Origin of the sequence: Nocardia sp. NPDC087230, assembly GCF_044744725.1 — a bacterium.
Classification (GTDB): Bacteria; Actinomycetota; Actinomycetes; order Mycobacteriales; family Mycobacteriaceae; genus Nocardia; species Nocardia canadensis.
Genome location: NZ_JBIUYV010000001.1, coordinates 732,698 through 1,184,180 on the forward strand (window position 1 = coordinate 732,698; position 451,483 = coordinate 1,184,180).

434 protein-coding genes, 2 tRNA genes and 1 pseudogene (2 of these 437 cut by a window edge) are annotated in these 451,483 nt (G+C 69.4%); 221 read left to right on the forward strand and 216 right to left on the reverse strand.

Features of this window, described 5'->3' with window-relative positions; all coding sequences use genetic code 11:
- On the reverse strand, positions 1 to 584 hold the 5' end (the start) of the coding sequence (locus tag ACIO52_RS03465) for an NAD(P)/FAD-dependent oxidoreductase (RefSeq protein WP_084503717.1). 922 nt of this gene lie to the left of the window's left edge; the window shows 584 of its 1,506 coding nt (coding positions 1–584); it begins with the start codon at positions 582 to 584; its stop codon lies beyond the left edge, outside the window.
- Positions 581 to 1,510 (reverse strand): hypothetical protein, encoded by a 930-nt coding sequence (locus ACIO52_RS03470; protein ID WP_062984851.1) that lies wholly within the window; start codon positions 1,508 to 1,510, stop codon positions 581 to 583. The genes ACIO52_RS03465 and ACIO52_RS03470 overlap by 4 nt, the downstream gene beginning before the upstream one ends.
- 1,002 nt (positions 1,511 to 2,512) lie before the next feature.
- On the opposite strand from ACIO52_RS03470, the gene ACIO52_RS03475 reads away from it, so the two are divergent.
- From ACIO52_RS03475 to ACIO52_RS03550, 16 genes are all read left to right on the forward strand, one after another.
- The gene (locus ACIO52_RS03475) at positions 2,513 to 3,157 is read left to right on the forward strand and encodes a TetR/AcrR family transcriptional regulator (RefSeq protein WP_022565909.1); all 645 of its coding nucleotides are present in this window, start codon (positions 2,513 to 2,515) and stop codon (positions 3,155 to 3,157) included.
- Positions 3,158 to 3,253: 96 nt separating this feature from the next.
- Positions 3,254 to 3,937 (forward strand): TetR/AcrR family transcriptional regulator, encoded by a 684-nt coding sequence (locus ACIO52_RS03480; protein WP_084503727.1) that lies wholly within the window; start codon positions 3,254 to 3,256, stop codon positions 3,935 to 3,937.
- Positions 3,938 to 3,980: 43 nt separating this feature from the next.
- Positions 3,981 to 4,421: a PaaI family thioesterase gene (locus tag ACIO52_RS03485; RefSeq protein ID WP_062984982.1), complete on the forward strand. Its 441-nt coding sequence runs from the start codon at positions 3,981 to 3,983 to the stop codon at positions 4,419 to 4,421.
- A gap of 8 nt (positions 4,422 to 4,429) precedes the next feature.
- The gene (locus tag ACIO52_RS03490) at positions 4,430 to 5,308 is read left to right on the forward strand and encodes an alpha/beta fold hydrolase (RefSeq protein WP_062984981.1); all 879 of its coding nucleotides are present in this window, start codon (positions 4,430 to 4,432) and stop codon (positions 5,306 to 5,308) included.
- 467 nt (positions 5,309 to 5,775) lie between these two features.
- Positions 5,776 to 5,883 (forward strand): transposase, encoded by a 108-nt coding sequence (locus tag ACIO52_RS03495; protein ID WP_374104923.1) that lies wholly within the window; start codon positions 5,776 to 5,778, stop codon positions 5,881 to 5,883.
- A gap of 182 nt (positions 5,884 to 6,065) precedes the next feature.
- Complete coding sequence (locus tag ACIO52_RS03500; RefSeq protein WP_063816137.1) at positions 6,066 to 6,365, forward strand: IS3 family transposase; 300 nt, start codon at positions 6,066 to 6,068, stop codon at positions 6,363 to 6,365.
- Between the two features lie 1,345 nt (positions 6,366 to 7,710).
- Positions 7,711 to 8,445: an ABC transporter permease gene (locus tag ACIO52_RS03505; RefSeq protein WP_084503715.1), complete on the forward strand. Its 735-nt coding sequence runs from the start codon at positions 7,711 to 7,713 to the stop codon at positions 8,443 to 8,445.
- Complete coding sequence (locus ACIO52_RS03510) at positions 8,446 to 9,312, forward strand: ABC transporter permease (RefSeq protein WP_062984843.1); 867 nt, start codon at positions 8,446 to 8,448, stop codon at positions 9,310 to 9,312.
- Positions 9,313 to 9,378: 66 nt separating this feature from the next.
- The gene (locus ACIO52_RS03515; protein ID WP_062984841.1) at positions 9,379 to 10,371 is read left to right on the forward strand and encodes an MlaD family protein; all 993 of its coding nucleotides are present in this window, start codon (positions 9,379 to 9,381) and stop codon (positions 10,369 to 10,371) included.
- Complete coding sequence (locus ACIO52_RS03520; RefSeq protein ID WP_062984839.1) at positions 10,368 to 11,384, forward strand: MCE family protein; 1,017 nt, start codon at positions 10,368 to 10,370, stop codon at positions 11,382 to 11,384. Before ACIO52_RS03515 ends, ACIO52_RS03520 begins: the two co-directional genes overlap by 4 nt.
- A gap of 107 nt (positions 11,385 to 11,491) precedes the next feature.
- Complete coding sequence (locus ACIO52_RS03525) at positions 11,492 to 12,412, forward strand: MlaD family protein (protein WP_169812774.1); 921 nt, start codon at positions 11,492 to 11,494, stop codon at positions 12,410 to 12,412.
- 110 nt (positions 12,413 to 12,522) lie between these two features.
- Entirely contained in the window at positions 12,523 to 13,518 is a 996-nt protein-coding gene (locus ACIO52_RS03530) for an MlaD family protein (RefSeq protein ID WP_255284530.1), read from the forward strand.
- 20 nt (positions 13,519 to 13,538) lie between these two features.
- A complete protein-coding gene (locus tag ACIO52_RS03535) occupies positions 13,539 to 14,606 on the forward strand; it encodes an MlaD family protein (RefSeq protein WP_245914573.1) in 1,068 nt (355 codons plus the stop codon).
- Positions 14,603 to 15,559: an MlaD family protein gene (locus tag ACIO52_RS03540; RefSeq protein ID WP_063816134.1), complete on the forward strand. Its 957-nt coding sequence runs from the start codon at positions 14,603 to 14,605 to the stop codon at positions 15,557 to 15,559. Before ACIO52_RS03535 ends, ACIO52_RS03540 begins: the two co-directional genes overlap by 4 nt.
- A 30-nt stretch (positions 15,560 to 15,589) precedes the next feature.
- Positions 15,590 to 16,222 carry a hypothetical protein gene (locus ACIO52_RS03545; RefSeq protein ID WP_084503714.1) on the forward strand — a complete coding sequence of 211 codons (633 nt, stop codon included), beginning with the start codon at positions 15,590 to 15,592 and terminating at the stop codon, positions 16,220 to 16,222.
- A 139-nt stretch (positions 16,223 to 16,361) separates the two neighbouring features.
- Entirely contained in the window at positions 16,362 to 17,159 is a 798-nt protein-coding gene (locus ACIO52_RS03550; RefSeq protein WP_402641366.1) for an alpha/beta fold hydrolase, read from the forward strand.
- A gap of 53 nt (positions 17,160 to 17,212) precedes the next feature.
- Here ACIO52_RS03550 and ACIO52_RS03555 read toward each other — a convergent pair whose 3' ends face one another.
- From ACIO52_RS03555 to ACIO52_RS03565, 3 genes are all read right to left on the reverse strand, one after another.
- The gene (locus ACIO52_RS03555; protein WP_062984825.1) at positions 17,213 to 17,782 is read right to left on the reverse strand and encodes a hypothetical protein; all 570 of its coding nucleotides are present in this window, start codon (positions 17,780 to 17,782) and stop codon (positions 17,213 to 17,215) included.
- 27 nt (positions 17,783 to 17,809) lie between these two features.
- Positions 17,810 to 18,166: a hypothetical protein gene (locus ACIO52_RS03560; protein WP_211300397.1), complete on the reverse strand. Its 357-nt coding sequence runs from the start codon at positions 18,164 to 18,166 to the stop codon at positions 17,810 to 17,812.
- A gap of 267 nt (positions 18,167 to 18,433) precedes the next feature.
- On the reverse strand, positions 18,434 to 18,556 hold the full coding sequence (locus tag ACIO52_RS03565) for a hypothetical protein (RefSeq protein ID WP_143876027.1): 123 nt from the start codon (positions 18,554 to 18,556) through the stop codon (positions 18,434 to 18,436).
- Between the two features lie 254 nt (positions 18,557 to 18,810).
- Between ACIO52_RS03565 and ACIO52_RS03570 the strand changes: the two genes are divergently transcribed.
- Both ACIO52_RS03570 and ACIO52_RS03575 read left to right on the forward strand, forming a co-directional pair.
- Entirely contained in the window at positions 18,811 to 19,350 is a 540-nt protein-coding gene (locus ACIO52_RS03570; protein ID WP_062984823.1) for a hypothetical protein, read from the forward strand.
- A gap of 1,361 nt (positions 19,351 to 20,711) precedes the next feature.
- Positions 20,712 to 22,301, forward strand: a complete 1,590-nt coding sequence (locus ACIO52_RS03575) for an ArnT family glycosyltransferase (RefSeq protein WP_402641372.1) — start codon at positions 20,712 to 20,714, stop codon at positions 22,299 to 22,301.
- 12 nt (positions 22,302 to 22,313) lie between these two features.
- Here the strand turns inward: ACIO52_RS03575 and ACIO52_RS03580 are convergent, their stop codons facing one another.
- Positions 22,314 to 22,763, reverse strand: a complete 450-nt coding sequence (locus ACIO52_RS03580; RefSeq protein ID WP_402642147.1) for a GtrA family protein — start codon at positions 22,761 to 22,763, stop codon at positions 22,314 to 22,316.
- A gap of 171 nt (positions 22,764 to 22,934) precedes the next feature.
- Between ACIO52_RS03580 and ACIO52_RS03585 the strand changes: the two genes are divergently transcribed.
- Together ACIO52_RS03585 and ACIO52_RS03590 are read left to right on the forward strand one after the other, a co-directional pair.
- Positions 22,935 to 23,879: an ATP-binding cassette domain-containing protein gene (locus tag ACIO52_RS03585; protein ID WP_342801529.1), complete on the forward strand. Its 945-nt coding sequence runs from the start codon at positions 22,935 to 22,937 to the stop codon at positions 23,877 to 23,879.
- Positions 23,876 to 24,655 carry an ABC transporter permease gene (locus ACIO52_RS03590; protein WP_402641376.1) on the forward strand — a complete coding sequence of 260 codons (780 nt, stop codon included), beginning with the start codon at positions 23,876 to 23,878 and terminating at the stop codon, positions 24,653 to 24,655. Before ACIO52_RS03585 ends, ACIO52_RS03590 begins: the two co-directional genes overlap by 4 nt.
- Here the strand turns inward: ACIO52_RS03590 and ACIO52_RS03595 are convergent.
- Positions 24,639 to 27,779, reverse strand: a complete 3,141-nt coding sequence (locus tag ACIO52_RS03595; RefSeq protein WP_402641379.1) for a BTAD domain-containing putative transcriptional regulator — start codon at positions 27,777 to 27,779, stop codon at positions 24,639 to 24,641. The two genes, ACIO52_RS03590 and ACIO52_RS03595, sit on opposite strands and share 17 nt — an antisense overlap.
- 153 nt (positions 27,780 to 27,932) lie before the next feature.
- Here ACIO52_RS03595 and ACIO52_RS03600 point away from each other — a divergent pair, with 153 nt between their 5' ends.
- Positions 27,933 to 28,568: a DUF4097 family beta strand repeat-containing protein gene (locus ACIO52_RS03600; RefSeq protein WP_402641381.1), complete on the forward strand. Its 636-nt coding sequence runs from the start codon at positions 27,933 to 27,935 to the stop codon at positions 28,566 to 28,568.
- 41 nt (positions 28,569 to 28,609) lie between these two features.
- Positions 28,610 to 29,830 carry a cytochrome P450 gene (locus ACIO52_RS03605; RefSeq protein WP_316576088.1) on the forward strand — a complete coding sequence of 407 codons (1,221 nt, stop codon included), beginning with the start codon at positions 28,610 to 28,612 and terminating at the stop codon, positions 29,828 to 29,830.
- A gap of 149 nt (positions 29,831 to 29,979) precedes the next feature.
- On the opposite strand, the gene ACIO52_RS03610 is transcribed toward ACIO52_RS03605, so the two are convergent.
- The gene (locus tag ACIO52_RS03610) at positions 29,980 to 31,476 is read right to left on the reverse strand and encodes an MDR family MFS transporter (RefSeq protein WP_218721787.1); all 1,497 of its coding nucleotides are present in this window, start codon (positions 31,474 to 31,476) and stop codon (positions 29,980 to 29,982) included.
- 320 nt (positions 31,477 to 31,796) lie between these two features.
- Between ACIO52_RS03610 and ACIO52_RS03615 the strand changes: the two genes are divergently transcribed.
- Positions 31,797 to 32,726, forward strand: a complete 930-nt coding sequence (locus ACIO52_RS03615) for an alpha/beta hydrolase family protein (RefSeq protein ID WP_308248687.1) — start codon at positions 31,797 to 31,799, stop codon at positions 32,724 to 32,726.
- Between the two features lie 7 nt (positions 32,727 to 32,733).
- Here ACIO52_RS03615 and ACIO52_RS03620 read toward each other — a convergent pair whose 3' ends face one another.
- Complete coding sequence (locus ACIO52_RS03620) at positions 32,734 to 35,010, reverse strand: hypothetical protein (protein WP_342801535.1); 2,277 nt, start codon at positions 35,008 to 35,010, stop codon at positions 32,734 to 32,736.
- A 164-nt stretch (positions 35,011 to 35,174) separates the two neighbouring features.
- Between ACIO52_RS03620 and ACIO52_RS03625 the strand changes: the two genes are divergently transcribed.
- From ACIO52_RS03625 to ACIO52_RS03645, 5 genes are all read left to right on the forward strand, one after another.
- Positions 35,175 to 35,618 carry a GyrI-like domain-containing protein gene (locus tag ACIO52_RS03625; RefSeq protein ID WP_019049207.1) on the forward strand — a complete coding sequence of 148 codons (444 nt, stop codon included), beginning with the start codon at positions 35,175 to 35,177 and terminating at the stop codon, positions 35,616 to 35,618.
- The gene (locus ACIO52_RS03630; protein WP_218721789.1) at positions 35,615 to 36,055 is read left to right on the forward strand and encodes an AraC family transcriptional regulator; all 441 of its coding nucleotides are present in this window, start codon (positions 35,615 to 35,617) and stop codon (positions 36,053 to 36,055) included. The genes ACIO52_RS03625 and ACIO52_RS03630 overlap by 4 nt, the downstream gene beginning before the upstream one ends.
- A gap of 309 nt (positions 36,056 to 36,364) precedes the next feature.
- Positions 36,365 to 38,515 carry an Rv1355c family protein gene (locus tag ACIO52_RS03635; RefSeq protein ID WP_402641386.1) on the forward strand — a complete coding sequence of 717 codons (2,151 nt, stop codon included), beginning with the start codon at positions 36,365 to 36,367 and terminating at the stop codon, positions 38,513 to 38,515.
- Between the two features lie 68 nt (positions 38,516 to 38,583).
- Positions 38,584 to 40,401 carry a bifunctional diguanylate cyclase/phosphodiesterase gene (locus ACIO52_RS03640; protein ID WP_218717232.1) on the forward strand — a complete coding sequence of 606 codons (1,818 nt, stop codon included), beginning with the start codon at positions 38,584 to 38,586 and terminating at the stop codon, positions 40,399 to 40,401.
- Positions 40,402 to 40,403: 2 nt separating this feature from the next.
- Positions 40,404 to 41,402 carry a GAF domain-containing protein gene (locus ACIO52_RS03645; protein ID WP_402641389.1) on the forward strand — a complete coding sequence of 333 codons (999 nt, stop codon included), beginning with the start codon at positions 40,404 to 40,406 and terminating at the stop codon, positions 41,400 to 41,402.
- A 25-nt stretch (positions 41,403 to 41,427) separates the two neighbouring features.
- On the opposite strand, the gene ACIO52_RS03650 is transcribed toward ACIO52_RS03645, so the two are convergent.
- Both ACIO52_RS03650 and ACIO52_RS03655 read right to left on the reverse strand, forming a co-directional pair.
- The gene (locus ACIO52_RS03650) at positions 41,428 to 42,108 is read right to left on the reverse strand and encodes a hypothetical protein (RefSeq protein ID WP_402641392.1); all 681 of its coding nucleotides are present in this window, start codon (positions 42,106 to 42,108) and stop codon (positions 41,428 to 41,430) included.
- A gap of 182 nt (positions 42,109 to 42,290) precedes the next feature.
- Positions 42,291 to 42,593: a hypothetical protein gene (locus ACIO52_RS03655; RefSeq protein ID WP_218717202.1), complete on the reverse strand. Its 303-nt coding sequence runs from the start codon at positions 42,591 to 42,593 to the stop codon at positions 42,291 to 42,293.
- 160 nt (positions 42,594 to 42,753) lie between these two features.
- Here ACIO52_RS03655 and ACIO52_RS03660 point away from each other — a divergent pair, with 160 nt between their 5' ends.
- A complete protein-coding gene (locus tag ACIO52_RS03660; protein WP_402641395.1) occupies positions 42,754 to 43,881 on the forward strand; it encodes a glycosyltransferase in 1,128 nt (375 codons plus the stop codon).
- A 232-nt stretch (positions 43,882 to 44,113) separates the two neighbouring features.
- Here ACIO52_RS03660 and rsmI read toward each other — a convergent pair whose 3' ends face one another.
- A complete protein-coding gene (gene rsmI, locus ACIO52_RS03665; RefSeq protein WP_218717233.1) occupies positions 44,114 to 44,953 on the reverse strand; it encodes a 16S rRNA (cytidine(1402)-2'-O)-methyltransferase in 840 nt (279 codons plus the stop codon).
- 117 nt (positions 44,954 to 45,070) lie between these two features.
- On the opposite strand from rsmI, the gene ACIO52_RS03670 reads away from it, so the two are divergent.
- Positions 45,071 to 46,675, forward strand: coding sequence for a dolichyl-phosphate-mannose--protein mannosyltransferase (locus tag ACIO52_RS03670; RefSeq protein WP_218717204.1), 1,605 nt, complete (start codon positions 45,071 to 45,073; stop codon positions 46,673 to 46,675).
- A 9-nt stretch (positions 46,676 to 46,684) separates the two neighbouring features.
- Here the strand turns inward: ACIO52_RS03670 and ACIO52_RS03675 are convergent, their stop codons facing one another.
- Positions 46,685 to 47,044: a GntR family transcriptional regulator gene (locus ACIO52_RS03675; protein WP_218717205.1), complete on the reverse strand. Its 360-nt coding sequence runs from the start codon at positions 47,042 to 47,044 to the stop codon at positions 46,685 to 46,687.
- Between the two features lie 6 nt (positions 47,045 to 47,050).
- Positions 47,051 to 48,292, reverse strand: coding sequence for an arginine deiminase (arcA, locus tag ACIO52_RS03680; protein WP_218717206.1), 1,242 nt, complete (start codon positions 48,290 to 48,292; stop codon positions 47,051 to 47,053).
- A gap of 133 nt (positions 48,293 to 48,425) precedes the next feature.
- On the opposite strand from arcA, the gene soxR reads away from it, so the two are divergent.
- Positions 48,426 to 48,911 carry a redox-sensitive transcriptional activator SoxR gene (gene soxR / locus ACIO52_RS03685; RefSeq protein ID WP_218717207.1) on the forward strand — a complete coding sequence of 162 codons (486 nt, stop codon included), beginning with the start codon at positions 48,426 to 48,428 and terminating at the stop codon, positions 48,909 to 48,911.
- Positions 48,912 to 48,956: 45 nt separating this feature from the next.
- Complete coding sequence (locus ACIO52_RS03690) at positions 48,957 to 49,709, forward strand: isocitrate lyase/phosphoenolpyruvate mutase family protein (protein WP_218717208.1); 753 nt, start codon at positions 48,957 to 48,959, stop codon at positions 49,707 to 49,709.
- A 44-nt stretch (positions 49,710 to 49,753) separates the two neighbouring features.
- Here the strand turns inward: ACIO52_RS03690 and metG are convergent, their stop codons facing one another.
- Entirely contained in the window at positions 49,754 to 51,322 is a 1,569-nt protein-coding gene (gene metG, locus ACIO52_RS03695; RefSeq protein WP_402641402.1) for a methionine--tRNA ligase, read from the reverse strand.
- 78 nt (positions 51,323 to 51,400) lie between these two features.
- Here metG and ACIO52_RS03700 point away from each other — a divergent pair, with 78 nt between their 5' ends.
- From ACIO52_RS03700 to rsmA, 6 genes are all read left to right on the forward strand, one after another.
- Complete coding sequence (locus ACIO52_RS03700) at positions 51,401 to 52,255, forward strand: TatD family hydrolase (protein WP_402641405.1); 855 nt, start codon at positions 51,401 to 51,403, stop codon at positions 52,253 to 52,255.
- Between the two features lie 173 nt (positions 52,256 to 52,428).
- Complete coding sequence (locus ACIO52_RS03705) at positions 52,429 to 53,556, forward strand: transglycosylase family protein (protein ID WP_402641409.1); 1,128 nt, start codon at positions 52,429 to 52,431, stop codon at positions 53,554 to 53,556.
- A 304-nt stretch (positions 53,557 to 53,860) separates the two neighbouring features.
- Entirely contained in the window at positions 53,861 to 55,006 is a 1,146-nt protein-coding gene (locus ACIO52_RS03710; RefSeq protein WP_402641412.1) for an alpha/beta fold hydrolase, read from the forward strand.
- Positions 55,007 to 55,118: 112 nt separating this feature from the next.
- The gene (locus ACIO52_RS03715) at positions 55,119 to 56,276 is read left to right on the forward strand and encodes a lipase family protein (RefSeq protein WP_218717213.1); all 1,158 of its coding nucleotides are present in this window, start codon (positions 55,119 to 55,121) and stop codon (positions 56,274 to 56,276) included.
- A 119-nt stretch (positions 56,277 to 56,395) separates the two neighbouring features.
- Positions 56,396 to 57,550 carry an alpha/beta fold hydrolase gene (locus ACIO52_RS03720; RefSeq protein ID WP_342800294.1) on the forward strand — a complete coding sequence of 385 codons (1,155 nt, stop codon included), beginning with the start codon at positions 56,396 to 56,398 and terminating at the stop codon, positions 57,548 to 57,550.
- Between the two features lie 34 nt (positions 57,551 to 57,584).
- On the forward strand, positions 57,585 to 58,466 hold the full coding sequence (gene rsmA, locus ACIO52_RS03725) for a 16S rRNA (adenine(1518)-N(6)/adenine(1519)-N(6))-dimethyltransferase RsmA (protein ID WP_218717215.1): 882 nt from the start codon (positions 57,585 to 57,587) through the stop codon (positions 58,464 to 58,466).
- 371 nt (positions 58,467 to 58,837) lie between these two features.
- On the opposite strand, the gene ACIO52_RS03730 is transcribed toward rsmA, so the two are convergent.
- A complete protein-coding gene (locus tag ACIO52_RS03730; RefSeq protein WP_218717216.1) occupies positions 58,838 to 59,044 on the reverse strand; it encodes a heavy-metal-associated domain-containing protein in 207 nt (68 codons plus the stop codon).
- Positions 59,045 to 59,230: 186 nt separating this feature from the next.
- Between ACIO52_RS03730 and ACIO52_RS03735 the strand changes: the two genes are divergently transcribed.
- Positions 59,231 to 60,166 carry a 4-(cytidine 5'-diphospho)-2-C-methyl-D-erythritol kinase gene (locus tag ACIO52_RS03735; RefSeq protein ID WP_218717217.1) on the forward strand — a complete coding sequence of 312 codons (936 nt, stop codon included), beginning with the start codon at positions 59,231 to 59,233 and terminating at the stop codon, positions 60,164 to 60,166.
- 3 nt (positions 60,167 to 60,169) lie between these two features.
- Here ACIO52_RS03735 and ACIO52_RS03740 read toward each other — a convergent pair whose 3' ends face one another.
- Complete coding sequence (locus ACIO52_RS03740) at positions 60,170 to 61,021, reverse strand: LLM class flavin-dependent oxidoreductase (protein ID WP_218717218.1); 852 nt, start codon at positions 61,019 to 61,021, stop codon at positions 60,170 to 60,172.
- 168 nt (positions 61,022 to 61,189) lie between these two features.
- On the opposite strand from ACIO52_RS03740, the gene ACIO52_RS03745 reads away from it, so the two are divergent.
- Complete coding sequence (locus tag ACIO52_RS03745; protein ID WP_218717219.1) at positions 61,190 to 62,974, forward strand: ABC-F family ATP-binding cassette domain-containing protein; 1,785 nt, start codon at positions 61,190 to 61,192, stop codon at positions 62,972 to 62,974.
- Positions 62,975 to 63,032: 58 nt separating this feature from the next.
- Here ACIO52_RS03745 and ACIO52_RS03750 read toward each other — a convergent pair whose 3' ends face one another.
- Positions 63,033 to 63,929, reverse strand: a complete 897-nt coding sequence (locus tag ACIO52_RS03750) for an Abi-alpha family protein (RefSeq protein WP_402641420.1) — start codon at positions 63,927 to 63,929, stop codon at positions 63,033 to 63,035.
- Complete coding sequence (locus ACIO52_RS03755) at positions 63,920 to 65,134, reverse strand: DUF445 domain-containing protein (RefSeq protein WP_255587347.1); 1,215 nt, start codon at positions 65,132 to 65,134, stop codon at positions 63,920 to 63,922. The genes ACIO52_RS03750 and ACIO52_RS03755 overlap by 10 nt, the downstream gene beginning before the upstream one ends.
- A gap of 434 nt (positions 65,135 to 65,568) precedes the next feature.
- On the opposite strand from ACIO52_RS03755, the gene ACIO52_RS03760 reads away from it, so the two are divergent.
- Both ACIO52_RS03760 and ACIO52_RS03765 read left to right on the forward strand, forming a co-directional pair.
- Positions 65,569 to 66,441 (forward strand): Abi-alpha family protein, encoded by an 873-nt coding sequence (locus ACIO52_RS03760; protein WP_308248403.1) that lies wholly within the window; start codon positions 65,569 to 65,571, stop codon positions 66,439 to 66,441.
- 267 nt (positions 66,442 to 66,708) lie between these two features.
- Positions 66,709 to 67,257 (forward strand): nuclear transport factor 2 family protein, encoded by a 549-nt coding sequence (locus tag ACIO52_RS03765; RefSeq protein WP_218717235.1) that lies wholly within the window; start codon positions 66,709 to 66,711, stop codon positions 67,255 to 67,257.
- Positions 67,258 to 67,280: 23 nt separating this feature from the next.
- Here the strand turns inward: ACIO52_RS03765 and ACIO52_RS03770 are convergent, their stop codons facing one another.
- The gene (locus ACIO52_RS03770; protein WP_218717221.1) at positions 67,281 to 68,921 is read right to left on the reverse strand and encodes a peptide chain release factor 3; all 1,641 of its coding nucleotides are present in this window, start codon (positions 68,919 to 68,921) and stop codon (positions 67,281 to 67,283) included.
- Between the two features lie 391 nt (positions 68,922 to 69,312).
- On the opposite strand from ACIO52_RS03770, the gene ACIO52_RS03775 reads away from it, so the two are divergent.
- Both ACIO52_RS03775 and pth read left to right on the forward strand, forming a co-directional pair.
- Positions 69,313 to 69,936, forward strand: coding sequence for a 50S ribosomal protein L25/general stress protein Ctc (locus ACIO52_RS03775; RefSeq protein ID WP_342800298.1), 624 nt, complete (start codon positions 69,313 to 69,315; stop codon positions 69,934 to 69,936).
- A 24-nt stretch (positions 69,937 to 69,960) separates the two neighbouring features.
- Positions 69,961 to 70,539 carry an aminoacyl-tRNA hydrolase gene (gene pth, locus ACIO52_RS03780; RefSeq protein ID WP_218717223.1) on the forward strand — a complete coding sequence of 193 codons (579 nt, stop codon included), beginning with the start codon at positions 69,961 to 69,963 and terminating at the stop codon, positions 70,537 to 70,539.
- A gap of 173 nt (positions 70,540 to 70,712) precedes the next feature.
- On the opposite strand, the gene ACIO52_RS03785 is transcribed toward pth, so the two are convergent.
- Together ACIO52_RS03785 and ACIO52_RS03790 are read right to left on the reverse strand one after the other, a co-directional pair.
- Entirely contained in the window at positions 70,713 to 72,356 is a 1,644-nt protein-coding gene (locus tag ACIO52_RS03785) for a fatty acyl-AMP ligase (RefSeq protein ID WP_316576073.1), read from the reverse strand.
- 109 nt (positions 72,357 to 72,465) lie between these two features.
- Positions 72,466 to 73,128, reverse strand: a complete 663-nt coding sequence (locus ACIO52_RS03790) for a lysophospholipid acyltransferase family protein (RefSeq protein ID WP_402641425.1) — start codon at positions 73,126 to 73,128, stop codon at positions 72,466 to 72,468.
- Between the two features lie 97 nt (positions 73,129 to 73,225).
- On the opposite strand from ACIO52_RS03790, the gene ACIO52_RS03795 reads away from it, so the two are divergent.
- Positions 73,226 to 73,783: a TetR/AcrR family transcriptional regulator gene (locus ACIO52_RS03795; RefSeq protein ID WP_402641428.1), complete on the forward strand. Its 558-nt coding sequence runs from the start codon at positions 73,226 to 73,228 to the stop codon at positions 73,781 to 73,783.
- Here the strand turns inward: ACIO52_RS03795 and ACIO52_RS03800 are convergent.
- Positions 73,780 to 74,958, reverse strand: coding sequence for an aminotransferase class V-fold PLP-dependent enzyme (locus tag ACIO52_RS03800; RefSeq protein WP_316576070.1), 1,179 nt, complete (start codon positions 74,956 to 74,958; stop codon positions 73,780 to 73,782). The genes ACIO52_RS03795 and ACIO52_RS03800 overlap by 4 nt on opposite strands.
- Positions 74,959 to 75,091: 133 nt before the next feature.
- Here ACIO52_RS03800 and egtA point away from each other — a divergent pair, with 133 nt between their 5' ends.
- The 4 genes from egtA (at position 75,092) to egtD (ending at position 79,729) form a co-directional block, all read left to right on the forward strand.
- Positions 75,092 to 76,375, forward strand: a complete 1,284-nt coding sequence (gene egtA, locus ACIO52_RS03805; RefSeq protein ID WP_402641431.1) for an ergothioneine biosynthesis glutamate--cysteine ligase EgtA — start codon at positions 75,092 to 75,094, stop codon at positions 76,373 to 76,375.
- Between the two features lie 102 nt (positions 76,376 to 76,477).
- Positions 76,478 to 77,770: an ergothioneine biosynthesis protein EgtB gene (gene egtB / locus ACIO52_RS03810; RefSeq protein WP_218717236.1), complete on the forward strand. Its 1,293-nt coding sequence runs from the start codon at positions 76,478 to 76,480 to the stop codon at positions 77,768 to 77,770.
- 148 nt (positions 77,771 to 77,918) lie between these two features.
- Entirely contained in the window at positions 77,919 to 78,761 is an 843-nt protein-coding gene (egtC, locus tag ACIO52_RS03815) for an ergothioneine biosynthesis protein EgtC (protein ID WP_402641434.1), read from the forward strand.
- A complete protein-coding gene (egtD, locus tag ACIO52_RS03820; protein WP_218717229.1) occupies positions 78,758 to 79,729 on the forward strand; it encodes an L-histidine N(alpha)-methyltransferase in 972 nt (323 codons plus the stop codon). The genes egtC and egtD overlap by 4 nt, the downstream gene beginning before the upstream one ends.
- 1 nt (position 79,730) lies before the next feature.
- Here egtD and ACIO52_RS03825 read toward each other — a convergent pair whose 3' ends face one another.
- From ACIO52_RS03825 to ACIO52_RS03850, 6 genes are all read right to left on the reverse strand, one after another.
- Positions 79,731 to 80,105: a hypothetical protein gene (locus ACIO52_RS03825; RefSeq protein ID WP_316576069.1), complete on the reverse strand. Its 375-nt coding sequence runs from the start codon at positions 80,103 to 80,105 to the stop codon at positions 79,731 to 79,733.
- A gap of 54 nt (positions 80,106 to 80,159) precedes the next feature.
- Positions 80,160 to 80,804 (reverse strand): DUF2461 domain-containing protein, encoded by a 645-nt coding sequence (locus ACIO52_RS03830; protein WP_402641439.1) that lies wholly within the window; start codon positions 80,802 to 80,804, stop codon positions 80,160 to 80,162.
- 284 nt (positions 80,805 to 81,088) lie between these two features.
- Positions 81,089 to 81,706, reverse strand: coding sequence for a hypothetical protein (locus ACIO52_RS03835; RefSeq protein ID WP_402641442.1), 618 nt, complete (start codon positions 81,704 to 81,706; stop codon positions 81,089 to 81,091).
- Positions 81,707 to 81,916: 210 nt separating this feature from the next.
- A complete protein-coding gene (locus tag ACIO52_RS03840) occupies positions 81,917 to 82,897 on the reverse strand; it encodes a ribose-phosphate diphosphokinase (RefSeq protein ID WP_218716034.1) in 981 nt (326 codons plus the stop codon).
- Positions 82,894 to 84,384, reverse strand: a complete 1,491-nt coding sequence (gene glmU / locus ACIO52_RS03845) for a bifunctional UDP-N-acetylglucosamine diphosphorylase/glucosamine-1-phosphate N-acetyltransferase GlmU (protein WP_402641445.1) — start codon at positions 84,382 to 84,384, stop codon at positions 82,894 to 82,896. Before glmU ends, ACIO52_RS03840 begins: the two co-directional genes overlap by 4 nt.
- A gap of 90 nt (positions 84,385 to 84,474) precedes the next feature.
- A tRNA-Gln gene (locus tag ACIO52_RS03850) sits at positions 84,475 to 84,545 on the reverse strand.
- A gap of 310 nt (positions 84,546 to 84,855) precedes the next feature.
- Between ACIO52_RS03850 and ACIO52_RS03855 the strand changes: the two genes are divergently transcribed.
- Together ACIO52_RS03855 and ACIO52_RS03860 are read left to right on the forward strand one after the other, a co-directional pair.
- Entirely contained in the window at positions 84,856 to 85,482 is a 627-nt protein-coding gene (locus ACIO52_RS03855; RefSeq protein WP_218716036.1) for a TetR/AcrR family transcriptional regulator, read from the forward strand.
- A 170-nt stretch (positions 85,483 to 85,652) separates the two neighbouring features.
- A complete protein-coding gene (locus ACIO52_RS03860; protein WP_218716037.1) occupies positions 85,653 to 86,300 on the forward strand; it encodes a TetR/AcrR family transcriptional regulator in 648 nt (215 codons plus the stop codon).
- 8 nt (positions 86,301 to 86,308) lie between these two features.
- On the opposite strand, the gene ACIO52_RS03865 is transcribed toward ACIO52_RS03860, so the two are convergent.
- Entirely contained in the window at positions 86,309 to 86,932 is a 624-nt protein-coding gene (locus ACIO52_RS03865; protein ID WP_218716038.1) for a TIGR03085 family metal-binding protein, read from the reverse strand.
- 151 nt (positions 86,933 to 87,083) lie between these two features.
- Between ACIO52_RS03865 and mfd the strand changes: the two genes are divergently transcribed.
- The 4 genes from mfd to ACIO52_RS03885 all read left to right on the forward strand — a co-directional run bounded on the left by mfd (position 87,084) and on the right by ACIO52_RS03885 (position 92,654).
- Positions 87,084 to 90,695 carry a transcription-repair coupling factor gene (gene mfd, locus ACIO52_RS03870; protein ID WP_218716039.1) on the forward strand — a complete coding sequence of 1,204 codons (3,612 nt, stop codon included), beginning with the start codon at positions 87,084 to 87,086 and terminating at the stop codon, positions 90,693 to 90,695.
- Positions 90,695 to 91,420, forward strand: coding sequence for a MazG family protein (locus ACIO52_RS03875; RefSeq protein ID WP_402641450.1), 726 nt, complete (start codon positions 90,695 to 90,697; stop codon positions 91,418 to 91,420). The genes mfd and ACIO52_RS03875 overlap by 1 nt, the downstream gene beginning before the upstream one ends.
- Positions 91,421 to 91,577: 157 nt before the next feature.
- Positions 91,578 to 92,051, forward strand: coding sequence for a hypothetical protein (locus ACIO52_RS03880; RefSeq protein WP_255586644.1), 474 nt, complete (start codon positions 91,578 to 91,580; stop codon positions 92,049 to 92,051).
- A gap of 27 nt (positions 92,052 to 92,078) precedes the next feature.
- Complete coding sequence (locus ACIO52_RS03885) at positions 92,079 to 92,654, forward strand: TerD family protein (protein ID WP_316576064.1); 576 nt, start codon at positions 92,079 to 92,081, stop codon at positions 92,652 to 92,654.
- 76 nt (positions 92,655 to 92,730) lie between these two features.
- On the opposite strand, the gene ACIO52_RS03890 is transcribed toward ACIO52_RS03885, so the two are convergent.
- The 5 genes from ACIO52_RS03890 to ACIO52_RS03910 are packed head-to-tail and all read right to left on the reverse strand — an operon-like array spanning position 92,731 to position 98,719.
- Entirely contained in the window at positions 92,731 to 94,122 is a 1,392-nt protein-coding gene (locus ACIO52_RS03890; RefSeq protein ID WP_402641453.1) for an MATE family efflux transporter, read from the reverse strand.
- 37 nt (positions 94,123 to 94,159) lie between these two features.
- A complete protein-coding gene (locus tag ACIO52_RS03895; protein ID WP_218716043.1) occupies positions 94,160 to 95,194 on the reverse strand; it encodes a PLP-dependent cysteine synthase family protein in 1,035 nt (344 codons plus the stop codon).
- A 36-nt stretch (positions 95,195 to 95,230) separates the two neighbouring features.
- Positions 95,231 to 96,655: a Y4yA family PLP-dependent enzyme gene (locus ACIO52_RS03900; RefSeq protein ID WP_402641457.1), complete on the reverse strand. Its 1,425-nt coding sequence runs from the start codon at positions 96,653 to 96,655 to the stop codon at positions 95,231 to 95,233.
- A complete protein-coding gene (locus tag ACIO52_RS03905; protein WP_218716045.1) occupies positions 96,646 to 97,656 on the reverse strand; it encodes an ornithine cyclodeaminase family protein in 1,011 nt (336 codons plus the stop codon). Before ACIO52_RS03905 ends, ACIO52_RS03900 begins: the two co-directional genes overlap by 10 nt.
- A complete protein-coding gene (locus ACIO52_RS03910) occupies positions 97,628 to 98,719 on the reverse strand; it encodes a TauD/TfdA family dioxygenase (RefSeq protein WP_402641460.1) in 1,092 nt (363 codons plus the stop codon). The genes ACIO52_RS03905 and ACIO52_RS03910 overlap by 29 nt, the downstream gene beginning before the upstream one ends.
- Before the next feature lie 327 nt (positions 98,720 to 99,046).
- Here ACIO52_RS03910 and ACIO52_RS03915 point away from each other — a divergent pair, with 327 nt between their 5' ends.
- From ACIO52_RS03915 to ACIO52_RS03950, 8 genes are all read left to right on the forward strand, one after another.
- Entirely contained in the window at positions 99,047 to 100,558 is a 1,512-nt protein-coding gene (locus ACIO52_RS03915) for an ABC transporter substrate-binding protein (protein WP_402641463.1), read from the forward strand.
- Positions 100,555 to 101,493, forward strand: a complete 939-nt coding sequence (locus ACIO52_RS03920; RefSeq protein ID WP_402641466.1) for an ABC transporter permease — start codon at positions 100,555 to 100,557, stop codon at positions 101,491 to 101,493. Before ACIO52_RS03915 ends, ACIO52_RS03920 begins: the two co-directional genes overlap by 4 nt.
- Before the next feature lie 169 nt (positions 101,494 to 101,662).
- Complete coding sequence (locus tag ACIO52_RS03925) at positions 101,663 to 104,323, forward strand: ATP-binding cassette domain-containing protein (protein ID WP_402641469.1); 2,661 nt, start codon at positions 101,663 to 101,665, stop codon at positions 104,321 to 104,323.
- 106 nt (positions 104,324 to 104,429) lie between these two features.
- Positions 104,430 to 105,155, forward strand: a complete 726-nt coding sequence (locus ACIO52_RS03930) for a lytic murein transglycosylase (RefSeq protein WP_316576366.1) — start codon at positions 104,430 to 104,432, stop codon at positions 105,153 to 105,155.
- Between the two features lie 115 nt (positions 105,156 to 105,270).
- A complete protein-coding gene (gene eno / locus ACIO52_RS03935) occupies positions 105,271 to 106,557 on the forward strand; it encodes a phosphopyruvate hydratase (RefSeq protein WP_218719456.1) in 1,287 nt (428 codons plus the stop codon).
- Positions 106,558 to 106,606: 49 nt separating this feature from the next.
- Complete coding sequence (locus ACIO52_RS03940) at positions 106,607 to 107,200, forward strand: septum formation initiator family protein (RefSeq protein ID WP_316576055.1); 594 nt, start codon at positions 106,607 to 106,609, stop codon at positions 107,198 to 107,200.
- On the forward strand, positions 107,197 to 107,718 hold the full coding sequence (locus ACIO52_RS03945) for a DUF501 domain-containing protein (RefSeq protein ID WP_218719458.1): 522 nt from the start codon (positions 107,197 to 107,199) through the stop codon (positions 107,716 to 107,718). The genes ACIO52_RS03940 and ACIO52_RS03945 overlap by 4 nt, the downstream gene beginning before the upstream one ends.
- Before the next feature lie 67 nt (positions 107,719 to 107,785).
- A complete protein-coding gene (locus tag ACIO52_RS03950) occupies positions 107,786 to 108,736 on the forward strand; it encodes a Ppx/GppA phosphatase family protein (protein WP_218719459.1) in 951 nt (316 codons plus the stop codon).
- Positions 108,737 to 108,863: 127 nt separating this feature from the next.
- On the opposite strand, the gene ACIO52_RS03955 is transcribed toward ACIO52_RS03950, so the two are convergent.
- From ACIO52_RS03955 to ACIO52_RS03965, 3 genes are all read right to left on the reverse strand, one after another.
- Positions 108,864 to 109,514, reverse strand: a complete 651-nt coding sequence (locus ACIO52_RS03955) for a hypothetical protein (RefSeq protein WP_218719460.1) — start codon at positions 109,512 to 109,514, stop codon at positions 108,864 to 108,866.
- 156 nt (positions 109,515 to 109,670) lie between these two features.
- Entirely contained in the window at positions 109,671 to 110,339 is a 669-nt protein-coding gene (locus ACIO52_RS03960) for a TfoX/Sxy family DNA transformation protein (protein WP_402641475.1), read from the reverse strand.
- Between the two features lie 22 nt (positions 110,340 to 110,361).
- The gene (locus ACIO52_RS03965; protein ID WP_402641477.1) at positions 110,362 to 110,874 is read right to left on the reverse strand and encodes a hypothetical protein; all 513 of its coding nucleotides are present in this window, start codon (positions 110,872 to 110,874) and stop codon (positions 110,362 to 110,364) included.
- A 28-nt stretch (positions 110,875 to 110,902) separates the two neighbouring features.
- Between ACIO52_RS03965 and ACIO52_RS03970 the strand changes: the two genes are divergently transcribed.
- Positions 110,903 to 112,138, forward strand: coding sequence for a cytochrome P450 (locus tag ACIO52_RS03970; protein WP_402641480.1), 1,236 nt, complete (start codon positions 110,903 to 110,905; stop codon positions 112,136 to 112,138).
- Positions 112,135 to 112,719 (forward strand): TetR/AcrR family transcriptional regulator, encoded by a 585-nt coding sequence (locus ACIO52_RS03975; protein WP_402641483.1) that lies wholly within the window; start codon positions 112,135 to 112,137, stop codon positions 112,717 to 112,719. The genes ACIO52_RS03970 and ACIO52_RS03975 overlap by 4 nt, the downstream gene beginning before the upstream one ends.
- Before the next feature lie 18 nt (positions 112,720 to 112,737).
- On the opposite strand, the gene ACIO52_RS03980 is transcribed toward ACIO52_RS03975, so the two are convergent.
- Positions 112,738 to 113,304 carry a carboxymuconolactone decarboxylase family protein gene (locus ACIO52_RS03980; RefSeq protein ID WP_402641485.1) on the reverse strand — a complete coding sequence of 189 codons (567 nt, stop codon included), beginning with the start codon at positions 113,302 to 113,304 and terminating at the stop codon, positions 112,738 to 112,740.
- A 115-nt stretch (positions 113,305 to 113,419) separates the two neighbouring features.
- On the opposite strand from ACIO52_RS03980, the gene ACIO52_RS03985 reads away from it, so the two are divergent.
- Both ACIO52_RS03985 and ACIO52_RS03990 read left to right on the forward strand, forming a co-directional pair.
- The gene (locus ACIO52_RS03985; protein ID WP_402641488.1) at positions 113,420 to 114,646 is read left to right on the forward strand and encodes an acyl-CoA dehydrogenase family protein; all 1,227 of its coding nucleotides are present in this window, start codon (positions 113,420 to 113,422) and stop codon (positions 114,644 to 114,646) included.
- A gap of 43 nt (positions 114,647 to 114,689) precedes the next feature.
- Positions 114,690 to 115,136 (forward strand): cupin domain-containing protein, encoded by a 447-nt coding sequence (locus ACIO52_RS03990; RefSeq protein WP_402641491.1) that lies wholly within the window; start codon positions 114,690 to 114,692, stop codon positions 115,134 to 115,136.
- Between the two features lie 115 nt (positions 115,137 to 115,251).
- Here ACIO52_RS03990 and ACIO52_RS03995 read toward each other — a convergent pair whose 3' ends face one another.
- Positions 115,252 to 116,490, reverse strand: a complete 1,239-nt coding sequence (locus ACIO52_RS03995) for a hypothetical protein (protein ID WP_402641494.1) — start codon at positions 116,488 to 116,490, stop codon at positions 115,252 to 115,254.
- Between the two features lie 227 nt (positions 116,491 to 116,717).
- Here ACIO52_RS03995 and ACIO52_RS04000 point away from each other — a divergent pair, with 227 nt between their 5' ends.
- Positions 116,718 to 117,158, forward strand: a complete 441-nt coding sequence (locus ACIO52_RS04000; protein WP_218719468.1) for a hypothetical protein — start codon at positions 116,718 to 116,720, stop codon at positions 117,156 to 117,158.
- A gap of 45 nt (positions 117,159 to 117,203) precedes the next feature.
- On the opposite strand, the gene ACIO52_RS04005 is transcribed toward ACIO52_RS04000, so the two are convergent.
- The 3 genes from ACIO52_RS04005 to ACIO52_RS04015 form a co-directional block, all read right to left on the reverse strand.
- Positions 117,204 to 117,277 (reverse strand) — tRNA-Leu (locus ACIO52_RS04005).
- A 115-nt stretch (positions 117,278 to 117,392) separates the two neighbouring features.
- Positions 117,393 to 118,901: an amino acid permease gene (locus tag ACIO52_RS04010; RefSeq protein WP_218719481.1), complete on the reverse strand. Its 1,509-nt coding sequence runs from the start codon at positions 118,899 to 118,901 to the stop codon at positions 117,393 to 117,395.
- A 48-nt stretch (positions 118,902 to 118,949) separates the two neighbouring features.
- Positions 118,950 to 120,437, reverse strand: coding sequence for a peptide MFS transporter (locus ACIO52_RS04015; RefSeq protein WP_218719482.1), 1,488 nt, complete (start codon positions 120,435 to 120,437; stop codon positions 118,950 to 118,952).
- Positions 120,438 to 120,600: 163 nt separating this feature from the next.
- Between ACIO52_RS04015 and ACIO52_RS04020 the strand changes: the two genes are divergently transcribed.
- The 3 genes from ACIO52_RS04020 to ACIO52_RS04030 all read left to right on the forward strand — a co-directional run bounded on the left by ACIO52_RS04020 (position 120,601) and on the right by ACIO52_RS04030 (position 122,106).
- Positions 120,601 to 121,047, forward strand: coding sequence for an SRPBCC family protein (locus ACIO52_RS04020; protein ID WP_218719483.1), 447 nt, complete (start codon positions 120,601 to 120,603; stop codon positions 121,045 to 121,047).
- Between the two features lie 27 nt (positions 121,048 to 121,074).
- Positions 121,075 to 121,152, forward strand: coding sequence for an SWIM zinc finger family protein (locus ACIO52_RS04025; RefSeq protein ID WP_218719576.1), 78 nt, complete (start codon positions 121,075 to 121,077; stop codon positions 121,150 to 121,152).
- 156 nt (positions 121,153 to 121,308) lie between these two features.
- On the forward strand, positions 121,309 to 122,106 hold the full coding sequence (locus tag ACIO52_RS04030; RefSeq protein WP_402641499.1) for an MHYT domain-containing protein: 798 nt from the start codon (positions 121,309 to 121,311) through the stop codon (positions 122,104 to 122,106).
- 6 nt (positions 122,107 to 122,112) lie between these two features.
- Here the strand turns inward: ACIO52_RS04030 and ACIO52_RS04035 are convergent, their stop codons facing one another.
- The 3 genes from ACIO52_RS04035 to ACIO52_RS04045 form a co-directional block, all read right to left on the reverse strand.
- Positions 122,113 to 122,328 carry a hypothetical protein gene (locus ACIO52_RS04035; RefSeq protein WP_218719485.1) on the reverse strand — a complete coding sequence of 72 codons (216 nt, stop codon included), beginning with the start codon at positions 122,326 to 122,328 and terminating at the stop codon, positions 122,113 to 122,115.
- A 32-nt stretch (positions 122,329 to 122,360) separates the two neighbouring features.
- Positions 122,361 to 122,516, reverse strand: coding sequence for a DUF6131 family protein (locus tag ACIO52_RS04040; RefSeq protein WP_218719486.1), 156 nt, complete (start codon positions 122,514 to 122,516; stop codon positions 122,361 to 122,363).
- A gap of 123 nt (positions 122,517 to 122,639) precedes the next feature.
- Entirely contained in the window at positions 122,640 to 123,239 is a 600-nt protein-coding gene (locus ACIO52_RS04045) for a TetR family transcriptional regulator (protein ID WP_402641503.1), read from the reverse strand.
- A gap of 172 nt (positions 123,240 to 123,411) precedes the next feature.
- Between ACIO52_RS04045 and ACIO52_RS04050 the strand changes: the two genes are divergently transcribed.
- The 3 genes from ACIO52_RS04050 to ACIO52_RS04060 are packed head-to-tail and all read left to right on the forward strand — an operon-like array spanning position 123,412 to position 127,192.
- Positions 123,412 to 124,938, forward strand: a complete 1,527-nt coding sequence (locus tag ACIO52_RS04050; protein ID WP_402641506.1) for an LVIVD repeat-containing protein — start codon at positions 123,412 to 123,414, stop codon at positions 124,936 to 124,938.
- Entirely contained in the window at positions 124,935 to 125,558 is a 624-nt protein-coding gene (locus ACIO52_RS04055) for a DUF305 domain-containing protein (RefSeq protein WP_316576046.1), read from the forward strand. Before ACIO52_RS04050 ends, ACIO52_RS04055 begins: the two co-directional genes overlap by 4 nt.
- Before the next feature lie 41 nt (positions 125,559 to 125,599).
- Positions 125,600 to 127,192 (forward strand): GMC oxidoreductase, encoded by a 1,593-nt coding sequence (locus ACIO52_RS04060; RefSeq protein WP_218719490.1) that lies wholly within the window; start codon positions 125,600 to 125,602, stop codon positions 127,190 to 127,192.
- A 42-nt stretch (positions 127,193 to 127,234) separates the two neighbouring features.
- Here ACIO52_RS04060 and ACIO52_RS04065 read toward each other — a convergent pair whose 3' ends face one another.
- The 8 genes from ACIO52_RS04065 to ACIO52_RS04100 form a co-directional block, all read right to left on the reverse strand.
- Entirely contained in the window at positions 127,235 to 127,513 is a 279-nt protein-coding gene (locus tag ACIO52_RS04065) for a hypothetical protein (protein ID WP_218719491.1), read from the reverse strand.
- Positions 127,514 to 127,576: 63 nt separating this feature from the next.
- Positions 127,577 to 128,308 (reverse strand): GntR family transcriptional regulator, encoded by a 732-nt coding sequence (locus tag ACIO52_RS04070; protein ID WP_316576043.1) that lies wholly within the window; start codon positions 128,306 to 128,308, stop codon positions 127,577 to 127,579.
- 162 nt (positions 128,309 to 128,470) lie between these two features.
- On the reverse strand, positions 128,471 to 128,845 hold the full coding sequence (locus ACIO52_RS04075; protein ID WP_218719493.1) for an SHOCT domain-containing protein: 375 nt from the start codon (positions 128,843 to 128,845) through the stop codon (positions 128,471 to 128,473).
- Positions 128,846 to 129,028: 183 nt separating this feature from the next.
- A complete protein-coding gene (locus ACIO52_RS04080; RefSeq protein ID WP_218719494.1) occupies positions 129,029 to 130,336 on the reverse strand; it encodes a serine hydrolase in 1,308 nt (435 codons plus the stop codon).
- Positions 130,337 to 130,423: 87 nt separating this feature from the next.
- Positions 130,424 to 130,939 (reverse strand): hypothetical protein, encoded by a 516-nt coding sequence (locus ACIO52_RS04085; RefSeq protein ID WP_255588074.1) that lies wholly within the window; start codon positions 130,937 to 130,939, stop codon positions 130,424 to 130,426.
- 171 nt (positions 130,940 to 131,110) lie between these two features.
- The gene (locus ACIO52_RS04090) at positions 131,111 to 131,734 is read right to left on the reverse strand and encodes a DUF305 domain-containing protein (protein WP_402641513.1); all 624 of its coding nucleotides are present in this window, start codon (positions 131,732 to 131,734) and stop codon (positions 131,111 to 131,113) included.
- Positions 131,735 to 131,806: 72 nt separating this feature from the next.
- Positions 131,807 to 132,487: a hypothetical protein gene (locus tag ACIO52_RS04095; RefSeq protein WP_316576042.1), complete on the reverse strand. Its 681-nt coding sequence runs from the start codon at positions 132,485 to 132,487 to the stop codon at positions 131,807 to 131,809.
- 63 nt (positions 132,488 to 132,550) lie between these two features.
- Complete coding sequence (locus tag ACIO52_RS04100; protein WP_218719497.1) at positions 132,551 to 133,129, reverse strand: hypothetical protein; 579 nt, start codon at positions 133,127 to 133,129, stop codon at positions 132,551 to 132,553.
- Between the two features lie 400 nt (positions 133,130 to 133,529).
- On the opposite strand from ACIO52_RS04100, the gene ACIO52_RS04105 reads away from it, so the two are divergent.
- Both ACIO52_RS04105 and ACIO52_RS04110 read left to right on the forward strand, forming a co-directional pair.
- A complete protein-coding gene (locus ACIO52_RS04105; protein ID WP_218719498.1) occupies positions 133,530 to 134,678 on the forward strand; it encodes a methyltransferase in 1,149 nt (382 codons plus the stop codon).
- A 154-nt stretch (positions 134,679 to 134,832) separates the two neighbouring features.
- A complete protein-coding gene (locus ACIO52_RS04110; RefSeq protein WP_402641517.1) occupies positions 134,833 to 135,693 on the forward strand; it encodes a Bax inhibitor-1/YccA family protein in 861 nt (286 codons plus the stop codon).
- Positions 135,694 to 135,752: 59 nt separating this feature from the next.
- Here ACIO52_RS04110 and ACIO52_RS04115 read toward each other — a convergent pair whose 3' ends face one another.
- Positions 135,753 to 136,973: an acetyl-CoA C-acetyltransferase gene (locus tag ACIO52_RS04115; protein WP_218719500.1), complete on the reverse strand. Its 1,221-nt coding sequence runs from the start codon at positions 136,971 to 136,973 to the stop codon at positions 135,753 to 135,755.
- Positions 136,974 to 137,033: 60 nt separating this feature from the next.
- Complete coding sequence (locus ACIO52_RS04120) at positions 137,034 to 137,903, reverse strand: SGNH/GDSL hydrolase family protein (protein ID WP_218719501.1); 870 nt, start codon at positions 137,901 to 137,903, stop codon at positions 137,034 to 137,036.
- Positions 137,904 to 138,039: 136 nt separating this feature from the next.
- Between ACIO52_RS04120 and ACIO52_RS04125 the strand changes: the two genes are divergently transcribed.
- Positions 138,040 to 139,428, forward strand: coding sequence for a cystathionine beta-synthase (locus ACIO52_RS04125; protein ID WP_218719502.1), 1,389 nt, complete (start codon positions 138,040 to 138,042; stop codon positions 139,426 to 139,428).
- 42 nt (positions 139,429 to 139,470) lie between these two features.
- On the opposite strand, the gene erm is transcribed toward ACIO52_RS04125, so the two are convergent.
- The 3 genes from erm to ACIO52_RS04140 all read right to left on the reverse strand — a co-directional run bounded on the left by erm (position 139,471) and on the right by ACIO52_RS04140 (position 142,380).
- Positions 139,471 to 140,211: an ErmE/ErmH/ErmO/ErmR family 23S rRNA (adenine(2058)-N(6))-methyltransferase gene (gene erm / locus ACIO52_RS04130; RefSeq protein ID WP_394358760.1), complete on the reverse strand. Its 741-nt coding sequence runs from the start codon at positions 140,209 to 140,211 to the stop codon at positions 139,471 to 139,473.
- A gap of 337 nt (positions 140,212 to 140,548) precedes the next feature.
- Positions 140,549 to 141,733, reverse strand: coding sequence for an NAD(P)-binding protein (locus tag ACIO52_RS04135; RefSeq protein ID WP_402641522.1), 1,185 nt, complete (start codon positions 141,731 to 141,733; stop codon positions 140,549 to 140,551).
- Positions 141,733 to 142,380 (reverse strand): helix-turn-helix domain-containing protein, encoded by a 648-nt coding sequence (locus ACIO52_RS04140; RefSeq protein WP_316576038.1) that lies wholly within the window; start codon positions 142,378 to 142,380, stop codon positions 141,733 to 141,735. The genes ACIO52_RS04135 and ACIO52_RS04140 overlap by 1 nt, the downstream gene beginning before the upstream one ends.
- Before the next feature lie 193 nt (positions 142,381 to 142,573).
- Here ACIO52_RS04140 and ACIO52_RS04145 point away from each other — a divergent pair, with 193 nt between their 5' ends.
- Positions 142,574 to 143,413, forward strand: coding sequence for a hypothetical protein (locus ACIO52_RS04145; protein WP_402641526.1), 840 nt, complete (start codon positions 142,574 to 142,576; stop codon positions 143,411 to 143,413).
- A gap of 56 nt (positions 143,414 to 143,469) precedes the next feature.
- Here the strand turns inward: ACIO52_RS04145 and ACIO52_RS04150 are convergent, their stop codons facing one another.
- The gene (locus tag ACIO52_RS04150) at positions 143,470 to 143,742 is read right to left on the reverse strand and encodes a DUF6401 family natural product biosynthesis protein (RefSeq protein ID WP_255588076.1); all 273 of its coding nucleotides are present in this window, start codon (positions 143,740 to 143,742) and stop codon (positions 143,470 to 143,472) included.
- Between the two features lie 190 nt (positions 143,743 to 143,932).
- Between ACIO52_RS04150 and ACIO52_RS04155 the strand changes: the two genes are divergently transcribed.
- Positions 143,933 to 145,219 carry an NtaA/DmoA family FMN-dependent monooxygenase gene (locus ACIO52_RS04155; RefSeq protein WP_402641530.1) on the forward strand — a complete coding sequence of 429 codons (1,287 nt, stop codon included), beginning with the start codon at positions 143,933 to 143,935 and terminating at the stop codon, positions 145,217 to 145,219.
- Between the two features lie 4 nt (positions 145,220 to 145,223).
- Here the strand turns inward: ACIO52_RS04155 and ACIO52_RS04160 are convergent, their stop codons facing one another.
- Positions 145,224 to 145,994, reverse strand: coding sequence for a maleylpyruvate isomerase family mycothiol-dependent enzyme (locus ACIO52_RS04160; protein ID WP_255588077.1), 771 nt, complete (start codon positions 145,992 to 145,994; stop codon positions 145,224 to 145,226).
- Positions 145,991 to 146,605, reverse strand: coding sequence for a TetR/AcrR family transcriptional regulator (locus ACIO52_RS04165; protein ID WP_218719509.1), 615 nt, complete (start codon positions 146,603 to 146,605; stop codon positions 145,991 to 145,993). Before ACIO52_RS04165 ends, ACIO52_RS04160 begins: the two co-directional genes overlap by 4 nt.
- Positions 146,606 to 146,766: 161 nt before the next feature.
- Between ACIO52_RS04165 and ACIO52_RS04170 the strand changes: the two genes are divergently transcribed.
- Positions 146,767 to 147,096, forward strand: coding sequence for a hypothetical protein (locus ACIO52_RS04170; RefSeq protein ID WP_402641533.1), 330 nt, complete (start codon positions 146,767 to 146,769; stop codon positions 147,094 to 147,096).
- Positions 147,097 to 147,117: 21 nt separating this feature from the next.
- On the opposite strand, the gene ACIO52_RS04175 is transcribed toward ACIO52_RS04170, so the two are convergent.
- Positions 147,118 to 148,299, reverse strand: coding sequence for an acyl-CoA dehydrogenase family protein (locus tag ACIO52_RS04175; protein WP_218719511.1), 1,182 nt, complete (start codon positions 148,297 to 148,299; stop codon positions 147,118 to 147,120).
- 99 nt (positions 148,300 to 148,398) lie between these two features.
- On the opposite strand from ACIO52_RS04175, the gene ACIO52_RS04180 reads away from it, so the two are divergent.
- Entirely contained in the window at positions 148,399 to 149,541 is a 1,143-nt protein-coding gene (locus ACIO52_RS04180) for a cystathionine gamma-synthase (RefSeq protein WP_218719512.1), read from the forward strand.
- 95 nt (positions 149,542 to 149,636) lie between these two features.
- Here ACIO52_RS04180 and greA read toward each other — a convergent pair whose 3' ends face one another.
- Together greA and ACIO52_RS04190 are read right to left on the reverse strand one after the other, a co-directional pair.
- Positions 149,637 to 150,128 carry a transcription elongation factor GreA gene (greA, locus tag ACIO52_RS04185; RefSeq protein WP_218719513.1) on the reverse strand — a complete coding sequence of 164 codons (492 nt, stop codon included), beginning with the start codon at positions 150,126 to 150,128 and terminating at the stop codon, positions 149,637 to 149,639.
- A gap of 238 nt (positions 150,129 to 150,366) precedes the next feature.
- Positions 150,367 to 150,825, reverse strand: a complete 459-nt coding sequence (locus tag ACIO52_RS04190) for a DUF4307 domain-containing protein (protein ID WP_218719514.1) — start codon at positions 150,823 to 150,825, stop codon at positions 150,367 to 150,369.
- A gap of 121 nt (positions 150,826 to 150,946) precedes the next feature.
- Here ACIO52_RS04190 and mca point away from each other — a divergent pair, with 121 nt between their 5' ends.
- Both mca and ACIO52_RS04200 read left to right on the forward strand, forming a co-directional pair.
- Positions 150,947 to 151,807: a mycothiol conjugate amidase Mca gene (gene mca, locus ACIO52_RS04195; protein ID WP_402642154.1), complete on the forward strand. Its 861-nt coding sequence runs from the start codon at positions 150,947 to 150,949 to the stop codon at positions 151,805 to 151,807.
- Complete coding sequence (locus ACIO52_RS04200; protein WP_218719580.1) at positions 151,807 to 152,067, forward strand: hypothetical protein; 261 nt, start codon at positions 151,807 to 151,809, stop codon at positions 152,065 to 152,067. Before mca ends, ACIO52_RS04200 begins: the two co-directional genes overlap by 1 nt.
- Position 152,068: 1 nt before the next feature.
- Here the strand turns inward: ACIO52_RS04200 and ACIO52_RS04205 are convergent, their stop codons facing one another.
- The 9 genes from ACIO52_RS04205 to ACIO52_RS04245 form a co-directional block, all read right to left on the reverse strand.
- Positions 152,069 to 152,275 (reverse strand): hypothetical protein, encoded by a 207-nt coding sequence (locus ACIO52_RS04205; RefSeq protein ID WP_218719515.1) that lies wholly within the window; start codon positions 152,273 to 152,275, stop codon positions 152,069 to 152,071.
- A gap of 52 nt (positions 152,276 to 152,327) precedes the next feature.
- On the reverse strand, positions 152,328 to 152,726 hold the full coding sequence (locus ACIO52_RS04210; protein WP_218719516.1) for an NUDIX domain-containing protein: 399 nt from the start codon (positions 152,724 to 152,726) through the stop codon (positions 152,328 to 152,330).
- A 50-nt stretch (positions 152,727 to 152,776) separates the two neighbouring features.
- On the reverse strand, positions 152,777 to 154,039 hold the full coding sequence (locus ACIO52_RS04215) for an HAD family hydrolase (RefSeq protein WP_402641540.1): 1,263 nt from the start codon (positions 154,037 to 154,039) through the stop codon (positions 152,777 to 152,779).
- A gap of 1 nt (position 154,040) precedes the next feature.
- Positions 154,041 to 154,817: an ethanolamine ammonia-lyase subunit EutC gene (gene eutC / locus ACIO52_RS04220; protein WP_308248556.1), complete on the reverse strand. Its 777-nt coding sequence runs from the start codon at positions 154,815 to 154,817 to the stop codon at positions 154,041 to 154,043.
- A 104-nt stretch (positions 154,818 to 154,921) separates the two neighbouring features.
- The gene (locus tag ACIO52_RS04225; RefSeq protein ID WP_218719519.1) at positions 154,922 to 156,334 is read right to left on the reverse strand and encodes an ethanolamine ammonia-lyase subunit EutB; all 1,413 of its coding nucleotides are present in this window, start codon (positions 156,332 to 156,334) and stop codon (positions 154,922 to 154,924) included.
- A gap of 72 nt (positions 156,335 to 156,406) precedes the next feature.
- Positions 156,407 to 157,834, reverse strand: a complete 1,428-nt coding sequence (gene eat / locus ACIO52_RS04230) for an ethanolamine permease (protein WP_218719520.1) — start codon at positions 157,832 to 157,834, stop codon at positions 156,407 to 156,409.
- Positions 157,835 to 157,997: 163 nt separating this feature from the next.
- Positions 157,998 to 158,393 carry a DUF779 domain-containing protein gene (locus ACIO52_RS04235; RefSeq protein ID WP_218719521.1) on the reverse strand — a complete coding sequence of 132 codons (396 nt, stop codon included), beginning with the start codon at positions 158,391 to 158,393 and terminating at the stop codon, positions 157,998 to 158,000.
- 13 nt (positions 158,394 to 158,406) lie between these two features.
- Entirely contained in the window at positions 158,407 to 159,924 is a 1,518-nt protein-coding gene (gene adh, locus ACIO52_RS04240) for an aldehyde dehydrogenase (RefSeq protein ID WP_402641545.1), read from the reverse strand.
- A gap of 87 nt (positions 159,925 to 160,011) precedes the next feature.
- Positions 160,012 to 161,223, reverse strand: a complete 1,212-nt coding sequence (locus tag ACIO52_RS04245) for a helix-turn-helix domain-containing protein (protein WP_218719523.1) — start codon at positions 161,221 to 161,223, stop codon at positions 160,012 to 160,014.
- A gap of 640 nt (positions 161,224 to 161,863) precedes the next feature.
- On the opposite strand from ACIO52_RS04245, the gene ACIO52_RS04250 reads away from it, so the two are divergent.
- A complete protein-coding gene (locus ACIO52_RS04250) occupies positions 161,864 to 162,853 on the forward strand; it encodes an alpha/beta hydrolase (protein WP_402641550.1) in 990 nt (329 codons plus the stop codon).
- Here the strand turns inward: ACIO52_RS04250 and ACIO52_RS04255 are convergent.
- Positions 162,807 to 163,562, reverse strand: a complete 756-nt coding sequence (locus tag ACIO52_RS04255; RefSeq protein ID WP_316576030.1) for a helix-turn-helix domain-containing protein — start codon at positions 163,560 to 163,562, stop codon at positions 162,807 to 162,809. The two genes, ACIO52_RS04250 and ACIO52_RS04255, sit on opposite strands and share 47 nt — an antisense overlap.
- A 118-nt stretch (positions 163,563 to 163,680) precedes the next feature.
- Between ACIO52_RS04255 and ACIO52_RS04260 the strand changes: the two genes are divergently transcribed.
- The gene (locus tag ACIO52_RS04260; protein WP_402641552.1) at positions 163,681 to 164,871 is read left to right on the forward strand and encodes a DUF418 domain-containing protein; all 1,191 of its coding nucleotides are present in this window, start codon (positions 163,681 to 163,683) and stop codon (positions 164,869 to 164,871) included.
- Positions 164,872 to 165,134: 263 nt separating this feature from the next.
- Here ACIO52_RS04260 and ACIO52_RS04265 read toward each other — a convergent pair whose 3' ends face one another.
- On the reverse strand, positions 165,135 to 166,073 hold the full coding sequence (locus ACIO52_RS04265; protein WP_402641555.1) for a sigma-70 family RNA polymerase sigma factor: 939 nt from the start codon (positions 166,071 to 166,073) through the stop codon (positions 165,135 to 165,137).
- A gap of 10 nt (positions 166,074 to 166,083) precedes the next feature.
- Positions 166,084 to 167,274, reverse strand: coding sequence for an NAD(P)/FAD-dependent oxidoreductase (locus tag ACIO52_RS04270; protein WP_402641558.1), 1,191 nt, complete (start codon positions 167,272 to 167,274; stop codon positions 166,084 to 166,086).
- Between the two features lie 142 nt (positions 167,275 to 167,416).
- Between ACIO52_RS04270 and ACIO52_RS04275 the strand changes: the two genes are divergently transcribed.
- A complete protein-coding gene (locus ACIO52_RS04275) occupies positions 167,417 to 169,468 on the forward strand; it encodes a thioredoxin domain-containing protein (protein ID WP_342801024.1) in 2,052 nt (683 codons plus the stop codon).
- Between the two features lie 9 nt (positions 169,469 to 169,477).
- On the opposite strand, the gene ACIO52_RS04280 is transcribed toward ACIO52_RS04275, so the two are convergent.
- Positions 169,478 to 170,959, reverse strand: a complete 1,482-nt coding sequence (locus tag ACIO52_RS04280) for an adenylate/guanylate cyclase domain-containing protein (protein ID WP_342801025.1) — start codon at positions 170,957 to 170,959, stop codon at positions 169,478 to 169,480.
- Between the two features lie 115 nt (positions 170,960 to 171,074).
- Entirely contained in the window at positions 171,075 to 171,743 is a 669-nt protein-coding gene (locus ACIO52_RS04285) for a hemolysin III family protein (protein ID WP_218719583.1), read from the reverse strand.
- Between the two features lie 169 nt (positions 171,744 to 171,912).
- On the opposite strand from ACIO52_RS04285, the gene ACIO52_RS04290 reads away from it, so the two are divergent.
- From ACIO52_RS04290 to ACIO52_RS04300, 3 genes are all read left to right on the forward strand, one after another.
- Entirely contained in the window at positions 171,913 to 172,692 is a 780-nt protein-coding gene (locus ACIO52_RS04290) for an isoprenyl transferase (RefSeq protein WP_218719531.1), read from the forward strand.
- Positions 172,693 to 172,827: 135 nt separating this feature from the next.
- Positions 172,828 to 173,955 carry a hypothetical protein gene (locus tag ACIO52_RS04295; protein WP_218719532.1) on the forward strand — a complete coding sequence of 376 codons (1,128 nt, stop codon included), beginning with the start codon at positions 172,828 to 172,830 and terminating at the stop codon, positions 173,953 to 173,955.
- A 278-nt stretch (positions 173,956 to 174,233) separates the two neighbouring features.
- On the forward strand, positions 174,234 to 175,301 hold the full coding sequence (locus ACIO52_RS04300) for a hypothetical protein (RefSeq protein WP_402641564.1): 1,068 nt from the start codon (positions 174,234 to 174,236) through the stop codon (positions 175,299 to 175,301).
- On the opposite strand, the gene coaA is transcribed toward ACIO52_RS04300, so the two are convergent.
- The gene (coaA, locus tag ACIO52_RS04305) at positions 175,302 to 176,234 is read right to left on the reverse strand and encodes a type I pantothenate kinase (protein ID WP_218719534.1); all 933 of its coding nucleotides are present in this window, start codon (positions 176,232 to 176,234) and stop codon (positions 175,302 to 175,304) included. It lies immediately after the preceding gene.
- Between the two features lie 200 nt (positions 176,235 to 176,434).
- On the opposite strand from coaA, the gene ACIO52_RS04310 reads away from it, so the two are divergent.
- Entirely contained in the window at positions 176,435 to 177,637 is a 1,203-nt protein-coding gene (locus tag ACIO52_RS04310; RefSeq protein ID WP_218719535.1) for a DUF885 domain-containing protein, read from the forward strand.
- A 1-nt stretch (position 177,638) separates the two neighbouring features.
- On the opposite strand, the gene ACIO52_RS04315 is transcribed toward ACIO52_RS04310, so the two are convergent.
- The gene (locus ACIO52_RS04315; RefSeq protein WP_255588081.1) at positions 177,639 to 177,761 is read right to left on the reverse strand and encodes a hypothetical protein; all 123 of its coding nucleotides are present in this window, start codon (positions 177,759 to 177,761) and stop codon (positions 177,639 to 177,641) included.
- Between the two features lie 171 nt (positions 177,762 to 177,932).
- Here ACIO52_RS04315 and glyA point away from each other — a divergent pair, with 171 nt between their 5' ends.
- On the forward strand, positions 177,933 to 179,228 hold the full coding sequence (glyA, locus tag ACIO52_RS04320; protein ID WP_402641568.1) for a serine hydroxymethyltransferase: 1,296 nt from the start codon (positions 177,933 to 177,935) through the stop codon (positions 179,226 to 179,228).
- Positions 179,229 to 179,292: 64 nt separating this feature from the next.
- On the opposite strand, the gene ACIO52_RS04325 is transcribed toward glyA, so the two are convergent.
- From ACIO52_RS04325 to ACIO52_RS04350, 6 genes are all read right to left on the reverse strand, one after another.
- Positions 179,293 to 180,375, reverse strand: coding sequence for an RDD family protein (locus tag ACIO52_RS04325; protein ID WP_402641570.1), 1,083 nt, complete (start codon positions 180,373 to 180,375; stop codon positions 179,293 to 179,295).
- A complete protein-coding gene (locus ACIO52_RS04330; RefSeq protein ID WP_218719538.1) occupies positions 180,372 to 181,019 on the reverse strand; it encodes a hypothetical protein in 648 nt (215 codons plus the stop codon). The genes ACIO52_RS04325 and ACIO52_RS04330 overlap by 4 nt, the downstream gene beginning before the upstream one ends.
- On the reverse strand, positions 181,016 to 182,257 hold the full coding sequence (locus ACIO52_RS04335; protein ID WP_218719539.1) for a hypothetical protein: 1,242 nt from the start codon (positions 182,255 to 182,257) through the stop codon (positions 181,016 to 181,018). The genes ACIO52_RS04330 and ACIO52_RS04335 overlap by 4 nt, the downstream gene beginning before the upstream one ends.
- Complete coding sequence (locus tag ACIO52_RS04340; RefSeq protein WP_218719540.1) at positions 182,254 to 182,589, reverse strand: hypothetical protein; 336 nt, start codon at positions 182,587 to 182,589, stop codon at positions 182,254 to 182,256. Before ACIO52_RS04340 ends, ACIO52_RS04335 begins: the two co-directional genes overlap by 4 nt.
- A gap of 176 nt (positions 182,590 to 182,765) precedes the next feature.
- Positions 182,766 to 183,749, reverse strand: a complete 984-nt coding sequence (locus ACIO52_RS04345) for an LLM class F420-dependent oxidoreductase (RefSeq protein WP_402641574.1) — start codon at positions 183,747 to 183,749, stop codon at positions 182,766 to 182,768.
- Between the two features lie 46 nt (positions 183,750 to 183,795).
- Positions 183,796 to 184,989, reverse strand: a complete 1,194-nt coding sequence (locus ACIO52_RS04350; RefSeq protein ID WP_402641577.1) for an FAD-dependent monooxygenase — start codon at positions 184,987 to 184,989, stop codon at positions 183,796 to 183,798.
- A gap of 114 nt (positions 184,990 to 185,103) precedes the next feature.
- Here ACIO52_RS04350 and ACIO52_RS04355 point away from each other — a divergent pair, with 114 nt between their 5' ends.
- Complete coding sequence (locus ACIO52_RS04355) at positions 185,104 to 185,826, forward strand: TetR/AcrR family transcriptional regulator (RefSeq protein WP_218719558.1); 723 nt, start codon at positions 185,104 to 185,106, stop codon at positions 185,824 to 185,826.
- Positions 185,827 to 185,871: 45 nt separating this feature from the next.
- Positions 185,872 to 186,291 (forward strand): limonene-1,2-epoxide hydrolase family protein, encoded by a 420-nt coding sequence (locus tag ACIO52_RS04360; protein WP_402641579.1) that lies wholly within the window; start codon positions 185,872 to 185,874, stop codon positions 186,289 to 186,291.
- Between the two features lie 13 nt (positions 186,292 to 186,304).
- On the opposite strand, the gene ACIO52_RS04365 is transcribed toward ACIO52_RS04360, so the two are convergent.
- Positions 186,305 to 186,577, reverse strand: coding sequence for a hypothetical protein (locus ACIO52_RS04365; RefSeq protein ID WP_218719560.1), 273 nt, complete (start codon positions 186,575 to 186,577; stop codon positions 186,305 to 186,307).
- A gap of 306 nt (positions 186,578 to 186,883) precedes the next feature.
- Here ACIO52_RS04365 and ACIO52_RS04370 point away from each other — a divergent pair, with 306 nt between their 5' ends.
- From ACIO52_RS04370 to ACIO52_RS04380, 3 genes are all read left to right on the forward strand, one after another.
- On the forward strand, positions 186,884 to 188,257 hold the full coding sequence (locus tag ACIO52_RS04370; protein ID WP_218719561.1) for a PhoH family protein: 1,374 nt from the start codon (positions 186,884 to 186,886) through the stop codon (positions 188,255 to 188,257).
- Between the two features lie 185 nt (positions 188,258 to 188,442).
- Positions 188,443 to 189,066: an esterase gene (locus tag ACIO52_RS04375; protein WP_316576004.1), complete on the forward strand. Its 624-nt coding sequence runs from the start codon at positions 188,443 to 188,445 to the stop codon at positions 189,064 to 189,066.
- 79 nt (positions 189,067 to 189,145) lie between these two features.
- Positions 189,146 to 190,000, forward strand: coding sequence for an acyl-ACP desaturase (locus ACIO52_RS04380; RefSeq protein ID WP_308248555.1), 855 nt, complete (start codon positions 189,146 to 189,148; stop codon positions 189,998 to 190,000).
- Between the two features lie 51 nt (positions 190,001 to 190,051).
- Here ACIO52_RS04380 and ACIO52_RS04385 read toward each other — a convergent pair whose 3' ends face one another.
- Complete coding sequence (locus ACIO52_RS04385) at positions 190,052 to 191,458, reverse strand: class II fumarate hydratase (protein WP_342801217.1); 1,407 nt, start codon at positions 191,456 to 191,458, stop codon at positions 190,052 to 190,054.
- A 177-nt stretch (positions 191,459 to 191,635) separates the two neighbouring features.
- Between ACIO52_RS04385 and ACIO52_RS04390 the strand changes: the two genes are divergently transcribed.
- Complete coding sequence (locus tag ACIO52_RS04390; RefSeq protein WP_255588083.1) at positions 191,636 to 192,772, forward strand: Fic family protein; 1,137 nt, start codon at positions 191,636 to 191,638, stop codon at positions 192,770 to 192,772.
- A 117-nt stretch (positions 192,773 to 192,889) separates the two neighbouring features.
- On the opposite strand, the gene ACIO52_RS04395 is transcribed toward ACIO52_RS04390, so the two are convergent.
- The 5 genes from ACIO52_RS04395 to glpX all read right to left on the reverse strand — a co-directional run bounded on the left by ACIO52_RS04395 (position 192,890) and on the right by glpX (position 201,030).
- On the reverse strand, positions 192,890 to 193,411 hold the full coding sequence (locus ACIO52_RS04395) for a hypothetical protein (protein WP_402641585.1): 522 nt from the start codon (positions 193,409 to 193,411) through the stop codon (positions 192,890 to 192,892).
- Positions 193,412 to 193,477: 66 nt separating this feature from the next.
- Positions 193,478 to 198,880 carry a putative T7SS-secreted protein gene (locus ACIO52_RS04400; RefSeq protein WP_402641588.1) on the reverse strand — a complete coding sequence of 1,801 codons (5,403 nt, stop codon included), beginning with the start codon at positions 198,878 to 198,880 and terminating at the stop codon, positions 193,478 to 193,480.
- A 3-nt stretch (positions 198,881 to 198,883) separates the two neighbouring features.
- Complete coding sequence (locus tag ACIO52_RS04405) at positions 198,884 to 199,483, reverse strand: hypothetical protein (RefSeq protein WP_402641591.1); 600 nt, start codon at positions 199,481 to 199,483, stop codon at positions 198,884 to 198,886.
- Positions 199,483 to 199,884 (reverse strand): hypothetical protein, encoded by a 402-nt coding sequence (locus ACIO52_RS04410; RefSeq protein WP_342801209.1) that lies wholly within the window; start codon positions 199,882 to 199,884, stop codon positions 199,483 to 199,485. The genes ACIO52_RS04405 and ACIO52_RS04410 overlap by 1 nt, the downstream gene beginning before the upstream one ends.
- 102 nt (positions 199,885 to 199,986) lie before the next feature.
- A complete protein-coding gene (gene glpX / locus ACIO52_RS04415) occupies positions 199,987 to 201,030 on the reverse strand; it encodes a class II fructose-bisphosphatase (RefSeq protein WP_218719566.1) in 1,044 nt (347 codons plus the stop codon).
- Between the two features lie 124 nt (positions 201,031 to 201,154).
- Here glpX and ACIO52_RS04420 point away from each other — a divergent pair, with 124 nt between their 5' ends.
- On the forward strand, positions 201,155 to 201,721 hold the full coding sequence (locus tag ACIO52_RS04420) for a DUF4245 domain-containing protein (RefSeq protein ID WP_218719567.1): 567 nt from the start codon (positions 201,155 to 201,157) through the stop codon (positions 201,719 to 201,721).
- A gap of 1 nt (position 201,722) precedes the next feature.
- On the opposite strand, the gene ACIO52_RS04425 is transcribed toward ACIO52_RS04420, so the two are convergent.
- From ACIO52_RS04425 to ACIO52_RS04440, 4 genes are all read right to left on the reverse strand, one after another.
- The gene (locus tag ACIO52_RS04425) at positions 201,723 to 203,159 is read right to left on the reverse strand and encodes an FAD-binding oxidoreductase (protein WP_218719568.1); all 1,437 of its coding nucleotides are present in this window, start codon (positions 203,157 to 203,159) and stop codon (positions 201,723 to 201,725) included.
- Positions 203,160 to 203,242: 83 nt separating this feature from the next.
- Positions 203,243 to 203,494, reverse strand: coding sequence for an exodeoxyribonuclease VII small subunit (locus tag ACIO52_RS04430; RefSeq protein WP_218719569.1), 252 nt, complete (start codon positions 203,492 to 203,494; stop codon positions 203,243 to 203,245).
- Positions 203,491 to 204,795 carry an exodeoxyribonuclease VII large subunit gene (gene xseA, locus ACIO52_RS04435; RefSeq protein WP_316575998.1) on the reverse strand — a complete coding sequence of 435 codons (1,305 nt, stop codon included), beginning with the start codon at positions 204,793 to 204,795 and terminating at the stop codon, positions 203,491 to 203,493. Before xseA ends, ACIO52_RS04430 begins: the two co-directional genes overlap by 4 nt.
- A gap of 92 nt (positions 204,796 to 204,887) precedes the next feature.
- Positions 204,888 to 205,490, reverse strand: a complete 603-nt coding sequence (locus ACIO52_RS04440; RefSeq protein ID WP_218719571.1) for a lipid droplet-associated protein — start codon at positions 205,488 to 205,490, stop codon at positions 204,888 to 204,890.
- A 114-nt stretch (positions 205,491 to 205,604) separates the two neighbouring features.
- On the opposite strand from ACIO52_RS04440, the gene ACIO52_RS04445 reads away from it, so the two are divergent.
- Complete coding sequence (locus ACIO52_RS04445) at positions 205,605 to 206,624, forward strand: 4-hydroxy-3-methylbut-2-enyl diphosphate reductase (protein ID WP_402641598.1); 1,020 nt, start codon at positions 205,605 to 205,607, stop codon at positions 206,622 to 206,624.
- Positions 206,625 to 206,688: 64 nt separating this feature from the next.
- Here ACIO52_RS04445 and ACIO52_RS04450 read toward each other — a convergent pair whose 3' ends face one another.
- Together ACIO52_RS04450 and ACIO52_RS04455 are read right to left on the reverse strand one after the other, a co-directional pair.
- On the reverse strand, positions 206,689 to 207,516 hold the full coding sequence (locus tag ACIO52_RS04450; RefSeq protein ID WP_402641601.1) for a DUF6542 domain-containing protein: 828 nt from the start codon (positions 207,514 to 207,516) through the stop codon (positions 206,689 to 206,691).
- A 51-nt stretch (positions 207,517 to 207,567) separates the two neighbouring features.
- On the reverse strand, positions 207,568 to 208,716 hold the full coding sequence (locus ACIO52_RS04455) for a DNA recombination protein RmuC (RefSeq protein ID WP_342802209.1): 1,149 nt from the start codon (positions 208,714 to 208,716) through the stop codon (positions 207,568 to 207,570).
- Between the two features lie 134 nt (positions 208,717 to 208,850).
- Between ACIO52_RS04455 and ACIO52_RS04460 the strand changes: the two genes are divergently transcribed.
- Both ACIO52_RS04460 and ACIO52_RS04465 read left to right on the forward strand, forming a co-directional pair.
- Positions 208,851 to 210,047 carry an exonuclease SbcCD subunit D gene (locus ACIO52_RS04460; protein WP_342802210.1) on the forward strand — a complete coding sequence of 399 codons (1,197 nt, stop codon included), beginning with the start codon at positions 208,851 to 208,853 and terminating at the stop codon, positions 210,045 to 210,047.
- Positions 210,048 to 210,081: 34 nt separating this feature from the next.
- A complete protein-coding gene (locus ACIO52_RS04465) occupies positions 210,082 to 213,897 on the forward strand; it encodes an AAA family ATPase (RefSeq protein ID WP_402641605.1) in 3,816 nt (1,271 codons plus the stop codon).
- 68 nt (positions 213,898 to 213,965) lie between these two features.
- Here ACIO52_RS04465 and ACIO52_RS04470 read toward each other — a convergent pair whose 3' ends face one another.
- The 7 genes from ACIO52_RS04470 to ACIO52_RS04500 all read right to left on the reverse strand — a co-directional run bounded on the left by ACIO52_RS04470 (position 213,966) and on the right by ACIO52_RS04500 (position 220,927).
- Positions 213,966 to 214,607, reverse strand: coding sequence for a YitT family protein (locus tag ACIO52_RS04470; protein WP_402641608.1), 642 nt, complete (start codon positions 214,605 to 214,607; stop codon positions 213,966 to 213,968).
- A 151-nt stretch (positions 214,608 to 214,758) separates the two neighbouring features.
- On the reverse strand, positions 214,759 to 215,271 hold the full coding sequence (locus ACIO52_RS04475; protein ID WP_402641610.1) for a methylated-DNA--[protein]-cysteine S-methyltransferase: 513 nt from the start codon (positions 215,269 to 215,271) through the stop codon (positions 214,759 to 214,761).
- The gene (locus ACIO52_RS04480; protein ID WP_402641612.1) at positions 215,268 to 216,815 is read right to left on the reverse strand and encodes an Ada metal-binding domain-containing protein; all 1,548 of its coding nucleotides are present in this window, start codon (positions 216,813 to 216,815) and stop codon (positions 215,268 to 215,270) included. Before ACIO52_RS04480 ends, ACIO52_RS04475 begins: the two co-directional genes overlap by 4 nt.
- A gap of 89 nt (positions 216,816 to 216,904) precedes the next feature.
- A complete protein-coding gene (locus tag ACIO52_RS04485; RefSeq protein WP_402642158.1) occupies positions 216,905 to 217,087 on the reverse strand; it encodes a YbdD/YjiX family protein in 183 nt (60 codons plus the stop codon).
- Between the two features lie 98 nt (positions 217,088 to 217,185).
- On the reverse strand, positions 217,186 to 219,438 hold the full coding sequence (locus ACIO52_RS04490) for a carbon starvation CstA family protein (RefSeq protein WP_402641614.1): 2,253 nt from the start codon (positions 219,436 to 219,438) through the stop codon (positions 217,186 to 217,188).
- Between the two features lie 231 nt (positions 219,439 to 219,669).
- Positions 219,670 to 220,080: a VOC family protein gene (locus ACIO52_RS04495; RefSeq protein ID WP_316575989.1), complete on the reverse strand. Its 411-nt coding sequence runs from the start codon at positions 220,078 to 220,080 to the stop codon at positions 219,670 to 219,672.
- A 4-nt stretch (positions 220,081 to 220,084) separates the two neighbouring features.
- Positions 220,085 to 220,927 carry a helix-turn-helix domain-containing protein gene (locus ACIO52_RS04500; RefSeq protein WP_316575988.1) on the reverse strand — a complete coding sequence of 281 codons (843 nt, stop codon included), beginning with the start codon at positions 220,925 to 220,927 and terminating at the stop codon, positions 220,085 to 220,087.
- A gap of 396 nt (positions 220,928 to 221,323) precedes the next feature.
- Here ACIO52_RS04500 and ACIO52_RS04505 point away from each other — a divergent pair, with 396 nt between their 5' ends.
- The 18 genes from ACIO52_RS04505 (at position 221,324) to ACIO52_RS04590 (ending at position 237,183) form a co-directional block, all read left to right on the forward strand.
- Entirely contained in the window at positions 221,324 to 222,235 is a 912-nt protein-coding gene (locus tag ACIO52_RS04505) for a zinc-binding alcohol dehydrogenase family protein (RefSeq protein ID WP_218719837.1), read from the forward strand.
- A gap of 80 nt (positions 222,236 to 222,315) precedes the next feature.
- On the forward strand, positions 222,316 to 223,410 hold the full coding sequence (gene ychF, locus ACIO52_RS04510) for a redox-regulated ATPase YchF (RefSeq protein WP_402641619.1): 1,095 nt from the start codon (positions 222,316 to 222,318) through the stop codon (positions 223,408 to 223,410).
- A 189-nt stretch (positions 223,411 to 223,599) separates the two neighbouring features.
- Positions 223,600 to 225,486: a hypothetical protein gene (locus tag ACIO52_RS04515; RefSeq protein WP_402641621.1), complete on the forward strand. Its 1,887-nt coding sequence runs from the start codon at positions 223,600 to 223,602 to the stop codon at positions 225,484 to 225,486.
- Between the two features lie 71 nt (positions 225,487 to 225,557).
- Positions 225,558 to 226,379 carry a hypothetical protein gene (locus ACIO52_RS04520; RefSeq protein WP_402641623.1) on the forward strand — a complete coding sequence of 274 codons (822 nt, stop codon included), beginning with the start codon at positions 225,558 to 225,560 and terminating at the stop codon, positions 226,377 to 226,379.
- Positions 226,380 to 226,493: 114 nt separating this feature from the next.
- On the forward strand, positions 226,494 to 227,168 hold the full coding sequence (locus ACIO52_RS04525; RefSeq protein WP_402641626.1) for a GntR family transcriptional regulator: 675 nt from the start codon (positions 226,494 to 226,496) through the stop codon (positions 227,166 to 227,168).
- Positions 227,169 to 227,341: 173 nt separating this feature from the next.
- Positions 227,342 to 227,554, forward strand: a complete 213-nt coding sequence (locus ACIO52_RS04530; protein WP_402641628.1) for a hypothetical protein — start codon at positions 227,342 to 227,344, stop codon at positions 227,552 to 227,554.
- A gap of 390 nt (positions 227,555 to 227,944) precedes the next feature.
- Entirely contained in the window at positions 227,945 to 228,352 is a 408-nt protein-coding gene (locus tag ACIO52_RS04535; RefSeq protein WP_402641631.1) for a hypothetical protein, read from the forward strand.
- Positions 228,349 to 228,672: a hypothetical protein gene (locus tag ACIO52_RS04540; RefSeq protein ID WP_402641633.1), complete on the forward strand. Its 324-nt coding sequence runs from the start codon at positions 228,349 to 228,351 to the stop codon at positions 228,670 to 228,672. Before ACIO52_RS04535 ends, ACIO52_RS04540 begins: the two co-directional genes overlap by 4 nt.
- Positions 228,669 to 229,073: an RRQRL motif-containing zinc-binding protein gene (locus ACIO52_RS04545; protein ID WP_402641636.1), complete on the forward strand. Its 405-nt coding sequence runs from the start codon at positions 228,669 to 228,671 to the stop codon at positions 229,071 to 229,073. The genes ACIO52_RS04540 and ACIO52_RS04545 overlap by 4 nt, the downstream gene beginning before the upstream one ends.
- Positions 229,070 to 229,849 (forward strand): hypothetical protein, encoded by a 780-nt coding sequence (locus ACIO52_RS04550; protein ID WP_402641639.1) that lies wholly within the window; start codon positions 229,070 to 229,072, stop codon positions 229,847 to 229,849. Before ACIO52_RS04545 ends, ACIO52_RS04550 begins: the two co-directional genes overlap by 4 nt.
- Positions 229,846 to 231,936 (forward strand): hypothetical protein, encoded by a 2,091-nt coding sequence (locus ACIO52_RS04555; RefSeq protein WP_402641642.1) that lies wholly within the window; start codon positions 229,846 to 229,848, stop codon positions 231,934 to 231,936. The genes ACIO52_RS04550 and ACIO52_RS04555 overlap by 4 nt, the downstream gene beginning before the upstream one ends.
- Positions 231,937 to 231,964: 28 nt before the next feature.
- Entirely contained in the window at positions 231,965 to 232,474 is a 510-nt protein-coding gene (locus ACIO52_RS04560) for a hypothetical protein (protein ID WP_402641646.1), read from the forward strand.
- 2 nt (positions 232,475 to 232,476) lie between these two features.
- Complete coding sequence (locus ACIO52_RS04565; RefSeq protein ID WP_402641649.1) at positions 232,477 to 232,749, forward strand: hypothetical protein; 273 nt, start codon at positions 232,477 to 232,479, stop codon at positions 232,747 to 232,749.
- A 37-nt stretch (positions 232,750 to 232,786) separates the two neighbouring features.
- Positions 232,787 to 234,526, forward strand: coding sequence for a hypothetical protein (locus ACIO52_RS04570; RefSeq protein WP_402641652.1), 1,740 nt, complete (start codon positions 232,787 to 232,789; stop codon positions 234,524 to 234,526).
- The gene (locus ACIO52_RS04575; RefSeq protein WP_402641655.1) at positions 234,523 to 235,536 is read left to right on the forward strand and encodes a hypothetical protein; all 1,014 of its coding nucleotides are present in this window, start codon (positions 234,523 to 234,525) and stop codon (positions 235,534 to 235,536) included. Before ACIO52_RS04570 ends, ACIO52_RS04575 begins: the two co-directional genes overlap by 4 nt.
- Before the next feature lie 5 nt (positions 235,537 to 235,541).
- Positions 235,542 to 235,850, forward strand: a complete 309-nt coding sequence (locus ACIO52_RS04580; RefSeq protein WP_402641658.1) for a hypothetical protein — start codon at positions 235,542 to 235,544, stop codon at positions 235,848 to 235,850.
- Between the two features lie 83 nt (positions 235,851 to 235,933).
- The gene (locus ACIO52_RS04585) at positions 235,934 to 236,638 is read left to right on the forward strand and encodes a DUF2637 domain-containing protein (RefSeq protein ID WP_402641661.1); all 705 of its coding nucleotides are present in this window, start codon (positions 235,934 to 235,936) and stop codon (positions 236,636 to 236,638) included.
- Positions 236,639 to 236,727: 89 nt separating this feature from the next.
- Positions 236,728 to 237,183: a hypothetical protein gene (locus ACIO52_RS04590; RefSeq protein WP_402641664.1), complete on the forward strand. Its 456-nt coding sequence runs from the start codon at positions 236,728 to 236,730 to the stop codon at positions 237,181 to 237,183.
- Positions 237,184 to 238,553: 1,370 nt separating this feature from the next.
- Here ACIO52_RS04590 and ACIO52_RS04595 read toward each other — a convergent pair.
- On the reverse strand, positions 238,554 to 238,877 hold the full coding sequence (locus tag ACIO52_RS04595) for a hypothetical protein (RefSeq protein ID WP_402641667.1): 324 nt from the start codon (positions 238,875 to 238,877) through the stop codon (positions 238,554 to 238,556).
- 148 nt (positions 238,878 to 239,025) lie between these two features.
- Complete coding sequence (locus ACIO52_RS04600; protein WP_402641670.1) at positions 239,026 to 239,298, reverse strand: hypothetical protein; 273 nt, start codon at positions 239,296 to 239,298, stop codon at positions 239,026 to 239,028.
- A gap of 488 nt (positions 239,299 to 239,786) precedes the next feature.
- Between ACIO52_RS04600 and ACIO52_RS04605 the strand changes: the two genes are divergently transcribed.
- Both ACIO52_RS04605 and ACIO52_RS04610 read left to right on the forward strand, forming a co-directional pair.
- Positions 239,787 to 239,990 (forward strand): hypothetical protein, encoded by a 204-nt coding sequence (locus ACIO52_RS04605; RefSeq protein WP_402641673.1) that lies wholly within the window; start codon positions 239,787 to 239,789, stop codon positions 239,988 to 239,990.
- Positions 239,987 to 240,322, forward strand: coding sequence for a hypothetical protein (locus tag ACIO52_RS04610; RefSeq protein ID WP_402641676.1), 336 nt, complete (start codon positions 239,987 to 239,989; stop codon positions 240,320 to 240,322). The genes ACIO52_RS04605 and ACIO52_RS04610 overlap by 4 nt, the downstream gene beginning before the upstream one ends.
- Positions 240,323 to 240,460: 138 nt before the next feature.
- On the opposite strand, the gene ACIO52_RS04615 is transcribed toward ACIO52_RS04610, so the two are convergent.
- A complete protein-coding gene (locus tag ACIO52_RS04615; RefSeq protein WP_402641678.1) occupies positions 240,461 to 240,721 on the reverse strand; it encodes a hypothetical protein in 261 nt (86 codons plus the stop codon).
- Between the two features lie 22 nt (positions 240,722 to 240,743).
- Between ACIO52_RS04615 and ACIO52_RS04620 the strand changes: the two genes are divergently transcribed.
- From ACIO52_RS04620 to ACIO52_RS04630, 3 genes are all read left to right on the forward strand, one after another.
- Positions 240,744 to 240,923, forward strand: coding sequence for a hypothetical protein (locus ACIO52_RS04620; protein WP_402641681.1), 180 nt, complete (start codon positions 240,744 to 240,746; stop codon positions 240,921 to 240,923).
- 25 nt (positions 240,924 to 240,948) lie between these two features.
- The gene (locus ACIO52_RS04625) at positions 240,949 to 241,197 is read left to right on the forward strand and encodes a hypothetical protein (protein WP_402641684.1); all 249 of its coding nucleotides are present in this window, start codon (positions 240,949 to 240,951) and stop codon (positions 241,195 to 241,197) included.
- A 108-nt stretch (positions 241,198 to 241,305) separates the two neighbouring features.
- The gene (locus ACIO52_RS04630; protein ID WP_402641687.1) at positions 241,306 to 241,584 is read left to right on the forward strand and encodes a hypothetical protein; all 279 of its coding nucleotides are present in this window, start codon (positions 241,306 to 241,308) and stop codon (positions 241,582 to 241,584) included.
- 84 nt (positions 241,585 to 241,668) lie between these two features.
- Here the strand turns inward: ACIO52_RS04630 and ACIO52_RS04635 are convergent, their stop codons facing one another.
- Positions 241,669 to 242,196 (reverse strand): hypothetical protein, encoded by a 528-nt coding sequence (locus ACIO52_RS04635; protein WP_402641690.1) that lies wholly within the window; start codon positions 242,194 to 242,196, stop codon positions 241,669 to 241,671.
- A 466-nt stretch (positions 242,197 to 242,662) separates the two neighbouring features.
- On the opposite strand from ACIO52_RS04635, the gene ACIO52_RS04640 reads away from it, so the two are divergent.
- Positions 242,663 to 243,130, forward strand: a complete 468-nt coding sequence (locus tag ACIO52_RS04640) for a hypothetical protein (protein WP_402641693.1) — start codon at positions 242,663 to 242,665, stop codon at positions 243,128 to 243,130.
- Positions 243,131 to 243,552: 422 nt separating this feature from the next.
- Here the strand turns inward: ACIO52_RS04640 and ACIO52_RS04645 are convergent, their stop codons facing one another.
- From ACIO52_RS04645 to ACIO52_RS04665, 5 genes and pseudogenes are all read right to left on the reverse strand, one after another.
- Positions 243,553 to 244,995: a recombinase family protein gene (locus ACIO52_RS04645; protein ID WP_402641694.1), complete on the reverse strand. Its 1,443-nt coding sequence runs from the start codon at positions 244,993 to 244,995 to the stop codon at positions 243,553 to 243,555.
- Between the two features lie 151 nt (positions 244,996 to 245,146).
- Positions 245,147 to 245,968: a hypothetical protein gene (locus tag ACIO52_RS04650; RefSeq protein WP_402641697.1), complete on the reverse strand. Its 822-nt coding sequence runs from the start codon at positions 245,966 to 245,968 to the stop codon at positions 245,147 to 245,149.
- Positions 245,961 to 246,944, reverse strand: a complete 984-nt coding sequence (locus tag ACIO52_RS04655; protein ID WP_402642161.1) for a type IV toxin-antitoxin system AbiEi family antitoxin — start codon at positions 246,942 to 246,944, stop codon at positions 245,961 to 245,963. Before ACIO52_RS04655 ends, ACIO52_RS04650 begins: the two co-directional genes overlap by 8 nt.
- 80 nt (positions 246,945 to 247,024) lie before the next feature.
- Complete coding sequence (locus ACIO52_RS04660) at positions 247,025 to 247,354, reverse strand: hypothetical protein (RefSeq protein WP_402642193.1); 330 nt, start codon at positions 247,352 to 247,354, stop codon at positions 247,025 to 247,027.
- 19 nt (positions 247,355 to 247,373) lie between these two features.
- Positions 247,374 to 247,584, reverse strand: a pseudogene (locus tag ACIO52_RS04665) (TetR/AcrR family transcriptional regulator); the annotation flags it as partial.
- Between the two features lie 178 nt (positions 247,585 to 247,762).
- Here ACIO52_RS04665 and ACIO52_RS04670 point away from each other — a divergent pair.
- Positions 247,763 to 248,710: an alpha/beta fold hydrolase gene (locus ACIO52_RS04670; protein ID WP_402641700.1), complete on the forward strand. Its 948-nt coding sequence runs from the start codon at positions 247,763 to 247,765 to the stop codon at positions 248,708 to 248,710.
- Between the two features lie 13 nt (positions 248,711 to 248,723).
- On the opposite strand, the gene ACIO52_RS04675 is transcribed toward ACIO52_RS04670, so the two are convergent.
- Both ACIO52_RS04675 and ACIO52_RS04680 read right to left on the reverse strand, forming a co-directional pair.
- Positions 248,724 to 249,857, reverse strand: a complete 1,134-nt coding sequence (locus tag ACIO52_RS04675; RefSeq protein ID WP_402641704.1) for a zinc-binding dehydrogenase — start codon at positions 249,855 to 249,857, stop codon at positions 248,724 to 248,726.
- The gene (locus ACIO52_RS04680; RefSeq protein ID WP_342802156.1) at positions 249,857 to 250,282 is read right to left on the reverse strand and encodes a tautomerase family protein; all 426 of its coding nucleotides are present in this window, start codon (positions 250,280 to 250,282) and stop codon (positions 249,857 to 249,859) included. The genes ACIO52_RS04675 and ACIO52_RS04680 overlap by 1 nt, the downstream gene beginning before the upstream one ends.
- Before the next feature lie 79 nt (positions 250,283 to 250,361).
- On the opposite strand from ACIO52_RS04680, the gene ACIO52_RS04685 reads away from it, so the two are divergent.
- Complete coding sequence (locus ACIO52_RS04685; RefSeq protein ID WP_402641707.1) at positions 250,362 to 250,946, forward strand: TetR/AcrR family transcriptional regulator; 585 nt, start codon at positions 250,362 to 250,364, stop codon at positions 250,944 to 250,946.
- Between the two features lie 22 nt (positions 250,947 to 250,968).
- Here ACIO52_RS04685 and ACIO52_RS04690 read toward each other — a convergent pair whose 3' ends face one another.
- On the reverse strand, positions 250,969 to 251,514 hold the full coding sequence (locus ACIO52_RS04690) for a MarR family winged helix-turn-helix transcriptional regulator (RefSeq protein ID WP_402641710.1): 546 nt from the start codon (positions 251,512 to 251,514) through the stop codon (positions 250,969 to 250,971).
- A gap of 247 nt (positions 251,515 to 251,761) precedes the next feature.
- On the opposite strand from ACIO52_RS04690, the gene ACIO52_RS04695 reads away from it, so the two are divergent.
- Positions 251,762 to 252,688 carry an AraC family transcriptional regulator gene (locus tag ACIO52_RS04695; protein ID WP_402641713.1) on the forward strand — a complete coding sequence of 309 codons (927 nt, stop codon included), beginning with the start codon at positions 251,762 to 251,764 and terminating at the stop codon, positions 252,686 to 252,688.
- On the opposite strand, the gene ACIO52_RS04700 is transcribed toward ACIO52_RS04695, so the two are convergent.
- Positions 252,671 to 253,282: a class I SAM-dependent methyltransferase gene (locus tag ACIO52_RS04700; protein ID WP_402641716.1), complete on the reverse strand. Its 612-nt coding sequence runs from the start codon at positions 253,280 to 253,282 to the stop codon at positions 252,671 to 252,673. The two genes, ACIO52_RS04695 and ACIO52_RS04700, sit on opposite strands and share 18 nt — an antisense overlap.
- Positions 253,283 to 253,403: 121 nt before the next feature.
- On the opposite strand from ACIO52_RS04700, the gene ACIO52_RS04705 reads away from it, so the two are divergent.
- A complete protein-coding gene (locus ACIO52_RS04705; protein WP_218719855.1) occupies positions 253,404 to 254,333 on the forward strand; it encodes a DoxX family protein in 930 nt (309 codons plus the stop codon).
- Between the two features lie 213 nt (positions 254,334 to 254,546).
- Entirely contained in the window at positions 254,547 to 254,834 is a 288-nt protein-coding gene (locus ACIO52_RS04710; RefSeq protein ID WP_316575969.1) for a hypothetical protein, read from the forward strand.
- Between the two features lie 5 nt (positions 254,835 to 254,839).
- Here the strand turns inward: ACIO52_RS04710 and ACIO52_RS04715 are convergent, their stop codons facing one another.
- Together ACIO52_RS04715 and ACIO52_RS04720 are read right to left on the reverse strand one after the other, a co-directional pair.
- Positions 254,840 to 255,163 (reverse strand): hypothetical protein, encoded by a 324-nt coding sequence (locus ACIO52_RS04715; protein ID WP_218719857.1) that lies wholly within the window; start codon positions 255,161 to 255,163, stop codon positions 254,840 to 254,842.
- 19 nt (positions 255,164 to 255,182) lie between these two features.
- The gene (locus ACIO52_RS04720; RefSeq protein ID WP_218719858.1) at positions 255,183 to 255,668 is read right to left on the reverse strand and encodes a MarR family winged helix-turn-helix transcriptional regulator; all 486 of its coding nucleotides are present in this window, start codon (positions 255,666 to 255,668) and stop codon (positions 255,183 to 255,185) included.
- Between the two features lie 52 nt (positions 255,669 to 255,720).
- Between ACIO52_RS04720 and ACIO52_RS04725 the strand changes: the two genes are divergently transcribed.
- Complete coding sequence (locus ACIO52_RS04725) at positions 255,721 to 257,166, forward strand: MFS transporter (protein WP_374104889.1); 1,446 nt, start codon at positions 255,721 to 255,723, stop codon at positions 257,164 to 257,166.
- Positions 257,167 to 257,170: 4 nt separating this feature from the next.
- On the opposite strand, the gene ACIO52_RS04730 is transcribed toward ACIO52_RS04725, so the two are convergent.
- Together ACIO52_RS04730 and ACIO52_RS04735 are read right to left on the reverse strand one after the other, a co-directional pair.
- Positions 257,171 to 257,902 (reverse strand): helix-turn-helix domain-containing protein, encoded by a 732-nt coding sequence (locus ACIO52_RS04730; protein WP_218719859.1) that lies wholly within the window; start codon positions 257,900 to 257,902, stop codon positions 257,171 to 257,173.
- A 17-nt stretch (positions 257,903 to 257,919) separates the two neighbouring features.
- A complete protein-coding gene (locus ACIO52_RS04735) occupies positions 257,920 to 258,693 on the reverse strand; it encodes a helix-turn-helix domain-containing protein (RefSeq protein WP_402641723.1) in 774 nt (257 codons plus the stop codon).
- 388 nt (positions 258,694 to 259,081) lie between these two features.
- On the opposite strand from ACIO52_RS04735, the gene ACIO52_RS04740 reads away from it, so the two are divergent.
- From ACIO52_RS04740 to ACIO52_RS04750, 3 genes are all read left to right on the forward strand, one after another.
- Positions 259,082 to 259,666, forward strand: coding sequence for a CHAP domain-containing protein (locus tag ACIO52_RS04740; protein ID WP_402641726.1), 585 nt, complete (start codon positions 259,082 to 259,084; stop codon positions 259,664 to 259,666).
- Between the two features lie 188 nt (positions 259,667 to 259,854).
- A complete protein-coding gene (locus tag ACIO52_RS04745) occupies positions 259,855 to 261,003 on the forward strand; it encodes a hypothetical protein (protein ID WP_255588180.1) in 1,149 nt (382 codons plus the stop codon).
- Positions 261,004 to 261,164: 161 nt separating this feature from the next.
- Positions 261,165 to 261,884: a DUF1906 domain-containing protein gene (locus ACIO52_RS04750; protein WP_218719861.1), complete on the forward strand. Its 720-nt coding sequence runs from the start codon at positions 261,165 to 261,167 to the stop codon at positions 261,882 to 261,884.
- A gap of 1 nt (position 261,885) precedes the next feature.
- On the opposite strand, the gene ACIO52_RS04755 is transcribed toward ACIO52_RS04750, so the two are convergent.
- Positions 261,886 to 262,245: a hypothetical protein gene (locus tag ACIO52_RS04755; RefSeq protein ID WP_218719862.1), complete on the reverse strand. Its 360-nt coding sequence runs from the start codon at positions 262,243 to 262,245 to the stop codon at positions 261,886 to 261,888.
- Between the two features lie 102 nt (positions 262,246 to 262,347).
- Positions 262,348 to 263,067 carry a hypothetical protein gene (locus ACIO52_RS04760; protein ID WP_255588181.1) on the reverse strand — a complete coding sequence of 240 codons (720 nt, stop codon included), beginning with the start codon at positions 263,065 to 263,067 and terminating at the stop codon, positions 262,348 to 262,350.
- Between the two features lie 359 nt (positions 263,068 to 263,426).
- Between ACIO52_RS04760 and ACIO52_RS04765 the strand changes: the two genes are divergently transcribed.
- On the forward strand, positions 263,427 to 264,650 hold the full coding sequence (locus ACIO52_RS04765) for a mannosyltransferase (RefSeq protein ID WP_402641731.1): 1,224 nt from the start codon (positions 263,427 to 263,429) through the stop codon (positions 264,648 to 264,650).
- Between the two features lie 4 nt (positions 264,651 to 264,654).
- On the opposite strand, the gene ACIO52_RS04770 is transcribed toward ACIO52_RS04765, so the two are convergent.
- Both ACIO52_RS04770 and ACIO52_RS04775 read right to left on the reverse strand, forming a co-directional pair.
- Positions 264,655 to 264,954 (reverse strand): 4a-hydroxytetrahydrobiopterin dehydratase, encoded by a 300-nt coding sequence (locus tag ACIO52_RS04770; RefSeq protein ID WP_316575964.1) that lies wholly within the window; start codon positions 264,952 to 264,954, stop codon positions 264,655 to 264,657.
- 54 nt (positions 264,955 to 265,008) lie between these two features.
- Positions 265,009 to 265,185, reverse strand: coding sequence for a hypothetical protein (locus ACIO52_RS04775; RefSeq protein WP_167456179.1), 177 nt, complete (start codon positions 265,183 to 265,185; stop codon positions 265,009 to 265,011).
- Between the two features lie 124 nt (positions 265,186 to 265,309).
- On the opposite strand from ACIO52_RS04775, the gene typA reads away from it, so the two are divergent.
- The 5 genes from typA (at position 265,310) to ACIO52_RS04800 (ending at position 271,945) form a co-directional block, all read left to right on the forward strand.
- On the forward strand, positions 265,310 to 267,214 hold the full coding sequence (gene typA, locus ACIO52_RS04780) for a translational GTPase TypA (RefSeq protein WP_218719865.1): 1,905 nt from the start codon (positions 265,310 to 265,312) through the stop codon (positions 267,212 to 267,214).
- Positions 267,215 to 267,363: 149 nt separating this feature from the next.
- Complete coding sequence (locus ACIO52_RS04785) at positions 267,364 to 269,085, forward strand: ABC transporter family substrate-binding protein (protein ID WP_374104891.1); 1,722 nt, start codon at positions 267,364 to 267,366, stop codon at positions 269,083 to 269,085.
- The gene (gene mshB, locus ACIO52_RS04790) at positions 269,067 to 269,975 is read left to right on the forward strand and encodes an N-acetyl-1-D-myo-inositol-2-amino-2-deoxy-alpha-D-glucopyranoside deacetylase (protein ID WP_218719866.1); all 909 of its coding nucleotides are present in this window, start codon (positions 269,067 to 269,069) and stop codon (positions 269,973 to 269,975) included. Before ACIO52_RS04785 ends, mshB begins: the two co-directional genes overlap by 19 nt.
- A gap of 97 nt (positions 269,976 to 270,072) precedes the next feature.
- Positions 270,073 to 271,494 (forward strand): amino acid permease, encoded by a 1,422-nt coding sequence (locus ACIO52_RS04795; protein WP_402641737.1) that lies wholly within the window; start codon positions 270,073 to 270,075, stop codon positions 271,492 to 271,494.
- A 10-nt stretch (positions 271,495 to 271,504) separates the two neighbouring features.
- A complete protein-coding gene (locus tag ACIO52_RS04800) occupies positions 271,505 to 271,945 on the forward strand; it encodes a hypothetical protein (RefSeq protein WP_218719868.1) in 441 nt (146 codons plus the stop codon).
- A 4-nt stretch (positions 271,946 to 271,949) separates the two neighbouring features.
- Here ACIO52_RS04800 and ACIO52_RS04805 read toward each other — a convergent pair whose 3' ends face one another.
- Entirely contained in the window at positions 271,950 to 272,693 is a 744-nt protein-coding gene (locus tag ACIO52_RS04805) for a TetR/AcrR family transcriptional regulator (protein ID WP_342800650.1), read from the reverse strand.
- Between the two features lie 175 nt (positions 272,694 to 272,868).
- On the opposite strand from ACIO52_RS04805, the gene ACIO52_RS04810 reads away from it, so the two are divergent.
- A complete protein-coding gene (locus ACIO52_RS04810) occupies positions 272,869 to 274,392 on the forward strand; it encodes an MFS transporter (RefSeq protein ID WP_402641742.1) in 1,524 nt (507 codons plus the stop codon).
- On the opposite strand, the gene ACIO52_RS04815 is transcribed toward ACIO52_RS04810, so the two are convergent.
- The 3 genes from ACIO52_RS04815 to ACIO52_RS04825 form a co-directional block, all read right to left on the reverse strand.
- Entirely contained in the window at positions 274,389 to 274,766 is a 378-nt protein-coding gene (locus ACIO52_RS04815; protein ID WP_316575961.1) for a DUF1622 domain-containing protein, read from the reverse strand. The genes ACIO52_RS04810 and ACIO52_RS04815 overlap by 4 nt on opposite strands.
- A 113-nt stretch (positions 274,767 to 274,879) precedes the next feature.
- Complete coding sequence (locus tag ACIO52_RS04820; protein ID WP_402642164.1) at positions 274,880 to 276,460, reverse strand: PH domain-containing protein; 1,581 nt, start codon at positions 276,458 to 276,460, stop codon at positions 274,880 to 274,882.
- Between the two features lie 47 nt (positions 276,461 to 276,507).
- The gene (locus tag ACIO52_RS04825; protein ID WP_342800648.1) at positions 276,508 to 277,008 is read right to left on the reverse strand and encodes a PH domain-containing protein; all 501 of its coding nucleotides are present in this window, start codon (positions 277,006 to 277,008) and stop codon (positions 276,508 to 276,510) included.
- Between the two features lie 148 nt (positions 277,009 to 277,156).
- On the opposite strand from ACIO52_RS04825, the gene ACIO52_RS04830 reads away from it, so the two are divergent.
- The 6 genes from ACIO52_RS04830 (at position 277,157) to pruA (ending at position 286,570) form a co-directional block, all read left to right on the forward strand.
- Positions 277,157 to 279,757: a bifunctional FO biosynthesis protein CofGH gene (locus ACIO52_RS04830; RefSeq protein WP_402641747.1), complete on the forward strand. Its 2,601-nt coding sequence runs from the start codon at positions 277,157 to 277,159 to the stop codon at positions 279,755 to 279,757.
- Positions 279,758 to 279,913: 156 nt separating this feature from the next.
- Positions 279,914 to 280,237, forward strand: a complete 324-nt coding sequence (gene fdxA, locus ACIO52_RS04835) for a ferredoxin (RefSeq protein ID WP_189026332.1) — start codon at positions 279,914 to 279,916, stop codon at positions 280,235 to 280,237.
- Positions 280,234 to 281,325 carry a succinyldiaminopimelate transaminase gene (gene dapC / locus ACIO52_RS04840; protein WP_316575959.1) on the forward strand — a complete coding sequence of 364 codons (1,092 nt, stop codon included), beginning with the start codon at positions 280,234 to 280,236 and terminating at the stop codon, positions 281,323 to 281,325. The genes fdxA and dapC overlap by 4 nt, the downstream gene beginning before the upstream one ends.
- Positions 281,326 to 281,434: 109 nt before the next feature.
- Positions 281,435 to 283,090 carry a GMC oxidoreductase gene (locus tag ACIO52_RS04845; RefSeq protein WP_255588183.1) on the forward strand — a complete coding sequence of 552 codons (1,656 nt, stop codon included), beginning with the start codon at positions 281,435 to 281,437 and terminating at the stop codon, positions 283,088 to 283,090.
- A gap of 73 nt (positions 283,091 to 283,163) precedes the next feature.
- Positions 283,164 to 284,870 carry a protein kinase gene (locus tag ACIO52_RS04850; RefSeq protein ID WP_402641753.1) on the forward strand — a complete coding sequence of 569 codons (1,707 nt, stop codon included), beginning with the start codon at positions 283,164 to 283,166 and terminating at the stop codon, positions 284,868 to 284,870.
- 68 nt (positions 284,871 to 284,938) lie between these two features.
- Entirely contained in the window at positions 284,939 to 286,570 is a 1,632-nt protein-coding gene (gene pruA / locus ACIO52_RS04855; RefSeq protein WP_402641756.1) for an L-glutamate gamma-semialdehyde dehydrogenase, read from the forward strand.
- Here the strand turns inward: pruA and ACIO52_RS04860 are convergent.
- Together ACIO52_RS04860 and ACIO52_RS04865 are read right to left on the reverse strand one after the other, a co-directional pair.
- The gene (locus tag ACIO52_RS04860) at positions 286,567 to 287,277 is read right to left on the reverse strand and encodes a hypothetical protein (protein ID WP_316575956.1); all 711 of its coding nucleotides are present in this window, start codon (positions 287,275 to 287,277) and stop codon (positions 286,567 to 286,569) included. The two genes, pruA and ACIO52_RS04860, sit on opposite strands and share 4 nt — an antisense overlap.
- Positions 287,278 to 287,366: 89 nt before the next feature.
- Positions 287,367 to 288,218, reverse strand: a complete 852-nt coding sequence (locus ACIO52_RS04865; protein ID WP_402641759.1) for an oxygenase MpaB family protein — start codon at positions 288,216 to 288,218, stop codon at positions 287,367 to 287,369.
- Positions 288,219 to 288,331: 113 nt separating this feature from the next.
- Here ACIO52_RS04865 and ACIO52_RS04870 point away from each other — a divergent pair, with 113 nt between their 5' ends.
- Positions 288,332 to 289,759 (forward strand): acyl-CoA synthetase, encoded by a 1,428-nt coding sequence (locus ACIO52_RS04870; RefSeq protein WP_316575954.1) that lies wholly within the window; start codon positions 288,332 to 288,334, stop codon positions 289,757 to 289,759.
- A gap of 1 nt (position 289,760) precedes the next feature.
- On the opposite strand, the gene ACIO52_RS04875 is transcribed toward ACIO52_RS04870, so the two are convergent.
- Positions 289,761 to 290,432 carry a molybdopterin-dependent oxidoreductase gene (locus ACIO52_RS04875; protein ID WP_316575953.1) on the reverse strand — a complete coding sequence of 224 codons (672 nt, stop codon included), beginning with the start codon at positions 290,430 to 290,432 and terminating at the stop codon, positions 289,761 to 289,763.
- A 112-nt stretch (positions 290,433 to 290,544) separates the two neighbouring features.
- On the opposite strand from ACIO52_RS04875, the gene ACIO52_RS04880 reads away from it, so the two are divergent.
- Entirely contained in the window at positions 290,545 to 290,934 is a 390-nt protein-coding gene (locus ACIO52_RS04880; protein WP_218719881.1) for a PPOX class F420-dependent oxidoreductase, read from the forward strand.
- Here the strand turns inward: ACIO52_RS04880 and ACIO52_RS04885 are convergent.
- The 3 genes from ACIO52_RS04885 to dapD all read right to left on the reverse strand — a co-directional run bounded on the left by ACIO52_RS04885 (position 290,909) and on the right by dapD (position 293,978).
- Positions 290,909 to 291,787 (reverse strand): RNA polymerase sigma-70 factor, encoded by an 879-nt coding sequence (locus tag ACIO52_RS04885; RefSeq protein WP_402641764.1) that lies wholly within the window; start codon positions 291,785 to 291,787, stop codon positions 290,909 to 290,911. The two genes, ACIO52_RS04880 and ACIO52_RS04885, sit on opposite strands and share 26 nt — an antisense overlap.
- On the reverse strand, positions 291,784 to 292,863 hold the full coding sequence (locus ACIO52_RS04890) for an NAD(P)/FAD-dependent oxidoreductase (RefSeq protein WP_402641766.1): 1,080 nt from the start codon (positions 292,861 to 292,863) through the stop codon (positions 291,784 to 291,786). The genes ACIO52_RS04885 and ACIO52_RS04890 overlap by 4 nt, the downstream gene beginning before the upstream one ends.
- Before the next feature lie 164 nt (positions 292,864 to 293,027).
- Positions 293,028 to 293,978, reverse strand: coding sequence for a 2,3,4,5-tetrahydropyridine-2,6-dicarboxylate N-succinyltransferase (gene dapD, locus ACIO52_RS04895; protein ID WP_342800641.1), 951 nt, complete (start codon positions 293,976 to 293,978; stop codon positions 293,028 to 293,030).
- 231 nt (positions 293,979 to 294,209) lie between these two features.
- On the opposite strand from dapD, the gene dapE reads away from it, so the two are divergent.
- From dapE to ACIO52_RS04925, 6 genes are read left to right on the forward strand one after another with little or no spacing between them, the layout of a single operon-like run.
- Positions 294,210 to 295,304: a succinyl-diaminopimelate desuccinylase gene (gene dapE, locus ACIO52_RS04900; RefSeq protein WP_402641769.1), complete on the forward strand. Its 1,095-nt coding sequence runs from the start codon at positions 294,210 to 294,212 to the stop codon at positions 295,302 to 295,304.
- A gap of 36 nt (positions 295,305 to 295,340) precedes the next feature.
- On the forward strand, positions 295,341 to 296,144 hold the full coding sequence (locus tag ACIO52_RS04905) for a TIGR00730 family Rossman fold protein (protein ID WP_218719886.1): 804 nt from the start codon (positions 295,341 to 295,343) through the stop codon (positions 296,142 to 296,144).
- The gene (locus ACIO52_RS04910; protein WP_374104892.1) at positions 296,138 to 296,692 is read left to right on the forward strand and encodes a TIGR00730 family Rossman fold protein; all 555 of its coding nucleotides are present in this window, start codon (positions 296,138 to 296,140) and stop codon (positions 296,690 to 296,692) included. Before ACIO52_RS04905 ends, ACIO52_RS04910 begins: the two co-directional genes overlap by 7 nt.
- Positions 296,693 to 296,703: 11 nt before the next feature.
- Positions 296,704 to 298,470 (forward strand): long-chain-acyl-CoA synthetase, encoded by a 1,767-nt coding sequence (locus tag ACIO52_RS04915; RefSeq protein ID WP_218719888.1) that lies wholly within the window; start codon positions 296,704 to 296,706, stop codon positions 298,468 to 298,470.
- 27 nt (positions 298,471 to 298,497) lie between these two features.
- Entirely contained in the window at positions 298,498 to 299,469 is a 972-nt protein-coding gene (gene folP / locus ACIO52_RS04920; protein WP_402642167.1) for a dihydropteroate synthase, read from the forward strand.
- Positions 299,466 to 300,404 carry a glucosyl-3-phosphoglycerate synthase gene (locus ACIO52_RS04925; protein WP_316575950.1) on the forward strand — a complete coding sequence of 313 codons (939 nt, stop codon included), beginning with the start codon at positions 299,466 to 299,468 and terminating at the stop codon, positions 300,402 to 300,404. The genes folP and ACIO52_RS04925 overlap by 4 nt, the downstream gene beginning before the upstream one ends.
- Before the next feature lie 115 nt (positions 300,405 to 300,519).
- Here ACIO52_RS04925 and ACIO52_RS04930 read toward each other — a convergent pair whose 3' ends face one another.
- The 9 genes from ACIO52_RS04930 to sigE form a co-directional block, all read right to left on the reverse strand.
- Positions 300,520 to 300,987, reverse strand: a complete 468-nt coding sequence (locus ACIO52_RS04930; protein WP_402641774.1) for a DUF6640 family protein — start codon at positions 300,985 to 300,987, stop codon at positions 300,520 to 300,522.
- Between the two features lies 1 nt (position 300,988).
- The gene (locus ACIO52_RS04935; protein ID WP_316575948.1) at positions 300,989 to 301,582 is read right to left on the reverse strand and encodes a TetR/AcrR family transcriptional regulator; all 594 of its coding nucleotides are present in this window, start codon (positions 301,580 to 301,582) and stop codon (positions 300,989 to 300,991) included.
- A 93-nt stretch (positions 301,583 to 301,675) separates the two neighbouring features.
- Positions 301,676 to 302,749 carry an XdhC family protein gene (locus ACIO52_RS04940; RefSeq protein ID WP_402641778.1) on the reverse strand — a complete coding sequence of 358 codons (1,074 nt, stop codon included), beginning with the start codon at positions 302,747 to 302,749 and terminating at the stop codon, positions 301,676 to 301,678.
- A gap of 90 nt (positions 302,750 to 302,839) precedes the next feature.
- Positions 302,840 to 303,412, reverse strand: a complete 573-nt coding sequence (locus ACIO52_RS04945; RefSeq protein ID WP_402641780.1) for a hypothetical protein — start codon at positions 303,410 to 303,412, stop codon at positions 302,840 to 302,842.
- 116 nt (positions 303,413 to 303,528) lie between these two features.
- Complete coding sequence (locus tag ACIO52_RS04950; protein ID WP_218719894.1) at positions 303,529 to 304,386, reverse strand: hypothetical protein; 858 nt, start codon at positions 304,384 to 304,386, stop codon at positions 303,529 to 303,531.
- A gap of 182 nt (positions 304,387 to 304,568) precedes the next feature.
- Positions 304,569 to 304,994 carry a Sec-independent protein translocase protein TatB gene (gene tatB / locus ACIO52_RS04955; protein ID WP_218719895.1) on the reverse strand — a complete coding sequence of 142 codons (426 nt, stop codon included), beginning with the start codon at positions 304,992 to 304,994 and terminating at the stop codon, positions 304,569 to 304,571.
- A 34-nt stretch (positions 304,995 to 305,028) separates the two neighbouring features.
- Positions 305,029 to 306,564, reverse strand: a complete 1,536-nt coding sequence (locus ACIO52_RS04960; protein WP_218719896.1) for a S1C family serine protease — start codon at positions 306,562 to 306,564, stop codon at positions 305,029 to 305,031.
- Positions 306,565 to 306,574: 10 nt separating this feature from the next.
- On the reverse strand, positions 306,575 to 306,943 hold the full coding sequence (locus tag ACIO52_RS04965; protein ID WP_218719897.1) for a zf-HC2 domain-containing protein: 369 nt from the start codon (positions 306,941 to 306,943) through the stop codon (positions 306,575 to 306,577).
- A 59-nt stretch (positions 306,944 to 307,002) separates the two neighbouring features.
- Complete coding sequence (gene sigE / locus ACIO52_RS04970) at positions 307,003 to 307,668, reverse strand: RNA polymerase sigma factor SigE (protein ID WP_218719898.1); 666 nt, start codon at positions 307,666 to 307,668, stop codon at positions 307,003 to 307,005.
- A 374-nt stretch (positions 307,669 to 308,042) separates the two neighbouring features.
- On the opposite strand from sigE, the gene ACIO52_RS04975 reads away from it, so the two are divergent.
- Positions 308,043 to 308,675 (forward strand): O-methyltransferase, encoded by a 633-nt coding sequence (locus ACIO52_RS04975; RefSeq protein ID WP_374104893.1) that lies wholly within the window; start codon positions 308,043 to 308,045, stop codon positions 308,673 to 308,675.
- Here the strand turns inward: ACIO52_RS04975 and glgC are convergent.
- Positions 308,672 to 309,889: a glucose-1-phosphate adenylyltransferase gene (gene glgC / locus ACIO52_RS04980; protein WP_218719899.1), complete on the reverse strand. Its 1,218-nt coding sequence runs from the start codon at positions 309,887 to 309,889 to the stop codon at positions 308,672 to 308,674. The two genes, ACIO52_RS04975 and glgC, sit on opposite strands and share 4 nt — an antisense overlap.
- 110 nt (positions 309,890 to 309,999) lie before the next feature.
- On the opposite strand from glgC, the gene glgA reads away from it, so the two are divergent.
- Positions 310,000 to 311,166, forward strand: a complete 1,167-nt coding sequence (gene glgA / locus ACIO52_RS04985; protein WP_402642170.1) for a glycogen synthase — start codon at positions 310,000 to 310,002, stop codon at positions 311,164 to 311,166.
- Between the two features lie 60 nt (positions 311,167 to 311,226).
- On the opposite strand, the gene ACIO52_RS04990 is transcribed toward glgA, so the two are convergent.
- From ACIO52_RS04990 to ACIO52_RS05030, 9 genes are all read right to left on the reverse strand, one after another.
- Positions 311,227 to 312,063, reverse strand: a complete 837-nt coding sequence (locus ACIO52_RS04990; protein WP_218719900.1) for a putative RNA methyltransferase — start codon at positions 312,061 to 312,063, stop codon at positions 311,227 to 311,229.
- 14 nt (positions 312,064 to 312,077) lie between these two features.
- Complete coding sequence (locus ACIO52_RS04995) at positions 312,078 to 312,245, reverse strand: DUF3117 domain-containing protein (RefSeq protein ID WP_011211259.1); 168 nt, start codon at positions 312,243 to 312,245, stop codon at positions 312,078 to 312,080.
- A 105-nt stretch (positions 312,246 to 312,350) separates the two neighbouring features.
- Complete coding sequence (locus tag ACIO52_RS05000) at positions 312,351 to 312,983, reverse strand: DNA-3-methyladenine glycosylase I (RefSeq protein ID WP_218719901.1); 633 nt, start codon at positions 312,981 to 312,983, stop codon at positions 312,351 to 312,353.
- Positions 312,980 to 313,300, reverse strand: coding sequence for a DivIVA domain-containing protein (locus ACIO52_RS05005; RefSeq protein WP_218719902.1), 321 nt, complete (start codon positions 313,298 to 313,300; stop codon positions 312,980 to 312,982). Before ACIO52_RS05005 ends, ACIO52_RS05000 begins: the two co-directional genes overlap by 4 nt.
- 37 nt (positions 313,301 to 313,337) lie before the next feature.
- On the reverse strand, positions 313,338 to 314,474 hold the full coding sequence (locus tag ACIO52_RS05010; protein WP_402641788.1) for an Mrp/NBP35 family ATP-binding protein: 1,137 nt from the start codon (positions 314,472 to 314,474) through the stop codon (positions 313,338 to 313,340).
- 60 nt (positions 314,475 to 314,534) lie between these two features.
- Positions 314,535 to 315,392 carry a lytic murein transglycosylase gene (locus ACIO52_RS05015; protein WP_316575943.1) on the reverse strand — a complete coding sequence of 286 codons (858 nt, stop codon included), beginning with the start codon at positions 315,390 to 315,392 and terminating at the stop codon, positions 314,535 to 314,537.
- Between the two features lie 96 nt (positions 315,393 to 315,488).
- Positions 315,489 to 316,871: a lytic murein transglycosylase gene (locus tag ACIO52_RS05020; protein WP_218719905.1), complete on the reverse strand. Its 1,383-nt coding sequence runs from the start codon at positions 316,869 to 316,871 to the stop codon at positions 315,489 to 315,491.
- A 138-nt stretch (positions 316,872 to 317,009) separates the two neighbouring features.
- On the reverse strand, positions 317,010 to 317,600 hold the full coding sequence (locus ACIO52_RS05025) for a DUF1003 domain-containing protein (protein ID WP_308248571.1): 591 nt from the start codon (positions 317,598 to 317,600) through the stop codon (positions 317,010 to 317,012).
- Positions 317,593 to 318,888, reverse strand: a complete 1,296-nt coding sequence (locus ACIO52_RS05030) for a magnesium transporter MgtE N-terminal domain-containing protein (protein ID WP_218719907.1) — start codon at positions 318,886 to 318,888, stop codon at positions 317,593 to 317,595. The genes ACIO52_RS05025 and ACIO52_RS05030 overlap by 8 nt, the downstream gene beginning before the upstream one ends.
- Positions 318,889 to 318,965: 77 nt before the next feature.
- Here ACIO52_RS05030 and ACIO52_RS05035 point away from each other — a divergent pair, with 77 nt between their 5' ends.
- From ACIO52_RS05035 to ACIO52_RS05045, 3 genes are read left to right on the forward strand one after another with little or no spacing between them, the layout of a single operon-like run.
- Positions 318,966 to 319,922, forward strand: coding sequence for a CoA ester lyase (locus ACIO52_RS05035; protein WP_218719908.1), 957 nt, complete (start codon positions 318,966 to 318,968; stop codon positions 319,920 to 319,922).
- 12 nt (positions 319,923 to 319,934) lie between these two features.
- Positions 319,935 to 320,429: a general stress protein gene (locus tag ACIO52_RS05040; protein WP_019048869.1), complete on the forward strand. Its 495-nt coding sequence runs from the start codon at positions 319,935 to 319,937 to the stop codon at positions 320,427 to 320,429.
- 4 nt (positions 320,430 to 320,433) lie between these two features.
- The gene (locus ACIO52_RS05045; protein ID WP_218719909.1) at positions 320,434 to 321,015 is read left to right on the forward strand and encodes a suppressor of fused domain protein; all 582 of its coding nucleotides are present in this window, start codon (positions 320,434 to 320,436) and stop codon (positions 321,013 to 321,015) included.
- Here ACIO52_RS05045 and ACIO52_RS05050 read toward each other — a convergent pair.
- Positions 321,012 to 322,070: a magnesium and cobalt transport protein CorA gene (locus ACIO52_RS05050; protein ID WP_402642172.1), complete on the reverse strand. Its 1,059-nt coding sequence runs from the start codon at positions 322,068 to 322,070 to the stop codon at positions 321,012 to 321,014. The two genes, ACIO52_RS05045 and ACIO52_RS05050, sit on opposite strands and share 4 nt — an antisense overlap.
- Before the next feature lie 94 nt (positions 322,071 to 322,164).
- Between ACIO52_RS05050 and ACIO52_RS05055 the strand changes: the two genes are divergently transcribed.
- The 5 genes from ACIO52_RS05055 (at position 322,165) to ACIO52_RS05075 (ending at position 326,812) form a co-directional block, all read left to right on the forward strand.
- Entirely contained in the window at positions 322,165 to 323,019 is an 855-nt protein-coding gene (locus ACIO52_RS05055) for a PHP domain-containing protein (RefSeq protein WP_218719910.1), read from the forward strand.
- Positions 323,016 to 323,282: a hypothetical protein gene (locus ACIO52_RS05060; protein WP_218719911.1), complete on the forward strand. Its 267-nt coding sequence runs from the start codon at positions 323,016 to 323,018 to the stop codon at positions 323,280 to 323,282. Before ACIO52_RS05055 ends, ACIO52_RS05060 begins: the two co-directional genes overlap by 4 nt.
- A gap of 51 nt (positions 323,283 to 323,333) precedes the next feature.
- Entirely contained in the window at positions 323,334 to 324,893 is a 1,560-nt protein-coding gene (locus tag ACIO52_RS05065; protein ID WP_218719912.1) for an FAD-binding protein, read from the forward strand.
- A gap of 411 nt (positions 324,894 to 325,304) precedes the next feature.
- On the forward strand, positions 325,305 to 326,525 hold the full coding sequence (locus tag ACIO52_RS05070) for an NADP-dependent malic enzyme (protein WP_374104894.1): 1,221 nt from the start codon (positions 325,305 to 325,307) through the stop codon (positions 326,523 to 326,525).
- A gap of 77 nt (positions 326,526 to 326,602) precedes the next feature.
- On the forward strand, positions 326,603 to 326,812 hold the full coding sequence (locus ACIO52_RS05075) for a toxin-antitoxin system HicB family antitoxin (protein WP_218719913.1): 210 nt from the start codon (positions 326,603 to 326,605) through the stop codon (positions 326,810 to 326,812).
- Positions 326,813 to 326,877: 65 nt separating this feature from the next.
- On the opposite strand, the gene ACIO52_RS05080 is transcribed toward ACIO52_RS05075, so the two are convergent.
- Genes ACIO52_RS05080 through ACIO52_RS05095 form a run of 4 tightly spaced genes read right to left on the reverse strand, consistent with a single transcriptional unit; the run spans position 326,878 to position 330,301 of the window.
- A complete protein-coding gene (locus ACIO52_RS05080) occupies positions 326,878 to 327,585 on the reverse strand; it encodes an ABC transporter permease (protein ID WP_218719914.1) in 708 nt (235 codons plus the stop codon).
- Positions 327,582 to 328,247, reverse strand: coding sequence for an ABC transporter permease (locus ACIO52_RS05085; protein WP_402641799.1), 666 nt, complete (start codon positions 328,245 to 328,247; stop codon positions 327,582 to 327,584). Before ACIO52_RS05085 ends, ACIO52_RS05080 begins: the two co-directional genes overlap by 4 nt.
- Positions 328,244 to 329,392, reverse strand: a complete 1,149-nt coding sequence (locus ACIO52_RS05090) for an ATP-binding cassette domain-containing protein (protein ID WP_316575941.1) — start codon at positions 329,390 to 329,392, stop codon at positions 328,244 to 328,246. The genes ACIO52_RS05085 and ACIO52_RS05090 overlap by 4 nt, the downstream gene beginning before the upstream one ends.
- Before the next feature lie 24 nt (positions 329,393 to 329,416).
- Complete coding sequence (locus tag ACIO52_RS05095; protein ID WP_255588235.1) at positions 329,417 to 330,301, reverse strand: ABC transporter substrate-binding protein; 885 nt, start codon at positions 330,299 to 330,301, stop codon at positions 329,417 to 329,419.
- A gap of 246 nt (positions 330,302 to 330,547) precedes the next feature.
- On the opposite strand from ACIO52_RS05095, the gene ACIO52_RS05100 reads away from it, so the two are divergent.
- Entirely contained in the window at positions 330,548 to 331,420 is an 873-nt protein-coding gene (locus ACIO52_RS05100; protein ID WP_402641802.1) for a glycine betaine ABC transporter substrate-binding protein, read from the forward strand.
- Positions 331,421 to 331,489: 69 nt separating this feature from the next.
- Here the strand turns inward: ACIO52_RS05100 and ACIO52_RS05105 are convergent, their stop codons facing one another.
- Positions 331,490 to 332,254 (reverse strand): hypothetical protein, encoded by a 765-nt coding sequence (locus ACIO52_RS05105; protein WP_402641805.1) that lies wholly within the window; start codon positions 332,252 to 332,254, stop codon positions 331,490 to 331,492.
- A gap of 146 nt (positions 332,255 to 332,400) precedes the next feature.
- Positions 332,401 to 333,129: a hypothetical protein gene (locus ACIO52_RS05110; protein ID WP_255588196.1), complete on the reverse strand. Its 729-nt coding sequence runs from the start codon at positions 333,127 to 333,129 to the stop codon at positions 332,401 to 332,403.
- Between the two features lie 382 nt (positions 333,130 to 333,511).
- Here ACIO52_RS05110 and ACIO52_RS05115 point away from each other — a divergent pair, with 382 nt between their 5' ends.
- The 3 genes from ACIO52_RS05115 (at position 333,512) to ACIO52_RS05125 (ending at position 336,616) form a co-directional block, all read left to right on the forward strand.
- Complete coding sequence (locus ACIO52_RS05115; protein WP_308248573.1) at positions 333,512 to 334,207, forward strand: helix-turn-helix transcriptional regulator; 696 nt, start codon at positions 333,512 to 333,514, stop codon at positions 334,205 to 334,207.
- Between the two features lie 35 nt (positions 334,208 to 334,242).
- A complete protein-coding gene (locus ACIO52_RS05120) occupies positions 334,243 to 335,718 on the forward strand; it encodes a DHA2 family efflux MFS transporter permease subunit (protein ID WP_218719919.1) in 1,476 nt (491 codons plus the stop codon).
- Positions 335,719 to 335,905: 187 nt separating this feature from the next.
- Positions 335,906 to 336,616 carry a cutinase family protein gene (locus ACIO52_RS05125; protein ID WP_394358746.1) on the forward strand — a complete coding sequence of 237 codons (711 nt, stop codon included), beginning with the start codon at positions 335,906 to 335,908 and terminating at the stop codon, positions 336,614 to 336,616.
- 48 nt (positions 336,617 to 336,664) lie between these two features.
- Here ACIO52_RS05125 and ACIO52_RS05130 read toward each other — a convergent pair whose 3' ends face one another.
- Positions 336,665 to 338,305: a molybdopterin-dependent oxidoreductase gene (locus ACIO52_RS05130; protein ID WP_402641810.1), complete on the reverse strand. Its 1,641-nt coding sequence runs from the start codon at positions 338,303 to 338,305 to the stop codon at positions 336,665 to 336,667.
- A gap of 120 nt (positions 338,306 to 338,425) precedes the next feature.
- Between ACIO52_RS05130 and ACIO52_RS05135 the strand changes: the two genes are divergently transcribed.
- A complete protein-coding gene (locus ACIO52_RS05135) occupies positions 338,426 to 338,851 on the forward strand; it encodes a hypothetical protein (RefSeq protein WP_316575936.1) in 426 nt (141 codons plus the stop codon).
- Positions 338,852 to 338,904: 53 nt separating this feature from the next.
- On the opposite strand, the gene ACIO52_RS05140 is transcribed toward ACIO52_RS05135, so the two are convergent.
- From ACIO52_RS05140 to ACIO52_RS05155, 4 genes are all read right to left on the reverse strand, one after another.
- Complete coding sequence (locus ACIO52_RS05140) at positions 338,905 to 340,698, reverse strand: long-chain fatty acid--CoA ligase (protein ID WP_316575935.1); 1,794 nt, start codon at positions 340,696 to 340,698, stop codon at positions 338,905 to 338,907.
- 92 nt (positions 340,699 to 340,790) lie between these two features.
- Entirely contained in the window at positions 340,791 to 341,744 is a 954-nt protein-coding gene (locus ACIO52_RS05145; protein WP_218719924.1) for an alpha/beta hydrolase, read from the reverse strand.
- Positions 341,745 to 341,768: 24 nt separating this feature from the next.
- A complete protein-coding gene (locus ACIO52_RS05150; protein WP_218719925.1) occupies positions 341,769 to 342,602 on the reverse strand; it encodes an SDR family oxidoreductase in 834 nt (277 codons plus the stop codon).
- Entirely contained in the window at positions 342,599 to 344,140 is a 1,542-nt protein-coding gene (locus tag ACIO52_RS05155) for an NAD(P)/FAD-dependent oxidoreductase (RefSeq protein WP_218719926.1), read from the reverse strand. Before ACIO52_RS05155 ends, ACIO52_RS05150 begins: the two co-directional genes overlap by 4 nt.
- Positions 344,141 to 344,208: 68 nt before the next feature.
- On the opposite strand from ACIO52_RS05155, the gene ACIO52_RS05160 reads away from it, so the two are divergent.
- On the forward strand, positions 344,209 to 344,844 hold the full coding sequence (locus ACIO52_RS05160; RefSeq protein ID WP_316575934.1) for a TetR/AcrR family transcriptional regulator: 636 nt from the start codon (positions 344,209 to 344,211) through the stop codon (positions 344,842 to 344,844).
- A gap of 30 nt (positions 344,845 to 344,874) precedes the next feature.
- Here ACIO52_RS05160 and ACIO52_RS05165 read toward each other — a convergent pair whose 3' ends face one another.
- Positions 344,875 to 345,459: a helix-turn-helix domain-containing protein gene (locus tag ACIO52_RS05165; protein WP_218719931.1), complete on the reverse strand. Its 585-nt coding sequence runs from the start codon at positions 345,457 to 345,459 to the stop codon at positions 344,875 to 344,877.
- 81 nt (positions 345,460 to 345,540) lie between these two features.
- Between ACIO52_RS05165 and ACIO52_RS05170 the strand changes: the two genes are divergently transcribed.
- The 3 genes from ACIO52_RS05170 to ACIO52_RS05180 all read left to right on the forward strand — a co-directional run bounded on the left by ACIO52_RS05170 (position 345,541) and on the right by ACIO52_RS05180 (position 347,138).
- Entirely contained in the window at positions 345,541 to 346,518 is a 978-nt protein-coding gene (locus ACIO52_RS05170) for an NAD(P)/FAD-dependent oxidoreductase (protein WP_402641816.1), read from the forward strand.
- A 126-nt stretch (positions 346,519 to 346,644) separates the two neighbouring features.
- Positions 346,645 to 346,812, forward strand: coding sequence for a hypothetical protein (locus ACIO52_RS05175; protein WP_402641819.1), 168 nt, complete (start codon positions 346,645 to 346,647; stop codon positions 346,810 to 346,812).
- Positions 346,813 to 346,817: 5 nt separating this feature from the next.
- On the forward strand, positions 346,818 to 347,138 hold the full coding sequence (locus ACIO52_RS05180; protein WP_316575931.1) for a Uma2 family endonuclease: 321 nt from the start codon (positions 346,818 to 346,820) through the stop codon (positions 347,136 to 347,138).
- 188 nt (positions 347,139 to 347,326) lie between these two features.
- Here the strand turns inward: ACIO52_RS05180 and ACIO52_RS05185 are convergent, their stop codons facing one another.
- Both ACIO52_RS05185 and ACIO52_RS05190 read right to left on the reverse strand, forming a co-directional pair.
- Positions 347,327 to 347,692 carry an ADP-ribosylation/crystallin J1 gene (locus tag ACIO52_RS05185; RefSeq protein ID WP_218719934.1) on the reverse strand — a complete coding sequence of 122 codons (366 nt, stop codon included), beginning with the start codon at positions 347,690 to 347,692 and terminating at the stop codon, positions 347,327 to 347,329.
- A 56-nt stretch (positions 347,693 to 347,748) separates the two neighbouring features.
- On the reverse strand, positions 347,749 to 348,603 hold the full coding sequence (locus ACIO52_RS05190; protein ID WP_402641823.1) for a helix-turn-helix transcriptional regulator: 855 nt from the start codon (positions 348,601 to 348,603) through the stop codon (positions 347,749 to 347,751).
- A 101-nt stretch (positions 348,604 to 348,704) separates the two neighbouring features.
- Here ACIO52_RS05190 and ACIO52_RS05195 point away from each other — a divergent pair, with 101 nt between their 5' ends.
- Together ACIO52_RS05195 and ACIO52_RS05200 are read left to right on the forward strand one after the other, a co-directional pair.
- Complete coding sequence (locus ACIO52_RS05195) at positions 348,705 to 349,421, forward strand: SDR family NAD(P)-dependent oxidoreductase (RefSeq protein ID WP_218719936.1); 717 nt, start codon at positions 348,705 to 348,707, stop codon at positions 349,419 to 349,421.
- Between the two features lie 74 nt (positions 349,422 to 349,495).
- Positions 349,496 to 349,894, forward strand: coding sequence for a hypothetical protein (locus ACIO52_RS05200; RefSeq protein ID WP_316575929.1), 399 nt, complete (start codon positions 349,496 to 349,498; stop codon positions 349,892 to 349,894).
- Positions 349,895 to 349,900: 6 nt separating this feature from the next.
- Here ACIO52_RS05200 and ACIO52_RS05205 read toward each other — a convergent pair whose 3' ends face one another.
- The gene (locus ACIO52_RS05205) at positions 349,901 to 351,061 is read right to left on the reverse strand and encodes a hypothetical protein (protein WP_316575928.1); all 1,161 of its coding nucleotides are present in this window, start codon (positions 351,059 to 351,061) and stop codon (positions 349,901 to 349,903) included.
- Between the two features lie 188 nt (positions 351,062 to 351,249).
- Between ACIO52_RS05205 and ACIO52_RS05210 the strand changes: the two genes are divergently transcribed.
- Together ACIO52_RS05210 and ACIO52_RS05215 are read left to right on the forward strand one after the other, a co-directional pair.
- Positions 351,250 to 351,690, forward strand: a complete 441-nt coding sequence (locus ACIO52_RS05210) for a DUF4189 domain-containing protein (RefSeq protein ID WP_218719939.1) — start codon at positions 351,250 to 351,252, stop codon at positions 351,688 to 351,690.
- Between the two features lie 166 nt (positions 351,691 to 351,856).
- Positions 351,857 to 352,309 carry a hypothetical protein gene (locus tag ACIO52_RS05215; RefSeq protein WP_218719940.1) on the forward strand — a complete coding sequence of 151 codons (453 nt, stop codon included), beginning with the start codon at positions 351,857 to 351,859 and terminating at the stop codon, positions 352,307 to 352,309.
- A gap of 236 nt (positions 352,310 to 352,545) precedes the next feature.
- On the opposite strand, the gene ACIO52_RS05220 is transcribed toward ACIO52_RS05215, so the two are convergent.
- From ACIO52_RS05220 to ACIO52_RS05250, 7 genes are all read right to left on the reverse strand, one after another.
- Positions 352,546 to 352,971, reverse strand: coding sequence for a PIN domain-containing protein (locus ACIO52_RS05220; protein WP_308248575.1), 426 nt, complete (start codon positions 352,969 to 352,971; stop codon positions 352,546 to 352,548).
- Positions 352,968 to 353,180, reverse strand: a complete 213-nt coding sequence (locus ACIO52_RS05225; protein ID WP_218719942.1) for a type II toxin-antitoxin system VapB family antitoxin — start codon at positions 353,178 to 353,180, stop codon at positions 352,968 to 352,970. Before ACIO52_RS05225 ends, ACIO52_RS05220 begins: the two co-directional genes overlap by 4 nt.
- A gap of 146 nt (positions 353,181 to 353,326) precedes the next feature.
- Positions 353,327 to 357,076, reverse strand: coding sequence for a multifunctional oxoglutarate decarboxylase/oxoglutarate dehydrogenase thiamine pyrophosphate-binding subunit/dihydrolipoyllysine-residue succinyltransferase subunit (locus ACIO52_RS05230; RefSeq protein WP_218719943.1), 3,750 nt, complete (start codon positions 357,074 to 357,076; stop codon positions 353,327 to 353,329).
- A gap of 129 nt (positions 357,077 to 357,205) precedes the next feature.
- Positions 357,206 to 360,805: an ABC transporter ATP-binding protein gene (locus ACIO52_RS05235; RefSeq protein ID WP_402641832.1), complete on the reverse strand. Its 3,600-nt coding sequence runs from the start codon at positions 360,803 to 360,805 to the stop codon at positions 357,206 to 357,208.
- A gap of 5 nt (positions 360,806 to 360,810) precedes the next feature.
- Positions 360,811 to 361,593 carry an ABC transporter permease gene (locus ACIO52_RS05240; protein WP_402641835.1) on the reverse strand — a complete coding sequence of 261 codons (783 nt, stop codon included), beginning with the start codon at positions 361,591 to 361,593 and terminating at the stop codon, positions 360,811 to 360,813.
- Positions 361,590 to 362,561 carry an ATP-binding cassette domain-containing protein gene (locus ACIO52_RS05245; protein ID WP_402641838.1) on the reverse strand — a complete coding sequence of 324 codons (972 nt, stop codon included), beginning with the start codon at positions 362,559 to 362,561 and terminating at the stop codon, positions 361,590 to 361,592. The genes ACIO52_RS05240 and ACIO52_RS05245 overlap by 4 nt, the downstream gene beginning before the upstream one ends.
- Positions 362,558 to 363,277 (reverse strand): hypothetical protein, encoded by a 720-nt coding sequence (locus tag ACIO52_RS05250; RefSeq protein WP_342802000.1) that lies wholly within the window; start codon positions 363,275 to 363,277, stop codon positions 362,558 to 362,560. Before ACIO52_RS05250 ends, ACIO52_RS05245 begins: the two co-directional genes overlap by 4 nt.
- Positions 363,278 to 363,436: 159 nt before the next feature.
- Between ACIO52_RS05250 and ACIO52_RS05255 the strand changes: the two genes are divergently transcribed.
- Both ACIO52_RS05255 and ACIO52_RS05260 read left to right on the forward strand, forming a co-directional pair.
- Positions 363,437 to 364,231, forward strand: coding sequence for an enoyl-CoA hydratase/isomerase family protein (locus tag ACIO52_RS05255; RefSeq protein ID WP_316575925.1), 795 nt, complete (start codon positions 363,437 to 363,439; stop codon positions 364,229 to 364,231).
- Positions 364,232 to 364,313: 82 nt separating this feature from the next.
- A complete protein-coding gene (locus ACIO52_RS05260) occupies positions 364,314 to 365,573 on the forward strand; it encodes a class I adenylate-forming enzyme family protein (RefSeq protein WP_402641842.1) in 1,260 nt (419 codons plus the stop codon).
- Here ACIO52_RS05260 and ACIO52_RS05265 read toward each other — a convergent pair whose 3' ends face one another.
- Positions 365,574 to 366,317: a tyrosine-protein phosphatase gene (locus ACIO52_RS05265; RefSeq protein WP_218719949.1), complete on the reverse strand. Its 744-nt coding sequence runs from the start codon at positions 366,315 to 366,317 to the stop codon at positions 365,574 to 365,576.
- Between the two features lie 399 nt (positions 366,318 to 366,716).
- Here ACIO52_RS05265 and ACIO52_RS05270 point away from each other — a divergent pair, with 399 nt between their 5' ends.
- Together ACIO52_RS05270 and ACIO52_RS05275 are read left to right on the forward strand one after the other, a co-directional pair.
- Positions 366,717 to 367,196, forward strand: coding sequence for a TetR family transcriptional regulator (locus ACIO52_RS05270; protein WP_316575922.1), 480 nt, complete (start codon positions 366,717 to 366,719; stop codon positions 367,194 to 367,196).
- Between the two features lie 47 nt (positions 367,197 to 367,243).
- Positions 367,244 to 368,422, forward strand: coding sequence for an alanine racemase (locus ACIO52_RS05275; RefSeq protein WP_316575921.1), 1,179 nt, complete (start codon positions 367,244 to 367,246; stop codon positions 368,420 to 368,422).
- Here the strand turns inward: ACIO52_RS05275 and ACIO52_RS05280 are convergent.
- Positions 368,407 to 369,042 (reverse strand): phosphoribosyltransferase, encoded by a 636-nt coding sequence (locus ACIO52_RS05280; RefSeq protein WP_218719951.1) that lies wholly within the window; start codon positions 369,040 to 369,042, stop codon positions 368,407 to 368,409. The two genes, ACIO52_RS05275 and ACIO52_RS05280, sit on opposite strands and share 16 nt — an antisense overlap.
- A 10-nt stretch (positions 369,043 to 369,052) precedes the next feature.
- The gene (locus tag ACIO52_RS05285; RefSeq protein ID WP_218719952.1) at positions 369,053 to 369,922 is read right to left on the reverse strand and encodes a carbon-nitrogen hydrolase family protein; all 870 of its coding nucleotides are present in this window, start codon (positions 369,920 to 369,922) and stop codon (positions 369,053 to 369,055) included.
- Positions 369,923 to 369,984: 62 nt separating this feature from the next.
- On the opposite strand from ACIO52_RS05285, the gene ACIO52_RS05290 reads away from it, so the two are divergent.
- A complete protein-coding gene (locus ACIO52_RS05290) occupies positions 369,985 to 371,793 on the forward strand; it encodes a DEAD/DEAH box helicase (protein WP_218719953.1) in 1,809 nt (602 codons plus the stop codon).
- Between the two features lie 144 nt (positions 371,794 to 371,937).
- Positions 371,938 to 375,663: an AAA domain-containing protein gene (locus tag ACIO52_RS05295; RefSeq protein ID WP_402641849.1), complete on the forward strand. Its 3,726-nt coding sequence runs from the start codon at positions 371,938 to 371,940 to the stop codon at positions 375,661 to 375,663.
- A gap of 49 nt (positions 375,664 to 375,712) precedes the next feature.
- On the opposite strand, the gene ACIO52_RS05300 is transcribed toward ACIO52_RS05295, so the two are convergent.
- From ACIO52_RS05300 to ACIO52_RS05315, 4 genes are read right to left on the reverse strand one after another with little or no spacing between them, the layout of a single operon-like run.
- The gene (locus tag ACIO52_RS05300; RefSeq protein WP_218719954.1) at positions 375,713 to 376,417 is read right to left on the reverse strand and encodes an ESX secretion-associated protein EspG; all 705 of its coding nucleotides are present in this window, start codon (positions 376,415 to 376,417) and stop codon (positions 375,713 to 375,715) included.
- Entirely contained in the window at positions 376,414 to 377,751 is a 1,338-nt protein-coding gene (locus tag ACIO52_RS05305; RefSeq protein ID WP_402641852.1) for a hypothetical protein, read from the reverse strand. The genes ACIO52_RS05300 and ACIO52_RS05305 overlap by 4 nt, the downstream gene beginning before the upstream one ends.
- A complete protein-coding gene (locus ACIO52_RS05310) occupies positions 377,744 to 378,133 on the reverse strand; it encodes a hypothetical protein (RefSeq protein WP_342802378.1) in 390 nt (129 codons plus the stop codon). The genes ACIO52_RS05305 and ACIO52_RS05310 overlap by 8 nt, the downstream gene beginning before the upstream one ends.
- A 17-nt stretch (positions 378,134 to 378,150) precedes the next feature.
- Positions 378,151 to 378,756, reverse strand: coding sequence for an alpha/beta hydrolase (locus tag ACIO52_RS05315; RefSeq protein ID WP_402641855.1), 606 nt, complete (start codon positions 378,754 to 378,756; stop codon positions 378,151 to 378,153).
- Positions 378,757 to 378,935: 179 nt separating this feature from the next.
- Here ACIO52_RS05315 and ACIO52_RS05320 point away from each other — a divergent pair, with 179 nt between their 5' ends.
- Positions 378,936 to 379,847 (forward strand): hypothetical protein, encoded by a 912-nt coding sequence (locus ACIO52_RS05320; protein ID WP_402641858.1) that lies wholly within the window; start codon positions 378,936 to 378,938, stop codon positions 379,845 to 379,847.
- 98 nt (positions 379,848 to 379,945) lie between these two features.
- Here the strand turns inward: ACIO52_RS05320 and ACIO52_RS05325 are convergent, their stop codons facing one another.
- Positions 379,946 to 380,782 (reverse strand): hypothetical protein, encoded by an 837-nt coding sequence (locus ACIO52_RS05325; RefSeq protein ID WP_402641861.1) that lies wholly within the window; start codon positions 380,780 to 380,782, stop codon positions 379,946 to 379,948.
- Between the two features lie 197 nt (positions 380,783 to 380,979).
- On the opposite strand from ACIO52_RS05325, the gene ACIO52_RS05330 reads away from it, so the two are divergent.
- Both ACIO52_RS05330 and ACIO52_RS05335 read left to right on the forward strand, forming a co-directional pair.
- Positions 380,980 to 382,152, forward strand: a complete 1,173-nt coding sequence (locus tag ACIO52_RS05330) for an acyl-CoA dehydrogenase family protein (protein WP_218716239.1) — start codon at positions 380,980 to 380,982, stop codon at positions 382,150 to 382,152.
- A 9-nt stretch (positions 382,153 to 382,161) separates the two neighbouring features.
- Positions 382,162 to 383,289: an acyl-CoA dehydrogenase family protein gene (locus ACIO52_RS05335; protein WP_402641864.1), complete on the forward strand. Its 1,128-nt coding sequence runs from the start codon at positions 382,162 to 382,164 to the stop codon at positions 383,287 to 383,289.
- Between the two features lie 51 nt (positions 383,290 to 383,340).
- Here the strand turns inward: ACIO52_RS05335 and ACIO52_RS05340 are convergent, their stop codons facing one another.
- A complete protein-coding gene (locus ACIO52_RS05340) occupies positions 383,341 to 383,955 on the reverse strand; it encodes a hypothetical protein (RefSeq protein WP_402641867.1) in 615 nt (204 codons plus the stop codon).
- Positions 383,956 to 384,207: 252 nt separating this feature from the next.
- On the opposite strand from ACIO52_RS05340, the gene ACIO52_RS05345 reads away from it, so the two are divergent.
- Both ACIO52_RS05345 and ACIO52_RS05350 read left to right on the forward strand, forming a co-directional pair.
- Positions 384,208 to 384,495 (forward strand): hypothetical protein, encoded by a 288-nt coding sequence (locus tag ACIO52_RS05345; protein WP_342801630.1) that lies wholly within the window; start codon positions 384,208 to 384,210, stop codon positions 384,493 to 384,495.
- Between the two features lie 53 nt (positions 384,496 to 384,548).
- The gene (locus ACIO52_RS05350) at positions 384,549 to 385,385 is read left to right on the forward strand and encodes a GNAT family N-acetyltransferase (RefSeq protein ID WP_402641870.1); all 837 of its coding nucleotides are present in this window, start codon (positions 384,549 to 384,551) and stop codon (positions 385,383 to 385,385) included.
- A gap of 10 nt (positions 385,386 to 385,395) precedes the next feature.
- Here ACIO52_RS05350 and ACIO52_RS05355 read toward each other — a convergent pair whose 3' ends face one another.
- From ACIO52_RS05355 to ACIO52_RS05365, 3 genes are all read right to left on the reverse strand, one after another.
- Positions 385,396 to 387,441: a protein kinase gene (locus ACIO52_RS05355; RefSeq protein ID WP_402641873.1), complete on the reverse strand. Its 2,046-nt coding sequence runs from the start codon at positions 387,439 to 387,441 to the stop codon at positions 385,396 to 385,398.
- On the reverse strand, positions 387,417 to 389,231 hold the full coding sequence (locus ACIO52_RS05360) for a serine/threonine-protein kinase (RefSeq protein WP_218716243.1): 1,815 nt from the start codon (positions 389,229 to 389,231) through the stop codon (positions 387,417 to 387,419). The genes ACIO52_RS05355 and ACIO52_RS05360 overlap by 25 nt, the downstream gene beginning before the upstream one ends.
- A 160-nt stretch (positions 389,232 to 389,391) precedes the next feature.
- Positions 389,392 to 390,588: a serine/threonine-protein kinase gene (locus ACIO52_RS05365; RefSeq protein WP_308248343.1), complete on the reverse strand. Its 1,197-nt coding sequence runs from the start codon at positions 390,586 to 390,588 to the stop codon at positions 389,392 to 389,394.
- 87 nt (positions 390,589 to 390,675) lie between these two features.
- Here ACIO52_RS05365 and ACIO52_RS05370 point away from each other — a divergent pair, with 87 nt between their 5' ends.
- The 7 genes from ACIO52_RS05370 to ACIO52_RS05400 all read left to right on the forward strand — a co-directional run bounded on the left by ACIO52_RS05370 (position 390,676) and on the right by ACIO52_RS05400 (position 398,190).
- The gene (locus tag ACIO52_RS05370) at positions 390,676 to 391,446 is read left to right on the forward strand and encodes a deoxyribonuclease IV (RefSeq protein WP_316575915.1); all 771 of its coding nucleotides are present in this window, start codon (positions 390,676 to 390,678) and stop codon (positions 391,444 to 391,446) included.
- Between the two features lie 97 nt (positions 391,447 to 391,543).
- A complete protein-coding gene (locus tag ACIO52_RS05375) occupies positions 391,544 to 392,476 on the forward strand; it encodes a TauD/TfdA family dioxygenase (protein WP_218716245.1) in 933 nt (310 codons plus the stop codon).
- A 52-nt stretch (positions 392,477 to 392,528) separates the two neighbouring features.
- Entirely contained in the window at positions 392,529 to 393,749 is a 1,221-nt protein-coding gene (locus ACIO52_RS05380) for a CaiB/BaiF CoA-transferase family protein (protein ID WP_218716246.1), read from the forward strand.
- Positions 393,746 to 393,916, forward strand: coding sequence for a hypothetical protein (locus ACIO52_RS05385; protein WP_218716247.1), 171 nt, complete (start codon positions 393,746 to 393,748; stop codon positions 393,914 to 393,916). The genes ACIO52_RS05380 and ACIO52_RS05385 overlap by 4 nt, the downstream gene beginning before the upstream one ends.
- Positions 393,913 to 394,827, forward strand: a complete 915-nt coding sequence (locus ACIO52_RS05390) for a hydroxymethylglutaryl-CoA lyase (protein ID WP_402641879.1) — start codon at positions 393,913 to 393,915, stop codon at positions 394,825 to 394,827. The genes ACIO52_RS05385 and ACIO52_RS05390 overlap by 4 nt, the downstream gene beginning before the upstream one ends.
- Positions 394,828 to 394,882: 55 nt before the next feature.
- Entirely contained in the window at positions 394,883 to 395,659 is a 777-nt protein-coding gene (locus ACIO52_RS05395) for an ABC transporter ATP-binding protein (RefSeq protein ID WP_218716249.1), read from the forward strand.
- 11 nt (positions 395,660 to 395,670) lie between these two features.
- On the forward strand, positions 395,671 to 398,190 hold the full coding sequence (locus tag ACIO52_RS05400; protein ID WP_342801633.1) for an FtsX-like permease family protein: 2,520 nt from the start codon (positions 395,671 to 395,673) through the stop codon (positions 398,188 to 398,190).
- A gap of 123 nt (positions 398,191 to 398,313) precedes the next feature.
- Here ACIO52_RS05400 and ACIO52_RS05405 read toward each other — a convergent pair whose 3' ends face one another.
- The 5 genes from ACIO52_RS05405 to ACIO52_RS05425 form a co-directional block, all read right to left on the reverse strand.
- Positions 398,314 to 400,686 carry an ADP-ribosylglycohydrolase family protein gene (locus tag ACIO52_RS05405; protein ID WP_402641882.1) on the reverse strand — a complete coding sequence of 791 codons (2,373 nt, stop codon included), beginning with the start codon at positions 400,684 to 400,686 and terminating at the stop codon, positions 398,314 to 398,316.
- 56 nt (positions 400,687 to 400,742) lie between these two features.
- A complete protein-coding gene (locus tag ACIO52_RS05410) occupies positions 400,743 to 401,906 on the reverse strand; it encodes a VWA domain-containing protein (protein WP_316575913.1) in 1,164 nt (387 codons plus the stop codon).
- A 70-nt stretch (positions 401,907 to 401,976) separates the two neighbouring features.
- Entirely contained in the window at positions 401,977 to 404,433 is a 2,457-nt protein-coding gene (locus ACIO52_RS05415; protein ID WP_316575912.1) for a DUF5682 family protein, read from the reverse strand.
- Positions 404,434 to 404,483: 50 nt separating this feature from the next.
- The gene (locus tag ACIO52_RS05420) at positions 404,484 to 405,584 is read right to left on the reverse strand and encodes an AAA family ATPase (protein ID WP_218718597.1); all 1,101 of its coding nucleotides are present in this window, start codon (positions 405,582 to 405,584) and stop codon (positions 404,484 to 404,486) included.
- The gene (locus ACIO52_RS05425) at positions 405,581 to 408,478 is read right to left on the reverse strand and encodes a DUF5691 domain-containing protein (protein WP_402641887.1); all 2,898 of its coding nucleotides are present in this window, start codon (positions 408,476 to 408,478) and stop codon (positions 405,581 to 405,583) included. The genes ACIO52_RS05420 and ACIO52_RS05425 overlap by 4 nt, the downstream gene beginning before the upstream one ends.
- A gap of 427 nt (positions 408,479 to 408,905) precedes the next feature.
- Here ACIO52_RS05425 and ACIO52_RS05430 point away from each other — a divergent pair, with 427 nt between their 5' ends.
- Genes ACIO52_RS05430 through ACIO52_RS05445 form a run of 4 tightly spaced genes read left to right on the forward strand, consistent with a single transcriptional unit; the run spans position 408,906 to position 412,728 of the window.
- Positions 408,906 to 411,518: an AAA family ATPase gene (locus ACIO52_RS05430; protein WP_402641889.1), complete on the forward strand. Its 2,613-nt coding sequence runs from the start codon at positions 408,906 to 408,908 to the stop codon at positions 411,516 to 411,518.
- Between the two features lie 49 nt (positions 411,519 to 411,567).
- Complete coding sequence (locus ACIO52_RS05435) at positions 411,568 to 411,993, forward strand: hypothetical protein (protein ID WP_218718600.1); 426 nt, start codon at positions 411,568 to 411,570, stop codon at positions 411,991 to 411,993.
- A gap of 35 nt (positions 411,994 to 412,028) precedes the next feature.
- Positions 412,029 to 412,427 (forward strand): YchJ family protein, encoded by a 399-nt coding sequence (locus ACIO52_RS05440; protein ID WP_218718601.1) that lies wholly within the window; start codon positions 412,029 to 412,031, stop codon positions 412,425 to 412,427.
- A 25-nt stretch (positions 412,428 to 412,452) separates the two neighbouring features.
- Positions 412,453 to 412,728 carry a SelT/SelW/SelH family protein gene (locus tag ACIO52_RS05445; protein WP_218718602.1) on the forward strand — a complete coding sequence of 92 codons (276 nt, stop codon included), beginning with the start codon at positions 412,453 to 412,455 and terminating at the stop codon, positions 412,726 to 412,728.
- Positions 412,729 to 412,763: 35 nt separating this feature from the next.
- On the opposite strand, the gene ACIO52_RS05450 is transcribed toward ACIO52_RS05445, so the two are convergent.
- Positions 412,764 to 412,985 carry a zinc ribbon domain-containing protein gene (locus ACIO52_RS05450; protein ID WP_218718603.1) on the reverse strand — a complete coding sequence of 74 codons (222 nt, stop codon included), beginning with the start codon at positions 412,983 to 412,985 and terminating at the stop codon, positions 412,764 to 412,766.
- A 392-nt stretch (positions 412,986 to 413,377) separates the two neighbouring features.
- Between ACIO52_RS05450 and ACIO52_RS05455 the strand changes: the two genes are divergently transcribed.
- Positions 413,378 to 414,955, forward strand: a complete 1,578-nt coding sequence (locus ACIO52_RS05455) for a carboxylesterase/lipase family protein (RefSeq protein ID WP_218718604.1) — start codon at positions 413,378 to 413,380, stop codon at positions 414,953 to 414,955.
- Positions 414,956 to 414,993: 38 nt separating this feature from the next.
- Here the strand turns inward: ACIO52_RS05455 and ACIO52_RS05460 are convergent, their stop codons facing one another.
- The 3 genes from ACIO52_RS05460 to rfbD form a co-directional block, all read right to left on the reverse strand.
- Positions 414,994 to 416,073: a sugar phosphate nucleotidyltransferase gene (locus ACIO52_RS05460; protein WP_218718605.1), complete on the reverse strand. Its 1,080-nt coding sequence runs from the start codon at positions 416,071 to 416,073 to the stop codon at positions 414,994 to 414,996.
- Positions 416,074 to 416,186: 113 nt separating this feature from the next.
- On the reverse strand, positions 416,187 to 417,080 hold the full coding sequence (locus ACIO52_RS05465) for a glycosyltransferase family 2 protein (protein WP_218718606.1): 894 nt from the start codon (positions 417,078 to 417,080) through the stop codon (positions 416,187 to 416,189).
- 11 nt (positions 417,081 to 417,091) lie between these two features.
- On the reverse strand, positions 417,092 to 417,949 hold the full coding sequence (rfbD, locus tag ACIO52_RS05470; protein WP_218718607.1) for a dTDP-4-dehydrorhamnose reductase: 858 nt from the start codon (positions 417,947 to 417,949) through the stop codon (positions 417,092 to 417,094).
- A 231-nt stretch (positions 417,950 to 418,180) separates the two neighbouring features.
- Here rfbD and ACIO52_RS05475 point away from each other — a divergent pair, with 231 nt between their 5' ends.
- From ACIO52_RS05475 to ACIO52_RS05485, 3 genes are all read left to right on the forward strand, one after another.
- A complete protein-coding gene (locus tag ACIO52_RS05475) occupies positions 418,181 to 419,596 on the forward strand; it encodes an LCP family protein (RefSeq protein WP_218718680.1) in 1,416 nt (471 codons plus the stop codon).
- A 3-nt stretch (positions 419,597 to 419,599) separates the two neighbouring features.
- Complete coding sequence (locus ACIO52_RS05480; RefSeq protein WP_218718608.1) at positions 419,600 to 420,313, forward strand: TIGR03089 family protein; 714 nt, start codon at positions 419,600 to 419,602, stop codon at positions 420,311 to 420,313.
- A gap of 115 nt (positions 420,314 to 420,428) precedes the next feature.
- Entirely contained in the window at positions 420,429 to 421,757 is a 1,329-nt protein-coding gene (locus ACIO52_RS05485) for a cytochrome P450 (RefSeq protein ID WP_402641897.1), read from the forward strand.
- Positions 421,758 to 421,776: 19 nt separating this feature from the next.
- Here ACIO52_RS05485 and ACIO52_RS05490 read toward each other — a convergent pair whose 3' ends face one another.
- Together ACIO52_RS05490 and ACIO52_RS05495 are read right to left on the reverse strand one after the other, a co-directional pair.
- Positions 421,777 to 422,475, reverse strand: a complete 699-nt coding sequence (locus tag ACIO52_RS05490; RefSeq protein WP_316575908.1) for a response regulator — start codon at positions 422,473 to 422,475, stop codon at positions 421,777 to 421,779.
- Complete coding sequence (locus ACIO52_RS05495) at positions 422,472 to 424,025, reverse strand: sensor histidine kinase (RefSeq protein ID WP_218718611.1); 1,554 nt, start codon at positions 424,023 to 424,025, stop codon at positions 422,472 to 422,474. Before ACIO52_RS05495 ends, ACIO52_RS05490 begins: the two co-directional genes overlap by 4 nt.
- A gap of 77 nt (positions 424,026 to 424,102) precedes the next feature.
- On the opposite strand from ACIO52_RS05495, the gene ACIO52_RS05500 reads away from it, so the two are divergent.
- Complete coding sequence (locus ACIO52_RS05500) at positions 424,103 to 425,458, forward strand: cation:dicarboxylate symporter family transporter (RefSeq protein WP_218718612.1); 1,356 nt, start codon at positions 424,103 to 424,105, stop codon at positions 425,456 to 425,458.
- A gap of 50 nt (positions 425,459 to 425,508) precedes the next feature.
- Here the strand turns inward: ACIO52_RS05500 and ACIO52_RS05505 are convergent, their stop codons facing one another.
- On the reverse strand, positions 425,509 to 425,727 hold the full coding sequence (locus ACIO52_RS05505; protein ID WP_402641902.1) for a DUF4287 domain-containing protein: 219 nt from the start codon (positions 425,725 to 425,727) through the stop codon (positions 425,509 to 425,511).
- 79 nt (positions 425,728 to 425,806) lie between these two features.
- Positions 425,807 to 426,232 (reverse strand): DUF4267 domain-containing protein, encoded by a 426-nt coding sequence (locus tag ACIO52_RS05510; RefSeq protein WP_218718614.1) that lies wholly within the window; start codon positions 426,230 to 426,232, stop codon positions 425,807 to 425,809.
- 111 nt (positions 426,233 to 426,343) lie between these two features.
- On the opposite strand from ACIO52_RS05510, the gene ACIO52_RS05515 reads away from it, so the two are divergent.
- Together ACIO52_RS05515 and ACIO52_RS05520 are read left to right on the forward strand one after the other, a co-directional pair.
- Positions 426,344 to 426,919, forward strand: a complete 576-nt coding sequence (locus ACIO52_RS05515; RefSeq protein WP_316575906.1) for a TetR/AcrR family transcriptional regulator — start codon at positions 426,344 to 426,346, stop codon at positions 426,917 to 426,919.
- 113 nt (positions 426,920 to 427,032) lie between these two features.
- The gene (locus ACIO52_RS05520) at positions 427,033 to 428,502 is read left to right on the forward strand and encodes a phytoene desaturase family protein (protein ID WP_402641905.1); all 1,470 of its coding nucleotides are present in this window, start codon (positions 427,033 to 427,035) and stop codon (positions 428,500 to 428,502) included.
- 1 nt (position 428,503) lies between these two features.
- On the opposite strand, the gene ACIO52_RS05525 is transcribed toward ACIO52_RS05520, so the two are convergent.
- The 8 genes from ACIO52_RS05525 to ACIO52_RS05560 all read right to left on the reverse strand — a co-directional run bounded on the left by ACIO52_RS05525 (position 428,504) and on the right by ACIO52_RS05560 (position 436,079).
- The gene (locus tag ACIO52_RS05525) at positions 428,504 to 429,442 is read right to left on the reverse strand and encodes a cation diffusion facilitator family transporter (RefSeq protein ID WP_218718617.1); all 939 of its coding nucleotides are present in this window, start codon (positions 429,440 to 429,442) and stop codon (positions 428,504 to 428,506) included.
- 117 nt (positions 429,443 to 429,559) lie between these two features.
- On the reverse strand, positions 429,560 to 430,480 hold the full coding sequence (locus tag ACIO52_RS05530; protein WP_316575904.1) for a cation diffusion facilitator family transporter: 921 nt from the start codon (positions 430,478 to 430,480) through the stop codon (positions 429,560 to 429,562).
- A gap of 82 nt (positions 430,481 to 430,562) precedes the next feature.
- Positions 430,563 to 431,783 carry a mannose-6-phosphate isomerase, class I gene (manA, locus tag ACIO52_RS05535; protein ID WP_218718619.1) on the reverse strand — a complete coding sequence of 407 codons (1,221 nt, stop codon included), beginning with the start codon at positions 431,781 to 431,783 and terminating at the stop codon, positions 430,563 to 430,565.
- Positions 431,783 to 433,006, reverse strand: coding sequence for a tobH protein (locus ACIO52_RS05540; protein WP_218718620.1), 1,224 nt, complete (start codon positions 433,004 to 433,006; stop codon positions 431,783 to 431,785). Before ACIO52_RS05540 ends, manA begins: the two co-directional genes overlap by 1 nt.
- Positions 433,007 to 433,229: 223 nt before the next feature.
- A complete protein-coding gene (locus ACIO52_RS05545) occupies positions 433,230 to 434,609 on the reverse strand; it encodes a phosphomannomutase/phosphoglucomutase (RefSeq protein ID WP_402641910.1) in 1,380 nt (459 codons plus the stop codon).
- A gap of 148 nt (positions 434,610 to 434,757) precedes the next feature.
- On the reverse strand, positions 434,758 to 435,132 hold the full coding sequence (locus ACIO52_RS05550) for a DUF3499 domain-containing protein (protein ID WP_255587790.1): 375 nt from the start codon (positions 435,130 to 435,132) through the stop codon (positions 434,758 to 434,760).
- A gap of 84 nt (positions 435,133 to 435,216) precedes the next feature.
- Positions 435,217 to 435,699 (reverse strand): metallopeptidase family protein, encoded by a 483-nt coding sequence (locus tag ACIO52_RS05555; protein ID WP_218718623.1) that lies wholly within the window; start codon positions 435,697 to 435,699, stop codon positions 435,217 to 435,219.
- A 146-nt stretch (positions 435,700 to 435,845) separates the two neighbouring features.
- The gene (locus ACIO52_RS05560) at positions 435,846 to 436,079 is read right to left on the reverse strand and encodes a WhiB family transcriptional regulator (RefSeq protein ID WP_133733920.1); all 234 of its coding nucleotides are present in this window, start codon (positions 436,077 to 436,079) and stop codon (positions 435,846 to 435,848) included.
- 500 nt (positions 436,080 to 436,579) lie between these two features.
- Between ACIO52_RS05560 and cofD the strand changes: the two genes are divergently transcribed.
- From cofD to ahcY, 9 genes are all read left to right on the forward strand, one after another.
- The gene (gene cofD, locus ACIO52_RS05565) at positions 436,580 to 437,566 is read left to right on the forward strand and encodes a 2-phospho-L-lactate transferase (protein ID WP_342802091.1); all 987 of its coding nucleotides are present in this window, start codon (positions 436,580 to 436,582) and stop codon (positions 437,564 to 437,566) included.
- A 71-nt stretch (positions 437,567 to 437,637) separates the two neighbouring features.
- A complete protein-coding gene (locus tag ACIO52_RS05570; RefSeq protein ID WP_402641914.1) occupies positions 437,638 to 438,984 on the forward strand; it encodes a coenzyme F420-0:L-glutamate ligase in 1,347 nt (448 codons plus the stop codon).
- Positions 438,981 to 439,505, forward strand: coding sequence for an NUDIX hydrolase (locus ACIO52_RS05575; RefSeq protein ID WP_402641917.1), 525 nt, complete (start codon positions 438,981 to 438,983; stop codon positions 439,503 to 439,505). The genes ACIO52_RS05570 and ACIO52_RS05575 overlap by 4 nt, the downstream gene beginning before the upstream one ends.
- A 196-nt stretch (positions 439,506 to 439,701) precedes the next feature.
- Positions 439,702 to 440,937 (forward strand): alkane 1-monooxygenase, encoded by a 1,236-nt coding sequence (locus ACIO52_RS05580; protein WP_218718626.1) that lies wholly within the window; start codon positions 439,702 to 439,704, stop codon positions 440,935 to 440,937.
- Entirely contained in the window at positions 440,934 to 441,107 is a 174-nt protein-coding gene (locus ACIO52_RS05585) for a rubredoxin (RefSeq protein ID WP_218718627.1), read from the forward strand. Before ACIO52_RS05580 ends, ACIO52_RS05585 begins: the two co-directional genes overlap by 4 nt.
- The gene (locus tag ACIO52_RS05590) at positions 441,104 to 441,286 is read left to right on the forward strand and encodes a rubredoxin (RefSeq protein ID WP_189026616.1); all 183 of its coding nucleotides are present in this window, start codon (positions 441,104 to 441,106) and stop codon (positions 441,284 to 441,286) included. Before ACIO52_RS05585 ends, ACIO52_RS05590 begins: the two co-directional genes overlap by 4 nt.
- Positions 441,283 to 441,951: a TetR family transcriptional regulator gene (locus tag ACIO52_RS05595; protein ID WP_308248482.1), complete on the forward strand. Its 669-nt coding sequence runs from the start codon at positions 441,283 to 441,285 to the stop codon at positions 441,949 to 441,951. Before ACIO52_RS05590 ends, ACIO52_RS05595 begins: the two co-directional genes overlap by 4 nt.
- Positions 441,952 to 442,137: 186 nt before the next feature.
- Positions 442,138 to 443,232, forward strand: a complete 1,095-nt coding sequence (locus tag ACIO52_RS05600) for an alkane 1-monooxygenase (RefSeq protein WP_316575898.1) — start codon at positions 442,138 to 442,140, stop codon at positions 443,230 to 443,232.
- An 80-nt stretch (positions 443,233 to 443,312) separates the two neighbouring features.
- On the forward strand, positions 443,313 to 444,794 hold the full coding sequence (gene ahcY / locus ACIO52_RS05605) for an adenosylhomocysteinase (RefSeq protein WP_402641922.1): 1,482 nt from the start codon (positions 443,313 to 443,315) through the stop codon (positions 444,792 to 444,794).
- 61 nt (positions 444,795 to 444,855) lie between these two features.
- On the opposite strand, the gene ACIO52_RS05610 is transcribed toward ahcY, so the two are convergent.
- The 3 genes from ACIO52_RS05610 to ACIO52_RS05620 all read right to left on the reverse strand — a co-directional run bounded on the left by ACIO52_RS05610 (position 444,856) and on the right by ACIO52_RS05620 (position 445,592).
- Positions 444,856 to 445,023 carry a hypothetical protein gene (locus ACIO52_RS05610; protein WP_402641924.1) on the reverse strand — a complete coding sequence of 56 codons (168 nt, stop codon included), beginning with the start codon at positions 445,021 to 445,023 and terminating at the stop codon, positions 444,856 to 444,858.
- Between the two features lie 44 nt (positions 445,024 to 445,067).
- Positions 445,068 to 445,262, reverse strand: a complete 195-nt coding sequence (locus tag ACIO52_RS05615) for a hypothetical protein (protein WP_218718631.1) — start codon at positions 445,260 to 445,262, stop codon at positions 445,068 to 445,070.
- Between the two features lie 72 nt (positions 445,263 to 445,334).
- Entirely contained in the window at positions 445,335 to 445,592 is a 258-nt protein-coding gene (locus ACIO52_RS05620; RefSeq protein WP_316575897.1) for a hypothetical protein, read from the reverse strand.
- Positions 445,593 to 445,862: 270 nt separating this feature from the next.
- On the opposite strand from ACIO52_RS05620, the gene ACIO52_RS05625 reads away from it, so the two are divergent.
- The 5 genes from ACIO52_RS05625 to ACIO52_RS05645 form a co-directional block, all read left to right on the forward strand.
- Positions 445,863 to 446,510, forward strand: a complete 648-nt coding sequence (locus ACIO52_RS05625) for a dTMP kinase (RefSeq protein ID WP_402642178.1) — start codon at positions 445,863 to 445,865, stop codon at positions 446,508 to 446,510.
- Positions 446,511 to 446,587: 77 nt separating this feature from the next.
- Positions 446,588 to 447,265, forward strand: coding sequence for an MtrAB system response regulator MtrA (gene mtrA / locus ACIO52_RS05630; protein ID WP_019048752.1), 678 nt, complete (start codon positions 446,588 to 446,590; stop codon positions 447,263 to 447,265).
- Between the two features lie 124 nt (positions 447,266 to 447,389).
- Positions 447,390 to 449,216, forward strand: a complete 1,827-nt coding sequence (mtrB, locus tag ACIO52_RS05635; protein ID WP_316575896.1) for an MtrAB system histidine kinase MtrB — start codon at positions 447,390 to 447,392, stop codon at positions 449,214 to 449,216.
- Positions 449,213 to 451,024: an MtrAB system accessory lipoprotein LpqB gene (gene lpqB / locus ACIO52_RS05640; RefSeq protein ID WP_342802286.1), complete on the forward strand. Its 1,812-nt coding sequence runs from the start codon at positions 449,213 to 449,215 to the stop codon at positions 451,022 to 451,024. The genes mtrB and lpqB overlap by 4 nt, the downstream gene beginning before the upstream one ends.
- 32 nt (positions 451,025 to 451,056) lie before the next feature.
- Positions 451,057 to 451,483 carry the 5' portion of a ComF family protein gene (locus ACIO52_RS05645; protein ID WP_402641930.1) on the forward strand. Its footprint extends 218 nt past the window's final position, so the window shows 427 of its 645 coding nt (coding positions 1–427); it begins with the start codon at positions 451,057 to 451,059; its stop codon lies beyond the right edge, outside the window.

Genomic DNA, 451,483 nt, shown 5'->3' on the forward strand with positions numbered 1-451,483 from the left:
ACGACTGCCACCGTCAGTCCGGTGACATCGATACCGGCGTCCCATCGGGTACCGTCTATCTTGTGGCCACGAAAGTCGTCGGCGCCCACGATCTCGCGCCTGCTTGCGTTCGAGAACGGCACAGTCGCCACCACGACCGAGCGGGCAGTGATGCTCTCCTCCTCGCCACTGCTGGTCGAGACACGCACATGCCAGGTCCCTCGAGCCTCGTCGAAGTCGAGTCCGTTTACGTTGTACCCGTAGCGAATCCGTCCATCGAGACCATGCCGGGTGATCACGCCGCGCATGTAGGCGCGGACGTCTACGCCCGGCGTATACCTATGGCTCCAGGCGGGATCCCGCGTGAACCAGAACGACCGCAGTACTGACGGACGACCGCAGGATGCGTCCGGATGAACGCTGTCGCGCCACTCACCGCCGGGCTCAGGTGCGCGCTCGAGAACCACGACGTCCTCGATCCCCGCGCACCGTAATCGGATCGCGGTGCCGATTCCCGAGAACCCGGCACCTATGATCACGACTCGTGTGGGACCGGGAATTGTTTGCCCGGGGTCATCGTCTGTCGGCCGCCCCTCGTCGATCATGCTGCGGCCACCGGTTGGTAAGTGAGCTCGTTGATCCAGGAAGGAGTCGAACCGAGCCATTGTTTAGGGTAGTGCTCAGTGATCGTCAACAGGGCATTGCCGAGTAGTCGATGATAAGGGTGCGACTGGTCCATGACCATTTCACCGTAGTACTTGACGAGTTGGTAGATCGGATTGCGGCGGGTGGCGACGCTCCGGTCACCGATAATGCCGAACTTCCGAATCGCGTCGAAGAGCTTCTGTTCGTCGAGTCCCATCGCGATGATGCTGTCGTGCATACGGGTCAGCAGGGGCAACCCGGTGAGGATGCCGATGAGTAGGGATGGGCGCAGCGCGGCGCCGGCGGCTTCGATCAGCAGTCGGTGTATCGGCCCCGCTCCAATCATGTCCAGCACATGGAAATCCACAGCTAGGTGACGGGACTCATCGGCATTGATCCGCTGAAAGACCTTGTGGCACAGGGGATCCTGGATCTCCTCAAGTAGGAACTTCAACAGTGCTCCGTCGAGTGCCACCTCGAGCATCGGAATCGCTGAGCCTAGTACGGACAGCGGCAGATCATCTGCGTAGCTGTCCAGCCATTCTATGGCTAGTCGGATATTGATATTCGGTTCTGGGATCTCGTCGTCATCGAGCATTCCCCAACGGCGCATGAGGGCCAGCTCGGCGTTTGCGTGCTTTTGTTCCTCGGCCTGGAAGTAGCGGTAGATCTCAGCTAGCGTACTGTCCTTGGTTTGACGGCCGAGCGCGACGAAGGCGCGCGAGCCGACCTGCTCGATCCAGACCAGATCGGACATGAATTGCTTGACCTGCGGGAGCTGCTCGGCCGTTATCGTGTCCGCGCCGGGCTCCGCCCAGTCGAAGTCGCCGAGTGCCCATTGGCGTTGTTTTATGATTTCCAAGGTGTGCGGCAAATCGATTGACATCGCTCTACTCCTTCGCGAATATGGACACAAAATCTTGGCCTGGTGTCCGGAGGCCGTGCATTTCGCAGCGGTAGCCGCTCACGTGTGGCATTGTCGGACAAAACTCTTGGAACTCGTTCCAGTAGACGAAAACGCTCGTCGCTGGCGCATGCTGGCCGTGAGTAATCCGGCGCCGGGCGAAGGCCGCGGCGCAGCGGGGTCTCCTGAAATCGCGGGCCCGTGCGCGCCATTTGCGTCCGTTAGCGAGGTCGAGGCCGGCGAGGGGGGAGGTGTCAGGCGATCGCAGCTGCGATTAGGCGTACGTCCTGGCCATGAATCGACGGGCAGAGGCCCCGCCTCGGGTACTCCGCGATGGCGATTTGAAAGCCGTCTAATCGCGTGGCCGACCACCGACAGGCACGCCATCCATGGTCGTGCGCACCAGGAGAGCGACACCGTCGGGGCGTTCGGCGCACGACCGAGGGCACCGGGAAACGCAGATCGTGCGGAGAGCTCAGACGTCAGTCTGCTGTGGGCGGGCAGTGAACAAGCCGCGAGCGTAGCGGCGTGAACGCAGGGGAGTGTAGGTCCGCAATGCTTGACACCGGGAGCGTGAACTGAGCCACCAAGTGAGCAAGCAGCCCCGAAACACGTGCGCACAAGCGAGACCGCCGACGCCCACACCGCACTTCGGACACCGCTTCCAATGATGACTGTTGCAAGGCCAGAGCACTCCCTCTCCGATAGGGCCAGTCCCGAGGCGACGACATCCGACGATGAGGACCCGCGCGTGTTGGTCCTCATCCATTCGTTCGTCGTCAGCCCGGACTTGCACCGGGGCGCCCCGTTGCGTACCACAGGAACGATGGTACTCACCTAGTATGATCGTTTCAATGCCCACGTCAGGGGTTTGAAAGTATGGCGTACGGAGGTTCATTGGGTGCATACTCAACGGTCGACCAACGACCCCTGCCCACATGACACCCGGCGACGTTGCCCGGCTCGAAGGATCCGATCACGACGATGAACTACACCAGGTTGCTTCTGAAGGCCATCGCGGTGATCCGGACGCCGTCGCCGTCTGGGACCTCGGAACGTATCCTCGACGCCGGGCTAAGGCAATTCGAGGTTGTCGGGATCAGCCGCACACGTATCGAAGACATCGCTCGTCGCGCACGGCTGGCACGTGTGACGCTGTACCGACACTTCCCGAGCAAGGGGCGCATTGTCGAGGCGGTGATTCTGCGAGAACTCGCCAGGTTCCTCGTTGAGTTGGAAGCAGAGGTGTCAAATCATCAGGATCTCGAGGAGAAGATCGTCGAAGGATTCGTTTTCACGCTGAAGGCAGTACGGGGGCACGCCCTGCTCAACAGGCTGTTGGAGACCGAGCCGGAGTCACTACTGCCGTTTCTCACGATCGAGGCAGGGGGTCTTGTCGCGACCGCGTCGAACTTTCTGGCCGACCAACTCGCGCAAGAAGTTGATGCTGCCCGCACGGATGTCGAACTTCACGTGGTTTCCGAGCTGACTGTCCGCGTGATCCTGTCGTTCGTGCTGACCCCATCGACCCGCATATCCCTCGATACCCCTGAGGGTGCGCGCCGATTCGCGCGCCGCCACCTCCTGCCTCAGCTGCGTGACGACTCAGTTGGCGGTAGCGCGACATAATGTCAGATCTGTATCGCTGCCCGGCCGCAGAGATGCGCACCGGTAGAGGACAGAGGGGGATGCGCTCCTCGACGAAGTAGCGGCATACTCGTTGTGGTGACGACGAAATCTGCACGTCGCGGCGCGCGATTCTCGGCCCTGGGTAGCACCCGGGATGCCCTACTTGATGCCGCAGAGTTCTGCTTCGAAGAGGTCGGATTCTCGGCGACGACGATGGAGGACATCGCTCGGCAGGCCGGCGTCTCTCGGGCCACCGTGTACCGGCACTTCGCGAACCGTGAATCGGTGGTCTCGGGCGTCGTCCTGCGGACGGCCGGCCGCTACCTCGACGGGATTGGCGGGCCACTCGCCGGACAGCCTGATCTCGCATCTGCCGTGCTGGTCTTCGTAGAGACCACTGTTCACGCCGCCAGCCGAGAGAAGTCGATTTCCGCTCTGTTCGTCAGCGATGATCGCCTCGCTGGAATCGGTCTGACAGAGTCCACATCGGTCGCCCTCTTCGAACTCGTCACCGAGTTCCTGCGACCGGTATTCACCCGTCACCGCGATGACCTGCAGCCGGGGATCTCAGTGGACGACGCCGCGGAGTGGATCCTGCGGACGATCCTCAGCCTGCTCACCGTGCGCGGCCCGAGACGGCGCAGCCCTGAGGGCCTACGCGCGTACCTTTGCCGCTGCCTCCTTCCTGCCATCGTCGTACCAGGGTCTACCGAATTGGATCGGCACCGCGGTCATGACGAGCGTGCAGATCGCAATCCAGGTGACACAAATCTGCAGTAGTGTCACCTTGGGGCAGGTCAACGCAGAGACGGAGGAGGCTCCGATGGAATTCCCGCAGTTCGACCCCCAAGTTGCTGGGCAGGTGCTCGGCGCGGCAACGGATGTGGGCGGCATCTCGGCATATCTCGGATTTCGTCATGCTGAACTGAGCGCCGGTCGGTTGATCGCCGAGATGGAGGTGCGAGACGAGCTCCTTACCCCCTTCCGTACATTGCACGGTGGCTGCCTGTCAGCCATGGTCGACCATTGCCTGGGTGTTGTCTTTTATCCGGTGATCCCGACCGGCTGCTGGGTCGCGACAACCGAGTTCAAGATCAATCTTCTGCGGCCGGTCACGGCTGGGGTATGCATCGCCACGGCAGATATCATTGCCCTGACCAGGCGATCGGGCGTCGCACGCATCGACATCACCAACGACGGCAGGCCAGTGTGTGCCGCTCAGGGGACCGTTACGATCGTCAGCGACGGGGGCGGCAGCTCGTGACGGAGGGCATGATCGAGATGCAGGTGCTGGCTCGTGACGGAATCACGCTGGCAGCCGACTACTATCCCCATGGTTCCAACCATCAGGTTGTGATCCTGTTGCATGGAGGTGGGCAGAGTCGTCACGCCTGGACCACCTCAGCGCTCCGCCTGCGCGATCGCGGCTACACAGTAGTTGCATACGATGCACGTGGGCACGGCGACAGTGACTGGGCCCCCGACGGACGATACGACGTCGAGCACCTTGTCGATGACCTGCTCATGGTGCGAGAACGATTCTGCACCGAGGACGCGCCCGCGGTCGTCGGAGCATCGTTGGGCGGGATGACCGTTCTTGCCGCGCACCTGCTTGCGCCACCCGAGTTGTGGGGAGCGGTGGTGCTGGTCGACGTGACCCCACGGATGGAATTCGATGGCGCTCGACGCATCGTCTCGTTTATGTCTGCGCATCCTGACGGATTCGCGAACCTCGAAAACGCTGCCGACGTCATCGCGGCATACAACCCGCACCGCGAACGACCGGTGCGGCTTGAAGGCCTTCACAAGGTACTGCGGCAACGAGCCGACGGTCGATGGGTGTGGCGATGGGATCCCGCCTTCATCACCAGTCGTTTCCAGGCGTTGCAACAGGACGCGTCCGCCGGTGCCGAGCAATTCGAGACGCTTGTAGAATTGCTCGTCGCGGGTGCGGGTCGAGTCGTCGCGCCGACTCTGCTCGTGCGCGGTGCCCTGTCCGATCTGGTATCGCATGAGACCGTTGCAGAATTCCTGGAAATTGTGCCGCACGCGGAGACGACCGATGTCTCCGGAACTGGCCACATGGTGGCAGGAGATGACAATGACGCATTCACGCAGGTTGTCACCGACTTCCTCGGACGCACCCTATAGGCCCGATCGCCTCCGGGAGTTGGGTGCTGGTCATGGCGTCTTTGCGCGACACCATTGCCAAGGGATCGACTGCTGACGGGCTGTTCTCTGATTGCAAGAAGGCACACCGCGACTTGCAAGGCCAGGCGGCTGAAGGGTGAGAGGCCCATCGGCCGCATATGACACCGGCCAGAGATAACGGGAGAGGCGCGGACTCCAGGTCGCTAGCGATGGCCAACTGGCGATACCGCGCGGCCTGGGCAGCATTGAATGTGCTCTCCGTTCGTGCTACTTGTGCTGGCACTAGCCTTGCCCGTTTAAGCCCAGTTCGGGCAGTTTATAGACCAATCTCAACTGTGTCACAGAATGATGCAGGGCCGGCGGCGAACCGCCCCGGGTTGAGTACCGCTTTGGGCTGTCTCGGAATTCTGTCCGCTGAGTTGTGAGATTCCAACCGTTCGATGGAAGGATCTCCGCTCGTGCCGATGATGTACTCACCGCAGTTCCGTGAAAGCGCTGTCGCTCTGGTCGTCGATGAAGGAAGCAGGGTCGCCGACGTCGCCCATGATCTGGGAGTCACCGAGGCCACGCTGTAGCGGTGGAAACATCAGGCCCGCGGTGAGGCCCACGGGACGTCCACGGTCGAATCGGCGCAACTGAGGGATGCGCTGAACAGGATCAAGCAACTCGAGGAGGAGCTGCGAGCGACTCGGCTGGCCGCGAAGGTTTTCGACGACACCACGCTCGGCTCAAAAGGCGGTTCCCGGCTGTCACGACCTTGACCGGGCAAGGAATCAGCATCCGCACCGCCTGCCGTGTGCTCGGCGTGTCCGAGCGCGGCTACCGCCATCACGGCAACCGATTACCCAGCCAACGCCGACTGCGCCACGAGATGCTCGCCGAAACGATCCGGTCTATCCATGCGGCCTCGCGCGGCTGCTACGGCGTGCGCCGCATGCACCCCGAGCTCACCATCGGCATGGGTATCGAGGTTGGCTCTGGACGGGTGCGCTCGATCAAAGCAGCCAAACGTTGGGCTGGTGTGTCGCAGTCGAGAATTTTTGTGGACGGCCGGTGAGCTCCTCAGCGACCTCGCAGTGCGCATTTGGATTGTAGATGCGTAAGTCTATTCGTCGCGGCAGGTTCTGCCGCAGAGTACCATTGGTGTCTTCGTTGCTGTCGCGCTGTCGCGCTGTCGCGCTGCCGTGCTGCGCCGGGATCGGCGAAGTAGACGCGAATGTCGGTGGCCATGGGAAAGGATCGGTGCTCGGCTATCTCGGCATCCTGGTCCCGAGTCGCGGTGCGGTGGAGGGTCGCGGGTAGTTCGGTGCCGGCGGCGATGAGGCTGTCGCGGACGACTTCGGCGGTCCGTTCGGCGCCGAGGTGTCCGAGGACGAGATAGCGCTTCAAAGTTTCTGGATCGAGGAGCCACGAACCGGGCCCTGCCGCGGCCGCGGGAGTTTCGCCTGATGTCGGCTATCGGTGGGTTCACCGGGCTGGAGGCTCGACGCCGCGCCCGACGCCACGGGTGTGTATGCGGAGCAAGACGCGATGTTCGATACCTCGAGCTCTTCCGCAACCCTGTCAGCGGCGTCACAGCGGCATCGGAATGCTGACCTCGATGGAGTACGAGAACGCAACCATCGTGGCGTGAGGTCCACGACTCCGTGAAACCAGGGTAAGACCAGACCTAGAAGACCGGCCGAGCCAGATTCCAACATGGCTGGCGGAAGCACTCGCGTCAGCCATGCAGTTAACTGTGGTGTTGCTGCCACTATCTCGGTCACCTTGTGCGAGTGGTGATGGGCCAGGTCTTCCCCGGACCGCTCTCCCGGCAGATTCTGTTGTGTATGCATGGAGACGGCCCGAAAATGGAGTTACGGGAAGGCTTCGAGACGGTCGGGCGGCGACGAAGGGGCATATCGCGGTCGGTCAGACCGCGCTGATGGGTCTGGCGTGTCGGCGAGCTTGCATCCGGTGGAGGTCGCGAGCGACTCGAAATCCATCGCCAAGCGGCGATCGTCGGATCGAATCGCGAGTTTGCGGATCAATTGCTGTCACGCATCCGTTGGAGTCTGATGGTCTATTGACAGGGTGTGACCCAGGACGCATACTCGTACCTCAAGTATCTAGTACTTGCCGTAGCACACATGGAGGTGTCGTGGTCGTGATGGCGCACTTGGTCACAACTCAGCAAGGCACAGCTTTCCGGCCAGCACCAGCCGAGCACGTCGAGTGCAAGATCAGCCGAACCGATGCGTTCTTTGCGCCCGCCGCGACGTCGGGCAACGATGCGAGAGACGAGATGGGAATCTGCCGTGGTGCCTGCGCGTAGTGAGTTGTCGGCGTCGGCCCGAGTAATTCGCGAGAATTTATCCGGAACAGTGGTCTCTGGCCTCCGAACGTTTGGTCGGACTACGCGGATGGCGTATTCAGCCGTGCTGGGTGCCGCGAGTGACATTGCCGGATCTAAGTTTCAATGGCGTGAGGCGCTGTATCAATCCTGGTACTTGATTACTGTTACCGCAATTCCGGCAATCCTAATGGCCGTGCCATTCGGGGTTATCGTCTCGGTTCAGGTCGGGAATCTGATCCATCAAATCGGCGCAGATTCACTGCTCGGTGCAGCTGGCGGTTTGGGGGTAATTAAACAGGGTGCCCCCATGGCGACAGGATTGTTGCTGGGCGCGGCTGGCGCGGCCGCGATCGCGGCCGACTTGGGCGCCCGCAACATCCGTGAAGAGATCGACGCCATGCGAACAATGGGCATAAGTCCTATGCATCGCCTCGTAATTCCTCGGATGGTGGCGATGATTCTCGTTGCACCGATGCTCAATGTCTTGATCATCTTCGTAGGGGTCGTGGCGGGATATGCAGTCGCGGTCGGTCCTCAGGGGGTGACGCCCGGAAGCTATTGGGGAACCTTCGGATCCTTCACCGTAATGGCGGATATCGGCGTGTCGATTGTCAAGTCTGTCCTGTTCGGCTTCATCGTCGTGATGATCGCGTGCCAGCGGGGTCTTGAGGCCAAAGGTGGTCCACGTGGAGTAGCGGATGGCGTGAACGCGGCGGTTGTTCTCTCCGTCGTCTCTGTCGCTGTCGTGAATCTATTGGTCACTCAGTTGGTCTCAATGTTCCTTCCAACAAGGCTGGCATAGATGTCGGAGATGAAGTACACCCCCCCGCGGCTAGTGAAGGCCCGGCGAACTGCGACGTCACTCGGGCACCGTGTCGTTCCGGTGGAGCTCCTAGGTTTCGTCCTCAATTTCATCTGGCAGGCATTGTCGGCGATACCGTTCACGCTCAAACGATATCGAGCGGAGACAATGCGCGCGATCACGGATATGACGTGGGGGCAAGGCTCGATCATCGTGGGCGGTGGAACGGTCCCGATGCTGGTGGTGCTGGGACTGGTCATCGGCGGCTCGGTCGGCGTCGAGTCATTCGCGACTCTAGATCTCATCAGTATGGGGCCAGTGTCAGGCATTGTCTCAGCCTTCGCCAACACCCGAGAGCTGGCGCCGATCGCGGCAGGAGTCGGATTCGCCGCACAAGCTGGGTGTCGTATAACAGCGCAAATTGGATCGATGCGGATCTCAGAGGAGATCGACGCCATCGAATCGCTTGGATTGCGATCGATACCTTTCGTGGTAACGACCAGGATTATTGCCGGCGCGGTCGCCATCGTTCCGACTTTTCTTATTGCTCTAATCCTCAGCTATGCGGCGTGCCGGACTGTGATCGTCCAGCTGCACGGCCAGGCCGCAGGTGTCTACGATCACTACTTCTATCAATTCATCAGCGGGTGGGATATCACTGCTGCGGTGATCAAGGTTCTTGTATTCGGAACGGCTGTAATTTTGATTCACAGCTATCAAGGGTTCTTCGCGACAGGCGGTCCGGAAGGCGTCGGAATTGCGTCCGGCCGCGCCGTCCGGGCAAGTTTTGTGGCGATCATCAGTCTGGACATGGTATTGACCATGCTCTTGTGGGGTGTCAACTCCGCGATCGAATTCACAGGGTGAGCGCCGATGTCTCGATATGAAATGCCGGGAGTATCGGCAACAAAGCGATCGTCGATTATTGTCGGTATGGTCGCCGTGCTGACGGCACTGTCAGTAGCGGCCGCTTGGACAGTTGGCAACGCGGCCCGCGGCGACAACCGAATGCTTGTGGTGTTGCGCACCGAGAAAATCGGAGACGGCGTCGGGGTGGGTACGCCGGTGCAGTTCGACGGTGTCGGCATCGGTGCCGTCACTGCCATCGGTTCAGGTGATGGGGCGAAACAGGTGACTTTGATGCTTGATCGAGCAAACTCGAGCGGGCTCACCGACAGCCTTCTCGTAGACTACTCGCCGTCTAATCTTTTCGGTATCAGCGAGGTTGCGCTGAAACCGGGCGTTGGGGGCGCGCCCCTGCGAGACGGCGTTGTTATCGACCTGACGGGTCCTCGATCTGACAGGCAGCGAGATGCGACCATGGGTGTACTGATTCGGACAGTCGCCGAGACCACGGGAAGCCTTCTTACCCCGGAACTCACCGACGTGCTGGTGCGGGTTGCTACAGCGGCCCGCCAATTCACGCCACTCATGGAGGCGATTGTGGTATCCGGCCGGAACGTTGCTGAGACACGCTCTGTGCCGGTATCGGAGTTGCTGGAACAGTATGGCTCGATGCTTGTCGGCAGCGCATCGATGATCGACGGCACGGTAGGCCTGATATATCGGCTCACCACCATCGAGATTCTGAATAGCCAACGCGAGCTATTCGACGCCACAGTCAGTGTTGTAGGCCAACGCTTCTTCCCCGCCCTCGCAGGAACGCTATTCACGGCGCAGGCTCATCTGTCAGAGTACGCGGTAATGCTCACGCCGGTTCTTGCAAGTGGCAGCCGAATGGTTTCGACGCCTGGTGTTTCGAGCATGCAACTCTCCGAGATACTGTCGCGTCTGGATCGGTCGTTCACGTCGACACCTAGTGGCCCGGCACTGAGTATCAAACTGATTCTCGATCTAGTGCCCGCGATTGCGGCGTCCTCGCCGGGAACGTTCGTTCCGTCACCGTATTCCGGAGGTGGTCGATGAACAGGCATGGCAGCCTATTGGTGGTAGTCGCGAAGCTCGCGGTTTCTGTAGTCGTGATCGCAGTGCTGCTCGCAGCAATCGCGCAGACTGTGCAACGCCCCGTCTCAGGAGGGACTAAGCAGTTCTCATCGGAATTCGTCGATGCGAACGGTCTCAAGTCCGGAGACGATGTTCGGATGAACGGTGTCCGCATAGGCAAAGTGCTTTCGATCTCACTTGAGGATGGTCGCGCAATCGTTACGTTCATGGTCGAACGCGATCGGAATTTATACGAGAACACCGTCCTGGCGATACGATATCAGAGTCTGGTGGGCCAGCGTTACGTCGATGTTCAACAATCATCGCCAGTCACGGCGGAGTTGGCGGCAGGCAGTAGGATCGGGGCTTCCAGAACCATCCCGTCATTCGACATCACAGCCCTATTCAACGGGCTGAAACCGGTTCTGAGCGAGTTGTCGCCAGCAGCAGTAAATAAGTTCGCTACTAACATGATCGCCGCTATAGAAGGAGACGGCTCGGGTATCGGTTCGGTTCTCGACTCTATCCAGACGTTGTCCAGCTATACGATGGACCGACAGGCAGTGATTACCGCATTGGTGGCTAATCTGAAAAAGATATCTGACCATCTCGGCGGTCGATCCTCACATCTGGTGCAGCTTGTTTCGGAGCTGTCGGTGGTTGTCTCAACGCTACGTAGCAAGGTGGATGGAATCGTCGAATTCGCTCTTATGGCTCCAGACGTGATCGCGCCGCTGAACAGCCTCCTCGACGCGATTGGGTTGACTCCTGGTAGCAATCCGGACGCCGATACGCTGCTGCGGGCGATATTTCCAGATCCTCAACAGGCAGTCGAAGTACTCCGAAAACTGCCAGCGATGCTCCAGACCCTGAATAGTTGGATTCCGTCCGATAGTCCTGTCGTGAACCGAAACTGTTCGAACGGGAACGTAGACAGTCCGGATCCTTTCCAGGTGATGATCACGGGACAAAGGATATCGATATGCAAAGGATGATAGCCAAACTAGTAAGGATAGCCGGGAGATTCGCTGGCTGGGCGCCAACGGCCGCCTCATCACGTGATTTGCGGGAATTGCGATGGGGCTTCGTCGGAGCGTTCCTGATGGGTGTCGCGTTGCTAGCGAGCGTTTTGGTGTACGTGGTGCCATTCGGCCAGTCGACGTACTGGGCCGAGATGTCGGAACTCGGGTCCATAAAGGTCGGCGATGACGTCCGTATCGCCGGTGTTCCGGTCGGTGCCGTGAAATCGATTGAGCTGCGTCGGAAGGACGTCCGCGTGAGCTTTACGATTGACGATGATATTTTCATAGGCGATCAGACAAGTCTCGACGTCCGAATGTTGACTCTGATCGGTGGGCACTATCTCGCCGTGACATCAGCAGGGACTTCATCGCTTCGCGCCCCGATACCTTCTGACAGAGTGCATCTCCCATACAGCCTCGGTCGGACCTTTCAAGATGCAGCACAGCCGATCGCGGATATCGAGGGCGACACCTTACGGCAGAACTTGACTAACATGAATCGCGCGATTGCCTCCGGGCCGGCAGGGATCCAGCGAGCAGTCGATGCGTTCACATCGCTCGTCGAAATTCTCGACCGTCAGAGTCGGGACGTGTCGGAAACGCTTGCGATGGCCGACGAGTACATCAGTGCGATCAATAACTCGAAGGCGATCCTCGGGGAACTAATCGCAAGTGTCAACCTTATGGAGACGGTGGGGCTCGGCAAAAGGGCTGAGATTTTCGAGGCAGTCCGGTTGATGGAACAGCTTCTGTCTCGGATCGCGGCACTCGAGCCGGTGTACCGGTCAAGGCTGGATTCCATCGCCCGAAGTCTGGCCGAGGTCATACCCGAACTGAACCGTCTGGGCGAAGGTATGGGGCAGATCATCACAAGCACTCGGGACTTGATGTCGAGACTGCAGCCGATCGCTTCCTCAGAAGATGGCGTCGTTGTTGACCAGTCTGCATCAGTTGTCGTTGCGCAATCGGTTTGTATTCCCGTCCCTGGAAAGGACTGCTAAGGATGAATAGGATTCTGGCCTCCCGCGGTCTCATATCCGTCCTGGGCGTCGGGGCTATGTGCACGATATTGGTTGCTGGGTACTTCGCGGTACTCAATCCGCCCAAGATGATGCGGCACTACTGTGCAACGATGCCGGACGCAATTGGGCTGTACACCGGAAACCACGTCACCATTCGTGGCGTCAGAGTTGGCACGGTGACGCACATCGAACCCCGTGGTGATGCGGTGCAGGTTGGTTTCGAGGTGGACGCCAACTATTCGCCGCGTGGTGAGGTATCGGCCACTACCCTGTCAGACACCATCGTTGCTGATCGCTCCCTTGCTATTCTCGACAACAGCGAATCCGATGCTGAATGGGATCCCCGGAAGTGCATTTCCCGTACATTGACTCCGAAGAGCATGACACAGACACTCGATGCGTTGGGTGCCCTCGCAGCAGAAATCGACAATGGGAGTGATCCGGCACAGCGAGGGCAGCTATCCGAGGAAATCGCCGCACTCGACAGCTCGTTGTCCGGCACCGGTCCGAGAATGAACGAAATAATCCGCACACTCGATCGAGCGCTCGGCTCTTCCAGCGCTGCCGCCGGACACCTCGGGGCACTCATAGATTCGCTGCACATCTTGATGAATAGTGTCGCGCGTGGATGGGGAGATATCGAATCCATGATCACCCGTTTGGCGCCGGGGCTGGCGGTGATCGACCACGGAATCTTCGCGCGAACAGTCTCGATCATCGACTCATTGCGAATTATCGTGCCATGGCTGAACGAAATCACCACCATGTTCGGTGACCAAATCCTCCAAGGTCTCGATGCGACAGTTCCCCTCGCTCGCCTCGCTAGCGCGAATATCGGTACAATGAGGGACATTGTCGACATGGCGCCGCCGCTGCTGCAAGCCTTCGTGGACGTAACCGACGCGCACAGCGGTCGACCCGTTCTGACGTATGCAGCACCTAGGGTGGCCATGCCCCAAGCTGATGCTGACCGAATATGTGCTGCGATCGGCCTTGTCGCACAGGGCCGTTGCGATACTGCCGAGGACGGGTTGACGAATGTGTCTCTGATTCCCTTGGTGCTCGGAGTGGCAGGTGCGCGATGATTAATCTGAGAGTACATGCGGTGGCCATTCCTTCCCGGACCTGCCTGACGCAATTCGTGACCGCGGCCGCTGTGGCACTTGTATGCCTTGTCCCCGGCTGCGGATTCGATCCAGCTGCGATTCCTGTCCCTGGGACTGGGATATCGGGGGACCGCTATGGTATCCGAATCGAGTTCGCCAATACGCTAAACCTGCCGTCACAAGCACGAGTGACGGTCGACGGTCTACGTGCCGGAATTGTCCGCGATGTTGCGGTGATCGATGCCGGGAAAGATAACGACGGATACGTCGTGGTCGACGTGGAAATCATCGAATCGGTGCGGTTGCCTGTTGGAACTACGGCTGAGCTCCGCCAGCCGACCATATTGGGTGACGTCTCCATAGCGTTGATCACGCCGGAGGCCGACGGAGGTGGCCTCATCGCGCCGGGCTCCACAATCGATCGAGGACAAACTAAGCCGTTGCTTCAGGTTGAGGACACCATGAACGTCTTGGCGACCTTTGTCCAAGGGGGTGGAATACAGCAGGCTCAGGAGATCATCAACCGCGTGAACTCGGTGCTTCCGGCGGATACACGGGAGACTGCCTCGATCTCGGAGGTGCTGGGTGCCGATATCGAAGACTTGGCACAGCACCTGGATGCTGTCGACGCCTTGCTGGGTGGACTGCGGGCCAGTACCGATGCTGTGCTGAGCCGAACACCCGAGTTGGAGTATCTGCTTACAGATTCTGGAGTGGATCAGGCGGCTGCGTCGATGACGTCCATGATCGGTTTGATCTCACTGTACGATGGATTCACGCTACTGGCAGATTCCCTCCGATGGATCGGTCCACTGGCGCAGTCAGGCGACGCGGCTGCCCGTGCCTTTATACCACTCCTTTTCACGTCCCGGCCGTTGGACCTCTCAGCCCCGTCGAACTTGAACAAGATCATTGCGTTGTTGCGCGAAAAGGTCATTCCATTCGTGGAGCACGGACCGAAGGTTAATGTTATCGGCCTTGAGACTGCCGAAGGCTCTCCCGGATCCGAAGCCGACCGGATCGCTGGGATTTTATCGGCATTGCGTATGATCGGAGCAGTGCGATGAAACTGAGTTCGGCACTATCCCTCGTTGCGATCATGTCGGTTTTGACTCTGGGCGTCGGTTATCTCGCATTCGGTGTATTGCGAATAGATGTCTTCAGCGACTCGATCAACGTGACGTTGCGTGTTCCCCAGGCGGGAAGTCTGCTGGTGGGTTCACCGATACTTCTACGTGGTGTGAAGGTGGGAGAGATCGCGTCGATAGAGAAAGTCGAACGTGGTGTCGAAATGCAACTAGCCCTCGAGTCGAGATACCGAATTCCGGCAACGGGGACCGCGACAGTCGAAGACCTATCAGGTCTCGGTGAGCCGTATATCGAGTTCGTGCCCAAGAACGGCGCCGGTCCCTACCTAACCGATGGCCAGCGCCTCGACGCGGTACAAGTAGTACTGCCCCGTTCGATTCCAGACGTGGCGCAGACTGTTACGGGGCTGCTTGAACAACTGAATCCACAGGCGATCAGCAACATCGTCAAGACGTTGGATCAAGCGCTGACGGGAACAGACACCGTTATGCCGAGGCTGGCAGCCTCGACGACACTGTTGTCGGAGACGATTCTGAGTAGGTCGCCCGCCATCCGCAGCATCCTCGTCGATCTACAGACGATGGGCGCGGACATGGCTTGGGCCGGGCCCGGGATGGAAGCCGCTGGTCCCTTGTGGGACGAGGCAGGAATGTGGGGTGCTCTCATCGCCGATTCCATCGCCCGGCTGGCCCGTATCGGCACCATGCCGGACGACTACTTGCAAGGCAACGGCGTCGTACCTTTCCTCGGCGAGGTCACGGAATATCTCAGCCGCATTGGACCCGACTTGCAAGAATTGGCACCAGCCGTTCAGCCGCTGGCGGACAGCGCGGCGATGTCCATACCACAGATAGACATAAGCGATTTGATATCACGTGCTCTCAGCGCGACTGGAGACAGTGCATTAAATGTGCGTATCGGCATCAAATAGGACTGAAACACGCTATCCGAGGAGATATTCATGCCCATAGAAACCGCTGACAACATCGACGGCCGAACGGAGAGCGTATCCAGTAAGTTGGATATGCCGCCAGAGTCGGTCGTAGAGATCAGGAACCGGTTTGGTCCGGGAAGAACGCTGTCGGTGGACTTGCGCTCGATCATTGTCGGGGTGATAGTGGTAACACTTGTCGTTGGGATGTCTGTTAGCTTTTTGTTGTGGCTCTCGACGAGGAATGAGCTGCGAGAAACTGACTCCATTGCGTCCGCGGAAGAAAGGGCTGAAGAAGTAGCCTCCGAGTACGCTGTTGGCGCGTCCAATATTGATTATCAGAACTTCGATGGATGGGTACGTAATCTGAAATCGAATACTTCCCCCGCCCTAACGAACAAGTTCGACCTCACTGCCCCTCAACTCAAAGACATAGTACTTCCGCTTAAGTGGAGTTCGAACGCGACCCCCATCGCCGCGAAAGTGAAATCGGAAGACGCTGGTGTTTATGTTGTGAACGTCTTCTTGAGTGTGACATCGACCAGTGTGCAGACCCCGGAGGGTGCGCAAACAACCGTCACCTACACGGTGACGCTAGACAAGAACGCGGATTGGAAGATCACGGATGTCGGCGGTGTTGACATGGCCCTTCCGATCAAGTAGCCGGCGACACTGTCAGTAGCAGGGAACTGAAATAATGACCTCGAAATCTACGATCTTTGTTGCTCCCCGAAACTACACGCTGGAGCGGGACTCTGGGCCTGCTTTACATATCGCCGAGTGGGGATCGACGAGCCCGAGAGTGACAATCATCCTGGCACACGGGTTGGCTCTTTCTCATGGGAGTTGGGAAGACGTCGCACAACTGGTCGTCACGGCGGATCCCACCGTACGTGTACGCGCCTACGACCATCGAGGACACGGGCAGTCGCAATCTGCTCCAGCGAGCCTGGAGCTTCTCGCCGACGATCTCGCTGCAGTCATCTCCGCATATGCACCCGTCGGCCCGATCGTGCTCGGCGGTCATTCCATGGGCGGAATGACATTGATGGCGTTGGCCGAACGCGACAGCATGGTGCTCGAAGCGCGAGTCGTCGGCGTCGCGTTCGTGGCGACTGGAGCCGGAGATATCCTCGGACGACTGATGCGCCGCGGGTTCTGGTCATGGTTGGTATCGCTGGCGTTGACTGTGGCACCGCTTCTCGTGATCCCTTCCCGGCCGCTGCTCATCGTGCGACAGCTGACACGCGCCGTCTTGTTCGGGTACCGACCATTCCGCCACGACCTGAACCGAGCGGTAGGGCAGCTGGCGAGCAGCAATCCTCGCAGCGTCGCACAGCTGACTCGTTCGATCCTGTCCCATGATCGGTACTCGGCACTGGATCGATTCGACTGCCGTGTCGTCGTATTCGCAGGTTCGCGAGATCTGTTGACTCCCGTTTATCACGCTCGTGCGATACACCGTCGCGTACCAAGGAGCGGCCTGGTCATCTTCCCGAACTCCGGACACTTCCTACCCTATGAACGTTGCGGTGAGATTGCGGCCCACCTACTGGGATTGACAATGCCAATGGCGTACTCGGACAGCGACGTTGCATAGCGGCATGGAGGCTCGAGTTCGTCGTAGGCCCAGCCGGTGTCGCCGGACAGCTCTTAGGTCTTGCCCTGATGCTCCTCGGTGGTGACCACAACGGCGATGATTTCAGCCAGATTCCGGCGCGACGCCGAAGCGACCACACCGTCGCCGGTGCTCGACAGCGGCACCGGTCTCGCGAACGGTGGGGATGATGTCGCGGCCGTAGTTCTCGCTGTACCAGCCGCTGCGCAGGATCGTGAACGACACCCCGCTGGCACGCACGCGTCTTCTGTGGGCAGGTGCATGGCCGCGGTCGACAGCGCGGTGTCGTCGGCTTTGAGGCCGCTGGTGTAGATGATCCGCGCGGCACCGGCTTTGGCGACGGCAGCGATCTCCTCGGTGTGCTGGCGGTCGCGGTTGGCCAGGGCGGTGCCCGAGATCAGCACGAACATATACACCGGCGTAATGGTGGTGGGGTCGTCGTAGTCGATGACCGCGGTGTGCACCCCTCGGGCGGCGTGGTCAATGATCTTGGCCAGGTCGCGGGCACCGGCGATTACCTCGGCGGGGTCGGTGCTGCGGTCGAGGACGGCTTCGACGGCTGCTCGGCCGAGGTGACCGCAGGTAACGGTGATGACGATGGACACAGGTCTCCGTTCAGGTTTCGACGGTGGTCAGTTGCTGATGGCGGCTGCGCGATGCAGGTAGCGACTCTCGCCGATCTGATCGGCGGTGAAGGCGGCGATGCCGGCGCGGGTGATCGCGAAGCCGAGCTTGTCGGTGCCGAAGAACCTGACCGGATATGGCCCTTCGGTGCACAGTCCTTGGGGGGCGATGAACCGCACGATCGTCCTATCCAGCCCCGAGGGCATGATCTTGTTCGACATGCCGGTGATCTCCTCGTAGGCGCGGGGCATGAACGTGCGCGGCATGAACTCGATCAACCCGGTGATCAAGGTCGGGGACCCCCGCGGGTCCAGTACCGCAGGAGTGGCGTGGCCGATGAAGCGGCCCACACCGTGACGCTTCATCGCCGCCAGGATGTGGCTGGTGCCCTCGATCAGCGGGGTCCCGGTTGGCTTTGCGGTCCATGCTCGGGCCCAACGCGCTGATCACTGCATCGGAAACCTCGCCGACCACGACTTTCACCTGCTCACCCCAGCGAGAAGGGATCTTGGCGGGTTGTGGGCGTAGGCGGTCACGGTGTGCCCGGCCGCGAGCAGCCGTTCCACCATCAGCGAACCGGTGGCCCGAAAACAGTGACATTCATACGAGTCCTCCTTCGGGAATCGGGGTGGTCAGGAGGCGTAGGGGCCGAAACGTCCCCAAGCGACGAACACCGCGGCTTCCAGCAGGGCAAGGTTGAACACGATCGCGGCGGGCTCCTTCCAGCGCGCGTGGGCCACCATTGCCAGCGCCATGATCACCGCGAGGCCGACCGCGGCGCTGAGACGTCGATGCCTTCAGCTTCTACCGCCGCAATACTCCGTTCGTTTTCCTCGACACCACCGCCGAGCGGCTACGGTTCGATGCACCTCACGACCTCGGGCACCTGTGTATTCACGGCATTCATGCTGTGCCGCACGGGTGCGAGGCAGAAGCTGCGGCGATCAGTTCGCTAACGCGTTGCTCAAGTCGCCATGATGTTCTATCGGTGGGACTGCGAAACCCTAGCGTGGCGCAGGTCATCCGTGCCAAGGCTCGATGGAACGTGTCCGCGACAGCGCTGGCGAACCGGCTGCATGCGCTGGGTTTGATAGCTGACTGGACGTATCGCGCAGCGTTGGTGGAATTGAGCAAGCGCGGAGTCCGCTCCGCGCGCCCAGGCTCGGCGCTTGTCCACGAATCGTCACAGGTGCTGGGTAAAGTGCTCGCCGGCCTGCATGGGCAAGGGATGACGGTGCGCGACATTGCCAAGGAGTTCGGTCTCACTCCCCAAGGGGTGACCGAGTACCTGTTCGGACTGACGACGACCCAGCACGAAGGTAACGGGTCCGGACGGTCGCGGATGGATCGCTTCGCCCGTGCCTCCCTGTCGTGCGAGATTACGTATCTGCTGGGTGCAGCGCCGAGAACATTGCGTTGCAGGGTGTGCGCACGGCAGAATTTCTCGGACTTCTCGGCGTGCGCACCGGTCGAGTGCGGGTGCACACGGTCAGTTGCACTGTGCGCACGGCTGAACGAGCGTGCGCACAGTGTCGATCTTGGGGGTTAACGTGCGTATGCACCCTGATCGGGGGAGCACAGGATCAGCTGTGGTGGGGCGGGTGAATCCAATCGCGCGAGAAATGGCTGTTGTCCCAGCTCTCGATGTCGTCGGGCGGGCGTCGGCCACCTCACGTTGCGTGCTCTGAAGGCGCCTGCCGCGCAGGCGTGGCCTGGCGGGGATCGTGGGGGTCGGCGCCACGGCATTAGCGTCAATCGGTCTGCGATCGTGGCTCACGTGATCTTGGCCCCGCTCGCCGGAGTAAGAGCTTTCGTCCCTCGATCTGCTCCCCGTACAGAGGACGATCGTCGAGAGCCGTTGATGCCGTGTAGACGGCTCCTGCATGTGAGCCATTCGGGAACTCAGCTCGACTTCTCTGCTTGTCCGCACGGCGTCTTTCGAGAAGGTCGTGAGTGCGATGCTCGGGTGTGTGACGCGCGATCGCTGGGTGCTAGTGGCTGTCGGCGATGCGGCGTTGCGGCGAGATACACGGCTCGGCCAGAAGGTGGTGTGTTGATCATCACGTGTGGATCGGGTCGGGCGGGGCCGTGCCGATCGCTCGTATGGCTTGGCACACTCTCAGGCGGCCTCGATCTGGGGTGCGCGATCGTCGATCTCGACGCAGGGCGAGTGGCTCTCCAACGCGGTGGCAGCGGGCGGGGACCCCACTATGTCACCACTAATTTGGCTGGACACGCCGTTGTCGAGCGTTGTCCAGCGTTGTCGATAGTTGTCGTATCGGAGCGTATTTCCCCAGGTAGGCATGCTGATTTGGTAGACGATGGTTGCCCAGAGTGGGCCACGGTTGTCTATGCCGCGCGCTCCGAGAAGGTCAGGGGTTCGATTCCCCTTAGCTCCACAACGAAGGGCCCGGTCGGCAGACCGGGCCCTTCTGCTTTTCCGGCCGTCGGCCGTGCCCGGCAGCGGGTGGATCCTACGCGGCGGGCCCCGTGCGAACATGCCCATAAAAATATGGTTTGCGCCGTTTACCGCGCGGGTACTTCGTTTCTGTCGGACCGATGAATAGTTACCGACGCGTATGCGAATGACTCGTTCTGCGTTCCGCATTTCGAATGGCCCGATATGAGGGCTGGGTCGTATAGACTCACCTGGAATTTATTACCCAGGTCACAATTTCACGGCCACCTCGTCCTGCTCACTTACAGCGAACCGCTATCGGTGTGCGGTGTATTTGCGGACCCTGCCGGCAGGCATTAACGTTTTCGGAAACTGGATAATCCGAGCAGGACCGCGAGCGCTCGCGCTCATCAAGTTCGCTGCCGGGGAGGAATCGGTTCATCAGCGAACAGAGGTGACGGCACCAGCGGGAGAGGTGCCGAACGCGTCTGTCGGAGTATCAGGGGCAATTCATGACAGCGGTCGTCGCGGTTCGCGCCGTGCCGGAGGAAATTCCGAATACCAACCCGTCGTTCGCTTTTCGCGGGGTCGCGGTGCTCGCCACGATCGCCGCGATCGCGCTGACCGTGACGGCGGGACGCTACGAGTTCTTCGGCGACGAGCTCTACTTCCTCTCCGCGGGCAGGCGGCTCGACTACACCTACGCCGATCAGGGCGTGGTGGTGCCGCTGTTCGCCTGGATCGCCGACCTGCTCGCGCCGGGATCGACGACGGCGCTGCGGTTCCCCGCGGTCGTGATGGGCGTCGGCTCGGTCGTCGTGTCGGCGCTGATCGCCTACGAACTGCGGGGCAGCCACCGTGTGCAGCTGCTGGCCGCCGGCACCTACGCGACGTCGTATCTGGTGGCCACGCAGGTCGTGCTGAGCACCTTCTCCTTCGACGCCACCTTCACCGCCGTGATCACCTGGCTGTTCATCCGCTGGGTGCGGACCCGGCAGGACCGGCTGCTGATCATCGCCGGACTCGTTGCCGCCCTGGACATGCAGGTGAAGTGGATGATCCCGCTGGTCTGGGCGTGCCTCGGGCTGGCCGTCGTGCTGTGCGGCCCCCGCGAGATCCTGCGCAGGCCCGCGCTGTGGGTGGCGACCGGTATCCTCGCCGCCTCCCTGATCCCGATCCTGATCTGGCAGTCCCAGCACAACTGGCCGCAGCTGGCCATGGGCTCGATCATCGGCGCGGAGCAGGACGCGACCGGCTACGGTCCGCCGGGATTCTTTCCGCAGTGGCTCGGCTTGGCGGGCGTACTCGGCGCGTTGTTGCTCGCCTTCGGATTTTGGGCGGTGTACAAGCAGGAATCGCTGCGCCCGTATCGGTTCATCGCGGTGGCGCTGGTGATCATGACCGTATTCGTCGTCGTCACGCACGGTCGGCCTTATTACCCGACGGGCTTCTTTCCCGCCGTGTTCGCCCTCGGTGCCGTCGGCCTCTGGCAGTTCGACCGTAAACGGTGGATGAACTTGGCATTGATTCCGCTGGCTGGAATCTCGGTGGTGACATTCATTGCCATGATCACCGTGACGCCGCTGCCACCGAGTTGGCGCATTCAGGCCGAGGACGCCATCGATCTCGGCTTCCGCTCGGCATTCTGGGGAACCACCAATTGGTCGGAAATGGTGTCCGCCGTCGGCACCGGCTATCACACGCTGACGCCCGCGGAAAAGGCGAACTCCGCGGTGGTCGTGCAGGGGTACTGGCAGGCGGGTGCCGTCGAGCAGTTCGGGGCGCGGTACGGGCTGCCCGCCACGTACAGCCCGAGCCGGGGCTTCGGCTTCTTCGGCCCGCCGCCGGACTCGGCCACCTCGGTGATCTACCTCGGGCTCGACACCGCCGAGGCAGACCTGCGCGCCCGGTTCACCGAGGTGGAGCGCGTCGCACACCTCGACGATCCGATGGGGATCCCCGGCATCGACCGGATGGTCGCGGTCTGGCGCTGCAAGGGACCGAAGCAGCCGTGGTCGGTCATGTGGGACGACATGACGACCCTGTACTTCGACCTCGGGCTCTGGCGCGACCCCAGGGCCACCACCCGGCCCACCCGCTGAGCGGCGGGCGGCTCAGAACACCAGGCCGCGCAGGGCCAGGAAACGCAGGCCGCCGACCAGCGCCATCACGACGAGCACGGCACCCGCCTGCGTCGTCTGACCGAGGCCCGGCGCCAGTGATTCCAGCCCGGCCAGGGCGGCGGAGCTGGTCAGCAGGCCGATGAGGGCCAGACCGCCGCCCTGGCATTGCGCGGTGAGCCGGCCCACCCGGTCGGCCGCCCGGAAGGTGAGCTGACGGTGTAGCTCGTTGGCGATCACGGTGCTCACGAGCGAGCCCGCGATGTTGGCGACCAGCGGTCCCAGTCCAGCGCAGGCCACGAACAGCGCGACGTAGGCGATATTGCTGGCACCGCCGACGAGCGCGAAGCGGATCAGCTGCGCGAGGGGGTGATCGCCGCGCAGGAACGGCCACGCGCGGCCGGACCGGTCGCCGCGCGGCAGCACGACGAGGGTGGGACGCAGGGGCGAGGCGGCGAAGGCGGTGCTGTTCACGAGGACTACCGTCGCCGTCCGCGCTGACGCCGACCTGACGCCGGACTGACATGCCGCTGGCGCGGCGCGCGGCGGCGGCGTCAGCGGGGGTGTCAGGGCGGTGTCAGCCCGGTATCAGGTCCACCGGCGACGGTGATCACCATGAACAACACAGCAATCGCGGCCTCCGGGCTGCGCAAGGCGTACGGGGACAAGACGGTCCTCGACGGCATCGACCTCCACGTCGACGCGGGCACGATCTTCTCGCTGCTCGGCCCGAACGGCGCGGGCAAGACCACCACGGTGAACGTGCTGACCACCCTGCTGACCGCCGACGGCGGCACCGCGCGGGTGGCGGGCCACGACCTCGCGACCGACACCAAGGCCGTCCGCAAGGCGATCGGCGTCACCGGCCAGTTCGCCGCCGTCGACGACCTGCTCACCGGCGAGGAGAACCTGCGGCTGATGGCCGACCTGCACCGCCTGCGCGGGCAGGCGGGCAAGCGGGTGATCACCGGACTGCTGGAACGCTTCGACCTGGTCGAGTCCGCGCGTAAGCCGGCCGCGAGCTACTCCGGCGGGATGCGCCGGAAGCTGGATCTGGCGATGACCCTGGTGACCAGGCCCGAGATCGTCTTCCTCGACGAGCCGACCACCGGCCTCGACCCGCGCAGCAGGCGCACCATGTGGGACATCGTGCGCGAGCTGACCGCCGACGGCGTGACAATCTTCCTCACCACCCAGTACCTCGAAGAGGCAGATCAGCTGGCCGACCGGATCGCCGTGCTGGACCAGGGCCGCATCGTCGCCGAGGGCACCGCCGAGGAACTCAAGCGCCGCATCCCCGGCAGCCACATCCGGCTGCGCTTCGCTGACGCCACGGAATTGGCGACCGCGGCGCGGATCCTGCCGGGCGCCACTCCCGACGAGGACGCGCTGGCCCTGAACGTCCCCGGTGACGGTGACTCGACATCCCTGCGGGCCCTGCTGGATCAGCTGGCCGCGCACGCGCTGGAGGCCGAGCAGGTCTCCCTGCGCACCCCTGACCTCGACGACGTCTTTCTCGCCCTGACCGGGCACCCCACCACGGAGGCCGAAGCACGATGAGCACCCGCACCGCACCCAGCACCCTGTCCGTCGCGCTGTTCGACGCCTCGGTCATGTTGCGCCGCAACTTCACCCACATCACCCGCTCGCCGGTCACCATCTTCAACGCGGCGCTGATGCCGGTGATGATGATGCTGATCTTCGTCTATGTCTTCGGCGACGCCTTCGACGTCGGCGAGAACTACATCGACTACGCGGTGCCCGGCATGCTCATGCTGGCCATCAGCTACGGGCTGTCCGGCACCGCGGTGTCGGTGAGCTCCGATATGACCAAGGGCGTCATCAACCGGTTCAAGGTCATGGACGTGTCCCGGGGTGCCGTGCTGACCGGGCACGTGGCCGCGAGCATGCTGACCAATGTCGTCGCGATCACCGCCGTGCTCGGGGTCGGTTTCGCGCTGGGGTTCCGCTCGCCGGCGACCGCGGTGCAGTGGCTCGGCGCGCTCGGGGTGCTGCTGGCGACGGCCTTCGCCGCCGCCTGGCTGACCGTCGCGCTCGGCATGGCCGCGAAGACCCCGGAGGCGGCCGGGATGTCGGTGGTGCCGTTGATCATGCTGCCCTTCCTGAGCAGCGCGATCGTGCCTGCCGACAAGATGGGCCAGGGCATCCGGCAGTTCGCCCAGTATCAGCCCTTCACCCCGATCATCGAGTCGGTGCGCGGCTTCCTGACCGGGCAGCCCTCCGGCGGCCACACCGTCGCGGCACTGGCCTGGTGCGCCGGGTTCGCCGTCGTCGGTTACCTGTGGTCGCGGGCGAGCTTCACGAAGCGAGCGTGATCGCGACCAGCTCGGCCGGATCAGCACCCGCACCCACCCGCATCGCCTCGGTGAACTCCTTGTCACCGAGGCGATCTCGTGCGGTCGCCTCGATGCGGGCCGCGTCCGGGTGGGACAGATCGGGGACGCCGCGCGTGGCGGTGCTCGCCGCCAGTAGCCGCGCGGCCTGCTCGTATTGCTCGGACCGCAAGGCCAGGTCGGCGACGCCGATGAGGACGTGGGCCATCAGGGGAGCGTGGCCGGCCAGGGTCGCCGCCCGCACGGCCGAGGCGTGTCGGGCACGCGCCTCGTCGAGGTCGACGGCCAGGTAGCCGAGCAGGACATGCAGCAGCGCACTGACATTCGGCTGGTCGGCATCGCTGCCGAGCAGGCCGCGCGCGAGGTCGATCTGCTGATGCGCCGGTTCGGTCTCGCCGTTCCAACGGGCCAGTTCCGCCCGGGTCAGGGCGACTTCGGCCAGCGCGGTCGGCCAGCCCGCCCGGTCCGCGCAGCGCTGCGCGTCGGCCAGCGCCGCCGCGCTCGCCTCGGCGTCGCCGAGCCGCCAGTACAGCTGGGCCTGCCGGGTCCGCATGCCGACCACGTCCTCGATCGCGCCGACCTCGGTGACCACCGCGATCGCCTGCTCGTAGAGCTCACTCGCGGCGGCGAATTCGCCGCGCATGGCGGTCCGGCTCGCCAGTTCGGTCAGCGCGAACGACATCCCCCAGCGCTCACCCAGCGCGCGGAACTCGGTCAGCGCCTGCTCGAGGTACTCGTCGGCTTCCGGGCCGTCGTGGCCGAGCACGGTGCGCAGCTTGCCCAGTTGCAGCCGCGCCAGGGCGCGGGCCCAGGGGTCCTCGTCGGTGAGCACCGCTTCGAAGGCGGGGAGATAGGCGTCGGGGCCCTGGAGCATGTGTTTCAGCGCGGCGGTGAAGCGCAGCGCCGGATGGCCGCCCCGGCTGTCGCGGCCGTACTCGTAGGCCTTGTCGATCCATTCGGCCACCTGGTGCTCGTCATTGCGTCCCGAGGTCACGAAGTGCACGACCAGGCCGTAGACGGTGGCCCTGGTCTCGTCGTCGACCTCACCGGACAGTTCGGCGGCCGCGATGACCAGCTCGGTGCCCTCGGCCTTGTGCCCGCCCAGCCACCAGTACCAGCCCGCGGCTGCCGCGAGCCCCATCGCCCCGGCGGTGTCGGCGGCCGCGAGCGCGCCGCGCATCGCGGCCGCGATGTTGTCGTGTTCGGCGTCGAGCACGGCGAGCCACTCCAGCTGTTCGGCGCGGCGCAGGTGCGGTTCGGCGGTGGCGGCCAGGCCGGCGAAGTACGCCTGGTGGGCCCGGCGGGCCGACTCGGCGTCGCCGGCTTCGACCAGGCGGTCGGTGGCGTACTGCTTGATCGTCTCGAGCAGGCGATAGCGCGGGGCGGGGTCCTCGGTGACGACCAGCAGCGACTTCTCGGCCAGCGCGGTGAGCAGGTCGAGCACCTCCCACTGCTCGACCTGCGCACCGGCGCACACCTGTTCGGCCGCTTCCAGACTCGCGCCACCGGCGAACACCGACAGCCGCGACAGTACCCGGCGTTCGGCGTCGCTGAGCAGCTCCCAGCTCCAGTCGACCACCGCGCGCAGCGTCCGGTGCTGCGCGATCGCGGTGCGGCTGCCACCGGTCAGCAGCCGGAACCGGTCGTCGAGCCGGTGGGCGAGCTGATCGAGGGACATGGTGCGCAAGCGCGCCGCGGCCAGCTCGATCGCCAGCGGAATGCCGTCGAGCGCCCGGCAGACGCGCGCCATGGTCGCCCAGGTGTCCGGATCGGTGCCGAGGTCGGTGCGCACCGCGCTCGCCCGGTCGCGCAGCAGGGCGACGGCGGGGGAGGACTCGATCTCGCGCGGCTGCGCCACGGCGGCGGGCAGGCTCAGCGGCCGCACCTGCCACAGCGCCTCGCCGGTGATGCCGAGCGGTTCCCGGCTCGTGGCCAGGATGCGCAGCCGGGTGCACTCGCCGAGGATCCGATGGGCGAAGGTCGCCGCCGCCTCGATCACGTGCTCGCAGTTGTCCAGGATCAGCAGGGTCTCGCGGTCGCGGATCGCCGCGACGAGCCGGTCCATCGGGTCGGCGGTGGAGGCGCTGCCCAGCAACGCGTCCCGGAGACCGAGGGCGGCCAGCGCCGTCTGCGCCAGGTCGCCGTCGCTGTCGGCGGCGGCCAGTTCCACCAGCCAGGCGCCGTCGGGCAGGTCACCGAGCATGGTCCGGGCGGTCTCCACGGCGAGCCGGGTCTTGCCCGATCCGCCCGGACCGGTGAGCGTGGTGAGCCGGTGCGCCGCGATGAGTTCGCGGACCACGGCGATATCGGCCTCCTTGCCGACGAAACTCGTCAGCTCCGCCCGCAGGTTGGTCGTGCGCTCCTGGGGCCGCGCGCCGACCTCGCCGCGCAACAGCGCGACGTGCAGTGCCGAGAGCTCCGGGGAGGGATCGACCCCGAGTTCGTCGGCCAGCGCTTCCCTGGCGCGCTGGTACACGATCAGCGCCTCCGGTGCCCGGCCCGCCGCGCCGAGGGCGCGCATCAGCGCGGCGACCAGCCGCTCCCGCACCGGGTGCCTGGCCACGAGCTCGGTCAACTCGGCGACCAGGTCGGCGCCCTCGCCCAGCTGGATCTGCGCCTCGTAGCGGTCCTCCAGGGCGGCCAGGTACAGGCCGTCGAAGCGGGTGATCACCGCGTCCACGGCCGCGCTGTCGCCGAGGTCGCGCAGCGGGTCCCCGCGCCACAGGCCGGTGGCTTCGCGGAGCAGCCGGGCCCGGTGCGCGACCTCGCCGCCGCGCGCCCGATCGACGAGCTGCTCGAAGCGCACGGCGTCGACGGCGTCGGGTGCCACCGTGAGCCGGTAGCCGCCGGTCTGCACGTCGATGGCGCCGTCGGGCAGGACCCGGCGCAGTCGCGAGACCAGCGCTTGCAGGGCGTTCGCCGCGTCGGCGGGCGGCTGCTCGCCCCAGATCCAGTCGACCAGGCGCTCTTTCGAGACGGCGCGGCCCGGTTCGAGAGCCAGAGCGACGAGCAGCGCCCGCAGCCGGGCGCCCGGTACCGCTATCGATCCGCCGTCTTTCGTCCGGATCTCCAGCGGCCCCAATATCCCGATCTGCACCCGGCCCATTGTGCCTCGCGCGTCAATCGGTCGCCGGTCCGGATATCGCGTCAGCGCGGGCGTCAGCGCGGTGTCAGGTCGGTGTCAGGCGGGCTCGCGACAGTAGTGCCATCAACAACGCAGCCCCCGGAAACCGGGCGGCCCGATCTCCAGGAGACACCCATGAACACCTTCCCGACCCCGCAGCCGATCGCCGTCACCGTCGACGTCCTGTCGGCCGGCGTCACCGTCGTCGCCTCGGATCGCCACGACACCGTCGTCGCGGTCCGGCCCGCCGACGCGGCCAAGAAGGCCGACGTGCGCGCCGCCGAGCAGACCAGGGTCGAGTTCACCGACGGCGTGCTGACCGTGACGACGCCGAAGAACTGGCGCACCTACACCCCGTTCGGCGGCAACCCGTCGATCGAGGTGTCCATCGAGGTCCCGACCGGCTCCCGGCTGACCGGCACCGCGGGCGTCGGCAGGCTGCTGGGCGCGGGCGAACTCGGCGAGTGCGACCTGACGGTCTCCCTGGGCGACATCGTCGTCGAGCGTCCGCTGGGCTCGGTCACCGCGAAGACCGCCAAGGGCGACATCCGCATCGGCGAGGCCACCCGTGGCGAGCTCCGGCTGGAGACCTCGGTGGGCGAGCTGGAGGTGGGCATCCGTCCCGGCAGCGGGGTACGGCTGGAGACCGCCGCCACGGTGGGCACCGTGCGGAATCTGCTGGCGCCGGTCGCGCCGTCGGGCGACACCGTCGCGGTGTACGCGCGTAACTCCCTGGGCAACATCGTCATCCGGCACACCGCCGCCGTCTGAGCGCCGAATCGCGAATCCTCCTACCCGACAAGGAAATGACCATGAGTGACACCGATTCGATCCCACACGGCCTGCCGCTGGACCGCGACGCCGGCCCCTTCGACCCGCCCGGCGAGATCACCCGGCTGCGCGCGGTGCGGCCGGTCAGCCCACTGATCTTCCCCGACGGGCACGAGGGCTGGCTGGTGACCGGGTACGAGGCGGTGCGCAGGCTGATGGCCGACACCCGGTTCAGCTCCCGCCAGGACCTCGGCGTCGTGCACGTGCCCTACGAGACGCCCGGGATGCCCGTCCCGACCGAGCCGTCCCCGCAGATCCCGGGCCTGTTCGTCGCCATGGACCCGCCGGACCACACCCGCCTGCGCCGCAAGCTCACCGGCGCCTTCACGGTCAAGCGCATGCGGGAGCTCGAGGAGCGCATCGTCGAGATCACCGAGCGACAGCTCGACGAGATGGCGCGGCTGACCCCGCCGGTCGACCTGGTCCAGGCCTTCGCGCTGCCGGTGCCCTCGCTGGTGATCTGCGAATTGCTCGGCGTCCCGTACGAAGACCGGGCGACCTTCCAGCTCAACTCCGCCCAGTTCCTGGTCAAGGATCAGGAACTGGCGCAGAAGATGGCCGCGTTCGGCGCGATGAACAGCTATCTGGCCGAGTTGGTGCAGCGCAAGCGGGCCGAGCCCGGCGAGGACATCCTCTCCGACCTGGCCCGCCACGACGACCTGAGCATCGAGGAGCTGACCGGCGTGGCCTTCCTGCTGCTGCTCGCCGGTCACGAGACCACGGTGAACATGCTGGCGCTGGGCACTTTCGCGCTGCTGGAGCACCCCGAGCAGCTGGCCTTGCTGCACGCCGATCCGGAGCTGATCCCCGACGCCGTCGAGGAACTGCTGCGCTACCTCTCGGTCGCCGACATCTTCTACCGCTACGCCACCGAGGACATCGAGCTGTGCGGCGAGACGATTCCCGCCGGGTCGACCGTCGTCGTCTCACTGTTGGCCGCCAACCGCGATCCGCTGCGCTTCGACGATCCCGACACCCTGGACGTGCACCGGAAAGCGCGGGGCCACCTGACCTTCGGCCACGGCATCCACCTGTGCCTGGGCCAGCAGCTGGCCCGCATCGAGTTGCGCGCCGGCTTCGCGGGCCTGCTGCGCCGCTTCCCGGCCCTGGAACTCGCTGTGCCCGCCGAGGAGGTGAGACTGCGGACCGACATGAACATCTACGGCGTGCACGCGCTGCCGGTCCGCTGGACAGACCGCTAGCGTTGCCGGGGCGTCCGAGCCCGCAGCAGCGGTTGGGCCGAGCAGCGGAAGGCCCGCCGACAGCATCGGATCGGGGTACGCAACGCCGGGCCGACCCAAGCAAGCCCCCGGCCGCGCGAGGCGACCGGGGGCTTGCTACCAGTGACGACTCAGTTCTTGACCAGCTCCGGCGTCTCCGGCTCGTCGACCGGCTCCGGCGCGTGGGCACCGCCGTGCGGGTCGCCCGCGGCGCGGTTCGGCAGCAGGACCGCCATGGCGATCACGATCAGGGCCAGGCCCGCCGAGACCGCGAAGGCCAGGCGCATGCCGTCGAGGCTCGCGGTGACCGGGTCGGTGCCCTCGGCGATGAGCGAGGTGCTGCGGGCGGACATGATCGTCACCACGAGCGCGGTGCCGAAGGCCGCGGCCACCTGCTGCAGGGTGCCCAGCATCGAGCTGCCGTGCGAGTACAGGTGCATCGGCAGCGCGCCCAGACCCAGCGTGAACACCGGGGTGAAGGCGGCGGCCAGCGAGATCATCAGCAGGATGTGCAGGCCGAGCAGCTGCCAGTACGGCATCGTCAGCGAGATCTGGGTGAAGCCGGCCAGCGAGACGGCGATGCCGATCGAGCCGGGGACCACCAGCAGTCGCCCGCCGAACTTGTCGAACAGGCGGCCGACCGTCGGGCCGAGCAGGCCCATCGCCAGACCACCGGGCATCACCAGCAGTCCGGTCTCCAGCGGGCTCAGGTGCCGCAGGTTCTGCAGGTACAGCGGCAGCAGGATCATCGAGCCCATCATCGCCAGGAAGGCGATGGCCATCAGCACCAGCGCCTTGGCGTAGGTGCCCGACAGCAGGACCCGCAGGTCCAGCAGCGGGGTGCCGGTGCGCTGCAGCCGGATCTGACGCCAGGCGAACGTGGCGATCAGCAGAGCGCCACCGGCGACGATCAGCGCCGGGGTGGTGTAGTTGCCGCTGTGGAACTTGCTCAGGCCGAACACGAGTCCACCGAAGCCGAGGGCGGCCAGCGCCACGCTGGGCAGGTCGAGCACGCCCGGCTGCGGTTCGCCGACGTTCTCGAGCTGCCGCAGCCCCAGCCAGGTGACCACACCGGCGATCGGCAGCATCACCACGAACAGCAGCCGCCACGAGTCGATCGCGGGGACATCGATCTGCAGGATGAGGCCGGAGATGACCGGGCCCATGGCGGGTGCGACCGAGATGGCCAGGGTGACGTTGCCCATCACCCGGCCGCGGTCCTGCTCGGCCACGACGGTCATCAGGGTGGTCATCAGCAGCGGCATCATCACCGCGGTGCCGCCCGCCTGGATGATGCGGCCGATCAGCAGCACCGCGAACGTCGGCGCGAGCGCGGACAGCACGGTGCCGGTGATGAAGACGCCCATCGCGATCGCGTAGGCCTGACGGGTGGTGACCCGCTGCAGGAACCAGCCGGTGGTCGGGATGATCGCGGCCATCGTCAGCATGAACGCGGTGGAGACCCACTGCGCGGCCACCTCGGTGACGTGCAGATCGCTCATCAGCCGCGGGATGGCGTTGATCATGATGGTCTCGTTGAGGATCACCACGAACGTCGCGAGCACCAGCACCCGGATGACGGTCGGCGTCCCGCCTTTCGTCGTCGGCGGGGATAGTTCGGCGGGCATCGGGGTACCTCCAGGAGCGGGGATCGGCTGGGCGAGCGGTGGCCCGATGCCGGGTCTACTGTGTCCCGGCACCACGTGAGAGAAGACGGAGTCCGTCGGTCCAACTCATCGGGCGCGGGCCAGTATTCCGCTCACCTACGACACAAATCACCTCGTTTTCGCCGTTCACGGCTCTATGGTCGGGAACGAAACCGCAGCTGAGAGCCGAATCTGGACTGTCGATCAGATCATGGGTGACCCTCGTCACTCCCGGGAACTTGTGACGGGTGGGGCGCATGTGGTCCGGTGTGTGCGCCGATCCGGCGGGGTATACCGGAAGGGTGACTGCATCGAGACTGTGGCTTGCTGTGGTGTGCGCGATCGTCGCTTCGCTGGGGAGTGTGCAGGCGAAGGCCGATCCGGGGGCGTACGTGGCGGGGGAGACGCCGCTGGGCGGGCGGGCCGCCCAATTCGATGTGTACTCGCCGGCGATGGGCCGGGTGATCCAGAACAGGGTGCTCAGGGCGGCGGGCGCGGGCGCGCCGACGCTGTACCTGCTGACCGGCGCGGGCGGCGGGGCCGACGGCATCTCCTGGTGGGACAACACCGATGTGCGGGACTTCTTCGCCGACAAGTTCGTCAACGTGGTGATGCCGGTCGGTGGGGCGTTCACGCTCTATACCGACTGGATCGCCGACGATCCCGGCGTCGGCCGGGTCCGCTGGGAGACCTACCTGACCGAGGAACTGCCGGGCGTGATCGACGGCGCGCTCGGCACCAGCGGGCGCAACGCCATCGCGGGGGTGTCGATGAGCGCGTCGTCGGCGCTGGACCTGACCATCCGCGGCGGGCCCCGCTTCGCCGCGGTGGCCGCGCTGAGCGGCTGCCCCTGGGCGGCGGATCCGTGGGGCATCGCGATGGTCAGCGCGCAGGCCGTCCGCGGCGGCGGCAATCCCGGCAACATGTGGGGCGTGCCCGGCGGCGCGGTCTGGCGCGAGCACGACGTCTTCGCCAACGCGGGCGCGCTGGCGGGCAAGACCATCTTCCTGTCGGCCGCCACCGGTCTGCCGGGCGCGAGCGATCGCGGTCTGCCCATGCCGCCGCTGGAAACGATCGCGGGGACGTGCACAGCGGCCTTCGCGGGGCGGCTGGGTCAGCTCGGTATCCCGGCCACCTACGTCCACCGGCCGACCGGCGCGCACACCTGGGGCCAGTTCCAGGCCGACCTGCACGAGGCGTGGCCGCACCTGGCCGCCGCCATCGGCGCCTGAGCGGGGCTCAGGCCTCGACGGCGACCGGGCGCTGCACCTCGGGTGTGGTGTCGGCGGCCGTGGTGTCGGCGGGCACGACCGGGGCCGGCTCGGGCACGCGCCTGCCACGCCGGAACCACCACTGCAGCAACCCGATCCCGAGCACGGCCAGCACCGCGCTGGTCAGGCTGATCGGCAGGCCCGGCGGTCGCCAGGTGACGGTGAGCCGCGCGTTGTGCGTGCCGGGCGGGATGTCGACGGCGACGAAGGTGCCCGCGACGGCGCGCACGGGGATCTCGCGGTCGCCCAGGGTCGCGGTGTAGCCGGGCCAGGCCAGGCGCGAGAGCACGATCCGGCCGCCGGTGCCGGAGGAGACGGTGGCGCGGTTGGTCAGGCCCGCCTCCGGCATCACGGTGGCGTGCACGCCCGACTCGTGCGCGATCAGGTCGCCGGGGGAGGGCAGCGGATTGACCCGCTCGAGCACCCAGATCTGTTGTTCGTGCCCCGGGTAGTGGACGAACTTCCAGCCCAGCGGCGCCGGCTTCGTCCCCGCGTCGGGGTACTGGGCCCGTTGCAGGACAACACGATCCAGCCGCATCAGGTCGACGATCGGGGTGTCGGTCGACGGCTCGACCGCGAAGACCTTGCGATACGCCTCGGGGCAGGTGCCGCCGTCCCAGGCCATGCACAGCAGCCCGGCGAAGGCCGCGTGCCCGACAGGGGTGTAGCCGTTCACGTACTGCAGCCCGAGGTTCTTGGCGTAGCTGCCGAGCGCGATCGAGCCGTAGGTCGCCGCGAGCGTGCGGTCCTCGTCGCGCACCATGATCCGGTCGGCCAGTTGCAGGGTGCGGCCGCCGAAGTCGGGGAACGCGGCGGTCATCTCGGAGCGCCGCTCGGGGAAGCCGTACGACAGCGGTGTCGTGGGGGCGACGGCCACCTGGACGAACGCGATCGGGAACGTCGCGAGGATGGTCAGCGCGGCGGCGGCGCCGATCCCGCGGGTGCGCGCCAGCCAGAGGACGCCCGCGCCGAGCGCGACGACGAAGACCACCGCGATCAGGTGCCGTTCGAGCAGTTTCGGCGCGGCCGAGAACGACCGGATGAACAGCAGGCCGATCAGCACGCCCGCCGCCGCGTACCGCCGCCGCGACGAGGCGAACGCTCCGTGGCGGCTCAGCAGCACGCAGACCAGTACCAGCAGGGCGATGGCCAGCATCGGCAGCACCCGGGCCGGCCAGCGCAGCGGGCCGATCGCGCCCGGCCCGGCGGTCCACATCAGCGCGGCGACGGCGAACAGCGCGATCCCGCTCCATTCGGCGGCGGCGCGCGCGGCGGCCTTCCAGTCGATGAACGCCAGCGCCGGGATCACGAACCAGGCGATGTAGACCATCGGCAGCGGCTGCACATGGCCCCACCACGCGGTGAACGCGGGCACCGTGCTCGGCAGACTGGCATTGAGCGATTCCGACCACGGCACGGTCAGGAACGGGTCGTTGTGGATGGTGGAGACGTCGCCGCGCCAGGTGGCCTGCGAGGAGAGCAGGATCGGCAGGTTGGCCACCATCGAGGCCGCCACCGCGAGACCGGACGCGGTGAGCAACCGCAGCACCGGCGCCCAGCGGCGCTGGTAGAGGTACTCACCGGCGGCGACCGCGGCGATCATCAGGCCGGATTCGACCGCGGGGAAGGCGTATTGGATGGTCAGCGCCAGATACAGGAACACGAACAGCGGGATCGGTCCCGAACGTCCCCTGGCGTAGAGCACGGCCGAGGCCCACGCGTGTACGAGCCAGGCGGTGCCGGTGTGCGAGGTGAACCAGCTGGCCGAGTCGAAGAACAGGAACCAGCCGCTGAACGGGAACGCCACGCCGGCCACCGCCGCCCAGGGGGCGCGGGCGCCGTAGGCCAGGCAGATCCGGAACACGCCGAGCGCCGCGATCGTGGAGAACACCAGCTTGACCGCGGTCGCGTAGAGCGCGAGATCGTCGAAGGAGGGCGCGAGCAGGTAGACCAGCAACTGCGGCGGGTTGTAGAGCCCGGCTTCCTCGAGGCTGTAGTTGCCCGCCATCCATTCCCACGGCACCATCGCCGGGAATCGGCCCGCCCTGAGTTCGGTACCGAGCAGCTGCCACATCGGCACGTACTGCGCCTCGGTGTCGTCGGTGTAGAAGTGCCGTGAGTCGCCGAGCAAGACCGCGACATAGCCGGCCAGCACCGCGATCACGACGACGATCGCCCACTGCACCACTTGTTTTCGCGGTTCGAGCGCCGCGCGTACCCACACGAGCGCGGGAGCATAGGGCATCCAGGTGAATCCGACAATACGTCGGGGTGTCGCGGCGTGGTGGTGGACGTTTGTCCAGCTCAGGTGTGGTTAGGTTGGGGTAAGAACAACTCGGTGTGTCATGGCTGTCGAGCGCGAAGTTGGTAGCATGGCCGGACCGAGCCGACCCTTCGAGAGAGTCTTCAATGCAGTTCGAAATCGTCGAGCGGGACGAGACATGGGTGGCCGGTCTGCCGGTCCGCAGTCCCAAGCGTGCGCTCGGAGAGCTGCGCGACCGGGATCTCGAAGCCGCGTGGTCTGCCGTCCTGCATCAGGATCTGGGCGGCCCGCTGGCCAGTGCCTACACCGACTACACCGGTGAGCTGAGCACCTACAACACCCAGATCGTCGGGTACCAGTGCGCGTCGCTGGATCAGGTCACCCGCGGACATCTGGCGGCCCGGCTGCCGCGCGGCACCTACGCGCGCTTCTCCTCGGTCGGTAACTTTCCCCAGGTGATGACGGATCTGTGGACCCAGATCGCCTACGCCGAAGAACACAACCAGATCAAGCGCACCTTCACCGGCGATTTCGAGTGCTACCCGCACGCGTACAAGATCGACCTGTACCTGGCGGTCGATCCGCGATGAGCTACACGATCGTGGTGCGCGGTGGCGCACTGTACGGCGGTCTGGCCGTGCCGCGGGTCCATCCGAGCTTCAAGGTGAGCAACAGCGATCTGATCGAGTTCCTCAAGGACCGGCTGCGCGACCGGCCCGGCGGGCGCGAGCCGCTGCACACCGTCTACGTCCCGGATCCGGCGGGCAACTGGAACGCGCTGGTGGCCCGCGAGTACGCGACGCCCGACGAGGTGCCGGTCGGCGATCTGATGGTGCGGGTGCCCAAGGGCATCTACGCCCGCTTCGCCCCCAACGGTGATTACCACGATCCGGTCGAGGATGTTTGGGCTCAGGTCGACGACGCGACGGCGTCGGCGGAGATCTCGCGCGCCTATCGCGAGGAGATCGAGGTCTGGCACGGTCCGGACACCGTAGAATTGTTCGTTTCGATCACGGTAGATAGCTGATAGTTAGCCGAATTCGAACCGATCGGTCTGGAATCCGGGGCTTCCCGTGCGTTCATGCCGTTTGACCTGGGCATAGTTCACCCGCGGCCGGTGGTTATCGGAATATTAGCCACTCGCCTGGTGCAAACGTTCGGGATGACGGATACTGCACCAGTCGGCCTCGGTAGGACGCCGACCGCGCGCGGGCGCGTAGCACGGAGCTAGGAACACGATGGCTGTCGAAGCAGCGCGCAACGAGAACAGGTTGCGGCGCGTTCACCGTCGCGTCGGCCGGAACGCGATGGCGCGATTCGTGGGTCGGATCCGTTGATGAGCGAACCGGACCCGCCGGCGGCGGACTACCGCCCCCTCGTACTCGATCCGGCCGACCCCACCGACGCGGCAACTCTGCGGCAGCTCGCCGCGGCCCCCGGCGTCAGCACGCACGACCTGCGTGCGGGCCTGCGCGCCGAATTGGACCGGCTCACCGGACTCCCGCCGGGTCTCGACCCGGCCGCGGAACGCTGGGTGTACTACCCGTGGCGACACGCGCTGGTCGTGATCCTCGGCCCCGACGCGTTCCGGGTGATCCGCTCCGATCGCAACCGCAACAAGCTCACCAGGGCCGAACAGGAACGCCTCGGCGGGCTGACGGTCGGCGTGGTCGGGCAGAGCGTCGGCCATTCGGTCGCCTACACCCTGGCGTTGGAAGGCGCGTGCGGGCTGCTGCGGCTGGCCGACTTCGACACCATCGAGCTGTCGAACCTGAACCGGGTGCCGGGCGGGCTCTTCGACATCGGTGTCAACAAGGCCGTGGTCACCGCGCGCCGGATCGCCGAACTCGACCCCTTCCTGCCGGTGGAGATCTGGCCCGCCGGCGTGCTGGCCGACACCGCCGACGACTTCCTCGACGGGCTCTCGGTGATCGTCGAGGAATGCGATTCGCTCGACATCAAGTTCGCGGTCCGCGAGGCCGCGCGCAGGCACCGGATCCCGCTGCTGATGGACACCAGCGACCGCGGGCTCTTCGACGTCGAGCGCTACGACCTGGAACCGGGCCGCGAGCCCTTCCACGGGCTGCTCGGCGCGACCACCGGCGCCCAACTGGCCGACCTGGACACCAGGGCGAAGGCGCCGCACGTGCTGCGCATCCTCGATCCGGGCCAGCTGTCCTCGCGGATGGCGGCCAGCATGGCCGAGATCGGGGAAACGATCACCACCTGGCCGCAATTGGGCAGCGACGTGCAATTGGGCGCCGCCATCGTGACCGCGGCGGTGCGCCGGATCGGGCTCGGCGCCAAGCTGTCCTCCGGCCGGACCCGCGTCGACCTGGAGGCGGCGCTGGATTCCCTCGCCGAGCCCGGCTACCTCGACGAGGGCGTCGAGACCGCGCCCGAACCGACCGCCGACGAACCGCCGCCCGCCGACCCGGTCGCCGCGATCCTGGCCTGCGCCCAGCGCGCGCCCTCGGGCGGCAACGTGCAGCCCTGGCGGTTGCGCGGCAGCACGGAATTGATCGAGATCGCCCTGGACCCGGCCGGTTCGACCGCGATGGACATCGCCCTGCGCGGCAGTGCCGTCGCGGTGGGGGCCGCGCTGTACAACGCCCGCGCCGCCGCGGCCGCGCACGGCCTGCTCGGCGAGCCGGAGCTGCGCGTCGACGACCCGGCCGCGCCCCTGGTGGCCCGGCTGCGGCTGCGCGAGGGCACCGACGCCGACCTGGCCGCCGACTACCCGCTCGCGCTGGCCAGGCACACCAATCGCCGGCTCGGCGACGTCGCGCCGCTGCCCGGCACCGTGCTGCCCGCGCTGAGCACCGCCGCCGCGGCCGAGGGCGCGACCGTGCACGCGGTCACCGGGATCGAGGCGCTGGCCGAGGCCGCGGCGCTGCTCGGCGCCAGCGACCGGGTCCGCTACCTGACCCCGCAGCTGCACGCGCAACTCTACGGCGAATTGCGCTGGCCGGGAGAGGATGTCCGCACCGGTATCGACGTGCGCACCCTCGACCCGGCGCCCGACGAACTGGCCAAACTCCAGGTCGGCAGGCGCACCGATGTGATGGATCGGCTGCGCGAGTGGTCGGCGGGCAACGCGCTGGGCGAATTCACCGTCGATCGGGTGCGTTCTAGCTCGGCGTTGGTGGCGATCGGTTTCCGCGCGCGAGCAGCGGGTACACCTGATCTGGCCGACTACGCGAGGGCTGGTGCCGCAGTGGAAAGGGTGTGGCTACGGGCGCAACTACTGGGGCTGGCGGTGCAGCCGGTGTCCCCGGTGTTCCTCTATGCCGACCGGCGCGAGGATTTGCGCATCGTTTCTTCCGAGTTCACAGATACACTTGCCAACATTCAGAGGCTTTTCCAGGACCTGCTGGGGATCCCTGAGGATGAGAACGTGGCATTGGTTCTTCGTCTGAGCTACGCCGCGGCTGCGAGCGTTCGCAGTCGACGGTTGCCGGTGCCCGGCGGTAGGAACGACGGATAGCGCGGATCGGAGACAACGTGCCTCGGCAAACGCTCGACTCACTGGTGACCCAGGTCGCCTCCGAGTTGATGGGTGTCGACGCCACGACCATGGTGTCGGCGAGCGAGCGGGTGCTCGCCTCCCTCGTCGAGCATTTCGACGTCGACGTCAGCTATCTGCGCCACACCGATCGCGCCAAGCGCGCGACCGTGCTGGTCGCCGAATGGCCGCGCCGCCCCGACGTCCCCGATCCCGACCCGCTGCACACGGTCGAGTTCGAGCACGCGGATTCGGTGTTCCGTGCCCTCGAGTTCGCCACCGAACCGCTGATCGTGCGGCCCGGCGCCGACAGCGACGACTACCAGGAGACGATCCGCAAGTCCTCGGGCATTCCCGAGGTGGCCATGGCCTGCGTGCCGCTGGTCTCGCGCGGCGAGTCGACCGGCGTGCTCGGTTTCGTGAAGATGGGCGACCGGGCCTGGTCCAAGCGGGAACTCAACGTGCTCAAGGCCATCGCCGCGCTGTTCGCCCAGTTGCAGGCGCGCGTGGTCGCCGAGGAGAAGCTGCGCTACATCGCGCTGCACGACGATCTGACCGGGCTGGCCAACCGCCGCGCCCTGCTCGAATACATGGAGGAGCGGCTGCGCGCGGGCGAAGCGGGTCCGGTCGCCACCTTCTTCCTCGACCTGGACCGGCTCAAGGCGCTCAACGACTTCCTCGGCCACAGCGCGGGAGACAACTTCATCCGCACCCTCGCGCGCCGGCTCAAACAGAACCTGGAACCCGGCGACATGATCGCCCGGCTCGGCGGCGACGAGTTCGTCATCGTGCCCGCCGCGCCGATGGACGCGGTCGCCGCCGAACTGGAGGCCACCCGGATCCAGCAGCTCATCGGCCGGCGGGTCTCGGTCGGGCAGGAATCGGTCAGTCGCGGGGTGAGCGTCGGTGTGGCGCTGGGCATTCCGGGGGAGACCTCGGTGTCGGACGTGCTGCGCCGCGCCGATCACGCCCTGCTGTCGGCGAAGTCCGGCGGCGGCAACGGCGTCGCGGTGTTCACCGACGCCATGCGCGCGCAGTTCGAACTCCAGGACGACGTCGAGCTCAACCTGCGCAGCGCGGTGTCCGACGGCTCGCTGGTGCTGCACTACCAGCCCGAGGTCGACCTGCGCACCGGCCGGATCGTGGCCCTGGAAGCGCTGGTCCGCTGGCAGCACCCCACCCGCGGGTTGTTGCCGCCCGGCGCCTTCGTCTCGGTGGCCGAGGCCACCAACCTGGCCGGTGAGCTCGGCCGCTGGGTGATCCGGTCGGCCTGTTCGCAGTTCGCCGACTGGCGCCGCCGCGGGCTGGCCGCCAATGTGGTGATCCGGATCAATGTGTCGCCGGTGCAGCTGGTGAGCGCCGATTTCGTGGAGCGCATCGAGGACATCCTGCGACTGTTCGGGATCGACGGCAGTTCGGTCTGCCTGGAGATCACCGAGCATGTCGTCGTGCAGGATCTCGTGCGCACCAGGCTCACCCTGCGCGGACTCAAGCGGATGGGCGTGCAGATCGCCATCGACGACTTCGGCACCGGCTACAGCTCGCTCTCGCACCTCAAGGCACTGCCGGTCGACGCGGTGAAGATCGACCGCGGTTTCGTGCAGCGCCTCGGCGACAGCAACGACGACCTGGCGATCGTGAAGTCGATCATCGGCCTGGCCGGCTCCTTCGGGCTCGGCGTGGTCGGTGAGGGCGTCGAGACGCCGATGGCGGCCAGGACCCTGGTCGGGCTCGGCTGTTACCGCGCGCAGGGCTTCCTCATCGCCCGGCCGATGCCCGCCGAGGAAGTCGAAGCGCAACTGCGGGAAGGGCGCATTCCCCTCGACCTCGATCTGCCACGCGCGGGACGCGGCGTGGCACCGAACTGATCGTGACGATATCGGCAGGCGGATGGCTGCTGGTGGAGACCCTCGCCGGGGAGCTCGCGCCGACGCTGGTCGCGGTGGACGCGCACGCGCGCGACTGGCTCCCGCCGTCGCGGTGGTCGCGCGCGCTCGGCCCGACCCGCGCCCGGCTGCTGCGCGAGGCGGTGGACCGGTGCTGGGACCGCGGCGAATCCACCCGTGAGGTCGTCGGTGCGACGCTGGTGCTCGCCGAACCGGTGCGCTGCGCGTTCGGCGGCATCCACGGCGTGCAGGTCTGGACCGGCCCTGCCGACGCGCCGGTGCGGCCCCGCCGCCGGGTCGCGGCCTGGGATTGGGACGCCATCACCGAACTGGCCCATCACGGTCCCGGCCTGGAGGAACTCGTCTTCGCCAGGGCACCCGAGCACGTGCGGGTGATCCGCACCCCGCCCGACGCGTTCGGCCGGATGGTCCGCTTCGACGGCCGGGTCGAGTACTTCGCGATGGCCACCGAGCTGGCGCCGGGCGGCCGGTGGCAGGGCCAGGTCGACATGCTCGGCGACGACGAGTGTCCTCGCCGGTTCCAGATGATCACCAGGGCCAACCCCGGCGCGCGCCGGGTGAGCGCGCTCATGCACGCGATCCCCGAACTCGACGACGACGCCGCGGCGGTCGACCCCGACATCACGATGCTGCGCGCGGTCTCCCAGCGCAGCGGCGTCGGCGTCGGCCTGATCCTGCTGTCGTCGGCCCTCATCTACGAATGGGCGGGCGACCCACCACCCCCACTGGACCGCTGGGCGGTGGAACGCCCCACCGTCGACCCGATCGACCTCGCCGCCCTGCAAGCCGCCTGCTCCGACGCCGCCCTGCGCCCCGGCACCTCCCGTCGCCTCGCGCTGCGCGTCCGCTTCGCCGAGTCCGAATGGATCCGCGCCCACGCCGAACTGGTCACCATCACCACCGCCGCCACCGGCCACGGCCTGCTCCGCGTCTGGTCCGACGACTCGCCGGGATCGGTGTAGCCGGTTACCGTCGTCGGCGGGCTTCCTACCTGATCGGCTGGGGTGGCTGCTGAATGTAGGGGTCCGGCCGGAACGGTTCGCAGGAGCGGCGGGCATCCTCACCCATGATCGGATCGTTGTCGACGACGAGCAATCGCGGTGAATCCGAGGTCTTGCCGGCGCCGTCGGGTTCCGTCGTCAGAGCCACTGTCGATCTGAATGCGATGAATGTTTCGGCTGGTGTGCTCAGTTCCAATTGACCGTTGGCGCCGATGCTGTAAGCGCCAGGTGTATCGTACCTGCAGGAAACGACCTCCCATCGGGCGGGAGAAATTTCATTCACCCCCACTGCGCGGTAGAGTTTCCCCCCTGTTTCAGGGATAGGGGTGATGGACAGCCAATGATTTCGATTCTCATAGCTGACGGCGGCTAGAATGTCAGGTGGGGTGACCGGGTCCTGGCGGCGTATCCATTTTCGGATCAGTATTTCTGTTTCGATGGCTGCTTTCGCTGCTGCTTGTTTTTCTGCGCTCAGCGGTGCGCTGGTATCCCAGTCGAACTGAATTGGTGGGTAGGGAAAGTCTTTATCTGTAGAAACTGAAGCGGAAGTCGAAGTATTCGAGGGGGTGACGTTCATGTTGTCGCCGGTGCAGGAGGACGCCGCGACGGCGACGGTCACAAGGATTGCGATGATCAGACTTCTCGCCTTATGCGCAGAGTGGTTCATGTTCGCTTACTTTTGCTCCTGGGTTCCGGTTCGAGTCGCTTCTAGTTTGTAGTAGTCTGTGCCCAAGCCCAGTGCTGTTTGCGTACCATTCGTATTCATGTAGTTGGTTATCGACTGCTGGAGCCCGCGATCCTGCATGTATTGATCCACCAGCTTCGCGGTATCTTCTGATACGCCATTGCTCAAGTTGAATGGTTGGCAATCCGCGAGTCGGCGTTGCGCAGCGCCGTGGTGATATCGCGAATCTCGATGGCCAGCCTGCGACCTTGGTCGTTCTCCTCGTGGAAACGGTCGTAGGCGGCCAGGGTGGCGAAGAAGTCCATGACCTCGAGCCGGTTCTTGAATTCCTGGTCGGTGGTCTGGACGTTGTCGGCGCACTGATTGACGATGCCCGCCAGCTTTCGCATCCGCTCGGCGATCCGCAGCCACGCACCCTCGGAGTACTCGCCTGCCTTCGCGCACGCAGCCCCGATCTCGACAAGCAATCCCCCTCCGGCCAAACAAGCCTGAACTTTCAGTCGGTCGACCCTACAAGATTCGTCCAGTTCCTCTGGGCGCCCGAGTGCCGATCTCTTTCCCCGGTGTTCACGTACCGTTCCACGGCCCGGTTCCGGAGTGCACCCGTGTCGCTGAACGATCGGGAGGGTGCGCATCGTGCAGCTCGCCAACTTCTACGGCCCGCGATCGGGCGGGTTGCGTACCGCGCTGCATCACCTCGGGGAGGGGTATGTGGCGGCGGGGCACGAAGTGGTGTTGATCGTGCCGGGGGCGCGGCGCAGTGAGGAAATGCTGCCGACCGGGGCATTGCGCATCACCTTGCCCGCCGTGGCTATCCCGTGCACCGGCGGGTATCGGGCGGCCGATCCACGTCGGGTCGCCGATGTGCTCGGTGGGTTGCGGCCCGACGTGCTCGAGGTCTCCGACCGGCTCACGCTGCGCGGATTCGGGCGCTGGGCCGGGCGGCGCGGGGTGGCGAGCGTGATGATCTCGCACGAGCGGCTCGATCGGCTGCTCGGTCAGTTCCTGCCGGGGCCCGCCGCGCGCCGGTGCGCCGATGTCGCCAACCGCCGCACCGCCGACGACTACGACATGGTGGTGTGCACGACGGATTTCGCGCGCGAGGAGTTCCAGCGCATCGGCGCGCCCAATGTGGAACTGGTGCCGCTGGGTGTCGACCTGGACCTGTTCAGTCCGCGTCGTCGGGACCGTAGGCTGCGCGCCGACCTCGGGGTCGACGGGTATCCGCTGCTGGTGCATTGCGGGCGGTTGTCGGTGGAGAAGCGGGTCGACCGCAGTATCGAGGCGGTGGGCGCGCTGCATCGGGCCGGGCTGCCCGCGCGATTGGTCGTCGCCGGTGACGGTCCCCGCCGCGAATCGCTCGAACGCCGCGCCCGCACCCTGCCGACCCTGCCCGGCGGCGCGCCGTCGGTCCACTTCACCGGCTTCATCAGCGACCGGTCGATGGTCGCGAAACTGCTTGCCACAGCGGATGTCTCACTCGCTCCCGGCCCGCACGAGACCTTCGGCCTCGCCGCGCTGGAAGCCCTGGCCGCGGGCACCCCGGTCGTCGCCAGCCGCTCCTCGGCGCTGGCCGACATCGTCACCGCCGAATGCGGCGCCATCGCCGCCGACCGCCCCCGCGCCTTCGCGCAGGCCGTCACCGATGTCCTGGCCATGCCGACCTCGGGCCGCCGCAAGGCCGCCCGCACCCGCGCCGAACAGTTCACCTGGCCGCGCGCCGTCGCGGGCATGCTCGCCGTCCTCGACCGCTGACCCGGACCGGCGGGCCACCCGGTCGGCTGGGCCGGACCGGCGCGCAACCTGGTCGGCTGGGCTGTGCTGTGATCGCCGCCCGGCGGACTGGGCCGGTGCCGTGATGCCACCTGGCCGACTGGGCCGTGCCGTGATCGCCACCCGACGGACAGGGCCGTGCGGTGATCGCCACCCGCCGACCAGGGTGGAACCGCGCGTGCTGACACCCCCGAACGCCGTGCAGTGCGGCGGATCAGCTCTCGCTGCGGGCGGCCAGAACCGCTTCGTACAGGTCTTTCCTGGAGGCGCCGCGCCCGGCCGACACCTCGGCGCAGGCGTCCTTGAGCCGCAACCCGGACTCGACCAGGGCCTCCACCTCGGCGACCAGGTCGGCGGGGTCGGCCGAGACCGGCTGCGCTCCGGCGAGCACCACGGTGATCTCGCCGCGCGCGCCCTCGACGGCCCAGGCGGCCAGCTCGCCGAGCGTGCCGCGCACGACTTCCTCATAGGTCTTGGTGAGTTCGCGGCAGACGGCCGCGCGCCGGTCGGGGCCGAGCACGGTGACGGCGTCGGCCAGGCAGTCGGCCAGCCGGTGCGGCGCTTCGAAGAAGACGCAGGCGCGCTGTTCGGAGGCCAAGGTGCGCAGCCACTCGCGGCGCTGGCCGCCCTTGCGCGGGGCGAAACCGTCGAAGCAGAACCGTTCGACCGGCAGCCCGGACAGCGCGAGCGCGGTGGTGACCGCGGACGGGCCGGGCAGGCAGGTGACCGGCAGATCGCGCTCGACGGCGGCCGCGACCAGACGATAGCCGGGGTCGCTGACCGACGGCATGCCCGCGTCGGTCACCAGCAGCACGGTCAGCCCGCTCGCGAGGTCGTCGAGCAGGGCGGGGATGCGGGCGGTTTCGACATGGTCGTAGAAGCTGACCACCCGGCCGGTGATCTCCACGCCGAGCGCCTTGGCCAGGGCCTTGGTCCGGCGGGTGTCCTCGGCGGCGACCACATCGGCCGAGCCGAGCGCGTCGCGCAGTCGCTGGGACGCGTCGCCGATGTCGCCCATCGGTGTAGCCGCTAAGACCAACACAGTGTCGCCCAGCCTCTCCGGTAGTTTGGGTCATTCTGTCAGGCGAGCGGGTCGCGCCGGTTCGCGCGTCGGAGGAGGGGGACAAGTGTCGGGTCGGACATCGCTGGGCGCACCGCCTACGATCGGGGCGTGATCCCGGTGACCGAAACGCGTGCGCTGCCACCGTCACGGCCCGCCTCGGCGCTGGTCGGTCCGGCTCCGCTGCGACCCGCCCCCGATTTCGGCCCGCTCGACACCGCGCGCGGCTGGGCGGTCACCCTGGTCCTCACCGCGATCGCCGCGATCACCCGCTTCGCGAACCTGAACTATCCGACCGACGCGCGCACGCCCGTCTTCGACGAGAAGCACTACGCGCCGCAGGCCTGGCAGATGGTCACCGGCGGCGGCGTGGAGGACAACCCCGCCTATGGCCTGGTGGTGCACCCGCCGGTCGGCAAGCAGTTCATCGCGATCAGCGAGGCCCTGTTCGGCTACAACGCGTGGGGCTGGCGCGGCACCGCGGCGCTGGCGGGCACCGTGCTGGTGCTGCTGGTGATCCGGATCGTGCGGCGCATGTCGCGCTCGACGCTGATCGGCGCCTTCGCCGGCATCCTGCTCATCGCCGACGGGCTGACCTTCGTCTCCTCCCGCATCGGCATGCTCGACATCTTCATGGCGCTGCTGGTGACCGCCGCGTTCGGCTGTCTCATCGTCGATCGCGACGACGTGCGCGAACGCCTGGCCCGCGCGGATCTGGCGGGCCGGGTGGGGATCACCGACTGGGGACCGCGACTCGGCGTGCGCTGGTGGCGCTTCGGCGCGGGCGTACTGCTCGGACTGGCGTGCGGCACCAAGTGGTCGGGCATCTACTTCATCATGTTCTTCGGCCTGCTCAGCGTGGCCTTCGATGTGCGTGCCCGGCGCGCGTACGGGGTGCGCAGACCGTGGGTCGGCACGCTGGTCCGCGATGTCGGGCCCGCGCTGTACGCGCTGGTCGTCATCCCGCTGGTGGTGTACCTGTCCTCGTACTGGGCCTGGTTCGCCAGCGAGTCCGGGGTGTACCGGTACGCGGTCGGCAATCAGATCGGCACCGACGGCCCGTTCGCGTTCTTGCCCGACGCGCTGCGCTCGCTCTGGTACTACCAGGGCGAGACCCTCGACTTCCATTCCAGCCTGACCAATTCCGCGGGCAACCACCATCCGTGGGAATCCAAGCCGTGGACCTGGCCGATGGGCCTGCGCCCGATGCTCTACTACTACGCCGACGGCACGGTGACCGGCTGTGGCGAGGCGCAGTGCGTCAAGGCCGTGATGGCCGTCGGCACGCCGGCGCTGTGGTGGCTGGCGCTGCCCGCCCTCGGCTGGATGCTGTGGCGCTCGGTCGTGCGCAGGGACTGGCGCTACGCGGCGGTGCTGGTGGGCTACGGTGCGGGCCTGCTGCCGTGGTTCCTGACCCTGGACCGGCAGATGTACTTCTTCTACGCGGTGGTGCTCGCGCCGTTCCTGGCGATGGGCGTCGCGCTGATCCTCGGCGACATCCTCGGGTCGGCCCGGCCCGCCGGGATACCGCGTAGTCCCACCGGCACCTATCTCCCGGCCCCGGTCAACGAGCGCTACGCCCTGGGGCTGCTGATCGTCAGTATCTACCTGGGCCTGGTGATCGCGAACTTCGTCTGGTTGTGGCCGATTCTCACCGCCCAGCCGATCAGTCCCGCCAGCTGGCAGGACCACCTCTGGCTCCCGAGCTGGCGCTAGGGGCGTGGGTCAGCTGTCCAGCGCGCGTCGGACGAAGTCGACCGCGTCGGAGTCGGGCAGGCCGAGCCGCCGGATGGTCGCGACGTAGTCCACGGCCGCGCGACCGGCGATATCGCGGGTGGGGTCACCCGAGGAGGCGATGAAAGAGCCCTGGCGGCCCCGGGTTTCGAGGACGCCGTCGGCCTCGAGCTCCCGGTAGGCGCGGGCGACGGTGTTCGGCGCGATGCCGAGATCGGCGGCCAGCGCGCGCACGGTCGGGATCTTGGTGCCCGCGCTGAGCGTGCCCGCGCGGACCTGTTCGATCACCGCCATGCGTAACTGCTCGTAGGGCGGTTGAGCGGAATCGGTGGACAGCTCGACGTGGAACACGCTCGCTCACACCTCGTCTCGGGCCAGGGGGCAGGACATGCAGCGCGGACCGCCACGGCCGGAGCCCAGCTCCGAACCCTGGATGGTGAGCACCTCGACACCGGCGTCGGTCAGCCGCGAATTGGTCATCTCGTTGCGTTCGTAGGCCACCACCACGCCCGGCGCCAGCGCCAGGGTGTTGTTGCCGTCGTCCCACTGCTCGCGTTCGGCGGTCGGCCCGTCGCGGCCGGTGTCGATCACCCGCAGCTTCGCGATGCCCATCGCGGCGGCCGCGGCGGGCAGGAACGGTTCGGGTCCGGAGATGCTGATCCGGTCCAGGTCGCCGCGCCCGGAGAAGCCGTCCTCGCGGCGGATCGTGAACGCCTGCAAGGTTTCCCGCACACCCGGGTACATCACCACCGCGTCGGTGTCGACCATCGTGCACACGGTGTCCAGGTGCATGGTGGCGCGGTTCTGCGCGATCGGCACCACCAGCACGGTGTGCGCGAGATCGTCGTCGAAGAGGCTGCGCGCCAGCGCTTCCGCGCCCGCCGGCGTGGTCCGCTCGCCGACGCCGACCGCGACCACCCCCGGCGCCAGCAGCAGCACGTCACCGCCCTCGATCGGCGCGGTGTGCGATTCGTAGGCGCGGCGCACGCCGAGGAAGCGGGGGTGGAAGGCGTAGACGAGATCGGTGATCGAGGTCTCGCGGATGCGGGCGGGCAGCGCGAGGGAGGTGATCGCCACCTTCGGGCCGACCCAGAACGAGGAGTCGCGGGTGAACAGCAGGTTGGGCAGCGGATCGATGACGAAATCGCCGCCGTGGTGCATCCGGCGCACCAGCGAGGTGGTGTCGGGGCCGAACGGCAGCTCGTCGAAGGTCATGCCCGCCATCAGGATGTCGGCGAGCTCGCGGGCCTCGACCTTGCGCAGCTCGGCCGCGAGCTGATCGGCCAGGCCGTGGCCCAGCCGACGGGCGTCGACGGCGGCGGAGATACCCTGGATCCTGGCCGCCCCGCTCACCGCGAGCGTCTCGGCGAGCAGGTCCGACAGCAGCAGTACTTCCACGCCGCGTTCGCGGAGCAGGGCGGCGAAGGAATCGTGCTCGGCTTGGGCGCGTTCCACCCACGGGATGCCGTCGAAGAGCAGCTGATCGTTGTTGCTCGGGGTGAGCCTGCGCAGTTCGTCGCCGGGCCGGTGCAGCAGCACCGTCCGGAGCGTGCCGACCTCGGAGGTGACGGCCAAGCGCGAGTCGGGGGCGGTTCCCATGCGGAAACCGTAATCCGCCGAGCGCGCCTCGGCACGGAAGACCCGCAGACCCGGCGGGTGCGGAGTCCAGCCGTTTTCGTACACGACACGAAAACCTCAAGTATTGTTGAGGGCGAAAACGGGAGGAGCGCAGATGACGACGGCCGATTGGCAAACGAAGGAGCTGACCCCCGGGCAGCTTTCCGATCGTAGTGGAGTTGCAGTGTCCGCGTTGCACTTCTACGAACGTGAAGGTCTCATATCGAGTCGTCGAACCAGTGGCAATCAACGGCGCTACGCTCGCGAAACGCTGCGCCGAGTGGCCTTCATCCGCATCTCCCAGCGCGTCGGCATCCCACTCAGTGAGATTCGCTCGGCGCTGGACCGGCTCCCCGAAGGGCGCACCCCCACCCGCCGCGATTGGGAGACACTGTCCACCACCTGGCGCGAGGATCTCGACGATCGCATCACCCAGCTCACCCGCCTGCGCGACAACCTCACCGGCTGTATCGGCTGCGGCTGCCTGTCACTGGGCTCGTGCAAGCTCGTCAACGAGCACGACCGGCTCGGCGCGGAGGGGCCGGGCGCGCGTGTGCTCGACGTTCAGCTGAACTGCCCGCCGCGCTCCGGCTGCGTCTAGCCGGGTCCGCGGCGCGCGCGCCCGCGGTGCGGCATCATCGCGGGTATGACCTCTCTGGACGCGAAAGCCAAGACTCTGCTCGAACTGCACCAGCCCGGAAATCCGGTGGTGCTGCCGACCGTGTGGGACGCCTGGTCGGCGAATGTCGCTGTGGCCGCCGGTTTTTCGGGGCTGACGCTGGGTAGTCACCCGGTGGCCGATTCGGTCGGGCGCAGTGACGGCGAAGGAATGACCTACGACGAACTGCTCGCGCGGGTCACCCAGGTGACCGGGGCGGTGGACGTGCCGGTGTCGGTCGACATCGAGTCGGGCTACGGGCTCGAGCCCGCGCGGCTCATCGAGGGACTGCTCGCGGCCGGCGCGGTCGGGCTCAATATCGAGGACACCGTGCACAGCGAGGGCAAGCGGCTGCGCAGCCCCGAAGAGCACGCCGAGCTGGTGGGCGGGCTGCGCGCGGCCGCCGACGCGGCGGGCGTGCACGTGGTGGTGAACGCGCGCACCGATCTGTTCCTGCGTCAGGACGGGGACGAGGCCGACCGGGTCGATCGGGTGATCGCCCGGCTGCGACTGGCCGCCGACGCGGGCGCGGACTCGCTGTATCCGGTGGGCTGGCACGCCGACGACGTCCAGCGCAGGCTCACCGCCGAACTGCCGTTGCCGGTCAACGCGATCGCGCAGCCGGGGACCCCGGCCAAGGAGCACCTCGCCGGACTCGGCGTCGGCCGGATCAGCTTCGGTCCGCTGTTGCAGGCGGCGCTGGGCGTGGAAGCGGGCAAGCTGCTGGCCGCCTGGACCTGAGTCACGCCGGTGGCGCACGGCGAGCGGCCGTGCGCCACGGCGTCCTACTCCTTGGGCTCGACGTAACGCGGGAACACCGGTTCCGGCGCGGGCAGGTCGATCCCGGGCACCAGCGGCGTGGCGATATCGGCGAAGGCGCGGCCGTCCTGGGCCAGCAGGTCCAGGATCTTGGCGGCCGAACCCGGCATCACCGGCTGCACCAGGATCGCCACGATCCGGACCACCTCGAGGGTGACGTAGAGGACGGTGGCCATCCTGGCCAGGTCTTCCTCGGTACCCGACTTGCGCAGCGCCCACGGGGCATTGGCGGAGAAGTACCGGTTGGTCTCGCCGAGAGTCAGCCAGATGGCCTCCAGCGCGAGGTGCATCTGCTGGGCGTCGAAATCGGCGCGGCAGCGCTCCAGCAGGGCATTGGCGCGATCGAGCAGCGCCTGGTCGTCCGCGGTGAACGCGCCCGGAGCCGGCGCCTTGGCGTCGCAGTTCTTGTTGACCATGGTCAGGCTGCGCTGGACCAGGTTGCCGAACTCGTTGGCCAGGTCGGCGTTGATCCGGCCCGCGATGGCGTCGTTGCTGTAGCTGCCGTCCTGGCCGTAGGAGATCTCGCGCAGCAGGAAGAAGCGCACCTGGTCCAGGCCGTAGGTCGACACCAGGGCGAGCGGGTCGACGACATTGCCCGTCGACTTCGACATCTTCTCGCCCTTGTTGTACAGGAACCCGTGCACGAAGACGCGGTCCGGCAGTTCGATCCCGGCCGACATCAGGAACGCGGGCCAGTACACCGTGTGGAACCGGGTGATGTCCTTGCCGATGATGTGCACGTTGGCGGGCCAGAACTTCTGGAACGCCGCCGAATCGGTATGCGGGAAGCCGACGCCGGTGAGGTAGTTGGTGAGCGCGTCGACCCACACGTACATCACGTGATCGGGGTGGCCGGGCACGGGGACGCCCCAGTCGAAGGTGGTCCGCGAGATCGACAGATCCTTCAGGCCGGCCTTGACGTAGCTCACGATCTCGTTGCGCCGGGTCGCGGGCGCGATGAACTCGGGCCGCTCCTCGTAGAGCGCCAGCAACCTGTCCTGGTACTCGGAGAGCTTGAAGAAGTAGTTCGACTCCTCGGTCCAGGTGACCGGGGTCTGGGTCTCGGTCGAGACGCGGGTCCCGTCGTCGAGGAGGGTGGTCTCCTCCTCGGTGTAGAAGGCCTCGTCGCGCACCGAGTACCAGCCCGAGTAGTTGCCCAGGTAGATGTCGCCGTTGGCGAGCATCTTCTCCCAGAGCGCGACGCTGGCGGCCTTGTGGTCGGCGTCGGTGGTGCGGATGAAGCGGTCGAAGGAGATGTCGAGCGCCTTGTCCATCGCCTCGAAGACGTCGGAGTTGCGGGCCGCGAGCTCCTGCACCGGGATGCCCTCGGTGGCCGCGGTCTGCTGCATCTTCTGACCGTGCTCGTCGGTGCCGGTCATGAAGAACACGTCGTAGCCGTCGAGTCGCTTGAACCGGGCCAGCGCGTCGGTCGAGATGTACTCGTACGCGTGCCCGATATGCGGCGCACCGTTCGGGTACGCGATGGCCGTCGTGATGTAGAAGGCGGGCGCCTCGGCGCCGTCGGGTGCGCTCACGACTGAGCCTCGCTGGCGCTCAGCTCAGTCCTGACCGCAGATGCGGCTGTGCTCGTCCGCTCGCTTCGCTCGCTCATGATGCGAACTACTGTAATCCGCGTGGCAAACCAGAATCGTCCGGCTCCGCCCCTTCCGCCGCCGCTCGCGCCCCTGATCGACGCGCACACCCACCTCGACGCGTGTGGCGCGACCGATGCCGCCTCGACCACGGCGATCGTGGATCGCGCGGCCTCGGTCGGTGTCGGGCACGTGGTGACGGTGGCCGACGATCTCGCCGCCGCGCAGTGGGCCGTGCGGGCCGCGCAGTGGGACCCGCGCGTCTACGCCGCGGTCGCGCTGCATCCGACCAGGGCCAACGCCCTCGACCACAAGGCCAAGGCCGAGCTCGAGTACCTGGCCACCGACCCGCGGGTGGTCGCGATCGGTGAGACCGGCCTGGACTACTACTGGCCCGGCAAGCTCGACGGGTGCGCCGACATCGAGACCCAGATCGAGGGTTTCCGCTGGCACATCGATCTGGCCAAGCGCGTCCGCAAGCCGCTGATGATCCACAATCGCGAGGCCGACCACGACCTGCTCACGGTGCTGCTCGACGAGGGCGCTCCGGACACCGTGATCTTCCACTGCTTCTCCTCCGACGCCACCATGGCGCAGGCGTGCGTGGCCGAGGGGTATGTGCTCAGCTTCTCCGGCACGGTCAGTTTCAAGAACGCGCACGAGCTGCGCGAGGCGGCCCAGCTGGTGCCCGACGATCAGATCCTGGTCGAGACCGACGCGCCGTACCTGACGCCGCACCCGTATCGCGGTGCGCCGAACGAGTCGTACTGCCTGCCCTATACGGTGCGCGCACTGGCCGAGGTACGCGAGCAGGACCCGGACGAACTGGCGGAGATCACCACCGCGAACGCGCGCAGGCTCTACCGGATCCGCTGAGTCCGTTTCGTCCGGCCGGAAGGGGGCTGGACATCAAACGTGTTTCGGGTCACATTCGCCGGTCATAGTCGTTATCTACCAGCGACGTCTATATCGAATCGTGACCTGCGATCCCGCTGATCGGGGCGCTCGGTGTTGTCCGAGGCAAACCTACTCGTTATCGTTCTGTAACCATGTCGGCTTTTGCGCGGATCAACTCGTCTCGCTCGCCGCTGCTGTACGCGGCGGTGGCGGCCATGCTGCTGATTCTCATGGTCGGTGCCTCCTTGGCCATCGTGAACCACAAGACGGTCGCCCTGGTCGTCGACGGTGAGCGGACCGAGCTGACCACCATGTCCCGCGACGTGCGCGCCGTCCTGGCCGACGCGGGCTACGAGCTCTCCGAGCACGACGCCGTGACCCCGGCCGCCGGGAGCAAGGTCGCCGACGGCGCCACCATCACGCTCAATCGCGGCCGCGAGATCACCGTCTCCGTCGACGGCGCCGAGCGCAAGGTGTGGACCACGGGTTTGACCGCGGGCGACGCGCTGGCGCAGATGCAGATCCCGGCCGACACCCATGTCGTGCCGACCCGCACCGAGAAGCTGCCGCTGGCCGGCGCCGCGCTCAGCGTGTACACCCCGCGCACGGTCTCGCTCGCCGACGGCGGCGCCGCCCCCGTCGACGTGCGCCTGGCCGCCGCCACCATCGGCGAATTCCTCACCGCCGCGGGCATTCCGCTCGAGAATCAGGACTTCACCGAGCCGGCCGCCGATACACCGCTCACCGAGGGTATGAAGGTCACCGTCACCCGGCAGCGCGTCGAACAGCGCACCGAGACCCTGCCGCTCGATCCCACCGAGCTGGTGATCGAGGACCCGACCATGAACATGAGCCGCACGGTCGTGGAGAACCCGGGCGTGGCCGGGCTGCACGAGGCGACCTTCGCCGTCACCCTGACCAACGGCGTCGAGTCCAGCCGCGTGCAGACCAACTCCAATGTCATCACCCCCGCCCAGCCCAAGACCATCCGCAAGGGCGCCAAGCCGGGCACCGAGGTGCCGCCGGTGCGCGACGGCGCGATCTGGGACGCGCTCGCGCGCTGCGAGTCGACCGGCAACTGGGCCATCAACACCGGCAACGGCTACTACGGCGGCATCCAGTTCGACCAGAGCACCTGGGAGCGCCAGGGCGGCCTGAAGTACGCCCCCCGCGCCGACCTGGCCACCCGCGAAGAGCAGATCGCCATCGCCGAGGTCACCCGCGCCCGCCAGGGCTGGGGCGCCTGGCCCGCGTGCACAGGACGCCTCGGCCTGAGCTGATTTGTCGGAGCGCTGGCGCGCTCGAGTCGCGGCCCCTTGTGTCCCGTCGATCAGGCACCGTTGCTTGCTCCTTCGTCGCGGACGCAACGGCGCCTGATCGACGGGACGGCCGCGACGGCCGACTTCGTCGGCCTGCCCCTCCCCGGGGTCGGGGCAGGTGGGGCTGGGTGGGTGGGATGGGTATCTATCCGTAGTTGTTCGGCGGGTCGGGTTGACCCGGGGAGTTGGCACGGTAGGTTGCACTCGTTTCGCCGGGTCTGTGTCTCGTGCGTTGTCCCGGCTCGTCGAGTCGAGGGTGGTTGTGATGCGTGGGGTTTCGGCCTGGCGGCGGGCGGCTGTCGCGATCGTGTTGGCGGCCGGTGCCGGGGTGTGCGTGCCGATGACGCCAGCGCACGCGCAGACGCCGGGGACGGTGATCGCGGTGATTCCGCAGGCCGACGGATTCCACGGGATGTCCGGCGCACAGGTCGTCGACTACTGGACCCGGGGTGTCGGCGGGGTGACGCAGCCGGCGAGCGGGGCGCTGTATCTGCCCGAGGGTGACGCGCCCGCCGGCGGCTGGCCGGTAGTCGCCTTCGACCACGGGACGACCGGGCTCGGCGCGGGCTGCGGTGGGCAGTCCGATCCGGCGGGCGCGCCCTGGCCGGAGTCGCAGGCGCCGCAGGACGAGTTCCTGTGGCATCTGGTGGCGCAGGGGTATGCCGTCGTCGCGCCGGATTACCTGGGGCTCGGGCGGTTCGACACGGGGCCGCATCCGTATCTGGGCATCGACACCGAGGCCACCGCCACTCTGGACCTGCTGCGGGCGGCGCGTTCGGTGCGCTCGGATCTGTCGCCGGTGTGGGTGGCGGCGGGCATGTCGCAGGGCGGGCAGGCCGCGCTCGGCACCGGCCACCGGCAGGCGAGTTACGCGCCGGAGCTGGACTTCCGCGGAACCATCGCCATCGACCCGGAATCCGATGTCGAGAAGGTGGCCACCCTGCTCGGGCCGGGTAATCCGGATCGGGTCAGCGGCGGCATCCTCGGTTTCTCGGTGAGTATTCTGGCCGGTCTGCGCGCGGCCAGGCCGGATGCGCAGGTCGACAGCTACCTCAGCCCGCTGGGACGCCAGGTCCTCGACGAGATCGGCACGCTGTGCCAGGACGCGATCGACGAGCGGGTCGCCGATCTCACGCTCGGTCAGTTGCTCACCCGCTCGCTCGGCGAGGAGCCGTTGCGCTCGGTGATGACCGACTACATGGCCGTCCCGACCAGCGGCTACGACGCCCCGATCCTGCTGCTCGTCAACGCCACCGACCGCACGGTGCCCTCGCCGCTGCACGCCGCGCTGGCCGCCCAGTTCACCGCGAACGGTGTCGACTACACATCTGTCGTCGGTACCGGCAAACACTGTGAGCTGAACCCGGCGATGATCGCCGCGGTCGACGAATTCCTGGCCCGGGCGCGCTGACCTGCCCACGCTCGCTCCATCGCAGGTCCTGAGCGGTGTCCTGGCTACCGATCGGCGAACTGTGCGATCGTCCAGTTCGTTGCTCCCGATCGGCCGGAAAGGTCACCCCCTGATGCCGAAGACCCTGAGCCGCGCTGCCATCGCAGCCGCCGTCACCGCCGCCGCGCTGGTGAGCGCCACCCACGCGCCCGCTTCGGCGGAACCGGGCGGAGTGCTCGCTGTCGAACCGCGACCCGTCGGATGGCACGGGATGTCGCGTGGCTCGGTCGTCGAATACACGACCCTGGACTCGGCCGGCGTCGAGCGTCCCGCCAGCGGTGCGCTGTTCCTGCCCGAGGGCGACGCGCCCGCCACCGGCTGGCCGATCATCGCCTACGACCACGGCACCCTCGGCTCCGGGCCCGGTTGCGGCGGCCAGGCCGATCCCGATCTCGCGCCACTTCCGGTGAACCGCGCCGCCGAGGACGCGCTGATCCAGGGCCTGGTCGAGCAGGGCTTCGCCGTCGTCGCGCCGGACTACCTGGGGCTGGGCCGCTTCGACACCGGTCCGCACCCGTACCTCGAGGTGCGCAGCGAGGCCACGGCCACGATCGACCTGGTACGCGCCGCCCGGGCGGCCACGCCCGAACTCTCGCGCACCTGGAGCGTCGTCGGCGCCTCGCAGGGCGGCCACGCCGCGCTCGGCACGGCGCACCTGCAGGCGAGCTACGCACCCGAACTCGACTTCCGCGGCACCGTCGCCGTCGACCCGGCCTCCGATGTCGAGAAGGCGCTGCCGCTGCTCGGCCCGTGGTTCCCCGAGGCCGAGGGCGCCGCGGGTCTGTCGGCGTTCACCGTCAGCATCCTGGCCGGGCTGCGCGCCACCCATCCCGAGGCGGAGGTGGACTCCTACCTCACGCCCAAGGGCAAGGAGATCGTCGATGCCGCGGGCGGGCAGTGCATCGATGGGATCGTGGCCGATCTCGCCGGGCTCGGTCTGGGCGAGTTGTTCGCGCGGCCGCTGTCGGAGGGCCCGCTGCGGACCGCGCTCGCCGCGTACATGACCGTGCCGACCAGCGGATACGACGCCCCGATCCTGTTGCTGATCAACGCGACCGACGCGGTGGTGCCCTCGCCGCTGCACGCCGCGCTGGTCGCCCAATTCGCGGCCGGTGGTGTGGACTTCGAGGCGGTCACCGGTTTCGGTCAGCACACCGTGCTCAACCAGCAGATGAAGGACGCGCTCGCCGATTTCGTCGACCGCGTCCACCAGGCGCCGCCGCAGCGCTGAATCCCGGGACCGATCCGGGCCCGAACCGCCTCGGCGACATCGGGTTCGGATCGACGGGCGCACCGGGCGTGAATCTGTACACTCGTCCAGGTCCTGGTCGCCGGTGGAGAGATGGATCCGTGCTGAAGAACCCGATCCGCGCGACGGTGGTCGCCGCAGTCACGGCGTGCGCGCTCACCGCCGCCACCTTCGCCCCCGCCGCGGCGCAGTCGCCCGGCTCGCTCATCGCCGTCGAGCCGAAACCGGCGGGCTGGCACGGCCTCGCGCGCGGCTCGGTCGTCGAGTACTGGATGACCGACTCGGCCGGCGTCGCGCGCCCGGCCAGCGGCGCGGTCTATCTCCCGGACGGTGAGGCCCCGGCCACCGGCTGGCCGATCCTGGCCTACGACCACGGCACCTCGGGCTCGGGTCCCGGCTGCGGCGGCCAGGCCGACCCCGAACTGGCGGCGCTGCCGCAGCATCGCGCCGCCGAGGACGCGCTGATCAAGCGATTCGTCGATCAGGGCTACGCCGTGGTCGCCCCGGACTACCTGGGCCTCGGCCGTTTCGAGACCGGCCCGCACCCGTATCTCGAGGTGCGCAGCGAGGCGACCGCCACCATCGATCTGGTCCGGGCCGCCCGCGCCGCCGATCCCGGCCTGTCGCGCACCTGGAGCGTGCTCGGCGTCTCGCAGGGCGGGCACGCCGCCCTGAGCACCGGGCACGTGCAGCAGAGCTACGCCCCCGAGCTGGATTTCCGCGGCACCATCGCGGTCGACGCTGCCTCCGACGTGGAGAAGGTGCTGCCGTTCATCGGCCCCGAACTGCCGGAGATCCCGGTGCTGTCGGCGGCGACCTCGTTCGTCGTCAGCATCCTGGCCGGGCTGCGCGCCACCCACCCCGAGGCCGACGTCGACTCCTATCTGACGCCGCTGGGCAAGTCGCTCGTCGACGCCGCGGGTGAGCGCTGCCTGGACGAGATCATCGCCTCGGTCAAGGGCTTGTCGGCGCGCGAGCTGCTCGCCCGCCCGCTGACCGGCCTGCGCGATGTCCTCGCCGCCTACATGACTCTGCCGACCAGCGGCTACGACGCCCCTATCCTGCTGACCATGAACGTCACCGACACGATCGTGCCGTCCCCGCTGCACGCGGCGCTGGTCGCGCAGTTCGCCGCCAACGGCGTCGACCAGCAGGTGATCCCCGGCACGGGCACGCACGGCTCGGTCTCGGCGGAGCAGCGCGCGGCGATGGACGCCTTCCTCGCGCGTGTCCACGCCGCCCCGCCGCAGCGCTGAGCTGCTCGATCGGCCGGGTTGGTAGGTTCTAGCGGTGCCCGAACCAGAGATTCCCGCGCGCGGTAGCGCCGCATTGCTCGGTCCCGCCGAGGTGCGGACGCTGGCCGAACGTTTCGGCGTCCGGCCGACCAAACAGCTCGGGCAGAACTTCGTGCACGACGCGAACACGGTGCGCCGCATCGTCACCGCCGCGGGCGTCGGTCCGCGCGACACCGTGCTCGAGGTCGGTCCCGGTCTGGGCTCGCTGACCCTGGCGCTGCTCGACGTCGTCGACCAAGTGGTTGCCGTCGAGATCGACCCGGTGCTGGCCAACTACCTGCCCGAGACCGTCGCCGATCGCGCTCCCGGCCTGGTCGATCGCCTGCGGGTCGTCGAGGCCGACGCGCTGCGCGTGCGTCCCGACCAGCTGCCCGCCGAGCCGACCGCGCTGGTCGCGAATCTGCCCTACAACGTGGCGGTCCCGGTGCTGTTGCACCTGCTCGCGGTGCTGCCGAGCATCCAGGTGTCGCTGGTGATGGTGCAGGCCGAGGTGGCCGACCGGCTGGCCGCCGAACCGGGCAACCGGGTCTACGGCGTGCCGAGCGTCAAGGCCGGCTTCTTCGGCAAGGTGCGGCGCGCCGGCGCGGTCGGCACGCAGGTCTTCTGGCCGGTGCCGCGCGTCGAATCGGGCCTGGTCCGTATCGATCGCTACGCCGAGCCGCCGTGGCCGATGGACGAGGCGCATCGCCGTCGCGTGTTCGAGGTGATCGACGCCGCGTTCGCGCAGCGCCGAAAGACGTTGCGCTCGGCGCTGTCCGGCTGGGCGGGCTCGCCCACGGAGTCCGAGCGCAGGTTGGTGGCGGCCGGCATCGATCCGACCGCCCGCGGTGAGACGCTCGACACCGCGGCGTTCGTCCGCCTGGCCGCCCAGGGCTGATCCGCGAATCGCGGGCGCGCGCAGCCGAACCTCCAGTACACCGGCTGTTCATCGGGACTCGCGCGCGCACCCTGTGAAAGCAATTGTGGACAACCGGTTTTCGCCGCCGCCGGAGTTGATCATGATGCACGAACGACGTCACCGGTCCGGGACGAAAACCACCGACGGCACGCCGCCGGACGCAGATGTGGATGACGCTGTGGATGATTCATGGCGTCCAGCCCCCGAATGAACCATCGGTAAACGCGCCCTCCGCACCACCACGTTTTCGGCCGCCTCGCGTCCGAGGAGCGAGACGTAACGCCGAAGGCGCAGTATCGCCCCTCGGACGCGAGGTCACGAGGCCGAAAACCCGCGGCGCCAGCCGCCTTCTACTCAGCCAGCGCGTAGCCCGCCTCGTCGACGGCGGCGGCGACCTCGGACTCGGTCAGCTCGTTCGTGCTGTCGACCTTGACGAGACCGCTGGCCAGGTCGACATCGACGCTGGTGACACCATCGATCTTGCCGATCTCCTGCTTGACCGAGCTCACGCAGTGTCCGCAGGTCATCCCCGTGACGGTGTAGGTGGTGGTGGCCATGGCCGACTCCTTCGCTCTTCGATCATACGGTCCAGGGGTATGTCCCCGACACGAACGAACATACCCCCCATGGGTATTAGGCGCAAGCCCCCGCCCGGCCACCTGCTGTGGCGTGGCTCTCCCTGCCCGGTGGGGCGCGGATTCAGCGCGGGTACTCGTCGGGGTAACCCGTTACGCTTGGTGATCGTGCTGTCAGTTGTGCCCAGCCCGGTCGTCGTGCGCGCCCCTTCGAAGGTGAACCTGCATCTCGGAGTCGGTGATCTGCGTCCGGATGGCTACCACGACCTGACCACGGTCTTCCAGGCGTTGTCGCTGGCCGACGAGCTCGAACTCGCCCCGTCGGCGTCGCTGGCGGTGCGGGTCACCGGCGAGGGTGCGGCCGAGGTGCCGACCGATCGGGAGAACCTGGTCTGGAAGGCCGCGGTTCGCCTGGCGCATCTGGCCGGACGCGCGCCGCTGGTGGAGATCGCCATCGCCAAGGGTATTCCGGTCGCCGGCGGCATGGCGGGCGGCAGCGCCGACGCGGCCGCCGCGCTGGTCGGTTTGAACGAACTGTGGGATCTGGGGCTGGGCCGCGACGAGCTGTCCGCGGTGGCCGCCGAACTCGGCAGCGACGTCCCGTTCGCGCTGCATGGTGGCACCGCGCTCGGCACCGGCCGCGGCGAGCGGCTGCTTCCGGTGCTCTCGCGCAACACCTTTCACTGGGTCCTGGCGCTGGCCAAGGACGGCCTGTCCACCCCGTCGGTCTTCCGGGAACTCGATCGACTGCGTGCCGAGGGCGACCCGCCGCGGCTGGGCGATCCGCAGAAACTCATGCAGGCGCTGGCCGCGGGCGACGCGCGCACGCTGGCGCCGCTGCTCGGCAACGATCTGCAAGCCGCGGCGCTGTCGCTGAAGCCGGAGCTGCGGCGCACCCTGCGCGCCGGGGTCGGGGCGGGTGCGCTCGCCGGACTGGTCTCGGGGTCCGGCCCCACCTGCGCGTTCCTGTGCGAGACCGAGGAGGCGGCGATCGCGGTGGCGGCCGAACTGGCCGGTGCCGGCGTCTGCCGCAGTGTGCGCACGGCCAGCGGTCCGGTGCCGGGGGCGCGGGTGCTCGACACCGAGGCGCACGGGAAGCACTGAGCGTCAGCCGATGACGTCGGCGAGCCGGTCGACCTGGTCGGCGTCGCGGCCGTAGCAGTAGAGCATCACCTCGTCGGCGCCGAGCTCGTCGAATCGCGCGATGGTCGAGCGGATGGCGTCGGGTGTGGTGAGCAGCCCGTCGAGCATGAACTTCGAGCGATCACCGGCGAAGGCGTAGTAGGCGCCCATGGCCGCGCGGGCGTCGGCGATCAGGTCGTCGTCACCGACGGCCACATTGACCTGGGCGACGATCCGCGGCGCGCCGATGCGGCCGTGGTCTTTCCAGGAGCGGCGCACGGTGTCGAACAGGTTGCCCGCCCACGACGGCGGCGCGGCGGCGAGGAACCCGCCGCCCCAGCGGCCGACGCGGTCGAGCGCGGCGGGCTGGAAGCCGCCGAACAGCAGCTCGGGACCGGCGGGGGAGCGCGGGACGGGGCCGATCGGTCCGCACTCGGGGCCGAACGATTCGCCGGCCCAGAGGCGGTGGAGCAGGCCGATCTGCTCGTCGAGGCGGCGCCCGCGAGTCCGCAGCTCGGTGCCCGCGGCGAGGTGGTCGTCGGCGCGTCCGCCGACGCCGACGCCGAGGACGAACCGGCCGCCCGACAGTACGTCGAGGGTGGCGGCCTGCTTGGCCAGCAGCGCGGTCTCGCGCAGCGGGGCCAGCAGCACCTCGGTCTGCAATCGGATGCGGCGGGTGGCGCCGGCCAGAGCGGCCAGGGTGACGAGCGGTTCGGGGTTGTCGTAGACCAGCCGGTCGAGCAGGCCGAGGGTGGAGAAGGGGCCGTCGTCGGCGCGGCGGGCCCAGTCGAACAGGGCGGGCGGATCGGAAATGGGGAGGCCGAGGCCGATATGCATGGAATCCTCCGGGGAAAGAACGTCGTTCGTGTCGAACGTTGTTCGCTACGAACGACGTTAAACGAACATCGTTCGTAGCGCAAGGTGGCGCGGCTCGGACGGCCGACGACCGGGCAAGTAGGCTCGTCACGGCCCCACAGTCGCGCGGAAGGCGGGCGAGCAACACCTATGTCCAACCTGATCAACCTCGAACAGGTCTCCAAGAGCTTCGGCATCAAGCCGCTGCTGGACGACGTCTCGCTCGGTGTGCACGCGGGAGAGCGGATCGGGGTGGTCGGTCTCAACGGCGGCGGCAAGACGACGCTGCTCGAGGTGCTGACCGGTCTGGAGCAGCCCGACAGCGGCCGGGTGAGCCGGGTCGGCGGACTGCGGATGGCCGTGGTCACCCAGCGCGGCGTGCTGCCCGACGGCGCCACCATCGGTTCCATCGTGCTCGCCGGACTCTCCGACGATCTGTCCACCGTCGACATCGCCGAACACGAATGGGCCGCCGACGCGCGCATCCGCTCGGTGCTCGACGGCATCGGCATCGCCGATCTCGGCCTGGACACCCCGGTCACGAACCTCTCCGGTGGCGAGCGCCGCCGCGTCGCGCTGGCCGCCGCGCTGGTGCGCGACCTGGACCTGCTCGTCCTCGACGAGCCGACCAACCACCTCGACATCGAGGGCGTGCAGTGGCTGGCCGAGCACCTGGTCGCCCGGCGCACCGCGCTCGTCGTCGTCACCCACGATCGCTGGTTCCTCGACACCGTCGCCACCCGCACCTGGGAGGTCGTCGGCGGCAAGGTGGAGACCTACGAGGGCGGCTACGGCGACTGGATCTTCGCCCGCGCCGAACGCGCCCGTCAGGCCGACGCCACCGAGTCCCGCCGCCAGAACCTGGCCCGCAAGGAACTGGCCTGGCTACGTCGCGGCGCCAAGGCCCGTACCTCCAAGCCGCGCTACCGCGTGGAAGCCGCCGAGGCGCTGATCGCCGACGTGCCGCCGCCGCGCGACTCGGTCTCGCTGGCCGCGTTCGCGCGCAAGCGCCTGGGCCGCGTGGTGATCGAACTCGAGGACGCCACGCTCACCACCCCCGACGGCCGCGTGCTGGTCGACGATCTGACCTGGCGGCTCGCGCCGGGTGAGCGGGTCGGTCTGGTCGGGGTCAACGGCTCGGGCAAGACCACGCTGCTGCGCGCCCTGGCCGGCGACGCCGAACCCGCCGCGGGCAAGCGCATCCAGGGCCAGACTGTTCAGATCGGCTGGCTGCGCCAGGAACTCGACGACCTGCCCACCGACATGCGGGTGCTCGAGGCCGTGCAGCAGGTCGCCCAGCGAATCATGCTCGGCGACAAGGAGATCTCGGCCGGTCAGCTGGCCGAGCGACTCGGCTTCACTCCCGCCCGGCAGCGGACTCCGGTCGGCGACCTGTCCGGTGGCGAGCGCCGCCGCCTGCAGCTGACCCGCATCCTGATGGCGGAGCCGAACGTCCTGCTGCTCGACGAGCCGACCAACGACCTCGATATCGATACCCTGCAGCAGCTGGAGGACCTGCTCGACAACTGGGCGGGCACGCTGGTCGTCATCAGCCACGACCGCTACCTGGTCGAGCGCATCTGCGACACCACCTGGGCGCTGTTCGGCGACGGCAAGCTGACCAACTTGCCCGGTGGCATCGACCAGTACCTCACCAAGCGGGCCACGCTGGCCGCCCCGGCCAAGCCCGCCGCCGCGAAACCGTCCGCCGCGACCACGGATTCGGCCGACCGCCGCGCCGCCCGCAAGGAGCTGTCGCGGCTCGAGCGCAGCATCGCCAAACTCGACGAGCGCGAACAGAAACTGCACGTCGCCTTGGCCGATGCCGCCACCGACCCGGACAAGCTGGTCAAGCTCGGCGCCGAACTCAAAGAGGTCGTCGCGGAAAAGGAAGCCGCCGAAGAACGATGGCTGGAACTGGCCGAGGACCACTGATCACGGAGGGACAGGGGTAACTCGCCGGGCACGGGCTGACCGGTCCGGCGAGCGACGGTCAGCCGCCGACGCGTCGTGACCCAGCGCCTGAGTCCGGCCCGAAATCGCCGGGAGGCGGGACAGTCTCGCGCCCATCGGCGATGACGACAGGCAGGCAGGTCTGTACGAAGTCGGCGCCGAATTCGGTGAGGATGATGCTGCGGTAGCTCACCTTGGTGCCGAAGCCGCGCTTGAGCGCGTCGCGTACCTGCTCCTGCGCCTCGATGAGCTGGTAGCGGCTCGGATTGCCGACCGGTTCGCGGGTGGACTCGATGAGCCCGAGCCTGCGCAGGTTGGGCAGGTATTGCGGCACCCGGTTCGGGAAGCGCAGACCGGCATGTTCGCCGATCAGGGTGAGGCCGCTGATCAGGCGCTCACCGCCGAATGCCCGCTGGCGTCCGGTGCGCACATCGAGCGCGGGCTGCGGTCCGTCGACGTGCATGAACCGCAGGATCCGGGCCTCGTCGGGGGTGATCTCGGCGAGGATGCCGGGGTAGGCGGGGTGGGTATCGGGCTGGGCCGCGTGCGTGCTGGCCGACAGCCGCAGCAGCTCGGCGCCCTGTTCGCGCAGCGTCGGCATGCCGCCGTCGCCGGAGTGCTCGGTGCCGACGGGCAGGCCGAGCGCGTGCCGGAGCCGGTCGCGCACTTCGCCTTCGGCTTCGGCGAGGACATCCTTGGGCGGGGTGCCCGCCATGCTGCCGCGCAGGACGGTGACCGTCACGCCGAGGGCGGTGTCGAGGGTCCACAGGGTCATCCCCGAGGCCGCGGTGAGCGCGACCCGCGCGACCCCGGTCGCCGCCCGTACCGTGCGCACCGGCGAGACGGGCAGCACGCCGCGCCGGTCACCGATGGCTTCGATCGGCGGTACCGCGCGTCGCACCAGTTCGGTGGACGGGGTCCCGTCGTCTATATCCATGTAGTCGCCACTCCAGTTCCGAAGACCAGGATATGAGCGTATCCGGCGAGCAGCCCCAGCGCGCCGCCATGGACGAAAAGCAACCATTCGTCCTGTTTGATGGCCGAACGCAGCATGTCCACGAAGTCGTGTGGGGAAAGTGCGGACATTTGCCGGGCGATGTATTCGTTGACCTGCCTGCCCTGTTGGACGTTGAACGCCGGGTCGGCGAAGGCCATCGGCGCGATCGTCATCGCCTCGGCGGTGAGGGTGGACTGTAGCGAGTCGTACTCGCGGCTGCCGAGCATGAACTTCACCGCGGGCCGGGCCGGGCCGAGCGCGCGGTCGGCGGCCGGACGCAGGGTGTCCTCGAGCATCTGCAGGGTGCGGTCCGAGCGCGGGCCGTTGAGCAGCTCGTCGCCGATATTGGCGACGGTGACCACCTCGGTGGAGACGAGTTCGGCGTAGCCGGCGGTGATCTCGGGCTGGCGCTTGATCAGCAGACCCTGCCGCCACGGGCACCACCACTTGGGCGTCGCGGGCGCGAAGATCATGTTGATGCCGACCCAGTTGACCACCCAGCCGATGATGATCCCGCCGATGGGCAGCACGATCAGCGGCGAGAGGCCGGTGGTGTGCAGCGCGAGCACCAGCAGCAGACCGCAGGGCGCGCCGAAATAGAAGCCGAAGTTCTGCATGAACCGCAGTTCCTTGGCGCCGAGCACCTGGAACAACTGGTTGAGCAATTGCGGCCGCGCCTGGAAATATCGGATGACCATCTGCTTCACATCGAGCAGCTGATCGATATTGGTGCCGAGTTCGATGGTGAGTTCGCGCAGGATCTCCGGCAGTTGCGAGCGCACCCGCTGATGCACCATCTCGCGCACCTGGGTGGGCAGGTTGTACCAGAGCTGCGGGTGCTCGCGGCGCAGGATCACCTCGACGATATCGCTGATCTGGGCGTCGGCGACCTCGGCCAGATGTTCGGCCAGCTTCTCCGGATCGAGCTCGCGGTAGAAGTCGGACACGCTGCCGAGTTTGGACAGCCCCTTGTCGACCGCGATGCTGGCCATCTTGTCGGCGCGCGAGGGCACGATGCCCTGCCAGCCGATCCGCCCGTCATAGCTGAGCAGCGGCAACACCTGGATCCGCTTGGGCAGATACGGGAAGATCGCGCGCAAACCGGGCAGCTTCACGCCGTGGAACTTGATCGGCTGGAACAGCATCAGAATGCCGGTCCAGTTCGTGATGTAGCCGATTATTCCTGTGAAAAGAGGAATGGTCAGAATTTCTAGCAGGAGTGTCGGATGTAACCCGAACACACTCTCCAACACGACACCCTCCTGCCGTAACCCGGTGATCACCGCCTCACCGGCACCCAAAATTAGCACCCCCGTGCCGCGGTGACCCTACTGTGAGGTGCGGAACTGGGTCCATTCGTCGTGCGCCAGGCCACAGGGTAGTGTCTGAGACATCAGTCACAGAACCTGTCCCGAATGCCGTATTCGCCCAGGCGAGTCGGAACAATGAGCACCACCACATTTGGTGACAGGCCACAACCAGCGCGTACAGGGGGCGCGCTGCGTACGCACTGTGCTTGGAGCGTGGTCGGGCAATAATCTGTGGGCGATCGTTCCCATGCGAGACTTCGGAGTAGGACGTGACAGACGACAGGACCGGACAGGACCTGGCCCGTGCCGGTACCCGCGCCGTCGAGCGCAGCTCGGATGTCGAGCAGCGACAGATCAGTAATGAAGCCCGGTTGATCCGCGGGGTGTTCCGCGCCGCCGGATTGGCGGCGGGCACCGCGGTGCGCGGCAGCCAATGGGCGGTCGGCACCACCTACGAGGTGACCAAGGAACTGGCCCAGGCGGCCCTGGATGGCGAGTCCTCGGCCGACATCGCCGAGCGCACGGGCAACGCCCTGCGCTCGATCGCGCGCAGCGCGCTCGGTGTCACCGAGGGGTCGGTGCGCGAGATCGTCAGCTACGTGCCGACGCCCAACGGGTCCACCCAGCAGGCCATCACCGTCGGTCCCTACCTGCGCTCGGCCAGCACCGAGGACCTGCGTCGCCGCGGCGACGCGCTGCTGGCCCGCTCGGCCGACGTCTACTTCACCGAGGACGTGCACCCGGCCTATGACCGCATCCTCGACGAGATCGCGCCCGACGAGGCCCGCATCCTGCGGTTCATGGCGCTCAACGGTCCGCAGCCCTCGGTCGACGTGCGCACCAACCGCCCGCTCGGTATCGGCTCGGAGCTGGTGCAGGGCGATCTGACCTCGGTGCCCGAGCAGGCCGGCGTGCGCTACCCCGATCGGGCCCGCTCCTATCTGATCAACCTCAACCGCCTCGGCCTGACGTTCACCTCCGAGGATCCGGTGGTGCTGAGCCGCTACATGGTGCTCGAAGTGCAGCCGGTGGTCGAGGAGGCGCTCAAGAAGGCCGGCCGCGCGCCGAAGATCGTCCGCAAGAGTCTGCGCCTGTCGGAATTCGGCGAGGACTTCTGCCGCACCTGCTTCACCATCGGGTAGCTGAGACAGCGCGGGCAGGCGGCGCCGGAGGTCACGCTCCGGTGTCGGCAGTGATAGCGATCAGATACAGATCCGGCACTGCGCTCGTTTCAGTGGGATCGTGGAGGGATGGAGCAGGGTCCCGGATCTCCGAGCGTGCGCGTCGACGATCCCGTCGCGCCCACCTCGGCGCGGCCCGGTCCGCTGCTGCCCGGTGACGACGCTCCACTGGTCGCCGGGATGGAGACGGGGGAGGATCGGATGGCCGAGATGCCGCCCGCGGACGCGATGGACGAACAGCAGCCCGAACCGGTCCAGCGCCCGCCCGATCACCCTGACGACCTCATCGCGATCAGCCGGCTCAAATTCCGCTATCTGCGGGCCCTCGATACCAAGTCCTGGGACGAGTTCGCCGACACCCTGATCCCCGAGGCGACCGCCACTTACAGCGAATACCTGCAGTTCGAGTCGCGCGAGGCCTTCCTGGCCTTCCTGCGCAACACCCTCGGCCCGCACGTCATCACCGAGCATCGCTGCGACCATCCGGAGATCGATGTCGACGGCGACACCGCGACCGGCACCTGGTACCTGGCCGACACGGTGATCATCCCCGAGCACAACATGTGCCTGCGCGGCGCGGCTTTCTATACCGACCGCTACGTCCGCTGCGAGGACGGTCACTGGCGCATCGCGCACACCGGGTACGAGCGCACCTACGAGGTGGTGCTCTCGCTCAGTGATCTGCCCAGTCTGCGGCTGACCGCGAGCCGCTGGGGGATGATCGCCCAGGAGAATCACATCTCCTCGGTGGAGCGCAACCCCGGACCGGCCGCCTGACGCCGACTCAGACAGTCGACCAGTTAGTCCGCGGTCGCGACCAGTGGCTCGAGCGTGAGCTTCGGATGCTCTTTCTCGATGTACTGCAGCCGCCATTTGTCGCTGAACAGCGCGAGAATCGCGCCGTCGGTCCGAGTGAACACCTCGACGCCGCGCTGGCGATCCAATTCCGGCGCCGATTCCGCGTCGGTGCGCCTGGCCAAAGTGAAGGGCAGGAAATCCAGCTGGGTTTCCACATTGAACTCCGCCTGCATGCGAGCGGTGACGACCTCGAACTGCATCGGGCCGACCGCCGCCAGCACCGGCGAGGCGTCGCCGCGGGCGTCGTTGCGCAGCACCTGCACCACGCCCTCGGAGTCGAGCTGGTCGATGGCCTTGCGGAACTGCTTGTACTTGCCCGCGCTCTGCGCGCGCAGCGTCGCGAAATGTTCGGGGGCGAAGCTCGGGATCGGCGGGAACTCCACCTTCTTGTCCACGAACAGGGTGTGGCCCGGCGCGAGCGCGGTGGCGTTCACCAAGCCGACCACGTCGCCCGGGTAGGCGGTGTCGACGGTGGTGCGCTCGCGGCCGAACACGGTCAGCGCGTACTTGGTGGCGAACGGACGACCGGTCTGCGCGTGCGTGACGACCATGCCGCGCTCGAACTCACCGGAGACGATCCGCATGAACGCCAACCGGTCGCGGTGCGCGGTGTCCATGCCCGCCTGCACCTTGAAGACCACCGCGCTGAACGGATCGCCGGTCGCGCGGTCCTTGCCCGCCACATCGGCGCGCGGGCCGGGAGCGGGGGCCAGCGCCACCAGCGTCTCCAGCAGCTGGCGCACACCGAAGTTCAGCATCGCCGAGGCGTAGATGACCGGTGAGGTCTGCCCGGCCAGGAACAGTTCCTGGTCGTGGTCCTGCCCGGTGGCCGAGAGCAGTTCGCTCTCCTCGGCGGCGGTCGTCCAGGCCTCGCCCTCGCGCGCCTCGGCCTCGGCCGGGGTCAGCGATTCCTCGGGGGCGATGGTCGCGCCGCCCGCGGTTCGGGTGAAGTGGATGTACTCGCTCGCTTCGCCCTCGGGGCCGCGCCGCAGCAGGCCGCGGAAGTCGCCGGCGATGCCGACCGGCAGGAACAGCGGGGTGGGGGTGAGGCCGATGCGCTCGCTGATCTCGTCGAGCAGCTCCAGCGGCGCCTGACCGGGGCGGTCCCACTTGTTGATGACGGTGATGACCGGGATGCCCCGGTGGCGGCAGACCTGGAACAGCTTCAGCGTCTGCGGCTCGAGACCCTTGGCCGCGTCGATCAGCATGACCGCGGCGTCGACCGCGGTGAGCACGCGGTAGGTGTCCTCGGAGAAGTCGGAGTGGCCGGGGGTATCGACCAGGTTGATGACATTGTCGACGTCGGACCCGGCGGCGCGGTAGTTGAACTGCAGCGCGGTCGAGCTCACCGAGATGCCGCGCGCCTTCTCCATCTCCATCCAGTCCGACACGGTCGACTTGCGCCCGGCCTTACCGTGGATGGCGCCCGCCTCGGAGATCATCTTGGCGTGTAGTGCCAGCGCCTCGGTCAGCGTCGACTTACCCGCGTCGGGGTGCGAGATCACGGCGAAGGTGCGGCGGCGCGCGACCTCGGCGGGTAGTCCGCGCGGGGTGGGGGCGGCGCTCTCTCCGGACTCGGTCAACGCAGAACCTCACTGTGTTTATGGCGGCTGGTGCCGCGGGGTTTGCGGCCCTTCGGGCCTCGCATCCGAGGCTCGAGACTACGCCTTCGGCGTTACGCTTCGAGCCTCGGATGCGAGGCGGCCGCAAACCCGTGGTCGTCGCGGTGGATGGTGTCGCGCGGCTTCGCGGCGGCAGGTGGGGCCGTTTTTCTGTGGATATGCCGATGCGGTATGGTGGTCGGGTTGTCTCGGCGAGGGTGAGTTGCCCCTAGTGGTTGTACTCACCGTGATCGACGCGGCTCGGCCTTCCCGGTCGTCCTCGTTCGTTCTTCGTCCGACGAGTAGACGTTGACCCCGCAGATGGGTCGCCCCACCTGACCAGCCCGGAAGAGCCGTAGGAGCGCATTCAGTCATGTCCGACGTGAACCAGATCGAAGCCGCCGTCCGCACCGAATTCGGTAAGGGCGCCGCTCGCCGTACCCGTCGCGACGGCAACGTGCCCGCCGTGCTGTACGGCCACCAGGCCGAGCCGCAGCACCTGAGCCTGGACGCCAAGGCCTTCGCCGCCATCCTGCGTACCCACGGCACCAACGCCATCCTGAACCTCGTCGTCGACGGCAAGCAGCAGCTCGCGATGACCAAGTCGGTCGTGGTCCACCCGATCCGCCGCTACATCGAGCACGCCGACCTGCTGATCGTCAAGCGTGGCGAGCGCGTCACCACCGACGTCAATGTCGTGGTCACCGGCGACGCCGCCTCCGGCACCCTGATCACCCAGGAAGCCACCACCCTGTCCATCGAGGCCGATGCGCTGAAGCTGCCCGAGTCCATCGAGATCTCGGTCGAGGGCATCGAGCCGGGCACCCAGATCCTGGCCGGCAGCATCGAGCTGCCCGCGGGCGTGACCCTCGCCGGTGACCCGGAGGCCCTGATCGTCAACGTCATCGCCGCGCCGTCGGCCGCGCAGCTCGACGAAGAGGGCGAAGGCACCGCCGCCGCCGAGGAGACCGCCGAGTCGGCTCCCGAGTCCGAGTAAGACTCCTGCACTACGGTTCGGCGCATGACCGAATCCTCCGGGCCCGCACTCGTGGTGGGGCTGGGTAACCCCGGCCCCGAATACGAGCGCACCCGCCACAATGTGGGCTTCCTGGTCGCCGACGTGCTCGCCGAGCGCGTCGGCGGCCGTTTTGCCGTGCACAAGAAGTCCGGCGCGGATCTGCTGCAGGCCCGCCTGGACGGGCGCCAGATCCTGATCGCCAAGCCGCGCACCTACATGAACCTGTCCGGTCGGCCGGTGGCCGCGCTGGCCAAGTTCTTCTCGGTGCCCGTCGACCAGGTCATCGTGGTCCACGACGAGCTCGATCTGCCGTTCGGCACCATCCGGCTCAAGCAAGGCGGCGGCGAGGGCGGCCACAACGGCCTGCGCTCGATCTCCCAGGCCCTGACCACCAAGGACTACCTGCGCACCAGGATCGGCATCGGCCGCCCGCCCGGTCGTCAGGACCCGGCCGACTACGTGCTCAAGCCGTTCGCGGCCCCGGAGCGCAAAGAGGTCCCGGTGATCGTCGAGCAGGCCGCCGACGCGGTCGAGCTCTTGCTGAAGGTCGGGCTGGAAACCGCCCAGAACCAATTACATTGAGCGCTGGTGCGCTCGAGTTCGCGGCCCTTCCGGTCCCGCCGGTCAGGCACCGTTGCTTGCTCCTACGTCGCCTGCGCAACGGCGCCTGACCGGCGGGACGGCCGCGAACCGCCGCTGCGCGGCGGCCCCTCCTCGAGGTCGGGGCGTGCGTGGCCGGCAGCGACGGGTCGGTCCTATCTCAGGTGTACCGCGGTGGCGGCTCGGCGCAGTTTGCCCGACGACGTCTTCGGCAGGGCACCGGGGCCGAGGACCGCGACCGTGCGTGGGCGGGCGCCGACCTCGGCGAACACCTCGTGCACGATCTCGCGCTCGATTCGCTTCACCTCGTCGGGATCCTGATAGTCGTTGGATTCCACTACCACGGCGAAGCTTTCGCGCTTCTCGCCCGCGTCCAGGCGCACGGCCACCGCGTTGCCGGGGCGCACGCCGGGCACCCGCATCGCGGCCCGCTCGATGTCGGTCGGGTAGATGTTGCGCCCGCCCATGATGATGACGTCCTTCATCCGCCCGCAGACCACGACCAGCCCGGCCTCGGTGAGGTAGCCGATGTCGCCGGTGTCGAGCCAGCCCTCCTCGTCCTGCGCGGGCCGGAATCCATCGACGGTCACGTAGCCCGAAGTCACCGCGGGGCCGCGTAATTCGATGACGCCGACCGTGCGCACCGGCAGCGGCTGCCGCTCGGCGTCGACCACCCGGCCCTCGAGGTCGTCGACGAGGTGGCCGAGCGTCGGCAACCTGCGCGGGGTGCCGTGGTGGCCGTCCTCGGCCACCGGCACCGCCTTGCCGACGGCTTCGAGCAGATCGGCGTCGATGACGTCGAGCACCATGCCGTGGCCGGGGTCGGGGATCGAGACGGCCAGGGTGGTCTCGGCCATGCCGTAGACCGGGGTCAGCGCCATCGGGTTGAGCCCGAAGTGCTTGCCCGCGTCCGCGAGCGCGATCATGGTGTCGGGGTCGACTGGTTCGGCTCCGTTCCACATGTACCGCACGCTGGACAGATCCATCGAGCCCGGCTCGGCCTGGCGCAGCCGCCGGGCCAGCAGCGAGTAGGCGAAGTTCGGTGCCGCGGTGACGGTTCCGCGATACTTGTCGATCAGCTCGGCCCACAGCAGCGGCCTGGCCAAGAAATCCAGCGGGGTCACGCAGACCACCTCGGCGCCGAATTGCATGGGTACGCTGAGGAATCCGACCATGCCCATGTCGTGGAACAGCGGCAGCCAGCTGATCATCACGTCGTCGTCGAGCTGGAACTTCACACGATTGAACATCGCGTGCGCGTTGACGTTGAAGTTGCCGTGGGTGATCCGGACGGCCTTGGGTGATCCGGTCGATCCGGAGGTCAACTGCTGCAGCGCGATATCGGATTCGGCGGTCGGCACCGGGTCGGTGTCGGGGCCCTCGTGCAGGTCCTCGATCTTGACCACGGTGATCCCGCGCTCGAGCAGCACGGGTTCGGCGGCGGCGAACGGCGCGCCGAGCACGACGGCCTTGGCCTCGATCATGTCGAGCACCGTCTCGGTGTCGCGTACCCAGACCGCGAGGTCGGTCCGCGGAGTCGGCTGGTGCAGCATGGTGATCGAAGCACCACGCATCCAGATGCCCTGGCAGACAGGGGCGATGTCGACGGGCAGGCCGGCCAGGACGCCCACCGCGTCACCGTGCTCGATCCCGGCGGCCGCCAGGCCACCCGCCATCCGCCGCGCCACGCGGTGGATATCCCCCCAGGTCTGCCGCAACGGCGCCTCCGGCTCCCCGGTGACCAGCCCCCTGTGGCTGGTCAGCGCTGTGGCAAACATTTCGTCGGTGAACCTGCTCAACGTCGGACTCCCTTTACGCCAACGATCGGTTACGGCCGTGCTCCCAACAGAAAATCCCGCCCCGCCCACCCGGTGTTAACCCCGACTGACAACCGAGCGTCCTCGCCGATCAACGTTCGGCGGCAAAGGAGGCAGCGTAGCGGTCCACATATGGTCTACCCGATTGCATCGCAATTTCCCGCATCAGCTGGTCAGTTGCCACTCTGACCTGGGCGCGGTGCACCGCTGCCGGATACCGCCGCGCCGGCTGGACGCTGATGCGCACCTTGGTGAAACGCAACAGTTTCCGACCGCGGGGGTTCATGCGGTCGGTTCCCTCCAGCACCACGGGCACCACCGGCGCCCCTGTAGCCATGGCAACGCGCAGCGCCCCGGTGCGACCACGATAGACCCTGCCGTCCACCGACCGGGTGCCCTCCGGGTGAATTGCCCAGACGCCGCCCGCTTCGAGGATCCGGGTGGCAGCCGCGAGGGCGTCGGCGGCGGCGTCACCCCCGGTGCGGTCCACCGGTACCTGTCCGGCGGCGGTGAAGAACCACCGCTTGGCCCGTCCGCGCAGGCCGGTGCCGGCGAAGTACTCCTGTTTGGCGAGAAAGGTGAGCGGGCGCGGGATCACCAGCGCCAGGTAGAGCGAGTCGATGAAGGCCAGGTGATTGGCCGCGATGATCACCGGCCCGGTGCGCGGCACGTGCTCGAGACCCTCCACGCGCGGGCGGCCGAGCAATCGCAGCAGCGGGCCGATCAGGACGTGTTTGCACAGCTGGTACCACATGGGACCTCCAGAGTAGACAGTGTCTACGCGACGATAGTAGACATTGTCTACGCAGGCGAGGGCGCGCGTGGCCCACCGGGTGTGCAGAATTGCCCCTATGCCCGAATCGCTGCGTGAGCGCCTGATCGACACCGGTGTCGACCTGCTCGAACGCGACGGCGTCGGCGAACTCGGGCTCCGGGCCATCGCCAGGGCGGCCGGCGTCTCGCACGGTGCCCCGCGCCGCTGGTTCCCCACCCATGCCGCCCTGCTGGCCGCGATCGCCGCGCGGGGCTTCGCCGACCTGATCGACCGCTTCGGCGCGCTCGCCACGATCGCCGACCCACGCGAACGGCTGCGCCGGATGGCGATCGACTACGTCGACTTCGCGCTCACCCGGCCCGAGATGTTCACCCTGATGTTCCGGCACGACCTGCTGGCGGGCTCGGGTGAGAACCTCCGGGCGACGACCCGGCCGCTGTACGGGCAGATCGTCGCGCTGGTCGCCGCCGCAGCCCGGCCGGGCGCCGATGCCACCGCCACGGCCCTGCTGCTGTGGACGAATGTGCACGGCCTGGCCACCGTCGCAGCCAACCGGACACTCGAAGTCGTTGCCCCGGAAGCGGACCCGCGCGTGCTCGCCGACCGCATCGTCGGCGAGCACCTCACGGGTTAACGGGTGACCTCCGCCAGCGCGGCGACGAAGCGATCGAGGTCGTCGGTGTCGACGAAGTAGTGCGGGGAGGCCCGCACGATCGCGGGCAGGCCGCGCGTGGTCATGTCCAGCAGGGTGGAGCCCGCGTGGCTGACGGTCACGGTGACGGCGTGCTCGGCGAGCCGGTCGCGCAGCGCGAGCGGGTCGTGACCGTCGACGGTGAACGAGACGATCCCGCTGTGCTCGGTGCCGAGGTCGCGCACTGTCACCCCGGGCACGCCGGGCAGGGCTTTGCGCAGGTAACCCGCTCGGTCGGCCACGGCGGCGTAGACCTCGTCCGGCCCGAGGGCGAGTAGGTAGTCCACGGCGGCCCCGAGTCCGAGCCGGGCGGCGACATCGCATTCCCAGAACTCGAAGCGAGACGCGTCGGGGGCGAGCCGGTATTCGTTCGGGCTCACCCACTGCGCGCTGTGCAGATCGAGCCGTCCCGGTTCCATCGTGCGCGCCAGTTCGTCTCGGACGTAGAGGAATCCGGTGCCGCGCGGCCCGCGCAGCCACTTGCGCCCGGTGGCCGAGAGCGCGTCGACGCCGAGCGCGCCGACGTCGATGGGCAACTGCCCGATCGACTGGCAGGCGTCGAGCAGCACCAGCGCGCCCGCCTCGTGGGCGACCCGGGTGGCCTCGCCGACCGGATTCACCAGGCCGCCGTTGGTCGGCGCGTGCTGCAGCGAGACCAGCTTCACCCGCTCGTCGAGCATGGCCGCGAGGGCGTCGGTGTCGAGACGGCCGGTGTCGTCGCTGGGAATGTGCTCGACCACGGCACCGGTCCGCCCGGCCCGCTGGAGCGCGGCGATGGCGTTGCTGGCGTAGTCGGCGCCGGAGATCAGGATGCGGTCGCCGGGACGCAGCGCCACCGCATAGGCGAAATCGGCCCATGACCGGCTCGCACTGTCGCTGAGCGCGATGGTCTCCGGGGTGGCACCGATCAGGCTCGCGATCGAGGTCTTCACCGCGGCCAGGTCGTCGAGTCGTTCGTTAGCCGCACGGTAGCCACCGATCTCCGCTTCCCGGCGCAGGTGGGCGATCACGGTGTCGGTGACCACCCGCGGCGACAGCGACGATCCGGCGCTGTCGAGGAATACCTGCCCGGACGCGAGTCCGGGAGTGTCGGCTCTGATCGCGGCGAGGTCCATCATGGCGACGACCCTACCGCCGCCGAGCTGTTCCCCATTTCGTCACTTTTTCTGTCGGTACTCGTCGCTACTCTGGAATGAGTCGGTTGCACGAGCACGCGGTTTCCACGGCGGCACCCAGTACGCGGAGGTTGGCATGGCGGTCACTCTGGAACGTTCTTCGTGGCCCGATTCCGCCACTGACCAGGGCGAACTATCGTCCAGGGCGGCGGCGGAGGCCTATGTCGGCGGGGTCTGCTTCAAACTCGGGCCACCGGCGCTGATCGGTGCGGAACTGGAGTGGCTCACCGCGGGGCCCACCGGTGCGCGCCCCTCGCTCGAGCTGATGGCAGCGGCCCTCGGGCCCCACGCACCCACCTCGATCGCCCCGGCCTCGGCCGCGGCCCCCCTGCCCGGCGGAAGCAGGGTCACCATCGAACCCGGTGGTCAGATAGAACTATCCAGCGCACCGTTCGCCGATCCGGCGGCGCTGACGCAGCAGCTGGCGGCTGATGCGGCCCGTTTGCGGGACCTGCTCGCCGCCCACGGAATCGGTATCGAATCGGCCGCCGCCGACGCTCGTCGCCCGGCCGAACGGCTCCTTTGCCTACCCCGCTACGCGGCCATGGAACGCCGGTTCGCCGGCGTCGGGCCGTTCGGGGCGCTCATGATGTGCAATACCGCGGCCACCCAGGTCAGCGTCGATGCGGGCGCCGATCCCGACGAGGTCAGGGCCCGCTGGACGGCGCTCTACGTCCTCGGACCGGCACTGATCGCCGCCTTCGCCTGCTCGCCCCGGCTCTACGGCGCACCGCAGGGCGCGTGGGCATCCCAGCGCATGCGCACCTGGCTGCGACTGGACCCCTCGCGCACCCGCCCGCCGGTGGCCGACTGGTCCGATCCGATCACCGCCTACGCGCACTGGGCGCTGGACGTGCCGCTGCTGTGCGTGCGCTGCACCGAGCACGACGCCGACTGGTCACCGCCGCCCGGCGCCACCTTCGCCGACTGGCTGGCGGGCGCGCTCGACGACGAGGTCGGCCGCCGCCCCGGCACCGCCGACCTGGACTATCACCTGACCACCCTGTTCCCGCCGGTCCGGGCCGCGGGCCACCTCGAGGTGCGCTACCTCGACACCCAGCCCGGCGACACCTGGACCACCCCGATCCACCTGTTCGACGCGCTGTTGTCCACGCCCGCGGTCGTCGCCGAGGCGACCGCCCTGGCCGCGCCGACCGCGGGGGAGTGGCTTGGCGCGGCCCGCACCGGCCTGCTCGATCCGCAGGTCCGCCGGGTCGCGGTCGACCTGCTCGAACTCGCCGCCCAGCACGCCCGATCCGCCCCGGCCGCACAGGAATTGGCCCTGGCCGCGCGCCGATGTCGGTCCGGCGACAGTCCCCTCACCGTGGCGCGTGCGCGCAACGGGTCGGGCGGTTCGTGACAGGTACCGCTCCCACCGGCCCGATGACGTTGTCGCCCACACCCTTCCGGAGTTGATCCCGTGACCCTTTCCGCCCCCGCCGATCACCGCGACCGCGACCGCATGCGCGAGCGGATCGCCGAGGTGCTGCAGCGGGCCCGCCGCCGCACCGCCGTTCTCACCGACAGCGTCGACGAGGCCGACCTCATCGCCCAGCATTCGCCGCTGATGAGCCCGCTGGTCTGGGACCTCGCCCACATCGGCAATCAGGAAGAGCTCTGGCTGGTCCGCGATGTCGGTGGCCGCGAGGCGGTCCGGGCCGACATCGACGAGCTCTACGACGCGTTCAAACACGCCCGCGCGAACCGCCCCGCGCTGCCGCTGCTCGATCCCGATCAGGCCCGCGGCTATGTCGGCACCGTCCGCGAGAAGGTCTGGGACGTGCTGGGTTCCAGCGCGCTGTCCGGTGATCCGCTGGTGGACAACGGTTTCGCCTTCGGCATGATCGCCCAGCACGAACAGCAGCACGACGAGACCATGCTCGCCACCCATCAGCTGCGCCTCGGCGCCCCGGTGCTGTCGGCACCGCCCGCGCCCACCGCGCCGAGTCCGGTCACCGGCGAAGTGGTCGTTCCCGGGGGCGAATTCCTGATGGGCACCTCGGCCGACCCGTGGGCCCTGGACAACGAACGCCCCGCGCATCCGGTGCACGTGCCCGGCTTCGCCATCGACATCGCGCCGGTGACCAACGAGCAGTACCTGGCGTTCATCGACGACGGCGGCTACGAACGCCCCGAACTGTGGTCGGAGCGGGGCTGGGCGCACCGGCAGGAGGCCGGGCTCGTCGCGCCGCAGTTCTGGGAGCGCGACGGCGCCCGGTGGACGCGGGTGGCCTTCGGAGTGCGCACCCCGCTCCGGCCGCGGCAGCCGGTCGTGCACGTGTGCTGGTTCGAGGCGCAGGCGTACGCGCGCTGGGCGGGTAAGCGCCTGCCGACCGAGGCCGAGTGGGAGAAGGCGGCCCGGTTCGATCCGGCCACCGGCGGCTCGCGCCGCTATCCGTGGGGCGAGGACACCCCCGACGAGCACCGGGCCAACCTCGGCCAGCGGCACCTGGAACCCGCCGAGGTCGGCGCCTATCCGGCCGGCGTCTCGGCGACCGGCGTGCACCAGCTGATCGGTGACGTCTGGGAGTGGTGCTCCTCGGGCTTCGAGGCCTACCCGGGCTTCCGCGCCTTCCCGTACCGGGAGTACTCGGAGGTCTTCTTCGGCGGCGACTACCGGATTCTGCGCGGCGGCTCGTTCGGCACCGACGAGGTCGCCTGCCGCGGCACCTTCCGCAACTGGGACCACCCGATCCGCAGACAGATCTTCGCCGGGTTCCGGCTGGCCCGCGACCTGCGAGCGGACGAGATCTGATGCGCGGCGGTGACTTCACCGTTCGGCGCCCGGAACCGGCCCGCCGAACGGCAGTGGGCGCGTGTCCGGCGCGTTCTGGGGCCGGCGCACCGACGCGGGTTCCGCCGGAGTCCGGCCATGCCCGGCTCGTACCGGGGGCGGGCTGCTGATGTGCCGTCATCTGGGTTACGTGGGCCCACCGGTCGCGGTCGGTGAGCTGGTCGTGCGTGGCCCCCATTCGCTGTACACGCAGTCCTGGGCGCCCACCGACATGCGGGCGGGCGGCACCATCAACGCCGACGGGTTCGGCGTGGCCTGGTGGCGCCGGGCCGATATCGGCGTCGAGGGGGAACGCGACGCCGCCAGCCGATACCGCAACGCCGCGCCGATCTGGACCGACCCGGCGGTGGTCGAGGTGCTCGGTCAGCTGGAATCGCGCGCCGTGCTCGCCGCCGTGCGGTCGGCCACGGTGGGCATGCCGGTCGAGCGGGCGGCCTGCGCGCCGTTCGTCGACGAGCACTGGGCCTTCAGCCACAACGGCGTCGTCCCCGCGTGGCGGACGACGCTGGCGCGAGTCCGCGCCGACCTGGACGAACTGTTCGCCGCAGGTCCGCTGTTCGGTTCCGCCGAGGTGCTGTTGCGGGCCGAGGCGCTCACCGACTCCGCCGCCCTGTGGGTGCTGTTGCGCGGCCTGCTCGGCGCGATCAACCCCGACGGCCCGATCACCTCGCCCGCCGACGCGCTACGCCTGCTGGTCGCCGCCGTCCTGCGTCACCAGCCCACCGCCCGGCTGAATCTGTTGCTCGGCAACGGGACCGAGCTGTGGGCCACGACCTGCTGGCACGCCCTGTCGGTCCTGGTAGCCGACGACTACACCGTGCTCTGTTCCGAACCGTACGACGCCGATCCACGGTGGCAGCCGATCGCCGATCACCAGCTGGTGATCGCCACGCCCGGCCACTGCACCGTCACCGCCCTCGAGCTTCCCGTCACCGAAAGGGTCCGTTCATGACCGCGCCGCTGCTGGACATCCATCTCACCGACGACGATCTCACCGCGGCCTTGCGCACCGACGCCCGCGCCGGTCTCACCGCCACTCCGAAGTCGCTGCCGCCCAAGTGGTTCTACGACGCCCGGGGCAGCGAGCTGTTCGAGCGGATCACCGAACTGCCCGAGTACTACCCGACCCGCACCGAGCGGGCCCTGCTGGCGCGCGTCGTCGGCGAGATCGCCGCGGCGGCCCGTCCCGAGGTCCTGGTGGAGCTGGGGTCCGGCTCGGCTGCCAAGACCCGGCTGCTGCTGGACGCGCTCACCGCCGAAGGGTCACTGAAGACCTATGTCCCGCAGGATGTCTCGGCATCGGCCCTGCGTGGCGCCGCCGCCGAGATCGCGGCCGAGTACCCGCAGCTGAGCGTGCACGGTGTCGTCAGCGACTTCACCGACACCTTGCACAACCTGCCGCGCGGCGGCCGCCGGATGATCGCTTTCCTCGGCGGCACCATCGGTAACCTGGTACCCGCCGAACGGACCGAGTTCCTGGCGGGCATCAACGACGTCCTCGAACCCGGGGAACTGCTATTGCTCGGCGCGGGTCTGGTGATCGATCCGGCGGTCCTGGTCCCGGCCTACGACGACGCCGCGGGCGTCACCGCCGAGTTCAACCGCAATGTGCTGCACGTGCTCAACCACCGCCTCGGTGCCGACTTCGCCCCGGACAAGTTCGAGCACGTCGCGCTGTGGGACGCCGAGAACGAGTGGATCGAGATGCGCCTGCGCGCCACCGAGGCGATGACGGCCACCGTCACCGACCTGCACCTGACCGTCGACTTCGCGGCCGGTGAGCAGATGCGCACCGAGATCTCGGCCAAGTTCCGGCCCGAGGGCCTGCGTGCCGAACTCGACGCCGCCGGTTTCGCCACCCTGCGCACCTGGACCGACCAGGACAACCGTTTCGCCCTGGTGCTGGCCGAACGACGCTGAGTTACAGATCGAGTTCGTCGGCGAGGTACTCGCCGTCGGTCAGGTTCTCGTCGCCCTCGAGGTCGCGTTCGACGCCCTCCTCGCCGTCGATCGCGTCGTCGTCGTAGAGGTCGCCGTCGACGGCGTCGTCACCGACCACCCGGACCGCCGAGACCTCGGCGGGGCGTTCGTCCTCGGCGACGGCCTCGCGTTCGGCGCCGGACTCGGACCACTCCTCGTCGGTTTCCTCGGTGATGCCGAGGAAACCGTCGGCGTCGGCCTCGTGATTGCGGATGACGTAGTCCTGCGGCGGGTCCTCGACGTACCGCTCGTATTCGACGATGTCGTCGGCCTGATCGTCGTCGCCCATGTCCATGTCCAGCGGTTCACGGCTCATGGGTCCAGTATCGGCCTCCGGTCGGCGTCCGTCACCGGTGCCACGCCCGCCGGGTCAGTGAGCGACGCCCTCGAGGACGCCGGTGAACCATTCGACCAGCGGCCGCAGCTCGGTCCACGCGCGCCGGATCTCGGCGGCAGCCGCCGGGGTGCTCAGCCAGTCGGGCGCGCCGAACTCGCGGTGCGCGGTCAGCGACTTGTGCCGCAGCAGCTCGATGCGGGGATGGTCGGCGGAGTAGCCCTTCGGTTTGGTCTTGAGGCGGTCGCCGCCGATGGTGAAGCCCGCCGCGGTGGCGTCGGCCAGGATCGACTCCAGTTCGGCGCCGCGCACGTCGTCGTCGATGGTGGCGCGGAGCGTGGCCAGGGCGGCGGGCGACATCATGTAGCAGCCGCCCGCCACGAACAGCCCCGCCGCGCCGATCTGCACGTACCAGCCGACGCCTGGCGCGGTGGCCGCGACGGCGCCCTGATGGTTCTTGTAGGGCACCTTGTCGGCGGAGAACCGGACGTCGCGATACGGCCGGAAGATCTTGGCGGGCCCGAACTCCGCCTCCAGCTCAGCGGTCAGCGCGGCCATCGGCGCGCGCACCGCCTCGTCGTAGGTCTGCTTGTGCGCGGTCCAGAAGGCCTTGGAGTTGTCGGCTTCCAGGTCCTCGTAGAAGTCGAGGGCCGCCAGCGGAAAACCAGTGAAAGCGTCCATGGTGGGAGTGCGTCTCAGTTCTGTGCGGGGATCAGGTCGGCATCGAAGAAGAACACCCGGAGGGCCACTCCGGCAAGCAGCGCGGTCAGCACATCGGGGCGACCACCGGGCTGTCTGCGGTCGGTCTCCCGCCCGTGGCGGGCGCGTCGTCGGTCTCGCGGGAGTACGACACCGGGGGCCTGCCCTACGTGTCGTCCCGGTTCGACGGCCCGGTCTCCGCGGATGTTTCCGGCTCGGCGTGAGGCGATCCTGCGGCTACCGATACCAGTATCGCCCGCCGCGGGTCAGGATCCGCCGATCGCCGCGACGAACAGCACGAACACTAGAACGGCGAGGGCGGCTACGGCGCCGTTGGCGATCGCCGCCCATTTGCCCATCTGCTCGCCCTTGGCGTGGCCGACGACGCCGAGCACGATCCCGGTCGGCGCGGTGACCAGCACGGGCAACCCGCACAGCAGCAGTCCGCCCAGGACCGAGGCGGCGACGCAGCAGAAGCTGAGGATCGACCAGATGGGCGTGCTGTCGACATAGCCGTAGCGCGGAGTCAGCGGCTGGGGCGGGCCGTAAGCGGGCCGGGCATACCCCGGATAGCCCACGGCGGGCGGATACGCCGGGCGCGGGAACATCGGGCCGGCGACCGGTGGCGGCGGAGGATACGGCGGCAGCTCCACCGGCGGCGCGGGCCGCTCGACCCCGGCCCACGGCGCCTCGGCGTGCGGCGGTGCCGGGGCGGGCGGCGGTGCCGGGGCGGGCGGAACGGCTGCCTGGTCCGGGTGCGGCGGCAACTCAGCGGGCGGCGTGCCGTCGTTCCACATCCGCTCGGTGGGCGCCGGAGCGTCCTGCACCCGCGGCACCACCCGGTCCTTACCCAGCTCGACCGGCCTTTCCGGTTCGGTACTCATGTTCCCCCTGCCACGTCCCGCATTACAGGACCCACCATGCCCGAAGAGCAGTCGGTGCGCCACGTCCGAAGACAAGGCGCACCGACTGCTCTCGCTAGCGCATGGGTAACTCACCGGGTGCGGGCGAACCCCCCACTCCGAAATTCTGGCCGCGTCCCCAGCTCACCCCGCACCTGAGTCCGGCCAGAATGTGCGGAGAGGCGGACCAGCCTAGGCGTTGCCGTTGAACAGGCCGGTGACCGAGCCGTTCTCGAAGACCTCGCGGATCGTGCGGGCCAGCAGCGGCGCGATGGACAGCACGGTCAGCGTGGGGAACTTCTTGTCCTCGCTGATCGGCAGGGTGTTGGTGATGACGACTTCCCTGGCGCCGCAGTTGGCGAGGCGCTCGGCGGCCGGATCGCTCAGCACGCCGTGGGTGGCGGCGATGATGACATCGCCCGCGCCGGCTTCCTTGAGCACCTTGACCGCGCCGGCGATGGTGCCACCGGTGTCGATCATGTCGTCGATCAGCACGCAGGTGCGGCCCTCGACGTCACCGACGACGCGGTTGGACTTCACCTGGTTGGGCACCAGCGGGTCGCGGGTCTTGTGGATGAACGCCAGCGGGGTGCCGCCGAGCGAGTCGGCCCACTTCTCGGCGACCTTCACGCGGCCCGCGTCGGGCGAGACCACGGCCAGGTTGTCGGACGGGTAGTTGGTGCGGATGTACTCCGAGAGCTGCACCAGCGCGTGCATGTGATCGACGGGGCCGTCGAAGAAGCCCTGGATCTGGTCGGTGTGCAGGTCGACGGTGATGATGCGGTCGGCGCCCGCGGTCTTGAGCAGGTCGGCGACGAGGCGGGCCGAGATCGGCTCGCGGCCGCGGTGCTTCTTGTCCTGGCGGGCGTACGGGTAGAACGGCAGCACCGCGGTGATCCGCTTGGCCGAGCCGCGCTTGAGCGCGTCGATCATGATGAGCTGTTCCATCAGCCACTGGTTCAGCGGGGCCGGGAAGCTCTGCAGCACGAAGGCGTCGGAACCGCGCACCGACTCCTCGAACCGCACGAAGATCTCGCCGTTGGCGAAGTCGCGCGCGGTCTGCGGCGTGATGTCGACGTCCAGTTCCTTGGCGACCTGCTCGGCCAGCTCAGGATGTGACCGGCCGGCGAAGAGCATCAAGTTCTTCTGGTTGTCGATCGAGAACGCGGTCACTGCTGGTTGCCATCCTTTTGCTCGATTGTCTGATCAGACGTCTCGTTTGCCGCGATGGCATCCGCCGCCGCGCGCGCCGCAGCGGTTCCTGGACGGTAACGCTGCACCCAGTTCTCAATGATGCGCTGTGGTCCACCCGACACCGCAAGTGCCCCCGGTGGAACGCTTCTACGCAGCACAGTACCCGCTCCCGTATAGGCGCCGTCACCCACGGTGACGGGAGCGATGAACATGGTGTCGCTACCGGTCCGCACATGGGAACCGACCACAGTGTGGTGTTTGTTGACGCCGTCATAGTTCACGAAAACGCTGGAAGCGCCGATGTTGCTGTACTCGCCGATGGTCGCGTCACCGACGTAGGTCAGGTGCGGCACCTTCGAGTGCGCTCCGATCGAGGCGTTCTTGGTTTCGACGAAGGCGCCGAGCTTGCCCCGCTCGCCGACGACGGTGCCCGGCCGCAGGTAGCTGAAGGGACCGATGGTCGCGCTGTCGCCGATCTCGGCGCGCTCACCATGGGAACGGACCACACTCGCGCCCGCGCCGACGACGACGTCGGTCAGCGTGGTGTCCGGCCCGATCTCGGCGTCCTCGCCGATGTGGGTCTCGCCGAAGAGCTGGGTGCCCGGCCGCAGCACGGCGTCGCGCCCGATCCGCACGCCGGCGTCGACCCAGGTCGTCGCCGGATCGATGATCGTCACGCCGGCCCGCATGTGCCGTTCGAGGATGTAGCGGTTGAGGGTGGCGCCCGCCTGCGAGAGCTGCACCCGGTCGTTGACCCCGGTGACCTTGTTCGCGTCGACCAGGCGCGCGCCGTGCACCGGGTGCCCAGCCTCGCGGGCCAGGCGCAGCACGTCGGTGAGGTAGAGCTCGTGCTGGGCGTTGGCGGTGGACAGCCGCCCGATCATGGTGCGCAGCACCGAGGCGTCGAAGGCGTAGACGCCGGAGTTGACCTCTTTGATCTTGGTCTGTTCCGGGGTGGCGTCGGCGTGCTCGACGATCTCGGCGACCTGGCCGTCGGCGTCGCGCACGATCCGGCCGTAGCCGTTGGCGTCGTCGGGGACGAAGGTCAGCACGGTGACCGCCGGGCGTTCGGCGTAGCTGCGGTGCTCGTCGAGCAGCGCGGCGAGGGTGTGCCCGTCCAGCAGCGGGACGTCGGCCGAGGTGACGAGCAGGTCGCCGTCGAAGTCCGTCGGCACCGAGTCCAGTGCGCACTGCACCGCGTGGCCGGTACCGAGCTGCTCCTCCTGTACCGCGCAGACGATCTCGCGGCCGAGCTCCTTGCCCACCTCGGCGACGGCGGCGCCGACCTTGTCGCGGTCGTGGCCGACCACGGTGATCAGGTGGGTCGGGTCGATCTCGTCGGCGGCGTGCAGCGCGTGCGAGAGCATCGACCGACCGGCCAATGGGTGCAGCACTTTCGGGGTCTTCGACCGCATTCGCGTCCCGGCACCAGCGGCGAGAACGACGACGGCGGTCTGCGGTGGCATGGATCTCCCTCGGCTGCCTGTCAGCGAGTGTGCTGTGGCGGGTTCGGTCGGTGATGGTGCGGGCCGACGATACGTCACTGTGTCCGTGTGCTCCGCCGCCAGGACTCGAACCTGAACTATCTGAACCAAAATCAGAGGTGCTGCCATTACACTACGGCGGATCGCCACACCAGTGGGCCGTGAGAGCCCACCACTGTGCTACGGCACGGCCATGATCCTCGCACAGTTCCGCCTCTCCGTAAATTTTGGCCGGACCTAGGTGCGGGGTGAGTCGTGAACGCGGCAAGCCTTGCCGAGGTGGCAGGTCGGCCCGTCCCCGGTGAGTTACCCCTGTGCTCGCGAAATCAGTTGGTCGGCGGGCGGGGTGGGGTCTGTGGACGGGTGGGGCGGTCTGAGACAGTTGGGGGGACTGTCGGGCGGTAGGAGAGGCGGGATCTGGTGAGTGATGCGGGGCGGCCCAGTAGACCGAGGATGACCGGTACGCAACGACGGCAGCAGCTGATCGAGATCGGTCGCGCGTTGTTCGCCGAGCGGGGATATGACGCGACATCGATCGAGGAGATCGCCCAGCGTGCCCAGGTGTCCAAGCCCGTGGTCTACGAGCACTTCGGTGGCAAGGAAGGGCTCTACGCGGTCGTGGTCGACCGCGAGATGTCGATGCTGCTGGACATGATCACCTCCTCGCTGACCCAGAACCGCTCGCGGGTCCGGCTCGAACAGGTGGCGCTGGCCCTGCTGGCCTACATCGAGGAGCGCACCGACGGGTTCCGGATCCTGGTGCGCGACCAGCCCGCCGTGAACGCCGACGGTCGCTACTCGAGCCTGCTCAACGAGGCGGTCAACCAGGTCGCGCATCTGCTCGCCGGTGATTTCGCGCGGCGCGATCTGGACCCGAGCCTGGCTCCGCTCTACGCGCAGGCGCTCGTCGGTATGGTCTCGACCGCGGCGACCTGGTGGCTCGACGAGCGCACGCCTTCGAAAGAAGTGGTCGCGGCCCATCTGGTCAACCTGTGCTGGAACGGATTGAGCCACTTGGAAGCCGAACCGGGGCTCAGCTCCGAATGGAATACGGGACAGGCAGGCGGATCGGCGGGGTAACCGGACGATAGCGCCCGCGGCCACAGCGAATCCAGGATTCGGCTGCCGCGTAGCCGCCTGGTGGTACGGTTCACCCATCCTTTTGGGTGCTGCCGGGCGGTAAGTCGATCAAACTTCGGGATGTCGGTCTACTTCAGGATGGCTGGATTATTGGATGACAGGCGGATCTGATGGCTAGGCAAGCGCGCGCGGAGATCACCCGCGACTCCGTCCTTGCTGGCGCTGCCGATGTCTTTCTCCGTTTGGGCTACGCCAACGCGAGCCTCAGCGAAATCATCGCGCAGTCCAATGTGACCAAGGGCGCCTTGTACTTTCACTTCGGCTCCAAGGAGGAGCTGGCCAGGGCGGTGGTCGATCAGGGCAACGAGCGCCTGGTCGGTTCGTGCCAGGGATTCTTCGATTCCCGGGTGCCCGCGCTGGAGGCGTGCATCGGCATCACCTACGTGGTGGCCGATCTGTCGATGAACGATCCGATGGTGGGGGCGATGCTCAAGCTCACCCACCAGATCGGCGACTATCGCGGCGCCCAGGGCGACAACATCGCCAAGGTCTGGAGTGAGACCTACCGGGTGCTGGCCGAGCGGGCCATCGCCCAGGGCGACCTGCACGCCGACCTCGATCCCGAGGTGGTCGGGCTGCTGCTGCACGAGCTGACGGCGGGCGTGCACATCGTCGCGGTCGGAACCGAGTCGATGGATCAGATGGCGTCCAGGATGGAACGCGCCTGGTACTTCCTGCTGCCCTCGATCGTGCCGACGGAGAAGTTGTCGTACTTCCGCGAGTTCGCCGCCCGCCGCCTGCGTCGCTACGTGCTCTAGCCGGTGGCCTAGACGCTGCGGTCGGTGCCGAGCACCGCCCGCACGTCGGCCTCGGCGCCGGTGGTCTCGATCCTGACCTCGTCGCGCCCGAACGCGTGCAGCAGCAGCTCCGACGGCTTGCCGGTGAGCACGACCTCGGTGCCCGCCGCGCGATGCGCGGTCACCCGGTCGCCGTCCGGCGTCGCGAGCACCACGGCGACCGGCGACTTGCGGTAGGCGGTGCGCGCCACCATGCGTAGCGCCGACCACAGCCGCGCCTCGTCGGAGGCCACGAATTCCCGTGGCGTCCAACCGGGTTCGGCCCGGCGGACGTCCTCGTGGTGGACGAACATCTCGGACAGGTTGGCGAACGCGTCGACCGGGCGCAGCGGCGACCACCACGGCGGCCCGGTGCGCACCAGCTCGGCCAGTTCGGCGAACGGCCGCTGCGCGATCTTGTCCTGGGTCGCGTCCAGGTAGCCGGCCAGCGGCCGGATCAGGATGCCGAGGGAGGCGTCGGGCCTGCGCTCCCGGACCACCAGGTGGGCGGCCAGGTCGTGCACCGTCCACGTACCGCACAGGGTCGGCGCCGACGGCCCCGCTTCGATCATTGTCGCCACCAGGGCGTGGCGTTCCCGCTGAGCCAGACTCACGATCTCGACGGTACGCCCGCGCGGCGGAAAACGCCTCGTCGGATGTGCCCCCGGACCGCACCGGCGCCGGTCAGGAGGCGTGCGCCGACGGTGTCGGGGCCGGTGATTAGACTCGACGCGGAACATCCCGTCTGCGTATTCAGGAGCGTTCATGTCCTCCCTTCGTCCTCCGCTCGCCGGTCTGGCCGAGGCGGCTGGGGGTGACGCCGCGCTGCGGACGGTTGCCGACCTGGTCGGCAAGTCCGGGGTGGAACTGGTCGCCCCGTCGGCCGTGCGGCCGTTCGTCGCCGCGACGATCGCGGCCCAGCAGCCGCTGGTGGTGGTCACCGCCACCGGGCGCGAGGCCGACGACCTCACCGTCGAGCTGGCCGAGATGCTCGGGCCCTCGGTGGCCATGTTCCCGTCCTGGGAGACGCTGCCGCACGAGCGGCTCTCGCCCGGCCCCGACACCGTCGGCCGCAGGCTCGAGGTGCTGCGCAGGCTGGCCCACCCCGAGGACCCGGTGTATCCGGAGCCGCTGCGCGTCGTCGTGACCACCGTGCGCTCGCTGATGCAGCCGATGACGGCGGGCCTGGGCGACATCGAACCGATCGTGCTGCGCACCGGCGCCGACTACGACTTCGACGAATTGCTCACCCGCCTGGTCGAATTCGCCTACACCCGGGTCGACATGGTCGGCAAGCGCGGCGAGTTCGCGGTGCGCGGCGGCATCCTCGACCTGTTCCCGCCGACCGCCGATCATCCGGTGCGCGTGGAGTTCTGGGGCGACGAGATCACCGAGCTGCGCCCGTTCTCGGTCGCCGACCAGCGCTCGCTGGGCGAGCACACCGTCGACACCGTGGTCGCGCCGCCGTGCCGGGAGCTGCTGCTCACCGCGCCGGTGCGGGAACGCGCCGCCGCCGTGGCGGTCGACAACGCCGCCGACGCCGCCCTGGTCGAAATGCTCGACAAGATCGCCGAGGGTATCCCGGTCGACGGCATGGAGGCGCTGCTGCCGGTCCTCGCGCCCGGCAAGCTGAGCCTGCTCACCGAGGCCCTGCCCGCGGGCACCCACCTGCTGCTGTGCGATCCGGAGAAGATCCGCACCCGCGCCGCCGATCTCGTACGCACCGGCGAGGAATTCCTCGAAGCCTCCTGGACCGCCGCCTCGTTCGGCAGCGACGCGCCGTTGGGCGCGCACGGTCTGGATCTGGCCGCCTCCGGCTACCGCAGCCTGCCGGAATTGCACACCAGCGCCGACGAACTCGGGCTGCCGTGGTGGTCGCTGAGCCCGCTCAGCTCCGGTGATCCGGTCGAGGTGAACCTGCCCGTGCTGGCCGGTCCGACCGCACGCGGGTCCGAGGAACTGGTCGCCACCATCTTCGCCTCGCTGCGCGCGCACGTCGCCACCGGCGGTCGTGCCGTCGTCGTGGTCACCGGACACGGGACGGCGCAACGCATTCTGGAACGCCTCGCCGACGCCGAGGTGCCCGCGACCGCGCTGGCGGCGGGCGCGGTGCCGGACGCGGGCGTGGTCGGGGTGCTGTGCGGCTCGCTGCACGACGGCCTGATATTCGACGACGCGGGCCTGGTCGTCGTCGCCGAGTCCGACCTCACCGGCAACCGGGTCACCGCGCCCACCGAGGGCAAGCGGCTGCCCGCCAAGCGCCGCAACCAGGTCGACCCGCTGGCGCTGTCGGCCGGCGACATGGTGGTGCACGACCAGCACGGCATCGGCCGCTTCGTCGAGATGATCGAGCGCACCATCGGCGGGGCCCGGCGCGAGTACCTGGTCATCGAGTACGCGCCCAGCAAGCGCGGCCAGCCCGGCGACCGGCTGTTCGTGCCGATGGAGTCGCTCGATCAGCTCTCCCGCTACGTCGGCGGCGAACTGCCCAGCCTGTCCAAGCTCGGCGGGTCGGACTGGGCGAACACGAAACGCAAGGCGCGCAAGGCCGTTCGCGAGATCGCGGGCGAGCTGGTGCAGCTCTACGCGGCGCGGCAGGCCGCGCCCGGGCACGCCTTCGCCCCGGACACGCCGTGGCAGCAGGAGATGGAGGACGCGTTCGCGTTCACCGAGACCGTCGATCAGATGACCGCCATCACCGACGTCAAGGCCGACATGGAGAAGGCGGTCCCGATGGACCGCGTGGTGTGTGGTGACGTCGGCTACGGCAAGACCGAGATCGCCGTGCGCGCCGCGTTCAAGGCGGTCCAGGACGGCAAGCAGGTCGTCGTGCTGGTGCCGACGACGCTGCTGGCCCAGCAGCACCTGCAGACCTTCACCGAACGGGTCGCCGGGTTCCCGGTGAAGGTGAAGGGCCTGTCGCGCTTCACCGACGCCGCCGAGTCCAAGGAGATCCTGGCCGGGATGGCCGACGGTGAGGTCGACATCGTGGTCGGCACCCACCGGCTGCTGCAGACCGGCGTGCGCTGGAAGGACCTGGGTCTGGTCATCGTCGACGAGGAACAGCGCTTCGGTGTCGAGCACAAGGAGCACATCAAGGCGCTGCGCACCCACGTCGACGTGCTCACCATGTCGGCCACCCCGATCCCGCGCACCCTGGAGATGAGCCTGGCGGGCATCCGCGAGATGTCGACCATCCTGACCCCGCCGGAGGAACGGCACCCGGTGCTCACCTACGTCGGCGCCTACAACGACAAGCAGGTCACCGCCGCCATCCGTCGCGAGCTGATGCGCGACGGCCAGGTCTTCTACGTGCACAACCGGGTCTCCTCGATCGACAAGGCGGCCAAGAAGATTCGCGAGCTGGTGCCCGAGGCCAGGGTCGTCGTCGCGCACGGGCAGATGAACGAGGACCAGCTCGAGCGCACCGTGCAGGGCTTCTGGGAGCGCGAATACGACGTGCTGGTCTGCACCACGATCATCGAGACCGGCCTCGACATCTCCAACGCCAACACCCTGATCGTGGAACGCGCCGACTCCCTGGGCCTGTCGCAGCTGCACCAGCTGCGTGGCCGCGTCGGGCGCTCCCGCGAGCGCGGCTACGCCTACTTCCTGTACCCGCCGGAGAAGCCCCTGACCGAGACCGCCTACGACCGGCTCGCCACCATCGCGCAGAACTCGGATCTGGGCGCGGGCATGGCCGTGGCCATGAAGGACCTCGAGATCCGCGGCGCGGGCAACGTGCTCGGCGCCGAGCAGTCCGGTCACGTCGCCGGCGTCGGCTTCGACCTGTACGTGCGGCTGGTCGGCGAGGCCGTGGAGGCCTATCGCGCGGCCGCCGACGGCAAGCCGATCGTCACCGAGGAGACCAAGGAGGTGCGCATCGACCTGCCGGTGGACGCGCACATCCCGCCCGACTACGTCGCCAGCGACCGGCTGCGGCTCGAGGCCTACCGCAAGCTCGCCGCCGCCCAGGACGACGCGGCGCTGGCCGCGGTGGTGGAGGAACTCGTCGACCGGTACGGCCCGCTGCCGGTGGAGGTCGGCAGGCTCGTCTCGGTCGCCAAGCTGCGGCTGCTGGCCCGCGCCTACGACGTGTCCGAGATCGTGGTCACCGGAACAACACTCAAGATCGCGCCGCTGACGCTGCCCGATTCCAAACAGCTCCGGCTCAAGCGGCTCTACCCGAGCGCCACCTACCGCGCGGCCAGCGGCCTGGTGCAGCTGCCGCTGCCCCGGATCACCGACAGCGTCGGCGCCGACCGGGTGCGCGATGTGGCCGTGCTGCAGTTCGTCGCCGATCTGCTGCTCGCGCTGGACGGCAAACCCCAAGGCATGGTGGATCTCTCGGTGCCGACCGAAGCGACTCCGGTCTGATGGGCGGCGAGGTCCGCGCGCAGGAGGCGGCCGACGCCGCGGTGGTCGCGGCCGGCCTGGCAGGCGCGGTCGAGGTGATGGACCGGCTGTGGCATTTCGGCGGCTGGGAGACCACCCAGACCCACGACTCGCTGCGCCCGTACCTGCTCGAGGAGACCTACGAGCTGCTCGACGCGATCCAGACGGGCGACTACGAGACGATCAAGGAGGAACTCGGCGACCTGCTGCTGCAGGTGCTGTTCCACTCCCGGATCGCCGAGGCCGCGGGCGAATTCACCGTCGACGAGGTGGCGGCGACGCTGGTGGGCAAGCTCGTGCACCGCAGCCCGCACCTGATCGATGCCGACCTGCCCGCGGGCACCTCGGTCGCCGACAAGATCGCCGCGCAGGAAAAGGCCTGGGAGGAACGCAAATCCGCGGAGAAGTCGCGGCGTTCCTGCCTCGACGGGATCGCGATGGCCCAGCCCGCGCTGGCCCTGGCCGAGAAGGTGCGCTCGCGCAGCGCCAGAGCGGGCCTGCCCGACGATCTGGTGCCGCGCGCGCTGCGGGTGGTCGAGCTCGGCGGGCCCGATTCCGCCGAGGAGCGGCTGCGCAAGGCCACCATCGATTTCGCCGCCGCGATCCGGGCCGCCGAGGACGCGGCCGAAGCCGCGCGGGGCGAGCGGGCCGCGCTGACGGCGGCGCAGTGGCGCGCGTTCTGGCCGCACGAGTTATCGGTCAGCTAATCGGATCGTTCGCGCAGGTGGCGGCTGAGACGTTGCTGAGATCTGCCGGACAATCCGGCGCGAGCCAGCGAGCAAGGGGCACACCGATTTAGACTCGGGGGTGGCTCGCCGTCCGCGGTGGGCGCAGCGGTGTCCGACGATCGTCGAGGTGAGGTAGATGGCAACAGAAGTCGATCCGGCAGGGCAGGACTACATGACCGATCACCCCGAGCTCGACGTGTTGCCGGTATGGCCGCAGGAGACGATCGCCGTGCTGGTCACGACCGATCCGGCGCCGCACGCGATTCCCGTCTCGTGGCCGGTGCGCGCGGGCGACCGCCGGATCCTGATCAGCCTGAAGTCCGATCGCGGTTCGCTGGCCCGGTTGCGGGCGCGGCCGGAGGTGGCCCTGCTGATCCTGGGCGGCGGCAATGTCGCGCTGTGCGCGCGCGGGCGGGCGAAGGTGATCGCCGAGCAGATGCCCTCGGCCGAGGACTACACCGCCGTGCAACTCGACGTCGAGGTGATCGACGACCATCGCCAGTCGGCTTTCGCGGTGGATCGGGGCATCCAGCGCACCGTGCTCGACGAGACCGAACTGCGCGCGCTGGAAGGCCGGGTCGAGACGTTGCGGACCTGGGCCGAGGACTGACACACATCATCAGATAGAAGGGTTTCCATGAGCGTCACACTCGCCAAGGGCGGCAATGTCTCGCTGTCGAAGCAGACCGACAACCTCACCAAGGTCGCGGTTGGTCTGGGCTGGGACGTGCGCACCACGACCGGCGCCGACCACGATCTCGACGCCAGCGCGCTGGCGACCGGCGCCAACCTGAAGGTGCTTTCCGACCAGCACTTCGTCTTCTACAACAACCTGCGCTCGCCGGAAGGCACCATCGAGCACACCGGTGACAATTTGACCGGCGCCGGCGACGGCGACGACGAGGTGATCAACGTCGACCTGGCGGCCACGCCGCCGACGATCACCAACATCTTCTTCCCGGTCTCGATCCACGACGCCCAGGCCCGCGGCCAGTCCTTCGGCCAGATCCGCAACGCCTACATTCGCGTCACCGACGCGATCACCGGTGTCGAACTGGCCCGCTACGACCTCTCCGAAGACGCCTCCACCGAGACCGCCATGGTCTTCGGCGAGCTCTACCGCCACAACAACGAGTGGAAATTCCGCGCCATCGGCCAGGGCTACGCCTCCGGCCTGGCCGGCATCGCCAGAGACTACGGCGTGAATATTTGAGCGCTGGCGCGCTCGAGGTCGCGGCCCCTCCTGTCCCGTCGCCCTGCCTCTCCTCGAGGTCGGGGCGGGGGGCTCGTCAATGCGATTGTCTGGCAGGCACACGCACGGTTTGCGCCGTACTCGCCTGAGCGAGCAGGGCGAAGTACTTGCGCAGCATCAGCACGGCTGTGGTGGCCAGGCCGGCCGTGAGGCCCCACCAGACGCCTGCCGCGCCCAGGTGGAGCGGGAAGGCGAACAGGAGGGCGGCAGGGAGGCCGACGCCCCAGTAGCCGATCAGCGACAGCCGGAAGCCCGCCGAGGTTTCCTTCAGGCCGCGCAGCAGGCCGGTGCCGATGTTCTGGGCGGCGTCGAAGAATTGCAGGACGATGCCGATGAGCAGCAGGGTGTGGGCGATCGCGATGGTGTCGGTGTCGCCGGAGTCCAGGAACGGGGCCAGCACCAGGTTCGGGGCGACCACGTAGACCGCGCCGGTGACGGCGGCGACTACGCCCGCGTGGCGCAGCGCCAGCCAGGCCAGTGCCCTGGCGTGGCTGTACTCGTCGCGCGCAACGGCATGGCTGACCAGGATCGACGCGCCGTGGGAGATGCCGATCGCGACCTGGAACACGATGTAGATGATCTGGTAGACCACATTGTGCGCGGCCAGCGCGGCGGGCCCGAAACTGCCCATGACCAGGGCCAGCACGGAGAACATCCCCGCCTCGGACCCGTAGGTCAGCGCGATCGGGGTGCCCAGGCGTAGTTCCTCGCGCACGATCGACCAGCGCACCGGCCACGGGGTGCGCGGCAGTGTCGGGCCGAGGCGATGGTCGCGAGCGACCATGGCCCAGAACACGCCGAAGGTGATCAGGAAGACCAGCGAGGTCGCGATGCCGACGCCGGTCAGGCCCGACGCGGGGACGCCGGCCCAGCCGTGGATGAAGGTCAGCGCGAGCACCAGGTTCAGCGCCACCGAGCCGAGGGTCACCAGCAGCAGCGCCTGCGGGCGCTGCATGCCGACGGTGTACTGCCGCAAGACCTGGAACCACAGGCAGGGCAGCAGTCCGGGGGCGAGCGCGATCATCATCGGCCGGGCCAGGGCGAGCACGCCCTCGTCCTGCCCGAGCCAGGGCAGTATCCACCCCAGCCCGATCAGCAGGGCGCCGCCGAGCAGACCGGCGATGGTGGCGATGACGAACGCGGCGCGCACCACCCCGCGGATCTCGTCGTCGGCGGAGTCGCCGCGTTTGCCCGCGGCGCCGAGCGCACCCGCGATCTGATTACCGGTGCCGGTGATCAACCCGACGCACATCGTGCGGATCTGGTTGAACAGCACCAGCGCCAGGCCGCCCGCGGCGACTTCGCGCACGCCGAGGGTGCCCATCAACGCCAAGTTGGTGGTCGAGACCGCGATCTGCGCCAGCTGGGTGAGCGCGATCGGCGTCGCCAGCCTCGCCAGCGCGCTGCTGTCGGTGGGCCGCGTACTCACCCACCCACTCCGCGGTTCGTTCCGCGCGCGTTCGCGCTCACCTGACCTCCATCAGTTCGTCGTGTCGCCGCAGCGGCGAGTAGCGGCGCAGCAGGGTGGTGACCTCGCATTCGGCGGCGGGGTCGAGCAGATCGCGCGCGGCCATCCAATCGTCGTCGAACACGGTATCGAGATACTTCTCGCCACCGTCACACACGATGGTCACCACGGTCGACCCAGCCGGGAATTCCGCGAGCCGCGCCAAGGCATTGTGCACCGAACCGCCCGCGGAACCGCCGATCAGCAGACCGTGTGTCCTGGCGACAGCGCGCGCGGTGGCGAAGGCGTCGGTATCGCTGACCTTCACGCCTTCGTCGAGCTGGGCGTAGTCCACGGCGGTGCCGATGGTCGCGCCGGGCGGGGTGCCCGTGCCCGACTGCCAGTACGGCCCGCCCTCGCCACCGAAGGCGATGGAGCCGACCGGTTCCACGCCGATCACCCGGGCGGGCTTGCCGAGTTCGCGCAACCGGGTGGCGGTGCCGAACAGTGAGCCGCCGGTGCCGACCGCGGAGAGCAGGATGTCGACCCGCTCGACCTCGGCCAGCAATTCCTCGGCCACCGCGTAGTAGCCGACCGCGTTGGCGTCGTTGTTGTGCTGTTCGGTGAAGTAGGCGTCGTCGCGGGCGGCCGCCATCGCCTCGGCGAGATCCTCCCGGGCCGAGGTGGCCAGCTCGTCGTCACCGTCGTCGGCGACGAACACCAGGTCGGTGCCCATGGCCCGCATCGCGCGCAACTTGTCCTTACAGGCGTGGTTGTCGACCACGGCGGTGAATCGATAGCCACGTTCGGCCGCGACCACCGCCAAGCCGAGTCCGGTGTTCCCGGACGTCGACTCGATGATATGCCCGCCATCGCGCAGCAAACCTCGCCGCTCCGCGTCGAGCACCATCGAGCGGGCCATTCTGATCTTGGCGGCGCCGGTCGGGTTGAACTGCTCGAGCTTGAGCAGCAGCCGGGTTCCGGAGTCGGTGACGGCGAGTTCGAACAGCGGAGTGCGGCCGATCAGATCCGTCACGCGCGTGACGAGAGCCATGGGGTGTTCCTCCATCGGATTGGGAGCTCGGGTGGATCAGCGGGCGTCCATACTCCAGCGCAGCCGGTCGCCGCGAGCGCGCAGCACGACCTTCGGCGGGAGCGGGAGTTCGTGGAACGGGGACTCGTTGGAGTCCATCTGGTACCCGGCGGTGTTCGGGTAGACGAGCAGATCGCCGACGCGGGCGCGGCGAGGCAGCGGGATGCGCCGCCTGCTCAGCAGGTCGGACTCCAGACAGGTGGTGGCGCCGACACAGGTGGGCGTGCGGTCGCCGGGGTGGGCGGGCCACAGCACGGGATCGGGCAGGTATTCGCTGGCGAACCACTGCTCGGACAGGCTCAGGCTGGTGCCGTCGACGGTGAGGATGTCGTACGGATCGCCGTGCGCGGTACGCCTTTTCACGCCCTGCACCCGGAAGACCGAACTGCCCGCCCGGTCCAGCAGCGCGCGGCCGGGTTCGACCGCGAGCCGGATGCCGTTGTCGCGCACCAGCCCGGCCAGATCGTGGTGGGCCAGGACTGCGGTGAGCATGTCCGCGCCGGGGACCGGGAAGTGGTACGGGTAGTAGCCACCGGCGGGCGGGTCGGCGTGGAACCAGCTCTCGCTCAGGGTGTCCCGGAACTCCGCCCAGGTTTCGGCGGCCAGATAGTCGACCCCGAAGCCGCCGCCGATCGAGATCGTGTCGGCCGGATGCCCGTGCGCCCTGGCCCGCAGGCAGTGTCCGACCAGGGTGATCGCTTGCTCGGCCCGGGCCGTCGCGTCGTAGCCGGACAGGTGGAAGCTGAAGCCGGACAAGGTGATCCGGCCGTCGACCACCTGCATGGCCTGTTCCAGCTCGGCCGGGTCGAGTCCGAAGCGACTCGTCGAGCCCTCGGGCAGCGCCCGCAGCAGGATGCGGGCGGGCAGCGCGAGGGCGCGCAGCCGGTCGAGTTCGTCGAGCGCGTCGACGGCGATCAGCGCCCGGTGCCGCGCCGCCAGCCACAGCAGCTCGTCGGACTTCGCGGGCCCGGTCACCATCAGGTCCTCGCCGCGCACGCCCTGCGCCAGGGCCGCGACCAGCTCGCCGGTGCTGGCGACATCGATGCCGGCCCCGTTCTCGGCGCAGGCCCGGGCCACGCACGCGGCCTTGTTCGCCTTCTTCCCGAAGTACACGAATCCGTCGACCCCGGCGCGGGTGAACGCGGTGTGGAAAGCGGTGATATTCAGCGCGACCCGGTCGGGGTACAGCACGTGGAACGGTCCGCCGACGGCGTCGGCGAGGTCACCGAGCAGCTGCGGATCGTCGATCAGCCGCTGTTCCAGCGCGTCGATCGGCGCGGGCATCGGTGGCGCGCAGTGACTCGGCCGGTCGGCGGTCGTGCCGGGACGGGCGGTGGCCGGTGCGTCCACCCGACGCGGGACGGCGACGTCGACGGCAGAACCGCCGACGCCGCCACCGGACGCTGTGTCCGTCAGTCCCACAACGGCACCTCGACACCCCGTCCCTCGGCGATGGCACGGGCCGCCAGCGCGTGCGCGACCGCGATATCGGTGAGCACCAGCCCGCTGTTGTAGACGAAGATCTTCTCGTCCTCGCTGCGCCGCGCGGGCGCGCTGCGGGTGAGGATCTGCGGCAGTTCGGCGTCGACGCTGCGCAGGGTGCCGTCCGGTCCGACCATGTCGGTGCCGGTCAGTGCCATCTGCGCGGCGCTGGTCGCGACCACCCGATCGGCGTCGACCAGCGTGGAGGGCGCGAGCCCGTAGCCGACCAGCACCGCCACCGAACCCGGTGCCAGATGGGCGGATTCGAGCGCCACCTCGGTGCCGGGTCCGGCCGTCGCCAGCACCACATCGGCGTTGGCCGCGGCCGCGTACGGATCGTCGACGACCTCGAGCAGCGCGTGCGGCACCGCGTCGGCGAGGTGCGCGTGCACCGCCGCCAGCCCCTCGGGGTGGGTGCCGAACACCATCAGCTTGCGCAGCTGCGGATTCACCGCCAGCAGATGCGGCAGGGCGTTGCGGCCCTGGGTGCCGGTGCCGATGAGCAGCGCGCTCTCCGCGCCGCGCCGCACGGTCTCGCGCACCAGCAACGCCGAGACCGCGGGCGTGCGTAACGCGCCGACCCGAGCGCAGTCCATCATCGCGATGGGTGCGCCGGTGGTGTCGTCGTAGAGCGTGATGGTGGTGTAGTACCGCTTGGTGCTGCGGTCGTGGCCGGGATCGAACTTGTAGGAGGTCTTCATGGCCACCACCCGGCGCCTGCCGTCGCGACCCAGCATCGCGTAGGACACCGAGGAGCCGCCGGGATCGGCGACGCTCAGCTTGCGCGGGTTGTCGGATTCGCCTGCCGCGAAGGCGAGATACGCCTCCTCCACGGCCCGGACCACCTCGGCGGGGGTGATCGGCACGTCGGCCAGGTCGCTGCGGGAGAGCACCCGCAGCGGGATGCTCCGGTCACGGTTGTTCAACGGATCCTCGTTCATCTGTGCTGCCCCGCTCTGCCGTCCGATCGGTGCTCGCCCGGAACGGCGCGACCAACCTTTGCCCATACCCATTCTCGGACGACTCCTGCGCGCGCCTGCGACGTTCGGGCAACCGGATGTTGACGCGCTTGAGCCAGCGATCGGTGCCGTCGTAGCGCGCGCGGAACGGGACCCGCCCGTGCACGGCGACGTCGTTGTCCACCAGCAGGATCTCCCCGGGTGCCAGCGCGGGCGCGTGGCAGACCCTGGCGAGCTCGGCGGTGAGCCGGGCATAGGCCGCCCGGAACGTCGGGTCGGCGTCGTCGAGCGGGGTGTAGGCCGGATCGTAACGCAGTGTGGCACTGCCGGATTCGTCGAACCACACGGTCGGCAGCGCCGGGGCGGGTTGATCGAAGCCGGTGCCGTAGGACACGTCGGGCAGGATCGGCACCGTCGGCGCGGCCAGGGTCCGCAGGTCGTCCTCGGCCAGGCGGACCTGACCGACCGACGACACCGTGGTGGCCACCCGGTCGGGGTTGCGCAGGCAGGTCAGCATCAGCAGATTGGCGCGGGCGGCGTGGAAGGCGTCCTCGGTGTGCGGGCTGAGCAGGGTGGAGCTACTCGCGCCCGACTGCTCGTCCTCGTGGCCGACGGCGGGCAGGATGTTGTTGACCAGTCTGCCGTTCTGCTGGCCCGCCCACCCGAACGGCTCGCCCGCGCACCGCGCCAGCAGCAGCATGGCGATGTCGAGGTCCAGCGAGCCGGTGTGTCCGGGATCGGCGGCGGCGGTGGCCGCGGCCTGCCAGTGCGGCGGCGTCGGGCCGAATTCGGCGTCGTCGACGGGCAGCCCGCGCACCACGGTGGCGCCCGCGGCGGTGGCGGGTGGCCGCACGGCGTGGCGCACGGCGGCGGGGAGTTCGCCGACCCGCTCCTCGATCTGGGCCAGCAGCACCGGGTCGTGCAGGGTGTCGGTGTGGGGTTCGTCACCTAATCGGTGGCGGATGTCGGTGGCGAGCGCACGGACGGCCGAGGCGGCGTCGGGGGGTAGCTCGCGATGTTCGATGTCGTGCAGGTGAAGCGTCATACGTTCGGACAGAACGCTTTTCACCGGCCATCCCTTCTTCGCATCGGTCGAACGCGGGTGAACTTCAGACTCGATGTGCGAAGGTAGTGCCTGTGCTTTGATTAGGCAAGACTTACCTAATGTGTTGTCCGAGAAATAGCTGATTCATATAACGCAGAGTTCTACCGGAACGGACGAAACGGAGATCATCCGGGGTCCCGGGACGGGCTGCGGTTCGATGACGGTCGCCGGGAAGCTCCCCAGCCGGCGATTGTTTTAGGCTAGCCTCGCCTAGTTTGCGGCGCCAGGAGAAGTGGTGCGGCGCACGCGGTTCGAGGGAGGAACACGATGGGTTTCACGCGCAGGCAGCTCCTGCAATCCGGGCTCGGCGTCACCGCACTACTTCTGGTAGCCGCGTGCACGAGCGACGACGAGGCCGACGGGCCCGCGAAGCAGGGCGGCACGCTGCGGGTCGGCGCGCTCGGCACGACCGCCCGCGCCGAACGCGACCCGCACGCCAATCTCAGCAACGACAGCGACTTCCTGATCGCCTCGCTCGTCTACGACGCGCTGACCGTCCCCGGCGCCGACCCGACCGTCGCGCCGCGACTGGCCTCGCGCTGGGAGGCTTCCGCCGACAACCGGCGCTGGACCTTCACGATCGCCGAGGGCGCGAAGTTCCACAACGGCGCGCCCGTCACCGCCGACGACGTCGTGTGGTCGATGCGCAGGCTGCGTTCGGTCGGTGGCGCGTCGAAGATGCCGGTGGCCGAGAACGACATCGTCGCCGACGGGCCGAACCGCGTCGTGTTCACCGTCGCCGCGCCCAATGCCCAACTGCCGCTGCTGCTGCGGCTGATGACCTTCACCGTGCCGCAGGGCACCACCGACTTCGCCGCCGCGATCGGCACCGGCCCGTTCCGGCTCGAGTCCTACCAGGGCGGCAACGCCCGGCTGGTCCGCAACGAGCAGTGGCACGGCACCCCGCCGCTGCTCGACGCGATCGAGGTGACCATGTTCGACAGCGTCACCGCGCTGGGCAACGCCGCGCTGGCCGGGCAGATCGACCTCGCCTCCAATGTCGGCGCCATCGCGGGCCGCACCGCCGCGACCCGGGGCGACCTGCAGGTGGTCCGGCGCGCGAACGACACCATGCTCGGCGTGGCCATGCGCGCCGCCGACGGACCGTTCGCCGACGCGCGGGTGCGCACCGCGCTGCGTCTCGGCGTCGACCGGACCGCGCTGGTCAACCAGGTGCATTCCGGCTACGGCACCGTGGCAGGCGATGTCCTCGGCACCGCCGACCCGCTCTACGACGCCGCGCTCGCGCGCCGCGATCGGGATGTCGAGCGTGCCAAGACCCTGTTGCGCGAGGCGAACTTCGACACCGGCCGCAGCTACCCGTTCGTCACCAAGGCCGAGGTGCCGGGCGAGGTGGAGTCGGCGAAGGTGATCGCCGCCCAGCTCGCCGACATCGGTGTCCGGCTCGACGTGCAGGTGGTCGAACCCGCCGCCTTCTATGACACGACCTGGCTCAACGCCCCGCTGTACACGGTGTCGTGGGGGACCAACGATTCGGTGCTCTTCTTCGCCGACAAGCTGATGACCTCCACGACCAACCGCAACGAAACCGCGTTCCGCGACCCGGAATTCGATGCCGCGACCGCGAAGGCGCTGGCGTCCTCGGGCGCGGAGTTCACCAAGGCCTGCCATGACATCCAGCGCATCGAGTTCGAGCGCGGCGGCTATCTGGTGTGGGGCATGGCCGACGGCGTCGACATCGCCGCCGCACCGGTGCGCGGCCTGCCGACCCTCGGCGGCTTCGCTCGCGTGCAGCTGGAACGCGCCTGGCTGGCGTGACCGTCGTGCGGACCTTCGCCCTGCCGCTGCTCCGGCGGATCGCGCTGCTCGTGGCGCTGCTGGCCATCGTGTTCGTCGCGGTGGACCTGCTGCCCGGCAGCGCGGCCCGGTCGGCGCTGGGCCGCGATGCCGGGCAGGGCGAGCTGGCCGCGAAGGAACACGAACTCGGCCTGGATCGCGCGCTGCCGGTGCAGTTCTGGCACTGGCTCACCGGCGTGCTGACCGGTGACTTCGGGCAGACCGCGCGCGGCACCTCGGTCGGGGATCTGCTGGCCGACAAGTTCCCGCAGACGCTGCTGCTCGGTGGCATCGCGCTGGCGCTCACCGTCACGGTGTCGCTGGCGCTGGGCTGCTGGTGGGCGCTGCGACCGACCGCGTTCGGGGCGCGGCTGCTGCAACCGGCCAGCACCGTCGCCGTCGCCGTGCCCGAATTCGTCTGCGGCACACTGCTGATCCTGGTGTTCTCACTGGCCACCGGCTGGCTGCCCGCCGTCACCATCACCGATCGTTCGGGGTTCCCCGCCGGACCGGAGATGCTGGTCCTGCCGGTGCTGGCGCTGGCGATACCGCAGATCGGCTGGAACGCCCGCGTCGTGCGCTCGGCGCTGCTCGATGTCGCCACGGCGCCCCACGTGGAGAACGCCGTGCTGGAGGGCCTTGCGCCGCGCACCGTGCTGCTGCGGCACATGCTGCCCTTCGCGGCTCCCGCCATCGTCGCCGGCTACGCCACCTCCGTCGGCATGCTCTTCGGCGGCGCGCTGGTCGTGGAGACCCTGTTCAACTATCCCGGCGTCGGTGCGGTCCTCGCCGGTTCGGTCGCCGACCGCGACACCGCGACCGTCGCCGCGGTCGTCGCCCTCACGGCCATCGTGATCATGATGCTGCTCGCTGTCGCCGACTTCGTGCGCACCTGGGCGTCGGGCGGCACGCGATGAGCCACGGGGAGCGGATGTTTCGGCCACCACGCCTCGTGGTGGTGCGCGAACCACAGGAGGCGCCGGTGAACCGCGGCGAACGCGAGATCCCGCACCGTGGCAGTCCTCGAGCGCAGGAGGTGTGGTGAGTTCTCGCGAGCAAGATTCCGGGTCGGGCGATGCGCGGCCGGTGCCAACGCCGCGTGGGTCCCGATGGTGGCGGTGGTCGGCGGCGGCCGGGGTGGGGCTGGTGGTGCTCGTCGCGGTGGTGGGACCACTGCTCGCGCCCTACCCGGCGGAGCGAGCGGTGGGGATGCCGTTCGCTCCGCCGGGTGGGGGAGCGGTGCTCGGGACCGATCGGCTCGGACGGGATGTGCTCAGCCATCTGCTCACCGGCGGCACCGAGCTGCTGGTGGTCGCGGCGGTGATCGCGGGTGCGGTGACCGTGCTGTCCGCGGTGCTCGGCGCGATCGCCGCGGTCCGGCCCCGCGCGGGTGCGGTGATCGAGCTCGGCGGCGATCTGGTGATCCTGTTGCCCGCGGTGCTGGGCATCCTGCTCGTCCTCACCGCGTGGCCGCAGGGCGGCGTGGCCGCGCTGATCGGGGTCTCGCTGCTCTTCGGCGTCCCGTACTGCGCCCGGATCTTCGCCGCCGCGGCGGCCACCATCGCCGCCGGTGGCTATGTGGAGGCCGCGATCGCCAGCGGAGAGTCGCTGTCACACCTGGTCTTCCGCGAAATCCTGCCCAATCTGCGCTCGGTCCTCACCACCCAGCTCGGCCTGCGCTTCGTCGTCGCCATCTACCTCGTCAGCACCGTCTCCTTCCTCGGCCTGCCCGCCCTCGACGCCGACAACTGGGCGAACATGGTGCGCGACAACGCCTCCGGACTGTTGCTCAACCCCTGGGCGGTGCTCGCGCCCAGCGCGGCCATCGCCGTCGTCGCGGTCGGCGTGAACCTGGTGGTCACGGGTGGGGGAGCGCGCAAACCCGGCCGCCGGACCGCGATCGGTGCGCAGGTGAGCCGTACGTCGTCCACCGATTCCGCGGACCGCGCGCCGGGACAGCGGCGTGGAGGGGGTCAGGAGTGTGGGATCTCGGTGGTCGACGCCGGGGACGCCGCGGTCGTCGAGGGGCTGACGGTGATCGCCGAGACCGGTGCCATCCTGCTGGCGCCGTTGTCCTTCCGGCTCGAGGCCGGGACGGTGACCGCGCTGACCGGGCCGTCGGGTGCGGGCAAGTCGACCGCGATGCGCGCGCTGCTCGGTCATCTTCCCGCCGGTGCCAGGCAGGAAGGGGCGGTGCTGGTCGCCGGGCACGACGTGTTCACGCTCGATTCCGGTGCGCTGCGGAAGTTCCGGCGCACGCGCGTCGCCTACGTCGGCCAAGATCCCGGTTCCGAACTGAACCCGCTCCTGCGCGTGCGCGCCCTGCTCGCCGAGGCCGCGCCCACCGCCACCGACGCCGAGCGCCGCGCCGCCCTCGAACTCGTCGGCCTCGACGCCACCCACCTGCGCCGCCGCTGCGCCCGCCTGTCCGGGGGCCAGCAACGCCGGGTCGCACTCGCCCGCGCCCTGCTGCGCAAACCCCAGGTCCTCGTCCTCGACGAACCTCTCGCCGGCCTGCACGGCGCCCTTCGCACCGACATCGCCCGCCTCATCGCCGATCTGGCCGCCCGTGCGTCCACCGCAGTCCTGCTGTCCGGCCATGACACGACCACCGTGCACGCCATCGCCGACACCGTGGTCGAGGTGCACCCGCCGGGGGGTGCGCCAGTCCTCGACGGCGCGTCGCCGGTCGACACGGCACCCGGGCACCACGGCAACCCGGCAGCTGATCGGGTGAGCCGCTCCGGGCGCAGCCCCGCACCCGTGGCCGTCGCCGCGTCGGCAGGCCAGGACTCGTCGCCGGACGTTCCCGGCGACGCCGACCTCGCCGTGGCCGGGGCCGACCGCGTCGAGGCACCACAGGAGCCCGTGCTCTCGGGCGTAGGGTCCGGCGGTGCGCCGGTGTCGCGGTACCGGGGGCTGGAACCGATCGAGCGCCCGAGGGCGGATCAGCCCGGTCCGTCAGGGTCCGCCGGCATCGGTCGGGTGACCGCCGTAGCGGCCGCGGGAACCGAGCCGCCGACCCTGCGCGTCGAGGGAATCGGCGCGGTCGCCGACGGACATCAGATCCTCGCCGGTGTCGACTTCACCGTCCGCGCCGGGGAAGCGCTCGCGGTGGTCGGTCCGTCGGGTGCGGGCAAGACGACGCTCGCCCGGGTGATCGCGGGACTGCACGTGGGTGCGGGCTCGCTCGAAGTGGCCGGAGCCCGCGTCACCGTCGATCGCCGACGCCGAATCACGGCGGCTCCCCGGGGTATTCAACTGGTCACCCAGAACCCGCTCGCGGCACTGAATCCCCGCCGCACGGTCGAACAGACCCTCGCGCGTCCGCTGCGCCGGATCGCCCGGGTGCCGAAGACGCAGCTGCGCGGCCGCGTCGAATGCCTGCTCACCGCGGTCGAACTCCCCACCGAGCTGGCCGCCCGACATCCGCACGAACTCTCCGGCGGACAACGTCAACGCGTCGCCCTGGCCCGTGCCCTGGCCGCCGACCCGGCCGTCCTGATCTGCGACGAGATCACCACCGCCCTGGACGGCGCCACCGCCGCCGCGATCATGACCCTGCTCGACCACCTGCGGGCCGCGCGCGGCACCGCCCTCGTGCTGATCAGCCACGACCTGGCGCTGATCACCACGCACTGCACCGAACTCGTGGTGCTCGACCACGGCCGGGTCGTCGAATCCGGCACCCCAGCCGCCGTTTTCGCTGATCCGGCCCACCCCGCGACCGCGGCACTGCTGGGCTGAACCGCTCGCGAGCAGGCGTTTTCGCGCGGGAGGGTGCGACGAGGCGGTCCCACCGCACTCTGAGAAGTCGCTGTGAGAGGTGCCAGAGGTGTCGGTGACCTGGATGATGGGTGGGGTGTCTGTGCAGAAAGTCGGCGTGCTCGCCGCCGTGGCGGTGACCGCGCTGCTCGCGGGGTGTAGCTCGCTCGCGTCGATTCCCGGTGACATGCCGCCCGGTCCCGGTGCCGCGCTGCCCGCGATCGACGTCGACGCGCCGGGGCGGGCGGCCGAACAGTTGCGTGGCTGGGCCGACGAGCAGTCGGGGTCGGTCGGGATCGAGCCGGTGGCGCTGGAGGCCTACGGGTACGCGGCGGCGGTGCTGGCCCGGTCCAAGCCCGAGTGCGGGATCGCCTGGACCACGCTGGCCGGGATCGCCAGCGTCGAGAGCGGGCACGGCACACACCGCGGCGCCGGCGTCGACGCCGACGGGACGGTGCGTCCGGCGATCATCGGGGTCGCCCTGGACGGCACCAGGGGCAATGCCGACATCCGCGACACCGACGGCGGCACCCTCGACGGCGACACCACCTACGACCGGGCGGTCGGTCCGTTGCAGTTCATCCCCGAGACGTGGCGGCGCTGGGGTGTCGACGCCAACGGCGACGGGGTCATCGACCCCCAGAACATCGACGACGCGGCCCTCACCGCCGCGCGGTACCTGTGCGTCCGCGGCGGCGACCTGACCTCGGCCGACGGCTGGCAGCGCGCCCTGTTCGCCTACAACCAGTCGAACAAGTACATGCGGGTCGTGCGCGACCGGGCCGCGACCTACAGCATCGGCCGCCGCGTGTAGTTACCGGCCGGCCGGAGTGCCGGTTACTCCACGTCACGCCGAGACGATAGGCTCGGCACCGCACGGACCATCCCGTGAGACCTACCGTGCCTTTCAGTCGTAAGGAGTCGTTTTCGTGGCCATCATCGAACAGGTCGGAGCGCGCGAGATTCTGGATTCGCGCGGCAATCCCACTGTCGAGGTCGAGATCGCCCTCGACGACGGCACCCTGACCAGGGCGGACGTTCCGTCCGGCGCGTCCACCGGTGAGCACGAGGCCGTCGAACTGCGTGACGGCGGCGACCGCTACAACGGCAAGGGTGTCACCAAGGCCGTCGAGGGCGTCCTCGACGAGATCGCGCCCGCCATCATCGGCCTCGACGCCGTCGAGCAGCGCACCGTCGACCAGGTCCTGCTGGATCTGGACGGCACCCCCGACAAGTCCCGCCTCGGCGCGAACGCCCTGCTCGGCGTCTCGCTGGCCGTGGCCCGCGGCGCGGCCGAGTCCTCGGGCCTGGAGCTGTTCCGCTACCTGGGCGGCCCGAACGCCCACGTGCTGCCCGTGCCCATGATGAACATCCTCAACGGTGGCGCGCACGCCGACACCGGCGTCGATGTCCAGGAGTTCATGGTCGCCCCGATCGGCGCCCCGACCTTCCGTGAGGCGCTGCGCTGGGGCACCGAGGTCTACCACTCGCTCAAGGCCGTGCTCAAGGAGAAGGGCCTGTCCACCGGTCTCGGTGACGAGGGTGGCTTCGCCCCCGATGTCGCGGGCACCGTGGAGGCGCTGGACCTGATCAGCCTGGCCATCCAGCGCGCGGGCTACAAGCTCGGCACCGACGTCGCGCTCGCGCTCGACGTGGCCGCCACCGAGTTCTACACCCCCGGCGAGGGCTACAAGTTCGAGGGCAAGGTCCGCACCGCCGCCGAGATGGGCGAGTTCTACACCGACCTGCTCACCCGCTACCCGCTGGTCTCCATCGAGGACCCGCTGTCGGAAGACGACTGGGACGGCTGGGTCGCGCTGACCGACTCGATCGGCGACAAGGTGCAGCTGGTCGGCGACGACCTGTTCGTCACCAACCCGGAGCGCCTGGAAGAGGGCATCGCCAAGGGCGCGGCCAACGCGCTGCTGGTGAAGGTCAACCAGATCGGCACCCTGACCGAGACCCTCGACGCCGTCGAGCTGGCGCACCGCAACGGCTACAAGACCATGATGTCGCACCGTTCGGGCGAGACCGAGGACACCACCATCGCCGACCTCGCGGTCGCGGTGGGCTCGGGCCAGATCAAGACCGGCGCCCCCGCCCGTTCCGAGCGGGTCGCCAAGTACAACCAGCTGCTGCGCATCGAGGACGCCCTCGGCGACTCGGCACGCTACGCGGGTGACGTGGCCTTCCCGCGGTTCACCGGCGAGTTCTGAGCAGCAGCAGTACCGCAAGACAGGCAGTGAGATGACGGGGCGGTAGCGAATGACCGAGCGACGTGCGCGTGGAACCAGTCCGGGTGGACGAGGCGACCGCCGCACGTCGCGGGCCGCTCGCTCCCGCCCCAGTCATCTCGACGCCCCCGGCCGCCCCGCCGCGGCCAAACGCACCACCCGGCGCCGCCCCGAGTCCGCTACCGGCGCGACGACGGGCAAGCGCAAGCCCACCGGCAAGCTCGAGCGCAGCGAGCACACCATCCTCGGTCTCTCGACCGGCAAGGCGGTGATCCTCGCGGCCGTGCTGTGCGGGCTGGCGCTGACCCTGGCCGTGCCGACCCGCACCTACTTCAGTCAGCGGGCCGAGGCGGCCGCGCTGGCCCAGCAGCGCGCGGAACTCGACGCCGATCTGGCCGCCCTGCGTGACCGCCGGGCCCAGCAGCAGGACCCGGCCTACATCCGCTCCGAGGCCCGCGACCGGTTGCGCCTGGTGATGCCCGGCGAAACCCCCTACATCGTGCAGATTCCCGGCATCGAAGCACCGGCGCCGCCGCCGATGAGCACCCGCACAGCGGCGCCCGACCCCTGGTACACCGACCTGTGGCGCAGCATCTCCGAACCGGCCCCGGAAGGACCAAGGTGACCGCACCGAACGAGCGCGACCTCGAGATCATCGCCCAGCAGCTGGGCCGCGAGCCGCGCGGTGTCCTCGCCGTCGCCTACCGCACTCCCGACGGCCTGCCCGCCGTGGTGAAGACCGCGCCGCGACTGCCCGACGGCACCCCGTTCCCCACCCTCTACTACCTGACCGACCCCCGGCTGACCGCCGAGGCGAGCAGGCAGGAGTCGGCCGGGGTGATGCGCGAGATGACCGAACGCCTCGCCGCCGATCCCGAGCTGGCCGCGGCCTACCGTGCCGCGCACGAGAGCTACCTGGCCGAACGCGACGAGATCGAGTCGCTCGGCACCGATTTCACCGGTGGCGGCATGCCCGACCGGGTGAAGTGCCTGCACGTGCTGATCGCGCACTCGCTGGCCAAGGGCCCCGGCGTGAACCCCTTCGGCGACGAGGCCGTCGCCCTGGCCGCCGACGCGGGCCTCCGCGGCACCGCCATTCCCGCCGACTGGCCCGCCGCACGCACGCCCGAAGAATCGGCATAATCGCGGACAGCGCGTGGCGCCGGTATCGCACCGGCGCCGGGCGACCGGCCCGACCAGGAGGAACCTCATGACCGAGCGCATCGCCGCGGTGGACTGCGGCACCAACTCGATTCGCCTGCTGATCTCCGAGGTCGGCGCCGACGGCAGCCTCACCGACGTGCACCGCGAGATGCGCATCGTGCGGCTCGGCCAGGGTGTCGACGCGACCGGCCGGCTCGCGCCCGAGGCGATCGAGCGCACCCGCGTCGCGCTGGCCGACTACGTCGATGTGATGCTCGCCCAGGGTGTTTCGCGGGTCCGCATGGTCGCCACCTCCGCCACCCGCGACGCCGCCAACCGGGACGACTTCTTCGACATGACCCGCACCGAACTGGGCCGGGTCGTGCCGGGCGCGGTCGCCGAGGTGATCACCGGCGACGAGGAGGCCCGGCTGTCCTTCGCGGGCGCGGTCGGCGAATTGTCCGCCGACGCCGGGCCTTTCGTGGTGGTCGACCTCGGCGGCGGCTCGACCGAACTGGTCGTCGGCGACGGTGACGGCGTGCAGGCGGCCTACTCCGCCGACATCGGCTGCGTGCGGATCACCGAGCGCTGTCTGGCGGGCAACCCGCCGACGGCCGAGCAGGTCGCCGCGGCCCGGGAATTCGCGCAGACCAAGCTGGACGAGGCGTTCGCCGAGGTCCCGGTCGACCGGGTGCACACCTGGGTCGGCGTCGCGGGCACCATGACCACCATCACCGCCGTCGCCCTGGACCTGCCCGAATACGATTCGACCCGGGTCCACCTGACCCGGCTGAGCCTGGCCGAGGTCCACGACGTCTGCGACCGGCTGATCGGCATGGACCACGACCAGCGCGCGGCGTTGGGCCCGATGCACCCCGGCCGGGTCGACGTCATCGGCGGCGGCGCGGTCATCACCGAGGTGCTGGCCGACGAACTGGCCCGGCGCGCCGGGGTTTCCGAACTGGTCGTCAGCGAACACGACATCCTCGACGGCATCGCCATGTCGATCCTCGCCTGAGCCGGGCACACCGGGGCACGACCTGACGCGAGCTGTTCTCCGCCGCGCTGTCGGTGTGCCGCCGACTAAACGACAGCGCCGCGCACCGGAACGTTCTCCGGCGCGCGGCGACCCAGCGGGTGTCGGATCAGGGCAGCACCTGCGGGATGACGTCGGGCGCCACGGCACCGACGGCCGCGCCGATGAGCGCACCGACCAGGGCGTTGGGCAGGCCGATCAGCCCGACGCACGGCAGGTACAGAATCATGGTCGTGATCATCGGCACGCACACCACCGCGGCGGCGATCAGGCCGACGCCCGCGCCGATCGCGGCGGCGTTGTGCACCGGATCGGAGTACTGCGCGGCCGGATTGGTGGCGATGGTCTTCAGCTCGGTGGCCGCGCCCTGGGACACCTGCGGCGTCGCCTTCAGGGTGCGCCCGTCGGCGGAGATCTCGGTGGCCACGGTGATGGTGTTGCCGCCGACGGTGCCGAAACTGGTCGGCACCTGCGCGATCGGGCTGCCGGTCGCCGATTCGACCGTCAGCGTGCCGTCCTGGCCGAGGACGAATCGCCCGTCGTCGACGGTCGCCGACACGGTCCGCATGTCCGGCGTGACTTCCGTGCGGTAGCCGATGCCCTCGGCCTGCCCCTGCGAGGCCAGGCCCTGGACGAACCGGGCCTGCTGATCGGCATCGACATCGGCCGAGGCCACCCCGGCGCACGCGACGGCGACGGCGAACGGCAGCGCGCCGGCGAGCAGACGCCGGCCGAGGCCGGAACTCGAGTTCTGGAACATATCGGAGAAACTCCCTCTTCCGAATTCGCCCGAAGAAATCGGCCCCCGGTGAATCCGAAATATCGTGGTCGATGAACACAGATGATTCGGATTGCCCTGCCGCCTTGGATGGAATTCCCCGCCCGCTCTATTCATCCCGGGCGTGGCGCGGAGTGGTCAGCGCGGACGCGGCCGGACCGGCGCGCGATAGCGCGGGCGCGACACCCGCTCGGGGCGGGGCGGCGGACCGAGGGCGGAGACCAATTCCCGGCGCCGCTGCGGCTCGATGAACCGCGGGTCGCGATAGGTGAGCGCGCCCTCCATCGCCCAGAGCATTTCCAGATTCAGGCCGCGCACGTCCGCCGCGCGCAATCGCCGATAGGTTTCCACCGCGCCGAGTTCGGCGAGTTCGTCGAGCGAATGCACGTCGGCGTGCGCGAGCATCGCCGCCGCCGCGTCGCCGAGTTCGGCACCGCGTCCGCGATAGACGCGAATGCGCACATGGGCGTCGCCTCGGACGATTTCGGCCGTGCGCCACACGGCGGCGCGCAACTCGTCGGGGGAGGACGGTATTTCGCCGCCGGCGAGAACCCGAGCCCGCGCCCGCCGGGCGATACCGACCATCGGGCGAAATGCCCGGAAGATCTGGATCTCGCCGTCGTGGCCGCGCCGCCATTCGTCCAGATACACGTGATCGCTCCCGAATCCGGCGGAGTCGAGCCGCGCCGCGTCCAGCGCCCACCGGCGGCAATCGTCGGGCGTGCGCGCGCTCAGCACGAGCATCCCGCGGCGGCGCGTGATCTCGCCGCCTGCCCATCTGTACCGCTGCTGTGCCCAGCGCTCCATCGCTCGCGGCTCCATCGTCCGATCAAGTCCGAAGGTCCGCCAGCGCACCGTCCCCGTCGAAGCGGCCGCGTGCCCCCCGGTGTCGCAGGGCGGTGAGGGACTGATCGTCGAGGTGGGTGTGCCAGCCCGGCACCAGCACGATGGGATCGGCCGGGTCGGCGTCGAACGGCGTCGGCACCAGGAACTCCCGGTCGAGCAGGATCACCGTCCCAGGGCGGGATTGATACGACAGCCCCCACAGCAGCCGGGCCAGCAGCTTCGCGCCGTGATCGTCCGACAGCACATGCCATGTCTCGTGGAACCGATTGGTGCTGAACCGGGCACGCGTACCCGGTCGCGGCACGATCACCGTCCGCACGCCACGACCTCCCCGCACCGCGTACCGGTGCAGTTTCAACCCGTCCCCGATATCCCGGGCGTTCCCCGGTCGTTGTCTTTTCATCCCTCCAAGCAGGCCACATCGCCGGGCGGGCGGGCAATCGCTTTTCCGCCCGCCCTCGGCGTCCTGGCGCCGCCGGAAACCGATGTTAGACATATGGTGGAAGATGTCTTACCGTGGAGGCATGAGTTCAACGACGTCTCATGCGGTCGGGTTCGAGTTGCGGTCCGGGGAAACCTGGCGCGATCCCTGGTCCATGTACTCCGCGCTGCGTGACCAGGACCCGGTTCACCGGGTGATTCCCGAGGGGCGGGAAGCCGACGACTTCTACGTGCTGTCCCGCCATGCCGACGTCTGGGCTGCCGCCAAGGAGCCCGAAACCTTCTCCTCCGCAGCGGGATTGACCGTCGACTACGTGGACCTGGCGGCCGCGGGGTTCGGCGCCGTCAAGCCGTTCGTCTTCATGGACCCGCCCGAGCACACCGACTTCCGTCGCCGGGTCGCGCCAGGATTCACCCCGCGCCAGGTGAATTCGGTGGAACCGGCGGTGCGGCGGTTCGTCGTCGAGCGGATCGAGCGGCTGCGCGCGGCGGGGGCGGGTGACATCGTCGAGCAGCTGTTCAAGCCGCTGCCCACCATGGTCGTCGCGCACTATCTCGGTGTGCCGGAACAGGATCACGGCAAGTTCGACGAGTGGACCGAGAACATCGTCGGCGGCGCGGTCGCCGGGGCCGGGCTGGCCGCGGGAGACCAGAACGCCTTCACCGCGGTCGGTGAGCTGGTCGGCTACTTCTCCGAACTGATCGCCCGCCGCCGGGTCGAACCGGGCGACGACACCATCTCGCACCTGCTGGCCTCCGGCCTCGGCGCCGACGGCGACAACGAGGGCCTGATCGCGATTCTCGGCTTCGCCTTCACCATGATCACCGGCGGCAACGACACCACCACCGGCAACCTGGGCGGCGCGGTCCAGCTCCTCACCGCCTACCCCGCCCAGCGCCGACTGCTCGTCGAGGACCCGTCGCTCATCCCCGACGCCATCGAGGAATTCCTGCGGATGACCTCGCCGGTGCAGGGCCTGGCCCGCACCACCACCCGCGACGTCGAACTGCACGACACCACCATCCCCGCGGGCAGGCGCGTGCTGCTGCTCTACGGCTCGGCCAACCGCGACGAGCGCGAGTTCGGCGTGACCGCCGCCGAACTCGACATCCGGCGCAACCCCAAGCGCATCCTCACCTTCAGCCACGGGCATCACCACTGCCTCGGCGCGGCCGCCGCCCGGATGCAGGCGCGCGTCGCGCTCGAGGAGCTGCTGGCCCGCTGCCCCGACTTCACCGTCGACCTCGACGGCGTGCGCTGGTCGCAGGGCAACTACGTGCGCTGGCCGGTCGCGGTGCCGTTCCGGGCCGTGGCATGAGCGGCGACTGGCTGGCCACCGACCGCGCCGACCTGGCCGCCGAGCGCATTCTCGACGCGGCCGCCGAACTGTTCGCCGAACGAGGGGTGGCCGCGGTCGGCATGCGCGATATCGCCGCGGCGGCCGGGTGCTCGCGAGCCACGCTGTATCGCTACTTCGACAATCGCCAGGCCGTGCGGATCGCGTTCGTACACCGCGAGACCCGGCGCATCGTCGCCGGGCTCACCGATCAGATTCGTGACATCGCCGACCCGGGGGAGCGGATCGTCGCCGCGATGCTCGGCGCGATCGCCGCGGTGCGCGCCGACCCGCTGCTCATCGCCTGGTTCCGCCCCGGCGATTCCGGCACGGCCGGTCGGATCAGCCAGGACTCCGACGTCATCGAGTCCCTGGCCGCGACCATCTTCGCCGACATCGACCTGAGCGATCCCGAACGCAGCAGGCTGGCCCGCTGGCTGACCCGCGTCATCGTCTCGTTCCTGGCCACCCCCGGCCGCGACGACGCCGACGAACGCGCGATGCTGCGGGAGTACGTCGCCCCGATCATCACCCGCGCCGCCCCGACCCTGACCGACCACTGAATCACCGGCCGGGGCCGATCACCCGCGCTTGTCCGCGAGGTGGGCGACGCGCGGCTCCGGCATCGCGCACACCATGCCGTCGGCCATGCCAGTCGGCTGCACCCCGAGGCCCTGGTTGAGCCGCGCCCGCTGATTCTCCCACGCGATGGTCGCGGCCAGCTCGGTCAGCTGGGCCTTGGACAGGTGGGTGAGCAGGGTGGTGCGCAGCTCCTCGAGGTCGACCGCCGGCGTCGCCGTCATCGCCTCGGCGAACGCGATGACCAGCTTCTCCAGCTCGGTGTAGGCGTCGCTGGTCCGGTAGCGGGGCAGCTCGGTGATCTGTTCCCGCGTCAGTCCGGAAGTGTGCGCCAGCGCCGACCCGATGTCGAGGCAGAACTGGCAGGCGACCAGTCCCGCCGTCTTGAGCTCGGCGAGTTCTTTGAGCCGGGGATCGAGCTTGTTGCTGAAGAGCAAGGCCGTCTCATAGGCCATGGTCGCCGCCCCGATCTGCGGCCGGTGTCCCAGCCATCCGGCCAGATCGCCGCGATGACGTCGCGCCTGTCCGATCACGGTCGCGTATCCCCTGATCCGTTCGACCACTCGCATCGTTCACACCCCTTCGTGTCGACGATTCCCCTGCCTCCGAACCTACGCCCCCGAGTCGACTAGAACGTGTTCTATATTCGAGTCAAAGTTCCGGCTATCCCTCGGGAGTCCAGAGATGTACCAGTGGTCCGACGAAGACCTGATGTTCCGCGACGCCGTGCGCGGGTTCATCGCCAAGGAGATCACCCCGCACGTCGACCAGCTGGAGAGCGGCGCGCTGCCGCCGTTCGACATCATCCGCAAGCTCTACGCCACCTTCGGGCTGGACGAGATGGCGCGCGAGGGGCTGGAGAAGGCGCTCGCCCGTGAGGAGTCCGGCACCACCGGTTCGGGCAAGTCGGGCGGCGGTTTCAGCGGCGCGGGCAGCATGGGCGTCATCCTCAACAGCGAGCTGGCCGGGGTCAGCCTGGGCCTGGTGGCGTCCATGGGGGTGAGCCTCGGCCTCACCGCGGGCACCATCCGCAGCCGCGGCACCCTCGCGCAGAAGAAGCGCTGGCTGCCCGAGCTGGTCACCATGGCCAAGGTCGGCGCCTGGGCCATCACCGAGCCGGACTCGGGCTCCGACGCCTTCGGCGGGATGAAATCCTATGTCCGCCGCGACGGCGCGGACTACATCCTCAACGGCCGCAAGACGTTCATCACCAACGGCCCGTACGCCGACGTCACCGTCGTCTACGCCAAGCTGGACGAAGGCGACGGCACCGACCGCCGCGACCGCAAGGTGCTCGCGTTCGTGCTGGACAAGGACATGCCCGGCTTCGTGCAGAGCCCGCCGTTCAAGAAGATGGGCATGAACTCCTCGCCCACCGGCGAACTGTTCTTCGAGAACGTCCGCATCACCCCCGACCGGCTGCTCGGCGAAACCGAGAACCCCGCCAAGGGCGACGGAAAGGACAGTGCCAAGGAGTCTTTCGCGGCCGAACGCATCGGCATCGCGTCGCTGGCACTGGGCATCATCAACGAATGTCACCGCCTGTGCGTCGATTACGCCAAGTCGCGCACGCTGTGGGGCAAGGAGATCGCGCAGTTCCAGCTCATCCAGCTCAAGCTGGCCGAGATGGAGATCGCGCGAATCAATGTGCAGAACATGGTCTTCAACGCCATCGAGCGCACCGCCGCCGGTGACAAGGTGACCCTCGCCGAAGCCTCGGCGATGAAGCTCTACTCCTCGCGCGCCGCCACCGAGGTGGCGATGGAGGCCGTGCAGCTGTTCGGCGGCAACGGCTACATGGCCGAGTACAAGGTCGAGCAGCTCGCCCGCGACGCCAAGTCGCTGATGATCTACGCGGGCAGCAACGAAATCCAGGTCACCCACATCGCGAAGGGGCTGGTCGCGGGGTAGAAACAGCGGGTCGGTCCGGTGGTCGCGCTCGTATACTACGAAGATGCGAAACCACCGGAATGCCCTCGCCGGCGCCGTGGTCGCCACCGCGATCGTCGCTCTCGCGCCCTCGACGTCGGCCACCCCGCCCTCGGGCCTGACTGTCGAACAACTGACCGAGGTCGATGTGAGCGGATTCGGTCCGTTCGCCGAACTGCCGAGCGTGTTCACCTTCCGGCGTATCACCATCGCGCCGGGCGGCACCCTCGGCTGGCACTATCACGACGGCACTGTGCTGGCCCTCGTGACCAGGGGCGAGGTGACGCGCTACGAGTCGGACTGCGTGCCGACGACGTACGCGGCGGGTCAGGGGCTGTCCGAGACCGTCGGCCCCGACCATGTCCACGTCGGCCGCAATCTCGGGACCGGGCCCGCCGAGCTGTACGTCGCCTACATCAACCGGGCGAACGAACCGCTCTTCGTCGACGCCGCGGCGCCGGACTGCGCGTAGCCGCGGGCCGAAACGGCCTCCGTAGACGCGGCGACCGGTCGACGCTCCAGCCCGTCCGCCGATTTCGCCGCGACCGTCGAAATGGCTCGCCCGCCCGACTGGCTACCAGGCGATTTCAGGCGAGGCAGGCGTCGGCGCCGCCGGCGGAGAACGTCTCGGCGCTGCAATAGGCGGCGTGCGGGTAATACGGACCCATCGTGATGGCCGGGTCGCTGCCGGAGTCCTGGGAGGCCTGGACCGAGTCCGGGTAGAACGCCGCGCTCGGGGTCATGTTCCGCAGGAACAGCACCTTGTCCACGTCGGTGCTGCCCCACGCAATCGTGGTGACGGTCGGCGGGAGGTTCGCCGGCAGGTCCGCGGGGGCGGCGAGAACGTAGGTGTAGTAGCCGGACGCGTCGAGCGCGGTCTGGAAGTCGGCGGCGCAGGCGACGACGGGGTAGGGGGTGCGCAGGTCGTTCTGGCACATCGACCAGTACCGCAGTTGGGTCGGCGCGGTCGGTGACTGCCCGGCCCGGGTATCCGGAAACGTCGGGGCTTTGCCGCGCACCACCAGCAGGCGGCCCGGCTGATAGCTGACGCGGGTCCCGACGTACTTGTTGTCACCGTTCGGGAACAGCCCGGCGGTGCTGGCCGGATTGCCGAAGGTGGCCTCCGGGGCGCCTCCGGGGAAGGCGCCGGAGGCGGCCGCGGCGATCCCCTGATCGAAGGCCGCTTTCGCGGCGTCGGCGACGGGGCCGGTGTAGCCGGCCGGGTCGAAGGGCTGCGCGCACGGCTGCGCCGGAACCTCGCTGCCCGCCAGGGTGAGTTTCACCTCCGGCAGCGGCACACCACCACTGAGTGAGGCCGGGTCGGTCGGCACGTAGACCCGGACGATGACGAACCCGATCGGGGCGCGCTGCCCACTCGCGACCGCCTGGATCTCGTTGCGGCTGTGGTCGGCCGGGCCATTGACCAGCTTGGCGTGCCACCGCTGCTGCGCCGTGGGCAGCGTGGCGGCGGAGGCGTCGGTGTACGGGTTCCCGCTACCCGGATCCGGCGCGATCTGGTTGTCGCGCAACGTGTCCACGGTGTCGAGATTCGTCCCGTAGGTGTTCAGCGAGAAGTACCGCGCGGCCGGATAGGTCCCCGACAACTCGATCGAGTCACCCGGTCCCAGCGCGTACGGCATCAGCCAGTACGTCGAGTTCGCATCGGGGAAAGCCACATTCAACACGGTGTCGTTCGACATGAACCGCCACGCGCACAACGCCGAGTCCGGCGGCCCCGCCACGGCCGACCCGCCGAACCCCACCGCGGCCAGCACGGTCGCCACCACACATCCGACACGAACGATCAAAGCCACAACCGACTGCATGACGATCCCTTCGCTGCGCTCGAACTGCCGAACTGCCGAAGAATCCGCCCGTCCACGTCACCGTGGTCGGCCCGCGACCAACATAGACCACCCCATGCCGGCGATCGGCCACCGGTTGTTCGTGGGGAGAGCGGGCGGTAGCCTTCGGGCGGGGGATTCGGGCAATCGGCGTGCGCTGTGAATGCCGTTCTCGCCTGCCATTTCACTTGTCACACGGGGGTTTTCGAATGTCTCAGACCAATGCGATGCGGGCGGGTGTGCCATCGCCGTACGCGAACGAGCCCGCGGTTCGGCGGGTGACCCGCCTTGCCGGATTCGCTGGAATCGCGCTGGGTGTCGTGCTGGTGGCCTGCGCTGCCGGGCTCGTGGTGGCCGGGCTGGTCGATACCCGATACCTGATCGTCGTCTGCGTGGTCGCGCTGTTGCCCGGCATCCCCGGCCTCAGCCTGCTCGCGGCGTCGCGGCGGATTCTGCGGGGTGAGATCAACGGAACGACCAGGGCGATCACGATGTTGGTCACCATCAGTGGCCTCGTTCTGCTGGCAACGGTGGGCGCCCTCATCGAAGGGCCCTGGCCCGCGAAGATTCTGATGGTCGCGCTCACCATCGGCACGTTCACGACCGCCGCCTTCGTCAATCGCGCCGATCGCGCGTTGAAGGGCCGATAGCGCGGGCTCGGTGGGGCGACAGGGCGTCCACCAGCCCCGATGGAGTGCCCCCACTGGGACTCGAACCCAGACTGCGCGGATTTTAAGTCCGCTGCCTCTGCCAATTGGGCTATAGGGGCGTCCGGGACAGCCTAGCGACTCGTACGGGTGTACCGGAATCGTGTCGGTAGACAAGGTCGGCCCGGCGTGTCGTCGATGACAGCGCCGAACCGACCTTATCGCCGATGGGGCTGGTCAGCCGGTCGGCGGGCGATTACCGAGGACGGAGTGGCGGCGGCCGTAAGCGAAGTAGACGGCGAAGCCGAGGACCATCCAGACGATGAAACGCAGCCAGGTCTCCACCGAGAGGTTGACCATCAGCCACAGGCACGACAGCACCGCCAGGATGGGGATCAGCGGGACCAGCGGGACGCGGAAGCCGCGGGGCAGGTCGGGGCGGGTGCGGCGCAGCACGATCACGCCGACCGAGACCAGTACGAAGGCGAACAGGGTGCCGATGTTCACCATTTCCTCGAGCGTGCCGAAATCGACGAAGCCGGCCAGCACGCAGCAGACGATGCCGACGATGACGGTCAGCCGGACCGGCGTGCCACGCGAACCGGTGTGGGCCAGCCAGCGCGGCAGCAGTCCGTCGCGCGACATCGCGAACAGCACGCGGGTCTGGCCGAGGAACAGCACCATCACGACGGTGGTCAGACCGGCCAGCGCGCCGATGGAGATGACGTTCTTGGCCCAGTCGACGCCGTGGATGGCGAAGGCGGTGGCCAGCGTGGCGTTCTCGCCCGCCAGATCGGTGTAGGGCACCATGCCGGTGAGCACCAGCGACACCGCCACGTAGAGCACGGTCACGATGAGCAGCGAGCCCAGGATGCCGCGCGGCACCGCCTTCTGCGGGTTCTTGGTCTCCTCGGCGGCGGTGGCGACGACGTCGAAACCGATGAACGCGAAGAACACCAGGCTGGCCGCGGCGAGCAGGCCGTACCAGCCGAAGGTGCTGTTGCCCGCGCCGGTGAGGAACGAGAACAGCGACTGGTGCAGGCCGCCGGCGCCCTCTTCGGTGGGCTGCGACGGCGGGATGTAGGGGCTCAGGTTGGACGCCTTGAAATAGGTGATGCCCAGGACCAGCACCAGCGCGATGACGGCGAGCTTGATCGCGACCGCGATCGCCGACACCCGCGAGGACACCTTGGTGCCGACGGCCAGCAGCACGCCGAGCACCGCGATCAGCGTGACCGCACCCCAGTCGAAGGTGATCGACCCGAGTTGCACGGTGGCGGACTCGAATCCGAAGACGGTGCCCAGATATTGCGACCAGCCCTTGGCGACCACCGACGCGGCGAGCGCGAATTCCAGAATGAGGTCCCAGCCGATGATCCAGGCCACCAATTCACCGAAGGTCGCGTACGAATAGGTGTAGGCGCTGCCGGCGACCGGCACGGTCGAGGCGAATTCGGCGTAACAGAACGCGGTCAGGCCACACGCGATGGCGGCGAACACGAACGCCAGCGAGACCGACGGCCCGGCCACATTGCCCGCCGTGCGCGCGGTCAGCGTGAAGATACCGGCGCCGACCACCACGGCGACACCGAAGATCGTCAGATCCCAGGCCGTCAGGTCCTTGCGGAGTTTGGAATCGGGCTCGTCGGTGTCGAGGATCGATTGCTCGACCGACTTGGTGCGGAACAATCCGCTCTGTCGGCCGGTTGGTCGGCCTGCCTCTGGCGTGGCGTCCGGTGTCGGCACGGTCTTCTCCTTCTGTGCGAACGTCTTCGGGGGATACCCGCAGGCAGGTCAGTGCACGCCCTGCATATGGCGCTTGATCCACGGCGCGAACCCGGCCACCACGAGACCGGCCACGATGGCCGCGGCACCGCTGATGCCGAAGTACGCGGCCTCGTTGTCGGGGTTGTAGTAGCGGGCCAGGGTGCCCGCCATGGACGTGCCGATACCGACCGAGAAGAAGTACAGGGCCATCATCTGCGAGCGGTACGCGGCGGGGGCGAGATGGGTGGTCACCGCGAGACCGATCGGCGAGAGCAGCAGCTCGGAGACGGCGAAGCCACCGAGGATCGCGAACACCGCCAGCACCGGGACGGTCTTGTCCTCGAAGCCGCTCAGCAGCGCGAACATCCAGAAGGCGATGCCCATGCCGATGACGCCGAGCGCGAACTTGATCGGAGTGCTCGGCGCCCGGTTGCCCAGCTTGGTCCACATCAGCGCGAACAGCGGCGAGAGCGCGATGATCCACACCGGCTCCACCGAGCCGATCCAGCTGGCCGGCGCCTCCCAGCCGAAGATGTGCCAGTCGATGCGCTCGTCGGAGTACACCGCGAGCATGGTGAACATCTGCTGGAACAGCGACCAGAACACGGCGTTGGCGATGAACAGCGGAATGAACGCGCGTACCCTCGTGCGCTCGACCGGGGTCACCTTGGCGCTGGTGAGCAGCACGGCGAAGTAGACGATCGAGGCGACCACGATGACGCCGGTGGTGACATCGGACAGATTGTCCAGGGTGAGCAACCCGGCCAGTACCGCCACCAGCACCGCGACCGCGGCGACGGCGACGCCGATGAGCACCGGGTTGAGCTCGCGGCGGGTGAGCGGATTGGGCACATCGCGGCCGTGCGTGCCGAGGTTGCGCCGGAACACCACGTACTGGGTCAGGCCCAGGGCCATGCCGACCGCGGCGGCGGCGAAACCGGCGTGGAAGCCCCATTCGCGCTGCAGCAGACCGGTCAGCAGCGGGCCGGTGAAGGCGCCGAGATTGATGCCGAGATAGAAGAGGGTGAAGCCGCCGTCGACGCGCGCGTCGCTCGGCGAGTACAGCGTGCCGAGCAGCGATGAGGCGTTCGCCTTCAGCGCGCCGCTGCCGAACGCGACCAGCACCAGGCCGACCCCGACCCCGGCCAGCCCGGGCAGCACGGCCAGCGCGATGTGGCCCGCCATGACCACGACGCCACCGTAGAAGACGGTGCGTTCCATGCCCAGCACCCGGTCGGCAATCCAGCCGCCGAGCACGGTGGACAGATACACCAGGCCGCCATAGGCGCCGACGATGCCGAGCGCCGTGCTCTGGTCCAGGCCGAGGCCGCCCTCGGTGGTGGAGTAGTAGAGGTAATACCCCAGGATCGTGAGCATGCCGTAGAAGGAGAAACGCTCCCACAGCTCGACACCGAACAGATTGGTGAGTCCGATCGGGTGGCCGAACAGGGTACGTTCGGCGGCCTCGTCGGCGGGGCCGGGCGGGTCGCCGAGCCGCGTTTCTTCGGTGGACATAGGGGAACGATCCCATGTCCGAACGGTGTACAGCAATTTTCCCGCATCATGGCGGGTTCGGCGCGCCGCACCGTCTCGGGTGGGTGTTCTCACCGCGCGACGGGCCCGCGCGCGAATTACCCTTGGAGTGGCCGGATTCCCGCGACGGACGAGGAAATCAGACATGCTGACTGCCGAGGTGACCGTGCCGGTCGACCCTACGGCGGCCTTCGCGACCTTGGCCGACGGCTGGCTGTACGCGAGCTGGGTGGTCGGCGCCTCGCATATCGGCCGGGTCGATCCCGAGTGGCCGGCCGTCGGCAGCCGCATCCAGTACCGATTCGGGCTCTGGCCGGTGCTGATCAGCGACACCACGGTGGTCCGCGCCGTGGATCCGCCGCATCGGCTGGAGCTGGAGGCGCGGCTGTGGTCGGTCGGGTCGGCCTGGATCCGGCTGACCCTGACCGAGGCGTCGCCGGGGTGCACCACCATCCGGATGACCGAGCGCGCGTCGAGCGGTCCCGCGCAGCTGATTCCGGGGGTGGCGCAGGATCTGGTGTTCGCCGCGCGTAATCAGGAGTCGCTGGATCGGCTGGCGGATTTGATCCGGGCACGGGCGCAGAACTCCTGAGCACAGGGTCGCGACCGGTCGGTTCGAATTGAATGCCCCTATTTCCAGGGGCGCGGTTTTCGATGTTCGCACATTGCTGGCTCCGAATCGACAATGGCGAAATAGAATGTGCTGGAACAGAATTCGAATCACGAATATCGAACTGTCGTTATCGCCGGAATTGTCGGGCCGAGTGGTCTAGTCTCTAGCCATCGCGCATGCGGAAAATGATCGACCCCGGGGGACAACGTGCTGCAGATCGAGCACTTCAACAATGGCTGGATGAATCCGGTTCTCGCGTTCAGTTTGTCGTTCATCGGCTCGGTATTGGGGTTGCGCTGCGCGGTGCACGCGAAAACCTCGACCACGCCGATCGGGTGGTTGATCGCCGCGGCGGTCGCGATCGGCGGGGCCGCGATCTGGGTCATGCATTTCACGGCCATGCTCGGCTTCAGCATCGATGGCGCGCCGATTCGCTACGACGTGCCGACCACCTTGCTCAGCGCGGTCATCTCGATCGGCGTCGTGCTGATCGGGCTGACCATCGTCATCCGGGGGCGGCGGGAATGGCTCACCCTGCCGCTGGGCGGTGCGGTCACGGGCTTCGGCGTGGCCGCCATGCACTACCTGGGGATGCGGGCGATGCGCAGCGGAGCCGTCATCGCCTATCGGCCGCCGCTGGTGGCGCTCTCGATCGTCATCGCGGTGGTCGCGGCGACGACGGCGCTGTGGTTCATGCTGCATGTGCGCGGTCTGGTCCGGACGGCGGGCGCGGCGCTGGTCATGGGCATCGCCGTGTGCGGCATGCACTACACCGCGATGGCCGCGATGAGCGCGCACCACAGCGGCGCCGAGCGGCCGGTCGGTGGGGTGGCGCCGGTGCAGTTGCTGTTGCCGTTGATCGCGAGCGTCTCGCTGGTGGTCACCGGACTGGTGATCGTGGTCGGGTTGGCCGAACTGGAGAACAATGCCGAGGACCGGGCGCGGCCGGAACCGGTGCGCGCGACGAGCGGAGTCGTGCGCAGCACCGATCCGGCCACGTTGTCCCACAGTGGCAGGCAATGGCCCCGTCAGGGCTGAGCCTGCTTACTGGCTGGGCTGGGGCAGGGCGCAGTCGTCGACCTTGGGGTTGACGCCCGCGTAGTTCAACGGCCCGGCCAGCACCGTCACCGCGATGGTGCCCAGGGTCGCGCAGTTCTGCTCACGATCGGTGAAGTAGCCACGCTGAGCCGCGGCTACGACGCCGATCACCAGCCACACCAGCACCAGGATCGAAACTATTCGGGGCAGATTCGCCGACATGTTGTTCCTCCTCGAGAAGGGTCCGGCGGGGATCAGTAGTAGTGACGCCTGCCGCCGACCGGGCGGCCGACGCTGCCGGCCAGGGCGAGGACGACGCCGACCACCAGCAGGACGACACCCACGGTGGACAGCAGGGAAATGCCGAAAACGAGTCCGGCGATGAGGAGTACTGCGCCTAGAAGAATCATTGGAGCTCACCTGTTCGGTACGGGTACTACGTCGTGACGTGCCGGATCGCACGTCACAGGGGGCGTATGCCCCGTTCTGCCGATCGGAAACAGGTATCGGTTGCGCGGGAACGGATCTGCGGGTCAGTGGGTGGGCGGCGGGGTGGTGCCGCGCCGGGCGGCCGACTCGTTGTCGGCGGTCATCCGGTAGACGGTGCGTTCGAGGGTCGGCAGAATGCCGGTGATCGGCAGGGTGCCCGCGGCGAATCGCCCGATCAGGGCCAGTGCCATATTGCCCAGGATCAGGCCCAGGTCGTCGAGGTAGCCGGGGTCGAGATCGCGCAGGGCGATCTCGGCAACCGGCAGGACCGCGGTCAGGCCCTGGGTATCGAGGCGTTCGCCGCCGGGGCCGGTGCGGGCGTGGTGGTAGGCCTCGAGCATCTTGGGGTTGCGCTCCCAGGGCTCGAAGACGGTGCGCAGCACGCGGATCAGGCTGTCGCGCACGGATTCGTCGGGCGTCGGCGGGGTCACGTCGGCGTAGGCGTTGGTCGCCATCCACTGCTCCAGCGCGGCGATGATCAACTCGTCCCTGGTCCGGAAGAGCCGGTAGATCTTGGCCAGCGAGACGTGGGCCTCGGCGGCGACGGCGCGTAGCTGCACGGCCTCGTAGCCCTCGGTGTTCAGCAGACCCAGCACCACCGCGATGATCTTCGCCGATGCGTCCGATTCCGTTCCGCTGCTCACGGGTGAAATGGTAGCGTCGCCCAGCGGTAACTCAGTTACCGCTGGATGAGGTCGGTGCACGCCTCGTCCGCACGACGCGATACCCGACCACTCCCGAGCCCCGGCGCCGCTGTCGCCGCGGGCTCGCTGGACACAGGAAGGCGGCCCCGTTCGCGGGGCCGACGACAACTCCATGACTCGTTTGTTCCCCCGTGCGGCCCGCCGCTGCGGTCTCGTCGCGGTGGCGATGCTGCTGCTGCCGCTCGGCGCCGCCGCCCCGACGGCGACCGGTGCACCCACCCGCCAGACCGCCTGCCTGCCCGGCTCCCTGCCCGAGACCGGCTTGCAGGGCGACGTCCCCGCCGGCGACCGCGACAGCGGCCGATCCCGCGACGGATTCCGCTGCAATATGCGGCTGCTCGGCAGTTCGCCGGGCCGCGGCGGCGGCATCACCTCGGTCACCTTCGACCACTGCGCCTACATCGGCACGTTCTTCCCCGGCAATCTGCTCGGCCCGGACGAGGGGGTGCGGGTGCTCGATATCGCCGACCCGTCCGCGCCGGTCCACACCACCACCCTCACCGAGCCGGCGATGCTGGCCGGAACCTGGGAAAGCCTCAAGGTCAATGCCGCGCGCAAACTCCTTGTCGGCGCGGGTGTTCCGGCGTTGACCGGGGCCGGCCTGCTCTCGGTCTACGACATCTCCGACTGCGCGCACCCCCGGCTGCTCAATCCGGGACCCGGTACCGATCTCGCCCTGCCGGTGCCGATCACGGCGCACGAGGGCGGCTTCTCCCCGGACGGCCGGACCTACTGGGCCTCGGGAACGGCGCCGGGCCTGCTCAGCGCGGTCGACCTCACCGACCCCGCGAATCCCCGAGTCCTCTGGCAGGGCCTGCCGGGTCTGTCCATGCACGGGTTCGGCTTCTCGCCCGACGGCAACCGCATGTACCTGGCGAACAACATGGGTGGCCTGAAGATCCTCGATGTCGCCGCCGTCCAGCGCCGCGACCCGCGACCGCACGTCGCCGAACTCGCCGATCTGCCCTGGACCGACGGCTGGGCCACCCAGCACGCCGTCCCGGTGACCTATCAGGGCACGCCCTACGTGTTCGCCGTCGACGAGGCGGGCTCGGGCGGGGTCAAGCTCATCGACGTCTCCGACGAGCGCGATCCCCGGATCGCGCGCTCGATCAAGCTCGCGATCAATCTGCCCGAGAACCAGGACAGCATGCTCGCCTCGGCCTCGGGTGGTTCGCTGTTCGCCTACGACGCGCACTACTGCGCGGCCGACCGCCCGGCGGACCCGACCGCGCTGGCGTGCAGCTGGACCTCCTCCGGTATCCGGGTCTTCGACGTGCGCGACCCGGCCGCCATCCGGGAGATCGGCTACTTCAACCCGCCCGCCCGCACCGGCGCGAACAGCGAGCTGTGGAACTCCCCGCACGCGCTCGCCTCGATCATCGGTCCGCCGCTGCTGGCGACGCCGACCGTCGCGCAGGCGGTGTTGCAGGGCGCCTTCGATCCCGAACAGGCGCTCAGCGCGCGCACCGGCACCCTGGCCTTCGGTGATCTGTCGACCGACTGGTGCTTCTCGCCGCCGGAATGGCGCGGCAACCAACTGTGGACCACCTGCGCGGACAACGGATTCCTCGCCCTGGAACTGGCCCCCGAGGTCTACACCCCACCCGCGGGGCAGACCTCGACGACCGGATCATGATCGGGCACAGGGGAATCCGGGCGGGCGCGCTGGCCTGCGGTGCGGTGCTGCTGCTCGCGATGGGTGCGGCACTGCGCCCACTGCTGCCCGCGCCCGCCGCGTCGCCGGTGCTCACCGCGACCGAGATCGGTTTCGTCCAGGACATGGTCGCCCACCACAGCCAGGCGCTCGTCCTGGTCCAGCGCCTCGATCGGGGTGTCGATCCCGCGGTCCTCGTGCTGGCCGGACAGATCGCCGACACCCAGCGCACCGAACTGGGCATGCTGCTCGGCTGGCTGCGGCTGGCGGGCGCGCCGGTCGCGGGCGCCGACCCGATGGCCTGGATGCGGCCGCCCGGCGCGCATCGGCACGCCGGTACCGCTGCCGCGCACCACGACTCGGTGATGCCGGGCATGGCGACCGCCGGCGAACTGGACGAACTCGCCGCCGCGACCGGTTCGCGGGCCGAGGTGCTGTTCCTGCGGCTCATGCGGCGCCACCACTACGGCGGCATCGAGATGGCCGCCACCGCCGACGCGCTGCTCGACGGCGGCGAGGTCGAGCGCGCCGCCCGCGACATGATCACCGGCCAGGGTCGCGAGGCCGGACTGCTCGGCCTGCTGCTCGACCGTCGCGCGTGAGCGGACACCCGAAAATCCCTACCCCGATGAAGGTTTGCCGAATGTCGAAGTTCTCCCGCCGTACCCTGCTGACCGGTGCGGCCGCCGCGGGTCTGACCCTGGCCGCCGCGGGCACCGCCGGGGCGCGGCCCGTCGCCGCCCGCACCGGCGCCATCCCGCTCACCACCGAGGACCGCCGGGTCGTCGTGATCGGCTCGGGCTTCGGCGGCGGGGTGACCGCGCTGCGCCTGGCCGAAGCGGGCGTCCCGGTCCTGCTGCTCGAGCGCGGCAGGCGCTGGGCGACGGGCCCGAACTCCCAGACGTTCCCACTGGCCACCCGCCCGGACAAGCGGATGCTCTGGTACCGCTCCGATCCGATGGTGTTCGGCCGACCGCTGGTGTTCGAGCCGTATGCCGGTCTGCTGGAAGCGGTTCCGGGCGCCGGGATGACCGCGCTGTGCGCCGCCGGACTCGGCGGCGGTTCCCTGATCTACCAGGGCATGTCGCTGCAACCCGCGCGCGAGGTGTTCGAGACGCACTTCCCGGCGGGACTGGACTGGGGCCGGATGGACCAGGTCCACTATCCCCGGGTGGCCCGCATGCTCGGGCTCGCCACCGCCCCGGACGAGTTGGTCGCCCATGAGAACTACGCCGCCGCGAGAATCTTCGCCGACCGCGTGCGTGGCGCGGGCCTGCCGCTGTCGAAGATCCCGATGCCGATCGACTGGAACTACGCCCTCGCCGAACTGCGTGGGGAGATGACGCCGTCCTATACCAACGGCGACGGCGCGCTCGGTGTGAACAACGGCGGCAAACACTCCGTCGACGTCACCTATGTCGCCGCGGCGGAAGCGACCGGCCTGGTCGAGGTACGCACCCTGCACGAGGTGACCGGGATCGAGCGCGCCGCCGACGGGCGCTGGGTGGTGCGCGTCGACCGGGTCGACACCGCGGGCACCGTACTGGAGAACAAGGTCATCACCACCGGCGCGCTGGTGCTGGCGGCGGGCAGCCTCAACACCACCCGGATGCTCGTGCGGGCCCAGGCGCTGGGCCACATCCCCGATCTGCCCGACGAGCTCGGCCGGGGCTGGGGGACCAATGCCGACCGGATCTACGTGTGGCGCGACGGATCGGCGGGATTCGGTGCGGCACAGGGTGGTCCGGTGGTCTACGGCAGCAAGAACTGGGACGACCCGCGGGCCGCCTTCACCGTCATCCAGGCGTCGATCCCGTCGCTGCCGGTCGACCCGGGCGCCACCATGCTGGTCGGCTACGGCGTCAGTTCCGGGCGGGGCGAGTTCGGCTACGACGCGGGCGCCGATACCGCGACCCTGCGCTGGCCCGGCGACGGTGACCGGGCGATCCAGGACGGTCACATCGATCCGGCGGTGCGGCGCATCGCGGGCCCGGGCAGCACGCTCATCGACACCAACGCCCTGTTCCCCTCGACCTGGCATCCCCTCGGCGGGGCGAATATGGGCGCGGTCTGCGATCTCGACGGTCGCGTCCTCGGGCAGCGTGGGCTCTACGTTCTCGACGGGGCGCTCATGCCGGGCAATACCGCGGCGTGCAATCCGTCGATGACCATCGCCGCGGTCGCCGAGCGCGCGCTGGAGAATCTGGTCCGCACCGACGTGGGCACGCTGATCTGAGCGGGGATCGGCGCGCCACCGAGGTGGCGCGCCGACCGTCGATCAGCCCGCGGAACCGGGGAGCACCGCGGAGCCCGTCGAGGGCGGACGCGGTCCGGCCGAGCCGAGGTCGGCGTCGAAGGAACCGGTGCCGCTGCCGAAGTCGGCGTCGACCGAGCCCATCGAACTTCCTGTCGGCGGACCGATTTCGACCGAGCCCGAGGGCCACAGGTCCCAATCGAGACCGCCGGCGGCGTTGGCGGTGCCGCCCGCACCGAGCAGGGTTCCCGCGGCGAGCACGGCCAGCAGGCCCGCCCGGGTGGTGGACTTACGAATGGACATGGGGTGATACCTCCGAGCACTTCGCTGTGATAGCGCTCATACAGTATCTGAAATATGACAGTTTCATACCTGTGATCGACGGCCGACTTCCATCTGCACGCGATAGCGGTCGGCGCGATACCAGCTGTGGGTGTGCTCGATCGGCACCTCCGCGCTGAACGACACCCGGTCGAAATGCAGGACGGGAGCGCCCTTCTTGACGCCGAGCAGCATCGCGACGCCGGACTCGGCGCCCTGGGCGTCGACGGTCTGTTCGGCCCTCTCGATCGGCCTGCCGTAGCGATCGGCGGTCGTCCGGTAGATCGAACCGGTGAGGTCGTGCGAGATCAGGCCGGGCAGCAGCTCGGGGTTGAACCAGGCGTCGTCGACGCTCACCGGCTCCTCGTCGGCCAGCCGCAGCCTGCGCACGTGGTAGGCGTCCGTGTCCGGCGGCAGCCGCAGCGCGCGGGCGGTGGCCTCCGGCGGCACCGCTTCCTCGGCGACCAGCACCAGGGTGGTCGGCTGATGTCCGAGCGCGCGCATCTCCTCGGTGAACGAGGCCAGATGCAGCCGCGACTGCACCGGCCGGTGCGCGACGAAGGTGCCCTTGCCACGCACCCGGACCAGATAGCCCTCGTTGACCAGCTGCCCGATCGCCTCGCGTACGGTGATCCGGCTGACGCCGTAATCCTGCATGAGGTTGCGTTCGCTGGTCATCAGATCGCCCGGCTGTAGCTCGCGCGTGCATTTCTGCAGCAGGATCGCGCGCAGCTGTTCGTGTTTGGGCACTGCGCTGTCGCGCAGCGGTGCGGGCATGAAGGTGGCTCCTTCGGTGAGGGTGCACCGGTCCCTACTGGTCCTGTCCGGTGTGTTCGAGAATACGCGACGGCGACCCCTCGGCCCAGGGAATTCTCCTCCGGAACGCCGAAAGCCCCGCTGACCGAGGGTATCGGTGCGGGGCTGCGGTGGAACGGGTGATCAGGACAGCGCTTTGGCCTTGAGCTGTTCGTATTCGGCCTGGGTGATCGAGCCTTCGTCGAGCAGCCGCTTGGCGTCGGCGATCTGCGCCGCGGGATTGGTGCCCGCGGTCTCCTTGATGTAGGAATCCTGCGCCTGCTGGATCTTCGCGGCCTCGGCGTTCGAGCGCTCGGCCATGCCCTGACCGCGCACGATCAGGTACACCAGCGCGGTGAGGAACGGGAAGATGAGCAAGCAGACGATCCAGATCGCCTTCACCCAGCCCGAGGTCTTGTGATCGCGGAAGAGGTCTCCGATGATCATGAAGAGCATGAGCAGGTAGGCGACGAACGCGAAGCTCACAATGATGAGCCAGATGACTTCCCAGAATGACATGGCACACCTCGAGGGGGAGAGGGATCGATCGTCTGTTGTGGGGCGATCGATTGAAGCACGCTTCTTGCTGGAAAATTGCCGGTCGTCGGGTGTTTCGTTGACCCTGTTCAGGGTGGGTACCAGTCAGCGTACGCGTCAGGACCCGGACGGCACAGGTGGCGGCGCGTCGCCGCCACCCGCGGGTCAGCGGATGCCGGGGGTGGCCGGGTTGTTGCCGACGCAGCCGAGGACGACGCAACCGGGCGGCCAGTCGGAGAACGGCGGCTTCGGGGTCTCGCCCAGGCAGTCGAGGAAACTGCACCCCGGGTAGGCGTAGGGACCGATCCCGAAGGTGCCCAGCAGCGCGTCGGGACGCGCGATCATCGGATCGGTGACGCTCACGTCCGGGCGTTCCCGGTACGGTCCGGGATCGGGGAGTTGCTGGTCGACGAAGGCCGAGACCAGCGTGCGCATCACATTGTGGGTGTAGGTGGACGAGGCACCCGGCGTCGCGACGCCGGTCCAGTTCAGCATCAGGCCCAGGCTGGGCACGATGTAGCTGTCGTTGCGCAGCATGCCCGACATCTTCACCGCGTCCAGCGGCAGGCCGGGGAATTCGAGGACGCACGGCGCGCCGTTGATCACGAACAGGAAGCCGTAGCAGGGCATGCTCGCCGAGGGTGACAGCGCCGCGCGCATGTAGTCGTCCGAGATCACCTGCTGATCGTTCCAGCGACCCCGATTGCCCACGAGCAGGCCGAGTTTGGCGAAGTCGTCCGGTGGCAGGATCAGATGCGCGTGGCCGTAGGTGTTCCCGGCGCGGTCGCGGGCCCAGAAGTAGTCGCCGCGGGCGATGCCCAACGGGTCGAACAGTTTTCGCTGCGCGAAGCTCTGGAAGTCCTCGCCGACGGACTGCCCGATGACGTAGACCAGCAGGTCCACCGCGCGCTGGCTGTAGCGGAACATGGTGCCCTGCGGGCGCTCGATCGGCATCGCCAGCGCCTGGGCGACGACGTTCGGATCCAGTGCGGCCAGCCCGGTCGCGCCCTCGGCGGCGACGGCGACCTCCATCCCGGAGGACTCGGTGAGCAGGTTGCGCACGGTGATCGACCGGTGCGCCTCGTCGCCGAGACCCGCGGGCAGATAGCGCCCGATCGGCTCGTCGATGTCCAGCCTGCCCTCGTCCACGGCCAGCCCCGCGACCAGCGCGACCACGCTCTTGGTCCCGCTCCACAGATTCCAGGCCACGCCGCCGGATTCGGCATTGCGCGGCCCCGTGGCGACCAGGCAGTTGTTCCGGTACAGCTGGATGTTGAACCGGGTGGTGTCGATCGCCAGATTCATGGCGTCGGCGAGCCGCGCGGGGTCGAAGGCGGCCTCGGCGGGCGTCGCGGTCTGCGGCGTGCGCCCCGAGCTGACCTCACACTGCTTGGCGGTCACCGGTTCGGCCTGCGCCACCGTGGGCAGCAGTGCACCCGACGTCAGCGTCAGCGCCGTAACCGCCGCTGCCACAACATGTTTCAGATAGCTGCGCACTCCACCCTCCAGAAAGAGATTCCGGAGGTGAATCGTGAACAGTCACGTTCTTGTTACGGGTGCTCAGTTTCCGTACGGCTTGCACACGTCGATCGCGGTGTCCTTGGCGGCGTTGAACGTGTCGATCACGCCGTTGAGTTCGTCGGTCGGCGCGCGGCGCTCGAGCGTGTCGGCGAGGGTATTGGTGTTGTCGCGGTAGGAGCGCAGCGGCGTGGCCAGGGTCGAGATCACGTCGTTGGTGATCTTGCGGCCCAGGTCCTTGGCGTTGTTGCGCAGCGTGGTGACCGCGTCGTTGGCCTTGGCGTCGGTGTCGGCCGCCCTGGTGTTGCTGGCGTCGATATAGGCGTTGAACGCGGTCACCGAGCTCTTGTTGGCCGCGCGCAGGCCGTCGCAGGCCGCGTCGTTGGCCTTGGCCACCCGCGCCGCCGACGAGGCGGCGACCTCGGAAGTGTAAGAGGCGAGGTCGGTCTGGTTGGCCTGCGCGTCGCCGGGCACCTGCTTGGTGCAGGCGACCAGGACCAGGCCGGTCGCCACGGCCACGAGCGCCGTGCCGACCCCCATTCGTTCCCGTTGTCTCATGTCTCCCTCTCCTCCCTCGGGACCGTCGGCCCGCGGATTGCGCCGGAGCCGAACATATCGACCGTACTGGCTGGAGGCGGGTGACGTCAGCTCGCGGTGGCGATTTCGATGACCAACCGAGACGTCGACCGGTCGCGGCGCCGGGACCGGCTGCCCCGGCGCCGCTCCCGCTCAGCTCTGGCCGAGCATGCCGCGCATGGTGGCGATCTCGGCCTGCTGATCGGCCACGATCGCCGTCGCCAGCTGCCGCGATTCCGGGTTGACGCCGCCGGCGAGCTCGGTCTGGGCCATGGCGACCGCGCCCTCGTGGTGGTCGATCATCATCTCCAGCCACTGCTTGTCGAAATCGGCGCCCTGGGCGGATTGCAGCGCGCTCATCTGCGCGTCGGTCATCATGCCGGGCATGGCGTGCCCGTCGTGGCCGCCGCTCGCGCTGGGCGCCGGCTTGCCGAAGCCGGCCAGCAAACCGGTGATCTGCTGCATCTCCGGCGCCTGAGCCTTCTCCACCTGCGCGGCCAAGGCGATCAGCTGCGCGTTCTGGGTGTGCGTCGGCACCATCTTCGCCATGTCGACGGCCTGCGCGTGGTGCGGGTACATCATCTGCAGGAAGGTGACGTCGGCATCGTTGAAGTCGGTGCGGGCAGCGGCCGACGGCGCGGCCGAGCTGGTGGTGCTCGTCGCGGAGTGGGTGTCGTGCGTGGCCGTGTCGTTGTCGTCGCTACAGCCCGCGGCGAGCAGCAGGGCGCTCGCGGCGGTGACGGCGAGAACGGTGGCGCGGGTACGGCTGATGGACATGGTGATCCTCCTGGGGATTCGATGTGGATGTGATTCGGTCCCGCCACCGGCGAAGCCGGGGCGGTGGACCTGTCAGATCCGCAGAATCGCCAGTTGGGACAGGGTCAGGACGGTCCACGGCGGCGGGCGCTCGCGCCTGCCCCGCCAGGGCCGGGCGGCGGCGCCGCCACCGGTCGAGTCGTCGTCGGTGAGCCGGTAGAGCAGGACCAGGGTCAGGGCGGCGGCGAGCGCGGCCAAGACGAAGACACAGCCGTGGATACCCGCGCGCTCGTCGCACCCCGATGCCCCGCAGCCGGATCCCATCGCGTGCTTGTCGTCGCCGGGGCGGGCGATGTGGGTGGCGTCGGACCCTGCGGCGGCGGCCGCGAGCCGGCTGTCGCCGGGGGGTGCGATGTCGGTGTCCGTGAGCTGGTCCTCGCCGGGGAAAGCGAGGTGCGCGGCGGCGTCGACTGAGCCGGTGGCGGCGAGTGGGTCGTCGCTGGGGAGGGCGGCCGCGAGCAGGCCGTGGTTCGGCGGGCCGTCGGCGAGACCGGAGGTCGTGGTGTTCGCGCTGTCGCTCGGTGCCGGAGCGGCGTGCCTCACCGCGGCGGTGTCGAGCGTGGCCGGGAGGGCATGCGACTCGGACGCGGTGTCGTGGGCGTGGGCGGTGCCGAAGACCGCCGAGTGCATGGCGACGATTCCGGCCAGCAGCGCCAACACCGCGAGCACCCTGGCGATGCCGGGTGCGCGCACGCGCGAATGCTGGTCGGTCACGACGCCCAGTCTAACCAGCGCGATCGGGGGACCCGGAATACCCGCACACGGTAGGGGTAGCGGCTACGGGCTCGCGATGTCGACGACCAGGCGCGGCGGGTCGGTCAGCGTGGTGACCGCGAACGCGGGCGCGTCGGCGTCGACACCGATGAACGACTGGGTGGTGCCCTCGTACACGATCTTCTTGTAGACGCCGGTGATGTTCGGGACGTTCGGGTCGGTCACCGGGTCGGGCCCGGCGAAGGGCGGCACCGGGGAATCGAACGGATAGGCCGATCCGAGAATGCGCACCTCGAGAATCGAGCGACCGGCCACATCGACGGTCTTGCCGCTGCCGTCCTGAACCGCGCGATCGGTGTACTCGACCTGCCAGCCGGGGGTGCCGGTGCCGCCGAGCTCGAAGACCACCCGGTCGAAGCCGGGCTGCTTGCCGATCCTGATGTCGGTCACGGTCAGGGCCGCGCCCGCCGAGGCCGCGCCGGACTTGGGGGCGTTGTCGCTGGGCGCCGCGCCGGTGGCATCGGCGAAGGTGCTGGTGGTGCTCGTCGGAGGTGGCGTAGCCGCCGGCGCGTCGTCGGTGCCGCAGCCGGGCAGTGTCAGCGCGGCGAGGGCGACCAATCCGAACACGAGAGCGTTACGCATGAGGCTGATGGTACGCAGGGCAGGCGCCGTGACGAGGGCACGAACGTGGGTGTGTTCGGGCTACGGTGAGTTTGCTGGAGTGCCGAACCGCGCGCGGAGCGGCCCGATCGCCGCTGGTGCCGTGCTCGGCCCGCGGTGGCGACGGATTCGCCCGCCCGCCCGGCCGCCGTCACCGCGATGTTCGGGGCCGGTCTCTGTTCGTTCATCTGGCCGAAACATTGGGGAACAACGGGATTCGTGAGATCGGCCGGCTCGCGCCGGTCTGCAAGGGTGTCGCAAATCGGCGGAAGCTGTTCGTGCCCATCGGAATACCCACTCCCATTACGCACTGTGAGCAAGGCCACCGGCGGATATCAGGGCCGGATGTGACGGTGGGGCAACGATCTAGCACACTTGTCGCGTGGACAGAGTCGAGGACGTATTCACCCGGCTGCGCCGGTATCCGGACGTGGAGGCGCCGAACCTCTATGCCGTCGACGCCGCCGACCGTTTGCTCCTCGACACCGCGTCCGAGGCCCTGACGGCGGTGGGTAGCGGCGAGGTTGCGGTGATCGGCGACGCCTACGGCGCACTCACCATCGGCGCGGCCACCCGCCACGACCTCACCGGTGTGCGGGTGCATCAGGACCTGCTCACCGGGGAACTCGCGCTCGCGGGCAACGCCAAGAACCTCGGCCTGACCGACCGCTACACCGCGCACGGCCTCGACGCCGAGTTGCTGACCGGTGCGCGGGTGGTGCTGATGCGCCTGCCCCGGATGCTGTCGGGGCTGGCCGAGATCGCCGAGGCCGTCGCCAGGTACGCCGCGCCGGAGGTCGTCGTGTTCGCGGGCGGCCGCGACAAGTACCTCACCCCGGCCATGAACGAGGTGTTCGCCGAATCCTTCGGGCAGGTGCGCGCGGGCCGGGGCAGGCAGAAGTCCCGGGTGCTGGTCGTCGCGGAGCCGAAGCCGGTCGGCGAGTCGCGGTTCCCGGTGGCCGAGCGCATCGCCGAGATCGACGGTGACGTGCTCGCCTACGGCGCCGCCTTCTCCGGGCCCCGCCTCGATATCGGCACCCGCTTCCTGCTCGAGCATCTGGACCGGATGAAGCCCGACGCGCGCGAGGCCATCGACCTCGGTTGCGGCACCGGCATCCTCGCGGTGGCGCTGGCCAAGTCGCGGCCGCACCTGCGGGTCGTCGGTACCGATCAGTCCGCCGCGGCGGTCGCCTCGGCCCGGGCGACCGCGGCCGCCAACGGTGTCGCCGACCGGGTGACGGTGGTGCGCGACGACGCCATGTCCTCTGCCGCCGACAACAGCGCCGACCTGGTGCTGTGCAATCCGCCGTTCCACGTCGGCGCGGCCGTGCACACCGGCTCGGCGATCAAGATGTTCGCCGAGACCGGCCGGGTGCTGCGGCCGGGCGGGGAGCTGTGGACGGTCTACAACTCGCACCTGAACTATCGCGGCGTGGTCGAGCGGATGGTCGGGCACACCGATGTGATCGGCCGGAACCAGAAGTTCACGGTGACGCGGTCCGTTCGTGGTCTGCGCGACGTACAACGATAGAGCCGGTCGGACGCGGTAGAGTCCGATTTGTCCGGTCGGGCGGTGCGGCGATCCGCTGGGAACTATGTCCGATCACGACGCGTTGTACAGGGCAGTTGGAGCTGTTGCCCGCCGTCAGGCGAACAGCGACTATTCACTCCAAGAAAGGCGCACGGTGCGTACCTCATCGAATCCGGTGTTCAAGAACTTACCTCGCCAGGAGGGTGTCGGCGGTTACGCGAACTTCGGTTCGGGCGTGGCCGGCGCGGGTCAGCTGGGCAACCAGCAGCAGTACGGCGAGTACGGGCAGCAGTACGGCCAGCAATTCCAGCAGGCCCCCGCCACCCGCGCGATGACCATCGACGACGTGGTCACCAAGACCGGCATCACCCTCGCGGTGCTGACCGTCGCGGCGATCGCCTCGTTCGCGCTGTCCTCGGCCAACCCCTCGCTGGCTCCGCTGTTCGTCATCGGCGGCGGCCTGATCGGCTTCGTGCTGGTGATGGTCGCGAGCTTCGGCCGCAAGATGGACAACCCCGCCATCGTGCTGTCCTACGCGGCGTTCGAGGGCCTGTTCCTCGGCGCGCTGTCGCTGATGTTCACCGACGTGACCTTCGGCGGCGTGGGCGGTAGCGCGCTGATCGGCCAGACGGTGCTCGGCACCTTCGGCGTGTTCTTCGGCATGCTGGTCGTCTACAAGACGGGCGCGATCCGGGTCACCCCGCGCTTCACCCGCATGCTGCTCGGCGCCATGGTCGGCGTGCTGGTGCTGATGGTGGGCAACCTGATCGCGAGCTTCTTCACCGACGGCGGCTTCGGCCTGCGCGACGGTGGCGCCCTGGCGATCGTGTTCAGCCTGGTCTGCATCGCCATCGCCGCGTTCAGCTTCCTGCTGGACTTCGACGCCGCCGATCAGCTGATCCGCGCCCAGGCCCCCGAGAAGGCCGCCTGGGGCGTCGCCCTCGGCCTGACCGTCACCCTGGTCTGGCTCTACGTCGAGATCCTGCGCCTGCTGAGCTACTTCCAGCGGGATTGACAGCCGAGACATAAAAGAGCGGCCCACCGAATTCGGTGGGCCGCTCTTTTCGTGCTATCTCAGCTGAGGCGCTCGATCACGAGGGCCATGCCCTGGCCGCCGCCGACGCACATGGTCTCGACACCGAACTGCTTGTCGTAGGTCTGCAGGTTGTTCAGCAGGGTCGCGGTGATGCGGGCACCGGTCATGCCGAACGGGTGGCCCAGCGCGATGGCGCCACCGGAGACGTTGAGCTTGTCCTCGTCGATCTTCAGCTCACGAGCCGAGCCGAGCACCTGCACGGCGAAGGCCTCGTTGATCTCGAACAGGTCGATGTCGGAGACCGACTTGCCCGCCAGCGCCAGCGCGCGCTGCACGGCCTCGACCGGGCCCAGGCCCATGATCTCGGGGGACAGGCCGGACACGCCGGTGGAGACGATGCGGGCCAGCGGGGTCAGGCCCAGCTCCTTGGCCTTGGTGTCGCTCATGATGACCAGCGCGGCCGCGCCGTCGTTGAGCGGGCAGCAGTTGCCCGCGGTGACGGTGCCGTCGGGACGGAAGACCGGCTTGAGCTGGCTGACCGCCTCGTAGGTGACGCCGGCGCGCGGGCCGTCGTCCTTGCTGACGACCGAGCCGTCGGGCAGGGTCACCGGGGTGATCTCGCGCTCGAAGAAGCCGTTCTTGATGGCCTCCTCGGCGCGGTTCTGCGAACGCACGCCCCAGTGGTCCTGGTCCTCGCGGGAGATGCCGGTCAGCGTCGCGACGTTCTCGGCGGTCTGGCCCATCGGGATGTAGACGTCGGGGAGCAGGTTGTCCTCGCGCGGGTCGTGCCACTGACCCGCGCCGCCCTCGGCGGTCTTCTTGGTGCGGGCCTCGGCCTCGGCGAACTCGGGGTTCTTGGTGTCGGGCCAGCTGTCGGCCGAGCCCTTGGCGTAGCGGGAGACGGTCTCCACACCGGCGGAGATGAACACGTCACCCTCGCCGGCCTTGATCGCGTGGAAGGCCATCCGGGTGGTCTGCAGCGACGACGCACAGTAGCGCTGGACGGTGGTGCCCGGCACGGTGTCGAGGCCCAGCTGCACGGCGACGTTGCGAGCCATGCCGAAGCCGCCCTCACCCGCGGGGGAGCCGGTGCCGAGCATGATGTCGTTGATCGTGCTCGGGTCGAGCGCGGGGACCTTGGCCAACGCGGCGCGCACCATCTGGGCGGTCAGGTCATCCGGACGCATACCCGCCAGGGACCCCTTGACGGCACGGCCGATGGGGGAGCGGGCGATGGAGACGATAACGGCCTCGGGCATGAGGACTCCTTTTCGGATGGTTCTGTGAACGGCTGTTTACCTTGCCGGTCTTTCGTGAATCTACGTCTCGCCGTGCGCGACGGGAAGGGCAGGTCGGCTGCGCACCGCCTCGACGAGGACCGGAAGCAGCTGGGCGGCGGCCAATTCGTACCCCGCCGCGGAGGGGTGGAATCCGTCGGTGGCGAACAGTATTTCCGGGGCGGCGCGGAACTCGGAGGCGACCAGTGGTGAACCCATCGGCACCGGGGTACCACCTGCCAGCGTGGTGGCGACGGTCTGCGCCTTGGCCAGACGCACGCTCCAGTTCGCCACCACCGTGCGCAGCGGCTGCTGGATCGCGGTGACGGTGCCCAGGTTCGGGCAGGTGCCGACGACGACCAGCGCGTCGGCCGCGCGCAGCCGCGACACCGCGGCGGCCAGCCTGCGCGCCGAGGCCCGGATGGAGTGCTTCTTGGTGATGTCGTTGGCACCGACCAGGATGACGGCGGCGTCCGGCGGCGGCCCCGCGACGAACATCGCGTCCACCTGCCCGGCCAGGCCCTTGGAGGTGGCGCCGGAGATCGCCTTGGTGCTGAGCCGGATGCGCGAGCCGGTGGCGTCGGCGAGCCCGCGCGCCAGCCGCACGCCCGGGACGTCGGCCGCGCTCAGGCAGCCGAGTCCGGCGGCGGTCGAGTCACCGAAGATCATCAGGTGCAGGTCGCTGGGTACGCCCTTGCGCCACGGTTCGGGCAGCTGCGCGCCGGGAGCGTAGACGCCGTCGGCCTCCGGTGGTTTGGAGGTGTCGCGCCCGATGACCGCGCGCGCCGCCCCGGCCTGCGTCATCAGCAGTCGATACGTCGCCCAGGAGACGGTGCCCGCACTCGATCCGGCGAGCACGGTGGTGGCCCCGGTGACGACAGCGGTCCGCCAGCTGATTCGAGGTGCGCTCACATCCGAAAATTCTACGGCGCGAATCGGCCGCGCAGCAGCTGCCGGACCGGCCGAGCGCGGCGCCGCCGGTGGTGCCACTGCTCACAGGATCCGACCAGGTCGCGACGTCGAGCTACGGCTCTGCAACGATGGGGGTATGCGTATCGCGGATCATGTCGTCGACCTCATCGGCAACACCCCTCTGGTTCGGCTGAACTCGGTGGTCGGCCCGAACGCGGGCCTGGTCGCCGCCAAGATCGAATACCTCAACCCGGGCGGCAGCTCCAAGGACCGGATCGCGGTCAAGATGATCGACGCCGCCGAAGAGGAAGGGCTGCTGAAGCCGGGCGGCACCATCGTCGAGCCCACCTCGGGTAACACCGGTGTCGGCCTCGCGCTGGTCGCCCAGCAGCGCGGCTACAAGTGCGTGTTCGTCTGCCCGGACAAGGTCAGCGAGGACAAGCGCAACGTCCTGCGTGCCTACGGCGCCGAGGTCGTGGTCTGCCCGACCGCCGTGCCGCCGGAGCACCCGGACAGTTACTACAACGTCTCCGATCGCCTGGTCCGCGAGATCGAGGGCGCCTGGAAGCCCAACCAGTACGCCAACCCGGGCGGCCCGGACAGCCACTACGAGACCACCGGTCCGGAGATCTGGCGCGACACCGAAGGCAAGGTCACCCACTTCGTCGCCGGCGTCGGTACCGGCGGCACCATCACCGGCACCGGCCGCTACCTCAAGGAGGTCTCGGGCGGCAAGGTGAAGATCATCGGCGCCGATCCCGAGGGCTCGGTGTACTCCGGCGGCACCGGCCGCCCGTACCTGGTCGAGGGTGTCGGCGAGGACTTCTGGCCCTCGGCCTACGACCCGAGCGTTCCCGACGAGATCATCGCCGTCTCCGACGCCGACTCCTTCGAGATGACCCGCCGCCTGGCCCGCGAGGAGGGCCTGCTGGTCGGTGGCTCCTGCGGCATGGCCGTGGTCGCCGCGATCGAGGTCGCCCGGCGCGATCCCGACGCCGTGGTCGTGGTGCTGCTGCCCGACGGTGGCCGCGGCTACCTGTCGAAGATCTTCAACGACAAGTGGATGAGCTCCTACGGCTTCCTCACCACCCCGCTGGAGGCCGGGCCCGAACCGCTCGTCGGCGACGTGCTGCGCGGCAAGTCCGGCGCGCTGCCCGACCTGGTGCACACCCACCCGTCGGAGACCCTGCGCGACGCGATCGAGATCCTGCGCGAGTACGGCGTCTCGCAGATGCCGGTCGTGGGCGCCGAGCCGCCGGTGATGGCGGGCGAGGTCGCCGGCAGTGTCACCGAGCGCGACCTGCTCTCGGCCGTCTTCGAGGGCCGGGCACAGCTGACCGACTCGGTGGCCCAGCACATGAGCCCGTCGTTCCCGCTGATCGGCTCGGGCGAACCGCTGTCCACCGCCACCAAGGCGCTGTCCGACTCCGACGCCCTGATGGTCGTCGAGGACGGCAAGCCGGTCGGCGTCATCACCCGCCACGACCTGCTCGGCTTCCTCAGCACCGGCTCCATCGGCCACTGAGCCCGCTGCCGCCCCGCGCGCCGGGGCGGCAGCGGTGCCCGGCTAGCGGGTGAGCGCGGAATGCAGGGCGACCCACTGTTCCGGGTGGACGTAGGCGACCACGGTGTCAGCGGCGATGCCCGCCTCGGCCAGGGCCGCGTCCACGCCCTGGTATCGGGCGCGCAGCGAGGCGCGCACCGTGCCGCCGACCCCGGAGAATCCGGTGCGCACCAGTTCGGTGTAGGAGTCCCGGTGCGCGACAAGCGGTTCCGGACGCCGGTCGATCCGCAGGATGGCGGAGTCGACGGCGGGGACCGGCCGGAAGCTGGTGCGGTGCACCTGTCCGTGCAGCCGCCAGCCGAACCACGGCCAGCTCGTCGCGGTCAGCAGACTCCACCGCCCGTAGTCGCCGGTGCGTTTGCGCGCGTATTCCCGCTGAGTGAGCAGGGTCGCCGAGGTGAGCGCCGGTGCGGCCAGGCACCAGTCGACGATCTCGGAGGTCACCGAGAACGGGATGTTGCCGACCACCGCGAACGGCGTGCGCGGCGCCTTGGCCTTGGTGAAATCGCCACGCACCACGCGGATTCCGCGCTCGGCCCTGGTCTGCGCCGAGAGCTTCGCCGCCAGCAGCGGATCGATCTCGTAGGCCGTGACCCGCGCGCCCCGGCCGGCCAGCGCCCGCGTGAGGACGCCTTCCCCCGCGCCGGGTTCGAGTATCTCGCCCGCCGGATCGGCGACCGTCAGCATCGCGTCGACGGCCGTCCGGTCCACCAGAAAGTTCTGCGAGAGCGTCCTTCTCGCCAGATCGCGCGGCGTCCGGCCGCCGCCGCGCCCGGTGACCTTGCGCTGAGTGTGTGAGTAGTTTCGGTGTGCAAAATCCTGCGCCACGGCAGTTGCCCCTTCGGGTCATCGAGTAGGTGAGAGCTCGATGGGCCCTGGGCGCGCCGGTGGACGCCGATGAGGTATCCGCGTCCGCTAGCGGGCCAGAGCCCGGGCGGAGCGGATGCGAATGAACACGTTGCACGCGAACATGGAAGACGACATGTGGCTCACCCTAGGAATCGGGTGGCGAGCGGCGCAACCGAATTTCGGCCCGACCCGACCGACATCGGGAATCGTCGATCGGATCGGTCACCGACGGCTAGGCGGGGTCGGTGCCCGGCACAGCGCTGGACGCCGTACGCAGGCCGGCGACGGCCGACGCGGCGGCGGTCAGGGCGCTGTTGATGGCGATCTCGCCGCGCATTCCCGGTGCCGCGACCATGTCGCCCACCAGGTACACCCCGTCGCCGCGATCGATGGCGGGCCGGTCGCGCCAGGTGGTGCCGGGCAGGTCGAGAGCGCCCGTGCGGCCCTTCGCCGTCGCCGTTCGGTGGAAGGTGGTGCGCGAGCGCCACTCCGGGACGGTGGCGTCGGCGAAGGCTTCCAGGCGGCGGTGTGCCTCGGCGCGGGACTCGTTGTCGCGCACCGGCATCTGGAGCTGGAACAGTGATTCGCCCGTCGGCGCGATGGTGTCGTCCTGCATCGTGTAGCTCTCGTGGAAGCCGCCCGCGTCCAGGTCGAAGACCAGGTTGCGGTCGCGGCGGTCCTTCGTCACGCCGAGGTCGAGCAGGGCGGTGAAACCGCTGACGCCGCGCAGGGAGTCGTCGCCGAGCAGCCGTCGTGCGGAGTCCAGGTCGGTGGCGACGATGACCGGCCCGCCGGTGGGCACCGCGTCCACGCGCGAACCGGTATCGATCGCCACGCCCAGTTCGGTGGCGCGGGTGACCATCCGGTCGATGGTCTGCTGCCAGCCGCCCCGCACCCAGCGGACCGCGGGCACGGCGGGCCCGAGTACCCGCTGGAACAGGTCCCAGACGAAGGCGGCCGAGAGCCTGCCGGTGTTCGCGTCGTAGGTGACCACGCTGATCGCGTTGGCGATCTGCGTGGCGGTGCGTTCGCCCCAGCGCTCGGCGGCCCAGCGGTGGAAGTCGACGTCGACCGGGGCCTGGAGCCACTTGCGTGACTGGGCGCGCAGCATCCCCAGCGGCGGCGCCTTCCGGATCCGGTCGTCGGCGCGGAAACCAATCTTCACCGCCTCCCCGATCGACGGGAAGCCGAGGCCGGCGACGAAACCGCGTTCCTTCAACCAGCGGTAATGCGGTCCGTCGGCGTAGAACACGTGGGCGCCCTCGTGCGCCACGTACGGCGCCGGGGTGGCCCGCCCGCGACCGCCGAGCGTGCGGTGCGCCTCGTGCAGCACGACCGGTGCTCCGGTCTCGGCCGCGGCGATCGCGGCGGTCAGGCCGGCCAGTCCGCCCCCGACAACGGTGATGGGTGTACGCATCAGCTGTCCTCTCCCTCGGTTCCCGCCCGGTCGAGCCGGGCGGCGATCAGCTCTGCGGTGGCTCGCAGATAGCGGTCGGCGTCGACATTCGCCGGGTGTCCGCCGTCGAAGATGTCGCGCATCATCCAGAAGTGCGCGAGCGCGCCGACCAGGACGGCGGCGGTGGCATCCCAATCCCGAACACGCGCACCGGGACCGGCGAGTTCGATCAAGCCGCGGGTGACCGCCGACATGACCACCGCGTACTCCTGCTGCCGGAACACCTCCAGCAGTTCGCCGGGGATCGAGTTGTCCCGCAACAGGATCCGGGTCACGTCCCGGTCGTGGTCGAGGCGTGCCAGGCCGATCCGGCACAGCGCGACGAGCTTCTCGACCAGCTCGCCCCCGGCGGTGAGCGAATCCAGCGCCGCGGCGATGGAGAACTCCGGCGACAGGAAACGATTCCACTCGCCGCGATCCTCGAGCCGGGTCGCCACGGCGCGCACCAGCAGTTCGTCCTTGGACGTGAAATGCCGGTAGAGCGCCCCCGACCCGCCGGACAGTCCGGCCGCCTGCTCGATCTGGGCGACCGAGGTCTTGGCGAACCCCTGTTCCCCGAACAGGCGCAAGGCCTCGGTCATGATCCGGTCCCGCGATGTCGGCGTCACATGCCCTCCGTCGTAAGTAACCACTTACTTACACGATGACCGAGAAGACCACGGGGCGCAAGACCCCGTCCGACCAGCCGTCGACACCCGATTCCGGCAAGAGCAAATTTCTCGCAAATTGACGATTCGGCTCCGGGAACCCGGGTACCCACCGAAGGACGGCATCCGGGTGGGACGAGCGAAAGGACGTGTTGTGGACAACTCCGTAATCGCGATCGACTTCCAGCAAGGTTTCACCGATGCCTGGAGTTCGGTAGCGCAATTCCTCCCCAAATTGGCCGCGTTCGTCGCCATCCTGGTGATCGGCTGGATCATCGCGAAAGTGGTCGCCAAGATCGTCGACGCGGTGCTCGAGCGCGTCGGATTCGATCGGCTGGTCGAGCGCGGGCAGCTCCAGAAGATGATGTCCCGCAGTAAATACGACGCCTCCGATCTCCTCGCGAAGATCGCCTACTACGCCATCCTGCTGATCGCGCTGCAGATCGGTTTCGGTGTCTTCGGACCCAACCCGGTCAGCGATCTGCTCACCGGCATCGTGGCCTGGCTGCCGAAGGCGGCGGTGGCGATCGTGATCGTGGTGATCGCGGCGGCCATCGCGCACGCGGTGAGCGAGCTGGTCACCTCCGTGCTCGGCGGGCTGTCCTACGGCCGGATGCTCGGCCGCATCGCCTCGGTGTTCATCTGGGGAATCGGCATCATCGCCGCGCTGAACCAGATCGGCGTCGCGACCTCGGTGACCACGCCGATCCTGATCGCGGTGCTCGCGACCATCGGCGGCATCCTGGTGGTCGGTGTCGGCGGCGGCCTGGTCCGGCCCATGGAGCAGCGCTGGAACAGCTGGCTCGGCAATCTCGAGGCGGAGATGCCCGCCATGAAGGGTCATGCCGAGGCCTACCAGCGTGGCCGTGAGGACGCGGCGCGCGCGGGTGGGCAGGTCGCGGCGCGCGCCGAAGGCGCGCAGCAGTGGGTCACCCCCGGCGCGGGCTACCCGGAGCCGGGTCGCCCGGAGTGGGGCGGCGACACGGCACGCTGACCGACCGGCGCCGGCGTTCCGTCACCGTCACGGTGGCGGAGCGCCGATTCCGGTGTTCAGGCCGGTTCGGCGTGCAGGCAGACCGCGGCCAAGCGCAGCTGCCACCAGTCGGCCGTGTGCCAGGAGTGCGGGGCCGCGGGGAGCAGCGCCTCGGCGACCTGGTCGAGCAGCCCGCGCGCATACCCCGACAGCAGAATGGCGATCGGAATACGTGCCGATCCGCCGACGCCGAAAGCGAGAATGTCCCGCACGGCCGCGCCGTGCTGGTCGAGCTGAGCCGACAGGCCGGGGGCCTGCGCGGCAGCGGCCGCCGCGGGAACTCCGTACATGGTATTCAGTTGTCGCAGATTTCGACGTGCCGATAATTCGAGCAACGCGGGGCCGGGCGCAAACACCACCAAATGGTAACAATCCCGAATATCCGGCCGACGGCTAACTCGGCGCTATCGCGCATTCCGCTCGAATTGTGTTGAGCGCAACCATGGTCGGGCCCGCCGCCGCTCTGCTGGACTGGCCGGCATGGGCACCGAACGCCGCAAGTTGAAGACCGTCACGGGCGTGAGCGGGTCGCGTGATGTCTACGCCGCCGCACTCGATCCGACTCGCTCCACCCTCGACGAGGCCCAGCGCATCGCCCGGATCGCCGAGGACAACAAGATCGGCGCGGTATTCGCGGCCGACCTGCTCGCCTTCGGCGCCCAGGGCGCGATCGGCGCGCAGGAACCGCTGATCCAGCTGGCCGCGCTGAGCGCGGTGACCACCCATGTCGGCCTCATCGCGACGGTCACCACGACCTTCCAGCACCCGTTCAACCTGGCTCGGCTGTTCGGCACCCTCGATCACGTCAGCAACGGCCGCGCGGCCTGGAACGCGGTGACCTCCTCCCTCGGCGAGGAGAACTACGGCGACCAGGATCTGCCGCGCCCGGAGGAGCGCTACGCTCGCGCGACCGAGGTGCTGACCGTGGTCAACGCGCTGTTCGACAGCTGGCGGCCCGGCGCGCTGCGGCCCGACGGTCACGGCGGCGCGACGCTCGACGAATCGCGGGTGCGGCCGATCGAGCATGCGGGACAGTACTTCTCGGTGCGTGGACCGCTGAACATCCCGCCGCTGCCGCAGGGCAGGCCGGTGCAGTTCCAGGCCGGGCAGTCGGCGGGCGGCATCGAACTCGGCGCGCGGTTCGCCGAGGTGGTGTTCACCTCGCTGCCGACGCTGGAAGACGCGGTCACCTATACGAAGAAGATCCGGACCCGCGCCGCGGAACTGGGCAGGGCGCACGGCCTGCCGTTGATCTTCAGTTCCTTCCACGCGACCTACGGCGCCACCGAAGCCGAGGCCCGCAGACTCGTCCGCGAGGCGGCCGAGGCCACCGACTTCGACGCGGGCCGCCGTCAGCTGGCGGACATGCTCGGCGGCGACATCGACCTGTCCGACCTCCCGCTGGACAAGCCGCTGCCGGAAAGCCTGCTCCCGCAGCTGGATACGGTGCATCGCCGACGCGGCCGGGTGGAGATCTTCAGCAAGCTCGCCGCCACCGGCGCCACCGTGCGCGAACTCGTCGTCGCCGCCAAGGACACCGGCCACTGGGCCGCCGCGGGCACCCCGGAACAGCTCGCCGACGCCATCGAGGAGCGCTACCGGGCCGACGTGCTCGACGTGATCTCCCTGGGCGGCCTGGCGCAGGAGCGCACCCGCGACTTCGTCGTCAACGGCCTGCTTCCCGAACTGCGCCGCCGCGGGTTGGTCGACTCCGACTACCTGGCGGGCACCTATCGGGAGAACCTGGAGCTGCCCGCGATCGGCTAGCGGTTCAGAACGGCACCTCGGTGGTGAGCAGCCCGGAGCCGCTCGCGCGGCCGGAAAGGATGCGGCAGAACTCGATCGCGTCCAGCTCGAGCATCGGGCCATCGGCCGCGCCGCTCGCCCAGGTACCGCCCGCCGGGCCGTGCAGGGTGAGCCGGTACGGGGCGCCGTGGCGCTGGGCCCACTCGCGGACGACATCGTCGACGACGCGGCCGTCGTGCTCGGCGGTGAGTTCGAGCGGCCGCCCGGTCGCCCGGCTCAGATCGATCCGGTGCATCCACGGGTCGCGGGTGAGGATCACCTCGGTCAGGTAGCCGACCGTCCATCGCTCGTCGACACCGTTGACCCGCTCGGACCCTGGCATCGCCAGCTTGCGCAGGAAGCCGGGCAGCCTGCGCCGGGCGGCCGCGGCGCGCGGACCGAGGCGGGCGAGCAGGGCGGTGAGCTCGGCGGGGGAGCGGACGCCGTAGCGGGTGACCTGGAAGGCGGTCAGCGCGTCGATGCGCTGTTCCTCGCCGTTCGGCCGTCGATCGGCGACCCGGTTCTGCCGGATCATCTCGGTGATCGACGCGGTCATCGCGGCCATCCCGACGACGTGCGAGATCAACTGGTGCACAGTCCAGTCCGGGCAATCGGTGGGCCGATCCCAGTCGGCGGGGTCGAGCGCCGCGACGGCGCCGGCGATGCGGGCGTATTCGGTCGCGGCCAGAGTCATCGACTCGGGGCGGGGCAGGGCGCTGCGGCGCGGTGTGGTCGGCGCCGGGGTTGTCGTGGTCATGGGGGATCCCTCGGTTCCGGGGGCAGGCCGACGCTGTCGGCCCACATGGTCATCGCGCGTTCGATCAGCCTGCGTCTGCTGTCGCCGGCCGGATCGTTGGCGAGTTGCTGGTCGATGAGGCCGCCGATCAGGCTGAACCAGATCTCGATGTCACCCCGATCGGTGACACCTGCCTCGGCGAACATGGCGACGGCCGCGCGCACCACCCGCACCGACGGTGCGAACGCCGCGGGCGAGGGCTCGAACCCGGGCACCGTGCGCTGATTCATCAGCTGGTAGCGGGCCAGGTCCGCGACCGCGAAATCGAAGAAGCCGTAGGCGAGGGCGAGCAGCCGGGCCCGCGGCGCGGTGGGCAGGGTGGCGGTCACCCGGACCGCGTACTGCTCGTATTCGGTCCACGCCTGCTCGAACATCGCGTCGTAGATCGCGAGTTTGGCCGGGAAATGGGTGTACAGCGAGGGCGCGCGCATGCCGACCCTGGCGGCGACATCGCGCAGGGTGATCTGCGCCAGCCCGTTCTCCCTGGCGAGTTCCCACGCGACCTGCAGGATCTCCCGCCGTGTCGCCTCACGGCGTTCGGCCTGCCTATCGCGAGTAGTTTCACCTAACACAGTTAGAATTGTGACGCATATCACAACTCTCGTCAAGGGTTTATCGTAGGTCTCGGGGTGCGGCGAAGTTGCGTCAACGGGGCGCCGGGTGGATTCTGAGCGGGTAGCACCGACTCGAGACAACTTTCGGCTAACCAGCACGGCGAGCGAAGGGGCCCGTAGTGGACGTCACCGAACCGGCCATTCAGCTGCTCGGCATGACCCCTGTATTTCCTGCTGTCGCAGGGTATTTGGCGCGCGAGGGCGTCGTCCGCTCGTTGCGCCGGTCGCCGTATGCCCCGCTGCTCGGCAGGCTCGTCGCCGCGTTCGCGTGGGGCTGCGGCGGTTTGGCGTCGCTCACGGTGCTCGGCATCCCGGCAGCGATCACCGTCCCGATCGCGCTCACGGTGCTGACCGTCGTGGTCTCGATGCTGGGGATCGCCTTCGCGGGCGGCCTGATTCGGCCCGCGCCGGTAGCCGGGCGCGGGCCGGGGGTGCCCACCGGGCGCTGACCCCGACCGGCCGGGTTCCGGCTAGCGGAAGGCGTTCGCGTCGGTCAGCGCCTTGCCGATCACCAGCTGGTGCACCTCGGCGGTGCCTTCGTAGGTGAGCACCGACTCCAGGTTGTTCGCGTGCCGCAGCACCGGGTAGTCCAGCGTGATCCCGTTGGCGCCCAAGATGGTTCGGCACTCTCGGGCGATCGCGATGGCCTCGCGGGTGCTGTTGAGCTTGCCCGCGCTGATCTGCTCGCCGGTGATCTCGTGCCGGTCCTTCAACCGGCCCAGGTGCAGCGCCAGCAACTGGCCCTTGCCGAGCTCCAGGGCCATATCGGCGAGCTTGGCCTGGGTGAGCTGGTAGGCGGCCAGCGGCTTGTCGAACACCTCGCGGGTGCGCGCGTAGTCGATCGCCGAGGCCAGACAGTCCCGCGCGGCGCCCAGCGCGCCGAAGACGATGCCGAAGCGGGCCTCGCTCAGACACGCCAGTGGGGAGCTCAGCCCGCCCGATGCGGGCAGCACCGCGTCGGCGGGCAGTCGCACATCGTCGAAATCCAATGCGGCGGTGAGCGAAGCGCGCAGCGACAGCTTGCGGTGGATCTCGCGGGTGGTGAAGCCGGGAGTGCCGGCGGGCACCAGGAAGCCGCGCACCCGCGGCTTGGCCTCGCCCGGCTCCTCGGCGTAGGCCCAGACGACGGCGATGTCGGCGACCGAGCCGTTGGTGATCCACATCTTGGACCCGTTGAGCACCCAGTCGTCCCCGTCGCGCTTGGCCCTGGTGCGCATCCCGCCGGGGTTGGAGCCGTAGTCGGGTTCGGTGAGCCCGAAACAGCCGATCACCTCGCCCGCCGCCATCGCGGGCAGGTACCGCTGCTTCTGTTCCTCGGAGCCGAAGAAGTGGATCGCGGTCATCGCCAGCGAGCCCTGCACCGAGACCATGCTGCGCACGCCGGAGTCGACGGCCTCGAGTTCCTGGCACGCCAGGCCGTAGGCGGTCGCCGAGGCCCCGGCGCAGCCGTAGCCCTCCAGGTGCATGCCGAGCAGTCCGAGCTTGCCGAGTTCGGGCGCGATCTCCCTGGCCGGGAACGTGCCTGCCTCGAACCAGTCGGCGATGTGCGGGCGCAGCCTGCGCTCGCCGAAACGGGCCACCGTGTCGCGAATCTCGCGCTCCTCCGGGGAGAGCAACGGGTCGATCGCGAACAACTCTTCGACAGTCACCATGGCGCCAGCGTAGCCGCACGGTCGGCGGGGAATCCGGCACTCGGTACACCGCGAATACCCCTGCGCACGGCCCGGAAACCGGCCAACTAGTCTGAGGCCATGAGTGAGCTGGGATTCTCGACCAGGGCCATCCACGCCGGATATGAACCCGATCCTCAGACCGGTGCGGTCAACGTGCCCATCTACGCGAGCTCCACCTTCGCCCAGGACGGCGTCGGCGGCATGCGCGGCGGCTACGAATACGCGCGCACCGGCAACCCGACGCGCACCGCGCTGGAAGGCAACCTCGCCGCCCTCGAATCGGGCAGTTTCGCGCGGGCTTTCGCCTCCGGCATGGCGGCCACCGACTGCGCGCTGCGCGCCACCCTGCGCCCCGGCGATCACATCGTGATCCCCGACGACGCCTACGGCGGCACCTTCCGGCTCATCGACAAGGTCTTCAGCCAGTGGGGCATCGAGCACTCGCCCGCGCACATCGCCGATCTCGACCAGGTGCGCGCGGCCATCCGCCCCAACACCAAGCTGGTGTGGATCGAGACCCCGACCAACCCGCTGCTGAGCATCGGTGACATCCCGGCGCTGGCCGACATCGCGCATGAGGCCGACGCCAAGCTGGTCGTCGACAACACCTTCGCCACCCCGTACCTGCAGCAGCCGCTGCTGCTCGGCGCCGACATCGTCGTGCACTCGACCACCAAGTACCTGGGTGGGCACTCCGACGTCGTCGGCGGCGCCCTGATCACCAACAGCGAGGAGCTCGACACCGCGTTCGCGTTCCTGCAGAACGGCGCGGGCGCGGTGCCCGGCCCGTTCGACGCCTTCCTCACCCTGCGCGGCATCAAGACCCTGGCCGTGCGGATGGAGAAGCACTGCGACAACGCTGAGGTGATCGCGGAGTTCCTGACCAACCACCCGGCCATCTCGCAGGTGATCTACCCGGGCCTGCCGACCCATCCGGGCTACCAGATCGCGCAGAAGCAGATGCGCCGCAGCGGCGGCATGATCTCGGTGCGACTGGCAGGCGGCCGGGAGGCCGCGCTGAAGTTCTGCTCGCGCACCGAGATCTTCACCCTGGCCGAGTCGCTGGGCGGTATCGAGTCGCTCATCGAGCACCCGGGCGCGATGACCCACGCCAGCACCGAGGGTTCGGCGCTGGAGGTCCCCGCCGATCTGGTGCGCCTCTCGGTCGGCATCGAGGACATCAGCGACCTGCTCGCCGATGTCGAGCAGGCTCTGAGCTGACCGGGACCCCACAGATGACGAAGCGGCCGCATCCGATGTTCGGGTGCGGCCGCTCGCGTTCGGGTTCGGTTGGTGCGGGCTCGGTCAGGCCAGGATCAGCCGTGGTACGGCTCGGCGCTGACCAGCGTCACCTTCATGGTGTTGCCGTTGGGCAGCGTGTACTCGCGGGTCTCGCCCACCTTGGCGTCGATCAGCGCGCCGCCCAGCGGGGAGTTCGGCGAGTAGGTCTCGAGGTTGGTGGCGCCCAGGCCCTCTTCGCGAGTCGCGATCAGGAAGGTCTCGGTATCGTCTTCGTCGCCGTCGTAGTAGACCGTGACGACCGAACCCGGCAGGGCGACGCCGGACTTGGTGGGGGCGACGCCGACCTTGGCGTTGTTCAGCAGCTCCTGCAGCTGGCGGATCCGCGCCTCCTGCTGGCCCTGCTCCTCGCGCGCGGCGTGGTAGCCGCCGTTCTCCTTGAGGTCGCCCTCTTCGCGGCGCTCGTTGATCTCGGCGGCAATGACCGGACGATTGGCAATGAGCGAGTCCAGCTCGCCCTTGAGCCTGTCGTGCGACTCCTGGGTAAGCCAGGTCACATTCTCGGTCATCTCGATCACTCCCTAGTAGTTGTTCCCGGCGCACCGGGATTCCCTGAAACCGGCGCTGTACCCTCCGGAGGAGGGCATGCACCAGCCCGACGGCTGGAGCGATCCTGGGGGTGAACCCGTAACCCGGAAACAGCACCGCTGGCCGCCAATGCAGCAAACACGGCTCCGAGCCCCGGAACCGTGTATCAGGCCATTTTAGCATGTCTCATAAATATGCAGGTCAGGCTAGGCGAGCCTGCTATTCGGCGCGCAAATAGCCCGGGACCTGGTCGGTGCAGCCGTAGATATCGCCCGCCGACGGGCGCGCGGAGGACCTGACCGTGGTGGTCACCTGGACGCTGGTGGAATCGGAGCCGGGCACGAGCACCTCCCGCCTGCCGACCTCGGCGCTGTCGCGATCCATGGCACGCACGAAGCAGACGACGGGCTGCCGCGGGTCGTCGCGGGTGACCTTCATCCGCACCGTCAGCGTGGCGTCGTCGACGACCACGTAGCCGAGTTGCTCGGTCTCGATCGCCTTCGGGCCGTACTTCTGGAACCCCAGAAAGGCGACGCCGACCCCGGCGACCAGCACACCGATCCCGAGAACGACCAGCACCCACGTCCGGCGCGCCGGTGGTTTTGTGCCGTAACGGTCGGCGTGTCGGGCTGCGGCGGCGGCCGAGGTCGCCGCGGAGTCCGGTGCGGGCTCGGTCATCGGTTTCTCGCTCCCGGGGGTGGTCGGAACAAACGGGGGGTCGGATGGAACTATAGGGAACGAAGTTCTGACACCCGCGAGCGAGAGCGATGGTGAACGAGACGTGAGTGGCCTTCGCCTCATGGCGGTGCACGCACACCCCGACGACGAATCGAGCAAGGGCGCCGCGACCATGGCCAGGTACGCGGCCGAGGGCGTCGACGTCCTGGTCGTGACGTTGACCGGTGGTGAACGCGGCAGCATCCTCAACCCCGCGATGGACACCCCCGGTGTCCTGGACCGGATCGAGGAGGTCCGGCGCGAGGAGATGGCCGCGGCCGCCCACGCGCTGGGCGTGCGCCAGCACTGGCTCGGCTTCGTCGACTCCGGCCTGCCCGAGGGCGACCCGCTGCCGCCGCTGCCCGAGGGCTGCTTCGCGCTGGTGCCGCTCGAGGAGTCGACCGAGGCACTGGTGCGCGTCGTGCGCGATTTCAAGCCGCACGTGATCACCACCTACGACGAGAACGGCGGCTACCCGCACCCGGATCACATCCGGTGCCACGAGGTGTCGGTCGCCGCGTACGAGACGGCGGGCGATCCGGCGAAGTTCCCCGCGGCGGGCGAGCCGTGGACGCCGCTCAAGCTGTACTACGACCACGGTTTCAGCATGAAGCGCCTGGAGGCCTTCGCCGAGGAGTACGAGCGCATCGGCGAACCGTTCCCGCTGCAGGAGTGGCTGGACCGGATGAAGCAGTTCAAGCGCGGCGATTCGTGGGGCAGGGTCACCACCCAGATCGAATGCTCCAAATACTTCCCCCAGCGTGACGACGCCCTGCGCGCGCACGCGACCCAGATCGATCCGAACGGGGCGTTCTTCGCGATCCCGTTGGAGATGCAGCAGCGGCTCTGGCCGACCGAGGAGTTCGAATTGGCCAAGACGAGGGTGAGCACCGCCATCCCGGAGACCGACCTGTTCGCCGGCATCGAGGACGCCGACCGGTGATGTTGGTCTACCTCGCTCAGAACACCCCGACCGGACCCGAGTTCGGCAAGGCGTCGCCGCTTGGCCTGCTGGTCATCCTGATCCTGCTCGCGGGCACCGTGCTGCTCGTGCGCTCGATGAACAAGCATCTCAAGGGCCTGCCCGAGACGTTCGAGCCCGAGCACCCGGAACCGGACCAGAAGGCGGACGAGGGCACCGAGCCGGGCGCCATCGAGCCGGAAGCCGGCGACAGCACCCCGCCGGCCCCGAAGACCGACTGAGCTAGGGCAGCTGCGCCATATCGGTCACCAGCTCGCCGACCAGATCCCTGGCGGCGGCCGCGTGCTCGGCCAGCTGCCGCGGCGCACCGGTCGCGCTGAGCTCGATCATCTTGTTCATCAACCCGAAGATGACCACGAGCCTGCGGAGCGCGGCTCTGCGCTCGGCCGCGGTCAACTCCGTGCTCTGTAGTGCCTCTGTCCCCGTCACGAGAGTGTGATCGTCGCACCGGCGCGCAATGTTTCGCCGAAACGCCTGGTACTCACCAATCGATGAGGTCGAGCTCGTGGAGGCGGCGGAAGACCATCATGGAGCCGGGCGCCACGTGGTCCATGGCGGCGTATTCGCTGACGGTGAAGTAGCGGAATTCGGCGATTTCGCCGGTGGCGTGGGGTTCGCCGGTGAAGTCGGCGAGGAAACAGGTCATGTGCAGGCCGGTGTTCTTGCCGTGACCGAAGGCCTCGGCCTCGAAGATGCCGAGTTCGGCGACGCCGGAGAGCCCGACGCCGAGTTCCTCCTCGATCTCGCGATGGAGCGCCTCCAGGGGGGTTTCGCCCGGATCGATCTTGCCGCCCGCCATGTAGAAGACGTCCTTGCCTTCCGGGCGCGTCTGGATCAGCCTGCGGTCGCGGACATGGGCGAGGGCGGCGGTGCGGATCATGGAGATCACTCTAGGGTGACTCGCCACCTCGTCGACCGGTGATCCGGCTCTCACCCGAACACGAGGTCCTGCTGATCGGGGATCACGCTGCCGTCGGGACGGTGCAACGGCGCGCCGCCGCCCGAGGGGGTGATGTAACCCGCCGTCGCGCAAGGGTACGGATCGGACTTGCGCGGCTTGGGGCCGAGGAACATCGGGTTCACCACCCACGTGCCGTCCGCCGAGCCGTAGGCATTGCACATCAGTTCGGTCTTGTTGCGGTTGATGACCAGGCGCAGGCCGGTCGCGTCGCCGAGGAAGACCACGTCGGTGTCGGAATCACCCGCGGCGAAGGCGGCGCGCCGGTCGGCGGGCAGCTGCTGGAAGGCCGCGGCGCCCCGGACGCCGAACACCTGCTCGTTGATCCGGCACCGCTTGCCGTCGATGTAGGTGATCACCTGGTCGGTCCCGGCATCGCCACAGCCGGGGAGGTGCCCGGTGTAGACGCCGTTGTCGGCCAGCAGGGGAACGCCCATGACCCGGTCACCGGGGATGTTCAGTTCCTCGGCCCAGACCTTGACCACCGGTTCGGCCGAGGCGGAGATGATGCGTACGTCGAACCCGTTGTCCCGCAGCACCCGGATGAGGTCCGTCATCTGCGGGTAGTAGCGCACCCAGCCGTCGACCTTCGTGGTGCCGACGGTCTGCTTGGCTCCTTCGGCCGCGGCGAGGTTCTGCGCGCGGGCGGCGCGGGCGAAGTCGGTGATCTGGGCCTCGGTGTAGCCGCGCATCAGCTGAACGACCAACGCGTAGCCGGGTTCGGTGCGGCGGTGATCGTACTGCGTGAAGGCGGCTTTGCCCGACGTGGTCTTGGCGCTGTCGGCCACCGCGACCAGCTCGTCGGCGCAGGCGGTGTTCGTCGAGGTGGGCAGCGGGGTGTTCGGGTCGGCGGCACCGCAGGCCGCGGCGAGCGCGCCCGCGGCGTCCGGGCTCAGATGCGCGCCGACCGTGGCCCAGTTCCGGTCGACGGGCTGCAATACCTTGTCGTTGGCCAGCATCCAATAGAACGTGGCGACGCCGATATCGTTCTTCACGACCGTGTTGTCCCAATCGAACAGCGCCAGCGGCGCCGCGCCGGTACCGCCCGCGCCGCACCGCCCGGTCTCCTCGATGAACCGCGCGATCCGTTCCTTGTTGTCCCCGTACCAGACCTGGCTCGCGTCGAGGGTCGAACAGGCCTCCGACACCGAGCGTGATTCGTCGGTTCCGCAGGCGGTCGCGGTCATCAGGGCAGCCGTCATCGCCACCGCCGCGAGGGCGGAGATCTTCGTCATGTCAGTGGTCCTTGTTCTCCAGCGCCGCGGCGATGGTCGAGGTATCTGCGCCCAGACTGTCGGCGCGGGAGGTGTCCTTGAGGTCGACGCCCGAGCGTCCGAGCCTGCGCGCGCCCGCGACCAGTCCCGCCACGACGCGGGCGGCGTCGAGGTAGGTGAGTCCGTCGGGCGGGTGGATGTTGGAGATGCAGTTGCGCTCGGCGTCGGCGCGGCCGGGACGCGGGGCGTGGGTCAGATAGATGCCCAGACTGTCGGCGACCGAGAGGCCGGGGCGTTCTCCGATGATCACCAGGACCGTCCGCACGCCCATCGCCGCGGCGATGTGGTCGCCCAGGGCCACGCGCGCCTGGGTGGCGATCACCGGCGGGGCCAGGGTGTAGCGGTCGGCGAGTTCGTCGGCCAGCGCGCCCAGCAGACCCGCGCCGTGGTCGGTGAGCGCGCGCGGGGACAACCCGTCGGCGAGCACGAAACCGATATCGGCACCGTGGTTGTCGATGCCGGACAGGTCGGCGGGCAGCCTGCCGAGGTCGGGACGGCGCAGATATTCCGAGCGGTCGGCGGCCTTGCTGGTCACCGTCACCGGCTCACCCAGGCCCATGCTCGCGATCTGCTCGGTGAAGATCTCCACGTCGAGCGGGACGTGCACCGCGTCGCGGGCGGCGGCGTGCGCGGCCCGCAGGGCCAGGACCTCGGTGGTGGGCAGGGCGTCACCGGTGCGGCCGAGCCCGATCCTGGCCTGGGTGTTGCGCCGCAGATCGCGCCAGAACTCCTGGGCCACAGCGGCTTCGGCGCGCTCGTCCGGTGTCGACTCGCCCACGACGTGTCCTCTCGGCTCGGTATTCGATCGCACGATGCGCAGCACGGGCTTGGTCGCGATGGGTTTCATCGGTTCGCCGCCAGGGCGCGCAGCGGTGACGACAGCGGTGCCACCTGGCGGATCCGGCCGTTGGCGTCGAGCATGCCGAGCCCGGACAGCCACGCCTCGAATTCCGGTGCGGGGCGCAGGTTCAGCACCTGCCGCGCGTAGAGCGCGTCGTGGAAACTCAGGCTCTGGTAGCCCAGCATCACGTCGTCGGCGCCCGGCACGGCGATGACGAAGGCGCAGCCCGCCGCCCCCAGCAGGGTGAGCAGGGTGTCCATGTCGTCCTGGTCGGCTTCGGCGTGGTTGGTGTAGCAGACGTCCACGCCCATCGGCAGGCCGAGCAGCTTGCCGCAGAAGTGGTCCTCTAGCCCGGCCCGGATGATCTGCTTGCCGTCGTAGAGGTACTCGGGTCCGATGAACCCGACGACCGTGTTCACCAGCAGCGGCCGCAGCTCCCGGGCGACGGCGTAGGCGCGTGCTTCCAGCGTCTGCTGATCCACCGGCCGATCACCCACGCCCAGATGAGCGTTCGCGCTCAGCGCCGAGCCCTGCCCGGTTTCCAGGTACATCACGTTGTCGCCGACGGTGCCGCGCGCGAGTGAGCGTCCGGCCTCGTTGCCCTCGCGCAGCAGCGCGAGGTTCACGCCGAAGCCGGCGTTCGCGCCCTCGGTGCCCGCCACCGACTGGAACACCAGATCCACCGGCGCGCCCGCCTCGATCAGCCCGATGGTCGTGGTGACGTGGGAGAGCACGCACGACTGGGTCGGGATGTCGAAGCGCAGCCGGACCTCGTCGAGCAGGTGCAGCAGGTCGGCGGTGGCCTGGGGCGAGTCGGTGGCCGGGTTGATGCCGATCACCGCGTCACCGCAGCCGAGCAGGAGCCCGTCCAGGGTGGCGGCGGCGATCCCGCGCGGATCGTCGGTCGGATGGTTGGGTTGCAGCCGGGTGCTCAACCGGCCGGGCAGGCCGATGGTGGTGCGGAAGCCCGCGGTCACCACGGTCGCCTTGGCCACCGCGATCAGATCCTGATTGCGCATGATCTTGCTGACCGCCGCCACCATCTCCGGCGTCAGTCCGGGCGACACCGCGGCCAGCGTCGTCGCGGCGTCGTCGGTGGCGGCGACCGCGAGCAGCCAGTCGCGCAGCCCGCCCACGGTGAGGTGGGCGATCGGGCCGAACGCGGTGCGGTCGTGGCTGTCGATGATCAGCCGGGTGACCTCGTCGGTCTCGTACGGCACGACCACTTCGTCGAGGAAGGTGGTCAGTGGCACGTCGGCCAGCGCCCACTGCGCGGCCGCCCGTTCGGCGTCGGTCGCGGCGGCGCAGCCGGCGAGCTGGTCGCCGCTGCGTTCGGGGGTGGCCTTGGCCAGGAGATCGACCAGGCCGTCGAACGTATAGGTCGTGGTGCCGGCGGAACTGCGGTACACGGTCATCGGGTGCCGCCTCCTTTCGCGGGATCGGTGACCCGGCGGCGATCGCGTCGCCGCCGGGTGCCTGGGGTGCGGTTACTCGAGTTCTTGTTCGGCCTTGGCCAGCGCGGCGAATTCCTCGTCGGGCGACTTGGCGACCAGGTGTTTGCGACTGTAGAGGCCGAAGTAGGCCATGAAGGCGCAGAACACACCGAGGGTGAACAGTGCCGCCTTCGGGTCGACCAGGAAGGTCGCCGCGACCGATGCCGCCGCGATGACCAGGGCGAACGAGGTGGTCGCGATGCCGCCGGGGGTGCGGTAGGGGCGCGGCATGTTCGGCTCGCGGACCCGGAGCACGATGTGGCTCACCATCATCAGCACGTAGCTCACGGCCGCGCCGAACACGGCCATGTTCAGCAGCATCGCGCCCTCGCCGGTCAGCGAGAGGGCGAAGCCGATGACACCCGGCACGATCAGCGCCAGCACCGGCGCCTTGCGGGAGTTGGTCACCGACAGGCTGGTGGGCAGATAGCCGGCCCGCGAGAGCGCGAAGGTCTGCCGGGAGTAGGCGTAGACGATGGAGAAGAAGCTGGCCACCAGACCGGCCAGGCCGATGTAGTTGACCACCTTGGCCGCCGGGCTGTCGCCGAGCGCCTCGACCAGCGGGTTGCCCGAGGACGACGCGCCCTGGGCGCCGAGCGCGCCGGTCACCAGGAACAGCACCACCGCGCCGGTGACCACCAGCAGCAGCATCGCGACGATGATGCCCTTGGGCACGTTCTTCTCCGGCTCGGTGGCCTCCTCGGCCGCCAGTGGCACGCCTTCGACGGCCAGGAAGAACCAGATGGCGAAGGGGATCGCTGCCCAGACACCCAGGTAGCCGAACGGCAGGAACGACGAGGAACCGGCGGCGTCGGGGTCGGGCGCGATGTTGGTCAGGTTGGCCACGTCGAACTTGCCGAGCGCGGCGATCGCGAAGATGACCAGGCCGACCAGCGCGATCGCGGTGATCACGAACATCGCCTTGAGCGCCTCGCCCGCGCCCCCGAGGTGGATGCCGATGAACAGCGCGTACACCGCCAGATACACCCACCAGCCGTCGGTGATCCCGAACAGGTTCAGCGATTCCACGTAGGCGCCGATGAAGGTGGCGATGGCGGCGGGCGCGATCGCGTACTCGATGAGAACCGCTGTGCCGGTGGCGAATCCGCCCCACGGTCCGAGCGCGCGCCGGGCGAAGGTGTAGCCGCCGCCTGCCGCGGGCAGTGCCGAGGACAGCTCGGCCATGCCGAGCACCATGGCCAGATACATGGCCGCGATGACGATCGCGGCGATCAGCAGACCACCGAAACCGCCCTCGGCGAGGCCGAAATTCCAGCCGGAGTAGTCACCGGAGATCACATAGCTCACGCCGAGGCCGGCCAGCAGCACCCAGCCGGCCGAGCCGGAGCGCAGGGTGCGTTTGGCGAGATAGTCGTCGGCGGGGGTGTCCGACCCCGCGGCGGGAATCGCGTCGGTACTCACAGGGAAATCTCCTCATCAACAAACAAGCGCGTAGCGACGGCAACGGTGATCGTCGAGGGTTGAAGAATGGTTGACGACTGTTACGGCCGTGGAACCCGCAGGTCAGCGGCGCGTATCGAGCGCCGCCGACCTGCGGAAACGATGTGATTGCGCGTGTTTCACATCACTGTTGAACGGTGTCACCGGTGGGTGGCGGCGGCTGGGATTCCAGCGCGGCCACCTCGTCGTCGGTGAGCAGGCGCGAGCGGATCAGGAACCGCACGCCTTCGGGGGCTTCCAGCGAGAAGCCGCTGCCCCGGCCGGGCACCACGTCGACGGTGAGATGGGTGTGCTTCCAGTACTCGAACTGGTCGGCACTCATCCAGAACGGGGTCTCGCCCGGCAGATATCCCAGCAGCACGTCCGAGGCGCCCACGCGGAACTCGCCGCGTGGGTAACACATCGGGGAACTGCCGTCGCAGCAGCCGCCGGATTGGTGGAACATGACCGGGCCGTGCTGCCCGGTCAGTTCCCGCAGCAGCGTCGCCGCCTGGTCGGTGAGGTCTACTCGCCCTACCATCAGCGTCGCGCCATCAGAAGAAGCCGAGCTTCTGCGGCGAGTAGCTGACCAGCAGGTTCTTGGTCTGCTGGTAGTGGTCGAGCATCATCTTGTGATTCTCGCGGCCGATGCCGGACTTCTTGTAGCCGCCGAACGCCGCGTGCGCCGGGTAGGCGTGGTAGCAGTTGGTCCACACCCGGCCCGCCTTGATCCCGCGGCCCAGCCGGTAGGCGGTGTTCATATCGCGGGTCCACACGCCGGCGCCGAGGCCGTAGAGGGTGTCGTTGGCGATCTTCAGCGCCTCGTCGGTGGAGTCGAAGGTGGTCACCGCGACGACCGGACCGAAGATCTCCTCCTGGAACACGCGCATGTCGTTGCTGCCCTTGAAGATGGTCGGCTCGATGTAGAAGCCCCCGGCCAGCCCGTCGACGGCGCGCACCGAGCCACCGGTGAGGACCTCGGCGCCTTCCTTCTTGCCGATGTCGATGTAGGACAGGATCTTCTCGAACTGATCGTTGCTGGCCTGCGCGCCGATCATGGTGGCCTCGTCGAGCGGATTGCCGCTGACGATCGCCTTGGTGCGCTCCACGCAGCGGGCCATGAACTCGTCGTAGATCGAGGACGCGATCAGCGCGCGCGAGGGACAGGTGCAGACCTCGCCCTGGTTGAGCGCGAACATCACGAAGCCCTCGACGGCCTTGTCCAGGAAGTCGTCGTCGGCGGCCATCACGTCGGGCAGGAAGATGTTGGGGCTCTTGCCGCCCAGCTCCAGCGTCACCGGGATGATGTTCTCGCTGGCGTACTGCATGATCAGCCGGCCGGTGGTGGTCTCACCGGTGAAGGCGACCTTGGCCACGCGCGGGCTCGACGCCAGCGGCTTGCCCGCCTCGACACCGAAGCCGTTGACCACGGTGAGCACACCCGGCGGCAGCAGATCCGCGACGAGTTCGACCACCTTCATGATCGAGGCCGGGGTCTGTTCGGCGGGCTTGAGCACCACGGCGTTGCCCGCCGCGAGCGCGGGCGCCAGCTTCCAGGTCGCCATCAGGATCGGGAAGTTCCACGGGATGATCTGGGCGACCACGCCGAGCGGCTCGTGGAAGTGGTAGGCGATGGTGTCGGCGTCGACCTCGCTGATCCCGCCCTCCTGCGCCCGCAGCACGCCGGCGAAGTAGCGGAAGTGATCGACCGCCAGCGGCAGGTCGGCGGCCAGGGTCTCGCGGACCGGCTTGCCGTTGTCCCAGGTCTCGGCGACGGCCAGCGCCTCGAGGTTCGCCTCGATCCGGTCGGCGATCTTGTTCAGGATGTTGGCGCGCTCGGCGGCGGAGGTCGCACCCCAGGCGTCGGCGGCGCGGTGGGCGGCGTCGAGGGCCAGTTCGATGTCGGCCGCGGTCGAGCGGGCGATCTCGCAGAACGGCTGCCCGTCCACCGGCGAGGTGTTCTCGAAGTACCGGCCCTCGACGGGCGGGACCCACTTGCCGTCGATGAAATTGTCGTACCGCGGCGCGTAGCTGACGATGCTGCCCTCGGTGCCCGGCTTGGCGTAGATCATGTGCGGAGGCTCCTCGCTGATTCCGGTGAAGCGTGACGCCCATCACTATCCGCCGCGAGGGTTGATGAAACGTTGAAGCCGGACCGATCAGGCGCGAAGTGCGCTGTGCAGGCGGGCCGCGGCGACGGCGCGGCGCGCGTCACGCGGGGGCAGCAGGGCCAGGGCGTGTTCGTGCACCGCGATGTCGTCGGGGGCGGCCTCGCCGTAGGTGAGCGCGTGGTCGGCGTCGGGGCTGGCCAGCACGGCATTGCGCATGGCGACCTCGAGGTAGTCGCGCCATTCGCTGATGCCCGGCGTGTCCGAATCCGGCAGCAGCGGACCGTGATACAGCCGGACGGCCGTGTCGAGGTCGCCGGTCTCGAGCGCGCGCACGACGTCGACGGCGTCGCAGGACAGGGCCGTGGTGAAGCGGTAGACGCGGCTGGTGATGTCGCCGCCGGTCGCGCGGCGCAGGTAGGACATCTCCGATTTCAGCGTGCTCGCGCCGACCGCTCGATCGCCGTAGACGGCGTAGTGCAGGCGTTCATGGCTGTAGCCGTCGTCGTCGAGGGCGAGCAGAGTGAGGATCTCGAGCTGGCGCGGGCGCAGCCGGATCGGGGTGCCGTCGCGCATCAACCGGCCGGTGCCCAGGCAGGTCAGCCGCATGCCCGCCGGCGCGGGCAGCGCCGCGTGCAGTTTGGATTCGATGGCCGTGGTCATGGTGCGCACGGTCGCCATCGCCAGCGGATGGGAGCGCTTCCATGTGGTCGACAGGTCGAGCACGCCGAGCAGGGTGCCGTCGGCGGCGCGGATCGGCGCGCAGTAGCAGACCCAGCCGTGCAGGGCGGCGACCAGATGCTCGGCCGAGAACACGGTGTGCGGCTGATCGGTGCGCAACGCCAGCGACAGGGCGTTGGTGCCCATGTGCGCCTCGTCCCAACGGCCCCCTGGCGCGAAGTTGACCTGCTCGGCCCGCCTGCGCATGACCGGTCCGCCGTAGGTCCACAGGATGGTGCCCGACGCGTCGGTCACCGCGGCGACGTATCCGGCGTCGTCGGCGACGCTGTGCAGTTGTTCCTTGAGTTCGGTCACCGGCCCGCGCAGCGGCGACTCCGCCCACCGCGGCCCGATGTCGGTCTCGCTCTCCGGGGCGCAGTCCCGCCCCGGATCCACCGTCCGCAACGACCGCAGCCACGATTGCGCCACCTCGGTCCGCACGGCCGAACTCCGCCCGAGCGCCGATTCCCCCGCGGGCACCCACTGCGCCCACTCCCGCTCCAGCGCAGCGCGCTGTGCCGAGAGTGTCAGCTGCGATGCCATCAGCGGTTTCGCGTCTTCCTGTTCGATTGCACGATACGGTCTGCACCTCTCATCATGCCCCACCTCCGCCCGCTGAGCAGCACTTTCGAGGGCGGACGACGGCCTCGTCGACCGCTCGTCCGATGGCGGTGTGCCTGTCGAGCCGGTTCGGATCGCCGGGGCCGCGGTGGATGTCGCGGTCCCGGGGTCGTCGCTGCCGGGGGTGGCGATGGCGGGGTTCGCCGGGCGGGCCACGACGGATGTCGAGCTGCGGCTGGTGCCGTATCCGGCGGTGACGGTCTTCCTCGATTTCGGGGACGGGTTTCTCGTCGACGCCGGTGATGAGGCGGGGCTTTCACCGGGCCGACACCGGCGGCGCCGGCGAGCGCGCCGTGGCTCTCGGTCGACGATGTCGCGTGGGCCGGTCGGCCGTACGCGACCGCGACCGTCGGTTGATCCGCTGGGCGGCGACATCGCTGATCGATCGTCGCGCCGCGAACGAGTGCGTCCGCCGGAGGCGACAGGTCCCGGTACACCTGGACGTGGCACGGGATCCGCGACGGGAATATTTGTCCAATACCTCGATCGGCCTACGGCCGATGCTGTGTGTCGTATCCGAAACCGCGTCATCGGTGACGCGGCGTGAGCGAGGAGGATCGATATGACCGCACGCGAACGAGCGCCCCGGGGCGTACGGCTGCTGCACGCCTTACAGAAGGAGCCGGACTGGCCGTCGCTCACGCCCGAGGAGCTGGTCGTCGTCCGGGATGCCGCCAACCGCAAGGCCTCCGCCCGTCTCGCCCGCGTGATCACCGGTTCTCCCGATCGTGGCGCCGCGATCGATTGGCGGGAAGTGGTCCTGCCCGATCGCGTGCTCCCGGTGCGGGTGTACCGGCCGGTGCGCGACGGTGCCACGCCCCTGCCGCTGATCGTGCACGTCCACGGTGGTGGATTCGTCGGCACCGCGACCCAATGCGACTGGGCCAACAGTCATCTCGCCGCCCGTCTGCCCGCGCTCGTCGTCTCGGTCGAGCATCGGCTGCTCGCGCCGGGCACTCCGCTGGCCGCGGCCGTCGACGACGGCTGGGATGTGTTGCGCCACGTGGTCGCGCACGCCGAGGACTGGGGCATCGATCCGGCACGGGTCGCCGTGGCCGGGGAGAGCACCGGCGGCCTGATCGCCGCCATGGCCGCGATCCGGGCCGCGGCCACCGAATTCCCGCTCCGGGCGCAGATCCTGGTCAATCCGGCCGTCGACCTCACCGCGACGATGTTCGACTATCCCTCGATGACCGAGCATGCCGACAGCCCCATGCTGACCCGCCCACGCCTCGATCTGTTCCAGCGGCTGGCCGTTCCGCCGGGCTCGGATGCCTGCGCGGTCTCGCCGCTCTACGCCGAGCTGGCAGGGCTGGCCCCGGCACTCGTCCTGATCCCGACGGTCGATCCGGTCGCCGACCAAGGCCGCCGCTACGCCGAGCGGCTGCGCGAATCCGGGACCCCGGTGCGGCTCGCCGAACATCCCGGCGCGCCGCACGCCTTCATCACCCTGCCCGGACTGGTTTCCCAGGCGAAGGCCGCGCGGGCCCAGATGGTCGAGTTCCTCACCGATCGTCTTGTGGCGCACCGATCTCCGCGGCAACGCCGTTGAGGATCAGTTCGAGACCGAAGACGAAGTCGCTGTCGGCGGGCTGGTCCGACGGCGACCGGAAGACCGGCGCTGCGAAGAGTCCGGCCGCCTCCGGGAATCGCTCCGCGTCGACGAGCCGGGCCAGCGCGGCGCCGTAGTTCTGGTTGACCTGGGACTCACTCAGGCCGGATTCCGCTCTGCCGTCGGTCAATTGCTGGGTGAGCAGGCTCGCCTGCCGGACGTGCATGCTCACCAGCATCACGACGCCCACCTTGGTCGCCCAGTCGAGCCGGGTCGCCGCGAGGGGGCGCAGCGCGGCATCCATCCAGCTGATCGCGTGGGGTCCGCGCGGCGGCCCGGCGATCGGCAGCTGCGGCACCCACGGGTGCGCGGCGTAGGCCGCGAGCAGGGCGTGGGCCCAGCGGCGGAGTCCCTCGCGCCACTGGGCCGGGGTCGTCCACGTCGGCGCGGGACCGAGCGCGAAGTCGGCCATCAGCTCGAACAGCTCGTCCTTCGAGCCGACGTGGCGGTAGAGCGCCATCTTCGTAAAGCCCAGGGCCGCCGCGACTTTGGTCAGCGTCACCTCGTCCAGGCCGCCCCGGTCGGCCAGGTCCACCGCGGTGCGCACGACCGTGTCGACATCGAGTTCGGCCGGTCGTCCGAGCCGGGCCGGGGTGGGTAGTCGCCAGAGCCTGGCCAGGTCGGCGGGGATCGCCTCGTCGGCCGTCACGGCAACTACCTCCTCGGAGTTCGGCGGCGTCGGCTCGGCCGCTGCGGGAATACTATCGCCATAGTTAGTCTCCCTGAGATACTATCTCCTAGACACTATCTACGAGACGGGCAATCTCATGACCGATCAACTGGTCGCTCCCGGGTCCCGGGTGCACGATGTGGACGCCCTGCGCGGCTTCGCGCTGCTGGGGATCTTCGTCGTCAACATCACCTTCATGGCCTCGGGGTATCCGGGCAATCTGGTCGTCGACCCGCAGTTCACCTCGCGTCTCGACGAGGTCGTGCGCGGCGTGTCGTCGGTGTTCGTCGACATGAAGTTCTATGTGCTGTTCTCCTTCCTGTTCGGCTACTCCTTCACCTTGCAGATGGAATCGGCGGCCGCGGCCGGGGCCGCCTTCGAGCCGCGCATGCTGCGCCGGATCGCGGGGTTGTTCCTGCTCGGCGTGCTGCACATCGTGTTCCTGTACGGCGGGGATGTGCTGACGACCTACGCGGTGGCCGGTCTGGTCCTGTTCTGGATGCGGGGGTGCGCGGACCGCACCGCGCTGCGGGTGGCCGCCGCGCTGTACGGCGTCGTGCTGGTGGGCCTCGTGTCGAGCGGGCTGTTCCTCGACGCGTCGGCCGTGCTGCCGTCGGCGGAGCAGGCGCGTGCCGCCGCCGAGCAGTCGACCGCGGCGATGCTGGGTGGCTGGGGCGAGATCATCGGCCGGCACCTCGACGGCCTGTGGCTGCTGATCCTGCAAGCGCTCACTCTGCAGGGGCCGACCGCGCTCGCGATGTTCCTGCTCGGCCTGGTCGCGGGTCGGCGGAAGGTGCTCGCGCGGGTGCGTGGCGACGAACCGATCCTGCGGCGCGTCCAGTGGATCGGCTTTCCGGTGGGTGTGGCCGGTGGTCTGGCGTACACCTTCGGTGGCGGCAATGGGCATACGGTGGCCGTCGCCGTCAGCGTGGCCACCGCGCCGCTGCTCGCCGCCGCGTATGTCGCGACGCTGCTGCGTCTGATGCACAGTCCGCGCACCGCGTGGATCCGCTCGGCGCTGGCGCCGGCGGGACGGATTGCCCTGACCAATTACCTCGGCCAGTCCGCGATCGGGCTGATCCTGTTCACCGGAGTCGGGTTCGGCCTGGCCGGGCGCTTGTCTCCGCTCGAGACGATGACGCTGGCCGCGGTGATCTTCGCGGTGCAGCTGTGGGTGAGCGCGCTGTGGCTGCGCGGGTATCGATACGGGCCCGCCGAGTGGCTGCTGCGCTGGGTGACCATCGGGCGCAGGCCGGCCTGGCGAGCGCCGCTGTCCCCGGTCGGCTGAGATTCGCGAGGAGATCCTTGCCGCCCGACGGCTCCCGTGGCACCGCTGCCCGCTGCCCGCCCGCCTCGGCCGCGCGGCCGTCGCCACCATCGCCGGCGGCCTCCTGCTCCGCGGGTCCCTGGGTCCGGTCTACTCGGGGTCGCTCGCCGAGCGCACCCTGTTCACCCGATGGGACCTGGCGGTGTACTCCCCGTTCCGCCTGACCGTCGGCGCCATCGCGGCCCATGTCGCGATCGCTGGGGAAGTGTGAGACCTGTTCGTGTTCACCAGGATTCGATCAGCGGGGCGTCGCGCGGGCGCTGTCGCCATCGCTCGGTGAGTCGACCGAGCCGGGTCTGGGCGGAGACACTGCCGACGCCGGCGATCTTGCCGTCCCGGATCTCCAGGATCGCCACCCCGAGAACGCGATCGTCGAGCGTGAACAGCATGGCCGGGCACCTGTTGACGACGGCCGCATGGATCGACGGCGAGCCGCCGACGAGTTCGTGCTTGGCGGGCGTCGGCGTGAAGCCGATCCGCACCGCGGCGGCGAGCCGGGCCGGGGTCGAGTACCGGATCAGCGTGCCGGCCAGGCCGAGCGCGCCGTCGGAGACGCCGGTCGCGTCGTCGGTCAGCAGGGCCACCAGGCGCTCGGTCCGGCCCGACGTCGCGGCCGCGACGAACGCCTCGACGATCCGCCGTGCGGCCGCCTGGTCGGTGCCGGTCTCGTTGCCCGCGGCGGTGATTCGGCGCCGGGCCCGGTGGGCATGCTGCTGACTCGCGGACTCGGTGATGCCGAGAATCCCGGCGATCTCGGCATGACTGTGGGAAAAGGCTTCGCGCAGTACGTAGACGGCCCGTTCGACCGGCGAGAGCCGCTCCATCAGCAGCAGCACCGCCAGCGTCACGGATTCGCGTTGTACGGCGGTCTCGGCCGGACCCAGCATGGGATCGCCGTCGAGCAGCGGCTCGGGCAGCCACGCGCCGACCGAACGTTCGTGGCGTACCCGGGCCGAGCGGAGGCGATCGATCGCCAGGTTGGTGACGATCTTGGTCAACCACGCCTCCGGCACGTCGACGTACTCCCGGTCGGCGTCCTGCCACCGCAGGAACGCGTCCTGCACCGTGTCCTCGGCGTCGGCGGCCGAACCCAGGAGGCGGTACGCCAACGAGGCCAGCCGGTTCCGGCTGGCCTCGAAGTGCTCCACGGCGACGAGGTCCATGCGCACGACCCTAGGCGGGGACCACCCGGGGCGAGACCGCGCGGTCGGTGGCCAAGCGGTATCGGTGATTCGGCCTACCGAAGGTCGGGCGGCTGATCGCCCAGGCGCTGGTCGCCACGATCGCCGCCTTGACCCGCGCCGCCGGTCGCCCGCGCAGGGCACCGGACTTGGCGCGTGCCCGGCCGTCGACCAGCTGGAAGATGCCGTCCTCGCGCCCGAGACTGACATGGTTGCCGACATAGGACAGCTTGGTCGCCTTGATCTTGCGCCCGGTCAGGTCACCGATGATCGCCGCCGCCGCCTGCGCGCCGGTGAATCCCGCCGACGCGCACGACATCGGCAGGGGCAGCCCGTTCTCGCCGAGGACGAAGACGCTGTCGCCGGCCACGTACACCTCCGGGTGCGAGATCGACCGCATCTGCCGGTCGACCGTGATCCGGCCGTCGGGCTCGACCGCCAGCGCACTGGCGGCGGCGATCGGCCCGACGGCGAACCCGGCGGCCCACACGGTCGCGTCGGCGGCGAGCACGGTTCCGTCGACGGCGACGGCTCCGTGCTGTTCGACCCGCGCTATCTCGGTGTGCTCGTGGACCGTGATGCCGAACCGGTCGAAGGCGCGCCGCAGGTGCGCGCGCGCCTTCGGCCCCAGCCAGCCGCCCAGCTCACCGCTGGTGGCCAGACCGACGCGGAGCCCCGGACGGGCTTCGGCGATCTCGGTGGCCGTCTCGATCGCGGTCAGATTGCCGCCGACCACCAGGACCTGCCCGTCCTCGGTCAGTTCGTCCAAGCGGGCCCGCAGGCGCAGTGCGGACTGCCGGGCGGCTACGTGGAAGGCATGTTCGGCGACGCCGGGAACCCCGTGCTCGGCGACGGTGCTGCCGAGCGTGTAGAGCAGGGTGTCGTAGCCGAGGCGGTCGGTACCCACGTCGTCGGTGATCGTCACCGTCCGGCGGTCCACGTCGACGCCGGTCACCCGGGCCACGCGGAGCTCGATGCCGGTGCCGGCGAAGATCTCGGTCAGCGGCCGGTGCGGAAGATCGTGCCCGGCGGCGAGCTGATGCAGACGCAGCCGCTCGACGAAGTCGGGTGCGGCATTGACGACGGTGATCTCGACGTCGGCGGTGTGCAGCTGACGGGCCAGATACCCGGCGGTGAAGGCCCCGGCGTAACCGGCTCCGAGGACGACGATGCGGTGCTTCATGATTGGCTCCCTGTCTGCTTCGTGTGCTCCTTGAACGAGACAGCTCCGGATTTCCTGACAGGGTCCACCAGTGGCATGGGTCACTCTCCGGGAAACGGGGCAGCACTAGGCTGAGGTCTCACCGATCTGGAAGGCTGGCACTGTGAACCGGTTGGGTAGCGCGACTTCGCCGTATCTGCGTCAGCATGCCGACAATCCGGTGCATTGGCGGGAGTGGGATGCCGATGCGCTCGCGGAAGCGGCCGAGCGGGATGTGCCGATCCTGCTGTCGATCGGCTACGCGTCGTGTCACTGGTGCCATGTGATGGCGCACGAGTCGTTCGAGGACGCGGCCACGGCCGAGCAGATGAACGCCGACTTCGTGTGCGTGAAGGTGGATCGGGAGGAACGGCCCGACCTGGACGCGGTGTACATGAACGCGACCGTCGCCATGACCGGGCAGGGCGGGTGGCCGATGACCTGCTTCCTCACCCCTGACGGCGCGCCGTTCTACTGCGGCACCTACTACCCGAAACAGCCGCGCGGCGGGATGCCGTCGTTCACCCAGCTGCTCAGCGCCATCACCGACACCTGGCGCAACCGGCGCGAGGACGTGGACAAGGCGGCCGAGCAGGTCACCGACGCGCTGCGGGCGCAGGCGACCGGGCTGCCCGACGCCGAATTCGCCGTCGTACCGGAACTTCTCGACAAGGCGGTGCTGGCGATCGCCGCCGACGAGGACCGCGAGCACGGCGGTTTCGGTGGGGCGCCGAAGTTTCCACCGTCGGCGCTGCTGGAAGGTCTCCTGCGGCACTGGGAGCGCACCGGTGATCAGGCCGTGTTCGACCTGGTCGAGCGCACCGCCGAGGCGATGGCCCGCGGCGGCATCTACGACCAGTTGCGCGGCGGCTTCTCCCGCTACTCGGTCGACGCGGGCTGGCTCATCCCGCACTTCGAGAAGATGCTCTACGACAACGCCCTGCTGCTGCGCGCCTACGCTCATCTCGCCCGCCGCGTGCCCCCGACGCCGCTGGAGTCGTTGCCGCACCGCGTGACTCGCGAGACGGTCGAATTCCTGCTCGCCGATCTCGGCACCGCGGACGGCGCGTTCGCCTCGGCGCTCGACGCCGACACCCACCTGGAACCGGGCGGCCCCGGGGTCGAGGGCGCCACCTATGTGTGGACGCCCTCGGAACTGATCGGCGACCTCGGCCCGCTCGACGGCGTCTGGGCGGCAGAGGCTTTCGGCGTCAGCACGGGCGGCAATTTCGAACAGGGCACCTCGGTGCTCACCCGCCGCAGCGATCCCGTCGACGCCGAACAGTCGGCCCGCTTCGACCGCCTGCGCACCCGGCTGCTGGAACTGCGCGCCCAGCGTCCGCAGCCCGCCCGCGACGACAAGGTGGTCACCGCCTGGAACGGCATGGTGATCACCGCGCTCGCCGAAGCCGGTGCGGCACTGGAGGAACCGTCGTGGGTGGCGGCCGCGGTCCGCTGCGCGCGCTTCCTGCTCGATATCCACCTGGTCGACGGCAGGCTGCGCCGCGCCTCGCTCGACGGCGTCGCGGGCACCCCGCCCGGCGTCCTCGAGGACTACGCCTGGCTCACCACCGGCCTGCTCGCCCTCTACCAGGCCACCGGCGAGCCCGACTGGCTCGCCGCCGCACAGGTGTTGCTGGACAGCGCGATCGACCACTTCGCCGATCCGGAACGCCCCGGCAGCTGGTTCGACACCGCCGACGACGCCGAGACCCTCGTCGCCCGTCCGCGCGACCCGGTCGACGGCGCCACCCCGGCGGGTTCCTCGGCCCTCGCCGAAGCCCTGCTGACCGCCTCCGCCGTCGCCGAGACCGAGCGCGCCGTCCGCTACCGCGAGCTCGCCGAGCACACCCTCGCCCGCGGCGCGGTCCTGCTCGCCCGCGCCCCGCGCACCGCCGGTCACTGGCTCTCGGTCGCCGAAGCCGCGCTGCGTGGCCCCCTTCAGGTGGCGATCACCGCCACCGAGAAGTCCTCCGCCGCCACCGAACTCCTCGCGGCCGCGCGCACCTCGGCTCCCGGTGGCGCGATCGTGCTCGCCGGCCCGCCCGACTCCGCGCCGCTGCTGGCCGACCGCCCGTTGGTCGAGGACGCTCCCGCCGCCTACGTCTGCCGCGGCTCGGTCTGCGACCTCCCGGTCACCGACCCGACCGCGCTGACCGCCGCCCTGCGCGGCTGACGCCTCGGGCTACCGTCCCGGCTTGATATCGGTCCAGGTGCGGGTGCGGCCGGGGATGCCGCGCAGGCGCAGGTCCTTGTAGCGCTTCCAGCGGGCGCGCTCGGTGGCGGTCGCGGCCTGCAGGACCGCGTCGCTGACCAGGACGCGGCGGTCGACGTTCTTGGCCATGGTGGTGAGCCGGGCGGCCTCGTTGACCGCGTCGCCGATGACGGTGAACTCGAGGCGGGTGTCGGCGCCGACGTCACCGGCGAAGACCTGGCCGCGGGCGACGCCGATGCCGACGTCGAGTTCGCCGGTAGCCACGACCTCGTCGCGGATGCGGCGGGCGGCGCGCAGGGCGGGCGTGGCGTTGTCGTCGAGGGCGGAGGGGGCGCCGAAGATGCACAGGGCGGCGTCGCCGGCGAATTTGTTGACCAGGCCGCCGTTGTCCTCGGTGGCGGCCACCACGGTCGCGAGCAGCCGGTTGAGCTTGTGTACGAACTGTTCCGGCGCCATCTCGGCCGACAGCTGCACCGATCCGGTGACATCGACGAACAGCGCCGACACGATCCGCACGTCGCCGGTCAGGCCGGAACCGCCCGACAGCGCGCGTTCGGCGACGGTCGAGCCGACGTGCCTGCCGAAGATGTCCTCGGTGTGCTGCTGGTCCTGCAGGGTCGCGGCCAGCTCGTTGACGGAGTGTTCCAGCCTGCCGATCTCGCTGGCGCTGCCGACGGGCACCCGGACGTCGAGTTCGCCCCGAGTGATCCGGTCCAGCGCCCGGTACATCGTGCGCATCGGGGTGGCGACCGAGCGGGCGAGCAGCGCGGTGGCGAGTGCACCGACGGCGAGGGCGACCAGCGTGAAGATCCAGGCGGCGCGCACCCGGTCCTCGGCCGGGGTGGCCGGGTCGTTGAGCACCGTGATGATGATCAGGCCGGGCAGCGCGCTCGACACCGCCCAGGTGACCAGCACCCGCACGAGCACGGTCGAGCTCGGATGCACGGTGGGTCCGAGCACCGCGGTGATGATGGGGACGGCGGGCCGGATCAGCCGGTCCAGGATCAAGTACGTCGCGCCCGCCGATTCCAGGGCGCCCAGCGCGAATCCGGCGATCACGACCGCTTTGTTGTCGTAGTCGGTGAACCGGTCGACCAGCCAGACCGTGAGCGCGATGCCCGGGATCCACAGCACGACCGCGCGCACCGTGATCGCCGCGGGCAGCGCGATCAGGCGCCGCGCCTCCTCCGGGGTCGGCTTACGGCCGTCGTCGAGCCAGCGTAGATAGCGGCGCCGGTCGTAGATGGCCATCGCGATGCCGACGCCGACGGCGAAGGTGGGATAGATGGCCAGCAGCGAGGCCGCTTCCTGCCAGTTCGGCCCGACCCGGCTGAAGACGCCGTCGGCCCAGGCGATGAGGAAGATGGCCGCGAGGCCGACGATATTGGCGGTGATGACGACCAGCGCCAGGCCCCAGTAGCTGCGCAGCGCCCAGCGGACCAGCCGGTTCATCGCGCACGCCCGGGTCCGGCGCGCCGAAACGCCCGGCTATCACGAGCTGCGCTGACGGGTGACACGAATATCGAGCATAGAAGGCTCCGCCGCGCCCACCGCGCGCACGCGCCGTTCAGCCCAGCACGACCAGCCAGATCGCGACGTAATGACACAGCGCCGCGACCACGGTGGCGGCGTGGAAGAACTCGTGATGCCCGAAGTGCGTCGGCCACGGGTTCGGCCACTTCGTCGCGTAGAGGATCGCGCCGACGCTGTAGATCACCCCGCCCACGGCCAGCAGGACCAGCGGCAAGACACCCACATTGTGCAGCAGTTCGGGCGCCACCGGCACGATCGCCCACCCCAGCAGCAGGTACAGCGGTACCCCGACCCAGCGCGGCGCCGTCGGCCACAACAGCTTCAGCGCCACCCCGGCGAGCGCGCCCGCCCACACGACGGCCAGCAAGGTCAGCCCGGTCGACCCGGGCAGCCCGAGCAGCGCGAACGGCGTGTAGCTCCCGGCGATGAACAGGAAGATCATCGAGTGATCGGCCCGCTTCATCCGCACCCGCGCCCGCACGCTGCGCCAGGTCACCCGGTGATAGACCGCGCTGATCCCGAACAGCGCGCACACCGAGACCCCGTAGAGCAGCGTCGACCAGCCCGCGGTCGGCGACTCCCGGAACCCGAACACCACGAGCACCGTCACCGCGACAGCGGCGACCCCCACCGCCCACGTGTGAATCCACCCCCGCAGCAGCGGTTTGCCGAGCACGACCGGCTCCTCGACTCCAGCCCGCACAGCCTCCACGCATCCTCCAAGGTCCAAACCTACGGTACCGTAAGTTATCGTCCACAGTACGTCAGAACCCACCCCCACCACCACAAACGTGCCCACCCCCACAGCGATCCACGTCCCCCTCGCGACCGGCGAAATACCCGCAGAGGCGGTCCAGGCGTAGGGTGCGGGCGTGGAGTTTCTCGGTCGGGTGCGTGGTCTGCCGTACCGCATCTACGAAGCCAGGCTGTCCAAGCAGCTGGCGGACAAGCAGCATCCTCGCCATGTCGCCGTGATGTGTGACGGCAATCGCCGCTGGGCGCGCGAGAACGGGTTCACCGATGTCAGCCACGGTCATCGGGTCGGCGCGCTGAAGATCGCCGAGCTGGTCGGCTGGTGCTCGGACGAGGGCATCGAGATGGTGACCGTCTATCTGCTGTCGACGGAGAATCTGCGCCGGGATCCGGACGAGCTGGAGACGCTGTTCGAGGTCATCACCGATGTGGTGGAGGAGTTGTCGGCGCCGGAGCAGAACTGGAGCGTGCGGATCGTCGGCTCGCTGGCGGGGTTCCCCGAGCTGATCGCGAAGCGGCTGCGGGTGGCGGCCGAGCGCACGAGCGGTCGCGACGGTGTGCACGTGAATGTGGCGGTCGGGTACGGCGGGCGCCAGGAGATCACCGACGCGGTGCGTTCGCTGGTGCGCCAGGAGATCGCCGCCGGCGAGTCGGGTGAGGACCTCGTGCAGTCGATCACGGTCGACGCGATCGGGCAGCATCTCTACACCTCGGGTCAGCCGGATCCGGACCTCGTCATCAGAACCTCGGGTGAGCAGCGGCTTTCGGGATTCCTGCTGTGGCAGAGCGCCTATTCGGAGATCTGGTTCACCGAGGCGTATTGGCCGGAGTTCCGCCGGGTCGACTTCTTGCGCGCGCTGCGTGATTACGCCGCGCGGCACCGTCGCTTCGGCGTGTGAGGTCCTCGGGCTCGCGCACCACGACCAGCGGATCGACGCGGTCCGGGAGTTGTAGGAGAGTCGCCCCGATCCCCGGCGCGCGCGGGCTACGCTGCTGCGCGAGACCAGGCCCGACGACACGTGCAGGGGTGAGCTGTGGGAGTTGTGACCAAGCCGGGATCGAGTCGGCGCGCGCGGATCGCGGCGCTCGGCGCGGTGGCCAGTGCCGTGCTGCTCGTCGCGGGCTGCGGCGCCGACCGGACGGCACCGCCCCGGATCACGCCCGAGGACCAGCCACAGGCGTCGGGCGCGGTGTTCGCCTATCGCACCGAGGCCGAGCTGGCGGTGGTGCGCGGGGCCGACACCTTCCGCGCGCCGGGCAGCTTCGGCTATTCGTCGGCCGCGGTGAACTTCACCAGGAACGGCGAGTTCGCGTTCGCGGTGGAGTCGGGGTCGAAGACGCTGGTGACGGTCCGGGCCGCCGACGGGGCGGTGTCGCGGGTCGAGTGCGACTGCACCGACGCCGTCGCGGTGCGCGGCTCGGTGCTGGCGTGGTGGCGGGAACCGGGGCAGATCATGACCATGGACCTGTCCGGCACCGCGCCCCCGGCACCGGAACAGGATGTGACACTGCCGGATTCGCCGAGTCCGCTCTCGGGCGGCTCGTGGGACGGGGCCAGGCTGGTCGCGGCGACCGACGAGTTCCTGCTGCTGGCCCGGGTCGAGTCGCGCGGCCTGTGGTGGGAGAAGAGCCACCTCTACGCGATCGGCACCGAGGCGATCCTGCCGCTGGGTCGCGTGCCCGGTCTCGACGCCAACCTGTCGGCCGCCGCCGGACCCGACGGCCATACCTTCGTGCTGGCGGGCACGACCGCACGCAGCGCGTCCTGCGGCACCGGCCACGTGGCGACCATCGACGCCCGCTCCAACGCCGTGCAGGCGCTGCCGGCGCTGCCGGGCGAGTGCTCGTCGGCCTACAGCCCGCGCTGGGGCGGCGACGGCACGATTACCGTCGCCACCAGGAAGTGGGCCGACCTGGCCGGCGCGCCGAGCGCCGTCGACCGGTTGCAGTCGGCGGCCCAGGGCTGGGCGCCGGTCGGCGAGCAGCCGGTGGTCGACATGCTGCCGCGCGCGCAGGAATCGGTGATCCAGGTCGTCGCGGGTGATCCGACGGCGGCACGCGACACCCCACGCGGGGTGCTCGTCGTCGAAAAGGACGGCACGCGTACCGAACTCGCCACCCAGGTGGTATCGCTGGGCGCGCCTGCCGCGACCCGAAGGTAGATCGGCCCCACGATCCGCCGCTGGCTCGACCGATCCGGGTGGCTCCGCGCCGTCACGGCCTCGGCCGTGGTGATCGACCGCGACCCCGGCGGGCGGTTCCGCCGCGCTGCCGGGTAGTGCTGGAGCGCGACGGCGACCGATTACCGGGCACGAGTCCCGGCTTCGGAAGCCGATCGAACCACTGCGGCGTCGGGTCCGTATACCCGCGCGCCGGGCACAGCGCCCGGCCGATCGGCGCTGCACGGTGGCGCCGAGGCGGGGGAGCGCCGGAGGTAGTGATGCGGATCAGTGGGTTACGGATGGTCGTCGCCGCGGCGGCGGTCGCGGTCCTCGGGGCGGGATGCGCGCCCGCCACGCCGCAGGGGCCGCAGATCGTGACGGCGGCACCGCAATCGGCGCCGCTGTTCGCGGTGCGCACGACAACCGGGATGGGGATCGCCGATGCCTCGGGGATGCGCGGCGACCGGGTCGGCGACTATCGCGATATCGGTTTCAGCCAGGACAATTCGCTGGCCTACGCGGTCGACGGGGCCGGTGTGGTGAGCGCGCTGGAGGTCGCCGAGCTGCTGGTCGCCTCGGGCCGCATCGACTGCCGGTGCGCCCGGGTGTTCCCGCTGCACGACGCGGTGGTCGGCTGGTGGCGCGACGGCGCGATCATGCAGGCCGACCTGCGCACCCCCGATCCCACTGTGCTGCGGTCGATCTCGCTGCCCACGCCGCGTGATCCGCTGGGGGAGGGCGCCGCCCTCACCGGCACCGAGCTGATCGCCCTGGACCGCGACCGCGCCGTGCTCACCCGGATCGAATCCGTCCCCGGCGCGAACTGGGGCATCAATCACCTCTATGTCGTCGACCTGAATTCCGGTGCGGTGCGGCAGTTCGGCCGCATCGCCGAGGTGAACACGCCGTTCCGGCAGGCGGCGATCGCGCCCGGCGGACGCTCGGTCGTCGTGGCGGGCTACAGCCGCGACAATGTCGCCTGCGGTACCGCCTCGGTGCACCGGCTCGATCTCGCCACCGGGACAGTGGATTCCGTGGGCCCGCCGTTCCCGTCGTGCAGCTCGATCGCCGACATCCGCGGCGACGGCACGGATGTCGTGCTGACCCGCCTGGTCTGGAACCGCGACGAACCGCAGCAGCTCGGGTCCTCGACGGTGTGGCGCTACCGCGACGGCTGGACCCAGGCCGGCGCCGACCCGGCCCTGCGCGTCCTCACCGATCCGCTCGCCGTCGAGCTGCGCCACACCGGCGCGGCGGCGCCGTTCGGCACCATCGCCGGGGACCTGACCGTCGACGGGAAGACGGTGCTGCGCGACGTGATCGAGGTGCGGGCGACGCACCGCTGATCAGAGCTTGCGCAGCCGCAACCGGTTGATGGTGTGGTCGGCGTCCTTGCGCAGCACCAGGGTCGCGCGCGGGCGGGTCGGCAGGATGTTCTCCACCAGGTTGGGCCGGTTGGTGGAGTTCCAGATGTCGCGCGCCGCCGCGGTGGCCTGCTCGTCGCTGAACCCGGCGTAGTGGTGGAAGTGCGCGTCGGGGTCGGCGAAGCCGGTCTCGCGCAGCGCGAGAAAGCGCTGCACGTACCAGTTCTCGATGTCCTCGATCCTGGCGTCGACGTAGATGGAGAAGTCGAACAGGTCCGACACCATCAGCCGCGGACCGGTCTGCAGCACGTTGAGGCCCTCCACGATGAGGATGTCGGGCTGGCGCACACAGTGCTTCTCGTCGGGCACGATGTCGTAGGACTTGTGCGAATAGACCGGCGCGCACACCTCTTCGGCGCCGGACTTCACCTCGGTGACGAACCGCAGCAGCTTGCGCCGGTCGTAGCTCTCGGGGAAACCCTTGCGGTGCATGATGCCGCGGCGGGTGAGTTCGGCGGTGGGGTAGAGGAAACCGTCGGTGGTCACCAGGTCGACCCGGGGATGGTGGTCCCAGCGGGCCAGCAGCGCCTGCAGCACACGCGCGGTGGTCGACTTGCCGACCGCGACACTGCCCGCGACGCCGATCACGAACGGCACCTGCTTGTCGGGATGCTTCTCCCCGAGGAAGGTCGCGGTGGCGGCGAACAGCCGCTGGCGGGCCGCGACCTGCAGGTGGATGAGACGGGCGAGCGGCAGGTAGACCTCGGCCACTTCCTCGAGATCGATCTGCTCGCCGAGACCACGTAGGCCGGTCAGTTCCTCCTCGGTCAGGACCAGGGGAGTCGACTTGCGCAGGGTGCGCCACTGCTTCCGGTCGAACTCCACATACGGGCTCGGCTCGCTCATCCGTGCCACCTACCCGACGCTCCGTCCGGGCGCACACGCACAGCTGGGCTGCCCGTCCAGTGAGATCCGGGATAACTCTGACCGCATGCCGCGATTGTGCTCCGTCCCGGCCGTCGGCGCGCAACAGGGGGTTTGGCTACCCGTCGGTAACGAGCGACAACACCGAGGTAGGACCCACTTTTCCGAATTACCCCGTAAGGTCGGACGGCATGGGGTCACATCCACTCGTCACTGAATACCTGCGGCTCGGACTGGCTTTCGACCGGCTCGAAGAAGGCTTCGTCGACGCCTACACCGGCGACCCGCAGCTGCGTCGCGACATCGAGAACGCGCCGGTCCCCGACCCGGCGGAGCTGGTGAAGCGGGCCGTCGACCTGCGCGCCGGCCTGGCCGATGCGGGGCTGTCGGCACGGCGCACCGAATTCCTCGACGCCCACCTGGTCGCGATGGAGTGCTCGGCGCGCAAGTTCGCCGGGGAGGAGATCGGGTTCGTCGACGAGGTCCGCGCCTACTTCGATGTCGACATCGCGCCCGGCGACCCCGACGACTACCGCGAGGCACACCGCCGGATGGACGAGGTGCTCGGCGGGGAGGGCCCGCTGGCCGAGCGCGCCGCCGCCTACCGGCGCGGCGACGAGATCCCGCCGGACAAGCTCGCGGTCTGCGTCGAGGCGTTCTCCAGCGCGCTGCGCGAGCGGGTCCGCGAGCGCTACCCGCTGCCCGACCACGAGACCGTCACCTACGAGGTGGTCGGTGACAAGCCGTGGTCCGGATTCAACTACTACCTGGGCAACTTCCACTCCAAGGTCGCGATCAACTCCGACCTCAAGCAGCACATGGCGCACCTGCCCGCGCTCATCGCGCACGAGGCCTACCCGGGCCATCACACCGAACACTGCCGCAAGGAAGCCGGGCTGGTCGCCGCGGGCGAGGACGAACAGACGCTGTTCCTGGTCAACACCCCGCAGTGCCTGATGGCCGAGGGCCTGGCCGACCTGGCGCTGCAGTCGATCATCGGGCCGGGCTGGGGACTGTGGGCCCAGGAGATCTACGCCGACCTGGGGCTGCGCTTCGACGGTGAACGGGCCGAGCGCTTCTCGACCGCGTCGGCGAAACTGCTGAGCGTGCGCCAGGACGCGGCGCTGCTGCTGCACGATCAGCGGCGCGGCGAGGACGAGGTCGCGGCCTTCCTGCAGCGGTGGAGCCTGGCCACGCCGGAGCGGGCGCGCCAATCGCTGCGGTTCCTGTCCTCGCCGCTGTGGCGGGCCTACATCAGCACCTACGTGGAGGGCTACCGCCTGCTCGGCGGCTGGCTCGACGGCGCGGTCGACGCGCAGGATCGGGTCGAGCGGTTCGGCCGTCTGCTCGACGAGCCGCTCACCCCGGGCGCGATCCGGCGGATGCCGGTGTGAACTACAGGATGACGGCGCAGCCGCCCGGGTTGAACAGCGAGCAGATCAGGTAACTCACCTGGAGCAGCAGCGCTTCGATCGGGTTGGACGGTGCGATGGCCGGTGTCACGGGGAGGAGGTCCACGACTGTGTCATCGGTCACCGGCGGGGCGGCTGTTACGGCCGCCGGTGCTGCTCGATGGGGGTCGTCGGCGCGGCCGCAGGGCTGTGAGCTGCGTCTCCCGGGTGGCGGCTCCGTCGGTGTTGCGCTATCCCCGTGCTCGGGCGTCCGCGCGCGGCCCATAGACTGAGGGTCGTGACGCAGACGACCGCTTCGGTGAATACCCAGTCTCTCGGTGAGCTCGATCCCGAGTTGGCCGCCGCGATGGCGGGCGAGCTCGCCCGCGAACGCGACACCCTCGAGATGATCGCCTCGGAGAACTTCGTGCCGCGTGCGGTCCTGCAGGCGCAGGGTTCCGTGCTCACCAACAAGTACGCCGAGGGCTACCCGGGCCGCCGCTACTACGGCGGCTGCGAGGCCGTCGACGTGGTGGAGACCCTGGCGCGCGACCGCGCCAAGGAGCTCTTCGGCGCCGAGTTCGCCAACGTGCAGCCCCACTCCGGCGCCCAGGCCAACGCCGCGGTGCTGATGGCGCTGATGAACCCGGGCGAGACCCTGCTGGGCCTGGACCTGGCCCACGGCGGTCACCTCACCCACGGCATGCGCCTGAACTTCTCGGGCAAGCTCTACGACGTCCACTCCTACGGTGTGTCGAAGGAAGACCACCGCATCGACATGGACGAGGTGCGCGACATCGCCAAGGCGTCCAAGCCGAAGGTGATCGTGGCCGGCTGGTCGGCCTACCCGCGCCACCAGGACTTCGCCAAGTTCCGGGAGATCGCCGACGAGGTCGGCGCCTACCTGTGGGTCGACATGGCGCACTTCGCCGGTCTGGTCGCCGCCGGTCTGCACCCCTCGCCGGTCCCGTACGCCGACGTGGTGTCCTCCACCGTGCACAAGACCCTCGGCGGCCCCCGCTCCGGCCTGATCCTGGCAAAGCAGGAATTCGCCAAGAAGCTGAACTCGGCGGTCTTCCCGGGTCAGCAGGGCGGCCCGCTGATGCACGTGATCGCCGCCAAGGCCGCCGCCTTCAAGATCGCCGCGACCGAGGAGTTCAGGGACCGCCAGGTGCGCACCCTGTCCGGTTCCCGGATCCTCGCCGAGCGTCTGACCGGCGCCGACGTCAAGGACAAGGGCGTGTCCGTCCTCACCGGCGGCACCGACGTGCACCTGGTCCTGGTCGACCTGCGCAACTCCGAGCTCGACGGCCAGCAGGCCGAGGATCTCCTGCACGAGGTCGGCATCACGGTCAACCGCAACGCCGTCCCGTTCGACCCGCGCCCGCCGATGGTTACCTCCGGCCTGCGTATCGGCACCGCCGCGCTGGCCACCCGTGGCTTCGGCGACGCCGAGTTCACCGAGGTCGCCGACATCATCGCCGCCGCTCTCGCCGGCACCTCCGACACCGACTCGCTGCGCGCCCGCGTCGCCAAGCTGGCCCAGAGCGTCCCGCTCTACCAGGGCCTGGAGGACTGGCGCCTGCTCGGCTGAGCCGATACCTGACCGAGGGCCCCCGCCTGCTGAGTCATTCAGCCGGCGAGGGCTTTTCGTCGTTTCAGGCAGCCTGCCTGATCACCCGGCGGGCATCGGTGCGGCGCACCGCCGGGAGCAGGTAGCGCTCGGGGCGCTCCGGGACGGAGCTGTCTCCCAGGACCAGCAGCGGCATGATCACCCCGATCAGCCAGGCCGCGAGCAGTCGGCGCGCACGGGGAGCGCGGCCCGTGTCGCGGTCGATGATGACCAGCCCGAACACGGCTTTGCCGAGCGTCGTCCTCGTCACGGCTTGGAAGACGACCCGGTCGACGAACGAGGCGAGCAGGAAGCATCCGATCATCGTCCACCACTTGATCTGGGGACTGTTCCACTCCTGGTGTGTCACGGCATGACGCGTCGCCTCGTCGGTGAAGAACACGACACCGACACCGATCGCCAGATGCAGGGCGACGTCGAGCGGGTAGGCCAGCGTTCGACGAAGCTTGCGCGGTGAGGGGAACGCGGGATCGTCCCATCCACCGTGCTTGCCGGGAGGTTCGGAGGTTGTCGCCGGAGAAGCGCTGCGCGGCTGCGGAATCGGAGCCGATGGCTCGCTCTTGACGAACAGCGAGGTGCCGAAGCGCGGCGGCGTGTAGAAGAGCGATCGGTAGGCCAGCTGTGTGCGGGTGCCGCCCGGTTTCGCGATGAGGCCTGCCTTGTTCGGCACCCCGGCGAACCACACCAGTTCGTCGTCGCCGCTGAACGTGCGCGATGTCCACTTGCGCAGCACCACGGTGCCGGCGATGGTTCCCCGGTCGTCTATCAGATGGACCCATTCCTGGATGCCGGTTCGCAGCGTCTCGATGCGCCACACCTGCCAGCGATGCCGCGCCGACAACCATCGCCGAAACGCGGTTCGGGTCATGACGATTCCCGTCACGGTGAGTGGCAAGACCGCGAAGAAGCACAGCAGCGCCATCCGGTCGGCGTCCTGCGCCGTCCGTCCTGTCTCCGTCTGCGACACCTCGACGAAGTGGACGAACGCCACTGCGCACGCCACGCCGAGCCCGAGCACGACCAGCGCGCGCACAGTCGTCCAGAGAAGCGTCCACAAGGTGCGCGGTGTGCTCCAGGCCCGCGCCGTCCGGACGTCGGTTCCGTTCACAGCGCGAGCGTGAATTGTGGATGGACAACGGTGTCGAAGGTGATCGAGCCGGCCAGCAGCACCATCATCGCCCCGAAATCGGACCCGTACGCCACATCGGCGGTCGACAGCACGGCGACGGCGATCCGGGCGCCGTCGTCGGCGACGACGATCGCCTCGATCTGATGGACGGCGCGACCGGGAGACTCCGCCCGCGATGAATCGTCGACGACGGCATAGGTTGTCGTCGATTCGATGAACAGGACAGTGCGCCCGCCGAGTTCGACCGGCTCGATGTGTGCGTCGCGGCCGTCGGTCGCCTTCTCCGCGGCCAGCTCGGCGATGGTCACCCGGGGGTTCTGGGCGCGACCGCGATCCAGCAGCGAGATGGTCAGCCACGAGGTCACCGGTGTGCCGTCCGCGGCGGCGTGCTGACCGATCGCGCAGTAACAGGCGTTGTTGGCGCGCAGGACGGTCAGCAGGTCGGCGATGGCCGTCGCCACTTCGGGAAAGACGTCGGCGACCTCGGTCGGCAGGAACTCGACGATGCTCTCGGCCGACTCGACCGCTTCATGAATCGTGTCCAGCGGTAATTCGTAGTAGCCGCGCGGCAGGACGACCGACAGCGAGGTGGTCGACCCGCCAGGCGTGGTGTGGGCTGTCAATCTCCAACTCCCTGGGACAGATCGATCGACTTGTACGAGGCGCCGGTCATCCGCTGCAGCACCGCCAGCGCGGTCGCCGGACTCTCCTGCATGAAGTGCTTGCCTTCGGCTCCGGTGAGCTGCAGCAGCGAATGCACACCGGTCGTCGCGCCGGAGGAGGTGAGCTTGTCCGACACGCCGAAGACGTTCTTGTCGGTGAAGACGCGGGCGACGAGACCCGGATCATTCGCCGCTTCCCCCCAGGTCTGCGCCATCATCCCGAATCTGCCGAGATCATCGGCGCCGCCCCCCATCAGGCCCACCTTGCCCGCCTTGAACACCCCCGAGGCGCCGGGCACCACGCTCAGCAGGTCACCGCCGACGGTCGCGGCGGCGCCGAGCCTCTCGGTCCAGCTGCCGTTGACCAGGTCGTCGCGCAGTTCGTCGTTGGTGGCGGTCAGGGCCAGCGCCCCCGCGCCCGCGGCCAACGAGATGCCCAATGCGATCGCGCTGATCGGCGGCGGGGTGACCAGCGCCAGGATGCCGCCGATCGCGGAGGTGGTGGACAGCACCTCGTGAATCGCGTCGCGGTTCTCATCGATCCAATCGGTGAGACTGTCCCACCAGCTCTTGTCCGGTTCGCTGGGTGCGAAGTTCGCGGCGGACTCCAGTTCGCTCGCCGTGGTGGTGGCCTTGGCGTTGTGCGCGATCTCCAGATCTTTCGCGCGAGCGATGATCGCGTCGATCGCGGCCTGACAGTTGTCGACCGCGGTCGACGCCGAGGTCACCTGGGCGTTGGCGGCGTTGAGCCGGGACTGGGCGTCGGCCAGCTCGGACGCGTCGGAGAAGGTCTTGTTGGCCAGGCCGAGGTCGGGATTGGCCTTGGCCTGCTGGAGCGCGGTGACCGCTTGGGCGTGGTTGGCCCTGGCGGTGGCGGCTTCGGTCTCCAGACCTTTCGCGGTGTCCTGGAAGGCCACGAGATCGGTGTGCCAGGCCGCGATCGCGGTGTTGGCCTGCTGCAGCGAGGATTGGGCGAGTCCGAGGTCCTGGGCGAGCGTGGCGTCGAAGCCGGCGCGGAAGGCATCGCCCGCCTCGCCTTTCCACACCTCGTCGTTGCTGTTGCGAATGCTGGTGAGCAGCGTGTTGGTCTCGGTGACGGCGTCGGCAGCGGTCTTGACCTTCGTGCCGAGGGCGGCGACTTCGGTGGCGTCCCCCGGGGTGGGGTTGAAACCGAGATTCGGGTAGGGGTTGTCGGTCAATTCGGGGTCCCCGGAGTGACCGCCTGTGGATCGGTCTGCGCGCCCGCCTGGGCGAGTGCCTGCGCGACCGCGGTATCGAGCTGCTGGTAGGCGGTGTGGCACTGCGCGATTCCGTCGGCGGTGACGGTCGCGGACTCGCAGATCCGTTCGATGCCGTACTTCCACTTGCTCTGGAAGTTGTCGGCGGCGTCGTTCAGCTTGGCGGTTCCGATGTCGGAATTCCCGTCCTTGGACAGCGCGTTCATGGCGTCGGTGAGCACCTGCTCCGTGCCGCGCAGCAACTGGACGGTCTTGCCCAGGACATCGATGTCCACCTGGAGAATCCCGGTCATCTACCCTCCCCGTTTCCTCGTTCTGTTGATTGGACGCACGAAGCGACGATTCGGTTCCATCGCGTTGCGGCGACGGACCGACGGGTCACGTGATCCAGGGAGTCAACATAGCGGGAACCCGCGGTACCGGCTGCCGGTGCCGCGGGTGGACAACCCGTCGAACGAGGAGAGGGAACTCAGCCGACCAGGGGCTTCAGCGCCCGGCCCGCCGCTTCGATGACCCCCGGCTCGTGCCCGTTGGTGATCATGTTGACGATGACACCGTCGATGCCGTGGTCGAGGACACGGGTCTGGATCTGTTCGGCGACTTCGTCCGGGGTGCCGACGAATTGGCGGTCGGCGGGACTGTTGCGGATTTCCTCGGGTGACAGCGCGGACAGGTCGATGCCGGCGCGGGCGAGCATATCGGACTGGAGTTTGCGGGCGCGGTCGCCGTCTTCGTCGGCGATGACGAAGGCGAGGAAGCTGGTCTCGAGGGAGGCCGGGTCGCGGTCGGCCTCGGCGCAGCGCTGGTGCAGGGCGGCGATCTTCTGGGGCAGCAGCGAGGCGTTGCTGATGATGTTGAGGTGGTCGGCGAAGCGGGCCGCCAGCGCGAAGGTCTTCTTCTCGCCGCCGCCGCCGAGCATGATCGGCAGGTCGTCGCGCACGCGCGGCTCGTTCATGGCGTTCTCGGTGTGGTACCAGGCGCCGTCGACGGTGGGGCGCTGTCCGTGCAGCATCGGGGAGATGATGCGCAGCGCTTCCTCCAGCCGCTGGAAGCGCTCGGTGAAGGTGCCGAACTCGAAGCCGTACTGCTGGTGTTCGAGCTCGAACCAGCCCGCGCCGATGCCGAGCACGGCCCGCCCGCCGCTGACCACGTCGAGGGTGGTGACGGTCTTGGCGAGCAGGGCCGGATTGCGGTAGGTGTTGCCGGTGACCAAGGCGGACAACTGGATTCGCTCGGTCGCGGTGGCCAGCGCGCCGAGCGCCGTGTAGGCCTCCAGCATCGGCTCGTCCGGGGCGCCGATACCGGGTAGCTGGTAGAAGTGGTCCATCACGAACGCGGCGTCGAAGCCGGCCGCTTCCGCCGCTCTGGCCTGCGCGATCACCGTGGGAAACAGCTCGCGCACCGAGGACGTGTTGCTGAAGTTGGGCATCTGGTAACCGAGACGAATGCTCATAGCAGCGACGATAGGACTTGGAGTGCACTCCAAGTCAAGGCCGGATTCAGGGCGTCTCGGCGACCGCCACCCGCGCCTGGTAGTCGATCAGATCGATGTCGTTGGCGGCCTTGTCGCCGTACTTCAGCATCAGCGAAAAGGCACGTGAACCGAGGAACCGGTTGCGGACCCCGATGCCGAGCGCGGTCTTCGGGGCGAGGAACGGCCCGGCATTGCTGTTACCCGCGATCTTGGCGTAGCGCTTCATGATTCGGTCGTAGGCGGCGAACGCGGTGACATGGTCGCCGTCGGCGAGGGCCAGTTCACCGGCGAGCACGTACGCGCCGACGACGGCCAGGCCGGTGCCGAATCCGCCGAGGGTGTTGCCGTAGGCGGAGTCGCCGACCAGGGCGACGCGGCCGCGTGTGTAGGCGCCCTTCATCCGCACCTGGCTGATCGAGTCGAGGTAGATGTCGTCGAAGTCGGCCAGCTCGGCCAGCATGCGGGGAACGTGCCAGCCGAGGCCGGCGTAGGTCTGCTCGATGATGCGCCGCTGGGCGGCGGTGTCCTCGCGGGAGTAGGCCAGCGGCGCGGACGCGAACATGTACAACTGCTGGGCCTTGGAGCCGCCGTCGATCGCGAGCTTGCCGGGGGAGTTGTACGCGACACCGCGGGCTCGCTCGCGCGGACGGTCGGCATCGCTCCACGGACTCGCCCCCGCCACGCAGTAGTAGTAGCCGAGATGGCGGACGAACTCGGCCTCGGGACCGAACGCCAATTTCCGTACCCGCGAGTGGATTCCGTCGGCACCCAGGACGAGATCGAAGGTGCGCGGCGCCGCGTGCTCGAACTCCACCCGTACGCCGTCGGCGGTGTCGGTGAGCGCGGTGACGGTGTCGCCGAAGACGTATTCGCAGTGCTGCTCGGTCCGCCGGTAGATGACCTCGGCCAGGTCGCCGCGCAGGATCTCGATGTCGCCGCCGGTGAAGTCGCCGGACAGGAAGGCCAGTTCGCGTTCGTGCTCGTCGACGAAGGCGACATCGGTGGTGCCGGTGCGGCGGGCGCGCACCTCGTCGAGGATGCCCATCCGCTCGAGCACGGCCAGATGCGTCGTGCCCTTGAAGTCGACGGCCTGGCCGCCGGGACGCAGCGCGGGTGCGCGCTCGACCACGGTGACGGTGAAGCCGTAGTGATGCAGCCAGTAGGCCAGCGCGGGGCCCGCGATGCTCGCGCCGGAGATGAGAACGGTCTGGTTGCGCATGGTCTGCTCCTCGGATCGGAATCTGTGTCCGGCGGAATCTGTATCCGATGGACACGAATAAGAGTATGGTAGACACAGTTCTGCGTCAACCGGAATTCTCGAGAGGATGGACCGATGCCGCCGCCGACCACCGTCGAACTGTTGTGGGGCACCGCCCAGCGCCCCAAGCGCGGCCCCAAGCCGGCGCTCACCCTGGACGGGATCGTCGCCGAGGCGATCGCGCTGGCCGACGCCGAAGGGCTGTCCGCGCTGTCGATGCAGCGGCTGGCCGAACGGTTGGGCTTCACCAAGATGTCGCTGTACCGGTACGTGCCGGGAAAAGAGCAGCTCACGGCTCTGATGCTCGACGCGGCGATGGGTGACCCGCCCGCTCCGGGCGCCGCGCCGGCGCACTGGCGCACCGGCTTACGCGCCTGGGTGGAGGCCATCTTCGAGCGCTACCGCGCCCATCCCTGGGCCATCGAACTGACCCTGGGTGTCCGGCCGATCGGCCCCAACGAGATGAGCTGGACCGAGGCCGCGCTCACCGCCCTCGACGGCACCGGGCTGACCGGCCCCGAGCGGCTCGACACCATCGTGCTGCTCAACGGGCACGCGCGCAGCCTGGCGCAGCTGGTCGAATCGGTCGGCGGCGAGGCGGCGCAGCGGTTCACCGACCAGTTCACCGCCATGATGTCCGCCGCGGGTGATCGCTTCCCCGCCGTCACGACGGCCTTCGCCGAGGAAGTCGCGACGGGCGCCGGTGCCTCGGCCGCGCCCGGTGCCGCCTTCGAATACGGCGTCGACCGCATCCTCGACGGCCTCGAAGTGCTCATCGCGCAGCGGATCGATCGGTAGCGCCGGGGTCTGGTCCGGGAACCGCGAACCCCCTAGGCTCGCCTCATGACCGACGAACCGGGACTGCCGGACAATGCTGTCACCGTCGTGCGCGAGTTCTTCGGCGCGCTCGAACTCGACGCCGTCGACGAGGCGCTCGAGCTGCTCGATCCGGCGATCGTCTGGAAGAACACCGGCCTGCCGTCGGTCCGCGGCAAGGACCGGGTCGCCGCGGTGTTGCGCGGCCTGAACCGGCCGCAGCTGGGGTTCTCGGCGGACATGCACCACATCGCCGCGGACGGTGACATCGTGCTCACCGACCGCACCGACTACCTGCGCGCGGGACCGGTGAAGATCGGCTTCTGGGTGAGCGGCACCTTCGAACTGCGCGCGGGCCGGATCGTGCTGTGGGACGACCACTTCAGCATGGGCAACGTGCTGCGCGGCACGGTCGTCGGCGCGGCGCGGGCGGTGCTGCGCCGCTGAGTCCCAGCCGGGGCTACCCGTGCTTGCTCAGGTAGTCCAGGTAGGTCGGGCGCAAAACGTCGGCCAGTTTGCCGTCGCCCGCGTGGATGTAGTCGTCGATCATCGGCAGCACGTACTTGATGTCGGCCTCGCTCTCGCCGAGGTCGCCCGCTTCGGCCTGGGCCGCCGGGATCGACTTGAGCAGGTTCCACAGGAACTTCACGTCGCCGCGCCGCACGGCCGTCTTCACCGCGCGATCGTGCAGTTCCTTCGACGACAGTTTCTCCAGATCCTGGTCTTCGGCCATGTCTCGACTCTAGCGCTCGGCGACTCACCTGGCGCGGATCCGTCGCGTCGGTGCCGGTTAACGACAAATTCACGGACACGTCCGGCTGTCCGGCAGCGCGGCCGGGAGTTGGACGGTAGCGTCGGTGATGCGGGTCGCGTCGGTGTGACTCGTACGGGAGGTCCTGACCGTGACTGAGCAACTCAGTGCGAGAGGGCCGGCACCCGGCCCTCGTGGCGGTTGACCAGCGCGTCACCGCCTACCAGGACGGACCGGTCCAGCGAGATCGTTCGCGCGGGTGCCGTGCGAACACATAAGGAGCCCACCGTGACTGCTGCACGCTCCGTTTCCGCCCCCGCGATGCACACGGCCTCGGCCTCGAAGAAGGGGGTCCGCCCCTCGCGTTCCGGTCGCAAGACTTTCATCGTCGACACCTCGGTTCTGCTCTCGGATCCCTGGGCCGTCACCAGGTTCGGCGAACACAAGGTGGTTCTACCGCTGGTCGTGATCAGTGAATTGGAGGCCAAGCGACACCACCACGAACTCGGCTGGTTCGCCAGGGAAGCTCTGCGGATGCTCGACGACCTGCGGGTCAACCACGGCAGGCTCGACCAGGCACTGCCGATCGGCACCGAGGGCGGCACCCTGCAGGTGGAGCTCAACCACACCGATCCGTCGGTGTTGCCCGCCGGATTCCGTTCGGAAACCAACGATTCCCGCATCCTGGCCTGCGCGCTGAACTTCTCGGCCGAGGGCGAGGACGTGGTGCTGGTGTCCAAGGACATCCCGCTGCGGGTCAAGGCCAGCGCGGTCGGCCTGTCCGCCGACGAGTACCACGCCCAGGACGTGGTGACCTCGGGGTGGAGCGGCATGGTCGAACTCGACGTCGCGGGCTCCCAGATCGACCAGCTCTACGCCGATTCGGTGATCGACCTGGACGAGGCGCGGGAACTGCCCTGCCACACCGGGATCCGGCTGTTGGGCAGCAGCTCCAGCGCGCTGGGCCGGGTCACCGCCGACAAGCGGGTCCAGCTGGTCCGTGAGCGAGAGGCGTTCGGCCTGCACGGCCGCTCGGCCGAACAGCGGATCGCGCTCGATCTGCTGCTCGACGAGAGCATCGGCATCGTGTCGATGGGCGGCCGGGCGGGCACCGGCAAGTCGGCGCTGGCGCTGACCGCCGGTCTGGAGGCCGTGCTGGAGCGGCGGACCCAGCGCAAGGTGGTCGTGTTCCGGCCGCTGTACGCGGTGGGCGGCCAGGAACTGGGGTACCTGCCCGGTTCGGAGAGCGAGAAGATGGGCCCGTGGGCTCAGGCCGTCTTCGACACGCTCGACGGGTTGGCCAGCCGCGAGGTGATGGAGGAGGTGCTCAGCCGCGACATGCTCGAAGTGTTGCCGCTGACCCACATCCGGGGGCGCTCGCTGCACGATTCCTTCGTGATCGTCGACGAGGCGCAGTCGCTCGAGCGCAACGTGCTGCTGACGGTGCTGAGCCGGCTGGGCACCGGTTCGCGCGTCGTGCTCACCCACGATGTCGCCCAGCGCGACAACCTGCGGGTCGGCAGGCACGACGGCGTCGCCGCGGTGATCGAGAAGCTCAAGGGACACCCGCTTTTCGCGCACATCACGCTCACCCGTTCCGAGCGCTCGCCGATCGCGGCGCTGGTGACCGAGATGCTCGAGGAGTACGGACCGAACGCCTGATCCGCCGGCAATCGGGCCGCGTCACGGCCTGAATCCGTTTGATTACGGCGAACTGTGGGTATTATCCGCGGCGACACCAATCCAGCAACGGCTCGGCGAACAACGTTCCGCCGGGCCGTTGCGGATGTCGGCCAGGCTCCATTCCGGGGGCGTGCCCCCGGGGGGCCACTCGCGAGAGGATGGATATGAACCACTTCGCTCGACGTACTGCCGCCGGAAGCGCCGCGATCCTCGCCGCCGCCGGACTGTTGCTCGCCGCGGGTTGCAGCGACGACGACAAGGACAAGGCCAACGACACCGTCGGCACCGTGACCTCGGTCATGGGCGGCGCCGGGACGACCACCACCGCCGGGGAAGGCGGGATGACCACCACGCCCGGCGAAGGCGGGATGACCACGACGCCCGAGGCGGGCTCGCCCAGCACCTCCGCGACGGCTGCCGGTGGCTCGACCACCATCTCCACCCCGAACGGCGACATCACCGTCTCCGGCGAGGTCTACAAGAAGTATGTCGCCGCGGGCGGCGCGAGCAGCCCGCTCGGGATGCCGGAAGAAGCCCAGGAGAGCGGCCCGAACGGCGGCCAGTACCAGGACTTCACCGGTGGCACGATCTACTGGAGCAGCGACTCCGGCGCCCACATCGTCTGGGGCGACATCCGGGAGACCTGGGAGGACGAGGGCGGCGCCAACGGTCCGCTCGGCTACCCGACCACCGACGAGACCAACACCGCCAACGGCGGCAAGCAGAGCGAGTTCACCGGTGGCACCATCGTCTGGGTCAACGGTGAGACCACGGTGACCAAGAAGTAGCTCGTGCGTCCGGCCCGGCGTGGGGACCCGATCGCCCCGTAGGTCCCCGCGCCGACGGCCGAACCACTATGTTGTCGGGGTGCAGAAAACTTTGACCGACCGTGAGCTGCTGGATTCGCTCGCGGACGTGGTGGAAACCAACCTGGCGCGGCACATCGAGGCGGCCGAGGGCTGGCAGCCGCACGACATGGTGCCCTGGGCGGACGGCCGCAACTTCGCCTTCCTCGGCGGCACCGACTGGACCCCCGAGCAGTCCGAGCTGAGCGACACCGCCAAGCTCGCGCTGACGGTGAGCGTCCTGGTCGCCGACAACCTGCCGTCCTACCACCGGGAGCTCGGCAAGCATCTGCGCACCGGTCCGTGGTGGCGCTGGGTCGGCCGCTGGACAGCCGAGGAGAACCGCCACGAGATCCTGATCCGCAACTACCTGATGGTGACTCGCGCGGTGGACCCGGTCGCGCTCGAGCGGGCCCGCATGGCGCACATGACCGAGGGCTTCAACCGCCCGCCGCTGCACCTGATCGAGGTGCTGGCCACCTGCGCGTTCGAAGAGCTCGCCGCCGCCGTCCGGCATCGCAACACCGCCGCGCTCGGCGAGAACCCGATCGTCACCGCGCTGGCCGAGAAGCTGGCCGCCGACGACGAACTGCAGGCCGAGTTCTTCGCCGTCCTCGTCGGCGCCGCCCTCGACCTGGTCCCCGACCAGGGCGTGCGCGCGATCGCCGACCAGGTCGCCGCGTTCCGGGTCCCGCACGTCGACCTGCCCGGCGGCGGTTCCAGCGACGAGGCGCTGGCCGAAGCGGGCATCTACGACCCCGCCAAGGAAGGCGAGCTGGTGTTCAAGCCGCTGCTGCAGCGCTGGAGCATCTTCACCCGCACCGACTTGAGCGAAGAAGGCGAGAAGGCCCGCGCCGAACTGGCGCACCTGGCCTGATCTTTCGGACGAAGGGCCGTCACCTCGACGAGGTGACGGCCCTTCGCCGTGTCAGGAGTCGCGATCCACGTTCGCCATCGCCAGCACGTCGAGCTTGCTGTCGAGTTCCTCGACCGAGAGCTTGTCCGGCGTCAGGCCGCGGTCGATGACGGTCTGGCGGATCGTCTTCTTCTCGCGCAGCGCCTGTTTGGCGACGGCGGCGGCCTCCTCGTAGCCGATGGCCGAGTTGAGCGGGGTGACGATCGACGGGGACGATTCGGCCAGGGTGCGCAGGTGCTCCTCGTTCGCGACCAGGCCGACGACGCACTTGTCGGCGAACAACCGAGAGACGTTGGCCAGCAGGCGAATCGACTCCAGCAGGTTGCGCGCCATCACCGGGATGTAGACATTGAGCTCGAAGGCCCCGCTCGCGCCGCCGAAGGCGATGGCGGCATCGTTGCCGACGACCTGCACCGCGACCTGCGTCACCGCTTCGGGCAGCACGGGATTCACCTTGCCGGGCATGATCGAGCTACCCGGCTGCAGGTCCGGCAGCTGGAGTTCGCCGAGCCCGGTCAGCGGACCCGACCCCATCCAGCGGATGTCGTTGGCGATCTTGGTCAGGCTGACCGCGATGGTGCGCAGCGCGCCGGAGGCCTCGACCAGCCCGTCGCGCGCCGCCTGCGCCTCGAAGTGGTCCTTCGCCTCCCGCAGGGCGTCGATTCCGGTGCTGCGCACCAGTTCCGCGACCACCTTCGCGCCGAAACCGGCGGGCGCGTTGAGCCCGGTGCCGACCGCGGTACCGCCGATCGGCAATTCGCCCAGCCGTGGCAGTGTGGCCAGCGCCCGCTCGATCCCCGCCTCGATCTGCCGGGTGTACCCGCCGAACTCCTGCCCCAGCGTCACCGGCACCGCGTCCATCAGATGCGTGCGGCCCGACTTCACCACCGTGCGCCACTGATCCGACTTGTCCAGCAGCGCCAGCCGCAGATGCTCCAGCGCGGGCACGAGATCGGTGATGACGGCCTCGGTGGCGGCCAGATGCGTGGCGGTGGGGAAGGTGTCGTTGGACGACTGCGACATGTTCACGTCGTCGTTGGGATGCACGGTCACCCCGTTGCGCGCCGCGATCGAGGCGATCACCTCGTTGGCGTTCATATTGGAACTGGTCCCCGACCCCGTCTGGAACACATCGATCGGGAACTGATCATCGTGGCGCCCCGCGGCGATCTCGTTCGCCGCCGCGATGATCGCCTCCGCCTTCCCCGGATCCAGCAACCCCAGATCCTTGTTGACCTGCGCACAAGCGGCCTTCAACAGCCCCAGCGCCCGGATCTGCGCCCGCTCCAACCCCCGCCCACTGATCGGGAAGTTCTCCACGGCCCGCTGCGTCTGCGCCCGCCACAGCGCGTCGACCGGAACCCGAACCTCACCCATCGTGTCGTGCTCGATGCGGTACTGCACGTCGTCATCAGCCATGCCTCGACCCTAGGACGAGATCAGTGCGAATGGTGTCGGCACACCAGCGGAAAATCCCACACACCTGTGCGGAATATCCGGTGGGCGATGCTGGTCCAGGCGCGAGATCGGCCGCGCATTGCAGCTCGGTACATGGCCAGCTTTGACGTAATGATCGCGTCAATGCATCATTGAGTGATGTTGTTCCCCACGCCGCAGCTGAACGACCAGGACAAGAAGGTGCTGGCCGAGGTCGACAGCATGCGGGAACGACTGCGGCACCAGGTGCAGGCCGTTCCGGCGAAGTGGACCGGCGGGCTGCGGAAATTCCTCACCGCTGACGCGGTGGCGGCATCGAACTCGATCGAGGGATTCAAGGTCTCCACCGTAGACGTCGAGGACCTGATGGCCGGTGAGCAGGACGTCGATGTGTCCGACGAGAATCGCGAGGAGACGCTCGCTTACCAGCGGATGATGACCTACCTGCAAACGCTGCATGATGCCCCGGACTTCCGTTTCAGTAAGGGGCAGCTGAACGCACTGCACTGGATCCTGCAGGGCCACCGGCACACTTCACGCAAGCCCGCCGGTCAGTGGCGTTCCGGTCCGGTCTATGTCACCGACGCGCGGGACCCCGGTATCGCGGCTTACACCGCTCCCGATGCCGTCGAGGTACCTGCTCTTGCGGATGAACTGGTGGCGTGGCTGAACAGCCCTGACGACACGCACGCCCTCGTGCGCGCCGCCATGGCGCACCTCAACCTGGTATCGATTCACCCCTGGTGTGACGGCAACGGCCGGATGTCGCGGTCCCTGCAAACCTTGCTGATCGCACGGGAAGGTGTACTTGCGCCGGAATTCTCGTCGATCGAGGCGTGGCTCGGCCGCCCGGGAAACACCTGGGAGTACTACCAGGTGCTGGACCGCCGCGGGGCGCGCTACCGACCGGATCAGGACGTCTCCGAATGGATCACCTTCAATCTGCTCGCCTATCACCAGCAGGCACAAACCGTGCACGCGAGGTTCGAGCGATCAGGGAGGGTGTGGGAACAATCGTCGGAGTTCGCGGCGAAAACCGGACTCGACGAACGGACCCTGTCCGCGCTCCATGATGTGGCGATGGCAGGCCGAGTTCGCAGGTCGCGGTACGGACTGAGTGAAGGGCTGAGCGTGCAGCAGGCCCAGCGAGATCTGAAGGCATTGGCGCAGCGCGGCATCTTGCAGCCAGTCGGGCGTACGAGGGCACGCTATTACATTGCAGGGGAAAGCTTTCCGCAGAACGTACTGGAGACGGCCCGAACCCCGATCAGTCTGGTGGACCCGTATCGGTCGTAAGAGTTCTGCCTGTGCGGTGGAGGGTCTGCATGCTCCTCCCCCCATGGTCACGTCATAGAGGCGTTCGGTGAAGACCCGCTTCACTCTGTGAGATCGACTGTGCATTAGATGTTTCTGCTATCTAGTGGTCTGATCGCCAATTAGATTCGACCATCGTTTTTCCAGCTCGTCTATCACGGAATGGGAGAGTGCTTGGTTGCTGTCGAACCCCATTGTGAGTGTACCGATATCCCAAGCGTCGATTGACGCCGCGCCCGACAGAAGTATCCTAAGGAACCGAATATTCAATGAGAATGGAACATCTTTTGAAACCGTGTCGATGATGCGACTCAAAGAAGCACCATCTCCGATCATGGAAGTAACGGAATCTGTATGCTCTCGCATGAGCTCGACTCGAGTTTCTATCGGTATGTCACCTTTGGGGCGGACCGCGTATCGGTTGGTAGCGGTGTGGAATCCTGTGACGATTACTGCAATCTCTTCACCAGGTTGCGACGAGAAAGTGTCCAGGTATGGGGGTCGAATCTCGCCGGCTCCGTCGGAATTTAGGTCGATGATGGCCTTCATGTCTGTGAGTGATTCCACTTTCCCGTTGAGCTCGGCTCCGACTGGATGCCTGTAACCCGGTCCTTCGCTCATTCTTACTCCTCTTCGTCGGTGAAGTGTGCGTCGTGCTGCAAAACTTAGCTGTATCTGCGTGATCGGCTACTTAGAATTGGCCCAAAACCACTCTGTGAGCTTTAGTGTGTTCATTCCGTCGGGAATGCTCAATCCACCTGCGCGGAGAACATTTGCGCAGTAGGTGACGCAGCTCTGATAGTCTAAGTCATATGGTGGATACGTGCCTTTTCCTACGCTTCGCGTCATCATCGTTTCGGCGTATGCCATGGCGCCGCTCGGGCTATCGAGCTCGAATCTGAGGTGGATGGAGGAACCCAAGCTGTTGATGTCAAACTCGCCAACTCCGTTGTCGGGATTTCTCACGCCACCCCACTGCTCGGTGCGAAGAAGCGTGCCGTCGCTGTCGGTCACGGAGATCAGGGCGTGTTTGTTATCGGTGTCCAGGTGGACGACAGCTTCTCCGGGTCTCGGTGTCGCTGGGTCGTAGGGAGTGAGGCCCAACGGATCGACCCAACGAGTCGGATTTCGTGGATATGAGTAGCTATTCGTATCGGGAGCGAGCCCGAGTGGGTCTCCGCATGTAAATCGACCTGTTCCTGGATCGTAGTATCGATAGTGATTTTGGTAGAAGCCTGTTTCGTGGTCGAAGTACTGTCCAGCGAAACCGAGCGGTGTTTCCCGATCGTTGAGAAGCTGTCGTTCGCCCCAGAGTTTTAACTTCGTCGTTGCAATTGACTCGCCGGTGTGGTGGTTGATCAATTCAACGGGTGATCCGTTTGGTTGACATACAGTAAGGGAGGATTGCTTCGATTCGGCTCGCTTATCTGTCTGTACTATTGGCGAGTGGGAGTTCGGATGGTAGTGCCAAAGTCGATGATTTTCGCGATTAATCGATTCGACAAGGATAGTTCCATCCCATGTGAAGGTAGTTTTCTCTTCCGTCTTGGATGGCGATATTCGGCGAAGTTTCCACACTCTACGACCCGCGGGATCGTAACTGTATTCCCACCACTGCTGCTGCGGTGTGTAGATGTCGGTCAGCTGGTCGAACGCATTGTAGCGATAGTGCCATACCTCCGGTTGTCGGGAGAGTCCGGTGGAGACTTTGCGGATGAGCCGACCAGAGGAGTCGTAGTAGTAGTGGTTTCGACCGTCGCGCACAAGGAGGTTGTTGCGATATTCGCGGCGGTCGGTCGTGGCAGGGCCGTTGGGTGAGGGTGGGGTGAGAGCAGAGGTGATGTTGGAGTGGGAGTCGTAGGTATAGGCCTCGGAGATGGCGCCGTTCTCGGTGATAGTGGTGACTCGGCCGATTAGGTCGAGGTCGTAGCGACAGCGAGTTGGAGGGGCGTCGGAAGTTGCGGTCATTTGGGTGGTGAGGAAGCCGTCGGTGCGGTAGGCGTATTCGTCGTGGCGGATGACGAAGGGGTCTGGTCGTGGGGGTGTGTTGCCGAGGTCGAGGTTCAGGCCCATGGAGGGGAAGCCGGTGACGGTTTGGGTGGCGAGTTGGTTGGTCGGTGTGAACGTGCGGTCGATCTGTACTTCGCCGATGCGCCAGCCGGTGAGGCGGCTTGCTGGGTCGTAGTCGAAGGTGATGCGTTCGCCGTCGGCGTCGAGGCTGGCGACGCGGTTGAGGGTGTCGTGGTTCCAGGTGGTGACGGCGCCGCTGGGGGTGGTTCGGCGGATGCGGCGGCTGCGGTGGTCGTAGTCGTTGCGCATCGGGGGCTGGTCGTCGAGTTGTTCGGTGGCGACCTGGCCGGTGGGGGTGTAGGTGAAGCGGAGGGTGTGGGTGATGGCTTCGGTGGTGCCGTTGACGGCGGTGAGGACGCGGCCCGCGGGGTCGTAGGTGTTGCGGATGTATTCGCCGGTGTCGGCGGTGATGTCGAGGAGGTTGCCGAGGTTGTCGTAGGTGTGGTGGCGGGTGACGCCGGTGGCCGGGGTGACCGTCGCGACCCGGCCCGTGGGGGTGTACGTGTAGCGGGTGGTGGCGCCGGTGTAGTCGGTTTCGGCTTCGAGGCGGCCGGCGAGGTCGTACTCGTAGGTCCAGCGTTGGCCGAGGGGGTTGATGACGGCGGTGAGGGCTCGTTCGGTGTTGTAGAGGTAGCGGTGGACCGAGCCGTCGGGGTCGGTGCGGGTGGCTACCTTGTCGAAGCCGCCGTAGGTGTATGACGTGACGTGGCCGGCTCGGTTGGTGTGGGTGAGGAGGTTGTTCTCTCCGTCGTAGGTCCAGGATTCGGAGTAGCCGTCGGGGTCGATGCGGCGGGCGGGCCGGCCCTCGGGTGTCCATTCGTAGCGGGTGACGGCGCCGAGCTGGTCGGTGACCTGGATGGGGCGGCCGAAGGCGTCGCGGTGGATTTCGGTGGATGCGCCGTAGGGGTCGGTCACCTTGATCGGCAGGCCAGCGGGGTCGACGTCGATCTGGGTGCGGGCACCGTCGGGGTCGCGGATTTCGGCGACCGCGCCGCCTTCGTGGTGGCGGTACTCGGTTCGCGCGCCGGCGGGGTCGATGACCGCGACGAGGTTGCCTGCCTTGTCCCACTCGCGGTGCTGTGTCGTGCCGTCGGCGTTGGTGATGGTCGACGGGCGGTTGGGATAGGCGTACTCGATGGTGATCTGGCGGCCGTCGGGGCGAATGATGGCCGCTACATCGCCGTCGGAAGTGTAGTTGTAAGTGGTTGTCGCGCCGTCCGGTTCGGTCACCGAGAGCGGCTTTCGGGCCGCGTTGTAGTCGATGTGCCGGTGGCCGCCGTCTGGTGCGCGGAGATCGCGCAGACGGAGGTCGCGGTCGAATCCGTAGCCCGTGACCGCGCCTCGGGAGTCGGTCATGCGGGTCAGACGGCCGGTGCCGTTGCCGAATTCCAGGTATTCGTATTCGGCGTCGAAGACTCCGTTGGTGCCGCGCTGGGAGACCACCCGACCGAATTCGTCGTAGGTGTTGGTGACCCAACTGCCGTTGGAATCGGTCCACGACAGCATGCGGTGCTCGTCGTCGTAGTCGAAGCGGGTGACGCCACCGATGCCGTTGGTGACGGTGGTCAGGTCGCCGTTGTCGTACGCGAATTCGCGGACCAGAGTCGAGCTTTCGACGCCGTCGAGCTCGCCGACGACGGACATCGCGGTGACCCTGCCATCGGCGGAGTCGAGGGCGACGCGATAGCCGCCGGAGTGGGTGACCTCGACCGGCTCGCCATTGTCGTTGTAGTGGAAGCGGATCCGGTTGTGGTGACGGTCGGTGATCGCGGAGATGGCGAAATTGCCGAGCAGCGTATCGAGACCGTCGAGCGTGGGTTCGGGGGCGAAATGCCAGACCAGTTCGCGATCCGGATCCCAGAGCCGGTACCCGCCGGTGTCGGTGCGGGTGAGTTTCCAGCGCTGTCCACCGGTGATCGGTTCGACCCCGACGCCGACTTCCGCGTGCGGATAGGCGAGCAGCATGCCGTCTTCGAAAACGACCGTCACGCAGTCGTCGTCGACGACGACGCGCATGTCCAGAGTGGCGGACCACGAAGGGCCGAACCAGCGGCCGAACCGGTAGTTGGAGTGGTGTGCTCGTTTGAGGGCCAGCCGCAGAACACCGGGGAGATCGATGTCGGTCAAGGGGAGGAGGAAATCGCCGGTGGCGATCTTGACCGGGTCGCCGGCCTTCGGTGTCTGGTCGTCGGTGGCGGTCTTCGCGGGTCCGTCGGTCTGGGCGTCGTCGCCCACACTCGGCTTTCCCTCTCCGCCTCGGTCATTGCCGTCCCGGTCGATCAGGGTGTCGGAATTGTGCGGGGCGCCGCCGTCGGGACCATTGTGCGCACCGGGCTGGGTATCGCCGTCGGTGTCACCCGGACGATTTCCTGCGTCGTCGGGGTGGGGGGCCGCGTTGTCGGGGTTTGCGGGCGGAGGCGCGTTGTCGGGATCCGGGGATGTCGCTCCCGGCGAATCCGAATCGGGCTTGGGACCGTTGTCCGCATCGCCGTTGTGCGGAGTGCCATCCTCGCGCACGGGCGGCGCGTCGGGGTTCGTCCCAGCTCCCGGGTTATCCGGCGACGTCGCGGGTGACTCGGGTGAGCCGTCGCGGGGGACGGGCGCGCTGTCGTCGAGTTTCGGGGAATCCGGATCGTCGGCGCGCAGGTTGTCCGGTGATTCGGGACTGGCAGGGCCGGCCGGGTCGCCGTCTCGTGCAGGCACATCCGGGTCACCGCCGTGCCCGGCGGGGTTGGTCGGTGCTTCCGGGCCGGGGTTCGCCGCCGGGGCGTCGTTCGCCGGAGCCGCGGGGTTCTCGGGGGCACGGGCCGCGGGCTGGGTCTTGGGTGACTCGGGAACGTTGTGCGGCGCGTTTCGGGAAGCAGCACCGGCGGTGTCGTCGATGACATTGCGGCCCGCATTGCCGAGGCGCGCGGCCTCGGAAGCCTTGTCGACCACACTCGCGCCGGCTTTGGCGGCACCGCCGGCACCACCCGTCGCGACGGTCATCAGCGCGTCACCGGTCAGTGCGCCCAGCGCTTCGGACGGGTTGGTCTTGAACCCGGACAGCATGGCCGAGGCGGTCGCTTTGGGGTCGGCGGCGGCCAGCACCATGCCGGTGCCCAGGTCCGACATCTTCGACAGGTACTCGGCGGGATGGGTGACGTTGTAGGCGTCGATCGGTGAGATCGATCGCACGAACTGGACCATGCCGGTCAGTGAGGTCAGCAGGCCGGACGAGAAGTTCAGTTTCGCCTGGTCCAGTGCCGCGCCGAGGTCTTCGAAATTGCTGCCCCAGCGGGACAGGAATGGTGGTTCGGTGGGCGCGGTCTCGGTCGCCGCGGCGATCGCGGTCACGGCGGTGTTCGCGGCGTTGTCGCGTTGGGTGCGGGCGCCGGTCAGGATCGCGCGGGCCTCGTTGCGGAGATCGGTCCAGGTGTCGGTGAGGTTCTTGCCCTTGCGGTCCTCGTCGGATTTCGCGTTCCACTCGTTCTTGCGGTCGCGTTCCTCGCGGTCGGCGGCTTCCCACTTCGCGATGGCGTCGGAGGCTTTGGCTTGCGCGGCGGTGACCTCGGCCGACCAGGCGGCCAACGCGGTCTTGGCCTTGCCCATCGCGTCCGCGCCGTCCCACCACAACTTGGGCTGCTTGGAGTATTCGTCGTGGAAGGCGGAGGCCGCCGAACCCGACCAGTCGGCGACATCGATCTTGCGCAGCGCGTCGCCGGTCTGATCGATCGCGGTGCCGATGGTGCCAAGATGCTCGGCGACCTCGTTGATCTTGGCTACGTCACCGCGGATCAGCTCCTTGGGATCGGTGGTCTCGCCGAGTTCCTTCTCGGGTACCGCCCCGCCGGTCGCATCGACGATCTTGTCGCCCAAGTCGTCGAGGAAGTTCGACAACCCATCGGCGCCAACGGCTTTCGCGACCTTGGACTCGGCATCGAGGACGGTGTTGTAGGCCTGACCGACCTTCTCGGTCGCGGTTTCCAGCCCGTCTTCGATCTTGTCACCGAGGTCGTTGAGGAAATCGCCGATACCCATGAACTACTGCCCCCCGGCCTTCTGCCTGTCTTCGTTGATCTGGGTGACCTTGGCCGCCACGCCCGTGTCGAGGGAGTACGCCTTGTCCGGATTGGTCGCCAGATACTGCCCGACCTGGCCCAATGTCGATACGTTGTCACCCATGTGGGAAAACGCTTCGGAGAACGAGGCTCCGCTGTAGTTGGGATCGGCGGCGAGGTTCCAGGTGTTCTCGCTGAGGACCTGGTCCCAGGACTTCTTGTCGATCTCCTCATCGGTGAGGTGTGGATTACCGGCGAGGTGGGTGAACATCTCTTTGAGCGTGTTCGAGGCCTGCTGGTCCATCAGGTAGTAGCGGCCCGCGGACAGGTCGAGCACCTCGGCGATCGCGTTGCCGGATTGCACCAGCGCGCGGATGCCCCACGACCAGCGCTCGGTGAAGGTCTCGAACGTGGCCTGCACGTTCGCTTTTCCCGCTTCCATGGCCGACATCGTCAACTGCGAGAACCCTCGGCCGACCGCGCCGGTCTCGCCGACGCCCAGTTCCGAGAGCTCGCTGATGATGCTCGTGATGCCGGCCGCGGCCTGGTTCAACAGGGCCGGATCGACATTCAGGTCCGACATCAGCCGTGCCCGTGCCGGGTCGTCGATTCTTCGGATGCCGGCGGCGGGAAGACCATGGGTGCCGCGGAGAGCATGTCGATCGCGACGCCGGTCGGGGCCGTTCGAGCTGCGGCGAAATCACGCAGGCGGCTGCCGAGGAAAGTGTGGAATCGGTATTCCTGCTCGGCGAGGACGCCGCGAGTCGTCAGGAAATGCGCGTATTCGGCGACGCCGGTGAAGGCGCACAACCACTGCAACCCACCGGACTCGAGTGTGTAGACCCGATCGTCGGGGCCGATCAACGGCACGAGCAGGGCCGAGGATTCGAAGGCTGCCGTCAGCTCGGCCGGTGCCCCGAAACCGGCGTAGAACGCGGCGATCTCCGAGCGTAATCGCCCCGAATCCACGTCGATGACACTCATGTCGGTTCCCCCATCCCCTGGTACCCCTGCGAGCCACCGTAGTGAACCGTGCAGGGATCGATCAAGGACGGGGCCGCGCACCGGGGTGCGCGGCCCGTCACATCACGGGAGGGGCGGGTTGGCGCTGTCGTCGCCGTCGAAGTCGACGGAGGAGTATTCGCGGAGCTTGGTGAGGCGGTGGTAGGCGTCGATCATGCGGACGGTGCCGGACTTGGAGCGCATGACGATCGACTGGGTGGAGGCGCCGCCGCCGAAGTAGCGGACGCCGCGCAGGAGGTCGCCGTCGGTGACGCCGGTGGCGCAGAAGAAGACGTTCTCGCCCGCGACCAGGTCGGTGGTGGACAGGACGCGGTCCAGGTCGTGGCCCGCGTCGATGGCCTTCTGGCGCTCCTCGTCGTCCTTGGGGGCGAGCATGCCCTGGAGCTCACCGCCGAGGCAGCGGAGCGCGGCGGCGGCGATGATGCCCTCGGGGGTGCCGCCGATGCCGACCAGGATGTCGACGCCGGACTCGGGGCGCGCGGCCGCGATGGCGCCGGCGACGTCACCGTCGGAGATGAGCCGGATGCGGGCGCCCGCGTCGCGGGTCTGCTGGATGATCTCGGCGTGGCGGGGGCGGTCCAGGATGCAGACCGTGAGGTCGGAGACCGAGGACCGCTTGGCCTTGGCGACGCGGCGGATGTTCTCGCCGATCGGGGCGGTGATGTCGATCGAACCGGCGGCGTCGGGGCCGACGGCGATCTTGTGCATGTAGAACACGGCCGACGGGTCGAACATGGCGCCGCGCTCGGCGACCGCGAGCACCGAGATGGCGCCGGGGGAGCCCTTCGACATCAGCGTGGTGCCGTCGATCGGGTCGACGGCGAAGTCGACGTCGGGACCGGTGCCGTCACCGACCGCCTCGCCGTTGTACAGCATCGGCGCTTCGTCCTTCTCGCCTTCGCCGATGACGACGACGCCCTTCATGGAGACGGAGCTGACGAGCTGGCGCATGGCGTCGACGGCCGCGCCGTCGCCACCTTCCTTGTCTCCGCGGCCGACCCAGCGGCCCGCTGCCATCGCGCCTGCCTCGGTGACTCGGACCAGCTCGAGTGCGAGGTTACGGTCGGGTGCCTCGCGGCGGCTGGGGGCGGGCGATGATGCCGTCATTGCGAAGTGCCTCCTTGGGCGTTGGTGTACGGGGGCAATTGTCGCATTAGGATCGGCACGCCCGTGCACGACCTGCGCTGCCCCGTCGGCGGCCTGGTCAGAGCCCGAGTGGATACTGGTAGCCGTGGCCCAGCAGAAGCACCGGATCTTCAACGACTATCGCGACCTGTTCTGGTCGCTGATTCCGCTGGTGCTGATCGCGATCGTGCTGGCGGGCGCGGCGAGCCAGTGCACGGTCGCGACGAATGGTCCGACCCAAGGTCAGGTGCCGCATTTCGACGTCGACGCGGCGCTGAAGTCCGATGCCAAGACCCTGCCGTTCGCGATCCGCAAGCCGGACCTGCCGCAGGACTGGGTGTCCAACTCGGGCAGCCGCGACACGATCGTCACCGCGGGCGGCGGCCCGGTCAGCACCGTCGGCTTCCTGACCCCGCAGGGCGCCTACATGCGGTACTCGCAGACCTCCGCTTCCGAGGAAGCCCTGTCCCGGCATGTGCTCGGCTCGCGCTACGCCACCGGCACCCAGGACGTCGACGGGCAGAAGTGGGTCGTCTACACCGAGCCGACCGAGGAGACCGCCTGGATCACAGATCTGGGCGGCGTCCGGATCCTGATCACCGGCGCGGGCAACGAGGCCGCGTTCACCACGCTGGCGCGGGCCATCACCGCCGCGCAGCCGCTGTCGAAGTAGCTCAGCGGCGGGAGGTGTCGCTGAGCCGATAGGTCCAGCCGGAGGTGGGCAGGGCCGTCGAGGTCGTGATGACATCGGTGGCGAGCACGTCGTCGACCTTGCCCTGGGCGAGCAGGCCGTGCGGGTCGAAGGCGCGTTTGGTCGCGATCTCCCGCGGTCCCCACGGCTTCATGCCGCCCGCGCCGAGCACCGGCGTGTGCGGGTTGGCGATCGAGAGCCCGGCCCGTTGCAACCGCTCGGTGATCGCGGCGAGTTGCGCCCGGCTCTCGTACTCGAACACCGGCGAGCCCTGGCAGGACAGGCCGCCGTCGATCCGCTTCATCTCCACGTGCAGCGGTCCGAGGTCGGCGAACTCGCGGTGCACCCGCACGATCGATTCGTAGAGGTCCGCGGGCGGGAACAGCGCCATCAACCCGGTGAGCTTCGGGTTGCGGCGCTGGTAGTGCAGCATCGAATGGCCCCAGGTGAACTCGTAGAGCGGCACGCCGTAGACGCCCTTGCCCTCGAGGCAGCGGTAGCGGATCTGCCCGCCGCACGCGTGCACCAGATCCTCCACGTTCGGCACCGACTGCACCGCGGCCAGCACCAGCACCATCGCCGCGCCGTCGGGGACCAGCCCGGCCAGGCCGGGGAAGTACTGCGGGAGCGGGTGCGCGTGCGGGGAGACGACCTTCTTGAGCACGCCGTCGCTGGTGCCCAGGTCGACCGAGAACCGGGCGGCCTGCTCGAATTCCGGGAACGAGATCACCAGCTCGTGCCATTCCCAGGCGGGCGCGACGGGAAGTTCGACCTCGGTGATGATGCCGTTGGCGCCGTAGGCGTGGTGCACGGTGTTGACCTCGCGGCCACGCAGCTCGACCAGTCGAGGCTGTTCCTCCACCGTCATCACCTCGAGCGCGGTGATATTGCCCGCGTCGCGCAGGATGCCCCACTGGCAGCTGCCGACACCCGCGTGGCCGCCGGCGATGTAGCCGCCGATCGTGGCCTGCTGGGCGGTCGACGGGTGCATGCGCAGCTCCCAGCCGGATGGGCGGATCGTCGCGTCGATGTCGGCGACGACGGTGCCTGTCAGCGCGCGCACGCTGCGGGGTGGCTGCCTGGCCCGGTCACCGTGCCAGCCGACGACACCGGCGATGGCGGTCACATCGATCACCGCGCCGCCGGACAGCGGCACGCCCTGACCGAACTGGCCCGATCCCGCGCCGCGCACCGTGATCGGGACCCGATGCCGCGCGCACGCCGCGACGGCGACGCGCAGTTCCTCCTTGGTGCGCGGGGCGATGAAGATCTCGGCATTGCGCCCGCGCAGCAGATCCCGCAGGACCGGGCTCTGGGCGAACCGGTCCCGGCTCTTGGTGCGCAGCCTGCGCGTGTCGACGGAATGGTCGACCGCGCCGAGTTCGGTGCGCAGTCGGGCCAGCGCTTCGGTGCGTGACATCGCGGTGCCTCCCAGTGCTGTCGAGACGTGCGCACCAGGGTGCCCGCACCGTGTTTCGTCGCCGTAAAGGCGGCGTTGCCCGGCTACTCGCTCGCGTCGTCGGCGTGCGAGATGGCGTCTTCGACGCGCTTGCGGGCGCCGGCCAGGTGCTGTTCGCAGCGGGTGGCCAGGGCCTCGCCGCGCTCCCAGAGGGCGAGTGAGTCGTCGAGATCGAGACCGCCCTGCTCGAGCATCTTGACCACGTTGACGAGTTCGTCTCGGGCGCGTTCGTAGCCGAAGGCGGCGATCTCGGCGAGGGTGTCGGTGGGCTCGGTTCCGGCGTCGGGCACGATCATTTCCCCTTGTCGTCGGTGGCGGGTGTCAGGCGCTGGGTGCCGAGCGCGGCGGCGGTGACCGCGCCGTCGGCGACGCGGATGCGGAGCTGGCTGCCCGCGGGGGCGTCCTCGATCGCGCGAACCACGTGACGTTCCGGTCCGGCGACGCGTTGCACGACAGCGTAGCCACGGGCCAGCGTCGCGGCCGGGCCGACGGCGGTGAGCTTCTCGCGCAGGTGCGCGGTGGCGGTCGACTCGGTGCGCAGCGTCTGCTCGACGGTGCGCCGGGCCGCGACCCGCAGCCGCTCCACCTCGTCGTGGCGGTGCCGCAGCTCGCGCAGGGGATCGGCGAGCACCGGCCGCGAACGCAACTGGGCGATGATGTGGGTCTCGCGTTGCACCCAGCCGCGCAGCGCGGCGGCCGAGCGGGCCCGCATCTCGCGCACACCGGCGAGTTCGGCGGCGGCGTCGGGGACGATCCGCTTGGCGGCGTCGGTCGGGGTCGCGGCGCGCACGTCGGCGACGAGATCGCTCAGCGGAGCGTCGGGTTCGTGCCCGATCGCGCTCACGATCGGGGTCTTCGCGGCCGCGATGGCCCGGCACAGCGCCTCGTCGGAGAACGGCAGCAGGTCCTCGGTGCTGCCACCGCCGCGGGCGAGCACGATCACGTCGACGGCCGGATCGCGATCCAGGGCGGCCAGCGCCTCCAGCATCTGCGGTACCGCCGTCGGCCCCTGCACCGCCGTGTTCTTCACGACGAATCGCACTGCGGGCCAGCGGGTCTGGGCGACGGTCAGCACATCGCGCTCGGCCGCGCTCGCGCGCCCGGTGATCAGCCCGACGGTGCCGGGCAGAAACGGCAACGGCCGCTTGAGTCGGGGATCGAAGAGCCCCTCGGCCGACAGCAGCGCCTTGAGTCGCTCGATCCGGGCGAGCAGTTCGCCGATGCCGACCGGCCGGATCTCGGTGACCCGCAGCGACAGCGTGCCCCGCCCGGTGAAGAACTGCAGCTTGCCGTAGACCACCACCCGGCTGCCCTCGGTGAGCGGAACGGGACTGCGCCGCAACAACTCCGGATCACACGTCACCGACAGCGACATATCCGCCGAGGTGTCGCGCAGCACCAGGAACGCTGTCCGGGTGCCGGGGCGCAGGCTGATCTGGGTGACCTGGCCCTCCACCCACACGCTGCCGAGCCGGTCGATCCACTGGGCGACCTTCACCGCGATCGAGCGCACCGGCCAGGGCTGGTCGGCCGAACTGCCCGGTGCGCCCTCGGCGGAGCCCGCCGGAGCGGAAGCGCCGGAGCCGTCCTCAGTCATACGTCAGGTATACGCGGCGCTACCGACACAAACAAAAGCGACCGCAACCGGCGCGTCGGCGCGGATTGCGGTCGCTGCGGAGGCGGGAGCGGCTACTGGGCCTGGACCGTCGCGATCCGGTTGGTCAGCATGGTGACGAACGGGGCGCGGGCGCGGGTCTGCTGCTCGAACGCCAGCAGCTGGGCCAGTTCCTCGACGGTCAGCATGCGCAGCCGGGCGCGCAGCTGGGCCAGCGTCATCGCCGGGTAGTCGTAGCGGATGGCGACCTCGGGGGCCTGCACCTCCGCGGGCTCCGGCTCGGCCGCGGGCTCCTCGGCGGGCTCCTCGGACTCGAGCACCAGCAGCGACGCGGGCGTGACCTTGCCGTTGGCCTGCTCGGCCGGGAGCTCCTCGGCGAACAGATCGAAGCGGCTGGCGTGGCCGTTGGTGGCCACGGTCGGCTCGGGCGCGACGTCCTCGTCGAAGGTGGCCCACGCGGGCTGCTCCTGCGGGGCCGAACCCAGACGTTCGAACAGGCCGTCGCCCTTGAGCGCGAGGCTGGTGACGAACTGCTGCACGTGCATGGTGGTCTGCAGCACGCGGCTCAGCGCGGTGATCGGGAAGTTGACCGCGGCGACGGGCAGCCGCCGGGTCTCTTCTAAGGCGTAGACAGCGGCACCGGCGGCGACCCGGGCCAGGTACGGAGGACGGAACATGGTCCCAGCCTGCCGCAAACCGCCTGTGATGCAAAGGTCCAGACCGCCCTGATGTGACTTTCGCCCCTCCATCCGCCCTGATCCCGCCCGCGCGGCGCACGTAAGCTGTGGACTATGACCTCGGCAATTCCCTTGAACGTCGGTATCACGCGCTCCGCGGGCGCGTCCGCTGCCGGTGGCAAGCGCGTGCTGCTGGCCGAGCCGCGCGGCTACTGCGCAGGCGTCGACCGCGCCGTCGAGACCGTGGAGAAGGCGCTGGAAAAGCACGGCGCGCCGATCTACGTACGCAAGGAGATCGTGCACAACCGGCACGTGGTGGAGACGCTACGTGAGCGCGGCGTCGTCTTCGTCGACGAGACCGACGAGGTGCCCGAGGGCGCGCTGGTCGTGTTCTCCGCCCACGGTGTCGCGCCGATCGTGCACGAGACCGCCGCCGAGCGGAACCTGCGGACCATCGACGCCACCTGCCCGCTGGTCACCAAGGTGCACCAGGAGGCCAAGCGCTTCGCCCGCGACGACTACGACATCCTGCTGATCGGCCACGAAGGCCACGAGGAGGTCGAGGGCACCGCGGGCGAGGCACCCGAGCACGTGCAGCTGGTCGACGGTCCCGACTCGGTGGACAAGGTCACCGTGCGTGATCCGTCGAAGGTGATCTGGCTCTCGCAGACCACGCTGTCGGTCGACGAGACCATGGAGACGGTCCAGCGGCTGCGCGAACGCTTCCCGACGCTGCAGGATCCGCCCAGCGACGACATCTGCTACGCCACCTCCAACCGGCAGACCGCGGTGAAGGCGATGGCGCCCGAATGCGATCTGGTGATCGTGGTCGGCTCGCGCAACTCCTCCAACTCGGTGCGGCTGGTCGAGGTCGCCCTCGGCGCCGGCGCGCGGGCCGCGTACCTGGTCGACTACGCCCGCGAGGTCGACCTCGCCTGGCTCGAGGGTGTGCGCACGATCGGCATCACCTCGGGCGCGTCGGTCCCGGAGATTCTGGTGACCGGTGTCCTCGATCTGCTGGCCGAGCACGGCTTCGGCGAGGTGCAGCCGGTGACCACGGCCAACGAGACCCTGGTGTTCGCGCTGCCGCGTGAGCTGCGCGCGTCGCGTCGCGACGCCGCGACCCAGGACTGACCCGAGGACCGATAGACAAAAGGAATCCCCCGTCGCGTGGTCGCGGCGGGGGATTCCTTTCTACTCACACGTTGTCGGGCCTGCGCCGTTCGGTGCGGCCGGTGTCGGCGCGATCGCGGTAGCGCACCGTGGGCTGGGGGTGCGGCTGCGGGTCGGGCCTGCGTCGGGGGGTGCGCGCGGGTTCGGCCTCGCGCGGGGCGGCGTTGCGGCCGCCGCGGGGTTCCCTGGTCCGGGACGCGGCGGGCGCGCGCTTGGGCTCGGCCGGGCGGGGGGCGCGGCGGGCCGGGCTGGCCAGGTCGACCTCGGTGGCCGGGTCGTCCAGGACGGCGGTGGCGCGGCGGGCGCGCTGGCGGCCGGTGTCGCCCGCGGTCTCGGGGCGGCGGCGCTTGGCCGGCTTGCGCTCGGCCTTGCGTTCGGTCCGGCGCTCGGCGGACAGTGGCTGGGCGGTGGCGGGGGTGCGCTTGGCGATCGCGATCCGCGCGCCGCCGACGGCCAGCACCAGCACGGTGGCCAGCATCATCGTCGGGAACCGCTCCACCAGCGGGATGATCAGGTTCATCAGCACGTCTTTGATGGAGGTGGTGGCGCGCCCACCCAGCAGCTGACAGGCCACCGGCACCGCGACGAACAGCAGCAGCGGCGGCATGACCATGGTGGAGAACAGCCCGCGGAACCGCACGGCGCACACCGCCAGCACACAGCCGAGCACATACAGCGCCGAGAAGGTGCCCGTCGGGTAGGTCTCGCCGCCGATCGCGTCGATCACGAACCCGAACATCGTCATGCCCGCGGCAAGCAGAATCGCGGCCCAGGCGGGGATGCCGGGCACCGAGGGCAGGATCGAACGTTGCGGCGCGGGCACCCGGGGTCGCGCACGTTGGGAAGCAGCCACACTATGACACTAACCGCACAACGCGCCGTCAGGCGCTGCGGCACGGGGATCTCAGCGGCGATCCTCGGCGTCGGCGAACGCCACGGCCCGCGGTCTGGCCTCGGTCAACCGGATTGCCGGGAGCTCCTGATCGCCGATGCCGAGATCGTGCATCCGGCGCGCGGTGACCATCACCCGCGACTCGACCGAGCCGACGGTGGCGTTGAAAGCCGCTACTGCCTTACCGAGATTCACCCCGAGATTGTCCAGGTGATCGGCCACCTTGCCGACCCGGGTGTAGAGCTCCTTGCCCAATTGCTGCACCGTTGCCATATCGCGCGACAGCGCTTCCTGCCGCCAACTGAACGCGACCGTCCGCAGCAGCGCGATGAGCGTAGTGGGGGTTGCCAGGATCACGTTCCGCCCGAACGCGTACTCCAGCAGCCCCGCGTCGGTGGTGAGCGCGGCGTCGAGGAAGGGATCGCCCGGCACGAACAGCACGACGAACTCCGGCGCCGGATCGAACGCCGCCCAGTACGCCTTGTCGGCCAGCTGGTCGACGTGGGCGCGCAGGTGCTTGGCGTGCCGGGCCAGCAGCTGGTCGCGGGCCGTGGGGTCGTCGGTGGTCGCCGCGTCGAGGTAGGCGGCGAACGGGACCTTCGCGTCGACGACGATGTGCCTGCCGCCCGCCAGCCGCACCACCAGGTCCGGCCGCACCCCGCCGCGGTCGTCGGCGCCCGCCCGGTGCACCTGGGTGTCGAAATCGCAGTGCCTGGTCATGCCCGCGAGCTCGACGACCCGCTCCAGCTGGATCTCCCCCCAGCGGCCGCGGATCTGCGGCGCGCGCAGCGCCGCGACCAGCTGCCCGGTCTGGTCGGAGAGCCGGTGCGAGGTGCGCTGCATCCCGGCGACCTGCTCGCGCAGCCCCGAGTACGCGTCGATCCGGTGGTGCTCGACCTGGCGGATCTGCTGTTCGAGCGCGTCGACGGCATCCCGCAGCGGATCGACCATCGCGCCGATCGCGGCCGAATGCCTGCGCGCCGCATCCTCGTTCGCCGCGTGCAGCGATTGCTGCAGCAACCGTTGATTGTCCCCGGCCGCGGCGAGCCTGGCCTCCGCCGCGGCGGCACGCTGCCCGCCCCGGGCGGAATGCCCCAACCAGCCGAGACCGAATCCGGCGGCGAATACCAAGACGAGCGCGACGAGCATCGAGGCGGTCATAGCGGCGATAGTGCCGCAAGCCACCGACAAACTCGCAATCACCGAGCAACCCGGGCGTGGTGACGCGCCGGTGCGCGACGCCCGTGGGGTGCGTCGATTGAATTCTGTCGGGGGTGTGGCCTAAGTTTCGCGGCATGCGGATCCTGCACACCTCCGACTGGCACATCGGGCGCACCTTCCACGGCGTCGACCTGCTAGCCGACCAGGCGGCGGTGCTGGCATCGATCGCGGAGCTGGTCGCGGCGGAGTCGGTCGACGTGGTCGTCGTGCCGGGTGACGTCTACGACCGGTCCATCCCCAACGCCGACGCGATCGCGGTCTGCAACCGGGGGTTCGAGGCGATCCGGGCCGCGGGCGCGGTGATCGTCGCGACCTCGGGCAACCACGATTCGCCCGCCCGGCTCGGCGCGGGCGCCAGTTTCGCGGCGGCGGGCGGGCTGCATCTGTGCACCCGGGTCGCCGATGCCGATCGGCCGGTGCTGCTGGCTGACGACGACGGCGAGGTGGCGTTCTACGGGATCCCGTATCTGGAGCCCGAGATCACCCGCGTCGAACTCGGTGTGCCGCAGGCCCGCTCGCACGCGGAGATCCTCGACGCCGCGATGGGCCGCATCCGCGCCGATCTCGCCGGCCGTCCCGGCACGCGCACCGTCGTGCTCGCGCACGCCTTCGTCGTCGGCGGGGAGGCGACGGGTTCGGAGCGGTCGATCTCGGTCGGTGGGGTGGAGACGGTGTCGATGTCGGCGTTCGACGGCATCGACTATGTGGCGCTGGGCCACCTGCATTCGCCGCAGACCCTCTCGGAATCGGTGCGCTACAGCGGTTCTCCGCTGCCGTACTCCTTCGCCGAGAACTCCCATCGCAAGGCGGTCTGGATCGTCGACCTCGACGCCGACGGCCTGGCCGCGGTGCACCGCCACGACCTGCCGCTGGTGCGCGGGCTCAGCAAGCTCACCGGCACCCTCGACGAGCTGCTCACCGAGCCCGGATTCGCCGACGCCGAAGCGCATTATGTCTCCGCCACGCTCACCGACAGCGCTCGCCCGGTCGACCCGATGCGTAAGCTGCGCGAGCGGTTTCCGCACGCGGTCCACGTGGAATGGGTACGCCCCGAGGGCAATCCGGAACTGCACTACCGCGAGCGGGTGCACGGCCGCCGCGATGTCGAAGTCGCGGCGAGTTTTCTGACCGATGTGCGTGGGGAACCGACGGGAGGCGAGATGAGGTGGGTGGAGCGCGCGCTGGCCGCCGCCGTGCGCGAACCCGATGCCGGACGGGCCGAGACCCGGCGCGCCGCGGACGAATTCGACGCCATGGACGTGACCGCGTGAGTTCGGTGCCCGGCGGCGTGCTCGGCGGTGCCGCGTGAGACTGCATCGCCTGGAGATGGTCGCGTTCGGTCCCTTCGCCGAGTCCACCGTCGTCGATTTCGATGTGCTCGGCGCGGACGGCCTGTTTCTGCTGCACGGTCACACCGGCGCGGGCAAGACCAGCATCCTCGACGCGATCGCCTTCGCGCTGTACGGGCGGGTGCCCGGCGCGCGCGGGGAGGGCAAGCGGCTGCATTCCGATCACGCCGACCCGCAGACGCCGCCGAAGGTGATCCTCGACGCGACCCTGGGCGGTCGCCGCCTGCGCTTGACCCGCAGCCCGGCGTTCGAGCGGCCGAGCAGCCGCGACAGCACCCGGTTCACGGAGGTGCAGGCCAAGGGCACCCTGGAATGGCTCGACGGGTCCGGCGAGAATCTGTCCCGGCTCACCGATATCGGCGACGAGGTCGTGCGCCTGCTCGGCATGAGCGCCGACCAGTTCTTCCAGGTGGTGCTGTTGCCCCAGGGCGATTTCGCCAAGTTCCTGCGCGCCGAGAACGAGGACCGGGAGAAGCTGCTCGAAAAGCTCTTCGACACGCAGCGATTCGGCACCGCGGAGACCTGGCTGGCGGACCGGCGCCGGGCCGCGGAGGCCGACCTCACCGCGCGCACGCAGGGCATCGATCGGCTGATCACCAAGGTCGGCATGGCGGCGGGCTACGGCGGCGCGGAATCGGTCGGGCTGCCCGACGCGGTGGCGTGGTCCCAGGACCTGCTGGCCACCGCGCGCACCGAGCTGGCCGAGGCGAACGCGAATGCCGAACACCGCCAGAAGGACTCGACCGAAGCGCGCGCCGAGGCCGAAGAGCAGCGTCGCGTGGCCGGGCTGCACGTCCGGATGGCGGCGGCCCGCGCGGAACTGGCCGACTACGCCGCCGACGCCGCGCGCCGGGGCGAACTGGAGCGCGAACTCGAACAGGCGCGCCGGGCCGAGCCGGTGGTGCACGCCATCGACGAGGCGCGCTCGGCGGTGCGCGCGCTGCGTCGCGCGGAGGCGTCGACCCGGGCCGTCGCCGGTGAGCTCGCCGTTCAGCTGGGTGCCGAGGCGGCCGCGGATATCGCCGGACTCGACTTGCTGACGGTGGTCTTCGACGCCGCCGATGACGCACCTGTCGTGGAGTCCGGTGCGAGGTCGAATTCCGCTGATGGCGTCGCGGATACGCGACCGGACGACGTTGCCGGCGCCGACAGTCGATCGTTGGAGAGCACCCGGCGACGTGGTGTGCGGCGTGCCGATCTCGGCCGTGTGCGCGATGTCGAGGGTGACCTCGACGGTGCGGTCAGTCAGTGGAACGCCCTGCTCGGTGTGCTCGGCGAAGTCCGAGCCGACGCCGAGATCGCTCGTCAGCTCGCCGCCGATCTCACCGAACACGAGACCGAAGCCGCGCGGCTGACCCAGCGCGCGGGCGAATTCGCCCGGCGCCGTGCCGATCTGCCCGCCGTGATCGCCGGGGCGGGGGAGCAGTTGCGCGAGGCCACCGATGCCGCCGCCGCGCTGCCCGGGCTGCGGACCGAGCTCGGCAAGTGGCAGGAGTCCGCGGCGGCCGCCGTCGAATTGGCCGAGCAGCGACCGGCGTTGGACCGGGCACAGACCGAGTTCGACGCGGCGCGCCGGACCCATCTCGACGCCAGGGAGCGCGTGCTCGATCTGCGCACGCGCCGCTTGGCGGGCATGGCCGCCGAACTCGCTGGTGCGCTGTCGGCAGGCGCGCCGTGCGCGGTGTGCGGCTCCGCCGAGCACCCCGACCCCGCGCGCCCCACCGACGACGCGGTGTCCAAGGACGCCGAGGACGCCGCCACCGCCGCCGAGCAGGCGGCCGAGGCGGCGCGCGACCGGATCGCCGAGCGCATCGGCGTCATCGAACGCGAGATCGAGGCGCTGATCGCCCGTGGCGGCGACGCCGACCCGGTCACCCTGGCCGATGCCGTCCGCACCGCCACCCACCGCTTCGACGACGCCGCCGACAGCGCCGCCCGTGTCACCGCCCTCACCGCGCGCCTCGACACCCTGCGTGCCGAGGAAGCCGCCCTGCACGAGCAGTCCCGCGACCTCGACGCCCGCCTCGGCACCGTCACCGCGACGATCGCGGCCACCCGCACCCGCCTCGACGAACTCACCCTCCGCCTGCGCACCGCCGCGGGCGCCGACGATTCGGTCGACGCCCGCACCACCCGCCTCGAATCCCTCATCGCGGCCGCCACCGCCCTGCGCGCCGCCCGCGCCGAGGAGACCACCGCCCGCGACGCCGTCCGCCATATCGCCACCCGCGTCGAAAACCTCGCCCAGGCAGCTGGTTTCGTGCCCGAGGGCGACGAACGGACGGGCACTGGGCCGGCCACCGTGCCGCACGACGCGACGGCCGATGGCGCGGCCACCGCCGTAGTCGGTGACGGTAGTGCCACGGCTGTGACCGCCGACGGCAGCGTCACACCTGCGGCGGCTGACGCCGCCGCCACCGCGGGGACTGTTGACAGCAGCGCCACAGCTGCGACTGCTGGTGGCGCCGGCACGGCCCCGACCGGCGACGGCGGCACCACAGCCGCGCGTGCCCCGGCTGCCGACGGTTCCGGTGCGAGTTCGACGGCCTTCGACACTGTGGGGCCGGAGACGAAGTCGTCGACCGCCGATGATGCTCGAGAGTTGGCATCCGACGACGGTGTGGTGGCTCCGGCACCCGCGAACGGTGCAGTCGACGGCGGTGGATCTTCGCCGGCCGACAGTGGAGGCGGGGCGGGGGAGTCGTCGGGCGACGTCGACGTGCGGGCCGATGACGAATCCGCCGACAGCGCGGACAAACCGCGATCTCGTCCCGAACGAGCCGCGCGCCCGGTGCGCGTCGAGCCCGAGATGCCCACCCTGTTCGACCTTTTCGACGACGACCCGATCGACGACGAACCCGAACCCGCGCCCGAGCCCGCACCGCAGCGCGACGACATCGCCCTGCTCACGGCGTACGCCCAGCTCGTCACCGCCGTCGCCCGCACCGCGGCGCAGCAGTCGGCGATCGAGGCCGAACTCACCGCGGCCGACCGGGCCCGCGCTCACGCCGAGGCCGTCCTCGCCGAACCGCAGATCCGGGCGGTGGCCGAGCAGGTCCCGGCCGACCTGGCCGCGCTGGAGCAGCGCTTCGCCGACGCCCAGTCCGCGCTCACCGCGGCGGTGGCGGCCCAGTCGGCGGCCGCCGAGCGGGTCGCGCAGCTCGAACAGCTGGGGACTCAGCTCTGGGGCGAGGTCGAGCGGATCGCGCCCAAGCAGCGCGATTTCGACGAGCTGGCCACGCTGGCCGACGTGGTCGCGGGGCGGGGCGAGAACAATCGCCGGATGTCGTTGCGCTCCTATGTGCTCGCCGCGCGGCTCGAGGAGGTCGCGGTCGCGGGGTCGCTGCGGTTGCGCCGGATGTCGGGCGGCCGGTACGAATTCGTGCACTCCGACAAGGCGGGCCCGCGGGGCCGGCGCGGTGGTCTCGGCCTCGACGTCCGCGACGACTACACCGGCGCGGTCCGCTCCGCGAAAACGCTCTCCGGTGGTGAGACCTTCATGGCCTCACTGGCGTTGGCGCTGGGATTGGCGGATGTGGTCGCTGCCGAGGCGGGCGGCCTGGTCCTGGACACCCTGTTCATCGACGAGGGCTTCGGCAGTCTCGACGCCGACACCCTCGACGCGGTAATGGGTGTCCTGGACGAACTGCGGGCAGGCGGTCGCGTGGTCGGCGTGGTCAGCCATGTCGACGAGATGCGCCAGCGCATTCCCAGCCGACTGCACGTCGTGCGCGGCCGGACCGGCTCGCACCTCCAAGCAACTGTTGCCTGACGCCCGGAGCGCGGCTCACCCTGGGTAGCTGCTGATCCGGCGGTGGCTCCGCCCCGGACCCGCGCCGATCAGACGGTCGGTTCGGGCACCGGATCGGCCCGGACCTGGCCACCGGCCTTCGGTGCGAACCCCGGCAACCACCCGTCGACATACGGGATCATCAGCTGGATCAGCGGCCCGATGCCGAAGGCGTAGACCAGCGTGCCGATCCCGACGCTGCCGCCGAGCAGCCACCCGGTGGTCAAGACCGTCGCCTCGATGCCGGTGCGGACCGACCAGACCGGCCACCCGGTCCGGGCGACCAGTCCAGTCATCAGTCCATCGCGGGGACCTGGACCCATTCCCGCGCCGATGTAGAGCACGGTCGCCGCGGCGTTCACGATCACGGCGAGCACCATCGCCGCCACCCGTGTCCACAGGGCGTCGGCCGCGGGGATCAGCCACAGTCCGGCGTCGACCGACACCCCGATCACGATCACGTTGCTGACCGTGCCGAGGCCGGGCCGCTGCCGGAGCGGAATCCACGCGAGCAGCACGACGACGCCCGTCACCGCGGTGACGGCACCGAAACTGAGTGGCACGTGCGCGGCGACACCCTGGTGGAAGACGTCCCACGGATCGAGCCCGAGACCGGCCCGGATCATCACCGCCATCGACGTCCCGTACAACCACAGACCGGTGTAGAGCGCGATCAGGCGACGAGTGAGCATGGGTATCAGCATCCAGGCCAACTGGACCGCCCAAAAGAGCCAATTGCGAGGTACTGGCCTTATTCATCACCAGCCCGGCAATCCAGTGGTCTACTCGGTGTGCGCGCCCACTGTCCGTCCGGCCGCGCGCTCGGCCCGGTGCGCCCCCGCCTCAGGATTCGTGCGCGAGCAACCACCGCTTGACGTCCAGTCCCCAGCGGAACCCGCCCAGCGCGCCACCGATCCGCAGCACCCGATGGCACGGCACGAACAGCGCCGCCGCATTGCGCGCGCAGGCGTTCGCGGCCGCCCTGGTCGCGTCCGGTCGACCGGACAGCCCGGCGTACTCGGTGTAGGTGATCGGCTCGCCAGCGGGCACCTTGCGCAGGACATCCCACGCATGGGTGAGGAACTCGCCCGAGCGCTGCCGGACGGGGATCGCATCGATCGCGGTGAGCTCACCCGCGTGATAGTCGGTCACCGCCCGGGTGACCGCGCCGAGCGAATCCCGCTGTCGCAGCTCGGCGGGACGCAACGTGGGGTGGATGACGCGGGTCAGCTCGGCCGGATCAGCGGTCCAGCCCGAGGCGAGCACCGCGCCGTCGGCATCGACGACGGCGGTGAACGGGCCGATGCGGGTGGCGACGGTCGCGACGTCGGCGCGTCGAATGCTGGTGTCGGTCATGATGCTTCGCTTCCGTTGACGGGTCGGGTACGGCGGGGCGCGGCGATCACACCGCGATGTTCGAGCGCCGTCTTCCACAGGTGCATGGACAGGTAGGAGCGCCAGGGCGCCCAGCGGGTGGTGTGGTCGAGATCGAGGCCGGCCAGGGTCGCGCCCTGGCGCACGACCAGGTCGGTGCCGAGCAGGATGTCGGGATCGGCGAGCAGGCGCATGGTGACGTAGTCGGCCGTCCACGGCCCGACGCCGGCCAGCGCGAGCAGGTCGCGGCGAAGCTCGGCCGCCGTGCGGCCCGCGTGCAGGACCAGGTCGCCGTCGGCGATCGCCCGCGCGGCCGCCACGATGGCCGCCACCCGGCGGGCGGGTCCGGTCAGCACGTCCGCGCCGCGCTCGGCGACCGCCTCGGGGGTGGGGAACAGCCGGGGGGCCGGGCCGTCGATCCGTTCGCCGAGCGCGGCGACCAGTCGCGCGGTGTGCGTCGCCGCGGCTTGGACCGAGATCTGCTGACCGATCATGGTGCGCAGTAACAACTCCGGGCCGTCGAGGCAACCGGGCACGCGAATGCCGGGACCGAACCGATCGCCGGGCACCGCCGTCGCGACATCGCGCAGTCCGGTGTTCGCGGGCGGGACGGCGATGCCGAGACCCTCGTCGATGCCCTCCGGATCGGCGTCCAGGTCGAGCAGGTGTCGCACCCGCGCCACCGTCGGCGCCAGATCGCGCATGTCCCGCAGGGCCAGTTCGGCGCGCACGTGCCCGGACTGGAACGACAACCGAATGGTGGCGTGCCCGTGCGGAGTTCGCAGGCCGCGCGTGTAGACGCCGTCTTCCCACAGTTCCATGCCGGGCACGGTGTGCGCCGACAGGAACCACGACAGCCACCCGGTGTCGATCGGCTCCCGGTACGGCAGTCGCAGCGTGAGCAAACCTGGCGCGGCGGGCGCGACCACATCCGAACGCGGTGAGCGCCGCGACTCGGCGCGCATGGCCGTCGGGCTGACCGCGAACACCTCGCGGACGGTGTCGTTGAACTGGCGGATGCTGGCGAACCCCGCCGCGAAGGCGATGTCGGACATCGGCATCTCGGTGGTCTGGATCAACAGCCGGGCGGTGTGCGCGCGATGCGCCCTGGCCAGGGCCAGCGGGCCGGCGCCGAGCTCGGTGGTGAGCACCCGGGTGAGCTGTCGCTGGGAATAGCCGAGGGTCGAGGCGAGTGCCGGAACGCCGCCGCGCTCGATCACCCCGTCCCCGATCAGCCGCATCGCCCGCGCGGCCAGATCGGCCCGGACATTCCACAGCGGCGAGCCCGGCGCCGCGTCGGGTAGACACCGGCGGCAGGCGCGATACCCGGCCTGCTGCGCCGCTGCGGCGGTGGGGAGGAACGAGACATTGGCCCGCTTGGGCGTGATCGCGGGGCAGGAGGGTCTGCAGTAGATGCCGGTCGTGCGCACCGCGGTGAAGAACTGCCCGTCGAAGCGGGAATCCCGGGTCGAGACCGCCCGGTAGCAGCGCTCGAAGTCCAAAGCCGTGATCGTCACGGATTCCACAATGCCCGCAGACCGGACGGGCTGCTAGCGGAAATCGGCCACTTACCCCGGGCCTCGGCGGTCGGAAATTCGCGCGCCGCGCGGCGGCCTCAACAGCAGCGGGTGGTGGGGTTTCGCTCGGCCTCGGCATAGCGGTCGCGCCAGTACTGGCGCTCGCTGGGGACCGCGCAGCCGGGATGGTCGCGTCGCAGGTGATCGACGTAGCGCTGGTAGTCCTGACCGCCGTTGATCGCGCTGTACCACCGGGCGACCCCGCGCGCGCCCGCCCACACCCGCGACAGCAGCACTCGCGCGGTCGGGCGCGGCGCCGTGGCCGCAGGGCGGGGGGCGGCCGATCCGGTGAACCGGCCGTCCCCGTCCCGCGACACACTCACGACACGTGCGCCGATCCGGGTGCGGTCACCTTGCCCTCGGCGATCAGCGCGTCCCACTCCTTCTGCACGTCCTTCTCCGCGGCGGTCGAGACGAAACCGCTGGGCGCGAAGATCTTCGACGGCTGCTCCTCGGACTCGGTGCTCGACACCGTGCCCGAGCGAACGGCCCTGGCACACACGATCGCGCCGACCACGGTGACGATCAGCACCAGCACCGCGAACACGATCGAGAGCGTGCCCTGGATGAAGGTGTTGCGGATGGCGATGTCGACCTGCTCGGGCGTCTTCGCCGTCAGGCAGCCCGTGCCCGCCTCCTTGGCGGCCTGGCACAGGCTGTGCTGCTTCCAGTAGCCGAGCTTGGGGTCGGCGGAGAAGATCTTCTGCCAGGACGCGGTCATCGTGACGAGCAGATCCCAGACCAGCGGAACGCCGGGAATCCAGGCCCATTTCAGCAGTCCGCGCTTGATGATGATGGTCAGCACCACCGTCAGGGCGATCGCGGCGAGCAGCTGGTTGGCGATGCCGAACAGCGGGTAGAGCGCGTTGATGCCGCCGAACGGATCGTTGACGCCCATCAGCAGCACACTGCCCCAGCCCGCGACGACCAGCAGCGAGCACAGCCACGCGCCGACCCGCCACGACGGATCACGGAACTTCCTGAACCCGCCGCCGAAGTTGCCGAGCGCGTCCGAGACCAGGAACCGCGCGACCCGGGTGCCCGCGTCGATCGTGGTGAGGATGAACAGCGCCTCGAACATGATCGCGAAGTGGTACCAGAAGGCCTTCATCGATTCGCCGCCGAGGAACTTGTGGAAGACCTCGGAGATGCCGACCGCCAGCGTCGGCGCGCCACCGGTGCGCGAGATGATCGACTTCTCACCCACGTCGGCGGCCGCGTCGGCGAACAGCTCCGGCGTCGCCGGCGGGCCGGACAGGCCGAGCGTATTCGTGTACGCCGCGGCCTTTTCCGGGGTGCCGCCGGTGAGACCGAGCGGCGCGTTCATGCCGAAGTACAGGTGCTGATCGATGATCGAGGCCGTGATGATCGCCATCACCGCGACGAACGACTCCATCAGCATGCCGCCGTAGCCGATCATCCTGGCGTTGGATTCCTTGGCCAGCAGCTTGGGCGTGGTGCCCGAGGAGACCAGGGCGTGGAAGCCCGACAGCGCGCCACAGGCGATGGTGATGAACAGGAACGGGAACAGGCTGCCTGCGAACGCCGGACCCGTTCCGGTGTGCGCGAATTCGGAGACCGCGGGCGCCTTCAGCACCGGCATCGTGATCAGGATGCCCGCCGCGAGCAGCACGATGGTGCCGACCTTCATGAACGTCGACAGATAGTCGCGCGGGGCCAGCAGCAGCCACACCGGCAGCACCGAGGCGAAGAAGCCGTAGGCAATCAGGCACCAGGCGATGGTGGTGCGCGACAGCGTGAACCAGTCGGCGCCCCACTCGGTCTCCGACACCCAGCCGCCGCCGACGATCGCCGCCAGCAGCAGCACGATGCCGATCGCGGAGACCTCTCCGACCTTGCCCGGCCGCAGATACCGCAGGTACACACCCATGAACAGGGCGATCGGGATGGTCATCGCGATGGAGAACACGCCCCACGGGCTCTCCCCGAGCGCGTTGACGACGACCAGCGCCAGCACGGCGAGCAGGATCGTCATGATGGCCAGGATCGCCACGATCGCGGCGACACCACCGACCGCGCCCAGCTCGTCGCGCGCCATCTGCCCGAGGCTGCGCCCGCGCCTGCGCGTCGAGGCCCACAGCACCAGGTAGTCCTGCACCGCGCCGGCGAACACCACGCCGACGACGATCCAGATCGTGCCGGGCAGGTAACCCATCTGCGCGGCGAGCACCGGGCCGACCAGCGGCCCGGCGCCCGCGATGGCGGCGAAATGGTGACCGTAGAGCACCCGCCGGTCCATCGGCATGAAGTCTTTGCCGTTGTCGTAGAGCTCGGCGGGCGTGGCGACATCGTCGCGCGGCTTGGTGATCTTCCATTCGATGAACCGCGCGTAGAACCGGTACGCGATGATGTAGGTACAGACCGCCGCGATGACGATCCACACCGCGTTGACCGACTCGCCGCGTACGAACGCGACAATCGCCCACGCGATCGCGCCGAGCACGGCGATCCCCGCGAACACGGCCTTCTTGGCGGTCGTGATCGGCGTGCGATCGACGACACCGACCGGAGGCAAGTCCGGGTCGGTCCGCAGATATTCGATGGTCGCCATGTGCCAACTCTCCTGGTATAACGCGCAGAGCCTCGGGTGAAACATCGACAACGTAGCCGATCGGCCCAGCGCGCCGGACAGGATCACCCACCGTCGCGGCCAAGATGAAATTTTGTTCAGAGTTGGATGGAGCGCTGGCGCGCTCGAGGTCGCGGCCCCGGGACGGCCGCGACCCGCCGCTGCGCGGCGGGCCCCTCCTCGAGGTCGGGGCGTGCGTGGCTGGGAGCGCGGTTACTCGCCCCGGTAGGTGCCGAAGCTCCAGAGGTTGCCCTCCGGGTCGGCGGCGCTGAAACCGCGGGAGCCGTAGTCCTCGTCGCGCAGGTCGCGGATGAGGCGCGCGCCGGCCGCGGTGGCCCGCGCGTGCAGTGCGTCGGGTTCGTCGGTGACCAGGTAGAGCGAGGCGACGCCGGCCGGGCGGGTGCCGAAGGGGCTGTCGTCGCGGCCGGTGGAGCCGAACATGATGCCGCCGCCGCCCGGCCAGCGCAGTTCGCCGTGTTCGACGACGGAAGCGTCGTCGTCCCTGGCGTAGACGGCGACCTCTTCGAAACCGAAGGCGGTGGTGAGGAATTCGATCATGGCGCGAGCGTCGTCGAAGGCGAGGCAGGGCCAGACCGTGGTCTGGGTATTGGTTGAAGTGTCCATGTGTTCAGCCTCCCGCCGCGGGGGCGTTCGGGTCTTGGACGGATGGAATCTCCTCGGCCAGCCAGGTCGTCGGGGCGCAGCCGGCCAGCTCGGCGAAGTCGCGGTTCAGGTGCGCCTGGTCGTAGTAGCCGCAGGCAGCGGCGACCTGGGCGATGGAGACATACGACGGCGTATTCGCCAGCATCCGGCGCGCCCGCTCGAACCGGATGATCCGCGCGGCCAGCTTCGGGCTCGCGCCGAACTCGGCGGTGAACCTGCGGGTCAGATGCTGACGGCTCCAGCCGATCCGCTCGGCCAGCGGAGTGATCTCGCAGGTGCCGCCGGTGCCGACGAGAGTGCGCCATGCCCAGGACAATTCGGGACCGGCGAGGGTGTCGGTGCGGGCGGCGGCGGTGAGCGCGCGGTCGCAGGCGACGAAGCGGCTCGGCCAATCCGCGTGCGATTGCACGGCATCGGCGAGCTGATCGCCCAACGGGCCACCGGCGTCGGCGCATTCGATCGAGATGTCCCACAGTTCACTGGCCGGCATCCCGAACAGGACCCGGCTGCCCAGCGGGGTCAGTTCGATCGCGATGCCCTCCTGGAAACCGGTGTGCGCGATGGTCGCCGGGCTCGCTTGCAGGCCGCTCAGGACACAGCGGTAGCTGCCCGGCGCCTGGTGCGGGTCGGTGTGCTCGACCACGTCGATCGTCGGGCCGATGGCGACGATGAAGGTCATGTGCCGTGACGGCAGGCCCCGGTGCAGGCCGGGTTCGAATCCCGCGAGCCGGTAGCCGATATAGCGGTCGATGAATGCCGCCAATATCGGCGCGGGGGTCGCGGTCACCACCTCCGTGGTCGCCTCCATACGGTCACGCTACGCCGGGGGCGGTGCCGGCGACCAGGGCTGTGGGGCGGCGCGCTGATCGCCACGGCAGGGAGCGCACGGGCTTGGTGGCGCGCAGTGGGTCCGAGGAGCGGGGGCGCGAGGGTGCGGACTCGTGTGGCGCAGTGGGCCCGAGGTACGGCGGGCGGATGGCGATCGCGAGAGTGCGTGCTCGGCGCAAGAGCTCGGGCGGCGGGCGATCCGGCCGGTGTGGCGTGACGCACGCGTCTGCTGCGCCGTCGCGGGGTAATCGTGCTGTGAAGGTGCTCTCCGTGCCGTGCGCACGGCGGTGAGATTTAGCACTCACAGGTCCGTGAGCTGTGGTTACGCGCACTCAGCCGGTTACCGTTGCGCCTTCGCCCAATCTCAGGAGGTGTCATGCGGCGAGTTCGGTACGAGCGCAGCGGTGGTCCGGAGGTGCTCGAGGTCGTCGCGGCCGAGGTGCCGGTGGCCGGTCCCGGTGAGCTGCTGGTCAAGGTCGAGGCCATCGGGGTCACCCTCTCGGCCATCCGGCGCATCAACGGTCCGCAGGAGTTGCGGGCCGAGGTGGCCGGTGAGGTCGTCGCGGTCGGTGACGGAGTGGACGACTACGCGGAGGGGTACCGCGTCGTCGGTCTGTGCGCCGACGCCTACGCCGAGTACGTCGTGCTCCCCGCCGACCAGGCCTCGGCCATTCCCGACGGCGCGTCCGCGGTCGACGCCGTCGCGCTGATGCGCAGCGGTCTGGTCGCGCTCGGCGCGCTCGACACCGCGGCGCCGCGGGAGGGCGAGACCGCCCTGATCACCGCCGCCGCCGGTGGCGTCGGCCACCTCGCCGTGCAGCTGGCCCGCGTCCGTGGCGCGGGCTGGGTCGTCGCGGCGGTGTCCGACGAGGCCAAGGCCGAATTCGTGGCCGGGCTCGGCGCGGACGAGGTCGTCACCTACGACCGGCTGCAGGCCGCCAAGCAGGCCGACTTCGGCCTCGACGGCGTCGGCGGCACCGGTCTGGGCGCCGCGATCGGCGCGCTCGCCGAGGGCGGCCGGGTCGTCACCTACGGCACCGGCGGCGGACTCATCGACACCGAGGACCTGCTGGCCGGCGGCAAGACGCTGTCCGGTTTCCGGATCGGCCGCCTCGCCCAGCGCGACCCCGCCCGCTACGAGGACCTGCGCCAGCAGGTCTGGCAGTTCTACGCCTCCGGCCTGCTGCACCCGGTCGTGCACGCCGAGTTCGCCCTCGACGACGCCGCCGCCGCGCACGCCGTCATCGAGCAGCGCGCCAACCTGGGCAAGGTCGTCCTGGTCCCGTGATCGCTGTCGGCCCGCCCCGCCCGTGCGGGGCGGGTTCCGGTGGTTCGGCGACAGGTCGCACCGCGTAGACTCTGCTCCTCGTGAGCCTCACCCTCGGAATCGTCGGCCTGCCCAACGTCGGAAAGTCGACGCTGTTCAACGCGCTGACCAAGAACGACGTGCTGGCCGCGAACTACCCGTTCGCGACCATCGAGCCCAACGTCGGCGTGGTCCCGCTGCCGGACCCGCGCCTGGACAAGCTGGCCGAGATCTTCGGTTCCGAGAAGACCGTGCCCGCCGTGGTGTCCTTCGTCGACATCGCCGGCATCGTGAAGGGTGCCTCCGAGGGCGCGGGCCTGGGCAACAAGTTCCTGGCCAACATCCGTGAGGCCGACGCCATCTGCCAGGTGGTGCGCGTGTTCGCCGACGACGACGTGGTGCACGTCGACGGTCGCGTCGATCCCACCGCCGACATCGAGGTCATCGAGACCGAGCTGATCCTGGCCGACCTGCAGACCCTCGAGAAGGCCATCCCGCGCCTCGAGAAGGAAGCCAAGGTCAAGAAGGACCGCAAGCCGCTGCTCGACGCCGCCAAGGTCGCCCAGGAGTTCCTCAACGAGGGCACCACCCTGTTCGCCGCGGGCAAGAAGGTCGACGGCGAGCTGCTGCGCGAACTGTCGCTGCTCACCATCAAGCCCTTCCTCTACGTCTTCAACGCCGACGAATCGGTGCTCACCGACGAGGCCAAGGTCGCCGAACTCAAGGCCGCCGTGGCCCCCGCCGACGCCGTCTTCCTCGACGCCAAGGTCGAAGCCGAACTCCTCGAACTCGACGACGAGTCCGCCCTCGAACTGCTCGAGTCCATCGGCCAGACCGAACCCGGCCTGCACGCCCTGGCCCGCGCCGGCTTCCACACCCTCGGCCTGCAGACCTACCTCACCGCAGGCCCCAAGGAAGCCCGGGCCTGGACCATCCACCAGGGCGACACGGCCCCCAAGGCCGCCGGCGTCATCCACACCGACTTCGAACGCGGCTTCATCAAGGCCGAACTCGTCGCCTTCACCGACTTGGTCGAGGCCGGCTCCATGGCGGCCGCCAAGGCCGCGGGCAAGGTCCGCATGGAAGGCAAGGACTACGTCATGGCCGACGGCGACGTCGTCGAGTTCCGCAGCGGACTAACCACTAAGAAGGCGTAGTTCAGCACTCGGCACGGTACAGGTCGTCGCGCGGAGTGCTCGGGTAGCATCCGGGGCGGGATTCACAGATGCGCGCGGGCGGCCTGCAGGGTGCGGATTGATACATCGCGTCCGATTGCTACAGAAGCCGACACCAGGATCGATTACGCTGCCCGGCATACATTTCTGCTAGGGAAGAGGGAGATCGGCATGGCGAGAGTGCCATGGGCGGCGCTAAGTGGAGACGAGGTCGAAGCGGTTGTATCGATACTGCTCTACAATGAGTACCCAAGGGCGCAACGCATTCGCCCGTCGCAAGGTGACTTTGGCATTGATGTAATCGTACCTCGTTCGGCACCGCCGCATGAGGTGTGGGATGTTTATCAAGTTAAGAAGTTCGCAACGAACCTGGACTCTTCTCAGAAAACGCAGATAGAGAAGTCGTTTCGTCGGCTGATGATCGGCCTAGTACGTAAGAAGATACCGGTTGGAGACTGGTATCTTGTGATGCCATTGGATCCGACGATTGAGAACAAGCTAGACGAGTGGTTTTCGGATATGCCCGAAAGGGTTATTGCCGACATGTTCTCCGAAGACCCGAAACTTAAGAGATCGGCAGAGGAAAAAGATGATCCGCTGACAGAAGCTGATCGCGCGATCATTGAGGAATGGTTCAATCAGCCAGGCCGGATCATCGAATGGAAGGGCCTTAATGCATGTGAGGCTTGGATCTCGAAGCACTGGTATGTTAAGGACTATTATCTGGAAGGTGGCGCGGAGCGGCTGAGGAACGCGATTGCAGATGTAGGTAAAATCCTGCAGCGTGACCGAGAGCTGTTCGACCTCGCAAACGAGACTTCTGTGCTTACGCCAGCGGAGGTCGCCGAACATCTAGGTCGTCTGCAAAGGGTTCTCGATGGCGATCCGCACTTTCGCTATGGTGTAAGTATCGACCCGTTCACGCCCTCGATCTCTCGCGATGAACCTGGACTTGTAGCTGCTACTCAGCTGGTCTCGCCGGACGGCTCGTGCCTTACTTTTCGTATCTATAAGCGATTCGATGAGGCGCTTGCTGAACGTCCGATCCCGCTAAAGCTGCACTTCGCGATAGAGGATCCGGAGTTTGATCAGGACGCCTTCGACCGCTGGCGGAAGTTTGGCACCCCCCTAGATGCCCGGGCGTCCGTCGAAATGGACCTTCCTGGGGGACTTGGTGGAAATATTGATACGGCATGGGTGTCGATATTGCCGTCGGAATCGGAAGTGCGTGAAATCCGAATCAGGGCCGTGGCTCCGGATGGTGAGGAACTGGCAGCCCCGGTTACATTCACAGTAACCTCTTCGATCGGTCCAGATAGGACGGGGGTTCGGACCACGGGTTCGGATCCATCAGGCCGAATGCACACCGAAGGTGAGTTTGACGGCGAGACGGCGAGCGGTGACATTTCTTTTAGATTGTCACGGTTGGAAGGAGCTGAGATCGGTGACGCATGGCCTGCGATCGCGCTAACTGCTGCAATGGTCTATCCGAATACTATCCAGGTCGGAGGCAAGTATGGGCCGTTTCGTGATATTCGGCAAGTATCCGAGGGATTTCAAGCTTTCGATCTTCGTGTAATCGAATATCTGCGGGCGCTGCAGGTCGTACAATCGCACGTAGCCGTGCCAATTTTGATTCCGAAACTTGATGATGTTACCTTTTCCGAAATGTGGGACGTGCTGCACGCGGCGGCAATGATCGAAGGGCGCGTAGCGATCGCGAAATGGCATCCGGTTGAACTGGCTCCAGAAATCGCTGTGCAACTGGATTCTGAGAGCTACTACGAGCTTGTTGTTATTGGCGCATATGAGTTCAGTGTGGGCGAACAGAGAATTGAGCTAGCCCAGCCGACCACAATGCGAATGCTATCTGTTCGGCTGGAGAAGCTCGACAATGGTCGACTCCGGGCTTTGCCGCATCTAAACGACACCAGCCACCATTGGATCGGCGACGACCCAAGCCCGCCGCCGGGGCAAAGTCAGTGGTTCAGCCGTGAAATTCAGCAGGACGAGGCTGCTGGAGGCACCAGCACCATCTCGGAGCTGCCGCCGGGCTAGGAGTGTCTGGATCGACTGTGAGACAAGTCGATCCGATCACCTCTAGCTGGCTCGATCTGCACAATGGTCTGATGACTGCTTTCATGCTGTCCCCGGATCGTCGCGACCAACTAGCCACGCTCCTCGCGGATGAGGTGAGGTTGCAGACCGAGTATCCGAAGGTCGCCGAGTACCTCGATACAGCTGCAGGGCTGCCAGGTGGCCCGGATCCGGAGCAGGACCGGCTGCTTGACCTGCGGATGCTGCATTTCCTGTCGGGCGGTGAGAGTTCGAATCCGTACTGGGACGTTGTGCAGCCGCTGATGGGCGAGAGTGCCGACGACCATCGGATCCCCGGAGGCGGTGCGGGAACAGCCCGGATGGGGTATGCGCAGACGGTTCTGCAGGAGACGTACGCCTACGCGATCCCTTCGCCGGGCACGCTCGACTGGATGGTCGAGGTCGCGGGTGGTCGCGGGATCTGTGAGGTCGGCGCCGGGCGTGGGTATTGGGCGGCGATGCTGGCCGCCCGCGGCGTCGAGGTCGCGGCGTATGACTCCGAGCCACCTGAGGCCGCTGCGAATCCGTCGTTCCCGAACGCAGCCGGGCGGCGCGCCGAGTGGTACCCGGTGGCCGGCCTTCCGGATCTTGAGGCGGCCGGATTCGGCGATCGCGTTCTGTTCTTGTGCTGGCCGCCCGGATGGGGCGATCCGATGTCGGCCCGCGTGCTGCAGGACTACGTCGCCGCCGGCGGTGACCGGCTGATCTTCGTGGGCGAGCCGAAGGGCGGCAAAACTGGCTGCGACGAGTTCTTCGACGAGCTGTCGGCACGGTGGACACTCGACTCCGTTGACGGCTCGTTTGTCTCCTGGTGGAACCTGGGCGATGTCGCCCAGTGTTGGCAACTGCGCTGACGACGTACGACATGGCCGAGGCCACAGCGCTATCGGTGTGTCGCCGTAGGCGGGGTACATTCTCTGCGTATACGCAGGTACTTGCCTGCGTTCAGTGACCGAGAGGGGTGCTCGATGCCGGAACCCAAATACGTGGCTATCGCGAACAAGTACGCCGTCGATATCCGGAAGGGTGTGATCCCGCCGAACGTTTGGCTACCCAGCCATGCCGAAATCGCCCGAGAGTTCGGGGTGTCCGAGATCGTGGCGAGGAAGGCGACAGGGCAGTTGCGACGGTGGGGGCTCGTCAAGACCGTCGAGCGCCGCGGCACGTTGGTCCTTGCGCAGTCGGACGACACCCGGATCTCGCCCGAGCGGCAGATGGAAAGCCCCGAGACGACGTACAACACGGAGTCGAGCGAGGGGGAGGAGGTGGTGGTCGACCGCGAGGTCCGAGAGATCGCGGCAGATCAAGAGCTGGCCGACGCCTTCGGGCTCGACGTCGGGGCGCCGCTCGTGCACGTCGTCACCAGGGCGTCCGAGGGTGGGCGGCCGATTTCGATCTCCGATACCTACCATCTCCCGGGGCAGTCGCCGCCCGAGGCGGACTTCCTTGAGGAGGAGCTGGCCGAGCGGGTGCCGTCTGACAATCATGCCGAATGGCTGGGGACTCCGGCGGGGGAGCCTTTGATCACCATCAAGCAGCGTTACGTCACATCGGGCGACAAGCTCCTCATGGTCTCCGACGTGTCGTACATCCCGGGCCGCTATCGGGCCTTCTCGTTCCGGATGGCGTTGAACACCCAGTAGTTCGTCGGCGGACCGTGTGGTCCTAAGCGCCTGTCAAGAGCCCTGATCAGTCCACTGATCAGGGCTTTTTCATGCCTTCAGCGGGCTGCGTATACGCAACATTTGTGCGTATACGCAGCTGCGTATACGCTCGTGTGTATACACAAGCCGCACGAGCTGAAGGAGCTGCACATATGCACACGGGAGATTCCTCAACTACCGCGCGCGACCTGATCGGGCTGCGCGATGCCGGCGTTCTCGCCGGTGGCGTTCACCCGACCACCGTCCGACGGTGGATCCGGGCAGGGCTGCTGGAGGCGTTCCAGATCGGACCCCGACTGATCAAGGTCGACCGCAACCAGGTGCTGGCGCTCAGGCGTCCGCTGACCGACGGCGGTGTCAAGTGAGCGCGCCGATTCGACAGAAGCAGCGGAAGGTCACCGGATCTGCACGGCCGCAGGGCGTTGCCCGTTGCGCGGGCAGCGTCGACGAGGGCGATGGCCCGACCCGGCGCAAGCCGCGAGAGGTGACGCTGGCGCCAGAGGTTGCCGACTACCTCGACGAAATCGTCGCCCAGGCACCCCCGATGTCGGCCCATGCGCGAGCGCAGCTCGCTGCTCTGCTCGGCCGGTCAGTCCGGAGGGCGGCCTGATGCGCGGGAATGGCTTTGTGACCGCAGTGGCGCTGCTGTCGGTGGGCTCGATGATCTTGATCGCGCCGGACGTACTCGGCTTCGTCTTGATAGTCGTCGCTGCGGTCTGGTTGTGGCGGGCGTCGAAGCGTGTGGGGGTGCGTCGATGAGCGCCGAACCTGCCCGCGAGTCGATCAACGACCCGGTCGATCTGTACGACGAGCTGGACTCGATCATCCGCCAGCAAGAAGTACTGCGGAGCCGGATGGTCGCCCTGAGTACCCGCTACGCCGCGTTGGAGCCTTACGCCGACCGATTCGATGAGCCCAACCCCGAGTATCCGTGGTGGCCCTCCACATACGGAAGCATGAATGTCGAGTCTGCGAAGAACCGCCTCGAATATGCCGCACGTGATTCCGTTTCGACTTCCGAGTGGCTGTCGATGGCGCACGAGGTCGCGGTCAAGATTCGCGAATATCCGCAGCCGGAACGTGACGATGCGGTGCGCGCATCGGGCAACGCGATCGCAGATGCGATGGTCTGGGCTGCCGAGCACGACGGTGTCGAGCGATGAACGGGCGGGGGAGTGCCGCACCGCAGCGCTACGGCCGTGGCGATGACCGCGACCAGGTTGGTCGTCACGCGTTTCAGTCGATGGGTGGTGCCGAGTTCACGGGCGTCGGTGCGGTTTACGCGCCGCTGAATCACCTGCCTGCGGGGCTGCGGCTGATCGCGCTGGTGGTGTTGGTGTTCGTCGGGATGGTCGGCTGCTCGGTCGCTTGGATTGATCAGCAGTCCTACGTCGAGTCGCCGAACATTTGCCGGGCGCATGAGGTCCAGCGCACCGATTGCGTGCACGTGCAGCGTGTCCAGCCGACGCAGGTGCCGCGATGAGCGAGGGAATCCCGACCTACGACTGGCGGACCGCGCCTGATCATCTGCGGACCCGCCGCCAGCTGGCCGCACAGGGCTTGCGTCCTAACGGGCAGGACATCGCGGGACGGGTCGTCCGCTCGCGTGGCAGTCGTCGAGAGCCGTTGGTGGCGCATCTGTTCGACATCAACCAGGCCGCGCCGAAGCGGACCCCGACTCAGGCTCAGCTCGCCGCGCTGGCGAAGGCGACCCGCGCCCATCAGGAACGTGCCGCCGAGCGCCGTGGCGTCGAGATTGACCAGGCCCCGGGCGATCCGGGCCCGGCCTGGGCCGAGGCGCCGGTCAACGCCTTCCGCGACACCGCCCCGGTGAACGCATTTGCCGCGGCCGAGCTGGATCGAGAAGAAGGGATGGAGCGGTGAATCTGACCTCTCGCGAGATGCTGCTGCTGACGCTGCTGTCAGACATGTACGGCGCGCCACTGGATCTGGTGGCCCAGGTACTGGGCGTGAGCGAGTCGCGCGCGTACCGGATCGTGCGCAAGCTGCGCAAGGCCAAGGTGGTCTCGGAGCTGGGGATGCGCCCGGTGCCGGGCCCGTCGTGGATCACCCCGACCCGCTCGACCGCCGACGCGATGCTGGGCCGCAGCACGAAGTACTGGATGCCGTCGCCGAAGATGGCCGACCACACCCGCACTGTCTTCGAGGTTCGGCTGGCGCTGGTCGGTTTGGACCTGGACCGCTGGATCTCCGAGCGGCAGCTGCGCGCGCAGGTCCCGCCCGCCAAGCCAGGTGAGACTCGTCCGCACATCCACGACGGCCGCTACATCAACAACAACGGTGAGCTGATCGCGGTCGAGGTCGAGCTGACCGACAAGAACCTCAAGGCAGCCAAAACCGCGGTCTCGCAGGCATTCCAGACCGCGCGGGCCGCCGACTGCGCTGGGCTCATCTACTACTACCGCGGTGAGCGCGTGAAGACGGTCATCAACAAGGCCGCCGGCGAACTCAAGGCCGCGGGGCTATTCGAGAACTCGCCGCTGCGAATGCGGCTCGCCGATCTCGACGAGCTCATCCCGCCCAAGAAGAAGTCCCCGTCTTCGCCCGATCTGCGACCCGGTCTCCGGGTGATCGCGGGCGGATCCGCTGATCACAACACCCAGGTCACAGACCCGAACGGAGAGGCGGTGTCGTCATGACCTGCACGCCGATGATCACCCCGAAAGACTGCGCCCCCTACGCCCCGACCCCGGTGCTGTCGGCCCAGCCGACCCCGACCGAGGCACCGCAGATCGACGTCGATCCGACGATGCCGCCGATCGGCCTGGATCACGACCCGATCGGGTGGCTGCCCAAGCTGTCGGAAGTCTCGCTCGACGGCGTCACTGACGCGGCGCTGCTGGCCGGTACGTGCCTGCTCGCGGTGCTGGTGATGACCGTGATGATCCTGGTTCCGGCCACGCTGCACGCGTGGAAGCCGACCAAGCTGCGTAACTGGCTGCTCGGGTCGCTGGCGGTGATTCCGGGCGCGACCGCGTTGTGGCACTGGGATGTGCTGGCGCCGGGCACGATGGCGACCGAGGCGTCGCAGCAGTTCATGGCCGGGGATCACGTGGCGGGTCTGCTCGGTATGGCCGTGGTCCTGGTCCCGGCCGCGTGGCTGGCCGCGACTCTGGCTTACACGCACTTCCGTGTGAAGCTGTCCACGGTCGGTTTGCAGTCGCCGGCGCGTACCGAGCGGGCGCTGTGGGCGCAGTCGCAGCGTGAGCAGCGCGCCGCAGCCCGGCTGGCGCAGCGTCGTCTGCCGTTCCACACCGGAGGGTTCAACCCGGATGTGGTGATCGGGCGGCTGGCCAACGAGCAGACGCAGGCTCCGGCGAAGTCGATGCTGCGGACTCTGCTGGGCCGTAACGAGACCCGCCTAATCGTGCCGTGGATCGCGCTCGCTGAGCACATGACCACCGTCGCGTCGTCCGGATCGGGCAAGACCACGCTGATGCGCCGGGTGCTCGTGGCGTGGTTCGTGACGACGTGGATGCGTCACCGCCAGTGGTGGAACCGCAATCGCCCCGGCCGCCCGCAGGTGCTGGTCCTGGACTGCAACGGCGGCCCGCAGTCGATTGCGGTCGCCGAGGGCATGGCCGAGTGGTTCCGTGCGATGGGCGTGCCCGAGGAGCGGGTCGGAATCTTCCCCAAGACCCCGTTGAACTTGTGGGGGGTCGAGAAGCGCGACGATCTGCGGTCGATCCTGTCGTCGATGATCTCGGGCGGTTCCACACCGACGTCGGATACCGAGAAGTACTTCTACGAAATCCGCGAGACCCTGATTCACCTGGTCGTGGACGCGCCAGAGCGGGTGGATCTCGTCGACGGCGTGCCGACCGCAGTCGGGGAGAATCCGCCCCGGGACTGGTTCGAGTTCCTGAGCCGGTTCAACGAGCGCGTTCTCGCGCAGCTGTGGGGCGGAGTCTACGACCAGGACGTCCCGTGGGCCGGTGTCCCCGGTGTGGATATGGAGATCGCGTCCACGGTCGCGGGCAAGCAGAAGGTGATGCACTCCGCCCGCGCGGAGTTCGCCAACCTGTGCCGGTCGCTGGGTGATGCGTTCGACGGCGGCAAGGCCATCACCGACTACGACTTCCTCTACATCGTGCTGGAAGGCGTGAAGACTCCCGACCGGGCTCGCGCCCAGTTCGGCGCGATCGGCTGCATGTTGGAGCAGCTGGCCGATGTCGCCCACGGCCGCCAGATCCTGATGGCCGTTGACGAATTCAGCGCGGTCGCCGATGGCAAGACCCGCGCGGTGAAGTGGGTCGAGCGCCTGCGTAAAGCCGGTGTCGGGTCGTGGTGGATCGCCCAGACCTGGCAGGGCCTCGGCTACGACGACGACGCCCGGACCGGCCTGGTCTCTGCGGCTTCGGGTGGTTCGCTGCTGGGCCGCACGACCAACCCCGAGCAGATCGCCAACATCTACGGCACCCGCCGCAAGTTCGACCTGTCGCGGAAGTTGATCGGCGGCTCGAAGGTCGGCGACGAGGGCAACGTGCAGGCCAACGACGAGTACATCGCCCCGCCGAACAAGCTGCGCGCCATGCAGAAGGGCGACGTGGTGTGGGTCGCCGGCGGCCGGACCCGGTGGGGCCGTGTCTCGATGCTCGACGACGCCGCCCGCGAGCGGCAGCGCCCGCTGCCGGGCATGGCCGCCTCTTTGGCCCCGGTTCCGGGTGAGCCGGACACCACCGCGCTGGCGCCGGTGATCCCCATGACCAAGCGCCGTCCGGCCTGACACCGACTGACCTGCAAGGAGATTCATCATGGCTATCCCGAACCCGCTACCCGATCCGGAAGAGCACGGCGAGGACCTGCTCGGTGGCCTGACCGCCGCCGAGGAAGCCCAGCTCGCCGTCCTGGACGAGGACATGATCGGCAGCCCGGCGGCCAAGCTCGCCGCGCAGCTGGTGCCCGTCACCCACGACGGCGGCCAGCTCGGCCGCGCCGCCAAGCCGGTCGTGGACCGCGCCACCCGGGCCCGTGACTGGGCGCGGATCTGGGGTCCGGCCGTGGCCGGGACCGCCGTCGCCACCGCCGCGGTGACGGTGCTGCCGCTGCCAGGCCCGCTGTCGCTGTACGTGCTGGCCGTGGCCGCTTTCGGCTGGTGGCACTGCGCCGGTCGCCCCGGCGCCGTCGAGACCGTCCAGATGGCCTACTACGCCGTCGCCGACGCGGGCGCCTGGATTCGCCGCCACGTCGAGGCCCTGTCCGTCCGGCGGGCCCGCTACGAGACCCGACGCACCACCAATGACCCCCGCAAGAAGGAGTCCTGACCATGCCCGACACCACCAGCACCGCCGTCCCGGCACACGTGACACCCGTACAGATCACCGTCGCCCGCAACTTCCTGCGCGCGTGTGTCGAGCAGATCAGCGCCGACCCGGCCCGCCACGCCCGCATCGACGCCCTGGACGCCGCCGAGGTCTACGACCGGACCCTGCGGGTCTGGCCCCAGGGCTGGGACGACTTCTGCGAGTACTTCGCCGGCGACATCCGCAACGAGCTGGAACTGGCGGCCTGGGTCGCTGACCAGTCCGCCGACCACTGAGTTTCCGCAGTTCAACCACTCACACAAGGAGATCCGAATGTTCAACTTCACCGACAACGCGCACAACAGCTCCGGTCCGGCGGTCGAGGACGAGATCGTCCGCGACACCGGCCGGGCGCTGGGCCAGGTCATGGCCGCGGCGCGGTCATGGATCCACAATCACCGCGGCCGGCGCGGAGCCGAAGGCGTACCGAAGCTGACGCGCAAGGAGCGCCGCGACCTCGCCGAGTCGATCCGCGTGCAGGTCGGCGAGCAGCAGATCGCCGCGGCCTGGTTCACCAAGCGGGTCAACGACTACCACGCCGAGGTCGTCGCCGCCGGATTGCGCAGCCAGCAGCCGGGATTCACCGAGCAGGACGCCGCGCTGGACCGCGAGCGTCTGGCGGGTATCCGGTACTCGATCGAGTCGACCCTGCACGAGGGCCAGGCGCTGCCGCTGGAGCGGCGCGGACAGGTCGCGCTCGCACTGAGCGAGGCCGACCGCAATCCGTCTCAGCCGTACGGGGCGATCTTCAAGAACATGGACGCCGAGGCCGAGCGCACCGCCCGCGCGGTCGCGGTGCAGTCCGAGGGCTGGGTCGCGGCCCGGCGCGAGCACAACGCCCGCCTGGTCGCCGAGCAGCGCGCCAAGGCCGCCCAGCGGGCCGAGGCCCGCCGCGAGCTGCGTCCGCCGCGCGGCTACGACGAGCTCAACGACCGGCAGCGCAACGCGGTGCAGCGTCTGCGCAGCGCTCACCTGGGCGTGAACCGGTCCGGCAACGCCCTGGACCCCGAGGTCGCCGAGAAGGCCCGCGCGAGCACCGCCGAGGCGGCGTTCGCGGCGGGTCTGACGCGGCGGGAGATCGCTCACGAGATCGACTACATGGCCGAGCACACCGGCTACACCGCGACCTACGGTGTGCCCGGCAGCGTGCAGGTCCGTAACCACTACGGATTCCGTGAGGAGGCCATCGCCGAGACCCGCCGCGAGCTGGCCCGTGACCAGCGCCTGCCTCGGGACGGGAAGGTGTACGTCGACATCGAGGCGCGCCCCGACGGGCTCGCCATCGGCGATCCGGAGCGGCGCGGGGTGATGGGTCCGCGATACGAGGCGTTCCGGGCGCTGACGCGCTGGTCGCGTGATCGGCAGCCGGGTTACGTGGTCGCCGAGCCGCACGAGGTCGCGGTGGCGCGCATCGACCCGGCGACCGGCGAGGTCCTGGCCAGCGAGGTCTCCACGCTGGGCAGCGAGGCCGCCGCTCTGGACTACGCCCACGCCAGCGTGGACAGTGCGGATGCGGACACCGCTCGGATGCGGGTCGAGATCACCGACCCGAACTTCCCTGGGAACCCGCGGTTCGAGAGCTACGGGATGCCCAAGTCGCTGACCACGGCGCTGGCCGATCAGCGGGTCACCGCCCGCGAGCGGCTGCTCGGTGAGAACGACCTGGAGCGGCAGGACCTGGAGCAGGCGCACAGGGATCTGCGTCAGCGTCACGGCCTGTCGATCGAGCACAACGCCGACCTCACCGAGCGCAATGCCCGGCTCACTCAGCAGCTGACCGCGATGATCGCCGAGCGCGACCAGGCCCTCGCCACGGCGAAGACACTGCGTCAGGAACGCGACGAGGCGGTGTCGAAGGTCATCGAGACCACCCACCCGAGCCAGCGGTACGGCAGCGCCGAGCGCCAGGCCACCCAGGCCAGGAGGACTGCCCAGCCGGTCAATGCGTTCAGCGTCTCGGAGTCGGTGAACGCGTTCGCCGCCGCCGAGCGCGAGGACGGGATCGAACGATGAGCCCCGACGACGATCTCGACGATCCCTGGATCACTCGCTACGCCGACCGTGTCGACGACGAGGTCGAGGTGCTGTGGCGGTCGGACTTCGCCCGGCTCTTCGAGGACCCGGAGATCCGGCCGGCGCAGGCGAGCGCGATCCGGGACCGCTGGTCCACCGATCCGCAGGTCGCGCCGCGGTGGCGCGAGCTCGACGAGATCCGCGAGGCCTGGACCTTCGCGCCCGAGGCTATGCGCCACGCCCACGAGGTGACCATGCCAGGCGGATTGCGGCCGCCCGGCATGGACCAGCCACGCTGGGCCTCCCACATGCAGGCACGCGAGATGACCGGCCACGGCTACTGGCCCGGCTTTGAACCCACCTACTCAAGCAGTTTCGAAAGGCACGAACCGATGACGAACACTACCCCCGCTCACGTTCTGGATTCCGAGACCGAGAGCGACATCGAGCGCCAGATGCGCACCGACTACGAGCTGTCGGCCAAGAGTCACAACCGCGATCCGCAGGAGTACGACCCGGCCGACTCGATCGACGCCCACTCCTACGCGTCGCCGTGGATGGACAACCCCGATCACCGGTACATGCACGAGTGGATCGCCATCGGCGAGGCCGAAGAGCTATGGCGCCGCGACCCCGACGCTGCGGCCACCCAGCTGGCCGCCCCCGACACCGCGCCGTTGCAGCGCCGCCACCTGGAGCAGGGGCGGGACCTGGCTCGCGGGATCTACACCCGCGACGTCCAGGAGGTCGACTACGTCGCCGACCCGACCGACCCGGCGGACACGGCGCGGGCGGCGGACCCGTCGAGGCCGTACTACTGGCACGGCATCGACCAGGGGCAAACCTCGCGCGACTCCTCCCGCAATGCGCCGGGCAACCCGGTTCCTGCGTTCGGTGCCCGCGTCGCGGCCCGGACTCAGGCGATCAACGCCTTCCGCGATACCGCGTCGTCGGTGAACGCTTTCGCCGCGGTCGGCGCCGAGCGCGAGCGAGACGAGATGGAGCGGTGAGCACGGTGGCCGTCGAGTCGACGATGCCGGCGACGGCCGTCGCCGACGTCGACCAGGCCGACCTCGCCCCGGTGATCCCGCTGCGCCCGGTGCGGCCCGAGTTCACCATCGACCAGACCGATACGGCCGCGCGTATCGCGGCGCTGGAGGCCCGGATCGCGGACCTGAAAGACCGTAACCGAGAGCTTGCCAGCGACCTGGACGACGCCCTGGACCAGCTAGCCGGGCACGCCCTGCACGACCACCAGGAGCGCCTGGTGCGCACCCCTGTCAACGCGTTCGCCGCGATCGAGTGGGAAGGACACGATCGATGAACACCACCCGTACAGCCGCTGTACAGGCTGTCCACCCGGTGTCTACCGGCCGCAGCGACTGGGCCGAGAACACCGCACTGGTAATGACAATCGTGATCGCTTTGGGTGCGTTCGCGTGGAGCTTCGTGGCCCTGTCGGATCTGGCTGTCATGGCCGGGATCGACAGCCGTCTAGCGTGGGTCGGCCCGATCTTCGTCGACGGCGCGATCGTCCAGTCCGCCGTCGCGCTGGTCTCGCTCAAGCGCCGGGCCCGCCAGGACATCACCGTGCCGACCGGCACCACGGTGTTCTTCTGGGCCCAGCTCGCCGTCGCCGAGCTGGTCAGCATCGTCGGAAATGGTCTGCACGCTGCGGAATCGGGCGAGCGGCTGTTGCCCGCCACGATCGCGGCCGCGGTCGCCGGCGCGGCCCCGCTGGCCGGTCTGGCCGCCACACACGGCCTGACCGCGCTGATCGAGGTCCCGCGCAGCGCGCCGGAGCCGGTAGACGCGATCGCCGTGCGGGTAGACAGCGCCGCCGACCCAGTAGACGCGGAGTGGACAGAGGTGGACACCGCCCGTCCAGCACTGGACAGCGGCTCGACAGAGCCCGTGCAGGGGCTGGACAGCGGTGTCGAGTCCGACCCGAACGCCGCCCGTGACGCGGAGATCATGCGCCGCCGCGCGGCCGGTGAATCCATGCGCCAGATCGGCGGCGCGGTCGGCTTGTCGCACTCGCGTGTAGCCCAGATCGTGGCGTCCGCCGAGTCGGTGGACACCGGGGCGGAGGTGCTGACCCTGATTCGCTGATCGGTCGCTGACGGGGCAGGTGTCGAACCTGCCCCGTCCCAACTCCCTACTTCTCACCTCAACCAGCACACACGAACGAAGGACACATCATGACCAACGCATTGACCGACCTGGACCAGGTCAACGCCGAGCTGATGAGCCAGGGCGCGACGAATCCTTTCGGCAAGGACGTGCAGCCCGGTGACGGCGTGAGCGGCGAGATCGTCGCCGTGGTCCGGCGCCACCGCCACAACAGTCAGGGCCTGCCGCTGTTCTGGGTCAACCGCCGCCCGCAGGTCGCCACCGGCGGCGATCCGGTGATCGACTCGGCACTGATCGTCGAGATCGACGCTGCGGCCCGCGTCGACGACCAGGACGAAGGCCTGCGCGCGATCACCCTGGACCGCGACGTGCAGCGCGCCATCTCGGCGGGCGTGCGCCGGGCCCGCGCCGGCGGCGTCGCGATCGGCGGCCGGATCGTGGATCTGCTCTACGTCAGCCCGGTCGAGGGCGGCGGCTACGGCCGGGTCTACGACCTGGGCGCCTACGTCGCACCAGCCGCGTAACCGCAGCCCTCGAGGAAAGCCCCTGACCTACGGGTCGGGGGCCTTTTCGTGTCCTGGGCCGGTCGGTAGTCGTGGAACTACCCATCGGCTGCTGCTCTGCCCAACCATCCCCCTGGCCCTTCCTCCGAAGGCTTCGCCAGCCCGGTGGCCGGTCCGGTCAAGGGTGGCCGTAGGCCATCGCGCAGCGACGCGCAGCGCCCTTGAGGGGGCCGGGTGCCGGGCGCACAATCTCCGGCCGAGGAAGGGCCCGCCCGTCGTGGTTCGGCGGTTCGCCGAGTCGATCTTGGTGCAGGTCAGCAGTGCGAAAACCTAGCCAATGTCTCGGCAAACGCCGAGACAACATGTGTCACAACCGCTGGCTACCTTTTGGCGGTCCACCACCCACCACTCACCCTCCCTGACCAGCGCGTTCGCGCGCAGATTTTCGCTCGATTCCCCCCACCCCCTTCCACATCTCATACGCACTTCGTGGCATGAGATGTGGAAGGGGGTGGGGGGAATCAATCAAAAATCTGAAAATGAAGTCAGGGGGGTGAGTGGTGGGTGGTGGAAAAGAGAAAAGAAAAAGACATTGGTTGCGTTGGGAGTACCTCGGAAAGTTGGGTGCGTGGTGCTTTTGGGAGTCGGTGGCGGTGGCGGCGTCTGGTGCGCGTGGCTGCGGTCTAGAGCCGCGGCTGTCGCGGGTTGTGGTGGCGTAGCGCGTGTGCCGGGTAGGTCGGTGGTCGCTGGCTCGGGCAGCTGCTCGTCAAGGTCGAGGCGCGGCACGATCGGCGCGGGGTATCGCGAGCTGCGCTCGCGCGGGTCTTCGCTGGGGCGTGGTGTCTGTCCCTCTCGGTGTGGCCTGATCTGAGGGCTATCACCTCACCGCCCTCCAGCAAGGGCGCCTGCGGCGTCGCTACGCGATGGCTAAGCCACCCTTGCCTCCGGTCGGTGAGGTGATCGAGTCGCCCTCAGGCCACACCGAGAGGGACAGACACCACACAGGCCAGGCCATAGCTCAGACCCAGAGATCGCGCCCGAGGGCGCGGAAGGGCATCCGCTCGCCGCGGGGGCAGGCCGCCCAAAAGGGCGGGCAGGGCAAGGACCGATTGGCGGGTCTACCGCGGCCACAAGCAGGCGGCCCCGGTCGGCGACCGGCCGGGTACCGAGTCCGTCAGCAACCTTTCAGCGCAGGGTCCAGCTATCGGTGAGCGGGCTGCCGCCGCTCTGCCGATTGCCGCCGGGGAGGCGTGGCTGGCGGGGAGGCGTGGCTGGCGCCGGTTCGCGCTGCCGCCGCAGACGGGCACGGGCTGCCGGTCGGATCTATGCGTGCGCGTCGAACGAGCTGGCGGCCTCCGGTGCGGTTCCACCAGGGCCGACCACGTAGTCAGTCACGTGCCGAGCGTAGGTGCTGAACTGTCGCCGTCGAAGGGGCGCACCGATTTTCGGCCTGCACAAAGTGCATCGGCGACCATGCGCGCGTCATCGATGCGAGAACGGTGCTGGGCGGCGCCGAGCGCACCGAGCGCTTCCTCGCGCAGTTCGCGCAGCACCACGTGCCGCTCCTGATCGAGGCCGGTCTGAGCGACCTCATGATCGAGGCGACCAAGCTGGCGTTCGATCGCATCGAGTTCGGTCGCGTTCGGTGTGCTGCTGGTCAGCAGATCCGTATACGACCGATACCGGCACTCGAAGCTTTGGTCTTGCATCAGCACCCCCTGCTCATGTCGTTTGTCTAGAAAAAGAGCGGGTGAAGGACCCAACCCTCCACCCGCTCTGCCGATTCACACGGATCGGCTGATGTCGTTCAGTGCTTCAAATATGTCCACATGAAATCTCAATCGGAAAGCGTTGTGCCCAGGGTCAGTCGATGAGGACCACCTCGCGGATCCGCTCTTCGCCACCCGGCAGCGACTCCACGATGGCCAGCCGGTTTCCGTTGGCCTTCTCGGTCTCTATGAAGTTCCAGACGGCGATCGCACGGCGGACGGCCTCGGTCGCGCTGATGCGCTTCTTGCCTGCCCACTTGCGTAGAACATCTGCAACGTCTGGTGCCAGGTTGATCGACAGACGCACCACATCGGACTTGCCGGACGTGTCCCTAGTCGGGTTCTCGGTCCGGTCCTGAACACTCACGTGCGCGCTCCCCTCTTACTGGCAGTTCCGCGCGGACCCCACTTCGCGCACACGTCATCCTCGCTCCATGAATGCCGAGGAACTGCCGACGGCTTCTCTTCGGTATCGACTCTTGTCTTGCGATTTCGCGCGTAACGGTCCGCGCCTATCGCGGTCGTTCCCTTTCTACTTCGCCATGCAGCCCTGGCCGCAGGCGCTGCCCAATCCATCTCTGAGCAGCCCTTACGGCCAGGCTGACGCGTCGCCGCATGTCTTGACAGTAGGTAGTAGACCGTACTTAGTCAACCTGGTTTACGCACATTTGGCGTAACCAACACGCTTCTGTGACGCAATTGGTACGTATCCCACGTGGTAGGGTCGCGCAGTAGAACGTCAGTTCGGCGGCCAACCTCTCCCTGGGGTGGGGTTTCAGCAAAGGGGAAAGACCTTTGAGCTCGATCCGCGTTACTGGTGACGACATCCCCTGGGTGCCGCGCAAGGTTAGGGTGGTGAATCTCGCAGGTGGGGCAGACGGGTGGGAGAACAAGGTGGGCGCGTCGAAGAGCCAGCCGTTGGGTGACATCACCGAGGACTTCGCCCCACGTCATGGGCTAGAAGACGTCATCGCGCTGTCCTACGGCGCCGCGTGCCGCCGCTGCGACGGGGATCTGGCGTGCGTGTGCCAGCTGTGCGCCGCGGAGACGGCGTCGTGAGCAGCGCGACCCGGGACGACGCCGACGAGCTGCTGGGCAGAGTTGGTGAGCCACTGGTGATCTCGACTCCCGAGATCCGCGAAGACCTGGTCCCCCAGACCGGTGTCGTCGGCGCCACGGTCGGTGTGCCGTTGCATCGGCAGCGGTATCTGCTGGCGTCGCGACTGTTGATCCTGGTGGGGGTCATCTCCGTGATGCTGCTCGCGGCTGTGGTTTTCGCGCCTGCGGACCGCGTCGAAGGCGTCAAGACGATCGGCTCGGTGATCTACGGCCCGCTCATCACATTGTTGGGCACCAGCTTCGCCTTCTACTACGCGAGCAGGAGGGACTGACTGCGCGCTCTCGGGAGTCGTCCCCGGCCGGGCAGTCCGCCCGCTAGGTCTGTCCATCCTGCCGAGCGGCGGTTGACGGTTCTCGCGGCCGGGCTCCTCTGCCCGGCAAGGGTGGACGAGTCTCTAATGGCATGGGGCTCAGTTCGCGAAGCGGCAGTCGTCGTCGAAGGCCGGCCACACGATCCGGTGGCCGCAGGTGCAGCACTCGTAGGAGCGGTGGTGACCGTGGGCGGGCCCGCAGGGGATGGCGCCGACCAGGCAGTTGCCGTCGAGTGGGTGGCCGTTGCGGCAGGCCTGCGGGGCCGGTTCGGCCCAGTGTTCGCCGCGGACTGCGTAGAGCTGTCCGGGATCGACCACAGTGGAGCCGACCATCCAGACTGGTTCCCACTTATCGCTCATATGTTCGAGTATTCTCCACGGTATGGAGGTAGGCGACTTAGTGCGGATCCGGCCCGCCGGGACATCTCAGTTCCGGGTGCTGGAGATCACCGAGGGCCGGGCCCTGATCGAGTCCACGCTGGATGCTCCGGGCCGATACCCGTTCTCGCTGCGACTGTCCGAGCTGATGCCGGACCCGGGCGAGACCTTCCATGAATCCTGACCACGTCGTGGCGGATGAGCATCTGATGTCGGCGCTGCAGCAGCGGCTGGTACTAGTCGTCGTCGAGGCCCTCAACCGCGGTGGGGACGTTCGCGCGCATGTGAACGTCGCGATCAGTCCGCCGCCAGCTCCGGCCGACGTCGACACGGTGATGCGGATCGTCGCGCTCGATTGGGTCGGCTACACCGCCGGTGAGAAGCCCGCGGTCATCCTTGCGCGGTTGTTGGACCGTATCGAGGAGACCGTCGCCCCGGTCTACCAGTCGGGCCGGTAGCCGTAGCGGGCCCGCCTTGCTTCTACCTGGGGTTTTGTTGGACTGAAGCAGTCTGCACCCCCTGCTCGCGGTTCCCTCACCTGATCATGAGTCGGAGAGGAGCCGGTTGTGCTGATCGGAATCACCACCACCACGGTGCTGGTGGCATTCATTGGCGGAGTGTGGAAGTGGATCATCGATGAAGGGCCTGCGCGCCTGGTCGCGGTGCTTGCCAAGGACCCCGCTCGCCGCGAGGCCGCGCGGATGGTCCTGGAGGCCACCAAGCATCAGTTCGGCCCGGAACCCGGGATGGGAGTTGCGTCACCGCTGCGGCTGAGTCGCCGCGGGGCCGTGCGCGGCCGACGTCCCCGTCCGCCGGCGGTGAACAGTGCCGCAGCTGCGGCATGAGGCCGCTGAGGGTGGCCTGCATCCACGCGTAGGACAACTTCGTCACCGCCGCTGGTTATCCGCCGAGATCAGGGGCACTCATGTTCAGGGAGGATCGAATCGGCCCCGGGGCAATGCGGGACGCCGACTCTTCCACAGCATCCACCATCGCCGCCGACCCTCGGTGAGTTCGCGGAAGGACTTCACCAGGGCGGCGTGGCCGCCCAGCAGGGCGCTTTCATCGACCATCAGTTGCCCAATGTCGTCGACCGGGTTCTCGGTGTACTGGCGATCGCGTTCTTTCGTGATGTGCAGCTCGACCAGTTTTCCCGCAGCCTCGGCCACTGAGTCGTTGAGGATTCCGATCTGCACGACGATCAACTGCATTCGACGGGTCTGTTCGAATGACGACGTCCGGGCGCCCGAGCCGGCGCCCCACATGGTCCGGCGCTCGTACTCGTTCCCGAGGTCGACGTGCCGCGCGTACGAGAGCTCGACAAGTGAGCTGGTCAGCTTCAGTAGCTCCTCGCGCCGCCATTGCTCGATCTCGCGCCGGTCAGTCTTCCACTGGGTGTAGAAGAAGTTCGCGGCCGCCACAAGAATCGCTATGGCAGACAGAACGGTTGCCCACATTCCCGGGAATGTACTCGCCGAGTAGGGAAACGGCCTAGTCGGCGAACAGTTCGTCTGGTGGGACGACGGGCACGCCCGCGATGTCGACCCTGAGGCGCGCGCCGCTGCCGGGGATGTGGACGCACACGGTGCTCTACAGCGTGGCCGGTCGGTCCGCGGATCGTCTGACCACGTCGTACTCCTGCCATAGCCGGTTGGGGCAGGCCGACATAGCTGCTGTCGGGGCCCGACGCCCTGATCGCCCCCGACTTCGTCCCGTGGGAGCAGCTGGGCCGTCGTGCACGCCTAGGTGTGATGTCTCATGAGGTCGGTTCCACAAGACGGTTCGAAACGCGCAGGCGACCGCGAGCTTCCGATCGCCGTGGCGGACCTCGCTGATACTTGACGGATGAGCGGAGCGGGCGCTGGTGGCGGGATCCTGAGATGCACCCTTCAGCCTGAACGCGGGCTGCAGAGGCAGGCATGGGTGGCCGTGGACGACCAGGGCAACGCCTTGGCGGTGTTTGCCGTGATCCAGTTCCCCAACGATCTGCATCGGATGAGAGATCGTGCGATGTACACCACTCCATCACGACGGCGACAGAATCTGGCCACGAAGCTGTTTCTTCGAGCTCGCGCCGACTTTGCCTCCGCCGAGCCGCTGGTATCGCTGGAATGGAGCGGTGTCGCTACAACCGGCGGGTACCAGTTGGCAAAGCGGTTCGGGTTCAGTATCAGCGACGAGCGCTCGGCGGAACTAGGGGCGAAGCTCGACGAACTGCTCGCGGAAAATCCGGAGGACGAAGTCCTTCGGCTCTACGACGCAGTCCGTGACGAACACGGTGGGCGGCTACCCTTCAACCCACTCCGGCAGGAGAAGGCAGACCAGGAGGGCCGGGAAGCGCTTCGCGATGCTGCCCAGGTCCTGCAGCTGCAGGTGATCGAGGAAGAGTAGCGCGGCAAGGGCTTGAACGCTCACGACGCCGATGAGCCGCCGGCACGGCCAGAGACACCAACCTGACGAAACAGCACCGCTAGTTGTGCCATCTCATGAGGTTGGTTCCGCCGGCCGAGTCGGGAGTTCATCGGTGTCGTGCACGAGCCAGCGCAGGAACGCGACGAAGTGTGCGTTCAGATTCGAATCGACCGCAGCGACAGCTGCTTTCGATCCGACCGGAAACCGGTGCTCTAGGGTGACGGGGGCCGGCACCGTCAAGGCATGACCGAGCCAGCCATGCCGTGGCCAAGTTTCCGCGCGGCCTTCATGGCTGGCTCCGCTTCGGGTCAGAGACGCCGCGAATTGGCCGCCAAAGAACCGCCGTCGACACCGAGATAAAAGCGCTGTTCAGCATGTGAATCTGACTGCGCTGCACATGGCTATCGAGGTGTGATTATCACGGTCTGAGGATCGAACGTCTTCCGTCCACGAGGATGGGGAAGTAGTCGCACGGTGCACAGCAGATCGATGATCGAGCGCTGTGCGGCAAGGTCGGCGTTGTCGAACGCGTCAACCGGGGACGGTGCCAGCAGGATCGCTGCTGCCGACGGCCCCGCAGCGAGGTTCGCCTGTTTCGTATCGAGTTCGGCGAGTGTTGCGTTCGCTTCGTCGCGGATCTCCGCGTACAGAGCCCCGTCGATTAGTTCAGCTTTGTAATCGGCCCTGGCGCGGTGGATTCGATCGCGCAGCTCCTGCTGCTGCTGGGCCAACCGAGCGGCAGTCTCGTTGTGCTCGGGTACGAGCAAGCCGGAGAGGTCTGATTGCCGTAGCCGACGATGTACGAATCCTTCGACGAACTTGTCGATTTGTTCGCGCGACCTCATCACGTGGCCTGCGCATCGGTACCGCGTGCCGTGTGCGCGCACAGGTCTGTCGCAGCCGTCCACGCCGCAGAGGTACAGACCGGAGCCGAGGTGTCGGCGCTCAGTTCCTTTCCGGTTCGACGCGCGTTCGGGATCGTCGAGGCGCTGCTGGACTGCGAGCCACAGCCCGTCCGGCACAATTGCCGGCCACTCGCCCCGAACGGGTGCGCCTGCGGCGTCGCGGACGATTTCACCCTCGAACATGCTCCACCCGGCGTAGCGCGGATTGCGGAGGATTCCGAGCACCGAGGTCGGGTTCCACGGTCGACCGGATCGTGTCGGGAGTGTTGGCACAGAGGGCGGGAGGATCTGAAGGTGAGTCCGGTCTCCCGCTTCGCGCACGATCTGTTCGGCTCCCGAGAGAGCGGCCGCGAGAGCTTTTAGTGAAGTACCGGCCGCGAAGGCTTCGTAGACCTCGCGGACCGCGATGGCCTCGTGCTCGATCACCTCGCCGTCCAGGGTGTACCCCGTGGCGCGGATTCCGCGAGGCGGTCGGCCTTTGCTCGCTCGCTGCTGCTGGGCACGACTTTGCCGGGCGCCCTTTCGTTCCATCTCGGCACGGGCGACAGCCGCCTTGATCCGGGCGTACATCCGACCACCGTCGGTCTGCAGATCGGCCTCGCCGTTGGCGGTCACCATCCGCAGTCCACGGCTCTCCGCCGCATCAATCCAGTCCTCGAGCTGACGGGGCTGCCGGGTGAGACGGTCGAGATCCCACGTGATCAGCGCGTCGAAGTGGCCGGACTTGAAGTCTTCCACCATCCGGTCGTAGGCCGGGCGCTTCTTGGCCTTGCTGAACGCGGATACGCTGTTGTCGGTGTAGACCTCGACCACGTTCCAGCCGCGGTCGCGAGCGATCTTCTCGCAGTCTTCTCGCTGGCGCTCGACCGCGAGTCCCTCGCCGGTCTGATCGAGGCTCACACGCAGGTAGATGACGGCACGGACGGAATCGAAAGCCACACGTTATTCTACTACGGAACGCCGTCGAGTTCCGCTTCAACGTGTAAGTCGTTGCGCCTGGGGTGAATTGAAGGATCCCCGGGCGCATTGGTTGTTGCGAACGTGGCGCCGGGCGTTCCGGCCAGGTGGTCCGCTGATCGGTCCCGCGGATTCACGATGACAGGAACGCCGTAAGTCCCTCGATCGCTCGATGCGCCGCCGCGTGGTCAGGGCGCGTTCTCGACCGCTGACGCGCGAAGTACTCCACGAGTAGTTCCGGATTGCTCTGCCGCCAGGCTGCGGACAGCTCTTCCACTCGGCTGCTTCCGAGAACATCGGACACCTCCTCGCCGAGCAGGAGCAACGTCGCGACATCGAGGTCGAGGTCAGCCCTCAGAAGGAGATCGGTGCGCTGTGCGTACAGCGATGCATGGACTTCGCCGTCCTCCTGATACCAGCCACAGGCAATCGCGATATCGCCGGCGTCTTTGTATTCGCCGTGGCTGGATCGGTCACACCAAGCTTTCAACTTGAGCGCGGTGTATCCGGCGGGTGTGGGAATCCGAACGCGGTTCCCGCTCGGCAGGAGAACTTCCTGCGAGCACCCGAAAACCTCTCGAAAGCCGAAGACGTCGAGAGAATCCCGTCGGCTGGACAGGACGGTGGTTCCGGCCGGGTCTTCGATGTCACCGAACGGCACCACGTCGACCGAAACACCCGCGATCGTGTGGCGGATTTCGGTAGTGCCCGACCGGGGGAAGGACGAAACTATCTGTCGATACCGGGCATCGCCATCGACGGCGATACCGATATCGACGTCACTGGTTGCACGGAGTAGATCGGCGCGTCCGAACGATGCGTGCAGCAAGTCGCGACAGTGTGCGCCGATGACCATGATCGATGCGTCGTCCGCACCCGAGTTCGTCACCAATGCGTCGACCACCCTGCTGACCAGGTCCAGCGACTGCGTGGTGATGCGCTGGAGGTCAAACAAGCCGGTCCCTCCTCAGGGCGCTCGCTACTTCGGACAGCCGTGGTTCTCTCGAGGCCAGGAGGTCTGCGTACACCATCAGTGGTGGGGCTGACGATTCGGTGAAGGTGCCGTACCGGTCGGGTGCGGTGGACCACGGGGGCTCGGTCCAGAACTTTCGTCGGATCTCGATGGTGGGATTGTCGGATTTCCGCCATCCGTTCTGGATGGCAACGATCGGGTCGAAGTTCTTGACATAGATGGTCAGCGTCTCTGGCTGCCGGATCGATTCGATCGCGGATTCGCCACTGACGAGATGGCCCGGCGGCGGCGTCCAGTGCGCGATATCCCCGGTAAAGGAGGCCTCGCGGATCTTCGGCATCAAGGTGCCTCGATACGCCGCAGACCAGAGATCGATGAGCTCATCGCGCCGATGGAGCGATCTCCCGATGACATAGTCGGACTCCTTCATGATCTCCAGCGTCGATTGCGTGATCCCGACGGATGTCCCGGCGGTGTCGGCGATCATGCGCACCGGTTTGCTCGCCAGGTCTGGCCATGTCAGCAACGCGAACAGGACCTGCATCCTCCGGACGCTGAACAGGTTGGCTGCCGGGAGTGACCGACGCTTCTCGGAAGTGGTGCCGCGGCGTCCGCGGATGTCGATCAGGATCGGGCCGAAGGTCAGATGAGCGTTCCCCGCGTCGTCGATGTAGTCGATGCGCGCGTCGCGGAGTGCCTCCGCTGTTCTGCTGCTGATCAGTGGTCCTGCGACCAGGAGCCGGTGCGATTCGTCGTGCTGCTCGAGCTTCGAGAGTTCTGACAGAGTGGCGTGTGGTAGCCATGCCATCCGGTACTGGGTGTCGAAGCCGTTGCGGCTAACCGCGACGATCGCTGTGTTCTCCGATGTCCAGTGCTGCAGCTCGAACTCGATCGAAACCGCCGACATCGCCTGGGTCACCAGGTGCTCGATGTCGCGTTCACTCGTTCGGTCTTCCATAGTGTTCACTTTAGTTGAACATGTTGAAATATTGAACAAGGGTGAGAGTAAGGCAGGACCGGAAGGAGGCGTGCGTGTTGCTACCACGTCGCGAAGATCCAGACGAACGTCGCTGTGGTCAGCAGGGAACTCGTCGCTGCCGCGATCAGGGCTGGCCTGACCGTCGGGCGGGTGAACCAGAGGGTGGCTACGAGGCCGGAGGTCACCGCGAGGGGGACGAACCAGATGTCGAGCAGCCAGGGGAGTTCCCACTCGGCGGCGATCAGGAGGTTCAGAGTGCCGAGCAGGGTTGCCCAGTTGATCAGATAGCCGGCGCCGATGCCGAGGACTACTTGCGTTATGCCCGTGGCGATTCGGAAGGTTCGTGATCGCTGTCGTAGTGCGGTCGCGGCTGTCCGGTCGTTTGTCATGTGCCCCCTGGCTCCTGGTGATTCCGAGGGTAGCGGCGGTCAGGTGCCAGAGGCGGTCGGTTGCCAGGTGCTGGTCGGTGGGGGTGTCGAGCGGAGTTGCTGGGCGATGCCGTGGCGTAGGCCGCCGATGACGTAGGCGCCTGCGCTGTCGGGGTCGAGGGCGGCACGGGTGAGGAGGCTGGGGCCAGCGGGTCGGCGTAGTGATCGGCGACGAAGAGGTGGGTGCGTTCGGGTGGCCAAGTCGACGGCATGCGTCCGAAGCGGCGGGCCGCGCCGCGGTAGCCCCGGTGCACCAAGGTGGGGTTCTGTGCACCCTCGGGGGTTCGGCGCCAGCACTCGGGGACCTGATGACGGGGACGGATTCGGCGCAGAGTTGAACCTGTCACCGTCAGCGATCCGGAGGTTCCGATGTCGATCAGCATCACCGCCCACTCGGAGCGTCGGGTCACGGTCACGACCGGTGACGGAGTCGAGCTCGCGGTTCGCGAATACGGCAGCCGCTACGCCGAGCTCACCGTGGTCCTCATCCACGGGCACTGCCTGCGCACCGAGTCGTGGACCGATGTGCGCGACACCCTGCTGCGCGATCATCCCGGCGCGCGGGTCGTCTGCTACGACCATCGCGGCCACGGCGACTCGGCGACGGCGCCGCGCCAGACCTACACCCTCGAACAGCTCGGCCGCGACTTGCACGAGGTGCTCGACGCCGTCGCGCCGACCGGGCCGGTCGTGCTGGTCGGCCATTCGATGGGCGGCATGACCGTGTTGACCTACGCCGACCTGTACCGCGCGGAGATCGGCACCCGCATCGTCGGCGTCGGGCTGGTCGCGACCGCCGCGAACGGGCTCGCCGACGCGGGCTTCGGGCGGCTGCTGCGCAACCCGATCATCGCCGTCTTCCAGGCCGCCGTCCGGCGCGCGCCGCGGCTGATGCAGCAGGTGAAGGTGCTGGCATGCAAGGTTTTCGCGCCGGTCGTGCGGGCCGCCGAGTTCGGTGATCGCACGGTCAGCGCGCGGGTGCTGGCGCTGGCCGAGGCGATGCACAACGCCACGTCGATCGTCACGATGGCGACCTTCCTGAGCGCCTTCAAGGCGTTCGACCGCACTGACGCGCTGCCCGTGCTGTCGCAGATCCCCACCCTGGTGCTGTGCGGCTCGGCCGACCTGATGACGCCGCCGTCGCATTCGGTCGCCATGGCCGCCGCCGTCGACTTCGCGGATTTCGTCCTGATCGACGGCGCCGGCCACTCGGTGATCCTCGAGCAGCCCGCGCGGGTCGCCGAGGCCGTCGCGCGGCTGGTCGCCCGGGCGAGCGCCGACCGCCTCGATGTCGAGAGCCTGGCTCTGGCGGCCTGACCTCCGCGCCCGGCTACGCGGCCGGCCCCAGCGGCGGCCGGTGCAGGACGAGCTTGGTGGTGTGGGCTCGGTAGGCCTCGGGCGCGTCGTCCCAGTCCGCCAGCAGGGTCGTGACGGTCTCGGCGGGGAACTCGGTACCGGCGATGAAGTCGAGCAGGTCCGGCAGATGCGGACGGACATGGGACACACCGATTTTCAGCGTCGCGTCGTTGGCGTACATGTGCATCAGCGGCACCTTCGTGCCTGGTGCGAGGTAGTAGCCGACCGGGGTGCAGATTCCGCCCGGCCGGAGGGCGCGCAGGGCCGCGTCCACGCCGGCGGCGGTGGAGGTGGCCTCGACGGCGATGTCGTAGTGCCGGGCGGGAAGGTCGGTACGGCGGAGCTTGCCCGTGGCGATCGGATGCGCGCGGGCGCCGAGCTTTTCGGCGATCGCCAGGCGTTCCGGGCGGTGATCGACGTAGTCGACGACCTCGGCGCCGTGCGCGACCGCCAGCCCGGCCGCGTAGAGGCCGATGCTCTGCGCGGCGCCGGCCAGAACGAGCACGGAACCGCCGGGGCGCTCGGCGAGCGGGCCGACGACACAGCGCCAAGCATCGGTGAGATTGTCACTGGCGGCGGCGACGCGCAGTGGGTCGATCCCGCTGGGCACGCGCACGAGCATGTGGTCGGCGAACGGGACGCGCAGCAGATCGGCGACCATGCCGCCCCACGGTCCGCTGGCCGGTCCGAAACCGAACGCGGCCAGCGTGCCGGTGCGGGTCGTCGCGCACTTGGCGGTCAGCCCGCGCGCGCATTCCGGGCATGCCCCGCACGACACCGCCCACGGCACGACCACGACGTCACCGGGGGCCAGGCCGGTGACCTCGGGGCCCACCTCGACGACTTCCGCGACGCACTCGTGGCCGATGCCGAACGGACCACGGAACGGCACGTCACCGCAGATGCTCGCGACCACCGGGTCGATGAATCCGGCACGCAGGCCGAGCTGCATGGCCCGGGAGACGTGCCGGTGGATCGGCATGGTGTCGCCGTCGCACCTGGCGGCGACGAACGGACGGACGAGCGCGTCGCGTGGCCCCCGCAGGACCGGGTCGGGTCGTTCGCGCCAGGCGAGGTGATGAGCACGGACCAGGTGCAGTTCGCGCATCAGCCGCGAGCCTGGGCCGCGAGCGCTTTCAGCTCGGCGAAGCGGATGATGTTGCCCGCCGCGCCCCAGGTGCCCTCGGGCTGTTCGTGGATGAGGACCCAGACTCGGAGCGCGTCGGCCTCGGTGAGAGCGGCGGCGGCGAGGACATCGGCGGTCACCTGCTCGACCAGACCGGCTTTGCGGCGGTCCGACAGCGCGCCCTCCGGGACGGTGGCGTCGACCCGGAAGCGGGGCAACTCGTCTTCGGCGGTGCCGAAGGCGCCGGCAGGGACCTCGGTGATCAGGCACCAGGCCTGGGCCCGGAAGAACGCCGTGTCGGGAGCGCCCTCCCAGCTGAGCAGGGTGGCGGCGAGCGTCTTCTGCAACCGCTGCCGGGCCTCACCGGTCAGGACGCCCGCGGGCAGCGTGAGCTGGATCATCGGCATGGGAACACCTCCGTTATAACGACTGTTATAAATCATGGACGGTACGCTATGACGGTCGTTATGGGCAAGGAGGTGCGGGATGGCGCAGTCGGACGCGCGCGATCGACTGGTGGCCGGTGCCGCCGACATGCTGCGGCGGCGCGGGTTGAACGCGACGAGCGTGCGCGAGCTGGCCAAGCATTCCGGTGCGCCGCTGGGCTCGACCTATCACTATTTCCCCGGCGGGAAATCGCAACTGGCCGCCGAGGCGGTGCGCCTGGCCGACGCGCTGACCGTGCGCAAACTGACCGCCGAGTTGTCGGCCGGTCCGGTGTCCGGTCTGCGCGCGTTTGTCGCCATGTGGCGAAAGATCTTGGTGGACAGTGATTTCCAGGCGGGCTGCCCGGTGCTGGCGGTGTCGGTGGAGGATCAGCCCGACGAGGACGACGAGCCACGCCGCGCCGCCGCCGAGGCGTTCGGACACTGGACGGTCCTGCTCGCCGAATCGCTGCGCGCGCACGGGGCGACCGAGGACGCCGCCGAGCGGACCGCCACCTTGATCGTCGCCGCGCTCGAGGGCGCTGTCGCCCTGTGCCGGGCGCAGCGCGATATCCGGCCGCTCGACCGGACCGCCGAGGCGCTGGAAAGCGTCGTGCGCGGCGTCATCGGCGCTGCCGCGCACTAACGGAACTCGGCCGACTTTCTATTCAATTATTCGAATCAGTGGGTTCCGGGCGGGCCTTTTCGGAGCTCTTTCCGGTCCCTGACGGCAATTCCTTCGTATTTCGGACGATACGTCCGAAGGCGTCGGCGACGGTATCGAGCGCGGTGTCGGTGACGGGTTCGACGAAGTGGTCGCGGACTATTTTCTCGTGGCCGGGCAGGGCGGCGGCCACGGTGCGGGTGCCCGCGGGGGTGAGGTGGGCGACGACGCCACGGCGGTCGTGCGGGTCGGGCCGCCGCAGCACCAGGTCGCGGGACTCCAGGGCACGGACCAGGTGGGTGAGCTGGCCACGGGAGACGTGGACGCGGTCGGCGAGCACGCTCATGCGCAGGGCGCGATGGGGTGCGCGGTGCAGGGCGAGCAGAATCCGGAATTCGGGAAAGCTCAGGTTGTAGCCCTGTTCCAATTGGCGGTTGACGACCTCGTCGAGATCGGACTTTCCGGCGAGGTAGATACGCCAAGCCAGTCGCTCCCGTGGCGTCAGTTCGTTGTCGCTCTCGTTCGCCGAGCGGGAACGCTCGTCCGCCATGGCGCGGATATTACCGGGTTGATGTCGATCACATCGGGTGCGCCGAGGCTATTTGTCCGCACCGCGAACAGTGATGTCGGTGGGCTATTCGTTGAAGATTTTACTATCCCCGGAGAAGGCATTCCGGCCGCTCGGTTGGTGTGCGTCACCTTCGTCTGAAAACCTTTGGCGCAGAGGTGATCTCGAGGAAGAAATCTTCGAAAATCCGTTCAGGACGCGAAATGTGTCGGGTCAGGGGGAATCTGAGATGGGCGCTGATGAGGACTGGGTGCGCCGGGTATCGCAGGCTCTCGCCCCGGTTCGGGTGGAATACGGCACGGAGCCGCGCACGCCGGGGCGGATCGAATCACATCGATTCACCGGCTTCGAGCTGACGATCCTGCGGGCGGGACGCCAGACGCTGCTGCGGCGCGAGTCGGCCGCGCGGGGCGACGAGCTGCTGGTGAGCATTCAGCTCGACGGGACCGGGGAGATCCAGCAATCCGGGCGCAGGATCGCGTTCGGCCCCGGCGATCTCGTCGTCTACCGGGCGAGCGAGTCGTTCCGGTGGGCGATGCACGGCGACTGGGCCCAGGTCGTGCTGCGGCTGCCGGTCGAGGTGTTCGCCGCCAGTCCGGCGTTCTGGGCGGCGCTGCCGCTGCACGTCCCGGCCGCGGGCGCGGGCGAGGTGATCGCCCGGTTCTTCGCGGGTGTCGCGGCGCTGCCGCGGCCCGAGCAGGCCGGGCCGCTGGCGGCGGGCGGTCTGGACCTGGTGCGTTCGATCGTCGCCGCCTCGGCGCGCCGGACGGTCGTCACACAGGCGCGGGCGCTCTCGCGTGGACAGCTGCTGGTGTTCCTGCGCAGGCACTTCACCGATCCGCGGCTGACCGTCGACGGCATCGCGCGCGGGTGCCTGGTCTCCCGGCGCACCCTGCACCGCGCCTTCGAGACCCTGCTGGGCACCAGTCCGGCCGCCATGCTGCGCCGGATGCGGGTCCGCCATGCCCGTCAGCTGCTGTTGCGCGACCGGGCGCGGTCGGTGGCCAGGATCGCCGAGGCCAGCGGGTTCTCCTCGACGCGGCAGTTCTACCGGGTCTTCCAGCACGAGACCGGCATGACACCGGGGCAGTTCCGCGTGGTGCGGGCGACCTCGGTGCGACTGCCTGCCCCACCCGAACTACCGATGAGCGCGTGAGCAGGCGAGGGCGGCCACCGGGCGGATGTCACCCTCGGCCGGACGCTGCCGCCGTTCGAGTTCGGTGAAGCCGGCCGCGCGAAGCACCTCGGCCAGCTCGTCGACCGGCCAGCGATAGGCCGCGGTCACCTTGTGCGGGAACATCTCGACCTGTTCGGCGCTGTCGAAGAAGCCGAGCACCAGCCGGCCGCCGGGCCTCAGCACCCGGGCGAATTCCGCCAGGACGGCGGGCAACTCGGCCGGCGTGAAGTGGATCAGGGAGAACCACGCGAGGATGCCGCCCACCGAGGCGGTGGGCACGTCGATCGCGCGCAGGGAGCCGACGCGGAACGCCACGTCGGGGTAGTGCGAGCGGGCGTGGGCGATGAATTCGGGGACCAGGTCGACGCCGGTGACGGTGACGCCGGCGGCGTGCAGGAGCTGGGTGAAGTGGCCGGGGCCGCACCCCAGATCGAGGATCGGACCGGGCACGTCGGCGAGCCGGCGCAGGACCAGGTCGGCGTCGTCGGGATGCAGGTCGTCGGGGCTGCCGAACAGGTCGATGTAGAGCTCGTGGATCGCGGCGTAGGCCGTGCGGACGGTGGTGTCGGACACGGCGTCGACGGTAGCGGGCGGGTGTGACCGGATCGTTGTGTGGATCGTTTGTGGTGTGGGGTCCCGGGTAGTCGAATGGGGAGGAGCCGTTCTCCCCAGTCGTAGACGAAGGGATCAGACGATGCCGATGAAGCCAGTCCGCCGTGTTGCCCGCACTCTGTTGGCGACCACATTCGTCGCCGGTGGTGTCAACGCGTTGATGCACCCGAAACCGCGTGCCGCCGCGGCGACCGCACTCGCCGACCAGAGCAGGGCGACGCTGCCCGATTCGCTGGCCGCGCGGATACCCGACGACCCGGGCCGCCTGGTCAAGGTCAACGCCGTGGCCCAGATCGCGGGTGGTGTGCTGCTGGCCAGCGGCCGCGCGCCGCGACCGGCCGCCTTGGTGCTGGCCGCGACCGTGGTCCCCGGCACCGTCACCGAACAGGACTTCTGGGCCGAGCCGGACCCGGATCGCCGCGCGGCCAAGCTGGCGGGGTTCCTCAAGGATCTGGGGCTGCTCGGTGGATTGCTGATCGCTGCGTCCGATACCGCGGGCAAGCCGTCACTGGGCTGGCGGGCCAGGCAGGCGCTGTCGCGCCGGGAATCGCGGGTGGCGGCGGAGAGCGCGGCCCTCGTCGGCGCGGCCAAGGTGCGCGGCGCGCACCTCGCCGAGGTCGCCAACGAGCAGGGCGCGCAGCTGGCCGAGATCGCCCGCGATCGGGGCCCGCAGATCGCGGAGGCGGCGCGCGAGCGCGGCGTGCAGCTCGCCGAGGTCGCCAAGGAGCGCGGCCCGGTGCTGGCCGAGGTCGCCAAGGAGCGCGGCGCGCAGCTGGCCGAGGTCGCCAAGGACCGGGGGCCGGTGCTGGCCGAAGCCGCGAAGGAACGGGGAACGCAGCTGGCCGAGGTGGCCAGGGAGCGGGGGCCGGTGCTGGCCGAAGCCGCCAAGGAGCGCGGCGCGCACCTGCTCGATGTCGCCCTGACCCGGGGTGCGCACGCGGCCGACGTCGTGCGTGAGCGGGCGGAGCGATTCGAGGAGGCGGCGCGGGAACGCCGGGCCGCGACCCACTGACGGCCGGACCACGGTGCCGGGGCTGCCCCGAGATCCGTGGTCTGTCACCGGTGCCCGACCCGGCGGAGAATGAACACGGGTCGGGCCGTATCGCCGAAAAATGCACGCCGAGAACCGCGCGAAGTGGGCAATCCACGCGAATCGGGTTTGGCGGGCGCATTCGGCGTGAATACTGCATGTTCGCAGTGCTTTTCGGAGAGTGGGATTCAGCTGATGGTGTCCGGTCGTGAAACGTCCAAGTACGCAGTGCGCGCCGCGGTGGTCGGCGTCGCGATGACGATCGGGCTGCTCGGTGCCGCCGCGCCCGCGTCGGCGCTGCCGGGCTCGGGCTCGGCGACCGGATCGGCCACCGGGTCAGCGGATCTGGCCTCGGGCTCGGCCTCCGGGTCCTCGAGCGCGGGTGCCGCGGGCGCCGCCGGCGCCTACCTGACCTGGCAGTCGGCGCAGTTCATCCAGAAGGCGATCCAGATGCTGCTCGCCGTCCCGCGTAATCAGCTGTAGGGCGGTTACTTCCAGGCCCGTTCCCAGCGTTCCGCCGCCCAGTCCCGCACGTCGGGGCTGAGCGCGATCGCGGGTAGCAGCAGCGCGAAGCCGATGACGAGCACGGCGAGCCGGACCCAGACGCTGAGTTCGGCGACGGCGCGCAGCAGCGCGGGCAGCACGCAGATCGCGGCGAGGACGACCAGGACGACGGCCGCGAGATTGCGGCCGGGGCCGGCGATCAGCGCGGCGCAGGTGCCGAAGCACAGGCCGAGGACCAAGCCGCCGACGCCGACGAAGTAGTTGTCCCAGGCGAGCCAGCTCGGGCGGGCAGACCGTTGAGTGACCACGCGGCGGAGCTTAGCGCGCTCAGTCGTGCGCGCGCGGAGGTCTGGGCCACGGGTTTTCCTCGATCCGTTCGACCGAGTGGTTGAACTTCTGCATGAGCCTGCTCAATTCGGCCACGTCGTCGGGATCCCAGTCGGCGACGACGACGCCGATGCCCGCGGCCCGGTGCTTCTGATCGGCGGCCAGCGCGGCCTTGCCCTCGGCGGTCGCGCGCACCTTCCTGGCGACGCCGCCGTCCGGATCGGGCACCCGCTCCACCAGGTTCTGCTTCAACATCGCGCCGACCTGGCGGTTGATGGTGGAGATGTCCAGCTGGAACGCTTCCGACAGTTCGCGCAGGCTCAGCGGTTCGCCCAGGTCCAGGCGGGTGAGGATGAGGAACGCGGAGCGGTCCAGCGCGAACCCGGGCCTGCGCCGCGTCGTGGTGGGGAAGTGGCGCGAGATCAGGTTCAGCTCGAACACCAGGCGGGTGAACGGGGTGTCGTCGGCGGGGCCGGAATCGGACATATGCCAACTATGTCGCGTGGATCACCGCGAATCAAAATTGTGTACTATACACATGCTGTGTACGGTGCATAATGTGTCTGTTACCGCGGCCGACGTCACGCCGGCCTCTCCCGAAACCCGCGGCGTCACGCCGGCCGTGCTCATCGCTGTGCTCAGTACTGTCGGCGTCGTCGTCTCGCTCATGCAGACGCTCGTCATCCCGATCATCCCGTCGCTGCCCGGCCTGCTGAACACCTCGGCGTCCAACGCCTCCTGGGTGGTCACCGCCACGCTGCTGGCCGGCGCGGTCTCCACGCCCATCTCGGGCAAGCTCGGCGACATGTTCGGCAAGCGGCTGGTGCTCGTCGTCAATCTCGGCTTCATGATCGTCGGCTCGGTGATCTGCGCGAGCTTCTCCTCGCTGCTGCCCGAGATCGTCGGCCGCTCGCTGCAGGGCGCCGCGGTGGGCGCGATCCCGCTGGGGATCAGCATCATGCGCGACGAACTGCCCGCCGAGAAGGTCGGCGGCGCGATGGCCGTGATGAGCGCGACCCTCGGCGTCGGCGGCGCGATCGGCCTGCCGTTCGCGGCCGTGATCGCGCAGAACGCGAACTGGCACGTGCTGTTCTGGACCGCCGCCGGACTCGGCGCGGTGTGCGCGGTGCTGGTGTTCGTCTTCGTGCCGGAATCGCCGGTGCGCACGCCGTCGCGGTTCGACTTCGGCGGTGCGGTGGGCCTGTCGATCGCGCTGCTGACGCTGCTGATCGGCATCACCAAGGGCGCCGACTGGGGCTGGGCCAGCGCCTCCATCCTGATCCTGTTCGCCGTCTCGCTGGCGAGCTTCCTGCTCTGGGGTGTCTACGAACTGCGTCAGTCCGCGCCGCTGGTCGACCTGCGGGTCTCGGCGCGACCGCGGGTGCTGTTCACCAACCTGGCCTCGATCGCGGTCGGTTTCGCGCTCTACGGCATGTCGCTGACCTTCCCGCAGTTGCTGATGGCGCCCGAGGCGACCGGCTACGGCTTCGGCCTGTCGATGGTGGTCGCCGGTCTGGCGATGGCGCCGACCGGTCTGGTCATGATGCTGCTCTCGCCGGTCTCGGCGCGGCTGTCGGCGAAGAAGGGCCCCAAGCTGACGCTGGCCCTCGGCTCGGCGGTGATCGGCATCGGCTACCTGTGCGCGGTGGTGATGATGGACAGCGTCTGGCAGATCGTGCTGTCGGCGGTGATCGTCGCCGGTGGTGTCGGCCTGGCCTACGCCGCCATGCCCGCGCTGATCATGGGCGCGGTGCCGATCAGCGAGACCGCCGCGGCCAACGGCCTGAACTCGCTCATGCGCTCGATCGGCACCTCCACCTCCGCGGCCGTGATGAGCGTGGTGCTCGCGCACATGACCATGCAGCTCGGCCCGCACGTGCTGCCCTCGCGCGAGGGTTTCCACACCGCCTTCTTCATCGCGATGGCGGGCGCGGCGGTCGCGATCGTGCTGACCGCGCTCATCCCGATCCGCAAGGCCGACTGAGGGCTCAGTCCGCCGGGATCGGCGCGTAGACCACCAGCGACCAGTCCCGGCGCGGCACCAGCGACGAGCCGAGCGAATGCACGGTCATCGCGATCGTCGCGCCGGTCGCCGGATCGCGCAGATACATGCGCGGCCCGTCGAGGCTGTGCGCCCCGGCCGGGTCGCTGGTCCAGAACTTCGTCCACTCGGGCGCCTGCGCGCAGGTCTCGACGATCTCATCGATCCGCTGCTGCGGGGCCAGGCCCGGCCCCATCAGCCGGAACCCGTACACGCACAGGTGCGTCTGGGTGTCCCAGTCGACGAGCGCGGTCCTGGCGCGCGGGTCGAGCAGCATCCACTCCAGCATCGAGGCGCCCGCCTCCAGGCCGGGGAACCACTGCCGCCACGCGGCGTTGGTGGCTACCACGTCGAACGTCGGGTGCATCTGCAGGCTGGCCGGATGGGTGATCCCGTCGAGCAGGACCAGGTCGGTCGGTCGAACCAGCGGCAGCGGCACGGACTCGTAGCGCGCGGCGATCGCCAGCGAGATCAGGTGATCGCGCATCACGTCCGGGACGGTGAGCGCGTCGAACAGCGCGGTCAGCGCCTCGAGCGTCGGCGGCCGGGTGCCCTGTTCGATCTTCTGGATGAGCGCGGGCGAGATGCCGGCGACGGCGCTGAGCGCCGCCCGGGTCAGTCCCGCCGATTCGCGGCGTTCGCGCAGGTACCGAGCGATCGGCGGATGCGGGTTCTCCACGTCGGGTGCTCTTTCGGCTAGTCGGTCGTCTTCGGCGTGAACGTGATCATCGACCAGTTCCGCCGGGGCAGCGCGAAATCGAGATTGTGCATGGCCAGGATGGTCGGCTCGCCGGTCTCGGCGTGCACCACGGTCACTTCCGGGTCGTCGAGGGCGTGCGGCCCCGGCGGCTCGGTGGTCCAGAAATACTCCCATTCCGGCGCCGCGGACAGGATCGCGATCAATTCGTCGATTCGCGCCTGCGGCATCGAGCTGGGGCCCATCAGCCGGAAGGCGTAGACGCTCAGGTGGATGTGGCGCTCCCAGTCGTGGATCACCGCGCGCGACGTCGGGTGCAGCAGCATCCACTCGAGCACGGTGATGCCCGGCAGCAGGCCGGGGAACTGCTTGCGCCACGCCTCGTTCACGGCCAGCACGTCGAACGCCGGATACTCCTGCAGGCTGGCCGGATAGGGCAGGCTGTCGATCAGCAGCCGGTCCGCCGCCGGGACCGCCGGGGCGGTGGCGGGCAGCGGGCTGTCGAAGCGATGCGACAGCGACATCATGATGATGTGGCTGCGGAACAGCTCGGGGACGTCGAGCGCGTCGAACAGCGCCGCGAGGGCCTCCAGGGTCGGCGTGCGGGTGCCCTGTTCGATCTTCTGGATCAGGGCGGGGGAGATGCCCGCGGCCTGGCTCAATGCCGCCCTGGTCAGGCCCGACGATTCGCGACGTTCGCGGAGATATCGGGCGATCGAGACGTGGGCGTCCTCCACCTGGGCGATCCCGCCTTTCTGGCCGTACTGGGACAAACTGGGACAGTCGTCTAGCTTGACCGACAGTAAAGCGTTCGCAAAAATTCTCACAGCCGGACGGGACAGCGCCCGGCTGTCAGTCCATCGCGGCACGGTGATCCAGGCCGGAGTACGCGCTGGTCAAGACTGTGTGTTCCGGAGCGGTACGTGTTCGAAACCACGTCCGCGCCCCGCGCGTGGACGTCGCCGGAGGGGACGGCACGCACGCTGGATGCGCGCCGAGAGCGCGGTAGCGAGCCGATACCCGGGTGGCGCAGGGGTCCACCCGGTGATCGTCTCCCACCCGGCCCGCTCCGGAGCACGCAATATTCGCGGCCCGTTTCGGGAACCGCGGCCGTCTCCGGTTCGTCTTAGAGATCAGAAGACAGATCGAAAGCGGGGGGCGATGACGCTAGTGCAAGCCGAACGTACCGGTCGCCGGGGGCGCTGGGCGCTCGGCATCTCGGGATTGCTCGCGGTGACGGCCGTGGTCGTCGTCGGATTGGTGTGGTGGCAGCACGACTGGGGCGAGCAGTTCCCCGCGCTCGACAGCGAACACCTCGACGAACAGCAGATCGCCCTGGTCGACGTGCTGCGTCGCGAATACGACCGCCCCGGCGCCGGAACGAAGTACGCCGAGGGCGTCGAGGAGGCCTGGTGCGCCGATTTCGTCAGCTGGACGATGCGCGCGGCGGGCAGACCGCTGGCCAATCCGAATTCCGGCTCCTGGCGCATCCCCGGCGTCTACACCCTGATCGAGTACTACCAGCAGGTCGGTCGGTTCACCCCCGGTGACGTCGGCTACCGGCCCCGCACGGGCGACGTGGTGCTCTACGGCCCGGCCAGCCCGCTCGGCCAGCACACCAACATCGTGCTGAAAGCCGAGGGCGACACGATCACCACGATCGGCGGCAACGAGCTGGGCGGGGTACGGGTGCGCACCATCCGACCGGCCGAAACCGCTGATCTGGTCGGTTATGGACGTTTCTGAAATCGATTGTCGCTCAAGACAACTGCCATGAAGCTGGACGGCGGTACCACGCGGGTACCCGTACGATGGAAGCGGTGGCGCCCGGCAGCGCCCCGGCCGACCCCTCCGTCCTGCTTCCCCCTCATCGGCAGGACGGGGGTGTTGTGCCATCAACCGGGGGTTTCCCTGCGTCACGTACGGTGTCCGATGTGCGCGCGAAGGTGACCGAGCAGGCTCGACGAGACCCGAAGTGGATCGAGTACGCCGATTTCGGCGAGCGCTTCGTCACCTACGCGGTGACCGAGGAGCGCATCGCCGCCGCGGTGGCGGGCATGACCGGCCGCGGCGTGACGATCGGCCCGTTCTCCCTCGGCCCCGCCGGACTCGCCGGCTTCGTCGCCGAGGGCACCCTCGGGACACCCGTGGTCACCCGCAATCCCGGTGACGCGCTGGCCTTCGGCGTCCGGATACCGCTGACGCTGGCGGTGAACCTGGTGCTCGGCGGACGCAAGCTACGCCTGGCCGCCGTCGTCGAGATCGGGCTGACGCTGCACGCGCGCACCGCGCAACCGCTGCTGGTGGTGATCGACGTGGCCCCCGTGACCGCCAAGGACGTGAGCTTCACGCTGCGCGCCGAGGCCATCGACACCGCCTGGGAGATGCTGCTCGACCCGATCGCGGGCCTGGTGCAGCGCGAGGTCGCGAACCGGGTGAACGCCATCGTCGGCGACCCGAAGGTCCGCTCCGAGCGGGTCTTCGACATCGAGGCCATCCTCGACGGCTACCGCTCGCCGCATCGCAACGACACCGTCTTCGAGTGGATCGACTTCCGCGAGTTCGGCCTGCGCTTCTTCACCCACATCGTCACCAGGGAACGCGTGCACGATGTGGTCGCGCAGATGGCGGGCAGCGAGATCGTGGTCGGCCCGCTCTCGGAGGGTCCGCGCGGCGCGGCCACGGTGACCGTGCGCGGCGCGATCGAGCAGGCGCGCGTGATCGACCGCGGGATGGGCGCCCCGGGCGATCCCCGGGTGTTCGACATGACGCTGCCCGTCGGCCTCGACATCACCGTCGACGTGCTCAAGGCCAATCACTACCGCGCCGACCTGGAGATTCCGCTGGTCCTCACGGCCAGGGCCGCCGAGCCGCTGCAGATCGTCATCGACGTGCCGCCGCCCGCGCTCGAGGACATCTCGATGGAATTCACCGCCAAGGGGCTGCGCGCGGCCACCCTGGCCCGGCTGGCCGGGATCAAGAAGCAGGTGATGGCACAAGTCGTCGCCGTGGTCAGCACCGAGCTGGCCGATCCGTCGGGCCGCACCATCGACGTGGGCGCGGCCATCGACAGCGCCACCTGACCTGTGTGACAGCTGGGACGAAAGTGACCTTTGGTTCTGGCGGTTCCCCTGTGGTTGTGGTGAAATGAGTGCACGTTCGAGGCTCCCGGCGCGCGGGATTCGGGGAAGGCGCGCCGGGCACGCTGCCGGTTGAAGGTCGGGTTGCGCGAAGGAGCTCTGCGATGCGTTCTGTTCCGGTGACCCGGCGGGAGTTCTTCGGCTTCGCCGCCGCCGCGACCACGGTCGGGCTCGGCCTGGCCGCCACCTCCGCCGCACCCGCGGCCGCCCAATCCTTCGGCACCCTGGTCGATTACGCCGCGGGCGTGCCCTCGGCCGAGGCGATCAGGGACGCGGGGCACATCGGCGTGATCCGCTACGTCTCCGACCGCAGGCCCGGCGCGGAGTGGATGGCGGGCAAGCCGCTGCTGGCGGCCGAGGTCGAGCAATTGTGGGCGGCCGGGTTGTCGATCGTGTCGAACTATCAGTTCGGCAAGGGCCCGACGGCCGACTGGCGCGGCGGCCTGGAAGCGGGCAAGCAGCACGCCGAGCGCGGCTGGGAATTGCACACCGCCGCCGGTGGTCCCGACACCGCGCCGATCTACGCCTCGATCGACGACAACCCCTCCGAGGAGGAGTTCGACGAGATGATCGCGCCCTACATCGAAGGGTGGCAGTCGGTGCTCGGCGCCGATCTCGTCGGCATCTACGCCAACACCCCCACCATCGACCGCGCGCTCGACGCCGGGCTGGGTTCCTGGTTCTGGCAGCACAATTGGGGCACGCCGAAGGGCTATGTGCACCCGGCCGCCCAGCTGCACCAGTTCGAGATCGACAAGCGCGATATCGACGGCATCGGCGTCGATCTGAACCGGGTGCTGGCCACCGACTACGGCCAGTGGTGAGCTAGGTCTGGCAGTGGCAGGTCGGCGCGAGCCGGAGATCCGGCTCGTCGTCGGGGATGACCCGCAGCGCGGCCCGGCCTTCGGGTTCGGCGAGCACGCCGCGCCACGACAGCAACGACCAGCGCGACAGACCCGACAGCGCCGAACCCAGGCTCGCGAACGAGCCCGAGGAGATCGCCGACCCGAACGAGCCGACCGAGCCGATCGAGAGCACCGAGCCGACGCTGCCGATCGACAGGATCGAATAGGCCGAGCCGATCGACAGGATCGAACCCTCGGATCGGTAGGACAGGATGGAACGGCTGGACCGCCTGCTGCGGATCGACCGAGCGGCGCGGGATGAACCTTGCGTGGTCGCCATGGTTCTCGGTCTACCACATCGCGATGCCCGCGGGAACCCGCCGACAACGACAGAGCCCGGCCGGTTCCCGAGGGAACGGACCGGGCTCGGTGCGTCGCGGACCTAGACGGTGAAGAAGCCCAGGGTCGGCATGAAGGTGCAGGTGCGCGGGGCGGCGCCCTCGGCCTGCGTGGTCAGCGAGCCGGAGACGACGGCGACGACGCGACCGTGGCCGGTGCTGGCGATGGCCGAGAGGGTGGCCGGGCCGCCGGGGTTGATCTTGGCCTCGTCGGTCAGCGTCTGGATCGCGGACTGGCGGGTGTCGAGGTTGAGCCACTGCACCGTCATCGGCGGGTTCTGCTCGGCGGTCGGCGCCTTGGTGCCGAGCGCGGTGAACACGAAACCGGCCTGACCGGCGGCGACGCCGGGCGGGGGCAGCTGGGCCGGGCCCGCGACCGCGAGCGCGGTGCCGACCGAGTCGGCGCCGTCGCCGATGCAGCCCTTGCCGATCGTCGGGTACAGGAACTGCGCGATGACCGGGCCGTCCTGCGGGATCTCCGGGCCACCGCCGCCGCTGCCGTCGAGGAAGGTGATGATCCGCTCGAGCGTGGACTTGATGGCCGGCGGCAGGTTCAGGGTGGCCAGCAGGGCGCGCGCCTGATCGAGCAGCGCGGTCTGCGGGCTGGCGACGTCGGCGGGGCCGGCGATCAGGCCCGCGACGGCGGGGGCGAAGGCGGCCAGCGCGTCGACCGGGACGCCCTCGGGCACCATCGGAACGCTGATCGGCGCGGCCTGCGGAGCAGGTGCCGGAGCGGCGATGGTCGACGCCGGCGCGGCGAGCATGGCGCTTGCCGCAATGGCGAATGCGGTCGTTGCGATCCGCGATCCTCGGCTACGAAGCACTTGTCCAGCCGTCCTTACCTCGGTGTTGCGATGGGGCGAGGGGTATCGAGCCCTTCGATGTCGGGGTCACTCTAAGGACATCGCTGCCGTGTTGTACAGCCGCCCGGCCGCTGGCGGCGAACCGGCGGCCGTGTTCATCGACGCTAACCCCCGTTGGTGTTACAGCTGGGGATGTTGATGCAAATGTTACCGATGGTGTCGCGCGCCCTCGCGCGAACCCGTGCGCGCGGCTGTCCGTGGTCGCCCGGTTAAGGTGAGGAAAGCACCGCGACGCCGCCCACTCGACCGAAAGCCTGGCATTGAACCGACACCTCCGATGGGCTCTCGCGCTGCTCGGATTGTCCGTGCTCGCCAGGCTGGGCTGGATGCTGTTCGCGAAGAACGGCCTCAATGTCGTCGATCTGCACGTGTATGTGGACGGCTCGGCCGCGCTGCTCACCGATCGCCTCTACGACTTCACCTACGCGGAGAAGACGCCGGACTTCCCGCTGCCGTTCACCTATCCGCCGTTCGCCGCGCTGGTCTTCTTCCCGCTGCACTATCTGCCGTTCGCGGCGGTCGCCGTCGGCTGGATGCTGGCCACCGTCGCCGCGCTCTACGGCGTGATCCGGATCAGCTTCGAACTGCTGCTCGGCGCGGAGCGGGCCAAGCGGACGCGGTGGATCACGGCCGCGGTCGGCTGGACGGCGCTGGGCGTCTGGCTGGAGCCGGTGCGCACGACCATCGACTACGGCCAGGTCAATGTGTTCCTGGTGTTCGGCGCGATGCTGGCGGTGCGCAGTGCGCGGTGGTGGATCTCGGGCACGCTGGTCGGCGTGATCGCCGGCATCAAGCTGACGCCCGCGATCACCGGGCTGTATTTCGTGGCCCGCCGCCGCTGGGCGACGGTGCTGTGGTCGGCGGCTGCCTTCGGGCTGACCGTCGCTGTGAGCTTTCTCATCAACGCGCACGAGGCGAAGCGGTACTTCGGCACGCTGCTCGGGGACGCGGACCGGATCGGGCCGGTGGGGTCGGTGTGGAATCAGTCGCTGCGCGGCGCGCTGAGCCGGATCCTCGGCTACGACGTGCAGTCCGGGCCGTGGTGGCTCGCCGCGGTCCTGGTCACGGGGGTGCTGGCGGTCCTCGCCTGGCGCACGCTGGGCCCCGACGACCGGCTCGGCACCCTGGTGCTGGTGCAGCTGTTCGGCCTGATGATCTCGCCGATCTCCTGGTCGCACCACTGGGTCTGGCTGATCCCGACGGTGCTGTGGCTGCTCTACGGCCCGCTGCGGGAGCAGCGCGTCGCGCGGATCATCGCCGGATTCTGGGTGCTGACGATGCTGATCGGCGTGCCCTGGGTGCTGTCGTTCGCACAGCCGACCATCTGGACGATCCCCCGGCCGTGGCCGCTGGCCTGGCTCGGCGCGGTCGACGTGATCGGGGTGTTCGTGCTGCTCGGCTGGCTGATCTGGCACGGCCGCGACACCCTGCGCGCGCAGGCGCGTGGGCTGGGTCGCCGGGCCGAAGTGCCCGCCGCGAGCTGAGGATTCAGCCGCCGACGAGGTCGTCGATGGTGTGCGCCATGGTCGTGTCGTTGGCGGTGAGGCCGCCGGCCGAGTGTGTACTCAGGGTGAATCGCAGTGTGCGCCATCGGATATCGATGTCGGGATGATGATCGGCCGCCTCGGCCGCCGTGGCGACCTTGCGGACCAGTTCGATGCCGGCCGGAAACGACTCCGCCTGCACCGTGCGGGTGATCGCGTCGCCGTCGCGTGACCACTGCGGGAGGGTGGCCAGGGCGATGGTGATCTCGGGATCGGAGAGCAACGCCGGTTTCGGAGTACCCATACCTGCAGTTCTACGCCTGCTTCGGGCGGCACGCATCGCCCGTGGTCATCCGCCTCAGGCCGCACGCGCGTGTTTGAGCGCCTTTTTGAGATCTTTACCGCACACTCCGGCGGCCTCGGCCTTCTTCATGCGCATGATGACGACGGGGCATTTGAAGCAGCGCGTCTTCTTTCTGCAGCACTTTTTCTTCGGCTTCAGGCTCGACACCTTCTTCGCCTTCACCTTGCCCATGAGGGTTAGCGTACCCTAAGTACAATGCCTGACACGTGCGTGCCACTCCGGTACCGGTAGGGTGTAACAGGCCGCGATGCCAGATGAATGCGCGCCAATACACCAACAGCAGGAGGATTGAGGCGTGTCGTCTACACGCGATTTTCGCAACGTCGCCATCGTGGCCCACGTCGACCACGGCAAGACGACGCTGGTCGACGCCATGCTTCGTCAGTCGGGCGCGTTCGCTGAGCGAGCCGAACTGGTCGACCGGGTCATGGACTCCGGAGATCTGGAGCGCGAGAAGGGCATCACCATTCTCGCCAAGAACACGGCGGTCCACCGCCATCACCCCGACGGCTCCGTCACCGTCATCAACGTGATCGACACCCCCGGCCACGCCGACTTCGGCGGCGAGGTCGAGCGCGGCCTGTCCATGGTCGACGGTGTCGTGCTGCTCGTCGACGCGTCCGAGGGCCCGCTGCCGCAGACCCGGTTCGTGCTGCGCAAGGCGCTCGCGGCCAAGCTGCCGGTGATCCTGGTCGTCAACAAGACCGACCGCCCCGACGCCCGGATCGAGGAGGTCGTCGAGGAGTCGCACGACCTGCTGCTCGACCTGGCCTCCGACCTCGACGACGAGGCCGCCGAAGCCGCCGAGCTGGCGCTGGACCTGCCGGTCCTGTACGCCTCCGGCCGCGAGGGCAAGGCCTCCAAGGAGCGTCCCGAGAACGGCTCGGCGCCCGACGCCGAGAACCTCGACGCCCTGTTCGACGTGCTCATGGAGAACATCCCGGCGCCCAAGGGCAACCCGGAGGCGCCGCTGCAGGCCCACGTCACCAACCTCGACGCCTCGGCCTTCCTCGGCCGTCTCGCCCTGGTTCGCGTGCACAACGGTGAGCTGCGCAAGGGTCAGAACGTCACCTGGATCAACGCCGAGGGCGCCAAGCAGGTCAAGATCACCGAGCTGCTGCAGACCATCGGTGTCGAGCGTCAGCCGGGCGAGGTCGCCGTCGCCGGTGACATCGTCGCGATCGCCGGTATCCCGGACATCATGATCGGCGACACCCTCGCCGACACCGAGAACCCGGTCGCGCTGCCGCGTATCTCCGTCGACGAGCCCGCCATCTCGGTGGTCATCGGCACCAACACCTCGCCGCTGGTCGGCCGGGTGCAGGGCCACAAGCTGACCGCCCGCATGGTGAAGTCGCGCCTGGACCAGGAACTGATCGGCAACGTGTCGCTGCGCGTGCTCGATATCGGCCGTCCCGACGCCTGGGAGGTGCAGGGCCGTGGTGAGCTGGCGCTGGCCATCCTGGTCGAGCAGATGCGCCGCGAGGGCTTCGAGCTGACCGTCGGCAAGCCGCAGGTGGTCACCAAGACCGTCGACGGCAAGGTGCACGAGCCGTTCGAAGAGCTGACCATCGACTGCCCCGACGAGTACCTGGGCGCCATCACCCAGCTGCTGGCCGCCCGCAAGGGCAAGATGGTGCAGATGAGCAACCACGCCGCCGGCTGGGTGCGCATGGAGTTCATCGTCCCGTCGCGTGGCCTCATCGGCTTCCGGACCGTGTTCCTCACCGAGACCCGCGGCACCGGCATCGCCAACGCCGTCTCCCACGGCTACGCGCCGTGGGCCGGTGAGATCCGCGCCCGCCACACCGGTTCGCTGGTGTCGGACCGCGCGGGCACCGTCACCCCGTTCGCGATGATCCAGCTGGCCGACCGTGGTCAGTTCTTCGTCGAGCCGGGCTCGGACACCTACGAGGGCATGGTCGTCGGCATCAACCCGCGTGCCGAGGATCTCGACATCAACGTCACCCGCGAGAAGAAGCTGACCAACATGCGCAGCGCGACCGCGGACACGTTCGAGACCATGGCCAAGCCGTTGCAGCTCGACCTGGAGCTGGCGATGGAGTTCTGCGCCGGCGACGAGTGCGTGGAGGTCACCCCCGAGGTCGTCCGTGTGCGCAAGGTGGTGCTCGGCGCCAACGAGCGTGCGCGCGACCTGTCGCGCCGCAAGGCCCGCGACCGCGCGGTGAGCAACTCCTGATCAGGTTCTGACAGTGGGACGGTACTTCGGTACCGTCCCACTGTCGTTTCCGCAGAGACCGGTGCCGTGATCCGGACAGATGGGCGAGGTAGGGTGCCAGAGTGAGTTCGGGGGTCAGACGCGCGAGGTGGCGCGTGGCGGTGATGGTGATGACGGCCTCGACGGCGGTCCTCGCCGGTTGCACCGCGAATCCACCGCCGCCGATCGAGAGCACCGATTCGCCCAAGACCACCCAGGCCAAGCCGGGGAAGAACACGGTCGTGGTCGCGATCGACGACATCGGCATCGGGTTCAATCCGCATCTGCGCTCGGATCAGTCGCCCGCCACCAACGCGGTGAGTTCGATGGTGCTGCCGAGCCCGTTCCGGCCGGTGGCGGCGCAGGCGCATCCGGCCGTGGTCGACTGGGTGCCCGACGCCTCGCTCATCGAGTCGGCCGATGTCACCGCGCAGGAGCCGTTCACGATCACCTACACGCTGCGCAACCAGGCCAACTGGTCCGACGGCGCCCCGATCGCGGCCGAGGACTTCCGGTTCCTGTGGCAGCAGATGACGACCCAGCCCGGCGTGGTCGACCCGGCCGGCTACCGGCTGATCTCGGACGTGGCGTCGTCCGGGGGCGGCAAGACGGTGACCGTGACGTTGACCCAGCCGTATCCGGCCTGGCGCGAACTGTTCTCGAACCTGCTGCCCTCGCACCTGGTGAAGGACTCGCCGGGCGGGTTCACCAGCGGCCTGGTCGACCGGATTCCGGTCTCGGGCGGCAATTTCACGATCAAGTCGGTCGACCGCGGACGCGACGAGATCCTGCTCGAGCGCAACGACCGCTTCTGGGGCACCCCGGCCGCGCCGGACCAGATCCTGTTCCGCCGCGGCGGTACGCCTTCGCAGCTGGCCGAGTCGCTGCGCACCGGCGACGCGCAGATGGCGCTGGTGCACGGCGGCGTCGCGACCCAGGCCCAGCTCGCCGCGATCCCGTCGGTGCGGACCACGATCATGCCGCAGGCCCGCGAGCTGCAACTGGCGCTCAACGGCCGCTCGGGTGACCTCACCGACGTGCGCGTGCGCAAGGCGGTGCTCGCGCTGCTCGATCCCGCGCTGCTGGCCACCGTCGGCGCGCAGACCGGCGGCTGGGTGGAACCCGCACGCGCCCAGGTGCTCCCGCCGTCGAGTCCCGGCTACGTCCCGACCGCGCCGCCCCGGCTGAGCACCGAGGAAGCGTTCGCGCTGCTGGCCGAGGCCGGTTTCGGCCGCGCGCCGGAGACGCCGCAGACCGGCTCGCCGACCTCGCCCGCGCCGCGCCCGCGCTCGGTGGCGCGCAACGGCAAGGGTCTGTCGGTGCGGATCGGCGCCGTCAACGAGGACGCGGCCGCGCTGGCCGTGGCCAATACCGCCGCCGACCAATTGCGCAGCGCGGGCATCGATGCCACCGTGCGCGGCGTGCCCGCCGACGAGCTGTACGGCAAGGACCTCACCGAATCCGCGATCGACGCCATCGTCGGCTGGGAGCTGGCCGGGGACGACCCCGCGACGGTGCTGGCCTCGCGCTACGGTTGCGCCCCGCCGGAGCTTCCCGGCGCCGACAGCAAGGCGCTGGCGGCGGCCGAGGCCTACCGCAAGGCGCCCAGCAACATCGGCGGCGTGTGCGACCCGACCCTGCAACCCTCGATCGACGAGGCGTTGCGCGGGGTCGAGGTGCCGCGCGTGCTGGCCGAGGCAGAGCCCAAGCTGTGGGAACTGTCGACGGTGCTGCCGATCGTGCAGGACAACGTCGTCGCCGCGGCGGGCCCGCGGGTGGACGGCGTCTCGCTGGCCGGTGCGATCCAGGTCGGCATCTTCGCAGACACGGCGCAATGGCGGAGGATCCCGTGACGCATTCGACCCGCGAGACCGGCGGCCTGCTGCTGGTGCACGCCCACCCCGACGACGAAACCCTCACCACCGGTGGCACGATCGCGCACTATCGCAAGCGCGGCCGTCCGGTGACGGTGGTGACCTGCACCCTCGGCGAGGAGGGCGAGGTCATCGGTGCGCGCTGGGCGGGCCTGATCGCCGCCGAGGCCGACCAGCTCGGCGGCTACCGCATCGCCGAACTCACCGCGGCGCTGGACGCGCTGGACGCGGGCGCGCCGTGGTTCCTCGGCGGCGCGGGCCGCTGGCGCGATTCCGGCATGGCGGGCACGCCGTCGGCCGCGCATCCACGGGCCTTCGTGAACTCCGGCGACGCCGCGGTCGAGGCGCTCGTCGAGGTGCTGCTGGAGCTGAAGCCGAAGGTCGTGGTGACCTACGATCCGCGCGGCGGCTACGGCCACCCCGACCACATCCGCGCCCACGAGATCACCACCGCGGCCGTCGCGGCGGCGGCCGAGCGGGGCTGGGACGTGCCCAAGTTCTACTGGACCGTCACCGACGGCGACCTGCTGCGCCAGCACACCGCCGCGCTGGCCCGCCGCACCGTCGACGAGTTGCCCGGCGCGCTGCCCGCCGGTTGGCGGTTGCCGGTGGAGGCCGAGCTGGCCGCCATGTCGACGACGGGCGTGACCACCGTGGTCGACGTCTCCGACGCCGTCTCGGCCAAGCGCGCCGCGATGCGCGCGCACGCCACCCAGGTGACCGTCGCGCCCAGTGGCCGGGAGTTCGCCCTGTCCAACAACATCGCGTTGCCGGTGCTGCCGGAGGAACACTTCACGCTCGTGCGCGGTACGCGCGGCCAGGTGGGCGCCGACGGCTTCGAGCACGACCTGTTCGCCGGCCTCGACTGAGTCGCTAGCCACGGGGTTGCCGTGCCTGCCGGGTGGGTCGACCGGTAGGTTTCCGATGTCCGCGTATCCGGGTGTTCTCAGCACAAGGGGTGGCGTCATGACCGCAGTGGGTGATCGGCCGGAACTCGAAGACGAGGACGCGGGTTACCACAAGTCCCTGGGCAAACGGCAGCTGATGATGATCGCCATCGGCGGCGCGATCGGGACCGGGTTGTTCCTGAGTTCCGGTGGCAGGCTGGCCAGTGCGGGGCCGTCGCTGTGGATCGTCTACGCCGTCTGCGGTGTGTTCGTGTTCTTCATCCTGCGGGCGCTGGGCGAATTGGTGCTGCACCGGCCGACCTCGGGCTCCTTCGTCTCCTATGCCCGGGAATTCCTCGGGGAGAAGGCGGCTTTCGTGGCCGGCTGGATGTACTTCCTGAACTGGTCGATGACCGGCATCGCCGACTCCACCGCGATCGCGTTGTACTTCCACTACTGGTCGCCGCTGACGGTGGTGCCGCAGTGGCTGCTGGCGCTGATCGCGCTGGTGATCGTGCTCATCGTGAACCTGGTGAGCGTCAAGGCCTTCGGGGAGATGGAGTTCTGGGCGGCGCTGGTGAAGGTGACGGCGCTGTGCGCGTTCCTGGTCGTCGGCACGGTGTTCCTGCTCGGCCGGTTCACCGTCCGCGGCGAGCCGACCGGGCCGCCGATGATCGCCGAGTACGGCGGGCTGTTCCCGACCGGCATCCTGCCGCTGGTCACCGTCACCTCGGGGGTCGTGTTCGCCTACGCGGCGGTCGAGCTGGTGGGCACGGCGGCGGGAGAGACCAAGGACGCCGAGAAGCTGATGCCGCGGGCGATCAATTCGGTGATCCTGCGGATCGCGGTGTTCTACGTGGGGTCGCTGCTGCTGCTCGGACTCCTGTTGCCCTACACCGCCTATCACGCGGGCGAGAGCCCGTTCGTCACCTTCTTCGCCGCGCTCGGCGTGCCGGGAATCGGTTCGCTGATGAACATCGTGGTGCTCACCGCCGCCTTCTCCAGCCTCAACGCCGGGCTGTACTCGACCGGCCGAATCCTGCGCTCGATGTCGGTGCGCGGCAGCGCGCCCCGGTTCACGGCCGTGATGAGCAGCCACGGCGTGCCCTACGGCGGCATCCTGCTCACCTTCGGCATCGCCCTGCTCGGCGTGGTGCTCAACGGCGTCGTCCCCGATCAGGCGTTCGAGATCGTGCTGAACCTGGCCTCGCTGGGCATCCTGGCCTCCTGGGGCACCATCGTGCTGTGTCAGTTGCAGATGTGGCGGCTGTGGCGACAGGGCCGGATCGAGCGCCCCGCGTTCCGGATGATGGGCGCGCCCTACACCGGCCTGCTGACGTTGGCGTTCCTGTTCACCGTGCTGGTCCTGATGGCGATCGACCGGCCGGTGGGCACCTGGACGGTGGCGAGCCTGGTGCTCATCGTGCCCGCGTTGCTGATCGGCTGGCGCATCGCCGGGCCACGCGTGCGGGCGGCCCGGTCGACCGGTTCGGCCGAATAGACTCGCCCCCATGGTGACCGACTCCGCTCAGCCCGCAGGCACGCCGACCGCCGTGCTGCGGTCGGTGCGTCTGCCCGCCCGGTTCGACCCGGTGATCTCGGGGTTGATCGTGGTGCTGCTGCTCGTCGACGCGCTGATCACGCTGGCCGTCGAGGTGCTGTTCCTGCCGCTCTACGTCGGTGCCGTCGCGCTGCCGGTGGCGGCGCTGCTGGCCGCCCCGATCAATGTGGCGCTGGTCTACGGGATGGAATCGGTGACCTCCCGGCTCGGTTTCGCCTTCGCGCCGATCGTGGTGTGGGTCTTCGGATTCCTGGTGGCGGCCTCGCGGGGTCCCGGCGGCGACGTGCTGCTCGGCAGCGACGGTCGCACCCTGCTGCTGCTCGCCTGCGGGGTGCTCGCGCCGGCCGCTTACCTCTACTACCGCTCCAACGTGGGCCTGTTCCGGAGCTGAGGCGTCAGTGGCGCCGGGTCTCGGCGCCGTCCAGGATCAGATCGATCGCCTCGGAGAACTGACTCACCTTCCCGCCCGCCGCCTCGGCGACGACCTGCTCGCGCTGGGCGACATAGCGCCGGTGCAGGCGCGGGTACCGCTGCGACGCGGCGGCGCTGGCCGCCATCACCCGGTCGACCCACTGCTGCGGCGGCAGTCCGCTGCGGGCGATGGTCGTCAGCATCACGGCCTCGTTCGCGCACGAGCCGACGATGAATCGGAAGGCCGTGTTGGTGGTGACGTCGACGACGTCGTCGGGGAAGCCGCCCGCCTCCACGAGCGACAGCATCGAGTCGGTCAGCCGCATCATGTTGGGGCCGAGGTAGGTCAGCGCCGCGTTGCCGAACACGATGGTGACCCACGGGTGGGCCAGCAGGGTCGCGCGCAGGCCGTCGGCCTGTTCGTGCACCGTGGCCCGCCAGTTCGCCGGGTCCGGCTCCGGGAACGGGACCTCTCCGATGACCTGGTCGACGACCAGTTCGAGTAGCTCGTCCTTGTTCGCGACATGGGTGTAGAGCGAGGTCGCGCCCGCGCCGAGCCGGGCGCCCAGCTTGCGCATGCTCAGCGCGTCGAAGCCTTCTTCGTCGAGCAGCGCGATCGCTTCGGCGACGATCTGATCTCGGCTCAGCGCGGGCTGATCTCGGCGTTCGCGGGTCGGCCTGGTCCACACCGATGCGATCTCGGTCGAGTTCGTGCTGCCCGCGGCCATCGCTGCCTCCTGTGCTGGTGATGTGTCGGTCTCCACGTCGCGTGTGCGCACAGCATAGCTCGCTGTGAACACTGTACGGATTTCGAACGGCGTTCCTGTTGCGTACGACGTTCAGTGATCGTACAGTGTTCGACATGACCGCACAGTGTGCGGCGATAGTCGAGAGGAGAGCAGAATGGACGCGCTCGCAACACCTTCGGCGGACCCGGTGGTCCGCAACCCCCGCCGGTGGCTGATCCTGATCGTGCTGTGCCTGAGCTCGCTGGTGCTGGTGGTGGACAACATGGTCCTCACCGTCGCCATCCCGCAGATCGCCACCGATCTCGACGCGAGCGCACAGCAGATCCAGTGGATCATCGACGCCTACCTGCTGGTGTTCGCCGGCCTGCTGCTCACCTCGGGCAGCCTGTCGGATCGGTTCGGCCGCAAGCTGGTGATGGTGATCGGCCTGGTCCTCTTCGGCGGCGCGTCACTGCTGGCCGCCTACGCGGGCAGCGCCGAACTGCTGATCGCGGGCCGGGCGCTGATGGGCATCGGTGGTGTGCTGATCATGCCCAGCACGCTGTCGATCCTGATCACCGTCTTCGACGACGACGAACGACCCAAGGCGATCGGCGCGTGGAGCGCGGTGGCCACGGTCGGCATGGTCGGCGGCCCGATCGTCGGCGGCGTGCTGCTCGATCATTTCTGGTGGGGTTCGGTGTTCGTGATGAATGTGCCGATCGCGGCGGTCGCCATCGTGGCCGCGCTGGTGCTGATGCCCGAGTCCAAGGGGCCGTGGCGCAGGCCCGACCTGCCCGGCATGCTGACCTCGATCATCGGCATGACCGCGCTGGTGTGGACCATCATCTCGGTGCCGCACGCGGGCTGGACCGATCGCGACGTGCTGGTCGGCTTCGCCGTCACGGTCCTGGCCCTGGGCGCCTTCGTGATTCGCGAACTGCGCACCGACGAACCGATGGTGCCGCTGCAGCTGTTCGGCAACCGCACCTTCACCGGTTCCAGCTTCTCGCTGGTCCTGGTGACCTTCGCCAACGGCGGTCTGGTCCTGGTACTCACCCAGTACCTGCAGTTCGTGCTCGACTACTCGCCGATGCGGACCGCGCTGGCCTTCACCCCGATGGCGGTCACCCTGCTGATGGCCAACGGCATCGGCGCGGTGCTGGTCGGGAAGCTGGGCGCGCGGATCGTCACCATCGCCGGTCTGTTCGTCGTCGCCGCGGGCTTCGCGGTACTGGCCACCCTCGACGCCGGGGCGAGCTTCATCCTGCCCGCCGTCGCGATGGCCTTGCTCGGCGCCGGCGGCGGCCTGGCGATGCCCGCCGCGATCGGCGCGCTGATGAGCGCGGTACCCGAGGACCACGCCGGCGTCGGCTCGGCCCTCAACGACACCATTCAGCAGGCCGGTGCGGCGCTGGGTGTCGCGGTGCTCGGCGCGGTGCTGGCGGGCACCTTCGCCGGCGCCATGCCGGATTCGGCGCCCGCCGTGGCCAAGGAGTCGATCGCGGGCGCGCTCGGCACCGGAGACGGCACCGTCATCGGGCTGGCCCGCGATGCCTTCTGCACCGCCATGCAGGTCACCTTCGGCGTCGGTGCGCTGGCCTCGGTCGCCGCCGCCGTGCTCGCCGTCCTCCTGATGCGGGATGCGAAAGCCGATGCGGGGGAGCCGAAGCCGGAGCTCGAGGCGGCGGCCGTCTAGGTCACCGGGCGCGGAGTCGGCGCGTCCGCGGGTTGCGGTTGCTGCCACGGCCACCGGCCGGTGAGCTCGAGCTCCAGCGAATAGCTCAGGAACGTCCGGACCAGCACGATCAGCGCCAAGACCCCGACACTGGTGAACGTGGGTGCGATGGCGACGGTTCGGATGATGTCGGCGGCGACCAGGAATTCCAGCCCGAGCAGGATGGCTCGGCCGAGGCCGCGCCGGTAGACCCGGTAGGCGAGGTCGAACTCCGTGTGCCCGGCCAGCGCGCGGAGGAACTTGACGGTCCCGACGAGCCCGCCGATGACGATCGCCGCCACGCCGGCGCCGTCGAGCGCCTGACCCGCGGTCTCGATGATCTCGGTGAACTCCACACCAACCACCCTCCGTCCGCCCTACGGCTCCAGAGGAAACGCTACGCCGCGCGCGGGCGTGCGTGGGGGCCGACACTCGGTGCCGCCCGGGGTCGGCGGCAGCGCCGCGCCGGTCAGCGGCTGCCCTGCACCCCGGGCGTGACGGCCTCGATGAGGGCGACGGCCTGGTCGAACGGGATGTCGTCCACCAGGTAGGCCTTCTTGCCCGCCGCGGTCGCCGCGACGACGGTCGCCAGTCCGGCCCGCCGCTGCCAGTAGGTCCGGCGGATGGTCCAGCCGATGATGCCCGGTGCCTCCAGACAGTCGCGATTGCGGTCGAGGCTGCCGCGCCGGGTGATCAGCCAGGTCGGTCCGGTGCTGCCGGGCAGCACCCGATGGCCGAGGCTGCGGTAGCGGTCCTCGGCGAGCGCGGCCATGATCGCGGCGAACACCACCGGCAGGCCCCAGAGCCAGCCCGGCAGCGGGCCGAAACTCAGGGCGACGGCGAGCAGCACGACGACCAGCCCGCCGACCGGCCACGCCGCCTTGGTGTAGCGGCGCCGCCGCGCCGCCGGACCGTGCCGCATCAGCTCGATCGTGCCCAGGGCGGTGCCGGTGATCGGTTGCGGTGCCGCCTGTTTCGTCGACGACGGCGACGCGGCTGACGTGGGCCGGGACGGCTCGGCACCGGAATCCGGTGGTGCCGGGTCGGCGTCGAGCGGCCCGTCGGGCTTGCGGCGGGTGCGCAGCAGTTCGTCGAGGGTGCGTTCGACCGCGGTCCGCGGCGCCTGCGGCAGGATCTTCTGTCGTGGGTTCTCCCCGGTCATGATCATCTCCAGCTGCGCGGCCTTGGCGGCGCGCAGCAGCAGCGGATCGTTGAGCGTCGCGCCGCGGAACCGGGCCAGGTCCAGGGTGATCTGGCGGGTGGTGAACAGGCCGTGGCGCAGGTGCAGGGTGGCGCCGTTGTCGATGACCCTGAGCCCGAACCAGGTCGCGAGGTACTGGGCGCAGGCGGCCAGGCTCACCAGAGCCACCGACAGCAGCGTCAGTCCGGTGATGACGATCGCGACGATGGGCGGGCTGTCGTCGTCGAGGTGCTGCACGGCGGGTGATTCCGACAGGATGTCGATGAGCCCGTACTGCGCGCCGAGGCCCGCGATCGGCGCGACGACGGCCAGCCCGGTCAGCGACAGCGGCGCGTAGCGCACCCACGCGGCCCGCCAGTGCCCGATCTCGACCCCCGATTCGGCGGCGGCGTCGTGCGGGGCGACATGCGGGACGCCCGGTGACTCCGGCTGGTCGGTGGGGAATTGCCCGGTGTGCGAGAGCAATTCGGCCCGCAGCGCGGGGATACGGCTGGTGTCGAGCGCGTCGAGCTTGAACTCCTCGCCCTTGTCGGTCTGCTTGCCGGTGCCGATCGCCAGCACCGCCAGCCCGAGCGCGCGGTGCAGCAGCGGCGCTTCCACGTCCACCGAACGGATGCGCGGGCGCGGCACCGACAGGGTCCGGCGCTGCACGATCCCGCTGCGCAGCTGCACGTGATCGGCGTCGATGCGGTAGGAGGTGGTGAACCAGCGCGCGACGCCGAACCCCGCGACCAGGGTCACCGGGATCAGGCTCCAGAGCGGATTGCCGCTGGTGGTGCCGACGATGATCGAACCGAGCAGCACCGGAATGTATTTCATGATCTCGTTGATCGGATAGACCATGAGCATGCGCGGGTCGAGCCGCTGCCACTCGGCCTGCGGCGCGGGCGGGGTGCTCACGTGGCGTCCCCGCGATGCTGGGCGGCGATGGCGGCCAGCCGGGCCACGGTCTGTTCGGCGACCGGGAGATCCAGCGCGCTGATCTTCACCGCGCCCGCCGAGGACGCCGTGGTCACGGTGACGGTGGCCAGCCCGAGTATCCGCTCCAGCGGCCCGCGCTCGGTGTCGACGGTCTGCACCCGCGAGATCGGCGCGACCCGCGACTCCTGGTCCAGCCACCCGACCCGGGTGTACACGGCCTCGTCGGTGACCTCCCAGCGATGTACCGCGTAGCGCCACAGTGGCACCACGACCACCCCGAGCACCGCGCAGGCGACGACGAGCACGGCCGCGACCAGCTGCCACCCGCGCCGGTCGGCGTCGAGCAGCGCCCACCCGACGAGCACCACGCACAGCACCGCGACCGCGATCGCGTTCTCCAGCGCCCACAGCAGCTTGGCCTTGGCACTCGGACGCCAGGCCGGTTCGGCCAGAATGGTGGAACGCGGCAGCGACATGAGGCCATGGTTGCATGCGCGGCCGGTGAGTTCACCCCCTCGGGAATACGCGGGGTCGTGCGGAGGGTTGTCGTGCGACGAGGACGACAAACTCGTGCCCATCCGGGCCCGTGACCAGCCGACCGCACGTTCGGGAAAGAAGTAGCGCATGATCGACGGGGTGACCGAGCTTCCGAACCCGAGCGTTCCCCTGCCGCCGCCGAGTCCCGCCGCCATGCGCCGGGCGCTGCGCCGGGCACGCGACGGTGTCACCCTCAATGTCGACGAGGCCACCGTCCTGCTGCACGCGACCGGCGACGATCTCGCCGATCTGTGCGCCAGCGCGGCCAGGGTCCGCGACGCCGGCCTGGAGTCGGCGGGCAGGCCGCGCACGATCAGCTATTCGCGCAACGTCTTCATCCCGCTCACCAAGTTGTGCCGGGACAAGTGCCACTACTGCACGTTCGTGACGGTGCCGGGCAAGCTGCGCGCCGACGGCCACGGCATGTTCCTGGAACCGGACGAGGTGCTCGCGATCGCCCGCGAGGGCGCCGCGCTCGGCTGCAAGGAAGCCCTGTTCACCCTGGGCGACCGGCCCGAGGACCGCTGGCCCGAGGCCGCGCAGTGGCTCGACGAGCGCGGCTACGACTCCACCCTGGACTACCTGCGCGCCGTCTCCATCCTGGTGCTCGAGGAGACCGGCCTGCTGCCGCATCTGAACCCCGGCGTGATGAGCTGGGCCGAGATCGCCCGGCTCAAGCCGGTCGCGCAGTCGATGGGGATGATGCTCGAGACCACCTCGACGCGGCTGTTCACCGAGAAGGGCCAGTGCCACTACGGCAGCCCCGACAAGGACCCGGCCGTGCGGCTGCGCTCGATCACCGACGCGGGCAGGCTCTCGGTGCCCTACACCACCGGCATCCTGGTCGGCATCGGCGAGACGCTCACCGAGCGCGCCGAGTCGATCATGGCGATTCGCAAGCAGCACCGCGAGTTCGGGCACATCCAGGAAGTGATCGTGCAGAACTTCCGGGCCAAGGACGACACCGCCATGCGCGATGTCCCCGACGCCGATGTCGCCGAGTTCCTGGCCACCGTCGCGGTCACGAGACTGCTGCTGGGACCGGATGTTCCGGTACAGGCGCCGCCGAACCTGGTCTCGCACAGCGATTGCCGCGCCCTGATCGACGCGGGCATCGACGACTGGGGCGGGGTGTCGCCGGTGACGGTCGACCACGTGAATCCCGAACGCCCGTGGCCGAACCTGGACACCCTGCGCGAGATCACCGAGGCGGCCGGCTTCACGCTGGTGGAGCGCACCTCCGCGCACCCGAAATACGTGCGTGCCGGGCACCCGTGGATCGATCCGCGCATCGGCGCGCACGTCGCCGCGCTCACCGACCCGGCGACGGGGCTCGCCAGGCCCGACGCGCTGCCGGTCGGCCTGCCGTGGCAGGAGCCGGACGAATCGTGGGACTCGGTCGGGCGCGTCGACCTGAACACCGCCATCGACACCGAGGGCCGAAACACCGAGAGCCGCAGCGATTCCGGCCTCGGTCAGGAAGTCGTCGGCGCCTTCGGCGACTGGGAGACCATCCGCGAACACGCCCGCGACCTGGCCGTCACCGCGCCCGAGCGGCTCGATTCCGACGTCCTGGCCGCCCTGCGCGCCGCCGAGCGGGATCCGGCCGGCCTGACCGACGACCAGTATCTCGCGCTGGCCACCGCCGACGGCGTGAACATGGACGCCATTGCCGCACTGGCCGATTCGCTGCGCCGCACGGTCAACGGCGACGACGTCACCTATGTGGTGAACCGGAACATCAACTTCACCAACATCTGCTACACCGGCTGCCGGTTCTGCGCGTTCGCCCAGCGCAAGGGCGATGCCGACGCGTTCACGCTGAGCACCGACGAGGTCGCCGACCGCGCCTGGGAAGCGCACGTCGACGGGGCCACCGAGATCTGCATGCAGGGCGGCATCGATCCCGAGCTGCCGGTCACCGGGTACGCCGATCTGGTCCGCGCGATCAAGGCCCGCGTCCCGTCGATGCACGTGCACGCGTTCAGCCCGATGGAGATCGTCAACGGCGCCTCCCGCGGCGGCCAGAGCATCCGCGACTGGCTCGCGGCGCTGAAAGAGGCCGGGCTCGACTCGATTCCGGGCACCGCGGCCGAGATCCTCGACGACGAGGTGCGCTGGGTCCTCACCAAGGGCAAGCTGCCCACCTCGGCCTGGATCGAGGTGATCACCACCGCGCACCAGCTGGGCATCCGGTCCAGCTCGACGATGATGTACGGCCACGTCGACAACCCGAAGCACTGGGTGGGGCACCTGCGGGTGCTGCGCGGCATCCAGGACGAGACCGGCGGCTTCACCGAGTTCGTCCCGCTGCCGTTCGTGCACCAGAGCGCCCCGCTCTACCTGGCGGGCGCGGCCAGGCCGGGCCCGACCAACCGCGACAACCGCGCGGTGCACGCCCTGGCCCGGATCATGCTGCACGGCCGTATCGACAACATCCAGACCAGCTGGGTCAAGCTCGGCACCGTCGGCACCCAGGTGATGCTCACCGGCGGCGCCAACGACCTCGGCGGCACCCTGATGGAGGAGACCATCTCCCGGATGGCCGGCTCCCAGCACGGCTCGGCCAAGACTGTGGCCGAACTCACCGAGATCGCCGCGGGCATCGACCGGCCGGTGCGCGAACGCACCACCGTCTACGGACAGGTGCCACCCAAGCCGGTGGCGCTGCCGCTGTCGATCGGCTGATTCCGAATCCAGGGCCCGATACGCCGGAGGGAAAGAGTGATCGGCTGATCGAGAGTGTGAGTTAGGGCAGGCTGACCTGGGACTGAGGTGCGGTCTCGGGATAGGGTTTCGGTGGCGGAGTACCACCGCAGGTGAGGACAGACTAGGAGAACGGCAGTGCCGTACATCATCGCTGAACCGTGCGTTGACGTGAAGGACAAGGCGTGCATCGAGGAATGCCCCGTGGATTGCATCTACGAGGGTGGCCGCATGCTCTACATCCAACCCGACGAGTGCGTTGACTGTGGTGCGTGTGAGCCGGTCTGCCCGGTGGAGGCGATCTTCTACGAGGACGACACCCCGGACCAGTGGAGCGGCTACATCAACGCCAACGTCGACTTCTTCGACGAGCTCGGTTCCCCCGGCGGCGCCACCAAGGTGGGCAAGGTCGACTTCGACCCGGCCTTCATCAAGGCGCTGCCCCCCATGGCAGAAGAATGAGGGTCAGCAGCCTGCTGCCCGATTTTCCCTGGGACACGATCGCCGCGGTCAAGGAGAAGGCGGCCACGCATCCCGGCGGGCTCGTCGACCTCTCGGTCGGCACGCCGGTCGACCCGGTCGATCCGCTGATCCAGGCGGCGCTGGGGTCGGTGGCCGAGGTACCCGGATACCCGACCACGCACGGCACCCCTGAGCTGCGCGCCGCCGCCGTGGCGGCGCTGGCGCGCCGGTTCGGGATCACCGGCGTCGATCCGGCCGCCGTGCTGCCGGTGATCGGCACCAAGGAGCTCATCGCCGGTCTGCCGCGTCTGCTCGGGCTGGGCTCGGAGGATCTGGTCGTGATTCCCGAGATCGCGTACCCGACCTACGAGGTCGGCGTGCTGCTGGCGGGGGCGAAGCCGTGGCGCGCGGACGGGCTCACCCAGATCGGCCCGCAGAAGCCCGCGCTGATCTTCGTGAACTCGCCGTCGAACCCGACCGGCAAGGTGCTCGGGATCGAGCATCTGCGCAAGGTGGTCGCGTTCGCCCGCGAGCGCGGCGCGATCGTCGCCTCCGACGAGTGCTACCTGGGTCTGACCTGGGAGGGCGAGGCGGTCTCGATTCTCGACCCGCGCGTGTGCGACGGCGACCACACCGGTCTGCTGGCGATCCACTCGCTGTCGAAGACCTCGAATCTCGCCAGCTACCGCGCCGGCTTCGTCGCGGGCGATCCGGAGCTGGTCGCCGAACTGCTCGAGGTGCGCAAGCACTCGGGCATGATGCTGCCGTTCCCCATCCAGGCGGCGATGACCGCCGCGCTGAGCGACGACGAGCACGAGGCGCGCCAGCGCGAGCGCTACCGCGCCCGTCGCGAGATCCTGCGAAAGGCATTGCAGGAGGCCGGTTTCCGCATCGACTTCTCCGACGCCGGGCTGTACCTGTGGGTCACCCGCGGGGAGTCGTGCCGGCGCACCCTGGACTGGCTCGCCGAGCGTGGAATCCTCGCCGCGCCCGGTGATTTCTACGGCCCGCGCTCGCCGGAACATGTGCGCATCGCACTCACCGCGACCGACGAACGGGTGGCCGCCGCGGCCGAACGGCTGGCCTGACCCACCGCTTCCGCAAACCCCGGGCACCCACGTGCCCGGGGTTTCGTTTGTTCGAAACGCGGTTGTTTCACTGAAAGTCTCGGTATAACAGGTTCTCATTGCAGTCTCGATGAGGAGCCGCTCGGTGCGTGAATTCTTGTATGAAAAGCCAGGTCAGTACCAATACACCGGGGGTATTTCACGCCGCGGGTTCCTAGCTGCAACAGGTTTCACGCTAGGGGCGGCCGTGCTGGCGAGTCGCGCGGTCGCCGCAGCAGCGCCCGCGGCCGACGGCGACAAGGTGCCCGCCCTGGTGATCGGCAGCGGCTACGGCGGCTCGGTCGCCGCGCTGCGCCTGGCCCAGGCAGGCGTCGACGTCCTCGTCGCCGAGATGGGCATGTCCTGGACGAAACCCGGGCCCGACGGCGACATCTTCTGTCCGGTCCTGAAGCCCGACGGCCGGTCCTACTGGCTGCGCGAGACCACCGATCAGCCGGTGGGGTACTTCATGGGCGGGTCCTACAACAAGGACATCGACCGCTACACCGGCGTGCTCGACTCCGAGGGCTTCGGTGGCATCCGGGTCTACCAGGGCCGCGGCGTCGGCGGCGGCTCGCTGGTCAACGGCGGCATGGCGGTGACGCCCAAGCGGGAGAACTTCGGCGCCATCCTGCCCTCGGTGAATGCCGACGAGATGTACGCCACCTACTACCCACGCGCCAACAGCGCGCTCGGAGTCAACACCATCGACCAGAACTGGTTCGAGTCGGCCGAGTGCTACCAGTTCGCGCGGGTCGGCCGCAAACATGCCGAAAGATCCGGTTTCGGCTGGACTTTCGTGCCCAACGTCTACGACTTCGAGTACATGAAGAAGGAACAGGCGAACACGGTGCGCCGCTCCGCGCTGGCGGGTGAGGTGATCTACGGCAACAACGCGGGCAAGCGCTCGCTGGACAAGACCTACCTGGCGGCGGCCACCGGCACCGGCAAGGTGACCATCGCCGCCCAGCACATGGTCACCTCGGTGACGCCCAGCGGTAGCGGCTACGAGGTGGAGATGGCCGTGATCGACACCCAGGGCCGGACCACCTCGACCAAGAAGGTCGTCGCGGACCGCGTGTTCTTCGCGGCGGGCAGCGTCGGTACCAGCAAGCTGCTGGTCGCGCTGAAAGCCAAAGGGCAGCTGCGCAATCTGTCCGACGCGGTGGGGCAGAAGTGGGGCAACAACGGCAATGTCATGGTCGGCCGGGCCAACCACATGTGGGACGCCACCGGCAGTCTGCAGTCGGCCATGCCCTGCCTCGGCATCGACAACTGGGCCGACGCGGGCGGTCCGGCCTTCGCCGAGGTCGCGCCGTTCCCGTCCGGCATCGAGACCTATGTCAGCCTGTACCTGGCGATCACGAAGAACCCGAACCGGGGCAAATTCACCTTCAACTCCGGCACCGGCAAGGTGGATCTGAACTGGCAGACCGCCTGGAACCAGTCCTCGATCGACGCGGCCAAGCGGATCTTCGACAAGATCAACAAGAAGGAGGGCACGATCTACCGGACCGATCTGTTCGGCGTCTACAAGACCTGGGGTGACGACTTCACCTATCACCCGCTGGGCGGTTGCGTGCTCAACGAGGCCACCGACAATTACGGTCGCCTGCACGGCTATCCGGGCCTCTACGTCATCGACGGCGCGCTGATTCCCGGCAATACCAGCGTGAATCCGTTCGTCACCATCACCGCGCTGGCCGAGCGCAATATCGAGCGGATCATCGCCGACGATCTGCGCTGATCTCGCGTTCCGGCTGCCGGATCGGCTAGGGTCCGGCAGTCGGAGCGGTTTGGGATCGAAAGGCTCGTCACGGATGCACGGGGTGGAATTCGGCGCGGGTACGGTCTTCGCCGGGTATCGGATCGAACGGCTGCTCGGCCGGGGTGGGATGGGAACCGTCTACCTGGCGGCGCATCCGCGGCTGCCGCGTCAGGTGGCGCTGAAACTACTGAATCGCGAACTGTCGTCGGACCCGGAGGTGCGCGGGCGGTTCGAACGCGAGGCCGATGTGTCGGCGCACCTGGACCATCCCGGCATCGTGTCGGTGCTCGACCGCGGCGTCGAGGACGGGCTGATGTGGATCTCCATGCAGTACGTCGACGGCACCGACGCGTCGGTGTTCCGGAATTCGCCGGTGGAACCCGCGCGCGCGATCGACATCGTCGCCCAGACCGCCGAGGCGCTGGACTACGCCCACGAGCGCGGGGTCCTGCACCGGGATGTGAAGCCCGCCAACATCTTGCTGGCCGCCGCCCGCACCGGCGACCGTGTGCTGCTCACCGACTTCGGCATCGCCCGCCTGCGCGGTGACGCTCGCCAGCTGACCCGCACCGGGGCCTTCCTGGCCACCCTCGCCTATGCCTCCCCGGAGCAGCTCTCCGGCGCGCCGGTGGACCACCGTTCCGACCAGTACTCCCTGGGCTGCACTCTGTTCACCCTGCTGACCGGCGAAAGTCCGTTCCCCGCCGACAATCCCGGCGCGGTGGTGGCCGCGCACCTGAGCAAGCCGGTGCCGCGCGCGTCCGCGACGGTGCCGACCCTGCCGCCCGGGATCGATGCCGTGATCGCCCGGGCGCTCGCCAAGGACCCGGCCGAAAGGTTCGGCAGCTGTGCGGAGTTCGCGCAGGCGGCGGTGGATGCGCTGGGTGGTGTGACCGGCGCGTCGGCACAGCCGTCGGCCACGTCCGCGCCGAATCATCCAGTGCTGTCGGCCCTTGCGCCGGCGGCGCATGCGCCGGCATCGCAGGGGGTGCGCGCCCCCGGCCCGGGAGGCTCGGCGCCGCAGCGAGCCGGCGCATTGCCGACGTCGAGCTCGACGGCGACCCTGGTGACGGCGCCACCCTCTGGAGCCCGGCTGCCGATCGCCGGTGGCCCTGGCTGGAGCGCGGGACCGCCCGGCTACGGCTCGTATCCGGCCGCGCGATCCGCCGCGCCGCGCAAGGCGGTGTCGTCGCGCTGGCGCGCGCTCGCGGTCGCCCTGCTGGTCCTGGCCATGGTCGCCGGTATCGGCGTGGTCGGGATCGGCGCGATCTACTGGAAGTTCGTGCGACCCGGCCGGATCGCGCCGCCGCCGGTGGCGTCGTGGGGCGAGCACCGCTCGCTGCTCTACGACTTCTCCCAGATCCTGCCGAAGGACCCGACCGCCACCGGCTGGTCGGACTCGACGTGTTTCGCCACGGGCGCGCTGGTCGTGCACACCGGTGATCCGGTGCCGATCCGGCAGATCACCTGCACCGACTCCCAGGGCGTCACCTCCTGGTACACCCAGTACGCCACGTCCGCCGACGCGGACGCCTATCTCGACCGGCACGCCACGGCGGACCCCACGACCACCCGGGGCGCCGCCGTCGGCGCCAACGCCACCGTCACGGCCTGGCGTCCCCGCGCCGGTGAGCCGTTCACCCTCGCGGTGCGCCGTGCCGTCGACGGCGTCGGCCAGCCGGTCATCGTCGAGGTCGCCGCGCCCGGCGGCTCGTTCGAATCGACCCAGCTCAACTGGTACCTGTGGGCGCCGCTGTAGCCATCCGCCACGCGCCGAGCGACATCTCGATCCGGGCGATCTCGGGGCCGCGGCGATAGCCTCGGAGTATGGACGCTGTCACGGTGGTTCCGGTGCCCGCGAACGAGCCAGCGCAGTCGTACGCGCCGGGGACGGCGGGGCGGGAGCGGCTGCGGGCGCGGCTGGCCGAGATCGCGGGGGAGTGCGTCGACGTGCCGCTGGTGATCGGGGGACAGGAGCGGGGCGGCGACGGTGAGCGGCACGGGATCGTGGCGCCGCACCGGCGATCGCTGGTGCTGGGGACCTACACCGACACCACGCACGAGGAGGCGAGCGACGCGATCGAGGCGGCGGTGCTGGCGGCGCCGCAGTGGCGCGACCTGTCCTTCGACGAGCGGGCCGCGGTCTTCCTGCGCGCGGCCGATCTGATGTCGGGACCGTGGCGTGAGACCGTGGCGGCGGCGACCATGCTCGGGCAGTCCAAGTCGGCGGTGCAGGCCGAGATCGACGCGCCGTGCGAGCTGGTCGACTTCTGGCGGTTCAATGTCGCCTACGCGCGGCAGATCCTCGAGGAGCAGCCGCGATCGGGGCCCGGTGTCTGGAACCGGATGGACTACCGGCCGCTGGAGGGCTTCGTCTACGCGATCACCCCGTTCAACTTCAGCGCCATCGCGGGCAATCTGCCCACCGCGCCCGCGCTGATGGGCAATACCGTGATCTGGAAGCCCGCGCCCACCCAGACCTTGGCGGCGTGGGTCACGATGCGGATCTTGATCGCGGCGGGCCTGCCGCCCGGGGTGATCAATCTGGTCACCGGCGACGGCAGGAACCTCTCCGAGATCGCGCTGTCCGATCCGCGCCTGGCCGGTATCCATTTCACCGGCTCGACCCGCACCTTCCAGCACCTGTGGCAGCAGGTCGGCGCGAATATCGGTGGCTACCACAGCTATCCGCGCCTGGTCGGGGAGACCGGCGGCAAGGACTTCATTCTCGCCCACCCCTCCGCCGATCCGGAGGCGTTGTCCACGGCCATGATTCGCGGCGCCTTCGAGTATCAGGGCCAGAAGTGCTCGGCCGCCTCGCGCGCCTACGTGCCGCGATCGCTGTGGCGGACGATGGGCGAGAAGTTCCTGGCCGCGGTGGGGGAGCTGACCTACGGCGATGTCGCCGATCTCGCGAATTTCGGTGGGGCGCTGATCGATCAGCGCGCCTACGACAAGTCGGTGGCCGCCATCGAGCGCGCCAGGGACGCGGGGATCACCATCGCCGCGGGCGGCACCTACGACGACAGCGTGGGGTGGTTCGTCCGGCCGACGGTGCTGCTCGCCGACGATCCGCACGACGAGGCCTTCCGGACCGAGTACTTCGCGCCGATCCTCTCGGTGTACGTCTACGACGACGACGCGCCCGACGCCTTCGAGGTGCTGCTGGCCGAGGTGGATTCGACCTCGCCCTACGCGCTCACCGGCGCGGTCTTCGCCCGCGACCGCGCGGTGATCGAGAAGGCCGCCGCCGCACTGCGCTACGCGGCGGGCAACTTCTACATCAACGACAAGCCCACGGGCGCGGTGGTCGGTCAGCAGCCGTTCGGTGGCGCCAGGGCCTCCGGCACCGACGACAAGGCGGGCTCTCCGCTGAACCTGCTGCGCTGGGTCGCCCCGCGCGTGCTCAAGGAGACCTTCGTCCCGCCGACCGACTACCGCTATCCGCACATGGACTAGCGCCCGCTGACCAGCCGCAGGAGCACCGCGGGCAGCGCGTCGAGCACATCGGCGGACTGCTCGGCCGGGGTGCCGTAGGTGTGGGCGGCGACCGAGAACCCGGTGCCGAAGGACGCGGAGGCCACCTCGGGGGTGTCCAGGTCCGACCAGCCCCACTTGCTGCCCTGCACCCCGGGCAGCTGGGCGGTGCCCCAGTTCTGGGGCGTGCCGTCGGCGGCGGTGTTGCTCGCGCCCGCCATCCAGCCGAAGATCGGCGAGCCCGGATCGGTGCGCTGCTTGGTGACCAGGAACTCGGTGAGATCGGCGGTGCTCGTGCTGGACCGGCCCCAGTCGGCGCTGCCGTGCGTCGCGCGCAGCCCGTATTCGCTCGCGGTGGCCTCGATGGCCTGGGGATACTTGTTCGCCAGCTGGGTGGCCGCACCGTCGTCGGAGTCGCGGATCATCCGTTCCGCCAGCGCGCGGTCCTCCGGCGCGCCGTCGCCGTGGCGCAGGGCGTAGTCGACGATGTAGAGCTTCGACATCGACAGCGCCGACCGCGATTCGTGCTCGTTGGCGGTGCCCCAGGCGAATCCGCCGGGCGTCCGCACCGACAGCGCCGTCCGCGACGGCACGGTGGCCGGGTCCTCGTCGGCGTTGGCGGCGGGCGCGCCGATCAGCAGACCGGCGGCGGCCGCCGCCACGCACCACATGACTGTTCGCCTGCTCATGAGCGTCCTCCGGTTCTGTGCGACGGACCGATCGTGGGTATGAAACCCGAACGTCGCAGGTCGGCGCGGAAGGCGCGCGGCAGGACCGGTCAGATCAGTGGCTTGCCCCGGCGCTGTCTGCGGCGCATGTCGGCCAGAGTCAGGTTGAACGGAAAGTTGCGGATCACCCGCGGCAGCCGGCCCGTCACCCTGCCGCTCGCCCGCATCAGCCGGTTGAGCGTGCGTTCGTCGCGGTCGGTCCAGGTCATGCCCATCTCGTCGCGCAGGTGGGCGGGGAGCAGGCCGGTGGTGAACCAGCGATGGAACCGGGCGAACGGCAGCCGCAGGGCCGGGCTGATCATCTTCAGATCGAGCAGGTCGTCGAAGTAGGCCTTGATGGTGGCGTCGATGTGCGACTGCGGCAGATGTTCGGTCCAGTAGGCGTCGAAGGCGGCGCGATCGGCCGGCCACATCTGCCTCGGGACCTGCAAGGTGGTGCCCAGGTGGTGGGCGTATTCGTAGAAGGTGTCGGCGATGTCGTCGTCGGCGGGGCCGTAGATGCGGGCCATTACGTCGACCGCGCCCCAGTACAGGCACGCAGCCACCCACAGCTGCAGGTTCTTGTCGAAGGCGTTGTACTGCACCGGGCTGTCCGCGGTCGAGCGGACGTACTTGTGCGCGCCGTTGATCGCGGTCCGATAGGCGGCGCGATCGGCGTCATCGCCCATCAGGGCCACCGAGAGATAGGTCAGGGTGGTGCGTGTTCGTTTCACCGGATGCCGCATGATGCTGCCGCTGTGGACTCGGGATTCCGCGACGCCGTAGCCGACGGGCGCCAGGCTGAGTTGCATGATCACGTTCGCGGTCGCGCCCCAGAAGGCGGTCGAACCGTCCACGTAGTCCCGGATGTCGAATTCGGCCGGTTCGGTGCGACCCGAACGTGCGCGAGCAAGGATGGTCATCGTTGACCCCTTCATCGGTGAGAGAACTATATGATGAATGTCTCATCATGTCGTCGGGGAGTCAACGGACGGCGGCGCGCGCGGGCCGAACCGCGCCGCGTTAGCGTGGACGGATGCCCTACGGTCCGCCGCTGCTGCTCGCCTCGCTCGATCCGGTCGCCGTCGCCGCCGGTGCCGACATTCCCGACGCCGTCACCATCGATGATGCCACTCTGTCGCGCTCCGATCTGCTGGGTGCGGCGACCTCGGTGGCCGAGCGGATCGCGCGCGCCGACCGGGTCGCGGTGCTGGCCGAACCGACCGTGCGCACCGTGCTCGCCGTGGTCGGCTGTCTGATCGCCGGCGTGACGGTGGTGCCGGTGCCGCCCGATTCCGGTGCGGCTGAACTCGAGCACATCCTGCGCGATTCCGGTGCGCAGGCCTGGCTCGGCGCGGCGCCGGAGGGCACCGGGCTGCCGGTGGTGCCGGTGCGGCTGCACGCGCGGTCCTGGCACACCTACCCCGAACCCGATCCCGCGTCGACGGCCTTCATCCTCTACACCTCCGGGACCACCGGCGCGCCCAAGGGCGTGATGCTCAGCCGCGCTGCCATCGCGGCCGGCCTCGACGCGCTCGCCGAGGCGTGGGGCTGGACCTGGAAAGACACCCTCGTGCACGGGCTTCCGCTGTTCCACGTGCACGGGCTGATCCTGGGCCTGCTCGGGCCGCTGCGGGTCGGCAGCCCGGTGATCCACACCGGCAAGCCGACGCCCGAGGCCTACGCGGCGGCGGGCGGCAGCCTGTACTTCGGGGTGCCGACGGTGTGGTCACGGATCGTCGAAAAGCCCGATTCGGCACGGCAATTGGGCAAGGCGCGACTGCTGGTGTCGGGGAGCGCGCCACTGCCGGTGCCGGTGTTCGAGAAGCTGGCCGAGCTCACCGGGCAGCCGCCGGTGGAGCGCTACGGCATGAGCGAAACCATGATCACCCTGTCCACCCGCGCCGACGGCGAGCGCAGGCCGGGCTGGGTCGGCACGCCCGTGCGCGGCGTGGAAACCCGGCTGCGCGACGAATCCGACGCCGCCGTCCCGCATGACGGCGAGAGCATCGGCGCGCTCCAGGTGCGCGGCCCGATGCTGTTCGACGGTTACCTCAACCGTCCCGACGCCACCGCGGCGGACTGGACCGAGGACGGCTGGTTCCGCACCGGTGACGTGGCCGTCATCGACGCCGACGGATTCCACCGCATCGTCGGACGCGAGTCCATCGACCTGATCAAGTCCGGCGGCTACCGGATCGGCGCCGGCGAGATCGAGACCGCGCTGCTCGGCCATCCGGCGGTCGCCGAGGTCGCGGTGGTCGGCCTGCCCGACGACGACCTGGGCCAGCGCATCGTCGCCTTCGTGGTGCCGCGCGACGGCGGTTCCGCCGAGCTCGGCACCGAGCTGATCGCCCATGTGGGCGCCCAGGTCTCGGCGCACAAGCGGCCCCGCGAGGTCCGGTTCGTCGACGCGCTGCCGCGCAACGCCATGGGCAAGGTGCAGAAGAAGCTGCTCGGCTGACTCAGCGGGGCCGTGTGGTGCTCCCGCGCGCGCTGAGTTTCCGGATCGGTCCGATCAGCGCGTGATAGATGGGCCGTACCGCGCGGCCGGGCAGATAGCGATGCCGTTCCTCCGCCCACACCCGCGCCCTGCGGTGGGCCGCGAGCGGGGAGAACCGTTCGGGATCGGGCGGCTCGCTGACGTGGAACTCGATGCGGCACAGGTGTTTCGTATTGACGAAGCCGTACTGGCTCGGGCTCACCAGCCGGATCGGCGCGCCGTGGTCGCTGTCGAGCGGTTGTCCGTCGAGCCGGTCGGCGAGCAGGACGTCGCCGGTCAGGACGTCGTCGAGCAGCACGATCGACTGGTATCCGTCGAGCCCCGCGAAGACGACGTGGCTGATCCGCGCGTCCGGGCGCAGCAGTGGTTCGACCCGCAGCCGGTAGAAGGTCTCGAAGGGGATGCCCTCCCAGCGCAGCCCGGTCGCCGACCATCCGGCGACGCAGTGGAAGTCGGCCAGCATCTGCGTTCGGGGGAGCTCCGCGAGTGCGGCCGGCGACAGCGTGACGGTGTCGGTGAGCGCTCCGCCGAGCTCGATTCCCGGATCGGCGGGGATCGGTGGCGGCGGGTGGTGGAGGTGGGTGCCGAAGCGCGGGAAGCCCTCGACCGCGCGTTGACCAGGGGGAAGTGCCATGACGATCCTCCAGTTATACGGTTCCGTATAACTGGCAGCCTAGCGCGGGTCGGCGCCGTCGTCGAGAGCCGGGGATTGACCTCGAGTGCGGTTCAGGTCCTACGGTCGGGGCATGAGCGCAACGCTGACGCCCGAGCATCTCGACTACCTGGCCACCCAGAAATTGGGCAGGCTGGCGACCGTGCGGGCCGACGGGACCCCGCAGAACAACCCCGTCGGCTTCCGCTACAACGCCGAGCTCGGGACCATCGATATCGCGGGCTGGAACATGGCCGCCTCCAAGAAGTTCCGCAATCTCGCCGACAACGAGCACGTCGCGTTCGTCGTCGACGACATCGCCTCGGTGCGGCCGTGGCGGGTGCGCTGTCTGGAGATCCGCGGCACCGCCGAGGCGCTGACCGAGGTCGAGTCCTACATCACCGAGCGCCCCGACGCGCTCATCCGAATCCACCCGACCAGGGTCATCGCCTTCGGTCTCACCCCGGAATCCGTACCGCGCTGAGCTTTTCGGGGTTGCGCACGCAGTACACCGCCGTGACGACGCCGTCGGTGACCTCGATGGAGGTCACCTGGTCCAGGACGCCGTCGATCGTCACGGCCACGCCGGGCATCGCGTTGAAGACGCCGACGCGCACGCCCACCTCGCCCATTCGGTCGCCCTTGGCGAGCAGGCCGATGACCAAGCGCGCCACCTTGTCCGGGCCGAGGACCGGCCTGCGCACCGCGTTGACCACGCCGCCGCCGTCGCCGATATAGACCACATCGGGCGCGAGCACGTCCATCAGCGCCTGCACATCGCCGGTGGCCGCCGCGATGGAGAACCGTTCCACCACCGACTGCGCCTCGGCCGGGGTCGCGATCGCGGTGTGCCGCTTCTCGCGCACGCGATCCCTGGCCCGCTGATTCAGTTGCCGCACCGCGGTTTCGGACTTGCCGACCGCCGCGGCGATCTCGGCGTAGCTGAACGCGAAGACCTCGCGGAGCACGAAGACCGCGCGCTGTACCGGCGTCAGCGTCTCCAGCACGAGCAGCATCGCGGTGGTCACCGCCTCGCCGGTCAGTACATGCTCGACCCCACCCTCGGACTCCGCCGCCAGCGGCTCGGGCAGCCACGGCCCGATGTACTCCTCGCGCCTGCGCGCGGCCGAGCGCAGCACGCCGATCGCCTGCCTGGTGACGATCTGGGCCAGGTAGGCGCGCGGATTCTCGACGCTCGCGTGGTCGGCCTCGCGCCAGCGCAGGTAGCTGTCGTGCAGCACGTCCTCGGCGTCGACGACCGAGCCGAGGATCTCGTAGGCGATGGAGAACAGCAGTCTGCGGTTCTCGGCGAACACCCGCTCGGGCTCGGTGGTCACTGTTTCGGGCCGCTCAACCACACGCTGTTGCCGGTGCGCGCGGCCCACGCGGCGTAGCGGACGATGCGCTCCTTGGCGAACGCCGCGCCGCGACCGTCGAACGAGACCGGCAGCGGGCTGTCGTCGCGGCGCGAGGCCTGGACGACGGCGTCGCGCCTGCCGATACTCAGCGCCTGGCCGCCGTATCCCATCGAATACGGCTGCGGCTCGCGTTCTTCGATCATCCGGGCGAGCGTATCCACCGCGTGCGCGCCCTGCGGCGCCGCGGTCGCGCAGGCCATGCGCGCGCCGGGCACCGCGGCGCAGTCACCGACGACGAACACCCGCGGATCGGTCACGCTGCGCAGGTACGGATCCACCAGCGCCCTACCGCCCGCGTTCACCGCGAGCCCGCTGCGCGCGGCCAGGTCGGGCACGGCCGACACCACCGCCCACAGCGTCAGGTCCGACGCGAGCGCGCCGCCCGAGCTCAGCTCGATCGTGCCGTCGCCGACGCGCTCGACCGCGCCGGTGACGACCTCGACGCCCAGCCTGGCCAATCCGCGCCGCACCCGCCGCTGTCCGCCCGCCGACAAGCTCGCGCCGATCTCGGCCCCCACCAGCCGGATGCGCAGATCCGGTCGGGCCTGTCCGAGCTCAGCCGCGGTCTCGATGCCGGTGAGCCCACCCCCGACGACGGTGACGGTCCGGTCGGCGGGCAGCGCCGCCAGCGCCGTGCGGGCCTGTTCGGCGCCCTCCCACGTGCCGACCGGAATCGCGCCGGGCAGCGGCGCGGCCGTGCTGCCGACGGCGACGAACAGGTAGTCGAAATCGAGCTCGGTCCCGTCGTCGAGGGTCACGGTCCCGTCGCCGATCTTGTCCGCTCCCGCCACCCGGGTCGCGATGGTGGGCACGAGCATCTCGGCGAGGGGAATCGCGGCCGTGCCCGTGCCGGCCAGGTGCTCGTGCAGCCGCACCCGTTCGACGAAATCGGGCCGTGGATTGACCACGGTGATCCGGGCTGTCGGCACCTTCTTCGCCAGCCGGTTCGCCGCCCCTGTGCCCGCGTACCCTGCGCCGATCACCACGATGTCCATCGTCTGCCTCCTGCCGGAAAGAACTGGGTCGACCATGGGATGCGGGTGGACGCCCGGTTGTGATGGTGACGCTCGTCACTGTCGATCGGGCGGTCGCGGACATGGGTCCGGAAACAGCAGCGGCCCCGCACTCGCGCGAGTGCGGGGCCGCCGGAAAGCCTGGCTCAGTCGTTCGCGTGCAGCGCGGCGTTGAGCTCGATCCCGGTGCCCTTGCGCGGGACGACCTCGACCGCGCCGGTGGTGGAGTTGCGGCGGAACAGCAGGTTGTTCTGGCCGGACAGGGTCGCGGCCTTGACCACGGTGCCGTCCGGGCCGGTGACCTTGGTGCCCGCGGTGACGTAGAGGCCCGCCTCGATCACGCAGTCGTCGCCCAGCGAGATGCCCAGGCCGGAGTTGGCGCCGAGCAGCGAGCGCTCGCCCACCGAGATCACCTGGGTGCCGCCGCCGGACAGGGTGCCCATGATCGACGCGCCGCCGCCGACGTCGGTGCCGTCGCCGACCACGACACCGGCCGAGATGCGGCCCTCGACCATCGAATTGCCCAGGGTGCCCGCGTTGAAGTTGACGAAGCCCTCGTGCATGACGGTGGTGCCCGGGGCCAGGTGCGCGCCGAGGCGGACCCGGTCGGCGTCGCCGATGCGGACGCCCGAGGGCACCACGTAGTCGACCAGGCGGGGGAACTTGTCGACGCTGAGCACGGTGACCGGGCCGCGGGCGCGCAGCTTCAGCCGGGTCTGCTCGAAGCCGTCCACCGCGCACGGGCCGTGGTTGGTCCACACCACATTGCTGAGCAGGCCGAACTGGCCGTCGAGGCTCAGGCCGTGCGGCCGCACGAGGCGGTGCGAGAGCAGGTGCAGGCGCAGGTAGACGTCGTGCGCGTCGACCGGGGCGGCCGACAGGTCGGCGATCGTGGTGCGCACCGCGATCACCTCGACGCCGCGCGCCGCGTCGACACCGAGCAGCTCGGCGAACTCGCCCGCCTCGGCGGCGTCGACGCGCTTGGAGCCGGTCTCGGTGAATTCGCCCAGCTCGGGGCTGGGGTACCAGGTGTCGAGGACGGTGCCGTCCGAGGTCACGTTGGCGATACCGACTGCGGTTGCTCCCTGAATGCTCACGGAGTTCATTTTGCCGGGTCCGCGACGCTTTGTGTCGGCCACCCCCGGGCCGGACACCGAACCCGGGTGTGCGGACGGCGATCGTCCGCACACCCGGGCGTCCACCGGTTCAGGGCAGAGCGTCGGCAGTGGCCGCGTTCTCGGCTGCCCGACGTCGAGTGGCCGCTTCGTGCGAACGCGCCGCCCGGCGAACGCGGCGAGCCGGGGCGGCGTCCGTACTACTGTCGAGATGTGACTCTCGATTTGCGTGCCGATCCCGTCCAGCTGACCGCCGCCCTGGTCGACATTCCCAGTGTGTCGCGCGACGAGGCCAAGATCGCGGATCTGGTGGAGCAGGCATTGCGGGAGCAGACCACCGGGTTCGAGGTGCTGCGGCACGGGAACGTGGTGCTGGCGCGCACAAACCGCGGGCTGCCGACGCGGGTGATCCTGGCCGGTCATCTCGACACCGTGCCGATCGCCGACAACGTGCCGAGCCGGCCCGACGAGGTCGGTGGGGAGCCGGTGCTGTTCGGTTGCGGCACCGTCGACATGAAGTCCGGCGACGCGGTGTTCCTGCATCTGGCGGCCACTATCGCCGACCCGGCCCACGATCTGACGCTGATCTTCTACGACGGCGAGGAGATCGCCGCGGAATTCAACGGCCTCGGCCATATCGAGCGCGAGCTGCCCGAGTGGCTCGACGGCGACCTCGCGATTCTGGGTGAGCCCTCCGGCGGCTGGATCGAGGCGGGCTGCCAGGGCACGCTGCGGGTCCGGCTGACGACCTCCGGCGTGCGCGCGCACTCGGCCAGGGCCTGGCTGGGCGAGAACGCCATCCACGGGCTGGCGCCGGTACTGGCGCGGTTGTCGGCCTACGAGGCGCGCGAGGTCGACATCGACGGCTGCGTGTACCGCGAGGGGCTGTCGGCCGTGCGGGTCTCCGGTGGGGTCGCGGGCAATGTGGTGCCCGATGTCGCCGAGGTGGATGTGAACTTCCGTTTCGCGCCCGACCGGACCGTCGAGCAGGCCGTCGCGCACGTGCGCGAGGTCGTCGCCGGGCTCGACGTCGAGTTCGTGGTGACCGACTCCTCGCCCGGTGCCCTGCCCGGCCTCACCGCGCCCGCCGCGCGCACCCTGATCGACTCGGTCAACGCCCACGGCGGCGGTGGTGTCCGGGCCAAGTACGGCTGGACCGACGTCTCCCGCTTCGCGGCGCGCGGCATCCCCGCGGTCAACTTCGGCCCCGGCGATCCCAACCTCGCGCACAAGCGCGACGAGCACGTGCCGCTGAGCCAGATCACCGCCGTCACCGCGATGCTGCGCACCTACCTGTCAGCCCGCTGACGACTGGTGTTCGACCCGACCCAGTAGCGTGGGGGCATGTCTACCGATTCCGCTGATCAGGCTGGGAAGGTCAAATCGACGGCGAAGTTCCGTGGGCCGGTGATGTTTCGCCGCGAACGCAAGCAGGGTGTGCGGACCGCCGACCGGAATCTGCTCGACACCCGCCAGGACAGCGATTGGGTGCATACCGATCCGTGGCGGGTGCTGCGGATCCAGGCCGAGTTCGTCGAGGGTTTCGGCGCGCTCGCCGAGGTGCCGCCCGCGGTGACCGTGTTCGGTTCGGCGCGCACGTCCAAGGACCATCCCGAATACGCGGCGGGCATGGCGATCGGCGCCGCGCTCACCAAGGCCGGTTTCGCGGTGATCACCGGCGGCGGGCCCGGCGCGATGGAGGCCGCCAACCGCGGGTCCTCGGAGGCGGGCGGCTACTCGATCGGGCTCGGCATCGAGCTGCCGTTCGAGCAGGGCCTCAACGAGTGGGTCGATCTCGGTATCAACTTCCGGTACTTCTTCGTCCGCAAGACCATGTTCGTGAAGTACTCGCAGGCCTTCGTCTGCCTGCCCGGCGGGTTCGGCACCCTCGACGAGCTGTTCGAGGCGCTGACCCTGGTGCAGACCCGCAAGATCACCCGTTTCCCGATCATCCTGTTCGGCACCGCGTACTGGTCCGGCCTGGTCGACTGGCTGCGCGAGTCGCTGGCCGGCTCGGGCAAGATCGCCGCGGAAGACCTCGACCTGATCCAGCTCACCGACAGCGTCGAGGAGGTCGTGCGGATCATCCAGGGCGAGACCGGCGATCACGCGAACATCGAGCGGCTCGGCACCGAGGACGAGTGGTGAGCGCGCCGTACTCGATCTGCGTCTACTGCTCGGCCAGTACCACCGATCCCGACCTGATCAGCCTGGCCGCCCGCGTCGGCACCGAGATCGCCCGGCGCGGTTGGCAACTGGTCTCCGGCGGTGGCCATGTGTCGATGATGGGCGCGGTCGCCACCGCCGCCCGCGCGGGCGGGGCGCACACCATCGGGGTGATCCCGAAACACCTGGTGCACAAGGAAGTCGCCGATGTCGACGCCGACGAACTGCTGGTCACCGACACCATGCGTCAGCGCAAGCAGCTGATGGAGGCCCGCGCCGACGCCTTCCTCACCCTGCCCGGCGGGGTCGGCACGCTCGAGGAACTGTTCGAGACCTGGACCGGCGGCTACCTCGGCGAACACGCCAAACCGGTGGTGGTGCTGGACGCCGACGGCTTCTACGGCGGGCTCTTCCGCTGGATCGATGAACTGTACGAACGCAGAATCGTGACGCGGCAGGCGCGCGACCGCATCACCGTGGTCGCCGATCTGCCCGCCGCCTTCGCTGCGCTGGAACCGGCTCAGGGCTAGGAGAATTCGACGTGAGCAACGACGCCCGCTCGACCGTCAGCGTGTTCGATCTCGCCAAGGCGTTGCCCGCCATGGCGCTCGACGCGCCCGGCATGCTGCGCAACGCGCGCGGAATGCTGGTGGGGCCCAAGGACAAAGCCTCCATCGGCCTGTACTTCCAGCGCGTCGCGCACCGGCGGCCCGATCGGGTGTTCCTGCGGTTCGAGGGCCGCTCCTACACCTATCGCGCGGCCAACAGCGAGGTCAACCGGTACGCGTCGGTGCTGTCGGGGCGCGGGGTGCGCCGCGGCGACGTGGTCGGCGTGCTGATGACCAACCGTCCCGAGACGCTGTTCACCGTGCTCGCGGTGCTCAAGCTCGGCGGCACCGTCGGCCTGCTCAACTACAACCAGCGCGATCAGGTGCTCGCGCACAGCATCGGCCTGCTCGACAGCGTGCTCACCGTGGTCGGCGCCGAGTGCGGGGAGGCGCTGGCCTCGCTGCCCGCGCCCGCCGAGCACGTACTCGCCGCCGAGGAACTGGCCGAATCCGCCCGCACCGCACCGGATGCCGACCCGGCGGTGTGCGCGCGGGTGACCGCCGGCGAACGCGCGTTCCTGATCTTCACCTCCGGCACCACCGGCCTGCCCAAGGCCAGCGTGATGACCCACCACCGCTGGACCAAGAGCATGGCCGGGCTCGGCGGCCTCGGGGTCCGGCTGCGTGCCGACGACGGTCTGTACTGCTGTCTGCCGCTCTATCACAACAACGCGCTGACGGTCGCGCTGTCGGCGGTGCTGGCGGGCGAGTCGACCTACGTGCTCAGCCGCAAGTTCTCGGCCTCGGGCTTCTGGGACGAGATCGCCCGCGAGCGCGCGACCGCGTTCATCTACATCGGCGAACTGTGCCGCTACCTGCTCAACCAGCCGGTGCGGCAGGCCGAGCGCGACAACCGGGTGCGCCTGGCCGTCGGCAACGGCCTGCGCCCGGAACTGTGGGACGAGTTCCGCAGCCGGTTCGGGATCGGCCGGGTGGTCGAGTTCTACGGGTCCAGCGAGGCGCCGCTGGCCTTCGTCAACGCCTTCGGCCTCGATCGCACCGCCGGTCTGTGCCCGCTGCCCTACGCCGTCGTCGAGTACGACGACGAGACCGGCAAGGCCAAGCGCGGGCGCGACGGGAAGCTGCGCCGGGTGCGCTCGGGCGGCGTCGGTCTGCTGCTGGCGAAGGTGAACGATCGTCAGCCCTTCGACGGCTACACCGACAAGCGGGCCTCGGAGTCCAAGCTGGTCCGCGACGGCTTCAAGAAGGGCGACTGCTGGTTCGACACCGGCGACCTGGTCCGCGACCAGCATTTCTGGCACATCGCCTTCGTCGACCGGCTCGGCGACACCTTCCGCTGGAAGGGCGAGAACGTCGCGACCACCGAGGTCGAGGGCGCGCTCGACCACGACGAGAACATCGAGCAGGCCGTCGTCTACGGCGTCGACATCCCCGGCACCGACGGCAAGGCGGGCATGGCCGCGGTCACCCTGCGGCCCGGCGCGGAATTCGACGGCAAGTCGCTGGCCGCGACGGTCTACCAGCGTCTGCCGATCTACGCGATCCCGCTGTTCGTCCGGGTGGTGGCCGAACTGGAGCAGACCTCGACGTTCAAGAGCCGCAAAGTGGAGCTGCGCAAGCAGGGCTACACCCCGGACCCGGACAGTCGGCTCTACGTCCTGTCCGGCCCGGCCACCGGCTACGTCCCCGCCTACGACGGCTACGCGGCCGACGTCGCGGCCGGTCAGGCCCCGCGCTAGCAAGGTAACGTCTGAGCTCGCATGAACATGGGTACCTCGTCGGGCACGCCCGAACCCCGACCACACGAACAACCGCCTGCCCGCAGCGCCAGCAGTAGCGGTTCCGACCCGTCGGCGGAAATCGCGCGGGGGCGGCCCGGCCCCACCTTGTGCGGGCGGCCGGTGGAGACGGACCGGGCCCTGGTCATGGCGATCGTGAATCGCACGCCCGATTCCTTCTACGACCGCGGCGCGACGTTCAGCGACGAGGCCGCCATGGACCGGGTGGCCCGCGCGGTCGACGAGGGCGCCGACCTGGTCGATATCGGCGGGGTCAAGGCCGGACCTGGCGCCACGGTCGACGCCGCCGAGGAAACGCGGCGGGTGGTGCCGTTCGTGGCGGCGATCCGCGCGAAGTATCCCGACCTGTTGATCAGTGTGGACACCTGGCGCGGCGATGTCGCCCGCAGCGCGGTCGCGGCCGGGGCCGACCTCGTCAACGACACCTGGGCCGGAGCCGACCCCGAGCTGGTGCACGTGGCCGCCGAGACGGGCGCGGGCATCGTCTGCAGCCACACCGGCGGCGCGATTCCGCGCACCCGCCCGCACCGGGTCCGCTATGCCGATGTGGTCGCCGAGGTGACCGCGACCGTTGTCGCCGCGGCCGAAAACGCGGCGGCCGCGGGGGTGCGCCGCGATGGCATCGTGATCGATCCCACCCATGATTTCGGGAAAAACACCTATCACGGGCTCGAGTTGTTGCGCGGAATCGACGGTCTTGTAAAAACCGGATGGCCAGTCTTGATGGCACTGAGCAACAAGGATTTTATCGGGGAGACTTTAGGTGTCGGTCTGACCGAAAGGGTCGAGGGCACATTGGCGGCGACCGCGTGGTCGGCCGCCGCGGGCGCTCGAATCTTCCGGGTCCACGAGGTCGCCGAAACCCGGCGGGTGGTGGACATGATCGCCGCGATCCAGGGCATCCGGCCCCCCGCACGAACTCTGCGAGGTCTGGCATGAAAATCCAACACCGCGAGCCCGCCTGGGCCACTACCCACACCTGGGACACCCCTGACTGGACGGTCGGCGAACTGGTCGCCGCCAAGGCGGGTCGCACCGTCTCGGTGGTGCTGCCCGCGCTGAACGAGGAAGACACCGTCGCCGCGGTGGTGGCCAGCATCCGGCCGCTGCTCGGCACACTGGTCGATGAACTGATCGTGCTCGACTCCGGCTCCACCGACGCCACCGCCGAACGCGCTCGCGCGGCGGGCGCCGAGGTGATCACCCGTGAGGAAGCCGTTCCCGAGCTCGAACCGGTCCCCGGCAAGGGCGAGGTGCTGTGGCGCTCGCTGGCCTGTACCGCCGGCGATCTCATCGCCTTCGTCGACTCCGATCTGATCGACCCCGATCCCGACTTCGTGCCCAAGCTGCTGGGCCCGCTGCTGACCATGCCGGGCACGCATCTGTCCAAGGCCTACTACCGCCGTCCGCTGCGCCAGGGCGAGTCCGTCGACGCCAACGGCGGCGGCCGGGTCACCGAGCTCGTCGCCCGGCCGCTGCTGGCGGCCCTGCGGCCCGAACTGTCCCAGGTCTTGCAGCCACTCGGTGGGGAGTACGCGGGCACCCGCGAACTGCTCACCGCCGTCCCCTTCGCCCCCGGCTACGGTGTCGAGATCGGCTTGCTGCTCGACACCTACGACCAGATGGGCTTGGACGCCATCACCCAGGTCAACTTGGGCGTGCGCACCCACCGCAATCGCCCGTTGGCCGATCTCGGCGTGATGAGCCGCCAGATCCTCGGCACCGCCCTGGGCCGCAGCGGCGTCATCGACTCCGGCGCCGCGCTCACCCAGTTCCCGATGATCGGCGGCGAATTCATCGCCCACTCCACCGAGGTCTCCCTCGAAGACCGCCCCCCGATGAAAACCCTGCGCCCCGAACAGGTCGCCGCGTAATCTCCCACCCACCGGGCGCCTCGTCACGTCGACGGGGCGCCCGTCCACTGTCCGGATTGCGAGCGCGGTAGAGACCACCGAGGGACCGTTCTGCGGCTTCGTCCGCCGTTCGTCGTCACCCGCTGCGTCGGCCCGCGCAACCGGGCGAGTCCTCGCGGGCGACGAGCGTGGTGGCGACGGCCAGGACGATCAGCGCGACCACGGCCAGCAGGGCCTGGGGGTGCAGGCCCAGGGGCGCGGGATTGTGGAATTCGGGGTCTTGAATGGCGGTGCCGGGGAACAGAAAGGCGCCGAGCAGGCCCAGCCAGGGGGTGGCGAGCAGGGCGCAGGCGGTGCGGAGGCGGGAGCGGGTGACGTCGCCGCGCAGGAGGTAGAGGGCGAGCACGCCGAGCAGGATCGACATCACGATGTACTGGGCGTCATGGAATTTCGCGTGTGGCGGCCAGGCGTCGTTGGCCAGGTGCTGGTCGGCGCTCGCGGGGATGACGACATCGGCCAGGAGCGCACCGAAGACGGTGACGAGGGCGATCGAGGCGGCGAGCAGGCGTGGGGCGGAGCGGATTACGGGGGTGGTGCTCGTCATGTCACGAAGGTCCTTGCCGGGAGGGCGGATTCGTCGGGCGATGGCGCAGGAAGTCGTCGGCGACCGCCCGGACGTAGTCGAGGTCGAAGGTGCGGTGGGCGACCAGCCTGCGGAAGAACAGGGGGCCGTGCAGCTGGTCGACGGCGAGGTCGACATCGAGATCGGCGGGCAGCTCGCCGCGCTCGACCGCGGCGGTGAGGATTGTGCGCACCACCCGGGTGCCCGACCGGTACGCCGACTCCTTGACGGCCGCGAATTGCGGGTCCACAGCGGCTCTTTCGATCAGCACCCGTATCGCCTGTTCGCTGGCAGGCTCGTGCAACATCGCGTGGGTGCCCGCCAGTGCGGTCAGCAGGTCGGCGCGTAGGTTCCCGGTGGGCGGTGCCTGGGCGAGGGCGATGTGCCAGGTGATGGTGGCGCGCACCAGATCGGTCGGCTCCGGCCAGAGGCGGTACAGCGTGGCCCGGCTGATTCCGCTGCGTGCCGCGATCGCGCCGTGCGTCAGCCCGGCCAGGCCCTGCTCGACCAGTAGCTGCCTGGCCGTGACGAGCGCGGCCTCACGACTGCGCACGGTACGGGGATCGGGTGGTCGCACAGAACCTCCTTGCGAGACAGATTGTTTCGAATCTATGAAACAAACTGTATCGAAATTGGCGCGGCAAGAACAAGAGGGGCGACCCGATTCGAGTCAGGGGCGGTGGATCGGCCCGTCGAGGTCGGCGAGCGGGCGCGCCGACGCGCCACCGCGCTCGGCGAGGATCTGCGCGAGGACGGAGATCGCGGTCTCCTCGGGCGTGTGCGCGGCCAGGTCGAGGCCGAGCGGGCTACGGACGCGGGCGATCTCGGCCTCGGTGAGCCCCGCGTCGCGCAGGCGCGCGATGCGGTCGGCGTGGGCGCGGCGGGAGCCGAGCGCGCCGACGAAGGCGACGGCGGGCAGGCGCAGCGCGCTCGCCAGCATCGGGACGTCGAACTTGGCGTCGTGGGTGAGGACGCAGACGACGGTGCGTTCGTCGATCCGGCCCGCCCGCCGCTCCGCCTCCAGGTACCGGTGCGGCCAGTCGAGGACCACCGCGTCGGCCGCGGGGAAACGGGCCGGGGTGGTGAAGGTTTCGCGGGCGTCGACGACGGTGACGTGGTAGCCGAGCTGGGCCGCCGCCACGCCGAGCGCGCGGGTGTAGTCGTTGGCCCCGGCCAGGATCAGGCGCGCGGGGGAGCGGAAGACCTGGACGAAGGTGCGTGGCCTGTCGGCGGCGGCCGGGGTGCAGTCCTGCGCGCCGATGAGGCCGCTGCGGCCCGCGGCGAGGAGCGCGGCCGCGTCCCGGTCGAGCTCGCGCCACGGCTCCACGCGCCCGGGCCGCAGCAGCCGGCGATCCGGGGCGGATTCGAGGGTGGTCGCGTAGGCGACCGGCTCGTGCGCCGCGAGCGCGGCGACGAGCGCGCCGAACAGCGGGGCATCGGTGGCGTCGAGGCGTTCGACGAAGACCTCGATCTCGCCGCCACAGGGCAGGCCGACCGCGAACTCGTCGGCCGCGGCGAAGCGTTCGGTACTCGCGTGGCCGTCACGCAGGACCTGGCTCGCGGTGGTGACGACGGCCGCCTCGACACATCCGCCCGACAGCGACCCGACGACCCGCCCGTCGGCGGCCACCGCCATCGCGGCGCCGGTGTCGCGCGGTCCGGTGCCGGTCCGGTCGACGATTCTGGCCAGCGCCACCGGCTGGACGGCCAGTAGCGCGAGGATCTCGTCGAACAGCTCCCGCATCGCCCACCGGCCTCTCCACGGTCACCGAGGCGTTGTGACCGTTGTGACCAGCCTAGCTATCGCGCAGCACTGGCGCGCGGTGAGCGCCGGTCAGTCGAGGATCTCGCGGTGCTGCAGATCGTCGCCGATCGCGCCGTCGTGGAAGAAGCCACGGAAGACCGCGGCCGCGCGCTCGGCGGTGAACACCTCTTCGGGGTAGACGTAGGTGTCGTCGTCGCCGTGCGGCAGGTAGACCGTCGGCAGGCCCAGCCTGCCGCCGGGGAACCCGAGGGTGTAGCGGCGGGTGATGTGGTCGATCGTCACCCGTAGCTGGAGGGTCATCGCGTCGGCCGAGCCCGCGCAGCGCAGCGCGAGATCGCCACGGGCGCCACTCACCGCCGTGGTGACCTCCGTGGCGGGCATCGGCTCGGGCAGCACGGTCAGATCGAGCGCGTAACGCTGCCTGCCGTCCATCCGGCGCAGGGGGCGCAGGAAGCTGTCCACGTCCTCGTGCGGGCCGATGAAGACCTTCAGGCGGTCGCTGTAGGTGAGGCGATGGGTCGCGACGATCACGTCGGCGGCGGTCGACTCGGCCTCGAACGGGGGCACGGGTCGGGGATCCTGGGTGCCTGCCGCCCGCACGGGCAGGACCCGGCACGCGCTGGCCTCGGGAGACGAGAACATGTGACGCTCACCTACTCACATTCGGTTACTCGCTAGCAATCTAAACATCGTCGGTATTCTGTGCTGCATAACAATAGCGTGATGCAGATCACAAAGTGAGCTCAGTTTAGATCTAACTATGGACGAACCCGGGTCGTAGCCAACCTTGGGTCGGTTTCGTGCCGATAAACCGGGGTGAGAAGGTCGGCATCTACGGGCTCGCCCGACGTGCGGTCGTAACGGACCGCGATGAGTACCGAAAACAAGTGACTGCTCGCGCGTTCGTGCAGGGTGGCGAGCCGGGTGGCCAGCAATCGGATCGCACCCAGGGACCCCGGCGGGTGCAGTCCGTCGATCAGCATGACGCTGCCGCGCCGGTCGGGGCGGGGCAGCCGGGCCAGGTAGGCGATGTCGTGCGGCTCTGTGCCGCCGGGTCGGTAGACGCGCCGCGCGGCCCGGTCCTCGATGCCGCGACGGGTGTCGCCGGCGCGGGTGACGGTCCGGCGCAGGCGTGGATCGGCGACCACCAGCTGGCGCAGGCTGGGGGAGAGCTCGGGGCCGCCGAGGATCACCAGGCCGTCGCGATTGAGGTCGACCGGCCTGCCGGGCAGGAAGGTCTCCACATTCGCCACGAAACCCAGCTGACGCAGGAGCTCGGCCAGCCGCTGGGCCGCGGCCGGGTCCGGGGCGCCCAGTAGCCGCCCGGCGCGGACCTCGGGCGCGAGCACGGTCAGCGTGCCGTGCCCGAAGAACAGGCCCTCGGGGACCGGTCCCTGGGTGCTCACCTGGTGGATGCGCGCACGCGAGAGGCCGGCGGCGGCCCCGATCCGGGCGAACGTCCAGCCCTCGGCGTGGAGTTCGCGGATCACGGCGCGCCTGATCCTGGTGAGTTCGTTGATGGTCTGCTGGGCAGCCGCCACCCCGTCGGTGGCTGCTTTGAGTCTCTCGACCTTGTCCTCGATCGCGAAGACTCGTGCCACGTCATCGGCCGACATGTGCGAAGTCTAGACAGCTCGACAGCATTCCGTGTCTATATCGGTTGACATCGAACTGTATTGCGGCACAACGCGTATCATGTCCGACTTGTCGGCTATCACAATCTTTCGAGGTAGCCGCGGCTGTGTCCGGGGCGCGCGACCTCGTGGCAAATGCCGACCGTGCGGTGTGATCCGGGGGTCTAGGTCGCGTCGAAGTCGATCGGCGGGCGCTCGTTGTGGCCCAGCGGCTTCGACAGCGAGGGCGAGGACGACCCCGATCCGCCCGGCATCCCACTGCTCGTGCCGAACAATTGCTGCTTGTCGGGCACCGCGCTCTCCAGGCCGCGCAGCACCGAATCGTCACCGCCCAGCAGGTGCTTGGTGACCGCGGCGCGCGGACTCATGTTGCGCAGCTCGTTCAGCTCGGCCAGCGGCTTGCGCAGCTCGTCGAACTCCGGCCCCAGCTCCTGCTTGAGTTGCGAGGTGGCGCCGCTGGCGTAGTCGCGCACCTGGCGCAGGGAACGCGTGGTCCAGCGGACCGCGCCGGGGAGGCGCTCCGGGCCGAGGATCACGAGGGCGGCGACGAGCAGGATCATCATCTCGCTCCACCCGATGTTGCTGAACACGCAGTCCAGGCTACCTGGACGGCGCGGTCGCGGCTCAGTCGGATTCGAGCGTGACCGGGACGTCCACCTGCCTGCCATCGCGGATCAACTGCACGTTCACCGTCTCGCCGATCTTGCGCGCCTGCACCGCGACGACCAGCTCGTCCGGTCCGGTGACCTCGCGGTCGCCGATCTTCACGATGACATCCCCCTCGACGATGCCGGCCTTGGCGGCGGGGCTGCCTGGGCTCACATCGGCGACGGCGGCACCGCTCATCACCTCGTTGGCGACAGTCTTGGTGCGCGCGCTCAGGCCGATCACCGGGTGGTGCATCTGGCCGTCGCGGATCAGGGTCTGGGCGACGGTCTGCATGACGTCGACCGGGATGGCGAAGCCGAGGCCCACCGAACCGCCGGTCTCGCTGCGGATCGCGGTGTTGATGCCGATCACCCGGCCCTGCATGTCGACCAGCGCGCCGCCGGAGTTACCGGGGTTGATCGCGGCGTCGGTCTGCACGGCGTCGATGACGGCGTTGGTGTCGCTGCCCTCACCGGCCAGCTTCACCGGGCGGTGCTGGGCGCTGACGATGCCGGAGGTGACGGTCTTGCTCAGGCCCAGCGGCGAACCGACCGCCAGCACGTCGTCGCCGACCTGCACGTCGGAGGACTTGCCGAGGTTGGCCACGGTCAGGTTCTTGGCCTCGACCTTCAGCACGGCGAGGTCGGTCTTGGGATCGCGGCCGACGATCTCGGCGGGCACCCGGGTGCCGTCGGAGAACTGCACCTGGATGGCGGCGCGATCGGACTTGTCGGTCGCGGCCATCGAGATGACGTGATTGTTGGTGACGACGTAGCCCGCGCCGTCGATGACGACGCCCGAACCGGTCGCGCCGTTGTCGCCGACGGTGACCCGGATGGAGACCACCGAGGGCAGCACGGCGTTGGCCACCGCGGCGATGCGGCTGTGCGGTTCCTCGATGCCCGCGGTCTGGTCCAGGGTGACCTTGCGGGAGGTGAGGGTGGAGGCGGTCTCGGCGGTGATCCGCCCGACCAGGCCGCCGAGCACGGCGATCCCGAGCGCGAGCACGGCCAGCAGCGCCAGCGCCTTGGGCGCGACGCGGGAGCCGAACAGCACCTCGCGGGCGGTCAGCTTGGGGGCGGCGGGGAGGCGCTCGGGCGCGGGCGTCTCGACAGCAGGCGCGCCGAGGCGCGCGGTGGCGGCGGGATCGCGCCAGGGATCGACGGGGCCCGCGACGACGGTGCGCGGCTCCTCGGAGCCCGGTTCGCGCTGCAGCAGCTCGTCGGAACCTTCGGGGCGGGAGAATGCCTCGGCCAGCACGCCGTCCGGCGGGCGCTGGCTGACGAGCTGATCGGCGCCTGCGGCCGGGCCGGGCCGCTGCGGGTCGTGCGGCGCGAACGAGCCGGTCTGACCGTTCGGGCGACGGAACGCGCGCGCGGTATGACTGTCGATGTGCGGCCGGTATACCGGGCGCGGGCCGAGGTTCGGCGCGTCCGACGGCCGCAGGTTCCCCCGGTCGGCCGCCGAATCCGCGTGTTCGGTCGATCCGGAATTCGTCGATTCGCCTGTCACGCCCGTGACTCTACTTGCGCCGCCAGGTTGTCCACCGGGTCGCGGTGAAGGAATCGGTGATGAATCCGAGAAATGCCTCGTTACGGCGCGGCGGCTCGGCTGTGGTGCCGGGCAGTTCGGCCAGCGGGATCCTGGTCAGGCTGTCGTGCAGGCTGCGCGGCACGGCCACCTCGGCGGCCCGGCGCAGCGCGATGCGCGCCTGCTGCTGGGCATCGACCTCGGCCGCGCATTCCGGGCACACCGAAAGATGCTGGGCGGCGCGCAGGTACGCGTTCATGCGCAGCTCGCCGTCGACATAGGCCGCGATCGCCTCGCTGGCCAGGTGCTCGGTGGGCTGAAAGCGCGGGGTACGACCTGAGGCACTGGGGTCCACGCTCATGCGGAGTTCTTCCTTCCGACCGACATCAACCGAGAGGCCCGGTGACGCCGACAACTGCGTCACCCTGCGTAGGCGTCAGCGGAGTACCGCTGCTCAGTTCCATTATGCGCAAGGTATTCGCGCAGTGCCTGCCGCCCACGATGGATCCGGCTGCGCACGGTGCCCAGTTTCACGCCGAGCGTCGCGCCGATCTCCTCGTAGGACAGGCCCTCGATGTCACACAGGACCACGGCGGCACGGAACTCCGGCGCCAGTGAGTCCAGGGCCTTCTGCAGGTCGGGATCCAGACGGGCGTCGTGGTAGGACTCCTCGGGCGTCGGGCCCTCGGCGGGGACCCGGTCGTAGTCCTCCGGCAGCGCCTCCATGCGGATGCGGTTGCGGCGGCGGACCATGTCCAGGAACAGGTTCGTGGTGATGCGGTGTAACCAGCCCTCGAAGGTGCCCGGCTGATAGTTCTGCAGCGAGCGGAACACCCGGATGAAGGTCTCCTGGGTGAGGTCCTCGGCGTCCTGGGCGTCGCCGGAGAGGCGGTAGGCCAGGCGATACACCCGGTCGGCGTGTTCGCGGACGAGTTCGTCCCAGGAGGGCATGACCGTGCGGTCACCGGTCGCGTCGAAGGCGGCGGTGCCGGTGAGTTCGGCGTCGAGCTGCTCGCCGTCGGCGGCGAGGAGATCGGCGGGGAGAGTCTGATCGGTCGGTGTGGCGTGACGCGCCGTGTCTACCATCGGGATGGGACACCTCCTACTCGGGACCGCTGGCACGAAACCACGCCGGTCCGGGTCAGCGAACCTTGCTATCGGAATCAACCAGCAACTGTGTGAGGTTGTTCCCGCGTCTCGTACCCGCCGCGATCGGCTGGTCTTGCGTAGGGCAACTATTTCCTGCCCCGATATGGGTCAGATGTGGAGATCCTGAGTGTGTCCTGAGAATCCTTATCGATGCCGACCCTAGTCCCGCCGGCACGCGGAAAGCAGCAGTTCCAGCCCCTTCGTGACCTTTCCGCAAACTTGCGGCAATTGTTCGATCGGTGCGCGACACTCGGGGCGATCGGCGCATTCGCTGAATACACAGACCCCTCCGGTGCCCTAGCCTCATAGCTGTGGCATCGAACGTGGAGCGGAACCTGGCCTATGTGGAGGAGTCCGTCGTCGAGGACGAAATCCTCCTCGACGCGCGCGAGCGGGCCACCGAGCTGGGCGCGGTGCCCGTGCCCGCCTCCGTCGGCGCCCTGCTGAGCATGTACGCGCAGATGTTGGGCGCCCGCGCGGTCGTCGAGGTGGGCACCGGCGCCGGGGTGAGCGGATTATGGCTGCTCGACGGCATGCGCGAGGACGGCACGCTCACCACGATCGACTCCGAGCCCGAGCATCAGCGCGCGGCCAAGGAGGCCTTCCGCACCGCGGAGATCCCGCCCGCGCGCACCCGGCTGATCAACGGCCGCGCTCTCGACGTCCTACCTCGGCTCGCCGACGGCGCCTACGACCTCGTCTTCGTCGACGCGGCCCCCATGGAACACCCGCACTACGTCGAACAGGGCGTCCGGCTGCTGCGCGAAGGCGGCGCGTTCATCCTGCACAACGCGTTGCTCGGCGGTCGCGTGCCCGACCAATCCCAGCGCGACCCGGCCACGCAGGCGGTGCGGGCGGCCACCAGGGCCATCGCGGAGAACCCCGACCTCACCAGCGTGCTGATCCCGATCGGTGACGGGCTGCTCTGCGCTTCGCGCTGCTAGCCGACCCAGATCCCCTTGCCGACGGTGACCACCCCGCCGTGGCTGACCGCGAACCGCTCCCGGTCGCGATCCAGGTCGACACCGATGATCTCGCCCTCGCCGACCACGACGTTCTTGTCCAGGATCGCGTGCCGCACGACCGCGCCCTTCCCGATCCGCACCCCCGGCATCAGCACGCTGCCCTCGACGGTGGCGCCGTCGTCGATCATCACGTTCGAACTGAGCACCGAATTGCGGACGGTGGCCGCCGACAGGATCGAGCCGGCCCCCACGATCGACTCCTGCGCCAGCCCGCCCCTGGCGAACTTGGCGGGCGGCAGGTTCTCGGCGGCGCCGCGGATCGGCCAGTGCTTGTTGTAGAGGTTGAACACCGGGTGCACCGAGACCAGGTCCATGTGCGCGTCGTAGAAGGCGTCGATGGTCCCGACGTCACGCCAGTACCCGCGGTCGCGCTCGGTGGCGCCGGGCACCTCGTTGTCGGCGAAGTCGTAGACCGCGGCCTTCCCCGCGGCGACCAGCGCGGGAATGATGTCGCCGCCCATGTCGTGGTCGGAGTCGGAGTTCTCGGCGTCGGCGCGGATCGCGTCGACCAGTACCCGGGTGGTGAACACGTAGTTGCCCATCGACGCGAACGTCACGTTCGGGTCGTCGGGGGTACCGGGCGGATGCGCGGGCTTCTCCAGGAACTGGGTGATCCGGCCGGACTCGTCGGAGTCGATGCAGCCGAACGCGCTAGCCTCGCTGCGCGGCACCCGGATGCCCGCGACGGTCACCCCGGCGCCGGAGGCGATGTGGCTGGCGACCATCTGCTCCGGGTCCATCCGGTACACGTGGTCGGCGCCGAAGACGACGATGTAGTCGGGGTCCTCGTCGTAGATCAGGTTGAGCGACTGCATGATCGCGTCGGCGCTGCCGGTGTACCAGCGCGGCCCGAGGCGCTGCTGGGCAGGCACCGGGGTGATGTACTCGCCGGTGAAACCGGACAGCCGCCAGGTCTGCGAGATGTGGCGATCCAGCGAATGCGACTTGTACTGGGTGAGCACGCACAGGCGCAGGTATCCCGCGTTGACGAGATTGCTCAGGACGAAATCGATCAGCCGGTACGCGCCGCCGAACGGAACCGCGGGCTTGGCCCTGTCTGCGGTGAGCGGAAACAGTCGTTTGCCCTCGCCACCGGCGAGCACGATCCCGAGTACGTGCGGCTGGCTCCTCACCCTGCTCAAAGTACAGGCTGGGCGGCACAACGGTGGCTCATGTCGACCCGAGGGTCTAATTTGGACCAGTGAGTTATGGCACCGACAGCGACCAGGAGCCGGCGCAACAGCTGCGGGTCGCCATGCTGACCCGGGAATACCCGCCCGAGGTCTACGGCGGTGCGGGAGTTCATGTCACCGAACTCACCGCCCGGCTGCGCGCGCTGGCCGAGGTGACCGTGCACTGTATGGGCGCGCCGCGCACCGGCGCCGTCGTGCATCGGCCCGACCCCGAGCTCTACGCCGCCAACGCCGCGTTGCAGATGATGTCGGCGCAGCTGCGGATGGCCGACGCGGTCGGCGCCGTCGACGTGGTCCACTCGCACACCTGGTACGCGGGGCTCGCGGGCCATCTCGCCGGCGCGCTCTATGGCATTCCGCACATCCTCACCGCGCATTCGCTGGAACCGCGCAGGCCGTGGAAGGCCGAGCAGCTCGGCGGCGGGTACCGGCTCTCGTCCTGGTCGGAACGCAACGCGATGGAGTACGCCGACGCCGTGATCGCGGTGAGCGAGGGCATGCGCCACGACGTGCTCGACGCCTATTCGGCGATCGACCCGGGCCGGGTCCACGTGGTGCACAACGGCATCGACGCCACGGTCTGGCATCCGGGCGCACCCGCCGGCGACGAGGCCCCCGTGCTGGAACGGCTCGGGGTGCGTGCCGAGCTGCCGATCGTGTCCTTCGTCGGGCGGATCACCCGGCAGAAGGGGGTCGGCCACCTGCTCGCCGCGGCCGCCGATTTCGATCCCGACATCCAGCTGGTCCTGTGCGCCGGTGCGGCCGATACCAGGGAACTCGAACTCGAGATCGCCGCCGCCGTCGACGGGCTGCAGCGCGAGCGCGGCAACGTGTTCTGGGTCAAGGAGATGCTGCCGACCGAGCAGGTCCGCCAGATCCTCACCGCCTCCGCGGTGTTCGTCTGTCCCTCGGTCTACGAACCGCTCGGCATCGTCAACCTGGAGGCCATGGCCTGTGCCACCGCGGTCGTCGCCTCCGATGTGGGCGGCATCCCGGAGGTCGTCGACGACGGGGTCACCGGTCGGCTCGTGCACTACGACGCGGGGTCGACGGCGGAGTACGAACGCGGACTGGCCGCCGCCGTCAACGCGGTGGCGGGCGATCCGGAGCTGGCGCGGCGCTACGGTGACGCCGGGCGGGCGCGCGCCATCGCGGAATTCGATTGGGCGCGAATCGCCGAGCAGACCGTCGAGGTGTATCGCAGCGTGCTGAAGTAGCCGCGGCGCGGTTCGTCGCGCAGCGGTCGCGATCCCGGGCGGTCGGCCCGTCGAGTGCGGTCAGCTCGCCGGACGGTAGGTCGAGACCGTGACCGCGGCGGTGACCTCGGTGACGTCGGGGAGCGCCGCGATGCGGGGATCGTCGGCCGGGGTGCCGTGGAAGGCCGAGGGGCCCATCGCGATGACGTCGGTGACGTCGCGCCGGGACAGCTTCATCCCGAACTCGACCCGGGTGTGCGCGGAGCGGGTGAACAGCCCCGCGAGCGAATCGGCGAGCCTGCGCTCCTTGTCGGGGTCGACGCGGACCATGCCGAGCGGGCCGACGAGCTCGTTCAGGTGGTCGACGGTGGGCGTGACCACCACGAAGCTGCCGCCGGGCGCGAGCACCCGGGCGACCTCGGTGGGGTTGCGCGGGGCGAACACCGACAGCACGCCGGCCAGGGAGTGGTCGCGGATCGGCAGACCGCGCCAGGCGTCGGCCAGCACCGAGGCCAAGCGCGGGTGCGCGCGAGCGGCCCGGCGCGCGGCGGGCTTGGCGACATCGAGCGCGATGCCGGCGAACCCGGGCTCGGCGGCCAGGATCGTGGCGAGGTAGTAGCCGGTGCCGGCGCCGACCTCGAGGATCACCTGGGCGTCGGGCAGGTCGGGCGCGGGTGCCGCGGTGAAAGCGTGCGTCGCGGCCGCGGCGATGGGGGCGAAGTGTCCCGCGCCCTGGAAAGCGGCGCGGGCGTCGAGCATATCGGCGGTGTCGCCGGTCATCTTCGTCGCTGCGCCGGTCAGCAGCCCGACATAGCCCTGTCGGGCGATGTCGAAGCTGTGGCCGGTACCGCAGCGCAGCGCGCGATCGCGCGGTTGCAGTTCGTCACCGCACTCCGGGCAGGCCAGGAGTGCGGCCACCTCGGTGAGTGCCGTCAGCTGGTGACGCTCTTCAATTCGTCACCGAGCGCCGCAGCCTCGTCCGGTGTGAGTTCGACGACCAGACGCCCGCCACCCTCGAGTGGAACCCGCATGACGATTCCACGACCTTCCTTGGTTGCCTCGAGGGGACCGTCCCCGGTACGGGGCTTCATGGCCGCCATCCTCTGCTCCCTCCAGATCTGCGCGGTCTGTCTGCGCACTGATTCTCGTCTGCCGGTTGTCGCCAACCAGCGGGCTCGCCGGGTGTTCGGCGGGCCACACCGGTCCTATTCTTCCCTATTGCCGTCTCGGACGGACACCTGAGTACGAAATGTGACTCGCGAGTCGGTTCCGTTCGCGGCCTGGCGCACCCAGCAAACCTCCAGGTGATCGTCGACCATCCCGGTCGCCTGCATGAGGGCATACGCCGTCGTCGGGCCGACGAAGACGAAGCCTCGGCGCTTCAATTCCTTTGCCAGAGCAATGGATTCGGGTGTGGTGGCGGGCACATCCGCGATCGTCGCCGGCCGCGGGCGTGGCGCGGGGGCGAAGGACCACAGCAGCTCGTCCAAGCCCACCGGCAGGTCCCGAGCAACCCGAGCGTTGGCGATCACCGCGTCGATCTTGGCGCGGTTGCGGACGATGCCCGCGTCGGCCAGCAGTCGCTCGCGGTCGGCGTCGCCGAACTCGGCGACCTTCGCGATCTCGAAGTCGGCGAACGCCGCGCGGAACGCGGGCCGCTTCCGCAAGATGGTGATCCAGGCCAGGCCGGACTGGAAGGCCTCGAGGCACAGCCGTTCGAACAGTGCGTCGTCGCCGTGCAGGGGCTTGCCCCACTCGGTGTCGTGGTAGTCGCGATACAGCGCCGAGCCGGTCGACCAGGGGCAGCGCTCGTACCCGTCGTCGGCGAGCTCGGTCACGGGCGGTCCTGGCCCGCGGCGACCTGCGCCTGCCACTGCCGCACCTGCGCCAGCTCGAGTTCGAGTTCGTCGATCCGCTCGGCCAGCCTGCCCAGCGCCCAGTCGACCTCGCCGGCCTTGTAGCCGCGCACGACCTGCTGGAACCGCAACGCGCGCACGTCGGCGCCGGTGACGCCGTGGGCGGGTAGCACCGTGGCCGTCGTGCCCTCGGGCAGCGGCCCGAGTTCCTCGGACCGGCCGAACACCGCGCTCGCCACGAGGAACAACATGGCCGCGACCAGCCCGACGATCAGCACATAGAGCAGCAGCGTCAGCATGTAGACAGCCTAAGCACCCCCACCGACAACCCCAGGCTCAGAGGTGCCGGGTCGTATCGATGCCCAGTGACATGCCCGCCAGGCCGCGCTTGCGGACGGCCAGCTTGTCGGCGACCTCGCGCAGGGCCTTGGCGGCCGGGTTGCCCGGGTCGCCGAGGACGATCGGGGTACCGGCGTCGCCGCCCTCGCGCAGGGCCTGCTCGATCGGGATCTGGCCGAGCAGCGGCACCGTCGAGCCCACCGCGCGGGTCAGCCGATCGGCCACGACCTGGCCGCCGCCGGAGCCGTAGAGCTCCATCCGGGTGCCGTCGGGCAGGTCCAGCCAGGACATGTTCTCCACCACGCCGGCGATCCGCTGACGGGTCTGCAGGGCGATCGCGCCCGCGCGCTCGGCCACCTCGGCGGCGGCGATCTGTGGGGTGGTGACGACCAGGATTTCGGCGCTGGGGATCAGCTGCGCGATGGAGATCGCGACGTCGCCGGTGCCGGGCGGCAGGTCGAGCAGCAGCACGTCCAGGTCGCCCCAGAACACGTCGGCGAGGAACTGCTGCAGCGCGCGGTGCAGCATCGGACCGCGCCACACCACGGGCGTGTTGCCCTGGGTGAACTGCGCGATCGAGATCATCTTCACGTCGTAGGCCATCGGCGGCATGATCATCCGCTCGACCTGGGTCGGACGGGCGTCGGTGCCGAGCATGCGCGGGATCGAGTGGCCGTAGATGTCGGCGTCGAGCACGCCGACCGACAGGCCGCGCTGGGCCAGCGCGACAGCCAGGTTGGCGGTGACGCTGGACTTGCCGACGCCGCCCTTGCCGGAAGCGACGGCGTAGACGCGGGTCAGCGATCCGGGCTGGGCGAACGGGATCACCGGTTCGGCCGAGTCGCCGCGCAGCGACTTGCGCAGCTCGGTGCGCTGCTCGTCGCTCATCACGTCGAGATCCACGGTCACCGCACCGGCGCCGGGTACATCGGCGACGGCCTTGGTCACCCGCTGGACGATCTCGGTCCGCAGCGGGCAGCCCGACGTCGTCAGATACACCTCGACGTGCACGTCACCGCTGTCGGCGATGGCGATGCTCTTGACCATGCCCAACTCGGTGATCGGCTTGCGGATCTCCGGGTCGTCGACCTTCGCGAGCGCGGCCCGCACATCCGCTTCCGTAATCACTGGCATATGCCCGATTTTATGCTGCTGCTCATTCGAGCGCCCTCGGCGGGGCCATGTCCTCTCAGGTCAGATGCGGGGGAGGTCGGAGGGCTTGGGAGCGAGGCCGCTGGAGTAGGAGGTCGACCAGGCCATGACGTTGGCCACGTAGGCCATGGAGTTGTTGTAGCGCAGGATCGCCTTGGACTGCTGGGAGAGGTCGCGCATGTTGAGGCCGCCGTCGCAGAGGTAGCGGCCCGCGGTGAGGGCGGCGTCGAACAGGTTCTGCGGGTCGGCGATGCCGTCGGCGTTGCCGTCGGCGGCGTAGCGGTGCCAGGTCTCGGGTAGGAACTGCATGGGGCCGATGGCGCGGTCGTAGCCGCCGAGGCCGTCGAGTTCACCGCCGTCGCTGTCGTGGATGACGTTGTTGCCGTACAGGCTGCCGTCCAGGACCGGACCGTAGACGGCCTTGATCGGGTTGCCGTCCGCGTCGGCCTTGCCGTACGCGTGGGTGGACTCCACCCTGCCGATGCCGGCCAGCAGCGACCAGGACATCCCGCAGGTCGGATTCTCCACGGCCAGTTGCTGTTCGGCGCTCTGGTAGGCGGCGACCGCGATGCCCGGGATGCCCAGCGGGCCGGCCGGGAGATCGGCGGCCGCGCGATCATCCGGCAGTGCAACGGTTTTCACGACCGGCGCGGCCGAGGGCGACTGGCGCGCCTCGGCGTGGGCGACCTCGGTGATATCGGCCTGCGGTGCGGCCACGAGTTCCGGCGCGGCCTCGGCGTCGGCGCCGGGCAGGTCGTGCTCGACAGCGGCGTTGCTGGCGATGGTCGCGTCGGTCGCGGCGGCGGTAACGGCCACGAGTCCGGCGGGGACCAATCCGGTCAGTGCGATGAGCGAGCTACGTCGAACCGTCGTAGCAGGCTGTTTCCGATGACGACCCACTGTGTGGTGCCCTCCTCAACCGTGTTGGATGAGAAGAGATTACCGCACCCGAGACCTTTTTGTTACCCCTCCGTGACCTGTATTTCGGTTTGATTTCTAGGGGACCGCCGGACCGGGCGGCAGCGGGATGACGATGTTGAACGGCAACGTGATCCCCGGCGGCGGCGTGGGCGCCGCCGGCGCCTGCTCGACGGGCGCGGGCGCCTCGGTCGGCTCGATGCCGGGCTCCGGCGTCTTCTCCGGGGCGGGGGCCTTCGACTCGGCGGGCGCGGGCTCGGCGGTCTGGGCCGGGGTGCACACCGGCGCCGTGGCCTGCTGCTCGGCCGCCTGCTGCGCGGGGTCGGTCTGCTCGGGTTGCGCTGGATCCTTCGGCGCCGCAGCGCCGAAGGTCTGCTCGACGGGCTTGGCCGGCTCGAGCGGGTTCGGCATCTGGGCCGGCGCCGGATCGCTCACACACACCTCGGGAGCCGGTGCGACCGGAGCCGGGCAGAAGATGCCGCAGGGGATCGGCGGCAGGCCGGGCAGGGTGATCATCACCTGGGTCGGCGTGGTCACCTTCGGCGTGTTCGGCGGCAGCTGGTTGGTCGTCGACGGCGGCGCCGCGGTGACCGGCGCGTCGGTCGAGGCGGCCAGCACATTCGGCGAGACCATCGGCGCGCTGCCCGGCGGCACGATGTCGGGGGAGATGGCGACCGAGCTCGGCGCGCCACCGGTGCGGTAGGCCGCCGACCAGCTGAGCACATTGGCCGCGTAGGACATCGAGTTGTTGTAGCGCAGCACCGCGCGCAGTTCCTGCGAGGCGTCGCGCAGGTTCAGCCCGCCCGAGCACAGGTACTTGCCCGCGGCCAGCGCGGCGTCGAAGACATTGTGCGGGTCGGCGGTGCCGTCGCCGTTGCCGTCGGCGGCGTAGAGCGCCCAGGTGCTCGGCAGGAACTGCATCGGGCCGACGGCCCGCACGAACCCGCCGTCGGCTTCCTTGATGATTTCGTTGCCCGGCAGGGTGCCGTCGAGCGCGGGGCCGAAGATCGGCGTGGTCGAGGTGCCCGCGGCGTCGGTGCGGCCGCTGCTGGCGTGCCCGGACTCGATGCGGCCGATGCCGGCCAGCAGGTTCCAGGTGAGCCCGCAGCCGGGCTGGGCGGTCTCGAGCGCCAGCTCCGCGTTGCGGTAGGCGGCGAGCACGATCTCGGGGATGCCGAGCGCGCCACTGCCGGTGGGCAGCGAGATGCTCTGCAACGGAACCGTCCCGGCGAAGGGGGCCAGACTGTTCGCGGACGGGGACAGCGCGCGCAGCTTGCGCGGCGCCTCCTGCGCGATCGGCAGCAGCCCGACGATCTCGGACGGATCGGTCTCCGGGGTGTCCTCGGTGGTGCTCGCGGTCGCGGCGAGCAGAGCCTCGGGCGCGGTGGGGGCGGTGCTCGGCGTCGCGGTCTGCACGGCCGACCCGGAGGCGACGAGTCCAGCGACGACAAGGGCCGACATCGTTATCGGAGCAGAGATTCGCACGGCCACACCAACCCTTTACGTCGAAGCAGCGGCACCGCAGAGTCCCCCTCCGGCCCGCCCGGAACAACGTGATCCAGGTTACCTACCGGTCAGGAAGTTGTAGAGCATTTCCGGTTACTCGTCTGAACCACCTGGCGAAACCGGGGCAGCAGAGGGCGTTTGACCGGAGGTTTTCTTGCGGACGGCTTTTCGCTTCTTCTCCGGCTTCGGCGCGCCGTCGGGCGTGGTGACCGCGTCGATCCGGTCGAGCACGTCCTTGATCTCCTCGAGCTCGCGGCGCAGGTAGTCGCGGGTGGCGACATCGCCGACGGCCAGCCGCAGCGCGGCCAGCTCGCGGGCGAGGAACTCGGTGTCGGCCTTGGTCTGCGCGGCCCGGCTGCGGTCCTCCTCGAGCGAGACCTTGTCCCGGTTGTCCTGGCGGTTCTGCGCCAGCAGGATCAGCGGCGCCGCGTAGGCGGCCTGCGTGGAGAAGGCCAGATTGAGTAGGATGAACGGGTACGGGTCCCAGCGCAGCGCGACCACGAACACATTGAGCACGATCCAGACGATGACGATGATCGTCTGGATCGCCAGGTATCGCCCGGTCCCGAGGAACCGTGCCACGCGCTCACTGCTGCGCGCGAACGCCTCGGAGTCCCAGTCGAGGGTGAACCGGGAGCCGACCGGGGTTTCCAGCCGCTGACGGGCCGGGTTCTTCTCACTCACGCGGGACCCTTTCGGCATGGGCGAACGTCTGCTCTTCTTCTTCGCGCCAGTCCTCGGGCAGCAGGTGATCGAGGACGTCGTCGACGGTCACCGCACCGAGCAGATGATTCTCCGCGTCGACGACCGGGCCGCTGACCAGGTTGTAGGTGGCGAAGTACCGGGTCACCGCCGAGAGCGGCAGTTCCGGCGCCAGCGGCATCAGGTCGGTGTCGACGATTCCGCCGACCAGGTGCGCCGGCGGTTCCCGCAGCAACTGCTGGATGTGCACGCAGCCCAGGTAGCGGCCGGTGGGGGTCGCCGTGGGTGGGCGCACGACGAAGACCATCGAGGCCAGCGCCGGGGTCAGGTCGGGGTCACGGACCCGGGCCAGCGCCTCGGCGACGGTGGTCGACGGGCTGAGCACGACCGGTTTGGGCGTCATCAGACCGCCCGCGGTATCGGGGGAGTGCGCCAGCAGCCTGCGGACCGGCTCGGATTCCTCCGGGTCCATCAGGGCCAGCAGGGATTCGGCTTCGCTCTCGGGCAGCTCGCCCAGCAGGTCGGCGGCGTCGTCGGGGTCCATCGCCTCGAGCACGTCGGCCGCGCGGCGCACCTCGAGGTGGCCGAGCAGGTCGACCTGATCGTCGTCGGGCAGTTCCTGGACGACGTCGGCGAGGCGTTCGTCGTCCAGGGCGATCGCCACCTCGACCCGGCGTTTCTCCGGCAGCTCCCGCAGGCGGTGCGCGACGTCGGCCGCGCGCAACCCCTCGAACTGTTCGAGCAGCGTCGTGACGTCCTGGCCCGGTCTGCCGACCTCGGCCGGGGTCAGGCCCTCGACCTGCGACCAGTCCACCACGTGCACGGTGCGCCTGCGCCCGATCCGCCGGTGCCCGCGCACCGCGACCCGGCCGATCACCCAATCCCTGGTCCTGGTCTGCTCGATGCCCAGGTCGGCCACATGGACGTCGACGCCGTCCAGATCCGGCAGTCCGGGATCGTTCACCCGCACCTGCGAGTCCACGATCTGGGCCAGCGCCAGCATCTCGCCGGGCCGCTGGGCGAATCGCCGCAGGCTGACGGTGCCGGTGTTGAGGGTGACGATGCCCGGTTCGATCGCGGTGACGCGCAGCATCGGCACGAAAATCCGCCGCCGGGTGACCAATTCGACGACCAGGCCGTGCACCCGTGGTTGTTGCCGTCCGTGCCGCACGGCCACGACGACATCGCGGACCCGGCCGATAGACTCCCCGTCCGGACCCAGCACCGTCAGGCCGGCGAGCCGGGCGACGTACACCCTGGTGGTTGCCATGACCCTCAGGCTAGGCGGTCCACAACGGCCGGTCACCACACGCCACGGCCGGTGTGACGAACGAAGGAGGAGGGCCCATGAAGCCCCGCCGCTCAGTATTGGCCGTACCCGGCAGCAATCCGAAGATGATCGCCAAGGCCAAGGGCCTGCCGGTGGACGAGGTCTTCCTCGACCTCGAGGACGCCGTCGCGCCCGGCGCCAAGACCGCGGCCAGGGCGAATATCGTCGCCGCGCTCAACGAACCGGGCTGGGGCGCGCAGCTGCGGGTGGTCCGGGTCAACGACTGGTCGACCGAGTGGACCTACGCCGACGTGATCAGCGTCGTCGAGGGCGCGGGCGCGGCGATCGACGCGATCCTGCTGCCCAAGGTGACCGACGCGGGCCAGGTTCACGCGCTGGACCTGCTGCTCACCCAGCTGGAGAAGGCGAGCGGGCTCGAGGTCGGCCGGATCGGGATCGAACCGCAGCTCGAGAACGCGCTCGGCCTGCGCAATATCGACGCGATCGCCACGGCCAGCCCACGGGTGCAGGCGCTGGTGTTCGGCCCGGCCGATTTCATGGCCAGTATCAATATGCGCACGCTGGTGGTGGGCGAGCAGCCGGTGGGTTACGACGTCGGCGACGCCTACCACCACATACTGATGACCATCCTGCTCGCCGCCCGCGCGCACGGCCTGCAGGCGATCGACGGTCCCTACCTGCAGGTCCGCGATGTCGACGGATTCCGCCGGGCGGCCGGACGCACCGCCGCGCTCGGCTTCGACGGCAAGTGGGTGCTGCACCCCGATCAGATCGACGCCTGCAACGAGATCTTCAGCCCGCGCCAGGGCGACTACGACCGCGCCGAGCTGATCCTGGAGGCCTACGCCTTCCACACCTCCGACGCCGGCGGCGCTCGTGGCGCCGTCATGCTGGGAGATGAGATGATCGACGAAGCCAGCGCGAAGATGGCGCAGGTCATAGCGGAGAAGGGGCGAGCTGCGGGAATGACGCGCACAACGCGTTTCACTCCGCCACAGCCGGTCCAGAACTAGCAGAATGGGACTATGACGAATCCCTTGGGCAACCCGAATCGCGGACGGCAGGCGTTGCCGACGCCGCCGTCGGGCTGGCCGGTCGGCTCGTATCCGACCTACGCCGAGGCACAGCGCGCGGTCGATTACCTGGCCGACGGACAGTTCCCGGTGCAGGACGTGACCATCGTCGGCGTCGACCTCATGCAGGTCGAGCGGGTGCTGTACCGGCTGACCTGGGGCAAGGTCATCGGCGGTGGCGTGGTCTCGGGCGCGTGGCTGGGCCTGTTCCTCGGCCTGCTGCTGAGTCTGTTCACCACCACCGGCGGCGCCCTCGGCCCGCTGGTCGTCGGCCTGCTGGGCGGCATCGTGTTCGGCGTGATCACCACCTCGATCCCGTACGCGGCCACCAAGGGCCAGCGCGATTTCGCCTCGACCATGCAGCTGGTGGCCGGCCGCTACGACGTGCTGTGCGACCCGAAGACCGCCGAGCGCGCCCGCGACATGCTGGCCCGATTGGCCCTGTGACGCAATGGATGTGGTGGACACGGTCCGCACCGCGGTGCTGGACCACTACGGCGTGGAGCGCGCCCGGGTCGACTCGGCCTCGGTGACCTTCCTCGGCCTGGAACCGATCGAGATCCTGCGCATCCCCGGCGACGACGCGGTGCACTACGCGACGCTGGGCGGATCACGCCATCCGATGGGCGATCCCGCCGATCTGCTGGCCGACCCCGTCCGCGGCCCGCGCGCCGAACTGGTGCTGACTCTGCTGCTGAGCGCGGGCCCGCAGGCGGGCGTCGCGCGCTCGCTGGGCGTGCTCGTCGCGACCCCGTCGGTGGAAGGCGTTGTGCTCCAGGCGGACGCGCTGCTCGACCTGGGTGAACCGCTGTGGCACAACGCCACCTTCACCGCGGTCCTGCTCGGCGAGAGCGACATCACCGAGATCGCCCTGCCCGAACCCGCCGAGCCGGTGCGGTATCTCAGCGTCACCCCGATCACCGCGACCGAAGCCGCCTGGGTCCGCGTCCGCGGCGCCCAGGCCCTGCGCGACGCGTGGGCCGAAGCGGGCATCGACATCCGCGACCCCGCGCGCGGTGCGGTGAACCTCTAGATCCACTTGCTGCGGCGGAAACTGCGGAACAGCACCCCGCAGACGACGACCATGATGATCAGCACCGCCGGATAGCCCCACGGCTGGTGCAGTTCCCACATGTAGTCGAAGTTCATGCCGTAGACGCCGGCGATCATGGTGGGCACGGCGGCCATGGCGGCGTAGGCGGCGATCTTGCGCATGTCGGTGTTCTGCTGGACGCTGATCTTGGCCAGCGCCGCGTTGACCAGGCCGCTCAGCGATTCGTCGAAGTAGGTGATGTGCTCGGTGACGGTGGTGTGGTGGTCGGCGACGTCGCGCAGATAGCGGCGGATCTCCTTGGGCACCGGAATGTCCTGGCTGTGCACGAGCATCTGCAGCGGCTGCCCCAACGGTGAGACGGCCCTGCGCAATTCGACCACTTCGCGCTTGAGCTGGTAGATCGACCCGATGCCGATCTTGGAGGCGGGGGTGAACACGGCCTCCTCCATCTCGTCGATGTCGGACTCGACCGATTCCGAGACGTCGACATAGGAATCGACGACGTGGTCGGCGACGGTGTGCAGCACCGAGCACGGGCCCAGCCGCAGCTGGTCGGGCTTGCCCTCCAGGTCGTGGCGCACCCCGGCCAGCCCGGTGTGCTCGCCGTGGCGCACGGTGATCGCGAAATGCGGTCCGGTGAAGACCATGATGTCGCCGGTCTCGACGATCTCGCTGATCGCGTGGATGTCGTGGTCGACATAGCTGACGGTGCGCAGCACCAGGAACAGCGTGTTGTCGTAGCGCTCGAGCTTGGGACGCTGCCTGCCCTGCACCGCGTCCTCCACCGCCAGCGGGTGCAGGCCGAAGATCGCGGCGACCTCGTTCATCTGTCCCTCGTCGGGGTCGTGCAGCCCGAGCCAGACGAATCCGGTCTCGGTCTTGCTCGCCTCGGCCAGCGCCTGCTGTGGCGTGAAGTGACCCGGTAGCCGTTTCCCGTCGACGTAGACCCCGCAGTCGACGATGGCCCGCGCGGTCGGCACGGGAATCCGCGGCCGCGCCGGACCGGCCCGGCTCGGCCCACGGAACGACGGCATCTGCGGTAGCGAAGGCACGAGGTGGATGCTACGGCCAGCGCTGTCTCGGTGGAGGACCGCGCGCCGGTCGAGACGGCACTGTAAGACTGAGGGTGTGCGCATTGATCTGCATACCCATTCGACGGCGTCCGACGGCACCGACAGCCCGGCCGAGCTGGTGCGCAACGCCGCCGCGGCCGGCCTCGACGTCGTCGCGATCACCGATCACGACACCACCGCGGGCTGGGCCGAGGCCGAGGCGGCGCGCCCGCCGGGGCTGACGCTGGTGCGCGGCATGGAGATGTCGTGCCAGGGGATGGGCGAGGACGGCTGGCCCGTCCCGGTGCATCTGCTGGCCTACCTGTTCGATCCCGCCGACGCCGGCTTCGCCGAGGAACGCGAACGCCTGCGCGCCGAGCGGGTGGCCCGGGTGCGCGCGATGGCCGACAAGATGGTCGCCGACGGGCTGCCCATCGATCCCGACGCGGTGCTGGCCGGCGCGGGCCCGGCGGCCGGTCGTCCGCATCTGGCGCGGGCGCTGGTCGAGGCCGGGGTGGTCGAGAGCGTCGACGCCGCGTTCCAGGAACTGCTGGCCCCGCACGGCCCGTACTACGCCGAGAAGGCCGACACCCCGCTGACCCGCGCGGTCGGACTGATCGCGGCCGCGGGCGGGGTCAGCGTGCTGGCCCACGTGCGGGCGCGCAAGCGCGGCAGGCTGCTCGCCCTCGACGAGATCCGCGACCTGGCCGCCCTCGGCCTGGGCGGTCTCGAGATCGACCACCCGGACCACAGCGCCGCCGATCGCGCGGTCCTGACCGACCTCTCGGCCGAACTCGGCCTGCTGCGCACGGGGTCGTCGGACTACCACGGCAGCAACAAGACCATCGAGATCGGCGCCTGCCGGACCGATCCCGAACAGTTCGAGGCGCTGATCGGCAAGGCGAGCGGGGTGCCGGTGATCGCCCCGTGACGCTGGTGCGCGGGTTCAGCGGCCTGGTCGCGGGCGGAGTGGTCGCGTTGCTGTGCGTGGTGATCGGGGCCGCGGTGATGGGTTCGCGCCGGGACTTCCCCGGGCCGGGCGCCGAATCGCTGACCTGGCATGTGCTCGCGGCGGTGGTCGTCGTGGCCGCCCAGCTCTACGCCGATCGGAGCCGGGGCGTCGCCGCGTTCACCGCCTCGGCGGTCGTGATGATCACGACCGGTGTACTGCTTTGGACACAATGGTGGAGTTGACGAGCGCGTAATGGTTGCGCCCGGGTGAACTGTCCCCGAATATTTCTCTTTGTGAGCAACATCGAGACGGATGTTCTGATCCTGGGCGGTGGACCCGCCGGGCTCTGGGCCGCCGTCTCGGCCGCGACCGCGGGGGCCAGGGTCGTCCTCGTCGACAAGAGCAGGTGCGGGTCGAGTGGGCCCTCGGTCTACGGCAGCACCATGATCTGGGACGTCGCTCCTGGTCACAGCCGTGCCGACGTGGTGGACACGGCGCTGGTCCGCGGCGGTGGCCTGGGGGACGCCGACTGGCTGCACCGGGTCGCCGACGAGACCCACCGCCGCCTGCGGGTCTGGTCCGGCACCAGGAACCGGGTGCCCGACACCGCGGGCGTCGATCCGCCGGTGGTGCACCTCGACGGCGCGAGCTACCTGCGCAGGCTGCGCCGGGGCGCGCTCGAGGCGGGCGTGCGCATCCTCGATCACCATCCGGCGCTGCAACTGCTCGTCGATCCGGCGGGCACGGTGGTCGGTGCCGCGGGCATCCAGCGGCACAACCGGTTCCGGCCGTGGACCATCCGGGCGGGCGCGGTGGTGGTGGCCACCGGTGGCTGCGCGTTCCTGTCCGGCGGCGCCGGGACCGAGGTGAACACCGGCGAGGGCCTGCTGATGGCGGCTGAGGCCGGCGCCGAGCTGTCCGGGATGGAATTCTCCAGCGCCTACGGGTTGGCGCCGGTGCTGTCGCGAGTGCATCCGAATCCGGCTGTCGCCCCCGGACTCTCGGTGCGTTTCGCCGCGCTCTACGACGAAGCGGGCGCCGAACTCCCCGGCAGGCACACGGCGGCCCTGGCCGCGCTCGCCGACGGCAGGCGGGTCTTCGCGGCGCTGCACGAGGTGCCCGACACCGTCCGGCACTGGCTGAGCAGGCACGGCGCGGTCGACGCGACGGGCCGGGTGCCGGTGCGCGCGGTCCTCGAGGGCACCGTCCTCGGCGCGGGCGGGGTGGCCCTGACCGGACCGGACTGCGCGACCACCGTGCGCGGGCTGTACGCCGCAGGCGCCGTCGCCGGACGCGAGGTCGTGACGGGTGCCGCGGGCGCGACCGGTGGTCTGAGCGGCGCGTGGGCGCTGGCCTCGGGAACCTGGGCGGGGGAGGGCGCCGCCGCCTTCGCGGTGGCCAACGAACGGGCGACCAGCGCGCGTCCGGTCGAGGGCGCCGGTCTCGGCCTGCACGCCCACATCGATCCGCGCTCGGTGATCGGACTGGTCCAGGAGCACACCCTGCCGCTGCGGCGCAGCTACCGGCGCAGTGCGGGTAGCCTGGCCGACAGCATCGCCGAGCTGGACATCATGTGGCCGGGCGCGCAGTTCGAACTGGGCGGCATCGGCGCCGAACGGGTGCGGGCCAGGCAGGCGGCGGCGTTGCTCGCCGTCGCGCGCTGGGCCGGGTACAGCGCGCTGGTGCGGACCGAGAGCCGCGGCATCCACCGCCGCATCGACCACCCGCTGGCGGTGCCGGAGTGGCAGTCGCGATTGCGCTGTGGTGGGCTGGACGAGGTGTGGGTCCGCCGGGCCGTCGCGGACGATCCGCTCGACGGTCAGCTCACCGCGGGCCGTCCCGCCGCGGTGTGATTGTTCACCGCATGTTCCCCTTCAGCTGCGAGTTTTCTCTAACGCCATGGCAATTCGGCGCGGCTACCCTCGATCCATGACGCGCGGCCGGGTGACACACGGAACCGGTTTGGCAACTGGTCGGCCGTGCTGGCAGAATGTTGCGGATTCCCTTCCCTTGCCACCGCCGGGTTCGGGAACCATGGCGGCCTTCCGCCCCGCGACGCACCGTCGCGGCCGAGGGTCGACCCGTTTGTCCGACCGGACCACCCGTCCGGCTCCGCTCGGCGGATCAGTGCCGCGCCACGCGTCCGGTTTTCTCCGGCATTCGCCCTGGCTGCGCACCCTATGAGCGTCATGCAATTCCGTAATCCCGATATACCCGGCGGTAACCGTCCCCCGGTTGAGTCCGACTCGAGCAGGAGTGAAATCGTGTCACCTGTGACTGACGCACCGAATGCCACCGCGGCGCCCAAGGCCGATGACGCAGCGAGCCTCGCTGCCATCACCCACGACGAGATCTTCGCGGGTCACCTCGGCGGCAAGCTGTCGGTCGAGCTCAGCTCCCCGCTCGAGACCCAGCGTGATCTGTCGATCGCCTACACCCCCGGCGTCGCCCAGGTCAGCCGGGCGATCGCGGAGGATGCGGCGCTCACCAAGACCTACACCTGGACCGACCGCCTCGTGGTCGTGGTCAGCGACGGCACCGCCGTGCTCGGCCTCGGCGACATCGGCCCGCGCGCTTCGCTGCCCGTGATGGAGGGCAAGGCCGCGCTGTTCAAGAAGTTCGCCGGCCTGAACTCGATCCCGCTGGTGCTCGACACCACCGATCCGGACGAGATCGTCCAGACGCTGATCCACCTGCGCCCGAGCTTCGGCGCGGTCAACCTCGAGGACATCTCGGCGCCGCGTTGCTTCGAGATCGAGCAGCGGGTCATCGAGGCGCTGGACTGCCCGGTCATGCACGACGACCAGCACGGCACCGCCATCGTGGTGCTGGCCGCCCTCAAGGGCGCGGCCGCGCAGCAGGGCCGCGACATGTCGGCGCTGAAGGTCGTGGTGTCCGGTGCCGGTGCGGCCGGTGTGGCCTGCGCCAACATCCTGCTCGCCGCCGGTGTGCCCGATGTGGTCGTGCTCGACTCCAAGGGCATCGTCAGCACCGGTCGCGACGGCCTCAACGGCGTCAAGGCCGAGCTGGCCGCCCGCAGCAACCCGCGCGGCCTGACCGGTGGCGCCGCGGAGGCCCTCGCCGGCGCCGACGTGTTCCTCGGTCTGTCCGCGGGCACGATCCCCGAGGAGCTCATCGCCTCGATGGCGCCGGAGTCGATCGTGTTCGCCATGTCGAACCCGGACCCGGAGATCCACCCCGAGGTGGCCGCCAAGTACGCCGCGATCGTGGCGACGGGCCGCAGCGACTTCCCGAACCAGATCAACAACGTGCTCGCCTTCCCCGGCGTGTTCAAGGGCGCGCTCGACGCCGGTGCCCGCCGGATCACCGAGGGCATGAAGGTCGCCGCCGCCGACGCCATCTTCGGTGTCGTCGCCGACGAGCTGGCCGTCGACCGGATCATCCCCAGCCCGCTGGACCCGCGCGTGGCTCCGGCCGTCGCCGAGGCCGTGGCCGAGGCCGCGCGCGCCGAGGGCGTCGCCTAGTATCCGCAGCGATATCGACCGAGAGCGCCCCGTTCCCCGGAACGGGGCGCTCTCGCGTTGTCTGGGATCATCGGGAGATGACCACCATCTCCGTGCAGCTCCCCGACGAGGTGCACGCCCAGCTCGCCGCGGCCGCCGATGCCGATGGACTGTCGATGAACGCGGCCGTGGTGACGGCGGTGCAGGAGTGGATCCAGTCGCGAGCCCAGCGGGTCCAGGAGCGCGCCCGGATGCAGCAGGTGCTGGCGGCCGATCCGCACTTGCGGGCACTGCTCGGCGACGACTGATCACCGCTGCGGCACAGCGGCGGTGCGGCCTCGCCGAGCAGGCGGACCCGCACCGATCGGCCGAACTACTCCGTGACCGGCGAGACGTCGGTGCCGACGATCGTCCCGCGCGCGAGTCGCCCGCTGCCCGGCGCGCTGGCCCAGACCGCCGCGGCCAGCAGTGCGTCGAGCACCAGCGCGAGCACCGCCACCAGCAGCGCGCCGACCAGGACCAGGTCGTAGCGATAGAGACCGATCCCGTCGAAGATGTAGCGGCCGAGCCCGCCCAGGTTGACGTAGGCGGCGATGGTCGCGGTGGCGACGACCTGCAGGGTCGCGGCCCGCAATCCGCCCAGGAGCACCGGCAGCGCGTTGGGCAGTTCGGCCCGGAACAGGATCTGGCGCTCGGTCATCCCCATCGCGCGCGAGGCGTCGACGACATCGGCGGGCACGTTCGCGATGCCCGCGTAGGCGCCCGCCAGCAGCGGCGGGATACCGACGGTGATCAGCGCCAGCAGCGGCGGGATCAGCCCGAGCCCGAGCAGCAGTACCAGGAAGGTGAGCAGGCCCAGCGTCGGCAGCGCCCGCATGGCGTTGGCGAAGCCGACAAGTAGCGCGCTGCCCCGCCGGGTGTGCCCGATGACCAGACCCAGCGGCACCGCGATCACCGCCGACAGCGCGACCGCGAGGAAGCTGTACCAGAGATGTTGCAGCAGACGGGTGTCGATCCCGGCCGACCCGCCCCAGTTGGCGCCGTCGGTCAGGTACTGCCAGGCGTCGACGAACAGATTCACTCGCGTGCCCCTGTCCGGTCGACGCGCGTGTCGGCGCGGGTCCACGGGGTCGCGAGCTTGCCGAGCAGGAACACCAGCCGGTCGAAGACCAGCGCCAGCACCAGCGTGACGATGATGCCCGCCACGATCTGATCCGGATAGTCGCGCTGGTAGCCCTGGGTGAACAGCTTGCCGAGCCCGCCCACCCCGATCAGCGCGCCCACCGACACCATCGCGATATTGGTGACCACCACGACGCGCAGCGTGGAGACGAATACCGGCAGCGCCAGCGGCATGTCGACGGTGAGGGTCCGGCGCAGCCGGCCGAACCCGATCGCGTCGGCGGCGTCGAGCACCGCGGCGGGCACCGTGTCCAGGGCGGTCGGCACCGCGATCAGCAGCAGCGCCGTGGAATACACGGTGAGCGCGATGATCACATTGAGCGGATCGATGGCCGAGATCCCGACCAGCGGCGGAATGATCACGAACAGCGCCAGCGAGGGAATCGTGTAGGCCAGGCTCGACACCGTCGTGGTGATCTTCCTGGCCCAGCCGGTGCCCCGGATCAGCGCGCCGACCGGGATCGCGATGAGCAGGCCGAGCAGCAGCGGCACCAGCGCGAGCACCAGATGGGTGCGGGTGATCGCCATGACCTCGGCGAAGTTGTCGATCAGGTACCTCACGAGACGTCCTGGTCGAAGAACTCCCGGTTCCGTTCGGCGTCCTCGAAGCCGCGCTGCTCGGCGAGCTGGGTGAGCACATCGGTGGCCAGCAGGCCGCCGCGGACCGCGCCGGCGTCGTCGACGGCCACCCCGATGCCCGAGGGCGAGGAGATCGCCGCGTCCAGCGCCTGGCGCAGGTCACCGTCCGGCGTGAACAGCGAGCCGCCCGCGGACACGCTGGCGGCCAACGGTTTTCCGGCGCGGACCGCTTCCGCGCCGGTCACGTCCACCCAGCCGCCCGGCTTGCCGTCGGCGTCGACCACCAGCGCCCACTCGCCGCGCGCCAGCCGCAACCCGGCGACCCCGTCGGCCTCGACGGTCCGGATCGGCGCCAGCGTCACGGCCTCGGCGGTGCGGAACGACAACGCGCGATAGCCGCGATCACGTCCGACGAACCCGGCGACGAAGTCGGTGGCGGGCTGGGCCAGGACCCGCTCGGGCGCGTCGAACTGCTGCAGCACCCCGCCGCGCCCGAACACCGCGATCTTGTCGCCGAGGGTGATCGCCTCGTCGATGTCGTGGGTGACGAACACGATCGTCTTGTGCAGTTCGGCCTGCAACCGCTGCATCTCGACTTGCAGTTCCGCCCGCACCACCGGGTCGACGGCGCTGAACGGCTCGTCCATCAGCAGTACCGGCGGGTCGGCCGCCAGCGCCCGCGCCACCCCAACGCGCTGCTGCTGACCACCGGAGAGCTGGGCCGGATACCGGTCGGCCAGCGCGCGATCCAGGCCGACCCGGTCGAGGACGTCCAGCGCCGCGGCCCGCGCGGACTTGCGGGAGGCGCCGAGCAGCATCGGCACGGTTGCCACATTGTCGATCACCTTGCGGTTGGGCAGCAGGCCACCGCTCTGGATCACGTAGCCGATGCCGAGGCGCAGCTTCACCGGATCGACCGTGGCGATGTCGCGGCCGTCGATGCTGATGGCGCCCGCGCTCGGCGTCACCATCCGGTTGATCATCCGCATCGAGGTCGTCTTGCCGCAGCCGGACGGACCGACGAAGACGGTGAACGAGCCCGATTCGATCCGCAGATTCAGGTCGCGAACCGCCTGCGTCCCGTCCGGATAGGTTTTGTCGATACCGCGGAATTCGATGTCGGACAACGGATTCTCCTAGTGGGCGCGCGCCTAGCCGATCGGGGAGTTGAGTCCCTGCGCGGTGATCCAGGCGAGCGCGGCGGCCTTCGGTTCGATCTTGGCATCGCCCGAGACGGCGGTGTTGAGCGAGATCAGTTCGGTGGTGGTGAGTTTCGCCGATACGGCATCGAGTACGGCCACCGCCTTGTCGGTCTTCTTGGCGGCGTTGAACAGCGGCACCACATTCTGGGCCGCGAAGTTGCTCTTCGGATCGGCCAGCACGACCAGGTTGTTCTGGGCGATGGCCGGCGAGGTGGTGAAGATATCGGCCGCGGTGACCTGGCCGTCGACCAGCGCGCGCACCGTCGCCGGACCGCCGCCGTCGGCGATCGGCACGAAATTCGCGTCGCTGATGTCGAGCCCGTAGTTCTTCTTCAGACCGGGCAGCCCGCCGGGGCGCTGCGCGAATTCGGCGGGCGCGCCGAATTTCACCTCGGCCGAATGCGGCGCGAGGTCGGCGATGCTCTGCAGGTTCCACCGATCGGCGGTCGCGCGGGTGACGACCACGGCATCGGAATCCTGCCCCGGGGCCGGCGTCGCGATGGCCAGGTCGCTGCCCAGCGCTGTGGTCAGGGCCGCGTTCACGTCGGCCGCGGAGGTGGCGGTGGCGTTCTTGTCCAGATACTGCAGCAGGTTGCCGGTGTATTCCGGGATCAGCGAGATCGCGCACTGGCGTAAGGCGGGGATGTAGGCCTCGCGGCTGCCGATGTTGAACTTCGTGTCGACCTTGAAACCGTTGATCCGCAGGACCTCGGTGTAGATGTTGGCGACGGTCTCGGACTCGGGGAAATTGGCCGAACCGATGATCAGCGCGTCGCTGGCGCAATCGCCCTTGGCGGCCAGTGGGTCGGAGTTGCCGCAGGCGGAGACGATCATGGCGGCGGCCAGCGCGACTGCGGCTGCCAGCACCCGGCCCGCCCGAACCGCGAGGCGGCGTGCCGGTCGACGTTGTCCGTGCGAAGAGGAGGCGAACGCGGTTTTCACTGGTGTCCTTCCGGCAAAGGCGGGCAGTGCGCTGTGCATGCGACCCGGGGGCCGCAGGTACATTCTGGTAGTTCATACTGCCCGCGTCGCGCCGAATTGCGTGGGTTGACCGCAAATACAGGAAGTTGGTGTCGCCGGATGGTGTCGGGAGCGGTGCGCCGGAAGCTGGCTGCGCTACTGGTCACCACCTGGGCTTTCGCCACCGTTTCGTGTGGGGCCGACGAGCCGCGGAACGTGGTCGCGGTGGGTGCGGATTCCTCGGCGGAATCGTTGGTGCTCGCCCAGATCTATGCCCAGGCGCTGGCCCGCACCGGCACCCCGACCGCCGTCGTCCGCGACTCGGCGAATCCGCAAGCCGACCTCGACGCGGGCCGGATCGCGGTCCTGCCCGCCCGCGACGGCGCGCTGCTCGACCGCTGGAACCCGGCCGCCCCCGCCCGCACCCCCGAGGACGTCGTGGCCGCCGTCAACGCCGCGCTCCCGCAGGGCCTGTCGGCCTCCGACGCCGCCGACGGCACCGACCTGCGCTCCCGCCTCCTGGTCACCGAGGAGTTCGCCGCCCGCGACACCATCCGCACGCTGGCCGCCCTGACCCCGCGCTGCGCCGACCTCACCGCCGGCTACACCGAACTTCCCGGTTTCACCCGCACCACCCCGGCCCCCGCCACGATCGCCGACTGCGCCTTCGCCACGACCAGGCACTACCCGGACCCGCAAGCGCTCGGAAAAGCCCTGCGCGACGGCGAGATCCAGGTGGGCATCGTCAACGGCCCGCCCGCCGACGCCGCGGCGGGTCTGGTCGTCCTGGACGACCCGAAATACGCCCTGCGGGCCCAGAACATCCTGGCTCTCTACCGCTCCGGCCACTTCGACCGCGTCCAGCTGAAGAAACTCAACTACGTGGCGGGCGAACTGACCACCGAGGGGCTCACCGACCTCGTCCGCCAGGTTCGGACGGGCACCGACCCGGCCATCGCCGCCCGCGCCTGGCTCGACGCCCACGGTCTCTAGCCACTGTCACCCGTCGGTTCTGTTGGTCGACCCCGGCCGCAGCACCCGGCGTCGGGGCAGCGCGGGCCCCTAGAGGTCGGCCACGCAGAAGACGCGGGGGATCGGGATGCCACCGGGGGTGTAGGTGAACGACGAGGTCGCGCCCGCGACGTTCGCGCACTGGGCGGAGCTCGCGGCGACCTTCAGGATGCGGTACTTCGCGTCACGGCCGCCGCAGTCGGCGATCTCGAGGTTCGGGGTGATCGTGGTCGGGCGCAGGCAGTCACCGGCTTCGGCGTTCTCCAGCGAACGCGTGGTGTCGACCTCCTTGTGCGCCAGGCAGAAGATCAGGTCGGGGCCGAGCTTGGGCATCGTGCTGGTGCCGACCGTTTTCAGCTCCCAGGTGTAGGTCACCTCGGTGCCGGTCACGCTGTCGCAGGCGAAGTGCGCCAGGCCGCCCTCCTGGCGGTCGAGCACCTTGTACACCGCCGCCGGGTCGGTGCACGGCAGCTTGCGTGCCCGGTCCGAGGACTCGGTGACACAGTCGCCCTGCTGCGCGGCATTGACCGCCTGCGCGGGGTCGGCGCCCTTGTCTCCCAGGCAGATCTGCGTCGAGTCCTCGTAGTACGTGTAGGTCACCCCGGCGACGTTCTTGCACGAGTACTCCCCGCTCCCGAGCTTCTTCAACACCACGAAGCTCGCCTCGGGCGCGGCACACCCCACCTCGGTGAAGTCCTCCCCGTCCTGCCGCACGCACTCGCCCTGCTCGACGGAATTCGTCGCCTGCTCGATCACCGAACACCCGCTGACCACCAGCGCGATCCCCGTCAGGACAGCAAAAACCCAGTACCGCACGATATTTCCTCCCCCGCATCCCCCGGATGCCTTCCGAATCCGCAGTATTCAACCACGCCGAACCGGCACCCCCGAACCGAGCAACAGCGCGTCGGGGTGCCCTGACTCCCAGCTATCCGGTGGTCGACGAGAACACCCGCGCGAGGTCAGGGCACCAGCTGGGGATTCAACGTCACCGCGGCCGCGCCGATGCCCGCGCCGACGAGGCCGCCGATTCCGGCAGCCGGCAAACCGGCGATGCCCGCCCCGATGGCGGCGCCGACCGCCACCCCCAGGGCGGCGCCGACGGCGATGGACGGCGCCGCGATCACCGCCTCCGCGGCCAGGCCGGCGAGGAAGATCGGCACGTCGATGAGGCAGCCGGTGGTGACACAGCCGACCATCGAGCTGATGAGCACACCCGCGGCGACGGTGCCGATGCCGATCAGGAATCCGGCTCCGGCACCGATGACACCGCCGACGACAGCGCCGGGCACGGCGCCGACGATCGCGGCGGGAATACCGGCCGCCGCGGCACCGACTCCGGCGCCGACCAGCGCTCCGGTGCCCACCTTGCCGGGATCGGCGAGCGGCGCGTCGATGGACATGAGCGCTTCGGCCGGAGTCGCGACGGGCCGGAACGAGACCTGGCGGTCATCGACCCGGACCACGTGCTGGTCGTCGACGGTGACGGTGTGGCCGTCGATCGTCATCGTCCGATCGTCGACGAACGTGATGGCGTGCCCGTCGTAGCTCGTAGCGCGTTCGGCGCTCGAGACCACCGGTGCGACCGGAGCCGCCGAGGCGATATCCGCACCGGTCACCGCGATCGCCACCGGCAGCGCGCACAGGACGAGCGCTCGGCTGAACCTTCTGGTGGCATGGCGACGAGTCATGGTCCCCCCCTAATTCTTTCGATCGAATTTCTCTGAGACGGGACGATTCAACATCAACGGAATTCGGAAATTCAAAATTTGTGATGCTGCGAACCCTGGATGCCCTTCGAGAGGTGGATCACATCGTGCGCTCCGATGGGTGAACGCTGAGCCTCAGCGTGCCGGGGTGACCCGGAGGTCGACCTTGCTGCCGAAAGTTGCGTCCTCGATGGGAACCTCGTCGCTCCTGGATGAACTTCTGGATCAACGCGGTCGCCCGGGTCGGACACCACTGTGCTGAAAAGTTCGCTTGTCAGTCTCTGTTCCGCTCCGTATATTCCTACTGGAATATTTGGTGTGGAACACGGACCTGCGCGCAGGCGCGGGAGTGGAGGTGGGAGCGGTGGGGCAGCCGGGTCGCAACGCGATGACACCGTTGGCCATCGCGGTCCTCGCACTGCTGGACGAACGGCCAATGCATCCCTACGAGATGTATCAAGTGCTGATGGCTCGGCGGGAAGACCTGCTGGTCAAGGTACGTCCGGGTTCGCTGTATCACGTGGTCGCCCGGCTGGCGGCCGACGAACTGGTGCGCGCCGAAGGCACCGAGCGCGAGGGCAATCGGCCCGAACGGACCACCTACCGGATCACCGACATCGGCCGCGACACGCTGCGCGGACGCATCACCGATCTCCTGCGCACCCCGGTGCAGGAGTTCCCGATCTTCCGGGTCGCGCTCGCCGAGGCGCACACCCTGCCGAGCGAGCGGGTCGTCACCCTGCTGCGCGAGCGGGCCGGGCATCTGGGCGAGGCGCTGGCCGATGTCGACGCCATGATCGGCTGGGCCCGCGCCCACGACACCCCGCGCCGGTACTGGTTCGTCCTGGAGTACATCCAGGCGACCATCCAGGCGGAACTGACCTGGATCGAGGGGTTCGCCGCCGACCTCGACGGTGGCCTCGTCGAGTGGGAGAAATTCGATCCAGAGACCGGCGAACGCCGCACCGACGACGCCGTGTCCCCGCACGAATGGCCGCCGGGGGATCACCCCGACGCCGCGCCACGACCCCGGTGGGCGGCCGGCGCCGCCCGCGACTGATATCCCGAGCTCATCTTCCGATAGGAACGAATTCGATGACCACCCAACGTAATCCGTGGCTAGCGCTGTTCGCGCTGGTGGTCGGGTTCTTCATGATCCTGCTGGACATGACGATCGTCGCGGTCGCCAACCCGGCGATCATGACGGACCTGAGCACCGATATCTCCAATGTCATCTGGGTGACCAGTGCCTACCTGCTCACCTACGCGGTGCCGCTGCTGGTCACCGGCCGCCTCGGTGACAAGTACGGTCCCAAGAACATCTACCTGATCGGCCTGGCGATCTTCACCGGCGCCTCGCTGTGGTGCGGCCTGTCCGGTTCCATCGGCATGCTGATCGCCGCGCGCGCCGCGCAGGGCATCGGCGCCGCGCTGATGACCCCGCAGACGATGGCCGTCATCACCCGCACCTTCGCACCGGACAAGCGCGGTGCCGCGATGGGCCTGTGGGGCGGCGTCGCCGGGCTCGCGACGCTGGTCGGGCCGATCCTGGGCGGCGTGCTCGTCGACAACCTGGGCTGGGAGTGGATCTTCTTCGTCAACGTCCCGGTCGGCATCATCGCGTTCGGTCTGGCCGTGTGGCTGGTGCCCGCGCTGCCGACCAGCGACCACCGGTTCGACGTCGTCGGCGTCGTGCTCAGCGGTATCGGCATGACGGCGCTGGTCTTCGGTATCCAGGAGGGCAACACGCAGGACTGGTCGCTGCGGATCTGGCTGCTGATCGGGTTCGGCGTGCTCATGCTGATCGCGTTCGTGATCAACCAGGCCCGTAACCGGGGCGAGCCGCTGGTGCCGATGAGCCTGTTCCGCGACCGCAACTTCTCGCTGTCGAACCTGGCCATCGCCGCGATGGGCGCCGCGGTCACCTCGATGATGGTGCCCTCGTACTTCTATCTGCAGGCGGTGCGCGAGATGTCGCCGACCGTCTCGGCGCTGGTGTTCGCGCCGATGGCGATCGTCACCGGATTCGCCGCGCCGTTCGTCGGCAAGTTCTCCGACCGGCTGCCGCCGCGACTGGTGCCGACGATCGGGTTCACCCTGTTCGCCGGGTCGACCTTCGCCTTCGCCGCGCTGATGACGCCGGATTCGCAGATCATCTGGTTCCTGCTCGCCGCGGCCGTCGCCGGTCTGGCCAATGCCTGCATCTGGGCGCCGTTGGCCTCCACGGCCACGCACAACCTGCCGGTCACCCAGGCCGGTGCGGGCGCCGGTGTCTACAACACCACCCGCCAGGTCGGCTCGGTGCTCGGTAGCGCCGCGATCAGCGCGTTGATCGCGGCTCGCCTGACCGCCAACGGTCTCGGCGGTGGCGGTCCGGTCGGCGAGGGCGCGGCCACCGGCCCGCTCCCGCCGCAGATCCTCGACGAGTTCAGCACTTCGCTGGCCCAGTCGATGCTGTTGCCCGCCGCCATCCTGATCATCGGTGTGATCGCCTCGGCCCTGTTCGTCAGCCACGGTGCGTCGGGGGCCGCCCCCAAGCCCGAGCTGGCGAAGGCCGACGCCGGCGCCTGAATCGTTCGACCGCTGCCCGTCTCGCCCCGCGCGAGACGGGCAGCACTCGTTTTCCACCGCGGCGCGGCGCGTCGGCGGCCGACCCGGGCCGGTCAGCGCGCGGTCGGTGGCCGTGGCCGACTTCCGGCGGCGGCGCGCCGGTGACCAGGGGTGTTGGTGCGCCGCCAGGGTGGGTAGTCTGCCCGGAATGACAGCACGTTCTCTTTCGCGATTCGTGTCTGCAGCACTCCTGGCAGCCGCGATTCCGCTGGTAACGCCCATCCACTCCGCGTCCGCGGCGTCGTGTTCCGACATCGAGGTGGTCTTCGCTCGCGGCACCGCCGAGCCCGGTGGCGAGCTCGGGATCACCGGCGCGTCCTTCGTCGAAGCGATCCGCCTGAACTCCGGGGGCCGTTCGGTCGGCGCCTACGGGGTCGACTACCCCGCGAGCAGCGACTTCGCCGACCGGCTCGCCTTCGCGCGCACCGTGGTGCGTGGCATCAACGACGCCCAGCGGCGGGTCGAGTACGTCGCCGCCAACTGCCCGGCCGCGCGGATCGTGCTCGGCGGGTACTCCCAGGGTGCGGCGGTGGCCGGGTTCGCCACCGGCACCGGGGTGCCCGAGGGTGTCCCGGCGGAGTACCGGTCCTACCTGCCCGCGCCGTTGGCGCCCGAGGTGGCCGAGCATGTCGCCGCGGTCGCGCTGTTCGGCAAACCGTCGGATCGGTTCCTGGCCGACGCGGGCGCACCCGCCCTGGTGATCGGCGCGCCCTACACGGGCAAGACCATCGACCTGTGCATCGATGCGGACAACATCTGCGACGGGTCCCCGCTCGGCCAGCCCAATGCCCTGCACACCCTCTACAGCGTCAACGGAATGACCCTCACCGCGGCACAATTCGCGGCGCAGCGGTTCTAGGAACGGAGCGTAAAGGCCGGTCGCGCGGGCGCGACCGGCCTTTCGCTGTCAGGCGACCTGGAGCGTGAGGGTGGGATAGCCGGTCGCGCCGTCCGGGATGACGTCGCGCTGGACCGCGGTCTGCGGCGCCCCGGTGTCGTCGATGGCGCGGGCGCGGATGGTGTGCTGACCGGCGGTGGCGTCCCAGTCGTAGACCCACTGGCGCCAGGTGTCGATCGAGACCTCGGTCGAGAGCCGGGCGGGCCGCCAGTCGCCGTTGTCGATCTGCACCTCGACGCCGGTGATGCCGCGATGCTGCGCCCAGGCGACGCCGGCGATGGTGGTGCGGCCTTGCGGAATCCGGCCGCGGCCCCGCGGGGTGTCGATCCTGGTGCCGGTCTTGATCGGGCCCCGGGCCGACCAGCCGCGCCGGGTCCAGTAGGCGCTGGCCTGGTCGAAGCGGGTCACCTCCAGTTCGGTGACCCACTTGGTGGCCGAGACGTAGCCGTAGAGGCCGGGCACCACCAGCCGCGCCGGATAGCCGTGCTGGATCGGCAGCGCAGCGCCGTTCATCCCGATCGCCAGCAGCGCGTCGCGGCCGTCGGTGAGCGCGGCCAGCGGACTGCCCGCCGTCCAGCCGTCCTTGCTGTGGGACAGCACCATATCGGCGTCGGGCCGCGGGCCCGCCTCGGCGAGCAGTTCGTCGAGCCGGTAGCCGAGCCAGCGGGCATTGCCGATCAGGTCGCCGTTGATCGGGTTGGACACGCAGGCCAGCGTCACCACGTATTCCACCGGGGTCCGGCGCGCGAGATCGTCCCAGGTGAGCACGATTTCGCGATCCACCATGCCGTGGATGCGCAGTGACCAGTCGGCGGTGGACACCTGGGGAACGATCAGCGCGGTATCGATGCGGTAGAACTCGTCGGCGGGGGTGAGATACGGCGTGAGGCCGGGAACTCGCAGGTCGGCGTCGGCGGGCAGCTCCGGCAACGGCGTTGCGGGACCGGGCAATTCGACGGTGGCCCGCTCCGCCGACACGTCACCGCGCGCACCACCGAGCAGTCGTCCCGCGAGTCCGGCCCCGAGCGCCAGCACGCCGGTCGCGGCGATCCCGCCGAGCACCCGCCGCCGCCCGGCGGACACCATCGCGCGCGACTCGTCGGCCCTGATCGCCGCCGGACCGGCCGTCGCGCCGGCGCCGACGACTGTCCCGCCCGCGGTGTCGGCTTCGGGCCCCACGAGGCGGCCACTTCCCGCCGCCGCCTCGCCCGTCGATCCGGGCGGAGTCGACGCGTCATCGATGCGCCGGGTCAGCCCGCGCAACGCGAGAATTCCTGCCGCGGTGCCGATCAGGGCGGGTAGCGCGCCGCCGAACCCACCGACCCGGCCCGCTCCGATGACCGCGGCGATCAGGCCGAACACGGCGAACACGACCGATCCGACCGGCCGGGTGACCCGCTCGAACCAGCCGGCCAGACCGGCGACGAGGACCGCCACGATGCCCATGCATACGAACAGCACGGCCTTGTCGTTGCGGCCGAAACTCTGGATCGCCCACTCGCGGAGGCCGTCCGGGGTGTGATCGACGACGGTCGCCCCGAGCGCGTACGCGGGCGCGCTCCCTGTACCGGTGAACACCGCGACCAGCTCGGCCACGCCGAGGACCAGCGCGGCTGCCGCGATTCCGGCCACTACCCGCAACAACGCCATACCAGCGAGCCTACGTCGCGCGCGGCGACACCGACCTGTGGCGGCGGAACGGCTGCGGCGGCCACCCTTGAAAACTACACTGTGTAGTAGAACTGAATCCGCCCTCGGCAGGAGGCTCCCATGCCCGAGACCACAGCCCCCGAGACCACCCTGCGCGCGGCCACCGCCGTGTTCGCCGTCGCGCTCCTCGTCCACGGCGCCGACCATCTACGCCGGGGGATGAACGTCACCTCCGCCCTGGTCAACGCGCTCGGGACGATCCAGCTCCTGTTCGCCCTGCTCGTCGTCTTCCTGGTGTTCCGGCGCCACGCCGCGGCGCCACTCGCCGCGGCGATCGTCGGGTTCGCCAGCGCGGCGGGCTTCTTCGTCGTGCACCTGCTGCCCGACTGGTTCGGCCCGCTCAGCGACAGTTTCGTCAACGCGCCCGCGCGGGCGAACGTCACCGGCTTCTCCTGGTTCGCCGCCCTGTTCGAGATCGGCGCCGATCTCGTCGTCGGTCTGGCCGGGCTGCGCGTCCTGCGGGAACGGGCCGCGGCCGTCGCCTGAAACGCCGGAAGGCCGGTTGCGCGAACGCAACCGGCCTTCCGGACAGGCGGGGACTACGAGTAGATCTTGTCGACCTCGCCCGCGTACTGCTTCATGACGACGGCGCGCTTGAGCGACATCTTCGGGGTGAGCTCGCCACCCTCCTGGGTCCAGTCGACCGGGAGGATGCGGATCTTCTTGATCGCCTCGGCCTTGGAGACCTTCTTGTTGGTCTCGGCGACCGCGGCCTCGACCTCGGCGACCAGCGTCGGGTTCTCGATCAGGGTCTCGATCGCGGTGTCGGCGGCGACGCCGTTGCGCTCCTTCCACCCCGGCAGTGCCTCCGGGTCGAGGGTGATGAGCGCGCCGATGAAGGGCTGGCCGTCACCGACGACCATGACCTGGCTGATCAGCGGGTGCGCGCGCAGGGAGTCCTCGAGCACGGCGGGGGAGACGTTCTTGCCGCCCGCGGTGACCAGGATTTCCTTCTTGCGGCCGGTGATGGTGATGAAGCCGTCGGCGTCGATGGCGCCCAGGTCGCCGGTCTTGAACCAGCCGTCCTCGAACGCTTCCTCGGTGGCCTCGGCGTTGCCCCAGTAGCCGTTGAACACGACCGAGCCCTTGAGCAGCAGCTCGCCGTCCTCGGCGATCTTGGCCGCGTGGCCCTGGATCGGGCGGCCCACCGAGCCGACCCGGATGTGCTGCGGGGTGTTCACGCTGAACGCGGCGGTGGATTCGGTCAGACCGTAGCCCTCGTAGATGGTGACGCCGACGCCACGGAAGAAGTGGCCGAGGCGCGCGCCCAGCGGCCCGCCACCGGACACCGCGGCCAGGCACTGGCCACCGAGCGCGGCACGCAGCTTGCTGTAGACCAGCTTGTCGAAGACGAAGTGCTTCAGCTTCAGCACCAGGTCGGGGCTGCCCTTTTCGAGCGCCTCGCTGTAGGCGATGGCGGTCTCGGCGGCGGCGTCGAAGATCTTGCCCTTGCCGCCGTCGTGCGCCTTCTGCTTGGCCGAGTTGTAGACCTTCTCGAACACGCGCGGCACGGAGAGGATGAAGTCCGGCTTGAACTCGCCGAACTGCTCGACCAGGGTCGTCCAGTCCGAGCTGTGGCGGATGGTCACCTTGGAATCGAAGGCGATCAGCGCGACCGCGCGGGCGAACACGTGCGCCAGCGGCAGGAACAGCAGGGTCTTCTGGCCCTCGGAGACGAAGGCGGACAGCTCGATGCCGCCCGACCGCGACTCCGCATACAGGTTCGCGTGGGTCAGCTGGACGCCCTTGGGGCGACCGGTGGTGCCCGAGGTGTAGATCAGGGTGGCCGGGGAGGCCGCGCCGACCTGCTTGCGACGCTCGTGCACCACGGCGTCGTCGAGATCGGCGCCGCGCTCGGTCAGCGTGTCGACCGCGCCCTTGTCGATCTGCAGGGTCTCGGCCAGAGCGGGCAGCGAGCCGGCTTCGATCTCGTCGATCGTGGCGCGGTGCTTGTCGTTCTCGACGACCAGGAGCTTGGTCTCGGAGTCCTGCAGGATCCACTTGGCCTGCTCGGCGGCCGAGCTGTCGTAGATCGCGACGGTGACGCCACCGGCGGCCCAGATCGCGAAGTCCAGCAGGGTCCACTCATAGCGAGTGGCTGCCATGATGGCGACCCGGTCGCCCAGTTCGATGCCCGAGGCGATGAGGCCCTTGGCGACGCCGATAACGGCCTGCTCGAACTGCTTCGCCGTGACGTCGTTCCAGCCGCCGCTGCCGTTCGGGACGTTGAACAACACCGTGTTCGGCGTCTCCGCGGCGAAGCGGAAGACGTTGTCGGAATTGTTCGCATCGTCCGGGATGGTGTAGGAAGCCGGAACTTCGAACTCTCGCATCAGTGCCCTTCCAGTGGGTTCTACTCGCCAGTAATCTACGACACGTTCGGCCGGGCCGCGATATCGCCGTCCGAAAATCCTGTCACCAGGACTTATCGTAAATCGTCGATCGAAACTGGCTGAATTGCTTCTCGCAGGAACTCTGCGAGTTCGCTGAGCGCCAGCGCTGCCTCGGTGACCAGCGCGGCCTGCAGTTGCGCGACATGCCAGAGGCCGCGGGTTTCGGTGAAGCGGACGTGCACACCCGCGCCACGCAGGGCTGAGACGAGCTGAGTGCACTGGTCGTGCAGGAGTTCGCTCACGTCGACCTGCACGTAGGTGGGTGGCAGGCCGATCAGGTTTCCGGTGAGCGGGGCGTAGCCCGCGTCGGTGGCGGCGCCGTCGCCGAGGTAGAAGGCGGCGCACGCTTGCGACCACGCCCGGTTGATCACCAGGTCGCGGCTGCGGCTGGGCACCTGGGTCGGGTCGACCCAGGGCGCGATGAGGCCCAGCGCGGCGGGCGTCATCGCGTGTCGTTCGATCAGTCGCTGGGCCAGCGCCAGCGACAGACCACCGCCCGCCGAATCGCCGGCGAGGCAGATCTGCTCGGGCCGGTAGCCGACGTTGTCCACCAGGTCGAGGAACGCCGCCTCGGCGTCGTCGAGACCGGCGGGCAGCGGATGCTCCGGGGCCAGGCGGTAGTCCAGCGAGTACACCGCGCAGGAGGTCTCCCTGGCCAGCCGCGCGACCAGCGAACGGTGGGTGGCCAGCGAACCGACGACGTAGCCGCCGCCGTGCAGGTACAGGATCGCGCCCGCGGCGCGCTCCGGCGGGACCGCCCGGGTACGCGAACCCGGGATGGCGGTCTCGGCGATGACCCGCTCGGCCGGGCGGCCGCCCAGCTGCAGATGCTGCACGACGGAACCGTCGGGCATCAGCTGCAGCCGGGAGACCACGTCGAGCAGGGCGCGTTGCACCGCGACCGGCAGCCGTGCGTTGAGCGTCACCCGGAACACCGGGTCGAGTACGGCACGGGCGATCGGCAGCGGAATCGTGAACTCGCGCATGGTTTTCCTACGGGGCTAGTCGCGTCAGTGCGGCATGAAGCGGCCGTTGACCACGGCCGAGATCCGGTTGTACCCCGAAGCGAGGAAGCGCACGCTCACATCGAGCACCTTGGCCTCCCAGCCGATCAGCACGCGCGCGTGCCCCTTGCGCACACCCTCGGTGATGGTCTGCGCGGCCATCTCCGGGCTGTGGATCGCCAGGTACTTGTCGAACAGCGAGGCGGTGTTGGCCCCGTCGATGCCCTCGGCGTAGGTGGCGTTGCGGGCCACCGCGGTCTTGATGCCGCCGGGGTGCACGCAGGTGACCTTGACCGGCGCCTTGGCGATCTTCATCTCCTGGTACAGCGCCTCGGTGAAGCCGCGCACCGCGAACTTGGCCGAGTTGTAGGCCGCCTGGCCGGGCACGGTGACCAGGCCGAACAGGCTCGACACGTTGACGACGTGGCCGTCGCCGGACTCGATCAGCATCGGCAGGAACGCCTTGGTGCCGTTGACGACGCCCCAGAAATCGACGTCCATGATGCGTTCGATGTCTTTGAAGTCGGTCTTGACGACGTCACCGTGGTAGGCGATGCCGGCGTTGTTGTAGATCTGGTGCACGACGCCGAAGTGCGCCTTCACCGAGTCGGCGTAGAGCAGGAACGCCTCGCGCTCGGCGACGTTGAGCCGGTCGGCCTTGACCTGCGCGCCCAGTCCCTCGACGATGCGCACGGTCTCGGCCAGGCCCTCGGCGTCGATATCGGACAGCGCCAGCTTGGCGCCACGGCGAGCCAGGTTCTCGGCGAGCGCGCGGCCGATGCCGGAGCCGGCGCCCGTGATCACACAGACCTTGTTCGTGAAGTAAGCATCTTTGCTCACTGTGCTGCCACCACTTTCAGTTCGGTGTCGGAGTCGGTCGAAGAAGTCGTGTCGTAGGCAGCGACATCGAAATTCTTGGTCAGCCTACGGAACTGGAAGGTGAAATCGGGCCACAGTGTGGTGTTGTTGCCGTGCTTGTCCAGGTACCAGCTGGCGCAGCCGCCGTTCATCCAGACGCTATCGGCCATCTTCGCCTGCAGTTCGGTGTTGTACGCGCGCACGGCCTCCGGGCGGACCTCGACGGTGCGCAGGTTCTGCTTGTCGATGGTGGCCAGGGCGTCGGCGACATAGTTGATCTGCGACTCGATCATGAACACCATCGAGGTGTGGCCGAGGCCGACGTTCGGGCCGAGCAGGAAGAACATGTTGGGGAAGTTCTCGATGGTCGAGCCCTTGTAGCCGCGCTGGCCGACCTCGTCGAACTGCTCGGACAGGGTCTGTCCGGTGCGACCGGTGATGGTCTCGAAGGCCGGGGAGTCGGTGACGTGGAAGCCGGTGGCCACGATCAGCGCGTCGATCTCGCGCTCGGTGCCGTCCTTGGTGACGATCGAGCCGGCCTTGACCTCGGCGATGCCCTCGGTGATCACCTCGACGTTGTCGCGGTCGATCGCCGGGTAGTACTCGTTGGAGATCAGCATGCGCTTGCAGCCGATGCGGTAGTTCGGGGTGACCTTGGCGCGCTTGATCGGGTCGCGGACCTCGGCCAGCAGCTTGCCGCGGGAGATGGTCTCGAAGATCTTCATCAGCGCGGGGTACTTGGCCAGGCCGACGACCTGGGTCTCGCGGGCGGCGTAGATGGCCGCGCGGGACAGGCGCTGCACGCCCGGAATGTACTTGAACGCCAGGCGTTCCGGCAGGAAGTACGGGCGGTCCATGCGCGGCAGCAGCCACGGCGCGGTGCGCTGGTAGAGGTCGAGGTGGGCGACCTTGCCCGCGATGGCGGGCACGATCTGGATGGCCGAGGCGCCGGTGCCGATCACCGCGACGCGCTTGCCCGCGAGCTCGACGCTGTGGTCCCAGCGGGCCGAGTGGAAGATCTCGCCCTCGAACTCGTTGATGCCCTTGATGTCGGGCAGCGACGGCTCACACAGGGCGCCGACCGCGGAGACCACGGTGTCGGCGGTGAAGTCGCCCTTGCTGGTGGTGATGTCCCAGCGGGCGGTCTCGGCGTTCCACCGCATGCCCAGCACATCGCAGTCGAACAGGTGCTTGTCCAGCACATTGTTCTGCTCGGCGACCTTGCGGATGTAGGCCTGGATCTCGCCCTGCTTGGAGAACGAGCGCGACCAGTCCGGGTTCAGCGCGAACGAGTAGGAGTACAGGTGCGACGGCACGTCGCACGCGGCGCCGGGGTAGGTGTTGTCCCGCCAGGTGCCGCCGACATCGCTGCCGCGCTCCAGGACGAGGAAATCCTCGCGGCCTTGCTGGCGCAGCCGGATGGCCATTCCGAGGCCCGCGAACCCACTGCCGACGATGATCGTCTTGACGTGGCGGGCGGCACGGTCGGCGACAACTTTGTCTGTAACCTTGCGACTCATGTAATGCAGACTACGTTCTTATTGAGCCGGAGTCAACAGCTATTGAACCAGGTTCAGTAGTGGCTAGGATGGACGACGTGAGTATCAGGAGTTCCGGCGAGACCAAGCGTGTCCGGCTCAGCCCCGAGGAGCGGCGGTTGCAGCTGATCCACCTCGGCGCCGAGATGCTGGCCGAGCGGCCGCTCGAGGACATCTCGGTCGACGACATCGCCAAACAGGCCGGCATCTCGCGGGGGTTGCTGTTCCACTATTTCGCCTCCAAGCAGGAGTTCCACGAGGCGATCGCCCGGCATGTGAGCACCGAGTTCTACACGGCCGTGATGCCCAACCGCGACCTGTCGCTGTTCGACATGCTGCGCGACTCGATCGAGCGTTTCGTCGACTACGCGACCGAGCACTCGGCGTCCTATCGCTCCGTGCTGCGCGGCCCCGCCAGTGTCGCCCCCGACATGGTCGGCTACGTCAACGAAACCCGCGCCGCCATCGCCGATCTCATCGTCAGCGAGCTCCCGCTCCCTCCCGACGATCCCGACCTCGCTCGCCTCACCCTCGCCATTCGCGGCTGGATCGCCTTCGTCGAGGAGACCATCCTCACCTGGATGAACGAAAAGCCCATCACCCGAGAACAATTGGTGGACCTACTGGTCGAATCGCTTCCCGCACTTGCCTTGAGTCCCGCCCTGATCGCCGCGTTGCAGAGCTGAGCCGCCGCCGTTCGGTGCTGTCGACCGCGGTCAGTCGGAGGTCTTGGGGCGGGCTCGGAAGTGGGCTCGTTCGCCTTGTTTGCCGAAGAGGCTGAGGAATTCGACGGGGTGGTCGTCGGCGGCGCCGAACCAGTGCGGGATGTGGGTGTCGAATTCGGCGGCTTCGCCGGGGGTGAGGACGATGTCGTTGTCGCCGAGGATCAGGCGCAGGCGGCCGTTGAGGACATAGAGCCATTCGTAGCCCTCGTGGACCTGGGGTTCCTCGGGTCGGTTGCGGGCGTTGGGGGCGATGATCATCTTGAAGGCCTGGATGCCGCCCGCGCGCTTGGTCAGCGGGAGCATCGTCATGCCGTGGCGGGTGACCGGGCGCAGGTGGATGCGCGGGTCGCCGGTGGGCGGGGCGTCGACGAGTTCGTCGAGGGTGACGCCGTGGGCTTTGGCCAGGGGGAGCAGGAGTTCGAGGGTGGGTTTGCGGTCGCCCGACTCGAGGCGCGACAGGGTGCTCACCGAGATGCCGGTTTCCGCCGAGAGGTCGGCGAGGGTGGTCCGGCGCCGTTTGCGCAGGTCGCGCAGGCGGGGGCCGACCGAGTCGAGGGTCTGTTCGAGGTCGTCCATGCTGTCCAGTTTGCCACGACGGCAAATTTCTTTGCCAGGACGCGGGCGCAGACGGCACGGTGGTCGGCGAAGGAGGTCGAGATGACAGAGTTGAACGACACCTATGACGTGGTGGTGATCGGTGGTGGTGCCGCCGGGCTGAACGGGGCGCTGATGCTGGCCAGGTCCCGGCGATCCGTCGTCGTGATCGACGCGGGGTCGCCCCGCAACGCGCCGGCCGACGGGGTGCACGGATTGCTGGCGCGAGACGGAATGCCGCCGGCCGAGTTGCTCGAACTCGGGCGCGCGGAGGTGCGGGGGTACGGCGGGCAGGTGGTTTCGGGTGCGGTCGCCTCGGTCGAGCGGGTCGACGGTGCCGCGCCGGACGGGTTCCGGGTGTTTCTCGACGACGGGCGCACGGTGCTCGCGCGCCGCGTCCTGGTCGCCACCGGCCTCGCCGACGAGCTCCCCGATGTGCCCGGCCTGCGGGAACAGTGGGGCCACGGTGTCCTGCACTGTCCCTACTGCCACGGCTGGGAGGTGCGCGACCAGCGGATCGCCATCCTCGCGGGCGGACCGATGTCGGTGCACCAGGCGCTGCTGTTCAGCCAGCTGAGCGATGACATCGTCTTCCTGACCCACACCGGTGCCGCGTTGAGCGACGAAGACGCGGAAAAGCTTGCCGCGCGCGGCATCCGGATCCTCGACGGCGAGGTCACCGAGGTGCTGTCGGGTGCGGGCACGCTCACCGGCGTCCGCCTGGCCGACGGGACCGTGCTCGACCGCGACGCCCTCGTCGTCGGCCCGCGCATGAACACTCGCGCCACTTTCCTCGCCGACCTGGGCCTGGTCGCGCAGCCGCACCCGTCCGGCGCGGGCGACCACATCCCCGCCGACCCCGTCGGCCGCACCGAAGTCCCGGGTGTCTGGATCGCGGGCAATGCCACCGACCCGTCCGCCCAGGTCGGTGCGGCCGCGGCGGCCGGGGCCATGGCCGGTGCGCAGATCAACGCCGAGCTGGTGATGGCGGACACCGCCACCGCCGTGGCCGAACTCCGCACCCGCACAGCGGCCGTCTGACGGAAAGGCCCTCGGCGCCCCGGCGCCGAGGGCGTCCGCGCCGCCTGTCCGCGCCGGTGGGCGGCCGGAGTGCACCGTGCCATACTGGCCAGGTCAGACGATCGCCGTGCGACGAGCGAGGAGCCGATGACCGCGGATCCGATGCCACCGGGGGGCAGGGCCCCGTTGAGCTGGCCGGTGCCGCCACCGGGGGGATATTTCGCCGAAGACCTGGATCATCTGAGTGATCTGCCGCCGCATACTCAGCTGATCGACGGGAGCTCGGGCCACGTCAACGGCCCGAACCCGATGTGATGGTCGTGGACACGGCAGGTGTCGACGGTCTGGACCAGACCACATACCGACCCGAAGATGTCCTCCTGGTGGTCGAAGTCATGTCCCCGGATTCGGTCGAGCGCGACCGATACCGTAAACCGCAGCTCTACGCCGAGGCCGGGATTCCTGCCTTCTGGCGGGTGGAGAACGTCAACGGACGAGCGGTCGTGTACGTCTACGAACTCGACCCCGCCACGCGCCGGTATTCGACCGCCGGTATCCACCACGACCGCCTGCGTCTGTCCGTGCCCTTCGAGATCGATCTGGATCTCACGCGCGCGACAGATCCGAAGGGCTCGGTCTGAGAGCTCGCCCCGCGAAGACCGTGGTGGTCAGCGCGCGCGGGCGGCATCGATCTCCGCGTGCAGGACGGTGCGCGCGTGCTCGGCCGTGATCTGGCCGAGAGTGGCATGCGGGGCTAGCCCGTCGACGAGTGTCGACGGCGATCCGGGCGGCGGCTCCGAGTGAGCGGACCGGAGCCGCCTGACGATCGTCAGCCGGGGAGTGGCGCGTCGTCCGGGAAGCGGCGGACCACCTCGATGGGGCCGACGATATTGCGGTTGAAGTCGGTGAGATCCTCGGCCGGGATCCAGTATTCGAGGATGTCGCGGCCGCCCGCCTGTCGCACCTCGTAGGCGTCGAGGTACTCGGTGCGGACGGCGAAGCGCGTCACGTAGCCGGCGCCGGAGGCCGGGACGTTCCAGTCGCGGGCGATCAGGACGGCGTAGGACTCGGTGCAGACCGGGTAGAAGATCGGCTGGTCGGGCAGGCGCGGCGGCCAGGCCGACCACCCGGACGCGGCGACCAGGGCCAGCTCTTCGGGTCCCGTCGGCCGCCACAGGGTCGTCGTCGTTCGCATCGTTCCTCCTTGCCGAGGAACGCACGGTAGCCCGGCGGCGGTGCCGCGGCCACCGGTTATTCGGGCGGTGGTGTCGCGAAGGTTTCCAGGCCGGTGACGCGGAGCAGGTCCAGGGCGGTCGCGGTGGGGGTGTGCGGGGGAGCCGAGTAGATGATGACGGTCTGGTCGGTGTCGGGGACGTGCATGGCGTCGCAGTCCAGGCTGAGGGTGCCCAGCTGCGGATGGGCGATGGTCTTGGTCAGGCTGTGCATGACGCTGGAGCGGCCCGCCTGCCAGTGCTCCTCGAATTCCGCGCTGCCGGTGCGGAGTTCGGTGAGCAGCCGGGTCAGGTCCGGGTCGTCGGGGTAGGCGGCCTTGACCGCGCGCAGGCAGCCGACGCAGGCGGCGGCATTGCTGTCGGCCTCCTCCGGCGTCATCACGACGCGACCCATCCCGGTGCCGAGGAAGCGCTGCCACATGATGTTGCGCCGGGCGGGCGGGATCGCGGAGAAGTCGCCGAGCAGGGCCGCCGCCAGCGGATTCCAGGCGAGGATGTCGGATTTGGCCGAGAGCACCAGCACCGGCAGGTCCGACAGGCGATCCAGCAGCCGCAGCACACTGGGCCGGATGACCATCGGAACCCGGCCCGCCTGCGGCGGTTCGGACCCGGCGAGCCGGAAGACCAGATCGCGGTCGACATCGGTGAGCCGCAGCGCCCTGGTGAGCGCGCCGAGTACCTGATCGGAGGGTTTGGGCCCGCGCCCCTGCTCCAACCGGACGATGTAGTCGACGCTGACACCGGCCAGACTCGCCACTTCCTCGCGTCGCAGCCCCGGCACCTGCCTGCGCGGTCCGCTCGGCAGGCCCGCGTCGGCGGGGCCGAGCCGGGACCGCGCCGTGCGCAGCACCGTCGCCAATTCCGCTCTGTCCACGTCTTCCATGGTGCCGCAGGTCCCGGCCGCCGGGGTGGTACCGCGAGTCCTATGCCTCGCCGGCACTGGAGGCCACACCGCGCGGGGCGGAATCTGAAGCCATGACGACAACGATCGCCCTGGTCACCGGGGCCAACAAGGGACTGGGCCGGGAAACGGTCCGCAGACTGGCCGGTTCGGGCTGGCAGGTCTTTCTCGCCGCCCGCGACCGCACGCGGGGCGCGGCGACGGCGGCCGAATTCGCCGAGGCCGGACTCGACGTCCGGTTCGTCGCGCTGGACGTGACCTCCGACGAGTCCGTCGCCGCGGCCGCCGACGCGGTGCAGGTCGCGGCGGGCCGCCTCGACGTGCTGATCAACAACGCGGCGATCGGCGGCCCGCGCACCACGCCGGGGGACACGAAGCCCGAGGAGCTGCGGGAGGTGTTCGAGACCAATGTCTTCGGCCCGATCCGGGTGACCAACGCGTTCCTGCCGCTGCTGCGCCTGTCCACCCATCCACGGATCGTGATGGTCTCCAGCGGCATCGGCTCGATCGCTACCGTCACCGACCCGAAATGGGCGGGCCTGCTGCCGCCGGCCCTCGGCTATCCGAGCACCAAGGCGGCGCTGAACATGCTCACCGTCATGTACGCGAGCGAACTCGACAGGATGAAGGTCAACGCGGTCGATCCCGGATACACCGCGACCGACCTCAACGGGCACAGTGGTTTCCAGACCGTCACCGAGGGCACCGATGCCATCGTGGCCATGGCGACCGTCGACCGGGACGGCCCGAGCGGCGGTTTCTTCGACCGGACGGGCGCCACGTCGTGGTGAGAGCGGGCGCCCTGCTCGCGGCGCTGGTCGCGAGCGTGGGGGTCGTCGTGTACCTGATGACAACGGAGGACGCAGTGGCAGAACGGAATTCACGCACCGACACGGTGCTCTCCATCGGCCTGCAGCCGAGCGCGGTCGACTACTCCCGCTATCCGCAGCTGGACGAAGCCACCCTGACCGCCCGCATCGCCGCGGGCGAGCACGCCGTGCGGGAGGCGGGTTTCGACATCGTCAGCTGTCTGGTGCCCGCCGATCCCGACGCCGCCGAGACGACGCTGCGCGAGTGCGCGGCCGGCGGCGAATTCCGGGTGGCGATGATCGGCGCCGGGGTGCGGATGGCGCCCGAACACACCCTGCTGTTCGAGCGATTGATCAATGTCGCGTCCGAGCTGACTCCGGGAATCCGGTTCTGCTTCAACACGTCCCCGGAAACGACGATCGACGCGTTGCGGCGCTGGGTGCGGCCGAGTTGAGCCGGTCTACTTGTGGCCCCCGCCGTGGTCGTGGCCGCCGCAGGTGTCGGTTCGGCGGCCGTCCGTGGCGCTCGCCTGGCCCGCACCATGGCCCTCGAGCGCGGCGAACGGACCGCACTGGTGCGGGGCGATCCACACGTGCACCATCGGGTTGCCCGCGCCGGGATTGATCGAGTTGGGCGGGCAGTTGCCCGCGGCGTCGGTGACACCGGCGACGACCGGGCCGTTGTCGCCCGCCTTCCAGCACAGGTTGTCGTGGACGTGCCACTGCATCAGCGAGCCGCCGAAATCGGTCAGCGCCGGGTCGTCGATCTTCTTGCCGTTGGCGATGTACATGGCCGAGACCAGGGTGCGGTTCTGGCCGTCGACCCGGTAGACCAGCGACTCCGGGTGGCCGGCGTCGAGGAAGTTCGCGTCGCGGATGTAGGCGGTGTTGATGTAGTGCTCGTAGCCGGTCGCGGAGTCACCGATCGAGCGGTAGCCCAGCGCGCCGACCGTCGTGACGTCGGCGAAGGCGGGCAGGCCGTCGAGAGTGCTGCGGATCAGGTTGGTGGCGCGCTGCTGCTGATCGGCCGTCACGCCGGGCACGCCGGACAGGTCGATCGGCTGCGCGGGGTCGAACGGGCGCGGCCAGGCGGTGCCGGTGTCGTGATCGCCGTGCTCCTCGCCCGCGGCGTGCGCGTGCTCGCCGCCGGTGTCTCCGTGACTGTGCACGTGGCCGACGCCGTTGAGCATCGCCGCCAGCGCGAGCACACCCACGGCGCTCGCCGCGATCCCGGACCGCAGCGGCGGCACGGTGGCGGTGGGTCGGAGCAGGCCGACGCCACCGGCGAGCACGGCCAGCGCGCCCAGTGCCGCGCAGACGGTGTCGGCCACCTGCGGCGCCTCCGCGGTCAAGCCGGTGATCCACGGAATATCGGCGAACCGCGTGAACGCCCAGATCGCCGCCGCGAAGCCGTTCACCGCCAGCATCGCGGCCACGACAGGCTTGCGCGCACTCAGCAGCACCGCCACGCCGGTCGCGCACTGGATCGCGGCCAGCACCACCATCAACCGCGCCAAGGTGGCGTGTTCGGTGTGCATTCCCGCGGCCAGGAAATGCACCGCGCCGGCCCCCACCGACGCGATCCCGCCGAGTAGCAGGTATCCGTTACGTCCGCTCGCCATGCCGTCTCCTGTCCCTGTCCTTCGCGGCGGACACTACCCGGACCCTGTGATGGCGCACTGGCGTACCAGTGAGAGAACTCTGTGGGCCGGGCCCGTGCCGGGCTCGGCTCGCGTGGCGCTCGCGGTGGATTCGTGGTTAGCTGCACGGTTCCGAATTTCGGAACCTATTCCACGAGGGGATCTTTCGAATGAGTTTCATGGGTAAGGCCGGCGTTGCCGTAGCGGCGTTGGGTCTTGCGGCCGGGTCGGTGTTCGGTGCCGGTTCGGCGAACGCGGCGGGCGATCTGTTCGGCGCGATCGGGTTCAGCCCGCAGATGTGGGAGAGCTGGTCCTCGTCGAACTGGGACAGTGCCGACGGTGCCCGCGCCGCGGTGATCGACGGTTGTGTCGCCGCGGGCGGGGAGGACTGCGGTGTCATGGTCACCTGGGCCAACGGGTGCGGTGCGCTGGTGTGGAACGAGGAGGGCTGGGTCGCCGCCGCCTCGGGTCCCAACCGCAGCGAGGCCATCCGCAAGGCCATCGATCGGCTGTCCGACGGTGTCCCGATCGCCCGCCTGGCCAACTTCGGCTCCTCGGACCTCAGCGGTACCGAGGTCATCGACGTGGTCTGCACCCGCAACGCGGGCTGACCACCGACCGGCCCGACCGCAGCGGACGCCGGTGGATCGTGGCCGGCTGCACGGCCGTTGCCATATCGAGACGATTACGGTGGGTAACGAACGACCGGCGTGTCGCGAAGTCCGATGCATGAGTCTGAAAAGCACACAAGGTCAACGAGTTTCGGTTCGGGTCGGGGTGGCCGCCGCAGCGGCCGTTACCGCGCTCGTCGGGTTCAGTGGTCCGGCGGCGGCCGCGCCGTCGGACCAGGTCGTCCAGTTCAACCCGACTCTCGCCAGGATTCCGGGGAACGGCTGCGCGGCCATCATCAACGCCGAGACGGTCCCGCAGCCGCAGGCCGGTCAGCTCGGAGTCCGCGTGAAAATCGTCCAGACCGGACAGAACTGCGAGGTATATCGCGTCTCGGTGCGGTGGAAGAACCTCGACACCGGCGTCGCCAACGCCCAGTCCCACAAGGTCGACAGCAACGGCGTCATCGAACACGCCCCCGACGGCGTGATCACCGGCATGGGGATGGGCCCCGGCGTCGGCCGCGTCGAGGCGACCATCGTGGCGACCACCGACACCTATCCCAATCACCATGATCTGGAACAACTCTCGGGTCAAGCCTGGATCACTCTCAACAGCTAGCCGAAACGCCGACAGGGGCGGATCCGTATGGATCCGCCCCTGTCGGCGTTTTCGACCTGGTGCGCGGACGCGCCAACGGGCTCGGGCGAGCATTGCGGCCATCGGCGGGTCGTGCACCGCTGCGGACGTCACCAGGCCCGACAGCTATAGGCCGATCTCTCTGTCCTACGGAACACGCAGGGGTGCAACAGAATTCATAGACGGGGCACGTGAACGGGCCGCACTTCGGCGTTCCGTCAGGGGATCACGCGCAGGTGGCGGAATTCGGGGATCGCGCGGCTGATGGTGACGAAGTCCGTGTCGTTGTGGACGACGGTCGCGTCGTGGCGCAGCGCGACCGCGGCGATCTGGACGTCGGTGGTTTGGGCGCCGCGGCCCGCCCCGATCTTCCACAAGCCTGTCCTGATCCGTCGCACATTCGCCTCGACGAGGTCGTCGGCGGGCAGAAAGTGGAAGACCGACCCGTAGAGCTCGGTGAGGAAGCCGAGATCGGCTGCGTTGCGGGCGCTGAACCGTGCTTCATCCATGGTCACTGTCGACGAACACAAAGCACCGATGATCGCGAGCTCGTCGATGGTCTGTTCGATGCCGGCCTTCGTTCGGTAGTGCGACATGACCGACTGATCGAGAAGGTATCGCGGGCGAACCGTCGTCGCGCTCACCGGGGCGTGCCAGGCTCGGCGGCCAGCTCGTCGTCGGTCAGGAACGGATTATGGTCCATCCGCTTGAGGCGGGTCAGTGCCTCACGCTGCCGGTAGCCCTGCACGAGTTCGGCCATCGCGAGATTGATGACCGCCTTTTTGGTGGGCAGCCCGGTCAGACGTAAGGCTTCGGCGAGTAGCTCGTCCGGAATCTCCACTGTCGTCGCCATCGTGCCTCCATATTTTGGTTCCCGCATATTCATAATATCAACGATTCGTAATATTCGGGGTTGTGGATCGGTACGGAGACACACAACGGCCGACGCCGGGTGGATCGTGGTGATCCACCCGGCGTCGGCCGTTGTGCGCGAAGAACTTACGCGGTCGGCTCGAAGGCCTCGGCGATGATCTCGGCCTGCTCCACGGCGTGCACCTTCGACGAGCCCGAGGACGGGGCCGACATGGCGCGACGCGAGATGCGGCGCAGTTTGCCCAGGCGGTCCGGGAGGACCTCGGGGAGGTTGAGGCCGAAGAACGGCCACGCGCCCTGGTTGGCCGGCTCCTCCTGGACCCAGACGATGTCGGTCGCGTTGGGGTACTTGGCCAGTGCCTCGTTGAGGCGGTACGTCGGGATCGGGTACAGCTGCTCGATCCGGACGATGGCCACGTCCTCGCGCTTCTGCTTGGCCTTCTCCGCGGCGAGCTCGTAGTAGAGCTTGCCCGAGGTCAGCAGGATGCGCTTGACCTTGGTGGTGTCGCCGATGCCCTGCTCGTAGGTGGGCTCGTCGAACACCGAGCGGAACTTCGACTCGGTGAAGTCCTTGATGTCGGACACCACGGCCTTGTTGCGCAGCATCGACTTCGGGGTGAAGACGATCAGCGGACGGCGGATGCCGTCGAGGGCGTGGCGGCGCAGCAGGTGGAAGTAGTTCGCCGGCGTCGACGGGACCGCGACGGTCATCGAACCCTCGGCGCACAGCTGCAGGAAGCGCTCGATGCGGCCCGAGGTGTGGTCGGGACCCTGGCCCTCGTGGCCGTGCGGCAGCAGCAGCACCACGTCGGAGAGCTGGCCCCACTTGGCCTCACCGGAGGAGATGAACTCGTCGATGATCGACTGCGCGCCGTTGACGAAGTCACCGAACTGGGCTTCCCACAGCACCAGGGCATTCGGGTTGCCCAGCGAGTAGCCGTATTCGAAGCCGACCGCCGCGTACTCGCTCAGCGCCGAGTCGTGCACCGCGAACCAGCCCGGCTTCTCCGAGCCGATGTTGTGCAGCGGGGTGTACTCGTTGGCGTTGAGGCGGTCGATGATGACCGCGTGGCGCTGGGTGAAGGTGCCGCGGCGCGAGTCCTGACCGGTCAGGCGCACGTCGTGGCCCTGGTCGATCAGCGTGCCGAAGGCCAGCAGCTCGGCGAAGGCCCAGTCGACCTTGCCCTCGTAGGCCATCTCGCGGCGCTTCTCCAGCACCGGCTTGACGCGCGGGTGCACGTTGAAGCCGTCCGGCGGGGTGTTGAAGGCGTCGCCGATGCGCTGCAGGACCGACTTGTCGACCGCGGTCTGCACGGTGGCAGGCACTTTCTGGTCGTCCTCGACGGACTCCGACGGCTCCGGAACGTACTTCTCCAGCTCGCGGACCTCGTTGAACACGCGCTCCAGCTGACCCTGGTAGTCGCGCAGCGCGTCCTCGGCCTCCTTCATGGAGATGTCGCCACGACCGATCAGCGATTCGGTGTAGGCCTTGCGGACCGAACGCTTGGTGTCGATGACGTCGTACATCTCCGGCTGGGTCATCGAGGGGTCGTCGCCCTCGTTGTGCCCGCGGCGGCGGTAGCAGACGAGGTCGATGACGACGTCCTTGCGGAACTTCTGCCGGAAATCGACCGCCAGGCGCGCGACCCAGTCGCAGGCCTCCGGGTCGTCACCGTTGACGTGGAAGATCGGCGCGCCGATGAACTTCGCGATGTCGGTGGAGTATTCGGTGGAGCGGCTGTTCTCCGGCGCGGTGGTGAAGCCGATCTGGTTGTTCACCACGATGTGGATGGTGCCGCCGACCCGGTAGCCGCGCAGGCCACCCAGGTTCAGCGTCTCCGCGACCACGCCCTGACCGGCGAACGCGGCGTCACCGTGCAGCATCAGCGGCATGACCGAGAAGCCCTCGGGACCATCGCCCTTGTCCAGCAGGTCCTGCTTGGCGCGCACGAGGCCCTCGAGGACGGGGTCGACCGCCTCCAGGTGCGACGGGTTCGCGGTGAGCGAGACCTCGATCTCGTTGTCGCCGAACATCTGCAGGTACTGGCCCTGCGCGCCGAGGTGGTACTTCACGTCGCCGGAGCCGTGGGTGGCCGCCGGGTTCATGTTGCCCTCGAACTCGGTGAAGATCTTCGAATACGGCTTGCCGACGATGTTGGCCAGCACGTTGAGGCGACCGCGGTGCGGCATGCCGATGACGACCTCGTCGAGCCCGTGCTCGGCGCACTGGTCGATGGTGGCGTCCATCATCGGGATGACGGCCTCGGCGCCCTCGAGCGAGAAGCGCTTCTGACCGACGTACTTGGTCTGCAGGAACGTCTCGAACGCCTCGGCGGCGTTGAGCCGGTTCAGGATGTACTTCTGCTGGGCGACCGTCGGCTTGACGTGCTTCTGCTCGACCCGGTCCTGGATCCACTTGAGCTGCTCGACGTCGAGGATGTGGGTGTACTCCACCCCGACGTGGCGGCAGTAGGCGTCGCGCAGGATCGACAGCACGTCGCGCAGCTTCATCCGCTCCTGGCCGTGGAAGCCGGCGACGTTGAAGGTGCGGTCGAGGTCCCACAGGGTCAGCCCGTGCTCGGTGACATCGAGGTCGGGGTGGCTGCGGAACTTGTCCTTGACCAGGCGCAGCGGGTCGGTGTCGGCCATCAGGTGACCGCGGTTGCGGTAGGCCGCGATCATCTCGAGCACGCGGGCGCTCTTGTCGACGCCGCGCTCGCTGATGTCCTTGCGCCAGCGGACCGGCTCGTACGGCACGCCGAGGCCGTGGAAGATCTCGTCGTAGAACTCGTCGGAGATCAGCAGGTTGTGGATGGTGCGCAGGAAGTCGCCCGACTCGGCGCCCTGGATGATGCGGTGGTCGTAGGTCGAGGTCAGCGTCATCAGCTTGCCGACGCCGATATCGGCGATCCGCTCGTCGCTCATGCCCTGGAACTCGGCCGGGTATTCCATCGCGCCCGCACCGATGATCGCGCCCTGGCCCGGCATCAGCCGCGGCACCGAGTGCACGGTGCCGATGGTGCCCGGGTTGGTCAGCGAGATGGTGACGCCGGAGAAGTCGTCGGCGCCGAGCTTGCCCTCGCGGGCGCGGCGGACGATGTCCTCGTAGGCGGTGTGGAACTGCCCGAAGCTCATGTCTTCGGTTTCCTTGATCGCGGCGACGACCAGCGAGCGGCTGCCGTCCTTACCTGCGAGGTCGATCGCCAGGCCCAGGTTGGTGTGCGCCGGGGTGACCGAGTTCGGCTTGCCGTCGATCTCGGCGAAGTGCCGGTTCAGGTTCGGGAACGCCTTGACCGCCTGCACGATCGCGTAGCCGAGCAGGTGGGTGAAGGAGATCTTGCCGCCGCGGGTGCGGGCCAGGTGGTTGTTGATCACCAGGCGGTTGTCGATCATCAGCTTCGCCGGGATCGCGCGCACCGAGGTCGCGGTGGGGATCGTCAGCGAGGCCGACATGTTCTTCGCGATGGCCGCGGCCGGGCCGCGCAGCACCTTGGTCTCGTCGGCGGTGGCGACAGCCTTGGGCGCGGCGGTGGCCGGTGCGTTGGACACCGGCGCGGGGGTGGTCTGCGGTGCGCGCACGGTCGCGGGAGCGGGCTTGGGGGCGGGCGCCGGAGCCGGAGCCGGCGGGGCCGTCGCCACGGCGGGCTTCGCGGCAGGCGCGGGAGCGGCGGCCGGCGCGGGTGCCGCGGCGGGAGCCGGAGTCTGGCTGTTACCGGATTCGGCGCCGACCTCCGGGGTGTAATCCGCGAGGAACTCGTGCCAACTGGCGTCGACCGAGGATGGGTCCTGTTTGAACTTCTGATACATCTCGTCGACTAGCCACTGGTTCTGTCCGAACTGGGAAGTTGAGCTGCTCACAGCTGGTGTTCGCCTCATTTCGTTCTTCGCGCTGCGACGTTTGTGACGTGCCCGGCAGGGGTATCAGCGGATGGCTGCCGATGCGCCCTCACCGAGCATATGCCCAGCGGCATACCCGTGTTGCGACTGACCCGATCTCCCCGGCTGCTACCGGTCACGCGCCGACAGTATTCCCTCGGCTTCGCCGCCCGCCGCCCAGAGTCGCGCGTAACGTCCGCCCTGGGCCAGCAGTTCCTGCGGCGTGCCGAATTCCACCACGCGGCCCTGTTCGACCACGCCGACGAGGTCGGCCCGCGCTGCGGTGGCGAGCCGGTGCGCGACCACGACGGTGGTCCGGCCGCGTGCCAGCGATCGACTCGCTACCAGCACCGATGCCTCGGTCTGCGGATCCAGTGTCGAGGTGGCCTCGTCGAGCAGGAGCAGATCGGGATCGACCAGTTCGGCCCGGGCGAGCGCGATCAGCTGACGCTGTCCGGCGGATAATCCGCGCCCTCTTTCACCGACCGGTTGGTTCATTTTTTGCGGTAATCCGTCGATCATCTCCGCCGCGCCGACGGTGGCGGCCGCGGTGCCGATGTCCACTGCCGTGGCGAAAGGTTGCCCGAACGCAATGTTGCTCGCGACGTCACCGGTGAACAGGTGAGCTTCCTGAGGCACAATTCCCAGCCGGCCGCGATAGTCGGTGAGCACAAATTTACGTGAATCGACGCCGTCGACGCGGATCGAGCCCGCCGCCGGGTCGTCCGGGAGGTCGTAGAGACGAGCCAGCAGCTTCACGATCGTCGATTTGCCCGCGCCGGTCGCGCCGACGAGCGCGAGCGTCGAGCCCGCGGGGACGGTGAAGGAGACCCCGTCCAGGGCGGGGGCGTTGGCGCCGGGGTAGCGGAAGCGCACGTCGTCGAAGACGATCTCGCCGTCGAGCCGGTCGATCGTCACCGCGTCCGGTGGATCGGCCGCGATGGCGGACTCGGTGCGCAGCAGGTCACCGATCCGGCGCAGGCCGACCCTGGCCTGCTGATAGCCGTCGAAGACCTGCGAGAGCTCCTGGATCGGGCCGAACAGCAGGCCCAGATACAGCACGAAGGCGACCAGCGTGCCGGTCGTGGTCCGGCCGTCGGCGACCGCGTTCGCGCCGAGGTACACCACCACCGCCAGGGCGAGGTCGGCCCAGGCCAGCCCGAAGGAGAAATAGGCGGCGATGGCGCGCTGGGCACGGACGCGGGCGTCACGGTAGCGGTGCGAGTACTCGGCGAAGCGGCGCGCGGCGCTCGGCTCGTTGCGCGCGGCCTGCACAGCGCGCAAACCCGCGATGTTCTCCTGGAAGTCGGCGTTGACCACCGACACCCGCTCGCGGGAGACGGTGTAGGCCGAGGAGGACACCCGGCGGAACGCCAGCGTCGCCAGCAGCATCGGCGGCACGGTGGCCAGCACGATCAGCGCCAGGCCCGCGTCGATGAAGACCAGGCCGATGGCCACGCCGACCAGGGTGATCAGCCCGACCAGACCGGTGGCGACGCCGGTCTGCAGGAACGTCGAGAGCGCGTCGACGTCGGTGGTCATCCTGGTCATGATCCGGCCGGACAGTTCGCGCTCGTAGAAATCCAGGCCGAGCCGCTGCAAGTGCGCGTAACTGCGCACCCGCAGCCCGAACAGCACGCGTTCGCCGGTGCGCGCGGTGAGCACGGTGACGGCCGCGCCGACGACCAGCCCGGCCAGCACCAGCCCGATCCCGACGATGCCGGCGAGCGCGAGCGCGGTGCCGTCGCCCGCGGTGACGCCGGTGTCGATGGCGTAGCGGACCAGCGGCGGGAAGGCGACGCCGATCAACGCGTCGACGGTCAGCAGCAGCATCACCGCGCAGACCAGGCCGCGTACCGGGCGCAGCAGCGCGCGCAGGCCGAACTCGGGCTGCGGGGCCCGCAGGTCGCCGGGCAGGCCGGGAGATTCGGTGGCCGGGGGCAGCGCGTCGACGGCGGCGCGCAGTTCGGGTGTCTCGCTGAGGTCGGTCGCCGCCGCGGCCATCGAGCGGGGGCGACCACCGTCGGGGTGTTTCGTGGTGAGCGTGGGCGCGGTGGGCACCGTGGAGCCGGCGGGCGCGGGCAGCCGGATGATCCGGTCGGCCTGGGCCAGTGTGGACTCGCGGTGGGCCAGGATCAGTGTCGTCCGGCCGCCGGGGTCGGGCAGCCTGCGGAAGATCTCCGCCTCGGTGACGGCGTCGACCGCGGAGGTGGCGTCGTCGAGGACGAGCACGCGCGGGCGGGTGAGCAGGGCCCTGGCCAGGGCGATGCGCTGGCGCTGCCCGCCGGACAGCGTCAGGCCGCGCTCACCGATGACGGTGTCGTAGCCGTCGGGGAGTTCGGCGATGAACTCGTCGGCGACGGCGGCGGTCGCGGCGGCCCTGATCTCGGCATCGGTGGCCCCGGGACGGCCGAGGGCGATATTGGCGGCGATGGTGTCGGAGAACAGGAAGGGATCGTCGAAGACCACCCCGAGCGCGCCGCGCAGTTCGTCGGCGCGCAACTCGGCCAGGTCGACCCGGGTGCCGTCGGTGCCGACCAGGCTGATCCGGCCCGCGTCGGGCGCGTAGAAGCGGGGTAGCAGCAGCGACAGCGTCGACTTGCCCGACCCGGCCGGACCGATGACGGCGACCGTCTCGCCCGGCCGCACGGTGAGATCGAGGTCGCGCAGCACCGGCTGACCGGCCTCGAATCCGAAACTCACCGCGTCGAATTCGATGCCGAGCGGGCCCGTGGGCAGGGCGACCGGCTTGTCCGGATCGACCAGCACCGGCGCCGCGTCGACGACCTGGAATACCCGGTCGACGGCGGCCTTGGTGAGCTGACCCATGATCACCACCGAGGTGATCGTGCGGGCCGAGGACGTCATGGTGGCCAGGTAGGCGGTGAACGCGAGGAAGGTGCCGACGCCGATCGCGCCCTGCCGGGCCAGCACGCCGCCGACGATGATCACCGCGACCAGCCCGGCCTGCGGCAGCGCCGCGACCACGGGGGCGAACCCGGCGTTGATCCTGGCGGCGCGCAGCCGCTCGGCGAACAGGCGGCGGCTGTGGTCCTCGAGCACGTCGACCATCCGGGCCTCCTGCCCGAACCCCTTCACCACGCGCACCCCGGTGACGGTCTGCTCGACGTGTTCGGCCAGGTCGGCGGCGCGCTGCTGCGCCGACCAGGTCGCCGCGTACAGCCGTGGCCGCAGCCGCAGCACGATCACCGCCATCGCGGGCGCGACCAGCAGCGCGGCCAGGGCCAGCGGTGGGCTCAGCCACACCATCACCACCGCCGAGAGCACGAACTGCAGGACCGCCAACCCCGACCACGGGACCATCGCCAGCAATCCCTGCACCAGCTGCAGATCGGTGATCGAGCGCGACACCACCTGGCCGGTGCGGATCGCGTCCTGCCCCGCGCCGTCGAGGCGTTGCAGCGCGGCCAGCAGCGATACCCGCAGACTGTGCTGTACCTCCAGCGACAGCTTGCCCGCCCAGAGCCTGCGCGCGAAGGTGACGACGAACCGGCCGACCGCCAGCAGGGCGAGCAGCGCCGCGGCACCGCCGATGACCGTCGTGTCGCCCGCGACCGCCGCGTCGACGGCGCGTTTGGTGGCCAGCGGCGCCGCGATCGAGACGACCGCGCCGGCCAGCACAGAGGCGGTGATGCCCGCGATCAGCCGGGGATGGCCCAGGCTCAGGCGCCAGAGTCTGCGGATCCAGCCCGGTTCGGTGGCTGCCACCGGGCCTACAGGTCGCGGGTGCGCAGGTCCCACCAGCCCGCGGCGCCGATTCCGGCGGTCCACAACAGCAGGATCACCAGGGCGGCCGGGGTCGGCGCGAAGACCTCGGCCTCCGCGAACGAACCCGCGCTGACTCCGGCCACCGTGGCCGAGACCGGCAGCAGGGTGGCGAAGCCACCGGCGCCGAAGCCCTTGACCACGACCCAGATCAGCGGCTCCAGGATGAAGGCCCAGCCCAGCAGCAGCCAGACCGTGCCGCTGACCGTGCGCAGCAGCAGGCCGAGGCCCGCGCCGATCACCGCCCAGCACAGGGCGACCAGCAGACCGGCGCCGAGCACCTCGAACAGCTGCCAGCCGAAGTCGAACTTGCCGCGCCCCGCCACCAGCAGCGCCAGCAGACTCGCCACTTCGGCGGCCAGCGCCACCGCGAAGGCGAACGCGGCGGTGGTGACGAATTTCGCGGTCGCCAGCTGGTCGCGATCGGGGGCGAACAGGGCGGTCAGCGCCATGGTCTTGCGCCGGTACTCGCCACCGGTGGCGGCGATGCCGAGCAGGGCGGCCACCACGAACACCGCGGCCAGCCCGAGATAGAGCCCGATGGTCGCGGCGCCGGTGGCGGGTTGCCCCTTCGGGTCGGCGGGACCCGACAGCAGCGCGGTGATCAGCGTGCCGATCAGCGCCAGGGCCACGGGCGCGCCGAGCAGCAGGCGGGTCGGGCGCACGGCGACGACCTTGCGCGCCTCGGACTCGAGGCCGGGCAGGAGATCGGCGGGCAGCACTGAGGTCATCGTGGCATCCCATACGAGGTCGGCGCCGGGGCGAAACCGGCGGGATTCGCCTGCGGCGCGGGCACGGTGTGCCGGTGCCCGCGGGGTTTGGTGAGCGAGGCGAGGACCCGGTCGGGATGGATCGGATCGGCGACGATACTGCCGATGCGCACCTGCGCGGCCTCGGCGACGGCGCGGATGGTGGCCTCGCTCGCCTCGGCGACGGCCAGCCTGCCGTCGGGCCGCATCACCGCGTCGGTGTAGCCCCGCGCGGCCAGCGCGGTGGCCAGCGCGATCGAGGGCGAGGCGGCCACGACCAGCCGGTCGGGATGGCCGCGGCGCAGCTTGGCCGGCGTGCCCTGCCAGACGACCGCGCCCTCGCTCAACACGACGAGATGATCGGCGGTGGCCACCACATCGGCCAGCTTGTCGGCGCTGATCAGCGCGGTGCCGCCGCGAGCGGTGTGCCCGCGCAGCAGCTCGTGCAGCCAGCCACGCTCCACGCCGTCGGCACCGGTGAACGGGTCGTCCAGGACCAGCAGCGGGGGATCGGCCAGCAGCGCGGTGCCCAGCGCCAACCGGGTCTGCTGGCCCGGCTGCAGCTGAGCGATCACCGTCTCGGCGACCGTGGCGAGCCCGGTCTCGGCCAGCACCGCGTCCACGCGCCGTCGGGACGCCCCCGCGACCGGCGCGTAACAGCGCAGATGATCGCGGACCGTGCGCGCCGGATGCAGTCCGCGCGGAGTCAGTACCGCGCCCACCGCGCCAGGTCCGGTGCCGGGCACGTCGATCTCGACGGTGCCCGTGGTCGGTTTCTGTAGGCCGAGCACCATCCGCAGCACCGTCGACTTGCCCGCGCCGGTGGGGCCGACGAGCGCGGTGACCGCACCGGCGGGCACCGCGAAGCCGACCTCGTGCACGGCGTGGACCAGCTCGAACTGCTTGCCGACGCCGCGCAGTCGCACAGCGTCGCCGCGGCGCCCGGTCACCGCTTCTTCGCGGTCGCGGCGTCGATGGCCGGCAGCGGATCGGCGTCGATGACCGGGTGCAGCGGCGAGGGCCAGAACGCGGGCGCGGGCCCGAAAGCCTTGCGCGCGTTGTCGATCGTCACCTTGCCCAGCGCCCGGTTGCCCGCGCCACCGATGGCGGCGCCGATGCCGGCGGGCAGGATCTTGCCCGCCATCAGCGCGGCGCGCTTGGTGATGAAGCGCTTGATGAACTGCTGCACCAGCTTGTTGTTGATCGCGGAGATCCCGGGCACCTTGTTGGCCAGCGCGCCCGCCCAGTTCTTGGACGAGGTGCCGAGTCCCTTCTGCACGATCGCCATGCCCGCGTCGCCCAGGACGACGGCGAGCACCATCGCGCGCCGGGCTTCCTTGTCCTCGGGCTCGATGCCGTGCACATAGGCCTCGGCGAGAGTGAACAGGGCCGAGGCCTCCATGAAGAACGCGGTCTCCGCGCTGATCGCGCCGAGCGCGGCCAGCGTGCCGATGCCGGGCACGGCCGCGGTCGCGCCGACCGCGGCACCACTGCCGGTGACGGCGAGCAGGTACTGCTTCTCCAGCCGCTCCACGATCTGGGCGGGGCTCTCGGCGGGATGGCGTTCACGTAGGAATTCGACGTAGCGACGCACGGCGGGCGCCTGCAGCTTGGAACCGGTGTCGAGCACATCGACCACGGCCTTCTCGATCGCTTTGTTGAACACGGCGTCGTCCTCCTCTTCCGCCCCGACGAAACGAACTGTAGGGCACCGCGGTCCCCGACAGCTCATCATGCCAACGAGCGCCGACACCCCGCTGGTTCCACGATGTGGGCGCGATCTCCACCCTGGTCCTCGCGCCGGAGCTGGTTCTAGTCTGACCGGATGAGCGCAACGCAGCCGACCCGTTTGATCCGCGACTTCACCGAAGCCGGTGCCGAGATCGCGACGATCACCATCGCCCACCCGCCGTTGAACCTGTTCGACCGCCGCCTCATCGACTCGCTGATCGCCGATATCGCCGCGGTGGGCAAGCAGCCGCCGCGCGCGGTGCTGATCCGGGCCGAGGGCAAGGTCGTCTCGGGTGGCGTGGACGTCAACATCTTCGACGGGCTCACCGTCGAGGAGGGTGCCCGGCTGTGGAACGACCTGTTCGCCCAGATCATCCACCCGATCGAGGCGCTGCCGTGCCCGGTGGTCTTCGCCGCGCACGGTCTCACCCTCACCGCGGCCTTCGAGATCGCGCTGGCCTGCGACTTCATCCTGGCCGCGCCGAAGGCCAAGTTCGGGTTGGTCGAGACGGTCGTCGGGCTGACGCCGTCGATGGGCGGCCCGCAGCGGCTGGCCGAACGGGCCGGCTCGGGTCGCGCCCGCGAGTTCGTGATGACCGGTGACCTCTACGACGCCGCCACGATGGCCGACTGGGGCGTGGTCAACGGGGTGCACGACGACGTCGAGGCCGCCGCGCTGCAACTGGTCGCCCGGCTCGCCGCCGGCCCCACCCGCGCGCACGCGGCGACCAAGCAGATCATCGAGGCGTGGCGGTCCGGCGGTGTGGCACACGCGGATTCGGTGACGCCGGACATCTCGGGCGAGCTGTTCGCGACCGCCGACCTGCGCGGCGCGGTGCGCAGTTTCCTCGAGATCGGCCCGGGGAAGGCGACCTATCGCGGCGAATGAGCGCGCCGAGTGCCTGACAGCTGTGTGATCCACGTCATATAGTCACAGGTGCGGTGCCGCATCGACGTACGTGGAGGTCCTGATGGGTCAGAGCGAGCACGAACCGGGCGCGACCATCATCGAGTTCCCCGCCCACGCTGCGGCCGGGCGGCTGACCAGGGGATCGGACGGCATCCTGCGCTACGGCGACCTCAGCCCGGCCCTCACCGAACTGCTCGACCTGCGGGTACACGCGTTCACCGGCCGGGAGGCGGTCGTCGAGGTGGGTGGGCCGCGCCTGACCTACCGCGAGCTGTGGCACAGTGCCTCCCGGATCGCCGGTGGGCTGCAGGACCGCGGCATCGGCTACGGCGACCGCGTCGCGGTACACATGCCGACGAGCGCCCGCTGGGTGCAGGCGTTCCTCGGCGCGCTGCTCTCCGGCGCGGTCCCGGTGCTCGTCCCCGATACACTGCCCGCCGCGGTGGCCGACCGGGTGATCGCCGACAGCAGCGCCGATTTCGTGCTCGGCCCCGACGGCCCGCTGCCCGACAGCGCCGCCTACATCGATGACGGTGCGGCACTGGATGATCCGGCGCTGCTCTGTTACACCGGCACCGCCGCCCGGCGGCCGGTGCCGACCGGCGTCGAGCTGACCAACGAGAACCTGCTCTCCGCGGTGTCGTCGGTGATCGGCGCGCTCGATCTGCCCGCCGAGGGCCTGCGCAACCTGGTGCTGCTGCCGTTGGCCCACGCCAGCGGCTGCGTCGACCAGTTGCTGCCGACCTTCGCCGTCGGCGGCACCGTGGTGCTCGCGCCGGGGGCGCGCGATCTGGCCGATGTACTCGACACCGAGCGGATCGACACCGTCTCGGGCACCCCGCGCATCTTCGCCGGCCTGCTCCCCGAACTCGCCGCCCGCCGGGCGGGCGCGGGCGTGCGGCGGATCAGCAAGGCCTGTCACCGCTCCGAACGCGCCGCCGCGGCCGCTCCGGCCACGCTGACGGCGGCCTTGCACGACCTTTTCCCGGCGGCCAGGCAGTGGTCGGTCTGGGGCGCGACGGAGACCAGCGGCATCGGCCTGATGGTCGACGACACCGATCTCACCACCTCCGAATCCGCCCTCGGATTCGCTTTCGGCGGTACGGAATTGGCACTGTGCGGACCGCAGGCGAGTGCGGGCCGCGGCGAATTGCTGTGCCGCGGCCCGAATGTCAGCAGGCGCTATTGGAACGACCCCGACGCCTCGGTCGCCCGGTTCAGCGGAAGCTGGTTCCACACCGGCAATCTGGTGAGCATCGAGGACAACGGGCTGGTCCGCGCGGTGCTGCCGGTGCGGCAGCGCCGGGTCAGCGGGCTGTAGTCAGCGCAGCCGGGCGCGCAGCGCCGCGCGCAGCGTGCCGGTCAGCCCGATGGCGGCCAGGTAGCCCTCGGTGTCGCCGTAGGTCTCGCGCACGGTGCGGTCGGCGGTGCGCAGGTATTCCTCGTGCACGCCGAGCAGGTCGACCGACAGAGCCGCGCCGTCGCCGATCTTCGGCTCGAGCAGCCGGCGCAGCGGTTCGACGGCGGCGTTGCTGGCCAGGTAGTCGGTGTAGACCTCGTCCTCGGTGACCTCCACCGCGCGCAGCAGCGTGGCGACCGCCCAGCCGGTGCGGTCCTTGCCCGCCGCGCAGTGCACCAGCGCGGCGCCGTCGCCCCCGGCGAGCGAGGTGGCCAGGCGGGTGATCGCGGCGTGCGCCTCCGGCATCACCGGAAACTGCCGGTAGACCTCGATCATGTGCGTGCGCGCCGAGACGGTCGTGGCCTCGTGCGGCGGCGCCTCGCCCATCCGCGAGTCGAACGGGGTGACGTGCAGCCGCACGCCCGCGGGCAGGGTGTCGTGGCCGATGTGGTCGATCTCGGCCAGGCCGCGCAGATCGTGCACGTCGGTGACCCGCAGGCCGCGCAGGGTGTCGTGCCCTTTCTCGTCGAGGCCGCTCAGCTGGGCCGAGCGCAGCAGCACGCCGGGCCGGATCGTCGAACCGTCAGCGGTGCGCAGCCCGCCCACATCGCGGAAATTGAAGGTGCCACTGAGGGCGAACTGATCGGCGGGAGGCGAGAGAGTCACTCGTCCAGGTTATCGGCGGTTCCGCCGCGCCCGCGACGGAGTTCGCGGATCCGACACGCACTGTGTGGTGTCCGTTTCGCTGGGTGCCACTGTGCCGTCGCCCACAGGCGCCGGGCCCTCACCTGCGAAGACTTGTACACTCGACCAGTGCGCAGATGATGGCGTAGGGGCGCCGTCTGTGGTGAATGTGAACTATTCAAGCCGTATGGTCGGTTTTACAAAAGGTCGCATTCGGATAACAAAACAATCTTTCAGTCTGAAAAGGACGGCTGAACCAGTTCGTGAATCCAGAAAACCTTCTAAGATCGAGCTCGCTGGATAGGTTGATCCGTACGGGTCCATCCTCTCCACTAGCTCGCATCGCCGCGGGCAGCGAAATTTGTTGCCGAGGAGTTGTCGTTGAGCGCCAGTCGTGAACTAACCGAGACATCGCTCCGGCCCGCCGTATGTCAGGCCGTGGAGCAAGCCGCCGCGAATTGCGACGCCACCGGCGTGCGGGGGCTGCGCGTGCTGTTGCACGCGGGCATGAGCGCCTACTGGCCGCTGGTGAAGGCCGAGCCGGACCGCCAGATCGCCGCGTACGACGCCGCGCTGCAAACGCTGCGGCAACGGTGGTCGGCCTCCGGCGAGTCGGTCGGCGATCCCACCGCGACCGCGCTGTTCCGGCAGATGGACGAAGAGGCCATCTCCTTCCTCGGTCTGTGCGCCCGGCTGTCGGGGACGCAGTGGCTCGAGCCGCTCGACTCGATCGCCACCTACATCGTCTCGGTGCTCTACGGCGCGGTGCTGCGCTGGCTTGCTGACGGCAACGACGAGACCACCCTGGTGGTCATCGACGACCTGGTCGGCTGCCTGACGCTCAAGGCCGTCGAAGTCTGACCCACCGGATACTGGACGACTGACCAAATAGGTGGTTCAGTAGTCGAGTGACCCAGACGACATCGCTGCACCATCTGCACGCGGCGACCGCCGAGCTCGATCCGCCGCTGGCCGCGGTCGACCTCGCCGCGCTCGACGCCAACGCCGCCGACCTGGTCCGCCGCGCGAACGGCGTCGCGGTCCGGGTCGCCAGCAAATCGGTGCGCTGCCGTGCCGTGCTGGAACGCGTGCTCGGCGACGGACTCACCGCCCGGGGCGGCTTCGCCGGCATCATGGCCTATTCGCTGCGCGAGGCCATCTGGCTGGTCCGCCTCGGCGCCCGCGACGTGCTGCTCGGCTACCCGGTCACCGACCGGGCCGCGCTGGCCGACCTCGCCGCGTCGCCCGACCTGCTGGCCGCGATCACCCTGATGATCGACGACGTCGCCCAGCTCGAACTCACCCGCGCCGCGCTCGGCACCGACCTGGTCCATCCCCGGGTCTGCCTCGACGTCGACGCCGCGCTGCGCATCGGTCCGCTGCACCTGGGCACCCGGCGCTCGCCGGTGCGCAGCCCCGATCAGGCCGCCGAGCTGGCCGCCGAGGCCCGCAGGCGCGGGTTCGACGTGGTCGGCGTGATGACCTACGAGGCCCAGATCGCCGGCCTGCCCGACACCAACCCCGCCGTGCGGGTGGTCAAGCGGCTCTCGGCCGCCGAGATCGGCCGCAGGCGGTCCCGGGTGCTCGACGCGGTGCGCATGGTCACCGGTCCGCTGGAGATCGTGAACAGCGGGGGCACCGGTTCGATCGAGGTCTCGATCACCGACCCGGAGGTCACCGAGGTGACCGCGGGTTCCGGACTGTACGTGCCGACCCTGTTCGACCACTACCGCTCGTTCACCCCGCGCCCCGCGCTGTTCTTCGCGACCCCGGTGCTGCGCAAGCCCACCCCGAGCATCGCCACCGTCTTCGCGGGCGGCTACATCGCCTCCGGCCCGGCGGGCCCGAGCCGGGTGCCGCTGCCGGTGTGGCCCGCGGGCCTGAAGCTGCTCGGCGCCGAAGGCGCGGGGGAGGTGCAGACCCCGCTGGCCGGTGGCGCCGAGCTCGAGATCGGCGATCGGGTGTGGTTCCGGCACGCGAAGGCCGGCGAACTGTGCGAGCGTTTCGACCGCATCCACCTCGTCGACGACGCCGGAACGCGCACCACGGTGCCGACCTATCGCGGCGAAGGTCAGTGCTTCGGCTGATCGCCCAGGAGCTCGCGGACCTCGTCGTCGGTGAGCTGGTGGAAGTCGCGGTAGGCCATGCCGACGCCGCCGAGATCGGCCGGCGTCCACAGACAGACCAGTTCGTCGCACTCGCGGCGCACCCGCCGCGCGGCCTCGGGCGAGGACACCGGCATCGCGACCACGATCCGGTCCGGATGCCGGGCCCTGGCCACCCGGCACGCGGCCACCACGGTCGCGCCGGTCGCCATGCCGTCGTCGACGATCAGCACCACCCGTCCGGCGAGCGGCACGGGGTCGCCGGTGCGCAGCGCGCGCTGCCTGCGCGCCAGTTCGGCCCGCTCGGCCCGCTCGACCTCGTCGAACGCCTCCTGCGTCACCCCGCTGCGCTCCACGACATCGCGGTTGACCACCAGCACGCCGCCCTCGCCGAGCGCGCCCATCGCCAATTCCGGCTGCCAGGGCAGGCCCAGCTTGCGGACCAGCAGGATGTCGAGGTCACCGCCGACGACCGCGCAGACTCCGGCCGCCACCGGAACACCACCGCGCGGCAGCCCGAGCACCAGTGGGCGCGGGACCCGCAGGTGTTCCAGGGCCTTGCCGAGGACGCGGCCCGCCGCTGCCCGATCCGGGTAGACCACGTCTCGAACGCTACTCCGTGGCGAGCTCCGGCGATACGCGCTCGGTGATCGCGAACCGGCGCAGCGACAGGCTCGGATTGGCGGTGCGGACCCGGGCCAGATGCGCCGGATCGATCGAGGCGGTGAGCACGCCGGGTTCGTCACCCAGCTCGGCCAGGACAACGCCCGCCGGGTCGACGATCATCGACGCGCCCGCCCCGCGCGGCAGGCACTGATCGGCGGCGGCCACGTAGATGGTGTTCTCGATCGCGCGGGCGCGCAGCAGCGTGGTCCACTGGTCGACTTTCGCCGGGCCGGGAATCCACTGCGCGGGCAGCAGCAGCACCTGCGCGCCCGCCGCCGCGACACGCCGACAACCCTCCGGGAAACGCAGATCGAAACAGGTCTGCATGCCGAATATCACACCGTCGACGGTGAAGGTGGCGGGCGCGACGAGCGGACCGGCCTCGACGACGTCGGATTCCAGATGTCCGAACGCGTCGTAGAGATGCACTTTCCGGTACACCGCGACGCGCGCGCCGTCGGGTCCGTGGGCGACGAGCGTATTGCTGATCCTGGTCGCGTCCGGCGCCGTCCGCTCGACGACTCCGGCGATCAGATGCACCCCGAATTCGGCTGCGAGCGCGCTGAGTCCGGTGGTGAACGGGCCGTCGAGCGGCTCGGCGGCCGCCACCACCCGCTCGTCGAGCCGGGTCACCGCAAACATCGAGTACTCGGGGGCGAGGACCACCTTGGCGCCTGCTTCGGCGGCCGTGCGCAGGTGTTCGCGCAGGGCCGCGAGATTGGCGGTGGGGTCGGTCTGGGGAGCGAATTGGACGACCGCGATCGGCACCGCGTCCGGTGCCGGTTCCTGATGCGCTGACCCGTTCTGCAGTTGCATAGGTCTCACCGTATTCACCCGGTGGCCGGGACAGCTACCGTCAGGCAGTAAACTGCTGGTCAATGAGTACCAATGAGGTCGACAGCGTTCCTGCCGACGACGACAGGCACGAAGAAGGCCCGACATTCGCCGATCTCGGGATCGATGACCGCGTCCTCGCGGCCATCGCCGATGTGGGCTACGAGTCGCCGTCCCCGATCCAGGCGGCGACCATTCCTCCGCTGCTGCAGGGCGCGGACGTCGTCGGCCTCGCCCAGACCGGCACCGGCAAGACCGCTGCCTTCGCGATCCCGATCCTGATGGGTCTGGACACCGCCCAGAAGAAGCCCAGCGCGCTGGTGCTGGCGCCGACCCGTGAGCTGGCCATTCAGGTCGCCGAGGCGTTCGGCAAGTACTCCGCGCACATCCCCGGCCTGCACGTGCTGCCCATCTACGGCGGGCAGAGCTACGGCGTGCAGCTGTCGGGTCTGCGGCGCGGCGCGCACGTCGTCGTCGGTACGCCCGGCCGCGTGATCGATCACCTGGAGAAGGGCACGCTCGACCTGTCGCAGCTGCGCTACCTGGTGCTCGACGAGGCCGACGAGATGCTCAAGATGGGCTTCCAGGAAGACGTGGAGCGCATCCTGCGCGATACGCCCAACGACAAGCAGGTCGCGCTGTTCTCGGCGACCATGCCGGGCGCGATCCGCAAGATCTCCAAGCAGTACCTGAACGAGCCGGTCGAGATCACGGTCAAGTCCAAGACCCAGACCAACACCAACATCACCCAGCGCTACGTGCAGGTGTCGCACCAGCGCAAGCTCGACGCCCTCACCCGCGTCCTCGAGGTCGAGGACTTCGAGGCGATGATCATCTTCGTCCGCACCAAGCAGGCCACCGAGGAGCTGGCCGAGAAGCTGCGCTCGCGTGGTTTCTCCGCCGCGGCGATCAACGGTGACATCGCGCAGAACCAGCGTGAGCGCACCATCGGCCAGCTGAAGTCGGGCGCGCTCGACATCCTGGTCGCCACCGACGTGGCCGCCCGTGGTCTCGACGTGGACCGCATCTCGCATGTCGTGAACTACGACATCCCGCACGACACCGAGTCCTACGTGCACCGCATCGGCCGCACCGGTCGCGCGGGCCGTTCGGGGCAGGCGCTGCTGTTCGTCGCCCCGCGCGAGCGGCATCTGCTCAAGTCGATCGAGCGCGCCACCCGGCATCCGCTGATCGAGATGCAGCTGCCCAGCGTCGACGACGTCAACGCGACCCGCGTCTCCAAGTTCGGCGACATGATCACCGAGAACCTGGCCTCGGACAATGTGGCGCTGTTCCGCAAGCTGATCGAGGACTACGAGGCCGAGCACAACACGCCGCTGGTCGATATCGCGGCGGCGCTGGCCGTCGGCGGCTTCGACGGCGACAACTTCTTCATGGAGGCCGAGCCGGAGCCCGCGCCGCGTCGTGAGCGCGATCGCGACCGGGATCGGGATCGGGAGCGCGCCCCGCGTCGCTTCGACGACGAGGACCGGGCCCCCCGTGGCCCGTCGTTCTCCCGCGAGAGCGGCCAGGAGCTGGCGACCTACCGGATCAGCGTCGGCAAGCGCCACCGCGTGGTGCCGGGCGCGATCGTCGGCGCCATCGCCAACGAGGGTGGGCTGCGCCGCAGCGACTTCGGGCACATCAGCATCCGGCCCGATTACAGCCTCGTCGAGCTGCCTGCCAACCTGCCGCACGAGACGCTGGAAGCCTTGCGCCGCACCAGGATCAGCGGCGTGCTGATCCAGTTGCAGCCCGATCAGGGTCCGCCCGCGCAGCGGCTGGCCTCGCGGGGCCCGCGCCGCGATCGCGACGCGCGTCCCCGGACCGAACGGCGCAAGCCGCGGTTCTGACGCCGGGGCCGCTCGCCGGACTCGGCGAGGTCACACCCGTCGCAACTGTTCGACATCTCCGCGGGTAGCGCCCTGGTCGCCCGCGGCGCTGGTTAAGGTGTTTGCCGTCGGGTGTGCGTGAACACAGGAGGGCCGCGTTTGTTCGTGTCCGGTGATCGGGTGATCGGTGCCGTCGGCGATCTCGTGCGCGCGGCGGGCTGTGAGTTCGCGCTGCTTCGCGCCCTCGACGCGGCCATCGGCAACCTCCCCGGCGTGCCGGACGCCGCCGTCCCTGTCGTGCGCGCCGCCGAGGTGGCGCCGGAGTTGCTGCGGCACTTCGGCGACGGCCTGATCCGCGTTCCGTCGCCCGAGGTTCCCGGCGCGAGCCCGGCCGCCCGGATCGCCGCCCTCACCGCGGCCGCCGACCTCACCGCGGCCGCCCTGCGCGACGGCGCGCCCGCCATTCTCGGCGCGGTCTTCTTCGACGGCCGATTCGCCTGCGGCGTCGACCTGTTGATCCGCGACCCCGACACCGGGCGCTACACGCCACACATCGCCGTCGGGTCCGCGTCGGTCGGGCTGCCCGCCACGCTGCGCTTCCGCCCCGCGTCGGATTACGCCGTGTCCGGGTCGGACGGCGTCGGTCCCGGGTCGGACCACGTCGGTCCCGGGTCGGACCACGTCGGACCCGCGTCGGATTACGTCGGACCCGCGTCGGATTACGTCGTGCCCGCATCGGACAACGTCGGGCCCGATCGGCCGGACGCCGATGCGGAGTGGGCGGCGTCAACGACCGACCTCGACGCGACGGAGCCCGCGCCCGTGGTCGTCGGTACGGCGCCGGTTACCCCGGCGTCGGCGGACTTCCGGGCGTTGCGGCGCGAATTGGTCGCGGGCCGTACGCCCTTCGAACGGGCCACCGCCTCGGCGACGGTGGCCGAGGTCGACGAGGCGTGGGAGGCGTTGCGGGCGCGGCTCGCGTTCGCGGCCTGCGCCGCCGTGCTCGCCGAGGCGGGGATCGGGGTCGACCCGTCGGCGTATCTGTGGGCCGCGGCCGGTGCGCAGCGCACCCGTACCGACGAGCTCGCGCGCGTGTATCCCGCCCGCCGGGCGCGGGTGGAGCGCATCGTCGAGGAGAAGCTGACCGAACTGCTACCGGTCCAGTGGGGCGATCCCCGCTATCTCGCGTGCGGACGCTGCGCGACCTGCCGGGTCGCCGCGTCCACCGCCCGGGACCTGTTGCTGGTGGCGGGAATCCGCCCGACCCAGCGCGCCCGGCTCCGCGAGGCGGGCGTCCTCACGATCGACCGCCTCGCCACCACGACCACCCCGATCGCCGGCCTCGCCCCACGCACCGTGACCGCCCTGCGCCGCCAGGCCGAGATCCAGCTCGAGCGCGAGCGCACCGGCGAACCCACCTTCGCCCTGCGCGACGCCGCCGCCCTGGGCGCCCTGCCCGCCCCCGGCCACGGCGATCTCGCGCTGATCGTCGACGTGGACCAGCACGGCGCCGTCACCGCCGTCGAACTGTCCGACGCGATGTCGGTCGTCTACCGCAGCGCGGTGCCCGCCGCCGACCTGTCCGCAGCCGTGGGCGGCCGGAGTGCGGCCGAGACACCATTTTTCGCGTACGGCGCCTCCGCACGCCGCGACGTGGCGGCAGATGATCGCGCGTCGGCCGCCGCCGTGCTCGACGAACTGCTCGACATCATCGGCGAGCACCGGGCGATCGACCCGGAGGTGCGGGTGTACCACTACGGTTCGGCCGTCCGGACCGCGCTGCTGGACTGGGCGGGCCGCGTCGGGACCGGGGCCGACCTGCTCGACGAGTTGCTGGCCGACGGCGCGCTGTTCGATCTCGCGCCCATCGTGCGCACCGCGCTGCTGATCGGCGAGCGGTCCTACGACATCGCGGGGCTGGCCGGGCTGTTCCCGGCCGTGGAGAGCCGGGCGACAACGGTTCTCGCGCTGCGGGACTGGCTGCTGGCCCGGGCCGCCGAGGCCGGGGTGACGGTGCCGGGTACCCGGTTCGCGGTCGCCGAGGCCGACGTACCGCCGTCGCTACGGCCGGGGTCGCTCGAGGCCGCACTCACCGAGTTCGCCGCGGCCGCCGACGGCGACGCCGCCCGCGCGGCGGCGCTGACCGCCGCGATCCTCGGCTACCACCGTCGCGAACGGCAGCCGCGCTGGTGGGCCCACATCGACCGGCTCGGCCACCCCGTCGGCGAATGGGCCGACGCGCCGGGCGTGCTCGTCGCGGAGTGGGGCACCGTCGACACCAAATGGCATCGCACACCGCAACTTCCGACGATGCGCCGCTACCTGACGCTCACCGGCAGACTCGGCACCGGCGCGACGCTCACGCCCGGCACCCAGATGGTCACCATCTACGACGGCGCCGCCGCGGCCGGGATGACCCAGACCCTCGGCCGCCGCGCCACCGCCACGGCGACCGTGCTCGGCTGCGCCGTAGACCCCAACTTCGACGACACCGTCCGCCTCGAGGAATTGCTGCCCGCGGGCTGCCCGCCCTACGACGACCTGCCCGCCGCCATCGCCCCCGGCCCGCCCGACGGCGAAGCCGAAATCGAAGCGGCACTGGAGTTCATCGCGCAGGACCTGCTGGTGACCCTGCCCGAGGTGCCCGAGAACGCCGTCTACGACCTGCTGCTGCGCCGCGCGCCCCGCCTGCGCGACGGGCTGGACCTGCCCCAGGTCCACGGCGACATCGCCGCGGCCCTGGCGAACGCGGTCGGCGCGCTGGACGCCTCCTACCTGGCCGTGCACGGCCCGCCCGGCACCGGCAAGACCGGCACCACGGGCCGCGCGATCGAACGGCTCGTCACCCGGCACAAGTGGCGGATCGGCGTCGTCGCGCAGTCGCACGCGGTGATCGAGCGGATCTTCGACGCCGTCGTGGAGGCCGGGTTGCTGCCCGAGCTGGTGGCCAAGAAGGACGTCGCCTCGGTCGGTCCGGAATGGTCGGCGATCGACGCCGAGCGGTATCCGCGCTTCCTCGACAACGCCGTCAACGGCTGCGTGATCGGGGGCACCACCGCCGATTTCGTCGACGAGACGCTGATCGCGCCCGGCGCGCTGGACCTGCTGGTGATCGCCGACGCGGGCGCCAGCTCGCTGGCCGACACCGTCGCCGTCGCGGTGAGCGCGCGCAATCTGCTGTTGATCGGTGACCCGGTGCCCGCGCGGGCCCAGGCCGCCCATCCCGAACCGGTGCAGGTCTCGGCGCTGGATTGGCTGTGCGAGGGCGCGGCCACCCTGCCCGCCGAGCGCGGCTACTTCCTCGACCGCACCTGGCGGATGCACCCCGCGGTCTGTGAGCCGGTGTCGGCGAGCTGCTACGACGGCAGGCTCCGGGCCAGTGAGACCATCACCCTGGCCCGCGATCTGGCCGGGATCGCGCCGGGCGTGAGCACCGTGCTCGTCGAACATCGCGGCAGTGCCACCGAATCCGACGCCGAGGCCCGCGAGGTGGTGCGCCGTGTGCGCGCCCTGCTCGGCGAGACCTGGACCTCGGGTGGGCGGGCCCGCAAGCTGCACCCGCACGACGTGTTCGTCGTCGCGCCCTACGCCGCGCAGGTGGCCCGCATCCGAACCCTGTTGGCGCGCGCCAAGATCGAGGACGTGCTGGTCGGCACACCGGACCGGTTCCGTGGCCGGGAAGCCGCCGTCGTCGTGCTCTCGATGACCACCTCGACACCCGCCGACGCCCCGTTCGGCATGCGGGCGCTGCTGTCGCGCACCGTGATCCACGCGACGCTGTGCCGCGCCATGTGGAAGGCGATCGTCATCCGCTCGCCACTGCTCACCGAGTACCTCCCGGACACCCCGGAGGAGCTGACGGCCCTCGCCGAATTCCTCCGGCTGGACTGATCTGCCGCGCGGCGGTGGCGGATCGGCCGGACCCGCGCGGGCCGTCGCTCTAGGCGCTGCGCAGAAGCCGGCGCAGCCAGTCGGCGGCGAGTTCCGGTGTGGCGGGGGCGATGTCGACGCGATGGGCGGTGTGCACCAGGTAGCGGCCGTCGCCGGTGACATCGATCCAGGACAGCACGCCCGCCGGGGTGACTTCGTCGCCGGCGGCCACCAGGATCTGCCCGATGCCCGCACGGGGCCGTTGCAGCAGGCGCCGGACGCGGGCCGCGTCGGACGGTCCGGCCACGGGCGCGGTGACCAGGTCGCGACTGTCCTCGACGACGCGGGCGGTGAGCGCCGACAGCGGCGGGCCGGTGCCGGTCTTGCCGACGGGCATCCGCGCGAACACCTGGGCGGCGAAACGCCGTGTGCTGCCGACCTGGACGTGTATCGAGCCGCCCCGGTCCTCGGTGCGGCCCGGTTCCTGCACGGCCAGCACGGCCACGTCGTTGGTGACGGCGCCGAGCATCCGGACCGGCGCGCTCACCCGTCCGCACACCTCGACCCGGATCTCCGGCTCGGCCAGCACCCGCAGTGCCGCCGACAGGTCGGCGTCGAGGGTCGAGGCGCACCAGGCGTCCAGCGCGGGCTGGGCGGCGGCGCGTTCGGCGGTGTCCCTGGCCGAGGCGCGCACGGCGAGCGGATACGGGATCCGGTCGCCGTCGGTGCGCGCCCAGGCCAGCGCGAACTGGTCCGGCGTGAGGTGCCAGTTCACCCCCGCTCGGTCCACTCACCGAGCACGGCGGGACTGGTCGGCTCCATCTTGCCGATCAGGGCATTCACTTCGTCGGCGGGTTCCAGGTAGGTCGGCTCCTCGTCGAGGAAGCGCAGGAACTCGTCGTCGTCTTCCTCGTCGTCGTCCGGCGTGACCGGCGGGCGCGGGCCCGCGGGCGGCCGGGTCGTGTCGGAGGCCACCATGGCCCCGCCCAGCAGGCCGCCGATGGCGCCGGCGGTCATGCCCGCCGTCGCGTCGCCACTCGCCGCGACAACGTCCTGGCGGCCCTCGGTGGACGCCGAGGCAGTATCGGTGCTCGAGGCGGTGCCGGTGGCCTCGTCGTCCGGTGTGGGGCCGTCCGGTGTTGCGGCGGTGGAGGTCTCGTCGTCCGACCGGCCCGCGGCGGACCGGCGGCGGGCGCGCGGGTCGACCGAGGACAGGTACCCGGCGGGCGTCACCGGAACGGCGGAGGTCGGTCCGGCCGCCACGGTGCCGGCGGCGCCGACGGTCGCCGGTGCGGCAGGCACGCCCTGGGCGCCCGCCGCGGTGGTCGTCGTCGCGGACGCGGAAGCGACTGTCTGCGTACCGCTTCCGCCGCCGGTGTGCACGAAGGCCGCGGTCGTGCCGCTCCCGGCGCCGACCGCCCCCGCGGCGATCCCGTCGACGGCGGCGGGCTCGGACGTGGCGGCCACGGCCGACACGCCGGGCGCGGCGGCGGACGGTGCGCGCCCGGCGAGGCCGGTCGAGGCGACGGTGGGATCGCCTGCCCCGGGTTCGGTGGTGATCTCGGGGAACGACGGCACCCCCGACCCGGTCGGCACGAAAGCGCCGCCGTAGATCGTCTCCATCGCCCGCACCGCGTCGAGCCGGGCGTTCTCGGCCCGCCGCACGATCGCGGCGTTGTCGGTGGCCTGCTGGGAATCGAGCAGCGCGGCCGCCGGATCCGGTTGGGCGGCATCGGGTTCGGCGATCGCGGCGCGCACCGACTCGGCGGCATCGCCTGCCTGGCCGAGCCGGACCCCGACCGCGGTCAGCACGTCGGCGATCCGCCTGCCCGCCTGCTCGAAGTCGCGCACCGCGTCGATCGCCCGCTGGGCGGCACCGCCGCGCCAGCCGTCGGCGATGGCCGCGCCGATCTCGCCGTGCGCGTTCTCGACCTCGTCACCGAGCGCGGTCGAGGTGGTCAGGAACAACTCGCCCGCGGCGGACAGCGCCGCCGGATCGAGCTGTTGGACGGCCTGATGGATCTCGGCGTGCGAGAGGTTGTCGAACACCTCGACGACGGCGGCGTAGTCGGGATCGGTGCCGGGCACGCGGCCGGAGATGCTACGCATGGTCGGGCTCCTGCTTCGCGATCGACGCGGCCAGCGCCTGATCGCTGTCCTGATAGGCCGTCCCCGCGGCCCGGAAGACGGCGGCCAGCGCCCGCGCGGTGCTCGCGTAGGCGCGCAGCTGGGTGAGCGCGTCGGCCGCCTTGGTCTCGAATCCGCTGCGCAGCGCGGCACCCGAGGCCAGCCCGCCGAAGCCGGGGATCACCTCCGCCCCACCGAGGACCAGCAGCTGGGCGTCGACCGCGTCGGCCAGGCGCTCGTAGCGCTGGGCGCAACGCTCCGGCGCGCCGTCGGCGACGAGCAGGCCGTCGATCCACAGCCCACCGTCGTCCACGGCCCGGCCGAGTGCCGCCGTATCCGGCAGGCCTGTTCGATTCGGTTGCACCGTTCCCCCTTCGTCGTTCATCGCGCCGTGGTGAGCACCCACTGCGCGATATCGGACGCCACGCGCTGCTGCACCGGTTCGTGCAACAGGTCGTGTCCCGCGTCGGCGTACTCGCGCAAATCTACCGATCCGTGCCGTGCTGTCCATAGCCGGACCGCATCGATCGGCGCCCGCCGGTCGTCGGCGCCGTGCACCGCCAGCACCGCCAGACGCGGGTCCGGTGCGATCTCGGTGGCCCGGCGCGGGGTACCGCAGACGACCAACCCGGCCACGTCGCCGGGGCGTTCGGCGGCGACGGCGAGCGCGGTGACCGCGCCCAGCGAATGGCCCATGAGCACCGGCGCCGCGACGCCCGCCGCGGCGACCTCGGCGAGCAGCCCGGCGGCATCGGCGGCGAGTTCGGCGACGGTGCCGGGCGCGGCCGGATCGCCCTCGCTCAGGCCCTGGCCCGCGGTGTCCAGCGTCCACAGCTCGATTCCGCCGGGGCGCAGCAGATCGGCGAAGCGGTGATAGTGCCCGCTGTGCTGGCCGGTGCCGGGCAACAGCACCAGCGTCGCGGCGACACGCCGCACCGGCCACCGCCGGTAGTGCAGCCGGCCACGGGCGCTGTCGAAGTAGGGCACCGACCGATTATGACGGCCGGACGAATTGTCGTGCGCTACAGGAGCAGTGCGCGCGGACCGGCGTTGTGCACGATGCGTGGTACCGGCGCGATCGGTTGCGCAGTGTGGACACCCCACTACCGGTTGGTAGCCGTTAGACTTTCGCGCGTCGAGCTGGGTCAACAGAGTCGAGGTCTGCCATGTCGTTCCGCCGTTGCGTCGCCCACGTTGTCGTCGGCGCGGCCGTCGTGACCACCGCCTCGCTCGGCACGGGCACCGCGGGCGCGGCGCCGGTGGCCGAGTGCGGCCGGGCGGGCCAGGACGTCGCGATCCGCTCGAGCGTGCCGCTGCTGGACTGGTCGGAGAACTTCGGCCTCGACGGCGCGGGGAACCTGTGGGTCGCCCGGGTCATGCGCGGTGAGGTGCAGCGTTACGACCGCGAGGGCAGACTGACCGCCACCGTCGCGGTGCCATCGCCCGGCGCTGTCCGCCTCGGCCCCGACGGGTTGCTCTACGTGGTCACCGGGAACTCGCCGCTGTCGGGTGCGGGCGAGATCGTCCGTTTCGACCCCGAGGCCGCGACTCCGGTGCCGACCCCGTTCGCCACCGGCTTCACCCAGCCCAACGGCGCCGCCTTCGACGCCGACGGCAACCTCTATGTCACCGCGGGCAACGGCGTGCACCGGCTGCGCCGCGACGGCAGCGAGGACATGGAGTGGTGGGCCGCGGTGAAGGTCGACGGGCCCAACGGTGTTGTCGTGGCCGGTGATTCGGTCTATGTCACCGCCAACTTCGTCGCCACCGGTGGCGCGCCGGTCGGCCGGGTCCTGCGGCTGTCGCGCTCCAATCCCGCCGACAGCGTCACGGTCGCCGACCTGACGTCCTTCGGCACCCTGCCCGATTTCGTCGACGACCTGGTCGTCCGCGACGGCGCGCTCTACGTCACCACGCTGGCCGGACACCTCGTCCGCGTCGATCCCAGGACGGGCGCCACCTGCACCGTTCTCGCGACCCAGCCGCTGACCGCGGTCGTCGCCGACCCCGCCGATCCCACGGCACTGCTGGCCGGTTCCGAGGAAGGGACCGTGCTCCGCATCCGTCCGCTGGGCTGAACCGAACCGGCGGCACCATACCTGTTGACGCCCAAGGCTCCCCACGTGTCGCCGCGCGGAATCCACCGCCACGACGAGCCGGGGTCGTTGTGGGGAAATCAGCCGCCCACGGTGAGCGCGGACGGCGGGTTCTGCGGCGCGGGCGCCGGCGTGGTCCGCGGTGCTTCGGCGGGTGCGGGAGCCGGGGCGGGAGCGGGGGTCTCCGGGGCGGGCGCCTGCGACCTCGGCGCACCCGAGGACGACTCACCCGAGCCGGGGCTGGTGGCCTGCGGTTCGGGCGCGGGCGGCGCCGCGGGCGCCTCGGTGGCCTGGACCGGCAGATCCGGGACGACGAACGTGCCGACGGTCGGCGTCATCACGCAGCGCGCGCCCGGGTAGTCGATGGTGCCCCACATCGACGCGATCACGGTGCCCGCGCCACTGTGCACGGTCTTGGCCAGCGACGGCAGCTGGAACTCGGTCTGGTCGTCGAGCGGGACGATGCCGCTCTGGCCGGTGTTCACATTCACCCAGGCCACGCTCAGGCCGGACGCCAGCGCGAAGCCGGTGTGCCGCGGGCTGGCGCTGAACCGGATGTCGCCGGGGGCCATGCTGGTCTCGGTGCGTGGGCCGGGGCCCTCGAAGGTGGCGGCGGCGATGATCGTGGTGATCGGGCCGTTGCTGCCGCAGCCGAAGGTCGGCGCCGCGTAGCTGAAGGGGATGAACTGCGCGGAGATGTCGCGCAGCCGGTCGCTGCCGACGATCTCGGTGAAGCTGTCGAGCGCGCGGACGCCCGCCTGCGCGGCGGTGTCCTCGCCCGCGATCTCGGACAGGTGGGCGATGCCCTCGTCGAGCGGGGTGGGGGTCGCGCCGGCGGTCGTGGCCAGCAGTGCCAGCGCGCCGATGCTCGCCGCGGTGACCGCCGCTGCCCTGCCTGCGATGGATCTGCCGTTCACCCGTGACTCCTCGTGGATGTTCGAGGCCGGTTCCCCGGCTCGTCTGGCAACGTACCAGGTCGACGGTGGGGTCGCCGAGCCACCGGCGGGTGCGGCGCCACGGGCGCTGAACACGGGCGGGTGTGATGTAGTCGACACTGGCGTTTACTCGGGGGTAGGTTTTTCTCGACGGCTACCAACCACGCTGGGAGACCCGGATGAAGTTAGCCCTTTCCTCTGATGAGGTCGCCTTCCGCGACGAGCTCCGGCATTTCTACAAGACCGAGATTCCGGTCGAGATCCGTGACCGCGTCAAGTACGGCCACGAGCTGTCCCGCGACGACATCGTCACCGCGAACAAGATCCTCAACGACCACGGCCTGGCCGTGCCGAACTGGCCGGTGGCCTGGGGCGGCAAGGACTGGACGCCGATGCAGCGCCATCTGTGGCTCGACGAGATGCAGCTGGCCTCGGTCCCCGAGCCACTGACCTTCAACGCCTCGATGGTCGGCCCGGTGATCGCCCAGTTCGGGTCCGAGGAGCTCAAGCAGCGCTTCCTGCCGCCGACCGCGGCGCTCGACATCTGGTGGTGCCAGGGCTTCTCCGAGCCCGACGCCGGGTCCGACCTGGCTTCGCTGCGCACTACCGCGGTCCGCGACGGCGATTCCTACATCGTCAACGGCCAGAAGATCTGGACCACGCTCGGCCAGTACGCCGACTGGATCTTCTGCCTGGTGCGCACCGACCCGAACGCGCCCAAGAAGCAGGCGGGTATCTCCTTCCTGCTCTTCGACGTGAAATCGCCCGGTGTCACCATGCGCCCGATCAAGCTGATCGACGGCAGCTACGAGGTGAACGAGGTCTTCTTCGAAAACGTCCGGGTGCCCGCCGATCAGCTGGTCGGCGAGGAGAACCAGGGCTGGACCTACGCCAAGTTCCTGCTCGGCAACGAGCGCACCAGCATCACCGGTGTCGGCAAGACCAAGGTCAAGATCGGGCTCGCGAAAGACTATGCGCGCCAGACCAGGACCGGCCACGGCACGCTGCTCGAGGACCCGGTGTTCGCGGCCAGGGTGGCCGAGCTGGAGAACGAGCTGCTCGCCCTGGAACTCACCCAGCTGCGGGTGGTCTCCAATTCCGCCGACGGCAAACCGAATCCGGCCTCCTCGGTGCTGAAGCTGCGCGGTTCGGAGCTCCAGCAGGCGGCCACCGAACTGCTGCTCGACATCGCCGGCGCCGACGCGCTTCCGGTCGACGCCGAGGGCATCGCCTCGCCCGCCTGGGCCCAGCACACCGGCCCCGGCTATCTGAACTACCGCAAGGTCACCATCTACGGAGGCTCGAGCGAGGTCCAGCGCTCGATCGTGTCCTCCACGATCCTCGGATTGTGAGGCGCTGACATGGATCTCGAACTCACCGAAGAACAGACGATGCTGCGCGACACCGTGCGCGAACTGCTGCACCGGTTCTACGACGGCGAGGCGCTGGCCAAGGCGGGCGAGACCGACCCCGGCTGGAACCGCACGGTGTGGAAGCAGCTCGCCGATCTGGGCGTGCTCGGCCTGACCATCGACGAGGACGACGGCGGCGTCGGCGCGAGCCCGGTCGAGGTGATGCTGGTGCAGGAGGAGCTCGGTCGCGCGCTCGCCCCGGAACCGGTGCTCGACGCGGTGGTGATCCCGGCGGAGCTGCTGAAGCTGACCGGCAGCGCCGAGCAGCGTGGTCGGCTGCTGCCCGCGCTCGCCGCGGGGGAGAAGCTGCTGGCCTTCGCCCACGCCGAGCCCGGTCAGCGCTGGCCCTCGACCGAGATCACCACGGCCGCCGCCGCGCAGGGCGACGGCTACACCCTGACCGGCGTCAAGAACCCGGTGCTGCGTGGCGATGTCGCCGATGAGCTGATCGTCAGCGCGGTGCTGCCCGGCGGCGGCACCGGCCTGTTCCTGGTGGACCCGGCCGGGACCGGGGTGACCAAGCGCGCCTACCGCACCTTCGACGGCAGGCGCGGCGCGCAGTTCGATTTCGACGGCGCCGCCGGTGAGCTGTTGGGCGACACCGTCGACGCGGCCGAGCAGATCGCGCTGGTGCAGGGGTACGCGCAGGCGGCGCTGTGCGCGGAATCGGTCGGGGCGATGGAGATCGCGCTGACCCTGACCACCGAGTACCTCAAGACCCGCAAGCAGTTCGGCGTCACGCTGTCGAAGTTCCAGACGCTGACCCAGCGCGCCGCCGACTGCTACGTCTCCCTCGAGCTGGCCCGCAGCATGAGCCTGTTCGCGACGGCGGCGCTGGCCGATGGCGGCAACGATCCGGTGGTGGCCTCACGGGCGCGGTTGCAGGTCGGCAAGTCGGCCGAACATATCGGGCAGGAGGCGATCCAGATGCACGGCGGCATCGGCGTCACGGCGGAGTATCCGGTGAGCCACTACGTCGCCCGGCTCACCGCGATCGGGCAGACGCTCGGTGGGGCGCTGGAACATCGGCGGATTCTGGCCGACCGGGTCGGCAGCTACGACCTGCCGGAGCTGTAGCGCGTCGACCGCGACGGTGCGTGCCCCGGTCGGGTGCGCACCGTCGCTGTGTCAGCGCTCGTCGTCGGTCGTCGTCGGGGTGGCCGTGGTGGTCGGCTTTTCGGTGGTGACCACCGGTGTCGGGGTGGCGCCGGTGTCGGCGGGGGCGACGGGCGCGACGGTGGTGGTGTTGTCGTGGGAATGCGTCGTCGGATAGTCCGGCTCGGCGGCTTCTTCGTCGTCGACTGTCGGCCGGATCCGCGGCGGGGTGGTGAGGGTCGGGATCGGCCGGGTGGTGGTGCTCGGCGTGGTCGTGTGGTCGTCGGACGTGGTCGTGGGCGGCCGCGATTCGGTGGTCGGCTCCGACGGCCTGGACTCGGTGGTCTCGCCCTCGGCGGGCGGCTCCGACGGCGAGGTCTCGGTGGAGCTGAGGCTGAACGGCTTGCGCGGCGACATGTACGGGGCGATCCGCCAGGTGGGGGAGGGCGGGATCGACACCCGGGTGGTCGTCGTGGTGGTCTCGTCGGCGATCCGGGCGGGCGCGGCGGCCAGATCGGCGTTCAGCGGCGGCGGCGGAACGTAGACATCCTGCTGTCCGACACCGCAGGCACCGATGATGATCAGTCCGAGCGATACCGCGCCAACAGCGATTGCCGGACCTACGAGCTTGGTCCTGCTGTCATCCATCGCGTGCACTCCTCGTCGGCTTCGAGTCGCCTCACAGTAGTGCAGGTCGGGGCAAACAGCCTATCTTAAACATTATTGATTCAGATATCGGATTGATTTCGTCAGCGTGTCGCGGGGACGTGTCGCGCGCGATCGGCGTCGCCGAGTCGTAGCGTGTGTGAGCAAAGTTACGCATGAGACGCCCGGAACGAACCCCGACGCGCGATGTCTGCGCGAAGCAAGAATCTGATCGGCGTCATCGAGGAGAATCTGATGGGAGCTTACTCGACACCCCGGCTGGAAACCGCAGCGGCGAACAGTGATTCGGCCGCCGTGGCAAATGTTCAGCACGCACTGTCGAACCCGCCGGGCAACCGCGCTCTCGCGGTCGTCGCACGGGTCATGGGCTGGTTGTTCTTCGTCGGCGGACTCGTCGGCGCCGGGCTCGGCATCGCCGGCCTGCATGTGGAGATCACCGTCGCGGGCCTGATCCTGGCCTGCACCGCGGGCCTCATCCTGCTGAAGCTGCGCACGGATCGTGACGCGCGCGAAAAGGACTGAGTAGCCGAAAAATCCAGCTGCGATCCGCCGATCGACGACCTACCGTCGATGGCGTGCGTATCGACATCACCGGCGACGCCGCCCACTTCCTGGCCGACGCGGAGGAATTTCTCCGTCTAGACCCCTTGCGGCATACAGTGATCGCCACCGCTGCCGCCAACCAGCTCGGCGGCCGGGCAGGTGGCGCGGCGACGCGATTCCTGATGGTGCGCGATGACGCGTCCCGCGTCGTCGGTGTCGCCACGAGTGCCTTCGGCGGGCGGGTGTACCTCGGCGAACTGCCCGCGCACAGTATCTCGGCGGTGGCCGAGGCCTTCCTCGCCGACGAACCCGCGTTGATCAGCGTCGAAGGTGTCGCGGCCGCGGCGCAGGCCTTCGCCCGGCACTGGACGACTGTCGCCGGTGGCTCCTTCGCCGCGCTGTACTCGGCGCGGCTGTTCCGGCTCGGAATCTTGTCCGTGCCCGACGCTCCCGGCAAGCCACGTCTGGCCACGGCGGCCGATCTGCCCGTGTGCAAGACCTTCGTAGAGGCCTTCTATGCCGAAATCGGTGACCCGCCGCGCCTGGACGAGGCGGGCATGCGGAACCGGATCGAGTCCGGTCTGTGGTGGTTGTGGGAACGCGACGGCGAACCGGTGGCGTTCGTCGCCCGGCAGACCGAGATCCTGGGCTGGGCCAGAGTCGGGCCCGTCTACACGCCACCGCAACGGCGTGGCAACGGCTTCGCCAGCGCGCTCACCGCGGCCGTCTCCGGTGTCATCCGGGCGGAGGGCGCCGACGTCTGTCTGTTCACCGATCTGGCCAACCCGACCTCGAACAAGATCTACCAGGCCATCGGCTTCGAGCCCGTGCGCGACTTCGTCCACTACACCCTGAGCGCCGCGGGCTAGGGCGCGCCGCTCAGGTCAGCGGCGCGGCCTGCCACCACGCGAGCATCTGCGCCTCGTCGGCGATGAAACCGCGGCTGTACATGAGCATCGCGGCGCGGTCCGGGTCGGCATCGAAGCGGGTGACCATGCGCGGGGACCTCGGCTGGCTGCCGTGCAGGACGAAGTTGGTGTAGCTGTGTCCGGTGTGCGTCGCGGCGCGGGCGTCGTTGGCAGGCAGCGCCGCGACCGCCTGCTTCGCCTCCTCGGCGGAGGGATAGAGGAAGAACTCGTAGGACGCCTTGTTGCCGCCGCCGAAGCAGTGCCACATGACCAGCCAGTCGCCCATGTCGGCATCGTCGTCGTCGCGGCTGGCGGAGGCGCGGTCGTAGGCGAAGCAGCCGGCGTTGCCCAGCCCGGAGCCCGCGTGCACCAGAGTGCTCGCGCTCGTCTGCGGGAGCATGCGCGGGAACTGCTCACTGAGCTGGGCGGCGTTCGCGCCGATGACCTTGCGGTCGCTGGTGGTCGGCGTGGTGCTCGACGGGCGCTGGGCGGCGGAGGTGGTGGTGGGCGCCGGGGTTTCGGTGGTCTCGACCGGCGGCGCGCTCGACGTGGTGTCGTCCGGACCGCTCAGCACGTTCACGATCATCCAGATCACCAGCCCGAGCAGGATGATCAGCGCGGCCCAGCCCACCGGCGACGCCTGCCAGCGCGACTCCCGCTTGCGGCCGAGGTAGTCGTCGGCGATCTTCGATCGAGCGCCCTCGGCACGCGGCGCACCGTCGCGCGGACGCTCGGCCGCCCCGTTCGCGGAGCCGCCCTGCCACGACCGCGGCATCCCCGATGCGGGCGATGGCTGCCCGCCCGCCCACGACGGTTGTTGCGCGCCGGGCCACGACGGCTGGGGGCTCCCCGGCGACGAAGACTGTTGCGCGCCAGGCCAGGAGGGCTGTGGGATGCCGGGCGACGAAAGCTGCTGTGCCCCCGGCCAGGACGGTTGCTGGATGCCGGGCGACGATGCCTGGTGACCGCTCGGCCACGACGGCTGCCGCAGCCCCGGCGCGGACTGCGCGCCCGACCAGGACGGGTTACCCGCTCCGGGAAGGGAATTCGGCCCGGATACCCCGTTTCCGGCGATCGGGAATCCCGGAGCCGGGGTGAACGGTGAGTTCGGTGGATACGTCCTGGTCTGCGCCGAGGTCGGGAACGGTTGTCCCGCACCGGGATCGGCCAGCGCCTGTCCGGCGGCGGCGGCGAATTCGGCGCAGGTGGCGAAGCGCTCGTCGGGCCGTTTGGCCATGCCGCGGGCGATCACCGCGTCCAAGGCCGCGGGCAGCTCGGCGCGCAGCGCGCTGGCGCGGGGCGGCGGCTGTTGCAGGTGGCCCTGGATCACCGTGACCGGGTTGCTCGCCTCGAACGGCGTGGTGCCGGTGAGCAGCCGGAACAGGGTGCAGGCCAGCGAGTACTGGTCGGCGCGACCGTCCAGCGCGATGCCGGAGAGCTGTTCGGGCGAGGCGAAAGCGAGCGTGGCGGTAAAGGTTCCGGTCTGGGTGAGCTTGGCGGCGTTGTCGTCGTGCAGGCGCGCGATGCCGAAGTCGGTGAGGTAGACGCGTTCCGCGCCGTCGACCGGTTCGATCAGGATGTTGGCCGGCTTCACGTCGCGGTGCAGCACGCTGCGGCTGTGCGCGAAGTCCAGCGCCGCGGCGGTTTCGGCGACGATGCGCACCGCCCGTGCCGCTGCGACCGGGGCGGGCAGCGAGGCCGCGTCGGCGCCGTCGATGTAGCGCATCGAGATCCACAGCTGGTTGTTCTCGACGCCGCGGTCGTAGACGGTGACGATATTGGGATGCTCGAGCTGCGCGACCAGATCGGCTTCGCGCTCGAACCTGGCCCGGATCTCGGTGTCGTCGAACAGTTCCCGGTTCAGCAGCTTCATCGCGGTGCGCCGGGGCAAGCGCGGATGCCGCGCCAGATACACCGAGCCCATGCCGCCGCGGCCGAGCAGCCGCTCGATGGTGTATCCGGCGAAGACGTCGTTCTCGTCGAGCATCGACATCAGTTGAGCGGGGCCGAACGCCACCAGCGCAGTACCTCGTCGGCCTTGCCGTAGCCGTCGGTGAACATCAGGAACTGCGCGCGATCGGGGTCACCGGTGAACTGGGTGATGATCTTGTTCCCGTTGTCGGTGTACTTGTAGTTGGTGTACTGCTTGCCGCCGTTGGTGTCCACCGACTTGGTGTTGGTCGGCAGGCCGTCGATCACCGCCTGCACGTCGGCGGCCGAGTTGTAGACGTAGATCCGGTAGAACGGATCGTCGCCCCCGCTGCCGCCGCCGTCGTAGCAGCGCCACTGCCAGGCCCAGGAACCGAAGTCGGGGTCGCCGTCGTTGGGCGAGGGCGTGTAGCTGGAGTCGGTCTCCCAGCAGGAGGCGCCGTTGTAGCCGGTGTCGCCGTCGACATTCGCGGGCACCATCCGGCCGAACTCGGCGCTGATGGCGTCGGCGTTCGGGGTGACGTGCTTGCCCACCGCCGCGCTGGTCGTCGTGGAGCCGCCGCCGCCGGAATCGTCGCCGCCGACCGCGATGCCGATGCCGATCAGCAGCGCGAGCACCACGACCACGGCGACGACGATGCCGACGATCAGTCCGGTATTCGACTTCGACGGCGGTCGCGGGCCCTGCGGGTACTGGGTGAAGTTGTTCGTCGGCGGCCGCGGCGGTCCGGGCGGCGTCGGGTACTGCGGCCGGGACTGCTGGGTGTAGGGGTGCTGCGTCGCGGCGCCACCGGTCAGCGGTGAGGGCGACTGGTTGGCCATCGGGCCGGCCGTCATCGGACCGACGGTCATCGGACCGCCGGTCATCGGGCCCTGGGTGGCGGTGCCCATCGGGCCCCCGGTCATCGGGCCCTGCCCGGCAAGCGGATACGGCGACCCGGTCTGCGGGATCGCGCCGCCGGTCGTCGGGCGCGGACCACCGGTCACCGGGATCGCGCCGCCCGTGGTCGGACGCTGGCCGACGATCGGCAGCGCGGGCGCGCTCGGGTTGTTGAGCGCGGTGATCGCGGCGTTCGCGAAATCCGAACAGGAGTCGAAACGGTCGTCGGGGCGCTTGGCCATGGCCTTGGCCAGCACACCGTCGAGCGCGTAGGACAGCCCCGGCCGCACACTGCTCAGCGGCGGCGGCGGTTGCTGGAGGTGGCCCTGGATGACGGCGGCCGGATTGGTGGCCGCGAACGGCCCCGACCCGGTGAACAGCCAGAACAGCGTGCAGGCCAGCGAGTACTGGTCGGAGCGGTGATCCAGTGAGGCGCCGGTCAGCTGCTCGGGGGAGGCGTAGGCCAGGGTCGCGGTGAAGGTGCCGGTCTGGGTGAGATGACCGGTGTCATCACGCAGCCGGGCGATGCCGAAGTCGGTGAGGTAGACCCGTTCGCCGCGGCCCGCGCCGGAGCGGGCGAGCAGGATGTTGGCCGGTTTCACGTCCCGGTGCAGCACGCCCATGCCGTGCGCGTAGTCCAGGGCGTCGGCGGTCTCCTTGACGATCTGCAGCGCGCGGGCGGGCGGCAGCGTCTGCGGGTCCACCGAGGCAGCGTCGATGCCGTCGATGAACTGCATCGAGATCCACAGCTGTTCGTCGTCGAGTCCGCGGTCGTAGACGGTGACGATGTTCGGGTGATCCAGGCGCGAGACCAGATCCGCCTCCCGTTCGAATCGCGCCCGCACCTCCTGATCGAAGAACATCTCGCGGTTGAGCAACTTCAGCGCCGTCATCCGCGGCAGGCGCGGGTGCTTGGCCAGATAGACCGAACCCATGCCACCACGGCCGAGCTGCCGTTCGATGACGTAGCCGGCGAAGACATCTCCGTTGGCCAGCATGTCTGCTCCACTTCCCGCCGTGCGCCGGGACCCACCAGCGCACGCGCGTACAGCAAGAAAGCCGCGGCCGGGTGGCCCGCCACGGAAAATTCAACGAAACCTTAGCAGTCGGTGACCGCGCGGACGGTGGCCAGCGAAGCGACCGACCAGGATGCCCCGATCACGGTGGTCGCCGTGATCGGGGCGGCACGATATAGCCGGGATGGTTACGGCCGCCGGGGAAATCGATGGTGCCCGGCCGCTGGTTGCCGCGCCGCGGGGGAACGACGGTGCCGCCGGTCGCCGGGTGCGGTGTGGGCGGATACGGAGGGGCGGGCGGCGACGGTGGCGGCGCCTGGGGATGCGGCTGGGCCGGCGTCGTCGGCGAAGCGTGCGGATACGGCCGCGGCGGCGTGGCCGGTCGTGAATAGGGCTGCTGTGGATACTGTTCGCGAGCGCGCAGCACCACCCCGGTCGCGGTCTGCTGATGCTGTTGGTGCTGCCATGGGCCGGGGACCGCGTACAGCGCGGCCCTGGCGGCCTGGGCGAACTCCGCGCAGCTGTCGTAACGCGCACCCGGCTGTTTCGCGGTGGCTCTGGCCAGCACGGTGTCCAGGGTCGACGGCAGGTCGGGACGCAGGCTGCGCAGCGGCGGCACCGGCTTGCTCATGTGCGCCTGGATCACCGCCGCCGGGTTGGGGCCCGGGAACGGCACGGTTCCGGTCAGCATCCAGAACAGCGTGCAGGCCAGCGAGTACTGGTCGGCGCGGTGATCCAGCGGTGCCCCGGCGAGATGTTCCGGCGCCGCGTAGGCCAGGGTGGCGGTGATGCTGCCCGCCGAGGACAGCGTCGTCTCGCTGTCGCGCACGGCCGCGATCCCGAAGTCGGTGAGCACCACCCGTTCCGGGCGCCCGATCGGCGGCTTGGCGAGCAGGATGTTGGCCGGTTTCACGTCCCGGTGCAGGACACCGCTCGCGTGCGCGAAATCCAGCGCCGTCGCGGTCTCGGCGGCGATCTGTACGGCGCGGCCCGGCGTCAGCACGTTGACATCGGCGGTCGCCACGTCGGTCCCCGCCACGAACTGCATGGAGATCCACAGCTGGTCGTCGTCGTTGCCGCGGTCGTAGACGTTGACGATGTTCGGGTGCTCGAGCTGGGCCACCAGGTCGGCTTCGCGCTCGAAGCGGTGGCGGATCTCGTCGTCGGCGGACAGGTCGCGGCTGAGCAGCTTGAGCGCGGTGAGCCGGGGCAGACGGGGGTGCCGGGCCAGGTAGACCACGCCCATGCCGCCGTGGCCGAGCACGCGCCGGATCGTGTACCCGGCGAACACGTCGCCTTTGCGCAACACCGCGAAGTCACCCCCTCCAGGGCAGAGCACCCGTCGAAATTCTACCGATGTATCTCCTGACGCCCCCGCTTCGCAACATCCGCCGATGCTGTCGGTGCCGCGGATTAGGGTGGCGTCATGCGCATTGGAGCACACGTTCGCGACGAGAGCGATCCGATCGGCTTCGGCGAGAAGCTCGGCGCCGAGGTCATCCAGCTGTTCGTGGTCGATCCGCAGAGCTGGGACAAACCGCAGCCGCACCCCAAGGCCGCCGAGATCCTGGCCAGCCCGATCGACGTCGTCGTGCACTCGTCCTATCAGATCAATGTGGCCAGCCTGAACAACCGGCTGCGGATGCCCTCGCGCAACGCGGTCGCCCAGCAGGCGAAGGCCGCCGCCGACCTCGGCGCGTTCGGCCTGGTCGTGCACGGCGGGCATGTGCGCTCCGACACCGAGCTCGACACCGGAATCGATAACTGGCGCAAGCTGTTCGAACGTCAGCAGGACAAGGGCGGCTTCGCGGTGCCGATCCTGATCGAGAACACCGCGGGCGGCAATCACGCGATGGCCAGGCACTTCGACTCCATCGCGCGGCTGTGGGACGCGGTCGGCGACTACGGCGCCGGCTTCTGCCTCGACACCTGCCACGCCTGGGCGGGCGGCGAGGAACTGGTGGGTGTCGTCGAGCGGATCAAGGCCATCACCGGGCGCATCGACCTGGTCCACCTCAACTCCTCGCGGGACGAGTTCGACTCCGGCGCCGACCGCCACGCCAACTTCGCCGACGGCACCATCGACCCGCAGCTGCTGGCCGAGGTCTGCCGCACGGCGGGCGCCCCGGTCATCCTGGAGACCCCGGCCGAGGGCGTCGCCGAAGACCTCGCCTACCTGCGGGAGAACCTGGGCTGACGGTTCCGATCACCCGGAGGGAAAACCTGTCTGTCGAACGGATTTCGCGGTGTGCTTGACGCCTACCAACCGTTCCACAAGACAGAGGTGATCTCCCATGACGGTCGACCACGCCACCCCCGCCACCCTGACGGTGACCAAGCTCGGCGCCCACATCGGCGCCCAGGTGGACGGCGTACGTCTGGGAGGTGACCTGGACGCGGCGACCGTCGCGACCATCCGCCGCGCGCTCAACGAGCACAAGGTCATCTTCTTCCGCGGCCAGCAGCACCTCACCGAGGACGGCCAGCACGAGTTCGCGCAGCTGCTGGGCAGCCCGACGACCCCGCACCCGACGGTGACCTCGCAGGGCGTCAAGAGCCTGGCCATCGACTCCGAGACCGGCCGCGCGAACTCCTGGCACACCGATGTCACCTTCGTCGACCGCATCCCGAAGGCGTCCATCCTGCGCGCGGAGTACCTACCGACCTACGGTGGCTCGACCACCTGGGCTTCCACCGTCGCCGCCTACGACTCGCTGCCCGAACCGCTGAAGCTGCTCGCCGAGAACCTGCGCGCCGTGCACACCAACGTCTACGACTACGCCGCCCGCAATGTCGAGCCGCTGCGTCCGAAGAGCGCGGAGTACCGCGCGGAGTTCCAGTCCACCTACTACGAGACCGAGCACCCGGTCGTACGCGTGCACCCGGAGACCGGCGAGCGCGCGCTGCTGCTCGGCCACTTCGTGAAGAACTTCGTCGGCCTGTCCACCAGCGAGTCGCAGGCGCTGTTCCGCCTGTTCCAGGACCGCGTCACCCGTCTGGAGAACACCACCCGCTGGACCTGGTCCGACGGCGACGTCGCCATCTGGGACAACCGCGCCACCCAGCACTACGCCATCGACGACTACGACAGCCAGCCCCGCCGCCTGACCCGCATCACCCTCGCCGGTGACATCCCGGTCGGCGTCGACGGCCGGACCAGCACCGTCATCGAGGGCAACGCCGAGCACTACTCCGTCGTCGAGGAGGTGACCCGGCTCGCGAGCTGAGTCGGAGCGGCTGCCGCCCGTGCGGGTCCGGGCGGCACGCTAGAGTCTCGGGGTGGCGGAAAAGTCTATTCGGCCGTTGGACGGAGTGCGCGTCCTGGAACTCGGCAACTACGTGGCCGCTCCCACCGCCGGACGTATTCTGGGCGACTTCGGCGCCGAGGTGATCAAGGTGGAACGCCCGGGCACGGGCGACGAGTTACGCAACTGGCGGCTCTACGGTGGCGACACCTCCATGCTGTATCGCACGGTCAACCGCAACAAGAAGTCGATCGTGCTGGACCTGCGCACCGATGCGGGCCGGGCGATCGTGCTCGATCTGCTGCGGCACTGTGACGTGCTGTTGGAGAACTTCCGGCCCGGCATGCTGGAGAAATGGGGTCTCGGCCCCGAGGTGCTCGAGGAGGTGAACCCGAAGCTGGTCATCACCCGCATCTCCGCCTACGGCCAGACCGGCCCGATGGCCGCGCGTCCGGGATTCGCCGCGGTCGCCGAGGCCGTGGGCGGCCTGCGCGAACTCGTCGGCGACCCGGACCGCCCGCCGGTGCGGGTCGGCGTGTCGATCGGCGACTCGATCGCGGGCATCTACGCCGCGTTCGGCACCGTGATGGCGCTGTTCCAGCGCGAGCGGGTCAGCGGTGAGGTGCCGCAGCGGGAGCGGATCATCGACGTCGCGCTCAACGAGTCGATCCTGTCGGTGATGGAATCGCTGGTCCCCGACCACCTCGCCTACGGCATCAACCGGGAGCGGGTCGGCGGCCGGATGGAAGGCATCGCGCCCAGCAACGCCTATCCGACCAGCGACGGCTACAGCATCATCATCGGCGGCAACGGCGACGCCATCTTCCAGCGCTACATGCAGGTCATCGGCCGTCCCGACCTGGCCGCCGACCCCGAACTGGCCGACAACGCCGGGCGCTGGCGCCACCGGGAACGTCTCGACGCCTCGATCGCGCAGTGGTCGATCGAGCACACCCGTGACGAGGCGCTGAAGATCCTCGACGACGCGGCCATCCCGTGCGGCCCGATCTACACCGCCGCCGACATCGTGGCCGACGAGCAGTACCGCGCACGCAATATGATCCAGTCGTTCCCCGTCGACGTGGGCGAGCCGCAACCCAAACAGGTCGGGTTCCCCGGCATCGTCCCGGTGATCGGGGGACAGTCGCTGCCGATTCGCAATGTCGGCCCCGACCTCGGTGAACACACCGCCCAGGTGCTCGGCGAGCTGCTCGGGATGACGCAAGACGAGATCGACGCGCTGGAGGCATCGTGAGCAGGCGAGTACACGGCAGACGCCGCCCACCGGTGCGCAGCAAGTGGGAACAGCGCGGTCCCGGCCACGTGCGCCCGACCGTGCATCCGACCCCGGCCAGTGTCGGCGACAAGCCGTGCGGCGGGGTGATGTGCGTGCCCGTTCAGGAACCGGACCAGCGGCGATGACCGCGCCGCTGCTGCGTGATGTCACCCTGCGTGACGGCTTGCAGCTCACCGGCAAGGTGCTGCCGACCGACCAGAAGATCGACGTCGTCCGGCGGCTGCTGGCCGCGGGCGTGCCCGCGCTGGAGATCGGCTCGATGGCCCGGCCGGACCTGGTGCCGCCGATGGCCAACTCGCTCGCGCTGATCGCCGCGCTGACCCCCGACGAACTGGCGAAATGCTGGGTCTGGGTGGCCACCCCGCGCCACATCGAGAAGGCGGCGGAGGCGGGCGCGCGCAATTTCCAGTACTGCTTCTCGGCGTCGGACGCCCACAACAAGGCCAATATCGGCCGCGACACCGAGGCGTCGGTGGCCGCGATGCCCGACGCGATCCGGCTGGCGCGCGAGGCGGGCGGTGCGATCCAGCTGTGCCTGGCCACCAGCTTCACCTGCCCGTTCGACGGCCCGGTCGACCCCGAACGGGTGCTGGGCATCGCCCGTGACCCGCGCACCGAGGGCGCCGCCGACATCGTCCTGGCCGACACTCTCGGCCAGGCGCACCCCGGCCAGGTGAGCGCGCTGGTCGCGGCCGTCCGCGACACCACCCCGGCGCGCCGCATCGTCTTCCACGGCCATGACACCTGGGGAATGGGCGTGGCCAACACCCTCGCCGCCGTCGCGGCGGGCGCCACCATGGTCGACGGAGCGCTCGGCGGCCTGGGCGGCTGCCCGTTCGCGCCCGGCGCGAGCGGCAACACCGCCTCCGAGGACATCCTGTTCGCCACCCGCCCCGACTGGTTCACCCCGGACGCGCTGGCGAGCCTGGTCGGCCTCACCGAGGAGCTGCTCGCCGACCTCGGCGAACCCAATCGCTCCCGCGCCGCCGAAGGCGCGCGCTCGGCGGCCGCGGCGTTCGAGTGGGTCATCCGGTAGGTATCGGGGGGATCCCGGATGGCGCGGTTCCCGGCGGACAGACAGACTGGACACCATGACTTCGCACGCCATGGGCACCGAGGCCGTCGACGCGGCGGCCGACACCGAGATCGCGGCCGCCGCACAAGACCTGGTCAAGCTGTACGGATCGGGAGACACCCAGGTCAAGGCCCTCGACGGGGTGTCGGCGAACTTCGCCAAGGGCGAGTTCACCGCGATCATGGGCCCCTCCGGCTCGGGCAAGTCCACGCTGATGCACTGCCTGGCCGGGCTCGACAGCGCCAGCGCGGGCGAGGTCCGCATCGGTGACACCGCGCTGACCGGGCTGTCGGACAAACAGATGACCGCCCTGCGCCGCGACCGCATCGGTTTCGTGTTCCAGGCGTTCAACCTGGTGCCCACGCTGACGGCGCTGGAGAACATCACCCTGCCGCTCGATATCGCGGGCCGCAAGGTCGACCAGGAATGGCTCGACACCGTCGTCAAGCGCCTCGGCCTCGGCGACCGCCTCGATCACCGGCCCTCCGAGCTGTCCGGCGGCCAGCAGCAGCGCGTCGCGTGCGCCCGCGCCCTGGTCGGCAAGCCGGAGATCATCTTCGGTGACGAGCCGACCGGCAACCTGGACTCGCACTCCTCCGGTGAGGTGCTCTCGATCCTGCGCGCCTCGGTCGACGAGTTCGGCCAGACCGTCGTCATCGTCACCCACGATCCGCGCGCGGCCGCCTACGCCGATCGCGTGGTCTTCCTCGCCGACGGCCGCATCGTCGACGAACTGCGCGACCCGACCCAGGATTCCATCCTCGACCGGATGAAGGCGCTGGAGACCAAGTGAGCAGCAACCCGATGCGCAAGGTCGCCTTGCGCAATCTCGCCGCGCACAAGGTGCGCCTGGCCCTGACCCTGCTGTCGGTGGTGCTCGGCACCGCCTTCATCTCGGGGTCGTTCGTCTTCACCGACACCCTGCAGCGCACCTTCGACGGCATCTTCGAGGGCCAGGCCCAGGGTGTCGACGTGCGCGTCGGCCCCAAGGACCAGCAGTCGCTGGGCCTGCCGACCAATATCGTGGACGCGCTGGCCAAGACCGAGGGCGTCGCCCGGGTCGCGCCCGCCGTCAACGGCCCGGTGGTGCTGCTCGAACCCGACGGCAAGAAGGCCGTACAGACCGGTGGCGCACCGAGTTTCGGCCTGTCCTATCTGCCGCCGGAACAGTCGGTCGAGGAGCCCAACACGTTCGTCGCCGGCGCTCCGCCCACGCAGTCGGGCGAGATCGCGCTCAACACCAGCGGCGCCGAGAAGGCGGGGCTGAAGGTCGGCGACAAGACCAAGGTGCTCATCCCGTCCAAGGGCGACCCGTTCGAGGTGACGCTGACCGGCATCTACGAGATGCCCGGCACCGAGGGCGGCGGTGTGGTCGCGGTGATGTTCACCGAGCCGCAGGGCCGCAAGCTGTTCACCGACGGCTCGCACGTCGCCTACGCCGATATCGCTGCGGCGCCGGGTGTCTCGGCCGACGACCTGCGCGACCAGCTCGCCGCCGGGCTGCCCAACTACAAGGTGCAGAACGCCGACGAGGTCCGCGAGGACATGAAGAAGCAGATCTCCGAGGCGCTCACCTTCATCAACTACTTCCTGCTCGCCTTCGGCGCGATCGCGCTGATCGTCGGCACGTTCATCATCTACAACACCTTCTCGATGATCGTCGCCCAGCGGCTGCGCGAACTGGCGCTGCTGCGGGCGATCGGCGCGAGCCGCAGGCAGGTGGGTCGCTCGGTGGTCAGCGAGGCCGTCGTGATCGGCCTGATCGGCAGCGTGCTCGGCCTGCTCGCGGGCATCGGGTTGGCCTTCGGCCTGTCGGCGCTGCTCAACGCCTTCGATCTGGGTCTGCCCACCGGGTCGCTGACGGTGCTGCCGCGCACCGCGATCGTGGCGCTGCTGGTCGGCCTGATCGTCACCGTCGCCAGTGCCTACGCCCCGGCCCGGCGGGCCGCGAAGGTGCCGCCGGTGGAGGCGATGCGGTCCGAATTCGCCAGTGCCGGTGACTCGTTGCGGATCCGCACCGTCGTCGGCGCGGTGATGGCGGTCGTCGGCGGGGTGCTGGTCTACGTCGGCGCCCAGGGCACCGGCAAGGGCTCGGCGGTGACCGTCGGCATCGGCGCGCTCGGCCTGATCCTGGCCGTGCTGCTGGCCGCGCCCGCGCTGTCGCGGCCGATGGTGCTCGTGCTCGGCGTGCTCACCCGCCCGTTCGGCGCGATCGGCCAGATGGCCCGCAACAACGCCGTGCGCAACCCGCGCCGCACCGCCGCCACCGCGTTCGCGCTGACGCTGGGCCTGATGCTGGTCTCGGCGATCGGCATTCTCGGCGCCTCGGCCAAGACCAGCGTCGGCGTGCTGATCGACAAGGGCGTCAAGGCCGAATACGTGCTCGCCGGTCCGCAGATGATCGGTGCGCCGATCGGCGCGGTCGACGCGGTGCGCACCCAGGTGCCCGGCATCAGCGATGTCACCGGGATCCGGGTGGTCGCCTTCAAGGTCGGCAAGGAACAGATCGGCGCCACCTCCCCCGACGGCCCGATCGACCCGGTGATGGACATCGACGTGCTCAGCGGGTCCACCACGATCGCCCCGAACGGGCTGCTCGTCGACGAGACCGAGGCCACCGAGCGCGGCTGGAAGGTCGGCGACAAGGTCGGCATCACCAGCCTGGACAACAAGCAGCTCGAGCTCACCGTGGGCGGTATCTACGCCAACTCGCCGCTGCTGGGCCCGATGGTCGTCGACCCCGGCGTCTACGAACAGCTGATGCCGCAGAGCCTGCGCACCAACATCTTCGTACTGGTGAAGGCGGCGCCCGGCAGCGATCTCACCGCCATGCGGACGAATCTGGAGAAGGCCACCGAGCCGTTCGTCGTGGTGCAGGTGCAAGACCACGAGCAGTTCAAGGGCGCCCAGGGCAAGCAGATCAACACCCTGCTGGCCATCCTCTACGGCCTGCTCGCCCTGGCCGTGGTGATCGCGGTGCTCGGCATCATCAACACCCTCGCCCTGTCGGTGGTGGAGCGCCGCCGCGAAATCGGCATGCTCCGCGCCGTCGGCACCCAGCGTGCCCAGGTCCGCCGCACGATCTACCTGGAATCCATGCTGATCGCGATCTTCGGCGCCATCGTCGGCCTCGTCCTCGGCATCGCCCTGGGCGTCGGCTTCCTGCGCACCCTGCGCGACCTGGGCATCGACCAGATCACCATCCCGTGGTCCCAGCTGGTCACCGTCCTGATCGCCTCCGGCATCGTCGGCGTCCTGGCCGCCGTCTGGCCCGGCGTCCGCGCGGCCCGCACACCCCCACTGGCCGCCATCGCGGACTTGTAGATTCTCGAACGGGCTCGCCGGTGACACCGTCGCCGACGAGCCCGTTCGCGATCTGTCCGGCGCAGGTGGTCACAATCGAGCCGATTCGAACAGCGTTGAGCTGGTCCGATCGGCGCGATTCGCCTACGCCGGGTAGCGGTCGTACCAGTCGTCGGTGGGCTGGCCGTGGGCGTCGCGGGGTGGGGTGAGGCCGAATTCGGTGCAATAGTCGGTGGCGAGGCGGTCCAGGGCGGCGCGGGCGTCGACGGTGTCGGACCAGCGGCGGGGGAGAGCGGTGCGACCGTAGCGGGCGCCGAGGAGGCTGCCCGTGATCGAGCCGGTGGCGTCGCTGTCACCGGAGTGGTTGACCGACAACAGGAGTCCGGTGCGGACGATCTCGTGCGCGGCGCCGCCCCGGAATTCCGCGGCCAGCACGGCGAACACGGCGATGGCCAGGGCCTCGGGGCCGATCCAGCCCTGGCCGAGGGATTCGACCTCCTCAGGGGTTGGTCCGCGACCGGAGCGCGCGGTCGCCGCGGCCGAGGCGACCGCGGCATCGAGAGCGGCCGAGGTTTCCTCGTGATCGGGGTAGGTCGCCAGTTCGGCTCGGGCGCGGGCGAGCGCCGTCGTGGTGTCGTTTCCCCGGGCGAGCTGATAGATCAGCGCCGACAGGGTGCCCGCGGGCAGCCAGCCGCTGGGATGGCCGTGGGTCAGTGCGGCCGCGTCGCAACCCAATTCGAAGATCGCCCCGGTCGCCGTGCCGGAACGGTCGGCGGCGTAGCCGAATCCACACGGCGCCGCGCGCATCACCGCGCCGCTGCCCTTGGACCGATTGATCGGCTGCTGGCGGGTGCCCAGCGGGGCGGTGGGTGCGCGGCGCGCCGCCGCCTGGCGCAGGGCCGTGTACACCGAATTCGCCACGCCCCGTTGCTCGATCAGTTCGGGGTAGCCGGTCAATGAACTGTGCAGCGTGAAGGGCTGGTCGGGCAGTTCGACGACCTGACCCCGTAGCCAGACCAGCATGCCCTGCTGCAACAGACCCATGGTCGCTCCGCCGATGCCCTTGGCCCGCGCCCGCACCGAACCGCGGATCAGCGCCTCCACCGTGAACGCGGTCAGCTGCGTCTCCTCCGAGATCCGCAGCGGGTCGGTGTCGGTGAGACCCGCCTGCCCGTACTGAGCCCGGATCTGGCGCAGGGTCCTGGTCTCGATCGGTGCGCCGAGCGCGTCACCGATCGCGCCCCCGAGCAGGCAACCGTGCACCGCGTTCAGCCAGACCGATCCCGCGCCGGCGACGGCGTCGTTGCCGCGGAGCGAGTGCTCGCGCCGAGGTGCGGCCGGGCCGTCGTCTCGCGGCCCGGTGGCGCGCTGACCCGGATCAGGGGAGCCGCCGTGCCGGTTCGGATGCCGGGTGTCGATGCGTGGCCCGCCGGGCGCCGCGCCGCGTGCGGTCGGGTCGAGCCGGCGCGACAGATCCGGTTCCGCGGCCGGCCGTGGCTGCGGGGAATCGGCGCGTGCCGCACTCGTGGTGCTCGTCGCCGGCCCGGCGCCGCTGCCGCGAAAGTCGGTGCCGGGCCGGGCTTCCGGCGTGCCGTTCGTGGTCGGCAGCCCGCCGGTGCGGGGCGCGACCGCGCCGGTGAGTGGGTGGACTCCGCTCGCCGGGGTCTGTGCGCGGCGGCGGATGGCTTCGGCGAAGGCGGCCGCGAACTCGGTGCAGGTGGCGAACCGCCGGGCGGGTTCCTTGGCCATGGCCTTGGCGAGGACGGCGTCGACCGCGGCGGGCAGCGGCGCCGACCGGCGGGTGCTGGCGCGCGGGGGAACGGCGGTGAGATGACCGAGCATGACGGTCGCCGGATTGGGCGCGTCGTACGGGCCGGTGCCGGTGAGCAGCCGGAAGATCGTGCAGGCCAGGGAGTACTGGTCGCCACGGCCGTCCAGTGGCGCGCTGCTGAGTTGTTCGGGCGAGGCGTAGGCGATGGTGGCGGTGAACTGGCCGGTGCGGGTGAGACCGCCGGTGTCGTCGAGGAGTTTCGCGATGCCGAAGTCGGTGAGCAGCACGCGTTCGTCGAAGCCGGCGCCGACGCCCGCGGTCCGCGAGAGCAGGATGTTGGCCGGTTTCACGTCGCGGTGCAGCACGCCCTGGCGGTGCGCGTAGTCCAGCGCGCTCGCGGTCTGGGCGACCACCTGCGCGATCCGCTCGATCCCGAACTGCGGCACCGGGACCGCCGCCGCGTCGACCCCGTCGACGAACTGCATGGCGATCCACAGCTGTTCCTCGTCGACGCCACGGTCGTAGACGGTTATGATGTTCGGGTGATCCAGCTGCGCGACCAGGTCCGCTTCCCGTTCGAACCGGGTGCGGATCTCGAAGTCGGTGAACAGGTCACGGTGCATGAGCTTGAGCGCGGTCAGCCGCGGCAGCCGCCGATCACGGGCCGCGTACACCGCGCCCATCCCACCGCGCCCCAGCTCCCGCTCGATGACGAACCCGGCGAACACCTCCCCGCGCCGCAACATCGCCTCACCCCGTTCACCGAACCCGATCGCTTCGCAGCCTAGCGAAACTCGCGGTACTACACGGCGGGAGCGTGGGTGTCGGCCCAATGGGTGAGGTCGCCACGATCGAGGGCGGTCGCCAGCAGATCGGGGAATTTGTCCGGGGTGCAGGCGAAGGCGGGGATGCCGAGCGCGGCCAGCGCGGCGGCGTTGTCGTGGTCGTAGGCGGGCGCGCCCTCGTCCGAGAGCGCGAGCAGGACCACCACCTGGACGCCGGCCTCCTTCATCGCGTTGCATCGGCGCAGCATCTCCTCGCGCACGCCGCCCTCGTAGAGATCGGAGATGAGCACGAACAGGCTGTCGGTGGGCCGGGTGATCAGCGACTGCGAGTAGGCGATGGCGCGGTTGATGTCGGTGCCGCCGCCGAGCTGGGTGCCGAACAGCACGTCGACCGGGTCGCTGAGCTGGTCGGTGAGGTCGACGACCTCGGTGTCGAACACCACCAGCGAGGTCTTCAGCGACCGCATCGACGCCAGCACCGCGCCGAAGACCGACGCGTAGACGACACTGGCCGCCATCGAGCCGGATTGATCGATCGCCAGCACCACGTCGCGCTGGATCGACTGCGCCTTGCGCCCGTAGCCGACGAGCCGTTCCGGCACGACCGTGCGATGCTCGGGCAGGTAGTTGGCGAGGTTCTTGCGGATGGTGCGGTCGAAGTCGATGTCGCGCAGTTTCGGGCGGTGGGTGCGGGCCGAGCGATTGATCGCGCCGGTGACCGCGGCGACGGTCTTGGCCGCGATGCGCTGCTCGATCTCGCGCACCACCTTCTCGACCACCATCCGGGCGGTGGCCTTCGTGGTCTCCGGCATCACCCGGTTCAAGCCGAGCAGCGTCCCCACCAGGTGCACATCGGGTTCCACCGATTCCAGCAGTTCGGGTTCGAGCAGCAGCTGGGTGAGGTTGAGCCGCTGCACGGCATCGCGCTGCATCACCTCGACCACGGTCGCGGGGAAGTAGGTGCGGATGTCGCCGAGCCAGCGCGCCACCCGGGGCGCCGAACCGCCGAGTCCGCCGGACCGCTTCGTCGATCCGCCGGCCTCGCCGGTGTTGTAGAGGGCGCCGAGGGCCTGGTCCATCGCCTGGTCGGGGCCCGAGGACAGGCCGCCGAGCTGTTCCTGCGCGGCCTGCCCGAGAACGAGCCGCCAACGGCGCGAATGGTTGTCGTCGATATCGGTCATGCGGGCTGCTCCTGGTGATCGAGCGGGCGGTGCTGTGGCAGCGGGCTTGCCGCCCGCGCTCCGGGCCGGGTCATCCGGCGGCGCCGAGGATCGCGGTGGCGGCGCGCAGGGCGAGCTGCCCGCGCACCGGGTCGATCGGCGTCGCGCCGGTGGCGGCGGCCGGGGTGGTGCCGGTGTCGCGCAGCGCCTGGCCGATGGCGCGGCGCTCGCCGGATTCGAAGGAGCCGAAGGTGCGGCGCAGCAGGGGAAGGGTGGCGACGAACTGGTCCTCGCTGAGTTCGCGGAGCCACTCGTCGATGCGGCGCAACAACTCCCGGTCGTGGACCAGGAGCAGGCCGCGCCCGCCGAGGAAGCCGTCGATCCAGGCGGCCTTGGCGGCGGGGGTGTTGCCGACCGACAGCGCGGCGGCCAGGCGACGGGCCGAGTCGGCGTCGTCGATGCGTTCGGCGTCGCACAGCAGGCGCACCGCGCGGCCGCTGATCGCGCCGTGCACATCGTCGCGATCGGCGATGCGCTGCAGCGTGGCCAGCCATTCGCTGGTGGTGTGGTCGTCGTCGCGGGTGCTGATCGCGGTGTGCGCGGCATCGATCTGGGCGCGCAGCGCCTCGGCCGCGTCGGTGTCGAGACCGGTGACGGCGCCGGGCAGGCCGGCGCAGATCCGCACCAGCAGCCCGTCGGCCACGTGGGCCAGCGCCTTGGTGTCGGTGCCCCGGACATCGCCGTAGCGCAGCGTCCTGGTCAGCCCGGGGAGCGCGCCCAGCAGATGAGTGACGTCGTGGTCGAGCGCCGCGGCCGCTTCCAGCCGGGTGATCAGGCCGTCGGTGGCCCCGCCCAGATCGGCCAGCAGCGCCATCTCCAGCGCGTCGGCGAGATCGGCGACGGAGACGCCGTCCCGGCTCGCGGTGTCGAGGATCTTGGCTTCGGCGGCGGTGCGCAGCGTGGTGCCCCAGACCGCGGCCTCGACGATGCGGACCTCGAATTCCGGTTCCCAGCGCAGGGTCCAGGTCTCCCGGAAGGTGCCGGTGTTGCGGACCTCGCCGACCGTCGGGGTGCCCCAGTCGACGCCGAGCAGCCGCAGCCGGTGCAGCAGCTGCGAGCGCTCGACATCACGCTCCTTGCGCAGGTCCAGATCGACCGTGCGGGCCAGGGCTTCCTGCTTGAGCCGCAGGGTCTTGCTGCGTGCCCGCAGATCCGCCGCCAGCGGCACGGTCGGGGTGTCCGCGGGGACGCCGCCGAGCGTCTCACCGACCACGAGTTCGTCGATCACCAGCCGCAGCATGGTCTCGTCGCCGCCGCACATCACCGCGCGCACGGCCTCGGTGACCTCGGACAATCCGGCCAGCGGCCGCCCGCGCAGCGCGGCCAGGGTGTCGGCCAGCCGCACCGCTTCGATGATGTGCGCGCTCGACACCGGCAGATCGTGCGCCCGCAGGACCCCGGCGACCTTGGTCAGCCAGCGCGCCACCGGGCGCTCGGTCTCGGTGAACAGGTGGTGATACCAGCCCGGCGAGGTGACCCCGGCCCCGTACCCCGAGCCCGCCGCCAGCCGCGAATGCGTCCACGGCACCCAGGTCAGCGCGGTCTTGATCTTCGGCAATCCCTTGAGCAGCCGCGCGTCCGGCGCGGCCGGTCCGAGCGTCCCGGTCAGTGCGGGCGCGTGCCAGGCGCCGCACACCACGGCCAGCCGCTTCGCCCCGTCCTTGAGCGTCTGCCGCATCACCTGCCGCATGTACGCCTCGCGTCGCAGGGTGTGCTGGTCCACGACCAGCGGTGCGAGCGCGGGGTTCTCGGGATCGGCAGTCAGCGGAGAGCCCGATTCGGGTACGGCGAGGAGGTCCGGAGACGGCGAATCATCGCTGGGGAGCTCATCGCGGTGGGGAAGTGCCGTCTCGGTAGGGAGCGCGGCGAAGTCTGGTTCCGGTGTCGCCCGGTCGGGGTGCCCGGTCGGCGCGTGATGGATCGCGTCCTCGCGCAGGGCGGCCATCGCCTCGGCGATGGCGTCGAAAGCGGCACTGTCGGGGACGGATTCGACGACGGCGTCCCACCAGCGCTCGGCGTCGTCATAGCCCGCGGCCGAGGCGAGGGCGGCCAGCGGATCGGTGCGGTCGCCGCGTGACTCGTCGTCGGCGGCCAGAGTGATCGCGGCGGGCAGATCGCAGAAGCGCACCGGCACGGCGTGGTCGACGCCGTAGCGCATGGCCTGCCACTCCGGGGAAAACACCGCGAACGGCCAGAAGGCGGCTCGGGCAGGGGTATCCGGGACATACGCCAGCAGGGCGACCGGCGGATTCATGGTGTCGGCGGCGACGAAGCCGACCAGGGGGTCGGCGTCGGCGGGACCCTCGATGAGGATGGCGTCGGGGCGGAACTCCTCGAGCGCCTGCCGCAGCGATCGGGCCGAACCCGGCCCGTGGTGGCGGATGCCGAACACGCGCGTCACCGCGGCGTCACCCGGCTCGGCCCTGCGGCCCGCCTGGTTCTCGTGCGCGGTCGATTCCGCGGTGACCTCGTTCTCGGTCTGATTCATCGAAAACCCCATGTGTGCGGTCTGTTCCGTCCTCCCCGTCGGCCCCGGCGTCAGTGCGAAATCTCGCGGCAGGCGCGGTAGAAGTCGGCCCAGTCCGGGCGCTCGCGCACCACGGCCTCGAGGTATTCGGTCCAGATCACCGAGTCGGCGACCGGGTCCTTGATCACCGAACCGAGCACGGCGCCCGCGATATCGGACGCGCGCAGCACGCCGTCACCGAAGTGCGCCGACAGAGCCAGGCCGTTGGTGATCACCGAGATGGCCTCGGCCGTGGACAGCGTGCCCGAGGGCGACTTGAGCTTGGTGCGGCCGTCGGCGGTGATCCCGGAGCGCAGTTCGCGGAACACCCGCACCACCCGGCGGACCTCCTCGGCCGCGGCGGGCACGGTCGGCAATTCCAGTGCGGCGCCGAGCTGTTCGACGCGCCTGCTGACGATGGCGACCTCGGAATCCTCGTCGGCGGGCAGCGGCAGCACCACGGTGTTGAAGCGGCGGCGCAGCGCCGAGGACAGATCGTTCACGCCGCGATCGCGATCGTTGGCGGTGGCGATCACGTTGAAACCCTTGGCCGCCTGCACTTCCGCGCCCAGCTCGGGCACCGGCAGGGTCTTCTCGGACAGGATGGTGATCAGCGCGTCCTGCACATCCGACGGGATGCGGGTCAGCTCCTCGATGCGAGCGATGGCTCCGGTCCGCATGGCCGTCATCACCGGCGAGGCCACCAGTGCGGCATCGCTCGGGCCCTCGGCCAGCAGCCGGGCGTAGTTCCAGCCGTAGCGGATCGCCTCCTCGGCGGTGCCCGAGGTGCCCTGCACCAGCAGCGTCGACTCCCCGCTGATGGCGGCCGAGAGATGTTCCGACACCCAGGTCTTCGCGGTGCCGGGCACGCCGAGCAGCAGCAGCGCGCGATCGGTGGCCAGGGTCGCGACGGCCACTTCCATCAGCCGCCGCGGCCCGACGTACTTCGGGGTGATGACCGTGCCGTCGGCGAGCGTGCCACCGAGCACATAGGTGACCACCGCCCACGGCGAGAGCCGCCAGGACGGCGGCCGGGGCCGGTCGTCGACGCGGCCCAGCGCGGCCAGCTCGTCGGCGAAGGCCTGTTCGGCGTGCGGACGCAACAGGGTGGTTGCCGGTTCGGTGGTGGTCATCGCAGCTCCTCGAGCATGGTCGCGCGGTCGGTGAGGTCGTGGGCGAGGCGGTGGAAGGCCTGTTGCCAGGCGGGGTCGTCGGTGCTGTCGGCGAGCGCGGTGACGCGCGCGGCCAGGTCGACGGGCAGATGGACGCCCGCCGCGGTGATCAGGGCCCGGTCGGCGTACACGCCGGCGTTCGCGTGGGCCTGCCGGGAGGTCGTGCGGGCGCGTGTACCGAGCAGTCGCACCACGTGCTCGGCGACCGGTCGCGGCCACGGGTGGTCGAGGCCGGGCAGGATCGCGTGCAGTTCGGTGAGCTGGTGCGCGTCGAGGTCGAGCACGTGCTCGATCCGGTCTGCGGCATCGAGCAGAGTGAACAGCTCGCGGCGGCGCAGGACGGCCTGCTCGGTCGGGGTCGCGTGCGCGAACAGCGCACGGGCCCAGGAGGTGTCGCGCTGGGTGAGAGCGGCGTCGACCCAGCCGTCGACGATCGCCTTGGCGTAGCGCGGCGGCAGGGTCAGGGTCAGGGCGGCGGTCGCGGTGGCCGATCCGGTGGCGCCGACGAGCTGATCCCACGCGGTCAGCGGGGTCGCCGCGATCGCCTGGTGCAGCGTCTTGAGCGTCGAGTCCGGGGTGTCCCAGCGCAGGGTGGCCTGGTCGGTGCCGTCGGTGATGCCGTCGCGCCTGGCCTGCGCGTCGACCGCGGCGGGCACGGCGACCTCGACCGTGCCGTCGGCGGCGACGCGCAGCCACGACGACACCAGCGCCGCCATCCGCTGCCCCAGCGCCGAACCGGGCAGCCGGGCCAGCAGGCCCGCCGCGGTGCGCCGCACATCGCCGCGGCGATCGTCGAGGGCGCGCTCGAGCAGGGCTTCGTCGTCGAGACTCAGCCCGTCGACGAGCAGCGCGAGCAGCTCGGCCTTGATCGGACCCGATTCCTTGGCCCACGCGGTACCCAGCACCTCGAGCGCGGCGGCGGGATCGGTACGACGCAGCCGCGCCAGCCAGTCCTTGCGCTCACCCGGTGTGCCGAACAACCAGACATCCGCCGCGCCAGGTGATCCGCCGGCATTCTCGGGTACGGAGGGAGCGGCGACCCGGTCCACCGGGAACGAATCGAGCAGACCCGACCACGCCGGGTTCCGCGCCGCCAGCCACCGGCCGCGCCGGCCGGCCAGCCGCAGCAGCGGCCCGCGCAACTGGGCGTCGGCGGCCGCGGTGAGCGCGGGCACGCACAGCACATCCGGCAGCCGGTAGTCGAACGGTGCCGCGGCGGCGAACCATTCGGGCAGGAACGCCGACTTCTCGGTCAGCAGGCGGCGAAGTCGGTTGGCGGCCTGGCGGGGCAGCAGCGGGCGCGGGTCGTCCGGCGCAGGCTCTGGCTTCGGCGCGGTACCCGGCATCCGGCCGCCGCGCAGGTAGAGATCTTGCAGGGCGGCCGCGTCGAGCAGGCGGACCGCCGGTTCGCCCGCGCGCTGCGGTACCGCCGCCGTGACGGCGGCGTCGAGCCGGACCCCGTCGGCGCTGCGCCGCGCGGTGCCGAGCAGCGCGACCGAGACCAGTTCGGCCAGTTCGGGAGTCGGCGCCGAGTGGGTGGGGAACTCGGTCTCCAGATCGGTGACCTCGCCCGCGCTGAACACCGAGATCGGATCGAATCCGTCGGCGCGCCACTCGCCGGTGACCGTCACCGGATGACCACCGGCGACCGCGAACAGCCGCCACGGCCGCACCCCGGCGGGCAGCGGCAGCGCCGCGCCGTCGGCGTCGACGAGCTGCCAGCCGTGCTCGTCGAGCACCGGCACCACGTCGGCCAGCAGGGCGGGCCACGCGCGCAGCCACGGATCGGCGCCCAGCGCCGAGGCGTAGGCGTCGAGCGCGTCGCCGATGCTGACACCGCCGATCGCGGGCACGGTGGTGAACGGCTCGGGGACGCCGTGGCGGGCGCCCCACTGCACGCGCAGCGGCGCGGCACCGGGGTAGAAGTGCAGATCGGCATCGACCGCGTGGCCGGGCGCGGGCACCTCGCCGGTGAAATTCGGTGTGCCGAAGGAATGTTCGATCAGGACGGCCCAGCGTCCACTGCTCCGGCCGCGCAACCAGGTGCGCCGGGTGTGCAGCCGCTCCTCCTCGCTGACCCGCATACCGAGCACCAGCCAGCGATCACGCACCGCGGGCTCGGCGAGCACCGTCTCGGCCTGCGTCGGATAGCCGACGTGGGTGCGGATACCGGCCTGCAACGGCTCGGGAACGGCGTCGATGGTGCGGTGGGCCAGCACCAGCAGATGCAGCCGGGCGTATTCACGCAGCAGCAGCTCGGGCCAGTGCTCGGTGGTCAGCACGGCGGCGGGCAGCCGGCGCAGGGTCGCCGCGACGCCGGGCGCCTGGGCGTCGACCATGCGGGCCGCGATCGACTCGTAGGCGGCGAACGAGCGGTCGGTCTGGGCCAGGCCGGTCCGGATCTGGTCGGTGAGCCACACCTCCAGCTCGGTCAGTCCCGCCGATACCCTGGCCCGGCGTTGCTCGACAGTAGCCTGCGACGGCGTGGACGTGGCCTTGGTCTTGGGCGGGGCCGCCGCCTTGGCCGCCCGGCCCGCGAGCCACTCCGCCGCGAAATCGGCGGGCGCCTCCTGGGCCGCCACCGCGCCGCCGGACCAGCTCAGCAGCAGCGACAGCGCGTGCTTGCACGGAAACTTGCGGCTCGGGCAGGAGCACTTGTACGCGGGCCCGGCCAGGTCGACGATCGTCTGATACGGCTTGGCGCCGCTGCCCTGGCACAGCCCCCACACCGCGCTCCCCGCGGCTCCGGTCTCGCGCCAGCGACCGGCCAGCTTGCGTGCGGCAGCCAGTGAGCTCGCGTCCGGCGCGAGTGCACGGACCTGGTCCTCGGTCCACGGCGCCTGTCGGTCGGTCATCGCCTTCCCCCGTTCTCTGTCGCCGAAATATGTACCGCAGGGGACCGACAACTGCCGTTCACGTCGGCGAATCTCCTGGAAAACACTGCCGCGGTGGCAGATTCACGCCGTTGGACTTGCCGACTGACGCAAAGTCTGGCATTCTGACCTGTTCGGCTCGCCCGGACCGCCCACGTCGCTCACCGCAGCGTAGCGCGGGTGTGAACACCTCATCGAGCTGCCCGCCGGGGTGGGCGAGGGGTGGACATCGAGGGGCCCGCCGTGGCGCCACGATGGCCATTCCACTCCCGCGGGCAGATTCGCTGGGGCACTGCGCATCCCCTGGGCGAACGCTCCGCGATCAGGTAGCGTTTGCCGAGGAGGATCTCGTGGGCCGGGCAGATCGGCCGCCGCGGTGCGTGCGGCCGCGAAGGGGGAAGTCGCAGAAGTGTGCTCGGATCGCATCGCCGAAGTGGTCGCGCGTGAGCTCGCCGCCGACCCCGCCGTGGAGGGGCGGGTCGCCGAGTGCGTGCTGGCAGCCCTCGTCGAGGCCGACGGTGATCGAGCCGCACCGGATTCCGGGGATACCGGGGTCTTCCTGCGCTCGATCACCGTGCACGGCTTCCGCGGCATCGGGCCGACGGCCACGCTCCGCCTGAACCCCGGGCCCGGGCTGACCCTGGTCGTCGGGCGCAACGGCAGCGGCAAGTCCAGCTTCGCCGAGGCCGCGGAGTTCGCGCTGACCGGCGGCAACCGGCGCTGGGACGGCCGCTCGACCGCGTGGCGCGAAGGCTGGCGCAACCTGCACGAACCCGACCTGGCCCGGATCGAGGTCGACCTGCTCACCGCGGGCGAGAACGCCGAGCTCACGGTCGCCACCCACTGGGCGCCCGGCGGCGAACTCGGCGAGGCGCAGTGGACCGAGCGCCGCGGCACGGAGCGCACCGTCGCGATCGACCCGCGCAGCAGGCGCGGCCGGCTCGACCTGTACCGCCCGTTCCTGTCCTACAGCGAACTCGGCGCCCTGGTCGACGGCAAGCCGAGCGACCTGTTCGACGCGCTGCACCGCCTGCTCGGTCTCGACGAACTGGCCGCCGCCGCCGAGCACATCCGCCTGCGCAAGCTGGAACTCGAACGCGCCGTGAAGGATTCGCGGCAGTCCCGCACCGACCTGCTCGCCGAACTCGCCGACGCCGACGACGATCGCGCCCGCCATGTCGCCGACCTGCTGCGCGTGCCCGAGCCCGATCTCGACGCGGTGGCCGCCGCGGTCGCCGGGTCGGTGCTCGGCCCGGACGGTCCCGAGGGACTCCGGGCGATCCTGCGCCTGTCCCTGCCCGATCCGGCCCGGGTCGCCGCGGTCGTGGATCGCCTGGCCGAGGCCTCGGCCGCGCTGTCGCGCCACGCCACCACCGACGCCGAAGCCGATCTGCGCGTCCTCGAATTGCTCACCCGCGCCCGCGAACACGTCACCGCAGGCGGCACCTGCCCCTGCCCGGTCTGCGGCCGCGGCGACCTCGACACCGCCTGGCTCGCCGCCGCCGATGCCGAAATAGGCCAGCGCGAAACCCAACTCGCCGCCCTGCGCACGGCCCGCGCGGAGTTCGAGACGGCGACGGCCGCCGCCCGCTCGCTCACCTCGCGCCTTCCCACCGAACTCGGCACCGCGCCTCCGGTCGGCGATACACCGAGCAGCAATGCCGCACCTGGTGACAGCGCCGCGCTGGGCGGCAAGACCGCGCCGGGTGCTGGTGTCACGTTGGGTGGCAAGGCCTCGACGGGCGGCCGAGCGGCGCTGGGTGCTGGTGCCGCGCTGGACGGCAAGGCCGCGTCCGGCGACGGGCAGGTGGCCGGTGACGAGGTGCCGCTCAGGCGGCGGGTGTCGGCGGTGCGCGCGCTCTGGTCGGTGTGGGCCGAGCTCGGTGAGGCCGACCACGATGACGGGTTCCCGGAGCGGCTGCGTGACACCTATGACGCGTTGGCCACCGAACTCACTGCCCTGCAACGCGATACCTGTGCCGAACTCGAGCGCCTCGACGCCGTGTGGTCCCCGCTCGTCCCGCGCATCCTCGCCTGGCTCGACCCCGCCCGCGCGGTCTCCGCCGACGCGGCCGAACTGCGGGTGGTGAAGAAGGCGGCGGACTGGCTCAAATCGGCGACCGCGACCATCCGTGGCGAACGGATGCGCCCGCTGGAGAGCACCGCGCGCTGGGTGTGGAGCACGCTGCGGCAGCAGAGCAATGTGGAGCTCGGCGCGATCCGGTTGCAGGGCAGCGCGGGCACCGCGCGGCGGGTCCTGCTGGATGTGACCGTCGACGAGGTGGACGGTGCCGCGCTCGGCGTGATGAGCCAGGGCGAGCTGCACGCGCTCGGGCTGTCGCTGTTCCTGCCGCGAGCCACCATGTCGCACAGCCCGTTCCGCTTCGTGATGATCGACGACCCGGTGCAGGCGATGGACCCGGCGAAGGTCGACGGCCTGGCCAGGGTGCTGGCCGAGGTGGCCACCACGCGCCAAGTGGTGGTGTTCACCCACGACGAGCGACTCGCCGAAGCGGTGCGCCGGATGCAGCTCGACGCCACCGTGCTCGAGGTGCAGCGCCGGGAACGTTCCGTGGTCGAGGTGCGGGTGACCGGCGACCCGGTGCGCCGCTATCTCGACGACGCCCGCTCGCTGCTGCGCACCCCGCAGCTGCCGCCCGCCATCGCCGACGAGCTCGTCGCCACCTGCTGCCGCTCCGCGATCGAGGCGGCGGGGCTGGCCAAGGCCCGCCAGGAACTGCTCGCCGCCGGGCTCGAGCACGGCGAAGTGGAACGGCGGGTGCGCAACGCGCACACCACTCGCGCCATGATCACCCTGGCGATCATGGGTCCCGGGGCCCGGGTCGACGATCTCAACAAGCATCTGAGCGCGGTCGGCGGCCGCTGGCTGGTCGGTGTCCTGCGCGACGCCACCGCAGGCGCGCACGTGCCGATCGACCGTCCGATGCGGGAATTGATCAGCGACACCGAACGATTCATCTCCTGGCTGCGCGCGCACGAGCCCGCCGCGGTGCGCACGTGAGCGGGGGCGGGCCGCTCGGCGACCCCGGTGGCACGTCGATGGTGTGCCGGTGAATCGCCGGGGCAGGCCGCGGCGCGCGAAGTACACCCCGCGCCCGTCGGTGGCCGAACGGCTGGAGGCCGCCGAGAACCTGCTGTCCGGCGACGTCTCCGACGCCGGTGGGGTGTGGTCGCGGGCGGTCGCGTGGATTCTGCGCCTCGCCCTCGAGCAGGCCGTCGACGAACTGTGGGCCCAGATCGCCCCCGAGCTCATGCGCTGTCCGATGCGGGCTCAGTTGCTGGCCCTGCGGGTGTACGCGGGCCCGGAGACGGCAGGGCAGGTCGGGGCGCTGTGGGCGGCGCTGTCCCGGGCCGCCCACCACCTCGACTACGAGATGGCTCCCAGCGTGACCGACCTGCGGCGCTGGCGTGACCAGACCGGCGACCTCGCGCGGACCCTGGAACTGGTCCCGCTCGCGCACCAGCCGTTCGGCTGATCCCGCGTGGCCGCCACCGGTCGCGACCCGGCAGGATGACCGGCATGGGTGAAGCGAAACCGTGTCCGTGCCGCCGCGGCGAATCGTTCGACGACTGCTGCGGGCCGATCCTGGCGGGCATCCGGCCCGCGCCTACCGCCGAGACCCTGATGCGCTCGCGCTACACCGCCTACGTCGTCGGCGACGTCGACTATCTGCTGCGTTCCTGGCATCCGAACACCCGGCCCGCCGAGCTCGAACTCGACCCCGCCCAGCGGTGGCTGTTCCTGGAAATCGTCGGCACGCAGCGCGGTGGCCCGTTCGACGACAACGGCACCGTCGAGTTCATCGCCCACTACAGGGTGGACGGCGCACGCGACACGATGCACGAGAACAGCACCTTCGTCCGCGTCGACGGCGCGTGGGTCTACCTCGACGGCACGTTCCACGCCTGAAACACCGCTGGGGAATACTGGCCCCGTGCCCAGGATCGCGATCGAGTACTGCACCCAATGCCGCTGGCTGCTGCGCGCGAGCTGGATGGCTCAGGAACTGCTGACCACCTTCGCCACCGAACTCGGCGAGGTCGCGCTGGTCCCCGGGCAGGGCGGCATCTTCCGGATCACCCTCGACGGCGAGCAGCTGTGGGAACGCAAGGCCGACGGCGGCTTCCCCGACATCGCCGTCCTCAAGCAGCGGGTCCGCGACCGCATCGCCCCCGACCGCGACCTGGGCCACTCCGACCGCCGCGACTGAGTCACGCGGCGTACCAGCGATGTTCAGTGCGCCGGTCAGCAGCAGCCGCCGCCGCCACAGCAGCCGCCACCGGCCGGCCTCGGCGCGGGTACCGGGGCGGGGGCGCCTGCACGACCGACGGTTCCGAAGGTGGTCAGCAGTTTGACCGTGTCGTCGTGGCCCGCCGGGCAGGCGGCCGGGTCCGAGGCCTGCGCCATCGGCCGGTTCACCTCGAACGTGTCGCCGCAGGAGCGGCACCGGAAGCTGTAGTTCGGCATCGGCCCAGTCTAGGCGGGCGTGTATGTCGAGGGTCTTCGACGGTGCGGAGGTCGGGTGGGCTTGCTCACCGTCGGCAGTTCCGCCGGTGACCGTGGGCACGGCAGACGATTCCAGCGTATTCGCAGCAAATGATGCGAGGCGTCGGTCCACCTCGGCGGAGCTGGGGCGGGAGCGGGCGCCAGACGTGGCCGAATGCGCATCGTGACGGTCGGTTGGCGCGCTGAAAGGCGGTTCGGGCGTGTTCCGGGAAGTAACTGTTACCTGCGGGAATGGTGCGTTGGGAGGCTGACCCGGCCGCGCGGACGTACTCTCGTAAGGAGTCACCAGGTGCTGCGGCCCGCGGGAGCAAATACACAGGCACCCGTGGGTCGCGCCGGCTAGGAGGTGTGCGATGAGCATTCAGTCCGATCTCGACGCCGACGTGCGGACGCACGAAGCCGAACCACTGGCCCGCACGGAGTACGGCGTCGTCAGCGGGACCTGGGACGGGCCGATCGCGGTATGGCGCAGCGTCCCGTATGCCGCCGCGCCCGCCGGACCGGACCGGTTCTCGCTGCCGCGGCCCCCGCAGCCCTGGGACGGAGTGCGCGACTGCGTCGTGTTCGGCGACATCGCCCCGCAGGCCATGGGCGCGATGGTCCCGGTCGACTCCGATCTGGCGATGGGCGAGGACTGTCTGTGGGTCAACGTCTGGTCCCCGCGCCCCGAACCCAGCGACGACGAGCCGCGCCCGGTGCTGGTCTGGCTGCACGGCGGCGCCTACTGCCTCGGCACCGCGGCGCAGACCATCTACGACGGGCGCAAGCTGGCCGAGGCGGGCGACGTGGTCGTCGTCTCGGTGAACTACCGGCTCGGCGTGCTCGGCTTCCTCGATCTGTCCGCGTTCGGCGAGCCGTTCACCCCGAATCTCGGCCTGCACGATCAGCTGGCGGCGCTGGCCTGGGTGCGCGACAACATCGCGGCGTTCGGCGGCGACCCGGGCAATGTCACGGTCTTCGGTGAGTCCTCGGGCGCGGGCTGTGTGACGGCGCTGCTCACCTCGCCGTCGGCGGCGGGGTTGTTCCACAAGGCGATCGCCCAGAGTCCGCCCGCCACCACGGTATTCGGCCAGGAACGCGCGGCCGTCGTCGCGCAGCGCTACCTGGAACTGCTCGAACTCGGTCCGGGCGAGGCGGATCGGCTGCTGGAGCTGCCGATCGAGCAGCTCGTCGAGGTGGGCGCGGTGCTGCTCGACGAGGTGCCGATCAAGGAGCCGGGCAGGCTGGCCGCGGCGCCGGTGGTCGACGGTGAGCTGTTGCCGGGCTACCCGATCGACCGCTTCCAGCAGGGGCGTTCGCATCGGGTGCCGCTGCTGATCGGGACCAATCGGGACGAGGCCTCGCTGTTCCGGGTGCTGCGCTCGCCGATCATGCCGGTGACGCCCGACGCGGTGAACGCGATGCTGCGCGATGTCGCGGCCTCGCATCCGGAGATGTCACCCGAGCGGATCGCCGAGATCACCTCCGCCTACCCCGATCTGGCGAAAACCCGAGGGGCGCTGGCCATGTCGACCGACGCGGCCTTCCGAATGCCCGCGGCGTGGGTCGCCGAGGCGCACGCCCAGCATTCGCCGACCTGGATGTACCGCTTCGACTACGCGACCCCGATGTTGAAGGCCGCGCGCGTCGGCGCCGGACACGCCACCGAATTGCCGTACGTCTTCGGCAATTTCGGCACGCTCAACCACGACCCGACCTTCTGGCTCGGCGGCCGCAAGGCCTCGGTCGCGGTCTCGGGCCGCATGCAGCGCCGCTGGCTGGCCTTCGCCGAACACGGCGTGCCCGCGGCCCTGGACGGCTCCAAGCACTGGCCCCACTACCGGCCCTCGGACCGCACCACCCTGCTCATCGACACCATCGATCGCGTGGTCGACAACCCCGACGCCGACCTGCACACCGCCTGGGGCGACCAGGCGGTCGGCTTCAGCTAGGCGAGCGGGCGTTCCGGGTCGGCCGCGGGGTGGATGGATCAGACGTCGGTGGAGAAGCGGATGCCGCCGTCGGGGATCTCCACGCCGGGCCACACCCGCGCACCGCGCAGGAGTTCGCAGCGCGCGCCGACATTGGCGCCGTCGCCGATGACGCCGTCGCGGACCAGTGCGCGCGGACCGATCCGGGCGCCGAAGCCGACGATGGAACGTTCGACGGTGGCGCCCGCTTCCACGATCGCGCCGTCGAAGATGACCGCGCCGTCCAGGCGGGCACCGGCGCCGATCTCGGCGCCGCGGCCGACCACGGTGCCGCCGATGAGCAGCGCGCCCGGGGCGACACCCGCACCGGGATGCACCAGCGACTCACCCCGCTGACCCGGCAGCGCGGGCGAGGGGGCGATGCCGCGGACCAGGTCGGCCGAGCCGCGCACGAAGTCCTCCGGGGTGCCCATATCGCGCCAGTAGGAGGCGTCGACGTGGCCCTGCACCCGCGCGCCCTCGGCCAGCAGCGCGGGGAAGACCTCGCGCTCGACCGAGACCGGACGCCCGGTCGGGATCTTCTCGATGTACTCGCGGCGGAACACGTAGCAACCCGCGTTGATCTGGTCGGTCGGCGGGTCCTGGGTCTTCTCCAGGAACGCGGTGACCCGGCCGTCGGCGTCGGTCGGCACGCAGCCGAAGGCGCGGGGGTCGCTGACCCGGACCAGGTGCAGGGTGACGTCGGCGTTGGTCGACTCGTGGGTGTCGAGGATCGCGCCCAGGTCGGTGCCGCCCAGGACGTCGCCGTTGAACACCATCACGTTGTCCGCGCGCAGCTTGGGCAGCACGTTGCGGATACCGCCACCGGTGCCCAGCGGCTCGGTCTCGGTGACGTACTCGAGCTCGAGCCCCAGGTCGGAGCCGTCACCGAAGTGCTCTTCGAACACCTCGGCCTTGAACGAGGTGCCCAGCACCACGTGGGTGATCCCGGCCTCGGCGATGCGGGCCAGCAGGTGGGTCAGGAACGGCAGCCCGGCCGTCGGCAGCATCGGCTTGGGCGCCGAGAGGGTGAGCGGACGCAGCCGCGTGCCCTGTCCGCCGACGAGGATGACCGCGTCGGTGCCTGAGTTGCCTGCCATCGAGTTTCCCCTGTTCACAGTGGACCGGCGCCTGCTCAGGCGCCGGTGTCCGATTTTGCCTGCCCCGGCGCCCTACGTGGTTACGCGGGCTGCCGCCTCCTGGCGCTGACGGTTCAGGCGGAACGCGCTTTCTCGCGCAGCGCCGATCGAACCGCAATCCGGGAGCGAACCGCAAGTCCGGCGCGCAGCGCGCCCCGCAACGGCGCCTGCCACCAGTGTGGATGCCGGTCGGCCTGGAAGCGGTAGGCGCTGGCGTGGTGGGCGGGCAGCATCAGCTCGGGATGCTTGCCCGCGGCGTGGCCCTTGGCATGGGTCACCTCGGCGTCGGGGACGAACACATTGTGCCAGCCCGCCTTGCCCATGCGGTCACCGAAGTCCACGTCCTCCATGTACATGAAGTAGCGCGAGTCGAAGCCGTCGATGGTGTCGAACGCGGCCCGGCGCACCAGCAGGCAGGACCCCGACAGCCAGCCGACCACCCGCTCGGAGATCTCCTCGTTCTCCTGTCGATAGCGCACCGACCAGGGGTTCTTCGGCCAGATGGTGCCCAGGATGGCGTGGCCCGCGCCGTCGGCCAGGCCGGGGACCCGGCGCGCGGACGGGTAGACGCTGCCGTCGGGCTCCCGGACCATCGGCCCGAACGCGCCCGCGCGCGGCCAGCGCTGGGCGGCCTCGAGCATCTTGTCGATGGAATCGACGCCCCACCGGATGTCCGGGTTGGCCAGGATCACGAACTCGATCGACGGGTCGATCTCGGCGACGGCCCGGTTGATGGCACCGCCGTAGCCGATGTTGCCGCCGGTCCGCAGCAGTCGCACGTGCGAGTTGGCCTCGGCGACGAGCTCGGGCACGCCGTCGGTCGAGCCGTTGTCGGCCAGGATCACCTGCGGCTTCTCGCTGGTGGCGTCGGCCAGGGTGGTGATGAAGTGCTCGAGGTGCTCGCCCGGTGAATAAGTCACCGTGACGACGGCAAGGCCCGCAGGGGCCGCGGAATCGGCTGCGTTCACGACTGGGCAGCCTAGTCGGACACGCGCCGGAGTGCGTCGGCTAGTGCGGAACGCCAAGGCCGCAGCGGGGTGAGACCGGCCGCGTCCCACGCCGCCGAGGACAGCACCGAATAGGGCGGTCGCGGTGCGGGTCTGGGGAAGGCGCTCGAATCGCACGCCAGCACCCGCGCCGGATCCGCCCCGACCTCGGTGAAGACGGCGACGGCGAGATCGAACCAGGTGGCGGTGCCGGAATTGGTGGCGTGCAGCACTCGTGGGGCGTCGGGCCGGGTACTCAGTTCGAGCAGTGCGGCCGCGAGATCGGCGGCGCTGGTGGGGGAGCCGAGCTGGTCGTCGACCACGGTGACGGTGTCGCGTTCGCGTTCCAGCCTGCGCATGGTGGCGACGAAATCCCCCTCGACACCGGAGTACACCCAGGCGGTGCGCACGACCTGCGCGTCCGGGCTCAGTTCCAGGACCGCCCGCTCGCCCGCCAGCTTCGACTGGCCGTAGACCGTCGCCGGTCCGGTGGGGTCGCCGGGTTCGTAGGGCGTACTCGCGGTGCCGGGGAAGACGTAGTCGGTGGAGACGTGGATCAGCCGGGCCCCGGCCGCGGCGCAGGCGGCGGCCAGTACGGCGGGACCGGTGGCGTTGGCCGCGAAGGCGGCGTCGCGGTCGGTCTCGGCGGCGTCGACCGCGGTGTAGGCGGCGCAGTTGAGCACCACCGCGCCCGGGCGCAACACGGCGTCGACGGCGGCGCGGTCGGTGATGTCGAGCTCGGCTCTGCCGTAGCCCGCGGAATCGGGCGCGAGCCGCAGGATCTCTCGCCCCAGCAGGCCGCGCGCTCCGGTTACGATCAGCCGGGAGGGGACGGGGAAATCGGGGTTCACGCGGCCAGTCTGGCACGCCGGAACACCTGCGGTTCGGCGCGACTGTGGTAACTGTTGGTTAGCCTGTGATGGCCGGTGTCGGTGGACGAGCCCAGGCACACGAGATGGCGGGGTTTGCCGGGGGAGATACGGAGCCGGGCGCGGAGTTCGTCGAGAGGATCACGAGTGCGAGAGTCGACACGACCACCCACGGTCGCCACGCAGCCCGGTGCCATCGGCCCGGTGAAGGTGATGGTGGCGATCTCGGCGGTGCTGGTGCTCGCCCTCACCGGATTCGCGTGGCGCAGTGTCGACAATCTGATCGCCAATATCGATCGCATCGGCGGCCTCGGTCTCGGCGGCGGCCGCGACGGCGCGGTCGACATCCTGCTCGTCGGTGTCGACAGCCGCACCGACGCGCACGGCAACCCGCTGACCTCCGCCGAGCGCGCGATGCTGCACGCGGGCGACGAGGTGGGCACCAATACCGACACCATCGTGCTGGTCCGGGTGCCCAACGACGGCCGCTCGGCCACCGCGATCTCGATCCCGCGCGACTCCTACGTCGACGTTCCCGGCCAGGGCAAGGCCAAGATCAACTCCGCCTACGGCTCCACCAAGGAGACCGAACGCGCCGAGCTGCTGGCCGAAGGCAGCTCCGAGGCCGACGCCGAACGCGAGTCGACCAAGTCGGGCAGGCAGGCGCTGATCAAGTCGGTGGCCTCGCTCACCGGCATCACGGTCGACCACTACGCCGAGGTCAGCCTGCTGGGCTTCGTGCTGCTCACCGATGCCGTGGGCGGGGTCGAGGTGTGCCTGAACAACGCGGTGGACGAATGGATGTCGGGCGCGGACTTCCCGGCCGGGCAGCAGCGCCTCGACGGGCAGCAGGCGCTGAGCTTCGTGCGTCAGCGGCACGGGCTGCCGCGCGGTGACATCGATCGCATCGTGCGTCAGCAGGTGTTCATGGCCCAGCTGGTCGGCCAGCTGCTCAACGCCAAGATCCTGGCGAATCCGAACAAGCTCAGCGAGATCAGTGAGGCGGTCGGGCGCACGGTGGTGCTCGACGAGGACTGGGACGTGCTGGCCTTCCTGCAGCAGCTCAAGGATCTCTCCGGCGGCAAGGTGGAATTCGAGACCATCCCGGTCGCCGACCTCAACAGCATGACCTCGGCGGGTGAATCGGTGGTCCGGGTCGAGCCCAAGGCGGTGCAGGCCTATGTCGCCGGGCTCGTCGGCGAGGAGAAGAAGGGTGAGGACAAGCCGAAGCTCGACCCGTCGACGGTGACGGTGAGCGTGTTCAACGCCGGCGGCAAGGCCGGGCTGGCGGCCAAGGTGTCGACGGCATTGACCGGCAAGGGTTTCCGCGAGGGCCTGGTGGGCAATTACTCCGGAGGCAGCGTGAGTTCGAGCCGGGTGCTCGCCGTGGACGCCGAGGATCCGAAGGCCGCGGCGGTGGCCGAGGCGCTCGGTGGTCTCACCGTGGTCGCGGATCCGTCACTGTCGGCGGATACCGTGAGCGTGGTGCTGGCGAGCGACTATTCTGGTCCGGGCTCGGCCGCGGCAGGCATGTTCGATTTCGACGGAACATCCTCGGCGACCGCGACGCCAGTACCGCCAGCCCCGCCGATCGACGCAGGCCAGAACGGACCGAAATGCGTGAACTGACCCATGCGTGAGCCGAACTCGACGCTCACCGACGTCCTCCTCGACCCGATTCTCGAACGCGACCCGGCCGGTCCGCGCGTCACCTGGTACGACGACGCCACCGGCGCCCGCATCGAGCTGTCGGGCCTGACGCTGGCCAACTGGGCCGCCAAGACCGCCAATCTGCTGCGCGACGAGTTCGCGCTCAGTCCCGGCGCCCGGGTCGCGGTGCTGCTGCCCGCGCACTGGCAGACCGCGGCGGTGCTGCTCGGCTGCTGGTGGGCGGGCACGGAGGTGGTGCTCACCCCCGATCCCGACGCCGACCTCGCGCTGGTCACCCCCGACCGGCTCGACGACGCCGACGGCGTCGACGAAGTGGCGGTGCTGTCGCTGGACGCGATGGGCACTCCGGTGCGCGACCTGCCGGTCGGCGTCACCGATTTCGCCACGGCGGTGCGTGTGCACGGCGACCAGTTCCTGCCCGGCGGCTTCCGGGCCGCGCTCGACGGCCTCTCGGTCGGCGAGGTGCTCGCCGAGGCCAGGAAGTCGGCGGCGCTGCAAGGGATCTCCGCCGGCGACCGGGTGCTGTCGAGCGCGCCGTGGGAGACCGTGGCCGAGCTGATCGACGGCTACATCGCGGTGCTGTACGCCGGCGCCTCGCTGGTCCAGGTGGTCAATCCCGATCCGGCGGCCGTGGAGCATCGGGCCGCCACCGAGCGGGTGACGGTCCGGCGCTGACCGCCGTCGCGTCTCCTACCCAGGTATAGGTCGATCTCCGACTGGAACACGTTCCGCGTCGTGCCCGAAGTCCGTACGGTGGAGTCATCCATTCGGCAGAGCGGCAGGGGTGGCGATGAACGCGCGGTACTGGTTGCGATGGTCGGCCGAGCACGGAGCGCCACGGGCGGTCCTGCGCTGGCAGGTGCGCAAGGGCGACCCGTTCGCCGTCCTGCTCAGCGGACAGCGCGGCCTGCACGATCCCTACCCGCTGATCGACGAACTGCGCGCGCCCGGCGGACTGCTGCGGACCCCGCTGTCCTACGCGGCCTTCGACCACGCCCAGGTCCGGGCCATTCTGCGGGATACCCGATTCGGTGTGCGGCAGGCGCTCGGCGGTGACCTGCCGGGTCCGTGGCGCAAGCTGGCCGAGCGGGTCACGGTCCCGCCCAACCCGGTCGAGCCGCCGTCGATGCTGGTCCTGGACCCGCCCGAGCACACCAGGATGCGCAAGCCGGTGGCCTCGGCGTTCACCCCGCGCGCCATCGCCCGGCTGCGGGACCGGGTGGAGGTGGTCACCGCCGAGCTGCTCAACGCGATGCCCGCGCACGGCTCGGTCGACCTGATCACCGATTTCGCCGCCAGGGTGCCGATCGCGATCATCGCCGACATGCTCGGCTTCCCCGCCGCCGACCGCGACCTGTTCCTGCGCTGGGGCGACCGGGTCACGCCGCTGCTCGACATCGGCACCTCGTGGCGCACCTACCGGGGCGCGATGGCGGCGATCGAATCCATGGACGACTACCTGGCCGCGCACATCGCCCAGCTGCGCCGCGACCCCGGCGAGGACATCCTCTCGACGCTGGTCAGTTCCGGCGACCTGGACCTGCGCGAACTCCAGGCGGGCGCCAGTCTGCTGATGGGCGCCGGTTTCGAGACCACCGTGAATCTGATCGGCAACGCGATCGCGGCGCTGTCGGCCAACCCCGACCAGCTCGCGCTGGCCCAGGACGATCCCGACCGCTGGCCCGCCGTGGTGGAGGAGACACTGCGCTTCGATCCGCCGGTGCAGACCACCGCGCGGCAGGCGCTCGAGGACGTCGAGATCGACGGCGTCACCGTGCGGGAGGGCAGCACCGTCATCCTGTCGCTGGCGGGCGCCAACCGTGACCCCGCCGTCTTCGCCGACCCGCACCGCTTCGACATCGACCGCCCCAACCTGCGCGAACACGTCGCCTTCAGCAGCGGTATCCACGCCTGCCTCGGCGCGAGCCTGGCCCGGATGGAGGCCGTGCACGCCCTGCGCGCGCTCTACACCCGCTATCCGAACCTGCGGCTACGCGGGGAACCGGTGCGGCGGAACCTGTTCACCCTGCACGGTTTCGAGCACATGCCGGTCGAGCTGGGTCCGGTGGCGCGCACCCCGTCGCCCGACGGCTTGGCCGGCGCCGCGAGCCTGTCCTGACTCCCGGCGCGGGCCCGCCCTAGGCGCCCGCGCGCCAGCGATACCGAGTCTTGGGCCGACCCGCACGGCCGTAATCGGCGCGGCGCTCGGCCAGTCCGTCGTCGGCCAGCTTTTCCAGGTAGCGCCACGCGGTGATGCGCGAAACCCCCACGGCCGCAGCGGCATCGGTCGCGGTGATCCCCGACTCGGCCGAGCGCACCGCGCGCGAGACCTCCTCGAGAGTGTGCTGCACAACGCCTTTGGGCGCACCGGCACGCTGGTCGGCGGTGCGCAAGGCGCCCAGGGCGCGATCGATGTCGTACTGCGACAGCGCCGCCTCGCCCGCGGGGAGCGCGGTGTCGAAATCGCGGTAGCGCTCGAGCTTCTCGCGGAACGCGGCGAAGGTGAACGGCTTGAGCAGGTACAGCACCACGCCGTGGGCGACGGCATTGCGCACCATGGTCAGCTCGCGGGCGGAGGTGATCGCGATGACGTCCGGGCGCGGTTCCAGGCCGTTGAGGGCGGCGGCCACCTCGAGTCCACTGATATCGGGCAGGCCGATGTCCATCAGCACCAGGTGGAACGGATTGCCGTCGGCGATCGCCTCGGCGGCCAGCGTGAGCGCGTCGCGACCGGTATGCGCGACGCCGCCGGTGACGAACCCGTCCAGCCGCTCGAGATAGGCCCGGTGGGCCTGGGCGATCAACGGCTCGTCCTCGACGATCAGGACCCGGATCATTTCTTCTCCCTCAGCGGAATGCGAACGATGACCGCGCTGTGTGGTGCGGCCGTGGTGGTGATGGCGCCGCCGTGCCGATCGACGAGGCGGTGCACGAGTGCCAAGCCGAGTCCGGCGTGGTCGGTCTTGGTGGTGTAGCCGCGTTCGGCGGCGCGCGAGAACATCTGCGCCGACATGCCGGGCCCGCTGTCGGCGACCCGGACCACCAGCTCGCCGTCACGGTGATACACCGATACCTCGACTCGCTTGTCGACGGTGCCCGCCGCCGCGTCGATCGCGTTGTCGACCAGGTTGCCGACCAGCGTGACCGCCTCGTGCGCCGAGAGCGGATCGGCGGAGTCCAGCGCGGTGTCCTCGCTGATGGCCAGGCTCACCCCGCGCTCGGCGGCCTGGTCGACCTTGCCCAGCAGCAGCGCGGCCAGTGCCGCGTCGCCGACAGCGGACAGCAGCCGGTCGATCAGGACCTGCGAGAGCCGCAGTTCCGCGGTGGCGAAGGCGACCGCCTCCTCCGGGCGGCCCAGCTCGACCATGGTGACGACGGTGTGCAGCCGATTGGCGGCCTCGTGCGCCTGCGCGCGCAGCGACTCGGCGAACCCGCGGACGGAGTCGAGCTCGCCGAGCACCGCGCGCAGCTCGGTCTGGTCGCGGATGGTCAGCACGGTGCCGATCGGGCGGCCCTCCCAGCTGACGACGTCCTGGTTGACCAGCAGCACCCGGTCGGTGGTCACGTGCGTCTCGTCGCGCACCACGCCCCACCGCATCTGCTGCAGCGAGGTCGGCAGGTCGGTGCGATGCACCGGGCCGTCGGGCAGGTCGAGCAGCGTGCGCGCCTGATCGTTGACCACCTCGGCGGGCCCCGGCGCGGTCCCGAACACCACCAGGCCCTCGTGCACGGAATGCAGGACCGCGTCGTGGTGCTCGTAGAGCGCGCGCAACTCGTCGGGTGCCAGGCCGTGGGTCTGGCGCCGCAGCCTGCGGCTGATCAGGAACGACGAGCAGGCCGCCAGCGCGAGCCCGGCCGCGGAGACACCGAGGATCACCGGCACCTGGGAGGCGACCTGGGTGCCGATCCTGGCCCTGGTCACCCCGGCCGAGACCAGGGCGACCACCCGGCCGCCGTCGTAGACCGGGGTGACCGCGCGGATCGAGGGGCCGAGCGAGCCGGTGAAGGTCTCGGTCAGCGTCTGCCCGGCCAGCGCGGCGTCGATGCTGCCGGTGAACGGCTTGCCGATCAGCTCGGGATTGGTGTGGGTGTAGCGGGTGCGGTCCGGCGCCATCACCACGATGAAGTCCATGCCGGTGTCGGCGCGGATGCGTTCGGTGGTGGGCTGCAGCAGTCCGCTGGGGTAGGGCGAGTTCACCGCGGCCAGCGTCGACGGCGCGCGCGCCACGGTCACCGCCACGTCGCGGACCTGCAGTTCGGTGGCCACATCGTGGTCGTGACGGGCGTCGAAGACCGCCAGCACGGTCCCGGTCCCGATCATCAGGGCCAGCACCACCAGCTGCCAGACGAAGGCCTGCCCGGCGAGCGACAACCGCACTCGTCGCATCTTGCCCTCCGACCTCGTCTTGAACGTTATGCACCAAATGTGATGGGAGTCACAGTGGTTCCGGATGATTGTGCGCCATGAGCACAACCGCCGCACCTTCGCGGAAACGCGACCATACCCATTGGCTGTACATCGCGGTGATCTTCGCGGTCCTCGCGGGCATCCTGGTCGGCCGGCTGGCGCCGGAATTCGGTCAGTCGCTGGCGCCGCTGGGCACCCTGTTCGTGAACCTGATCAAGATGATGATCGCACCCGTCATCTTCTGCACGATCGTCCTGGGCATCGGATCGGTGCGCGCGGCCGCCACCGTCGGCAAGGTCGGTGGCCTGGCCATCGCCTACTTCCTGGCGATGTCGACGGTCGCGCTCGGCATCGGTCTGGTCGTCGGGAACCTGATCGAGCCGGGCACCGGGCTGGGTGCGGGCAGCGCGGGCGCGGGCGCGAAATACGCCGAGCAGGCGCACGGCGCCGGCGGCACCTGGGACTTCATCCAGGCCATCGTGCCGACGACGCTGGTGTCCTCGCTGACCGCGGGCAGCGTGCTGCAGGCGCTGTTCGTCGCGCTGCTGGTCGGCTTCGCGGTCCAGGCGATGGGCGAGGCGGGCGCGCCGATCCTGCGCGCGGTCTCGCTCGGTCAGAAGCTGGTGTTCCGGATCCTGTCGATGATCCTGTGGCTGGCTCCGATCGGCGCGTTCGGCGCGATCGCCAATGTGGTGGGCCGCACCGGCTGGTCGGCGGTGGTCGAGCTGGCGACGCTGATGATCGCGTTCTACCTGACCTGCCTGGTGTTCGTCTTCGGCGTGCTCGGGGTGGTGCTGCGGCTGGTCTCGGGGGTGTCGATCCTGAAGCTGTGCCGGTACCTGGCACGCGAGTACCTGCTGATCGTGGCGACCTCGTCCTCGGAGTCGGCGCTGCCGCGTCTGGTGGCGAAGATGGAGCACGCGGGTGTGGAGCGCACGACGGTGGGCGTCGTCGTGCCGACCGGGTATTCGTTCAACCTCGACGGCACCGCGATCTACCTGACCATGGCCTCGATCTTCATCGCCGACGCGATGGGCAAGCCGTTGAGCCTGGGCGAGCAGATCGGCCTGCTGCTGTTCATGATCATCGCGTCCAAGGGCGCGGCGGGCGTGACCGGCGCCGGGCTGGCCACCCTCGCCGGCGGCCTGCAGAGTCACCGTCCCGAACTGCTCGACGGCGTCGGCCTGATCGTCGGCATCGACCGGTTCATGTCCGAAGCCCGTGCGCTGACCAACTTCTCGGGCAATGCCGTGGCCACCCTGCTCATCGGCACCTGGACCAAGACCGTCGACGCCGACCGCACTCGCCGTGTCCTCGATCGCGAACTGCCCTTCGACGAGGAGACGATGGTCGACGACCACCCGGTCGACGACGTCGCGGAACCCGAGCCGAAACCCGTTCCGGTGCGGTGACAGACGGGAAAGGCCCCGCAGGCGCTGCGGGGCCTTCACGGTGCCGAACCTCAGGCGCGCGCCCACTTCTCCGGGTGGAGGTGGTACTGCACCAGGGCGGTGGCGTGCCCGTGCCCGAGGCCGTGCTCGGTCTTGAGCCAGGTGACCAGCGCGGCGTGCTTGGTCTGTTCGGCGGCGCCGAGGATGGTCAGCCACTCGTCGACGGTGCGGCCGTACTTGGCCTCGATGGTGGGGAAGTAGGACGCGGGGCCGTGCGGTGCGTTCGCCATGGTGGTTCCTCCTCGGTCGTGTGCTCGTTGTGGGTGAAGACGGTGGGGGCGCGCGGAATTCATCGCCGCGTGACCGGCGTCACGCGGCGACGGCGACCCGCTGGTCGACGGTGGCCGTGACGGTGCGGTGTTCGCGCATCAGCAGCACGCCGGTCAGGGCGACGAGCGCGGCGGTGAAGCCGTGGATGCCGAAGGCGGCCGCAGCCGAGCCGTCCCAGCTCAGCACCGTGATCATGTCGCCGGTCGGGATCAGGGCCAGCACCAGCATCGTGATGCCGAGCGCGAAGCGCTGGCGGGCGGCCAGCAGCGCGATGATCAGCAGGCCGCACACGGTATCGCGCACGCCCTTGAGATTCAGGAAGGCCACCGCGTCGCCCTCGGGCCGGGTGGGCAGGCCGAAGCCGGTGGCGATGGTCTCCGGCGTGATCAGGTAGCTCAGGCCGATGTAGAGGATGAAGGCCGCGCCGAGGACGGAGAGGGCGGTGGCGATGCGCGAGACGGTCATGGTGTGCTCCTGGCTCTGTATTGCAACGCTCTGAAATCTAGCGCTGCTAGGTGATGGGAGAACGATAACGCGAGTCTCGCTATCTTGTCTAGCGTTGCTAGAATTTCGAGCATGAGCACCCAGACCCGCAAGGAACGTGAACGCGCCCAACGTCAGCAGCAGATCGTCGACACCGCTCGCGAGCTGGCCGAAGCCGAGGGCTGGGACGCGGTCACCATCCGCAAACTGGCCGAGCGCATCGAGTACAGCCAGCCGGTGCTCTACAGCCACTTCGCGAACAAGGCCGCCATCGTCGGGGCCGTCGCGCTGCAAGGCTGTGTCGAGCTGGCCGAGGAGATGCGCCTGGCGCGGGAGAGCGCGACGACCCGCACCGAGGTGTTCGACAGGGTCGCCCGCGCCTACCTCGACTTCGCCACCGCCAACCCGGCCCGCTACGACGCGATCTTCGTGCTCACCACCGATCTGAACTTCGGCCTGGACGCGCCACAGCCGCTGCGCGACGCCTTCGCCGGCCTCGAGGCCATGTTCAGCGCCGGCGCCGAGGGTGACGAACTCGGCGCGCGCACCGAGGTGGCCTGGGCCGGGCTGCACGGCCTCGCGACGCTGGAACGCAGCGACAGGCTGCGCCCGGAACTGCGCGAACGGCGGATCGCCCTGCTGGTCGAGAGCTGGGCCGCGTTCGGGTAACCGCACGGGCCCGGCCGGGTGACCGACGACTCGTCGGCGACGGTCCACACGCCGCGTAGGTTGGAGACAACGACGCAGGTCGCCCGGGGCGACCGAAGGCGAAGGGACGACGGATGGCTGAGGTCGTAGTAGTCGGGTCGGGCCCGAACGGCTTGGCCGCGGCGGTGATCGCGGCGCGCGCCGGCCTCTCGGTGCGGGTGCTCGAGGCCCAGGATCAGCCGGGCGGCGGGTCACGCACCGCCGAACTCACCCTGCCCGGTTTCCACCACGACCTCTGCGCCGGCGCGCATCCGATGGCGTTGGCCTCGCCCTTCTTTCGCGCGTTCGATCTGCCCGCACACGGTGTCGAGCTGCTGACCCCGACGATCTCCTACGCGCATCCGCTCGACGGCGGCATCGCCGGATCGGCCTGGCGCAACCTCGAATCCACGGTCGCCGACCTCGGCCGCGACGGCCCCGCCTGGCGCGCGCTGTTCGGGCCGCTCGTCGAGCACTGGCCCGACGTGGTCGACCTGGCGATGTCGGATCTGCGGCACCCGCCGCTGCGAATTCCCACCGCCGCCCGCTTCGGCCTGCGGCTGCTCGAACAGGGATCACCCCTGTGGAACAACCGCTTCCACGACGAGGTCGCGCCCGCGCTGCTGACCGGCGTCGCCACCCACGCGATCACCCAGCCGCGCGCCCTGCCCGCGGTCGGCGCCGCCCTGCTGCTCGGCACCCTGGCGCACGCGGGCGGCTGGGTGATTCCGCGCGGCGGCAGCCAGGCCATCCCGAACGCGCTGATCGCCGAGCTGGAACGGCTCGGCGGCGAGGTCGTCACCGGGCACCGGGTCGACGACTTCGCCGAGCTGGCGCGGGCCCGCGCCGTCCTGTTCGACACCTCGCCCGCCGAACTCCTGCGCATCGCCGGTGACCGCCTGCCCGCGCGCTACCGCGAACGCCTGGGCCGATTCCGCTACGGCGGGGCCGCCTGCAAGGTCGACTTCGCGCTGTCGGGCCCGGTGCCGTGGACCGCGCCCGGCTGCGAGCTGGCGGGCACCCTGCATCTGGTGGGCACCCGCGACGAGGCGATGCGCGCCGAACGCCGGATCGCGGCGGGCGAATTCGCGGAGCGGCCCTATGTGCTGGCGATCCAGCCCGGGGTCGTCGACGCGACCAGGGCCCCGGCGGGAAAGCACACCTTCTACACCTACGCCCACGTGCCCAACGGTTCCGACCGCGACATCAGCGAGGCGGTGATCGCCCAGGTCGAACGCTTCGCGCCCGGCTTCCGTGACCTGATCCTCGCGAAACACGTGACGCCGGCGGCCTTCATGCCCGCCCACAACGCCAACTACGTCGGCGGGGACATCTCGGCGGGCGCGATGACCGTGCGCCAGACCGCCTTCCGCCCCTTGGCCCGCTGGAACCCCTACGCCACCCCGATCCCCGGCACCTACCTGTGCTCGTCGTCGACCCCGCCCGGTCCCGGCGTACACGGCATGCCCGGCTTGCACGCCGCCGGGCATCTGTTGCGCACCCGCTTCGGCATCGTCACCGAGCCGCTGGAGCTGCTGCGCGGCGCGGCGCCCGCCTACCACTGAATCAGGGTGTGGCGCCCGCCGATTCGGTCTTGACGACGTCGGGTTCCAGGTAGACGGTGCAGGAGTGGGGCGCAGCCACGCGGATGCGGTAGTCGGCGGCGTCGATGGCCTCGCCGACCTGACTGATGTCGAGCCCGGGTTGCATCGCGATCTTCGCGTTGACCAGCAGATCCTCCGGACCGAGGTACTGGGTCTGGATCCGGATGACCCGCACGATGCGAGGGTCGGCGAGCAGGGCCGCGCGAATCGCGGTGTCCTCCTTGGCCGTGGCGCCCTCCCCGATGAGCAGACTCTTGGTCTCGATGATCAGCACGATCGCGTTCACACCGAGCAGCAGCCCGATCAACAGGGTGCCGATGCCGTCCCACACCCCGTTGCCGGTGAGCACCGTCAGGCCCACCCCGGCCAGCGCGAACACCAGGCCGATCAGCGCGCCCATGTCCTCGAGCAGCACCACCGGCAGCTCGGGATTGCGGGTGGTGCGGATGAAATGCCACCAGCTGCGCTCGCCCTTCAATGGTGCGGACTGCTTGCGCGCGGTGCGGAAACTGAAGCCCTCGAGCACCATCGACACCAGCAGGATCACGATCGCGACCGACGGCGACTCGATCCCGTGCGGGGACGCGATCTTGTGGATCGCCTCGTTCACCGCGAACAGCGAGCCCATGGTGAACAGCACCAGCGCGACGACGAACGAATAGAAGTACCGGTTGCGCGAATACCCGAAGGGGTGCAGCGTGTCGGGAACCCGTCCGGCCCGATGCTGCCCGACCAGCAGCAATGCCTCGTTGGCGGTGTCGGCGACCGAGTGCACGGCCTCGGCGAGCATCGACGACGAGCCGGTGATGAACGCGCCGATGAACTTCGCGGTCATGATGCCCGCGTTCGCCGCCAGCGCGGCGATGATCGCGATCTTGCTCTCTCCACCTTCACCGGCCATGGCACCGAACGGTACCCGCACAGACCGGGACGGCCCGCCCTGTGCGGCCGCCGTGTCGGCCGACGCGAATCGCCGCCGACCCGGACGGGACGACGGCGATTCGGTGAGCCGGACGGATCAGACGGACTGGGTCCGGTACAGATCGGGCTCCAGGTAGATCAGCCGGGCGGTGGGCACCGCGGCCCGCACCCGCACCTCGGCCGCGTCGATGGCCTCGGCGATGTCGGCGATGTCGAGGTCCGGCGCGATCGCGACCTTGGCGGCGACCAGCATCTCCTCCGGGCCCAGGTACTCGCTCTTGAGGTGGATCACCGAGGTGATCTTCGCGCCGTCGACCAGGTTGGCGCGGATGGCGTCGTCCTGCTCCGGGGTCGCGCCCTCACCGATCAGCAGGCTCTTCATCTCCACGATCAGCACGATGGCGATGACGCCGAGCAGCACACCGATGGCCAGGGTACCGATGCCGTCGAAGATCGGATCGTCGGTGACCATGGTCAGGCCGACCGCGCCGAAGGCGATCACCAGGCCGATGAGCGCGCCGGTGTCCTCGAGCAGCACCACCGGCAGCTCGGGGCTGCGCGAGTTGCGGATGAACCGCCACCAGCTCGCCTCGCCCTTGAGCGGCCGGGACTCGCGGACAGCGGTGATGAAGCTGAAGGTCTCCAAGCCGATCGCGATGCCGAGGATGACGATCGCGACGATCGGCTGGCTCAGCTCCTCCGGATGCTGGATCTTGTGGATGCCCTCGTAGATCGCGTACACCGAGCCGAGGGTGAACAGCACCAGGGCCACGACGAAGGAGTAGAAGTAGCGGTTGCGTCCGTAGCCGAACTGGTGCAACTCGTCGGCGTCCTTGGCGGCCGCGCGCTGACCGAACAGCAGCAGACCCTGGTTGGCCGTATCGGCGACCGAGTGCACCGCCTCGGCCATCATCGACGCCGATCCGGTGATCACGGCGCCGACGAACTTCGACACCGCGATTCCCGCGTTGGCCGTCAACGCGGCGACGATCGCCTTCTTGCCACCACCAGCCGACATACCCGGCCCGCCCTTCTCTCCGCTGTACACGCTCGTGCCCGCAACAGCCTAGAGGGAGGGGCGTGAAATGTACGCTTCGGCGTCAGTTCTCGGCGCCGACGCAGGCGCTGAACAGCTGCGCCGACCCGCCGATCGCCCTGGCCTTGATCTCGGTGTCGGCCGCGGAGATCCACGCCGCGCTGCCGCAGGCGACGGTGAGCGTGCGCCCGTTCTGGGAGAGCTCGACGGTGCCCTCGGTGCACAGCACGATGCCGGGACCGGCGTCGGCGAGCGCGACCGGTTCGGCGTCGGCGGACAGATCGAACCGGCACAGCGCGAACTCCGGGGCGGGCGTGCGGTACCGCACGCCGCCGTCGGCAGCGGGCTCCGGTTCGATCACCGGCAGGTCGATCGGCTCGAAGTCGAGCACCCGCAACAGCTCCGGCACATCGACGTGCTTGGGGGTGAGGCCACCGCGCAACACGTTGTCGGAGTTGGCCATGATCTCCACGCCGACGCCACGCAGGTAGGCGTGCAGGTTGCCGGCGTCGAGGTAGAGGGCCTGGCCGGGCTCCAGCGTCAACCGGTTCAGCAGCAGCGCCGCCAGCACGCCCGCGTCACCGGGGTAGACCTCGGCCAGCTCCAGGGCGGTGCGCACCTCGGCGGTGAAGGCACGATCGCCCTTGCCGGACAGGTAGCGCACGCAGCCCTCGAGCACCGCGGGCAGCAGCGCCGACAGCGCCGCGGCGGGCAGCGTGATCCAGGTGGTGAACAGCGTGCGCAGCCCGGCCGAATCGGGCTGGGCGGCAAGCAGTTCGGCGTAGACGTTGAGGCCGGGCACGTCGAGCGCGCGCAGCAGGTCGACGGTGCGGCGCGGGTCGCGGAAACCGGCCAGCGCCTCGAACCGGCCCAGCGCCACAACGAGTTCCGGCTTGTGGCTGTCGTCGCGGTAGTTGCGCATGGGCGAATCCAGCGGCACCCCGGTGCGGTTCTCCCGTTCGAAGCCCGCCCTGGCCTGCGCCGAACTGGGGTGCGCCTGCAGCGACAGCGGTTCCTCGGCGGCCAGGATCTTCAGCAGGAACGGCAGCCGGGTGCCGAAGGTGTCGGCGACGGCGCCGAGTTCGCGCGCCGGATCGGCGGCGACGACCTCGAGCAACGAGCGGGTGCCACCGGCGGCTTTCACATGGGCCGGGTCGGCGGGATGGGCGCCGAACCACAGTTCGGCCTCCGGATGCGCCGACGGCACCGGCCGACCGCACAGCTGAGCGAGCGCGGTGCGCGATCCCCAGGCGTAGGAACGCAGCGCACCAACGAGTTCCTGCACTAGTAGCGTCCCCCGTCGTGGTATGGGTCCGGGTCGGGCGCGGCCGGGCCGCGCGCACCCGTCAACCGGAGATAGGCAGCGGCCATGTCCAGGCGCAAGGCCAGCACCGCCAGCTGCTCGATCTCGCTGCCGTGTCCGCCCCCTGCGGCGGAGGTGGCGGCGCCGCTGTCCGTGGTCGGGGCGGAGCCCGGCTCGGCCAGCTGGGTCTGCAGCACGTCGACGTCGGCGTGCACCAGGTCGGCGTCGACGAGCCCGCCGCCCACGCCGTCGAACACCGCGAGCTTGCGCCGCGCGGCGGCCTGATCGGGATGCACGCTCAGCGCGAGCACCCGCACCCGGTCGACCGGGGCCGGACCGTCGAGCTCCTCGTCGTGGAACAGCGGATCGAAGCCCGGTGCGGCACCGCCCGCCGCCTCGGCCAGTCGTCCGACGGCGGCGACCGCGTCGGCCAGGTCGGCGGCCGCGGCGAGCTTGCCCGCCGACTGCAGCAGCACCTCGGCGCCGTGCCCGGCCAGTTCGACCGCCGCGGGGGAGTCGCCGGCGAGAACCACGCCGACGCCGTGCATCCGCGCGGCCAGCGTCTTGGCCGGATTGTGGAAGACCTCGTTGTGCGGGCCGTCGCGCAGCGCCTCGGCGTCGAGCATGTCGGCCAGCTCGGTCAGGTCGGGCGTGGCGGGCACGCTGCGCTGGGCGTCGACCCCGCGCAGCACCGCGATGCCGACGGCGAGGAACCGCAGCAGCCGGTTGTGGTCGAGCACGGGCACGCGCGGTTCGAGCACGATCGCGCGACCGGCGGCGACCGCGCGCAGCGGACCCTCGTTGGGCGCGGCCACGATGACCTCGGCACTGCGCCGCAGCGCGCGGTCCACGGCATCGATCAGGCGCGGATCGCCCGCGTCGTCGCCTGCCACCAGCACCACGTCGAGCGGACCGACCCACGGCGGCAGCGCGGTGACGGGCACGATCGGCAGCCCGGCCCGGTCACCGAGGCCGGCGACCAGCAGGCCGGCGGCGCGGGTGGCCCGGCCCGAGCCGGACACGAGGACCAGGCTGCGCGGACGCAGTTCGGCGAGGCGTTCGGTGAGCGAGGCCTCGGCGACCGCCGCGGCCGTGGCGCGCACCTGCGCGCCGCCCGAAGCCGCCGAACGCAAGGCGCCACCGGTGTCGGCCGCCTCCAGCGACGCGGCATCGTCGAGGTCGAATACGGGTGTGCCAGCGATCATCGCCGATCCCACCTCCCCTCATCGCGCTGTGTCGTCTGCCGGCGAGCCGTCGGCGAATACCAGGTCTGTGATTCCACTATTCCAGTCAGCACCGGTACTGGTTTCATTTTCCCAGTCAGGCGCGAACGATGCTCGGGATCTCGGTGTCGAACAGAGCCGTTTGCCTCGTCCGACGCCGTGCTCCCGACGTCTGATTCCACCGGTACTGGTTTCATTTTCCCAGTCAGGCGCGAACGATGCTCAGGATCTCGGTCACGAGTGCGTTTACTTCGGCCTGCGATCCGGCTTCGACGTTGAGTCGAAGCAGCGGTTCGGTATTGGAGGCGCGCAGATTGAACCAGGCGTGCTCGCCCAGGTCGACGGTCACGCCGTCGAGGCGGTCCACCGAGACGGTCCGATCGGCGAACGCGGCGAGCACCGCGGCGGTGCGCTCGGCGGCGTCGGCCACGGTCGAGTTGATCTCGCCGGAGGCCGCGTAGACGTCGTAGGCGGCCATCAGCTCCGAGACCGGACGCTGACCCTCGCCCAGCGCGGCCAGCACGTGCAGCGCGGCCAGCATGCCCGAATCGGCGCCCCAGAAATCGCGGAAGTAGTAGTGCGCGGAGTGCTCGCCGCCGAAGACCGCGCCCTCCGAGGCCATCTCCTGCTTGATGAACGAGTGCCCCACGCGGGTGCGCACCGGCTTGCCACCCAGCTCCTCGACCAGCTCGGGCACCGCCCGCGAGGTGATCAGGTTGTGGATGATCGTCGCGCCCGGCTCCTTGGCGAGCTCGCGCTGGGCGACCAGCGCGGTGATCGCGGACGGGGAGACCGGCTCGCCGCGCTCGTCGACGACGAAGCAGCGGTCGGCGTCGCCGTCGAAGGCCAGGCCGATGTCGGCGCCGCTGCGGCGCACCAGCTCCTGCAGGTCGACCAGGTTCTTCGGGTCCAGCGGGTTGGCCTCGTGGTTGGGGAACGAGCCGTCGAGTTCGAAGTACAGCGGCACGATGGTGACCGGGCCGAGTGTGCCGAGCACGGCGGGCACGGTGTGGCCGCCCATGCCGTTGCCCGCGTCGACCGCGATGGTCAGCGGGCGGATGTCGTCGAGGTTCACCAGCTCGCGCAGGAAGCTCGCGTAGTCGGCGAGCAGATCGGTGGTGGTGGCGGTGCCGGGCGCGCCGTCGAAGGCGGGGACCCCGGCGATGATCTCGGCCGAGATGGTGGCCAGCCCGGTGTCCTGGCCGACCGGCAGCGCGTTCGCGCGGCACAGCTTGATGCCGTTGTAGCGGGCCGGATTGTGGCTGGCGGTGAACATGGCGCCGGGGCAGCTCAGCTTGCCCGAGGCGAAGTAGAGCTGGTCGGTCGAGGCCAGGCCGATGTGCACCACATCGAGGCCCTGGGCCCGCACGCCCTCGGCGAAGGCCGCCGACAGCTCGGGGGAGGACTCGCGCATGTCGTGGCCGATCACGACCCGGGTCGCGCCCTCGGCGCGCATCAGCCGGGCGAAGGACGCGCCCACATCCCTGACGAATCCCGCATCGATCTGTTCGCCCACCACCCCGCGGACGTCATAAGCCTTGATCACGGCGTTCACGAGTTCGCCAGAGCGCGCGACAGTCGTCATGAGTCTCACCCTATCCGCCTCTCCGCGACTGAGGCCGTACAGGTCCGGTAGCGCGACGGTTCGCGACAGGTCCTGCGTGATGACGGACGGACTGGGACGTGGTCGGTGAGTTGTCCGGATCCTCGAGCGATGAGTGGGTTGCCGAGGCCTACGGATCGGGCAGGACGCGCAGGTGGCCGCGGCGGCCGGTGCGGGTGGTCCGCGACGGCGGGGGCGCGCTGTCCCGGTAGCCGGGCTGGTCGGCGTCGGCGGGGCGACGGCGCAGGCCCGCTTCGCGCACGGCCTCGGCCAGCGCGGTCAGATCGTCGTCGTCGGGTGTGCTCGAGGAGAATCCGCCTTCGTGGCGGACCAGCTCCCAGCCCTTGGGCGCGGTGATGCGGCAGGCGTGGGTTTCGCACAGATCCCAGGAATGCGGTTCGGCGACGGTGGCCAGCGGTCCGACGACGGCGGTCGAGTCGGAGTACACATACGTCAGCGTCGCTACAGCCGGGTTCTTGCAGCCGGGTCGGCAGCAACGACGCATGGGGATCACGACGTCGAGATTAGCCCTCCGGCCCGCAAAAGTGGATACGGACACGCGGTGATACGTCCCGTTGTCGGCGGGTCGTTATTCGGGCTCGGGATCGATCAGGTCCGGGTCGACACCGAGATAGGTCGCGATCTGCTGGACGAGGACCTCGCGCAGCAGTTCCACGAGATCGTCGGGATCGGCGGCGCGCAGTTCCAGCGGCTTGCGGAACAGCACCACCCTGGCGCGGGTGGCCGCGCCGTGCCGGTCGACGCCCGCGGGGATCAGCCGCGACAGCGGGACAGGTCCGTCGGCCACCACCTCGTCCGGCCAGGTGACCGAATCAGGGTGCAGCGGACGGATTTTCGGTACGTCGTCGACGGCGATGTCGAGTTTGGTGAGGCGATCGTGCCAGCGGGTGTCCAGCGGGGCGAAGGCCTCGAGCACCAGCCGGTCGAATTTCTGGCCCCTCGTGCGCCACGCGGGAACGGTGGGCGGGAGCATGGGGCCACGGACACCGCGGCCGCGGCGGGTGACCGAGCGTGCGGTGGGCGCCGGGGTATGACGGCGGGAACGTGCCATGGGAGTCGTCCACCTTTCTCGCGTGCACCGGGTCGTGCCCGTCGAGCCTGGGGACGGCGCGACTACTGGGCGTGCGCCCGAAGCACCGACGTACTGCGCCTGCGTGCTCCGGGCTGGAGCCTCAGAGTCTACTTTCGAACATTCTCTTAACCGATTCCGCGCTTCAGCCTGCGACGCTCTCGTTCCGAGAGACCGCCCCAGATACCGAAACGCTCGTCGTGCGCCAGTGCGTATTCCAGGCACTGATCGCGTACTTCACAGCCCAGGCAGATGCGCTTGGCCTCACGGGTCGAGCCGCCCTTCTCGGGGAAGAACGCCTCGGGGTCGGTCTGAGCGCACAGCGCGCGCTCCTGCCACTGCTCTTCGATGGACTCGAACATTTCGTCGAAGCCCGTGACGACCAGACTCAGCCGGGGAGCCGCGACTTCGCTTACCACGTCCGGTTCCGGCCAGCTCGTGTCGGCGCAGACAGCGTGAGCTGCGCCTGCTGTGGAATCGGTCGGCGAGACCATGTTTTCGGTCATCGTTCCGCCTCCTCACTATGTGTTAGCGCAGAATGATTCTTTCCGCCGGGCCAACACGAACCCCGGCGGCCGAACACCGCGACGTAGTCTCGCGGGCTTCCCCGAACCTGTCTTCCGGCGAGCCAACACCCTCTCGCAAACGCCCCCGCGCTATGCCTTCTCGCGGTGACCGGAATGACATGTCTGTGATTAGACACGCCGCACTCGCCGGTGGTCAACCCGCCGTCACCCTTCCGTTACACTCCGCACCCGCCTTTCGTTTTGATCTTGTTATGTGCTGTGGCAAATGACCAGCAACTTGGCTGGAATTCGCCGCGAAATCAATCGGCAACCGCCACCGCATAGGCTGTGACCCTGTGACTGCACAACACGCGGTGCGCGAGCCCAAGATCGCCGTTCTGGTCGGCGGCGTCGGCGGTGCACGGTTCCTGCAAGGCGTCAGGCAGCTGCTGCCCGACGCCGACATCTCCGCCATCGTCAACGTCGGCGACGACGTCTGGATGCACGGGCTTCGCATCTGTCCCGACCTCGACACCTGCATGTACACCCTCGGTGGCGGCATCGACACCGAGCGCGGGTGGGGCCACGCGAACGAGACCTGGCACGCGAAAGAGGAGCTGGCCGCCTACAACGCCCAGCCCGATTGGTTCGGCCTGGGCGATCGTGACATCGCCACCCACCTCATCCGCACCGAGATGCTGCGCGCCGGATATCCGCTGTCCGCGGTCACCGAAGCGCTGTGCAATCGGTGGCAGCCGGGCGTGCGCCTGATCCCGGCAACCGACGATCGCTGTGAAACCCACGTCGTCGTCAGCGATCCCGACAACGCCGGCGAACGTCGCGCGATCCACTTCCAGGAATGGTGGGTGCGGTACCGCGCGGCGCTCCCGACTCATTCCTTTGCCTCGATCGGCGCCGAACAAGCCTCCCCGGCCCCCGATGTGACCGAAATCATAGCTTCCGCCGACGCCGTGTTGCTGGCCCCGTCGAACCCCGTCGTGAGCATCGGCGCGATCCTCGCCGTGCCCGGTATCCGGGGCGCGTTGCGCACCACCGCGGCCAAGGTCATCGGCCTCTCGCCGGTGATCGACGGAAAGCCGTTGCGCGGCATGGCCGATGAGTGCCTGACGGTGATCGGCGTGGAATCCACCGCCGAGGCGATCGGGCGGCACTACGGCGCCCGCTCGGCCACCGGCATCCTCGACGGCTGGCTGGTGCACTCCACCGACACCGCCGAGGTCCCCGGCGTCGAGGTCCGCAGCGTGCCGCTGCTGATGACCGACCCCGAGGCCACGGCCGAAATGGCCCGCGCCGCACTGGAACTGGCAGGAGTCCCGGCATGATCGGTCAGCGCCCGGAGGGGGCAGCCCGCGTAACCACGGAGGGCGCCCGAGCGGGCCGAGAGGACGCAGCCGTGAGCGTGCTGCCCGACCACGCGGCCGACGAGCTGCGGATCCTGCCGGTGACCGGCCTGCCGGAGTTCCGGCCCGGCGACGACCTCGCCGAACACCTTGCCGCACAGGCGCCGTGGCTGGCCGATGGCGACGTCGTCGTGGTCACCAGCAAGATCGTCTCCAAGGCCGAGGGCCGTATCGTCGCCGCGCCGACCGATCCCGAGGAGCGCGACACCGCGCGCCGCAAGCTGGTCGACGAGGAGGCGGTGCGGGTGCTCGCCCGCAAGGGCCGCACCCTGATCACCGAGAACCGGCTCGGCATCGTGCAGGCCGCCTCCGGCGTCGACGGCTCGAACGTGGCCGAGGGCGAACTGGTGCTGCTGCCCACCGATCCCGACGGCAGTGCCAAGGCGCTGCGCGCCGCGCTGGCGCAGCGGCTCGGGGTGAACGTGGCCGTGGTCATCACCGACACCATGGGCCGGGCCTGGCGCAACGGCCAGATCGACGCCGCGATCGGCGCGGCCGGGCTGCGCGTGCTGCACGACTACGCGGGCGCCGTCGACGGGCAGGGCAACGAACTGCACGTCACCCAGGTGGCCGTGGCCGACGAACTCGCGGCCGCCGCCGATCTGGTCAAGGGCAAGCTCGGCGGCGTCCCGGTCGCGGTGGTGCGCGGTCTGGCGACCGACGACGACGGGTCGAGCGCGGCGGCACTGCTGCGCGGCGGCGTCGACGACCTGTTCTGGCTCGGCACCGCCGAGGCGATCGAGAAGGGCCGCAAAGAGGCGGTGCCGCTGCGGCGTTCGGTCCGGGCCTTCGCCGACGAGCCGGTCGACCCGGAACGGATCAGGGCCGCCGTCGCGGTCGGGCTCACCGCGCCCGCGCCGCACCACACCCGGCCGGTGCGCTTTGTCTGGCTGCGCAAGCCCAAGCTGCGCGCGCAGCTGCTCGAGGCCATGGCCGAGCGGTGGCGGGCCGACCTCACCGCCGACGGACTCGATCCCGAGCGCGTCGAGCGCCGGGTCGCGCGGGGGCGCATTCTGTTCGACGCCCCCGAGGTGATCATCCCGTTCTGCGTGCCCGACGGCGCGCACGACTATCCCGACGCCCGCCGCCAGGCCGCCGAGCAGACGATGTTCACCGTCGCGGTCGGCGCCGCGGTGCAGGGGCTGCTGGTGGCGCTGGCCGCCGACGGCCTTGGCAGCTGCTGGATCGGGTCGACGATCTTCGCGCCCGAACTCGTCCGCGAGGTGCTCGGCTTGGACGAGGACTGGATGCCGTTGGGCGCCATCGCGATCGGGGTACCGCTCGACGAACCCGCGCCGCGTACGGTCGGCTCGCCGGGCGCGGGCCTGGTCGAACTGTGAGCGCGGAGTCCCTGCACGCCTCGGCCACCGAGTTGCTGACCGACTGGCGGCCCGAGTCCGGCCAGGACCGATCGCTGCGCGAGGCGATGCTGGCGTTCCTGGGTTCGGCGCCGCGTGGGTGCCTGCGCGAGCACGCGCCCGGCCACATCACGGCCTCGGCGATCGTGCTCTCGCACGACCGCTGCGAGATCCTGCTGACGCTGCATCCCCGAGTGGGTCGCTGGATCCAGCTCGGCGGGCACTGCGAGCCCGGTGACGAGACCGTCGCCGACGCCGCGCTGCGCGAGGCGGTGGAGGAGTCGGGCATCGCGGACCTGCGGCTGACGCCGGGACTGTACGGCGCGCAGGCGCACCCGATCACCTGTTCGCTCGGGGTGCCGACGCGGCATCTGGACCTGCTGTTCGAGATCGTCGCCCCGCCGGGCGCGGTGCCGGTCCGCAGTGCCGAATCGACGGATCTGCGGTGGTGGCCGGTGTCCGGGCTACCGGCCGGCGCCGATGTTCTGCTGGTGGGCGTATAGGGCTCTGAATCAGTCTTTGACCTGCGATGACAGCGATCGTGCCCCAGGTGGGCGCGGTCGCTGTTCCGTTATCCGACTGTTGCAGCTTTACAAATCTGCAAATTTGTCTAGACGCCGGACACATCGGGACCTATCGTCTGTGACAGAGAGTTACGCACATCACAGATGTGAGCTGTGTCGCAGGATGGAGACGACGATGTCGACAGATGCCAACGCGTCCGAACAGCGGGTGGCGCCCCCGCAGTGGCGCGATTCCAAGCGCTATCTCTGGTTGTGGGGCCTGTTCGCCCCGACCGGATTGTTCACGATCGCGATCCCCCTGATCTGGGGCCTCAATCAGCTCGGCTGGCATCGCCTGGCCGAAGTGCCGTTCTGGCTCGGACCGGTGCTGGTGTACATCGTGATCCCGATCGCGGACCTGTTCTTCGGTCCCGACGGCGACAATCCCCCCGACGAGGTGATGGAGTACCTGGAGAACGACAAGTACTACCGGTACCTGACCTACCTGTACCTGCCGTTCCAGTACGCCTCACTGATCTTCGCCTGCTACATCATCACCGCGCCGAACCTGCACTGGCTCGGCTTCCCCGGCGGGGCGAACGTGGTCGACAAGATCGGCATCGCGATCAGCGTCGGCATGATCGGCGGCATCGGCATCAACACCGCGCACGAACTCGGCCACAAGAAAGTCGAGCTGGAGCGCTGGCTCGCGCGCATCGCGCTGGCCCAGTCGTTCTACGGCCACTTCTACATCGAGCACAACCGCGGCCACCACGTCCGCGTCGCGACGCCGGAGGACCCGGCCAGCGCCCGCATCGGCGAGACGTTCTGGGCGTTCTGGCCGCGCACCGTGTGGGGCAGCTTCCGCTCGGCCTGGCACCTGGAGAAGGAACGCCTGCATCGGCTGGGCAAGAGCCCGTGGACGTTGCGCAACGACGTGCTCAACGCCTGGGCGATGTCGGTGGTGCTGTGGCTGGGCCTGATCGCGATCTTCGGCATCGAGGTGCTGCCGTATCTGATCCTGCAAGCCGTCGTCGGCTTCAGCCTGCTCGAGTCGGTGAACTACCTCGAGCACTACGGCCTGGTCCGGCAGAAGACGGCCACCGGGCGCTACGAGCGGCCCGCGCCCGAGCACAGCTGGAACAGCGACCACATCGTCACCAACATCTTCCTGTACCACTTGCAGCGGCACAGCGACCACCACGCCTACCCCACCCGTCGCTATCAGACGCTGCGCAGTTGGGACGGTGCGCCGAACCTGCCCAGCGGCTACGCGAGCATGATCCTGATCGCCTACTTCCCGCCGATCTGGCGCAAGGTCATGGACAAGCGCGTGCTCGCGCACTACTCGGGCGACGTCACCCGCGCCAACATCGAACCCAAGCGTCGCGAGCGGGTGCTCGCCCGGTACGGACAGGAGGGCCAGGCATGAGTGCGTATCGCTGCCCGGTCTGTGATTATGTCTACGACGAAACGAAAGGAGCCCCGCGCGAGGGATTTCCGGCCGGCACGCCCTGGGCGTCGGTTCCCGACGACTGGTGCTGCCCGGACTGCGGGGTGCGGGAGAAGATCGACTTCGAGGCGGTAGGAGTATCGCGGTGACCGAGTACAAGCTCTACCAGTGTGTGCAGTGCGGGTTCGAATACGACGAGGCGCAGGGCTGGCCCGATGACAACATCGCCCCCGGCACCAAGTGGGAGGACATCCCGGACAACTGGACCTGCCCCGACTGCGGCGCGGCCAAGTCCGATTTCTTCATGGTCGAGATCGAACGTTCGTGAGCGTCGCGGGCACGCCGCGCACCGGACCGCGCATCCCGTACCAGGAGGCCGCGCGGGAACTGCTACGCACCTCCGTCCTGGACGGGATGCGCGAACTGCTCACCGAGCGTGATTGGTCCAAGATCACGCTCGGTGATGTCGCGGCGCGCGCCGGGGTCAGCAGGCAGACGCTCTACAACGAGTTCGGGTCGCGCGCGGGTCTGTCCCAGGCCTACGCGCTCCGGCTGGCCGACGAGCTCGTCGACCACGTGCGCGAGGCGCTCGACGACAATGTCGGCGACGCCCGCGCCGCCATCCGGGTCGGCATGACCGGGTTCTTCCTCGCGGCCGCGGCCGACCCGCTGGTGCGCTCGCTGCTGGCCGGGGAGATGAAGCCGGACCTGCTGCGCCTGATCACCCTCGACGCGGGCCCCTTGCTCGAGCACGCCACCGCGCGGCTGGCCGTGGTCTTCCAGCGCAGCTGGGTCGACGCCACCGACGCGGAGGCCGACGTGCTCGCGCACGCCCTGGTGCGGATCGCGCTGAGTTACATCCCCAATCCGCCGGTGCCGGAGCGGGACGCGCCCGCCGAGATGAGCGCGCTGCTGAGTCCGTACGTCGAAGCGATCGTGCAGGTACGCGGCGTCCGGGCCCCGATCGGTGACGGCGATCACGACCGCGCTTGATCGGCTCTGATTCGCCACCATGTAACCGTCACCACGTTTGGCGCCGTGACTCTGTGTAACGCGCCTACGGTCTGTCAGTATTCACATCGGTCGGCGATTAGTTTTTTTTACAGCGGAGCGTGCGTGCAAACGGTTGGCAAACCGGGGGGATTTCGTGATCCCAAACGGTATCTATGGGCCTTGGGCTTGATCGCTCCGGCGTCGGCGCTGCTGCCTTCCCAACTCGTGTACCACACCAAGGCGGAAGTGCTCTGGTGGATCGGACCCGTGATCGTGCTCATCGCCATTCCGGTCCTGGACTGGATCGTCGGCGAGGACGGCAACAATCCGCGCGACGAGGACTACGAGGCGCTCTCCGCCGACCGGTACTACCGGTGGTGCACCTATCTGTTCCTGCCGGTTCAGCTGATCGGCCTGGTGATCGCCTGCGCGATGTGGGCGGGCGACGAACTCGACGTCATCGACAAGCTCGGACTGGCCGCCACCGTCGGCTTCGTCAGCGGGATCGGCATCAACGCCGCCCACGAACTGGGCCACCGGGTCGAGAGTGCTGAAAGATTGCTGTCGAAGATCGCGCTCGCCCAGTCCGGGTACGGGCACTTCTTCGTCGAGCACAATCGCGGCCATCACGCCCGGGTCGCCACCCCCGACGATCCGGCCAGTGCCCGGCTGGGGGAGTCGCTGTGGGAGTTCTTGCCGCGCAGCGTGATCGGGGGCTTCCGGTCGGCCATCCAGCTCGAGCGCGCGCGCCTGGCCAGGCAGGGGCGCGGCTGGTGGAGCACCAAGAACAACATCCTGCAGGCGTGGTCGATGAGCGCGGTGCTGTTCGGTTCGCTGCTGCTGGCCTTCGGGCCCGCGATCGCGCCGTGGCTGGTCCTGCAGGCCGTCATCGGCTTCGGGCTGCTGGAAGCCGTCAACTATGTCGAGCACTACGGACTGCTGCGGGCCCGCAAGCCCAACGGCCGCTGGGAGCGCTGCTCCCCGCGCGACAGCTGGAACAGCGATCGCCTGGTCACCAACATTTTCCTGTTCCATCTGCAGCGTCACAGCGACCACCACGCCAACCCCGGCCGCCGCTACCAGACCCTGCGTTCGACCGAGGAGTCGCCGCAGCTGCCCGCCGGCTACGCCACGATGCTGCTGCTGGCGGCCGTCCCGCCGCTGTGGCGTGCGGTGATGGACCCCAAGGTGGCCGCCCACTACGGCGGCGACCTGTCGCTGGCCAATGTCGCCCCGCCCAAGGAGCGGCGTTTGCTGGCCCGATACCGCGCCGCGGCCTGACCGCCGCCCGTCGAGGACCGGGAAACCTGCGAGCCCACACGCGGTAGCCTTGCCTCGGTACTGACTACCAGGAGAGGCTGATGACGACCTCAGAACTTCCCGCGCGCACCGAGCTGACCGCTGACGTTCGCAACGGCATCGATTACAAGGTGGCAGATCTCTCGCTGGCCGAATTCGGCCGCAAGGAGATCCGCCTCGCCGAGCACGAGATGCCCGGCCTGATGGCTCTGCGCCGCGAATACCACGATGTGCAGCCGCTCGCGGGCGCGCGCATCTCCGGATCGCTGCACATGACGGTGCAGACCGCCGTCCTGATCGAAACGCTCGTCGCTCTCGGCGCACAGGTGCGCTGGGCGTCGTGCAACATCTTCTCCACCCAGGACCACGCGGCCGCGGCCATCGTCGTCGGGCCCAACGGCACCGTCGACGAGCCCAAGGGCACTCCGGTCTTCGCCTGGAAGGGCGAGACGCTGGAGGAGTACTGGTGGGCGGCCGAGCAGATGCTCACCTGGCCGGACGAGCCCGCGAACATGATCCTCGACGACGGTGGCGACGCGACCATGCTCGTGCTGCGCGGCGCGCAGTTCGAGAAGTCCGGCGTGGTGCCGCCCGAGGACGCCGACCACTCGGCCGAGTACAAGGTGTTCCTCAACCTGCTGCGCGAGAGCCTCGAGGCCGACAAGACCAAGTGGAGTGTCATCGCCGACTCGGTCAAGGGCGTCACCGAGGAGACCACCACCGGCGTGCTGCGGCTGTACCAGTTCGCCGCCGCGGGTGAGCTGGTGTTCCCGGCGATCAACGTCAACGACTCGGTCACCAAGTCGAAGTTCGACAACAAGTACGGCACCCGCCACTCGCTGATCGACGGCATCAACCGGGGCACCGATGTGCTCATCGGTGGCAAGAAGGTGCTGATCTGCGGTTACGGCGATGTCGGCAAGGGGTGCGCGGAGTCGCTGGCCGGCCAGGGCGCGCGCGTGCAGGTCACCGAGATCGACCCGATCAACGCCCTGCAGGCGCTGATGGACGGCTACGACGTGGTCACCGTGGAGCAGGCGATCGGCAACGCCGACATCGTCATCACCTCGACGGGCAACAAGGACATCATCACCCTCGAGCACATGAAGGCGATGAAGGACCAGGCCATCCTCGGCAACATCGGTCACTTCGACAACGAGATCGATATGGCCGCGCTGGAGCGTTCGGGCGCGACCCGCCTCGAGATCAAGCCGCAGGTCGACCTGTGGACCTTCGACTCGGGCAAGGCGATCATCGTGCTCTCGGAAGGCCGCCTGCTGAACCTGGGCAACGCGACCGGCCACCCGTCGTTCGTGATGTCGAACAGCTTCTCCAACCAGGTCATCGCGCAGATCGAGCTGTGGACCAAGCCGCAGGAGTACGACAACGAGGTCTACCGGCTGCCCAAGCACCTTGACGAGAAGGTCGCGCGGATCCACGTCGAGGCCCTCGGCGGCACGCTGACCAAGCTCACCAAGGATCAGGCCGAGTACATCGGCGTGGACGTGGAAGGCCCGTACAAGCCGGACCACTACCGCTACTGATACTCACGACAGTGGCCCGTCGATCGACCGGTCGACGGGCCACTGTCGTGTTCCGGGCGGGTCAGCCGACGGGCCCGGTATTGCAGATCGTGGGGACGGCATCGGCGCCGCTGGCGATGTCGGCGCCGACCGTGGTCGGTGCCGGGGATTCGGCTGTCGCGGCGCCGGCGCCGAGCAGGGCGAGGGCGGCCAGCGCGGCGGTCGAGGTGGTCGGTGTGCGAACGAGCATCGAGTGCCCTCGGGGAGGGTGGTCGGGCCGGGCGCCTGGCTTCGTCAGCCGATGATCACGCCGGTGCAGAAGATGTTGTGTTCGCTGCTGATGCCGAGCAGGGCGCACATCACCGAGTTGAAGGCCGCCGAGGAGCCCGCGTCGGGGGTGGCGACCGGGGTCTGGGCGGAGGCGGTGCCGCAGGCGAGGGCGGCGGTGAGAGCCAGCGTGGCGGCGGTGAGGCGGAAGATCTTGTGCATGGCGGAATCCTCGCCGGGGGAGTCGGCACGGACCAGACCGCAGTTCTGGTGGCAGGCCCGTGCCGTACCCGGTCAGACCAGCAGCAGGCAGATCGGCAGCGGGATGACCGCTTCCAGCAGCGCGCAGGCGGCGAGTTCGGCCGCCGAGCCCGCGGCGGCGGAACCGGCTTCGGCCGAGCCGCTGAGCAGGGCGGCCGAGCCGCTGCGCGCGTGCTCGCCGCGTCCGATGGGGTCGGCGGTGGGCGCGGCGGTCGCGACGCCGGAGCCGGCGAGGGCGATGCCGAGCGCGGCGGCGGCCACGGCGGCACGGAGAACGGTTCGGTTGAGCATGATGACTCCTGGGTCGAGCGGCCCGGCGCGGGCGCGGGGTTGACGTGCGCCCCGGTAGCCCGGACGGAGCCGATCCGCCGAGGACTTTGGAATGAGACCACTTCACACTGGTGTCGCGAGGTGAAACGGGCAATCCGGTCCCCGTCGTCCCGGCGCGTCGGAAGACACGGCCGTCCGGCGCCCGGCTCGTCGCCGCGTCCGGCGGCCGCCGGAGATTCCGGGGTGGGGCATGCGGCGCTCGCCGCCTCCGGCCGGGTAATCTCACCGCTCATGGGCGTGCTGATTGCGGTGGAAGGCCTCGACGGCGCCGGTAAACGGACGCTGATCGACGGGTTGATCGACGAATTGTCCGGAAAGGGGCTGCGCGCGGGCAGCCTGGCCTTTCCGCAATACGGCCGGTCCGTCCACGCCGATCTGGCCGCGGAGGCCCTGCGCGGCGGGCACGGCGACCTCGCCGGCTCGATCAACGCGATGGCGATCATGTTCGCCCTGGACCGTGCCGACGCGAGCGCGGAGCTGTCGAACCTGTTGGACGCCAACGACATCGTCATCCTGGACCGCTGGGTGGCGTCCAACGCCGCCTACTCCGCCGCTCGCGCCGAACAGGACGCCGACGGTGAAATCGTCTCCTGGGTGGGCGATCTGGAGTTCGGCAGGCTGGCCCTGCCGACGCCCGACCTCACCGTCCTGATCGACATTCCCACCGAGGTCGCGGCCGAACGCGCCCGGCGCCGTGGTGAACTCGACACCGCCAGGGCCCTGGACGCCTATGAGCGGGACGGCGGTCTACAGCACCGTACCGGGGAGGTCTATCGTGAGCTGGCCGACCGCGACTGGTTCGGTCGCTGGTGGACATACCGATCCGATGACGATGGGCCCGCCCTACTCACCCTCTGCTCGGAAATCTTTGCCGGATAAGGTTGGATACGCGACGGGTTCACACCATTAATGGCGTGGCGGCCCGATCCTGGCCTGGGAGATGACAACATAGGACTATGAAGCCCAAGATTCTGGTCGTCGACGACGATATGGCACTCGCTGAGATGCTGACCATCGTCTTGCGCGGGGAAGGGTTCGACCCGCACGTGGTCGGCGACGGCACGCAGGCCCTGTCGGCGGTGCGGGAGATCCGCCCCGACCTGGTGTTGCTGGACCTGATGCTGCCCGGGATGAACGGCATCGACGTATGCCGCGTGCTCCGGGCCGATTCCGGCGTTCCGATCGTGATGCTCACCGCCAAGACCGACACGGTCGACGTGGTGCTCGGTCTGGAGTCCGGTGCCGACGATTACATCGTCAAGCCGTTCAAGCCGAAGGAACTCGTCGCCCGCGTGCGCGCGCGTCTGCGCCGTACCGAGGACGAGCCCGCCGAGCTGCTCTCGATCGCCGACATCGTCATCGATGTGCCCGCGCACAAGGTGACCCGCGGCGGCGCGCAGATCTCGCTCACCCCGCTGGAGTTCGACCTGCTGGTCGCGCTCGCGCGCAAGCCGCGCCAGGTGTTCACCCGTGAGGTGCTGCTCGAACAGGTCTGGGGTTACCGGCACGCCGCCGATACCCGCCTGGTCAACGTGCACGTGCAGCGACTACGCGCCAAGGTCGAGAAGGATCCGGAGAACCCGGAGATCGTCCTGACCGTCCGCGGTGTCGGTTACAAGGCCGGACCGCCGTGATCGGTACCTGTGAGGCGCCGCTGTGACCGACGGTCGACCTGCCGGTACAGCGTCAGCGCCTCCAGCGCACGACGGACGTGCGCAAACCTTCGTCACGCAGTTGCGGCGATGGGCGGCCCCGGTCATGGCCTGGTTCCAGGCTGTCGGGACCGCGCTGGGCCATCTCTGGCGCCGGTCGCTGCAACTGCGTGTCATCGTGTCCACGCTGACCCTCTCGCTCATCGTGATCACGATCCTCGGTGTCGTGCTCACCGGTCAGATCACCGACCGGCTGCTCGAAGCCAAGATCAACGCCGCCGTCGAGGAGATGGATCGCGCCCGCAGCACGATCGAGGGCAAGCTCTCCGGCGTTCATGACGCGAACAGTCAGCAGCAACAGCTCGCCGACGCCCGCGCCGCGCTGTCCAGCCGTGGCGGCACCGGGCAGTCCAGTGGCGCGGCGGGCAGTTTCGACTCCGCGCTGGCGATGGTCGGCGGCACGCCGCCGCAGGAACTCACCACCGGTCCCATCTCGGAGGTGCCGCAGGAGCTGCGCCGCTTCGTCCAGCGCAACCAGGTCTCCTACCAGTTCACCACCGTCGCCGACCCGGACGGCTATCGCGGGCGCGCGCTGATCATCGGCAGCCCGAGCGCCGAGGTCGCGACCCTGGAGATCTATCTGATCTTCCCGCTGGCCAGCGAGGAAGCGAGTCTGTCGCTGATGCGCGGCACGATGCTCATCGGTGGCGTGGTGCTGCTGGTGCTGCTCGCCGCGATCACCGCGCTGGTCACCCGGCAGGTGGTGCTGCCGATCCGGTCGGCGGCGCGGATCGCCGGTCGCTTCGCCGACGGCAGGCTCAAGGAACGCATGCTGGTGCGCGGCGAGGACGACATGGCCCGCCTGGCGCAGGCGTTCAACGAGATGGCCGAGAGCCTGTCGAACCAGATCACCCAGCTGGAGGAATTCGGCAATCTGCAACGCCGGTTCACCTCCGACGTCAGCCACGAGCTGCGCACCCCGCTCACCACGGTGCGCATGGCCGCCGACCTCATCCACGGCTCCAGCGACGATCTCGATCCGGCGCTGGCTCGCAGCTCCGAGCTGCTGGTCAACGAGCTGGACCGGTTCGAGGGCCTGCTCAACGACCTGCTCGAGATCTCCCGGCACGATGCCGGTGTGGCCGAGCTGCAGGTGGAATCGCTCGACGTGCGGATGTGCGCGCGGGCGGCGATCTCCACGGTGCGGCATCTGGCCAAGGAAGCCGGCGTCGAGGTCGTCATCGATCTGCCCGAGGAGCCGGTCGTCGCCGAGGTCGACCCGCGCCGGGTCGAGCGCGTGCTGCGCAACCTGCTCGCCAACGCGATCGACCACAGCGAGGGCAAGCCGGTGCTGATCCGGATGCGCGGCGACGCCGAGGCCAACGCGGTCGCGACCGTCGTGCGCGATCAGGGCGTCGGCCTGCGGCCGGGCGAGGAGAAGCTGGTCTTCAACCGGTTCTGGCGCTCGGACCCGTCGCGGGTGCGGCGCTCCGGCGGCACCGGTCTGGGCCTGTCGATCAGCGTCGAGGACGCCAACCTGCACGAAGGCAGGCTCGAGGCGTGGGGTGATCCCGGCGTCGGCGCCAGCTTCCGGCTGCTGCTGCCGATGGTGCGCGGCCGTAAACTGGGGGCCAGTCCGCTGGCCCTGGAACCGATGCTGCGCAAGGTCCCCGCCCTGCCCGAGGCCGATCCCGAACCGGATTCCGGCGACCGGGCGGAGATCAGGACCGAGCCCGCGGGCGCGATCGAGACCGAGCCGGCAGGCACCGCGGGCCCCGATGTGATGCCGACCGAGCCCACCGGCACCGGGCCGATCCCCTCGGACGCCCGGACGGACCCGCCCGACGCGCACCCGGCGTCGAACGGGCGCGCCGAGACCACCGGCGCCGAGGACCAGCCGATGTCCACCGAGACCGGAGACCGACAGTCATGACGAACGTGCGGGGTGTGCGCTGGGGGCGGCGGGCCGCCGCGCTGGTCGCGGCCGCGCTGGTCGGCGCGCTGGTCCTGAGCGGGTGCGCCAGCCTGCCGGAGTCCTCGGCACCCCAGGCACTCGGCACGATCAATCGCGCGCCCACCTCGGAGGGACCGCCGCCGCCGACCTCGGGCCGCGACCCCGACCTGCTGGTCGGTGACTTCCTCGCGGCCAGCGCCGATCCGGCCAACCGGCACGCCGCGGCCCGCCAGTACATGGCGCCCGAGACCGCCGGTGAATGGAACGACGAGGCGAGCATCACCATCGTCGATCGCCCCGACACCCTGCGGGAATCGCGCTCCGGCGACAAGGCCAGCTACGTGATCCGCGCTCGCAAGGTCGGCGAGCTGGGCGGCGACGGTAGCTACCGGGCCGTCGAGGGCACGCTCGAGAACAAGATCGAGATGAGCAAGATCGACGGCGAGTGGCGGATCACCGAACTGCCCCCCGGCGTCGTGATGGATTCCACCGCGTTCGACAAGACCTACCGCCGCTACGTGCTGCAATACGTCGATCCGGGCAGTTCCGTGCTGGTCCCCGACCCGCGCTGGATCTCGGTGCCGCGCGCCCAGCTGACCGAGCGGCTGATCGGCATGCTCGGCGCCGGGCCCCAGTCGGCGATCGCGCCGGTGGTGCGCAATCAGCTCGCGCAACCGGTGGCCGTGCGCGGCCCGATCGTCAAGGCCAAGGACGAGCCCGGCGAAGTGGGCATCGGCATCGGTGGGGTGCGCATCGACTTCACCGGGGTCGCCCAGCTCGGGCAGAAGGAACGCGAACTGCTCGCCGCCCAGGTGGTGATGACGCTGGCCGGCGCCGACATCCTCGGCCCGTACGTGCTGCTCGCCGACGGCAAACCGCTCGACGACCGGTACGCGGCCGGTTGGTCGGTCGCCGACCTCGACCAGTACAGCGCCTCGGCCCCCGGCCAGAACCGGATCGGCCTGCACGCGCTGCGCAACGGCACGCTGGTGCAGGTCACCCCCGACGGCATCGTCACCCCGAGCGGGTCCTTCGGCGAGGCGACCAACCTGCAGTCGGTGGGCATCTCCGCCGACGGCCAGTTCGTCGCCGCCGTCGCCGACACCGGCAGGCCCGCACCCGAACCCGGCCGCACCCTGCTGATCGGCAACTACGGCGCCAAGGCCTTCGCCGTGGCCGAGGGCACCAGCATCGCCCGGCCGTCGTGGACCTCCGACGGCGGCGCCGCCTGGACGGTGCTCGACGGCGATCGCGTCATCCGTGCGGTCACCGACCGCGCCACCGGCAACGTCTCGGTCCAGGACGTCGACACCACCGCCCTGTTCGAGGGGACGGGCGCGCCGCGGCCGCCGATCAGCGAGGTGGTGGTCTCGCGCACCGGCGTGCGGGCCGCGCTGATCGCCGACGGCAAGGTCTACGTGGCGGTGGTCGAACGTCGTCCCGACGGCAAGTACGCGCTCACCTCCCCGCTGCCGCTCGCGCTCGGGTTGAGCACTCGCGCGGTCTCGCTGAGCTGGGTCACCGGCGACACGATCATGGTGGCCCGCGAGGGCAACGTCGACCCGGTTTTCACCGTCTCCATCGACGGTTCCCAGTTCTCCCCGGTGACCTCGCAGAACCTGACCCCGCCGGTGCGGGTGGTGACGGCCGCGCCCGCCACCCAGTACGTGGCCGACTCCCGCGCCGTGCTGCAGTTGCAGACCGCCGATCCGGCTCGCAACGACCGCTTCTGGCGCGAGGTGCCGGGTCTGACCGGCGAGCGCGTCGTCCCGGTGCTGCCCAGCTGACTTGTCGGTGGGTGCTGTGATACTCACCCGCTATGAGAGCCCTGCTCGATCTGGTGCTGCCCGTCCACTGCGGTGGCTGCGCGACGGCGGGCGTCGCGTGGTGCCCCGGCTGCGCGGCCGAGCTGAGCCGGGTCCCGGTGCGGGTCCGTCCGCGCACCGATCCCGGCGTCCCGTGCTGGGCGCTGGGTCCCTATCGCGGTCCGGGGCGCCGCGCCGTGCTGGCCGCCAAGGAGCACGGCAGGCGCGACCTGGCCGCACCACTCGGGCTGGCGCTGGCACTGGCTCTGGACCGGCTACGGGCCCCTGATCGCCCGCTGGTGCTCGTGCCCGCGCCGACTCGATCGGCGGCCGCGCGCCGCCGCGGTGGTGACCCGGTGGCGCGCTCGGCGGCGCAGGCCGCGCGATGGCTGATCGATAGCCGGAGTGTGCCGCTGCTGCGGATGCGGCGCGGGGTCCGCG

Bases quoted from the DNA above. Each gene is read 5' to 3' on its own strand.
- ACIO52_RS04115 (WP_218719500.1), bottom strand. From the start codon at position 136,973: ATGCCCGAGGCCGTTATCGTCTCCATCGCCCGCTCCCCCATCGGCCGT.
- ACIO52_RS04075 (WP_218719493.1), bottom strand. From the start codon at position 128,845: ATGTCATTCTGGGAAGTCATCTGGCTCATCATTGTGAGCTTCGCGTTC.
- ACIO52_RS03475 (WP_022565909.1), top strand. From the start codon at position 2,513: ATGAACTACACCAGGTTGCTTCTGAAGGCCATCGCGGTGATCCGGACG.
- ACIO52_RS04770 (WP_316575964.1), bottom strand. From the start codon at position 264,954: ATGGGTACTCCGAAACCGGCGTTGCTCTCCGATCCCGAGATCACCATC.
- ACIO52_RS03525 (WP_169812774.1), top strand. From the start codon at position 11,492: ATGGGTGTCGCGTTGCTAGCGAGCGTTTTGGTGTACGTGGTGCCATTC.
- ACIO52_RS04000 (WP_218719468.1), top strand. From the start codon at position 116,718: ATGTCTCAGACCAATGCGATGCGGGCGGGTGTGCCATCGCCGTACGCG.
- ACIO52_RS04135 (WP_402641522.1), bottom strand. From the start codon at position 141,733: ATGCGTACACCCATCACCGTTGTCGGGGGCGGACTGGCCGGCCTGACC.
- ACIO52_RS04350 (WP_402641577.1), bottom strand. From the start codon at position 184,989: ATGCGCAACCAGACCGTTCTCATCTCCGGCGCGAGCATCGCGGGCCCC.
- egtA (WP_402641431.1), top strand. From the start codon at position 75,092: ATGGCGGTCACTCTGGAACGTTCTTCGTGGCCCGATTCCGCCACTGAC.
- ACIO52_RS04280 (WP_342801025.1), bottom strand. From the start codon at position 170,959: ATGAACCGGCTGGTCCGCTGGGCGCTGCGCAGCTACTGGGGCCTGGCG.
- ACIO52_RS05005 (WP_218719902.1), bottom strand. From the start codon at position 313,300: ATGCTGACGCTGCTGCTCTATGTGCTGATCGTCGGGCTGGTCGCGGCC.
- ACIO52_RS04925 (WP_316575950.1), top strand. From the start codon at position 299,466: ATGAAAATCCAACACCGCGAGCCCGCCTGGGCCACTACCCACACCTGG.
- ACIO52_RS04100 (WP_218719497.1), bottom strand. From the start codon at position 133,129: ATGCGTAACGCTCTCGTGTTCGGATTGGTCGCCCTCGCCGCGCTGACA.
- ACIO52_RS04200 (WP_218719580.1), top strand. From the start codon at position 151,807: ATGTTGGTCTACCTCGCTCAGAACACCCCGACCGGACCCGAGTTCGGC.
- ACIO52_RS05495 (WP_218718611.1), bottom strand. From the start codon at position 424,025: ATGCGACGAGTGCGGTTGTCGCTCGCCGGGCAGGCCTTCGTCTGGCAG.
- ACIO52_RS03905 (WP_218716045.1), bottom strand. From the start codon at position 97,656: ATGAACGAGGATCCGTTGAACAACCGTGACCGGAGCATCCCGCTGCGG.
- ACIO52_RS04760 (WP_255588181.1), bottom strand. From the start codon at position 263,067: ATGCTCGCCGCGCCGGCGTCGACCATCGCCGCTCCGGCACCTGCTCCG.
- ACIO52_RS04430 (WP_218719569.1), bottom strand. From the start codon at position 203,494: ATGATCGTGCCCGACGCCGGAACCGAGCCCACCGACACCCTCGCCGAG.
- ACIO52_RS04410 (WP_342801209.1), bottom strand. From the start codon at position 199,884: ATGAGTGTCATCGACGTGGATTCGGGGCGATTACGCTCGGAGATCGCC.
- ACIO52_RS04375 (WP_316576004.1), top strand. From the start codon at position 188,443: ATGAACCACTTCGCTCGACGTACTGCCGCCGGAAGCGCCGCGATCCTC.
- ACIO52_RS05320 (WP_402641858.1), top strand. From the start codon at position 378,936: ATGTCGTTCCGCCGTTGCGTCGCCCACGTTGTCGTCGGCGCGGCCGTC.
- ACIO52_RS05185 (WP_218719934.1), bottom strand. From the start codon at position 347,692: ATGCGAACGACGACGACCCTGTGGCGGCCGACGGGACCCGAAGAGCTG.
- ACIO52_RS05400 (WP_342801633.1), top strand. From the start codon at position 395,671: ATGCGCAAGGTCGCCTTGCGCAATCTCGCCGCGCACAAGGTGCGCCTG.
- ACIO52_RS03520 (WP_062984839.1), top strand. From the start codon at position 10,368: ATGAACAGGCATGGCAGCCTATTGGTGGTAGTCGCGAAGCTCGCGGTT.
- ahcY (WP_402641922.1), top strand. From the start codon at position 443,313: ATGACGACCTCAGAACTTCCCGCGCGCACCGAGCTGACCGCTGACGTT.
- ACIO52_RS04685 (WP_402641707.1), top strand. From the start codon at position 250,362: ATGGCGCAGTCGGACGCGCGCGATCGACTGGTGGCCGGTGCCGCCGAC.
- ACIO52_RS03510 (WP_062984843.1), top strand. From the start codon at position 8,446: ATGTCGGAGATGAAGTACACCCCCCCGCGGCTAGTGAAGGCCCGGCGA.
- ACIO52_RS04505 (WP_218719837.1), top strand. From the start codon at position 221,324: ATGCGGCGAGTTCGGTACGAGCGCAGCGGTGGTCCGGAGGTGCTCGAG.
- ACIO52_RS04705 (WP_218719855.1), top strand. From the start codon at position 253,404: ATGCCGATGAAGCCAGTCCGCCGTGTTGCCCGCACTCTGTTGGCGACC.
- ACIO52_RS04690 (WP_402641710.1), bottom strand. From the start codon at position 251,514: ATGGCGGACGAGCGTTCCCGCTCGGCGAACGAGAGCGACAACGAACTG.
- ACIO52_RS03545 (WP_084503714.1), top strand. From the start codon at position 15,590: ATGCCCATAGAAACCGCTGACAACATCGACGGCCGAACGGAGAGCGTA.
- ACIO52_RS05155 (WP_218719926.1), bottom strand. From the start codon at position 344,140: ATGAGTCGCAAGGTTACAGACAAAGTTGTCGCCGACCGTGCCGCCCGC.
- ACIO52_RS04360 (WP_402641579.1), top strand. From the start codon at position 185,872: ATGACCGACGAACCGGGACTGCCGGACAATGCTGTCACCGTCGTGCGC.
- ACIO52_RS05205 (WP_316575928.1), bottom strand. From the start codon at position 351,061: ATGGCGAGCGGACGTAACGGATACCTGCTACTCGGCGGGATCGCGTCG.
- ACIO52_RS04555 (WP_402641642.1), top strand. From the start codon at position 229,846: ATGACCTGCACGCCGATGATCACCCCGAAAGACTGCGCCCCCTACGCC.
- ACIO52_RS05610 (WP_402641924.1), bottom strand. From the start codon at position 445,023: ATGCTCGTTCGCACACCGACCACCTCGACCGCCGCGCTGGCCGCCCTC.
- ACIO52_RS04545 (WP_402641636.1), top strand. From the start codon at position 228,669: ATGAGCGAGGGAATCCCGACCTACGACTGGCGGACCGCGCCTGATCAT.
- ACIO52_RS05340 (WP_402641867.1), bottom strand. From the start codon at position 383,955: ATGGATGACAGCAGGACCAAGCTCGTAGGTCCGGCAATCGCTGTTGGC.
- ACIO52_RS03690 (WP_218717208.1), top strand. From the start codon at position 48,957: ATGACCTCTCTGGACGCGAAAGCCAAGACTCTGCTCGAACTGCACCAG.
- ACIO52_RS04440 (WP_218719571.1), bottom strand. From the start codon at position 205,490: ATGTTCCGTCCTCCGTACCTGGCCCGGGTCGCCGCCGGTGCCGCTGTC.
- egtB (WP_218717236.1), top strand. From the start codon at position 76,478: ATGCGCGAGCGGATCGCCGAGGTGCTGCAGCGGGCCCGCCGCCGCACC.
- ACIO52_RS04695 (WP_402641713.1), top strand. From the start codon at position 251,762: ATGGGCGCTGATGAGGACTGGGTGCGCCGGGTATCGCAGGCTCTCGCC.
- ACIO52_RS05335 (WP_402641864.1), top strand. From the start codon at position 382,162: ATGGATCTCGAACTCACCGAAGAACAGACGATGCTGCGCGACACCGTG.
- ACIO52_RS03950 (WP_218719459.1), top strand. From the start codon at position 107,786: ATGACCGAGCGCATCGCCGCGGTGGACTGCGGCACCAACTCGATTCGC.
- ACIO52_RS04085 (WP_255588074.1), bottom strand. From the start codon at position 130,939: ATGAGACAACGGGAACGAATGGGGGTCGGCACGGCGCTCGTGGCCGTG.
- ACIO52_RS04235 (WP_218719521.1), bottom strand. From the start codon at position 158,393: ATGGTAGGGCGAGTAGACCTCACCGACCAGGCGGCGACGCTGCTGCGG.
- xseA (WP_316575998.1), bottom strand. From the start codon at position 204,795: ATGACTGAGGACGGCTCCGGCGCTTCCGCTCCGGCGGGCTCCGCCGAG.
- ACIO52_RS04995 (WP_011211259.1), bottom strand. From the start codon at position 312,245: ATGGCGGCCATGAAGCCCCGTACCGGGGACGGTCCCCTCGAGGCAACC.
- ACIO52_RS05420 (WP_218718597.1), bottom strand. From the start codon at position 405,584: ATGACCACCACCGAACCGGCAACCACCCTGTTGCGTCCGCACGCCGAA.
- ACIO52_RS03875 (WP_402641450.1), top strand. From the start codon at position 90,695: ATGGGCGGCGAGGTCCGCGCGCAGGAGGCGGCCGACGCCGCGGTGGTC.
- ACIO52_RS05415 (WP_316575912.1), bottom strand. From the start codon at position 404,433: ATGAATCAGACCGAGAACGAGGTCACCGCGGAATCGACCGCGCACGAG.
- ACIO52_RS04500 (WP_316575988.1), bottom strand. From the start codon at position 220,927: ATGGAGGCGACCACGGAGGTGGTGACCGCGACCCCCGCGCCGATATTG.
- ACIO52_RS04345 (WP_402641574.1), bottom strand. From the start codon at position 183,749: ATGAGCATTCGTCTCGGTTACCAGATGCCCAACTTCAGCAACACGTCC.
- ACIO52_RS05585 (WP_218718627.1), top strand. From the start codon at position 440,934: ATGAGTGCGTATCGCTGCCCGGTCTGTGATTATGTCTACGACGAAACG.
- ACIO52_RS04525 (WP_402641626.1), top strand. From the start codon at position 226,494: ATGCCGGAACCCAAATACGTGGCTATCGCGAACAAGTACGCCGTCGAT.
- ACIO52_RS05040 (WP_019048869.1), top strand. From the start codon at position 319,935: ATGACGAATCCCTTGGGCAACCCGAATCGCGGACGGCAGGCGTTGCCG.
- soxR (WP_218717207.1), top strand. From the start codon at position 48,426: ATGACGACGGCCGATTGGCAAACGAAGGAGCTGACCCCCGGGCAGCTT.
- ACIO52_RS04710 (WP_316575969.1), top strand. From the start codon at position 254,547: ATGGTGTCCGGTCGTGAAACGTCCAAGTACGCAGTGCGCGCCGCGGTG.
- ACIO52_RS05460 (WP_218718605.1), bottom strand. From the start codon at position 416,073: ATGGCAGGCAACTCAGGCACCGACGCGGTCATCCTCGTCGGCGGACAG.
- ACIO52_RS04635 (WP_402641690.1), bottom strand. From the start codon at position 242,196: ATGTGGGCAACCGTTCTGTCTGCCATAGCGATTCTTGTGGCGGCCGCG.
- ACIO52_RS03585 (WP_342801529.1), top strand. From the start codon at position 22,935: ATGAACAACACAGCAATCGCGGCCTCCGGGCTGCGCAAGGCGTACGGG.
- ACIO52_RS05560 (WP_133733920.1), bottom strand. From the start codon at position 436,079: ATGTTCGAGTCCATCGAAGAGCAGTGGCAGGAGCGCGCGCTGTGCGCT.
- ACIO52_RS05480 (WP_218718608.1), top strand. From the start codon at position 419,600: ATGCGTGAGCCGAACTCGACGCTCACCGACGTCCTCCTCGACCCGATT.
- ACIO52_RS05045 (WP_218719909.1), top strand. From the start codon at position 320,434: ATGGATGTGGTGGACACGGTCCGCACCGCGGTGCTGGACCACTACGGC.
- ACIO52_RS03705 (WP_402641409.1), top strand. From the start codon at position 52,429: ATGTCGGCTTTTGCGCGGATCAACTCGTCTCGCTCGCCGCTGCTGTAC.
- ACIO52_RS03745 (WP_218717219.1), top strand. From the start codon at position 61,190: ATGTCCAACCTGATCAACCTCGAACAGGTCTCCAAGAGCTTCGGCATC.
- ACIO52_RS04830 (WP_402641747.1), top strand. From the start codon at position 277,157: ATGATCGACGGGGTGACCGAGCTTCCGAACCCGAGCGTTCCCCTGCCG.
- ACIO52_RS04455 (WP_342802209.1), bottom strand. From the start codon at position 208,716: ATGACCGCCTCGATGCTCGTCGCGCTCGTCTTGGTATTCGCCGCCGGA.
- ACIO52_RS04845 (WP_255588183.1), top strand. From the start codon at position 281,435: ATGAGGAGCCGCTCGGTGCGTGAATTCTTGTATGAAAAGCCAGGTCAG.
- ACIO52_RS04475 (WP_402641610.1), bottom strand. From the start codon at position 215,271: ATGACCGACACCAGCATTCGACGCGCCGACGTCGCGACCGTCGCCACC.
- ACIO52_RS04875 (WP_316575953.1), bottom strand. From the start codon at position 290,432: ATGGCACTTCCCCCTGGTCAACGCGCGGTCGAGGGCTTCCCGCGCTTC.
- ACIO52_RS04825 (WP_342800648.1), bottom strand. From the start codon at position 277,008: ATGTCGCTGCCGCGTTCCACCATTCTGGCCGAACCGGCCTGGCGTCCG.
- ACIO52_RS05550 (WP_255587790.1), bottom strand. From the start codon at position 435,132: ATGCGTCGTTGCTGCCGACCCGGCTGCAAGAACCCGGCTGTAGCGACG.
- sigE (WP_218719898.1), bottom strand. From the start codon at position 307,668: ATGGTAGACACGGCGCGTCACGCCACACCGACCGATCAGACTCTCCCC.
- ACIO52_RS05530 (WP_316575904.1), bottom strand. From the start codon at position 430,480: ATGTCGGCTGGTGGTGGCAAGAAGGCGATCGTCGCCGCGTTGACGGCC.
- ACIO52_RS04190 (WP_218719514.1), bottom strand. From the start codon at position 150,825: ATGACCGAGCCCGCACCGGACTCCGCGGCGACCTCGGCCGCCGCCGCA.
- ACIO52_RS03700 (WP_402641405.1), top strand. From the start codon at position 51,401: ATGCGAACTACTGTAATCCGCGTGGCAAACCAGAATCGTCCGGCTCCG.
- ACIO52_RS04210 (WP_218719516.1), bottom strand. From the start codon at position 152,726: ATGATCCGCACCGCCGCCCTCGCCCATGTCCGCGACCGCAGGCTGATC.
- ACIO52_RS04720 (WP_218719858.1), bottom strand. From the start codon at position 255,668: ATGTCCGATTCCGGCCCCGCCGACGACACCCCGTTCACCCGCCTGGTG.
- lpqB (WP_342802286.1), top strand. From the start codon at position 449,213: ATGACGAACGTGCGGGGTGTGCGCTGGGGGCGGCGGGCCGCCGCGCTG.
- ACIO52_RS03750 (WP_402641420.1), bottom strand. From the start codon at position 63,929: ATGGATATAGACGACGGGACCCCGTCCACCGAACTGGTGCGACGCGCG.
- ACIO52_RS03470 (WP_062984851.1), bottom strand. From the start codon at position 1,510: ATGTCAATCGATTTGCCGCACACCTTGGAAATCATAAAACAACGCCAA.
- ACIO52_RS04070 (WP_316576043.1), bottom strand. From the start codon at position 128,308: ATGCCCGCACCGCTGCGCGACAGCGCAGTGCCCAAACACGAACAGCTG.
- ACIO52_RS04800 (WP_218719868.1), top strand. From the start codon at position 271,505: ATGGTGACCGACTCCGCTCAGCCCGCAGGCACGCCGACCGCCGTGCTG.
- mtrB (WP_316575896.1), top strand. From the start codon at position 447,390: ATGGCCTGGTTCCAGGCTGTCGGGACCGCGCTGGGCCATCTCTGGCGC.
- ACIO52_RS05500 (WP_218718612.1), top strand. From the start codon at position 424,103: ATGAGCACAACCGCCGCACCTTCGCGGAAACGCGACCATACCCATTGG.
- ACIO52_RS05505 (WP_402641902.1), bottom strand. From the start codon at position 425,727: ATGGCGAACGCACCGCACGGCCCCGCGTCCTACTTCCCCACCATCGAG.
- ACIO52_RS04040 (WP_218719486.1), bottom strand. From the start codon at position 122,516: ATGATTCTTCTAGGCGCAGTACTCCTCATCGCCGGACTCGTTTTCGGC.
- ACIO52_RS05095 (WP_255588235.1), bottom strand. From the start codon at position 330,301: ATGATCGTCTCCGCCTGCGGCAACTCCGACCCACTGGCCGCCAAGGGC.
- ACIO52_RS03930 (WP_316576366.1), top strand. From the start codon at position 104,430: ATGGGTGGGGTGTCTGTGCAGAAAGTCGGCGTGCTCGCCGCCGTGGCG.
- mtrA (WP_019048752.1), top strand. From the start codon at position 446,588: ATGAAGCCCAAGATTCTGGTCGTCGACGACGATATGGCACTCGCTGAG.
- ACIO52_RS03940 (WP_316576055.1), top strand. From the start codon at position 106,607: ATGACCGAGCGACGTGCGCGTGGAACCAGTCCGGGTGGACGAGGCGAC.
- ACIO52_RS04355 (WP_218719558.1), top strand. From the start codon at position 185,104: ATGCCGCCGCCGACCACCGTCGAACTGTTGTGGGGCACCGCCCAGCGC.
- ACIO52_RS04655 (WP_402642161.1), bottom strand. From the start codon at position 246,944: ATGGAAGACCGAACGAGTGAACGCGACATCGAGCACCTGGTGACCCAG.
- ACIO52_RS04270 (WP_402641558.1), bottom strand. From the start codon at position 167,274: ATGAAGCACCGCATCGTCGTCCTCGGAGCCGGTTACGCCGGGGCCTTC.
- ACIO52_RS03505 (WP_084503715.1), top strand. From the start codon at position 7,711: ATGGCGTATTCAGCCGTGCTGGGTGCCGCGAGTGACATTGCCGGATCT.
- ACIO52_RS04865 (WP_402641759.1), bottom strand. From the start codon at position 288,218: ATGACCATCCTTGCTCGCGCACGTTCGGGTCGCACCGAACCGGCCGAA.
- ACIO52_RS04265 (WP_402641555.1), bottom strand. From the start codon at position 166,073: ATGGACCTCGTCGCCGTGGAGCACTTCGAGGCCAGCCGGAACCGGCTG.
- ACIO52_RS03800 (WP_316576070.1), bottom strand. From the start codon at position 74,958: ATGATGGACCTCGCCGCGATCAGAGCCGACACTCCCGGACTCGCGTCC.
- ACIO52_RS05485 (WP_402641897.1), top strand. From the start codon at position 420,429: ATGAACGCGCGGTACTGGTTGCGATGGTCGGCCGAGCACGGAGCGCCA.
- mca (WP_402642154.1), top strand. From the start codon at position 150,947: ATGGCGGTGCACGCACACCCCGACGACGAATCGAGCAAGGGCGCCGCG.
- ACIO52_RS04055 (WP_316576046.1), top strand. From the start codon at position 124,935: ATGATCGGGCACAGGGGAATCCGGGCGGGCGCGCTGGCCTGCGGTGCG.
- ACIO52_RS05010 (WP_402641788.1), bottom strand. From the start codon at position 314,474: ATGCCAGTGATTACGGAAGCGGATGTGCGGGCCGCGCTCGCGAAGGTC.
- ACIO52_RS05170 (WP_402641816.1), top strand. From the start codon at position 345,541: ATGACAGAGTTGAACGACACCTATGACGTGGTGGTGATCGGTGGTGGT.
- ACIO52_RS04930 (WP_402641774.1), bottom strand. From the start codon at position 300,987: ATGACGAGCACCACCCCCGTAATCCGCTCCGCCCCACGCCTGCTCGCC.
- ACIO52_RS03560 (WP_211300397.1), bottom strand. From the start codon at position 18,166: ATGAAGCGTCACGGTGTGGGCCGCTTCATCGGCCACGCCACTCCTGCG.
- ACIO52_RS05100 (WP_402641802.1), top strand. From the start codon at position 330,548: ATGGTGTCGGGAGCGGTGCGCCGGAAGCTGGCTGCGCTACTGGTCACC.
- ACIO52_RS03910 (WP_402641460.1), bottom strand. From the start codon at position 98,719: ATGACGCTTCACCTGCACGACATCGAACATCGCGAGCTACCCCCCGAC.
- ACIO52_RS03860 (WP_218716037.1), top strand. From the start codon at position 85,653: ATGGCTAGGCAAGCGCGCGCGGAGATCACCCGCGACTCCGTCCTTGCT.
- ACIO52_RS05395 (WP_218716249.1), top strand. From the start codon at position 394,883: ATGACTTCGCACGCCATGGGCACCGAGGCCGTCGACGCGGCGGCCGAC.
- ACIO52_RS03715 (WP_218717213.1), top strand. From the start codon at position 55,119: ATGCCGAAGACCCTGAGCCGCGCTGCCATCGCAGCCGCCGTCACCGCC.
- ACIO52_RS05475 (WP_218718680.1), top strand. From the start codon at position 418,181: ATGGTGGCGATCTCGGCGGTGCTGGTGCTCGCCCTCACCGGATTCGCG.
- ACIO52_RS04470 (WP_402641608.1), bottom strand. From the start codon at position 214,607: ATGCTCACTCGTCGCCTGATCGCGCTCTACACCGGTCTGTGGTTGTAC.
- mshB (WP_218719866.1), top strand. From the start codon at position 269,067: ATGGCGGAGGATCCCGTGACGCATTCGACCCGCGAGACCGGCGGCCTG.
- ACIO52_RS04805 (WP_342800650.1), bottom strand. From the start codon at position 272,693: ATGGCCGCGGGCAGCACGAACTCGACCGAGATCGCATCGGTGTGGACC.
- ACIO52_RS05290 (WP_218719953.1), top strand. From the start codon at position 369,985: ATGAGTACCAATGAGGTCGACAGCGTTCCTGCCGACGACGACAGGCAC.
- ACIO52_RS05545 (WP_402641910.1), bottom strand. From the start codon at position 434,609: ATGACGACTGTCGCGCGCTCTGGCGAACTCGTGAACGCCGTGATCAAG.
- ACIO52_RS03490 (WP_062984981.1), top strand. From the start codon at position 4,430: ATGATCGAGATGCAGGTGCTGGCTCGTGACGGAATCACGCTGGCAGCC.
- ACIO52_RS03995 (WP_402641494.1), bottom strand. From the start codon at position 116,490: ATGCAGTCGGTTGTGGCTTTGATCGTTCGTGTCGGATGTGTGGTGGCG.
- ACIO52_RS05195 (WP_218719936.1), top strand. From the start codon at position 348,705: ATGACGACAACGATCGCCCTGGTCACCGGGGCCAACAAGGGACTGGGC.
- ACIO52_RS04870 (WP_316575954.1), top strand. From the start codon at position 288,332: ATGCCCTACGGTCCGCCGCTGCTGCTCGCCTCGCTCGATCCGGTCGCC.
- ACIO52_RS04445 (WP_402641598.1), top strand. From the start codon at position 205,605: ATGACCTCGGCAATTCCCTTGAACGTCGGTATCACGCGCTCCGCGGGC.
- ACIO52_RS05160 (WP_316575934.1), top strand. From the start codon at position 344,209: ATGGACGACGTGAGTATCAGGAGTTCCGGCGAGACCAAGCGTGTCCGG.
- ACIO52_RS04950 (WP_218719894.1), bottom strand. From the start codon at position 304,386: ATGTCGGCCGATGACGTGGCACGAGTCTTCGCGATCGAGGACAAGGTC.
- ACIO52_RS04740 (WP_402641726.1), top strand. From the start codon at position 259,082: ATGACGCTAGTGCAAGCCGAACGTACCGGTCGCCGGGGGCGCTGGGCG.
- ACIO52_RS04615 (WP_402641678.1), bottom strand. From the start codon at position 240,721: ATGAGCGATAAGTGGGAACCAGTCTGGATGGTCGGCTCCACTGTGGTC.
- ACIO52_RS05030 (WP_218719907.1), bottom strand. From the start codon at position 318,888: ATGGCAACCACCAGGGTGTACGTCGCCCGGCTCGCCGGCCTGACGGTG.
- ACIO52_RS03710 (WP_402641412.1), top strand. From the start codon at position 53,861: ATGCGTGGGGTTTCGGCCTGGCGGCGGGCGGCTGTCGCGATCGTGTTG.
- egtD (WP_218717229.1), top strand. From the start codon at position 78,758: ATGACCGCGCCGCTGCTGGACATCCATCTCACCGACGACGATCTCACC.
- pruA (WP_402641756.1), top strand. From the start codon at position 284,939: ATGGACGCTGTCACGGTGGTTCCGGTGCCCGCGAACGAGCCAGCGCAG.
- ACIO52_RS03565 (WP_143876027.1), bottom strand. From the start codon at position 18,556: ATGGCGCTGGCAATGGTGGCCCACGCGCGCTGGAAGGAGCCCGCCGCG.
- ACIO52_RS04310 (WP_218719535.1), top strand. From the start codon at position 176,435: ATGGGGTCACATCCACTCGTCACTGAATACCTGCGGCTCGGACTGGCT.
- ACIO52_RS05490 (WP_316575908.1), bottom strand. From the start codon at position 422,475: ATGATCCGGGTCCTGATCGTCGAGGACGAGCCGTTGATCGCCCAGGCC.
- ACIO52_RS04150 (WP_255588076.1), bottom strand. From the start codon at position 143,742: ATGTACGGAGTTCCCGCGGCGGCCGCTGCCGCGCAGGCCCCCGGCCTG.
- ACIO52_RS03605 (WP_316576088.1), top strand. From the start codon at position 28,610: ATGAGTGACACCGATTCGATCCCACACGGCCTGCCGCTGGACCGCGAC.
- ACIO52_RS05110 (WP_255588196.1), bottom strand. From the start codon at position 333,129: ATGACTCGTCGCCATGCCACCAGAAGGTTCAGCCGAGCGCTCGTCCTG.
- ACIO52_RS03620 (WP_342801535.1), bottom strand. From the start codon at position 35,010: ATGCCCTATGCTCCCGCGCTCGTGTGGGTACGCGCGGCGCTCGAACCG.
- ACIO52_RS05580 (WP_218718626.1), top strand. From the start codon at position 439,702: ATGTCGACAGATGCCAACGCGTCCGAACAGCGGGTGGCGCCCCCGCAG.
- ACIO52_RS04940 (WP_402641778.1), bottom strand. From the start codon at position 302,749: ATGCGGGAGCTGTTCGACGAGATCCTCGCGCTACTGGCCGTCCAGCCG.
- ACIO52_RS04520 (WP_402641623.1), top strand. From the start codon at position 225,558: ATGACTGCTTTCATGCTGTCCCCGGATCGTCGCGACCAACTAGCCACG.
- ACIO52_RS05555 (WP_218718623.1), bottom strand. From the start codon at position 435,699: ATGGCACGTTCCCGCCGTCATACCCCGGCGCCCACCGCACGCTCGGTC.
- ACIO52_RS05285 (WP_218719952.1), bottom strand. From the start codon at position 369,922: ATGCAACTGCAGAACGGGTCAGCGCATCAGGAACCGGCACCGGACGCG.
- ACIO52_RS03970 (WP_402641480.1), top strand. From the start codon at position 110,903: ATGAGTTCAACGACGTCTCATGCGGTCGGGTTCGAGTTGCGGTCCGGG.
- ACIO52_RS03885 (WP_316576064.1), top strand. From the start codon at position 92,079: ATGAGCGTCACACTCGCCAAGGGCGGCAATGTCTCGCTGTCGAAGCAG.
- egtC (WP_402641434.1), top strand. From the start codon at position 77,919: ATGTGCCGTCATCTGGGTTACGTGGGCCCACCGGTCGCGGTCGGTGAG.
- ACIO52_RS05345 (WP_342801630.1), top strand. From the start codon at position 384,208: ATGGGAGCTTACTCGACACCCCGGCTGGAAACCGCAGCGGCGAACAGT.
- ACIO52_RS03965 (WP_402641477.1), bottom strand. From the start codon at position 110,874: ATGTCTAACATCGGTTTCCGGCGGCGCCAGGACGCCGAGGGCGGGCGG.
- ACIO52_RS04215 (WP_402641540.1), bottom strand. From the start codon at position 154,039: ATGACGAAGATCTCCGCCCTCGCGGCGGTGGCGATGACGGCTGCCCTG.
- ACIO52_RS05370 (WP_316575915.1), top strand. From the start codon at position 390,676: ATGCGCATTGGAGCACACGTTCGCGACGAGAGCGATCCGATCGGCTTC.
- ACIO52_RS04125 (WP_218719502.1), top strand. From the start codon at position 138,040: ATGCGTATCGCGGATCATGTCGTCGACCTCATCGGCAACACCCCTCTG.
- ACIO52_RS04090 (WP_402641513.1), bottom strand. From the start codon at position 131,734: ATGTCCATCAGCCGTACCCGCGCCACCGTTCTCGCCGTCACCGCCGCG.
- ACIO52_RS04945 (WP_402641780.1), bottom strand. From the start codon at position 303,412: ATGTTCTCGTCTCCCGAGGCCAGCGCGTGCCGGGTCCTGCCCGTGCGG.
- ACIO52_RS03855 (WP_218716036.1), top strand. From the start codon at position 84,856: ATGACCGGTACGCAACGACGGCAGCAGCTGATCGAGATCGGTCGCGCG.
- ACIO52_RS04245 (WP_218719523.1), bottom strand. From the start codon at position 161,223: ATGGCATCGCAGCTGACACTCTCGGCACAGCGCGCTGCGCTGGAGCGG.
- ACIO52_RS04460 (WP_342802210.1), top strand. From the start codon at position 208,851: ATGCGGATCCTGCACACCTCCGACTGGCACATCGGGCGCACCTTCCAC.
- ACIO52_RS04060 (WP_218719490.1), top strand. From the start codon at position 125,600: ATGTCGAAGTTCTCCCGCCGTACCCTGCTGACCGGTGCGGCCGCCGCG.
- ACIO52_RS04385 (WP_342801217.1), bottom strand. From the start codon at position 191,458: ATGGCTGATGACGACGTGCAGTACCGCATCGAGCACGACACGATGGGT.
- ACIO52_RS05125 (WP_394358746.1), top strand. From the start codon at position 335,906: ATGACAGCACGTTCTCTTTCGCGATTCGTGTCTGCAGCACTCCTGGCA.
- ACIO52_RS04675 (WP_402641704.1), bottom strand. From the start codon at position 249,857: ATGCGCGAACTGCACCTGGTCCGTGCTCATCACCTCGCCTGGCGCGAA.
- ACIO52_RS05440 (WP_218718601.1), top strand. From the start codon at position 412,029: ATGACCGGCATGGGTGAAGCGAAACCGTGTCCGTGCCGCCGCGGCGAA.
- ACIO52_RS05225 (WP_218719942.1), bottom strand. From the start codon at position 353,180: ATGGCGACGACAGTGGAGATTCCGGACGAGCTACTCGCCGAAGCCTTA.
- ACIO52_RS05075 (WP_218719913.1), top strand. From the start codon at position 326,603: ATGACCACCATCTCCGTGCAGCTCCCCGACGAGGTGCACGCCCAGCTC.
- ACIO52_RS04390 (WP_255588083.1), top strand. From the start codon at position 191,636: ATGTTGTTCCCCACGCCGCAGCTGAACGACCAGGACAAGAAGGTGCTG.
- ACIO52_RS04965 (WP_218719897.1), bottom strand. From the start codon at position 306,943: ATGAGCGTGGACCCCAGTGCCTCAGGTCGTACCCCGCGCTTTCAGCCC.
- ACIO52_RS04405 (WP_402641591.1), bottom strand. From the start codon at position 199,483: ATGTCGGACCTGAATGTCGATCCGGCCCTGTTGAACCAGGCCGCGGCC.
- ACIO52_RS04300 (WP_402641564.1), top strand. From the start codon at position 174,234: ATGCGGATCAGTGGGTTACGGATGGTCGTCGCCGCGGCGGCGGTCGCG.
- ACIO52_RS03540 (WP_063816134.1), top strand. From the start codon at position 14,603: ATGAAACTGAGTTCGGCACTATCCCTCGTTGCGATCATGTCGGTTTTG.
- ACIO52_RS03985 (WP_402641488.1), top strand. From the start codon at position 113,420: ATGTACCAGTGGTCCGACGAAGACCTGATGTTCCGCGACGCCGTGCGC.
- ACIO52_RS05620 (WP_316575897.1), bottom strand. From the start codon at position 445,592: ATGCTCAACCGAACCGTTCTCCGTGCCGCCGTGGCCGCCGCCGCGCTC.
- ACIO52_RS05330 (WP_218716239.1), top strand. From the start codon at position 380,980: ATGAAGTTAGCCCTTTCCTCTGATGAGGTCGCCTTCCGCGACGAGCTC.
- ACIO52_RS04785 (WP_374104891.1), top strand. From the start codon at position 267,364: ATGACGGCCTCGACGGCGGTCCTCGCCGGTTGCACCGCGAATCCACCG.
- ACIO52_RS04905 (WP_218719886.1), top strand. From the start codon at position 295,341: ATGTCTACCGATTCCGCTGATCAGGCTGGGAAGGTCAAATCGACGGCG.
- ACIO52_RS05145 (WP_218719924.1), bottom strand. From the start codon at position 341,744: ATGCGCGAGTTCACGATTCCGCTGCCGATCGCCCGTGCCGTACTCGAC.
- ACIO52_RS03975 (WP_402641483.1), top strand. From the start codon at position 112,135: ATGAGCGGCGACTGGCTGGCCACCGACCGCGCCGACCTGGCCGCCGAG.
- ACIO52_RS04050 (WP_402641506.1), top strand. From the start codon at position 123,412: ATGACTCGTTTGTTCCCCCGTGCGGCCCGCCGCTGCGGTCTCGTCGCG.
- ACIO52_RS04860 (WP_316575956.1), bottom strand. From the start codon at position 287,277: ATGAGCAGGCGAACAGTCATGTGGTGCGTGGCGGCGGCCGCCGCCGGT.
- ACIO52_RS04015 (WP_218719482.1), bottom strand. From the start codon at position 120,437: ATGTCCACCGAAGAAACGCGGCTCGGCGACCCGCCCGGCCCCGCCGAC.
- ACIO52_RS03775 (WP_342800298.1), top strand. From the start codon at position 69,313: ATGTCCGACGTGAACCAGATCGAAGCCGCCGTCCGCACCGAATTCGGT.
- ACIO52_RS05525 (WP_218718617.1), bottom strand. From the start codon at position 429,442: ATGGCCGGTGAAGGTGGAGAGAGCAAGATCGCGATCATCGCCGCGCTG.
- ACIO52_RS04340 (WP_218719540.1), bottom strand. From the start codon at position 182,589: ATGACCGGGATTCTCCAGGTGGACATCGATGTCCTGGGCAAGACCGTC.
- ACIO52_RS05165 (WP_218719931.1), bottom strand. From the start codon at position 345,459: ATGGACGACCTCGAACAGACCCTCGACTCGGTCGGCCCCCGCCTGCGC.
- ACIO52_RS05375 (WP_218716245.1), top strand. From the start codon at position 391,544: ATGACGGTCGACCACGCCACCCCCGCCACCCTGACGGTGACCAAGCTC.
- ACIO52_RS05615 (WP_218718631.1), bottom strand. From the start codon at position 445,262: ATGCACAAGATCTTCCGCCTCACCGCCGCCACGCTGGCTCTCACCGCC.
- ACIO52_RS04155 (WP_402641530.1), top strand. From the start codon at position 143,933: ATGGGCACCGAACGCCGCAAGTTGAAGACCGTCACGGGCGTGAGCGGG.
- ACIO52_RS05510 (WP_218718614.1), bottom strand. From the start codon at position 426,232: ATGACCGTCTCGCGCATCGCCACCGCCCTCTCCGTCCTCGGCGCGGCC.
- ACIO52_RS04660 (WP_402642193.1), bottom strand. From the start codon at position 247,354: ATGACAAACGACCGGACAGCCGCGACCGCACTACGACAGCGATCACGA.
- ACIO52_RS04020 (WP_218719483.1), top strand. From the start codon at position 120,601: ATGCTGACTGCCGAGGTGACCGTGCCGGTCGACCCTACGGCGGCCTTC.
- ACIO52_RS03640 (WP_218717232.1), top strand. From the start codon at position 38,584: ATGGGTGTCGACGCCACGACCATGGTGTCGGCGAGCGAGCGGGTGCTC.
- ACIO52_RS04225 (WP_218719519.1), bottom strand. From the start codon at position 156,334: ATGACCGTGTACCGCAGTTCCGCCGGCACCACGACCTATACGTTCGAC.
- ACIO52_RS04775 (WP_167456179.1), bottom strand. From the start codon at position 265,185: ATGGGCAAGGTGAAGGCGAAGAAGGTGTCGAGCCTGAAGCCGAAGAAA.
- ACIO52_RS03990 (WP_402641491.1), top strand. From the start codon at position 114,690: ATGCGAAACCACCGGAATGCCCTCGCCGGCGCCGTGGTCGCCACCGCG.
- ACIO52_RS03955 (WP_218719460.1), bottom strand. From the start codon at position 109,514: ATGTTCCAGAACTCGAGTTCCGGCCTCGGCCGGCGTCTGCTCGCCGGC.
- ACIO52_RS04160 (WP_255588077.1), bottom strand. From the start codon at position 145,994: ATGACCACGACAACCCCGGCGCCGACCACACCGCGCCGCAGCGCCCTG.
- ACIO52_RS05410 (WP_316575913.1), bottom strand. From the start codon at position 401,906: ATGACCGATATCGACGACAACCATTCGCGCCGTTGGCGGCTCGTTCTC.
- ACIO52_RS04820 (WP_402642164.1), bottom strand. From the start codon at position 276,460: ATGCTCATGGTCTATCCGATCAACGAGATCATGAAATACATTCCGGTG.
- ACIO52_RS03835 (WP_402641442.1), bottom strand. From the start codon at position 81,706: ATGAGTACCGAACCGGAAAGGCCGGTCGAGCTGGGTAAGGACCGGGTG.
- ACIO52_RS04725 (WP_374104889.1), top strand. From the start codon at position 255,721: ATGCTGTGTACGGTGCATAATGTGTCTGTTACCGCGGCCGACGTCACG.
- ACIO52_RS05210 (WP_218719939.1), top strand. From the start codon at position 351,250: ATGAGTTTCATGGGTAAGGCCGGCGTTGCCGTAGCGGCGTTGGGTCTT.
- ACIO52_RS03980 (WP_402641485.1), bottom strand. From the start codon at position 113,304: ATGCGAGTGGTCGAACGGATCAGGGGATACGCGACCGTGATCGGACAG.
- ACIO52_RS05455 (WP_218718604.1), top strand. From the start codon at position 413,378: ATGAGCATTCAGTCCGATCTCGACGCCGACGTGCGGACGCACGAAGCC.
- ACIO52_RS05255 (WP_316575925.1), top strand. From the start codon at position 363,437: ATGAGCGCAACGCAGCCGACCCGTTTGATCCGCGACTTCACCGAAGCC.
- ACIO52_RS05540 (WP_218718620.1), bottom strand. From the start codon at position 433,006: ATGATCGCTGGCACACCCGTATTCGACCTCGACGATGCCGCGTCGCTG.
- ACIO52_RS05230 (WP_218719943.1), bottom strand. From the start codon at position 357,076: ATGAGGCGAACACCAGCTGTGAGCAGCTCAACTTCCCAGTTCGGACAG.
- ACIO52_RS05425 (WP_402641887.1), bottom strand. From the start codon at position 408,478: ATGACCGACCGACAGGCGCCGTGGACCGAGGACCAGGTCCGTGCACTC.
- ACIO52_RS04565 (WP_402641649.1), top strand. From the start codon at position 232,477: ATGCCCGACACCACCAGCACCGCCGTCCCGGCACACGTGACACCCGTA.
- mfd (WP_218716039.1), top strand. From the start codon at position 87,084: ATGTCCTCCCTTCGTCCTCCGCTCGCCGGTCTGGCCGAGGCGGCTGGG.
- ACIO52_RS04850 (WP_402641753.1), top strand. From the start codon at position 283,164: ATGCACGGGGTGGAATTCGGCGCGGGTACGGTCTTCGCCGGGTATCGG.
- ACIO52_RS05130 (WP_402641810.1), bottom strand. From the start codon at position 338,305: ATGGCGTTGTTGCGGGTAGTGGCCGGAATCGCGGCAGCCGCGCTGGTC.
- ACIO52_RS04890 (WP_402641766.1), bottom strand. From the start codon at position 292,863: ATGGACATCGTGGTGATCGGCGCAGGGTACGCGGGCACAGGGGCGGCG.
- ACIO52_RS05450 (WP_218718603.1), bottom strand. From the start codon at position 412,985: ATGCCGAACTACAGCTTCCGGTGCCGCTCCTGCGGCGACACGTTCGAG.
- ACIO52_RS04810 (WP_402641742.1), top strand. From the start codon at position 272,869: ATGGACGCGCTCGCAACACCTTCGGCGGACCCGGTGGTCCGCAACCCC.
- ACIO52_RS03530 (WP_255284530.1), top strand. From the start codon at position 12,523: ATGCGGCACTACTGTGCAACGATGCCGGACGCAATTGGGCTGTACACC.
- ACIO52_RS04175 (WP_218719511.1), bottom strand. From the start codon at position 148,299: ATGGTGACTGTCGAAGAGTTGTTCGCGATCGACCCGTTGCTCTCCCCG.
- pth (WP_218717223.1), top strand. From the start codon at position 69,961: ATGACCGAATCCTCCGGGCCCGCACTCGTGGTGGGGCTGGGTAACCCC.
- ACIO52_RS05120 (WP_218719919.1), top strand. From the start codon at position 334,243: ATGACCACCCAACGTAATCCGTGGCTAGCGCTGTTCGCGCTGGTGGTC.
- ACIO52_RS04570 (WP_402641652.1), top strand. From the start codon at position 232,787: ATGTTCAACTTCACCGACAACGCGCACAACAGCTCCGGTCCGGCGGTC.
- ACIO52_RS05020 (WP_218719905.1), bottom strand. From the start codon at position 316,871: ATGTCGGCCCTTGTCGTCGCTGGACTCGTCGCCTCCGGGTCGGCCGTG.
- ACIO52_RS03485 (WP_062984982.1), top strand. From the start codon at position 3,981: ATGGAATTCCCGCAGTTCGACCCCCAAGTTGCTGGGCAGGTGCTCGGC.
- ACIO52_RS04490 (WP_402641614.1), bottom strand. From the start codon at position 219,438: ATGGCGACCATCGAATATCTGCGGACCGACCCGGACTTGCCTCCGGTC.
- ACIO52_RS03795 (WP_402641428.1), top strand. From the start codon at position 73,226: ATGCCCGAATCGCTGCGTGAGCGCCTGATCGACACCGGTGTCGACCTG.
- ACIO52_RS04495 (WP_316575989.1), bottom strand. From the start codon at position 220,080: ATGGACACTTCAACCAATACCCAGACCACGGTCTGGCCCTGCCTCGCC.
- ACIO52_RS03515 (WP_062984841.1), top strand. From the start codon at position 9,379: ATGGTCGCCGTGCTGACGGCACTGTCAGTAGCGGCCGCTTGGACAGTT.
- ACIO52_RS03610 (WP_218721787.1), bottom strand. From the start codon at position 31,476: ATGCCCGCCGAACTATCCCCGCCGACGACGAAAGGCGGGACGCCGACC.
- ACIO52_RS04065 (WP_218719491.1), bottom strand. From the start codon at position 127,513: ATGTCCATTCGTAAGTCCACCACCCGGGCGGGCCTGCTGGCCGTGCTC.
- ACIO52_RS05360 (WP_218716243.1), bottom strand. From the start codon at position 389,231: ATGCTGGCCAACGGAGATGTCTTCGCCGGCTACGTCATCGAACGGCAG.
- ACIO52_RS03915 (WP_402641463.1), top strand. From the start codon at position 99,047: ATGGGTTTCACGCGCAGGCAGCTCCTGCAATCCGGGCTCGGCGTCACC.
- ACIO52_RS04365 (WP_218719560.1), bottom strand. From the start codon at position 186,577: ATGGCCGAAGACCAGGATCTGGAGAAACTGTCGTCGAAGGAACTGCAC.
- ACIO52_RS04590 (WP_402641664.1), top strand. From the start codon at position 236,728: ATGACCAACGCATTGACCGACCTGGACCAGGTCAACGCCGAGCTGATG.
- ACIO52_RS03960 (WP_402641475.1), bottom strand. From the start codon at position 110,339: ATGGAGCGCTGGGCACAGCAGCGGTACAGATGGGCAGGCGGCGAGATC.
- ACIO52_RS05390 (WP_402641879.1), top strand. From the start codon at position 393,913: ATGACCGCGCCGCTGCTGCGTGATGTCACCCTGCGTGACGGCTTGCAG.
- ACIO52_RS03765 (WP_218717235.1), top strand. From the start codon at position 66,709: ATGGACGAACAGCAGCCCGAACCGGTCCAGCGCCCGCCCGATCACCCT.
- glmU (WP_402641445.1), bottom strand. From the start codon at position 84,384: ATGCCACCGCAGACCGCCGTCGTCGTTCTCGCCGCTGGTGCCGGGACG.
- ACIO52_RS03600 (WP_402641381.1), top strand. From the start codon at position 27,933: ATGAACACCTTCCCGACCCCGCAGCCGATCGCCGTCACCGTCGACGTC.
- ACIO52_RS05625 (WP_402642178.1), top strand. From the start codon at position 445,863: ATGGGCGTGCTGATTGCGGTGGAAGGCCTCGACGGCGCCGGTAAACGG.
- ACIO52_RS04670 (WP_402641700.1), top strand. From the start codon at position 247,763: ATGTCGATCAGCATCACCGCCCACTCGGAGCGTCGGGTCACGGTCACG.
- ACIO52_RS03630 (WP_218721789.1), top strand. From the start codon at position 35,615: ATGAGCTACACGATCGTGGTGCGCGGTGGCGCACTGTACGGCGGTCTG.
- ACIO52_RS05305 (WP_402641852.1), bottom strand. From the start codon at position 377,751: ATGCGTAGCATCTCCGGCCGCGTGCCCGGCACCGATCCCGACTACGCC.
- ACIO52_RS04515 (WP_402641621.1), top strand. From the start codon at position 223,600: ATGGCGAGAGTGCCATGGGCGGCGCTAAGTGGAGACGAGGTCGAAGCG.
- dapC (WP_316575959.1), top strand. From the start codon at position 280,234: ATGAGGGTCAGCAGCCTGCTGCCCGATTTTCCCTGGGACACGATCGCC.
- ACIO52_RS03790 (WP_402641425.1), bottom strand. From the start codon at position 73,128: ATGTGGTACCAGCTGTGCAAACACGTCCTGATCGGCCCGCTGCTGCGA.
- ACIO52_RS04625 (WP_402641684.1), top strand. From the start codon at position 240,949: ATGTCGGCGCTGCAGCAGCGGCTGGTACTAGTCGTCGTCGAGGCCCTC.
- ACIO52_RS03495 (WP_374104923.1), top strand. From the start codon at position 5,776: ATGTACTCACCGCAGTTCCGTGAAAGCGCTGTCGCTCTGGTCGTCGAT.
- ACIO52_RS03880 (WP_255586644.1), top strand. From the start codon at position 91,578: ATGGCAACAGAAGTCGATCCGGCAGGGCAGGACTACATGACCGATCAC.
- ACIO52_RS05260 (WP_402641842.1), top strand. From the start codon at position 364,314: ATGGGTCAGAGCGAGCACGAACCGGGCGCGACCATCATCGAGTTCCCC.
- ACIO52_RS04250 (WP_402641550.1), top strand. From the start codon at position 161,864: ATGACCGCACGCGAACGAGCGCCCCGGGGCGTACGGCTGCTGCACGCC.
- ACIO52_RS05405 (WP_402641882.1), bottom strand. From the start codon at position 400,686: ATGTTGCGGCGCGGGGAGGTGTTCGCCGGGTTCGTCATCGAGCGGGAG.
- ACIO52_RS03625 (WP_019049207.1), top strand. From the start codon at position 35,175: ATGCAGTTCGAAATCGTCGAGCGGGACGAGACATGGGTGGCCGGTCTG.
- ACIO52_RS03730 (WP_218717216.1), bottom strand. From the start codon at position 59,044: ATGGCCACCACCACCTACACCGTCACGGGGATGACCTGCGGACACTGC.
- folP (WP_402642167.1), top strand. From the start codon at position 298,498: ATGGGTACCTCGTCGGGCACGCCCGAACCCCGACCACACGAACAACCG.
- ACIO52_RS04425 (WP_218719568.1), bottom strand. From the start codon at position 203,159: ATGTCACGCACCGAAGCGCTGGCCCGACTGCGCACCGAACTCGGCGCG.
- ACIO52_RS04180 (WP_218719512.1), top strand. From the start codon at position 148,399: ATGAGTGAGCTGGGATTCTCGACCAGGGCCATCCACGCCGGATATGAA.
- ACIO52_RS05140 (WP_316575935.1), bottom strand. From the start codon at position 340,698: ATGCGAGAGTTCGAAGTTCCGGCTTCCTACACCATCCCGGACGATGCG.
- ACIO52_RS03825 (WP_316576069.1), bottom strand. From the start codon at position 80,105: ATGAGCCGTGAACCGCTGGACATGGACATGGGCGACGACGATCAGGCC.
- ACIO52_RS04260 (WP_402641552.1), top strand. From the start codon at position 163,681: ATGACCGATCAACTGGTCGCTCCCGGGTCCCGGGTGCACGATGTGGAC.
- ACIO52_RS04680 (WP_342802156.1), bottom strand. From the start codon at position 250,282: ATGCCGATGATCCAGCTCACGCTGCCCGCGGGCGTCCTGACCGGTGAG.
- ACIO52_RS04560 (WP_402641646.1), top strand. From the start codon at position 231,965: ATGGCTATCCCGAACCCGCTACCCGATCCGGAAGAGCACGGCGAGGAC.
- ACIO52_RS05520 (WP_402641905.1), top strand. From the start codon at position 427,033: ATGGCTGAGGTCGTAGTAGTCGGGTCGGGCCCGAACGGCTTGGCCGCG.
- ACIO52_RS03740 (WP_218717218.1), bottom strand. From the start codon at position 61,021: ATGCATATCGGCCTCGGCCTCCCCATTTCCGATCCGCCCGCCCTGTTC.
- ACIO52_RS05175 (WP_402641819.1), top strand. From the start codon at position 346,645: ATGACCGCGGATCCGATGCCACCGGGGGGCAGGGCCCCGTTGAGCTGG.
- ACIO52_RS03650 (WP_402641392.1), bottom strand. From the start codon at position 42,108: ATGAACCACTCTGCGCATAAGGCGAGAAGTCTGATCATCGCAATCCTT.
- ACIO52_RS04575 (WP_402641655.1), top strand. From the start codon at position 234,523: ATGAGCCCCGACGACGATCTCGACGATCCCTGGATCACTCGCTACGCC.
- ACIO52_RS05035 (WP_218719908.1), top strand. From the start codon at position 318,966: ATGAAGCCCCGCCGCTCAGTATTGGCCGTACCCGGCAGCAATCCGAAG.
- ACIO52_RS05050 (WP_402642172.1), bottom strand. From the start codon at position 322,070: ATGCCGTCGTTCCGTGGGCCGAGCCGGGCCGGTCCGGCGCGGCCGCGG.
- ACIO52_RS05135 (WP_316575936.1), top strand. From the start codon at position 338,426: ATGCCCGAGACCACAGCCCCCGAGACCACCCTGCGCGCGGCCACCGCC.
- ACIO52_RS05240 (WP_402641835.1), bottom strand. From the start codon at position 361,593: ATGACCTCAGTGCTGCCCGCCGATCTCCTGCCCGGCCTCGAGTCCGAG.
- ACIO52_RS04750 (WP_218719861.1), top strand. From the start codon at position 261,165: ATGCGTTCTGTTCCGGTGACCCGGCGGGAGTTCTTCGGCTTCGCCGCC.
- ACIO52_RS03895 (WP_218716043.1), bottom strand. From the start codon at position 95,194: ATGGCTCTCGTCACGCGCGTGACGGATCTGATCGGCCGCACTCCGCTG.
- ACIO52_RS04880 (WP_218719881.1), top strand. From the start codon at position 290,545: ATGAGCGCAACGCTGACGCCCGAGCATCTCGACTACCTGGCCACCCAG.
- ACIO52_RS04400 (WP_402641588.1), bottom strand. From the start codon at position 198,880: ATGGGTATCGGCGATTTCCTCAACGACCTCGGTGACAAGATCGAAGAC.
- ACIO52_RS03830 (WP_402641439.1), bottom strand. From the start codon at position 80,804: ATGGACGCTTTCACTGGTTTTCCGCTGGCGGCCCTCGACTTCTACGAG.
- ACIO52_RS03635 (WP_402641386.1), top strand. From the start codon at position 36,365: ATGAGCGAACCGGACCCGCCGGCGGCGGACTACCGCCCCCTCGTACTC.
- ACIO52_RS04535 (WP_402641631.1), top strand. From the start codon at position 227,945: ATGAGCGCCGAACCTGCCCGCGAGTCGATCAACGACCCGGTCGATCTG.
- ACIO52_RS04530 (WP_402641628.1), top strand. From the start codon at position 227,342: ATGCACACGGGAGATTCCTCAACTACCGCGCGCGACCTGATCGGGCTG.
- ACIO52_RS04540 (WP_402641633.1), top strand. From the start codon at position 228,349: ATGAACGGGCGGGGGAGTGCCGCACCGCAGCGCTACGGCCGTGGCGAT.
- ACIO52_RS04395 (WP_402641585.1), bottom strand. From the start codon at position 193,411: ATGAGCGAAGGACCGGGTTACAGGCATCCAGTCGGAGCCGAGCTCAAC.
- ACIO52_RS03575 (WP_402641372.1), top strand. From the start codon at position 20,712: ATGACAGCGGTCGTCGCGGTTCGCGCCGTGCCGGAGGAAATTCCGAAT.
- ACIO52_RS03755 (WP_255587347.1), bottom strand. From the start codon at position 65,134: ATGCTGTTCCAGCCGATCAAGTTCCACGGCGTGAAGCTGCCCGGTTTG.
- ACIO52_RS04795 (WP_402641737.1), top strand. From the start codon at position 270,073: ATGACCGCAGTGGGTGATCGGCCGGAACTCGAAGACGAGGACGCGGGT.
- arcA (WP_218717206.1), bottom strand. From the start codon at position 48,292: ATGGGAACCGCCCCCGACTCGCGCTTGGCCGTCACCTCCGAGGTCGGC.
- ACIO52_RS03595 (WP_402641379.1), bottom strand. From the start codon at position 27,779: ATGGGCCGGGTGCAGATCGGGATATTGGGGCCGCTGGAGATCCGGACG.
- greA (WP_218719513.1), bottom strand. From the start codon at position 150,128: ATGACCGAGAATGTGACCTGGCTTACCCAGGAGTCGCACGACAGGCTC.
- ACIO52_RS04755 (WP_218719862.1), bottom strand. From the start codon at position 262,245: ATGGCGACCACGCAAGGTTCATCCCGCGCCGCTCGGTCGATCCGCAGC.
- glpX (WP_218719566.1), bottom strand. From the start codon at position 201,030: ATGACGGCATCATCGCCCGCCCCCAGCCGCCGCGAGGCACCCGACCGT.
- ACIO52_RS04030 (WP_402641499.1), top strand. From the start codon at position 121,309: ATGAATCCGGTTCTCGCGTTCAGTTTGTCGTTCATCGGCTCGGTATTG.
- ACIO52_RS03590 (WP_402641376.1), top strand. From the start codon at position 23,876: ATGAGCACCCGCACCGCACCCAGCACCCTGTCCGTCGCGCTGTTCGAC.
- ACIO52_RS04620 (WP_402641681.1), top strand. From the start codon at position 240,744: ATGGAGGTAGGCGACTTAGTGCGGATCCGGCCCGCCGGGACATCTCAG.
- adh (WP_402641545.1), bottom strand. From the start codon at position 159,924: ATGATCTACGCCAAGCCGGGCACCGAGGGCAGCATCGTCAGCTACGCG.
- ACIO52_RS04585 (WP_402641661.1), top strand. From the start codon at position 235,934: ATGACAATCGTGATCGCTTTGGGTGCGTTCGCGTGGAGCTTCGTGGCC.
- ACIO52_RS05515 (WP_316575906.1), top strand. From the start codon at position 426,344: ATGAGCACCCAGACCCGCAAGGAACGTGAACGCGCCCAACGTCAGCAG.
- ACIO52_RS04035 (WP_218719485.1), bottom strand. From the start codon at position 122,328: ATGTCGGCGAATCTGCCCCGAATAGTTTCGATCCTGGTGCTGGTGTGG.